The following is a 459,487-nucleotide window of genomic DNA, read 5'->3' on the forward strand; positions in this document are numbered from 1 at the left end:
TGTCGGGCCTGATCTCGCGCACCGTGCTGCGCGCCGACCTGGTGGGCCCGCACGACTTCCACGGCGCGAAGTTCTACCGCGAACTCGCCGGCGCGGACGTCTCCACGGCCTTCCTCGACGCGGTCTCCGCCCGCTTCGCCGAGGTCGCGGACGGCGTCGGCACCGCCGTCAAGGAACTGCTGGCCGCCGACCGCACCCCGACCTGGGAGGGCTGGGCGGCGGTGGAGCGCATCAGCGAGGAGTACGGCATCCACGACGTGAACCTCGTCAAGCCCGGCGTCGGCGAGACCACACGGGTGCTGCTGCGCCGGGTGCCGTGGAAGATCCTGGCGCGGGCCGGGGCCGGCGCGGACCTGGACCACGTACGGCTGCTCGCCGAGCAGCGCGGGGTGCCCGTCGAGGAGGTCGGCGAACTTCCGTACACCTGCGTGGGGTTGATCCATCCGAAGTACACGCGCGGGGCGACCGGCGCCGACGGACGGGCGGTGGCCCTCTGATGCCGGTGCTGGTGGCGAGCGACCTCGACCGTACGCTCATCTACTCCGCGGCGGCCCTCGCGCTGACCATGCCGGACGCCCGGGCGCCCCGGCTGCTGTGCGTGGAGGTGCACGAGAGCCGGCCGCTGTCCTACATGACGGAGACGGCGGCGCAGCTGCTCACCGACCTCGCCGACACGGCGCTGTTCGTGCCGACCACGACCCGGACCCGCAAGCAGTACCTGCGCATCAACCTGCCGGGTCCGGCGCCGACCTACGCGATCTGCGCCAACGGCGGCCATCTGCTGGTGGACGGGGTGTCGGATCCCGACTGGCACCGGCAGGTGACCGAGCGGCTGGCCGGCGAGTGCGCGCCCCTGGCCGAGGTGCGGGAGCACCTGGAGCGGACCGCCGACCCGGTCTGGCTGCGCAAGCACCGCGTCGCCGAGGACCTGTTCGCCTATCTCGTCGTGGAGCGCGAACTGCTGCCCGAGGAGTGGGTGAAGGAGCTGGCCGCGTGGGCGGAGAACCGCGGCTGGACGGTCTCCCTCCAGGGCCGCAAGATCTACGCCGTGCCCAAGCCGCTGACCAAGAGCGCCGCCGTGCGCGAGCTTGCCCGCCGCACCGGCGCCGAGCTCACCCTCGGCGCGGGCGACTCCCTCCTCGACGCCGATCTGCTGCTGGCCGTGGACCGGGGCTGGCGGCCGGGCCACGGCGAGCTGGCCGACACCGACTGGTCCGCTCCCGCGATCCGCGCCCTGCCGGAGCGGGGGGTCCTGGCCGGGGAGCGCATCGCCCGCGAGTTCGTGCGCACGGCGCGCCAGGGACCCGTCGGTGGTTTGTGAGGCATTGGCCAACAGTTGATGTTCGTCGCGGTCTACGGTGGTGGTCGGACCGGAACGGCGAGGGGGTCAGGTGATGGACGGCGGCGGCACACGGCTCACCGGGGAACTGCGGGAGCACCGGGACGAGCAGGGCAACCCCGAGGACCCCGCCCGGCGGATGCTCGACGACGCCACGCACACGCCGTGGCCGCTGTTCCCGGGCCCGCAGGCGGTGCGGGAACGGGCCGGGCTGCTGGCGTTCCTGGCCCGGCTGACGGGCGCGTCGCGGATCGTGGAGGTGGGGACCCTCGCCGGACTGCCGGCCCGGTGCCTGGAGGGTGAGCTGCCGCCCGACGGGACGCTGCTGACGGTGACCGGCCCGGACGCCCTGGCGACGCTGCGCGCCCTGCCCGACGAGCCGCACCTCGACCTGGTGGTCGTGGGCGCGGACGCGGACCCCGTCGCGTCCTGGGACGAACTGGTACCGAGAGCCCGGCGCGGCGCCCTGCTCGTGGTGGACGCCGCCGCCGGGGAACTGCCCGCGCGCGTGGCGGCGGACGACCGGGTGGACAGCGTGCCGGTCACGACCACGGCCGGGCTGTCGCTGGCGCGCCGCCGCTGACGCCCGCCGGGGTGCCGTGGCTCCGGTCCGGCGGGTCGCCGTGGCTCCGGTCCGCCGGGGTGCCGCGGCCTCAGCCGCAGCAGCCCCCGCCGCAGCAGCCGCCCGAGCCGCCGCCGGCCCGGGGAGCGGGCGACGGGGCGGACGCCGAGCCGCCGACCGCGACCGTGGAGAGCAGTTTCACGGTGTCGTCGTGGCCCGCGGGGCAGGCCGCCGGGGCGGCGGACTCCGCCATGGGACGGCTCAGTTCGAAGGTGTCGCCGCAGGTCCGGCAGCGGTACTCGTAGCGAGGCATGGGGTCAGATTAGCGGGCGTGATCGGACACACAGAGATGCTCGTTTCTTATGTGTTGGTTTCTGTCCAGTTCTCGTGCGGAGAAATTGAAAAGATCGCTGATAATTTTGTATGGCCGCGAGAGCCGCGAGACGGCTGGGGATGAGGGGGCCGGCGGCCGCGTTCGCGGCGGCCGTGTCCACCCGCGCGAGCAAGACCGAGTGCGGAGGGAGACTCATCCGTGACCATGGATGGGCAGGGGGCGGGCCCCGCGGAGGAAGGCCGTCGTGCGCGTGCGCGACGGGGGGTGCCGAAACGGGGTCAGCGCCGTGCGGACGGCGGGGGAGAGGGCCGAGCCGGGGCCGCGCTGCCGCCGGACGAGACCATGCAGCTGAAGGTCGGCGACGCGCTGAAGCCGGACGCCACCATGCAGCTGAACGTCGACGCGTTGCGGAAGGCGAACGCCGCCGCCCGGCGCGCGGGCGGCGCCGACTCCGATGAGGCCGTGCCCCCGGACGCCACCATGCAACTGCGCGTCGTCAGCCGCGGGGAGGCGCGTGGACGCGCCGCCCGCCGCACCGGGCGCCGCGGCCCGGCGCTGCCCCCGGCCGTCACCCGGCTCACCTCCGCCGCCGCCCGGCGCCTCGCGCCGCTCACCCGGCTCCTGGCCCCCTACGCCCGGCGCCTCACCCCGTACGCCCAGCGGCTCGCGCCCTACGCCCGCCGGCTGAAGCCCCTGTACCCGCGCCCCGGCCGCACCGACTGGCGCCGCTGGCTGCCCACCTGGCGGCAGTGGCTGGGCGCGTGGCTGGCGGCCGCCGGCCTCACCGGGGCGTTCCTGGTCGTCGCCTACGCCGCCACCGACATACCCCAGAACCTGAACACGTACGCCACCCAGCAGGACAACGTCTACTTCTGGTCGGACGGCACGCCGATGGCCCGTACCGGCTGGGTGCAGCGCCAGGCGATGCCGCTGAAGGACATACCCGAGGACGTCCGCTGGGCGGTGCTGGCCGCCGAGAACGAGAGCTTCTACAGCGACCCCGGCATCTCCTTCAAGGGCATCACCCGCGCCTTGTGGCGCACGGTCGGCGAGGGCGACACCCAGGGCGGCTCCACCATTACCCAGCAGTACGTGAAGAACGTCTATCTGACCCAGAACCAGTCGGTCGGGCGGAAATTCACCGAGGCCATGATCGCCCTGAAGCTCGACAACAAGATGAGCAAGGACAAGATCCTCGAGGGATACCTCAACACCAGCTGGTTCGGCCGCGGCACCTACGGAATCCAGCGCGCCGCCCAGGCCTACTACGGCAAGGACGTCAGCAAGCTCAACGCCGGGGAAGCCGCCTTCCTCGCCTCCCTGCTCAAGGGCGCCGGCCTCTACGACCCGACCCTCAACGCGGCCAACCACGCCCGCGCGGTCGAGCGCTGGAACTGGATCCTCGACCGCATGGTGAAGATCGGCAAACTGTCGCCGGCCGAGCGCGCCAAGTACCGCACCTTCCCCGAGCCGCTCAAGACCAACCCGCTCTACGACACCGGTGAGCAGAGCGACTACCTCGTCGAACTGGCCGCCGGCTACGCGAAGAAGGCCGGCGGCCTCTCCGACAAGAAGTTCGACCTGGGCGGCTACCAGATCTACACGACCTTCGACCGCAAGCGGGAGACCGCCCTCACCGACGCCGTCACCAAGGCCCGCAAGAAGGCCGAGGCGGACGACGCGGGGAAGGCGAAGTCCGCCCACTACGGCGCCGCCTCGGTCGCCACCGACGGCCGGATCCTCGCCGTCTACGGCGGCCCCGACCACCGCACCCAGGGCTACAACGAGTCCAACGCGACCACTGTCCCGGCCGGTTCGGCCTTCCTGCCCTTCGTGTACGCGGCCGGCCTCGAACACGGCGTCACCAAGCGGCGCGACGCCCCCCGCGAACAGGTCGACCCGGAGAGCGTCTACGACGGCGGCGACGCGGTGCCCGTCACCACCCCCGAGGGCCCCTACTGGGACCGCAGCGGCCGCAAGGTCGCCGCGCACAACGACGGCAACAAGTCCTGGGGACGCATCAGCCTGCGCAAGGCACTCGCGGAGTCGGTCAACACGCCCTTCATGCAACTGGGCATGGACACCGGCCTGGACAAGGTCAAGCAGACCGCCCTGGCGGCCGGACTGCTCCCCTCCAGCCTCGGCCCGCAGGTGCCCGGCCTGTCCCTGGGCACCTCCACACCGAGCGCGATCCGCATGGCCAACGGCTACGCCACCTTCGCCGCCGGGGGAATGCACACCGAGCCGTACTCGGTGCGCCGTATCACCCGCAACGGCTCCACCGTGCGGCTGGAGACACCGGCCCGCAACCGCGCCGTCGGCGCCCAGGTCGCCGCAGAGGTCACCCAGGCGCTCGGCGACTCCTTCCGCGCCGCCCACCCCGCCGCCGCGCCCGCCACCACCCCGGTGAGCGGAAAGGCGGGCACCACCGAGGGCGACACCGCCGCCTGGTACGTCGGCACCGCGAAGTCCGTGTCGACGGCCGTCGTCGTCTACCGCATCGACCTGGCCAAGAGCCTCGAACCACTGCCCCTGAAGGGGATCGCCGGCCCACCCGCCGACAGCGTCCCCTACGGCATCTGGGCCGGAGCCATGGACCCGCTCGGCTGACCCCGCGCGGCCCGGCCGCCCCGCACCCGCACCGATGACCACCCACGCAGATTGAGCCGCCCATGAAGTCGCAGTCCGGCCGCCGCCGCAAGGCCCGCGCGCCCCGTCGCACCGCCCGCCCCGAGTTCGTGACCCTGGCCGCCCTCCTGGTCGTCGCGTCCGTCGTGGCGGGCTTCCTGGCACTGACCCGCCCCGACTCCACCGCGCCGACCGCGTCCGCCGGGAGCAAGGGCGGCTCCAAGGACGCCGCCAAGGCAGCACCCAAGGAACCCAAGTGGGACGGCAGGACCAAGGTGCTCGGGGACGGCTCGACCTCGTACACCGGGCCGCAGAAGGGCGAGTTGAAGCCCGTACCGCTCAAACCGGGTGAGAAGCCGCCCCAGTTCGTCGTCTTCTCCTGGGACGGCGCCCTCCAGGGCGACGACGGCCTCTTCTCCCACTACCGGGAACTGGCCAAGCAGTACGACGCCCACATGACCTTCTTCCTCACGGGCATCTATCTGCTGCCCAAGAGCAAGAAGGACCTCTACCACCCGCCCCAGCACCCGCCGGGCTCGGCGGCGATCAGCTACGCCACCGACGAGCACATCCGCACCACCCTGGAGCAGCTGCGCGCCGCCTACGAGGACGGCAACGAGATCGGCACCCACTTCAACGGCCACTTCTGCGGCGCCAAGGGCGGCGGCGACTGGAGCGTCGAGGAGTGGAAGAGCGAGATCGACCAGTTCTACGACTTCGTGGAGAAGTGGAAGACCAACACGGGCTTCTCCGACATCGCCCCGCTGCCCTTCGACTTCCGCAAGGAGGTCACCGGCGGCCGCGCGCCCTGCCTCGAGGGCCAGCCCAACCTGCTGAAGGCGATGAAGGGTTACGGCTGGCGCTACGACGCCAGCTCCCCGGGCGACTTCCAGATATGGCCGTCGAAGAAGAGCGGCGTCTGGGACTTCCCGCTGCAGATGCTGCCGTACGAGTCGGGCAAGTACCAGGGCCTGTCCATGGACTTCAACTTCCTCTACAACCAGTCCGAGGGCGAGACCAAGGGCGACCCGGTCAAGTACCCCGAGTGGGAGCAGCAGACCGTCGACAGCTACATGGCCGGCTTCAACCGCGTCTACTACGGCAGCCGGGCACCGCTGTTCGTCGGCAACCACTTCGAGGACTGGAACGGCGGCATCTACATGAAGGCCATCGACCAGGTCGTCAAGAACGTGTGCACCAAGAAGGGCGTGAAGTGCGTGTCCTTCCGGGAACTCGCCGACTGGCTGGACGTGCAGAAGCCCGAGACCCTGCAACGGCTGCGCAGCCTGGACCCGGCACAGTCCCCGGACTGGTCCACCGTGGTCAAGTGACCCCCGACGGTGGTGAGGTGACCCCTGGCGGTGGTCAAGTGACGCCTGAAACAGTCTGATTCCACTTGCGCATCCCCTCTTCACAACCGTCGCACGACCCGTGCGAAGATGCGATTGCCCGGTAGGCGTACCGGCGTAGAGGGGAACATCATTGAAATCGAGAAGATTGAGCCGTAAGCGGAGCCGCACGACCATCATCGCGGCGGCCGCAGCCTCGGTGGTCGCCGGCGTGGCCCTGGTGCCCAACTGGAGCGCCGGCGCGGCGGTCACCGACGACCCGACGGTGGACCCGGCGACCAAGGCCACCTTCCAGCGACTGGCCGACGCGGTCTTCACCGACCGCACCAACGCCCTGGTGGACCAGGCCAAGGGCGGGGACGACAAGCAGCAGACGTCCGGCTTCTCCGGCAGGGTCCGGCTGTCCGGCACGCAGTCGCACCAGGAGAGCTCCGCGCTCGCCGAGCTGCGCGGCCGCAAGTCCCGCCTCGCCCGGCTGGGCGAGAAGTACAGCGCGGCCAGCACCGGCGTCACCCTGGACGCCACCCAGGTGAAGGGCCGCAGCGCCAAGGTCGCCGTCACCGAGACCACGACGCTGACCTACGAGAAGGTCAAGGGCACCGAGCCGAAGACCACCGGCTTCCAGGCCCACCACGAGCTGACGTTCAGGGCCGACCGCAACGGCGACTGGCAGCTCACCGGCATCCGCGACACCGACAGCGGCTACCTCGCGGTGAACCAGGTGGCCAAGCCGGCCGTCGCCGCCCCGGACACCGCCGCCGACGACGGCCCGCCCGAGGCCACCCGCGCGTCCACCGCGTGGCCCGCCCCGGCCAGGGCCAAGAACTTCTCCGCCACCGGCTACGACTACAAGGCCATGGTCGCGTACGCGAAGAAGTACTGGAGCAACTACAACGCCGACTACCCGGACTTCAACGGACACGGGGCCGGCGGCGACTGCACCAACTTCGTCAGCCAGTCCCTGAAGGCGGGCGGCTGGAAGCACGTCCCCGGCTACACCAGCGACTTCCACAAGTGGTTCGGCAACTCCGAGATCCAGTCGGACTCGTTCGTCGGAGTCAACGAGTTCTCCTGGTTCGCCCTGTCGTCCAAGCGGGCCACCAGCCTCGCCAACGTCTACCAGGCCGACCTCGGTGACGTCGTGCAGATGGACTTCAACAGGGACGGGTCCAAGGACCACACCATGATCGTCACCTACCGCAGCCCGCAGGGCGTGCCGTACGTGACGTACCACTCCACCAACACCTACAACAGGTCGGTGGCGAGCCTCGTCGCGTCCTACCCGAACGCCGCGTTCTACGCCTACCGCACCTGAGCGGTGTTCCCCGGGGGCCGGGAGCCGGGCCTCAGCGACCGGCTCCCCGCTCCTCCCGGATCCGCGCGACCACCCCGGCCGCCGCCCGGCGCACCGCCTCGGTCTCGGTCAGGAAGTGCCAGTAGTCGGGGTGCCGGCCCTCCAGGCCCGCGATCGCCCGCTCCAGCCGGGCCACCGCGTCGTCCAGCGGGCGGGCGTGCCGCGGGTCGGGCGCCGACCGGCCCGTCATCGCCAGCCGCTGGGCGTCCCGGATCGCGAACCGGGTCCGCTCGATCTCCGCGTGCGGGTCCTTCTGCACGGCGTTCAGCCGCTTCAGGCGCTCCCCGGCGGCCGACACGGCCTCGTCGGTGGTGTTCAGCAGCGCCCGCACCGTCGACAACAGCGCGGTGGCGTCCGCCCAGCGCTGCGCGTCGCGCGCCGCCCGCGCCTCCTTCAGCTTCAGCTCGGCCTGCCGGACGTTCTCCGCGGCCTGCTCCGGCACATGCTGCAGATCCTGCCAGCAGGCGGCCGTGAACCGCCGCCGCAGCTCGCTGAGCACGGGATCGACCTGCCCGGCGCGCGTGGTCAGCGCCTGCGCCCGGGTGCGCAGCGAGACCAGCCGGTGGTCCGTCTCGGCGGCCCGCTCCGGCAGCCGCAGCGCCTCGGCCCGCACCGCCTCCGCGTCCCGCGCCACCCGCTCGGCACGCTCCAGCGTCTGCGGCACACCGTGCTGCCCCGCCCCCTGGTTCAGCCGGGTCAGCTCGGGCGAGAGGGCGGCCAGCCGGGCGGCGAGATCGTCCGCCGCGAGCCCCGACTCGCGGACCGCGTCCAGGGCGTTGCTCGCCGCGAGCAGCGCCTGCCGCGCCCGCTCCACGGCGGGCGCGAGACGGGCCAGCTGGGTCTCGGCCTTGCCGAGCAGCGGCCCCAGACCGTCGGCGAAACGGTCCAGCTCCTGCTTGACCCGGACCAGCTCCTCCCGGGCGGCGGTCAGCTCGGCGCGCGCCCGCGCGGCGGTGGCCGCCTCCAGGTCGTCCCGGTCCAGGTCCTGCGCGTCGACCGCCTGGATGTAGCGCCCGCTGGCCTCGTCGATGCGCCTGCCCAGCGCCTCGAAGTCGGCGACCGCGCGGCGGGCGGCGGGGGAGGAGTCGACCGCCGTGATCGTCTCTATGGAGATCCGCAGATCCCGCTGGGCCGTGTCCAGCTCGTAGAACGCGGCCGCGGCGGCGTCCTTGGCCGCCTGCGCCTCGGCCCGCTGGCTCTCGGCCCGCCCCCCGAACCAGCGCCGGGTGCCGCCCCCGGCGAACGCGGCCGGCAGCACGAGCGCGGCCAGCACCGGCAGCCCCACCAGCGTGAGAACGTCCCGGACGGCCGCGGGGGTGCGCCGGGGCCGGGGCCGTGGCCGTCCGTACGGCGAGTGCGGCTGCCGAGGTGTCGCCGGTGTCGCCGTCACATCCCTCTCCCGTGCCGTGGTCCGCCCTGCGTGGAGACATTCTCCCACCCCCAAAGGACGAAAACACGGCCCGGTCAGTTCGCCGCCCGCACCACGACACTCCCGTCATCGGTCCGCCTCGTTCCGCGGAAACGGGTTTGGAGGTGTGCGCCCCCGACAAGGTAGGCTGTCGGCTCGTCGCGGGTGCGTAGCTCAGGGGTAGAGCGCCTGCCTTACAAGCAGGATGTCGGCGGTTCGAAACCGTCCGCGCCCACCGGTTGTACGACGCGAGCAGGGCCCAGGCCGACGGGTGGCGACCCGGAGGAGCTGGGCCCTTTCGTGTACCGGGGAGCGGGCGTCGTCACCCGGTGGGGCGCAGGCCGACGGCCCGGTTCTCGTCGTCGAAGCGCACTTCCAGCAGGTGGGTCACGGCGTCCCGGTTCAGGGGGCCGAAGACATGCGGGAACTCCGTTTCCTCGGGTACGCCCGGCGGTGGGGCGGGCGCGGCCCGCTCCCACTCCAGCCGGGCGGCGAGCCGCTCCTCGTCGAGGACGAGCGCCAGCAGAGGGCGCGGCGCGGCCCGGTAGAAGGCGTTGACGACGGCTAGCGTCGTGCGCTCGTCGGGGGAGCAGTGCACGAAGCCGTCCTCGGCGAGGGAGGCGGGCGCGTAGGGGCGGTCGGGGGAGCGGGTCCACTCGGTGAGCGGTACGACGTGGTAGATCATGCTTCTTCCGGGTCCTGCGGGGACTCGTGGGCGTGCTTGAGCCGGGAGCGCGCCTGCACGCGGTCCTGGCCGGTGAGCTCGGACCAGTAGCGGTGCGTGCTGACGAACACCGCGAGTTCGTGCTCCCGCCGGCGGAGCTTCTCGACCTCGGCCTGTTCGTCGGCCGTCCAGCCCGGGGAGGCCGGGCGCTCCACCTTGCGCCAGCCGCCGTCGTCGCTGAAGCCGTCGAGCGGTTCCACCGACCAGGGAAGCCGCTTGAGCAGGGCCGACAGCTCGGACCTGACCTGATGCAGCTCCTCCTGACCGGCGCGCAGGTCACTGGGGAAGTCGTAGGTCGTAGCCACGGCGCAATGCTACGCCTGTTCGAATTCAGGTGGCGAGTTCCAATCGGGGGTTCACGCGAACGAGTGGGGGCGGAGCCAAGGCCGTTGTCAGACCCTCCCCCTACGGTGGCGGGCATGGACGAGACCGACGGGACGGACCGGACGCGGGTACGGCTGGAGCCCTGGGGCGACGACGACCTGTGGCTGCTGCGGCTGCACAACAGCCCCGAGATGACCGCGCATCTGGGCGGTCCCGAGACCGAGGAGCAGCTCGCCGCGCGCCACCGGCGCTACATCGCGCTGGAGTCGGGGCGGATGTACCGGGTGGTGCGGACGGGCGGCGGGGAGACGGTCGGGGCGATCGGGTTCTGGGAGCGCCCGTGGGCGGACGGGACGGTCTGGGAGACCGGCTGGGCGGTGTCGCCCGGCTTCCAGGGGCGGGGGTTCGCGGTGCGGGCGGCGCGGGCCGTCGCCGAGGAGGCGCGGGCAGCCGGCCGGCACCGGTGGCTGCACGCCTTCCCGAAGACGGACCACGCCGCCTCCAACGCCGTCTGCCGCCGCGCCGGGTTCACCCTGCTCGGGCCGGTCGGCTTCGAGTATCCGAAGGGGAACCCGATCACCTCGAACGACTGGCGCCTCGACCTCGCCGGCTGACCGGCCCGGCGTATCGCCGTCAGTGCCCGGCGGCCCGCAACTCCGCCACCAGGCGGGCCGTCACGGGCACGGGTATGCCGTGACGGTCGGCGGCGCGGAGCAGGGCGCCGCCGATCGCGTCCAGTTCCAGGGGGCGTCCGGCCTCGGCGTCGCGCTGCATGGACGACTTCATGTGCGGCGGGAAGGCGTCGTAGCGGGCGAGCGCCCGGGCCGGGTCGGACGGCCCGCCGCAGGCGCGGCTGACCGCGGCCGTCTCCTCGACCAGGGCCGTCAACTCCTCGCGGTGCTGGGCGCGTACGTCCCCGAGCGGCAGCTGGTGACGGGTCGTCAGCAGGGCGAACGGGGCGAGGAAGGACATCTTCGCCCACAGGGTGGCCGCCTCGTCGTCCAGCACCCGGGTGTCCGGGCCCGCGGCCCGGAGGGCGGCGGCGAGCGTGTCGAGGCGGTCGCGCGGCACCGTCGCGCCGGTCAGGTCGATCTCCGCGAAGGGGCTGCCGTGTTCGATCACCCCAGGGGACACACGGGTCGACTCGACCCGGATCACGGCCGGGGCCACCCGGTCCGGGCGGTGACGGAGGCGCAGTTGCGCGGGGTGCTCGACGCCGTTGAGGAACGGCACGAGCAGTCCGTCGCCGAGCGCCCGGCCCGGGACGCGGTGGAGCGCCGGGCCCAGCGCAGTGTGCTTGACGGTGATCAGGCACGCGTCGACCGGTTCGCGCAACTCCGTGTCCGCCGCCACGCGGGCGGTGAAGTCGCCGAACCGCCCGCTGCGGACCCGGAGTCCGGTGTCGCGCAGGGCGCGGACGGTGTCGGCGCCGGCCAGGCAGATCACCCGGTGCCCGGCCCGGGCCAGCAGCGCGGCGAGCAGGCCGCCCACGCCGCCGGGGCCCAGGACGGCCACGGTGAGTTCGTCGTTCGCCATGAGGGACTGTCCTCTCGTCGGTCGGCCCCAGGGCGGTGGCCGCCTCGGTGACGATCATGACAGCCGCGCCGGGTGCGTGGGGCGCGGTCGGGTGGATCGGGCGGATCGGTTGGGCCCCGACGGGCCCGCCGGGTCGGTGACCGGGCGTACGGTCGCGCCAGGCTCACGGCCGTACGCCCGCGCCGCGCCTACAGCCTGACCGACGCGCCCGGCGTGAGCAGGTGCAGGCGCTCGGTCAGCCCCGCGTCGGCGAACGCCTTCGTCAGGGCCGCCCCGTCCTCCGTGAAATGCCCCCAGTGCTCGAAGTGCAGCGGGACGACGTGACGGGCGCCGAGGATCCGCGCGGCCTCGGCCGCCTGCTCGCTGGTGAGGGTCAGCGTGGCGTCCGGGACGAGCGGGGTGCGGGCGGCGCCCGCGAACAGCAGCGCCACGTCGAACGGGCCCTCGCGGTCGGCGATCTCCCGGACCAGCTCCAGGGAGGCGTTGTCGCCGCTGACGTAGACCTTGGGCAGGCCCTCGCCGGACAGGACGAAGCCGGTGACCTCGCCGACCAGGGGCTCGGAGCCGGCCGGTCCGTGCAGGGCGGGGACGGCGGTGACGCGCAGGGTGCCGCCGCCGGGGCGCGGGAGGTCGGCGTGCTGCCACGCGGGCAGGGCCCGCACGGGGACGCCGAGACGGGCCTGTGCGGACGCCGTGGACAGGGTCAGCGAGGTGCCGGACAGGTAGGCGCGGCCGGCGCCGTCGAGGTTGTCCGGGTGCTGGTCGTGGGAGAGCAGTACGGCGTCCACCGGGCCGACGTCGGCGGGCGTGAGGGCCGGGGCGGCGGTCTTCACCAGCGCGCGGGAGCCGATGGGGTACTCCCCGGGCGCGTCGAAGGTGGGGTCGGTGAGCAGGCGCAGGCCGGCGAGCTCCACGACGGCGGTCGGCCCGCCGATGTAGGTGATCTCCACGGTGGTCATGTCCCGGCAATTTCCGGAGAGGCGGAGGTATTCCCTCCGGGGCCGGGGAGGGAGACTGGGGGGCATGTGCCGGAGCATCAAGACACTGCGTCCGCCCGCGTTGCCCGAGGAGGCCACGGAGGAGGAGATCCGCGCCGCCGCGCTGCAGTTCGTGCGGAAGGTCTCCGGGTTCCGGGCGCCCGCCGCGCACAACCGGGAGGTCTTCGACCACGCGGTCGACGCGATCACCGAGGCGACGGCGGAGCTGCTGGCGAGCCTGGAGGTGCGGGGGCGCGCCGCGTCACCGGGCCGGTCCGGGGCGGCGTAGCCGCGGGTCCTCCGCGGTGCGGCTACGCCGCCCGCGCCGGCTTCGGCTCGCGGCGCATGAGGTAGGTCGCGCCCGCGCCCGCCGCGAACAGTGCCGCCACCGACACCGCCGTCGCCAGCCAGGCCGCGCCCAGCCACCGGGTGCCGAAGTAGCCGAGGGCGACGCTGTACGTGGCCCAGGACAGGCCGGCCAGTGCGGACCAGGGGAGGAAGTCGCGGACGCGGCGGTGCGTGGCGCCGGCGCCGAAGGAGACGACCGAGCGGCCGGCGGGAGCGAAACGGGCGAGCACCACCAGGGCTCCGCCGCCCCGGGACAGGGCCGTGCCGAGTCGTTCCTGCGCCGTGCTCAGGCGGCGGGAACGGGATATCGCGCGGTCCAGACGCTCGCCGCCGCGCCAGGCCAGCCGGTACGCCACCAGGTCGCCCAGCACCGACGCCGTGGCCGCGCAGAGGGTCAGGGCGAGGATGTCGGGCACGTTGTGCGGGACGTGGCCCGTCGCCGCGCCCGAGCCCGCTGCCGCCGCCGTGGCCGCCGTGACGATCAGGACACCGCTGGGCAGGACGGGCAGGAAGACGTCGAGCAGGACGGAGAGCGCCACCACGACGTAGATCCACGGAGTGCCGGTGACCGACCCCACGCTCGCCAGACTCTCCAGCACCCAATACCCCCCGTGTCGCCCCCCGTGGACCGGACCGTGCCGTGCCGCGACGTCGCGGGGGAGCGGCAGGGGCGGCCTGTGAACAGCCATACAGCGTACGCCGAAGGTGTGACAGAAGGTTCACGGGGGGCTCGTGACTTCGGCACGGCCTTTTCACCGGCCGGGACGGTTCCGTCTGCCTTGGGTGCCCTCGCGCCGCCTGGCGCGCCGAGGAGGCCGAGGACGCGCGCTCCGATCACGCCCGGGAGCCGGGCGACGCCGCGGCAGTCGACGAGGCCGGAGGGGCCGGAGGGGCCGGAGAGGCCGAGGGGATCACCGGGTCAGCTCGGACTCCGCGACCTTCTCCAGCAGGGGCCGCCCGTCCCGTCCCGCCCGCGCCCGTTCCAGCCGCAGTCGTGCCGAACGGCCGCGCAGGGTCAGGGTCATCAGCTGGTTGCCGAACCAGGGTCCGCCCGTCCTGCGCCAGCTGACCGGCGGCCGTGGGCAGCGTCCGTGCCGGGCCAGCCGGCGGCCGAGGGCGCGGGCGACCGCGCTCCATCCGAAGCGGAAGCCGAGCCGTATCGACAGGGGCACCGAGTTGTGGACGGGGGAGCAGGTGAGCTGCAGGACCCGGGCGCCGGGGCCGCCGTGCCCGGCGGTGGCGGGCCACTTCGGTTCGGCGACATAGGCGTGGTGGACGTCCCCGGACAGCACGCACACCGTCGCGGGCGCCTCGGGCCCCGACCCGGCCTCGGCGATCAGGTCCGCCAGCTCCGCGAAGGACTCCGGGAACGCGGCCCAGTGCTCCAGGTCGGCGCCCCGCCGCAGCCGCTCCCCGTACCGCGCCCAGCGCGCCCCCCGCTCGCCCCGGCACAGCGCCGCGTTCCACGTCTCGGCGTCGTGCACCAGGTGCGGCAGCAGCCAGGGCAGCGAGGTCCCGATGAGCAGGTGGTCGCAGGAGCCGGGCTCGGCCAGCGCCTGTTCGCGCAGCCACCGCGCCTCGGCCGGATGGAGCATGGAGCGGCTGTCCTCGGTCAGTACCCGGGCCGCCCGCGAGTCCACCATCAGCACCCGCACCCGGCCGAAGTCGCGCCGGTAGCTCCAGCGGACGGAGGCCGGGTCGGTGTCGGCCTTGGTCGCGAAGGCGCGCAGGACGTCGGTGGCGTCGGGGGTGGACCGTACGGCCGCGTAGACCGGGTCGGAGGCCAGCTCGCCGGGGGAGAGGTTGCCCAGGTGCTGGTACACCCAGTACGACGTCAGGCCGCTCAGCAGCCGCTCCTGCCACCAGTCGGTGTCGCGCATGTCGGCCAGCCAGGCCGCGGAGGTGTTCCAGTCGTCGATGACGTCGTGGTCGTCGAAGATCATGCAGCTGGGCACGGTGGACAGCAGCCAGCGCACCTCCGGGTCCAGCCAGGACTCGTCGTAGAGGCGGGTGTACTCCTCGTAGTCCGCCACCTCGCCGCCCGGCGGATCGGACAGGTCCCGGCGGGCGGCGAGCCACTGCCGGGTCTCGTCGGAGGTCTCGTCGGCGTACACCTGGTCGCCCAGGAGCAGCAGGACGTCGGGGCGTTCGCCCTCGGGGGCGGCTGCGATCCGCGCGGCCAGGGTGTCCAGGGCGTCCGGGCCGACCTTGTCCCTGCCGTCGGCGGGCGGGGCGGCCCAGCGGCAGGAGCCGAAGGCGACGCGCAGCTCCCCGGGGGTCTCGGTGCCGGTGGAGGTGCGGATGACGGAGGGCGGGAAGGGTGTGCCGGGCAGCGGCCACACCCGCGTGCCGTCGAGGAGGACCTCGTAGGGCGTGGTGCTGCCGGGCGTGAGGCCGGTCACCGGGACGAGGGCGTAGTGGTGGCCCTCGATCTGGAACGTGCGGGCGGTGCCGCCGGCGCCGTCGGCGCAGCGGACCTCGGCCGCGCAGGGGCGGCTCGTCTCGACCCAGACGGTCGCGGACGAGCCGTCGGTGTACCTCAGCAGTGGTCCCAGGCGCAGTTCGTCCATGGTCTTCCCTTCCTCCGTCGCCCCGTACGGTACGGAACGACGGAGGCCGGCGGGGAGATCCAGACGGTCAGCAGTTGGCGAGGTAGCCCTGCAGCGCGCTCTTCTCGGCCGAGTCGACGGAGAGGTCGTAGTAGTACTTCACCTGCACCCAGGCGCGGACGTAGGTGCACAGGTAGGCCGAGCGGGACGGGACCCAGGTGGCCGGGTCCTGGTCGCCCTTGGCCTGGTTGACGTTGTCGGTGACGGCGAGGAGCTGGGGCCGGGTCAGGTCGTTGGCGAAGGCCTGGCGCCGGGAGGTGGTCCACTTGCTGGCGCCGGAGTCCCACGCCTCGGCCAGCGGGACCAGGTGGTCGATGTCCAGGTCGGAGGCGGCGGTCCAGGTGGCGCCGTCGTAGGGGGAGTACCAGCTGCCGCTGGTGGCCGCGCAGGAGGAGTCGGTGACGACGTTCGTGCCGTCGCGCTTGAGGACCGTCTCGCGGGTGTTGCAGGTGCCGCTGATGGTGATCCAGAGCGGGAACAGGTCGCGGCTGTAGCCGGTGCGGTTCTCGGTCGCCACGGTGAGCGAGGCGAGGTAGGTGCGGGCGGTGGAGGCGCTGACCGGGGTGGGGAGGGCGGCGGAGGCGTTCGGGCCGTTGAGGAGGCCGACGGTGCCGAGGAGACCGGTGAGCGCCGCGAGTATGCTCAGCCGTCGACGCGCGTAGAGCTTGGGCATGCCAACTCCTGTGGGGGTGTGGGGTGTTGGTGCACGAGCAGGGGAATGCTCGCGGCACCGTGTTGCGGAGAGGTGTGCGTTCGGTAAGAAGCTAATGACGCGTGCATGACACAACAAGGGGTGTGACGAGACTTACGGCCCCTTGGGGGCCGCCGGGGCGTCCCGTACGATGGACGGCGTTGAAGGGGAGTAGCTCTTCGCCGGACCGTCGACATACTGCTCAGCTCGCCTGAGCCGGCGCCCGGAGGCAGGCCTCGGACCACGGGGCCGGCCAGCGAGACCTTCGGCCAGCAGTGCACCCCCGTGCCGTGCGGCGCGGGAGCCCCGTGTGCTGCCGTGCCGAGGTGTCTCATCGCAGGTCACAGCACTCTCGGCGGGGCAGCCCCGACCGATTGAGGAATTTTGATCAGCATCACCGTCCTGGCGCTCGTCTTCGGCGTCGTCTTCCTGGCCGAGCTGCCGGACAAGACGGCCCTCGCCGGACTCGTCCTCGGCACCCGCTACCGCGCCTCGTACGTCTTCGCCGGTGTCGCCGCCGCCTTCCTGCTGCACGTCACGCTCGCCGTCGCGGCCGGCAGCGTGCTGACGCTGCTGCCGCAGCGGATCGTGCACGCGCTGACCGGCGTGCTCTTCCTGGGCGGCGCGGCGATGCTGCTGCTGAAGAAGGGCGACGGCGAGGAGGAGGTCCGGCGGCCCGGGGACCAGTCCTTCTGGAAGGTCGCCGGGACCGGGTTCATGCTCATCCTCGTCGCCGAGTTCGGTGACTTGACGCAGATCATGACGGCGAATCTGGCGGCCCGCTACGACGATCCGCTGTCGGTCGGCCTGGGTGCGGTGCTGGGCCTGTGGGCGGTCGCCGCCCTGGGCATCGTCGGCGGAAAGGCGCTGATGAAGCGGGTGCCGCTGACGCTCATCACCAAGATCGCGGCCGTGCTGATGACCGGTCTCGGGGTGTGGAGCCTGTACGAGGCCGTGGCGGGCTGAGCTGAACAGCGTGTGAAGGCTTGCCGAAGCCGGTGGCGGGAGGCGGGATCTATTTTGTACCGTGGAGAAACAAAGTGGCTCCCGCCCGTTTCCCCTGACCGGCGGGCGGGGCCGCCTTGTCCCTCGGGGCCCGTTTCCCCGGCCCCCACCTTCCCTGCCGCGCCCTGGAGCTGCCGATGACGGCCACCGCCGTGCTCACCGCCCGCGCCTGCCTGCTGGACATGGACGGCACCCTCGTCAATTCCGACGCCGTCGTGGAACGGATCTGGCGCCGCTGGGCGGATCGGCACGGGCTGGACGGCGACGAGGTGATGAAGGTCGTCCACGGCCGCCAGGGGCACGCCTCGATGGCGCTGCTGCTGCCGGACCGGCCGGTGGAGCAGAACCTCGCCGACAACGCCCGGATGCTCGCCGCCGAGACCTCCGACATGGACGGCGTCGTCACGATTCCCGGCGCCCCCGCCTTCCTCGCCGCGCTGCGGGACGGGGGCGTGCCGCATGCGCTCGTGACCTCCGCCGACGCGCCGCTGTCCACCGCCCGCATGGCCGCCGCCGGCCTTCCGCTGCCCGACGTGCGCGTCACCGCCGAGTCCGTCGGGGCCAGCAAGCCCGACCCCGAGGGCTTCCTGAAGGGCGCCGCGGAACTCGGGGTCGACCCCGCCGACTGCGTGGTCTTCGAGGACTCCGGCGCGGGCATCGCGGCGGGACGCGCCGCGGGGATGCGGGTGATCGGCGTCGGCCCGCGCGCCGGCCTCCACCGCCCGGACGCGCTGGTGCGCGACCTCACCGAGGTACGGGTGGAGCCGGCGGGCGACGGTGCGGTGCGGCTGCACATCGGTTGACGGGGGCGCTCGCGCGGGGCGGGGTGTCCCTCCCGGTCATCGCGTCTGCGCGTGGGGTCCCGGCGGTTCCGCGTCGGGCGGGGCCCGCTTGCGCTGGGCGGGGGCGTGCGGCCTTGGCCCGTCCGTCTGCCCGTCTGCCCCTGTGCCCGTCCGTCCGTCTGCGCGTCGGGTTCCGGCGTCTCCGCCTCGGGCGGGGCCGCTTGCGTGTAGCGGGGTGGCCGTCCCGCTTTCCCCCGACTGTCTCTCGGGGTCCCGGCCTCTCCGCCAAGGCCCGCGGGTCGCCGGTGTGCGGCGGGTGGTGGCCGCCCGAGTTCTCCCGTCTGCCGCTCGGGCTTGTCCCGCCTCCCCTCAGGGCGGTCTTCCCGAAGCCCCCGGAATGGCCGCGTCCAACAGGACTCGACAGGCCATAACGGGACACACCACTGACGATGGGAGAGGTCACGAGAGCCTCGGGAGGTCCACATGGCCGGGGATGCGCACGGTGTGCCGGGAGCCGCCGGCGAGGTGCGGGACGTACGTCCCTCACCCCCACCGCCGCCGCACGGCGCCGCCGTCGCCGAGCACGTCTCCGGCAACGTGCTGGTGTCGATCGGCGCCCTGCTCCTCGGCATGCTGCTGGCCGCGCTCGACCAGACCATCGTCTCGACGGCACTGCCCACCATCGTCAGCGACCTCGGCGGACTGGAGCACCTGTCCTGGGTGGTCACCGCCTACCTGCTGGCCTCGACCGCCGCGACCCCGCTGTGGGGCAAGCTCGGTGACCAGTACGGGCGCAAGAAGCTGTTCCAGACCGCGATCGTCGTCTTCCTGATCGGCTCCGCGCTGTGCGGCATGGCGCAGAACATGCCGCAGCTGATCGCCTTCCGCGCTCTGCAGGGCCTCGGCGGCGGCGGGCTGATGGTGCTGTCGATGGCGATCGTCGGCGACGTCGTCTCGCCCCGCGAACGCGGCCGCTACCAAGGGCTGTTCGGCGCGGTGTTCGGCGCGACCAGCGTGCTCGGCCCGCTGCTCGGCGGACTGTTCACCGAGCATCTGACCTGGCGCTGGGTCTTCTACGTCAACCTCCCCGTCGGCGTCGTCGCCCTCGCCGTGATCGCCGCCGCCCTGCACATCCCCCGCAAGGCCCAGCGCCACGTCATCGACTACCTCGGCACCGTCCTCATCGCCTCGGTCGCCACCTGCCTCGTCCTGGTCGCCTCACTCGGCGGCACCACCTGGGGCTGGGGTTCGCCGCAGGTCGTCGGCCTCGCGCTGCTGGGCGTCGTCCTCGCCTGCCTGTTCGTGGCCGTGGAGCGCCGGGCGGCCGAGCCGGTGCTGCCGCTGAAACTCTTCCGCGTCCGCACCTTCACCCTGTCGGCGGTCATCAGCTTCATCGTCGGCTTCGCCATGTTCGGCGCGATGACCTACCTGCCGACCTTCCTCCAGGTCGTGCGGGGCGTCTCGCCCACCATGTCCGGCGTGCACATGCTGCCCATGGTGTTCGGCATGCTGCTGGCCTCCACCGGTTCCGGGCAGATCGTCAGCCGCACCGGCCGCTGGAAGGTGTTCCCCATCGCGGGCACCGCCGTCACCACGATCGGCCTGCTGCTGCTCCACCGGCTCGACGAGCACAGCTCCACCGCCGCGATGAGCGGCTCCTTCTTCGTCTTCGGTCTGGGACTCGGCCTGGTCATGCAGGTGCTGGTCCTCATCGTGCAGAACGCCGTCGGCTACGAGGATCTCGGTGTCGCCACCTCCGGCGCCACCTTCTTCCGCTCCATCGGCGCCTCCTTCGGTGTCGCCATCTTCGGCGCGGTCTTCGCGAGCCGCCTCGGTGACAAGCTCGCCGCCGCCTTCGCGGGCCTGCGGCTGCCGGCCGGGGCCTCCCCGGACGCCCTCGCGTCCGACCCGCGCGGCATCGCCGCCCTGCCGCCCGCGCTGCGCCCGGCGGCCCTGCACGCCTACGCCTCCGCCATCACCGACGTCTTCCTCTACGCCGCTCCCGTGGCCCTCCTCGGCTTCCTGCTCTCGTGGTTCCTGAAGGAGGACAAGCTGCGCGGTTCGGTCACGGCACCGGACGTCACGGAGACCCTCGCCACCAACCCGGTCGAGCGGTCGTCGTACGACGAGGTGTGCCGGGCCCTGTCCGTGCTGGGCACCCGTGAGGGGCGGCGCGAGATCTACCGTGAGATCACCGAGCGGGCGGGCTACGACCTCCAGCCCGCGTCCAGTTGGCTGCTGCTGCGGATCAAGAAGTACGGCTGGGTCGAGCCGGCCGAGCTCGCCGAGCGCAGCCCCGTCCCGCTCGGTGTCATCCTCGGCGCCGTCCGCCAGATCGAGGAGCGGAGGCTGGGCGAGCGGCGGGGCCTCGACCTCGTCCTGACCGACCGGGGCCGCGAGGCCGCCGAACGGCTCGCCGCCACTCGCGAGGAGTCCCTCGCCGCGCTGCTCGGCGACTGGTGGGGACCGGACCGGCCGACCGATCTGGTGCAGCTGGTGAGGGAGCTGACCGACGAGATGTGCGGCTCCGACTCCGAGCGGCCGCACGACGTACGGGCGGTGACCCGGCTCCCCTGAGCGGGGGAGGTCCGGGAGCCCGTCAGATCAGCGGCTTGGTGAACCAGTGTTCGGCGTACCGGTCGTCGTTGTGCGGCGCGGTCTCCCGGTAGCCGAGGCGCGCGTACAGGGCGCGGGCCTCGACCAGGTCGCCGCGGGTGTCGAGGATCATCCGCCCGGCGCCGAACGCGCGGGCCGCGTCCTCGGCCGCGGCCACCAGGACGGCCGCGCCGCCCTTGCCGCGCATCTCCTCGTACAGGAAGACCCGGGTCAGTTCGGCGGTCGAGGCGTCCAGCAGCCGGACGCCCGCCGTACCGGCCGGCACGCCGTCGTGGCGCGCGACCAGCAGCCGGCCGCCGGGCGGCGCGAGGTCCGCGCCGGACCGTGCGGCGATCTCCCGCTCCAGCTCCCCGGGGTCCGTGCGGCGCCCCTCGTGCAGCAGGTACCAGCGGTCGCTGACCTCCGTGTAGTACGCCCGCCACAGCGCGGCGGCGACGGGGGAGTCATGGGGTTCCGGGCTCACGGTCCAGCTCATGGGCGCCATTGTCGGCAGCGGAGCTGCCGGGTCGGCAACCGAATAAGCGCGGCTTCCGCCCGGGCCGCCCGCTCGGGACCGTTTGTCGACTGTCTTCCGGGCAATCCGATCGAAGAACCGGCCAGTTGGGCCGAACACACCCGGAAGGCATCATGTCCACAGGTTTGATCATCGCTTTGATCGTGATCGTGGCGGCCGTCGCCGTGGTGGCGGGCGTCCTTGCCGTGCGTGCCCGGGGTCCGCACGGCGGACGGAACCTGAAACGGCGCTTCGGACCGGAGTACGAGCGGACCGTGGCCCGGCACGACGGCGACACGCAGGCCGCCGAGCGCGAGCTCGCCGCCCGGGTGGAGCGCCACGGCGACCTGCGGCTGCGGCCGCTGGAGCCGGCCGACCGCGAGCGGTTCGAGGCGCGCTGGACGGCCGTGCAGGAGCGGTTCGTCGACTCGCCGCGGGAAGCGGTGGCCGAGGCGGACCGCCTGGTCTCCGAACTGGCCGGTCACCGGGGCTACCCGGACGGCGGGCAGTACGAGGAGCAGTTCGCCGCGCTGTCGGTGCACCACGCCTCGCACGTGCACGGCTACCGGCGCGTGCACCGCGCCGTGCAGGCGCCGGTGGACGGTCCGCAGGAACGCCGCGCGAGCACCGAGGAACTGCGCGAGGCCCTGGTCGAGGCCCGCGCGCTGTTCGAGGAACTGCTCTCCACCACCGGCGGCGACACCGGCCGTCCGCACCGTGACACGACCGGTGCCGGCGACCGTCACGCCCCGGCCCGCACCAAGGGCGGCGCCCACCTTCCGTGGGCCCTCAACAGGCATCGGACGAAGGAGAGCTGAACGAGATGACCGATCTGACACCGGACAGGGATGCGGAGCGCCTGCCGAAGGGGGAGCGTCTTTCGAAGGGGGAGCGCCTGCCGGAGGGCGGGACGGCCGGGAGGGAGACGGCGGACGGCCGGGGCGCGACGACCGCCGCGGAGGCGGAGACGGCCGCGGTTCGTGGGGTTCCGAGCCGTGAGGAGCCCTCCGTGGGCCGTGCGGGGCTGAATCGTGAGGAGCCCTCCGTGGGCCGTGCGGGGCTGAACCGTGAGGAGCCTGTTACCGGCCGCGGCGCGGCGACCGGCGGGGAGACGGCCATGGGCCGGCCCGGGGCGGCCGGGGAGGAGCCGCTCGGTACGGCGGCCGGTGACGCGGGCCCCCGGCGGGGAGCCGCGACCGGCCAGGACACGGCACTCGGCGGGCACACTGCCTCCGGCCACGACACCGTGCCCGGCAAGGGCACGGCGCTCGGCGGGCACACCGCGCCCGGCCACGACACTGTGACCGGCGGTCGTACGGCGTCGGACGGGACCGCGGCGAGCGGCGTGGACGTGGACGGCATGGACGCCGTCGCGGGCCGGGGCTCCACGGCGGCCGCCCGCGAGGCCCGGCCGGGACGGGAGGACGACTTCTCCCCCTCGACGACCACGACTACGACGACGACAGCGACCGGCGCGACCGGCGCGACGGGCACGCACGGCGCGACCGGCCTGCACGGCACCACCGGCGCGCACGGCGCGCACGGCGCCGAGGGCACCGTCTCCCCGCTCCTCCCCGGTGACGAGTGCGACAAGATCGGCGCGCGGCTGCGGGAGACGGTCACCGGGTTCGTGGACAGGCCGCAGCACGCCGTCCAGGAGGCGGACCGGCTGGTCGAGGAGCTCGCGGCCCGCTTCACGGAGGCCCTCGACGAGCGGCGCAGCACCCTGCGCGCCGCCTGGCGCTCCGGCGGCGAGGGCACGTCCGGTACCACCCCCGACACCGAGCGACTCCGGCTCGCCCTGCGCGACTACCGCGAACTGGCCGACCGGCTGATGCACCTCTGAGAATCCGACGAACCCGAGCGGCGGAGGCAGGCGGCGGAGGCAGAACGCCGCACCCCCGCCGTTCGGGCACCCGGGCGCGGCACTCGCCCCGCCCGTCGCCTCTACCGCACCGCCCGGCCCCCGCGCCGCTCACGCCACTCCTGGACGACCTCCTCGACGTCGTACCGCTTGAGGCCGAGCGGGGGGCCGGGCGGCGGCTTGAGCATCATGTCGAGGATCTTGGCGTTGATGTCCGTGAGGATCTTCCGGACGATCCGCTCCGAAGGGGCCGCACGGGCGGCCGCGAGCGCGTCCTCGGCCTCCTTGCGCAGGGCGAGCGACGGCGGCAGGACCGACAGGCCCTCGCTGGCCATCTTGCGCTTGACCCACCACAGTTCCTCGTAGGAGGTGTCGCCGGGCAGCGGCTTGCCCGTCCCCGGCAGCCGGTCGAACTCGCCGCGCGCCTGCGCGTCACGGATCTGCTTGTCGACCCAGGACTCGAACGGCACACCGGGTGGCTTTCGCTCGGTCATGCGTCCATTGTGCCGGACGGGCCCGGGCCGGGCGATTTATCATGCCGCCGCGGTGCGCCAACCAGTCGCTCCGCCAACGGCATTGGCGCGGCTGAGCACGAGGAAGCGGCTCGGGCGCCCCGAAACACGAGGAGCGCACGTGCTCGAACTGACCATGGCCACCGTCTCCGGCGCGGACGAGGGTGCCACGGCCGGCATGCTCATGGCCGACGCGCCCAGCGAACCGGGCGCCGTGCTGCGGGTGGGCCGGGACCGGGCCGTGTGCCGGCTGGTGACGCCCGAGGACTGGCTGTTCGTCTCCCGGGTGCACCTGGAGTTCCAGTGCGGTCCCGACGGCGGCTGGCAGGTCACCTGGCTGCGCGGCTCCCAGGCGGACCCGTCCTCCGAGGTCAGACTCGTGATCGGCGAGTACGCCCAGGCCCTCGCCTACGGCGGGAGCGTCGGGCTGCCCCGGGGCGGCGCCGGCGAGATCGTCATCCAGGACCGCACCGGCCCACGCAGCGTCAACGTCGGCTTCTTCCACGAGGTGTGACGCCCGGGCGGGCCCCGGGCCGCCGCCGCGAGGGCCGGTGGCGCCGTCCGGCAGCGACCACGCCACCATCCGGCAGCGACCACGCCGCGGCCCGGCAGGGGCCGCGCCGACACTCGCCAGGAGTTACGCCACCACCCGGGCCAGCGCGAAGCCGTCGTAGCCCTTGCTGCCCACCGTCTGGATCGCCGTGCCCTGCAGTCGCGGGTGCGTGGCGATGAGTTCGAGCGCGGCCCGGGTGCCGCGCACGCTCGGGTCGGTGCTCGCGGGGTCGGTCACGCGGCCGCCCCGCACGACGTTGTCCAGGATGATCAGGCTGCCCGCGCGGGTCAGCTTCAGGGCCCACTCCACGTAGTGCGGGTTGTTGACCTTGTCGGCGTCGATGAAGACCAGGTCGAAGGGGGGCGGGTTCTCGTCGGCGAGCTTGGGCAGCGACTCCAGGGCCGGGCCCACCCGCACCTCGGCGATCCGGTCGACGCCGGCGTGGGCGAGGTTGCGGCGGGCGACGTCGGCGTGGTGGGCGTCGTACTCCAGCGTGACCAGGCGGCCGTCGGCGGGGAGCGCGCGGGCGAGCCAGATCGTGCTGTAACCGCCGAGCGTGCCGATCTCCAGGATGGTGCGGGCGCCCTGGATCTGGGCGAGGAGGTGCAGCAGCTTGCCCTGGTTCGGCGCGACGTTGATGTGTGGCAGGCCCTCCGCGTCGCTGTCGCGCAGCGCGGCCCGCAGTGCCTCGTCCTCGGGGGAGAGCAGCGCGGTGAAGTAGGCGTCGACGTCGTCCCAGAGCTGCGAGTCGCTCATGCACAGAGCCTTTCGTGCGACTAGTTAGATAATCTAAGTAGCTTCGCTAACGAATATAGCCGTACGAGAGCGTTGATGTCAGTGATTTTCAGCCGATCGGAGGAGGAGCCGGCACCGGCGGCGGAGGCGGCGCCGGGCGCCGGGAGCGCCGTACCGCGTACAGCGACGCGGCGGCCACGGCGAGCGCGGCACCGCCGCCCGTGGTCAGCAGCCACGCCGGGACACCGGCCACCTCGCGCAGCCGGTCCGCGTAGACCACCTCTCGATACGGCGTGTCGGTGGCCGTACGGCGCAGGGAGTGGTCGCCGGAGATACGGGCCGGGAGCGGGAACTCCTGGTCGACGACGGTGAGGTAGGGCGCGCCCCGGGACAGTTCGGCGAGCGGGCCGGAGGCCGTCGTCAGCCGGCCGGCGAAGCCGACGCGCCAGGGGTTGCCGCCGATCGTGGTGGCCGGTTCCATGCGGTGGGCGGCCAGGACGAACAGGGAGAGCGACTGCGGGCTGCGGGCCAGCCGGGACAGGCGCATCGGATAGACCGGGGCGTCGGCCGCGAAGGTGAGGTGCAGCGGATCGAGGGTGCCGTTCAGGGCCGTGGGCCCGCTGCCGTCCCGCGGCGTCAGGCGGATCGCCACGTACTCCCAGCGCCGCTCCACGTAGGGCTTGAGGGCGCGGTCCAGGCGGTCGGGCAGCGTGAAGCCGTGGGAGTGGAGCCAGCCGGCGAGCGCGTCGGGGTCGGTCGCGGTCAGGCGGGCGACGTCGAACGGGCCGAGCCGCTGGCGCCCCACCACCCCGACGCCGCCTCCGCCGGCCGCGCCCGGCGGGGCCGCGCCCACGCCGTCGCCGGAGTCGAAGGGCCAGTCGCCCTGCCGCGGCCAGAAGTGGTAGCGGGCGCGGTGCGCGGGGGCGGAGGCGGCGGCGAGCTGGTCGAAGAGCGCCGGGTCGCCCAGCCGGACGGTCGCCCGGTGCGGGACCGGCATGATCCACGCGGCCCGGCCGGCGTTCCCGGTGACGGTCAGGCGCATCACGATCTGCTCCTGCCGCCCGTCCCAGCGGACGGCGGACACCTCACGGCCGACCGCGATCCGGCGGTCGGGGTCCGTCACCATGGCGCCGCAGCCGCACGCGTAGGCGGGGGCGACGAGCGAGGCGAGCTGGACGCCCAGCAGGGCCAGTACGACCGTCAGCACGCGCAGGTGCCCGTGCCCGCGCATGCGGGCCCTGGCACGTCGCAGCAAGCCGACCGCATCGATTCCGAGCTTCTCCATGGACCAACGCCCCCCGTCCCGTGACCGCCAGGGGATCAGACGGTGGGACGGAGGGCGTGGTTCCAGGGGAGGTGAGGACCTCCGGGCGGCCCCGTGCGGGCCGCTGGCGCGGTCAGCGCCGGACGGCGTCCTTCGGGGCGCCCTTCGGGGCGTCCTTCTTGGCGCCGGCGGCCTTCGCGGCACCGGCCTCCGTGCCGGAGGTGTCCTCGGCGCGCTCCACCGCGGGGGCGGAGCCCGGCAGCGGGCGGCCGGCCGACTCGGCCATGAACCACACCGCCGCACCACCGATCAGCGACGCCGCCATCATGTAGTAGGCGGGCATCATCACGTTGCCCGTCGCGCCGATCAGCGCGGTCACCACCAGCGGGGTCGTACCGCCGAACAGGGACACCGAGATGTTGAAGCCGATCGACAGGGAGCCGTAGCGGACCCGGGTCGGGAACAGGGCCGGGAGCGCCGCCGGCATGGCCGCGGTGAAGCAGACCAGCAGCAGGCCCAGGGCGCCCATGCCCAGCGCGACCGCCAGCAGGCTGCCCTGGCGGATCAGCAGCAGGGCCGGAACCGACAGGAACAGGAAGCCCGCGCAGCCGGCCGCGATCATCGGGCGGCGGCCGATCCGGTCGCTCAGCGCACCGGCGAAGGGCTGCACGATCATCATCAGGACCATCACGCCGAGCACCACCAGCAGGCCGTGCGTCTCGTCGTACCTGAGCTCACTGGTGAGGTAGCTCGGCATGTACGACAGCAGCATGTAGTCCGTGACGTTGTAGATCAGCACCAGGGCCATGCACAGCAGCAGCGGCTTCCACTGGCCCGCGACCATCTCGCGCAGCGGTACCTTCGGGCGGTGCGACTCCGCCTTCTCGGCCTCCGCGGCGAACGCCGGGGTCTCCTCGAGGCGCAGCCGCAGGTAGAGGCCGATGATGCCCATCGGACCGGCGATCAGGAACGGGATCCGCCAGCCCCACGAGGTCAGGTCCTCGGTGGACAGCAGGGCCGTCATCAGGGTCACCAGGCCCGCGCCGCCGACGTAGCCGACGAGCGTGCCGAACTCCAGCCAGCTGCCGAGGAAGCCGCGCTTCTTGTCGGGGGCGTACTCGGCGATGAAGGTGGTCGCGCCCGCGTACTCGCCGCCGGTGGAGAAGCCCTGCACCAGCCGGGCGGCCAGCAGGAGCAGCGGGGCCCCCACGCCGATCGTCGCGTACGACGGGATCAGGCCGATCGCGAAGGTGCCGACCGCCATCATGATCATGGTGGTGGCCAGGACCTTCTGCCGCCCGATGCGGTCGCCGAGCGGGCCGAAGACCATGCCGCCGAGCGGGCGGACCAGGAAGGCCGCGGCGAAGGCGCCGAACGTGGACAGCAGCTGCGCCGTCGGGTTCCCGGACGGGAAGAAGACCTTGCCCAGGGTCACCGCGATGTAGCTGTAGACACCGAAGTCGAACCATTCCATCGCGTTGCCCAGCGCGGCGGCCTTCACGGCGCGCTTGACGAGGGCCGGGTCGATGACGGTGGCTTCTTGATTCCTGGAAACGGACTGGGACGGGGGAGCAGCGACTGTGGCAGCCGACAAGGGTTCGCTCGCCTACCTCTCGACGGGGACAGGGACGCGACCCACGCGACGGCGCTGACGTGCGGGCCGGAAACGACCCGCTCACGGCGGGCCCAAAACGACCATACGGGGGATTGTGCACCTTACGGACCGTGTGGAAGTCGTTGCATGCTGCACATAAATGTGGGATATGCAGGCACTTCCGCCCGCTGCCCGGGCACTTTCCGGCCGTACGCCTGTGATGCTTCTCGCGCCCCACCGCGGGAACCGCACCGCCCCCGCACTATCGTCACCCGGATAAAAGGGGAGCGGACGTCAGGTGAAGCGGGGATGGCCTGCGTCTCTTTCCGGAGGGGGGCGAGCCTCATAGGGTTCGCCCAGGGATCCCGGCGCACGCCAAGGGCGCGATGCGCGGGGCAGGTGGGGCGGGAGGCCGACGGGGCGTGGCGAATGCGGAGCACAGCGGGCAGGCGGCGGGGGTACTCGGGGCAGCGGCCACCGGCGCGACCAGGGACCGCCTGCACGCGGCCCGGCTGGGCCTCTGGCTGATCGCCGCGGTCCTCGCCGTACGGCAGATGACCGTCGTCCTCGCCAGCCCGCGCGGGGACCGGCTGACGGACCTGGAGACCTGGGTCGGGCCGCACGGCGTCCTGCACGTCACCGGGTCCCTCTACGACTCGACCCGGTTCACCGGCACCCCGTTCAGCGGTCTGGTCCTCAAGCCGCTGACCAGGGCCGCCGAACAGGCCCTCGGCTGGGGCTGGACCTTCGGCACGCTGCTGCTGGTGGCCGCGCTCGGCCTGGTCGCCGCCCGCGCCCTGCCCCAGCCGGTCAGCCGGCGCAGCTCGCTGCTGGCCGCGCCCGTCGCGATCAGCCTGCTCATGCTGTCGCTGCCGGTGCGCAACACGCTCTGGCTCGGCCAGACCAGCATCATCCCGGTCCTGCTCGTGCTGCTCGGCTGCTTCGTGGTGCGCGGGCAGCGGGCCGGCGGCGCCCTGATCGGCCTCGCCGCAGCGCTCCAGCCCACCGTGCTGCTGTTCGCGCCGCTGCTGTGGTTCACCGACCGCCGCCGCGCGGCCGCGTCCACCGGCTTCACCTTCGGCGCGTGCACCGCGCTCGCCTGGGCCGCGATGCCGCACGACTCGTACACCTACTGGGTCCACCACATGGCGGGCGTCGGACTCGGCGGCCGCGCCGACGGCCTCGCCAACCAGTCGCTGCACGGCGCCCTGCTGCGCCTCGGCCTGACCGGCCCGGTGGAGATAGCCCTGTTCCTGGTGCTCGGCGCGGCCGTCGCCGCGCTCGGCGTGCGCCGCGCCGTGCGCTACGCCCGGGACGGACAGCTCCTGCTCGCGGTCGCGATCACCGGCTGCGCGGCCGTGGCCGTGTCGCCCACCGCCTGGCAGCACCAGCTCCTGTGGGTGCTGCTCGCGGTCGTCGGCCGGGTCGGCACACGCGCCTCCGACCGGTACGTGTGGCCGGTGGCCGTGGTGCTGGTCATGACGCTCCCGGCGAAGATGATGCTGCCGAACGTGCCGGTCATGAACCCGCTGCGCGACGACGTCGTACTGCTGGCCGCGCTCGCCGCCGCGACCGTCGTGCCGTTCCTGTCCCGCGCGGACGAGCACTACCGCGTGCCCGTCCCCACGGAGTACGCGGCCCCGGTCCCCGCGCGCCTGCGGCACGTCCCCCTCGTACCGTTCCTGCGCCGGGTCCTCACCCGCCCGAACCTGCTGCTGGAACTGCTGCTCATCCGCGTCACCTACGCCGCCTACTCCTCGGTGCGGCTGACCGTCCAGGGCGACCGGGCCACCGCCGAGGCGCACGGCCACCAGATCCACTCCCTCGAACGGGCCCTGTTCATCGACATCGAGCACTGGGCCAACCACACGGTGGCGGGGCTGCCGTGGCTGGAGCGCTTCCTCAGCTTCTACTACGAGAGCTTCCACTTCGTGGTGCCGCTGAGCATCCTCGCCGTGCTCTACGTCCGCCGGCCGGTGGACTACCGCTGGGCACGCACCGCGCTGGGCTTCGCCACCCTCCTCGGCCTGCTCGGCTTCTGGCTCTACCCGCTGGCCCCGCCCCGGCTCATGCCGGGCTTCGGCTTCATCGACACCGTGCACGGCGTCCAGGACTTCGCCAAGCCGGACTACGGCGCGATGACCGCCCTCACCAACCAGTACGCCGCGATGCCGTCGCTCCACTTCGGCTGGTCCCTGTGGTGCGGCATCGTGATCGCGGTCGTCGCGCCGAGGTGGTGGATGAAGGTGCTGGGCCTGCTCCACCCCCTGTTCACCGTCTCCGCGATCGTGGCGACCGCCAACCACTGGGTCCTGGACGCGGTCGGCGGCGCGGCGGTCGTCGCGACCGGCTTCGCGCTGACCTACGTCCTGTCGGGGCCGCGCGCGGCAGCGGCGCCCGCTCCGGTGACGGAACCGGAGGCCGGAGCGGGCGCCGCCGCGCTCGCCGCACACCGGCCGGCCTCCTAGGGCCGGCCCTCACCGCCCGCAAGGCCCCTTGAATCTGGCGGCTGTCAGACGGACCCGCCCCCCTGGTCAAGCAGCCGCACACCGGCCACAGCACTCAGGGGGCGTGGCGGCGTAGTCGTCGTCGGGCGGTGGCTCTGATGTCGGTGCTACGGGTACACCATGGAGGGAAGGCGCCCCGAGAGGGAGCGCGAGGAGCCGGCGGGAGCCCGCGGATGGCGCGTGGACGGTTGCGGATCTATCTGGGGGCGGCTCCGGGCGTGGGCAAGACGTACGCCATGCTGGAGGAGGGCCAGCGGCTGCGTGCCTCCGGTGTCGACGTGGTCGCGGGGTTCGTCGAGCCGCACGGCCGGCGGCCGACCGCGGCCCTGGCCGACGGCCTGGAGACGGTGCCCCGGCGCACGGTGGCCTACCGGGGGGCCCGGTTCACCGAGATGGATCTCGATGCGCTCCTGGCCCGCCGTCCCCAGGTCGCGCTGGTGGACGAGCTGGCACATACCAACGTCGCCGGCGCCGGGATCCGCAACGCCAAGCGGTGGCAGGACGTGGAGGAGGTGCTGGACGGCGGCATCGATGTCGTCACCACCCTCAACGTGCAGCACCTGGAATCGCTCAACGACGTGGTCCGGCAGATCACCGGAGCGCGTCAGCGAGAGACACTGCCGGACGAGGTGGCCCGCCGGGCTGACCAGATCGAGCTGGTGGACCTGCCGCCCGAGGTCCTGCGCCGCCGTATGGCGCACGGCGACATCTATCCGCCGGACCGTATCGAGGCCGCCCTCACCCACTACTTCCGGGTGGGCAATCTCATCGCGCTGCGCGAACTGGCCCTGCTCTGGCTCGCCGACCGGGTGGAGGAGGGCCTGCAGCGCTACCGCGCCGAGCATGGCATTGCCGCGCCCTGGGAGACCCGCGAGCGGATCATGGTGGGTCTGACCGGTGGCCCGGAAGGCGAGACGTTGATCCGCCGGGCCGCCCGGATCGCAGCGCGTACTCCGGGCAGCGAACTGCTGACGCTGCACGTCGTGCCGGCCGACGGGCTCACCCACGCCGATCCGGCGGCCCTCGCGGCTCAGCGGGCCTTGGTGGAGTCGCTGGGCGGTACGTATCACCAGACGACCGGCGAGTCGGTGGTGGAGGCGCTGCTCCAGTTCGCGCGGGCCGAGAACGTTACGCAGATCGTGCTCGGCGCCAGCCGCCGCGGGCGGCTGTCGCTGCTGCTGGACGCCGGTGTGGGACACCGCACGATACGCGGTTCGGGGCCCATCGACGTGCATGTGGTCACTCACGAGGCGGCGGCCCGCTCCGCCTTCACGGCGCGGAAGCCGGGGCCGGGAAGAGGCGCCGGGCCACGCCGGTTCTGGTCCGCCCTGGTCGGGGCGGCACTGCTGCTGCCGGCACTGACCCTGATCCTGACCGCGCCCGCCAGCCGGCTCGCCCTGTCCGGGGCGCTGGTGGTCTACCTTCTCATCGTCGTCGGTACGGCCCTGGTCGGAGGGCTGGTCCCGGCACTGGTCACGGCGGTCGCGGCGGCGTTCCTCGCGGACTACTACTTCACCGTGCCCGTTCACTCGCTGCTGGTCGGGCAGGGCGGCGAAGTCCTCACGCTGGTGGGCTTCGTCGTCACAGCCGCCCTGGTCGGTGCTGCCGCCGACGCGGCAGCCCGGCGTACCCGACAGGCCGTACGCGCCACGTGGGAGGCGTGGGCGCTGAGCCGGCTGGCGACCGCCATGATGCGCGGCCAGGACCTGCCGTCCCTCATCGAACAAGTGCGTGAAACCTTCGGCCTGACCGGCGTGAGCCTGCTCGAACGCGACACCGAGGCAGCACCCGGCCCCCGCTGGTACGTGGTCGCCGACGCCGGTGCGGACGCGCCGGAGCAGCCGTACGAAGCAGATGTCGAGAGCCCCGTCAGTGACGATCTCACGCTGGTGGCCCGGGGTGCTCTGGCCACCGACGACCAGCGCGTCCTGGGCGCGTGCGCGGCCGAGCTCGGCATGGCGCATCTGCAAGGCAGACTCGCCCGGCACGCCGCCGAGTCGGACACCCTCGCCGCCGCCGAACGCACCCGGGCCTCGCTGATCCAGGCGGCCGGCCGTGACCTGAGTGAGCGGCTGCGCTCGGCGGAAGAAGCCCTTGCCCGGCACGACATGGACACGGCCCGGGCGTCGGTTCGTCGAGCCGTGCAGCTCGTCGCCGACCTCGCCGACCTCGACCGGCTGCACGGCGGTGCCCTCGACCTCTACCTGCGCCCGGTCGGCCTCGACGAGGTGGTGACCGCCGTGCTGGACGACCTGGGGCCGGGAGGCCGCACCATCGAGGTCCGGCTGCCTGAACAGCAGCCCGACGTGATCGCCGACGCCGCCCTGCTCACCCGGGTGCTGACCGCCCTCGCGGCCGACGCACTGCGCCACAGTCCGCCGGAACGGCCGCCGACGCTGACCGCCGACGCTCTCGACGGCCGGCTACGCGTCCGCCTGGCCGGCGGCCCCGGCGGCGCTCCTCGCGCGGGCAGCCTGACGCAACGGCTCTCCCGGGACCTCACGGAGGCGATGGGCGGCACGCTGGAGACGGCCGGTGACAACGGGCGGGAGTTCTCGGTGACGCTCACCCTTCCCGCCGCCTTCCCACGCTCCTGACTCAATCCGCCGGGGGGCACGGCAACTGGGCCAACCGGAGCACCCCTCGGCGAAGCGTGCGTGCCGCGCTCGACGGAGTGCTGTACGCCATATGGAGTTCGTGCCGGATCAGCGGGTTGGCGGTGAGGACACACGCGTCCAGCCCGGTCGGCGGCCGGGGGTGTCCCGCAGGTTCAGGCGGAAGGAGACAGCTGCGTATTGCCGTGCGGCCTCCAGAGCGTCCGTACACACGGTGCGCCTGCGCCAGGGGATGCGCACCGCCGGCCAGCCGGGACCCGCGGTCATCACGGGCCGTATGAGTCCCGTCAAACGTATGGGTGTTGCCGTAAGAGAGCCGTCAACAGACAACCGGATCCGGCCAGAGAGGCGGTTTCCTCTAAGCGTCCGCTGTTCCCCGAACCTCATACCAGGAGCTCACGATGGCCGATGCGGCCCTCGTCGTCACCACGATCGCGGTCTTCGCGCTGGTGGCCCTCATCGCCAAGGGGGTGACGAAGCTGTGACCGTTGAGAACGTAGTCGGCCTGGTCGTGGCCATCGTCCTGCTCGGCTATCTCGTCCTTGCCCTGATCTTCCCGGAGAGGTTCTGACGGTGACATCAGCTGCCACCGCAGCGGGAGACATGGGTCCCGTGCCCGCGGGCCTGCTCCAGCTGCTCGCCCTGATCGGCGCGCTGGCGCTCGCCTACGTCCCTCTCGGCACCTACATGGCCAAGGTCTACTCCTCCGACCAGCACTGGCGCGTCGAGAAATGGATCTACAAGGGCATCGGCGTCGAACCGGACACGGAGATGCGTTGGACCGCGTACCTGCGCGGCGTCCTGGCCTTCTCCGCGGTCGGCGTCCTCTTCCTCTACCTGCTGCAGCGGATCCAGGGCGTGCTGCCCGGTTCCCTGGGCTTCCGGGCCATCGACCCGGACCAGGCGTTCAACACCGCGGCGTCCTTCGTCACCAACACGAACTGGCAGTCGTACTACGGCGAGCAGGCCATGGGTCACGTCGTGCAGACCACCGGGCTGGCCGTGCAGAACTTCGTCTCGGCTGCCGTGGGCATCGCGGTCGCGGTCGCGCTGGTGCGCGGCTTCGCCCGTTCGCGCACGGGTGAGCTGGGCAACTTCTGGTCGGACATGGTGCGCGGGGTGACCCGAATCCTGCTGCCGGGTGCCTTCCTCGCCGCGATCGTGCTCGTGGCGTGCGGTGCGCTCCAGAACTTCTCCGGCATCCACGAGGTCGGCCAGTTCATGGGCGGCTCGCAGCAGTGGAACGGCGGCGCGGTGGCCTCGCAGGAGGCCATCAAGGAGCTGGGCACGAACGGCGGCGGTTACTTCAACGCCAACTCGGCCCACCCCTTCGAGAACCCGACGACCTTCACCAACCTGTTCGAGATCTTCCTGATCCTGGTGATCCCGTTCTCCCTGACCCGCACGTTCGGTGTGATGGTCGGGAGCGTGAAGCAGGGGTACGCGATCCTGGCGACCATGGCCTCCGTCTGGGTCGGCTTCGTGGCTCTGATGATGTGGACGGAGTTCGCCCACCACGGCCCGGCGCTGCAGATCGCCGGCGGGGCGATGGAGGGCAAGGAAGTCCGCTTCGGGGTGGGCTCCTCGTCGATCTTCGCGGTCTCGACCACGCTCACCTCGACGGGTGCGGTCGACTCCTTCCACTCTTCCTTCACCGGCCTCGGTGGCGGAATCACGATGCTGAGCATGATGCTGGGCGAGATCGCGCCCGGCGGCACAGGCTCCGGTCTCTACGGCATCCTGATCATGGCCGTGATCGCGGTGTTCATCGCCGGCCTGATGGTCGGCCGCACCCCCGAGTACCTGGGCAAGAAGATCGGCTCCCGTGAGATCAAGCTGGCCGCGATCTACATCCTGATCACCCCGGCGCTGGTGCTCGTCTTCACCGGCGTCGCGATGGCCCTGCCCACACCGGCCCACTCGATGACCAACTCCGGAGCGCACGGATTCTCCGAGATCCTGTACGCCTACACCTCCGGCGCCAACAACAACGGCTCGGCCTTCGCCGGTCTGAACGCGGACACGCAGTGGTTCAACACCACGATCGGTCTCGCCATGATCCTCGGCCGCTTCCTGCCGATGGTGTTCGTGCTGGCGCTCGCCGGCTCGCTCGCCGAGCAGAAGCCCGTCCCGGTCACCGCGGGCACGTTGCGCACCGAGAAGCCGCTGTTCACCGGCCTTCTGGTGGGCGTGATTCTGATCATCACCGGTTTGACCTACTTCCCGGCCCTCGCGCTGGGACCGCTCGCCGAGGGACTGGCGTCATGACCGCTCGCATCCAGAAGCAAGAGGACTCGATGCCCACGTCCACCCCGACCCGGGCGCCGCACAGCGACGTCCCCACCGGCCGCAAGCCCGCCGAGGGCCGCGTCGGCGCGGGCCTGTTCGACGCCGGGCAGCTGGTCACGTCGCTGCCGGACGCGTTCCGCAAGCTGGACCCGCGGGTGCTGGTCAAGTCGCCCGTGATGTTCGTGGTGTGGGTCGGCTCGGTCCTGACCACGGTGTTCTCCTTCAAGGACCCAGGAGACTGGTTCGGCTGGGCGATCAGCGCGTGGCTGTGGCTGACCGTGGTCTTCGCCAACCTGGCGGAGGCGGTCGCCGAGGGCCGTGGCAAGGCGCAGGCCGACACCCTGCGCAGGGCCAAGACCGACACGATTGCCCGCCGGCTCGTGGACGACCGTGAGGAGCGGGTGCCGGGTACGGAGCTGAGGATCGGTGACCTGGTGGTCTGCGAGGCGGGCGATGCCATCCCCGGCGACGGAGACGTCGTCGAGGGCGTAGCCAGCGTCGACGAGTCGGCGATCACCGGTGAGTCGGCTCCGGTGATCCGCGAGTCCGGCGGCGACCGCTCCGCTGTCACCGGCGGAACGAAGGTCCTTTCCGACCGTATCGTCATCCGCATCACGACAAAGCCGGGCGAGACCTTCATCGACCGGATGATCAGCCTGGTCGAGGGCGCCGCACGGCAGAAGACGCCGAACGAGATCGCGCTGAACATCCTGCTGGCCTCGCTCACGATCGTCTTCCTGCTCGCGGTGGCCACCCTGCCGCCGTTCGCGGACTACGCGGGCACCCGTCTGACGATGGTGGTGCTGGTCGCCCTGCTGGTGTGCCTCATCCCGACCACCATCGGCGCGCTCCTGTCGGCGATCGGCATCGCGGGCATGGACCGGCTGGTCCAGCGCAACGTCCTGGCCATGTCCGGCCGCGCGGTCGAGGCCGCCGGCGACGTCTCGACCCTGCTGCTGGACAAGACGGGCACGATCACTCTCGGCAACCGCCAGGCGTCCGAGTTCGTGCCGGTGCGCGGTACCACCGAGGCCGAGGTCGCCGACGCGGCCCAGCTCTCCTCGCTGGCCGACGAGACCCCCGAGGGTCGCTCGATCGTCGTCCTGGCGAAGGAGAAGTACGGGCTGCGCGAACGCCACCAGGGCGAACTGGCCCACGCCGAGTGGATCGCCTTCACCGCACAGACCCGCATGTCCGGCGTGGACGTCGACGGGCGCAGGATCCGCAAGGGCGCCGCCGGCTCGGTCACCGCCTGGGTGCGGGAGCAGGGCGGTGAGATCGCCGAGGACGCGGACGAGACGGCCGACCGGATCGCCGAGGCGGGCGGCACGCCCCTGCTGGTGGCTGTCCACGACGACCGGGGCGCCCGCGTGCTGGGTGTCCTCCACCTCAAGGACGTCGTCAAGGACGGTATGCGGGAGCGGTTCGCCGAACTGCGCCGCATGGGCATCAAGACCGTCATGATCACTGGTGACAACCCGCTCACGGCCAGGGCGATCGCCGAGGAGGCAGGTGTCGACGACTTCCTCGCCGAAGCCACCCCCGAGGACAAGATGGCCCTCATCAAGCGCGAGCAGGCCGGTGGCAAGCTCGTCGCGATGACCGGCGACGGCACCAACGACGCCCCGGCCCTGGCGCAGGCCGACGTCGGCGTGGCGATGAACACCGGTACGTCGGCCGCCAAGGAGGCCGGCAACATGGTCGACCTCGATTCCAATCCGACCAAGCTCATCGAGATCGTCGAGATCGGCAAGCAGTTGCTGATCACCCGGGGCGCGCTCACGACGTTCTCCATCGCCAACGACGTCGCCAAGTACTTCGCGATCATCCCGGCGCTGTTCGCGGCGGTCTACCCGGGCCTGGACAAGCTCAACATCATGAACCTGTCCTCGCCGGACTCCGCGATCCTGTCCGCGGTGATCTTCAACGCGCTGATCATCATCGCGCTGGTGCCCCTGTCCCTGAAGGGCGTCCAGTACCGGCCAGTGAGCGCCGACAAGATGCTGCGCCGCAACCTCGGGATCTACGGCATCGGCGGCCTGATCGCGCCCTTCGCCGGCATCAAGATCATCGACCTGCTCATCTCCCTCATCCCCGGGATCGGCTGATCGCCATGAACAACTCAGTGACCAACACCGCCCGGCTGCTCGGGGCGGGACTGCGTGCCCTCCTCGTGCTGACCTTGGTCACGGGCGTCATCTACCCGCTGGTCATCACGGGCATCGCCCAGGGGCTGTTTCACAGCACGGCGAACGGCTCGCAGATCACGGCAGACGGCAAGGTCGTCGGCTCGTCTTTGATCGGGCAGGCGTACGACCTGCCGCTGAAGAAGGGGCAGGTGACCCCGGAGCCCGACCTGAAGTGGTTCCAGGGCCGCCCGGCGAACGGCCTGGGTAGGAACAGCGTGAACACCCAGTACAAGCTGCTGCTGTCCGGCGCGACCAACCTCTCGGCCGACAACGAGGACCTCGTCAAGCAGGTCGAGGAGGCCAAGGCCGCGGTCGTCGAGGAGAACTCGGTTCCCGGCCACACGGTCGAGCCCTCGCAGGTGCCTGCCGACGCGGTCACCTCCTCCGGCTCCGGCCTCGATCCCGACATCTCCCCGCAGTACGCCGAGCTTCAGGTCCACCGCGTCGCCGAAAGGAGCGGCCTCCCGGTCGCCGAGGTGCAGAGGCTTGTGGACGAGCACATCGAGGGCCGCACGCTCGGCTTCATCGGCGAACCCCGCGTGAACGTCCTCGAACTCAACATCGCGCTCAGAGACCTCGTGGCCAAGAGCTGATGGCCATGAGGTACAGGCGGGAGTCGGCAGGCCGGGGGCGATCCCGGCCTGGCCGGCTCCCGCCGTTATGCAGCCACCGAGGGCGACGGCAGCGCATCCCACACCCACGTCCCACGTACGACAGGAAAGGCGCACACCATGACCCGGGTGCTCCTGGTGGAGGACGACCCGCAGCTCGTTCGGGCCCTCGTGATCAACTTGCAGGCACGTCACTACGGCGTGGATGCCGCCCCCGACGGGACCACGGCCCTGCGACTTGCTGCCGCGCGTCAGCCCGACGTGGTGTTCGTGGACCTCGGTCTGCCCGACATGGACGGCGTCGATGTCATCAAGGCCCTGCGCGGCTGGACCCGCACGCCAATCCTGGTGCTCTCCGCCCGGCGCACGTCCGACGAGAAGGTGGCCGCGCTCGACGCCGGCGCTGACGACTACATCACCAAACCGTTCAGCATGGACGAACTGCTGGCCCGGCTGCGAGCTGCCGTCCGCCGTACGGAGGAAGCCCCGCTCACGCCGGAGACCGCGCTGGTCGAGACGGAGTACTTCAGCATCGACCTGCTCGCCAAGAGGGCCGTCCGGGGCGGACAGGACGTGCGGCTCACCCCGACCGAGTGGCACCTGCTGGAGATCTTGATTACCCATCCGGGTCAGTTGATCACTCAGAAGCACCTCCTTCGGGAGGTCTGGGGCATCTCGCAGTCCAACAAGAGCAACTACCTTCGGGTCTACATGGCCCAGCTGCGGCGGAAACTGGAGAGGGACCCCTCCCACCCTCGCTACCTGATCACCGAGCCCGGCATGGGCTACCGCTTCGAAGCCTGACCGAGGGACGACATGGCACGCGGCAAGCTCCGGATCTACCTCGGCGCGGCTCCCGGCGTCGGCAAGACGTACGCGATGCTGTCCGAGGGGCACCGCCGCATCGAGCGGGGCACCGACTGCGTGGTGGCCTTCGTGGAGCACCACCACCGTCCGCGCACCGAGGTGATGCTGCACGGCTTGGAGCAGGTGCCGCGCAAGGAGATCGAGTACCGGGGCAGCCTCTTCACCGAGATGGACGTGGACGCCGTCCTCGCCCGCCGCCCCCAGGTGGCCCTCGTCGACGAACTGCCGCACACGAACATCCCCGGCTCGCGCAACGCCAAGCGCTGGCAGGACGTGGAAGAACTGCTGGCGGCCGGCATCGACGTCATTTCAACGGTCAACATCCAGCACCTGGAGTCGCTCGGTGACGTGGTGGAGTCGATCACCGGCATCCGGCAGCAGGAGACCGTGCCCGACGAGGTCGTACGGCGAGCCGACCAGATCGAACTGGTCGACATGTCCCCGCAGGCCCTGCGCCGCCGTATGGCGCACGGCAACATCTACAAGTCGGACAAGGTGGATGCGGCCCTGTCCAACTACTTCCGCCCCGGCAACCTCACCGCCCTGCGCGAGTTGGCGCTCCTCTGGGTGGCCGACCGGGTCGACGAGTACCTGACCGAGTACCGCAGCGAGCACCAGGTCTCCAAGATCTGGGGCTCCCGCGAGCGGATCGTCGTGGGCCTGACCGGCGGCCCGGAGGGCCGTACGCTCATCCGCCGCGCCGCACGCCTGGCGGAGAAGGGCGCCGGCGGCGAGGTACTGGCCGTCTACATATCCCGCAGCGACGGCCTCACCGCCGCGTCCCCGAAGGAACTCACCGTCCAGCGAACCCTCGTGGAGGACCTCGGCGGCACCTTCCACCACGTCGTCGGCGACGACATCCCCGTCGCGCTGCTCGACTTCGCGCGCGGCGTCAACGCCACCCAGATCGTCCTCGGCGTCTCCCGCCGCAAGGGCTGGCAGTACGTCTTCGGGCCCGGCGTCGGCGCCACAGTCGCCCGGAACTCCGGCCCCGACCTCGACGTTCACCTGATCACCCACGACGAGGCGGGCAAGGGCCGCGGACTGCCCATCGCGCGCGGCGCGCGGCTGGGACGCTCGCGCATCCTGTGGGGCTGGTCCGCGGGCATCGGCGGCCCGGTGCTCCTGACGCTGCTGCTCACCCACATCAGTACCGACCTCGGCCTCACGAACGACATGCTGTTGTTCCTGACGCTGACGGTGGCTGCGGCACTGCTGGGTGGCCTGCTTCCGGCGCTGGCCTCGGCGGCATTCGGTTCCATCCTGCTGAACTGGTACTTCACGCGGCCGGTACACCGCCTCACCATCGCGGACCCGAAGAACATCCTCGCCTTGGCGATCTTCGTGGGCGTGGCCGTGTCGGTGGCCTCCGTCGTCGACCTGGCCGCCCGCCGTACCCACCAGGCTGCCAGGCTGCGCGCCGAGTCGGAGATCCTTTCCTTCCTCGCCGGTGACGTTCTGCGCGGTGGGATGACTCTGCAAGCACTGCTCGAACGGGTCCGCGAGACGTTCGCCATGGAGTCCGCGGCCCTGCTGGAACGCGAATGCGACACTGCGCCCTGGACCTGTGCCGGCAGCATCGGTCCGCGGCCCTGTGCTTCCCCCGACGATGCGGACGTCGACGTCCCGGTCGGCGACCACATGTCCCTCGCCCTCTCCGGCCGCGTCCTGCCCGCCGAGGACCGCCGCGTACTGGGCGCCTTCGCCGCCCAGGCCGCCGTCGTACTGGACCGCCAGCGCCTGCGGCAGCAGGCGGACGAGGCGAAGGAGCTGGCCGAGGGCAACCGCATCCGCACCGCCTTGCTGGCCGCCGTCAGCCACGATCTGCGCACCCCGCTGGCCGGCATCAAGGCGGCGGTCACCTCGCTGCGGTCGGACGACGTGGAATGGTCCGAGGCAGACCAGGCGGAGCTCCTGGTGGCGATCGAGGAGGGCGCGGACCGCCTGGACCACCTCGTCGGCAATCTGCTCGACATGTCCCGCCTGCAGACCGGCACGGTCACGCCGATCATCCGCGAGACCGACCTGGATGAGGTGATCCCGATGGCGCTGGGAGGCGTACCCGAGGACAGCGTCGACCTCGACATCCCGGAAACCCTTCCCATGGTCGACGTGGACCGCGGCCTGCTGGAACGCTCGGTCGCCAACCTGGTGGAAAACGCGGTCAAGTACAGCCTGCCCGGGGAAAGGGTCCTGGTCTCGGCCAGCGCGATCGCCGACCGATTGGAGGTCCGGGTCGTGGACCGCGGGCGCGGTGTCCCGGACGAGGCCAAGTCCCGCATCTTCGAACCGTTCCAGCGCTACGGCGACTCTCCCCGCGGCGCCGGCGTCGGACTCGGCCTCGCGGTGGCCCGAGGCTTCGCGGAAGCCGTCGGCGGAACCCTCAACGCCGAGGACACTCCCGGCGGCGGCCTCACCATGGTCCTCACTCTGCCGACGGCGGCGCAACGCCGCCCGGAGGAGCCCGATCGCGAGTCCGCGGTCACGACGTGAACGGCTGAGCCCCGAAAACCTCAGGCGCCTGGCGGAACCGTCTCGAACTCCTTCCCTGTGAGGGCGGCACGGCCAGGACCGGGCAGGCGGCGCGGGCGAGGCAGTACCGGCTCACCGTCATCTGTCACCGACTTTGCGGACACGACCTGGGGGGACGGCCTCCACCGAGGCGGGATGCTCACGCTCACGTGCGGTAGCGGTAGATGATCCGGCCCCGGGTGAGGTCGTAGGGGCTCAGCTCCACGAGCACCCGGTCGTACGGGAGGATCTTGATGTAGTTCTTCCGGATCTTCCCGCTGATGTGCGCGAGCACCTTGTGCCCGTTGTGCAGCTCCACCGTGAAGGTGGCGTTGCGCAGACATTCCACGACGGTTCCCTCCATCTCGAGACCGCCCGATGTTTTCGGCAAAATCACTCGTTCCTTTGAGTCGATGACGGTGAAAAGCGGGGATGCGCTGGGATATGGCGGCGTCTCAGAGGCGCACCAACTCCAGATTCACGCCCGTGCGCCGGGCGCCCACGCCCTCGAAGAGCGCTGCGGCCGCGGCATTGGATTCGTCCACCTCGGCCCATGCCGTACCGGCGCCGGAGCGGTGCAGCGAACCCAGCGCCTCGGCCAGCAGCGCCCGCGCGATGCCCTGGCGCCGTTCATCGGCCAGGACCGCGATCAGCCCGATCCGCGGCCTTCGGGGGACCAGCGCCACCCGGATCAGCCCCACGTAGTGACCGGACAGTTCCGCGACCGCGTACTTCGACGGGTCCACGACCGTGACCCCGGCAGGGCGGGGCAGCACCTCGGCCGGCATCGTCCGCCAGCCGACCGTGGCCTCGACCTCGTCGCGAATCGCCCGGTCCAGCACGCGCAGCGGGTCCTCCCGCGCCTCGCCGGCGGGCACGATCGTCACAGCCGACGGCGGTCGCACCGCGTCGAGCCCGGTGACCCGCGGGTCGGTGGGTACGGCGTACTCCCGCTCACGGCGCCCTGTCGTGAAGCCGGCCCGCTCCCAACCGGCCCTGACCTCGCGGTCGGTCTCGCCGACCACCACGTACAGCGGCGTCGGCAGGTCCGCCACCATCGCGGCGGCGAGCCGGTCGAAGACCGCGCCCTGCCACGCGTCGACGCTGACGAACATCCGCCCGTCGGGCCTGCGCACAGCGTCGCCGCGCCCGACCTCCCGGTCGTCCTCGACGGCGAGCCAGTGCGTCGGCGAGACCCGTGCGATCGTCACCGGGTGCTCCCCGGTGCCCGAAGAGAAATGCGATGTGTCCATGGTGATGGCCTTTCAGGAATGCCTTGTCGGTCGAGGCACTCCCGAGGACACCTACGTCACTCGCGCACCGTGCGGGAAAGGGGGAGCACCCACTTGAGAACAGCGTTCACGGGTCTCACCTCCTAGCGGCCTGTCACGGTGTTCCGCACGCTACCAGCGGGCGGCACCCGGCCCAACCCATTTTCCGCGGAGGCTCCCCGGCCCCCGCCCCGCCGGGCAACGCGGGCCCCGGGAAGGCCGGATGCTGCCGGCGCGCTCTCGGAGACCGACGCATGCGTCTCGATACGCGCCTAGCACCGTCCGGGCCACGGAAGGCGGTAGCGGGAGGACAGCCGGTACTCGCCCGCCGCGGGTGCGTTGAGCCTGGTCCACCGGCCCTGCCGCTCCAGGCAGCCCTTGTCCGGCCACAGCCACGGCGAATAGGCGACGCGCACGGTCACCGGGCCCGGACGCCCGACGCGGACCACCAGTTCGGCGTCGTCGAAGCGCACGACCGTCGCCGGCGGCGAGACGAGGGGGGCCGCGTCCCGCACGCGGTAGACCCGCCAGTGGGCGTCGCGCCAGACCGGCTCCAGCCAGGGGGAACCGCCGCGGACGAAGGCGGCCTCCCGCGCCGCCGGCCCGTCGGGCCGGCCGTCGTGCAGGACCACGAACCCGACGGCCGCGTCGTCGAGCCAGGCCCGGTAGGCGGTGGGGGAGAACGAGCCGTCGTAGAAGAGCCGTCCGCGCTCGACGTCCAGTTGCCGGTTCCAGCCCCGGGCGGAATTGACGTGGGGGGCCAGGCCGCTGGCCTCGCGGTGGTCGCGGGCCGGCACCACCTCCACCCGGGTCCGGTCCGCCCCCAGCCGTTCCAGGGCGGCCACGACGCCGTCCGTGTCGGCCGCCCAGGCCGGCACCGTGGTGGAGACCCGCAGGTCGTCGACGGTCTTCTGGGTCACCCAGTTCACCGACAGGGCGAGCGCCACGGCCAGGGCGGTGCGCCGGACGGGCGACAGCCGCGGTGCCATGGCCGCCGCGAGCAGCACGGCGGGTGCCATCAGCTCCGCGAGCCGCTCTACGTTCGTGCCGACCGGCGAGGGGATCAGATACGTGAGGACGACCCCGGCAGAGTAGACGGCCGCCCCCCGCCGCAGCACCCGCCAGTCGCGCGGGGCGAGCACGAACACGGCGAGGCCGAACAGGGCGGGCGGCCAGATCCGGCCCGCGAACATGGGCTGTTCGCCCTGGAACGGGAACAGCGCCGTCGTCAGGCCGACCACGACGGCCGGGGGCACGACGAGGGCCGCGCCCCAGCGGTACCGCCGGCTCAGCAGGCAACCGGCCCCCGCGACCACGAGGAACAGCCCCGCCACGGGGCTCGCCATCGTGGCCAGGGCACTGAGGACCGCCGCCAGGCCCGGGCGGTCACGGCGTCCGGAGACGGCGAGACACGCGGCGAGGCCGATCGCCACCCCGAGTGCGAACGTGGTGCGGCCGGAGGCGACGTCGCACCACAGCGCGGCGGACGCCAGGAGGGCCGCCCACACGGGCCGCTCGATCCGCGTGCTTTCCAGGAGGCGGGCCGCGCACCAGGAGGCCGCGAGCCCGGATGCGACCGTGACCGTCCGCACGCCCGCCCAGGCCATCAACTGCGGTGACAGCAAACTGTAGTTGGCGGTGTGCATCCCGCCGTACCAGAAGAGGTTGTACGCGGAGGAGGGGTGGCGCGCGGCGAACCCCGCCCAGGCGTTCTGCGCCGCCAGGTCCCCGCCGCCCGTGGCCAGCACCGTGGCCCACAGCACGTACAGCGGAAGGGTGGGCACGGTGGCCAGCAGCGGCACCCGGTGGCGGTGGCAGAAGAGTCGGAACCTTCCCTTCCGGCTGCTGGCCGTCCGTCCGGCGGGTACGGACGTGAGGTGCGCAGAAGCCACGGTCACCGCTCTTCCATTGGACGCCAGGGGACACTGTTCCACATGCCATGACGTGCCGAGGGGCGCGGCGGTTGGTCCCGGGTCCGTCGGAGGCGGGTCGGCGGGGCGGGGCTCCGGGGACGGGATCCGGGGCGGGGCTCCGGGTCGGGGCTCCGGGGCGGGCGGTCGTCCCGGGCGCTCAGACGGTGGCGACCCGGAGTTCCTTCACGCCGTTGAGCCAGGCCGAGCGCAGGCGGCGCGGAGCGGCGGTCATCCGCAGGCCGGGCATCGCGTCGGCGATCGCCCGGAAGATGAGGTCGATCTCCAGGACGGCCAGGGACCTGCCCAGGCAGTAGTGCGGTCCTCCGCCGCCGAAGCCGAGGTGCGGGTTGGGATCGCGGGTGATGTCGAAGACGTCCGGGGCGTCGAAGACCTCCGGGTCGTGGTTGGCCGAGGCGTAGAAGAGGCCGACCCGGTCGCCCTTCCTGATCCGCCGGCCGCCGAGTTCCGTGTCCTCGGCCGCCGTCCGCTGGAGGGACACCACCGGCGTCGCCCACCGCACGATCTCCTCGGCGGTCGTCGCGGGCCGTTCCCGCCGGAACAGCTCCCACTGCCCGGGGTGGGTGAGGAAGGCGTGCATGCCGTGGGCGATGGCGTTGCGCGTCGTCTCGTTCCCCGCGACGGCCAGCATCAGCACGAAGAAGCCGAACTCGTCGGAGCCGAGGTTGCCCTCGTGCTCCGCGGCCACCAGCGTGGTGACGATGTCCTCGGCGGGGCACCGCTTGCGGTCGGCGGCCATGTTCTTCGCGTACGCGATGATCGCCGCGGCCGACTCCGCCCCGGCCTCCTCCGTGAGCGCGTACTCCGGATCGTCGTAGGCGATCATCCTGTTCGACCACTCGAAGATCCTCGCCCGGTCCTCCTGCGGCACGCCGATGAGCTCCGCGATGGTCTGGAGCGGCAGTTCGCGGGCGACCTCCGTGACGAAGTCGAAGGGGCCGGGCAGCGCTCGCGCCCGCTCCACGATCGCCCGTGCCCGGGCGCGCAGCCGGTCCTCCAGCGCCCGGATCGCGCCCGGGGTGAAACCGCGCTGCACGATCTGCCGGACCCGGGTGTGCTCCGGCGGGTCCATGTTGAGCAGGATCAGCCGCTGGGCGTCGATCGCCTCGCGCTCGATGCGCTCGCTGAAGCGGATGATGGCGGTGTTGAGGGAGGACGAGAAGAGCTCGGGACGCGTGGAGACGTACCTGACGTCCGCGTGCCGCGTCACGGCCCAGTAGCCGTCGTCGGCGAAACCGGCCACGCCGTGCGGCTGCTCGATCCAGCGGACCGGTTCCGTCCGGCGCAGCTCGGCGAACTCCGGAAGGGGCACACGCTGGTGCAGCAGATCGGGATCGGTGAGGTCGAACCCGTCGGGCAGCGCTGGACAGGGCATGAGCGACTCCCACGGCTCTGACGGCTCATCAGGAACTACCGAGGAGGTAGTAACGGGTTCCATCAGTGGCGAGGGGCGCGGCACGCCGAAGTCCCGGGTGATTGGTACAGATGCGCGGACGGCACCTTCGGACCACCGGGACGATCATTCGGCGCGCGTGGACGCCCAGGAGAGGAAGGCGGCGAAGGCGCCGGGTAACGGAGCGAGCAGTCCTTGACGGTGTCCGGATTCGCGGTCGGATGCCCACTGCCGTAACCCTCGGTGTAGACGATGGCCGGGTCGCTCGCGAAGCGGTAGACGTCGAACGAGCCTTGCAGGCCCGCATGCGCCCCGCGTTCCCCCCGAGTAGGGCCGGCCCCGATGGGCCGCGATGATCGGCATCGCCCGACTTCACGACCTCGCCCTCACAGGATGACTTCCCCCCCCCGCACGGAGACCACCTTGAAGGGAGGCCCGAGGGAGGCGGCTCCCCCCCCGGATCTCGCCGTCGTGGAGGATGCTCAGTCGAGGCAGAACTCGTTGCCCTCGATGTCCTGCATCAGGATGCACGACTCGTTGTCGTCGTCGGCGAGCAGCGTTCGTACGTGTACCGCGCCGAGCGCGACCAGTCGTGCGCATTCGGCCTCCAGTGTGGCGAGGCGCTCCGCACCCACGAGTCCGGTGCCGGCCCGCACGTCGAGATGCACCCGATTCTTGACGATCTTCCCTTCGGGAACGCGCTGGAAGAGCAGGCGCGGGCCCACACCCGAGGGATCACTGCAGGCGAAGTAGACGACCTGATCCTCAGGCGGCAGTGACCGGTGGTAGTCCTCCCAAGTGGCGAACCCCTTCGGGACCGGCGGTACGACGTATCCCAGCACCTCGCACCAGAAACCGGCGAGACGCGCGGGTTCCGCGCAGTCGAAGGTGACTTGGAACTGCTTGATCGATGACATCGGCGCACCATAGCAGGGGCCTCTGTCGCTCATCTCCCGCTGTGGAGCGGCATGTTGGCGGGAGGGCCACTGCCGGCAGCTTCAGTGTCGCTGCGGTCGCCTCGTCGGCGCACGCGAGGTTCACTCGCGGCCCGATGTCACCAGCGCCAGCGTGCCCGCCGCCAGTGCTGCGAGGAGGAGGGGCGTGGCCAGGTTGTGGTGGGTGACCAGCCAGGCGCCGAGCAGGGCGCCCGCCGCCATCGCCGCCACGGCGGCGGCGCGGCGGGGGGAGCGCCGGCCGTCGCCGCCCCCGATGCGGGATTCGGAGGCGAGGCCGGTCAGGGTCATCGTCAGGACGGTCGTCGTCAGGTCGGCGACGTGCAGCTTGCGGACCGTGGCGTTGCGCAGGCCCATCGCGAAGGCGGTGAGGGCGATGAGGGCGTACGTCGTGCCGTTCGCGTCCGGCTCGGCGAACGCCACCGCCGCCGCGGCGCCGACCAGCACGGTCTCGGCGGTGAGCGTCACCCGGGCCCAGGTGCGGCGTGAGCCGCCGCCGAAGCGCACCGCGATCCGGCCGCCCGCCGTGGCACCGGCCAGGAAGCACAGCAGGGAGGTCAGGGTGTGGCGGATCGAGAAGCCAGGGGCTCCGGCGGCGGCGAAGCCCAGGACCACCACGTTGCCGGTCATGTTCGCCGTGAAGACGTGGCCGAGGCCCAGATAACCGACGGCGTCGATCAGGCCGCTGACCACCGTCAGGCCCAACAGCACGGCCCCGAGACGCAGTCCGCGCGCCTCGGGGTCGTCCGGGGGTGGGGCCGGCGGCGGTCCCGGTGGCCGGTCCGGGGGCTGAGCTGCGATCATGGCGCCAGCAAAGCAGAGCGGTCGGTGGCCGGCCGGAGGGCTCGCCGGGCCCGGCGCCCTGGGCGCGGGGGTGCCTGGCCTGGCGTGCGCCGCGTGCGGTGTGGTGCGGGTGCCGGGCCCGGGGTACGCCGCGTTCTCGGGGGTGCCGGGCCCGGGGGATGCCGCGTTCCGCTTGGTGTGGGTGCGGCGAAGGCGACGGCCCCGGGGATCAGGGGGCCGCCGCCTCCATGGCTGCCGTGAGGTGGCTCAGACCGCGGGTGCGGCTCAGTACCAGCCGTTGGCCTGCCAGAAGTTCCAGGCGGCGGACGGGCTGCCGTAGCGGGAGTTCATGTAGTCCAGGCCCCACTTGATCTGGGTCTGGGCGTTGGTCTTCCAGTCGGAGCCGGCCGTGGACATCTTGGAGGCCGGCAGGGCCTGGACCAGGCCGTAGGCGCCGGAGGAGGAGTTGGTCGCGGAGACGTTCCAGTTGCTCTCGCGCTCCACGATCTTGCTGAACGCGTTGTACTGGGAGGAGTCCGGGATCATCTGGTGCGCGATCGCCTGCGCCTGACCGGCCGAGTTGGCGGGGGCGGCCTGGGCGGGGGCCGCGGTCAGGGCCATGCCGACGGCGGCGGCGGCCACGGCGGCGGTGGTGAGGGACTTCTTCGGGGTGGCGATGCGGCGGATGAAGGAGACGGACACGGAGAACCTCTTGCGTCGGGGACGGTGGGGGTCGCGTGCAGTTCCGTCACCACGCGGTGCGCGGTGGGGCGTGCGTCGGTGCCGTGACCCGTGGGGCCCGTGGCGCCTTGCGACGTCGTTCAGACAAGCAGGTGGGAAATCCGTCCGCAAACATCCCTTTTACTAGTTGTCGTCGCATCTGGGGCGAAGGTCCGTCGTGTGAGCTACGTCGCAATGCGCAGGTCAGCGGGGGTGTCCGGGCGCGCGGGTCGCGCGCGGGAACTACGGCCCGGGATCGTAGGTGATCCGCGTCACGTGGGCGGGCTCACGGAGGCCGTCGCCGTACGCGTACGCGGACTCACGGAGCGGGTGCGTCGAATGTGACCGGGGCCTCGAAAGCGGCGCGGCGGGTGGCGCGGCGCAGGGCGCGGAGCAGCGCGGGGCCGAGGGTGAGGGTCAGTACGACGGTGACCACGGCGCGGCCCAGGTCCCAGCCGAGCGAGGTGGCCAGGCAGTACGCGAGGAAGCGGGCCAGGTTGGCGGGGACGGCGGCGTGCGGGTCGAAGGCGATGGAGGAGGCGAGGGCACCCATGAAGGGCCAGCCCGCGAGGTTCATGACCGTGCCGTACGCGAACGCGGCGAGGAAGCCGTAGAGAGCCAGCAGCGCCAGTTCGGCGCGGCCGCGCAGGCGTTCGGGGCCCGGCAGCAGGCCCGCGCCCATGGTGAACCACCCCATGGCCAGCATCTGGAACGGCATCCACGGCCCCACTCCGCCGGTGAGCAGGGCCGAGGCGAACATCGTGACGGAGCCGAGCACGAACCCGAAGCCCGGTCCGAGGACGCGCCCGCTCAGCACCATCAGGAAGAACATGGGCTCGATGCCGGCGGTCCCGGCCCCGATCGGGCGCAGGGCCGCGCCGGTCGCGGCGAGCACGCCGAGCATGGCGACCGCCTTCGGGCCGAGCCCCGACTCGGAGATCGTCGCGGCCACGACGGCGACGAGGAGGACCAGCAGGCCCGCGAACAGCCAGGGCGCGTCCTGCGCGTGCGCGCCGAGCTGCGAGCTGGGCGGGGCGAGGAAGGGCCAGCCGAAGCCGACGACCCCCACGGCGCCCACCAGGACGAGGGCGGCGAGCGAACGGGGGCCGAGGCGGACGGCCCGCACCCGGCGCCGCGGGCCGGTGGCGTGGGGGCCGCCTTCGCGCCGTGGGCCGGTCGTGCGAGGGGCTTCGCGGCGCGGGTCGGTCTCGGTACGGCCTTCGTGCCGCGGGTCGGTCCCGGTGTGGCCTTCGTGCCGCGGGTTCGTCTCGGTGTGGCCTTCGTGCCGCGAGTCGGTCTCGGTACGGCTTCGGCGCTGTGCGGCGGTCGCGCGAGGGGCTTCGCGCTCTTCGGCGGTCATGCGAGGGCCTCGCGCACCTGGGCCGTGGTCAGCCACGGCTGCGGCGCCAGGATCTTCGTAACCTGCGGTGCGAAGGACGGGGAGGAGACCACCACGTCCGCCGTCGGGCCGTCCGCGATCACCTCTCCGTCGGCGAGCAGGACCACCCGGTGGGCCAGCTCGGCGGCGAGTTCCACGTCGTGCGTGGCGAGCACGATGGCGTGGTCCTCGGCGGCCAGGGCGCGCAGGACGGCGACCAGGCGGGCCTTCGCCGAGTAGTCGAGACCGCGGGTCGGCTCGTCGAGCAGCAGCAGGGGCGGCCGGGCGGTGAGGACGACGGCCAGGGCGAGCGTGAGCCGCTGGCCCTCGGAGAGGTCACGGGGGTGGGTGCCGTCCGTGATGCCGGGCAGCAGCTCCGAGACCAGGGACCGGCAGGTGCCCGGCGGGGCCCCGGCGTCCCGGTCGGCGGCGGCGCACTCGGCGGCGACCGTGTCGGCGTAGAGCAGGTCGCGCGGCTCCTGCGGGACCAGGCCGACGCGGCGGACCAACTCGCGGGGCGGGGTGCGGTGCGGGGGCGCCCCGCCGACCCGGACCCGCCCGGCGGACGGCTCGACCAGGCCGACCAGCGACCCGAGGAGCGTTGACTTGCCGGCGCCGTTGCGGCCCATGAGGGCGATGGTCTCGCCCGGCGCGACGGTCAGGTCCACGTGCCGGAGCGCGTCCACGCGGCCCCGCCGGACGGCGAGCGAGCGCACGTCGGCGACAGAGGCGGCGGTCTCGGCGGCGGGGGCGCCGTCGGCACCGGCACCGGCGGTCGGGTGCTCCGGCGTGACGCCGGGCACGGCCCGCCGGAACAGGCGCCGGAGGACGCCGGGGGAGCGAGGGGCGGCGGGCCGGGACGCGCTGCCTGAAGCCGGGTGCCCGGAGGGCGGGTCGGTGGCCGCCCCGGCGGTGCCGGTCGTGCGTGTGGGTGACGCGTCGGCGCGGGTCGCGGTGTCGGCCGTCCCGGTGCCGTCGGTCGGTCGTGTCGGGGCCGGACTCGCGGAGGCAGGGGGCGCTTCGGGCGTGGGGGCCGAGGCGCCCGTGACTCCCGGGCCGGCCGGCGGATGGGTGAGAGGCGGAGGCGCGGAGCGCGGGACGTGGTGGGCCAGGCGGTCGCGCAGGGGGGCGGCGCGGCGGCGGGCGTCGCGGACCGTCAGGGGGAGGGGGGCCCAGCCCGCCAGCCGGCCGAGGTCCACGACCGGGGGGAAGACGGGGGAGACGGCCATGACGTCCGCCGGGGCGCCGAGGACGGGCGCGGCACCCGGGGAGGGCAGCAGGACGACCTGGTCGGCGTACTGGACGACGCGCTCCAGGCGGTGTTCGGCCATGAGGACCGTGGTGCCGAGGTCGTGCACCAGGCGCTGGAGCACGGCGAGGACCTCCTCCGCCGCGGCCGGGTCGAGCGCCGAGGTCGGCTCGTCGAGGACCAGCACCCTCGGGTGCGGGGTGAGCACCGAGCCGATCGCGACCCGCTGCTGCTGCCCGCCGGAGAGGGTGGCCAGAGGGCGGTCGCGCAGGCCGGCCAGGCCCAGCAGGTCGAGCGTCTCCTCCACCCGGCGCCGCATGACGTTCGGGGCGAGCCCCAACGACTCCATGCCGTAGGCGAGTTCGTCCTCCACCGTGTCCGTCACGAAGTGGGACAGCGGGTCCTGGCCGACGGTGCCGACGACGTCGGCGAGTTCGCGCGGCTTGTGGGTGCGGGTGTCGCGCCCGGCCACCGTGACGCGGCCGCGCAGAGTGCCGCCCGTGAAGTGCGGGACGAGGCCGCTCACCGCGCCGAGGACGGTGGACTTGCCCACCCCGGACGGCCCGACGAGCAGCACGAGTTCGCCTTCCGGCACCTCGAAGTCGACGCCCCGGACGGTCGGTTCGGCGGCGCCGTCGTACGTCACGGAGACGTCCTCGAAGCGGATCATGAGGGCTCCTCGGCGGCGGGGGTCGACGGTGCGGAGGGACGGTCGGTGGCGGCGCGGCGGGGTGCGGCTCCCCGGCCCGGCGCGGGAGCCACGGGGGCGGCGGGGGCCAGGAACGCGGGGAGCAGGCCCAGGAGTACGGCCGCCGCGGGCCACAGCGGGAGGGCCGGGGCGACGAGCGGGACCACACCGGGGTGCAGCGCGCCGGGATCCCGCGCCGCGGCCAGGAACAGCAGCGCCGCGACCGCCGCACCGGATGAGGCCACCAGCAGGGAGCGCGGGTTCCAGGTGTCGGGACGGTAGCGCGTGCGCGGCGAACGGCGGCCGCCGAGCCACAGACCCGCCAGCGCGGCGGCGACCCCGGCGAACAGGACGGGGAGGCCGTAGGTGCCGCCCTCGGCAGTGAGCAGCCCGTACGTTCCGGCGCAGACGCCGAGCAGCCCGCCGAGGGTGAGGGCGGCCGTGGTACGCCGGACGGAGGGCGCCACCTCGGCGGTACGGCCGTAACCGCGGGCGTCCATCGCGGCGGCGAGGGCGACGGAGCGCTCCAGCGCGCCCTCCAGTACCGGCAGTCCCACGTGCAGCAGACCCCGGACTCCGCGGTCCGGGCGGCCCCGCAGCCGGCGCGCGGCGCGCAGCCGGCGGACGTCGGCGACGAGGTGCGGGGCGAAGGTCAGCGCGACGACCACGGCGACGCCGGTCTCGTACAGCGCGCCCGGCAGGGACTTCAGCAGGCGGGCGGGGGCGGCGAGGGCGTTCGCAGCGCCGACGCACACCAGCAGGGCCGCCAGCTTCAGGCCGTCGTAGAGCGCGAAGACCAGGGCCTCGGCGGTGACCCGGCCGCCGAGGCGGATGCCCTGCGCCCAGTGCGGCAGCGGGACTTCGGGCAGTGTGACGATCACGTGCGTGCCCGGGATCGGGGAGCCGAGCAGGGTGGCGAAGGCGAGGCGGACCAGCAGGACCGCCAGGGCCAGCTTGACGAAGGCGGGGTAGGAGCGGGCGGAGGGGGTGTCCGGGCGGCAGGTCACCACGACGTACCCGGACACCGTCAGGAGGAGGGTGAGCAGGAGGGGGTTGGTGGTGCGGGTGGCGGCGGTGCCGAGGGCCAGCGACCACAGCCACCAGGCCCCCGGGTGGACCGCGAGCCTGGAGGGCGTACCGCGCGACGGCCCGCGCCCGGGGCCGTCGCTACCCATGCCTGCGCCGGCGCGCCTGCCACACCGCCGCCACGGCCAGGGCCGCCACGCCCGCCGCGCCGGCGAGCAGCCCCACCGACGGGCCGTCACCGGACGACTTCCGCGACGAGAACGGGGACGCGGAGGAGGCCGAGGACGAGCCCGGGGCGGCGCCCGCGCCCGCGTCCTTCCCCGCGGTCGTGACCTGCTCGCCGCAACCCTGCCGGGGATATCCGGCGATCGCGCACAGCAGGGCGTTGGTGTCGTACCGCAGCGGCCCCGCCACCGCGGCCAGGGCCTCGGCCGTCGTCGCGTCCGGGGACACCCGCGCGCAGGCCGTGCGCGGGCCCGGCGGGGTCTCGCCGGACGGGGCGTCCGCCCTGGTGCCGAAGTCCAGCACCAGGGCCACCCGCTTGCCGTCGTGCCGGGCCGGGGTCCGCGCGCAGATCGTGGCGAAGTCGGCCGTGCCGCGCGGCTGCTTCGCGTTCCGCGAGTCCTCGCTCACCGCGAACCGGAAGCCCTGGACGTCGCCGTCGGCGGGGCGCGCCGTGGACGGCCCCTGTGTGGCGTACGACCAGTGGCCGCCGTCCCGCTCCCAGAAGGACCAGTAGCGGTAGCCCGCGGCCTGCGCCTGACCGGCGCCCGCCGGGAGCAGGAACGCGGCCAGGAGCAGGACGGCCCGCACGCGGACCCGGCGGGTCACGGCTGCTGCTTCTTCCGGCGGCCGCTGAGCAGGAAGCCGACGCCGATGCCCGCGACCAGGCAGACGCCGACGAACCACCACACGCCGTACCCCGCGTCGCTCTTGCGGTCGGCGTGCGTGGACTTGTGCTCGGCCGACTGCGGCGCCGGGCCCGCGGCGTTGAGCCGGTCGACCAGGTTCACGCCGCCGAAGGCGCGCGGGTCGGTGCCCGTCGCGTGGGCCGCGAAGACCAGCTGGGCGTAGGCGGCGGGGCCGCTCTGCTTGGCCCACGCCTCGAAGTGCCCCTCCAGCCACCGCAGCGGCTTCTGCGCCTGCCCGGCCCCGCCCTGCGCGGCGAGCGCGACGACCGCGTCGGCGGTGTTGCCGTAGTCGGGCTGGTCGGTGGAGCCGGGGAGCACGGAGGTCAGGTAGCCGTCCTTGGCGACGGCGCCCGCGAGGTAGGACGCGCCGTTGGCGGCGGCGCGCTCCGGCGTCGCGCTGCCGGAGCCCGTGCAGTGGGCGGCCGTGCCCGCCGTGGCCGCGGCCTTCGCCGCGAAGCCCTGGCCGAGGGCGCCGACCACCCCGGCGGCGGTCGCGTCCGCGTTGGCGGCGAGCTTGCCCTTCTTGTCGGGCTGGTAGGCGAAGGCGCCGGCCCCGTCGCCGCCGCACGGCAGGGCGAGCTTCAGGAGGGCGTCGTAGGCGGACCGGCCGTCCTTCTCGACGGCCGCGGGCTTCTGGCCGGCGGCGGTGAGCGCGCCGACCACGACGGAGGTGGAGTTGGTGTCGCTGGGGCCGCCGGGGGTGTATCCCCAGCCGCCGTCCTTGTTCTGCACGGACTTCAGCCAGGCCACCGCCTTGCCGGTCACGTCGTCGTGGCCGCCGAGCGCGGCGAGCGCCTGGACGGCGGCGGCCGTGCTGTTGGTGTCCACCATCACCTTGGCGTCGCAGGCCTTCTCGGGCGTGGCGCGGAACGCGGCGAACGCGCCGTTCGCGCACTGCTGCCCGGTCAGCCAGTCCACCGCCTTCGCCGCGGGCCGCACGCCCACGGTGTGCTGGGCGAGCAGCGCGAGCGACTGGCGCCAGACGCCGTCGTAGGTCGGGTCGGTGCTGCCGTAGAGCCCCGACGGGATCGCCGGCTTGGGCGACGGGGACGGTGCGGCGACGGCGGGTGCCGCGGTGCCGATCACGGCTATGGCGGCCAGAGCCGCGGCGTTGCGGCGAACGTTCATGATCGGCTGCTGCCTCTCCCTGAAGAGAGCCGGACAGCACGGGACACCCCGGGCGGCTCGGCTCCGTAACCTCGACGGTGCCGTGTGCCGGCGGACCGCCGACGCACGTGAGCCGGTCACGTCCGCCCGGGGCAGTCCGGCTCACCGCCCCACGGGCGGCTCACGGTTGCGGGTCAGCGCCGGAATTGCACCGGCTTCCCCTCGTACGGGTGTGATGACGACGCGGCCACTCTACCCGCAGGTAGCGGGGCCCCGAGAGGGGCCTGTGTGCTGGGGAGCCGGCCCGCGTGCCCGCCGCCACACCGCACCGAAGGGGTCGGTCGCGGTGGCGTCGTCCGGTCCTCGCGCGGGGTGACTGTGCGGGCCGATGTGACGGGCGATGTGCGGGGTGATCCGCGGGAGCGGGTGGTCACCGGAGAACAGGCTTCCCCAGCCCCGGAGTTGGGCGGGCAGGCCGTTCCTCCCGGTGCGGACGGCGGGCGGGGGGCGGACGCGCCGTCAGCGGTAAGGGGGGAGGGGCGGCCGGGAGGCCCGTCGGACGGGCTCTAGGCGTCCTCCGCCGGAGCCGTCAGGTCGATCAGACGGCAGACCGTCTCGATGTCCGTCCGCACCTGGGCGATGGAGGCCCGGCCCGACAGCCAGGTGATCAGCGCCGAGTGCCAGGTGTGCTCGATCACCCGGACCGCGGCGAGCTGTTCGGGGGCCGGGCTGTCCAGGCCCATCGCGTCCAGGATGATCGCCGTGGTCTGCCGGGAGACCTGGTCCACCTCGGGGCTCACGCTGCGGTCGGCGAAGGTGAGCGCGCGGACCATGGCGTCGGCCAGGTGCGGCTCGCGCTGGAGCGCGCGGAAGGCCCGCATCAGGGTCTCCGCCACCCGTTCGGCCGCCGTCTCGCCCGCCGGCGGCTTCTTGCGCAGCGTGCCGTGCATGTGCTCCAACTGGTCCTGCATCGTGGCGACCAGCAGGTGCACCTTGGAGGGGAAGTAGCGGTAGAGCGTGCCGAGCGCCACCTGCGAGGACTCGGCGACCTCCCGCATCTGCACCGCGTCGAAGCCGCCCCGGCCCGCCAACTGGGCGCTCGCGTGCAGGATGCGGCGGCGCCGCGCCTCCTGCCGCTCGGTCAGGGGAGACGGCGGGGGACCGTCCGCTCGGACGGAGTGGGGACCGGGGGAGGTCCGCGCGGTACGGGCTTCCCCCTTGGCTTCCGCAGGCATGGGCACCGTTCCGTGACAGTCGGTGAGGGCGAGTGATCGGACAGCAGGGCAGGGGCGCCGGCCGTGGCATGAATCACCTGATCCACTTCTCACAGCGCGGCTACCTGCCGGTAGATTCGGAGCCTCCTGGACGATCAAGTCTGAAACTTGTTCTAGATTAGCGTCCCGGCGTAATCTCGCGGGACAATGCAGGAAGAAGGGGGCCCAGAGTGACCGCTGAGGCCAGTCAGGCGGGTCCCCGGGAGGACCCGGCCGCGGACGGCGAGCGACCGCTCGACATCGCGCTCCTCACCTACAAGGGGAACCCGTTCTGCGGCGGGCAGGGCGTCTACGTGCGCCACCTCTCGCGCGAGCTGGCCCGCCTCGGCCACCGGGTGGAGGTGATCGGCTCCCAGCCCTACCCCGTGCTCGACGAGGGCCTCGACGGCCTGCGCCTGACCGAGCTGCCGAGCCTGGACCTCTACCGCCAGCCGGACCCCTTCCGCACCCCGAAGCGCGAGGAGTACCGCGACTGGATCGACGCGCTGGAGGTCGCGACGATGTGGACGGGCGGCTTCCCCGAGCCGCTGACCTTCTCGCTCCGCGCCCGCCGCCATCTGCGAGCCCGGCGCGGCGAGTTCGACGTCGTGCACGACAACCAGACGCTCGGATACGGGCTGTTGGGCGATGTCGGCGCGCCGCTGGTGACCACGGTCCACCACCCCATCACCGTCGACCGGCAACTGGAGCTGGACGCCGCCGAGGGGTGGCAGCGGGGCTGGTCCGTGCGCCGCTGGTACGCCTTCACCCGGATGCAGAAGCGCGTCGCCCGCCGCCTGCCCTCCGTGCTCACCGTCTCCGGCACCTCCCGCCAGGAGATCGTCGACCACCTCGGGGTGCGCGAGGACCGCGTCCACGTCGTCCACATCGGCGCCGACACCGACCTGTTCTCCCCCGACCCCTCGGTGCCGCGGGTGCCGGGCCGGATCGTGACGACGTCCAGCGCGGACGTGCCGCTGAAGGGCCTGGTCTTCCTCGTCGAGGCGCTCGCCAAGGTCCGTACCGAACACCCCGCGGCGCACCTCGTCGTCGTCGGCAAGCGGCCCACCGAGGGACCGGTCGCGCAGGCGGTCGAGCGGTACGGCCTGGAGGGCGCCGTCGAGTTCGTCAAGGGCATCTCGGACGCCGAACTGGTCGACCTGGTCCGCTCGGCCGAGGTCGCGTGCGTGCCGTCGTTGTACGAGGGGTTCTCCCTGCCGGCGGCGGAGGCGATGGCCACCGGCACCCCGCTGGTCGCCACAACCGGCGGCGCCATCCCCGAGGTCGCCGGCCGCGACGGCGAGACGTGCCTGGCGGTGCCGCCCGCGGACGCGGGCGCGCTGGCCGCCGCGCTGAGCCGGCTGCTGGAGGACGCGGAGCTGCGGGACCGGCTGGGCCGGGCCGGGCGCGAGCGGGTGCTGCGCCACTTCACCTGGGCGCGGGCCGCCGAAGGCACCGTGGCCCGGTACCGGGAGGCCATCGCCGCGGCCCGGGCCGACGCCCCCGCCCCGTCGCGGTCCACGGCCGACGCCCCCGCCCGGGCGCGGTCCACGGCCGTCGCGGTCGGCGCGGCCACGACCGGAAGCGGCTCGGCGGCAGCCGTCGCGGCGGAGGCCGAACCGGCTGCCGTGGCGACGGGCCGCGAACCGGCTGCCCTGGCCGCCCGCCCGGGGGCCACCGCCGTGGCGGCCGGAGCCGAGGCGCAGGCCGCGGTGGAGGCGGCCAAGTGAGAGGCGCCGCACCCCAGATGACCGACGTCGATTCCAACCGCGAAAGCAGGAGCACGTGCTGACCGTCGACTTCTCCCGGTTCCCGCTCGCCCCGGGCGACCGCGTCCTGGATCTCGGCTGCGGTGCCGGACGGCACGCGTTCGAGTGCTACCGGCGCGGCGCCCAGGTCGTGGCCCTCGACCGGAACGGCGAGGAGATCCGCGAGGTCGCCAAGTGGTTCGCCGCGATGAAGGAGGCGGGCGAGGCCCCTGCGGGCGCGACCGCGACGGCGATGGAGGGCGACGCCCTCGCGCTGCCCTTCCCGGACGAGTCCTTCGACGTCGTCATCATCTCCGAGGTGATGGAGCACATCCCGGACGACAAGGGCGTACTCGCCGAGATGGTGCGGGTGCTGAGGCCGGGCGGCCGGATCGCGGTCACCGTCCCGCGCTACGGCCCGGAGAAGGTCTGCTGGGCCCTGTCCGACGCCTACCACGAGGTCGAGGGCGGCCACATCCGCATCTACAAGGCCGACGAACTGCTCGCCAAGATGCGGGGAGCGGGCCTCAGGCCGTACGGCTCGCACCACGCGCACGCGCTGCACTCGCCGTACTGGTGGCTGAAGTGCGCCTTCGGCGTCGACAACGACAAGGCCCTGCCGGTGCGGGCGTACCACAAGCTGCTGGTCTGGGACATCATGAAGAAGCCGCTGGCCACGCGGGTCGCCGAGCAGGCGCTGAACCCGCTGATCGGCAAGAGCTTCGTGGCGTACGCGACCAAGCCCCACCTCCCCCGGGCGGCCGCCAAGTGACCACTCCCCGCACGGAACACCTGGTCCTGCCCGGAGTCCTCACCGCGGAGGAGGCCGCCGCGACGGTGCGCGGCATCCTCGCCGTGCAGCGGGAGGACGGGGCGATCCCGTGGTTCCGCGGGCACCACCTCGACCCGTGGGACCACGTCGAGGCGGCGATGGCGCTGGACGCGGCGGGCGAGCACGAGGCGGCCGAGCGGGCCTACACCTGGCTGGCGCGGCACCAGCAGGCGGACGGCTCCTGGTACGCGGCGTACGCCGACGGAGCCCACGACGACGTCACCGACCGGGGCCGCGAGACGAACTTCGTCGCCTACCCGGCCGTCGGGGTGTGGCACCACTACCTGTCCACCGGCGACGACGCGTTCCTGGACCGGATGTGGCCGGTGGTCTACGCGGCGGTCGAGTTCGTGCTGAGCACGCAGCAGCCGGGCGGCCAGATCGGCTGGAAGCGGGAGGACGACGGCACGGCCACGGCGGACGCGCTGCTGACCGGCAGTTCCTCGATCCACCACGCGCTGTGCTGCGCGCTCGCCATCGCCGAGCAGCGGGAAGAGCCGCAGCCGGACTGGGAGTTGGCGGTCGGCGCGTTGCGGCACGCGATCCGCCGGCACCCGGAGCGGTTCCTGGACAAGGACCGCTACTCGATGGACTGGTACTACCCGGTGCTGGGCGGCGCGCTCACCGGCGTGGAGGCCAAGGAGCGCATAGAGTCCGGCTGGGACCGCTTCGTGGTGCCCGGACTCGGGGTGCGCTGCGTGGTGCCCAACCCGTGGGTGACCGGTGGCGAGTCCGCCGAACTGGCCCTGACGCTCTGGGCGGTGGGGGAGTCCGACCGCGCCCTGGACGTCCTCAAGTCCATCCAGCACCTGCGCGATCCGGAGACCGGCCTGTACTGGACGGGCTACGTCTTCGAGGACGCCGCGATCTGGCCGCGGGAGCTCACCACGTGGACCGCCGGGTCCCTCCTCCTCGCCGTCGCCGCGCTCGGCGGAGACGAGGCCACCTGCACCGTCTTCAGCGCCGACCGGCTGCCGAGGGGGCTGGACCCGGACTGCTGCGGCTGACGGGTCAGCCGCGCATACGGCCGGCGATGGCGTGCCCCACGAACAGGTAGACCACCGCGGCCAGGCCGTAGCCGGCGACGACCCGGGCCCATGCCTCGTTGAAGGTGAACAGGTCACGTGACCAGCCGGCCAGCACGTCGGCCGCGTTGTGGACGAACTGGACCAGTTCGTTGGCCCGGTTGGCGTCCAGCAGATACATCAGGATCCACAGGCCGAGGATGAAGGCCAGCACGTCCGCGATCATCGCGATGACTCTTCCGGCGGAGTTGGAACCGCTGTGATAAGGGGACATGGCTTCCTTCTGGCCCCGGTGGCCTGATTGAAACCTTCGGCGCCGGGGCGGGCCGCCTCAGGGTCGAGCTCGGCCCGGACCCGCGGCGTGCCCGGGTCCGGGGACGGCCCGAGTTCCATGTCCCCTTCGACTTGTCGACGACATAGGTCAGTTGTGCAAACGCCCCGCGACGGTACGGCGACGGCCCCCCGCCCGGAAGGGCGAGGGGCCGTGGTGCCGTGCCGACGGCGGAAGGACTCAGCCGCGCTGGATGCTGGACGCGTCCTGCAGGACACCGCGGCGGCCGTCCTGCATCTCGGCCAGCAGGCCCTGGCCGCGCTGCTCCACCGCCAAGTACCACACACCCGGCGCCAGTTCGGCGATCTGCGACGAGCCGTCCTCCGCGAACAGCGGACGCGGGGCCGGCACCGCGAACCAGAACGGCGAGAAGGGCGCGGCCGGCTGAGGGGCCTGCTGCTGCGGCTGCCCTCCGAAGGGCTGGGTCTGCTGCGGCTGGCCGCCGAAGGGCTGCTGCTGGGCGCCCGGGTAGCCGTAACCGCCCTGCGGCTGCGCCCCGTAGGGCTGCGGCGCGGCGGGCTTGGGGGCCGGGACGAGCGCGGCCTGGAGGGCGGGGACCAGCGGGGTGGCGACGGCGGCACCGGCCAGGACCAGGGCCGCGACGAAGCCGAGGATGAGGCCCGCGCCGGCGCTGATCGAGCCGGGGGTGTCCACCAGCTGCCAGAACAGGGTCCACGCCACGAGGATCGTGAAGGCCGCCCCGACCGTGCCCAGGTCCAGGCCCGCCACCTTGCGGGGCTGCGGCAGGCAGCGGTTGACGACGATCAGCGCGGCGCCGACGACTCCGCCCATGTAGGTGCCCAGGCCCAGACCGAGTCCGTCCCAGGCGTTGCCGCTGCTGACGAAGCTCGTGTCGTACAAGTCGAGGAACGACGCGATGAACAGCAACACCGCTGCTCCGATCACCACGCCGTCGCCTCGAGTGAGGGAGCGGATATTCACTTCAGGTCCTTCACAGGTCGTCTCGTCGTCGGTAGAGGCGTCGCCGTCACCGGGTCGCCGTCAGGCCCCGGTGCGAAGCGCGGGGGTGGCCCCTCATCGTAGGGACGACACTATCGTCCGTCCCGAGAGGGTGTCCGCCGGGATCAGCGCCCCGGTCACGACCCGCGCAGGAAACTCACGATTCCCTCAGAGATCCCCTGCGCCGCCTTCTGCCGCCAGGCGCCGCTGGTCAGCAGCGCCGCGTCCTTGCTATCGCGCATGTTGCCGCACTCGATGAACACCTTCGGAACCGTTGACAGATTGAGACCGCCCAGGTCCTTCCGTGTGACGAGTCCGGTGCCGCCGCCGATGTAGTTGGACGGCGCGTTCCCCGTGACACGAACGAAGTTGCCCGCGACCCGCTCGCCGAGGTCGCGCGAGGCGGCGGCGATCGGGCGGGTGTCGGCACGGCCGGCGTGCACGGACGCGGGGAGGATGACGTGGAAGCCGCGGTCGCCCGCGGCGGCGCCGTCGGCGTGCAGGGAGATCGCCGCGTCCGCGTGCGCGGCGTTGCCGATCCGTGCCCGCTCGTCCACGCACGGGCCCCAGGCCGGGGAGTCCCCGTCGTGCGTCAGCTTCACCGTGGCGCCCTGCTGCTGGAGCAGTGCGCGCAGCCGGTGCGCGAGATCCAGGCTGAACCGGGCCTCGGTGTAGCCGGAGTTGGTGGACGTGCCCGTGGTGTCGCACTCCTTGCGGTTGGTGCCGATGTCCACCTGACGGTTGATCTCGCCGGTGTGCCGGAAGTTGCCGGGGTTGTGCCCCGGGTCGATGACGACGACCTTGCCCTTGAGGGAGCCGGAGGCGGCGGGCGCGGAGGCGGAGGGCTCCGCGCTCCGCGACGGCGTCGGGGAGGCGCCCGGCTGCTTGGAGTCGTCGCCGGGGGAGGAGGCCGGGGCTGGCGGGGGAGCGCTCGTGGCCGGTCGCGCGCCGGCCCGGTCCGCGCCGCCCCCGGAACCGTCCTTGCCCACCGCCTCGTACACGACCCAGCCGAGCAGCCCGCCGGGCACCAGCGCGGCGAGCGCGACGATCAGGGGCGCGCGCCGGGAGCGGCGGGGCTGCGGGGGATCGAAGTCCGGGCCTAGGTACGACACGTCAGCCACCCTAGCGGCCGGCCACGGTGCACACGGCCCGAGCCGGTCACCCGGGGGCTGGCGCGGGATCGGGGCCCCGCGTCCGGTGCCGGAGGGCTGGCGCGGGATCGCGGTCCCGCGTCCGGTGCGAGCCGGTCACCCGGGGCCCCGTGCGGTGCGAAACCGGGGTCCCGCGTCCGGTGCGAGCCGGTCACCCGGGCCCCGTGCGGTGCGAAACCGGGGCCCCATAGGGGCGGGGCGCGGCCGGGGGGAAGGCTCAGGAGGTGCGGACCGGCTCCCGCGTTCGCCGCAGGACGCGCAGCGAGCCGGTCGCCGGGAGCTCGGTGAACTCGGCCGACTCCAGGGCCCGGAGGTAGACGCGGTACGGGGCCTGGCCGGTGAACTCGTCCGCCGGGTCCGGGAACACGTCGTGGATGACGAGGAGGCCGCCCTCGGCGACATGGGGCGCCCAGCCCTCGTAGTCGGCGGCGGCGTGCTCGTCGGTGTGGCCGCCGTCGACGAACACCAGGCCGAGCGGGGTGTTCCAGAACGCGGCGATCTGCGGCGAGCGGCCGACCAGCGCCACCACGTGCTCCTCCAGGCCCGCCCGGTGCAGGGTGCGCCGGAACGTGGGCAGCGTGTCCATCAGGCCGATCTCCGGGTCGACCGTCTCCGGGTCGTGGTACTCCCAGCCGGGCTGCTGCTCCTCGCTGCCGCGGTGGTGGTCGACGGTGAGCGCGGTGACCCCGGACTGCCGGGCCGCGTCGGCCAGCAGGATCGTGGAGCGCCCGCAGTAGGTGCCGACCTCCAGCAGCGGCAGCCCGAGCCGTCCGGCCTCCACGGCGGCCGCGTACAGCGCGAGCCCCTCGTCGGTGGGCATGAACCCCTTGGCGGCCTCGAACGCGGCCAGGGTGTCCGGCTTGGGTGCCGCGGGCATGGGGGTCCTTCCGGTCGTACGTGCGTGAGGTGCCCCATGCTGCCGCACCCTCTGCCGGCGGGGCGACGGAGGGTGCGGGTGGTGTGGGTCTCAGGCGCGGGCGCTCACGCGGTGACCGTCTCGCCCGGCAGGGACAGGTCCAGGTCGACCGGGCGGTCGTCGCCGGTGTGGGTCGCCGAGGAGGCGTGCGGGCCGTGCCCGGTGGCGCGGGCGGCCAGCACGTAGGGGCCCTCGGCCGGGACGGCGAGGGCGTAGCTGCCGTCCGCCGCGGAGAGCGTGGCCCCCGCCTGGCGGCCGCGGCGGTCGATCAGCGTGACCTTGGCGCGCGGGACCGGCGCCCCGTCGGCGCCCAGGACCCGCCCGCGGAAGCCGCGCAGCACCTCCTGCGCGCGTTCCAGGTTGGCGTCCTCCTCGCTGCTCGCCCGCAGCTGCGGCCGCGCCGACCGGTTCGGGCTCGGCAGGCACAGGGCCAGGACCAGGCCGAGGGCCACGGCGGCCGTCGCGATCAGGAAGGAGACGCGGAAGCCGTGCATCGTCGGGACCGCCACGCCGCCGACGGGGTGCGCGGTGTTCGCCAGCACCATGCCGATCACGGCGCTCGACACCGAGGTGCCGATGGACCGCATCAGGGTGTTGAGGCCGTTGGCCGCGCCGGTCTCGGAGGCCGGGACCGCGCCGACGATGAGGGCGGGCAGGGACGAGTACGCGAGGCCGATGCCCGCGCCGAGGACCACCGAGGTGACCACCGTCTGCCAGGCCGCGTCCATCAGGCCGAGGCCGCCGCCGTAGCCGGCCGCGATGACCAGCAGACCGAGGATCAGGGTCAGCTTGGGGCCGTAGCGGGTGGACAGGCGGGCGTAGAGCGGCGCCGTGAACATCATCGTCAGGCCCAGGGGGGCCACGCACAGACCCGCCTCCACCATCGACCGGCCCAGGCCGTAGCCGGTGGCCTCGGGGAGCTGGAGCAGCTGGGGCAGGACGAGCGAGACGACGTAGAAGCTGACGCCGACCATGATCGAGGCGAGGTTGGTCAGCAGCACCTCGCGGCGGGCGGTGGTGCGCAGGTCTACCAGCGGGGCCTTGAGGCGCAGCTCCAGCACGCCCCACAGCAGCAGTACGGCGAGGGCGGCGGCGAACATGCCGAGCGTCCTGCCGGAGGACCAGCCCCAGTCGCTGCCCTTGGTGACGGGCAGCAGGAGCAGGACGAGCCCGGCGGACAGGCCGAGCGCGCCGAGCAGGTCGAAGGAGCCCCGGGCGCGCATCGGGGACTCGGGTACGACGAGGAGGGTCAGGACGATGGAGAGCACACCGAGGCCGGCGGCGCCGTAGAAGAGGGCGTGCCAGTTCGCGTGCTGGGCGACCAGGGCCGCCGCGGGCAGCGCGAGGCCGCCGCCGACGCCGATCGAGGAGCTCATCAGCGCCATCGCCGAGCCGAGCCGCTCGCGCGGCAGCATGTCCCGCATCAGGCCGATGCCGAGCGGGATGGCGCCCATCGCGAAGCCCTGGAGCGTACGGCCGACGATCATGGGCAGCAGGGTGCTGGTGAACGCGCTGACCAGCGCGCCCACCACCATCACCGCGAGGCTCGCGATCAGCATCCGCCGCTTGCCGTACAGGTCGCCCAGGCGGCCCATGATCGGCGTGGCCACCGCGCCCGAGAGCAGGGTCGAGGTCAGCACCCAGGTCGCGTTGCTGGGCGCGGTGTCCAGCAGTTGCGGCAGGTCCTTGATGACCGGGACGAGCAGGGTCTGCATCACCGCGACAACGATGCCCGCGAAGGCGAGTACGGGGACGAGTGCCCCGCTCGCGCTCAGCGCGGGCCGGTCGGTCGTCGTGAGCGTCATGAAGTGGGGCCTCCGGGCCGGGGAGAGGGGTCGGTGATCAACCGTGCGGGTAGCCCTCGGTGAACCCCGTACGTCCGGGCGCCTATTCCGATGCTTTGGCGTACTAACGATTTCTTGACCGTTCCGCAATGTCCTGACGCTGCGTCAGCTCTTCGGCGGTACGTCGTGCGGCGTTCGGCCGTACGGACGTCCCGCCGTGCGGGTCGTATCCGCACGGGATACCCATGACCTTTGCGGCCGGCCGATCACCCCATGTGCCTGAGTCGGCGCTGTGAGCTCGCGGCCGTGCTCGCGTCCTCGACAGACAAGGAAGCCCGTCCATGAAGTCCTAGGTGCGCCCGTGCGGTGTGTCCGCCGCGCTCGGCCTCGGGCTGTGCCTGGTGGCGCTGCCCGCGGCGTCGGCCCAGGCTCAGGCCCGGGTCCAGGTCCCCTGCGACGTGACCGCTCTGCGGAACGCGATCATCGACTGAGCCCAGGACGCGCCACCCCGGCGTCCACTCCGGCCCTTCCCACCGCACCACCGTGCGCGGGGGCGGGCCGGCCCCGATCGGGTGCCGGGGGGCCGCACGGCGGCGGCGCCGTCCCGTCCGGCGCCGGGGCCTCCGGCGGCGGTGCGGTCCCGGGCACGGGGACCGGGGCGGCGGGTCCGAACGCCCCGTCGGCGTCCGCCCACGGCTCCCTACAGCCACCCCTGCTGCCGTGCCTCCCGCATCGCCTCCATGCGATTGCGGGTGCCGGTCTTGCCGATCGCGGCGGACAGGTAGTTGCGGACGGTGGACTCCGACAGGTGCAGCCGGGCGGCGATGTCGCCGACCGTCGCGCCGTCCGCCGAGGCCTTCAGCACGTCGCACTCCCGGCCGGTGAGCGGGTTGGGCCCGGCGCTGAGGGCGGCCGCGGCGAGTGCCGGGTCGACCACCGTCTCGCCGGTGAGCACCCGGCGGACGGTGGCGGCCAGTTCCTCCACCGGGCCGTCCTTGACCAGGAAGCCCGCCGCGCCCGCCTCCATGGCGCGGCGCAGATAGCCGGGCCGGCCGAAGGTGGTCAGGATCACCACCCGGCAGTCGGGCACCTGCTCACGCAGGTCGGCGGCCGCGTCCAGGCCGCTCCTGCCCGGCAGTTCGATGTCCAGCAGGGCCACATCGGGCCGGTGGACCCGCGCGGCGTCCACGATCGCGTCGCCCGCCGAGACCTGGGCGACGACCTCCATGTCCTCCTCCATGCCGAGCAGGAGGGCGAGGGCGCCGCGCATCATCCCCTGGTCCTCGGCGAGCAGGATGCGGACGGGCTGGGCGGGCCGGTGGTCCCGGGGCATCTCGTTCACGAGTCAAGGGTAGGGAGCGGACCCGAGCCGATGCCGTCGTCCGGTCGTGCGGAGTGACGGCCGGTGCTGGGAGTCACCTCGCGCCGGGCGCTGTGGAGCGTGGGCCGGGCGAGTTGCTCCGCCGGCTCCGTGGACCGGGCCAGTCGCTCCTCCGGCCCCCTGGACCAAACGAATTGTTCCTCGGGCCCCGTGAAGTTCGCCGCGTCCACCGGGAGTTCGGCGGTGACCGTGAAGCCGCCGCGCGGCGACGGGCCGGCCCGCAGGGAGCCGCCCGCCGCCGCGAGGCGCTCGGTCAGGCCCTTCAGACCGGTGCCGCCGATGCCCGGCGGAGCCGGGGCCGGGGCGGAGGTGGAGGCGGGGGCGGGGGTGCCGTCGCCCCCGCCGTCGTCGGCGGCTTCGAGCCGGACGCGTTCGGGCGTGCCGTCGACGGTGATCTCGCAGCGGGCCGCGCCACTGTGGCGTACGGCGTTGGTGACCGCCTCCCGCACCACCCAGCTCAGCAGGGCCTCGGTCTGCGGCGTCAGCGGCGGCCCCGACCGGCGCACGACGGGCTCGATGCCGGCCGCGGTCAACGCCGAACGGGCCCGGTCCAGTTCGGTGCTGAGGCTGCCCTCGCGGTAGCCGGTGACGGCCTCGCGGATCTCGGTGAGCGCCTGCCGACCCACGGACTCGATGTCCGTGATCTGCGTCAGCGCCGCCCCCATGTCGCGCGGCGCGAGCCGCCGGGCCGCCTCCGACTTCACCACGATCACCGACAGGGTGTGCCCGAGCAGGTCGTGCAGGTCGCGGGAGAAGCGCAGCCGCTCCTGCTCCACCGCGCGCCGGGCCAACTCCCCGCGGGCGGCGCGCAGTTCCCGTACCGCCTCGGAGAGGGACAGGATCGCCGCCGTCACCATGGTGGAGATCCAGGTCGCGTACGCGATGCCGATTCCGTCCCAGCCGTCACGGGCGCAGCTGACCCCACCGGCGAGCGCGGCCACCGCCAGACCGGCGTAGCGCAGGTGCGGGCCGCGCAGCACGGCGCCCGTCGCCAGGCCCAGCAGTGGGAAGAACAACTGCCAGTTGCCGCCGTAGCCGGCCGCCAGCGCGCAGGCGGCCGCCGCCAGCAGGCCGAGGGCGACCCGCGTCGACGCCGCGTTGCGGCAGCGTGGGTGGAAGGCGCGGAAGGCGATGTGCACGTAGAGGGAGTTGAAGACGAGCAGACCCAGGGCACCGATCCACGGGTTGGGCGTCTGGCCCCGGAAGATGTTGGAGAGGGCGCCCATTCCCATCAGCAGCCACGGCAGCAGGCTGAAGCCGTTGGGCGGCGGGCCCGGGTTCTCGGCGGCCCTGCCGGCCTTGCGTTCTGCCCGCCACTCGGCCATGAGACGCCGCTTCTCCTCCGCGCGGCGGCGCCGCCCCTCCCGCATTCGCCGCAGCGTCGACCGCGACTTCTCCCTCTGCTCTGCGATGCCACACGTCCAGGACATGTCCTCTTCCCCCGGATTTCCCCGAATTTCCCCGATGTCAGACAATGCCCGCGCCGCGGCGGTACGACAGGGCGGCGTACGAACCGAAACGCGAGCAGCCAGGCGGTCGGCACGAGGATCGCACCGAGGGCCCGCGGTGTCCCGCCCGGCTGCGGCCCGTCCCTCTTCGCCATGACCACGACGCTACGAGGTCCCGGGCCCCGCCCGGCAGATGCGCTTGTCCCCTCTCCGGCAGGACAAATGTCACGGCCGACCGGACCGTCCCGCCATTTACCTGACGCGGTGTCAGCAGCCTTCACAACCGGCGGGCTCTGGGCTATACAGAGGGCGCCGACTGGAACGCGTTCTAGAAGTGTCGGGTTCCGCGGCATCGTGACGACCTCGGTGCGGCCGACGGTGCGGACGGCAGCGCCGGGGTCTTGAGACCGTCAGGAGCCCCATGCCCATCGACGCAGCCAAGGCCCTCGCCGCCGAGCCCCGGACCGGCGAGATCTCCTGGACTCCCAAGGACGTCCAGCTCTACCACCTCGGCATCGGCGCGGGCGTCCCCGCCACCGACCCCGGCGAACTGCGCTACACCCTGGAGTCCAGGCTGCACGTCCTGCCGAGCTTCGCCACCGTCGCCGGGGGCGGCTCACCCGGCGTGATCAGTGGTCTGTCCATGCCCGGTGTCGAGGTCGAACTCGCCCGGGTGCTGCACGGCGGCCAGGCGCTGACCGTGCACCGGCCCCTCCCCGCGCGTGGCACGGCGACCGCCACCAGCCGGATCGTCGCCGTCCACGACAAGGGCAGGGCGGCCGTCCTCGTCCTGCGCACCGAGGTCACCGACGCCGACGGGCCGCTGTGGACCAGCGACGCCCGGATCTTCGTCAGCGGGGAGGGTGGCTGGGGCGGCGACCGCGGCCCCTCCACCCGCCTGGCGGAACCCACCGGCGCACCGGACCGGACCGTCGAGCGGCCGATCCGCGAGGACCAGGCCCTCCTCTACCGGCTGAGCGGCGACTGCAACCCGCTGCACGCCGACCCCGACTTCGCGCGGCTCGCCGGGTTCGACCGGCCCATCCTGCACGGGCTGTGCACCTACGGCATGACACTGAAGGCCGTCGTCGACACCCTGCTCGGCGGTGACGTGACCCGGGTCCGCTCGTACACCACGCGCTTCGCCGGGGTGGTGTACCCGGGCGAGACCCTGCGCATCCGCATGTGGCGGCAGAAGGGGGCCGTGCGGGTCGCCGTGAGCGCAATCGAGCGGGACGACGCGCCCGTCCTCGACGACACCGCCGTCGAACACACCTGAACCGCCCGGAGGTGGTACGCCACAACCGCCGGAGGGACCGTCAGCCTTCGTCACCAGGGCGGGCCGCGCCGGAGGGTGGAGAAGTTCGCGTCCGTCGAGGTCCTCGGCCCGCGCCGCGCACAGCGCGACAACGGCGAAGGGTCCCGGACTTCCAGGAAGTCCGGGACCCTTCGCCGTCTGCTGTCCGCTGTCCACCGTCAGGCGGCCGCTCGGACCTCCCCGCCGGGCTTGCGGTGGCGGCCGCTGGGGGCCGTCTCGCCGTCCTGGGACGAGACCGGACCGCGGTGCCTGCCGTGACCGGTGGCCTCCTGGGCGCCCTCGTCGGGCAGCGGCTGGTTCGTGCTGGCGTCGTTCATCGGAAGAATTCACCCCGTCAACATCATCTTTCGTACAGCCGGGCGAGTCTAACCGGCACACCTCGGGCGAAATCCAGGCGGCCACGCCGACCGGCACGACTTCGTTACCTGCTCGCCATACGGTCCGTCAGAGGCGCCTCCCGCAACGGCACCGGGCGGGGCGCGACAGGTTCCGGCGGCAGCGGTCGCGCCGCCGCTGCGGGTTCGGCGTCCGGTTCTCCGCCCGGACAAGGGCCCGTCCCGTCGCCCGAGGCCGACGTCCGCGCGGCGCCCGCCCCGGCGCCTTCGCCGGCCCCGGCATCGGAGGGCTCCCCTGCGTCCGGGAGGCCCCCACCGGACGGCTCCCCGGCGCCGGACGGCTCCCCATCCCCGCCCGCGGAGCCCTCCCGCGCCGCCGGGTGCGGCGACGCCTGCCCCAGCGGTGCCTCCCACGCGGCCACCCCGCAGGGCACCGCCTCGGTCGCGTACGGCAGTCGCAGCGCCCCGTCCGCGGTCCACAGCCCGGCCCCGGTCAACCACCCCTCGGGCGCGGGCAGATGGACCACCCGCCGCCCGGCGGGGCGCCACACGCCGACCCAGCTGCCGAGGGCGCCGTCACAGCGCAGCGCCACCCCGCACTGCTCCGGCGTCAGTACCTGCCCCGGCTGGATGGCGAACGGGGTCACCACGCAGTCCGGCAGCCGCAGGCACTCCGGGAAGCGCACCGGCAGGGTGCTGCCGAGGACGCCCCAGCCCAGCCGTTCCTCCCCGGGAGAGGGCGCGTCCGAGCGGATCAGCAGCAGCCCGCTGTCCGGGTCGGCGAGCAGCAGCCGGTCGTCGCTGTCGGCCGTGATCTGCAGCAGGGGCGACACCGCGCCGTCGCGCCCGAGGTCCACCACGACCGTCTTGGTCCGCCCCAGGACCTCCCGGTCCAGGGCCAGCATCCGTCCCGCGCGGTCCAGCCAGACCCCGCCCGAGCAGTGCCCCGGCACCTCGGCCACCAGCTCGGGACCCAGGGCGCCGCCCACCACCAGCCACACCGCCGTGGAACGCCGGCCGACGGCGAGCGCGTAGGCCCGCTCGCCGTCGGGCGCAGGGGGCAGCAGCCGCAGGCCGGTGTCCTCCGGGCACTCGACCGCGCCGAGCGGCAGCTCGCCGGTGCCGGGGCCGGTCGGATACAGCAGGGAGAAGGCGTGCCGCCCGGCCGTCGGCCGCCGGATGAGGACCCGGCCGTCGGCCATCGGCTGCACCTCCGTACCGGCCTCCTCGGGCTGGTCGCCGGGCAGCAGCACCGTGTAGGGCTCGGGGCCGTCCAGGGTCCAGCGCTCCGGGTAAAGGGAGTCGCCGCTGCGCGCGAGCCGGGCCGCGTAGGCTCCGTCCGCCGTGATCGTGCAGCCTGCCTGCGGCGTACCGCCGTGCTCGTTGTCCGCCGTGGGTTCGATGGCACAGGCCGTCATCGTCGGTCACCTCCGGTGACGACGCTAGTTTTCGTCGGTGCGGCGGCAGGAGCGGCGGGCGGCGGCTTCACACATAAGTGTGGAGCAGAAGCGATTCTGCTGAGGGGGTGGAGACGTGTGTGCTGGACGCGCGCGCCCCGGGCCGGGGCGACGGCACCGGTTCAGCCGCGGAGATCGGCCAGGTAGCCTTGCACCCGTGCCCCGTCTGTCTGAAGTCATCGCCGCGCTGGAGAACCTGTGGCCCGCCGAGCGGGCCGAGTCCTGGGACGCGGTCGGCACCGTCGTGGGCGACCCCGACCAGGAGGTCACCCGGGTCCTGTTCGCCGTCGACCCCGTCCAGGAGATCGTCGACGAGGCGGTGAAGCTGGGCGCGGACCTGCTGGTCACCCACCACCCGCTCTACCTGCGCGGTACGACGACGGTCGCGGCCTCCACCTTCAAGGGCCGCGTGGTGCACACCCTCATCAAGCACGACATCGCGCTGCACGTCGCGCACACCAACGCGGACACCGCCGACCCGGGCGTCTCCGACGCCCTCGCGGGCGCGCTGGACCTGCGGGTCGTACGGCCCCTGGTGCCCGACACCACCGACCCGGAGGGCCGCCGCGGCCTGGGCCGCGTCTGCGCGCTGGACCACCCGCTGACCGTCCGCGAGTTCGCCGCGCGCGCGGCCGAGCGGCTGCCCGCCACCGCGCAGGGCATCCGCGTCGCCGGCGACCCGGAGGCCCTCGTCCGCACGGTCGCCGTCAGCGGCGGCTCCGGCGACAGCCTCTTCGACGCCGTACGGGCCGCCGGCGCCGACGCCTTCCTCACCGCGGACCTGCGCCACCACCCGGCCTCCGAGTTCATGGCGGCCTCCGCCCACAGCCCCCTCGCGCTGCTCGACGCGGCGCACTGGGCCACCGAGTGGCCCTGGTGCGAGCTGGCCGCAACCCAGCTCGACGAAATCTCCGACCGGCACGGATGGGACCTGCGCGTGCACGTCTCCGCCACGGTCACCGACCCCTGGACCGCCCACGCGGCATCCATCGCCACCGCCCGCCCGTCGCCCGCCACCACCCTTCCAACGAGCGCTTCGCGCACCCCTTCGAATGCCCCGGGAGCCCCCAACTGAATGCCGCGCCCGCCGACCAGATCCGACTGCTCGACGTCCAGGCCCTCGACGTCCGCCTGCAGCAGCTCGCGCACAAGCGGAAGTCCCTGCCCGAGCACGCCGAGATCGAGTCGCTGACGAAGGATCTGACGCAACTGCGCGACCTGCTGGTGGCCGCGCAGACCGAGGAGAGCGACACCGCCCGCGAGCAGACCAAGGCCGAGCAGGACGTGGACCAGGTGCGCCAGCGCGCCGCCCGCGACCAGCGGCGCCTCGACTCCGGCGCCGTCACCTCGCCGAAGGACCTGTCGAACCTCCAGCACGAGATCGCCTCGCTCGCCAAGCGCCAGGGCGACCTGGAGGACGTCGTCCTGGAGGTCATGGAGCGCCGCGAGTCCGCGCAGGAGCGGGTCGCCGAGCTGACCGAGCGGGTCGGCTCCGTGCAGTCCAAGATCGACGACGCGACCGGGCGCCGGGACGCGGCCTTCGAGGAGATCGACGGCGAGGCGGCGTCCGTGACCAAGGAGCGGGAGGTCGTCGCCGGCTCCGTCCCCGCGGACCTGCTCAAGCTGTACGACAAGCTCCGCGCGCAGCAGGGCGGCATCGGCGCGGCGAAGCTGTACCAGCGCACCTGCCAGGGCTGCCGCCAGGAGCTCGCCATCACCGAGCTGAGCGAGATCCGCGCGGCCGCCCCCGACACGGTCGTACGCTGCGAGAACTGCCGCCGGATCCTGGTGCGCACCGCCGAGTCCGGCCTGTAGCCGGGCGCGCGGTCGGTGGTCGGGCGGTAGGGCGGTAGGGCCGGTAGGGAGCGGTACGGCGTGCGGGAGTTCATCGTCGAGGCGGACGGCGGGTCGCGGGGCAACCCCGGGCCCGCGGGTTACGGGGCCGTGGTGACCGACGCGGCGACGGGGGAGACGCTGGCGCGGGCCTCCGAGTACCTGGGCACCACCACGAACAACGTGGCCGAGTACCGGGGCCTGCTGGCCGGCCTGCGCGCCGCCCGCGAACTGGACCCCGCGGCACGGGTGCACGTCCGCATGGACTCCAAGCTCGTCGTGGAGCAGATGTCGGGCCGCTGGAAGATCAAGCACCCCGGCCTCAGACCGCTGGCCACGGAGGCGGCCCGGGTCTTCCCGCCCGACCGGGTCACCTACGAGTGGATCCCGCGCGACCAGAACAAGCAGGCCGACCGCCTGGCCAACGAGGCGATGGACACGGGGACGTCACCCGGCACCGGTGCGCCCGTCGCCGGTGCGGATGCCGGGGCTCGTGCCGTCACCGGCGGGGATGCCGGGGCCCGAGCAGCGGCCGACGTACATGCCGAACCCGCCGCCGCCACCCCCGCGGGCGCCGGGGCTCGTGCCGTCACCGGCGGGGATGCCGGGGCCCGCGCAGCGGCCGACGTACATGCCGAACCCGCCGCCACCCCCGCGGGCGCCGGGGCTCGTGCCGCCAGCGGGCCGGGCGTCGAACCCGCCGCCCCCACCCCCGCCGGCGCCGATGTCAGGGCCGCGCGGGTCGTCGCCTCGCCCGGGTGGGCGCCCGCGGATCTCGGCGCTCCCGCCACCTTCGTCCTGCTGCGGCACGGCGAGACCCCGCTGACCCCGCAGAAGCGGTTCTCCGGAAGCGGCGGGACCGACCCCTCCCTCTCCGCCGTGGGCCGGGAGCAGGCCGAGCGGGTCGCGGCGGCCCTCGCCCGGCGCGGCACGATCCAGGCCGTCGTCTCCTCGCCCCTGGCCCGCACCCGCGAGACCGCCGGCATCGTCGCCGCCCGACTCGGCCTCGGCGTCACCGTCGAAGAGGGCCTGCGCGAGACGGATTTCGGCGCCTGGGAGGGGCTCACCTTCGCGGAGGTCCGCGAGCGCCACCCGGACGACCTGAACGCCTGGCTGGCCTCCCCGGAGGCCGAACCCACCGGCGGCGGCGAGAGCTTCGCCGCGACCGCCGTCCGGATCGCCGCCACCCGCGACAAGCTGGTCGCCGCCCACGCCGGCCGTACGGTCCTGCTCGTCACGCACGTCACCCCGATCAAGACGTTCGTCCGCCTGGCCCTCGGCGCCCCGCCCGAGTCGCTGTTCCGCATGGAGCTGTCGGCGGCCTCGCTGTCGGCGGTGGCGTACTACGCGGACGGCAACGCGAGCGTCCGGCTGCTCAACGACACCTCGCACCTGCGCTGAGCCCCGCCGCCTCGCGGGCCAGCCGCTCGATCCGGGACCAGTCCCGCGCGGCCACCGCGTCCGGCGGCAGCATCCAACTCCCGCCGACACAGCCGACGTTGGGCAGCGCCAGATACGCAGGCGCGGTGTCCGGGCCGATGCCCCCGGTCGGGCAGAAGCGGGCCTGGGGGAGCGGGCCGGACAGGGACTTCAGATAGGCGGTGCCACCGGCCGCCTGGGCCGGGAAGAACTTCATCTCCCGCACCCCGCGCTCCAGCAGCGCCACCACCTCGGTCGTCGTCGACACCCCCGGCAGGAACGGCACCCCGGACGCCCGCATCGCGTCCAGCAGGGCGTCCGTCCAGCCGGGGCTCACCAGGAACCGTGCCCCGGCCGCCACGCAGTCCGGCACCTGGCCCGGCGAGATGACCGTGCCCGCGCCCACCACCGCGCCCGGCACCGCGCCGGCGACGGCCCGTATCCCGTCGAGCGCGGCCGGCGTCCGCAGCGTCACCTCGATCGCGGGCAGCCCGCCGGCCACCAGCGCCCGGGCCAGCGGCACCGCGTCGGCGGCGTCGTCGAGGACGACCACGGGCACGACGGGGGCGAGATCGAGCACGGAGAACGGCGCGGGCGCGGGGGAGGGCATGGCCGTATCCTGCCCATGCCCTTCATCCTGCGCAAAGGTCGTTGCATATGCTGCAACGCGCCTAAGGTGTCAGCCGTGTCAGTGGATCTCCGTCACCACCACGTCCAGCGCCCACGGCCTCCCCGCCTTCGCGGGCGGCTCCGCCTCCACCGCGTACCCGAGGTCGTGCAGCGCCTCGACCAGCTCGGCCGGGTCCTTCGGAGCGGCCCCCTCGGTCAGCAGGCCGCGGACGATCCGGCCCTTGGTCGCCTTGTTGAAGTGGCTGACGACCGACCGCTTCTCCACGCCGTCCACCATCTGCGCGTGCAGCACCCGCACGGTCGCCGTCCGGCCGGCGACCTCACCCTTCGGCTTCCAGGCGGCCGCGTAGGCGGAGGACCGCAGGTCCAGCACCAGCCCGCCGCCGGCCGCCTCGGGCAGCACCGAGGCCATCGGCGCGTGCCAGTACGCTCCCAGCGCCCCGATCCCCGGCAACCGCACCCCCATCGAGCAGCGGTAGGACGGGATCCGGTCGGTCACCCGGACGGCACCCCACAGCCCCGAGAACACCAGCAGCGACCGCGCCGCGCGCTGCTTGGCGGCCGTGTCGAGGGAGGCCAGGCCGAGGGCGTCGTAGAGCACCCCGGTGTAGATCTCCCCGGCGGGGCGCGCGCCCGCCGTGCGCAGCTCCGCGTTCTTGGCGACCTCGCCGCGCAGGCCCTCGCTCAGCCCGAGCACCTCGCGGGCCTTGTCCTCGTCGCCCGTGCACAGCTCGACCAGTTCGCCGAGGACGGCCTCCCGGGCGGTGGCGAGCCCCGGCAGCGACAGCGCCTCCGGCCGCAGGGGGGCGCCACGCCCGGAGGAGGCCTTGCCTTCGGACGGCGGCAGCAGGACAAGCACGGGGTCACTCCTTCTGTGGGACTCCGCGCCAGCGTACGGCGTGCCGCCCGGGCACCCCCGGCCTACGCTCGCTGTATGTCCCGCCGCCGCATCCGCGTGACCGGCGCTCCCGGAGCGCCCCTGAGGGCCGCGCTCGCCGCGCTGCGCACCGCGCCTGGGGTGCCCGGCGGCTTCCCGCCCGAGGTCCTGGCCGAGGCCGAACGGGCGGCACGGGACCCCGCCCTCCCCCTCGCAGCGCTCGCAGGGCTGGAAGCGCTCGCAGCCCGCGCACCCCGCGAAGACGCCACCGACGTGCCCTTCTTCACCCTCACCCGGCCCGGCGCCACCACCCTCGGCCGGGCCGTGCACCTGTCCAGGAGGGGCACCGGCCACCGCGTGCGGTACGCCGTCGCGGACGTCGCCGCCTTCGTCGTACCGTCCGGCCCGGTGGACGCCGAGACGCACCGCAGGGTCATCACGCTGTGCTTCCCCGACGGGAACGTCCCGCTGCACCCGGCCGTCCTCGGCGAGGGCGCGGCGAGCCTGCTGCCCGGACGGACCCGCCCGGCCGTCCTGTGGACGCTGGACCTGGACGCGGACGGCCGGGTCCTCGCCGTCGACCTCCGGCGCGCGCTGGTGCGCAGCCGCGCACGGCTCGCCCCCGCCGAGGTCCAGCACGCGATCGACGCCGGGACCGCCGAGGAGCCCCTCGCGCTGCTGGCGGAGGTCGGGCGGCTGTGCGAGGGGCTGGAGGCCGAGCGCGGCGGCATCTCGCTCACCCTGCCCGAGCAGGAGATCGCCGCGTACGGCTCCGAGTACCGGGTCGCCTACCGCGTGCCGCCCGCCGTCGAGCGCCGGTACGCCCAGCTCTCCCTGCTGCCCGGCATGGCGGCGGCCGAGCTGATGCTGAGGCAGGGGACGGGCGTGCTGCGCACCCTGCCCGCCGCCCCCGACGGCGCGGTCGGCCGGCTGCGCCGCACCGCGCACGCCCTGCGCATCGACTGGCCGCACCACGTCTCCTACGCGGACCTCGTCCGCTCCCTCGACCCGCACCGGCCGCCGCACGCGGCCTTCCTCCAGGAGTGCACGACCCTGCTGCGCGGCGCGGGCCACACCGTCTTCCGGGACGGCAGGCTGCCGGAGCTCACCACCCACGCCGCCGTCGCCGCCCCCTACGCCCACTGCACCGCCCCGCTGCACCGCCTCGCCGACCGGTACGCCACCGAGATCTGTCTCGCCGCCGCAGCCGGCCAGGACCCGCCCGACTGGGTGCTCGCCGCGCTGGACGCGCTGCCCGCGGAGATGGCCGAGGGCACCCGGCGCGCGGACGCCGCCGAACAGGACTGCCTGCGCGCGCTGGAGGCCGCGCTGCTGGCGGACCGTACCGGCGACGTGTTCGACGCCTGCGTCATCGACGTGGAGGAGCGGCACCCCACCACCGGCACCGTGCAACTGACCTCCCCACCCGTCGTGGCCCCCGTCGAGAGCCCCGGCACCCCCCTCCCGCTGGGCGAGGACCTGCGCGTACGTCTCACCCGGGCCGACCCGGTCACGGCGACCCTGCGCTTCACACCCGCGTGAGCTCCCGACGAGCCGGACGGCGCTCGTACGTCTCCCGTTCGTCCCCTTCGTTTCATCCCGGACGCGGGCCGCGATCGTGTGCCACGATCGAGGGAACGGTTCCCGATCTCATGGACAGGTGATCTTGGGATGTCCCAGTCTGGCGAGCGACCGAAGGAGGGGCGTGACATGACTGCCGTGGCGCACGAGCCCACCACGCCGGCCGAGGGACTGCTGGAGATCTTCCTGTCCCTCGACACCCCGGCAGGCTTCCGGGCCGAACTGATCGAGGGGGAGATCGTCGTGACACCGCCGCCGGACGGGGAGCACGAGGACTACATCGAGCTGATCGTGAGGCAGGTGTACGGGCGGTCCCTTACCGACATGCAGTTCTCCGGGAACAAGGGCTTGAAGTTGATCAGTGGAGGACACTGCCCGAAGAATCATGTGATCCCGGACGGCACCTTCGCGCCCAGGGCGCTGCGCCTCTACCGGGGTGCCGACCCATGGATGCCCTGCGACGGCGTCGCCATGGTGCTGGAGGTGACCTCCACGAAGCCGGAGGCCGACCGCGAGGCCAAGCGCCGGTGCTACGCCCGCGCCGGGATCCCGCTCTACCTGCTCGTCGACCGGGATGCCGCCTCGATCACCCTGTTCAGCGAGCCGAGGGGCGACGACTACCCCGAGCTGTGCACCCGTCCCTTCGGCAAGCCGCTCGCCCTCCCCGACCCCTTCGCCTTCGATCTGGACACGGCGGACTTCCTCTGACGGGGCGATCGGGCACCCCAGGCGCCCGGTACCATGGTCGACACGGCAGACGAGCCGGGCGGGCGGCCGCGTGGAGTCCTTCAGGGGGCTTCCCGAGGAACGTCCGGGCTCCACAGGGCAGGGTGGTGGCTAACGGCCACCCGGGGTGACCCGCGGGACAGTGCCACAGAAAGCAGACCGCCGGGGGCTTCGGCCCTCGGTAAGGGTGAAACGGTGGTGTAAGAGACCACCAGTGCCCAGGGTGACCTGGGCAGCTAGGTAAACCCCACCCGGAGCAAGGTCAAAAGGAGCGCCGTGAAAAGCGCTCTGCGCGGACATTCGAGGGCTGCCCGCCCGAGTCCGCGGGTGGACCGCACGAGGCCGGTGGCAACACCGGCCCTAGATGGATGGCCGTCGCCGGAGGGCCCGCGAGGACCCTCCGGAACAGAACCCGGCGTACAGCCCGACTCGTCTGCCCCCTCCTCCTGGTCGACGCTCTCAACGCCCGCTGGGGCGTCGGCACCGAACCGGGCCGGCCAAGACGGTCTGGGCCGAGATCGAGTGCTGATCCCATTGCTACGCCCCAGCCATCCTCTGGCTGATCGACTCCAGCCACTGCCGATGTGACATTCCGTTCGGGGGCAGAAGATCGAGCCCCAGCGCCGTCGTCGCAGTGTGGAGTTCCTGGTCCGAGGAACGTCACACCAGGCCCCGCTGCACCAAACCGCGATCGAATCGCGACAGTGAAGGGATGGGCGACCGCCGCAAGACCGCCCGCCTGCGGCGGAGCCTTTTCGGACACCGCGGCGAGGGCGCCGAACCGGGGCGTTTCTCGCCCAAGCACCCGCGCGATCACGTCGAGCGACAGTGGCACGCCTGTTCATTGCTCCGCGTGGGTGGGCTCTTCCTGCGCGACGCTGCGCGGCCTCAGCGGTCGGCGCCCGTCCCCAGTGACCGAGCCGTCACCCGCGCCAGGTGTCGCGTGAACACCTCGCGGGTCTCCGGGGTCAGGGTGCGCAGGGCGACCAGGGCCGTGATCGCCACGTCGCAGAGTTCCGCCTGGACGTCGTCCCACGTGTGGGTCGTGCCCTTGCGGGGATTGTGGCCCGTTGCGCCGATCACCGCCTCGGCGACCTCGCCGACCTCCTCCGACAGCTTCAGCATGCGCAGCAGAAGCCCCTCGCGGCCGCCGTAAGGACTCTCGCCGTCCAGCCACTTCCACAGGTCGTCGATGGAGTCCCACACGTCCGTATGCGCCGCCCCCGGCGAGTGCTGATCAGCCATGCTCTCAGCGTGCCAGGCGGTCGCGCCCGGCCGCGCCTACTCCATCAGGTCCTCCTCGAACAGCACCTCCTGTTCGCCCTCCCGCTGCCTGCGCAGCCGCCGGTTGCGGGTGCCCACGACCACCGCCGTCGCCGCGGCCACCGTCGCGAACGCCGCCGGCACCATCCAGCCGCGGTCGACCGCGTGACCCAGGGCGTGGTCCAGGGAGAGGCGGCCGGGGCCCGACACGGCGAGCCCGGCGGAGGTCAGGCCGAGGGTGGCCGCGTACTCGTAGCCGCCGCTCTGGGCGAAGAATCCGTTGGGCGCGTGCACCGCCGCGGCCCCCGCCATCGCGCCGGCCGCCGACGCGCCCGCCGCGGGGGTCGCGAGTCCCAGCGCCAGCAGCAGGCCGCCGCCCGCCTCCGCCAGTCCCGCCGCGGTGGCGCTCGCCCGGCCGGGCCGGTAGCCGACGGACTCCATGAACTGGCCGGTCCCCTCGATGCCGCCGCCGCCGAACCAGCCGAACAGCTTCTGCGCGCCGTGCGCGGCCAGCACGCCGCCGGTGCCCAGTCGGAGCAGCAGCAGGCCGAGATCGCGTCGGTCGTAACAGGTCACGGTGACTCCCCAGGCGGACAGACGGGCTGGCGGACAGGTGGGCGGACGGAGAACGCATTCATGCAGACAGGCGGGCCTTCGGGCGGACGGTGCGTGGACAGTGGGGCGCGTCCTTCCGCGTTCCCACCGTCGCACCCGCACCGGCCCCCGGGCCCGTCCTGGGGCGCCGTTCGGGTGGCGGGGGGCCGGGGGCGGTGTGAACCTGACCGACATGACGATTTCGACCGCCAAACTGAGCGACCCGGCCGTCCGTGCCTTCGTCACCGCCGTCAACGGCCACGACCGCGAGGGCTTCATGCAGCTCCTCGCGCCCGGCGCGACCATGTCGGACGACGGTTCCGACCGCGACCTCGCCGAGTGGATCGAGCAGGAGATCTTCTCCACGCACGGCCACATGGAGGTCGACAACGAGTCCCGGGGCGGCCGCGCGCTCCTCGCCCGCTACAGCAACGACACCTGGGGCGAGATGCGCACCCGGTGGAGCTTCGTCGTCGCCGACGACGGGCGGATCTCCCGGTTCGAGACCGGGCAGGCCTAGGGCCTACGGGGCAATGCACCTGGATCAAACGGGACATGCCCCGGACGGAACCCCGGGCGGGACTCGGGCGGGGCCCGGCCGGAGCGCGGGCCGAGCCCCGGCGTGACGGCACCCGAACGGAACGTGGCTTTGATGATCCTTTGATAGGGCTTTGAGGCCCCTCTGTGCACGGGCGCGGGCTGACTCTGTACGGTCCCGACGTGCGTGATTCGTCTCGGTTCCCCCGTCCGGCCCCCGCCCGTCCGTCCCGGCGATCCCTGTTCGCCGTCGCCCTCGCCGCGGCCACCCCACCGGTCGCCGCGGCCGCCCCGGCCCACGCCGCGGCCCCCGCCACCACCCCCGCCGTCGGCGGAGAGCGGCTCGCCCGCGACGGGGTGCAGGTGAACGGCGCCACCGACCTGCCGAAGGGACTCACCGCCCGCTCCTGGCTCGTCGCCGACGCGGACACGGGCGAGGTGCTCGCCTCCTACCGCGCGCACCGGCGCCTGGCTCCCGCCTCCACGCTGAAGATGCTGTTCGCCGACACGGTGCTGAGGAAGTTCGACCGTGCCGAGCGGCACACCGTCACCGCCGCCGACCTCGCCGACATCCCGCTGGGCTCCAGCCTCGTCGGTATCAGGCCCGGGATCACGTACACCGTCGAGCAGTTGTGGCAGGGCGTGTTCCTGCGCTCGGGCAACGACGCGGTGCACGTGCTCGCCCACATGAACGGCGGCGTGGCGAAGACGGTCGCCGAGATGCAGGCCAGGGCCGCCGACCTGCAGGCCCTGGACACCCGCGTGGTCAGCCCCGACGGCTTCGACCATCCGGGCCAGCTCTCCTCCGCGTACGACCTGACGCTGTTCGCCCGGCACGGGCTGAAGGACGCCGACTTCCGCGCCTACTGCGGCACGCGGACCGCCGCCTTCCCGGCCGGCGGGAACAAGACGTTCCAGATCCAGAACACCGACCGTCTGCTGACCGGCTCGTGGGGTCTGCGGACGTACGACGGCCTGATCGGGGTGAAGAACGGCTACACCAGCGACGCCGGCAACACCTTCACCGGCGCGGCCACCCGGGGCGGGCGCACCCTGCTCGTCACCGTGATGCACCCCGGCAGCGGCGGCAACGGCGTCTACGAGGAGACCGCCGCCCTGCTCGACTGGGGTTTCGCGCAGGGGTCCTCGACGCGGGCGGTGGGCGCGCTGGTCGGCCCGCTGAGCGAGGGCGGGGCCCGCGCGGGCGCCGAAGCCGTCCGGAAGTCCGTGCGGGCCGCTGCCGGGGCGCCCGGCATGGCGGTGGGCAAGCCCTCGGCCTGGCGGCTGCTCGAAGGGGCGGGCGGAACGGTCGTGCTGCTGGCCGGCGGGGTGTGGGCGCTGCGCCGCCGGCTCAGGCCGGCGACGGCCGGGGCGGACTCCGGGGGCAAGGGCTCCGGGCGCAAGGACTCCGGGGGCAGGGACTTCGGAGGCAAGGGCTCCGGGCGCGAGGACTCCTTGGGCAAGGACCTCGGAGGCAAGGACTCAGGGGGCCGGCACCGGCGCTGACCGCCGAAATGGGCGGCAGCCGTTCCGCGCACCGTTGCGCACCCCGCGGTCCCGCGGCGGGGTCCACCCCCAGCCGGTGCCGTGGAACGGCTGCCGCCTCCCCCCTTGGTGTGGCTCTCGGCACCGTCGGCGGAAGCGTGCTCCTCCAACTGTGAAGCTGTTGTGGAGGAGATGAAGAGCATAAGCCCGCTATAGGCCCAGATGGTGCGGAGTTCATGATTCCGCTTGTGTGGATTGCCTTTCGGGGGCCGGGCGCGGTACCGGTCAGCCCCGCCCGACGTACGGCATGCCCGTCGCCAGCACCGTCGCGAACTGCACGTTCGCCTCCAGCGGCAGCTCCGCCATGTGCCGCACCGTGCGGGCCACGTCGGCGACGTCCATCACCGGTTCCGGGACGACCTCCCCGTTGGCCTGGAGTGCGCCGGTCCGCATCCCGGCCGTCATGCCGGTGGCCGCGTTGCCGATGTCGATCTGCCCGGCCGCGATCCGGTACGGCCGCCCGTCCAGCGACAGCGACTTGGTCAGCCCCGTCAGCGCGTGCTTGGTGGCGGTGTACGGCGCCGAGTGCGGCCGGGGCGCGTGCGCCGAGACGGAGCCGTTGTTGATGATCCGGCCGCCCTGCGGGTCCTGTTCCTTCATCCGCCGGTACGCCGCCTGCGCGCACAGGAACGCCCCGTTGAGGTTGGTGTCCACCACATGCCGCCACGCCTCGTAGGGCAGATCCTCGACCGGCACCCCGCCGGGCCCGAACGTCCCCGCGTTGTTGAACAGCAGGTCCACCCGCCCGAAGCGTTCCACGGTGGCCGAGAACAGCGCGGCCACCTCGTCCGGCCGCGACACGTCGGTGCGCACGGCGAGGCAGGCGGCCCCCGGCACGAGCTCCGCCGTCTCCGTCAGCGTCTCGGGGCGCCGCCCGGCCAGCGCCACCGACCAGCCCGCACCCACCAGTTCCACGGCCACGGCCCGCCCGATCCCGGAACCGGCGCCGGTCACCACGGCGATCTTCGCATCCCTGTCAGTCATGCCCCGGAGCGTACGAGGGTGCTCCGTCATACGGAATCCACTGTCCGTCACGCGGATGCGAACCTCCGGAAGGCCTCAGACGAGCACCGGCTCCGCGTCCTCCCCCGGATAGCGGACCCCGATCCGCTCCCGCACCGCGTCCAGCGTGCGCATCACGGCCAGGGTGCCGTCCAGGGGCACGAGCGGTGACTCGGTCTCGCCCGCGCGCAGTGCGCGCATCACCTCCAGCGCCTCGTGCCGCAGGCTGGTGCGCGGGCCGTCGGCCGGGTCGGCGGCGAACTCCTCCGGCTCCCGGCCGTCGCGGTGCAGGACGAGGCGGTCCGGGTGGAAGAAGCCGGACGGGACGTCGATGCGGCCCCGGGAGCCGGTGACCGAGGCGGAGGTCGCCGTACCGCCGGTGATGGAGCAGTGGACGGACGCCAGGGCGCCGCCGTCCCAGGAGAGCAGGGCCCCGGTCTGCAGGTCGACGCCCTCGGGGGAGAGCACCGCGCGCGCCGTCACGTCCGCCGGCTCACCCAGCAGCAGCTGCGCGAACGACACCGGATACACGCCGAGGTCGAGCAGCGCCCCGCCGCCGAGGTGCGGGTCCCGCAGCCGGTGCGCGGGCGGGAACGGCCCGGAGAGCCCGAAGTCGGCCTGGACGGTGCGCACCTCACCGATCGCGCCGTCGTCGACCAGCGCCTTCAGCCGCCGAACGAGCGGGTTGCAGTACATCCACATGGCCTCCATCAGGAAGCGCCCGCGCTCCCGGGCCAGCGTCACCAGCTCCTCGGCCTCCCGCAGGTTCAGCGTGAACGGCTTCTCGCACAGCACGTTCCGCCCGGCCTCCAGGCAGAGCCCGGCCGCCGCCCGGTGCGCCGCGTGCGGGGTGGCGACGTAGACGACATCGATGTCCTCGTCCCGGGCGAGCGCCTCCCAGCCGCCGTACGCCCGCGGGATCCCGAACCGCTCCGCGAAGGCCCGGGCAGACTCCTCGCCGCGCGAGGCGACCGCCACCACCTCCGCGTCCGGCAGGTCCACCAGGTCCGCCGCGAAGGCCGCCGCGATCCCTCCCGTCGCCAGGATTCCCCAGCGCACCCTCTGCTCCGCCCTCGGCTCCCTCATCGAAGGACCCCACCCTCGCTCATGTGACGCTCGGCACCGTGTACGAGCTGAGAGCATAGGTGGCGGATCCGATGAAGAGGGAGGGACGCATGCCCGAGGGCGGGGCCTCGACACCGCACGCCTCACCGGCGGCCGTACCCAGGACGGGGCCCTCGGGGCCACCGACGCGCGCGCGGCGCCGCACCGGCCCGCTGCTCACCCTGGTCCTCGGCGGCCTGACCGCCACGCCCCCGCTGGCGATGGACATGTACCTCCCCTCCCTGCCGGAGGTCACCCGCTCCCTGCACGCGCCAGCCGCGACCGTCCAGCTCACGCTCACCGCCTGTCTGGCCGGCATGGCGCTGGGGCAGCTCGTGGTCGGCCCGATGAGCGACCGGTGGGGCCGCCGCCGCCCGCTCCTCGCCGGCCTCGCCGTCTACGTCCTCGCCACCGCGCTGTGCGCCTTCGCGCCCACGGTCGAGTTCCTGGTCGCCTTCCGGCTGGCGCAGGGTCTGGCGGGCGCCGCCGGGATCGTCATCGCGCGGGCGGTCGTCCGGGACCTGTACGACGGCGTGGCCATGGCCCGATTCTTCTCCAGCCTCATGCTGATCTCCGGAGTCGCCCCGATCGTGGCCCCACTGATCGGCGGTCAGATCCTGCGGGTGACCGACTGGCGGGGGGTGTTCGTGGTGCTCACGGCCGTCGGGCTGCTGCTCGGCGCGGCCGTCCTCACCCGGCTGCCGGAGACGCTGCCTGCGGCCGGGCGGCACGGCGGAGGCGTCGGCGAGGCGCTCGGCGCCATGCGCCGGCTGCTCGCCGACCGCGTCTTCACCGGCTACACGCTCGCGGGCGGCTTCGCCTTCGCCGCGCTCTTCGCCTACATATCGGCCTCGCCCTTCGTGATCCAGGAGATCTACGGCGCCTCCCCGCAGACCTTCGCCCTGCTGTTCGGCCTCAACTCGGTCGGGCTGGTCGTGGCCGGCCAGATCAACGGCAAGGTGCTGGTCGGCCGGGTCCGCCTGGACCGGGTGCTGGCCGTCGGCCTGACCCTGATCGTCCTGGCCGCGACCGCCCTGCTGCTGATGGCGTACGGCGTCCTCGGCGAGGCGGGCCTCGCCCCGGTCGCCGCCGCGCTGTTCGTGCTGATGTCCGCGATGGGCATCACCCTGCCCAACACCCAGGCCCTGGCCCTGACGCGCACCCGGCACTCCGCCGGCTCCGCGTCCGCCCTGCTGGGCGCCACCTCCTTCCTCATCGGCGCGGTCGCCTCCCCCCTCGTCGGCATCGCCGGGGAGCACACCGCCGTCCCCATGGCCGTGGTGCAACTGGCGGCGGCACTGGTGGCCCTGGCCTGCTTCGCGGGACTGTGCCGCCCCTGGAACACCCGTGGGAGCGGTGGGGCCCTGCCCTCCCCGCGCGGAGCCGAGAGCCCCGGGGAGGAGAGCTGAGCACGCCGAAGCTGCGTCCCGGCACACCGGAGCGCGCCGGACTCGACCCCGGTGAACTCAAGCAACTCGTCAACGAGGTCCAGGAACTCACCACCGGGGACCGCCCCTGGGCGGCCGGTGCCGTCGTGGTCGCCGGGCGCGGGCCGGTGATCGCCGCGGCCGAGGCGGCGGGCTGGGCCGTGCGGTACGCAGCCCACGACCCGGCGACCGACCGCGGCGTCGAACTGCCGCCCGAGCGACGGGTGCCGATGACCGTCGACACCCCCTTCGACCTCGCCTCGCTCACCAAGCTGTTCACGGCGGTCGCCGCGGTGCAGCAGATCGAGCGGGGCACGCTCGGCATCGACGCGCGCGTGGGGGCGTATCTGCCGGACTTCGGGGCCGCCGCCCGGCACGGCGTCACCGTACGGCAGCTGCTCACCCACACCTCCGGGCTGCGCCCCGAACTCCCGCTGTACGACTGCCCCGACGACGCCTCCCGGTCGGCGCTGCTGCGCGCGGAGGCGCCGGTGGGCCCGCCCGGCACGTACGTCTACTCGGACCTCAACTTCCTCCTGCTCCAGCACCTCCTCGAGCGGCTGACCGGGCGCGGCCTCGACGTCCTCGTGCGCGACGGCATCACCCGCCCGCTGGGCATGACGGCGACCCGCTTCGGACCCTGCCCGGGCGCCGCCGCCACGGAGGACCAGCGGCGGCCCTGGGCCAAGGCGGACCGGGGGATGCTGCGCGGCGGGGTCCACGACGAGAACGCCTGGACGCTGGGCGGCGTGGCCGGTCACGCGGGCCTGTTCTCGACCGGGCGGGACCTCGCCGTCTTCTGCCGCACCCTGCTGGCGGGCGGGGCGTACGGCCCCGCCCGGATCCTCGGCCCCGACTTCGTGGAACTGCTGCTGACCCCGCCGGGGCTCGGCTTCGCCGTGGACCAGCCGTGGTTCATGGGCGAGCTCGCGGGGCGCGGGGCGGCGGGGCACACGGGCTTCACGGGCACCTCCCTGGTCCTTGACCCGGCGACGGACACCTTCCTGGTGCTCCTCGCCAACACGGTCCACCCCCGCAGGCGGCCGCCGGACAGCGGCCCCCGCGCGGCGGCGGCCACCCGGGTGGCACGCGCGGTGCGGGCGGCCTAGGGGAGCGGTCGCGGTCGCGGTTGTGGCCGGGGGGCGTCCGTGTGGGCGGTGGTTGCCGCTGGGGTCGTCGCACGGTGGTGTCGCCCGCGATGGTCGTCCGTGGGAGCGGCCGTTGTGGCCGGGGCGGTCGCCGGTGTCGCGGCGGTGTCGCCGGGGCCGACGTCCGCGGGAGCGGTGGTGCGTCCGGTGGGGTGCCCGGCGGCTCATAGAATCGGCGGGTGAACGTCCCCCTGTCCCCGGCCGAGTCCCTTCGCGCCGCCCTCGCCGGTCTGCTCGACGGGCTCCCGCCCCGGCAGGCCGCGGGCGCCGTCGAGCGGCTGATCGCCAACTACCGGGGGAGCACCCCCACCGACGCCCCCATCCTGCGCGACCGCGCGGACGTGGCCGCGTACGCCGCGTACCGGATGCCGGCCACCTTCGAGGCCGTACGCGCTGCCCTGGCGGCGTTCGCCGCCGCGGCCCCCGGATGGCGGCCCGCCGGCCATGTGGACGTCGGCGGCGGGACCGGCGCCGCCACCTGGGCCGTCAGCGCCACCTGGGACGGCCCGCGTCCGGTGACGGTGCTCGACTGGGCCGAACCCGCGCTGGCGCTCGGCCGGGAGATCGCCGAGGCCAACCCGGCGCTGCGGGAGGCCCGCTGGCAGCGCGCCCGGATCGGCACGGCGCTCGCCCTCGACCCGACCGACCTCGTCACCGTCTCCTACGTCCTCGGCGAGCTGACCGGGGACGACCGCGCCGCCGTGGTCGACGCGGCCGCGGCCGCCGCCCAGGCCGTGGTGGTCGTCGAGCCGGGCACGCCCGACGGCTACGCCCGCGTCATCGAGGCCCGCGACCGTCTGCTGGGGGCAGGCTTCCAGGTCGCCGCGCCCTGCCCGCACAGCGCCGCCTGCCCCATCGTGCCCGGCACGGACTGGTGCCACTTCTCGGCGCGGGTGAGCCGCTCCTCCCTGCACCGGCAGGTCAAGGGCGGCTCCCTGCCCTACGAGGACGAGAAGTTCAGCTACGTCGCCGCCACCCGCTTCCCGGTGTCGCCGGCCCCCGCCCGGGTCGTCCGGCGCCCCCAGATCCGCAAGGGCCAGGTCCTCCTCGACCTGTGCGAGGCCGACGAGCGGCTGAGCCGCCGGACGGTCACCAAACGCCACGGCGACCTGTACAAGACGGCCCGGGACACCGACTGGGGCGACCGGTGGCCGCCCGAAGCCTCAGACGCGTAGCTCCTGGGAGCAGCACTTCACGGCGCCGCCGCCCTTGACGAGTTCGCTCACATCCACGCCGACCGGCTCGAAGCCCCGTTCCCGCAGGGCTTCGCACAGTCCTGCCGCCGCCTGCGGCAGCACCACGCGCAGGCCGTCGGAGACCGCGTTCAGGCCGAACGCGGCGGCGTCGTCGTCGGTCGCGACCAGCGCCCCGGGGAAGAGCCGCCGCAGCACCTCCCGGCTGCCGGGGGAGAAGGCGGCCGGGTAGTACGCGATCTCGTCCGCCGCGTCGTCGAGCACCGCGAGCGCCAGGTCGAGGTGGTAGAAGCGGGGGTCGACCAGTTCCAGGCCGATCACCGGGCGGCCGAAGAACTCCTGCGCCTCGCCGTGCGAGAGCGGGTTGGTGCGAAAGCCCCGGCCCGCCAGCACGTAGGAGGCGGTGACCGCGAAGTCGCCCTCGCCCTCGTTGATGTGCACGGGCACGTGCAGGTGGGTGAAGCCGTTCGCCGCGAACCACTCCAGGTGGGCCTCGGCCTCCGGCTCCCGCTCCGGGTGCGCGAACCGGGCGCCGAACACCCGGCCGTCGACCACCGTGGCGCCGTTCGCCGTGAACACCATGTCGGGCAGGCCGGGCTCGCAGGGCAGCTCCTCCACGGTGTGGCCGAGCGACCGGTGCACCTCGCGCAGATGCTCCCACTGGGCGAGGGCCAGCGCACAGTCGACCGGCTTGGCCGGGTCCATCCACGGGTTGATGGAGTACGTCACGTCGTAGTGCGCGGGTGGGCACATCAGATAGCGCCGGGGTGTGGCGCGGCGGGAACGGGCCAAGGCGGGCTCCTCGGGTGCCGCAGAGCTGCGGGGGACGTACCGCAGGTTGTCGTGGGTGGGTGGGCTGCGTGCTGCGTGCTGCGTGCTGCGTGCTGCGTGGTGAGTGGTGCGTGCTGCGTCTGGTGCCCATGGTGCGCCGGGCCGGGTCGCCGCGCGCGGCGACCCCGGCGCCTTCGGGGGACCCCGGATCCGGGCTCCGGACCCCGGGGGCGCAGGATGGTGGGACCATGGGGCATGGTGACCACAGCAGCGAGGCGAGGGGATAGATGAGCGCGGAGTTCGGCGGACGCACCGGCCGGCAGGGCAGGCTCTCCCAGTGGCTGCGGGGGCGACGCCCGAAGGAGACCGCCGGCGACGGCGGCCGGGAGGCACTGCTGCTGGCCGCGGCGGCCGCGGGCCTGCCGCTGGCCCCCGCCGCGCACCCGGCGGCCGGCTACCGCTGCTCCTGCGACCGCGTCGGCTGTCCCACGCCCGCCCGGCACCCGGTGTCCTTCGCCTGGCAGACGCAGTCCACGACCGACCGCGCGCAGATCGAGCGCTGGGCCCGGAACCAGCCACAGGCCAACTTCATCACCGCGACCGGCATGGTGCACGACGTCCTCGACGTCCCCCTGGAGGCCGGCCGGGTGGCCCTCGCGCGGCTGCTCGCCGCCGGCGTCGAGGTCGGCCCGGTGGCCGAGAGCGACGACGGCCGCATGCTGTTCTTCACCCTCACCCGCGGCACCCCCGAGGACGAGGACGAGTGGTGGCCGTGCGAGCTGGACTGCCACCCGGAGACGATGGACGAGCACCCGGGACTGCGCTGGCACTGCCGCGGCTCCTACGTCCTGGTGCCGCCCGCCCGGCTGCCCGGCGACGACGGCCGGCGGGTGCGCTGGCTGCGCGGCCCGGAGCACGCACTGCCCGACCCGCTGAGCCTGCTGGAGGACCTCACCGACGCCTGCGCCCGCCACACCGGCGAGGAGCCCGACCACGCGGGCTCGGCCTGGCCGCTGCGGCGCTGAGCCCCGCCCCGCGGGCCTCGGACGGGACACCGGCGCCACCGGCCCTGCGCTACCCGGAGAGGTACGAGCCCCACTCGCCCCGCGGGCCTCGGACGGGACACTGGCGCTACCTGCTGCCGCGTGGCCTGGGCGGGGTGCGGGCGCAACTCACCCCCGCGGAGTTCGGGCGAGGCCTGGGCGCCACCGGCTCAGCCGCGGCCGGGCGGCGTGCGTGCGCTCCTCGCCCCGGCGCTACTCGCCCCGCGCCGCCGTCAGCCCCTGGACGCGCCCCAGCATCGACACCTGCGGTCCGCCCGCGGTCCGGCCCGGGTCGAGCGCGACCTCGTTGGAGACGAACTCCATCGTCAGCGACTGCTTGACCTCGCCGGTGGTCAGCGCCTGCACGTCCTTGTTCTGCGCGGGCACGGAGGCCCCCGCGGCGGCCGTCTGCTTCTGGTAGTGGTGCGTGGTGAAGAACACCAGCGCGCCGCCGTCCGCGGTGCGCAGGGCCAGCGGGGCGTAGTCGCCGCTCGTCAGAGGCTCGTCGATGTACTGCGTGGCCAGACCCGGCCGGGTGGCGCCCTTCTCGCGCGCCGTGCGCCACCCGGTGGTGTGCGGGCCCGCCGTGAAGGTGTTCCCGCCGCTCCTCAGATACCTCGCGTAGTCCCGGCTCAGCTCGCCCGGCGCGACCGCCACGTCGGCGGAGTCCGCGGGCACGGCCTCGGCCCAGCCGTCGGCGTCCTGCCGGAACCGCGGTACGTCGCCGGGCGCCACCAGCGTCAGATACGCCACCCGCCACGGCTCGGCGAGACCGCCGCGGGTGAACACCAGCAGCCAGCGCGCGTCACCGCCCTTGTTGCCGCGGGCGTCGGCGAGGAACCAGCGCGGCCAGCCGGCCTTCTTGGGGATGGTGAACCTCGCGTCGGTCAGCTCCAGCGGCGTGTGCGCGGGGTTGCCGTCCGGGTGGTTGGCGTGCCCGGCCTTCAGCCGGGCCGCGTCGATGGCGGCGAGCGCCCCGGTGACGTGGCGGGCGTCCAGGGAGGCGTCGTAGGCCTTGTCGGCCTCGTTGTAGGCGGCGGTGAACCGGCCGAGCGCCTTCTCGGCCTCCGCGCGGGTGGCGGCCGGGAGCACCTCGCGTTCCCCGTGCACCACCACGCACCCGCTCGCCGTCCACGCCAGGGCGGCCACCGAGGCCGCCAGGACCGCCTTCCGCCCGAGCCTGCGAAGCCTGCGAGAGCCGCGAACCCTGCTCATCAGCTACCTTCACCTTCCGCTTCCCGGAGGCGAACCCTACCGGGGCGGGAAGGCACGCGAGTGCCGGGTTCCCTTTACCGTGACCGACCAGGGCGGCGCCCGGGCCGTCGTCACGTCGACCGACCCAGTCCGACCGGGCCGTCGTCACGTCGACCGCCCCGGACGGCCCGTCAGACCTTGTCGTGCACCGGGGGAGTGGACGGCTGCCGCTTCCCGGCGCCCGAACCGGCCGGCGCGAAGAACAGCGCCAGCGTCGGGACCAGGTACACCAGCCACACGGTGGCCTGGAGGACCGTCGGGTCGGGCTGGAAGTTGAACACGCCCTTCAGCAGGGTGCCGTACCAGCTGTCCGGCGGGACGGTGTCGCTGATGTCGAAGGCCAGGCTGCCCAGACCCGGGATCCAGCCGGCCTCCTGGAGGTCGTGCACGCCGTACGCGAGCACGCCCGCCGCGACCACGACCAGCATGGCGCCGGTCCAGGTGAAGAACTTGGCGAGGTTGATCCTCAGGGCGCCGCGGTAGAACAGCCAGCCCAGCAGGACCGCGGTGGCCAGGCCCAGCGCCACCCCGATCAGCGGGCGCGGGGTGCCGTCGGAGGCCGCGTGCACCGACGCCCACACGAACAGGGCGGTCTCCAGGCCCTCACGGCCCACGGCGAGGAACGCCGTGGCCACGAGCGCGCCCGTGCCCATCGCCAGGGCGGCGTCGAGCCGGCCGTGCAGTTCGGACTTCAGGTGCCGGGCGGTGCGCCGCATCCAGAACACCATCCACGTCACCAGGCCGACCGCGACGATCGACAGGGAGCCGCCGAGCGCCTCCTGCGCCTCGAACGTCAGCTCCTGCGAGCCGAATTCGAGGACGCAGCCGAAGCCCATGGCGATGGCGACGGCGATGGTGATGCCGGCCCAGATGGGCTTGAGCGCGTCGCGCCGGCCGGTCTTGACCAGGTAGGCGATCAGGATGCACACGACGAGGCTGGCCTCCAGCCCCTCGCGCAGACCGATCAGATAGTTGGAGAACACGGACTACGCCTCCTCGGACAGCAGCGTACGTCCCCACCAGTCGCCCGCGTCACGGACGCCGGGCGGGACCGCGAAGACCGCCGAACCCACGTGCTGGATGTACTCGTTGAGTGCGTCGTGCGCCGCCAGCCTGCGCTGGAGCGGGATGAATCCCTTGCGCACGTCGCGCTGGTAGGCCAGGAAGAACAGACCGGCGTCCAGGCGGCCGAGGCCGTCGGTGCCGTCGGTGAAGGAGTAGCCCCGGCGCAGGATGGTGATGCCGTCGTTGGAGTCGGGGTGCGCGAGCCGGACGTGCGCGTCGGGCTTCATCGCCTTCAGGAACGGCGCGTCGTGCTCCTTGGCCCTGCCGACCGCGGCGCCCTCGCCCTTGTCCCGGCCGAAGACGTCCTCCTGCTCCTGCAGCGAGGTCCGGTCCCAGGTCTCGATGTTCATGCGGATGCGCCGGGCGACCAGGTACGACCCTCCGGTCATCCAGTCCGGCCCGTCGCCGTCGCCCACCCACACGAACTTCCTCAGCCGGTCCGGCTCGGTGCCCGCGATGTTGCGGGTGCCGTCCTTGAACCCGAAGAGGTTGCGCGGGGTCTGGGCGTGCGGGGTCGTGGACGAGGTCTTGCCGAAGCCGAGCTGGGACCAGCGGACGGCGACCTTGCCGAAGCCGATGCGGGCCAGGTTGCGGATCGCGTGCACGGCGACCTGCGGGTCGTCCGCGCAGGCCTGCACGCACAGGTAGCCGCCGGTGCGCGAGCGGTCCAGGTTGTCGCCGGGGAACTTGGGCAGGTCCACCAGCGCCGCGGGCCGCTTGTCCGCCAGCCCGAACTTGTCGAACAGCGACGGACCGAAGCCGATGGTCAGCGTCAGCCGGGACGGCCGGAGCCCGAGCGCCTCGCCGGTGTCGTCCGGCGGCGCCTCGGCGAGCCCGCCGTACGCGCCCTCGCCGACCGCCTTCCCGGCGGTCATCCGCCGCGCGGCCGCCGTCCACTCCTTCAGCATCCGCACGAACTCGGCGCGGTCCTCGGTCTTCACGTCGAACGCGGCGAAGTGCAGCCGGTCCTGCACGGGGGTGGCGATGCCGGCCTGGTGCGCGCCGTGGAACTCCACCGCGGCGCCCGTCTCGGCGGCGACCGGGTCGGCGTCCTGGCCGGCGCGGGTCATCGCCGCCGCGCCACCGGCCGCGGCGGCGCCGAGCGCGAGCCCGGCCCCGCCCCAGCCGATCAGGGCGCGCCGGGAGGGCGCCTTCGCGGGCTTGCTGTCGGTGGTGGCTTCCTGGGTGTCCGTCATGGTCGTGCGTCCCCTCACTTCACGACGGTGGCGGCGAGCTTGGACAGCGGCTCGGCGAGCGCGTTCACCGCGTCCGAGAGCTCCTTGCGGTCGTCCTGGCCGACCTTGTCGTAGGAGACGAACTCGTACGACGTCTTGCCGGCGCGGTACTTGTCGAGCAGCGCCTCAAGCGCCGCGAACTGCTTGTCGAGCTCCTTGGTCAGCGCCGGGTCGTTGGCCTGCGCCGCCGGCTTCAGCAGCTCGTAGGCCTTCTGGGCGCCCTCGACGTTGCCCTTGAAGTCGACCAGGTCGGTGTGCGAGTAGGCCTCCTCCTCGCCGGTGACCTTGCCGGTGGCGACCTCGTCGAGGAGTTCCTTGGCACCGTTGGCCATGGAGGTCGGGGTGATCTCGGCGGTGGCGACCCGCTTCTGCCAGTCCTTCAGGTCGGTGACCAACTGGCCGGCGAGGGTCTTCTCCTCGGCGCCGATCTTCTTGTCCTGCCACAGCGCCTTCTCCAGGCGGTGCCAGCCGGTCCACTTCTGGCCGCCCTCCAGGCCGTCCTCGCGGACGTCGACCTTCGGGTCGATGTCGCCGAAGGACTCGGCGACCGGCTCGGTGCGCTCCCAGCCCAGCCGCGAGGGCGCGTACGCCTTCTTCGCGGCCTCGAGGTCGCCGGCCTGGACCGCCTTGGTGAAGGTCTCGACCCGGGGCAGGGTCTCGTCGGCCTGCGTCTGCACATAGGCGCGGTAGCCGGCGACGGCCTTGTCCAGCGCCGGGTTGCGCTTGGCCGTCGAGCCGCCGGTCGCCCGGACGTCCTGGCGGATGCCCTTGCCCTTCATGCCGGGCTTGCAGGCGATCCGGTAGGAGCCCGCCTTCACCTCGGCGGTGACCTTCTGCCGGGTGCCGGGACCGATGTTCTCGCGCTCGGCGACGACCCGGTCGTCCGGGAAGAGGACGTAGACCTCGGTGACCTTCGAGCCCTTGTTCTCGATGTCGAGCTCTATGTGGCCGGCCGGGAACTGCTTCTTGGACACCTCGCAGGCGTCGTCGGTCGCGGTCACGTTGATCACGTGGTCGCCGTCCCCGGCCGTGCTCTTCTGCGTGCAGGCCGTCAGGGAGGTCAGGGCGGCCGCGGTGGCGGCGGCGGTGACGACGGAGAGTCGGACGGCTCGCATGCAGGCTCCAGACGAGAACGGTTCGGTGAGGCTTTCCTAAGTTACCTGAGGCTTACCTCACTGGAACCCACCCCCTCCGTGATTCAGCTCGCACGGAAAGCTCACAGACACGGCTTGATCGCGACAGGGGAAAGTAGACACCAAGAGTAGGTAAAGGGGGAGTCAAGGGAGCGTCCCGGGTGGCGCCGGTGCTTCAATTTCCGGGTGACTGACTACGACGTGCTGCGCGTGTTCTGCGGACCGCGGGGCGGCTACGGCAACGAGCTCGGCGTCGTCCGCGACGGCTCTGCGGTCCCGGAGCGGGACGAACGCCAGGAGCTCGCGGCGAAGCTCGGCTTCAGCGAGACGGTGTTCGTCGACGACCCCGAGCGCGGTGTCATCGACATCTACACCCCCACCCTGCGCCTGCCCTTCGCCGGTCACCCCTGCGTGGGCGCGGCCTGGCTGCTGGACGTGCCCGAGGTGGTGACGCCCGCCGGGGTGGCCGGCGCCCGCCTCGACGGGGAGTTCTCCTGGATCGAGGCACGGGCGGAGTGGGTGCCGCCGCGCACCCTGCGCCGCTACGCGACGGCCGCCGAGGTCGACGCGCTGGCCGTGCCCCCGTCCGGCGAATGGCTGTATGCCTGGGCCTGGGAGGACGAGCCCGCCGGGCGGGTGCGCGCCCGCGCCTTCCCGGGCCGCGACGACGGCATCGACGAGGACGAGGCGACGGGCGCGGCCGCCCTGCTGCTCACCGAACAACTGGGCCGCGCCCTCAACATCACCCAGGGCGCCGGCTCGCAGATCCTGACGGCACCGCAGCCGGGCGGCTGGGTGGAGGTCGGCGGACGGGTCGTCCTGGAGCGTTAGGCGCGTCGTCACATCAGGTCGAACCGGGTTGCACCCGGCCGAAGCGGGTCGCGGTGGGTCGCACACGGCGGAAGCGCTCCCGCCCGGGGTCCGCTACGCGCTCAGCGGGAACTCCTCGCCGAGTTCGGCGAGCACGGCGCTGTTCATCGCGAAGGACCGCTGGCACTCCGCGACCATCCGCTGCCGCTCCAGGTCGTCCGCCCGGACCTCGTCCAGCCGGTGCCGGTAGTCGCGCTTGAACGCGGCCGGACTGTCGATCCGGTCGAAGACGTAGAAGCGGACCCCGTCGCCCTTGCGCGGGAACCCCCAGGTCCGCTCCGCCCGGTCGCGGATGATCTGGCCGCCGGAGAGGTCCCCGAGGTAGCGGGTGTAGTGATGGGCGACGTAGCCGGCCGGCCAGGCGCGGGCGCACTCCGCGATCCGGTCCGCGTACACCCGGGTCGCCGGCAGCGCGTCGAGGGTCGAGCGCCAGCCGGGGCCCCGCAGGTGGGCCAGATCCCGCTCCAGGGCCGCCAGGCGCATCAGCTCCGGCCGTATGAACGGCCCGGCCACCGGGTCCGACGCCAGCGGCCCGGCGCCGATCTCCAGCGCCTCGTAGACGAACCAGAGCTGCTCGGTGTAGCGCGCGAAGGCCTCGACGCCGAGCCGGCCGCCGAGCAGGTCGCCCAGGAACGGCGAGGCCTCCGCCGCCCGGTGCTGCTCCTGCGAGGCGGCCCGGACGGCCGCGGAGAAGGGGGCCATGCGCTCTCCCGGTCGATGAGGTTGCCGACATACTGTCGGTAAATCCTATCCCGGGACGGTCGCGGGCGCACCGGCCTACGGCAGCGTGAGGATCTCCGCCCCCGAGTCCGTCACCACCAGCGTGTGCTCGAACTGCGCCGTGCGCCTGCGGTCCTTGGTGACGACCGTCCAGCCGTCGTCCCAGACGTCGTACTCGTGGGTGCCGAGCGTCAGCATCGGCTCGATCGTGAAGGTCATCCCGGGCTGGATGACCGTCGTCGCGTGCGGGCTGTCGTAGTGCGGGACGATCAGGCCGGAGTGGAACGACGAGTTGATGCCGTGTCCGGTGAAGTCCCGCACCACGCCGTATCCGAAGCGCTTGGCGTACGACTCGATGACCCGGCCGATGATGTTGATCTGCCGGCCCGGCCGGACCGCCTTGATCGCGCGGTGGAGGGCCTCGCGGGTGCGCTCGACCAGCAGCCGGCTCTCCTCGTCCACCTCGCCGACCAGGTAGGTGGCGTTGTTGTCACCGTGCACCCCGCCGATGTACGCGGTCACGTCGAGGTTGACGATGTCGCCGTCCCGCAGCACGGTCGAGTCCGGGATGCCGTGGCAGATCACCTCGTTGACGGAGGTGCACAGCGACTTGGGGAAGCCCCGGTAGCCGAGCGTCGAGGGGTAGGCGCCGTGGTCGCACATGAACTCGTGCGCCACCCGGTCCAGCTCGTCCGTCGTCACACCCGGCGCGATGTGCCGGGCGGCCTCCTCCATCGCCTGCGCGGCGATCCGCCCGGCGACCCGCATCGCCTCGACGGTCTCCGGCGTCTGCACCTCCGGCCCGGTGTACGGCTTCGGCGCGGGCCGGCCGACGTACTCGGGGCGGCGGATGTTTCCGGGCACGGAACGGGTGGGGGACAGTTCCCCCGGGACGAGCAGCGACTGGCCAGACATGTCAGCGAGTCTATCCAGGGGCGATGGGGGAACATGTCCCTGGCGAGAGGAGCTGGTCATGGCCCTGTTCAAGAAGCGGACCGCCGGAAAGCCGGGCGAGTGGTACTACTGCCTGGAGCACAAGAAGGTCGAGGAGGGACCCGAGTGTCCCGCCAAGGACCGGTTCGGCCCGTACACCTCCCGTACGGAGGCCCAGCACGCGATGGAGACCGCCCGCGAGCGCAACGTCGAATGGGAGACCGACCCCCGCTGGCACGACGCCCCGGCGGGCGGCAGCACCGACGACGACTGATCGGCCCGCCGCGCGCCACGTGACCGTGCCGCGCGGCGGGTCACCAGCGGGCCGGGGGTGGGGCCGTCAGGGAGTCGGCCAGGCGGGAGAGGCGGTCGCGGAGGCGGCCGCGTCCCCTTGGCGCGGGCAGCGCGTTCTCCCCGGCGGCCGCGCTGACCAGGTGCTGCACGGTGTCCAGGTCCAGCTCGGAGCCGTCCGGCACGGCCAGTGACTCGTGGGCCAGCGCCGCCAGGTCCCGGTCACCGGGGCCGAGGGCGAGCACCGTGGCCCCGGCCCGCCGGGCGTCGTGGATCCGCTCGCACAGACAGCCGCCCGGACCGTCCGGCGCGACCACCAGCAGCGTCTCGCCACGCCGGGCCGCCTCCAGCCGGCCGAGACCGACCGCCAGGTGCGCCGGATCCGAGGGGCGCGCCCCGTGCCGTACCAGCGTCGGCGCCAGCTCCGGGGTGCCCGACCAGGCGGCCTCGTCCACGAGATGCGCCGCCAGGTGCCACGGCTCGTACCGGGGCGTGCCGACCAGCAGCAGCCCGCCGCCGTGCGACACCACGGACCCCCGCAGCACCCCGGCGAACCGCCGGGTGGCCCCCAGCCACTCGGTCCCGGCAAGCACTTCGCGCAGCAACGCGACCCGTACGGCGTCCATACGAGCGCATCCTGCCGCAACCGGGCAGGAGTGACGTGGAGTTCACCCCGAATTCGCCCGACCCGGGGACGACCGGCCGTATCGGACGATCACCTTCCGGCGGGTGGCCGCTGCCGCGGCCCACGGCAAGATCCGAAAGGGAGTCCCTGGACCGGTCGGCGTGCCGGGACGGACGTAGAGTCGGCCCATGACCTCCAGCGACAGTGCACAGCAGCCCGCGAAGGCCCCCGCCAAGGACCCGTGGGACCTCCCCGACGTCTCCGGGCTCGTCGTCGGCGTGCTCGGCGGCACCGGCCCGCAGGGCAAGGGCCTCGCCTACCGCCTCGCCCGGGCCGGCCAGAAGGTGATCATCGGCTCCCGCGCCGCCGAGCGCGCCCGGGCCGCTGCCGAGGAGATCGGCCACGGCGTCGAGGGCGCCGACAACGCCGAGACCGCCCGGCGCAGCGACATCGTGATCGTCGCCGTGCCCTGGGAGGGTCACGGCAAGACCCTGGAGTCCCTGCGCGAGGAACTCGCCGGCAAGCTCGTCGTGGACTGCGTCAACCCGCTCGGCTTCGACAAGAAGGGCGCCTACGCCCTCAAGCCCGAGGAGGGCAGCGCCGCCGAGCAGGCCGCCGCGCTGCTGCCCGACTCGCGGGTGACCGCCGCCTTCCACCACCTGTCCGCGGTGCTGCTCCAGGACCCGGAGGTCGACGAGATCGACACCGACGTCATGGTCCTCGGCGAGGAGCGGGCCGACGTCGAGACGATCCAGGCGCTGGCCGGGCGCATCCCCGGGATGCGCGGCATCTTCGCCGGGCGGCTGCGCAACGCCCACCAGGTGGAGTCGCTGGTCGCCAACCTGATCTCCGTCAACCGCCGGTACAAGGCGCACGCGGGACTCCGCATCACGGACGTATGACCTGATGGGGGACACTGGTCGGCGACGTTCCGAGCAGTGTCCCCGACAGGAGCCGACCATGCCTCCCCTGCCCACGACCGGTCCGACCCGGCGCCTCGCCCTCTACGCCCTGATCGTCTGCGTGCTCTCCGTGGCCGCGGCCGTCGTCTCCTTCGTGCGGGGCAGCTGGCTGGGGATCGTGTGGGTCCTGCTGGCGGGCCTGTCCTCCAACATGGCCTGGTACTACGTCCGCCGCGGCCGGGCAGCCCGCGACCGGTCGGTCACCGGCTGACCGAGCAGAAGTCCGGGGCCGCATTCCAGACCCGGTACAGCGACTGGCCGCAGTAGCTCGCGAAGTCACTCACCCCGAGCGCGCGCAGGACCGCGTCGACCGCGTCGAAGAACGCGCCGTTGACCGACGGCACCCACAGCAGCGCGAAGACGAACAGCAGGCCGAACGGCGCGAACGGCTCCACCTGCCGCTTGACGCTGTACGGCAGCCAGGGCTCGATCACGCCGTAGCCGTCCAGGCCGGGCACCGGCAGGAAGTTCAGGATCGCGGCGGAGACCTGGAGCAGCGCCAGGAAGGCGAGGGCGTACCGGAAGCCGGCGGGCACGTCGTCCATCGTGCCGAGCCAGAACGGGGCCGTGCACACCGCCGCGAACAGCACGTTCGTCAGCGGGCCCGCGGCCGAGATCACACTGTGCCGCCAGCGGCCCCGGATCCGGTGGTCCTCGATGAACACCGCCCCGCCGGGCAGACCGATCCCGCCCATGATCAGGAACAGCACGGGCAGCACGATGCTCAGCAGGGCGTGCGTGTACTTCAGCGGGTTCAGCGTGAGGTAGCCCTTGGCGCCGACTGAGATGTCGCCGCTGTGCAGCGCGGTGCGCGCGTGCGCGTACTCGTGCAGGCACAGGGAGACGATCCAGGCCGCCGTCACGAAGAGGAAGACGGCCACGCCCGGCTGCTGGGCGAACCCGGTCCAGGTGGCCCATCCCGTGACCGCCGTGACGGCCAGGATCCCGACGAAGACGGGACTGATCCGCCGGTCGCTGTGGCGGCTGGTGACGCTGGTCATACGGGACGGCTCCTGGAGGTGTGGGTCGGAGGGGCGGGGTCGACCGTACCGGTGATGTGGGGGGAACGTCCCGTGGAGGGCTGGAGGTTCCTGCCGGTCGTGCGCCCGTGACCGGGGAGACCGGGAAACCCGGAGGAGATGACCCGGCGTTCCCGGGGACAATGGCTCCCGTGCGTTACGGCATCCTCGGCACCACCCAGGCGCTCCGTCCCGACGGCACCGTCGTCCCGGTCGGCGGGGCGCGGCTGCGTGCCCTGCTGACCGTGCTCGCCCTGCGGGCCGGCCGTACGGTCCCGGTGCGCTTCCTCGTCGACGAGGTGTGGGACGGCGACCCGCCCACCGACGCCACGGGCGCCCTGCAGGCACTGGTCGGGCGGCTGCGCCGGGCGCTCGGCGCGGACGCGGTCGCCTCCGCCGAGGGCGGCTACCGGCTCACCGCCGCGGCCGACGACATCGACCTGCACCGCTTCGAGCGGCTGGCCGGCGAGGGCGTGCGGGCGCTGTCCGACGGCGACCCGGCCAAGGCGGCGGCCGCCCTCGACGACGCCCTCGCCCTGTGGCGCGGCCCGGCCCTCGCCGACCTGCCCGACCGCACCGCCGAGGCGGCCCGCTGGGAGACCCGCCGTCTGGACGCGCGCCGCGCCCGGCTCACCGCCGACCTCGCCCTCGGCCGCGCCGACCGGGCCCTGCCCGAGCTGACCGCCCTCTGTGGCACCCACCCCCTGGACGAGCCCCTCCAGTGCCTCCGCCTGAGCGCCCTGCGCGACACGGGCCGCACGGCCGAGGCGCTGGCGGCGTACGAGCGCCTGCGCCGCCTCCTCGCGGACCGCCTCGGCTCGGACCCGGGCCCGGAACTGCGCGCCCTGCACCGGGAGTTGCTGCACACACGCGAGCCGGGCGGGCCGGGCGGGCCGAACGTGCCGGGTGGGTCGAGCGTGCTTGGTGGGTCGAACGTGCCAGGCGACCCGGATGTGCCGGGCGGGTCGGGCGTGCCCGGTGGGTCGAGCAGGTCGGGCGTGCCCGGTGGGTCGGGCAGGTCGGGGGTGCCGGGTGGGTCCGGCGTGCCGGGCGGGTCGAGAGTGCCGTCTGAGCCGAAGGCGGCGAATGCGCCGGGTGAACCGAGCGGGTCCGGCGGGTGGGGCGTGCCGGCCGGGTCGGGCGTGCCGGCCGGCTCGGACGTGCCGGGCGAGCACGGCTTCGGCGCACCTGCGCCGGGGGAGCGCCGTACGGACGCCGTGCCGCCGGGCGGTGCGGGGGCGCCGGAGGCCGCGCGTGAGGCAGGCCGTGTCCCCGGCGGCCGGGACGCGGGCCGTGCGCCTGGAGGACCGGCTCCGTTCGATGCGCGCCGTGCGGCCGGGGGACCGGCCCCGTCCGAGGCGGGCGGCGACGGTTCGCGCGTGCCCACCGCAGCATGGGTCCGCGGCGATCTTCAGCGGGCCGTGACGGGTTCCGCCTCAGACGCCGGTGCGTCCGTCGACGGGCGGGGTGAAAGCGGCCAGGGGGCTCTTCCCGCCGGCGACTCTCCGTCCCCCGGCAACCTGCGGGCCCGGCTCACCTCGTTCGTCGGCCGGGAGGCCGACATCGACTCGATCCTGGCCGACCTCGTCGGCGCCCGGCTGGTGACCCTGCTCGGGCCGGGCGGGGCCGGGAAGACCCGGCTGTCGCAGGAGGCCGCCGACGCCGTCCGGCCCGCGCCGCGGGACGGGGTGTGGCTGGCCGAGCTCGCTCCCGTCGACGACCCGGACGCCGTACCCGAGGCCGTGCTCACCGCCGTCGGCGCCCGCGAGACCGTGCTCTACGGCGCCGGTGCCGAGGAGATGCGGGCCGCGGTCGCCGACCGGCACGACAGCCCCGTCGAGCGGCTCGTCGAGCACTGCTCCCGGCGCCGGATGCTGATCCTCCTCGACAACTGCGAGCACGTCGTCGGCGCGGCGGCCCGCCTGGCCGAGGAACTGCTCGCCCGCTGCCCCCACCTCACCGTGCTCGCCACCAGCCGCGAACCCCTCGGGGTGCCCGGGGAGGTGCTGCGGCCGGTGGAGCCGCTGCCCGACCCCGTGGCGCTGCGGCTGTTCGCCGACCGGGGAGCGGCCGTACGGCCCGGATTCCGCGTCGACGCCGACGACGACACCGCGGCCGCCTGCGCCGAGATCTGCCGCCGTCTGGACGGCCTGCCGCTGGCCATCGAACTCGCCGCCGCCCGGCTGCGGATGCTGACCCCGCGCCAGATCGCCGAACGCCTCGACGACCGCTTCCGCCTCCTCACCTCCGGCAGCCGCACCGTCCTGCCCCGCCAGCAGACCCTGCGGGCCGTGGTCGACTGGTCCTGGGACCTGCTCGACGAGGACGAACGGGACGTCCTGCGCCGGCTGTCCGTCTTCGCGGGCGGCTGCGGCCTCGCCGCCGCCGAGGCCGTGTGCGGACCGGCCGCCTTCGACGCCCTCGGCTCCCTCGTCGACAAGTCCCTCGTGACGGCCGCCCCCGCGCCGGACGGCGAGATGCGCTACCGGCTCCTGGAGACCGTCGCCGAGTACGCCGGCGAACGGCTCGACGAGGCCGGCGGCCGCAGGGAGGCCGAGCGCGCCCACCTGACGTACTACCGCGAACTCGCCCGCACCACCGACCCGTTGCTGCGCGGACCCCGGCAGCGTGCCGCCGTCGGACGGTTCGAGCTCGAGTACGAGAACCTGCGCACCGCCCTGCGGCACGCCATCGCCGAGCGTGACGAGCAGGAGGCGCTGTGCCTGGTCCTGTCCCTGGTCGTGTACTGGCAGATGCGGGACGTGCGCATCGAGGCCCGCACCTGGTGCGCCGAGGTCATGGCCCTCGGGCCCGATCCCTTCACCGAGCCGGTCCGCCGCGCCGCCCCGGTGTGGCAGCGGTGCACGGACAGCCCGCCGCCGATGACCGGCGAGGTGCTCGCCGAGGCCCGGCGCGGCCTCCATCTGGCCCACCTCGCCTGCATGGACACCGAACTGGACGCCTGGGAACGGCCCGAGGCCAAGGAGAAGCTGCGCGTCATCACCGAGGTGTACGAGCCCGGTCTCCCGCAGACCTGCCGCAGCCCCGGCATGGTGTGGATCTTCGCCGTGATGCTCACCGGCGACATGGAACGGCTCCGCACGGTCGTCGACGCCGCCGTCCGCACCTGCCGCGGCAACCCCGCGTTCGAGCACGAACTGGCCAACGCCCTCCAGTTCCGGGCCAACCTGCTGGCCAACCGCACCGACTGGGCCGGTGACGCCGCCCGGGACGCCGAGGAGTCGCTGGAGATCTTCCGCCGCCTCGGCGACGCCTGGGGCACCGCCGAGGCACTCTCCGCACGGGGCGAGGCACTGGAGCGGACCGGCCGGTACCTGCCGGCCGCCGCCGACTACGAGGCCGCCGTGGAGCACGCGGAACGCCTCGGCGCCCACGCCCAGGTGAACGTCCTCAGCGCCCGCCTCGGCAGCGCCCTGCTGGAGGCGGGCGAGACCGAGCGGGGGGAGGCGATCCTGCGCGGGGTGATCGACCGGGGGGACGGCGGACACAACGAGGCGATGCCCCTCGCCCGGGTCGTCCTCGCCTGCCGGATGGGCATGACCGGCCGCGTCGCCGAGGGCCGCGAGCACCTGCGGCTGCTGCGCGAGGACTTCACCATCGCCCACTTCGTCGTCTTCGACGGCTTCATCCTCGGCGCCGAAGCCTGGCTGGACGCGGCCGACGGGCGCCACGAGGACGCCCTCGACAAGGCCCGCCGGGCGCTCGAACGGGCCCAGGACCCGCTGTCCGAGGCCATCGCGCCCGCCATGCGCTCCGCCTACCTGACCATCGCCGCCGTGGCCCTGGCCGGCCTGGACGAGGGCGGCCGAGCCCGGGACGCCGCGCGCTGCGTCGGCGCCGCCGACGCCCTGCTGCCGCCGCGCCACCACCCCACCGCGCTGGAACGCCACGTCCGCGACCGGGCCGTGCGGGGCGTCCGGGCCGTCCTCGGCGACGACGCCTACGAGACCGCCCACGCGGAGGGCGGCGGCCTCTCCGTGCGGGAGGCCGCCGCCCTCCTCTGACGCGTCACGACGAGGACGTACCCGAACGTCAGCTCTTGGTACGGAACTTGTGGATCGCCACCGGCGCCATCACCGCCGTGATCAGCACCGACCAGACGAGGGTCACCCACAGGTCGTGCGCGACCGGGCCGCCGGTCATCAGGCCGCGTGCCGAGTCCGCGAGCGTGGACAGCGGGTTGTAGTCGGTGAAGTGCCGCAGCCAGCCCGGCATCGACTTGGTCGGCGCGAAGATCGACGAGCCGAACTGCAGCGGGAACAGCACCAGGAACCCCATCGCCTGCACGGACTGGGCGTTCTTCAGGACGACACCGAGGGTCAGGAACACCCACATGATCGAGGAGGCGAACAGCGCGGACAGGCCCACGGTGGCGAACAGACCGGCCCAGTGGGTGATGTGGAAGCCGACCAGGACGGCGACGACCATCAGCACCGCCGTCGCGAACAGCATGCGCGCCAGCTCCACCGCGACCTTCGCGAACAGCACCGAGCCGCGCCCGATCGGCAGCGACCGGAAACGGTCCATGACACCGCTGTTGAAGTCCTGGCTGAAGCCCGTGCCGACGCCCTGCGACAGCGTCATGCTCATCATCGCCAGCATGCCGGGGATGACGTACTGCACGTAGCGCTCCTGTCCGCCGCCCAGCGCCTGCCCGATCGAGCCGCCGAAGACGTAGACGAAGAGCAGGGTGAAGACGATCGGCATCAGCAGCGCGTCGAACATCGACTCCGGGTCCTGCCGGATCCACAGCAGATTGCGGCGGATGAGCGCCCCGGTGTGGCGCAGATGGGCGCGCAGCGGGATGCGCGGGTCGGACAGGTGGTCCGGGGATGTGGTGACGGCGCTCATACGGCGACCTCCTCGCGGGCGTCGGCGGGTTGGGCGTCCTGCGGGGCACTGGCGCGGTGGCCGGTGAGGGACAGGAACACCTCGTCCAGGCTGGGCAGTTCGGTGGTGATGGAGGAGAGGGTGATGCCGCGTGCGGTGACCGCGCCGACCGCGGCGGTCAGCTGCTCGTCGCTGAGCACCGGAACCAGCAGGGAGCCGGTGGCCGCGTCGACCGTGGTGGTGGCCAGCCCGGTAATGCCCAGCTCGTCGAGCATCCCGGCCAGCGGACGCAGCTGGAGCGGGTCGGCCGGCCGTACGCGCAGAGAGCGCCCGCCGACCCGAGCCTTCAGCTCCTCGATGCCGCCGCCCGCGACGACCCTGCCGCGGTCGACCACGGTCAGCTCGGAGGCCAGCTGCTCGGCCTCCTCCATGTACTGCGTGGTGAGCAGGACGGTCACCCCGTCCCCGACCATGGCCTTGACCTCGTCCCACACCTCGTTGCGGGTCCGGGGGTCGAGTCCGGTCGTCGGCTCGTCGAGGAAGAGCACGGCGGGCCGTCCGATCATCGAGGCGGCGAGGTCGAGCCGCCGCCGCATACCACCGGAGTAGGTGCTCGCCGGCCGCCGGGCCGCCTCGGTCAGGGAGAACCGCTCCAGCAGCGCGTCGGCGCGGGCGCGGGCGTCCCTGCGTGACAGGTCCAGCAGCCGGCCGATCATGTACAGGTTCTCCCAGCCGGGGAGCTTCTCGTCGACGGAGGCGTACTGGCCGGTCAGCCCGATCACCCGGCGCAGCTGCCGGGGCTGCCGTACGACGTCGTAGCCGGCCACGGTGGCCCGTCCGGCGTCCGGGGACAGCAGGGTGGAGAGGATCCGCACGAGGGTGGTCTTGCCGGCCCCGTTCGGCCCGAGCACCCCCATCACGGTGCCCTCGCGCACGTCCAGGTCCACCCCGTCCAGCGCCCTGGTCCCGCCGTAGTGCTTGGCCAGCCCCCGCACGGTCACGACGCCGTCCGCGCCGCCGGGGTTCTTGTCGATTCGCGTCATGCCCCGAAGGTGTCAGCCACCACCGACAGACCACCGACAGACCACCGACAGACCACCGACACCACCGACACCCACCGACAAGACACCGACAGCTCGCCATCCAGCCCGTCCGGCGCTTGAGGACGAGGCCGCTCAGGCCGACGGGGGTCCGGGGGCGCAGCCCCCGGGGGACGGCCACCCCAGACAACGGGACAGCCCGCCGACGGGGGAAGATCGGCGGGCTGTCCGTGGTGCGGCAGTGGCTTGGCGCAAACCTCAGTGGACGGAGTGCTCCTCCAGCGGGAACGTCCCGCCTACGACGTCCTCGGCGAACTCCTTCACCGCGCTGCCCATGACCTGGCGCAGGTCGGCGTACTTCTTCACGAACTTCGGCACCCGCCCGCCGGTCAGCCCGAGCATGTCGGTCCACACCAGCACCTGCGCGTCGGTGTCCGGGCCGGCGCCGATCCCGACCGTGGGGATGTGCAGCACCCGCGTCACCTCGGCCGCGAGCTCGGCCGGCACCAGCTCCAGCACGACCGCGAAGGCGCCCGCGTCCTGCACGGCCTTCGCGTCGCGCAGCAACTGCGCGGCCGCCTCCTCGCCGCGGCCCTGGACGCGGTAGCCCATGGCGTTGACCGACTGCGGGGTGAGGCCGATGTGGGCCATCACCGGGATGCCGGACTCCACCAGCAGCCGGATCTGCTCGTGCGAGCGCTCGCCGCCCTCCAGCTTGACGGCGCCTACGCCGGCCTCCTTCACCAGCCGGGTCGCCGAGCGCAGCGCCTGCACCGGGCCCTCCTGGTAGGAGCCGAAGGGCAGGTCGCCCACGACGAGGGAGCGGCTGGTGCCGCGCACCACGGCGGCGGACAGCATGGTCATCTCGTCGAGCGTGACGGGCACCGTCGACTCGTACCCGAGATGGCAGTTGCCGGCGGAGTCGCCGACCAGGATCACCGGGATGCCGGCCTCGTCGAAGACGGAGGCGGTCATCGCGTCGTAGGCGGTGAGCATGGGCCACTTCTCGCCGCGCTCCTTGGCGGCGGCGATGTCGCGGACCGTGATGCGGCGCGTGCCCTTGCCCCCGTACAGCGCCTTGCTGCCGTCGGAGGGCTTCTGGGCAGCCGAAAGCTGCGTCATGCTACGGCTCCTTCAGTCATCTCGAGGCGCCCTGACGGCGTCCCCGGATCCCCTCCATGGTGGCACCTCGTGCCGGACAGGGCCAGAGGACCCCCGTGTGATCCCGGTGTGATCCCGGTGGGAGTCCCGTGCCGTCCCGGGCGGTCCCCGTGTCGTGCGGAGGTGCCGGGCGGTTCGGTGTGTGACGGTTCGGTGTGTAAGGTCTCGGTAAAGGATTTCCGATACGAGACGGTCTCGTATCGGAAATGGCCTAGGCTGGTGAACATGACTACTCCTGCCGCCCCTGCCTCCCGGATTCCGGAAGCGGTGCACCGGCGCCGCTGGGCGATCCTGGGCGTCCTGATGCTGAGCCTGCTGATCGTGGTGCTCGACAACTCGATCCTGAACGTCGCCATCAAGACGATCTCCACCCCGGCGCCGGTCGGACTGGGAGCCACGCAGAGCGAGCTGGAGTGGGCGATAAACGCCTACACCCTGGTCTTCGCGGGCCTGCTGTTCACGGCGGGCCTCATCGGCGACCGGGTGGGCCGCAAGAAGGTCCTGCTGGGCGGTCTGGTGATCTTCGGCGCCGGCTCCGCGCTGGCCGCCGAGTCCGGCTCGCCGGCCCAGCTGATCGCCTTCCGCGCCCTGATGGCCCTCGGCGCCGCCTTCGTCATGCCGGCCACCCTCGCCGTGCTGATGAACGTCTTCGAGCGTGACGAGCAGCCCAAGGCCATCGGCATCTGGGCCGGCGGCGTCGGCCTCGCCATCGCCATAGGGCCGATCACCGGCGGTCTGCTCCTGGACCACTTCTGGTGGGGCTCGGTCTTCCTCATCAACGTGCCGATCGTGCTCCTCGCGCTCGCGCTGATGGTCTGGCTGGTGCCCGACTCCCGCGACCCCCGGCCCGGCCGCGTCGACCCGGTGGGCGTCGTCCTGTCCGTCGTCGGTCTGGTCCTGCTCGTCTACGGCATCATCAAGGGCGGCGAGCTCGCCGACTTCACCAACCCGACCGTGCTGGCGACCACCCTCTCGGGTCTGGTCGTGCTCGCCGCGTTCGTGGTCTTCGAGCGGCGCAGCGACCACCCGTCCCTGGACGTGACGTACTTCAAGAACAAGGTCTTCTCGGCCGCCATGACCGCCATCGCGCTGGTCTTCTTCGCGCTGATGGGCGTGACGTTCTTCTCGGTCTTCTACACCCAGAGCGTGCGCGGCTACTCGCCGCTGCAGTCCGGCCTGCTGATGCTGCCGCTGGCCGCCGCGCAGATGATCTTCGCGCCGCGCGCCCGGCTGGTCGTCGAGCGCTTCGGCAACAAGGCCACCACCACGGCCGGCCTGGTCCTCCTGGCCGGCATGCTGGCCGCCTTCGCCGGCCTCGAGGCGGACACGCCGATCTGGGTGCTCGAGGTCGTCTTCTTCCTGATGGGCACCGGCATGGCGCACATCATGACGCCGACCAGCGTGATGATCATGCAGGCCCTGCCGCGCGAGAAGGCCGGCTCGGCGTCCGCGCTCAGCAACACCTTCCGCCAGGTCGGCGGCGCCCTCGGCATCGCCGTCCTCGGCTCGGTGCTGTCCGCGGCGTACCGCGACGGCATCGAGGACAAGCTCGGCCTGCTTCCGGCCGCCCTGCGGGACACCGCGGGCGAGTCCATCGAGGCCACCCTCGGTGTCGCCGCCAGGCTCGGCCCGCGCGGCGAGGCCCTGGTCGGCCCGGCCAACGACGCCTTCCTGCACGCCATGCACGTCACCGCGCTCTGCGGCACCGTGGTCGCGCTGATCGGCGCCGTCGTGGTGGCCGTGTTCCTGCCGGGCCGGCCGGCCGCCCCGCAGGAGGGCGAGGAGGAGCAGGAGTTGGTGGCGGCGGTCGAGTAGGGCTCGACGGGGGCGAGCAGTTTCGCGACGGGGGGACAGCAGTTCTCTACGGGGGGTCGAGCGCCCGGTAGGACAATCTCCTCAGTGCGACGAAAGGACGGACCCAGTGAGCCTCGCCGACAGCCGAGCCGCTTCCGAGCTTCCCGTCCGGGGACGACCCCGGAGCGAAGCGGTGGAGCGCGCCATCATGGAGGGCGTGATGAAGCTCCTGGAGGAGGGCGTGCCGCTCGCCGAACTCTCCATCGAGCGCATCGCCCGCACCGCGGGTGTCGGCAAGGCCACCATCTACCGCCGCTGGAGCGGCAAGGAGGAACTCTTCGTCGACGTGGTGCGCGCGGCCGAACCGGCCGACCCCGCGCTGCCCGGCACCTCCCTGCGCGACGACCTCGTGGCCCTGCTGGAGCAGTTGCGGCGGCGCGGACTGGTCAGCCGCTCCTCGGCGATCCTGCACAACGTCTACGCCCAGATGAAGAGCAGCCCGAAGATCTGGTGCGCCTACCACGCCACCGTCGTCGAGCCCCGGCGCAGGCTGCAGATCGAGATCCTGCGCCGGGGGCAGGAGAACGGCGAACTGCGCACCGACGTCGACGTGGACCTGCTGAACGACCTCTTCGTCGGCCCGATGCTGGTCCGCACCGTGATGCGGCCCGACGCCGACCTGCCCGAGGGCCTCGCGGAACAGATCGTGGACTCCCTGCTCGAAGGGCTACGACCCGTCAGTTCCCCGGCCTGATGTGCGCGTTTCGTCACAGACCGCGGCGATCCGCCGATCACCGGAACTCACCGCGCCGACTTGTTCGTCCTCGTGCCCGTACGGCCGTCATGGAACGGCGGAACGGAGCCGATCATCCCCTAGGGTCGTAACCCGGGGGTGACGGTGTGCACGGCAGGCGGTGAGGCAGCGGTATGGCGCAGCAGGCGTACATGACGGAGACGGACAACGGCGGCTCGGAGCCCGAGCACCGGGGCTCCCGGCTTCGGCGCCTGGCGGACCGGTTGCTCGACGGCTGGCGCGGCGACCCGCGGATCTGGCGGCGGGGCGTCCTGACCGCCGCGGTCGCGCTGGTGCTCGCCCTGGTGATGCTGCTGCACTCGCGCATCCCCAACCGCGTGGGCAACCTGGGCAGCCTCACGGAGACCTTCCTGCCGTGGCTGGGGCTCCTCGTCCCGGTGCTGCTGCTCCTGGCCCTGGTGCGCAGGTCGGCGACCGCGCTGATCGCGGTCCTGCTGCCCGCGGTGGTCTGGGTGAACCTCTTCGGCGGCCTGCTCACCGACAAGACGGCCACCGGGGGCGACCTCACGGTGGCCACGCACAACGTCAACGCCGACAACCCCGATCCGGCCGGCACCGCCCGCGACGTGGCCGCCTCCGGCGCCGACGTGCTCGCCCTGGAGGAGCTGAAGGCGTCGGCGGTCCCGGTGTACGAGAAGGCGCTCGCCGGGACCTACCGGTACCACTCGGTGCAGGGCACCGTCGGGCTGTGGAGCAGGTACCCGCTCGCCGACGTCCGGGGCGTCGACATCAAGCTGGGCTGGACGCGGGCCATGCGCGCCACCGTGGCGTCGCCGTACGGCCCCGTCGCGGTGTACGTCGCGCACATGCCGTCGGTGCGGGTGAAGGTGAACGCCGGGTTCACCGCCCGGCAGCGCGACAAGAGCGCCGACGCGCTGGGCGAGGCCATCGCCGCCGAGCCGCTGCCCCGCAAGATCCTGCTCGGCGACCTGAACGGCACCATGAACGACCGGTCGCTCAACGAGGTCACCTCCCAGATGCGCTCCACGCAGGGCGCGGCGGGCAGCGGGTTCGGGTTCAGCTGGCCGGCGTCGTTCCCGATGGCGCGGATCGACCAGATCATGGTCAAGGGCGTCGAGCCGATCGGCTCCTGGACCCTGCCGCGCACCGGCAGCGACCACCTTCCGGTGGCGGCGCGGGTGAACGTCCCCCGATCCGCAACCGGGTCTTAACCCGCTGGAATACCGGGCCTGGCAGGCTTTGTTCCGTCAGTGAACATATTGACGTTACGCTGTACGGAACACTGCAACGAAAGGTCCCTCATGCCCCTGGCCCTGCTCGCCCTCGCCGTGGGCGCCTTCGGCATCGGTACGACCGAGTTCGTGATGATGGGGCTGCTGCCCGACGTCGCGGACGACCTGCACATCTCGATCCCGACCGCCGGCCACCTGGTCTCGGCGTACGCGCTGGGCGTCGTCGTCGGCGCCCCGCTGCTGGCCGCCGTCACCGCGCGCCTGTCCCGGCGCACGGTGCTGATCGGCCTCATGGCCCTGTTCGTCGCGGGCAACGCGCTGTCCGCCTTCGCCCCCGGGTACGAGTCCCTGCTCGGCGCCCGCTTCCTGAGCGGTCTGCCGCACGGCGCCTTCTTCGGCGTGGGCGCCGTGGTGGCGACGAACATGGTGGCGCCGGAGCGCAAGGCCCGCTCCGTCTCGCTGATGTTCCTCGGCCTGACCGTCGCCAACATCGCGGGCGTCCCCGTCGCCACGCTCATGGGCCAGCACCTCGGCTGGCGGGCCACCTTCCTCGGGGTGAGCGCGATCGGCCTGGCGGCGATCGTCTCGCTGGCCCTGCTGATCCCGCACGACCACACGCACGCCTCGTCGAGCGGCCTGCGCGGCGAACTGGCCGCCCTGCGTCCGCTGCCGGTCTGGCTGGCCCTCGCCACCACCGTGGCGGGCTTCGGCGCCCTCTTCTCCGCCTACAGCTACATCACGCCGATGCTCACCGACGCCGCCGGCTACGGCCACGCCGACGTGACCCTGCTGCTGGCGCTGTTCGGCGTCGGCGCGACGGCGGGCAACCTGCTCGGCGGCCGCCTCGCGGACCACTCCCTGCGCGGCACGCTGTTCGGCGGCCTGGCCTCGCTGGTGGTCGTCCTGCTGCTCTTCCCGGCGCTGATGACGGCCGGGTGGAGCGCGGCCCTGGGGGTCGCGCTGCTCGGCATGGCCGCGTTCGTCACGGGCTCCCCGCTCCAGCTCATGGTCATGGAGAAGGCCACGGCGGCCCCGTCCCTCGCCTCCTCCGCCAACCAGGCGGCCTTCAACCTGGCGAACGCGGGCGGCGCGTGGATCGGCGGGCTCGCCCTGGCGGCGGGCTTCGGCGTGACCTCGCCCGCGCTGGCCGGGGCGGCGCTGGCGGTGCTCGGCCTGGCGGTGGCGGCCGTCGCCCGCCTGGTGGACCGGCGCCGCGAGGCCGCCCACGCCGGCCGTGTGGTCGCGACCCATGTGCCCGAGCAGTCGGGCGTGCTGCACCACTGAGCGAGGGGCCCCGCCTCCCTTGCGTCCCCTCCGCCGACCCGCCCCGGTCCACCGACGGCGGGTGAACGGCTGCCTGGCCGGGCGCCCCGTTCCGGGCGCCCGGCCAGGCCCTCCGTCGGCTACAGGTACGGGCGGGTGATCAGCTCGATCGCGTGACCGGCGGGGTCCTTGAAGTACACCCCTCGACCGCCGTGCTCGTCGTTGATCTCGCCGGGGCGCCGCATCTGCGGATCGGCCCAGTGCTCGATGCCGCGCTCGCACAGCCGCCGGTACGCCCGGTCGAACAGCTCGTCGTCGATCAGGAACGCGTAGTGCTGCATCTGGATCTCCACCGGCGGCTCGGCGAATTGAAGCAGCACGCCGTCGCTGAGCTGGATGTTGGTGAACAGACCCCAGGAGGGCGCCTCCGGAAGCTCCAACAGCTCCCGGAAGAACCCGGCAGACTCGGAGCGGTCCTTGGCGGCGATGATGGTGTGGTTGAACGTGACTGTCATGTCGCTGACCTCGCTGTCGCTCGGCACGGGAAACGGACTCGTGGTGCACGAGCGTCGGGAGGTCCGCGTGCCGAACCGGGGTGCCCTGTCCGCACCCACCGCGCGATCAGCCGCCCACCGGGTAGCCGATCCGTGTGTGGCGCAGCGCCGATCCGGTGTTCACGTCGGGTGACGGTACTTCATCCCCCCGGCCGCGACAACAGGCCGCACAATGCCGCGCAGAAGGGCGGCAGTCGATCGCGATGTGTTCGCACTGCCTGGTCTGGGGGCCGGCTCCGGTCGGGCGGTAGCCTTCGTCTTCGTGATGCGTGCTTGGCTCCTCCCGCTGTCGTTCGTGCTCTGTGGCTCAGTCGTTGCGGCCGGACTGGCCTCCGAGGGGAGCAGCCTTGGCGCCGTAGCCGCCCTGCTGCTTTTCGTGCTGATCGCAGGCGTGAACTCGCCTCTCGTTTTTCCGAGGTCGATCGGAGCTGTGGAAGCACAACGCCTCGGCGCGGCCGACGGCCGGCCTGTCGTCTTCTGGCGGCCGGGCTGTACTTACTGTCTGCGCCTGCGCTTTCGGTTGGGCCGTCGCGCCCGCCAGTTGCACTGGGTCAACATCTGGCGTGACCCGGCCGGAGCTGCGGCGGTGAGGGCGGCCAACGAGGGCGACGAGACCGTGCCGACCGTGGTCGTGGGCGGGCAGCCGCATGTCAACCCCGATCCTGCGTGGGTGTGCGAACAGCTCTCCCGTTCCGCTTGACCGTCCGGATCCTCGGCCATGGCGCTGCCCGCATGCCCCGCGACCGCGGACGACTGCGTAGCCGCCCGGTTATGACATCCTGTGACGCCACACGACATGACGGACTGCCGGACGACAGGCGGTAAGGCGGCCGCCCGGCGGTGACGGGGACGAACGATGAAGTTCTGCTTTCTGGTGGAGGAGCAGTATCGCCAAGACGGTATGCCGGTCGAGGTGATCCACCAACTCACCTTGTGGGGACACCACGTGGACGTGGTGCGTCCCGGCGGCTCCCTGCTGCACCTGACGGAGGCCGTACAGACGAGCGTCCATGACGCCTGGGTGCTCAAGACCGTCTCCGGCGGTCCGGGCCTCACCCTCCTCGAAGCGGCTGCCTCGGCCGGCCTGACGACGATCAACGACGTCCGGGCGATACGCGGCGTGCGCGACAAGGCGCTCGCGGCTGTCATCGGCCTCAGCCATGGGCTGCCCCTGCCCGCCACTTACGCGGCCGCGCAGCCCGAACTGCTGCTGGAGATACCCGAGTCGGAGTTTCCGATCGTGGTCAAGCCGGCTGACGGCAGTTCAGGCCGGGCCGTGCACCTGGTGTCCTCTCCGCGCCGGCTCGCCGAGATGCTCCCCGAACTGGCGGGGGAGGGCATGCTCATCGCGCAGCCGTACGTGCCCAACTCCGGCGTCGACATCAAGGTGTACAGCGTCGGCGGCGAGCTGTACGCCACTGAGCGCCGTTCCCCGCTCCACCCGGACCACGCCGTACGGGAGCGCCACGTGCCGCTGTTGCCCGAGATCGCCGAGATCGCCGCTCGGGTCGGCGTGGTCTACGGCCTCGACCTCTACGGTGTGGACGTGGTGCTGGGACCGGACGGCCCCGTGGTCGTGGACGTGAACGACTTCCCCAGCTTCCGCCAGGTCCCCGATGCGCCGGTACGGCTGGCAAGAGCCGTCCTCGCCCTGGCGGCCGGCGCGGGCGGGACCACCACGGCCGCGACCGCGCAGCCGCCGCTCGGCGCCGTTCCGGTCCCCATGACGGCAGGCAGGACGGCATGAGAATCGTCCTGATCACCTCTGAGCCCAGCCACCCGCTACTGAGCCTCACCGCGGCCCTGCTCGCGCCCGACCACCACGTGGACGTGCTGGATCCGCGGACGCCGCTGCCCGTCCCCGAGCCGCTCGCCGACGTCTACCTGCTGAAGGCGCGTACGCCCCATGCCCTCGCACTCGCCCGGGACCTGGAGCGACGGCGCGCCTGTGTGATCAACTCGGCCGCCGCGACGGCGCTGTGCCAGGACCGCACGTCCATGGCCGCGCTGGCCCTGCGTGCCGGCCTCCCCTTCGCGGCCACGCGCACCTTCACCACCCTGGCCGGGCTCGCGTCCGGGCCGGCGCTGTCCGGACCGGCGGTGGTCAAGAGCCGCCACAGCCGGCGGCACGACGTGGTGGCTCGCGTGGACAGCCCGTCGCACCTGCGGGACTTGGCCGCCGCCCATCCGGACGAGCCGGTCGTGGTCCAGGATTTCACCCCCAACGAAGGCTGGGACCACAAGCTCTGGGCGATCGGCGACCAGTTCTTCGCCGGCCTGCGCCGCTCCGAACTCTCCCCCGAGGGACGCGGCCCCACACGAACGCTTCCCCTCGACGACCTGCCGCCCGGATGGCCGGCCCTGGTGCACCGCGTCGGAGAGGTCTTCTCCCTCGACGTCTACGGCGTGGACGTCATCGACCGCGGCCACGGTGCCCCACTGATCGTGGACATCAACGCCTTCCCCGGCATCCGGGACCAGCCGGGCGCTCCCGAGGCTCTGGCAGCGCTGGTCTCACGGAAAGGAAGGACGTGATGTCCGTCCTGTTGCTGAACGACGACGTGCGCGGTCGTCTCGACGCTCGAACCGCCGTACCCGCCGTGCGGTGCAGCCTCGCCCGGGGTGGCTGCGGAACGGCTCACTGAGCACTCCGCTCGGGGATCGTCGGCAGAACCTTCTCAGCGATGTGGAGGAGAACCCTGTCGTCCGGGAGGGCGCCGGACGTGCTCCACACGGTGATGTCGTAGGAGCCGCCCCGGTCCTTCCGGTCGAGGGCCACGGACAGCGTCCTGGCCAGGGGTCCCTCCTCGACCGGCCCGCTGTTGTGATCACTGCCGAGGTTGATCTCGAACTTCATGGTGTGGTCCGAGGAGAGGACCGCGGGCCGGCCGAGCACCTTGACGGTCTTGACGTCCTTCTCGACCTTGTCACCCGCGATGTCGATCAGCCTCACGTACTGGGCGGTCGACAGCTCGTTGTACGTGGCCGAGAGGTTCACGGTGTACGTGTCGAACCTGACCTCGGCCTCCGGCTCGGCGACCTTCCCATCGGTCAGGGCGGCGGTATTGCTGGTGCCGGAAGCCGAGTTCGCGGTCTCTCCGGGCGTTCCGAGGAGCCTGGCCAGGTCGGGCCGGTTCAGCGCCTCGCACAGCTCGTCACCGGTGACAGGGCGAGGCGTCTTCTTGTAGGCCTTCGGCAGCTCCTCGTGGTCCGTGCCCGAACAGGAAGCGGGACGCTGCGTGTTGTCGGCGGACGGCAGCACGTGCGGGGCCACCCACAGCGCGCCCGCGAGTGCCCCGACCACGGCCACGGCCGACACGGCCTGGCCCCACGCGTTGGGCTCCTTCTCCGGAGTGTCCGGACCGGGACGCGGCCCGGCTCCGGCTCCGGGCTGAACCCGGGCCTGGGGGTGGGCCTGGACGGCAGCATCGGCCACCGCCCCGTCCGCGGAGGCCACCGGACCCGGGCTCCGGCGCGCGCGAAGCGCCCGGACCACCGCGCTGACGCGTATCGCGGTGAACACGAGGAACACCAACCCGAGTCCGGCCGCCACCAGGTCGTGACCGTGGACGGCGAGATACATGATGCGCAGGCCGAGAACGGACCCGATCACGATGAGCAGAGGCTCGCGGACCCAGAAGGGCAGGACGCGGAGGAGTAGACCGAGCACCCGGTGATCTCACCAGGTCAAGATCGCTTTCGCCGTGGTGGAGGCCACAATTCCGTGGATATTCACGCCAGTTCGCACCAGACGGTCTTGGGCCGTCGCGCTGTCACCGGAGGCGTCCCTGACGATCATCAAGGCAGCGGCAGGGGATTACCGAAATGGCAAGCAACCGGGTCGACTTGAGTGACGCGCTCTGGTTCAAGAGCAGCTTCAGCAACGGTGACGGCGGGGAGTGCGTCGAAGTCGCCCACAACACCCCCGGCCTCGTCCCCGTCCGGGACTCCAAGGCGCCCGACGGCCCCGCCGTCATCCTCGGCGCCGCCTCCTGGGCCCCCTTCGTCGCCTCGCTGAAGAGGTGAACTGAGGGCCCAGGGGCAGTCGAAGCCGCGCGGGGTCAGTTCTGGGCGGTGGGCCGGACCACGATCTCGTTCACATCGACGGTCGCAGGCTGCTCGATGGCGAAAGCGATGGCTCGGGCGATCGCCTCGGGCGGGATCGCGATCCGGTCCCGCATCTCCGTGACCTGTGTGCGGACCTGCGGATTCGTCGACGCCTCGGCGAAGTCGGTCCCTACCGCGCCGGGCGAGACGGTGGTCACCCGCAGAGAGTCGCCGGCCTCCTGGCGCAAGCCCTCGCAGATGGCGCGGACCGCGAACTTCGTGCCGGCGTAGACCGCCATGGCCGGCACGATGCGAAACGCGGCCGTGGAGGCGATGGTGACGAAGTGGCCCGCGCCCTGGGCCCTGAAGACCGGCAACGCCGCGCCGATTCCGTGCAGCACACCCTTCACATTGACGTCGACCATCTGGTCCCACTCGTCGACCCGCAGGTCGTCCAGAGGCGAGATCGTGCCGGCCCCCGCGTTGCTGACCAGCACATCGAGCCGGCCGAAACGCTCGCCGGCCAGTGCGACCAGGGCGTGCAGGTCGTCCCGTCGCGTCACGTCCGTGCGGGTCTGCACGGCCGTGCCACCCGACTTCTCGATCCGCGCCACCAGCTCCGCCAGGCGCTCGGACCGGCGCGCACCCAGGACGAGCCGCGCGCCCCGCTCGGCCAGCAGCAGCGCGGTCGCCTCGCCGATGCCGCTGCTGGCTCCCGTGATCGCCACGACCTTGCCGTCGATTCCCGACACCATGTCCGCCTCTCTCGTCTGAGCTGGACCTTCCGCTCGGGATCCAGTCTGTGAGTTCGTTAGCCTGGTATCCAGAATCTGCTCATCCTGGAACCCGAGGTGCCATCCGCAGTGCAGACGCAGCCGAATCAGCGCAGTGAGCTGGCCGCCTTCCTTCGCAGCCGCAGGGAGCGGATCACCCCTGACCAGGTCGGCCTGCCCCACACCGGCCGACGACGGACCCCGGGCCTGCGCAGGGAGGAACTCGCGCTGCTCGCCGGTATCAGCGCCACCTGGTACACGTACCTGGAGCAGGGCCGGGACGTGCGCGCCTCGGACCAGGTGCTCGACGCCCTCGCGTCGGCGCTGCGGCTCGACCGGTACGAGCGCGGTCATCTCTTCCAGCTCGCCGGTCACGCGGCCGCGGCCGACGCCGAAGAGCCCGAGCCGCTCGCCGCCGAGGTGGCGGCCGTCCCGCTCCTGCTCCAGCCGAATCCGGCGTACATCATCGGCGGCACCTATGACGTGCTCAGCCGCAACCGGGCGGCAGACGAGCTGTTCCCGAACCTCGGCGCGGTGGCGGACCGGCCGGCGAACTTCGCCCGCTGGGTGTTCCTCGAACCGGCCGCCCGGGCCGTTCTGGTCGACTGGGAACCCGAGGCACGCGGCCTGCTGGCCCGGCTGAGGGCCCTGGCCGGACGCCACCCGGGCGATGCCCGATACACCCGGCTGATCGACGAGTTGAACGCGGGCAGCCCGGAAGTCCGTGCCTGGTGGCCGCAGTACGACGTGCAGGCCCGGCACGGCGGGCGGAAACGGCTACGGTGCCCGGGACGCGGGGTGGTCGAATTCGCCTACACCGCCTTCCACGTGGCCGAGCGGCCGGAACAGACGCTGGTGGTCTACTCCGACGGCCGGGAGCCGGCTGATTGAGCGTCATGCCTCCGGCACGTCGAACCGGGCCAGGTCCCGCAGCCAGGCCCGCGCGTTGCTGTCGGACGGTGCGCGCCAGTCGCCGCGCGGGGAGAGCGAACCGCCGGCCGAGACCTTCGGCCCGTTCGGCATGGCCGATCGCTTGAACTGCGCGAACGCGAAGAAGCGGCGGCAGAAGACCTCCAGCCAGCGCCGGATCTCCGGCAGGTCGTACGCCACCCGCTTGGCCTCCGGGAAGTTCGGCGGCCAGGCGCCGGCCTCCGGGTCGTGCCAGGCGTGCCACGCGAGGAAGGCGATCTTCGACGGCCGGAAGCCGTACCGCAGCACGTGGAAGAGCGTGAAGTCGTGCAGCGCGTACGGGCCGATCTTCGACTCCGTCGACTGCATCTCCTCGCCCGGGACCAGCTCCGGGCTGATCTCGGTGTCGAGGATCGCGGCGAGCGTCCCGCCGGTCTCCTCGCCGAACTGGCCGCTGCTGATGACCCAGCGGATCAGATGCTGGATCAGTGTCTTCGGCACGCCCGAGTTGACGTTGTAGTGGCTCATCTGGTCGCCCACGCCGTACGTGGACCAGCCGAGCGCCAGCTCCGACAGGTCACCGGTGCCGAGCACGATGCCGCCGCGCTGGTTGGCCAGCCGGAAGAGATAGTCCGTGCGCAGACCCGCCTGCACGTTCTCGAAGGTGACGTCGTACACCGGCTCGCCGGAGGCGAACGGGTGGCCCATCTCCCGCAGCATCAGCCGCGCGGTGGGCGTGATGTCCAGCTCGGCGGCGGTGACCCCGAGCGATTCCATCAGCTTGTGGGCGTTGTCCTTGGTGTGGTCGCTGGTGGCGAAGCCGGGCAGGGTCCAGGCCAGGATGTCGCTGCGCGGACGGCCCGCGCGGTCCATCGCGCGCGCGGCGACGATCAGCGCGTGGGTGGAGTCCAGGCCGCCGGACACCCCGATGACCACCTTGGGGCCGCCGATCGCCGCGAGTCGCTGCTGAAGGCCCGCGACCTGGATGTTGTAGGCCTCGTAGCAGTCCTGGGCGAGGCGGTCGGCGTCGGCCGGAACGAACGGGAAGCGCTCCAGGCGGCGGCGCAGCCCCAGGTCGGTGGACGGCGGATCGAGCTCGAAGGAGACCGTCCGGAAGTCGTCGGTCCGCGCCTTGTGCGTACGGCGGTTGTCGTCGAACGTGCCCATCCGCTGCCGCTCCTGCCGCAGCAGGTCGAGGTCCACGTCGGCCACCGCGTGACTGTCGCCGAGCGGGAACCGCTCGGTCTCGGCGAGCAGCACGCCGTTCTCGTAGACCATGGCCTGGCCGTCCCAGGACAGGTCGGTGGTCGACTCGCCCAGTCCGGCCGCCGCGTAGACGTACGCGGCGAGGCAGCGGGAGGACGCCGAGCGGCACAGCAGCTTGCGGTCCTCGGCCCGCCCGACCGTGATCGGGCTGCCGGAGAGGTTGACGAGGACGGTCGCACCGGCGAGGGCCGCCTCCGCGCTGGGCGGCACCGGCACCCACATGTCCTCGCAGATCTCCGCGTGCAGCACCAGGCCGGGAACGTCCCCGGCGGCGAACAGCAGGTCCACGCCGAACGGCACGGTCTCGCCGCCGACACGGATCGACCCGCCGCGCTCGTCGGCGCCGTCGCCGATCTGCCGGCGCTCGTAGAACTCCCGGTAGTTCGGCGGGTACGACTTGGGCACGACACCGAGGACCCGGCCGCGGTGCACGATCACCGCGCAGTTGTAGACCCGGTTGCGGTGGCGCAGCGGGGCGCCCACGACGAGGACCGGCAGCAGTTCCGCCGACCCGGCCACCACCTCCCGGAGCGCCTCCTCGACCTGGTCGAGGACCGCGTCCTGGAGCAGCAGGTCCTCGATGGAGTAGCCGCACAGCACCATCTCCGGGAAGACGGCGACGGCGACACCCTCCTCGGTGCACCGGCGTGCGTGGCGCAGGACCGCTTCGGCGTTGGCGTGCGGGTCCGCGATAACGGTGTGACCCGTGCACGCGGCGACGCGGGCGAAGCCATGCTGATAGATCGACCAGAAGTTCAACGGAGGCACGGGTCCAGTGTAATCGTCAGAGCGACACGATGGGGTGGGGAGAGGGTGACCGGCGACACAGGGGCTTTTGGTCCGGACGTGACCCAGGGCACTGCGATCAACGGGGGCGAGAGGCGAGGATCGGTTGATATCCGGACAAAGGAAAAGGAGGCCCCATGGCTGAGCATGTCCACATACGCCTCAAGGACGGCTTCGGCGTCTCCGAGGACGGCGAGCTGCTCGAGCACTCCCGCTGCCGGTGCGGCGAGACGTGGACGAAGGCGTACCGGGTCGGCGACGGCCCGAGCGGTCCGGACGCGACCTGATCCGGGCGCGCACGGGCGCCCGCCTCCTGACACGCAGGTGCGCCCGCCCCCGGACACGCACGTGTGCCCGCCCCTCGCGAACGAGGGACGGGCACACGGCCGTGCCGAGCCGCTGACCTGAGGTCAGTGGCGACGGTAGGAGTCGACGTAGCCGTTCGCGGGCGTGCCCACGCCGGTGACGTCGTCGTAGCCCTTCACGGCCTTGAGCGAGCTGTCCTTGCCGAGGCTGCGGACGGAAGTGGCCAGACCGTCGGCGGCGTCAAACCCGTTGAGGAAGTCCACGCGCGCCACGGCGAGCTCGGTACCCGTCGGGGTGTCCGTCACGTCGTGGTACAGCTTCGAGCCGTACTTGGCGTAGATCGTCGGGTTGGCGAAGCCGATCGCCTTGCCGCCCCGCGCCTCTTGGGCGAGGGCCTGGACGGCCGCGATCACCGGAGCGGCCAGCGAGGTGCCGCCGATCCGGTACTCGCTGTACTGCTGCGAGCCGTCCGGGAAGGTCTGCGTCTGGCCGACCTTGAAACCGGTGTTCGGGTCGGCGATCGCCGAGATGTCCGGCACGACGCGGTTGCCCGCGGCGTTGTTCGCCGTGGCCAGCGCGTTCGGGACGACGCCCTTCTGGTAGTACGGCTGCGCCACGGTCCTGCTCGTGCCGCCGCCCGCACCGGAGGTGTAGGCGCCCGGGAAGTTGGTCCAGCTCTTGCCGTCCGCGGACAGCGTGGCCTTCTCGGTGCCCCAGCCGGTCTCCCACTGGTACGTGTTGTCCTTGCCGACCGCCAGCGAGGTGCCGCCGACCGCCGTCACCCAGGCCGAGTTGGCCGGGGTGTCGACCTGCTTCGTACCGGTGTGGGCGACCTCGTCGCCGTTGTCACCGGAGGAGAAGTAGAAGCCGATGCCCTCGACCGCGCCGAACTGGAAGACCTGGTCGTAGGCGGCCGCGAGGTCCGGCGTCTGGTTGGCCTCGATGTCGCCCCAGGAGTTGGAGACGATGTCGGCCAGGTGACCGTCGACGATCTTGCTCAGCGAGTCGAGCAGAGCGTCGTCGTAGCAGGACGCGGCACCCACGTAGGTGACGTTCGCGGCGGGCGCGACCGCGTGCACGGCCTCGACGTCGAGGGTCTCCTCGCCGTACCAGCCCGCGGCCCCGCACTCCTTGGTCTTCGTGTAGTTCTTCGGCAGTACCTGGCGCAGCTGTCCGGTCGTCCAGGCGGCGTCACCGTGCTTGTTCGCGTAGGTGGCGGCGTCGTAGGCGATCGTCGGCGAGGCGTACGCGTCGGTGATGGCGATGCGGACGCCCTGGCCGGTGTACTTGCCGGCGCCGTAGGCGGCACGCAGCTGCTTGCCCGTGTAGCCCTTGACCGCGTACGGGATCTTCGTGCCGTACGCGTCCGGCAGCGTGCTCGCGATGTTCGAGCCGTAGTACGACGAGAACGGCCCGGAGTTCTTGAACACGGCGTCCGGAGGCGGGAGCTGGTCCTTGTGGCTCGCCTTGTGCGGGGCGTTGTCCAGGCCGGTGACGGTCAGGACGGCGCCCTTGAGCGCCTCGGGCGCCGAGGCCGTCGAGGACGGCGCGCGGTAGGTCTTCGAGCCCTTGGCGTAGTTGTGGAGCTGGGTGCCGAACGCCTTCTCGGCGGCGGCCACGTCGCCCGTGACGGCGATGTAGTGCGGGGTCACGGCGGTGACCTTCATACCCGCCGCCTTCAGCCACCCCTTCACCGCGGCCACCTGGGCCTTGGTCGCGCCGAAGCGCGCCTGCGCCTGCTTGGCGCTGAGGTACTTGCCGTACGCGGCGGAGGACGGGTCGGCGACCGCCTTCGCGTAGTCGGCCAGGCCGCGGGCGTCGCGGCCGGCCAGGAAGACCCGGGCACTGACCAGGGCGCTGTCGGAAGCCGCCCCCTTGTCCGCCTTGGCCGTGGCCCACAAGGGCTTGGTGCCCGCGAGCGCGTCCCGGCCCGGGTTGCCCGTGGCGTGCGCCGCGGGTATGCCGAGCGCCAGCGCGCCGGCGAGCATCGGCAGCGTCGCCGCCATGCTCACAGAGGCGCGCACCATGGCGCGATTGGATCTCATAGAACCCCCATGCGGATCGCATGTAACGCAATGAGTGGTCGGTCATGGTGTGATCCGCGTAGAGGCCGCGGCGGTTTGACCCCGAAGGATCACACGACGCGCTCACTCTTTCGATGAACCGTTCATGCCAGGGGAATGGGCAGGCCAAGAGAAGCCCAAGAGACCGTCATTCTGGGTGAATTGAGGCTTTCGTCCGGGCGGCGGTATTACGAACGGGGAGTGGCGCCGCGCTTCCTGAGCATGTCGGCCATGAGCCGGATGTCGGACTGCTGCGCCTCGACCATGCCCTGCGCGAGCTTCTTCTCCACGCCGACCGTGCACTTGGCGGCGCAGCCCTCGGCCATGTGGACGCCACCCTTGTGGTGGTCCGTCATCAGCTGGAGGTAGAAGACCTCGGCCCGCCTGCCGTTCAGTTCGCCCAGCTTCTTCATCTCGCCGTCGGTCGCCATGCCCGGCATCAGCGCGCCGTCCTCGCCGGAGGCCATGTCACCCATGCCCATCCAGGTCATCGGCGGATCCGCCGACACCTTCGGCAGCCCCCACAGGTCGAGCCAACCCAGCAGCATCCCGCGCTGGTTGGCCTGCGTCTGCGCGATGTCGTAGGCGAGGCGGCGCACTTCGGGGTCGCTCGTGCGGTCGCGCACGATGTACGACATCTCGACGGCCTGCTGGTGGTGGACCGCCATGTCCCGGGCGAAACCGGCGTCCGCGGAGTCGGCGGCGGGCGTCCCGCCGCCGGAGTCCGAGCCCGCGTCCTCGGCGACCGCGTACGTGATCGCCCCGGCCGCGACCAGCACGGCCGCGGCGGCCCCGGCGATCCAGCCGACGTGCTTGCTCACTTCATCGTCCCGCCGGTGCAGGAGGCACCCGGCTCGGGAGTCTGCTTCCCCTGCACGTAGCCGGCGAAGAACTTGTCGACGGCCGGGTCGTCGGCGCTCTTCACGGCGAGCTGGTGTCCCCAGGCCGACAGCATCAGCGGCGCCGCCTGGTTCTCGTACGGGCTCATCAGCGTGTACGGCGTCTTCTTCACCTTGGCCGCGAGCGCCTGCACGTCGGACTTGGCGGCCTTGGCGGTGTACGTCACCCAGACCGCGCCGTGCTCCAGCGAGTGCACGGCGTTCTCGTCCTTGACCGGCTGGGTGTAGACGTCGCCGTTGCAGTTCAGCCAGACCGGGTTGTGGTTGCCGCCCACCGGCGGGTGCATCGGGTAGGAGACCGGCGTGTTGACGTGGGTGCGGGAGAGCGTGCCCGTCCAGGCGCGCACGCCGTCCTTGCCGACGGCGAAGTGGCCCTTGTCGCCCGGGTTCTTCCCGTCGCTCGCGGCGGTGTCCTTCTTGTCCCCGCCCTGCGAGCGGACGAGCACCACGCCGCCGACGACCAGACCGGCGACGACGACCACGCTCGCCGCGACGGTCAGGATCCGGTTGCGGCGCTCCCGGGAGCGCTCGGCACGGCGCATCTCCTCTATGCGGGCCTTGCGCTGCTCGGCGCCGGTCTTGTTGGCGGAACCCATGGCGAGTCCTTTGGGGAGGCGGAGGAACGGGTCCGCTGATCGTAGTGGGGCGGGCGGCCGTGTATGCAGGGAGGGCGCGGGACTGGCCGAAGATACGAATTTCCTGTCCGCCGGCCGGTGCGTGCCCGGGCGGGCCGTCGGAAAGTTGAAGCGTCGATGCAATTTATTTACGCTGGGCGGATGCGACTGCTGCGCTCCACCGACCTGGCGTTGCGCGTCCTGATGCGGCTCGCCGTCACGGGTGACTCGACCCCCACGACCCGGGAGGTCGCGGCGGACATGGACGTGCCCTACACCCATGCCGCGAAGGTCGTCGCCGAACTGACCCACAGGGGGCTGCTCACGGCCCGGCGCGGCCGGGGCGGGGGGCTCGCGCTCACGGAGGAGGGGCGCACGGTGTCGGTCGGCGCCGTGGTGCGCGCCTTCGAGGGGGCGGGTGACGTCGTCGACTGCGAGGGCGGGGGCACCTCCCCGTGCCCGCTGAAGGCGGCGTGCCGGCTCCGGGGGGCCCTGCACCGGGCCCAGGAGGCGTTCTTCGCCTCGCTGGACCCGCTCACCCTGGCCGACATGGTCGCGGCACCGACCGGCCCGCTGCTGCTGGGGATCACCAGGGCTCCGTGAGGGGAGGCGGGGCCGCCACGTGAGGGGCCCCGTGAAGGGGTGCCCGCCCAGGCCCGCCCGTCCGCACGCTTTCCGGCCGGGGGCCCTTCCGCCCACGTGCTCCCGGCCTCTCGCCCGTCCGGCAGTACGCCTCTGGGCCCCGCCCGCGTTCGGCTTCACGCCTATGGGCCGCACCCGTCCGGCCGCACGCTTCTGCGTCCCGCCCGTCCGGCCCTGTCCATCCGACCCCGCCCGGTCGACCTCGCGCGCCTCGGCCCGGCCCGCTCGGCCCCCGCGCCTCGCCCCGGACGCGGGCCGTCGGCCGCGAACGCCCCGCTCCGGGCCGTCCGCCCGCGAACGCCCCGCTCCGGGCCGTCCGCCCGCGAACGCCTCGGCCCGGGCCGGGACGCTCGGGGCGCCCCGGCCCGGGCCGTCTGCCGTCTCAGCCCTGCGCGAGCCAGAGGTCCGGCCCGAACACCTCGTAGTGGATGTCCGCCGGGGCCACACCCTTCTCGATCAGCTGGGCCCGCACCGCCCGCATGAAGGGCAGCGGACCGCACAGGTACGCGCGCGTGCCCTGTGCCACGTCGACCTCGGAGAGGTCCACGAGACCCGTCCGGACGCCCGGCCCGGCGTCCTCGACGCCCCCTTCGTACCAGAAGTGCACGGACGCCTCCGGCAGCTTGGCCGCGTACGCCTCGTGGTCGTTGCGCAGGGCGTGGTCGGCGGGGGAGCGGTCGCCGTGCACCACGGTCACCGGGGCGCGCTGCCCGGTCTCCGCGAGCTGGGCCAGCATCGCGACCATCGGGGTGACGCCGATGCCCGCGGAGGCGAGCAGCAGGGGCGTGTCGACGGCGTCGTCGAGGACCAGGTCGCCGTACGCCTCCGACAGCTGGAGGACGTCGCCCTCGCGCACGCGCGCGTGGAGGTGGTTGGAGACCTCGCCGTCGGGCGTCGTCTCGCCCAGCACCCGCTTGACGCTGAACTGCCGGACCGGCGAGCCCGGCGCCCCCGAGAGGCTGTACTGCCGGATCTGCCGGGCGCCGTCGGCGAGTTCGACGCGGACGGAGACGTACTGGCCCGCCCGGAAGTCGGCCACCGGGCCGCCGTCGACGGGGCGGAGCCGGAAGGAGACGACATCGGCCGTCTCGGTGACGCGCTCGACGACCTCCCAGTCCCGCCAGTCGCGGCTGCCGCTCTCCGCGTACAGCCGCTTCTCGATGGCGATGAGGGCGTTCGCCATCAGCCAGTAGACCTCGGTCCAGGCGGCCGCGACCTCGGGGGTGACGGCCTCGCCGAGGACGTCGGCGATGGCGGCGAAGAGGTGCTGGTACACGACCTCGTACTGCTCGGGGGCGATGCCCAGCGAGGCGTGCTTGTGGGCGATCCGGCTGAGCATGGCGTCCGGCCGCTGGTCGGGGTGCTCCACCAGGTACGTGGCGAAGGCGGCGATGGAACCGGCGAGCGCCTGGCGCTGGGTGCCTGCGGCCTGGTTGCCGCGGTTGAACAGGTCGCGCAGCAGTTCGGGGTGGGCGGCGAAGAGGCCGGCGTAGAAGCGCTCGGTGATCTCGCCGATGGCCGCGCCGACGGCGGGAAGGGTGGCGCGGACGGTGGCTGCGGACGGCTCGGACAGCATCGGGACTCCTCGTGCTCGACTGATCAGCACGCTATTGAAACTTGCATTTAAGATGCAAATTATGGAGGAGTGGTGTCGATCACTATGGGTGGTTGTCGGCCATTACGGATGTCGGTGCGAGCAGGCAAGATGGGCAGCGGAGCGGTACACCTGCCGTACGCGGGGCGTTCACGCCGTGGACGGCCGGGCGATCAAGGTCCGCAACGCGCATGAAATGGTGTTGTGGTGGGATGCTCAGGTGCCCTACCGCCTCCTGTGGTACGGGAGACAGGCGGCCTGACCAGCAAGGATGGGGAAGCGGAAGATGGACAAGCAGCAGGAGTTCGTGCTCCGGACCTTGGAGGAGCGCGACATCCGGTTCGTACGCCTGTGGTTCACGGACGTGCTGGGCTTCCTGAAGTCCGTGGCCGTGGCCCCCGCCGAGCTGGAGCAGGCCTTCGACGAGGGCATCGGCTTCGACGGCTCCGCCATCGAGGGCTTCGCGCGGGTCTACGAGTCCGACATGATCGCCAAGCCCGATCCCTCCACGTTCCAGATCCTGCCCTGGCGCGCCGAGGCCCCCGGCACCGCCCGCATGTTCTGCGACATCCTGATGCCGGACGGCTCCCCGTCCTTCGCCGACCCGCGCTACGTCCTCAAGCGCGCCCTGGCCAAGACCTCCGACCTGGGCTTCACCTTCTACACCCACCCCGAGATCGAGTTCTTCCTGCTGAAGAACAAGCCCGTCGACGGCAGCCGCCCGACCCCGGCCGACAACTCCGGCTACTTCGACCACACCCCGCAGAACGTGGGCATGGACTTCCGCCGCCAGGCGATCACCATGCTGGAGTCGATGGGCATCTCGGTGGAGTTCTCCCACCACGAGGGCGCCCCGGGCCAGCAGGAGATCGACCTGCGGTACGCGGACGCGCTGTCCACGGCGGACAACATCATGACGTTCCGCCTGGTCATGAAGCAGGTGGCGCTGGAGCAGGGCGTGCAGGCGACCTTCATGCCGAAGCCGTTCTCGGAGTTCCCCGGCAGTGGCATGCACACCCATCTGTCCCTCTTCGAGGGTGACCGGAACGCGTTCTACGAGTCCGGCGCCGAGTACCAGCTCTCCAAGGTCGGCCGCTCCTTCATCGCGGGCCTGCTGCGCCACGCGGCGGAGATCTCGGCGGTCACCAACCAGTGGGTGAACTCCTACAAGCGCATCTGGGGCGGCTCCGAGCGCACCGCCGGCGCGGGCGGCGAGGCCCCCTCGTACATCTGCTGGGGCCACAACAACCGCTCGGCCCTGGTCCGCGTCCCCATGTACAAGCCGGGCAAGACCGGCTCCGCGCGCGTGGAGGTCCGCTCCCTGGACACCGGCACCAACCCGTACCTCGCCTACGCCCTCCTCCTCGCCGCGGGCCTGAAGGGCATCGAGGAGGGGTACGAGCTGCCGCCGGGCGCCGAGGACGACGTCTGGGCCCTGTCCGACGCCGAGCGCCGGGCCCTGGGCATCGAGCCCCTCCCGCAGAACCTCGGCGAGGCCCTGGCCCTCATGCAGCGCAGCGACCTGGTCGCCGAAACCCTCGGCGAACACGTCTTCGACTTCTTCCTCCGCAACAAGAAGCAGGAGTGGGAGGAGTACCGCTCCGAGGTGACGGCTTTCGAACTGCGGAAGAACCTGCCGGTGCTGTAGGCGCAGGTCGAGGCGGGTTTCCCGCGTATGCGGCGCATGGGGCCGACGGTCACGGACCGTCGGCCCCCACGCGTCTCACCGTCCCGGGCCGTCTCTGGGCCGCTTTTCGGTCCGTCCGGCGCTGGAGCGCACTGCTCGAAATGGCCTGGCTCGCCGCCCGATCACCCGACAGGCTGACGGCACCGCTTCCCCCTGTCCAGAAGGGACCACGCCATGACCACCCCGCCCGCCTTCCCGCTGGAGCCCACCCCGATCCACGTGTCCGACGAGGTCCTCGACGACCTGCGCGCCCGTCTCACATCGACCCGCCCGCCGCTGGACGAGGGGAACGACGACTGGTCCTACGGCGTCCCGGACAGCTACCTCCGCGAGCTGGTCGCCTACTGGCGGGACGGCTACGACTGGCGCAAGGCCGAGGCCGCCATCAACGTCCACGAGCACTACCGGGTGAGCGTCGCCGGTGTCCCGGTGCACTTCATGCGCAAGCCCGGCCGCGGCCCTCGCCCGATCCCGCTGATCCTCACCCACGGCTGGCCGTGGACGTTCTGGCACTGGTCGAAGGTGATCGACCCGCTCGCCGACCCGGCCGCGTTCGGCGGCGACCCCGCCGACGCGTTCGACGTCATCGTGCCGTCCCTGCCCGGCTTCGGTTTCCCCGGCCCGCTCACCGGCTTTCCGGACGTCAACTTCTGGAAGGTCTCCGACCTCTGGCACACCCTGATGACCGAGACCCTGGGATACGGGAAGTACGCCGCCGGGGGCTGCGACATCGGCGGGATCGTCTCCAGCCAGCTCGGCCACAAGTACGCCGACGAGCTGTACGGCATCCACATCGGCTCCGGGCTGCCGCTCGACTTCTTCACCGGCCCGCGCGCCTGGGACTTCGCCCGGAACCGGCCCCTCACCGACGACCAGCCCGCCGACGTCCGCGCCCGCGTCATCGAGCTGGACCACCGCTCGGCGTCCCACCTCACCGTGCACATGCTCGACGGCGCCACCCTGGCCCACGGGCTGAGCGACTCACCCGCCGGACTGCTCGCCTGGCTGCTGGAGCGCTGGAACGCCTGGAGCGACAACGGCGGCGACGTCGAGTCCGTCTTCACCAAGGACGACCTGCTCACCCACGCCACGATCTACTGGGTGAACAACTCCATCGCCACGTCGATGCGTTACTACGCCAACGCCAACCGCTACCCCTGGGCCCCCGCCCACGACCGCACCCCGGTCGTGCAGGCCCCGGTCGGCCTCACCTTCGTCACGTACGAGAACCCGCCCGGCATCCACACCGCCGACGAGCGCGTCCGGGCGTTCAAGACCGGCCCGCAGGCCGGTTGGTTCAACCACGTCAACGTCAACGCCCACGACCACGGCGGCCACTTCATCCCCTGGGAGAACCCCGACGCCTGGGTGAGCGACCTCCGCCGCACCTTCCACGCCCGCAGGCCCTGACCGACCTGCGGTCGCTCCGGACGAGTACGAGGGCGTCGACTGGATGGAGCGGCCGAGACGGATCACCGCCGCCGACGGCATCCGCATCCTGGACGGCGGCGCGGGTCACGAGCCGGTGTACGCCGGGGACACCGCCGCCTCGCTGATGCGCCGTGGGTGGCCGGTTCCGTCGGACGGGACTTCGTAGAGGTCGGCTCCGAAGTCGCCGGGGAGGGCGTAGACGAGGGTGCGGGGCGTCTCCCAGACCGCCTGGTCGTCGACGCTTCTGGGTTCCGCGAGCGGGGTCTCCCGCATCGTGCGCAGGTCGAGGACGTACAGCCGCCAGGGAGCGTCCTTGGGGAGGCCCGGCACCCGCTTCTTGTACGCGATGCGGGTGCCGTCGGGGGAGAGGGACGGGCACTCCACGTTCGGGTGCACCGTGGTGACCGTGTGCGTACGCAGGTCGCCTCGGACCAGGTACGTCCGCCCCTTCGTCGCCAGCGTCGCGTAGAAGGTCCGGTCGTCCCGGGCGAACGTCACGCCCCAGAAGTTCACCTCGGGGGACGCGTACGTACGGCCGTCCCTGATGATCCGGAAGCTCTCCAGGGACCGGATCAGCCGGCCCGTGCGGACGTCCACGATCGCCGCGCGGGTGGAGAAGTCCGTGCCCGCGTAACTGTCGCCGCCGACGAACGCCGTCCAGGCCGCGAAGTGGCCGCTCGGCGAGACCCGGGCGCGGGACGGGATGCCCGGGACGTCGTAGCGGGCCCTCACCCTCAGGCGCGCGTCGAGGATCACCGCGCGGTACGTGTCCGAGACCGGACCGTGCACCGCCTGCAGGCACACCCCGGTGCCCGAAGCGGCGTGGAAGCGAAGGCACTTGACGCCCGAGGCGGTGCGCGGGCCGGCCGGGTCGGCTGCCGGGACCGTGGTCAGCTCGTCGCGCTGCGGGCCCCAGGCCAGATTGCGGAAGACCATGCGGCCGGGGTCCGTCAGCGTCACCTCTCCCGGGGTCACCGCGGGGCCGCCCGCCTGCGTCCGGTCCCGGCGCTCGGCCCGCGCCGAGGCGTGCAGGACGGATGCCGCCCCGACGGCGGCCAGCAGGGCGGCGGCTGTCAGCAGGATCAGTACGCGGGTGCGTGCCGTCGTCGTGCGCTCGGTCATCGTGCGTTCTCCCGGGTCGGACGCGGGGTCAGGGCGAAGGCCGCGCACACCGCCGAGGCCAGCGCCAGCGTCGACGCCGTGAGCGCCGCACGGTCGCCCCACAGCGTCCAGGCCGCCCCGAAGCCCAGCGAGCACGCGAACCGGGCCAGCGCCTGGCCCGTCTGGACCAGCGCCAGCCCCGACGAGCGCAGCTCCCGCGGCACGCTCTCCGAGGCCGCCGCCATCAGGACGCCGTCCGTGGCCGCGTAGAAGGCGCCGTGCAGGAGGAGCACCGCCCAGGGCAGGCCGGGCACGCGGCTGCCGTGCCAGGAGGAGGTGAGCAGCAGGGCGTAGGCGAGGAGCAGGGCCCCGTGGCCCGCCAGGAACACGGGCCGGCGGCCGATCCTGTCGGCCAGCCGCCCCAGGGGCACCGCCAGCAGCAGGAAGGCCGCCGCCGTGCCGAGCGGCAGCAGGGCGAACCAGCGGTCGGGGACGCCGAGGCGCCGTTGCAGGAGCAGGTAGACGAAGGAGTCGCTGACCGTCGCCAGGCCCAGCAGCAGCGCGCAGACCGTGATCCGGCGCAGGTCGCGGCGGCGGAGCAGGGCGAGCGCGGCGCGCAGGGTGGGGCGGGGTGCGGGGCGTGGCGTGGGGCGTTCGTCGTCGCGGGCGGGTAGTTCGGTCACGCGCTCGGTCGCATCCTCGGCCGGTCGCCCGGCCACATGTCCGGCCACTTCCCGGGCGGGTCGCTCGGCCACGTCCCCGGCCGGCCGGTCGGCTTCCTGCCCGGCCTGCCCGGCCTGCCCGCCCGGTACGAACAGCACCAGGACCAGTACGCCGACGGCGGCCACGCAGGCGCTCACCGTGAAGACCGCGTCGTAGCCGTCCACGGTCACGCGCAGGATGACGAACGCCACCAGGGGGCCCAGCAGCGCGCCCGCCGTGTCCATGGCCCGGTGCACGCCGAAGGCGCGGCCGCGCGTGCGCGGGGTGCTCGCCAGCGAGATCAGCGCGTCCCGGGGTGCCGTGCGCAGCCCCTTGCCCGTGCGGTCGGCGGCCAGGATCAGGCCGATCGGTGTCACCGTGTGGGCCACCAGCAGCAGCGGCCTGGAGAGCGCGGAGAGGCCGTAGCCCAGTCCCGCGACCCACTTGTGGCGGCCCCCGCCCCGATCGGCCAGGTGGCCCCCGGCCAGCCGGACCAGCGCAGAGAAGCCGTTGTAGACGCCGTCCAGCAGGCCGAAGCCGAGCGGGGTCAGGCCGAGCCCCGCCACCAGGTACAGCGGCAGCACCGCCGTGACCATCTCCGAGGACACGTCCGTGATCAGGCTGACCGTGCCGAGCGCGAGGACCGTGGGGGCGACCGCGGCACGGCGCCGACCGGCGGGAGACCGGACGGCGCCGTCCGCGGGCGGCACGGCGGCGCCGGGGGCGCTCGCGCGGCTGTCCGCTACGTACACGTCAGGGCGCCCAGATGCCGGTGATGTCCTGGGCGGAGGCCGCGTTGCCCGCGTGCGCGGCCAGGCCCTGGGTGTCCTCCAGGGTGCGCAGCAGGTCGTAGTGGTTGTACGTGGTGGAGCTGCTCGACCCGGGCGTCACCGGCTGGCCGTAGAGGACGGTCGGGATGCGGTTGCCGCTGAGCCGGTTGTCCTCGTCGAAGGTGACGACGAGGAGACTGTTGTGGGTCCTGGCCCACGTGGCGTACGCGCCCAGGTTGTTCTTGAGCCAGGTGTCGCCGGTCGACACCGAGCAGTCGTGCATGTCGCTGCACAGGTTGGGGATCACGAAGGACATCTGGGGGAGCGTGGAGTAGTCCGCCGGGAACTGCGCGAAGGTGTACGCGGACGACGTCGGCACGTTGCCGAAGCCGAACCAGGGGTTGTGCTTGCGGGCGTAGGTGCCGCTGCTGCACGTGGTCGAGCCCTGGCTGGGCAGTGACTCGTTGTAGCTCGCCCAGGTGCGGCCCGCCGCGAGCTGCTCGGAGGCGAGGTTGGGGGCCGAGGAGAAGCCGGGGGTGTAGCAGCTGTCGTCCGTGATGCCCTGGGTGGAGCCGGAGAACAGCGCGAAGTAGTTCGGTTGGCTCGGGTGGGTCAGGCCGTACGACTGGGTCAGGTTGGCGCCGCCGGACTTGAGCGAGTTGATGTACGGCGCGCTGGAGGAGCCGATCACCTGGCTGTAGGCGTGGTTCTCGAAGACCACCACGACCACGTGGTCCGGGTTCGGGACTCCGGCCGCGGCCTGCGCGGACGAGGAGCCGCCGAGGCCGGTCCACAGGCCCGCGGAGACGGCCGCGAGGGCGAAGGCGGACGCCAGGGCGGTACGGCCGCGGTGGAACAGGGACTTGCCGGAACTGCCGGACACATCAACCTCCGGTGGGGGAAGGGCGGGGGCGGCGGTGCGGACAGAGCATGCACACGCCAAAATTCCCGTGTCCCACGCCGGCCAACCCGGTGGATGAAGAACGGATGAACTGCTGCCGCCGGAGGGCAGTCCCCGCGCAGGCGGGCCGGACTCGTGCGGGTTCCCACCGGCGCCAGTGGCGGCCACTCCGGTTAGGCTCTGGCCAGGACGAACGGATCCGACGGGAGGCCGGGATGACGGCGCCGGGGCGCAGGAGCAGTACCTTCACACGGCTGCTGCGGCACGGCTTCACCGATGCCTCCGCCGCCGAGCGGCTGCTGGACAGCGCGGAACTCGCCCCCGTCCGCGACGACCCGGTGCTCCTCGAGGCGCTCGGCGCGACCGCCGACCCCGACCTCGCGCTCGGCGGCCTGGTCCGGCTGCTGGAGGCCCAGCCGGCCCCCACCGCCCGGCGCGAGCTGCTCGACACGCTGATAGCGGCCAAGCCGCTGCGCGACCGGCTGCTCGGCGTGCTCGGCGCCTCCGCCGCGCTCGGCGACCACCTCGCGCGGCACGCCGGCGACTGGCAGGCGCTCGTCACCTACGAGCCGCGGGACCTGCACCCGGGCGTGGAGGAGTTCGAACGCGGGCTCGCGGACGCCACCGACCCCGTCTCGCTGCGCGTCGCCTACCGGCGCTGCCTGCTGTCCATCGCCGCCCGCGACGTGTGCGGCACCATCACCGTCGCCGAGACTGCCGCCGAGCTCGCCGACCTGGCCACGGCCACCCTGCGCGCCGCGCTCCGCCTCGCCACGGCCGAAGCCCCCGACGACGCCTCGCTGTGCCGGCTCGCGGTGATCGCCATGGGCAAGTGCGGCGGCCACGAGCTGAACTACGTCTCCGACGTCGACGTCATCTTCGTCGGCGAGGCCGCGGACGGCGCCGACGAGGGCAAGGCGCTGCGCGCCGCGACCCGGCTCGCCTCGCACCTGATGCGGATCTGCTCCGAGACGACGGTCGAGGGTTCGATCTGGCCGGTGGACGCCAACCTGCGGCCCGAGGGCCGCAACGGCCCGCTGGTGCGCACGCTCAGCAGCCATGTCGCCTACTACCAGCGGTGGGCCAAGACCTGGGAGTTCCAGGCGCTGCTCAAGGCCCGTCCGGTGGCCGGCGACCGCGCGCTCGGCGAGGAGTACGTCGCCGCCCTGCACCCGCTGGTCTGGCAGGCCGCGGAACGCGAGAACTTCGTCGCCGACGTGCAGAAGATGCGCCGCCGCGTCGTCGAGAACATCCCCGTCGCCGAGGTCGAGCGGGAGCTCAAGCTCGGGCCGGGCGGCCTGCGGGACGTCGAGTTCGCCGTCCAGCTGCTGCAACTGGTGCACGGCCGCGCGGACGCCTCCCTGCGCAGCGGCACCACCCTCGACGCCCTCAAGGCGCTGGCCGCCGGGGGCTACGTCGGCCGGGCGGACGCCGTGCAGCTCGACGAGGCGTACCGCTTCCTGCGCTCCATGGAGCACCGCATCCAGCTGCACCGGCTGCGCCGCACCCATCTGGTCCCGGAGGACGAGGCCGACCTGCGCCGCCTCGGCCGCTCCCTGGGGCTGCGCACCGAGCCGGTCGCCGAGCTCAACCGCGAGTGGCGGCGCAACGCCGGCGCCGTACGGCGGCTCCACGAGAAGATCTTCTACCGGCCGCTGCTCGACGCGGTCGCCCAGCTCGCCCCCGGCGAGGCCCGGCTCAGCCCCGAGGCGGCCCGCGAGCGCCTGGTCGCCCTCGGCTACGCCGACCCCGCCGCCGCGCTGCGCCACCTGGAGGCCCTGGCCTCCGGCGTCACCCGCAAGGCCGCCATCCAGCGCACCCTGCTGCCCGTGCTGCTCGGCTGGTTCGCGGACTCCGCCGACCCCGACGCGGGCCTGCTCAACTTCCGCAAGGTCTCCGACGCGCTCGGCAAGACCCCGTGGTACCTGAGGCTGCTGCGGGACGAGGGCGCCGCGGCGGAGAACCTCGCGCGGGTGCTGTCGGCCGGCCGCCTCGCCCCCGACCTGCTGCTGCGCGCGCCCGAGGCGGTGGCCCTGCTCGGCGACGGCGACGGCGGCGGCCTGGAGCCCCGCGAGCGCGCCCACCTGGAGCAGGAGATCCTGGCCGCCGTGGGCCGCGCGGACAACGCCGAGCAGGCGGTCACCGCCGCGCGCGGTGTGCGGCGCCGCGAGCTGTTCCGTACGGCCGCCGCCGACATCGTCGGCTCCTACGGAACCGAGGAGCAGCCCGCCGAGGCCGACCAGGGCGCGCTCGTGGACCTGGTGGGCTCAGCCGTGTCCGACCTGACCGCGGCGACGCTGGCCGGCACCCTGCGGGCGGTCGTGGACGCGGGGTGGGGCGAGGAGCTGCCGACCCGGTTCGCGGTCATCGGCATGGGCCGGTTCGGCGGGCACGAGCTGGGCTACGGCTCGGACGCGGACGTGCTGTTCGTGCACGAGCCGCGCGAGGGCGTGGACGAGCGGGAGGCCGCGCAGGCGGCGAACCGGGTCGTCGCCGAGATGCGGCGGCTGCTGCAGATCCCGAGCGCGGACCCGCCGCTGCTGATCGACGCGGATCTGCGGCCCGAGGGCAAGACCGGGCCGCCGGTGCGGACGCTGACGTCGTACGGGGCCTACTACCGGCGCTGGTCCCTGGTGTGGGAGTCGCAGGCGCTGCTGCGGGCCGAGCCGGTCGCCGGGGACGCGGACCTCGGGCGGCGCTTCGTCGACCTGGTCGATCCGCTGCGGTACCCGGCGCGCGGGCTGGACGAGGACGCGGCGCGGGAGATCCGGCGGCTGAAGGCGCGGATGGAGTCCGAGCGGCTGCCGCGCGGCGCCGATCCCAAGCTGCACACCAAGCTCGGGCCGGGCGGGCTGTCCGACGTGGAGTGGACGGTGCAGCTGCTCCAGATGCGGCACGGGGCGGGGGAGCCGGGACTGCGCACCACGCGGACCCGGCAGGCGCTGGCGGCCGCGCGGGAGGCGGGGCTGGTGTCGGAGGAGGACGCGTCCGTCCTGGACGAGGCGTGGGTGCTGGCGACGCGGGTGCGCAACGCCGTGATGCTGGTGCGCGGCCGGGCGGGGGACACCTTCCCCTCGGACCCGCGGGAGCTGGCGGCGGTGGGCCGGTACCTGGGGTACGGGCCGGGGCACGTGGGAGACATGCTGGACGCCTACCGGCGGACCGCCCGGCGGGCCCGGAGCGTGGTGGAGACGCTGTTCTACGGGATGTGAGCGGCGTCGCGCTCGTTCGTCGGCAGCAGCGCCTTGCGCGGAACCGGGCTGCGGGGCAGGGCGTACGGCAGCGCGCCGTACCAGAGGCGGGCGAGGGTGAAGCCGACGCCCAGGCACAGGAGGCCGCCCACCGCGTCCAGCCAGAAGTGGTTGGCGGTGGCGACGATGACCACGAGGGTGGCCACGGGGTAGACCAGGCCGAGGACCCGGACCCAGGGCACGGTGGCCAGGGCGAAGATGGTCAGGCCGCACCACATGGACCAGCCGATGTGCATCGACGGCATCGCGGCGTACTGGTTCGACATGTGCTTCAGGTCGCCGGAGGCCATCGAGCCCCAGGTGTGGTGGACCTGGACCGTGTCCACGAAACGGCCGCCGTTCATCAGGCGCGGCGGCGCCAGCGGATACAGGTAGTAGCCGAGCAGGGCGATGCCGGTCGTCGCGAACAGCACCAGGCGGGTCGCCGCGTAGCGGCCGGGATGGCTGCGGTAGAGCCACAGCAGAACACCCACCGTGACCACGAAGTGCAGGGTCGCGTAGTAGTAGTTCATGCCGACGATCAGCCAGTTCACGGCGTCGACGGCGTGGTTGACGGACTGCTCGACGGCGACGCCCAGGCGGTGCTCGGCGCGCCAGATCCAGTCCGCGTTGCGCAGCGCCTCGGCCTTCTGCTCCGGCACCGCGTTGCGGATGAGCGAGTACGTCCAGTAACTGACCCCGATCAGCAGGATCTCGAACCAGAGCCGGGGCCGGCCGGGCGTGCGCAGCCGGCCCAGGACGTCCGCCTGCCGCGCATCCGTGACGGGGTGCGGAACGGCCTCCTCGGGCCCTCCCGGTCGCGTCACGGTCGTGTCACCCATAGGCACAGAGTCTGCCAGAAAAGCCTACCCCCACCGATCATCCCGCGGTCGGTTCGAGGACGCATGTTGTCCACCCGGCGGGGCTACGGCCGGGCGCGGTCCCCGGGGGCCGACGCCGTCGAACCGCGCACCACCAGCTCGGGCATGAACACGAACTCGCTGTGCGGGGCCGGGGTCCCGCCGATCTCCTCCAGCAGGGTGCGCACCGCCGCCTGGCCCATGGCCGGCACCGGCTTGCGGATCGTCGTCAGGGGCGGGTCGGTGAACGCGATCAGCGGGGAGTCGTCGAAGCCGACCACCGAGACGTCCCGGGGCACCTCGAGACCCTGCTGCCGGGCCGCCCGTATCGCCCCGAGGGCCATCATGTCGCTGGCGCACACCACCGCCGTGCAGCCCCGGTTCATCAGCGCCGTGGCGGCGGCCTGACCGCCCTCCAGCGTGTACAGGGAGTGCTGGAGGAAGACGGACTCGATCACGTCCGGAGACAGGCCGAGCTGGTCCTGCATGACGCGGACGAAGCCCTCGATCTTGCGCAGCACCGGCACGAAGCGCTTCGGCCCCACGGCCAGCCCGATCCGGGTGTGGCCGAGGGAGACGAGGTGGGTGACGGCCAGGGTCATCGCGGCCCGGTCGTCGGGGGATATGAACGGCGCCTGCACCTTGGGCGAGAAGCCGTCCACCAGCACGAACGGCACGCCCTGGGCGCGCAGCTGCTCGTAGCGCTGGGTGTCGGCGGTGGTGTCCGCGTGCAGTCCGGAGACGTAGATGATCCCGGCGACCCCGCGGTCCACCAGCATCTCGGTCAGCTCGTCCTCCGTGGACCCGCCCGGGGTCTGGGTGGCGAGGATCGGGGTGTAGCCCTGCCGGGTCAGCGCCTGGCCGATGACCTGCGCCAGGGCAGGGAATATCGGGTTCTCCAGCTCGGGGGTTATCAGGCCCACCAGGCCCTCGCTGCGCTGCCGCAGACGCACCGGGCGCTCATAGCCCAGCACGTCGAGGGCGGCCAGCACGGACTGGCGGGTGGTGGAGGCGACGCCCGGCTTCCCGTTGAGGACGCGGCTGACGGTCGCTTCGCTCACCCCCGCTTGAGCGGCGATATCGGCAAGCCGTGTGGTCACAGGATGTGACTGTACCGGTCGGATCTCGCGTTGCCCACCGACAGGACGCCTGGCACGGCCCGTCGCACGGCTCGCTGCGGGCTGCTGCGTCATCGCGTTCCCTCGTGTTCTGGTCGGCTCCCCGGTACGCAAGGGATGTTCCCCCCGCCGCAACGGTATGGCAAGAGCTTGCAGAGTCTTGCACACCGCTTCGGGACCTCGCTGAGCGGCGTGGAATCAAGCTCGTGGCAGGCGCGGTCAGGTCACGGGCGGATAACCGTCATGATCTCTTGCACTTTTTTTCTGCAAGGTCTTTCGCCGCGCTTACATCGCTGTTACGTTCACGGTCGCCCGGCCGCCGCAACGGCGCAGTCGGCAAGACAGCAGAGGCGGCGGACGGGACCGCCCTCTGTTCACGGGCTTTCACCCTCAAGGAGAACTCATGCGGCGTGGCATAGCGGCCAGCGCGCTCGTGGCGTCCCTCGCCCTCGCGGCGACGGCGTGCGGCGGAGGCGACAGCGGCAGCGACAACAAGTCGGACGGCCCGGTGACCATCACCTGGTGGGACACCTCCAACGCCACCAACGAGGCGCCGACGTACCAGGCCCTGGTGAAGCAGTTCATGGCTGCCAACAAGAACATCAAGGTCAAGTACGTCGACGTGCCCTTCGACCAGGCGCAGAACAAGTTCGACACGGCCGCCGGCTCCCAGGGTGCCCCGGACGTCCTGCGTTCCGAGGTCGGCTGGACCCCCGCCTTCGCCAAGAAGGGTTACTTCCTGCCGCTGGACGGCACCGAGGCCCTCGCGGACCAGGCCAAGTTCCAGCCCAGCCTGATGAAGCAGGCCCAGTACCAGGGCAAGACCTACGGCGTGCCGCTGGTCACCGACACCCTCGCCCTCGTCTACAACAAGGCCCTGTTCAAGAAGGCCGGCATCACCGAGGCCCCCAAGACCTGGGACGAGCTGAAGTCCGACGCCGCCAAGGTCAAGGACAAGACCGGCGTCGACGGCTACTGGGGCTCCACCCAGGCCTACTACGCCCAGTCCTTCCTCTACGGCGAGGGCACCGACACCGTCGACGCCGCCGCCAAGAAGATCACCGTGAACTCGGCCCCCGCCAAGAAGGCGTACGGCACCTGGCTGAGCACGTTCTCCGGCAAGGGCCTGCACAAGGCCGACACCACCGCGGACGCCTACGCCCACATCCAGGACGCGTTCGTCAACGGCAAGGTCGCCGCGATCATCCAGGGCCCGTGGGAGATCACGAACTTCTACAAGGGCAAGGCCTTCACGGACAAGTCCAACCTGGGCATCGCCACCGTCCCGGCCGGCTCCTCCGGCAAGGCGGGCGCCCCCACCGGCGGCCACAACCTCTCGGTCTACGCCGGCTCGGACAAGGCCCACCAGGCCGCGGCCCTGAAGCTCGTGAAGTTCATGACCTCGGCGAAGTCCCAGGAGACCATCGCCCTGAAGAACTCCACGCTGCCCACCCGTGACGACGCCTACACCGCGCAGGTCAAGGCCGACCCCGGCATCGCCGGCTACCAGGGCGTGCTCTCCGCCGCCCAGCCGCGCCCGGCGCTGCCCGAGTACAGCTCCCTGTGGGGCCCGCTCGACACCGAGCTGCCCAAGATCGCCGGTGGCAAGGAGTCCCTGGACAAGGGTCTGAGCAACGCTGAGCTCGCGATCGCCAAGCTGGTCCCGGACTTCAGCAAGTAGTGCCCGTGTGGCCGCCGGATCCGTCCTCCGAGGGGGGGAGCGGATCCGGCGGCCACCCGCCTGTGCCCAGCCACTTCCCGAAGCCGCAGAAATTCCAGAAGGTGTCGAACATGACAGTCGCCATCGACCGCGCCACCGGCAAGCGCCGCGGTGACCGCGCGCCACGGCCCGGGCTGGGCCGGCGCCTGAAGCACAGCTACCAGAAGTACTGGTACGCGTACGTGATGATCGCCCCGGTGGCGATCGTCCTGGGCGTCCTCGTGCTGTACCCACTGGTGTACGGCCTGTACCTCACGCTCACCGACGCCAACAGCCTCAACACGGCCCGCACGATCGGCGTCAACCACATCGACGCCACCTACAAGTTCATCGGGCTCGCCAACTACAAGGACATCCTGTTCGGCGCGACGTCGTACGACCGCTTCTGGTCGCACTTCATCTGGACGATCGTGTGGACGGCCCTGTGTGTCGCCCTGCACTACGCCATCGGTCTGGGCCTCGCCCTGCTGCTCAACCAGAAGCTGCGCGGCCGCACCTTCTACCGGCTGATGCTGATCCTGCCGTGGGCCGTGCCCACCTTCGTCACCGTCTTCGGCTGGCGCTTCATGCTCGCCGACGGCGGCGTCATCAACTCCGCCCTCGACACACTGCACCTGCCCACACCGCTGTGGCTGGAGGACACCTTCTGGCAGCGGTTCGCGGCGATCATGGTCAACACCTGGTGCGGTGTGCCGTTCATGATGGTCTCGCTCCTCGGCGGCCTGCAGTCCATCGACGCCTCGCTCTACGAGGCCGCGGAGATGGACGGCGCGAACGCCTGGCAGCGGTTCCGCTTCGTCACCCTCCCGGGCCTGCGGTCGGTCAGCTCCACCGTCGTCCTGCTCGGCATCATCTGGACCTTCAACCAGTTCGCCGTCATCTTCCTGCTGTTCGGACCCAACGGCGCCCCCGACGCCCAGATCCTCGTCACGTGGGCCTACTACCTGGGCTTCGGACAGCAGCCGCGTGACTTCGCCCAGTCGGCCGCCTACGGCATCCTGCTGCTGGCCATTCTGATCGTCTTCACCTCGTTCTACCGCCGCTGGCTGAACCGCAATGAGCAGCAGCTCGCGATCTGAGGCAGGAGTTCCCATGAGTACGACCACAGTCGAGACCTCCGCCGCGGTGAGCGAGCAGGACTCCGCGGCCCCGCGGCCGCCCAAGGTGCGCGGACGCGAGCAGCGCGGCCTCGCCGGCTCCCTCGCCTCCCACGGCATCCTGATCACCGGCAGCCTCGTCGCGCTGTTCCCGGTCGCCTGGCTGGTGTACCTGTCCCTCGGCCCGGACAAGGACGACTACCTGCACCCCGGCGGCATCTGGGACAAGATGACGCTCGACAACTACGCGTTCGTCCTGCAGCACACGAACTTCTTCGAGTGGCTGAAGAGTTCGCTGATCGTCTCGCTCGGCACCACGGTCCTCGGCGTCATGGTCGCCGCGACCACCGGGTACGCGGTCTCCCGCATGCGCTTCCCGGGCTACCGGAAGTTCATGTGGGTGCTCCTGGTCACCCAGATGTTCCCGGTGGCCGTACTCATGGTGCCGATGTACCAGATCCTCGCCGACCTGCAGCTCGTCGACAGCTACTTCGGTCTCGTCCTCGTGTACTGCACGACCGCGGTGCCTTACTGCGCCTGGCTGCTCAAGGGCTACTTCGACACCATCCCGTTCGAGATCGACGAGGCGGGGCGCGTCGACGGGCTGACGCCCTTCGGCACGTTCGCACGGCTGATCCTGCCGCTCGCCAAGCCGGGCCTGGCCGTCGCCGCCTTCTACAGCTTCATCACCGCGTTCGGCGAGGTCGCCTTCGCCACGACGTTCATGCTGGACGACCAGAAGTACACGCTCGCCGTCGGCCTCCAGAGCTTCATCAGTGAGCACGACGCCCAGCGCAACCTGATGGCCGCCACCGCGGTGCTGATCGCGATACCGGTCTCCGCGTTCTTCTACCTCGTGCAGAAGAACCTCGTCACCGGCCTCACCGCGGGCGGCACCAAGGGCTGACCCCAGCCGAGAAGGCTCCCGCGCGCCTGACCCGCGCGGGCGGCGGCCGCGGTGCCTCAACGCCCCCGCTTGCACCGCGGCCGCCTCATCCCCTTCCGCCCACGCCCCCAGACCCGACTCCCCACGCCCGGCCCCGCCCGGGAGGGGGGACCCTCATCGCATCAAGGACGCCATGAGCCAGCAGCACTCCTCGGCCGGAACCCCCACCTCCGAAGCGGCCGTCGCCACCGTCGCCACGCGACGCGACTGGTGGCGGGACGCGGTGATCTACCAGGTCTACCCGCGCAGCTTCGCCGACAGCAACGGCGACGGCATGGGTGACCTGGAGGGCGTACGCTCCCGTCTGCCGTACCTGCGCGACCTCGGCGTCGACGCCGTGTGGCTCAGCCCCTTCTACGCCTCGCCGCAGGCCGACGCCGGCTACGACGTCGCCGACTACCGCGCCGTCGACCCGATGTTCGGCAACCTCCTGGACGCCGACGCGCTGATCCGCGACGCCCACGAGCTGGGCCTGCGCGTCATCGTCGACCTGGTGCCCAACCACTCCTCCGACCAGCACGAGTGGTTCCGGCGCGCGGTCGCCGAGGGCCCGGGCTCGCCGCTGCGCGAGCGCTACCACTTCCGGCCCGGCAAGGGGAAGAACGGCGAACTCCCGCCCAACGACTGGGAGTCCATCTTCGGCGGCCCGTCCTGGACCCGGGTCACCGAGCCGGACGGCACCCCCGGCGAGTGGTACCTGCACCTCTTCGCCCCGGAGCAGCCCGACTTCAACTGGGAGCACCCGGCGGTCGGCGACGAGTTCCGCTCCATCCTGCGCTTCTGGCTGGACATGGGCGTGGACGGCTTCCGCATCGACGTGGCGCACGGCCTGGTCAAGGCGGACGGTCTGCCGGACCTGGGCTCCCACGACCAGCTGAAGCTGCTGGGCAACGATGTCATGCCGTTCTTCGACCAGGACGGCGTGCACGCCGTGTACCGGCAGTGGCGCAAGGTCCTCGACGAGTACGCGGGCGAGCGCATCTTCGTCGCCGAGGCGTGGACGCCGACCGTCGAGCGCACCGCCCTGTACGTCCGCCCGGACGAGCTGCACCAGGCCTTCAACTTCCAGTACCTGGGCACCGCCTGGGACGCGGCCGAGCTGCGCGAGGTCATCGACCGCACCCTGGAGTCGATGCGCCCGGTCGGCGCCCCCGCCACCTGGGTGCTGTCCAACCACGACGTGACCCGGCACGCCACCCGCTTCGCCAACCCGCCCGGCCTCGGCACCCAGATCCGCACCGCCGGCGACCGGGAGCTCGGCCTGCGCCGGGCCCGTGCGGCCACGCTGCTGATGCTGGCGCTGCCCGGATCGGCGTACGTCTACCAGGGCGAGGAGCTCGGCCTGCCGGACGTGGTGGACCTGCCGGACGAGGTGCGCCAGGACCCGGCGTACTTCCGGGGCGAGGGCCAGGACGGCTTCCGCGACGGTTGCCGGGTGCCGATCCCGTGGACGCGGGACGGCTCCTCCTACGGCTTCGGCGCCGGCGGCAGCTGGCTCCCGCAGCCGGGGAACTGGAGTGAGCTGAGCGTGGAGGCGCAAGCGGGCGTGCCCGGCTCGACCCTGGAGCTGTACCGCTCCGCGCTCGCGTTCCGCCGGGCCCACACCGACCTGGGCGCGGGCGACTCGGTGGAGTGGCTGCGGGCGCCCGAGGGCGTTCTCGCCCTGCGCCGCGGTGAGTTCGTCTGCGTGGCGAACACCACCGGCCGGCCGGTGACCGTCCCGGCGTACGGCCGGCTCCTGCTCGCGAGCGGTGAGGTGACGGAGGCCGAGGGTGCGACCACGGTGCCCGCCGACACCACGGTGTGGTGGACCACCGGCTGAGCCGTCGCAAGTCTTTCGCTTTCTTTCAGGGGCCCGTCGTCCGGTGCGGACGACGGGCCCCGTTGCGCGTCCCGGAGGCGTCCGCGCACGCCAACGCGCCGCAAACCGGCCCTATTTCGCTTATGTGACAGGAGCATGTCCAGGGGGTTGACCGCCGAGGTCGGGGCTCGTACGGTCTGCTCACTGCAAGTGGTTGAAAGCTTGCAGCAATTCCCTTCAAGGGATCCCGGAGCCTCCCCAGGGCCCCGGCAGCAGATCCTTCAACGGAGAAGGACCCCCACATGGCCAGCAGAACGCTCTCCGGCGCCCTCGCCCTCGCGGCCGCCGCGACGGTCGCACTCGTCGTCCCGGCCGGCACCGCCCAGGCCTCCCCGCCCGGCACCAAGGACGTCACCGCAGTTCTCTTCGAGTGGAAGTACGCCTCCGTCGCCAAGGAGTGCACCAGCACCCTGGGCCCGGCGGGTTACGGCTACGTCCAGGTCTCCCCGCCCGCCGAGCACATACAGGGCTCGCAGTGGTGGACCTCGTACCAGCCCGTGAGCTACAGGATCGCCGGCCGGCTCGGGGACCGCGCGGCCTTCCAGAACATGGTCGGCACCTGCCACGCGGCCGGCGTGAAGGTCGTCGTCGACACCGTGATCAACCACATGTCGGCGGGCAGCGGCACCGGTACCGGCGGCTCCTCGTACTCCAAGTACGACTACCCCGGCCTGTACTCGATCTACGACTTCGACGACTGCACCGCGCAGGTCAGCAACTACCAGGACCGCTGGAACGTCCAGCACTGCGAACTGGTGGGCCTCGCCGACCTCGACACCGGCGAGGAGTACGTCCGCAAGACCATCGCCGGCTACATGAACGACCTGCTCTCCCTCGGCGTCGACGGCTTCCGGATCGACGCGGCCAAGCACATCGACGCGGCCGACCTCGCCAACATCAAGTCCCGCCTCACCAACCCGAACGCCTACTGGAAGCAGGAGGTCATCTACGGGGCGAACGAGGCGGTCCAGCCGACCGAGTACACCGGCAACGGCGACGTCCAGGAGTTCCGCTACGCCTACGACCTCAAGCGGGTCTTCAACAGTGAGAAGCTCGCCTACCTGAACAACTTCGGCGAGGGCTGGGGCTACATGAGCAGCTCGGTGGCCGGCGTCTTCGTCGACAACCACGACACCGAGCGCAACGGCTCCACGCTCAACTACAAGGACGGCGCCAACTACACCATGGCGAACGTCTTCATGCTCGCCTGGCCCTACGGCGCCCCGGACATCAACTCCGGCTACGAGTGGTCCGACTCGGACGCGGGCCCGCCCAACGGCGGTACGGTGAACGCCTGCTGGCAGGACGGCTGGAAGTGCCAGCACGCCTGGCCCGAGATCAAGTCCATGGTCGCCTTCCGCAACGCCACCCGCGGCCAGTCGGTCACCAACTGGTGGGACAACGGGAACAACGCGATCGGCTTCGGGCGCGGCAGCAAGGGCTATGTGGCCATCAACCACGAGACCGGCTCGCTGACCCGGACCTACCAGACGTCCCTGCCGGCGGGCACGTACTGCAACGTGCAGAACAACACCAGCGTCAGCGTGAACTCCAGTGGGCAGTTCACGGCCACGCTGGGCGCCAACACCGCGCTCGCGATCTACGCCGGAAAGTCCGGCTGCTGACGCGCCCGCACCCCCACGCCCCGGCGTCCGCCCAGGACATCCCCCCTGTCCGCGCGGGCGCCGGGGCGCGGTTGTGAAAATTCTTGCCGTCGGTTTCAAGACTCTTGCTGTAAACCTTTCGTCGGCGGTACGGTCACGCGGGCGCCCGGCGACGCGGCCTTCCGCCGCGCAGGAGTCGGACCCACCTGAGCCGTAATCGCAAGGAGTTCACGCCTGTGATACCGAGATGGCCGGCGCCCCGCTCGCGCCGTACCCCGCACCGGAGAAGAGCCGCGGTCCTCACCGCCGTGTCGCTCGCCGCCGCCCTCGTCCAGCCCGTCGCCGCCCGGGCCGCCACCCCGCCCGCGCCGCCGTCGGACGCGCGGCTCGCCGCCGCGCCCGCCCGGCACGACGACACGCGCGAGCAGTTCTACTTCGTCATGCCGGACCGTTTCGCCAACGGTGACACCGCGAACGACCGCGGCGGTCTGACCGGTTCCCGCACCAGCACCGGCTACGACCCCACCGACAAGGGGTTCTACCAGGGCGGCGACCTCAAGGGCCTGACCAAGCGGCTCGACTACATCAAGGGCCTCGGCACCACCGCCATCTGGATGGCGCCGATCTTCAAGAACCAGCCCGTGCAGGGCACCGGCAAGGACGCCTCGGCCGGCTACCACGGCTACTGGATCACCGACTTCACCAAGGTCGACCCGCACTTCGGCACCAACGCCGACCTCTCGGCCCTCATCTCCAAGGCGCACGCCAAGGGCATGAAGGTCTTCTTCGACGTCATCACCAACCACACCGCCGACGTCGTGGACTACGAGGGCCAGTCCCACGAGTACCTCTCCAAGGGCGCCTTCCCGTACCTGACCAAGGACGGCCGGCCCTTCGACGACGCCGACTACGCCGACGGGACCAGGAGGTTCCCCTCGGTCGGCACCTCGTCCTTCCCGTACACCCCGGTCGTCCCGGCCGACAGGAAGGACGTCAAGGTCCCGTCCTGGCTCAACGACCCGACGATGTACCACAACCGCGGCGACTCCACCTACGCCGGCGAGAACGCCACCTACGGCGACTTCTCCGGCCTCGACGACCTGTGGACCGAGCGTCCCGAGGTCGTCAGCGGCATGGAGAAGATCTACCAGCGCTGGGTGAAGGACTTCGGCATCGACGGCTTCCGCATCGACACCGTCAAGCACGTGAACATGGAGTTCTGGACCCAGTGGGCGACGGCGCTCGACAAGTACGCCGCCGAGCACGGCCGTAGGAACTTCTTCATGTTCGGCGAGGTCTACTCCGCCGACACCTCGGTCACCTCCCCGTACGTCACCCGGGGCCGGCTCGACGCCACCCTCGACTTCCCCTTCCAGGACGCGGCCCGCACCTACGCCTCCCAGGGCGGCAGCGCCGGGAAGCTGGCCGGAGTCTTCGGCGACGACTACAAGTACACGACCGACAAGGCCAACGCCTACGAACAGGTCACCTTCCTCGGCAACCACGACATGGGCCGCATCGGGTACTTCCTCAAGCAGGACAACCCGAAGGCGACCGACGCCGAACTCCTCGCCAAGGACAAGCTCGCCAACGAGCTGATGTTCCTCAGCCGGGGCAACCCGGTCGTCTACTACGGCGACGAGCAGGGCTTCACCGGCTCGGGCGGCGACAAGGACGCCCGCCAGACCATGTTCGCCTCCAAGGTCGCCGACTACCTCGACGACGACGAGATCGGCACCGACCGCACCCACGCCAGCGACGCCTACGACACGAAGGCGCCCCTGTACCGGCAGATCGCCGAGCTGGCCCGGCTCCGCAGCGCCAACCCGGCGCTGACGGACGGCGTCCAGACCGAGCGGTACGCGGCGGACGGCGCGGGCGTCTACGCCTTCTCCCGCACCAGCACCGGCGCCGACCGCACCGAGTACCTCGTCGCGTTCAACAACGCCGGCGAGACGAAGACCGCGACCTTCGCGGCCGGCTCGGCGGACATGGCCTACCACGGGATCCACGGCACCAAGGCCACCGTGACCTCCGGCGCCGACCGCAAGGTCACCCTCACCGTCCCGGCCGGCTCCGCCGTCGTCCTCAAGGCCGCCGGCCGCCTCCAGGCACCCGCGAGCAAGCCCACCCTCACCCTCACGGCCCCGCCCGCCGGCGCCACCGGCACCGTGGAGCCGAGCGCCGACGTCTCCGGCGGCCGGCTGAACCGGGTGGTCTTCGCGGCGCAGGTCGGCGACGGCCCGTGGCAAGTGCTCGGCTCCGCCGACCACGCCCCCTACAAGGTCACCCAGACCCTCGGCAGGAACGTCCCGGCCGGGACCGCCCTGCGCTACAAGGCCGTAGTGATCGACTCGGCCGGCCGCACGGCGAGCGCCATGGCCGCCTCCACCACCGGCACCCCGCCGGCTCCCGAGGTCCCCACGGCGAGCTCCCGCGAGTACGCGGTCGTCCACTACAAGCGCACCGACGGCGACTACGCGAACTGGGGCCTGTACGCCTGGGGCGACCTCGCCGACGGCGAGTCGACCACCTGGCCCGCCAGCCACCCCTTCATCGGCCGCGACGCCTACGGCGCCTTCGCCTACGTCAAGCTGAAGCCCGGCGCCTCCAACGTCGGCTTCCTCGTGATCGACAAGGACGGCAACAAGGACGTCTCCGCCGACCGGTCCATCGACGTCACCAAGACGGGTGAGGTCTGGATCGAGCAGGGCAAGGACACCGTCCAGACCCAGCGCCCCGACTACCCGGCGCAGGACAAGAGCAAGGCGGTCATCCACTACCACCGGGCCGACGGGGACTACGACGGCTGGGGCCTGCACGTCTGGACCGGCGCCGCGAACCCCACCGACTGGTCGAACCCCCTGAAGCCGGTGAAGACTGACGCCTATGGCGCGGTCTTCGAGGTGCCGCTCAGCGACGGTGCCACCAGCCTCAGCTACATCGTCCACAAGGGCGACCAGAAGGACCTGCCCGCCGACCAGTCCCTCGACCTCAAGGCCAACGGCTACGAGGTGTGGCAGGTGAGCGGCCAGGAGAAGTACCTGCTGCCGCAGCCCACGGGCAGCGCCGCCGCCCTGGACCTCGGCACGTCCAAGGCGATCTGGATCGACCGCGACACGATCGCCTGGAACGGCGTCGACGGCGCCGCCTCCACCCAGCTGCTCTCCTCCCACGACGGCTCGATCACCGTCAAGGACGGGGCGCTGACCAGTGACGACGAGCGCTGGCTGAGGCTGACGAAGACCAGCCTCACCGACGCCCAGAAGGCGAAGTTCCCGCACCTGAAGGACTACACCGCCTGGTCCGTCGACCCGCGCGACCGCGACCGGGTCCGCGCCGCCCTGCGCGGCCAGCTCGTCGCCTCCCAGCGCGCGGCCAACGGCGCGGTGCTCGCCGCGACCGGAGTCCAGCTCGCCGGCGTCCTCGACGACGTGTTCGGCGGCGCCGCGGCGAAGGCGCAGCTCGGCCCGGTGTTCCACCACGGACGGCCCACGCTGTCCGTGTGGGCGCCGACCGCGCAGAGCGTCGCCCTGGAGCTCGGCGGCTCCACCGTGCCGATGCACCGCGACGGCACCACCGGCGTGTGGTCCGTGACGGGCCCCGCGTCCTGGAAGGGCAGGCCCTACCGCTACGTCGTGAAGGTCTGGGCGCCGAGCGTGCGCAAGGTGGTCACCAACAAGGTCACCGACCCGTACTCCGTCGCCCTCACCGCGAACTCCGAGCGCAGCCTCGTCGCCGACCTGGACGACCGCGCGCTCGCCCCGAGCGGCTGGTCCTCCCTGGCCAAGCCCAAGGCCGTACCGCTGCGGGACGCGCAGATCCAGGAGCTGCACATCCGCGACTTCTCGATCGCGGACAAGACCGTCCCGGCCAAGGACAAGGGCGGCTACCTGGCCTTCACCGACAAGAACAGCGACGGCTCGAAGCACCTGCGGGCGCTGGCCAAGGCCGGCACCTCCTACGTGCACCTGCTGCCCGCCTTCGACATCGCCACCATCCCGGAGCGGAAGGCCGACCAGGCGACCACCGACTGCGACCTGGCCTCCTACCCGGCGGACTCCGACAAGCAGCAGGAGTGCGTGGCGAAGATCGCCGCTAAGGACGCCTACAACTGGGGCTACGACCCGTACCACTACACGGTCCCGGAGGGCTCCTACGCCACCGACCCGGACGGCACGGCGCGTACGGTCCAGTTCCGCCGCATGGTCAAGTCGCTGAACCAGGACGGCCTGCGGGTCGTCATGGACGTGGTCTACAACCACACCGCGGCCGCCGGGCAGGCGGACACCTCCGTGCTCGACCGGATCGTGCCCGGCTACTACCAGCGGCTGCTCGCCGACGGCTCCGTGGCCAACAGCACCTGCTGCGCCAACACCGCGCCCGAGAACGCGATGATGGGCAAGCTGGTGGTCGACTCGATCGTCACCTGGGCCAAGGAGTACAAGGTCGACGGCTTCCGCTTCGACCTCATGGGCCACCACCCGAAGGCCAACATCCTCGCCGTGCGCAAGGCGCTCGACGCGCTGACCCCGGAGAAGGACGGCGTCGACGGAAAGAAGATCATCCTCTACGGCGAGGGCTGGAACTTCGGCGAGGTCGCCGACGACGCCCGCTTCGTGCAGGCCACGCAGAAGAACATGGCCGGCACCGGCATCGCCACCTTCTCCGACCGGGCCCGTGACGCGGTGCGCGGCGGCGGCCCCTTCGACTCCGACCCGGGAATCCAGGGCTTCGCCTCGGGGCTCTACACCGACCCCAACTCCTCCACCGCCAACGGCACCAGGGACGAGCAGAAGGCCCGCCTGCTGCACTACCAGGACCTCATCAAGGTGGGCCTGAGCGGCAACCTGGCCGCGTACCGCTTCACCGACTCCGGCGGCAAGGAGGTCACCGGCGCTCAGGTCGACTACAACGGCGCGCCCGCGGGGTACGCGGACGCCCCCGGCGACGCCCTCGCCTACGTCGACGCGCACGACAACGAGTCGCTGTTCGACGCGCTCGCCTACAAGCTGCCGAAGGACACCCCGGCGTCGGACCGGTCCCGGATGCAGGTCCTGGCGATGGCCACGGCGGCCCTCTCGCAGGGCCCGGCGCTCTCCCAGGCCGGCACCGACCTGCTGCGCTCCAAGTCCCTGGACCGCAACTCCTTCGACAGCGGCGACTGGTTCAACGCCATCCACTGGAACTGCGCGGACGGCAACGGCTTCGGCCGCGGTCTGCCCATGGCGGCCGACAACCAGTCCAAGTGGCCGTACGCCAAGCCGCTGCTGGGTTCGGTCAAGGTGGGCTGCCCGCAGATCGACGCCGCCTCGGCCGCCTACCGGGACCTGCTCCGGATCCGTACGACGGAGAAGGCGTTCTCCCTCGCCACGGCCACGCAGGTGCAGTCCCGGCTGTCCTTCCCGCTGTCCGGCGAGGACGAGACGCCCGGCGTGATCACCATGCGCCTCGGTGACCTGGTCGTCGTGTTCAACGCGACGCCCAGCACGCAGGAGCAGCACGTCGCGGCCCTGGCCGGTACGGGCTACCGCCTGCACCCGGTGCAGGCGTCGGGCGCGGACGCCACCGTGAAGTCCGCGGCCTACGCCAAGGGCTCCGGCACCTTCACCGTGCCCGCGCGCACGGTCGCGGTGTTCACCCGGACCGCCTGACGGCAGACCGGCAGGTGAGGGGGCGGACCTTTCGGGTCCGCCCCCTTTCCGCTGCCGTGGTTAGGGTGAGCGGGACGCCGTCGAAATACAACAGGAGTTCCCGTGCCGCAGATCACCGTCGACTACTCCGGCGGGCTCGCCGACGCCTTCGACCGGCCCGGGTTCGCGCGGGCGCTGCACGCCGCCACGGTCGAGATCGCGGCCGCCCGGCCGCCGGCCTGCAAGACGCAGTTCCGCCCGGCCGAGGACACCGTGGTCGGCTTCGACCACGAGGGGCACGCCGTCGTGCACGTCGGCATCGGGCTGCTGGCCGGGCGCACGGAGGAGACCAAGGCCCGGCTCGCCGAGACCACGCTGGAGCTGCTGCGCCAGTACCTGAAGCCCGCCCCCGGGACGGCGCTGCACGCCTCCGCCGAGGTGCGCGACCTCGACCCGTCGTACCGGAAGTCCGAGAGCGAGGGCTGAGGCGAGGGCCGGGCCGTCAGGACGCGAGGGCGATCAGCCGGGCGATCAGATCGCCGAACGGGCCGTCGGCCGGCTCGTCCGCGAGCATCCGGCGTACCACCGTCCCCATCTCCTGGTCGTAGGCGGCGCTGACCGCCGCGAGCGCGCCGAAGTCGTGCACCAACTGCGCCTCCAGCTCGGCCCGCGGGATGCGCCGCCCGTCCAGCCAGATCAGCGCGGTCGACTCGGCCAGTGAGATCCACGAGCGGACGACCAGTTCCAGCCGCGCCGGCGGGTCGGTGACGTCCAGATGCGAAAGGATCTGGTCATAGGCGGCCTGGCGTACGGAGTCGATGAGGGCGTTCGTCGTCGACGAGCCGACCGCCGGTCCGCCGCGCATCAGGGCCGCGAACCCGGGCCCGTGCTCGTCCACGAAGTCGAAGAACCGGCGCATCACGCGCAGCAGCCGGGCCCCGAGCGGACCCTCGCGCGGCTCCACGAACCGGCCCGCCAGATCCTCCGAGGCGCGCTTCAACGCGGCCTCGTACAGGCTGAGTTTGCCGGGGAAGTAGTGGTAGACCAGCGGGCGCGAGATGCCCGCGGCGGCCGCTATCTCGTCGATGGAGACATCATCGGGCGAGCGGCGGCTGAACAGTTCGAGGGCGACGCCGATCAACTGCTGCCGCCGCTCCTCCACTCCCATTCTGCGGCGAACCCCGGTAGTCATGCGAACACCTTACCGATCGAATCCGGCCTTGAACGGACCGAACCCGAACGCGATGTTCACGTGCTTCTGTCACATGCCAGGAAGCGGGGGCGCCGTCAGCGCAGGGCGCCGACCGTCCTTCCGTCCTCCAGCGTCCCCCGCAGACCCGCCTGCGTGCCCTGCCTGGTGCGTACGGCGAGCAGGTTGCCCTGCGAGGCCGCGCGGATCCCGCCGGTCGTGCTGATCGACGCGGTGTCCGCGCCGCCCGCCGCGAGCAGGTACCAGGTGCCCGCCCCCGACTTCCACAGCACCCCGGCCAGCACCTGCGGGTCACGGGCGCCGCACGCCGGCACGTCCTCCGCCTTCGCCGCGACCGCCCCGTACGCCCCGCCCGGGGTGCGGAACTGCGCCAGCGCCCGGGTCCCGTCGCCGCGCCAGGTCTCGGCACGGGTGCACACCCAGGTGGCCGAGCCGCTCGCGTCGGGCAGCGGCTGCACGGCGTACTGCCACGCGTTCACCGTGCGCACGCCCTGCGCGCGGACGGCACCCAGGGAGCAGGCGAAGGGCGCCCAGGCGTGCAGTCCGGCCGGACCGGACACCTCGTGCGGGGTGCCGGGGCGGCCCGTGGTGAGACGGGCCGGGACCAGTTCGCCGAGGTCGCTCAGCAGATGTGCGCCGGAGCCGTCGGTCAGCTGGAGCGCGGGCCACGAGGTGCAGGCGCCCGCCTGCTGGGCGGGCCCGGCCAGCGGGGCCGTGACGCCGTTCGTCAGGGTGAGGGGGGTGGCGGGCACGGCGGGCTTCAGCAGGTCCCGCCCGGCCGCCTTCCTCACCCAGGGCGCGGTCAGATAGCGGACGTTGCCGTCGGCGCGGCCGAGGACCACCGCGGCGGCCTCCGCGCCGGTGGCGCCGTCGACCCGGGCGAAGTCCAGCGCGGCCCCGGCGGTGGATTCCATCGGCTCGGCGTAGCGGACGATGCGCAGGCCGTCGTAGAGGATCACCACGCGCGCCGCGTCCACGTCACCCGCGTACAGGAGCTGCGGGGGTCCGGCGGGGCCGCCGGAGGGGGTGCCGGGGGTGGCCGAGACGCGTACCCCCTCACCGGGGCGGGCCCACACGGCGAGCGCGCGGCGCAGCAGCCCGGTGTCGCCGGAGCGGTCGCCGCGCGCGGGCCACACGGAGAAGTCGGTGCGCGCGGAGGTCCGCCACGCCGTGGGGGCGATCCTGGTCAGCCTGGCCGGGTCGAGGGCCGCCTCCGCGGACGGGTTGCGTGCGTAGGCCGGGGCGGCGGCACCGTCGGGGCCCCAGCCGTCGCCGGGCAGCGCGACCAGCGCGCCGCACACCGCGAGCGCGGCGGCCGCGGCGAGGGCGGCCCGGGTGTGCTGCCGGCGCCGCACCAGGTCGGTGGGCCTGGCCTGCAGGGAACAGGCGTCGAACTCGGGGGAGTCGAGCAGCCGGTACTGCGCGGGGACCCGTTCCGCCTGGCGCAGCGCACCGGCGGCGTCGGACACGCCCGCGGCCGTCAGCAGCTCACGCACCGCCCCGTCCGGCAGCCGCTCCAGCCCGCGCAGCACATAGGCGGCGCGGGCCGGGGCGGACAGGGATGCCAGCCGCTGGTCCAGGGCGAGTTCGTCGGCGCCGCCCGAGCGCGGGAACAGCCGCAGCCCCCACACCTGGGGCAGCAGCGGCGGCAGCTGGGCGCGCTTCGGCCACAGCCTCCGCCTCAGCGGCAGCCCCGCCTCCAGCGCCGAACGGACCACCCGCAGGCGGACGAAGGCGTAGCCCGGGTCGGTGTCCCGGCCCGCCGACTGGGCCGGGATCACGGACCCCGAGGACCGGCCGCGCGGCAGCGCGCGCTGGGTGAGGGCGTGCGCGGTCAGGACGCGCCGCTTCCGGCCGAGGCCGGGCGGGAGCACCAGGTAGGCGAGCCGGACCAGCCGCGGGTAGTGCTCGACGAGCGCGGCCTCGGCCTGCTCGACGTCGACGGCCGGGCCGGAGGAGGCGGACGAGGGACGCGGGGCGACATCCTGTGACTGCACGTTCAGCAGAACGAGCGAATCGTCGGATGGTCACCGCCGTCCGCACTCAGGGAGTGCGGGCGCCGCCCTGCGAGGCGGGGTCCACCAGCATCCGGGCGTAGTTCGCCATCGAGCGCTGGTAGCGGGGGAGATGGGGCGCGAGGGCGCCGAGGACGAGGGACAGGCCCTCGCGGTCGCGTCCGACGCCGGACAGGCAAAGGGCCAGGCAGGCCCGTACGGCGTCGTCCAACTCGTCCGAGGGACCCTCCAGTTCGGGGGTGAGCAGCGCGATGCCCTCGTCGGCCCGGCCGATGTTCCGCAGTGAGCTGGCCAGTTGGATCCGGGCCCGCCGGCCTCGGTAGCCGTCGAGCCCGCGCGCCAGCGCCTCCCGGTAGAGCGGCACCGCCCGGTCCGAGTGTCCGGTCGAGTCGAAGGCACAGGCCCGTTCGAACGGGCCGAGGGGGCTGTCGTCGGGCAGCTCGGCGACGAGTCCGTCGATCACCGCGCGGAACGCGGCGCCCTCGTCCTCGGTGCGGGCGTCAAGGCCGGCCCAGGCGGCGGCCACACGGTCTTCCCAGTCCTGGTTCACCGGCACACTCTCGCACACCCGTTCATCAGGTGACTCGGGTCGCGGCGGATTTGAGCGTGGTGCGCGCCGCGGCCGTATCGATGGGCGGGCCCCGCGCCGGGGCTCTGTGCGGCATGTTCTGCCTCGTGCCGCAGGTGACGGACGCCGGAACCGACCGGAGGAACAGATGAGGGTGACCCGACCGATGCTCGCGGGGGCCGCCGCAGCCGCGGTACTGGTGCTGGCGGGCTGCGGATCCGGAGGCGACGCGGCGGCGAAGGTGCCGCCGACGGCGACCGGCAGCCTGGAGAGCCTGGCCGCCGAGGTCAAGTGCAAGCCGGACATGCAGACCGACGCCGACACGATCCGGCAGGCGATCTGCGTCACCTCCGACGGCAAGTTCGTCCTCGCCACCTTCTCCACCGACCGCGGCCAGCGGGAGTGGATCAACGAGGCCAAGGACTACGGCGGTTACTACCTCGTCGGCCGCAAGTGGGTCGCGGTCGGCGACGACGGCGTGGTCACCGCGCTGCGCGGCACCCTCGGCGGGAACGTGGAGATGGGCACCGACCACGGCGCGCACGGAGGTGCCGGCCACGGCGGCCACGGCGGCACCGGTCAAGGGAGCTGACCGCCGGGCACACACACCGAGGGCCGGTGGCGGGGAATCCCGCCACCGGCCCTCTTCAGTGGGTCACCGGGTCAGTGCGTCACGCGCACCGCTGCCCGTTGTTGATGCAGTTGACGACCTTGTTCATCAGGTTCGGCGACATCACGTTGATGAAGTCGTCGTGGTCGGTGGCCGCCTTGTGGAGCTGCTCCGGGAAGCCGTCCACCGCGTAGGCGTTCTTCACCTGGCCGTTCTGGACCACCGGCTGCGGAACGCTGTAGACCAGGCGCATCGTCAGCTGCGGGATCGCCTTGAAGCCGTTCTGGCAGTTGCCGCCGGCGTCGGCGAAGGCCACGTGCGTACGGTGGTTGGCGCTGTCGACGTTCTGGCCGTCCCAGCAGCTCTGGAAGGCGAAGGTGCGGACCACGTTGCTGCCCTGCGGGCAGATCGGGTACTGCGTCGTGAGCTGCACCTTGTTCTCGAAGCCGGTGCAGCTCCAGTGCGCGTTGGCGTTCGCCAGGCCGTTGGTGGTGGTCTTGGCGTCACCGGTGATGATGCGCAGGAACTGCGGCATCGCCACGACCTTGCTCGTCGGGCTGCCGACGAACTTGATCTGCGCCTGCGTGGCCACCAGGATCTTGCCGACGTTGCCTTCCTTGCCGCCGCCGTCGTTGTTCTGGTCGAAGTCCTGCGTGCCGTCCTGCACCCGCAGCACCGGCCAGTAGTACGACGACTTGTCCTGCTGGTTCTGGCAGCTCGTCTGGGCCGCCGCGAACTTGTTGTTGTCGGCGAAGGCGTCGTTCGACTGGTTGCCGACGTAGTCGTGCAGGTGGTGCGCGCCGTTCTTCACGCCGGGCGCCACGATCACGTTGTCGGTGTTGTGGTTCTTGTTGGCGTTCACCCCGCAGCGGGTGATGAAGACGCCGTTCGAGGCGTTGCCGGTCTTCTGCGGCTTGGCCTGGACGTTCGGCTGGACCTTGGTGATGTCGACGAAGTCGGCCGCGTTGGGGCCGTTGCCGGCCTGACCGCCGTTGCCCTGCTGCTGGCCGCCCTGCTGTTGACCGCCTTGCTGCTGGCCGCCTTGCTGTTGACCGCCTTGCTGTTGGCCGCCCTGTTGCTGGCCGCCTTGCTGCTGGCCGCCCTGTTGCTGGCCGCCTTGCTGCTGGTCGCCTTGCTGTTGACCGCCCGTGGTCTGGTTCGCCGGCGTGCCCGTGCACCCCGCGAGGGTGTCCAGGCTGTCGGGCGCGCTGCCGCCGACCCGGTTGATCTCCAGCTGGATCCGGTCGATGATCGCCTGCCGGCGGTCCTTCAGCGGCTGCAGAATGGAGTTCTGGACGAAACTCGCGTCCCTCGTCTGCGCGTCCCGCGTGGTCGCCAGCCGCTGGTAGGCGTCGGTGATCTGGCGGTCCAGGGTGGCCAGCTCGCCGTCGACCTCGGTACGGGCCCGGTTCGGCACGTTGGTCAGCTTCTGGCCGACGTCCGGGCACGAGATCGTCGCGACCTGCGCGGAGGCGGCCTTCGTCTGGTTCTGCCACCCGCCGTTGTTCGACTCGTGAGCAGATGCGTAGAAGTTCGCCCAGATCAGCCCGCCCCCACCGAGCGCTAGGGCCGCCGATGCGGCAATGGCCTTGGTGGCCAGCGGCGTACGGCGTTTTCGTGTGTTGCGTCCCATGGAACTCCTCTGACTTCCTTGCGGGGCAGCATCGAGGCGCCCGACAGGAGTGAAGCGGCTCCCTTCCATACGGACGGCGTCCCCGTGGTGTTCAGCCGTCGCGGGAATTCCTCGGGGATCCGATGAACTCCTCACCCTCAACTGGCCCTTTTGCACCAGCAGTTGTGTTGATCTCACCGGGCGTGCCGAGCACCTTCGCCTCCACCTCCGGGTCCAGTCCGACCGGGGGCCGGTCCGGGCGCCGCGGGGCGGTGCCGCCGATGGCGCGCAGCCAGTGCCAGGTGTCGGTCACGGTCTCGGTGACGGGGCGGCAGCGCAGGCCCGTCGCGACCGCCCGCGAGACATCGGCGCCGTGCAGCGCGTCGTGGCCCTCGCTGTCCGGCGGCACCCACACCGGCAGCTGGGTCCACGGCTCGATGCCCGCGCCGAGGACGGTCTCCGGGGCGGTCCAGCGCAGCTCGGCGGCCGCGCCGGTGGCCGCCACGCACGCGTCCAGCAGGGTGCCCATGGTGGCGTGCCCCTGCGGGCTCATCAGGTTGTACGGCCCGCTCAGCTCCCGCTCCACCGCGCCGAGGATCCAGTCGGCGAGGTCGCGGACGTCGACGTACTGCAGCGGCAGTCCGCGAGGGCCGGGCGCCAGAACGGGACCGCCCCGCGCGATCCGGTTCAGCCACCAGGGCAGACGGCCGATGTTCTCGTACGGCCCCAGGAGCAGCCCACAGCGCACCAGCAGCGAACGGTCCGCGCCGAAGGCCTCCACAGCCGCCAGCTCGCCGCCCCGCTTGTCCCGGGCGTAGTCGGTCTGCTCCGCGCCGGCGTCCGCGCCCTCGACGAGGGCGGCCTCCTCGGTGTACCCGGCGGGCGGGGCCCAGGTGTACACCGAGCAGCTCGACACGTACAGGTAACGCCGCGCGCGCCCGCGCAGGAGCCGCGCCGCGTCCCGGACGGCGCGGGGCGCCGCCGACCAGGTGTCGACGACCGCGTCCCACTCGCCCTCGGCCAGGGCGTCGAGTCCGCCGGGCGCGGTGCGGTCGCCGACCAGCGGCCGCGCCCCGGGAACGGGCGCGTGCCGCCCCCGGTTCAGGACCGTCACGTCCCAGCCGCGCCCGGCCGCCGCCTCGACGACGGCCCGTCCCGCGAACTCCGTACCACCCAGCACCAGAAGTCTCATGCCGGTGACTCTGCCCGCCCCGGCCGGGGCACGGAACGGGAATCTGCCGTCAGCAGACGGCCGCCGCCCGGCCGCGAGGGGCCTTACGGACGGATTCGGGCCGGGTTCCGGCCGGGGTCCGGCCGGGGTCCTGGTGGGGTTCAGGCCGGGAAGGGTCGCCTTCGGGCCGGGAGGAGGCCTTCCGTGGGCCGCCGCGAGGGTCAACCCGCTTTCGGCGGGGCGTACTTGTAGCCGACGCGGCGCACCGTCCGGATCGTCCCGCGGTGCTCCGCGCCCAGCTTGCGGCGCAGCCGGGCGATGTGGACGTCGACGGTGCGGCCGTCGCCCACATGGCCGTAGCCCCAGACCGTGGTCACCAGCTGGTCGCGGGTGTGCACCCGGTGGGGATGGGCGACGAGGTGGGCGAGCAGCTCGAACTCCAGGTAGGTCAGGTCGAGTTCGCGGCCGTCCACCGCGGCGGTGCGCCGCACGGTGTCGATGCGGACGAGCGGGTCGCCGTCCCCGGGAGGCCCGGCGGGCCCGGCGGCCTCCTCCTGGCCCGGCACCGCCGCCGGCGGGAACGGCGGCCGCTGGTCGGCGGGGACGAGCACCAGGTAGCCGACCATCGGCGGCCGGCCCGGCAGGACGGGCACGGTGTGCTGCGGAGCGGGCAGCCAGGTGGCGCCCGGCGGCAGCAGCTCCGTGACGTCCACGACGTCGTCCCGGTCGACGGCGCGCAGCCGGTGACGGGGGGTGTGGGGGGAGGCGGCGGGGACGGGGAGAGGGGCGGGGGAGACGGAACGAGTGGTCGCCATGAGAGGTCAGCTCTTTCGCGCGAGAGGTTCGTCGGGAGAGGCGACGGCCGCGAGTTCGTGATCGGGCGCGCCGGGGGACGTACGTCGTTCCGCGCTGGCCGAGGGCCGGGGTGTACGGCTTCAGAAGGCCCGCGCGGTCGTCGCGCGGCAACACACCCGGTCGAAGTCGTGGTGCTGACGGGAGGGCCAGAAGGGCTCGAGGTCATGGCGACCCGTCGCGGTGCACTTCTGCATGCTGGCCATGCCCCCATTGAAGCAGACACCGCGCCCCGGCCGGACCCTCCTTCCACGGCTCGGACGCCGCCCGGCCGCCGTGCCGCTCCCGGCGAGCAGCGAGGGGCGCCCACCTCGTCGGTGGACGCCCCTCGGGAACCGTGCGGCGGCGGTCAGACCCGTCCGGCCTTCTCCAGCGCGGCGCAGCAGGTGTCGACGAGCAGCCGGGTCACCACGTACGGGTCGACGTTGGCGTTCGGGCGGCGGTCCTCGATGTAGCCCCTGCCGTCCTTCTCGACCTGCCAGGGGATGCGGACCGAGGCGCCGCGGTCGGAGACTCCGTAGGAGTACTCGTCCCACGGGGCGGTCTCGTGCAGGCCCGTCAGGCGGTCGTCGATGCCGGCGCCGTAGTTCTTGACGTGGTCCAGCGGCTTGGAGCCCTCGCCGAGCGACTCGCACGCGGTGACGATCGCGGCGTAGCCCTCGGGGCCTTCGCGCATCGCCTTCGTGGAGAAGTTGGTGTGCGCGCCCGCGCCGTTCCAGTCGCCCTTGACCGGCTTGGGCTCGAGGGTGGCGGAGACACCGAAGTCCTCGGCGGTGCGGTAGAGCAGCCAGCGGGCCACCCACAGCTGGTCGGCGACCTCCAGCGGGGACAGCGGGCCGACCTGGAACTCCCACTGGCCGGGCATGACCTCGGCGTTGATGCCGGAGATGCCCAGACCCGCCTTCAGGCAGTTGTCCAGGTGGGCCTCGACGATCTCGCGGCCGAAGATCTCGTCGGCGCCGACTCCGCAGTAGTAGCCGCCCTGCGGGGCCGGGAAACCGCCCTCGGGGAAGCCCAGCGGACGGGAGCCGTCGAAGAAGGTGTACTCCTGCTCGATGCCGAAGACCGGCTCCTGCGCGGCAAACCTCTCCGCGACCTCGGCCAGCGCGGCGCGCGTGTTGGAGGAGTGCGGGGCGAAGTCGATGTCCAGGACCTCGCACAGTACGAGGATGTCGTCACCGCCGCGGATCGGGTCCGGGCAGGAGAAGACCGGCTTCAGCACACGGTCCGAGGAGTGCCCCTCGGCCTGGTTGGTGGAGGACCCGTCGAAGCCCCAGATCGGCAGTTCGGCCCCCTTGGCGCCGTCCCCCAGGATCTTCGTCTTGGAACGGAGCTTGGCCGTCGGCTCGGTGCCGTCGATCCAGATGTACTCAGCCTTGAAGGTCACGGGCCACATCCTTCGGGTGTCACTGGGTGCGGGTGCTGCGGCGCTGCGGCACCGGGGGCGCCGCGGTTGTCGCCGGGCAGCCTGTCAACGGGCGATTTCTCGCCCATTGCCCGGCTGTGAAGCCCGTGTTACCTGGTCGTGCCGTGGCGCGGGGCGCGGTGTGAGGGCGGCCGGAGGCCGGTGGCAGGCGGGGGAGGTGTGCCGCGAGGGCGGGCGGAGGTGGGCCGCGAGGGCGGGCGGAGGCCGGCTTGTGGTCGGGCGGGCGGAGGTGTGCCGCGAGGGCGGGCGGAGGCCGGCTTGTGGTCGGGCGGGCGGCGCGTCAGTCCTCGTCGGCCGCCGCTTCCCGTACTCCCGCCAGGAAGCCCCGGATCGCGGCCAGTTCCCGCTCGTCGTAGCCTCGCAGGAGTTCGGCCGTCCGGTCGATCAGTGGCCCGAAGAAGGACCGGCCGAGCGCGACCGCCCGCTCGTCCACCTCGACCACCACCCTGCGCCGGTCGCCCGCGCCGCGCACCCGCCGGACATGGCCGGCCCGCTCCATGCGGTCCAGCAGCGCGGTCGTGCCCGCCGAGTTGAGGCCGAGCGCGGCACCGAGCCGCCCGGCCGTCGTCTCCTCGCTGGCCCGCCGGTCGTCCATCAAGGCGATCAGCGCGCGTACGTCGGTGGGGTGCATGCCGTGGCGCTGCGCGAACCGGGCGCTGTGCAGGCCGAGTTGCACCGTCGTCGCCCGCAGCAGATGGACGATCTCCATTTCGGGGCCTTCTGCCCGCATCCCCGTCTCCCTCCGGCTATCATCTCGCTCACCGAGCATCTCGCTGAGCGAGATGATAGGGGAGGATGCCATGGGCGGCCGGACCGGATACGACATGGACGGGTTCCACGCGGCCTACGACAAGGTCATGGCGAAGTGGCCCGCCGGGCGCGAGGGCGTCGCCGTCCCCACCCCCTTCGGGGAGACCTGGGTCAATGTGTGCGGACCGCAGGGCGCACCCCCGGTGCTCCTCCTGCCCGGCGGGGGCGGAGCGACCTCCGCCGGCTGGTACGCCCAGGCCGCGGAACTGGCCCGGGAGCACCGGGTGCTGGCCGTCGACCTCGTCGGTGCGCCGGGCCGCTCGGCCCCCGCCGGCGACCGCCACCCCCGTACGGTCGCCGACCTGGTGGGCTGGGTGGACGCGCTCCTCGACGGCCTCGGGACCGGAACGGTGGATCTGGGCGGCCACTCCTACGGCGGCTGGATCGCCCTGCACTACGCCCTGCGCGCACCCGCCCGGGTACGCCGCCTGTTCCTCCTCGATCCGACCCAGTGCTTCGCCGGATTCAGGACGGCGTACCTGCTCCACGCGCTGCCCATGCTGCTGCGGCCCTCGCCCCGCCGCGTCCGCGCCTTCCTGGAATGGGAGACCGGCGGAGCGGCGCTCGACCCCGATTGGATCCGGCTCCAGGAGGCGGCCGCCGGCTTCCCCTCCGTAATGAAGCCGGTGACCGGTCCGCGCCCGGAGCCGGACGCACTGCGGGGTCTGGAGGTGCCGGTCCTGCTGCTCCTGGCCGGGAACAGCAGGACCCATGACACCTCCCGGGTGGCGGTCGCGGCGGGCGCGGTGCTGCCGCAGGCCGAGACCGTCGTACTGCCGGACGTCTCGCACCACGCGCTGCCGCAGGCCGCGCCCGCCGGGCTGGGGCGACGCCTCAGCGGTTTCCTGTCGGGCTGAGCGTCACCCCACCTTCTCGATCACCGCGCGCCGGATCAGGAACTTGCCGGGTTCCCGGACCTGCTCGAAGGCCGCGTTGTTGAGCAGGACACAACTGCCGGAGACCGACGTGACCTTCACCGTGGTGGACTTGTTGTTGTCCAGGTTGGTGACCTTCAGCGTCGTACCCGCCGGGAACTGGCTACTGGACGCCGCCGGGGCACCGCCCTCCCCGGAGAGCGTGACGGTGGAGCCCTTGCAGACCTGCTGGCCGGAGGCCGCAGCGCCACCGCCACCGTTTCCCGCGGGAGCGGTCTGTGAGGGCTGCGCGGTCTGCTGCGCCCCACCGCCCTGCTGACCTGCCTGCTGGCCGTTCTGCTGCCCGGCCTGTTGACCGTTCTGCTGCCCGGCCTGCTGTCCCGCCTGCTGGCCGTTCTGCGCCCCCTGGGAGCCCTGAGCCGACTCCCCAACGGTGCAGCCCGCCGCCTTCTGCTGGACCTTGATCTGCTCGATGACCGCCTCGCGGTTGGCGATCCGGGCCGCCGACTGCGCGTCCGGCTTCGCCTTCTGACCGTCGATGAACTTCTGGTTGTTGCCGAGGGCGGTGGCGAGGCCCTGGCAGACGGTCGAGTCCGGGGCGGACAGCGTCCGGGGGGACTGCGGCTGGGCGGCGTTCGAGGTGGCCGCCATGGCGAAGGCCCCGCCGCCCGCCACCGCCGCGGCGCTCACGAGCAGCGCGACCTTCTTCTTCGTGCCGAGTTTTCTCCTGCGCGACATGCGCGCCTCCTGAAGAGGTAGGGGAGCGTACGCCGGTATGTACGAGATACCGAACGTCGTTACTCAGCGGTTACCGGATTCCCCGGCGTAACCTGCGTCACAGCATCCGCCTCGACGGGCCTCGCCCCCCTTCCCCCTCTCACTCCCGCGCGAGAGCGTCCCGGACCGCCTCGTCGCTGCGGGCCACCACGGCCGTGCCGTCGTCGGCGGTGATGATCGGACGCTGGATCAGCTTCGGGTGCTCGGCGAGCGCCCGCACCCACCGGTCGCGCGCGCTCGCGTCCCGCGGCCAGTCCTTCAGGCCGAGCTCCTTCGCGGCGTCCTCCTGGGTGCGGGTGATGTCCCACGGTTCGAGCCCGAGCCGGGTGAGCACCTCCCGGATCTCGTCCTCGGTAGGTACGTCCTCCAGGTAGCGGCGCACGGTGTACTCGGCACCCTCGGCGTCGAGCAGGCCGATCGCGCTGCGGCACTTCGAACAGGCGGGGTTGATCCAGATCTCCATGCCGCACACGGTACGCCTGAACCCGTCTTCCACCGGTGTCACAGCAGCCCCGAAAGCCCTTGTGGCCAGGGGCTTTTGTCAGTGGCGGACGGTAGAATAGAAGCAGTGTTCGAGGGTGGCCGCCGGGGGTTCCGGCCGGCGCCCTGACCGCGACAGGAGGATGCCTGTGCCCGCTGCCGCACTGAAGCCGAAGCCGCTGCCGACCCAGTCCACCGCGAAGCGCCCCGTCCTGCTCGACTCGCCCTACGCCCCCGTGCCGAAGCGGCCACTGCCGCCGGGACGGCCCCGCGAGTGGTACGTGACGCACAACCGCCGCCTGAAGGCGATGCGCCTCGCCATCGCCCTGCTCGACACGGGCGTCTACCTCCCGACCCAGGCCCCCGACGAGACGATCCGCACCACCGCCGAACTCCTCGGCATACACCCCCCGTCCGCCACCACCTGCCACATGGTCCGAGCCTTCCTCCGCTACAACCGCTGAACTCCCGCCCCACCCCCGGGCGCCGCCCACTCGGCCGGCGCCCGGGGTTGTCCGACCATCGGGGGCATTCCCTCCGCGCCGCGATTGCCCGGGATCTCCCGCAGAGCCTCACTGTGTCCAGGGGCGGACCCGTCGGCTTCGCGGCCGACGTCACCGGCTCGGACGGCGGAGGCTTCGCCTACTCCTACTACGTGGAGAAGAAGCAACTGCCATAGGCCGTTCCGGACGCAACAGCCTTCAGCCGGAGGCCAGTTCCCTCTCCAAAGGGGTTCGGAAGCGGGGGGTCACTCTGGTGGGGGCCAGCCAGGAGTGCAGGCGGTGCGCTTCTGCTCGGACGGCCGCCTCGGCCTCGCGGGTCCTCGCCTGCGGGTCGAGGACCCGCCAGGTGATCTCGCCGTCGGGGCGCTGCGCCCAGGCGCCGACGACACGACCGTTCCACCACACCGTGGGGCCGACGTTGCCGCTGCGGTCGAACAGGGCGGGGCGCAGTTCCGGTGCGAGGTACCAGTCCCGCTGCTGCCAGCCCATCGCCGTCGGGTCCAGGCCCGGCAGCAGCGCCGCCCACGGCTCCGAGGGCTCGGCGACCGGATCGACGTCGCCGTCGACCACGTACGCCGTGCCCTCGTCCACCGTCACCTCCTGCGCGTTCACCGCCCGCAGGGCTCTGCGGACCTCGGTCACCCGCCACCCCGTCCACCACTTCAGGTCCGCCTCGGTCGCCGGGCCGCAGGCCGTCAGCCAGCGGCGCAGCAGTTCCGCCTGCGCCTCGGCGGTGTCCAGTCCGGGGTGCTCGGGCGCCACGGCCCAGCGGAACTGGCTGGAGGTCCAGGAGCCGAGCGGCCGGCCCCGCACCACCTTCCCCTCCACGCCCAGCACGCGCAGCAGCCGCGTCGAGACGGTGTGCACGCCCTCGTAGCTCTTCCCGGGCGCGTACACGAACTGCTCCCGCAGCCGTGGCTCGTCGCGCGCCAGTTCGGCGGCCGTGGCCTGGCCGCGGCGGGCCAGCGCGGCCAGCGCCGACCGCTCGACCTCCGCCAGCCAGGCCGCGTCCGGAGCCCCGGCCGTCGCCATGTCCTTGAGCAGAGAGGCGCGTTCGCGGGCGGCCACCGCCAGCCCCGTGGACGCGTGCACCACGGCGGTCAGACCGGTGGGGAGGACGAACACGGTGTGCCGCATCCCGTGCATGCGCACCAGTGTGTGGTCCCCGTACAGCGCCCGCTCGGTCTCCGGCACCGTCTTCACCGGGTCCGCCAGCCGGGCCCCCACCCCCAGGAACACCGTCGCGGGATCCGTGCCGTGCAGCGCCACCAGGGCGTCCGCCACCTCCTCCGGCGTCGCCGCGCGCGCCCCGGTGGTCAGCCGGTGCCGCAGCGCCAGCCGCGCCCGCCGCTCCGCCACGCCGATGTACCGGGGTCCCGCGGCCACACCGCCCGTGCCGCCCATTCCGACCTCCACCCGTCCGCGTCCGCTCCGGCCCTCCCGACGTATCTTCGCGGACGGCACTGACAACGGGTCCCCCGCCGGCCCGATGCCCGGCCCGCCGGCGCTGGGCGCACACGGCTGCCGTCGTGTCCCGGGCCTGCCCGTCGTCTCCCGGGCCTGCCCGTCCCGTCCCGCGCCGGTCACCCGTTCGCCGTATCCGGCATGCGGTCCGTCCCCCGCGCGCCTTCACTGCGATCAGGGGGCGGCGTACTTCGTCCCCGGCGGGAGCGGCAGCGGGAGGCGCGGATGGACGCACAGGGCATACGGCGGCCCATGGGCGCGACGGCACCGGCGGCGACGCGGACCGGAGCACGGGTACGGACGCAGGCGCGGTCGCAGGTCCCGACACAGACGCAGACGCAAGCATCCGTCGCCGCCCCCGCCCCCGCCCCTGCCCGCGCCTGCGCATCCGCCCCTGCCCGCGCCTCCGCCCCCACCCGCGCCTCCGCCCTCGCCCCCGGATCGGCCGCGCCTCCCGAGGCCGCCCCATGACCACCTTCGTCACGCCCGTCACGCCGTCCACGCACGCCACGCCCGCCGAGCGCGCCGCAGCCGGCCGAGCCGCCCGGCAGCGCATGCGGCGCTCCGCGCACGCCGCCTGGATCCCCTCCGCGGACCGCCCCGACCCCGTCGCCGTACTCGAACGGCAGGGACGCGACCGGCTGCCCGAACTGCTGCCGGTGCGGTACGGGCGGATGGCCGCCTCGCCGTTGGCCTTCCTGCGCGGCGCCGCCGCCGTGATGGCCGCCGACCTGGCCGCGCGGCCGAACACCGGGCTGACCGTACAGCTGTGCGGGGACGCGCATCTGCTCAACTTCGGCCTCTACGCCTCCCCGGAACGCGCCCTGCTGTTCGACCTCAACGACTTCGACGAGACGTTCCCCGGCCCCTTCGAATGGGACGTCAAACGCCTCGCCGCGTCCGTGGCCGTGGCCGCCCGCGAGAACGGGCACCCCGACGCCAAGGCCCGCCGGGCCGCCCTGGAGGCCGTGGCCGCGTACCGCACCTCCGTACGACGGCTGGCCGGGCTCGGCGAACTCGCCGTCTGGTACGAGCGCATCGAGGCCGAGAGCCTGCTGCCCCTGGTCCGCTCCGCCCGGCGCCGCCGGCGCGTGGAGTCCAGCCTCACCAGGGCCCGCCGCCGCACCAGCCTGCAGGCCCTCGGGAAGCTCACGGAGATGGTCGACGGGCAGCGGCGCATCATCCACGACCCGCCGCTCATCGAGCCGGCCGGCATCCCTGACACCGCCGCCCTGCGCAAGATCTTCAGCGACTACCGCTCCACCCTCACCGAGGAGCGGCGCCTCCTCCTCGACCGCTACCGCTTCGTCGACGCCGCCCGCAAGGTCGTCGGCGTCGGCAGCGTCGGCCTGCGCTGCTTCATCGTGCTGCTCGCCGGACGCGACGCGGACGATCCGCTGTTCCTCCAGGTCAAGGAGGCACGGAAGTCGATCCTCGAGGAGCACCTGCCGAGCGGCGCCTACGTCCATCCCGGGCACCGGGTGGTCGCCGGGCAGCGGCTGCTGCAGGCGGCCGGCGACATCTTCCTCGGCTGGATGAGCGGGCCGCAGGGCCGCGCCTTCTACTGGCGCCAGCTGCGCGACATGAAGGGCTCCGCGGACGTCGCCGGGATGAGCCCCGGCGAGCTGGTCGGCTACGCCCGGCTGTGCGGCACCGCCCTGGCCCGCGGCCACGCCCGTTCCGGCGACCGCATCGCCATCGCCGGCTACCTCGGCGGCACCGACACCTTCGACCAGGCCGTGGCCGAGTTCGCACTGTCCTACGCCGCCCAGACCGCCGACGACCACTCCGCCCTCGGAGCCGCCGTCGTCGCCGGTGTCGTCCCGGCGGCCCCGGACGTCTAACCACCCCCGCCGGTCCCGACCTCCGTCACAGGCCGGGCGCGCCCCACACCGGGAACCAGCGGCTGAGGTCCTCCTCGATCCGCAGGTCGTCCGCGAGGGCCGCCTTCACCTGGAGCTCCAGCGCGCTGTCGCGCCGCTGTCCGACGCCGGGAAGCGGCGCGAACGGATAGTAGGTACCCCGCTTGTAGAGGTACACCAGTGCGAGTCTGCGGCCGGTGTCGTCCGTGAAGCCGGTGAGGGAGCAGAGGAGTTGGGGGCCGAAGCCGCCGGCCTCCAGCGAACTGTTCACGGCGTGCAGGTCGTTGACGAGTTCCGGGAGCTGGTCCGGGGTGCGGCGGGAGACCAGCCAGGAGTAGCCGTAGGCGTCGCGGGTCAGCTCCACGGGCGAGCCGGCCCGGCCGGCGTCGGCGTCCAGGAGGGCCTCAACCTCGCGGTGCGTCTGCTCGAAGGCCGCGCCCTCGACGGTGGCGAAGCAGACCGCGCCGTGCCCGGTCGGCGTGAATCCGACGGCGGCCTCGAGGGTCACCGCCGCCGACGGGAGCGCGAAGAGGCGGTCCAGATCGGGCGCGACCGGTTTCGTACGGCCGAGCAGGATGTCCAGGAGCCCCATCCTCAGCCCGCCTTCCCGGGCGTCGCGGCCTCACCCAGCTCCGCCGAGATACGGCCCAGTTGCTCCAGCCGCTGGTCCAGGCTCGGGTGCGTGGAGAAGAGCCGCGCCAGGCCCGGTTCGGAGCCCAGCGCCGGGGTGATGTAGAAGGCGTTGAAGGCCTGCGCGGTCCTCAGGTCCTTCGTCGGGATCCGCGCGATGTCCCCGGTGACCTTGGTGAGCGCGGAGGCCAGCGCCGAGGGCCGGCCGGTGAGCAGCGCCGCCGCCCGGTCCGCGGCCAGCTCCCGGTACCGGGACAGCGCCCGGATGAGCAGGAAGCTGATCGCGTACACGGCCGCCGAGACGCCCATCACCGCGGCGAACACCACCAGGGTGTTCTGGTCCTTGCGCCCCCGTCCGCCGAACAGCTCCGAGTAGAAGGCGAACCGCACGATCAGGCCCGCGATCACGCCCAGGAAGGACGCGATCGTGATCACGGCCACGTCCTTGTGCGCGACGTGCGACAACTCGTGCGCGAGTACGCCCTCCAGCTCCGCCGGCTCCAGCCGCCGCAGCAGTCCGGTGGTCACGCACACCACCGCGTTGTCCGGGTTCCGTCCGGTGGCGAACGCGTTCGGCATTTCCATGTCGGACACGGCGACCACCGGCTTGGGCATGTCCGCCATGGCGCACAGCCGGTCCACCACCGCGTGCAGCTCCGGGTACTCCTCGCGCTCCACGACCCGGCCGTGCATCGCGAACAGCGCGATCCGGTCGGAGAACCAGTACTGGGCGGCGAGCACGGCCGCCGCGATCACCACGACCAGCACCCAGGACTTCAGCAACACGATCAGCGCGGCGACGAACGCCACGTACAGCAGCCCGAGCAGGAACAGCGTGACCCCCATGCGCACGGTCAGCCGCCGATCGCTCCGGAAGCGGCTCTGCATCTGCACCACCCCGCAGTCAGGCACTCGTCCCGCTGTCCAGTGTGCACCTGCCGTGTCCCATGAGCGGGTCCCGAACGGCCCTGGCCGGGGCAAAAGGTCCCTTTGTGCTAGTACCCCGTGCGCATCTGGGCGTACCCGAGGAGCAGGATCACCGCAGCCACGCAGCCGAGCACCACGACCGTCGACACCCACGCCGACCGGCGCGGCGCCACCGGGCCCGGGTCGGCGCGGAAGGGCACCGGTCCCGGCGGGCTGTGCTTCCAGCGGGCGGCCAGCATCCGGGCCCGCGCGGAGGGTTCCTTGTGCTCGGCGGCGTTCGCCCACCGGTGATCGAACTCGCGCTCCCAGTGGTCCTGTTCGGACATCCCCGTTCACCTTTCTCGTCCAGCGGAGCGGGCCGGGAAGAGCCCCGCTGTGTAGGACGTCGGATGGCGCCGAAGGTTGCACGGCGACCGCGTACCTCGTTCGGCCCAAGATGCTGCGCGGTCGAGGGGCGGCTAGCGTGAATCGGAGAGAGTCGACAACCGGGGGTACGCCCGCCGCTGACGAGATCCCCCTCGACCGGGGAGCGACAGCGTGGTCGCGCAGGCGGTGGCATCGCACCGAGGGCCGCGCCATCCCTTCCCGCCGCGGCCGCGGCAGTCCGTCCCGTGCCTCCGAAGCTCCGCACGAGGGTGGAAAGAAGGTACATCGATGAACGCACCACGCGTGAGGCGTCTCTTCGCCACGTCCGCCATCGGCATCCTGCTGGCCGGCGGCGCCGCCATCGGCACCGCGGGCACGGCCTCGGCGGCCGCCCCGGCAAAGGCGCCCACCGGCTTCAACCACTACTGCGACCGCGGTGGCTGGTGGGACGACGACGACTGCGGCTACGGCTACTGGGGCGGTTACGACAACGGCTGCTGGGGTTACGGCAACGGGTACTACGGCACGGGCGGTGCCGTGGTGATCTGGCTGGGCTGACGGACAGGCCCCGACGCACGTGCCGAGGGCCGCCACCCGAGTCGATCGGGTGGCGGCCCTCAGTGTCGCACCGCACCGCGCGGCGCAGCGTCTGTCACACGTCGAAGAAGTGATGGTGCGGCGCCGCTACCTTGGAGCCTTGTTCGCGGAGTCGCTCTGACCAGCAGGAACGCCGTCGCTGTCTGTTGTTCTTGGTAGTTGTTGACCATCCTCGGACGGCCCAGGGACGGCCCAGCGGTCGCTCACAACCGGTAGATAGCTAGCGGGCCCAGTGCGCCTTCCCCAAGCTGAGGCTTTACGTGTACCGCCCGCTGCCGGGCCCAACAGACCAGGCGCGCGGATGTATCGCTGCGCCCCCAGCGGCCTCAGCCAGGGTGCCAGCGCCGTCGGCCAGAGCAAGCCGCGATGGTCGGCACATGCCGACGGCGCCTGAGCCCTCAGCTTGGGAAGCTGCGAGCATGGATGCTGACCTGGGAGAACCCTAGGGTTGTGGCTCCATCGACGGCTCCTGCTTTCACCGTGAGCGTTTGTGCTGTCGCTCCTCGTCGTGCTGACTGTGGGTTGGTACATCCGGCGCCGCAAGTAGGCATGATCACCGCAATAGGAGAGAGAGGCTGGGCCCTCGGGTAGGTGATCTGCGGCTTCGCCGGCCGAGGGCTGGACACGGATGAACCTGCTAGCCACCCGTTGTTGACCGCTGCTGACCTCTGCATCTGGCACGGCTGTGGCACGGCGGTGCGTGCACCCCAACCGCAGAAGTTGGCCGCCTGCGGTGTTGTCACACAGTCCGACACTCACTCCCGCTAATGAATGTGCCCTGTTGTCCAAGAATGCCCCAGTCTTTGGCCTGCCCCTCAACGAGAGCTCGTGCCCGCATCTCCAGCTGCAACGAACATGCGCGCGTTCCAGTGACATGCGCGTTAGTTGGTGGCAACATCGGAACTTCGGTGGCGCCAACTTTGGAGACTGGGTGATTCCACACACTCGTATGACGCGGTCCCGACTTTACGTCCTCGTTGACTCCGTTGAAGCTGATATGCGGAATCTTCTCATCCGGTACGTGCTCGATCACATGGACGAGGAATCCGCGTTGGGGCCGAATTACGAGAAGGCCAACTTACGTCGTGAAGCTGATGGGCCAGGAGAGTCCGTCACTGCGGTGCAATACCTGGATATGCGTGAGGCTTATGATGTGCTGAATAGGCATCGCGAAAGCCTTCCTGCGGAGCTGGGTCGTGAATTGCAACAAAATACCCCGTCCATGGATTCGCTCGTTCCCATCAGAAATCGAGTCATGCATGGGCGTCCTCTGAAGGCCGGTGACCCTGAGACTGCAGTAAGCGTCTGCAGAGGTTTTCAGACCCGATACTGGACTACGCTCAAATCAATTTTGGACCACCTGGATGCGGATCCCACCTGGGAGCCCGCTTTCGAGGCACAGGGGCGACGTTCGGACCGGATCCTTCACAACCTTCCGCTACCGGAGTACGACGAGACAGGACTGATTGGTCGGTCTGAGGACTGCAAAAAAATAGTTTCCCATCTTGTTCGGCGAAGAGAGTCGATGCTCACAATCACCGGGGAGGGAGGAATCGGTAAGACAGCGACTGCGTTGGAAGCCGCCTATACACTCGTCGATGATCCTGAATCACCGTACGAATGCATACTTTGGGTTTCACTTAAGACTGAACGACTAACTGCCTCTGGCGTTGTCGGCATTGTGAACTCGATTAGGGACCTTACCGGAGCTGCGAGGCAGCTAGGGAAGGCCTTCGACACAGATTTTCGGGGCGGGATCGCAGAACTTGCTGACGCTTTGGAGGGCATCGAAACCCTTCTGATCGTAGACAACTTGGAAACGGTAGATGGTGAAGAGGTCGTAGCCCTTTACGAGCGGCTTCCCGATAGTGTCAACTATCTTTTCACGAGTCGGGTAGGCGTGGGGCAGTTCGAACGTCGAATCCCTCTCGGTCCCTTGAGGGAGAAAGACGCTTCTGATCTCTTCCGTCAATTCGCGCGATCAAGAGATGTTGCTCGGTTGGTACGTCTAGCGCCTAACACTGTCAAGGAGGTCGTAAAGAGGCTCAGATTTAGCCCGTTGGCTATTCGATGGTACATTCTCTCTGTGGAGGCCGGCGAGCAGCCAAACCTCGCACTTGCGAATCAGGATGAGCTCTTGGACTTCTGTGTGAGGTCCGTATACGAGGGCATGACACAAGCCACGCGAGGCATACTTCTGGCATTGTTTGCGTTGGAAAGAGACGTCACGTTCGACGAGTTGGCGATTCTTACCGAAGTTTCCATCGATTCGCTGCGTCGTTCCATACATGAGCTACTAAATGGCTCGATGGTTCGCCTCGAAAACGATGCGGATGGTTCGCTTGTTTCCAGGGTGAGTCTTACGGAGGCCGCTAAGTCCTACCTGAGGCGCGTGAACCCGCCGAACCCCGTTGCCGTCAATGCCGTTTTGGAGAAAGAGCTAGAATTCAGACGATCGGCTGAACGTCGGCGCAATGAGGAAAAGTCAAGAAAGCTCGCTCCCGGCGTTGTGCGTACACGTACCCGCAATGACGAGCCAGTTGCACACCTACTCAGAAGGGCCCTATTGGAGTCAAAGGAAGGAGACTTTTCGCACAGCCTCGCTCTGGTGGAGAAAGCTCGGTCCATGAGCCCTGACTTCTGGGAGGTGGACCGAGTGCAAGGGTTTATCCTATCCGCTCAGGGAAACGTTGATGCGGCGACGTCAGCTTACGTTGCGGCTCTGCGCAAGGCCAGGGGAAGCGACGATGGTCTTTCAGAGGCTGTCGTGGCTTACTTCTTCTCGGGCCACTTGGCGAGGAAGGCTCATGAGACGCATAGAGCTGTTGACTATGCGCGAATTTCCCATAAGTACTTCAATAGCGCCGAGACCGCACAAACACTTGGGTCGTACCTAATCTGGGTACAGGAATTTAGCGAAGGTCAACAGTACCTTGAATGGGCTTTGGAGCGTGCTGAGGGCAGGATCAAGCTCATCACCTTGACGTCCTTGGTGGACTCCTGGCGGCGCTGGTCGGAATATTTGATCGATCACGAGCACCGTGCCTCGGAAGCGGCCGAAAAAGCTCACGCCGGATTTTCTATCGGAGATCAAGGGATTCGTGGGGGGATCTCCGACCTGCGCCTATTTGATGCGGTGCTGGAAAGTTTCTCCCAATACATTCGTTGCATTACCTCCCCAGGTTTCGATGGTGCTGCTCGAGACCTTCAAACTATACGCATGGCAAAGCGAGTCAGCGCGCAGCTCTTCGCTTTTGAGGCATGTCGGGTGTGGCGTCATTTTCCTGGGTACATAGCGAAATTGAGACGTACAACTATTAACCTTGAGATCCAGGAACTATGCGACCTAATTCTGGATTATGCCCGTCCTCCATCTGATGCGGCGGACGTTGGCCAAGAGCCGCGACGAGATGACGTGGCCGAAGGGATAGTGAAAACATGGTGCGGAACTTACGGCTTTATTGCCCACCCGCGGTTCCCAAACAATGTCTTCTTCCCGGGCTCAGCCGTAGAAAATCGCAATCAGAACGTCGATGGGGACGATTTGACCGGATGCGCGGTTCGATTCATTCCGAAATTCGACGCTGATGGACGCGTGCGATCGAATTGGGTTCACCTTGTCCGAGGTGACCTGCCGAATTCCTAGTCCTGTAGGCGCCTCGTCGGTGCGGTAATCGAGAGTGGCGGAGTCTCAAACGGGCGCGGCAAGCCCCGGCAACTGCGGTCAGTAGCCGGTCTACCTATCAAGGGTCTCGCTGGCCAGCGAGACCCACGGTCTGAACTGCTCAGATGCCGTGGGCCCCTTGTCGTTGTTGGTCCACCTCGGGCACCCTCGCATGACCCAGAGACGGCCCGGGCTCCACCGTCGGCTGTCGCCAGCCTGAGGAAAACCTCTTCGTCGCGAAGCAACTTGATCGGGGCGTGTGCCCAGGGTCGAAGCGCCGTCCACCTGCGCTGACCGTCTGCCGACGTTCGTGCTCGTCCACCGGTGTGTCTCGGCGTTGTCACGCAGTTAGACACTCACCTGGCGACTCACGTGATCAGTCGTGAACTCAGTCCACGGTCTGTTCGGCCGCACGCAGGCCGGCCGACCACTTCTCCTCAGTGAGAGGAACTCGGTTGACCTGTCCCCTTGTTGAGCGCCACCATGCCGGGATGGGCAAGATGTCAGCCACAGCACATCACCTACATAGCCCGAAAAATCGGGATTACACGATTGACGTGTCGGGTGACGAGTTTAATGCACCCACCTTCGTCCCACGACTTTCCTTCAAAGGTGGCGGACTTCAATCCGTCCCGATGGAGAGTTTGGTCGAGTCGATCGCACAGGCGAGCGATGTGGCCTTCTTCTGCGACAACAGCATCTTTGAGGACGATGCGCCCACTGGTATCTGGGAGGCTTTGCTCGCGGAGCCTGGAAAGCTCAGGATCACCGTAGAGGTGATGGCCGAGCTCTTGCCTTGGCTGAAGGTGAGGCCTGAACATCCGGTCCTCAAGGCAATGCAGATGAAAGACTCACCCATAAAGATCGTCGGTATGCATACGCTCGCGGAGCACGACCGGGTTGCGGGCGCATACTACGTATCTCTCCTTAGGGCTAGAAGGAGGGTGATCAATATGCCCTGGATCGTTGAGGAGGCAACGCGCCTCTCGGCCGGGGGTGAGGCCTCCGTTACTCCCTATGCCGTGGCTCAGAAGGAGTTCGGGGAGAGGGCGGCCAAGCTGTCCCGTAAGGGAGTAAACGACAAGCTTGGAACAGATGAGGCCTTGGTCTTTCAGGCGGCGAGACACAGTCTAGAGACAGGGCAGAAGGCCATAATTTTGACCAAAGATAGCGACATTGAGGAACAGTTCTACAAGTTCTTCTGGCTCCTGGACACGCACTACAGGTCCATGCTCCTTGCGGACCGGTACTCGGAGTGCTTCAGTCAATTTCCCCTCCATGCCATGCCTGATGAGTTCAATGTGCGCCCTTTTCGCGGCAATTGCAATGCGCTCGTCCGGCGGCCTGAATCGCTTCTTCATGAGGTAATTCCCGATCGATTTCGATTCGTCGCCGTGAGTTGCTGGAGGATTGGCGCCAAGACTTCGATTCTGACTTTTGGTGCCGAACGTGAAATGTACAGGGTGTTGTACGTTAAGGGAAAAACGGGAGGGTTGAACTCTGATAGGTTGGGAGGAAGAAATTTTCATGCCTATTTGGCGCCCATGTCGCTCCCGATGAGTCTTCGCGGGTGCGCTGCCGTGGTCCATGACGTTAAATATCCTGTTCCCGGTTCGTCGGCTTTCGTGGCTGATTTGGATATTGAGCAGTCACTGTTCCCTGTGGAACGCCACGGGCACTACCGGCGGGTTCCCAAGGCGGTTGCAGAACGGGTACCTCTGCTACTGCCTGCTTCGAGCAGGCCAACCACTCGCCGAAGCAGCAAAACCAAAGGTCGGCGTAGCGACTTTGGGTTGGAACTGCCTTGGCGCGAGTGATCGCGGCCCCGTAAGCTTCCGGCGCGTCGGGCAGTCTGTGGACCTGCCCGTTAAAGCACGACGTTGGGGCCATGATCTTCGAAGCCTGCGCGCCGTGAGCGGAGCGAGCGGCGGCGCAACGGTTCGGCTACTGACGCTCGTGCTCCGATGGGAGAGCTTCCAAGACGGGCTCAGGGCCGTTGGTCGTCCCGGGGAGACCCGGAGACGGCCCGACTCCCGTTCGCCGTCCCCATCACCACTGACAGAAGGCGACCGTAGCGTCGTCGCCGGATTTGTACCGGGGCCAGCGGCGGCCGGTGGGGTCCGTCGCCTCGACCTTGCGGACGGTATCAATCAGTTCGCACGGTCCGCCCGCCCTGAGCGCGTCGAACACTTCGGACCACGTGGCCATCCCGTACTCGGTGACGAGCCGCGATACACCGTCGGACATCACAGCCGCGGCCCGCACCTCGCCGCCGGGCACCGTGCCGCTCAGGGCATGTTCTGCTGCTTCGGGAACAGCCGCCGCCACCCAATACCCATCAGGCGTGTTGCGGACTTGCCGCTGTGCGGATACGAGCTTCTGCAGAGCTTCTCTGTGCTGGTCGGTATGGGTCTCGTACTGCTCGACTTCGGCCTTCAAATCGGGCAGTACGTCGTCCACCCGGAGGTCTGTGATCACCGAAATACCATCGGCCCCATCGAACACGATGGGCGAGTCCGCGAGAACCAGATGGTCAAGGGATTCGGTGTTCTCTCTCAGGACCGCGACTGTGGCCGACGGGGTTCCCGGGTTGCCGAGATCGCACCCGGGGTGCAACTCCGCGACGCGTTCGATGGCATCGGCCAACCCGTCCGCAAGCGGTCGGTCCGCGGTCGAGAGGGCAGAGACGATTTGGCCGCCGAGGTGCGCGACGTACCACGGGACGCCGTGACGGCATCCCGTGTTCAGGCCCGCGGTGCTGAGTCCGTCCAGCACAACGGCGAGCGTCGGAGTGCCGGCCACCCAATCCTCGTTCGGGTTGGCTCCCCCCGGACGTGTGTCAAAACTGACGCGCATGATCAGCCCTCGTGTCGGTAGAGCGGGGTGACTCGGCGACTCTCCAGCACATCGAGTGTCTTGGGGTCGTAACGGCATGAGATGAGTGTGGAGAACCGGCGCGTGCGGACCTCCTTGTACAGCTCTGCGAGATTGTTTTCGAGGTAGTGCACAACTCCGTTCGCGCCGATGGCGTGGATTCCGGCGATGTACAGGAACGTCCCCCGTCCACCCAGACGGGGAAGCCGTCCCAGGTAACCAACGTCCCCCGCCGAGCCGTCCTCATCCATCGGGGACCGGTACGTGGTCCCCGCGGCCTGGTCCACCAGGTGCCACGCCTGATCCTTGGCGAACCGTAGGTTGTCGTCCCCTTCAAGTACCTGCGCGATGATCGGGGAGAGTCGTGGTCCGCAGACAACCACGTGGTTGTCGCGGTTCAGGTTGATGATTCCGGTCGGGGGGATCACCTCGTACTCGGCATCGAGCTTCATCCCGCTCAGCAACTTGCGCAGGTGCTCGAAGTTGTCGAGGTCCTCCCGTGTCACGACCTCGCTCGGGTTCTGGTCGGGCCCCTTGCCGGCCTCGTACTTGCCGCCGAGTGAGACGGTCACCGAGTCGGTGCCGAAGAACGCTCGCTCCGGGGGCGGGCCGGCGGACGCGAGTTGCCCGACCCGCCCGCGGCTCACACCGAGACTCTTGGCGATCTCAGCCTGAGTCATGCCGGACGCCTGCGCTTCCTCGATGGCCTCTCGACGGATGCGGGACAGCTCCAGCACCCACCCCTGATACGTCGCCATCAGGTCAATCGCGGCTTTGGCGCGGTCGACCGGGGCTGCGATCTCAGAGACCCGCTTCATGTCGTCGTGCATCCGCGTCGCTCCGGGATTCGACGGCTCGACCTGGCTCGACCTGGGCCGCAACGACGGGAAGTCCGTCCGCATCCACCCCACCGGATGGGACATCCTCACCCCCGTCCCTCGCGAGGTGTGCTGGCGCCGTACTCAGCTCACCGGGGAACTGCCCCTGCCGGCCAAGGACACCGACGGCAAGGGCATCGATCTGCTGCTGAGGCTGTGCAACTTCGCAAGCGCGGAGACCGAATGCCTGGCCATCGCTTGGCTGATCGGCTGCCTCGGGCCGTCCGTGCCCGTCCCCGCCCCCTTCCTCACCGGCCCCCAGGGGGCAGGCAAGTCCACCGGCGGACGGATGCTCGTGAGGGTCATCGAGGGCATGAGCGGCGACCTGCGCCGCGCTCCGAAGGACGAGGAGAACCTGATCGCGGCCGTGGCCGCCGGATGGGTCACCGCCCTGGACAACCTCTCCCACCTGGCCCCTGACCTGTCCGACCTTATGTGCTGCATCGTCACCGGCGCCGAGACCATCAAACGCGCCCTCTACACCGATGGCGACGTCGTCCGCGCTCGCTGCCGGCGCCCCCTGCTCCTGACCGGCATCGACGTCGGCGTCATCCGCCCCGACCTCGCCGAACGCCTCCTGCCCCTGCGCCTGGAACGACCCCGCACCCGGCGCACCGAAGCGGAACTGTGGGCGGAGTTCGCGGAAGCCCTCCCCGTCGTGCTCGGGTCCCTCCTCGATCTCACCGCTCAGGTGAGGGCGGCGGAAGCTGACATCCCGACCGACCTGCGCATGGCGGACTTCGCCCACCTGTGCGCGCAACTTGACGCGGCGACCGGTCTCGGAGTGCTCAACGCCTACCGGGCCAGCCTGGACGACCTCAACGACGACGTCATTGAAGGCGACCTGCTGGCGCAGACGGTGCTGAAGCACGCCGCCGGTCTGGAGTCGGGGGCAGAGCAGCGGATGACGTCCGCCGAGTGGCTGCACTGCCTCACCGGCCTCTACAGCGGCGAGGACTGCCGCTCCGTGCCCAAAGGCCGACCACCGGCAAGGTCCTCTCCGACCGCCTCAAGCGCCTTCAGCCCACCCTCGCCGCCCGCGGTGTCCTCATCGACTGGGGCCGCACCAGCAAGGCTCGGTACATCGAAATGACCCGGTCCCCGGCCACGCCGTCCCTGCACGAGCAACAGCCGGCGTTCTGACCAGCCGCACCGCCGGACGCCCCGCACAAGCAAGAAGAGCACCCGCCCCCGCGTGCTCTTCTTGCTGTTCGGCGGCAACGCCCGAGCCGAGCAATAGTCAAGAGTTGTGGGTGAGGCCCTCCGACTCGACGGCGGTGATCTCGGCTGCTGCGAGCCGAGCCTCCTCGCACACCTCTGGGTCGGGGTGATGGAGGAATGGCTCGATCAGGGGCCAGGCCTGCGGGTCGTGGGTGGCCCCGAGGATGTAGAGCGTGTGGACGAGGAGTTGGCGTTCCATCGTCGGCATGGCTGCCGCCGCCGGTTCGACGAGGGTCAGAGGCAGGCGGTAGTGGTTGAACGCCTCGCTGACCGAGTTCAGGGCTGACTCGCGCACCTTGGCCACCGGCTCGTTGACGGCCACGCTGACCAGACGTCCGACGACCAGGCGAGCGGAGTCAGCGTCGAGTGCGGCGCCGCGCAGGAGGTCTCCGAGGACGTCGGCGGCGACGTCCCTGCGGTCCGGATCGCGGTCGGTCAGTGCTTCAAGTGCCTCGAACATGTCGTTCATGCTGCCACCTCGGACCGCTCGACCAGGACGCCGTTTTCGAAGTGCGCGCCGGCGCGGACGAGCGGCACCAGGTGGGCGCCGGTGATCGCGCGCCATCGGGTCTGGGCGGACTCGACGAGCTTGAACACCATCGCGAGGGCCGCGGCCGGGCTGCCGGCGCCGCGGGTGACCTTGGTGCGGAGTTTGACCGTGGAGAAGGTCGACTCGATGGGGTTCGTGGTCCGCAGGTGGATCCAGTGCTCGGCCGGGAAGTCGTAGAACGCGAGTAGTTCGTCCCGGTCGTCGGTGATCTTCGCGAAGGCCTTGGGGAACTTGGCGCCGTAGGCGCGCACGAAGGCCTCGATCGCCTGCTCGGCGTGGCCACGGTCCTCGGCGTTGTAGATCTCCTGCATCGCCTTCGTCGCGCCAGGCTGGGCGGACTTGGGCAGGCAGTTGGTGACGTTGCGGGTTTTGTGAACCCAACACCTTTGGTGCCGTGCGGCCGGGAACACCTCGGCGAGTGCCCGCCACAGGCCCATGGCGCCGTCCCCGACCACCAGCTCGGGGTCGCGCATCCCGCGGCGGCGGCAGTCACGCAGAAGGTCGGCCCACGACTCAGTCGACTCACGGAGGCCCTCGGCGAGAGCGATCAGCTCCTTGGTGCCGTCCAGGCGGACGCCGAGCAGGACCAGGACGCACGAGTGGGCCTGGCCGAGGCGGACCTTGGGGTGCACGCCGTCGGCCCACACGTAGACGTAGTCGCGGTCGGACAGGTCCCGGTTCTGGAAGGCGGCGTGGTCGTCGCTCCACTGCCTGGTCAGCCGGGTCACGGTGGCCGACGGCAGGCCAGCGGTGCCGCCGAGGAACTGCTCCAGCGCGGGCACGAAGTCCCCGGACGACAGTCCGTGCAGGTAGAGCAGCGGCAGTACCTCGGGGATCTTCGGCGACTTGCGGCACCACGGCGCCAGGATCTTCGAGGAGAACCGCTTGCGCTCGCCGGTCGTCTCGTCCACGCGCCGGTCGTTGATCCGCGGGGCCCTGACCTCGACGGGTCCGGCAGCGGTGACCACGGTCCGGGATCGGTGGTGGCCGTTGCGGACCACCAGGCGCCGCCCGTTCTCGTCCTTGTCCGCGGCCAATTCGGTTATGTACTGGTTGACTTCCGCTTCCAGCGCGGCGGCCAGCATGCGTCGGGCGCCCTCGCGGACGATCTCGTCGATCAGGGAGCCGGACTGGGTGGAGCCGTCGTCGGTGACTACGCTGAGCACGGGCGTGCCTTCCCGACCCGCGCTGCAACGCGGGCCTACTCGGTGACCATCACAGGATCATTCGGGAAGGTACGCCCTCCGCGTTCCGCCCGGGGCTGATCCACAGGTCTTGAGCATTGCTCGCCCGAGCCTGATCAGCAGTGGCACAGTAGGCGAACGACGATGCAGTCCTCACGGAGCCCATCGAGGTACGCGGTGGTTTGTCGGGCGTAAGCGGCCAAGGGCTCCTCGCCGGGCAGGACGTTCGTGAACGGTCCTGGCCGGTCTGCCTCGATCCACTGCCCGTCCAGGGTCAGCAAGGCGGTAGAGGCAAGGGCCCACGACGCCGCGCTGTCCAAGTCCGGTTGGATGTCCCGGGTGAAGTGGGAGATCGGGTCACTTTCAGGCCCCAATACCCACAGGCCCAGGTTCGGATTGCGCTCCCAGGCCGAACGGTGGTTCAACGCACATACCAAGGGCTGGGCATGGTGGTCTGCAACAGCCTGCTCGCGGGGATAGCCCTCCGAGTTCGCACGGTGCCGTTCCAGGAACGCGCTCAGCGGCTCGGCCGAAGGGTGGTCAGCGACGAGACGTGCGAAGTCCTGCTGCTCGGCCTGCCACCGGGCTCGGGCCTCATCGACGGCTCCGGCCTTGGTGGCTTCGAAGTCCAGCAGGCCCCGCGGTCCGCCATCGCAGCGCAGTGGCTGGCGCGCACGCGGTTGGCCGGCCGGATAGGTCGGCTCGTGGATCAGACGCGGATCGCCATCGAACTCCGGCCTGACGGCGAAACCGTCGTCGGCATCGATGCGCCACCAGTCCCATTCACCGTTCGGGTTCCACTCGCCATCAGGGAGGTTGATGTTGAACGGCGCCATCACGGCGTCCAGCGCCGCGCGCAAGTCCCTGAGAGCGGTCGGCGGCAGGCACACGTTCAGGTAGAACTTGCTCACGACCACCCCTGTGCTCACTGATCAGCAGGGGATGATCTTAAGGGTGCCGTTCGCCGCTGTCCTGTGGTTTGCTCCGCCATCGGTCGGACAGGGGCGACAAGCGGCGGCAGGTCCGGAAACAGGCCGTCGGCCGTGCCCTTCCAGCGGAGGAAGAGCACGGCCGACGGCCCACAGACGGCCCAGGGGAGCGGTTACCCGCTCTGACCTGGGGCGATATCACACGTCGAAGTAGAGCTCGAACTCGTGCGGGTGCGGACGCAGCTGCAGCGGGGCGATCTCGTTCGTGCGCTTGTAGTCGATCCACGTCTCGATCAGGTCGGGCGTGAAGACGTCGCCCTGGAGGAGGAACTCGTGGTCGGCCTCGAGGCGGTCGAGGACGGCGCCGAGGGAGGTCGGGACCTGCGCCACGTTCGCGTGCTCCTCGGGAGCCAGCTCGTAGAGGTCCTTGTCGATCGGCTCGGCCGGCTCGATCTTGTTCTTGATGCCGTCCAGACCCGCCAGCAGCAGGGCCGAGAAGGCCAGGTACGGGTTGCCGGAGGAGTCCGGGGCGCGGAACTCGACGCGCTTGGCCTTCGGGTTCGAGCCGGTGATCGGGATACGCATCGCGGCGGAGCGGTTGCGCTGCGAGTACACCAGGTTGATCGGGGCCTCGAAGCCCGGGACCAGGCGGTGGTAGGAGTTCACCGTCGGGTTGGTGAAGGCCAGGAGCGACGGGGCGTGCTTGAGGATGCCGCCGATGTAGTAGCGGGCGGTGTCCGACAGGCCCGCGTAGCCGGCCTCGTCGTAGAACAGCGGGTCGCCGTTGGTCCACAGCGACTGGTGGACGTGCATGCCCGAGCCGTTGTCACCGAAGATCGGCTTCGGCATGAAGGTCGCGGTCTTGCCGTTGCGCCAGGCCACGTTCTTCACGATGTACTTGAAGAGCATGAGGTCGTCGGCGGCGGCGAGCAGCGTGTTGAACTTGTAGTTGATCTCCGCCTGGCCGGCGGTGCCCACCTCGTGGTGCTGACGCTCGACCTTCAGGCCGGCGCGGTCCAGCTCCAGGGAGATCTCGGCGCGCAGGTCGGCGAAGTGGTCGACCGGGGCCACCGGGAAGTAACCGCCCTTGTAGCGGACCTTGTAGCCGCGGTTGTTCTCCAGGGCGCCGGTGTTCCAGGCGCCGGCCTCGGAGTCGATGTGGTAGAAGGACTCGTTCGCGCTGGTCTCGAAGCGGACGGAGTCGAAGACGTAGAACTCGGCCTCGGGGCCGAAGTAGGCGGTGTCGGCGATCCCGGTGGACGCGAGGTACGCCTCGGCCTTCTTCGCCACGTTGCGCGGGTCACGGGAGTACTGCTCGCCCGTGATCGGGTCGTGGATGAAGAAGTTGATGTTGAGCGTCTTGTCCCGGCGGAACGGGTCGACACGGGCCGTCGACAGGTCGGCGCGCAGGGCCATGTCGGACTCGTGGATCGCCTGGAAACCACGGATCGACGATCCGTCGAAGGCGAGTTCCTCGTCCGGGTCGAACGCCTCAACGGGCACCGTGAAGTGCTGCATGACGCCCGGCAGGTCGCAGAACCGGACGTCGACGAACTTGACGTCCTCGTCCGCGATGAACTTCTTGGCCTCGTCGGCGTTCTGGAACATCCAGCTCCTCCTACTCCCGACCGTCCCGCCGGGGTGGTAGATCGTTCGTGCGGCCAGTGCGGTGGCACACGCTGCACTCGACCCTAGGGACGGGTGATTTCTCGGGCGTGACTCATTTGTTTCGCAGAAGTTAACCGGCTCGGGTGCGGTCACGGTGTGGTCACCCCGCCGTGTCTCGTACGTACAGGGTCGCAGTACCGTGGACGGGTGGACAACAGGCAAGCAATCGGGTCGTGGCTCTCCGGGCCGCGCGCGGCCGCGGAGGACGCCGGAGCCGACTTCGGTTACCGGGGCGAACAGCTGGGTCTGCCGGAGCGGGGATCGGGTTCGATCGCACGCCCGGGGCGGCGGCTGGGCGCCGTCGCCGTCGACTGGGGCCTGTGCCTGTTGATCGCATACGGTCTCATCACCCACGGCTATGACCAGGGCACCGGCAACTGGGCGCTGCTGATCTTCTTCGTGCTCGGCGCGCTCACCGTCGGCACGATCGGCTCCACCCCCGGCAAGCGCCTGTTCGGGCTGCGCGTGGTCGCCCTGGACACCGGCCGGGTGAACCCGCCGCGCGCCCTGCTGCGCACGGCCCTGCTGTGCCTGGCGATCCCGGCCCTGGTCTGGGACCGCGACGGCCGCGGCCTGCACGACCGGCTGGCCCGCACGGTCGAGGTTCGGATCTAGAGGGTCCCCCTGGAGGGGCCCCTGTGTACGACGTGCCCGCATACGACGTGCCCGCATACGACGTGGGGGGCAACCGGAGCGCTCTGGTTGCCCCCCACGTCGTATGCGGTGAGGTCCGTCGTACGTGGTGACGTCCGACGGGGGTGGTGACGTCAGCGTGCCTTCGGGCCGCCCCTGGGCATCCGCATCCCCTTGGGCATCGGGCCCTTCGGCAGCGGCATGTTGCTCATCAGGTCGCCCAGGGCGCGCAGCCGGTCGTTGGTGGCGGTGACCTGCGGGCCGGTCAGCACGCGCGGGAACTTCAGCATGGTGGTGCGCAGCTTCTTCAGCTCGACCTGGCCCTCGCCGGTGCCGACGATCACATCGTGCACCGGGACGTCCGCCACGATGCGGGCCATCTTCTTCTTCTCGGCGGCGAGCAGGCCCTTCACCCGGTTCGGGTTGCCCTCGGCGACCAGCACGATGCCGGCCTTGCCGACCGCGCGGTGCACCACGTCCTGGTTGCGGTTCATCGCCACCGCCGGGGTGGTGGTCCAGCCCCGCCCGACGTTCTCCAGCACCGCCGCGGCGGCGCCCGGCTGGCCCTCCATCTGCCCGAAGGCGGCACGCTCGGCCCGGCGTCCGAAGACGATCGCCGTCGCCAGGAAGGCGAGCAGGACCCCGAGGATGCCGAGGTAGACGGGGTGCCCGATCAGGAAACCGATCGCGAGGAAGACACCGAAGGTGATGATGCCGACAGCCGCGAGTACAAGACCGATCTTCTTGTCGGCCTTACGGGTCATCTTGTAGGTCAGAGCGATCTGCTTCAGTCGCCCGGCATTGGCAGCCTCGGCTGCGTTGTCCTTCCTCGCCATGGCACGAAGTCTACGTGGCCCCGGGAGCGCCCGACGACGGCAGTGCCCCGGGAAGGGCGCGGGACGGGTCAGGAGCGGCCGGAGCCGGCCTGCTCGAGGAAGCGCTGGGTCTCGACGCGGTCCTTGGCGCGGCGGCGGTCCTCCAGGACGGAGGTCCAGGCGTTGCGGCGGGCGGTGCGCTGGCCGCTGCTCATGAGCAGGGACTCGACGGCGCGCAGCGCGTCGGTGAAGGACGGGATCGCGGTGGCGCGAACGGGCGCGGCCTGCATGGTGGAGGTCCCCCCTTGTAAGGGCTCGCGGTGTACGGGGTGTGAGTCCAGCGTCACTGTTTGGTGTTACCAGGACGTGACCGACCGGTCAAACACCGATGAAACCCCGATGGTGCGAGCCAAAAGACTGACGCGGCCCCGACGGACGCCCTCATCTGCGGCGACGGTCGGGACCGCGTCATATCGGCCACTACTGAGCGGTAGGCTCTTGTGCGCGAATTCACACGCTACCCGTTCCCTTACGGGGCAGGGCGGGTGACGGACGGTCAGACGGCCTGGGTGGCGGCGAAGCTGCCCCGCTTCTCGACGGCCATCTGGTACAGGCGCCCGGCACGGTACGACGAACGCACCAGCGGGCCCGACATCACGCCGGAGAAACCGATCTGCTCGGCCTCCTCCTTCAGCTCGACGAACTCCTGCGGCTTCACCCAGCGCTCCACCGGGTGGTGGCGGACGCTCGGCCGCAGGTACTGCGTGATGGTGACCAGCTCGCAGCCCGCGTCGTGCAGCTGCCTGAGCGCCTCGCCGACCTCCTCGCGGGTCTCGCCCATGCCGAGGATCAGGTTGGACTTGGTGACCAGGCCGAAGTCGCGGGCCTCGGTGATGACCTTCAGCGAGCGCTCGTAGCGGAAGCCGGGGCGGATCCGCTTGAAGATCCGGGGCACGGTCTCGACGTTGTGCGCGAAGACCTCGGGGCGGGCGGAGAAGACCTCCGCGAGCTGCTCCGGGACCGCGTTGAAGTCGGGGGCGAGCAGCTCCACCTTGGTCCGGCCGGCCTCGCGGTCCGCCGTCTGCCGGTGGATCTGCCGCACGGTCTCCGCGTACAGCCAGGCGCCGCCGTCCTCCAGGTCGTCGCGGGCGACGCCGGTGATGGTGGCGTAGTTGAGGTCCATGGTGACCACGGACTCGCCCACCCGGCGGGGCTCGTCGCGGTCGAGGGCCTCGGGCCTGCCCGTGTCGATCTGGCAGAAGTCGCAGCGCCGGGTGCACTGGTCGCCGCCGATGAGGAAGGTCGCCTCGCGGTCCTCCCAGCACTCGTAGATGTTCGGGCAGCCGGCTTCCTGGCAGACCGTGTGCAGGCCCTCGCTCTTCACGAGGTTCTGCATCTTCGTGTACTCGGGACCCATTTTCGCCCGGGTCTTGATCCACTCGGGCTTGCGCTCGATGGGGGTCTGGCTGTTGCGGACCTCCAGGCGCAGCATCTTGCGTCCGTCGGGTGCGACTGCGGACACGACCAGCTCCCTAGCGTTTGATTCTTCGGCGCCCTCTAGGGTACGCCCGTGGATTTGAATGCCTGTGTGGGTGTCGGCCCCTCCACGGACCCCCTCACGCCACGGGCGTCTTCTCGATCTCCCGGGGCTTCGGCTCCGCGTTCTCCAGTACGTCGCGCAGGTGCCGCTCGACGACCGGGAGCACCTCCTCGACCGGCATGTCACGGCCCAGCTCGTTGGCCAGGGAGGTGACGCCGGCGTCCCGGATCCCGCAGGGGATGATGCGGTCGAACCAGACGTTGTCCGGGTTCACGTTCAGCGAGAAGCCGTGCATCGTGACGCCCTTGGCCACGCGGATGCCGATCGCGGCGATCTTGCGGTCCTCGCGCCGCTGGCCGGCGTTGGAGGGGGCGTACTCAGGACCGTCGAGCCGAGGGTCGAACTCGTCGTCGGTCAGGCGGGGGTCGAAGTCCAGGGACAGCCCGCCGAGCGAGGGCCGCCGCTCCACCGGGTCGCCGAGCACCCACACCCCGCTGCGGCCCTCGACCCGGGTGGTCGCGAGGCCGAACTCCGCGCAGGTGCGGATGAGCGCCTCCTCCAGGCGCCGCACGTGCGCCACCACGTCCACCGGGCGGGGCAGCTTCTGGATGGGGTAGCCGACCAGCTGGCCCGGTCCGTGCCAGGTGATCTTGCCGCCGCGGTCCACGTCGATCACGGGCGTGCCGTCCAGCGGCCGCTCGCTGTCCTCCGTGCGCCGGCCCGCCGTGTAGACCGGCGGGTGCTCCAGGAGGAGCACGGTGTCGGGGATCTCGTCCGCGAACCGGGCGGCGTGCACCCGGCGCTGTTCGTCCCAGGCCACCTGGTAGTCCACGGCCTCGGCACCGAATCCCATGCGGACGAACCGCAACTCACTCACGGCAAGCGCCTCCCTGGAAGGTCGTAAGGCACGAAACGCGCCCACGCAACTGTACGTCCGGCCGCCGCGCGTCAGCCTCGGGGTCAATCCTCACACGATCGGATGAATGCCGGTCGAAGTGTGCGATCACGTGCTCACGCTCCGCTACATTCGCGCCGTTCACGAGGCCATAAGGGCTGCTCACAGGCAATCCGGGCACCGCAGCGGCCGTTGCGTGGCCCGAAAGGCAGGAGACCGCACCGCAGATGACGGAACGACCCGCGCAGCGCACTCCCAACCGCCAGCTCGCCGCGCTCATCGCAGAAGCGGGATTCTCCAACGCAGGTCTGGCCCGTCGTGTGGACCAGCTCGGCCTCGAACACGGACTGGACCTGAGATACGACAAGACGTCGGTCACCCGCTGGCTGCGCGGGCAGCAGCCCCGCGGCACCACGCCGGCCCTCATCGCCGAGGTCTTCACCCGGCGCCTCGGCCGCCGCCTGACCGCGCAGGACCTCGGCCTGGACGCCTGCGCCCCGGTGTACGCGGGGCTGGAGTTCGCCGCCACCCCGGAGGAGGCCGTCGACATCGTCAGCGGGCTGTGGCGCAAGGACTCCGGCAGCCACGCCGAGCTCCGCAAGATCGCCTTCACCCCCGCCGGGCTGGTCGTGCCCAGCCGGGACTGGCTGATCGGGCGGGCCGACGAGCGGGTCGGGCGCGGGGAGGTGCCCGGCGCCCGGGTCCCCGCGCAGAGCCGCCCGGTGGGCAGGCCGCCGGCCGGGGGCGAGCGGCCGGCGCCGTTCATGCCCCGGCAGCGCGGCCAGGCCGACCGCGGCCCCGGCCAGCGGGTCACCGCCGGGGACATCTCGGCGCTGCGCTCGGTCGGCGAGCTGTTCCGCAGCCTGGACGACATGTACGGCGGCGGCCACGCCCGCCAGGCACTGGTGCGCTACCTGGAGCACGAGTGCGAGCCGATGCTGCGCGGCACCTACGGGGAGCAGACCGGGCGCCGGCTGTTCGGCGCGGCCGCCGACCTGACCCGGCTGGCCGGCTGGACCTCGTACGACATCGGCGCGCACGGGCTCGCCCAGCGCTACTTCGTGCAGGCTCTACGGCTGTCCCAGACCGCCGGGGACCGGCCCTACGGCGCCTACGTGCTGGTCACCATGAGCCGGCAGGCCGTGTACCTCGGGCACGGGCGGGAGGCCGTCCAGCTGGCCCGCGTCGCCCAGCAGGGGCTCGGCAGCTCCGCCGCGCCGGGCGTGCAGGCGCTGCTGCACGCCGCGGAGGCGCGCGGGCACGGCGTGCTCGGCGAGGTGCGCGCCTGCACCACCTCCCTGGTGCGGGCCGAGCGGGCCCTGGAGACCGCCCGGCCCGGTGACGAGGTGCCGTACTGGGCGCGCTTCTTCGACGAGGCACAGCTCGCCGACGAGTTCGGCCACTGCCACCGGGACCTGCAGCAGTACCGCGCCGCCGCCCAGCACGCGGAGCGCGCGCTCCAGTTGCGCGCCCCGGCGCACGCCCGCAGCCGCCTGTTCTGCCGCGTCGTCCTCGCCACCGCCCGCCTCGCCCTCGGCGACCTCGACCAGGCCTGCCAGCTCGGCGCCGAGGCGGCCGGCCAGGCGGCCGAGATGCGCTCGGTCCGCGCAATCGAGTACGTCCGCGACTTCGAGCGCCGCCTGGAGCCCTACCGGGACGCGCCCCCGGTACGCACCTACCGGGACAGGGTGGCCGCCTTGGGCTGACCGGCGACAGGCACACCACTCGCGTGCGGCACGGGGCCCGGTGCGTTCCGGGCGGGTGGCGGTGTGCGGGGTGCCTCCTCGTGTGGGCTGAGAGGGTGCCGGGGCGCGGGGCGCGAGGTGGCTGGTGTGGGCGATCGCCGTGCCGCGGCGCCTGGGTGCGAGGTGCCCGGGTGGGAGGTGCCCGGGCGGGAGGTGCGGGGTGCCTGGCGTCTGCTGGCCGGGTGTCGCGGGGTGCCAGGGTGCCTCGTGTGGGCTGGTCGGGTGCCCGAGTGCGGGGTGCCCGGTGTGGACTGTTCGGGTGCTCGGGCGCTTGGTGCGCGGAGTACCGGGCGGGCGCCGCGTCCCGAGGGGCGGAAATGACCGGGCCCCGGTGGCGGGCGCGGCATTGGGGCGCGTGGGCGCATGCGGGAGGGCGCGAGTGGGGGCGCTGGGCGACCCCGCGCCCTGGGTGCGGCCCCGGTGGGTGAGGGGGCGGCCGCCATGTGGTCCGGGGTGTCCGCGGCCGCCGCCCCAGGGGTGTTCAGGCCGCCTCGGCCCTCGGGGGTGTCGAGGCCGGTTCCGCCCGGTGCAGCGAGCGGCCGGCTCCCAGGTCGGCCAGGATCGCCGCCGCGGCCCGGTGCGCCGAGTGCAGGGCGCCCTGGACCGTGCTGGTGTCCCGATGGTCGCCGCACACGTACAGGCCCGCCAGCAGCCGCACCGGGCGCCGCAGGTCGTGCGGGGGGCGCATGGCGGGCACGGCCTCGGCGGTGTGGTGCACGGCGAGGGTCTCCCAGCGCGCCGTCGAGGTGCCGTAGAGGCGGGACAGGTGGATGCGCACGGCGGTGTCGACCCCGGCCGGGGGAGTGCCCAGGACCGTGGAGGACACCAGGGCCCGCCCGGCCGGCGCGCGGGCCGGGTCGACCCGGCTGACCACCGACGTGTGGGAGACCGGCCCGCCGCGGTCCGCGTCGAGCAGCAGGTACCCGCCCGTCTCCGGAGGCTCGTCCGTCGTGTGGTGCACCACCGTCACCGGGTGGAAGTCCGGCACCCGCAGCCCGGGCAGCAGCTCGGCGGCGGCGCGCGCGTCCGTCGCGAGCAGCACGGCGCGGCAGCGGACCACGCCGTGCTCGGCGGTGGTGACCGCCGTGGTGGAGACCGAGGTGGCGCGGACGCCGGTGTGCACGGTCCCGGGCGGCAGCGTCCGGGCGAGCAGCTCCGGCAGCACCTCCGCGCCGCCCTCCGGCAGACACAGCCGGCCGCTCGCGAAGGCGCGCAGCGCCAGGTCCGCGCACCGGCTCGACGTGGTGAGGTCCGGGTCGCACAGCAGGGCGGCCAGCAGCGGCCGCAGGAAGCCGTCGACGGTACGGGCGGGCAGCCCGCGTGCCGCCAGCGCCTGCCCGGCGGGCATCTCCGGCCGGGCCAGCAGACGCTGCACCGGGGTGCCCGCGATCCGGGCGAGCGCCGGGCCGAGCCGGGCCTGGTCCACCGCGGTGCCCAGCGGGGCGCCCGTCCGGGTCCGGACGGCGGCGACGGGCCGGAAGGGGCCGACGGCCCGGAGCCGGGGCGGAGCCGGCGGCCGGGGGGCGCTCGCGAGGGCGCGCACCGCATGAAGTGCGCTCCTCGCGCTCCCCCCGCCCGCCGGTGCGCCCGCCCGGTGATGCCGTCCGCCGCTGTGCAGCAGCACCCCGGGCGCGAAGGGGCGCAGCACGAGCGCGTCGAGCCCGGGACTGAGGTCCAGTTCGGGATACGACGTGGACAGCAACTGCCCGATCCGGTCGAGCCGGAAGCCGTCGACCTTCTCCGTCGACATGCGGCCGCCCACGTAAGGGGCGGCCTCCAGGACTGCGGTCGTTACTCCTGCGCTGGTCAGCCGATGCGCCGCCGAGAGGCCGGCGACCCCGGCTCCCACCACGACGACATCCGCCTGGTACGCGGGCTCAAGCACGTGCCCCTCCTCGAGGTTGCGCGACCGGTGGAGCAGTGATGCCCCCAACCGGCTTGAGGAATACCCGAGTTCAGGTCGACATTAGGGCCGTGATCGGTCAGGGTCAGTCGCGCATGGACAGGGCACGGTCGCACGGCGGTCGCATACGTCCGTATCGGCTCGCAGAGGGGAAGGCGGCAGGAAACGCAGGCGTCACAGGGCCGCCCGGACGGCCTCCTCGATCTCCGGGAACGCGAAGGTGAACCCGGACTCCAACAGCCGCCTGGGCACCACCCGTTGACTGCTCAGCACGTCCCCGGCCATCTCCCCGAGGGCCACCCGCAGCGCGGACGCGGGCACCGGGAAGAGCGTCGGCCGGTGCAGCACCCGGCCCATCGCGGCGGTGATCTCACGGTTCGTCAGCGGCTTCGGCGCGGTCAGGTTGACCGGCCCGGACAGGCTCTCCGTGTCGATGAGGTGCCGCAGCGCCGCCACCTCGTCGTGCAGCGCGATGAACGACCAGTACTGCCGGCCGTCGCCGATCCGCCCGCCCAGCCCGGCCTTGAACAGCGGGAACAGCCGCCCCCACGCCCCGCCCTCACCGGACACCACCAGCCCGGTGCGCGGGAACACCGTCCGCACCCCCGCCTCCTGCGCGGGCGCCGCGGCCTCCTCCCACTCCACGCAGACCGAGGGCAGGAAGCCGTCCCCGGGCGGCGCGTCCTCGTCGACGGTCCGGTCGCCGGTGTCGCCGTAGATGCCGATCGCGCTGCCGCTGACGAAGACCCGCGGGGGCGTGTCGAGGGAGGCGACGGCCTCGGCGAGCGCCGCCGTGCCGAGCACCCGGCTGTCGCGGATCTCCTTCTTGTACGCGTCCGTCCAGCGGTGGTCGCCCACCCCCGCGCCCGCCAGGTTGACCACGGCGTCGCAGCCGGCCAGCCCGGCCGCGTCCACGTACTGCCCGCCGGGGTCCCAGCACACCTCGTCCGCGCTCTTGGCCGCTCGGCGCACCAGGCGCACCACCTCGTGCTCGTCGGCGGTCAGGGACCGCACCAGAGCCCTGCCGATCAGCCCGGACGCCCCGGCCACCGCGATTCGCTGACGTTCCATGGGCTCATCGTGCCCCCTGCGCCCGGAAAATCTCCCGTAGGCCGTACCGCCCCCGCCGTAGGGTGATCCTCATGCCGGTTCCGTACCCCTCCATACGACAGGCCAGGTTCGACGACGAGGAGACCCTCGGCCGGCTCGACCGTGCCGCCTGGTCCCCGTTGCACTCCGTGCAGGGCCGCCCCCGCGAGCCTCATCCGCCGTTCTTCGGCGACCGGTGCGGACCCCGGGACCACCTCGTCGCCGAGCTCGGCGGCACCCTCGTCGGCTACATCCGGCTGGGCTTCCCGACCCCCCTCGCCAGCAACGCGCACGTCCGCCAGATCCAGGGGCTCGCCGTCGCCGAAGAGGCGCGCGGCGCCGGGGTCGGCCGGGCCCTGCTGCGGGCGGCGCAGCAGGAGGCGCGCCGGCAGGGCGCCCGGCGGATCACCCTGCGGGTCCTCGGGCACAACACCCCCGCCCGCGCGCTCTACGCCTCCGAGGGGTTCGTGGTGGAGGGCGTCCTGCCGCAGGAGTTCCTGCTCGACGGCGAGTACGTCGACGACGTGCTGATGGGGCGCGCCCTGGAGCTGCCGGGCCCGGACGGGCTCACGACGTGACCAGCGCGCCGGTGTCCACCGGGGCCGTCGCGTCCGCCGCTCGCCGGGCGTCCGAGGCGACCTCGGCGGCCGTCAGCACGTACCCCCTCTCGCCGTCGGAGGTCGAGCGGGCGAAGACCACGCCGTAGACCCGGCCTCCGGGGGTCAGCAGCGGGCCGCCGGAGTTGCCGGGGCGGACGGTGGAGCGGATCGAGTAGATATCGCGGGTGACCGTGGCGTCGCTGTAGATGTTCTGGCCGGTCGCCCGGATCCGGCCGGCGACGGTCGCCGCCTGGAGGTTCAGGTCGCCGCCCTGCGGATAGCCCGCGACCACCGCCGTGTCGCCGTGCCCGGCGGTCCCGTCGAAGCGCAGCACGGGGGCGTGCAGCCGGGGGACGTAGAGCACGGCCACGTCCCGGTTCGGGTCGAAGAGCACCACCCGCGACTCGTACCACCGTCCGACGCCGCCGACCCGGACGGACGGGGCGTCGATGCCCGCGACCACGTGCGCGTTGGTCATCACGTGCTGCGGCGCGTACACGAAGCCGCTGCCCTCGCGGCCCTGGTTGCCCGAGGAACCCTCGATCTTGACGGTGCTGAGCCGGGCGGCGTTGGTGGCGCTCGCCGTCACGCTGTCGCCGGAGGGCTTGGCGACGCCCGCCGCCGGCTCGTTCTCGAACGGGTTGAAGACCTGCGGGAAGCCCGCCTCGGTGAGCGCGGAGGTGGCGCGCGAGAACCAGGCGGGCGTGGTGTCGGGCATCGCATCCTGCACGGCGCCCAGCACGGTCGAGTCGCGGATCGCCGTGGTCACCACCGGGGAGGAGGAGGCGCCCAGGACGCTGGCGGCCACCCAGGCCACGATCAGCACGGCCACCGAGTTGGCCGCGGCCCCGCCGATCCCGTCGGCCACTCGGAGCGGCCCCCGGCCGGCCCGGTCGAGCTCGCGCCGCAGGCGTACCGCCAGCCGCCCCCCCAGCTCGTGCCCGGCCGCCGCCGGGACCAGCACCGTGAGCACGGCGGTCACCGTGGCCGCCGCCGAACCACGGGTGACGAGCTGCATCACCCACGGCAGGAGCCACACGCCGACGACCGCGCCGCCCACGAACCCGGCCAGCGAGACGCATCCGGCCACCAGCCCGCGCCGGTAGCCGGAGGCCGCGTAGACGAGGATGACCAGCAACAGCAGGAGGTCGAGCAGGTCCACTCACGCCGCCTTTCTCTCGGACCCCTCAGTACGTGGGGGACGGGCCCTGCGATCAGCCACGCGTACGCGGGAACGGGAACCGGCCACGTGTACGTGTACCCCCGGAAACGTCTCGGACCGGGACGATGGTTCCACCGGGTGGCACAACACACATCGCGGACGGACCGGATCGGGCCGACAGTGAGATCATGCGCTTTTTCGGCAAAGAAGTCCGGAAAGTACGTAAAAGGCGGAGAGTCCCCAAAGGTCTGAAAGATCGATGGCTTCGCACGGGCCGGTGGTTCCGGACGGCCCTGTGGGACCCGGTGCGCCCGCGACGACCGCGCCGCGCGACCGTCGTGCTGCTGTGCTGCCTGCCCGGCCTCGCCGCCACCGGCGCCCTGGTGCTGTGCGCCTCCGGGGTGGACCGTGCGGTGACGGCGTCCGCGGAGGCGCTGGCGGCCGGTGCCGACCAGCCCGCCCGGTCGGCCGACGCCCACTCGGCCGCTTCCACGCACGCGGCGCCCCGGCCGCGCATCGTGCCCCGGTCGGTCTGGCTGGACGACACCGCCCGGCACAACCAGCCGCCGCCGCGCTACGACGACAGGGTGGTCGCCGTCTTCGTCCACCACACCGACTCGCCCAACGGTTACGCCTGCGCCGACAGCCCGCGCATCATCCGCTACCTCTACGCGGGCCAGATCGGCGCCCGGCGCTGGGACGACATCGGCTACAACTTCCTCGTCGACCGGTGCGGCACGATCTTCGAGGGCCGGGCGGGCGGGGTCGACCGGGCCGTCACCGGCGCCCACACCCAGGGCTTCAACCACCGCACCGCGGGCATCGCGGCCATCGGCACCTTCACCGCCGGGGCCGAGGTCCCGCGGGCCATGACCGACGCTATCGCCGCGCTGGCCGCCTGGAAGCTGGGCCTGGCCGGCATCGACCCGCGCAGCAGCGTGCGGCTGGTGTCCAGCAACGGCCACAGCCGGTACCGGGCCGGTACCGCCGCCGTGCTCCCCGCCCTCGCCGGGCACAAGGACGGCTACATGACCAACTGCCCGGGCGCGGCGCTGAACGATCGCCTCCCGGCGATCCGGCAGGCCGCGGCCCGGCTCCAGGGCAGGCCCTGAGAAACCCACGTCCTCGGGAACCCACGTCCTCGGGAACCCGCGTCCTCGGGAACCCGCGTCCTCGGGAACCCGCGTCCTCGGGAACCCGCGTCCTCGGGAACCCACGTCCTCGGGAACCCACGTCCTCCGGGGCCGGACGCGACCCGCCGAGAGCCCTTGCCCTGCGCTCCTCGGGACCGGCTTCCGCCGCGCCCCCGCACCGGGACCTGCGCCCCGGTCACGCCTCAGGACCGCCTCGGGACCGGCGCTCCCGGCTTGGGACTGCGTCCCCGGCTCGGCCTGCGCGCCCGGCTTGGGACCGGCGCTCCGGATCCACCTGCGTCCCCGGCTCGGGGCCTGCGCACCCCGCTGTCGGGACCGGCGCTCCCGCTCGGGACCTGCGGCCCCGGTCGCGTCTCGGAATCGCCTCGCGAGGTCCGGGGCGGGACCTAAGCCCCCGGCTCGCGGAAGCGGTCCCACAGCTTCGGGTACCGCTCGGCGAGCACCCGGTCGTTCTCGAAGTCGAGCGGCGTGCCCTCCGGCTCCGCCGGGGCGGGCGGGATGCCGAGGTCGGGGGCGACGGTCCCGGTGAGCTGTTCGTAGGCCTCGTCCGCCGCGTAGCCGAGGTCCTCGCCGTCGCCGTCGATCTCCTCGTCGAAGTCCGCGAGCAGGTCGGCGAGCGCGTCCGCATCGTGCAGGGCTCCCTCGAACACCTCCCGGCCCTGGCCGATCAGCCAGCACCGGAAGAAGTCGAACGCGTCGTCGCTCGCCCCGTCCAGCAGCACCCAGGCGGCGCCCCACAGGTCCCAGTGGTAGGCGCGGTTGTAGCGGGACTCGAAGTGACGGGCGAAGTCCAGGACCTGCTCCGGGTCCTGTTCGAGTAGTCGTTCGACGAGCAGATCGGCCTGGTCCTCGGGGTCGCCCTCGGCGGCCTCGCGGGTGTCGTCGATCAGCTCCCAGAACTCCGTCTCGTCCATCACGGGTTCAAGCATCGGGCAGCCGGGCAGGGGGCGCACGCGGAGTGCGGCGGATTGTTATGGGCGGTACAGCGCGGCGATCCGGGCCGCGTCGCGCGCGAAGCGCTCCCGCAGCTCCGGCGGGGCCACCACCTCCACCTCCGGCCCGAGCGCCGTGAGCTGGGTGTGGGCGACCTCCTCGGACTCCACCGGCAGGGTCACCGTCACCCGCCCGTCCTCGTCGGGGTCGCCGGCGGAGGCCAGCGCCTCCCCGGCGGCGAGCGCGTCGACGGCGTAGGGCAGTCTCCGTACGCCCTCCGCGGACAGCCGCACCACGACCTCCGCGCGCAGGATCGACCGCGCGAACTGCCCCGCCCGCTCCTCCCAGAAGGCGGGCAGATCGAACTCCCCGTCCCGCTCGAACCGCTCCTCGCCGGGCTCCACGGCGGTGAACCGGTCGATCCGGTACACCCGGAAGGCGCCGTGCCCGGCGACCCGGGCGCACAGGTACCAGACGCCCGCCTTGAGCACGAGCCCGTACGGCTCCAGCTCCCGGGCGACCTCCTCCCGCCCGCGCCGGTAGCGCGCGGCGATCCGCCGGTCGTCCCACACCGCGTCCGCCACCGCGGGCAGCAGCGCGGGCGTCCGCGGCTCCCGGAACCAGTTGGGCGCGTCCAAGTGGAAGCGCTGGGCCGCGGTCCGTGAGGCGTCCCGCAGGGAGGGCAGCAGCGCCGCGGACACCTTCAGCCGGGCGGCCGAGGCGGCGTCCTCCAGCCCCATCTCGCGCAGCGCGCCCGGCACCCCGCTCAGGAAGAGCGCCTCGGCCTCGCCACGGGCCAGCCCGGTCAGCCGCGTACGGTAGCCGCCGACCAGCCGGTACCCGCCGGCCCGCCCCCGGTCCGCGTAGACCGGCACCCCCGCCTCCGACAGCGCCTGCGCGTCCCGTGTGACGGTCCGCTCCGACACCTCCAGTTCGCGGGCGAGCTCGGCGGCGGTCATGGAGCGCCGGGACTGCAGCAGCAGCACCATCTTGATCAGTCGGGCGGCACGCATGGCTTCATGATGGCCGGGCGCGGGCGGACGACGAAGGAGTACGGCGCCCGCCGTACCCCTTCGTTCGACGCGGCCGGCCCGTTCGACGGGACCGGCCGGAGGCCTTCCTACAGGCCGTACTTCTCCCGGGCCTCCTTGACCGCCGAGGTCTTCACCTCGCCGCGCCGGGCGAGCTGGGCCAGGGCCGCCACGACGATCGACTCGGCGTCGACGCCGAAGTGGCGGCGGGCGGCCTCACGGGTGTCCGACAGGCCGAAGCCGTCGGCGCCCAGCGAGGACCAGTCCTGCTCGACCCACTGCGCGATCTGGTCCGGGACCTGGCGCATGTAGTCGGAGACCGCGAGGACCGGGCCCTCGGCGCCCTGGAGCGCCTGCCGGACGAACGGCACCCGCTCCTCGCCCCGCAGCAGCGCGGCGTCCGCGTCCAGGGCGTCCCGGCGCAGCTCGCTCCAGGACGTCGCGGACCACACGTCGGCGGCCACGCCCCACTCCTCGGCGAGCAGCCTCTGGGCCCTGAGCGCCCAGTGGATCGCCGTACCGGAGCCCAGCAGCTGGATCCGCGGGGCGTTCGCCGGGACGGTCAGGCCCGCCGACTCGGCGGTGTTGAAGCGGTACAGGCCCTTGACGATGCCCTCGTCGATGCCGAGACCGGCCGGCTTCGCGGGCTGCGGCAGCGGCTCGTTGTAGACGGTGAGGTAGTAGAAGACGTTCTGGTCCTCGCCCGGCGCGGCCTCGCCGTACATGCGGCGCAGGCCGTCCCTGACGATGGCCGCGACCTCGTACGCGAAGGCCGGGTCGTAGGTCAGCGCCGCCGGGTTGGTCGCGGCGATGACGGGGGAGTGGCCGTCGGCGTGCTGGAGGCCCTCACCGGTCAGCGTGGTGCGGCCGGCCGTGGCGCCGACCAGGAAGCCGCGGCCGAGCTGGTCGCCGAGCTGCCACATCTGGTCGGCGGTGCGCTGCCAGCCGAACATCGAGTAGAAGATGTAGAACGGGATCATCGTCTCGCCGTGCGTCGCGTACGCGGTGGACGCGGCGATGAAGTCGGCCATCGAACCGGCCTCGGTGATCCCCTCGTTGAGGATCTGGCCGTTCTTGGCCTCCTTGTAGTACATCAGCTGGTCGCGGTCGACCGGCTCGTACGTCTGGCCCTTGGGCGAGTAGATGCCGAGCGAGGGGAACAGCGACTCCATGCCGAAGGTGCGCGCCTCGTCGGGGACGATCGGCACCCAGCGCTTCCCGGTCTCCTTGTCCCGGACCAGGTCCTTGACCAGGCGTACGAACGCCATCGTGGTGGCGACGTTCTGCGCGCCGGAGCCCTTGTCGAAGGCCGCGAACGCCTTCTCGGCGGGCGCGGGGAGCGGGGCGACGGGGTGCACCCGGCGGGCCGGGGCCGGGCCGCCGAGGGCCGCGCGGCGCTCCTGGAGGTAGCGGACCTCGGGGGAGTCGGCGCCGGGGTGGCCGTACGGCACCTGGCCGTCGGTGAAGGCGCTGTCGGAGATGGGCAGTTCGAGCAGGTCGCGCATCGCCTTGAACTCGTCCACCGTCAGCTTCTTCATCTGGTGGTTGGCGTTCTTCGACGCGAAGCCCTCGCCGAGGGTGTGGCCCTTGACCGTCTGGGCCAGGATCACGGTCGGCGCGCCCTTGTGCTCCACGGCGGCCTTGTACGCGGCGTAGACCTTGCGGGCCTCGTGACCACCGCGGGAGAGGTGGAAGCACTCGAGGATCTTGTCGTCGCTCAGCAGCTTCGCCATCTCGGCGAGCGCCGGGTCCTTGCCGAAGAAGTCCTCGCGGATGTAGGCCGCGCCACGGGTCTGGTACGTCTGGACCTGGGCGTCCGGCACCTCGCGCAGGCGGCGGACCAGCGCGCCCGTGGTGTCGAGGGCGAACAGCTCGTCCCAGGCCGTGCCCCACAGCGTCTTCACGACGTTCCAGCCGGCGCCGCGGAACTGGGCCTCCAGCTCCTGCACGATCTTGAAGTTGGCGCGGACCGGGCCGTCGAGGCGCTGCAGGTTGCAGTTGATGACGAAGGTGAGGTTGTCCAGCTCCTCACGGGCGGCGAGCGCGAGGGCCGCCGTCGACTCCGGCTCGTCCATCTCGCCGTCGCCGAGGAACGCCCACACGTGCGACGTGGAGACGTCCTTGATGCCGCGGCTGGTGAGGTACCGGTTGAAGCGCGCCTGGTAGATGGCCGAGAGCGGGCCCAGGCCCATGGAGACGGTGGGGAACTCCCACAGCCAGGGCAGGCGGCGCGGGTGCGGGTACGAGGGCAGGCCGCTGCCGCCGGCCTCCTGGCGGAAGTTGTCCAGGTGCGTCTCGTCCAGGCGGCCGTCGAGGAAGGCGCGGGCGTAGATGCCGGGGGAGGCGTGGCCCTGGATGTAGAGCTGGTCGCCGGAGCCGTCCCGCTCCTTGCCCTGGAAGAAGTGGTTGAAGCCGGTCTCGTACAGCCAGGCCGCGGAGGCGAAGGTGGCGATGTGGCCGCCCACGCCGTGCTTGCTGCCGCGGGTCACCATCGCGGCCGCGTTCCAGCGGTTCCAGGCGGTGATCCTCCGCTCCATCTCCTCGTCACCGGGCACGGACGGCTCGGCGGCGGTGGGGATGGTGTTGACGTAGTCCGTCTCGAGGAGCTTCGGCAGCGCGATGCCGGCGCCCTCGGCGCGCTCCAGCGTGCGGCGCATCAGGTACGCGGCACGGTGCGGCCCGGCCGCCTTGGCGACCGCGTCCAGGGAGGCCTGCCATTCGGCGGTCTCCTCCGGGTCACGGTCCGGGAGCTGGTCGAGCGCGCTCGGCTGGATGGCTTTGGGGTCGGTCATGTCGCCGCCTTCCTCAGTCGAAGGGGGTTCCCTCATCGGTAAGGGTTCGGGGGTGCCCTTGGTCTTTGGCAGGACAGGGCGAGGCCTCCGGTGGGAGTCCGACGGTGACTCTAACTCCCTGATCGATGATCGATCAAAGGGTTCAGGTCGAAAACCTCTTGATCACGAGAAAGTAGGCACGCGGTGCCTTGGCGGTGGGCACCGCGTGCCGCGTTTTTGTACTGTTTCCGCAGGTGAGCGCGAGGATGCTCGGCTGCGTCAGGCCCGCGGCGCGCAGCCCAGCACGTGCGCCTTGACCAGCTCGGCGATCCGCGGGTCCCGCCGCTTGAACGCCTCCACCAGCTCCTGGTGCTCCTCGGCGTACGACTGCTGGACCGTGCCCAGCCAGCGGATGGACAGCGCCGTGAACACCTCGATGCCGAGGCCCTCCCAGGTGTGCAGCAGCACCGAGTTGCCGGCCGCGCGAACCAGCTCCCGGTGGAAGCCCACGGTGTGCCGCACCTGGGCCGTGCCGTCCGCCCGGCGGTCCGCGTCGTACAGGGCGGCGACGTGCGACTCCAGGGCCGAGCAGTCCTCGGCCAGCCGGTCGGCCGCCAGTTCCGCCGCGATGGCCTCCAGGCCGGCCCGGACCGGGTAGCTCTCCTCCAGGTCGGCCGCGCTCAGATTGCGCACCCGCACGCCCTTGTTCGGCGCCGACTCGATCAGCCGCAGCGACTCCAGCTCGCGCAGCGCCTCACGCACCGGCGTCTGGCTGACCTCCAGCTCGGTCGCGATCCGCCGCTCGACGATCCGCTCGCCCGGCTTCCAGCGCCCGCTGACGATCCCCTCCACGATGTGCTCGCGGATCTGCTCGCGCAGCGAGTGGACGACGGGCGCGGTCATGAGGGCTCCTTAAGGAGGGGCCCAGGGCCCCCGGGGGCGTTGACGCTTAGACAATACGGCCGCGAGACCGCGCGGGGAGGGCGCGCGGGGGCGCTTTCCCGCAGGTGAGACGAGGCTTACACGCCGCCGGGGCCGACAAAGGCGGCGCCCCCGCCCGGAAACTCCGGACGGGGGCGCCGCAGGCCTCGGTCACCTGTCGGTGGCTCAGAGCCCGAGCTCGACCTCGAACTCGCCGGCCTCGAGGATCGCCTTGACCGCCGTCAGGTAACGGGCCGCGTCGGCGCCGTCCACCAGGCGGTGGTCGTAGGAGAGGGTCAGGTAGGTCATGTCGCGGACGCCGATGACCGTGCCCTCCTCGGTCTCGATGACGGCCGGGCGCTTGACGGTGGCGCCGATGCCGAGGATCGCGACCTGACCCGGCGGCACGATGATCGTGTCGAACAGCGCGCCGCGCGAGCCGGTGTTGCTGATGGTGAAGGTCGCACCGGACAGCTCGTCCGGCGTGATCTTGCTGGCCCGGACCTTGCCCGCCAGGTCGGCGGTGGCCTTGGCGATACCGGCGAGGTTCAGGTCGCCGGCGTTCTTGATGACCGGGGTCATCAGGCCCTTCTCGGAGTCCACCGCGATACCGACGTTCTCGGTGTCGAAGTAGGTGATGGTCCCCTCGGCCTCGTTGATCCGGGCGTTGATGGCCGGGTGGGCCTTCAGTGCCTGGGCGGCGGCCTTGACGAAGAACGGCATCGGGGAGAGCTTGACGCCCTCGCGGGCGGCGAAGGAGTCCTTCGCGCGGCCGCGCAGCTTCATCAGGCGGGTGACGTCGACCTCGACCACCGAGGACAGCTGGGCCTGCTCGTGCAGGGCCTTGACCATGTTGTCGCCGATGACCTTGCGGATCCGCGGCATCTTCACGGTCTGGCCGCGCAGCGGGGAGGCCTCCAGGACCGGGGCCTTCTTCGCGGCGGCGGCCGGAGCGGCGACCGGGGCGGCCGCGGCGGCCTTCGCGGCCTCGGCGGCGGCGATGACGTCCTGCTTGCGGATGCGGCCGCCGACACCGGTGCCCTTGACGGTGGACAGGTCGACGCCGTTCTCGGCGGCGAGCTTGCGCACCAGCGGGGTCACGTACGCGCCCTCGTCGGTCGCCTGGGCGGCGGCCGGAGCGGCAGCCGGGGCCGGGGTGACCGGGGCGGGCGCGGCCGGAGCCGGGGCCGGAGCCGCGGGCTGGGCCGGGGCGGGGGCGGCGGGGGCCGGCGCGGGAGCCGGGGCCTGGGCGGCGGCCGGAGCAGCCGGAGCGGCCGGGGCAGCCGGAGCGGCCGGGGCCTCGGCGGCGGGAGCCGGAGCCGGGGCGGCGGGAGCCGGGGCCGGGGCGGCGGGCGCCTCGGCGGCCGCGGGAGCGGCACCCGGGGCGCCGATGACGGCGAGCTTGGCGCCGACCTCGGCGGTCTCGTCCTCGCCGACCGTGATCTCCAGCAGCACACCGGAGGTGGGCGCCGGGATCTCGGTGTCGACCTTGTCCGTGGAGACCTCGAGCAGCGGCTCGTCGGCCTCGACGGAGTCGCCGACCGACTTCAGCCAGCGGGTGACGGTGCCCTCGGTGACGGACTCGCCGAGCGCGGGCAGGACCACGTCCGTGCCCTCGGCGGAGCCGGCACCGGCGGCGGCCTCGGCGGTCGGGGCCGGAGCGGGGGCGGCCTGCTCGGTGGAGGGGGCGGCCGGAGCGGCGGCCGGGGCCGGCTCGGGCTCGGCCGCCGGGGCCTCGGCGGCGGCGGGGGCCGGAGCGGCCGCGGGGGCGCCGGAGCCGTCGTCGATCAGCGCCAGCTCGGCGCCGACCTCGACCGTCTCGTCCTCGGCGACCTTGATCGAGGCCAGCACGCCGGAGGCGGGGGCCGGGATCTCGGTGTCGACCTTGTCGGTCGACACCTCGAGCAGCGGCTCGTCGGCCTCTACGCGCTCGCCCTCGGCCTTCAGCCAGCGGGTGACAGTGCCCTCGGTGACGCTCTCACCGAGCGCCGGAAGGGTTACGGAAACCGCCATGGTTTCGGTTGCTCCTTACGGATGGGTTCCCCGCCCGGTTCCCGAGGAGTCGGAAACCGGGGGGAAGCGGAAGTCTGTGTCGTCGCGCCCGGTGACTGAGGGCGTCAGTCGTGGGAGTGAAGCGGCTTGCCGGCCAGGGCCAGGTGGGCCTCGCCGAGCGCCTCGTTCTGCGTCGGGTGGGCGTGGATGAGCTGGGCGACCTCGGCCGGCAGCGCCTCCCAGTTGTAGATCAGCTGGGCCTCGCCGACCTGCTCGCCCATGCGGTCACCGACCATGTGGACGCCGACCACGGCACCGTCCTTGACCTGGACGAGCTTGATCTCGCCCGCGGTCTTGAGGATCTTGCTCTTGCCGTTGCCCGCCAGGTTGTACTTCAGAGCGACGACCTTGTCCGCGCCGTAGATCTCCTTGGCCTTGGCCTCGGTGATGCCGACGGAGGCGACCTCCGGGTGGCAGTACGTCACCCGCGGGACACCGTCGTAGTCGATCGGGACGGTCTTCAGACCGGCCAGACGCTCCGCCACCAGGATGCCCTCGGCGAAGCCGACGTGCGCGAGCTGGAGGGTCGGAACCAGGTCGCCGACGGCGGAGATGGTCGGAACGTTGGTGCGCATGTACTCGTCGACGAGGACGTAGCCGCGGTCCATGGCGACCCCGGCCTCCTCGTAGCCCAGGCCCTGCGAGACCGGGCCGCGGCCGACGGCGACGAGGAGGACCTCGGCCTCGAACTCCTTGCCGTCGGCGAGGGTGACCTTGACACCGTCCTGGGTGTACTCGGCCTTCTGGAAGAAGGTGCCCAGGTTGAACTTGATGCCGCGCTTGCGGAAGGCGCGCTCGAGAAGCTTGGAGGAGTTCTCGTCCTCGACCGGGACGAGGTGCTTCAGACCCTCGATGACCGTCACGTCCGCGCCGAAGGACTTCCACGCGGAGGCGAACTCGACACCGATGACACCGCCGCCGAGGATGATCGCGGACTTGGGCACGCGGTCCAGGACGAGGGCGTGGTCGGAGGAGATGACGCGGTTGCCGTCGATCTCCAGGCCCGGCAGCGACTTCGGCACGGAGCCGGTCGCCAGGAGGACGTGACGGCCCTGGACGCGGCGGCCGTTGACGTCGACGGAGGTCGGGGAGGACAGCCGGCCCTCGCCCTCGATGTAGGTCACCTTGCGGGAGGCGACCAGGCCCTGCAGGCCCTTGTACAGGCCGGCGATGACGTCGTCCTTGTACTTGTGGACGCCCGCGATGTCGATGCCCTCGAACGAGGCCTTGACACCGAACTGCTCGGCCTCGCGCGCCTGGTCGGCGATCTCGCCGGCGTGCAGCAGGGCCTTGGTGGGAATGCAGCCGTTGTGCAGGCAGGTGCCGCCGAGCTTGCTCTTCTCGATCAGGGCGACGTCCAGGCCCAGCTGCGCCCCGCGCAGGGCCGCGGCGTAACCACCGCTACCACCGCCGAGGATCACTAGGTCGAAAACGGTGCTGGCGTCGTTCGCCACGTCACGTCCTCCATGCATGTGCGCCACGCCGGTCAGCACTGACCGGTCGGCGGCTGGTGTCCGGCCGCTCTTCTTCGGCCCTGTGGTGGGGGCCCTGTCCTGCCGTGCCCCATCTTCGCACTTGTCGGGAGTGAACGAGACGCCGGGCCGGAGTGTGATGCGTCCCACCCTCCCGGCGGGCGGCGGCCGGTCCGGCCCGCAGGGGCGCGGGAACTGCGTGATCAGCTCCCGCGTCCCCGGCGGCCGCCCCACGACGGGCCGGACGGAACCGTACGGCGAACCTCAGCCGAGGTCACCCGCGGCGGTCAGCTCCGCCAGCCGCACCAGCGTCCGCACGCCGCTGCCCGTGCCGCCCTTCGGCGTGTACCCGAAGGGGCCCTGCTCGTTGAAGGCCGGGCCCGCGATGTCGAGGTGGGCCCAGGTGATGCCCTCGCCGATGAACTCGCGCAGGAACAGGCCGGCGACCAGGCCGCCGCCCATGCGCTCGCCCATGTTGGCGATGTCGGCGGTGGGGGAGTCCATGCCCTTGCGCAGGTGCTCCGGCAGCGGCATCGGCCAGGCCTCCTCGCCGACCTCCTCGGCCGCCTCGTGGATCGCGGAGCGGAACGCCTCGTCGTTCGCCATGATCCCGAAGGTGCGGTTGCCGAGCGCCAGCACCATCGCGCCGGTCAGCGTCGCCACGTCGACGATCGCGTCCGGCTTCTCCTGGGAGGCGGCCCACAGCGCGTCCGCGAGGACGAGCCGGCCCTCGGCGTCGGTGTTGAGCACCTCCACCGTCTTCCCGCTGTACATGCGCAGCACGTCACCCGGGCGGGTGGCGGTGCCGGAGGGCATGTTCTCGGCCAGCGCCAGCCAGCCGGTGACGTTGACCTCCAGGCCGAGACGGGCGGCCGCGACGACGGCGGCGAACACGGCGGCCGCACCGCTCATGTCGCACTTCATCGTCTCGTTGTGACCGGCCGGCTTCAGCGAGATGCCGCCCGAGTCGTAGGTGATGCCCTTGCCGACGAGGGCCAGGTGCTTCTTCGCCTTGGAGTGGGTGTACGACAGCTTCACCAGCCGCGGTCCAGCCGCCGAGCCCGCGCCGACCCCGAGGATGCCGCCGTAGCCGCCCTTGGCGAGCGCCTTCTCGTCGAGCACCTGGACCTTCAGGCCGTGGTCCTTGGCCGCGCCCTGGGCGATCGCGGCGAACGACGCCGGGTTGAGGTCGTTGGGCGGGGTGTTGACGAGGTCGCGGGCCCGGTTCAGCTCCTCGGCGACGGCCGCGGCGCGCTCGACGGCCGCCTTGTACGCCTTGTCGCGGGGCCTGCCGCCGAGCAGGACGGCCTCGGCCAGCGGCGCCTTGCCGTTCCTGGCGTCCTTGCCGTTCTCCTTGTACGTGTCGAAGGAGTACGCGCCGAGCAGCGCGCCCTCTGCGATCACGCCGGCGTCGGCGGCGTCCGCGAGCGGCAGGGCGAAGGCGGCCTTCTTCGTGCCGGACAGGGCGCGGGCGGCCGCGCCGGCGGCCCGGCGCAGCGCCTCGGCGCCGTACTCGGCGTCCTTCTCCGGCTGGGCGCCGAGGCCGACCGCAACCACGAGCGGGGCCTTGAACCCGGACGGCGCGGGAACCTTCGTCACCTCGCCCTCGGCACCGGAGGCACCGAGGGTCTCCAGGACGCCGGCGAGCCCGCCGTCGTACGCCGTGTCCACGGCCTCGGCGCCCGGTGCGACGACCGGGCCCTTGGTGCCCTTGGCGACACCGATCACGATCGCGTCGGCCCGCAGGCCAGGCGCCGCGGCGGTGCTGAGAGTGAGAGCAGTCACGGTGGTGAAATCTCGCTTCCCTGTAAAGGTGGTGTGGCCGAATGCGGGTGGGTCGACCGGGCCCGACAACCGACCCTAGATCCCTCCTGCTGTGCGGTCTTTACCTGGTCGGGTAAACAACCGGCACGAGCCTACGCGCGGTACGCGTTCGATCGTTCCTGCGGGTGTTCACCCGCTGGTGGCGCGGGGGACACCTTCCGGTCCGCACCTGTGCGGGCCCGGGCCGCCGCCGTGGCTCCGGCGGGAGGTCCGCCCCGCCCGGGCCCCGGGGCCAACTGCCCCTCGCCGCGGGCGAATCGGCGGTCTCCACGAGTATCAGGAGTGTCCCGTCCGTCCCGGTCGAGGGTCAGCCCAGGGACAGCAGCACGAGGGCGGCGGTGGCCGCGGTCTCGGCGAGCCCGCCGAAGACGTCCCCGGTCACGCCCCCGAAGCGGCGCGTGCAGTGGCGCAGCAGCAGCTCGGCCGCGGCCACGGCGGCGACGACCGCGCCCGCGGCCCGGACCCCGTCGTACGCCCCGGACAGCGCGCCACCGGCGGCGGCCGCGCCGACCACGAGCAGCGCGGCGAGCAGCGCCCCGCGCCGCGGCACCACCCCGGCGACCGCGGCCCCGAGCCCCTCCGGACGGGCGGCCGGCACCCCGGCGCGCGCGGCCAGGGTCAGCGCGAGCCGGGCGGCGGTCGCCGCGACGACGGCGGCGAGCGCGCCCCGGGCCCACGAGACGCCGTAGGCCTGGGTGAGGGCGGCGACCTGGGCCAGCAGGGTGAGGACCAGGGTGATCACCCCGAACGGCCCGATGTCGGACTGCTTCATGATGCGCAGCGCGTCCTCGGCGGGCTTGCCGCTGCCGAGTCCGTCGGCGGTGTCGGCGAGCCCGTCGAGGTGCAGCCCGCGGGTGAGCGCGGCGGGCACCGCGGCGGTGGCGACGGCGGCGAGCAGCGGGCCCGCGCCGAGGAGGAGCAGCAGCAGGCCGAGCGCGGCGGCGGCCGCGCCGACCACGATCCCGGCGAGCGGCGCGCAGAGCATCCCGGCGCGCGCGGCCTCGCGGTCCCAGCGGGCCACCCGGACCGGCAGCACGGTGAGGGTGCCGAAGGCGAACCGGAGCCCGGGCAGCGGCGGGGTCGGCGGGAGCTCGGTCACGCGGGCAGACTACGGCAGGGCCGGGCGGCCGCCGGTGGGCGGGCGGTCCACCGGGGGAGGCGGCAGACTGCCCCCATGGGGCACTGGCTGGAGCGGAACATCGTCGAACCCGGCAAGCTGCCCCTGCTCCTCGCCCTCACCGCCTTCGTCCTCACCTTCGCCGTGACGCGGACCGTCACCCGCCTCATCCGGGCCGGGAAGGGGCCCTTCGGCAACGTGCGGGCCGGCGGTCTGCACATCCACCACGTCGTCCCCGGCGTCGTCCTCATCGTGGTCGGTGGCTTCGGCGCGGTCGCCAGCGGCCGCCAGGGCGTCGGCGCCGCCGTCTTCGCGGTCCTCTTCGGGATGGGCGCGGGGCTGGTCCTGGACGAGTTCGCACTCATCCTGCACCTGGACGACGTCTACTGGACCGAGGCCGGCCGGCAGAGCGTGGAGGTGGTGGTCCTCACCGTGGCCCTGGTCGGGCTGGTCCTCGCGGGCTTCGCGCCGTTCGGCGTCAACGACCTGTCCCAGGACGAAGTGCAGAACCGCGGCACGGTGATCGCGACCGTCGTCGGCAACTTCCTGTTCTCGCTGGTCGCGCTCTACAAGGGCAAGGCCCGCCTGGCCGTCCTCGGCATCGTCGTGCCCGCGATCGCGCTGGTCGGCGCGGTCCGGCTGGCCCGGCCCGGCTCGCCCTGGGCCCGGCACTTCTACCGCCGCCGCCCGCGCGCCCGGGCCCGCTCCAGTCTGCGCGCCTACCACCACGACCGGCGCTGGGCCGGGCCCCGCCGCCGGTTCCAGGACTGGATCGGCGGCAAGCCGGACGAGGAGGTCACCCGCCTCCCGGGTCACTCGTGACCGGCGCGGCGCGGCGCCGGGCCGGGCCCCGCGGGCCCGGTGCCGCACCGCCGAGAGCGCGCACAGCGCCGCCACCCCGGCGATCGCCGCGAGATGCTCCTTGCCGGCCAGGTTCTCGCGCACCGCCACCTCGATCGCCATCGCCGCGACGACCGTGCCCGCGGTGACGTACGCGCCATAGCGCCAGCCGAGGAAGACCGCGAGCCCCACCACGGCCGCCGACGGGCCGGCGTCCACCACCTGCGCGTCCGTGGCCGGCAGCCCCAGCGGGCGGAGCGGCCCCAGGGTGATGCCGATGCGCGCGTACAGGGTGCCGGCGAGGGTGGCGGTGTAGGCGAGGGCGAGCGTCCGCCACCGGCCCAGGCAGATCTCGGCCATGCCGAACACGCACAGGATCTGCGCCAGCGCGCCCCAGCACGGCAGGTCCAGGGCCGGCACGAACAGCGACAGCGGGGTGCGCAGCAGCGCGACCCACAGCGGGTCCGCGGCCCGGACCGCCCCGAGGTGCTGGACGGCGTCGTGGCCCCACGGACGGGTCTGCGCGAAATGGAGCACCCCGGTCAGGCACACCGCGCCCACCGTCAGGGGCACCGCCCGCAGGCGCCGCTCCCGCAGCGGCCCGCGTACGGCGACGTACAGCGGACCCCATTCGGCGCGGACCCAGCGGGCGAGGGCTCTCATCGGTGCGTCTCCAGGTGCTCGCGGTGCAGCCACTTCGGCAGGCCCGGCGTCCCCGGCCCGGCCGTCAGGAACCCCTCCGCGCGCGCCGACGCGAGGCCGATGCGCAGCAGGTCCCCGCTCTTCTCGAAGAGCAGGAACCTCGGTTCCCAGATGGGCCGGTACTTGGCGTTGGCGCGGTACAGCGACTCGATCTGCCACCAGCGGGAGAAGAAGCTGAGCAGCGAGCGCCACAGCCGCAGCACCGGCCCGGCGCCCAGACGGGCGCCACGTTCGAAGACCGAACGGAACATGGCGAAGTTGAGCGAAACCTGCGTGATCTCCATCTCCCGGGCGCGGCGCAGGAGTTCCAGCACCATGAACTCCATCAGCCCGTTCTCGCAGTGGCGGTCGCGGCGCATGAGGTCGAGTGACAGCCCGTGCGGCCCCCACGGCACGAAGGAGAGCAGGGCCCGCAGCTCGCCCTCGGCGTCGCGGCACTCGAGCATCACGCACCGCCCGTCCTCCGGATCGCCGAGCCGGCCCAGCGCCATGCTGAACCCGCGCTCGGTGGCCCCGTCCCGCCAGTCGTCCGCCCGCCCGACCAGGTACGCCATCTCGCCGGCCGGGATCTCCTCGTGCCGCCGGACGCGCACGGTGTACCCGGCCCGCCGCACCCGGTTGTAGGCCTGCCGCACGGTCCGCATGGCCCGGCCCTCCAGCGTGAACTCGGCGACGTCCACCACGGCCTCGTCGCCCAGTTCGAGGGCGTCGAGGCCGTGCCGCGCGTACACGGTCCCCGCCTCCTCGCTCGCCCCCATCACGGCCGGGATCCACCCGTGCGCCCGCGCCTCGGCGAGCCACGGCCCGATGGCGCCGGGCCAGGCCTCGGGGTCTCCGAGCGGGTCCCCCGAGGCCAGGGACACCCCGCCGACCACGCGGTAGGCGACGGCGGCCTTGCCGGTCGGGGACCACAGCACGCTCTTCTCCCGGCGCAGCGCGAAGTAGCCGAGCGAGTCCCGCTCACCGTGCCGCGCCAGCAGCTCCCGCAGCCGCTTCTCGTCGTCCTCGGTGAGCGGGTCGACGGCGCGCCGGGAGCGGAAGGCGGCGTAGAGGACGGCGAGGACCAGGGCCGTGGAGAGCACGTTGACGGCGACGTTCGCCCAGTTGGGCGTGTCGATGCCGGGGAAACGGGACTCCGAGGCGGCGACCGAGACCAGCCGCAGCGTGCCGTAGTGCCAGCGCTCGGCGAACGTCGAACGGGCCGCGTCCGGCGCCTGGTTGGTGGCCGTCACCAGCAGCGCGGCGAGTAGCGAGGACACCAGCAGGCCGCCCACCGCGACGACGGCGGCGAGCCTCGGGTTGGACCGGTCGCCCTTGGCGTAGAACTCCCGCCGCCCCACGAGCAGCGCGGCGACGAAGGCGGCGGTGAGGGCGAGGGAGATCCAGTTCTGCGCGCTGCGGCGGATCTCCGGGAAGGTCATGGCGAAGCCGAACAGCGCCAGGAACGGGCCGCTGAGCCCGAGGTTCAGGATCCAGGACGCCCGCTTGCGGCGGCGCATGGTGATGGCGAGGAACGTGGCGAACACGCCGGAGGCGAAGCCCGCGGTGAGCAGGTACGGCGTGAACAGGTTCTCCTGGTTGTGCCGGCGCACGTCCTGGCCCAGGGAGACCCACACCGCGCTGAGGAAGTTGACGAACGCGACGCCCCGCAGGTACCAGACGGCGAACGCGGCGGCCCGCCGCGCGTACGGGCGGGCCGGCCGGCCACTCTCGGTCACGCCGGCCGGAGCCCGCTCCTCACGTACGGCAATTCGGGCATCTCCCATAAGAAGCGATCATATGGGCGCCGCCGCGGCGAACGGCTCTTTTCCCTCCGCCGTCCGCCCTACTTCGTCGCCCCGTCCGCCGCGTCCGCTTCGTCGGCCTCGCCCTTCTCCGGCTCCGCGGCCTCCTCGGCCCGCTCGGGAAGCTCGGCGGCCAGCGCGGCGGCGCTCTGCACCAGGGGCAGCGCCAGCAGCGCTCCCGCCCCCTCGCCGACGGTCAGCCCCTGCTCCAGCAGCGGCTCCAGCGCCATTCGGTCCAGCGCCTTCGCCTGCCCCGGCTCCCCGCTGCCGTGCCCCGCGAGCCACCAGTCCGGCGCCCGGAACGCCACCCGCTGGCCCACCAGCGCGCACGCGGCCGACACCACCCCGTCCAGGATCACCGGCAGCTTGCGCACCGCGCACTGGAGCAGGAACCCGGTCATCGCCGCGAGGTCGGCCCCGCCCACCGCCGCCAGCAGCTGCAACTGGTCCCCGAGGACCGGCCGCGCCCGCCGCAGTGCGTCCCGGATCGCCGCGCACTTGCGCATCCACGCCAGGTCGCCGATCGCCTCGCCGCCCCGCCCGGTCACCACCGAGGCGTCCGTCCCGCACAGCGCGGCGACCAGTACGGCCGCCGGAGTGGTCCCGCCCACGCTCACATCGCCCAGGACCACCAGATCCGTACCGGAGTCGGCCTCCTCGTCGGCCACCGCGACCCCCGCCCGGAACGCGGCCTCCGCCTCCTCCGGGGTGAGCGCGTCCTCCACGTCGATGCGCCCGCTGCCGCGCCGCACCCGGTGCCGTACGACGTCCCCGGGCAGTGTTTCGGGGTCGCAGTCCAGCGCCATGTCCACCACCCGCACCGGGACGCCGAGCCGCCGCGCCAGCACGGACACCGGCCGGCCGCCCTCCAGGACCGCGCGCACCAGGTGCACGGCACTGCCCGCCGGCCGCGCCGACACGCCGAGTCCGGCGACTCCGTGGTCGCCGGCGAACAGCACCACCCGCGGCTGTTCGACCGGCCGCACCGGCACCACGCCCTGCGCCGCGGCCAGCCACTCACCCAGGTCGTCGAGTCGGCCCAGCGCGCCGGGCGGCACGGTCCGACGCTCCCGGCGGTCCTCCGCGTCACGGCGCACGCCGCCGTCGGGACGCTCGATCAGATCGGTGAAGTCGTCGAGGTTAAGCGAGCTCATTCGCCGAACAGTACCGGCAGCGATCGAACAGGGCGGCGCCACATCGGCAGCACACCCCCACCGCGTGATTGCACCCAAGATCCCGATCCCATACGTTCCTTTTGCAGCGGATTGTCGTACATCCCTGCGGTACGCCCCTCGCGCCCCACCGGGAGCCGCCCATGCCGCCTCTGCCGTACGTCCCGCGCGACTACGACCCGCGCCGCATCGCGTACGCCGCCGAACTCGCCGAGGGCACCGGCCGGTTCCACGAGCCGCGCCGCGCGGACTGCCCCTGGTGCGGCTCCGGGCGGCTGCGCACCCGGCTGCGCGCGCCCGACCTGATGCAGCACAAGCCGGGCACGTTCGTGCTCGACCAGTGCCGGGACTGCGGGCACGCCTTCCAGAACCCACGGCTCACGGGGGCGGGACTGGCCTTCTACCACCGGGACTTCGGCGAGGACGACGCGCGGGGACTGGCAGAACGCGTCCTCGCCGCCGCGCGGGGCGACCGGCGGCACCGCACGGTCGCGCACCTGATGCGGAACGTGGGGGAGCCGGAGAGCTGGCTGGACGTCGGCACGGGCCACGCCCACTTCCCGCGGGCGGCGCGCGAGGTCTTCCCGTACACGTCCTTCGACGGCCTGGACCCCACCCTGCGCGTGGTGCGGGCCCGCGACGCCGGGTGGATCGAGGAGGCGCACGTCGGCCACCTGGCCGACCCGCACCTCGTGGCCCGGCTGCGCGCCCGCTACGACGTGGTGAGCGTCTTCCAGCACCTCGCGCACGTCCCGGACCCGCGCGCGGAGCTGGACGCGGCCCTCGCCGCCCTGCGCCCGGGCGGGCACCTGCTGATCGAACTCCCCGACCCGCGCAGCGCGTTCGCCCTGCTGCTGGGCAGGTGGTGGCTGTCCCACGGCCAGCCGCGCCATCTGCATCTGCTGCCGCTGGGCAACCTGTGCGCGGAGCTGGAGGCGCGCGGCTGCACGGTCCTCGTCGTCGACCGCCGCGGCCCCCACACCCCGTACGACCTGGCGGCGGCCCTCGCCCTGGCCGTCACCCATGCGCTGCCCGCGGCGGACGCTCCCTGGCACCCCGAACCGGCCGGCGGTCCGCGGTGCCTGCTGCGGGCGGTCCTGACCGGAGCGGCCGGTCCGCTCGTGGCCGCGGTGGCGGCCGTGGACCACGCCCTGGCCCCGCTGCTGCGCCGCACCCCCTTCTCCAACGCCTACCGGGTCGTCGCCCGACGGGACACGGCCTGAACCGGCAGGGCCCGCCTCCTGTGTCCCGCTGCCTGTGAGCCGCCCCCTGTGTCCTGGCCGCCTCCCGTGTCCGGTCCTTGAACCTCGCAGTCCAGGAAGTCCCCCGTCCTGGAACCTCTCGGTCCTGGAGCCTCCCGGTCCCCGGACCTCCCCGTCCGAACCGCTTTCAGCCGCGCAGCGGGAGCGCCTGGCCCGCGACCACCAGCAGGACGTGCTCGCACTCGTCGGCGAACGCGGCGTTCAGGCGGCCGAGTTCGTCGCGGTAGCGCCGTCCCGACGACGTGGCCGGCACGATGCCCGAGCCCACCTCGTTGGAGACGGCGACCACGGTCCGCCGTGTCGCCCGGACCGCCGCCGTCAGCGCGGCCACCCGCTCCCGCAGCGCCCGTTCTCCGCCGTCCGCCCACTCGGCGTCGTCCCAGGCGCCCACGGAGTCCATGGCGTCCGTCAGCCACAGGGAGAGGCAGTCGATGAGCAGCGGCGGCCCGTCCTGCTCCAGCAGCGGCACCAGATCGCAGGTCTCGACGGTGCGCCACGACGCCGGCCGCCGGTCCCGGTGCGTGGCGACCCGCGCCGCCCACTCGGTGTCGCCGCCCCGGGACCCGCCCGTCGCCACGTACAGCACCCGGGGGAAGGACTCCAGCCGCCGCTCGGCCTCCACCGACTTGCCCGACCGGGCCCCGCCCAGCACCAGCGTGCGCCGGGGCACGTCGGGTACGTCCTCGTACACGCCCACCACCAGCGTGGTGCCGTCCGGCACCGCCCGCGCCCCCGCCGCGGCGAGCCGCCGCCGCAGTTCCGGGCCGGGCGGCACGTCGTGGTCGAGGTGCACGGCGACGACGTCGGTGGTCGGGCCCACCGCCCCGACGGCGCGCAGCCTGGCCAGGGCGTCCGGGCGGCCCACGACGTCCGCGAGGACCATGTCGTAGGTCTCCGCCGACCCCTCCTCCAGCCCGGCCGGGGCGCCCCCCGGCGGCAGGTACAGCAGCCGCTGCCCGTCCGGCCCGGTCACGGAGTACCCGGTGCCGGGCGCGTCCAGCGCCACCGCGCGCACCCGATGCCCCGTCAGCAGCGCCAACTCCCGCCCGTCCGGCACCCGGCCGGGCTGCGGCAGCCCGGCCGGCACCTCGACCGCGGGCCCGTCGTGCGGGTGTGTCAGCAGCACCTGCCCCACGCCGGCCAGCGAATGCCCGGCCCGGGCGGCCGCGAACGCCGCGCCGGGTGTCAGGTCGAGCAGCAGCGCCCCGTCCACGAGCAACGCGGTCGCGGCCCGCGCGTCGGCGCCGAGCGCCGTCGCGCAGGTCGCACAGGGACAGTCGGGGCGGGGAAGTCCTGCGGGGGCACCGGTGCCAAGGAGAGTCACGTCCACGCACCCGATTTTCCAGGCTGCCCCCACCTCCCGCCCGCCCGAGTCCCTCGTGGCGGGTCCCGGCCGGGTGGATGGGCCGTGGCCTCCTGACGGGGCGGCCCGCGCAGCGCATAGGGTGCGGGAAGGAGCCGGACCAAGATCCGGCTTCCACTGTGCAGTGTGCTCACACAGGGAGGCGTACATGGTGGCATGGACGTGGCGGTTCGAGACGGCCGACGGGACGGAGGTCCAGCCGGCGGTGCAGCCCGAGGAGTTCACCACGCAGGGCGACGCCGAGTCCTGGATCGGGGAGAACTGGAAGGACCTGCGCGAGGGCGGCGCCGACCAGGTGCGGCTCTTCGAGGACGCCACGGAGATCTACGGGCCGATGAGCCTGCACGCGGACGAGTCCTCGACGTCCGGATCCTAGACGCCCCGTCGGGAAAGGGGGCGGCCACCACGGCCGCCCCCTTCTCACTGCCCGTGAGGTCCCGTCTCACCGTCCGTGAGGTCCCGTCTCGCCCGTGAGGTCCCGTCGGCACGGCACCCGCTCAGCCGCGGACGCCGCACAGGTGCAGCAGGGCCGCGACGCCGCGGTACGGATCGGTCCGCCCCGCGCGTTCCTCGGCGGCCAGCAGCGCCGTCGGGTCGGCCGGGGGCTCGGTGCCGTCCGCCGCCGTGTCCGTGAAGACCCGCACCCCGTACCAGGCGTGCAGCGGTGCCCCGATCCCGGCGAGCGTCGCCGTCAGGTCGCCCAGCCGGTCCGCGCGCACGTCGAGCCCCAGCCGGTTGCGGTACGCCGTCGTGTCGAACGCGCCCAGCGCCCCCGCCCAGTCACCGGACAGCCCGGGGCGCAGTGCCAGCGCGTCCCCGTTGCGCACCAGCAGCGACAGCAGCCCGCCCGGCGCGAGCATCCGCGCCAGTCCCGCCAGCAGCGGATCCGGCTCCTCGACGTACATCAGTACGCCGTGGCACAGCACGACGTCGAAGCTCCCGGGCAGGAAGTGCACCCCGGTGTCCTGGCCGTCGCCCTCGACGATCCGCATCCGCGCCCGGATGCCCTCCGGCTCGGCGGCCAGGGCCTCCCGGGCCACGGAGATCATCGTCCGGTCCCGTTCGAGCCCCGTCACCTGGTGCCCGGCGCGCGCCAGCCGCAGCGCCTGCGTCCCCTGGCCCATGCCCACGTCGAGCACCCGAAGCCGCCGCCCGACGGGGAACCGCCCGGCCACCTGCTCGTCGAGCTGCCGGGCCACCAGCTCCTGCCGCACCATGTCGCGCAGTCCGCCCAGCTTGTTCAGCCACGCGTCGGCGGCTCCCCCGGTGAAAGCGGTCGCGCTCAGGGCCGTTCCCCGCGCTTGACCTGCGGCTTCGGCAGCCGGAGCCGGCGAATCTGCAGCGAGCGCATCAGGGCGTAGGCGACGGCGCCCCGCCTGTTCTGGTCCGGGAAGCGCTCGGCGAGCCGCTTCCTCAGCCGGACCGCGCTGAGGATCGAGTCCAGCACGATCAGGACGATCACCACGAGCCACAGCAGCAGCGCGATGTTCTGCAGAGAAGCCACCCGCACCATGCTCAGCACGAGGATGACCACGGCCATCGGCAGGAAGAACTCCGCGATGTTGAACCGGGAGTCGATGAAGTCGCGCGCGAACCTGCGCACCGGCCCCTTGTCGCGGGCCGGGAGGTACCGCTCGTCGCCGCCGGCCAGCGCCTGACGCTGCCGCTCCATGGCGGCACGGCGCTCGTCGCGCTGGCGCTTGGCGGCGTCCTTGCGCGTCGTCGGCGTGTTGGCGACGCTGCGGCGCTGGGACTGGGCCTCACTGCGCTTGGGCGTGGGCCGGCCCTTCGGGGCCTGCGGGTCACGGGTCTGCTTGGAGAAGTTCACCGGGGCCTTGTCGGCGGCCGGGGTCTTCTCTTCCTTGGCACGGCTACGGAACACAAAACCCAAGGGTACGGGCTTCCCCCGCATGGGCCCCAGTCCGGCGGGGAACGATCCGGCAACACCGGACGTCTGTAGGGGGACAGAGCGGACGTCGCGCACACGGCCCGTCGCCGGCACCCGGGGATCACCTACTCCCCGCGCCGGAGAGGGAGCGTACGGAGTCGTCCTCGGGGATGACCGCATCCGTCCCCGGACAGTGCGGTAATGGAGGCAGGGCCCGTACTGTGGGTTCTGTCGCAGGATCTGTGAGCCGGAGTCCGTCAGAAGGGGGCGCGCGAAGCCCATGAGCGGTGTCATGAAGCGTATGGGGATGATCTTCCGCGCGAAGGCGAACAAGGCCCTTGACCGGGCCGAGGACCCGCGCGAGACCCTCGACTACTCGTACCAGAAGCAGCTGGAGCTGCTGCAGAAGGTGCGCCGCGGCGTCGCGGACGTGGCGACCTCCCGCAAGCGTCTCGAACTCCAGCTGAACCAGCTGCAGCAGCAGTCCTCCAAGCTGGAGGACCAGGGCCGCAAGGCGCTCGCGCTCGGCCGGGAGGACCTGGCCCGCGAGGCGCTGTCCCGCCGTGCCGCGCTCCAGCAGCAGGTGACGGACCTGGAGACCCAGCACGCGACGCTCCAGGGCGAGGAGGAGAAGCTCACCCTGGCGGCCCAGCGGCTCCAGGCCAAGGTGGACGCCTTCCGTACGAAGAAGGAGACCATCAAGGCGACCTACACCGCGGCCCAGGCACAGACCCGGATCGGTGAGGCGTTCTCCGGCATCTCCGAGGAGATGGGCGACGTCGGCCTCGCGATCCAGCGCGCCGAGGACAAGACGGCGCAGCTTCAGGCCCGCGCCGGCGCGATCGACGAACTGCTGGCGTCCGGCGCCCTGGACGACCAGTCCGGCATGGCCAAGGACGACATCCAGGCCGAGCTGGACCGGCTCTCCGGTGGTTCGGACGTGGAGCTGGAGCTCCAGCGCATGAAGGCGGAGCTGGCCGGGGGCACGCCCCAGCAGGCCATCGAGGGCGGCACCGGCCAGGGGCAGAACCAGCAGCAGCCGCAGGACACCCCCCGCTTCGACAAGCAGTAGGTTCTCGACCAGCGGTACGTCACCGGGTAGTACGTCACTGGCCGGTACGTCACCAGGCAGCACGTCACGTCACCGACAGCCGGGGCCCACGCCGAGGAGGGCGACATGATCGTACGGATCATGGGGGAGGGGCAGGTGAGGCTGGCCGAGGGCCAGCTCGCCGGCCTGAACGAACTGGACGACGAACTCCTGGCCGAGATGGAGAAGGGCGACGGCCCTGGCTTCCGCCGCACCCTCCAGGCCCTGCTGTCCACCGTCCGTGAGCTGGGCGAGCCCCTGCCGGACGACTCCCTGGAGCCGTCCGAGCTGATCCTGCCCTCCCCCGACGCCACCCTGGAGGAGGTCCGGGAGCTCCTGAGCGACGACGGCCTGATCCCGGGCTGAGCGGCGTCCGCGAAACTCTTCGCCCGCGCCGCTCGTCGCGCCCGCGCCGCCGTCGCGAACGCGCCCCCGTCGCACGCCTCCTCCCGGCAGCCGTGCCCCGGCGTGCGCCCGGCTAGGCGCGGGCGCGCCCCCGGTGCGCGTCCATCGCGTTCCCGGCCGCGGTTCCCGGTGTGCCGGGCTGCCCTTACCGTTGACCCCCGTGAGCACACTCGACCGCGCCAGATGCCGGCTGAAGGCGCACCCCCTGGCACTGGACGCGGCGCTGGCCGCGGGCGTGCTGGTGTGCATGGTGGTCGGCTCCTTCGCCGGGCCGAACGGCGAGAACGGCGTCAGCTGGGGCGTGCGCAGGCCGGACCTGCTGAGCCTGCTCCTGATGACCGTCGGCGCCGCCGCGCTCGTCTTCCGCCGCCGCGCCCCGCGGACGGTGCTCGCCGTCACCGGCACCGTCTCCCTCGTCGAGTGCCTCACCGGCGACCCCCGCGCCCCCGTCGCCATGTCCGCCGTGGTCGCCCTCTACACCGTCGCCGCGGCCACCGACCGTCCCACCACCTGGCGCCTCGGCCTGCTCACCATGTCCGTGCTGACCGGCGCCGCGATGCTCGCCGGCCCCCTGCCCTGGTACGCCCAGGAGAACCTCGCCCTCTTCGCCTGGACCGGCATGGCCGCCGCCGGCGGCGACGCCGTCCGCAGCCGCCGCGCCTTCGTGCACGCCATCAGGGAGCGCGCGGAGCGGGCCGAACGCACCCGCGAGGAGGAGGCCCGCCGCCGCGTCGCCGAGGAACGTCTGCGCATCGCCCGCGACCTGCACGACGTCGTCGCCCACCACATCGCCCTCGTGAACGTCCAGGCCGGGGTCGCCGCCCATGTCATGGACAAGCGCCCCGACCAGGCCAAGGAGGCCCTCGCCCACGTCCGGGAGGCCGGCCGCTACGCGCTGAACGAACTGCGCGCCACCGTCGGGCTGCTCAGACAGTCCGGCGACCCCGAGGCCCCCACCGAACCCGCCCCCGGCCTGCACCGCCTCGACGACCTCGTGGCCACCTTCCGCAACGCCGGCCTCCTGGTCGAGGTCGCCCGCTCCGACCACGGGACCACCCTGCCCGCCGCCGTCGACCTGGCCGCCTACCGCGTCATCCAGGAGGCGCTCACCAACGTCCAGAAGCACGCCGGCACCCGGGCACGGGCCGAGGTCAGCGTCGTACGGGTCGGACCCAACGCCGAGATCACCGTCCTGGACGACGGGACCGGCGACGACGACGGCCCGCTGCCCGGAGGCGGCCACGGACTGCTCGGCATGAGGGAGCGGGTCACCGCCCTCGGCGGCACCCTCACCACCGGTCCCCGCTACGGAGGGGGCTTCCGGGTCCATGCGATCCTGCCGGTCAAGACCCGCAGCCGCGCCCCGGGGGACCCCGTATGACGATCCGTGTCCTGCTCGCCGACGACCAGACGCTGCTGCGCAGCGCCTTCCGCGTGCTCGTCGACTCCGAGCCCGACATGGAGGTGGTCGGCGAGGCGTCCGACGGCGCCGAGGCGGTACGGCTGGCCGGGGAGCAGCGCGCCGACGTGGTGCTGATGGACATCCGGATGCCCGGCACCGACGGCCTCGCGGCCACCCGGCTGATCAGCGCCGATCCGGCCCTCGCGCACGTCCGGGTGGTCATCCTGACCACCTTCGAGGTCGACGACTACGTGGTGCGGTCGCTGCGCGCGGGCGCCTCCGGCTTCCTCGGCAAGGGCAGCGAACCCGAGGAACTGCTCACCGCCATCCGGGTCGCGGCGGGCGGTGAGGCGCTGCTGTCCCCGGCGGCCACCAAGGGGCTGATCGCCCGCTTCCTCGCGCAGGGCGACGCCGGGGACGACGGCCGCGACCCGGCCCGCTCCGCCCGGCTGGAGGCACTGACCGTGCGGGAGCGCGAGGTGCTGGTGCTGGTCGCGGGCGGGCACTCCAACGACGAGATCGCCGAGCGGCTGGAGGTCAGCCCGCTGACGGTCAAGACCCACGTCAACCGGGCCATGGCCAAGCTGGGCGCCCGCGACCGCGCCCAACTGGTGGTCATCGCCTACGAGTCGGGGCTGGTGCGTCCGCGGGCGGAGTGAGCCCGCGTACCGGACGGCCGAGCCCGCGTGCCGGACGGCTGAGCCCGGTCCCCGGGGTGGAGCGGGACGGTGCCCGGACCGTACGTCCACGGGTGGAGCGGTCTGCACCCGGGCGTACTGCGGCCGGAGTAGGGCGCCCGCGCGGAAATGGACCAGGGGCCTACGGATCACCGTCCGTCGATGCCCGAAGGTGTAGAGGCGGATGCCCACCCGCCTCCGTGCCGCCGCCTCAGCTCACCGAAGAGAGACCCTGACCATGTCCTGGCTGTCCAGGTTCAGCCTCGCGCAACGGGCCCTGATCGGGTTGATCTCGATCATCGCGCTCGTTTTCGGGGCGATCGCGATCCCCCAGCTCAAGCAGCAGCTGCTGCCCAGCATCGAACTTCCCGTGGTGTCCGTGCTGGCGCCCTACCAGGGCGCGTCCCCGGACGTGGTCGAGAAGCAGGTCGTCGAGCCCGTCGAGGACACCCTCAAGGCCGTCGACGGCATCAAGGGCGTCACCTCCACGGCGAGCGAGGGCAACGCCGTGATCATGGCCTCCTTCGACTACGGCAACGACACCAAGCAGCTCGTCGCCGACGTCCAGCAGGCCGTCAACCGGGCCCGCGTCCGGCTCCCGGACGCCGTGGACCCGCAGGTCGTCGCGGGCTCCACGGACGACATCCCGACCGTGGTCCTCGCCGTCACCTCGGGCGAGGACCAGCAGGCGCTCGCCGACCGGCTGGACCGGACGGTCGTGCCGGAGCTGAAGAACATCGCCGGCGTCGGCCAGGTCACCGTGAACGGCGTGCGGGACCTCCAGGTCACCGTCACGCCCGACGAGGCGAAGCTGGCCAGGGCGGGCCTCACCCCCGCCGCCCTGGGCCAGGCCCTGCAGGCGGGCGGCGCCACCGTCCCCGCGGGCTCCTTCGACGAGGGCGGCGCCAACCGCACCGTCCAGGTCGGCGGCGGCCTCACCTCGCTGAAGCAGATCGAGGACCTGAGCGTCACCGGCGAGGGCGCGGCCGCGAAGAAGCCGGTCCGCCTCGGCGACGTGGCCGGGGTGAAGCAGGAGCCCGCCAGGGCCGACTCGATCACCCGCACCGACGGAAGGCCCAGCCTCGCCGTCGCCGTCACCATGGACCACGACGGCAGCGCGGTCGCGATCTCGAACGCGGTCGAGGACAAGCTGCCCGGCCTGCGCGCGAGCCTCGGCTCCGGCGCGAGAATCACCGTCGTCAGCGATCAGGGGCCGGCGGTGGCCAAGTCCATCGACGGCCTGACCACCGAGGGCGCGCTCGGCCTGCTCTTCGCGGTCCTGATCATCCTGGTCTTCCTGGCGTCGGTGCGCTCCACCCTCGTCACGGCGGTGAGCATCCCGCTCTCCGTGGTCCTGGCCCTGATCGTGCTGTGGACCCGCGACCTGTCGCTCAACATGCTGACGCTGGGCGCCCTGACCATCGCCGTCGGCCGGGTCGTCGACGACTCGATCGTGGTCCTGGAGAACATCAAGCGGCACCTCGGCTACGGCGAGGAGCGCCGCGAGGCCATCCTGAACGCGGTCCGCGAGGTGGCCGGGGCGGTCACCTCCTCGACGCTCACCACGGTCGCCGTGTTCCTGCCGATCGGCCTGGTCGGCGGCATGGTCGGCGAGCTGTTCGGCCCGTTCAGCATCACCGTCACCGCCGCCCTGCTGGCCTCGCTGCTGGTGTCGCTGACCGTCGTACCGGTGCTGTCGTTCTGGTTCCTGCGCGCCCCGAAGGGCACCCCCGCCGAGGCCGCGGAGGCCCGCCGTCTCGCCGAGGAGAAGGAGGCGAGGAGCCGCCTGCAGCGGTTCTACGTCCCCGTCCTGCGCTTCGCCACCCGCCGCCGCCTCACCAGCGTGCTGATCGCGGTCGTGGTGCTGGTCGGCACCTTCGGCATGACCCCGCTGCTCAAGACCAACTTCTTCGACCAGGGCGACCAGAAGGTCCTCACCGTCAAGCAGGAGCTGAAGCCCGGCACCAGCCTGGCCGCCACCGACGCGCAGGTGAGGAGGGTCGAGAAGCTGCTCGGCGGGGTCAAGGGCGTCAAGGACTACCAGGTGACGGTCGGCTCGTCCGGCTTCATGGCGGCCTTCGGCGGCGGCACGGACAGCAACCAGGCGTCGTACCAGGTGATGCTGGAGGACTCGGCGTCCGCCGACGACGTCCGCAAGGACATCGAGGACGGCCTGCACCGGCTGTCCGGCATCGGCACCACCACGGTCGCCGCCGGCGACGGCTTCGGCGACCAGGACCTCAAGGTCGTCGTCAAGGCGGCCGACGGGGACGTGCTGCGCCGGGCGGCGGAGCAGGTGCGCGAGACGGTCTCCGGCCTGGACGACGTCACCGACGTCACCAGCGACCTGTCGCAGAGCGTGCCCCGCGTCTCGGTGCGGGCGAACGGCAGGGCGGCCGCCGCGGGCTTCACCGAGCAGACCCTCGGCGCCGCCGTCGCCCAGGCGGTCAAGGGCACCACGGTGGCGAAGGCGACCCTGGACGACACCGAGCGCGACGTCGTCGTCCGTTCGGCGAAGCCGGCCGAGACGCTGGCCCAGTTGAAGAACCTGCGCCTGGGCCCGGTGAAGCTGGGCGACGTCGCCACCGTGAAGCTGGCCGACGGCCCGGTGTCGATGACCCGCATCGACGGTCAGCGCGCGGCGACCGTCACCGCCAAGCCCGTCGGCGACAACACCGGCGCGGTCAGCGCGAACCTCCAGTCCGAGCTCAAGGCGCTGAGGCTCCCGGCGGGCGCCACGGCGGAGATCGGCGGGGTCACGCAGGACCAGAGCGACGCCTTCAAGAACCTCGGCCTGGCGATGCTCGCGGCGATCGCGATCGTCTTCATGCTGCTGGTCGCGACCTTCCGCTCGCTGGCCCAGCCGCTGATCCTGCTGGTGTCGATCCCGTTCGCCGCGACCGGAGCCCTCGGCCTGCTGATCGCCACCGGGACGCCGATGGGCGTCCCCGCGATGATCGGCATGTTGATGCTCATCGGCATCGTGGTGACGAACGCGATCGTGTTGATCGACTTGATCAACCAGTACCGCGGGCAGGGGCACGGCGTGGTCGAGGCCGTGATCGAGGGCGGCCGCCACCGCCTGCGCCCGATCCTGATGACCGCCCTGGCGACGATCTTCGCGCTGCTCCCGATGGCCCTGGGCGTCACCGGCGAGGGCGGCTTCATCGCCCAGCCCCTGGCGGTCGTGGTGATCGGCGGCCTGGTCACCTCCACCCTGCTGACCCTGCTCCTGGTCCCGACGCTCTACGCGATGCTCGAGCTCCGCAAGGAGCGCCGCGCGAAGAAGCGCGCGGCCAGGCGGGAGGCGAGGGTGGAGGAGTCCCGGGAGCCGGTGACGGTGTAGCAGCTCCCTCCGCAGCGGGCGAAGGCCCCCGCGCACCGACCGGTGTGCGGGGGCCTTCGCCGTGGAGAGTCCGGCTTCTTCCGAGGACCGTACGGACTACGGAAGGGCCAGCATCCGCTCCAGCGCCAGCTTGGCGAACGCCTCGGTCTCCTCGTCCACCCGGATGCGGTTGACCAGGTTGCCCTCGGCCAGGGACTCCAGGGCCCAGACCAGGTGGGGCAGGTCGATGCGGTTCATGGTCGAGCAGAAGCACACCGTGCGGTCGAGGAAGACGATCTCCTTGCCCTCGGGCGCGAAACGGTTCGCCAGCCGCCGTACGAGGTTCAGCTCCGTGCCGATGGCCCACTTGGAGCCGGCCGGGGCGGCCTCCAGCGTCTTGATGATGTGCTCGGTCGAGCCCACGTGGTCCGCCGCGGCCACGACCTCGTGCCGGCACTCGGGGTGGACCAGGACGTTGACGCCCGGGATGCGCTCGCGTACGTCGTTGACCGAGTCCAGGCTGAAGCGGCCGTGCACCGAGCAGTGACCGCGCCACAGGATCATCTTCGCGGCGCGCAGCTCCTCCGCCGTCAGGCCGCCGTTCGGCTTGTGCGGGTTGTAGACGACGCAGTCGTCCAGGGACATGCCCATGTCCCGCACCGCGGTGTTGCGGCCCAGGTGCTGGTCGGGCAGGAACAGCACCTTCTCACCCTGCTGGAAGGCCCACTCCAGGGCCCGCCGCGCGTTGGAGGAGGTGCAGATCGTGCCGCCGTGCCGGCCGGTGAACGCCTTGATGTCGGCGGAGGAGTTCATGTACGACACCGGCACGACCTGCTCGGCGACGCCGGCCTCGGTCAGCACGTCCCAGCACTCGGCGACCTGCTCGGCGGTCGCCATGTCGGCCATGGAGCACCCGGCCGCCAGGTCCGGCAGGACCACCTTCTGCTCGCCGGACGTCAGGATGTCCGCGGACTCCGCCATGAAGTGCACACCGCAGAAGACGATGTACTCGGCCTCCGGGCGCGCCGCCGCGTCCCGCGCGAGCTTGAAGGAGTCGCCCGTGACGTCGGCGAACTGGATGACCTCGTCGCGCTGGTAGTGGTGGCCGAGCACGAAGACCTTGTCGCCGAGCTTCTCCTTGGCGGCGCGGGCGCGTTCCACCAGGTCCGGGTCGGACGGGGAGGGCAGGTCGCCGGGACACTCGACACCGCGCTCGCTCTTGGGGTCGGCCTCACGGCCGAGGAGCAGCAGGGCGAGGGGCGTCGGCTGTACGTCGAGCTCCTGGGCTTGGGCGGTGGTCACGACACGCACCCTTTCTACTTTTCGTCGAACTGACGCTATTTATCATAACCGCTTCACGTCACTTTGACGATGGCCATAGCGTCGATGTGACGGGAATCCCGGTGGTCGCTGTTGGCTCCGCGGCGCATGTGCGAGCATGAAGATGACGAGCATGCAGAAGAGAGAAACCACGCGCTCGGCCCGGAATGAATCCGCGGCCCTGCCGGTTGCACTCGTCGGCAAGCAGTCTCCGTACAACCCGGGAGAGATGTAGATGTCCGTATCGGACGAGACCACCACCGTCACCGACGGCATCATCCTGACCGACGCCGCCGCGTCGAAGGTCAAGGCCCTGCTCGACCAGGAAGGCCGGGACGACCTCGCCCTGCGCGTCGCCGTCCAGCCCGGCGGCTGCTCCGGCCTGCGCTACCAGCTCTTCTTCGACGAGCGCTCCCTCGACGGCGACGTGGTGAAGGACTTCGACGGCGTCAAGGTCGTCACCGACCGGATGAGCGCCCCGTACCTGGGCGGTGCCACCATCGACTTCGTGGACACGATCGAGAAGCAGGGCTTCACGATCGACAACCCGAACGCGACGGGCTCCTGCGCCTGCGGCGACTCCTTCAGCTGAGCCGGCCGGCCACACGAACCACGTGAAGGCGGCGGCCCCCCTGCCCGGGGGGCCGCCGCCTTCACGCGTCCGTGACGCCGGACCCGGCGCCCGCCGCTAGCGCGCCTGCGAGGAGGGCCGCGGCAGCCGCGCCCCCGGCTTCTCCCGCGGGATCTCCCGGCCGTCCGAGCCGACCACCTGACGGCCGTCGAGCGGCCGGTCCAGGTGCACTGTCCGGTGCTGGATCTTGGCGATCATGATGCAGACCTTGCCCGGCCGCCGGGTCTCGGTCACCGTCACGGTCACCTTCTTGCCGGAACCCTCCCGTGCCGACGCCCTGTAGTCGGAGCAGACCCCGCCCTCGAACGTGACGGTCAGGTCGTCGCCCGCGGTGCCGTACCCCGTCACCTTGACGTCGTGCGTCTCAGGGGCGCCGCCCGAGCCGCTCGGCGGCGGGGTGGGCTGCCCGGACGGCGCGGCCGACGACGGGGCCAGGTACTTGGGGTCGACCGCCGGATACGTCACCGTGAAGCCGTCCTGCCCGGCCGGCCCGCGCACCTGGAACAGCCAGGACGGCACCAGGGTCTGCCGCCCGCCGGAGTAGTGCGAGGCCAGGCCGAACACGGCCTTGTCGACGGTGAGGACGTCCTGGGCCGTGGTGGACGTCCCGCACGGCGCCTCCAGACGGTCCTTCAGCGGCTCCGGGCTCGCGCAGCCCCCGATGCCCATGCGGTGGTCGGTCCGGGGGGCCGCGTTCATCAGCTCCAGCGTCTTCCGGGCGCTCAGCACGGGGTACGTGTCCCCCTTCACCGGCGCCTTCACCTGCCCGCTGCCGCCGACCACCTCACCTCCCGGGCCGACGGTCAGGCCGGTCGTCCAGCCGTAGGTGGGCAGCCCGCCGACCGCCGGATCGGCGTTGACGACGCGCTGGGCGCCCATGATCTGGTCTGCGTCCACCTTCGCGTCGTCCTGCCCCAGGGCCTTGAGCACCGGCGCCGCCGCCTTTTCGGCGTCCGCCGCGCTCACCGGGTGGACGGCCGGGGCCGCGGGGTCGTGCGTGCACAGCACGCCCTTGCAGTTGTCGGTGCCCGGCGCGTACCGGCTGAACGTCCAGGTCCCCGGCGCCTGCCGGTTCACCCGCAGCATGGGGCCGGAACCGTCCTTGCCGCTGCCCGCGGTCCAGGCCTGGCCGTCGGCGACCGGCGTCCCGTCGACGCCGAGCGCCCGGGCCAGCCGGGCCACCTCGTCCCGGGTGACCTCGCCCCGCGGCCGGTACACCGGCGCCGAGCCCGGGCCGTCGGGCAGCGTGCCCGCCGGGCGGTAGGACGCGCCGTACGGATTGGGCTCGCCGGGCGCGATGCCGTTCGTCCCGCCGTCGCCGTCCGCGCCGCCGGCGCCGCCGGCGCCCGCGGGGGAGTAGCCGTCGAGCATCAGCGGCGGGGGAGTGCCGTGGCCGCCGGAGGCCGCCGGGCCCGTGGGACCACCCGAGCCGCCGGACACGCTCGTGGCCAGATACGCACCGCCGCCGCCCACCAGCAGCACCGCGGCCGCGACCGCGGCGGCCGCCAACGGCGAGCGCCCCCGGCCGCCCCGGCCCGCCCTCTCGTCCTCGGGCCCCGCATCCCCGGGGCCCCCTGAGCCGCCCACGTCGAGCCCGTCGTCTGCCTGCTCGGTCTTCTCGGCCTGCTCGGCCTCTTGGGCCTTCTCCGCGCTCGCGGACCTGCGGGCCTCGGATGCCTCGGACGCTCCGGCCTCGGGTGCCTCGTGTGCCTCGTGTGTCTCGGGTGCGCGGGGCGCCGGGGCTTCGGCGCCGGTCACATCGGCGTTCCCGGCCCCACCCTCGGGCTTCGGAGCCGCCGTCTCCCGCGAGGCTCCGTCGGCGGTACCCGCGGCCGCGTCGTCGTGGTCGGGTCGCTCGGTGTTCACCGCATCGCTCCTTCGGCTGCGCAACTGTCCCTGTGACCCTGACCCGACCCTGTCAAAACTGACCGGCCGGCGGGTCGTATCCCGCATCCCCCAGACGGGGGACAGCGATGGGACGCAGCGGGGGAGCGCACGGTTCCCGGAGCGCGCCGCCCGGGCGCGGGGCCCGGCCCGGGCGGGCGCGGCGGGATCGTTTCACCGGAGTGGTGCCTCCGGGACCGGTCCCGGGACTCAGCCCCGGGACTCAGCCCTGGTGATCAGTCCCCGTAGTCCGACATCGCGTCCAGCAGCCGGGCCGAGGAGGCCGGAACGTCCACCCCGTGGATACGGGACGGCGACACCGGCCGCACGACATCCGGCCCGGGGGCCGCCCAGTGGGGGACCATCCGTGCGCAGTCCCCGCGCAGCGACGCCAGGTCGCCCTCCAGGTCGGCCGGTCCGGGGTGAGTGTGCACCTTGAGGTTCGTCATGCCGGAACCGTAAGCACGTCGAGCCGCACGAAGAAAGATCTACTATCGGGTATTTTTGCCTACTTCAACGCCCCTCAGTGACCGGGTAGCGTGAAGTGTCAACCCGCCTTCTCCCAACCAGGAGAGTCCACGCCGTGCGCATCGCAGTCACCGGCTCCATCGCCACCGACCACCTCATGACCTTCCCCGGCCGTTTCGCCGACCAGTTCGTCGCGGACCAGCTGCACACGGTCTCGCTCTCCTTCCTGGTCGACCAGCTGGACGTGCGGCGCGGCGGGGTCGGCGCCAACATCGCCTTCGGCATGGGGCAGCTCGGCACGCGGCCCGTCCTGGTCGGCGCCGCGGGCCCCGACTTCGGCGAGTACCGCGCCTGGCTGGAGCGGCACGGCGTCGACACCGACTCGGTCCGCATCTCCGAGACGCTGCACACCGCCCGTTTCGTGTGCACCACGGACGCCGACCACAACCAGATCGGCTCGTTCTACACCGGCGCGATGAGCGAGGCCCGCCTCATCGAGCTCAAGACGGTCGCCGACCGCGTCGCCGGCCTGGACCTGGTGCTGATCGGCGCCGACGACCCCGAGGCGATGCTCCGGCACACCGAGGAGTGCCGCTCGCGGTCGATCCCGTTCGCCGCCGACTTCTCCCAGCAGATCGCCCGCATGGACGGGGAGGAGATCCGGATACTGCTGGACGGGGCGACCTACCTCTTCTCCAACGAGTACGAGAAGGGGCTCATCGAGTCGAAGACCGGCTGGAGCGACGCCGAGATCCTCTCCCGCGTCGGCCACCGGGTGACCACCCTCGGCGCCCGGGGCGTGCGCATCGAGGGCGACGGCCGTGACCCGATCGAGGTCGGCTGCCCGGACGAGGAGCGCAAGGCCGACCCCACGGGCGTCGGCGACGCCTTCCGTGCAGGGTTCCTGTCCGGTCTGGCCTGGGGCGTCTCCCTGGAGCGCGCCGCCCAGGTCGGCTGCATGCTCGCCACGCTGGTCATCGAGACCGTCGGCACCCAGGAGTACCAGCTGCGCCGCGCCCACTTCATGGAGCGCTTCACCAAGGCGTACGGCGACGACGCGGCCCGCGAGGTCCGCGCCCACCTCGCCTGACGCCGGACAGGCCCTAGGAGACCCGGCGGACCACATAGGCCGAGCCCCGGTCCGCCGGCTCCTCACCGACGTACTCCTGCCCCCGCATCTCGCACCACGCCGGGATGTCGAGGCGGGCCGCCTCGTCGTCCGCGAGGACGCGGACCGTGCCGCCCACCGGGACGTCCCCGAAGACCTTCGCGAGCTCGATCACCGGGATCGGGCAGCGCCGGCCGAGGGCGTCGACGACCAGCGCGTCGCCGCCCGGCCCGGCCGCCGGTGCCGCCACCGGCGCCCCCAGCTGCTCCCGGACCCCGGCCACCGCGCCGGGCAGCACCGACAGGAACCGCTCCACGTCCTCCTCCGGGGTCCCCGGCGGCAGCGACACCCGTACGTTGCCCTCGCTCAGCACCCCCATCGCCCGCAGGACATGGCTCGGCGTCAGCGTGCTGCTCGTACAGGAGGAGCCGGAGGAGACCGAGAAGCCCGCACGGTCCAGCTCGTGCAGCAGTGTCTCCCCGTCGACATAGAGACAGGAGAAGGTGACGACGCCCGGCAGCCGGCGCACCGGGTCGCCCACCACCTCCACGTCCGGCACCAGACGCGGCACCCGCGCCCGGATCCGCTCCGTCAGCTCCCGCAGCCGTACGGCCTCCGCGGCCGCCTCCGCCCGCACCACCCGCAGCGACGCCGCCGCGGCCACGATCGCGGGGATGTTCTCGAACCCGGCGGCCCGGCCCGACTCCCGCTCGTCCGCCGGCCCCCGGGGCGCGAACCGCACGCCCTTGCGTACGACCAGCAGCCCGACCCCCGACGGTCCGCCCCACTTGTGCGCGCTCGCCGCCAGCAGCGACCAGTCGCCCGGCACCCGGCCCCAGCCCAGCGACTGCGCCGCGTCCACTAGCAGGGGCACCCCCGCGGCCCGGCAGACCTCGGCCACCTCGGCCACCGGCTGCTCGGTGCCCACCTCGTGGTTGGCCGACTGCAGACAGGCCAGCGCGGTGTCCGGGCGCACCGCCGCCTGGTACGCCCCCACGGTCACCGCGCCCGCGCGGCTCACCGGGACCTGGGTGACGGTCCCGCCGTCCGCCTCGTGCGCCTCGGCCGAATGGAGGACCGAGGAGTGTTCGACCGCTGACACGATCAGGTGGCGTCCGGCGCGGCGCCGCCCGGCCAGCGCGCCCGCGACACCGGTGTGCACCGCGCGGGTGCCGGACGGGGTGAAGGTCAGCTCGTCGGGCCGGCAGCCCACCGCCTCGGCGGTCGCCTCCCGCGCCGCGTCCAGCAGCAGCCGCGCCCGCCTGCCCTCCCGGTACAGCCGCGCCGGATCGGCCCACCCCTCGTCGAGGGAGGCCTCGAGCGCCTGACGGGCGACGGGATGGAGCGGAGCGGCGGAAGCAGCGTCGAAGTAGGCCACACGCCAACGCTACGTCCAGCACGGGCGCGAGAGGGGCGCGGGACCGTGCCCGGGGCGCCTGTCCGCCGGGGCCAAAAGGCTCCCGAACGCCGTCAATTCACGGTCGGCCGCCCGGTCGTCCCACCCCTTCGGGGTGACCCGCGGCGCGTATGGCACCCTCCCCGCGACCCGCCGGATGGCGTCCAGTAGGGTTTGGTCCGCATAAACATCAAACCCCTGCCCGACGCAGGGCGGCGACCGACCAGCGAGAAGGCCGCAGCCGAACAGCGCGGGCGAGACTCTCGGGAAGGCGCTACGTGAGTCCCAACGGCTCCGACCGCTCGCCGCGGCGCCCGATGCGGCGGAAGCTGCTGCAGGCACTGACCGCGGGCCTGGTCCTGGCGACCGCAACCGGTTGCACATACAAGGACTTCCCCCGCCTTGGTATGCCCACCCCGGCCACGGAAGAGGCTCCGCGGATCCTCTCCCTGTGGCAGGGCTCCTGGGCTGCCGCGCTCGCCGTGGGCGTGCTGGTGTGGGGCCTGATCCTGTGGAGCGCCATGTTCCACCGGCGCAGCCGCACCAAGGTCGAGGTTCCTCCGCAGACCCGGTACAACATGCCCATCGAGGCGCTGTACACGGTCGTTCCGCTCATCATCGTCTCGGTCCTCTTCTACTTCACGGCCCGTGACGAGTCGAAGCTTCTCGACCTCTCCAAGAAGCCGGACGTCACGGTCAACGTCGTCGGCTACCAGTGGAGCTGGGGCTTCAACTACATCGAGCCCGTTCCCGGTTCCTCCGGCAACGCCAAGACCGACCCGAACCTGGCCGCCATCCCGGACCGGTTCAAGAACGACTTCCCGGCCAACGCCGGCGGCGTGTACGAGGTCGGCGTGCCGGGCGAGCGGAACCCGCAGAACGGCAACCCGGGTCCGACCCTGTGGCTGCCGAAGGGCAAGACGGTCCGCTTCGTCCTCACCTCGCGGGACGTCATCCACTCGTTCTGGGTGCTGCCGTTCCTGATGAAGCAGGACGTCATCCCCGGCCACACCAACTCCTTCCAGGTGACCCCCTCCATGGAGGGCACCTACCGGGGCAAGTGCGCCGAGCTCTGCGGCCAGGACCACTCCCGGATGCTGTTCAACGTGAAGGTCGTCTCCCCGGAGCGCTACGAGCAGCACCTCAAGGACCTCGTGAAGAAGGGGCAGACCGGTTACGTTCCCGCCGGCATCGCGCAGACGAGCCACGAGAAGAACCGGGAGACGAACAACCTGTGAGCATCCTCAACGAACCCCAGGGTGCCGCGGCGGCCGAGAACGAGCTGCCGGTCCGGCGCAAGCAACCCGGTAACGTCGTGGTGAAGTGGATGACGACCACCGACCACAAGACGATCGGCACGCTGTATCTGGCCACGTCGTTCGCGTTCTTCTGCATCGGTGGCGTCATGGCGCTGCTCATGCGCGCCGAGCTGGCCCGCCCGGGCCTGCAGCTCATGTCGAACGAGCAGTTCAACCAGGCGTTCACGATGCACGGCACGATCATGCTGCTGATGTTCGCGACGCCCCTGTTCGCGGGCTTCACGAACTGGATCATGCCGCTCCAGATCGGCGCCCCCGACGTCGCCTTCCCGCGACTGAACATGTTCGCCTACTGGCTGTACCTGTTCGGCTCGCTGGTCGCGGTCGGCGGCTTCCTCACCCCGCAGGGCGCGGCGGACTTCGGCTGGTTCGCCTACGCCCCGCTGTCCGACGCGGTGCACTCGCCCGGCCTCGGCGGCGACCTGTGGATCATGGGTCTGGCCTTCTCCGGCTTCGGCACCATCCTCGGCTCGGTCAACTTCATCACCACGATCATCTGCATGCGCGCCCCGGGCATGACGATGTTCCGCATGCCGATCTTCACCTGGAACGTGCTGCTGACCGCGGTGCTGGTCCTGCTGGCCTTCCCGGTGCTGGCGGCGGCGCTGTTCGCGCTGGAGGCGGACCGCAAGTTCGGCGCCCACGTCTTCGACGCCACCAACGGTGGAGCCCTGCTGTGGCAGCACCTCTTCTGGTTCTTCGGGCATCCAGAGGTGTACATCATCGCCCTGCCGTTCTTCGGCATCATCAGCGAGGTCATCCCGGTCTTCTCCCGCAAGCCGATGTTCGGCTACATGGGCCTGGTCGGCGCGACCATCGCCATCGCGGGCCTGTCGGTGACGGTGTGGGCCCACCACATGTACGTCACCGGCGGTGTGCTGCTGCCGTTCTTCTCCTTCATGACCTTCCTGATCGCGGTTCCGACCGGGGTGAAGTTCTTCAACTGGATCGGCACCATGTGGAAGGGCTCGCTCTCCTTCGAGACCCCGATGCTGTGGGCGACCGGCTTCCTGATCACCTTCACCTTCGGTGGTCTGACCGGTGTCATCCTGGCCTCGCCGCCGATGGACTTCCACATCTCGGACTCGTACTTCGTGGTGGCGCACTTCCACTACGTCGTCTTCGGCACCGTCGTCTTCGCGATGTTCTCCGGATTCCACTTCTGGTGGCCGAAGTTCACCGGCAAGATGCTCGACGAGCGCCTGGGCAAGATGACCTTCTGGATGCTGTTCATCGGCTTCCACGGCACCTTCCTGATCCAGCACTGGCTGGGCGTCGAGGGCATGCCGCGCCGGTACGCCGACTACCTGGCGGCCGACGGCTTCACCGCGCTGAACACCATCTCGACGATCTTCTCCTTCGTGCTCGGCCTGTCGATCCTGCCGTTCTTCTACAACGTGTGGAAGACGGCCAAGTACGGCAAGAAGATCGAGGTCGACGACCCGTGGGGCTACGGCCGCTCGCTGGAGTGGGCGACCTCCTGCCCGCCGCCGCGGCACAACTTCCTCACCCTGCCGCGGATCCGCAGTGAATCCCCGGCGTTCGACCTGCACCACCCCGAGATCGCAGCGCTCGACCACCTCGAGAACGCCGGCCACGGCAACGAGGCCCTCGTCGGCAGCAAGGAGGCCGGCAAGTGAAGATCCAGGGCAAGCTCTTCATGTGGCTGAGCGTCTTCTTCCTCATCGTGGCGATCGCCTACGGTATGTGGTCGAAGGAGCCGGCCGGTACGACGGCGCTCTTCCTGGCCTTCGGCCTGAGCATCATGATCGGCTTCTACCTGGGCTTCACCGCCCGGCGGGTCGACGTGGGCGCGCAGGACAACAAGGAGGCCGATGTCGCGGACGACGCCGGCGAGCTGGGCTTCTTCAGCCCGCACAGCTGGCAGCCGCTCGCGCTCGGCATCGGCGGCGCGCTCGCCTTCCTCGGCGTCGCGGTGGGCTGGTGGCTGCTGTACTTCTCGCTGCCGGTCATCCTGATCGGCCTGTGGGGCTGGGTCTTCGAGTACTACCGCGGTGAGAACCGCACCCAGTAACACAGCACCGAGCACCGGGGAGCCCGGACACTCCGTCAGGAGGGTCCGGGCTCCTGCTTTCGGCGGAGCGACGCTCCCTCGGACGGGTGGCCCACCGCGCCGATGCCGCCCCGGCTCCCTAGCGTGAGGCCATGAGCACCAATGGGTTTATTCGCGGCGCGGGAGCCGGTGCCGAGGAGGCGACCGTGCTCGGTCCTTCGGGCCCCGGCGCATCCGCCTCCTCTCCATCGGCCCGCCTGCGCACCCGTGGCGTCGTCGGCAGCGCGCTGCTGGTGGCCGCCCTCGGTGCGGGCGCCAGCGCCTGCGGCGCGGACGGCAACCCGCTGGCCGCGGACCCGTACGACGCGGCGGACCAGATCACCTTCAACGGCCCCACCGAGACCGGCGAGAAGGCCGACCCGGACAAGCCCCTGGAGGTCACGGTCGACGGCTCGGACGGGCGCATCACGGACGTCACGGCCGTCGACACCGCCGGCCGCCACGTGTCCGGAGAGCTCTCCGCCGACGGCACCCGCTGGCACAGCACCTCACCGCTGGCCGCCGGCGCCCACTACACGCTGAGGGTGAGCACCGAGGACGACGACGGCTCACCCGGCCGCAAGGTCCTCAGCGTGGACACCAGCAAGCCCAGGACCCAGAAGCGCGTCAACGTGACGTTCGGGCCGCAGGCGGGCACCTACGGCGTCGGTCAGCCCATCACGGCCGAGCTCGACCAGCCGATCCGGGACCGGGCCCAGCGCGCCGTCGTGGAGAGCGCCCTCCGGGTCGACTCCATGCCCAGCGCGCAGGGCGCCTGGTACTGGGTGGACGACAAGCACCTGCACTACCGGCCCAAGGAGTACTGGCCCGCCCACGCGCAGATCCGGGTGCACAGCAACCTGGAGAACATCAAGATCAGCGACCGGCTGTGGGGCGGCACCGCCAAGCCGCTGCGGATCACCACCGGTGACCGCATCGTCGCGGTGACGGACGCCGCGGCCCACACCATGTCGGTGTACCAGAACGACCAGATGATCAAGCAGCTTCCCGTCACCACCGGAAAGCCCGGTTTCGACACCCGCAACGGCGTCAAGGTCATCCTGGCCAAGCAGTACCTCGTCCGGATGAAGAGCTCGACCGTCGGCATCGCCGCGAACTCCTCGGACGCGTACGACCTGGACGTCTACTACGCGACCAGGGTGACCTGGAGCGGCGAGTACGTGCACGCCGCCCCCTGGTCGGTCGGCGCGCAGGGCCTGGCCAACGTCAGCCACGGCTGCACCGGGATGAGCGACCGCAACGCCGCGTGGTTCTTCGACACCGTCCACGAGGGCGACGTCGTCCAGGTGGTCAACTCCAAGGGCCACATGATGGAGCCCTTCAGCAACGGCTTCGGCGACTGGAACGTGTCCTGGACCAAGTGGCTCCAGGGCAGCGCGCTCACCACCGGGGGCAAGGCCGACCGGCCCCGGACCGAGCAGGCACGACTGAGCCCGCAGGGCCTGTGAGGCCGACCGGGGCGCCCTGAGCCGCCCGTACGCCAACGTCCGTCGTAGGCCCCGTCCGTCGTAGGCCCCGTCCCCCTGTGGCCGGGAGCCCGGGGACGGGACGGGATCGGCCCGGACGCTCGGCGCTAGGCGCTCAGCGCCGTGCGGTCCCGCAGGAGAGAGGCCAGGGAGGAGGCGAACTCCACCGGCTCCACCGGCAGCGTCACCGCCGCGTCCGCCCGGCTCCACGTGGCCAGCCAGGCGTCCTGGGGCCGGCCGATCAGCAGGAGCACGGGCGGGCAGCGGAAGACCTCGTCCTTGATCTGCCGGCACATGCCCATGCCGCCCATCGGCACGGCCTCGCCGTCCAGGACGCACACGTCGATCCCGCCCCGGTCCAGCTCCCGCAGCACCGCGTCCGGCGTCGCGCACTCGACGAACTCCACGACGGGGGCGTCCGGAGCCGGCCGGCGTCCGGTCGCCAGCCGCACCTGCTCACGGGTGTTGGCGTCGTCGCTGTAGACCAGCACCGTCGCGGTCGCCTGCATGGTTCCTCCACGCCTCTCAGAGACACAGCATTGGTCGGGAACTTCCGGGTACCGATGGCGCGGATGCTACTCCCTTCAACTCGTGGTCGACAGCGGCTGGAACGCCCCTTCGATGGGCCATACGGGCTGGACACACCCCATGGACACTCCGAACGGCACCCCCCGGAGTGAGGGCGGGATAAGCGAGCGACATAATGTCGGCGTGGCGACAGCAACGACAGTAGAAACCGGGCACGCGCACCCGTCGGTCAATCGGCCGAACCTCACCAGTGTCGGAACCATCATCTGGCTGAGTTCCGAGCTGATGTTCTTCGCGGCCCTCTTCGCGATGTACTTCACCCTGCGATCGGTGACGGGTCCGACGCACTGGAAGGAGATGGCCTCCCATCTCAACCTTCCGTTCTCGGCGACCAACACCACGATCCTGGTGCTCTCCTCGCTGACCTGTCAGCTCGGCGTGTTCGCGGCCGAGCGGGGCGACGTGAAGAAGCTCCGGGGCTGGTTCGTCGTCACCTTCATCATGGGTGCGATCTTCATCGGCGGTCAGATCTTCGAGTACACGGAACTGGTCAAGGAGGACGGCCTCTCGCTGTCCTCCGACCCGTACGGCTCGGTGTTCTACCTGACCACCGGCTTCCACGGCATGCACGTGACAGGCGGTCTCATCGCCTTCCTGCTCGTCCTCGGCCGTACCTACGCGGCCCGGAGGTTCACCCATGAGCAGGCGACCGCCGCGATCGTCGTGTCCTACTACTGGCACTTCGTCGATGTCGTCTGGATCGGCCTCTTCGCCACGATCTACCTGATCCGGTAATCGGCCGCCGTGCGCGGCGGTGTCGGTGTCACCCGAACGGGGAGACCGGCGACCGAGCACCCGCGACGAACCGATCCAAGTCCCAGAAGCATCGACGCAGAAGATCCTGACACCGGGGTAATCCGTGAAAAAGCTCTCCGCACGACGACGCCATCCGCTGGCGGCGGTCGTCGTCCTACTCCTCGCGCTGGCGGCCACCGGGGGGCTGTACACCGCGTTCGCGCCCGCGAGCAAGGCGAAGGCCGAGGACACCGCCCAGTCCCTCACGATCGAGCAGGGCAAGAAGCTCTACGAGGTCGGCTGCGCCAGCTGCCACGGCACCGGTGGCCAGGGCACCACTGACGGTCCGAGCCTGGTGGGTGTCGGCGCCGCCGCCGTCGACTTCCAGGTCGGCACCGGCCGTATGCCGGCCCAGCAGCCCGGGGCGCAGGTCCCGAAGAAGAAGGTCATCTACTCGCAGGCCGAGATCGACCAGCTCGCGGCCTACGTCGCGTCCCTGGGCGCCGGTCCCGCCGTGCCCACCAAGAACGACTACAGCCCGGAGGGCGCGGACATCGCCAAGGGCGGCGAGCTGTTCCGCACCAACTGCGCGCAGTGCCACAACTTCGTCGGCAAGGGCGGTGCGCTGACGCACGGCAAGTTCGCCCCTGACCTCGCGAACGTGAGCCCGAAGCACATCTACGAGGCCATGCAGACCGGCCCGCAGAACATGCCGTCCTTCCCCGACACCACCATGACGGAGAAGAACAAGAAGGACATCATCGCGTACCTGAACGCGGTCAACGGCGACGAGACCGTGACCCCGGGCGGCTTCGAGCTGGGCGGCCTCGGTCCGGTCAGTGAGGGTCTGTTCGCCTGGGTCTTCGGACTGGGCGCACTGATCGCCGTCGCCGTCTGGGTCGCCGCTCGGACCGCAAAGGCCAAGAAGTCATGAGTAGCCAAGACATTCCAGAAGAGAACCTGCCCGCTGAGCAGGCCCCCGCGCACGGCGCGGTAGGCGTCGCGGACGAGCGGAACCCGTTCGCGGATCCCGGTCTGCCGCCCCACGAGCACCGTGTCCAGGACATCGACGAGCGGGCCGCACGCCGGTCCGAGCGCGCCGTGGCCCTGCTGTTCACGCTGTCGATGCTGGCCACCGTCGGCTTCATCGCCTCCTATGTGGCGATCCCGGCCGACCAGGTGATCTACGTGTTCCCGCTGGGCCACATCAGCGCGCTGAACTTCGCGCTCGGCCTGACGCTGGGCACCGCGCTGTTCACCATCGGCGCGGGCGCGGTCCACTGGGCCCGCACCCTGATGTCCGACGTGGAGATCGCCGACGAGCGCCACCCGATCGCGGCCTCCCCCGAGGTCCGCGCGAAGGTCCACGCGGACTTCGCGGAGGGCGCCAAGGAGTCGCAGCTCGGCCGCCGCAAGCTGATCCGCAACACGATGCTCGGCGCGCTCACCCTGGTGCCGCTGTCCGGTCTCGTGCTGCTGCGCGACCTCGGTCCGCTGCCCGAGACCAAGCTCCGCCACACGCTGTGGGCCAAGGGCAAGCGCCTCGTCAACACGAACACCAACGAGCCGCTGCGTCCCGAGGACGTGGCCGTCGGCTCGCTGACCTTCGCCAAGCCGGACGGCCTGGAGGAGACGGACGAGGACTTCCAGAAGGAGATCGCCAAGGCGGCCCTGATGATCATCCGGCTCCAGCCGGACAACATCAAGGACAAGCGCGAACTCGACTGGTCGCACCAGGGCATCGTGGCCTACTCGAAGATCTGCACCCACGTGGGCTGCCCGATCTCCCTGTACGAGCAGCAGACGCACCACGTGCTGTGCCCGTGCCACCAGTCCACCTTCGACCTCTCCGACGGTGCCCGAGTGATCTTCGGCCCTGCCGGCCACGCCCTGCCGCAGCTGCGCATCGGCGTGGACAGCGAGGGTTACCTCCAGGCGCTCGGCGACTTCGAGGAGCCCGTCGGTCCTGCATTCTGGGAGCGCGGATGAGCACTGCATCCAGCAACACGAATCCGGCCGACGCCACGGGACGCTCCCGCGGCAAGGCACCGACCGGCGAGCGCGTCGCCGACTGGGCGGACGGCCGGCTCGGGATCTACTCCCTGGCCAAGGCCAACATGCGCAAGATCTTCCCCGACCACTGGTCGTTCATGTTGGGCGAGGTCTGCCTCTACAGCTTCCTCATCATCATCCTCACGGGTGTGTACCTGACGCTGTTCTTCCACCCGTCGATGAACGAGGTGGAGTACCACGGCTCGTACGTCCCGCTGCAGGGACAGCTGATGAGCGAGGCGTTCAACTCGACCCTGCACATCTCCTTCGACGTGCGCGGTGGTCTGCTCATCCGGCAGATCCACCACTGGGCCGCGCTGATCTTCCTCGGCGGCATGTTCGTGCACATGATGCGCGTCTTCTTCACCGGCGCGTTCCGCAAGCCGCGTGAGATCAACTGGCTGTTCGGCTTCCTGCTGTTCGTCCTGGGCATGTTCACCGGTTTCACCGGCTACTCGCTCCCGGACGACCTGCTCTCCGGCACCGGTGTCCGCTTCATGGAGGGCGCGGTCCTGTCCGTGCCGATCGTCGGCACGTACATCTCGTTCTTCCTCTTCGGCGGCGAGTTCCCGGGCGGCGACTTCGTGGCCCGCTTCTACTCGATCCACATCCTGCTGCTGCCGGGCATCATGCTCGGCCTGGTGGTCGGCCACCTGATCCTGGTCTTCTACCACAAGCACACGCAGTTCGCGGGCCCCGGAAAGACCAACGAGAACGTCGTCGGCATGCCGCTGCTGCCGGTCTACATGGCCAAGGCCGGAGGCTTCTTCTTCCTGGTCTTCGGTGTGATCGCGGCGATCGCGGCGCTGTTCTCGATCAACCCGATCTGGGCGATGGGCCCCTACCGGCCCGACCAGGTGTCCACCGGCGCCCAGCCGGACTGGTACATGGGCTTCGCCGAGGGCCTCATCCGCGCGATGCCGGGCTGGGAGATCAACTTCTGGGGTCACACGCTGATCCTCGGCGTGTTCATCCCGCTGACCCTCTTCGGCGTCGTGCTGATGATGATCGCGGTCTACCCCTTCGTGGAGTCCTGGGTCACCGGGGACAAGCGCGAGCACCACATCCTGGACCGCCCGCGCAACGCCCCGACCCGTACCGCGTTCGGTGTCGCCTGGGTCACCATCTACATGGTGGGTCTGATCGGCGGCGGCAACGACCTGTTCGCGACCCACTTCCACCTGTCGCTCAACGCCGTCACCTGGTTCGTCCGGATCGCGTTCTTCGCCGGCCCGGTCGTCGCGTTCATCGTCACCAAGCGGATCTGCCTCGGCCTCCAGCGCCGGGACAAGGAGAAGGTGCTGCACGGTCGCGAGACCGGCATCATCAAGCGCCTGCCTCACGGTGAGTTCATCGAGGTCCACGAGCCGCTCAGCCAGGAGCAGCTCTACACCCTCACGGCGCACCACCAGTACGAGCCGGCCGAGATCGGCCCGACGGTCGACGAGAACGGCGTCGAGCGCAAGGTGAAGGGATCCGAGAAGCTGCGCGCCAAGCTCAGCGGCGCCTACTACGGCGAGGACTCCCAGATCAACAAGCCGAGCGTCGAGGAGTACAAGGAGATCACGAGCGGCCACGGCCACCACTGATCGCTGCGCACGCCACAAGGAAAGGGTCCTGTCCTCCATGCGGACGGGGCCCTTTCCCGTGCCCCGGGCTGGATAGGGTGGAACCTGTTCGAGACCCGTGTCCCCAGTCCGGGACACCGACCCAGGAGCGGCTGATGAGCGCTGTGACCCCCGCTGGAGGCGACACCGCGGCGGGCCGTTCCTGGCCCCAGGTGCTGAACGGGCTGCTGGACGGCCGCGACCAGAGCGCCGACGACACGGCCTGGGCGATGGACCGGATCATGCGCGGCGAGGCCACCGACGCCCAGATCGCCGGCTTCGTGGTGGCGCTGCGGGCCAAGGGCGAGACGGTGGAGGAGATCACCGGCCTGGTCCGCGCGATGTACGACCACGCCAACGTCATCGAGGTGCCGGGCGAGACCGTCGACATCGTCGGCACCGGCGGCGACGGCGCCAGAACGGTCAACATCTCCACGATGTCGTCGATCGTCGTCGCCGGCACGGGCGCGAAGGTCGTCAAGCACGGCAACCGGGCCGCCTCCTCCGCCTCCGGGGCGTCCGACGTCCTGGAGAAGCTGGGCGTCAATCTGGAGCTGACGCCGCGACGGGTGGCCCAGGTCGCCGAGGAGGCCGGGATCACCTTCTGCTTCGCCGTGAAGTTCCACCCGGCGCTGCGCCATGTGGCGGCGGCCCGGGGCCAGCTGGGCATCCGTACGGTCTTCAACTTCCTCGGTCCGCTGACCAACCCGTCGAAGGTGCGGGCGCAGGCGGTCGGCGTGGCCGACGCGCGGATGGCGCCGATCATCGCGGGCGTCTTCGCCGAGCGCGGCAATTCCTCCCTCGTCTTCCGGGGCGACGACGGCCTGGACGAGCTGACCACGACCTCCACCTCCCACGTCTGGGTGGTCCGGGACGGCAAGGTCTCCGAGGAGACCTTCGACCCGCGGGACGTCGGCATCGAGCTGGTGCCCGTCGAGGCCCTGCGCGGGGGCGACCCGTCCTACAACGCCGAGGTCGCCCGCCGGCTGCTGGACGGCGAGACCGGCCCGGTGCGCGACGCCGTGCTGCTGAACTCGGCGGCCGCGCTGGTCGCCCTGGAGCCGGGGTCCGGGACGCTGGCCGAGCAGCTGCGCGCCGGAATGGACAGGGCCGCGCGGTCGATCGACTCGGGGGCGGCCAAGCGGGTGCTGGAGCGCTGGGTGGCCGCCAGCAACGCCTGATCCGCACACGGCACGAGGCTGGGCGCGGTCCGCATTCCGGACCGCGCCTTGCGCGTCGAAGATCGTGTGGCAGGATGGTGGACCAGGTCATGAGCGACAGCCATGCGGCCCCGGCCGGCTGTCCGGCAACCCTCCGTCCGTGGCGGGGTGCCCCGGGTGAGGACCAGGTCGTGGACAGCAAGGTCCACGGCAAGCGCGGACCCCTCGCACGCTTTCTGAATGAGCGTGGGGCCAGGGGTCCTGGTCGTTCGAGGGAGCCTTCCGTGAGCAAGCGAATGCGTTAGGGCGTCGAGCCCCGCCTCCGCACACCCCTTTCACCTTCCGCCGTGCTGGAGCTCCCTGCGTGCTCGAGCCGTAGTCGCTCGCACGGTGATTCCGCTTGCCTCTCACAGGAGTCCGCCATGTCCGTCGTCACCGCTGCCCCCGCCCCTGCCGTCTGCCCCCCGCTGCCCGTGCTGGGCCGGGACGTCGCCGTTCCGCTCGTCACCGGCGGTGAGGCCGGGTACGCCGCGCTCGACTACGCGGCCAGCGCCCCCGCCCTCCAGCGCGTCTGGGACGACGTGGCCGCCTACGCGCCGTACTACGGCAGCGTCCACCGCGGCGCCGGCCACCTCTCCCAGCTCTCCACCGACCTGTTCGAGAAGGCCCGGACGACCGTCGCCGGGTTCCTCGGCTGCCGTCCGGCCGACCAGGTGGTCTTCACCCGGTCCACCACCGACTCCCTCAACCTCCTGGCCCGCGCGCTGCCGGCCGGCTGCCGGGTCTTCGTCTTCGAGACCGAGCACCACGCCGCGCTGCTGCCGTGGCCGGGCGCCGACGTCACCGTCCTCGACGCGCCGCGCACCCCGCGGCAGGCCGTGGAGACCCTGGAGCGGGCCCTGGCCGACCGCGATCCCCACGCCCCGGCCCTGGTCTGCGTCACCGGCGCCTCCAACGTCACCGGCGAGCTGTGGCCGGTGCGGGAGCTGGCCGCCGCCGCGCACGCGCACGGCGCCCGGATCGTCCTGGACGCCGCCCAGCTCGCGCCGCACCACCCGGTGTCGGTCGCCGACCTCGACGTCGACTGGGTGGCCTTCTCCGGCCACAAGCTGTACGCCCCCTTCGGCTCCGGCGTCCTGGCCGGCCGCGCCGACTGGCTGCGGGCGGCCGAGCCGTACCTCGCGGGCGGCGGCGCGAGCCGTAGCGTCGCCCGGCGCGCCGACGGGGGAGTGGAGGTGGAGTGGCACGAGAGCGCCGCCCGCCACGAGGCCGGCTCGCCCAACGTGATCGGCGCCTACGCCGTCGCCTCGGCCTGCCGGGCCCTCACGGAGGCCGGCTTCGACACGCTCGTCGCCCGCGAGCAGCACCTGCTGCGCAGGCTCAGGACGGGCCTCGCCGAGGTGCCCGAGGTACGGGTGCTCTCCCTCTTCGGCGACGACGCGCCCCGGGTCGGCGTGCTGTCCTTCGTCGTCGAGGGCTGGAACAGCTCCCACTTCGCGGCCGCGCTCTCCGCCGAGTACGGCATCGGCGTCCGCGACGGCCTCTTCTGCGCCCAGCCCCTGCTCCGCACGCTGCTCGGCGCGGGCGCGGAGGCGCGCGGAGGGTGCGGCTCCCCGGAGACCGCCCCCGGCGAGCGCTCCCTGCACGCCGTCCGCGTCAGCTTCGGTGCCGGCACCCCCGACGAGCACATCGACCGCTTCCTGACCGCGGTGCGGGAACTCGTCCGGGACGGCGCGCGCTGGACGTACCGCACGGAGGGCGGCCGCTGCGTGCCGGTGGTCTAGTGCTGTGACCGGAAAGGTTCACCGGCTCGCGACGCCCGGCACGGCTCCCCCAAGCTCTGCGAGCAGGGGGACCCCCAGCCGCGTTGTCGCATCACCCGAGTACATCCAGTACGCGGGCGATGCTCCGCCTTGCGATGCTCCCCCACAGCCTGAACGGCGTGGGAGGTGCCCCCAGCACCGGACGCCGCGAGCTTTCCGGCAAACCTTTCCGGCCACAGCACTAGCTGCGTGCCGGTGGTCCCGGGGTCCTGTCCGGGCCCGAGGAGCCGGTCAGGAGTCCAGCCCGATGGCGAAGGCCGCCTCCAGGTCGTGCTGGGAGTACGTGCGGAAGGCCACGTGGGTGTCCGTCCCCTCCACCCCCGGGATCTTGCTGATCCGCCCGGGGATGACCTCGGCGAGGTCCTCGTGCTCCCGCACCCGCACCATGGCGATCAGGTCGTAGGTGCCGGTGACGGAGAAGACCTCGCTCACGGAGTCCAGCGACGCGATCTGCTCGGCGATCTCGGGGATCCGGTCCACGCTGGTCTTGATGAGGACGATCGCGGTGATCACGGCTGGTTCTCTCCCTCGGGGGCCGGAGCAGGGGCGGACCTCACAATAGTCGCCCGGCCGAACCGGGCCCACGCGAAGCCGAAGCCGAGCCCGAAACCGACCAGGTGCGCCAGGTAGGCCACCTGCGGCCCCTGGGCGGTCCGTCCGGCCGCCATCCACTGCAGGGCCGCCCAGAAGGGCAGCACGACCCAGGCCGGGAAGCGCAGCGGCAGGAAGAACAGGAACGGGAAGAGACTGGTCACCCGGGCCCTGGGGAAAAGGTACAGAAACGCGCCGAGGACCGCCGAGATCGCGCCGGACGCCCCCACCAGGGTCTGTCCGGACGCGGCGTTGGCGGCCGCGTAGCCAAGGAGGGCCAGGTAGCCGCAGCCGACGTAGAACAGCGTGAACTGGAGGCGGCCCATCCGTTCCTCGGTCATCGTCCCGAAGACGTAGAGGAAGAGCATGTTGCCGAGCAGATGCACCCAGCTGCCGTGCACGAACAGGGCCGTCGCCGGGGTCAGGGCGGCCCGCGGCGCGCCCTCGAACAGCACGGCGGGGATCACCCCCCAGCGGCCGAAGTAGGCCCGCTGGGCGGCGAGCAGCCCGTCGCCGGTCCCGTACGCCGGATCGAGTCCCGCCGCCGGTCCGGCCAGGAAGACCAGGCAGCACAGGACGATCAGGACGTACGTCATCGGCGCCGGCGCGCTCCGCACCGCCCTGGCCACCCGGACCGCCCTGCCGGCCACCGCACTCCCGTCGCCACTCACGGAACAGAGCATGGCGTAACGGGACGCACCCGCGCAGACTGCCTCGCCGCCGTGGACGGACGGGCGGCGAGGCGGCGCCACGCCGTAGGGTTACGAGCCACACGCGCCGGGGAAGCCGGCGCGTCACGGACACTAGAAGGAAAGCGAACAGCCACGATGACGGTTCCCCTGCCGACCGCCACGACGCGGTGGCGCTGCGCCCTCTGCGGCAATCTCACCCGCTTCGACGTGACGCGTTCGTCGAAGGTCGTCGAGTACGTCCACCTCGATCTGGCCGGAGAGCCCACGGTCGAGGAGCGCGAAGTGGTCAGTGAGACCATCGAGTCGGTGCGCTGCCGCTGGTGCAACGCGGTGGACCAGGTCGAACTCGTGGACAGGCCGGGCGCCGCCTCCTGAGCGGAGCCGGCCCCGCAACCGTGATCCCCGCGGGGATCACACCGGACATTGGGGTGACGGATGGTGGAGACACACGGCGGGGGGCCGGGCGACGGCGCCGCTGAGGTGCTCGACCGTCCGCTGCCCGACGGCGTGCGCCGCAGGGTGGTGCAGATCGTGTCCGACGCGTTCGGCGGGCTGACCTTCGCCGAGCTGCCGGCGCAGCTGCGGCAGTACGCCCGGTTCACCCCGAACCGCCGGGCGAAGTTCGCGGGAAACGCCATGGCGGCGGCGCTGGAGACCGACGGGCTGTTCCGGCAGCGCGTCGGGGAGAAGTTCAGAGAGGCCCAGCCGGAGCTGTCCGGCGCCCTGGACTCCGGCTCGCCGCCTCCGGCCGCGGACCCGCTCGACGTGGCGGCCGCGGCCTATGTGCTGCGCGCCACGGGCTGGGTGAAGCTGGTGACCGCCGCCGGCGAGGAGGCCCAGCGGGCGGACGCCGAGCGCGCCGACGAGGAGAGCCGGGCCGAGCTGGAGCGGCTGCGCGAGGAGCTCGACCGGGCCCGCGAGCAGACCCGGGGCGAGACCGAGCGGCTGCGGGCCGAGCTGGAGGCGGCCAAGAAGGAGGCGGAGTCCCTGCACCGCAAGCTGCGGGCCGCGCTCAGCGACGTCAAGCGGGGCGAGGCCGCGCTGCGCAAGGTCAGGGGCGAGACCGAGGCACTGCGGGCCGACGGGCAGGCGCAGGTGTCGGCCGCGGAGAGCGAGACCCGGCGCCTCAAGGCCCGCCTCGGCGAGGCGGAGGCGGCCCTGGAGGCCACCCGCCGGGCCGCCCGCGAGGGACGCAGCGTCGAGGACATGCGGGTACGGCTGCTGCTGGACACCGTGCTGGACGCGGCCCAGGGGCTGCGCCGGGAACTGGCGCTGCCGCCGGTCTCCGTACGCCCCGCGGAGACCGTGGACGCGGTCGAGCCCGGACGGATGACCCCCAAGGACATCGCCGCCCGCGCGCTGTCCGAGAACGACCCCGCCATCCTCGACCAGCTCCTCGCGCTGCCGCAGGCGCATCTGGTCGTCGACGGCTACAACGTGACCAAGACCGGCTATCCGCAGATGCCGCTGGAGAAGCAGCGGCTCCGGCTGCTGGGCCAGCTCTCGCAGCTCGCCGCGCAGACCGGCGCCGAGGTCACCTGCGTCTTCGACGGGGCCGAGCTGGCTGCCCCGGTGCTGCTCGCGCCGCCGCGCGGGGTGCGCGTGCTGTTCTCCAGGCCGGGCGTCACCGCCGACGAGCTGATCCGCCAGCTGGTGCGCGCCGAGCCGCCCGGGCGGCCGGTCATCGTCGCCTCCACCGACCGCGAGGTGGCCGACGGGGTGGCCAAGGCGGGGGCGCGGCCGGTGGCGTCCGCGGTGCTCCTCAAGCGCCTGTCCCGCGGCTGAAATCGGGCGTAAGGCGCCCTGTACCCCAACCGCAACGTAGCGCCGCAATGCCCGAATTGGCGGGTGCCTCGCGGCACGTAGCGTCAAGCGGGGCTCACTTGATGTGAGTTGAGTGCAAAGAATGCATTGCGGGACGGGATTTTTTGGTGTGAGGATTTGAATTAATCACGATGAGGTCACTAAGGTCTGGCGTCGAACCTCCGAGCGGGTGATCACTCAGAAGAAGGAGCTCGCTTTCGTGGCGTCCCACCGTCGACCCAGGCAGCCCAGCCGTGCGCGCGTGACCGTGCTCACCACCGCGGCGGCTGCAGCCGTAGCCATCAGTGCTCAGGCCGCCAACGCGGCGCCCAGCGCCAAGCCGAGCAAGGACGAGGTCAAGGCCAAGGTCGACGCCCTCTACGAGCAGGCGGAGCAGGCCACCGAGAAGTTCAACGGGGCCAAGGAGAAGCAGGAGAAGCTCCAGAAGGAGATCTCCACCATCCAGGACAACGTCGCCCGCGGCCAGGAGGAGCTCAACAAGCTGCGCGACGGCCTTGGTTCGATGGCCGCCGGCCAGTACCGCACCGGCGGGATCGACCCCTCCGTCCAGCTGTTCCTCTCCTCGAACCCGGACGACTACCTCGACAAGGCCTCCACGCTCGACCAGTTGAGCAGCCAGCAGGTCGACGCGCTGAAGAAGATCCAGGACAAACAGCGCGAACTGGCCCAGCAGCGCGCCGAGGCCTCCGAGAAGCTCAAGGACCTCGCCTCCACCCGCACCGAGCTGGGCAAGAAGAAGAAGGAAGTCCAGAGCAAGCTCGCCGAGGCGCAGAAGCTGCTCAACTCCATGACCGCCAAGGAGAAGGCGGAACTGGCGGCCGAGCAGCAGCGCGCCACCCGGGCCAGCGAGCGCAGCGTCCTGGACGGCAACACGCCCCCCGCCTCGGGCCGCGCGGGCGCCGCGTTCTCCGCCGCCCAGACCAAGATCGGCTCGCCCTACGTCTACGGTGCCACCGGCCCCTCCTCCTTCGACTGCTCGGGTCTGACCTCCTGGGCGTACGCCCAGGCCGGCGTCTCCATCCCGCGCACCTCCGAGCAGCAGGCCAACATAGGCACCCGGATCTACTCGCAGAGCCAGCTCCAGGTCGGCGACCTGGTGTTCTTCTTCAACGACATCCACCACGTGGGCCTGTACGCCGGCAACGGCCAGATCCTGCACGCCCCGCGCACCGGCACGGTCGTCCGCTACGAGTCGATGAGCACCATCGGCGGCCCGTTCATGTTCGGCGTCCGCGTCTGACACCGCTCCCGGATCAAGCGGTCGTACCCTCCGAACGGGCGAATCACCACGACCCGCGCTGACCCCCACGCCCCGCCGATGACCTGCGTCAGAGGCGGGGCGCCGCGTTGTGCGCCCGCCTGCCGCACGTGGCCTGGGCGGGTCCGCGCGGCTACTGTCTGGCGCGTTTCCCCCAGCCGCGGGGGCGGCCCTCCGTCCCGGCGCCGGGAGACGGTCATGTCCGCCAGCGGAAGGAGTCGGCTTCCCGTGGGGTCTCATCGCCGCCATGCACCGTCCGGGTTCGACCGGGGCGCCGGTGCCGCGCTCTGCGCGCTGTCCGCCGCGGCCGCCGCGCTGGGTGCCGTCCCGGCCGTCGCCGCACCGCACGCACCCACCCGGGCCGAGGTGGACCGCCTGTACGAGGAGGCCGAGAAGGCGACCGAGGCGTACAACCAGGCCGGCGAGCGCGCGGGCCTGCTGCGCCGTCAGGTACGCGACTCCCAGGACCGTGTCGCCCGCCAGCAGCAGCGCGTCAACGACCTGCGGGGGACGCTGGGCGCGCTGGCCGGCGCGCAGTACCGTTCCGGCGGCCTCGACCCGTCGCTGGCCCTGCTGTTCTCCCACGACCCGGCCGACTACCTCGACAAGGCGTCCGTGCTCGGCCGGATCAACGCCCACCAGGCCGGGGAGCTCGCGGACCTGCGCAAGGGGCTGCGCGAACTCACCCAGGAGCGCGCCGAGGCGTCCCGGGCCCTCGGCGAGCTGGAGAAGAGCCGCGAGGCCCTCGTCGCCCACAAGCGGACCGTCGAGCGGAAGCTCGCCCGGGCCCGGCGGCTGCTGCAGGCGCTGCCCCCGTCGGAGCGCGCGGCCTACGACCGGGCCTCCCGCTCCGGCCGCGACGATCTCTCCGGCCTGATCGAAGGCCCGGCCGCCTCCGCCCGCGCGGCCGCGGCCCTCGCCGCCGCCCGCTCCGCCCTCGGCCGCCCCTACGTATGGGGCGCCAACGGCCCCTCCGGCTTCGACTGTTCGGGCCTCATGCAGTGGTCGTACGCGCAGGCCGGGGTGCATCTGCCGCGCACCTCGCAGGAGCAGCGGTACGCCGGTCGGCAGATCCCGCTGTCCGAGGCCCGCCCCGGCGACCTCGTCGTCTACCGGTCCGACGCCGGCCATGTCGCCATGTACGTCGGCGGCGGCCGGGTCATCCACGCCCCCCATCCCGGCGCGCCCGTGCGCTACGACCCGGTGGACATGATGCCGATCTCGTCGGTCACCAGGGTCTGACGGCGGCCGGTACTCCGCCGTACGATCGTGAAATGGCTGGTCGACGGCGGGTATCGGGATCTGTGGCGGTGGCGCTCTGCCTGCTGCCGGCGTCGTTGACGGCCTGCGGCGGGCGGTCCGCGGCCGACACCGCCCGGGCGCAGGTGCAGGACGTGCTCGACCGGCGGGCACGGGCGGTCCTCCACCACGACGAGCGGGCGTACGCCGCCACCGGCGACCGGGCCTCCTACGCGGACCTGCGGGCGGTGCCGTTCGCCGACTGGTCCTACCGCCTGACCGGACTGCGCCGCAGGGGCGGCACGGCCACCGCCGACGCGGAGCTGCGCTACCGGGTGACCGGGTACGACCGGGCGCCCGTCGTCGCCGGCCGCACGCTCACCCTGTCCGCCGGGCCCGGCGGGACGTGGCAGGTGGACTCCGACCGGCCCGCGACGAAGGCCGTCCAGCAGCTGTGGGACCAGGGCGCGGTCTCGGTGGTCCGGGGACGGCGCGGCCTCGTCCTCGGGGTCGGGCAGAGCGGCCGGGCTCTGCACGGCTACGCGGACCTGGCCGACCGGGCGGTGCCCGCGGTGTCCGACGCGTGGGGCACCGGCTGGAGCCGCCGGGTGGTGGTGCTCGTCCCGCGGTCCCTGGAGGGGATGGCCGGGCTGCTCGGCTCGCCCGCCTCCGGCTACCGCGGGATAGCAGCCGTCACCACCGGCGAGGCGGGAGGCTCGGGCCGCACCCCCGCCGACCGGATCATCGTCAACCCCGACGCCTACGGGATGCTCGGTCCGCTCGGCAGACAGGTCGTGCTCACCCACGAGACGACCCATGTCGCCACCCGCGCCCGCACCAACCCGGCCACCCCGCTGTGGCTCTCCGAGGGGTACGCCGACTGGGTCGGCTACCGCGGCACCGGGCGCACCCCGGTCCAGGCCGCGCCCGAGCTGCGGCAGGCCGTGGCCGAGGGACGGGTGCCGACGGCGCTCCCGGCCGACCGGGCCTTCGGCTTCGCCGGGAACGCGACCCGGCTCGCGGAGGCCTACGAGAGCGGCTGGATGGCCTGCCGGATGATCGCCGGCCAGTGGGGGGAGGACCGGCTGCGCGCCTTCTACCAGGCCGTGGGCGGGCACCACCGGCGCCCCGGCGCGGTCGAGGACGCCCTGCACCGGGTGCTGGGCACGACCCTGGCGGACTTCACCGCGCGGTGGCGGGCGTATCTGCGGGAGCGGCTCGGGTGAGCGGAGTGTCCGCGGGGGCGGCCCGGGTGAGCGGCGCACGGCCCGCTCCGGCGGGCGCCGGCGGGCGGGAGGCGGCGGCCGTGTCGGTCCGTCCGCCCGGGGTTGGATAGGGTCGGCGGCGATGCACAAGACCCTGATCGTGACCAACGACTTCCCGCCCCGCCCGGGCGGCATCCAGGCGTTCCTGCACAACATGGCGCTGCGGATGGACCCGGAGCGGCTGGTCGTCTACGCCTCCACCTGGAAGCGTGGCCGGGAGGGCGCCGAGGCGACCGCCGCCTTCGACGCGGAACAGCCCTTCACCGTCGTACGCGACCGCACGACGATGCTGCTGCCCACACCGGGGGCGACCCGGCGCGCGGTCGGGCTGCTGCGCGAGCACGGATGCAGCTCGGTGTGGTTCGGGGCTGCCGCGCCGCTCGGCCTCATGGCGCCGGCGCTGCGCCGGGCCGGCGCGAAGCGGCTGGTGGCCACCACCCACGGCCACGAGGCGGGATGGGCGCAGCTGCCCGCCGCCCGGGGGCTGCTGCGCCGGATCGGGGAGGCGACGGACACCCTCACCTACCTCGGCGAGTACACCCGCTCCCGGATCGCCGGCGCGCTGACCCCCGCGGCCGCCGGGCGGATGGTCCAACTGCCGCCCGGCGTCGACGAGAAGACCTTCCACCCCGGTTCCGGCGGCGACGAGGTGCGGGCCCGGCTCGGGCTCACCGACCGGCCCGTCGTCGTGTGCGTCTCCCGGCTCGTGCCGCGCAAGGGCCAGGACACCCTCATCCGTGCCCTGCCCCGGATCCTGTCCGCCGAGCCGGACGCCGTGCTGCTGATCGTCGGCGGCGGGCCGTACGAGAAGGACCTGCACCGCCTCGCGCAGGAGACCGGGGTGGCCGGCTCCGTCCGCTTCACCGGCGCGGTGCCCTGGGCGGAGCTGCCCGCGCACTACGGCGCCGGTGACGTGTTCGCCATGCCGTGCCGCACCCGGCGCGGCGGGCTGGACGTGGAGGGGCTCGGCATCGTCTACCTGGAGGCGTCCGCGACCGGTCTGCCCGTGGTCGCCGGGGACTCCGGCGGCGCGCCCGACGCGGTGCTCGACGGCGAGACCGGCTGGGTGGTGCGCGGCGGCTCCCCGCAGGACGTCGCCGACCGCGTCGTCGCCCTGCTCGGCGACGCCGCGCTGCGCCGCCGGATGGGGGAGCGGGGGCGGCAGTGGGTCGAGACGAAGTGGCGCTGGGACCTGCTGGCCGGGGCGCTGGAGGAGCTGCTGTAGCTGGTCCGCGCCGCCGCGCGGTCTCCGCCCCGCCGTGCCCTCGGGCGGAACCGGAAGGTCACCGCGCGCGCCGAACGGACGATGGCGCGGGTCCTCGCCGAGGACACCGCGCCATGGACCGTCGCAGGGCGACTACTTCGCGTAGATCGCCTCGATCTCGTCCGCGTAGTCCTTCGCCACCACGTTCCGCTTCAGCTTCAGCGACGGCGTGAGGTGGCCCGACTCCTCCGTGAACTGGGAGGACAGAACGCGGAACTTCCGTACCGATTCCGCCTTCGACACCGCGGCGTTGCCGTCGTCGACCGCGTCCTGGATCGCCGCGAGCAGATCCGGGTCCTCGCGCAGCGACGCCGCGGTGGAGCCCGCCGGCTTGCCGTGCTCGGCGGCCCAGCGGCCCAGGAACTCCTCGTCCAGGGTGACCAGCGCGCCCACGAACGGCCGCCCGTCGCCCACCACCATGCACTCCGCGACCAGCGCGTGCGCCCGGATGCGGTCCTCGATCACGGCCGGAGCGACGTTCTTGCCGCCCGCGGTGACGATGATCTCCTTCTTGCGGCCGGTGATCCTGAGGTAGCCGTCCTCGTCGAGGGTGCCGATGTCACCGGTGTGGAACCAGCCGTCGGCCAGCGCCTCCGCGGTCGCGCCGGGGTTGTTCCAGTACTCCTTGAACAGGTGCTCGCCGTGCAGCAGCACCTCCCCGTCGTCCGCGATGCGGATGACCGAGCCGGGCAGCGGCTGCCCGACCGTGCCGATCTTCTGCCGGTCCCAGGGGTTGAAGGCGGTCGCCGCGCAGGACTCGGTCAGGCCGTAGCCCTCGAGGACGGTGAAGCCGATGCCGCGGAAGAAGTGCCCGAGGCGCTCGCCGAGCGGGGCGCCGCCGGAGATCGCGTACTCGCCGCGGCCGCCGAGGACCGCGCGCAGCTTGCCGTAGACGAGCTTGTCGAAGGTCTTGTGCTTGATCCGCAGACCGAGGGAGGGGCCCGAGGGGGTGTCCAGCGCCTTGCTGTACGCGATCGCGGTGTCCGCGGCCTTGTCGAAGATCTTGCCCTTGCCGTCGGCCTGGGCCTTGGCGCGCGCCGAGTTGTAGACCTTCTCGAAGACGCGCGGGACGCCCAGCACCAGCGTCGGCCGGAAGGCGGCCAGTTCGTCGGTGAGGTTCTTGATGTCCGGGACGCAGCCCAGCTTGATCGGCGCCATCATCGGCGCGATCTGCACCAGCCGCCCGAAGACGTGCGCGAGCGGCAGGAAGAGCAGCACCGAACACTCGCCGGTGCGGAACAGCGGGCGCAGCCGCTCGACGATGTTGCCGCACTCGGCGAAGAAGCTGCGGTGGGAGAGCACGCAGCCCTTGGGGCGGCCGGTGGTGCCGGAGGTGTAGACGATGGTCGCCGCGTCGTCGGCCTTCGCCAGCGAGCTGCGCTCCTCGACGGTCGCGTCGCTGATGTCCTGTCCGGCGCGCGCGAGTTCCTCGAGGCCGCCGGCCTCGATCTGCCAGACGTGCTTCAGGGCGGGCAGCGTCGCGCGCACCGACTCGACGGCGGCGGCGTGGCCGTCCAGTTCCACGAGACAGGCCGTCGCGCCGGAGTCGCTGAGGATCCACTGCACCTGCTCGGGCGAACTGGTCTCGTACACCGGCACGGTGACCGCGCCCGCGCACCAGATCGCGAAGTCCAGCAGCGTCCACTCGTAGCGGGTGCGGGACATCAGGGCCACCCGGTCGCCGGGCTGGATGCCGGAGGCGATGAGTCCCTTGGCGGCGGCGTGCACCTCGGCCAGGAAGGCGGTGGCGGTCACGTCCTGCCACGTGCCGCCCGCCTTGCGCGCGATGACGGCGACGTCGGGGTGCTGCGCGGCGTTTCTGCGGACGATGTCGGTCAGATTCCCGTCCGCAGGGACCTCGTACAAAGCCGGAAGGCTGAACTCGCGCAAGACTGCTGCTCCTCATAGGGCGCCGGCGCCACGACGTTGTGTGATGCGACGGTCCGGTCCAAGGCTCGGTCGGATGCCCGGGGCTTCGCCAGCGGCCGCGAGGGCGCGGTGGTTGAAATCCAGAGCACGACTGGACGGCCCGGACGTTACCCGCCGGTATGGCTTCTTCGACAGGGGGTCCCGGCGAGATGTTCGCTGCGTCACACGGATTGATGTTCCTTCGCGCACAGTAGTCGACTTATGAACTGACTGGCCAGTAACCCAGGGTTCGGCGGTCACTGTTCACGCATGCCGCACAGGCCTACGCTTGATCACCATGGCATCCACATCAGCCGGTGGGCGGGGGACGCGCATCCACGTGGTCAGCGACGTCCACGGCAATGCCCGTGACCTGGCCCGGGCCGGCGACGGGGCGGACGCGCTCGTCTGCCTCGGCGACCTGATCCTCTTCCTCGACTACGCCGACCACTCGCGGGGCATCTTCCCCGACCTGTTCGGTGTGGAGAACGCCCGCCGACTGGTCGAGCTGCGCACGGCCCGTCGCTTCGCCGAGGCCCGCGAGCTCGGCGCCCGGCTGTGGGCGGGCATCGACGGGGACCGGGCCACGGTGATCGAGCGGGCGGTGCGCAGGCAGTACACCGAGCTGTTCGCCGCGTTCCCCACCCCCACGTACGCCACCTACGGCAACGTCGACATGCCGCCCCTGTGGCGCGAGTACGCCGGCCCCGGCATCCGCGTGCTCGACGGGGAGCGGGTGGAGATCCACGGCCGGGTCTTCGGCTTCGTCGGCGGCGGACTCAGAACGCCCATGCGGACGCCGTACGAGATCGACGACGAGGAGTACGCGGCGAAGATCGAGGCCGTCGGCGAGGTGGACGTGCTCTGCACGCACATCCCGCCGGAAGTGCCGGAGCTCGTCTACGACACCGTGGCCCGCCGCTTCGAACGCGGCAGCCGGGCGCTGCTGGACGCCATCCGCCGGACCCGGCCCCGGTACGCGCTCTTCGGCCATGTCCACCAGCCGCTGGTGCGCCGGATGCGGATCGGCGCCACCGAGTGCGTGAACGTGGGGCACTTCGCCGGGACCGGCGAACCGTGGGTCCTGCGGTGGTGAGGGATCCGGCCGATGCGCCCGGACGGGGGTGACGTCCGCCGTGCGGCCGCGCGGTAGCCTTCACGCTGCACACACGTGCGCACGACCTCTTCCCCGAGCCCTCCACGCGCGGGCGGGGGAGACCCCATACGGCCCGCATCTGGAGGAGCCACGGCGATGGCGGAACACACCAGCTCGAGCATCACGATCGAGGCGGCACCGGCCGACGTCATGGGGGTGATCGCCGACTTCGCCCGCTACCCGGACTGGACCGGCGAGGTGAAGGAGGCCGAGGTCCTCGTCACCGACCCCCAGGGCCGCGCCGAGCAGGTCCGCCTCGTCATGGACGCGGGCGCCATCAAGGACGACCAGACCCTCGCCTACACCTGGACCGGCGACAACGAGGTCTCCTGGACCCTGGTCAAGTCGCAGATGCTCCGCTCCCTGGACGGCACCTACCTCCTCAAGCCGGCGGGCGCGGGCGCCACCGAGGTGACCTACCGGCTCACCGTCGACGTCAAGATCCCCATGCTGGGCATGATCAAGCGCAAGGCCGAGAAGGTCATCATCGACCGGGCGCTGGCGGGTCTGAAGAAGCGCGTGGAGTCCGGCGCCGCGTAACCCGGCGGCGATCCGGGAGCGGGCGCGCGGCGCTCGCGACGGTCCACGGGCCGCGTGCGCGGGTACCGTTCACCTCCATGCGCACCCTCCTGATCACGGGCCCGGGCGGCAGCGGCCGTACCACCGTCGCCGCCGCCACCGCCCTGACCGCAGCCCGTGACGGCACGCCCACCCTCGTCCTCAGTGCCGACCGCACGGACAGCCTCGGCGCGGCGCTCGGCGTGGTTACGGGCGCCCGGCCGGTCCCCGTCGAGCCCGGCCTCACGGCCTGGCGCCCCGACGCCGCCGCCGGGTTCCGCGACGACCTCGCCGCCTTCCAGAGCCGCGCGGCGGGCGTCCTCGACCTCCTCGGGGCCGCGCGCCTCGACGCCGAGGAGGTCACCCCGCTGCCCGGCGCCGAGGAACTCGCCCTGCTGCGCGCGCTGCGCGACGCGGCGCTGTCGGAGCGGTTCGAGCTGCTGGTCGTCGACCTGCCGCCCGCCCCGCAGGCCCTCGCCCTGCTCTCCCTCCCCGAGGAACTGCGCCGCTACCTGCGCCGGCTGCTGCCGCCCGAGCGCCAGGCGGCCCGCGCCCTGCGCCCCGTCCTCGGCCGTCTCGCCGGCGTCCCCATGCCCGCCGAGTGGCTCTACGAGACGGCCTCCCGCTGGGACGTCGAACTCGCCGCCGTCGAAGCGGTCGTCGCCGACCGCGCCACCGCCGTACGCCTGGTCGCCGAGCCCGGCCCGGCCGGCGCCGAGGCCGTCCGCACCACCGCCCTCGGCCTCGCCCTGCGCGGGCTGCGCACCGAGTCCCTGGTCGCCACCCGGGTCCTGCCCGAGTCCGCCGCGGACTCCTGGCTCGCCGGCCCCGTCGCCCAGCAGCGCAAGACCCTCGACGAGTGGCAGGAGACCCACACCGTCCACCCGGCCGCCCACCTCGGCCGCGACCCGCGCGGCGCGGACGACCTGGCCGCCCTCGCCGTGCCCGGCGTCAACCCGGAGCCCACCCCGGTCGAGTGGCCCGTCACCGACCGCCTCGCCGAGGACGGCGTGCTGGTCTGGCACCTGCCGCTGCCCGGCGCCATACGGGACGAGCTGGACCTCGTCCGCCGCGGCGACGAACTCGTCGTCACCGCCGGGCAGTTCCGCCGGATCGTCCCGCTGCCCTCCGCGCTGCGCCGCTGCACCGTGGACGGGGCCGCGCTGCGCGAGGACGAGCTGCGCGTCCGCTTCGTGCCGGACCCCCGGCTGTGGCCCCGGGAGAGGTGAACCGCATACGCCCGTTCGGGTAACGTCGTAGGGACGAACCGTAGTCAGGAGTCCGTCATGAGCGAAGAGCGCCCCACGCCCGGCCCCGCTCAGGAGGATGCGGCCGGCGAGGCGCCCCGCGCCGCCGACGCCGACGCCTGGGCCACCGCGTGCGCGGAGGACCTCGCCGCGGAGAAGGCCCGCCGCCGCTCGGAGTACGGCCCGCCCCCGGGCTCGGCCGCCGAGGAGCTGCGCAAGCTCGTCGACACCGTCGCCGACCGGCTGTCGTCGATGCGGTCCCCGCTGTTCGGCGCGGTCGCCGGGCCGGCCGCCCAGGAGATGGTGCGCCAGGCCGTCCAGCAGGCCAAGGCGGCCGTCGAGCCCGTCATCGAGCGCAACCCCGACGTCTTCGACCACCTGGCGGCGGCCGGCGGCGAGCTCCTCGCCGCCTACCGCAGCGCCGTCCAGGCCCAGGAGCGCCGCTGGACCGGCCGCGCGGACGACCCGGCGGGCCCCCCGCGCGCCGACGGCCCGGCGGACCCGCGCGACCGCCGCGACCCGGGCGAGGGCACCGGCCCCGGGCAGCGCATCGACCTGGACTGACGGCGCCCGGTCCCGCCCGCCGCCCCGCACCGGCGCCGCCGGGCCGGTCCGCCGTGCGGACGACGCGAATTCGACGGCAGGGCCTCGGGTACGGTTGGCCGTAGCGGGGCTCGACCGGAACTGAGGGATTCATGGGACTCACCATCGGCGTCGACATCGGCGGCACGAAGATCGCGGCCGGCGTGGTCGACGAGGAAGGCAACATCCTCTCGACCTTCAAGGTGCCCACCCCCACCACGCCCGAGGCCATCGTGGACGCCATCGCGTCGGCTGTGGAGGGCGCACGCGCGGGGCACGACATCGTCGGTGTGGGCATCGGCGCCGCGGGCTACGTCAACCGCCAGCGCTCGACGGTCTACTTCGCCCCCAACATCGACTGGCGCCAGGAGCCGCTGAAGGACGAGGTCGAGGCCCGCGTCGGCCTGCCGGTCGTCGTGGAGAACGACGCGAACGCCGCCGCCTGGGGCGAGTACAAGTTCGGCGCGGGCAAGGGCCACCGCAACGTCATCTGCATCACGCTCGGCACCGGTCTCGGCGGCGGCATCATCATCGGCAACAAGCTGCGCCGCGGCCACTTCGGCGTGGCCGCGGAGTTCGGGCACATCCGGATGGTGCCGGACGGCCTGCTCTGCGGCTGCGGCAGCCAGGGCTGCTGGGAGCAGTACGCCTCGGGCCGCGCCCTGGTGCGGTACGCCAAGCAGCGGGCCAACGCCACCCCGGAGAACGCGGACGTGCTGCTGTCGCTGGGCGACGGCACCCCGGACGGCATCGAGGGCAAGCACATCTCGATGGCCGCGCGTCAGGGCGACCCGGTGGCCGTCGACTCCTACCGCGAGCTGGCCCGCTGGGCCGGCGCGGGACTGGCCGACCTGGCCTCCCTCTTCGACCCGTCCGCCTTCATCGTCGGCGGCGGCCTCTCCGACGAGGGCGAGCTGGTCCTGGACCCGATCCGCAAGTCGTACAAGCGCTGGCTGGTCGGCGGCAACTGGCGCCCGGTCGCCGACGTGATCGCCGCCCAGCTCGGCAACAAGGCCGGCCTGGTGGGCGCGGCCGACCTGGCCCGGGAGCCGGACCCGATCATGTAGGGAGCCCGTGCGGCACACGGGGGCGCGGGGTCCCGCGGACATGCGGCTGCGCCGCGTGGGCGCGACCGGCCGGGACGACCGGCGGTCGCGCGCCGACCCCGCCCCCCGGCCCGCGGGGCGTACATTGATCCACATGGAGCTGCTTCCCAACTCCCGCACGGAGCCCGACGGTTCCGCCGTCGTCCGCGTCCTGAGCTACAACATCCGCTCGATGCGCGACGACACCGGCGCCCTCGCCCGGGTGATCGGCGCCTGCGCGCCCGATCTCGTCCTGGTCCAGGAGGCGCCCCGGTTCTTCCGCTGGCGCAAGAAGCTGGCCCGGCTGGCGACCGCGTCCGGACTGGTGATCCTCTCCGGCGGGGCCCCCGCCGCCGGGCCCGCCCTGCTGTGCGGGCTGCGGGCCACCGTGGAGCGGACCGAGGACGTGCTGCTGCCGCTCACCCCGGGCGAGCACCGGCGCGGTCTCGCGACGGCGGTGGTCCGGTTCGGCGGCGCCCGGCTGGGCGTCCTGAGCTGCCATCTCTCGCTCCGGCCGGACGAGCGGTACGAGCAGGGCGGGATGCTCCTGGACCGGCTGGCGGGGATGGGTGTGGAGCACGCGATCGCGGGCGGCGACCTCAACGAGCGGCCGGACGGGCCGACGTTCCGGCGTCTCACGGACGGCCTCCAGGACGGCTGGGCCACCAAGCCCTGGGGCGGCGAGCACACCTGGACGCCCGCCGACCCCTACCAGCGGATCGACGCCGTCTTCGCCACCCGCGGCATCGAGGTGCTCGGCTGCGGGGTGCCGCACGGCCACCCCGGTGTGAGCGAGGCGGACCTGAGGGCGGCGACGGACCACCTCCCGGTCCTGGCCGCCGTCCGGATCCCGGCCGCCTGACGGCGCGCGGCCCCGAGGGGCACGGCGCCGTCCGTCAGACCACCGCCCCGCGCCCCGGGTTGTCGTCGTCCTCGTCGTCCGGCTTCATCCGCATCACCAGCGTGGCGAACCCGCCGAGGAAGCCTCCGATGCCGAGGGTGGCCAGCCACCACGTCATGTCCCAGCCGAACAGCACCGCCAGCAGAAGCAGCACCGGCCCGCCGATCACCGCCAGCCACGCGAACTTCGCAGTGACGTCGGCGGCGGGCAGCGGCGGCGGCTCCGGCGGTACGAAGTGGCCCTCGTCGTCCTCGTCGCCGGACGGCTCGCGCGGGGAGTAGTCGCGCGGACCGACCCCGGGCGCGAAGGAGACGGAGCTGCCCAGCGGCCCGCCGGGCGCCGGCCTCTCCCGCTCGGGCCACCGCCCCTCGTCCGCGGACCGCGGCCGCTCCTCGCCGGGCTCCTCGTCGTTCGTCCCGAACGGGGGCAGCGCGAGGTCCTGGACCGGCTTGTACGGCTTCGCGCCCGGCGGGTCCGGCGGCTCGTCGCCGTACCCCGCGACGATCGCCGCCCAGGCGGCGGCCTCGTCGAGCGGGACGCCCCTCTCGTCCGGCTCGCGGTCCTCGCGGTCGGAGTCGTGCTCAGCCACCGGCGGTCGTCCCTTCCTTGCCGACACTGGGTGCGAGCCGGCCGACGAAGGCGAGGCTCTCCTCGAAGATCCGGTCCGCGTCGTGGTCCAACGTCGCCACGTGGTAGCTGTGTTCCAGCAGGATCTCGGTCACGTCCGTGGAGGAGACCCGGCCCAGCACGCGGGCCGAGTCGGCCGGCGGCACCACATGGTCCTGCGGGCTGCGCAGCAGCAGCAGCGGCTGGGTGACCTGCGGAAGCTCGCGGTCGACCAGCCGGAAGAAGGTCCGGAGCGAGTGCGCGGCGTGCAGCGGCACCCGGTCGTACCCCAGTTCCGCGCTGCCCGGCAGGGCGATGTCGCTCGCGATCCCCTTCGTCGTACGGACCAGGTGGCGGGCGACCGGAAGGGCGTACGCGGACAGGCCGTGCACCTTGTTGGCCGGGTTGACGACCACCACGCCGCCGACCGCGTCCCCGTGCCGGGCGGCCAGCCGCAGCGCCAGGGCGCCGCCCATGGACAGACCGGCCACGAACACCCGCGCGCAGCGCTCGCGCAGGCCGTACAGCGCGCGGTCCACCTCCGCGTACCAGTCCTGCCAGCCGGTGAGCTGGAGGTCCTCCCAGCGCGTGCCGTGGCCGGGCAGCAGCGGCAGCGACACCGTCAGGCCGCGCTCGGCCAGGTACTCGGCCCAGGGCCGCAGCGACTGCGGGGAGCCGGTGAAGCCGTGACAGAGAAGGACGCCTACCTCCCCGCCCTCGTGGCGGAACGGCTCGGCTCCCGGGAGGACCGGCACGTCGGTCTCCTGTTCGTGGTGTGGTCGGGGCACATCGACCGCTGGCACGTCGTCGAGTGCAGGTACTTCACCGTACGCGACGGCACCGACACCGACCAGGGTCGTCGGTCCGTTCGACGGCACTTGGGGTTATGGTCTGATCGACACACACAGGAGGACCAGGTTGTTGTACGGCACGATGAAGGTGGCCATCGGGGGACCGCTGAAGGTCGCCTTCAGGCCCTGGGTGGAGGGCCTGGAGAACATTCCGGCCGAGGGCCCCGCGATACTGGCCAGCAATCACCTGTCCTTCTCGGACTCGTTCTTCCTGCCCACGATGCTCGACCGCAAGGTCACCTTCATCGCGAAGGCCGAGTACTTCACCACGCCCGGTGTGAAGGGCCGGCTCACCGCCGCCTTCTTCAAGGGCGTCGGCCAGCTCCCGGTGGACCGCTCGGGTGCCCGGGGCGCGGGCGAGGCGGCGATCAAGAGCGGCATCGAGGTGCTGGAGCGCGGCGAGCTGTTCGGCATCTACCCGGAGGGCACCCGCTCACCGGACGGCCGCCTCTACCGCGGCAAGCCGGGCGGCCTCGCGCGCGTGGCGCTGGCCACCGGCGCGCCCGTCATCCCGGTAGCCATGATCGACACCGAGAAGATCCAGCCGCCCGGCAAGATCCTCCCGAAGCTGATGCGCCCGGGCATCCGCATCGGCAAGCCGCTGGACTTCCGCCGCTACCAGGGCATGGAGCACGACCGGTTCGTGCTGCGCGCGGTGACCGACGAGGTCATGTACGAGATCATGAAGCTCTCCGGCCAGGAGTACGTCGACATGTACGCGACCGCCGCCAAGCGGCAGATCGCGGAGGCGGCCAAGGCCGAGAAGGAGGCGGAGAAGACGGCGAAGGCCGCGCTCGCGCAGGCCGAGAAGGAGCAGGCCGAGAAGGAGAAGAACGCCGCGAAGGGCGACCGGGCGGAGTAGAACCCGTCGGGGAGCGGGATGGGGACCGGCGCCGGGGGCGGACAGCCGGACGAGGGGGGACATGGCCAGGCGCGAGCAAGTCATGAGGATGTCGGTCGAGCAGCCGCTGTGGCGGGCGCTCTCCGCCTACCGGGTGCTCACGATGTTCTACGCGGTCGGCCTGTTCGCCACCGCCTACGGCCGTTTCCCCCGCCCCGGCGTGGCCATCGGGTACTACGGCGTCCTGTTCGTGTGGACCCTGGCCACCCTGCCGAAGGTGGCGAACGCGGCGAGCTGCACCAAGCGCTTCCTGGCCGCCGACCTCACCCTCGCGCTCACCGGCATCCTGCTCACGCTCGTCGCCGACGCGCCCGAGCGGGTCGCGGACGGCGGCCCGACGCTGCCGTCGATATGGACGGCGGGCTCCGTCCTGGCCTTCGCCCTCAGGGGCGGCTGGCGCTGGGCCGCCTTCGCCTCCACCGCGGTCGCCCTGGTCAACCTGGCCGAACGCGGCACCCCGGCCCGCGACACCGTGCACAACGTGATCCTGGTCTGGGTCGCCGCCATCGCCATCGGCTACGTCGTCGAGGTCGCCCGCGCCTCCGAGCGCACCCTCGCCCGCGCCCTGGAGATCGAGGCCGCCACCCGCGAACGGGAACGGCTCGCCCGGGACATCCACGACGGCGTCCTGCAGGTCCTGGCCATGGTGCAGCGGCGCGGCGCGGTGGTCGGCGGCGAGGCGGCGGAGCTGGGCCGGCTCGCGGGCGAGCAGGAGGTGGCGTTGCGCACCCTGGTCTCCGGCGGGCTCGTCCCCGTCTCCCGGGTGTCGCGGGACGCGGCCGAGGGCGCCGTCGTGCACGCCGTGGAGGACGGCCCGGACGACGGCGCGGCGGCCGGTCCCGTCGATCTGCGCTCCCTGCTCGCCCCGTACGCCGGTGCGCGGGTCGCCCTCGCCGAACCGGGCGCCCCGGTGCTCCTGCCGCCCGCCGCCGCCCGTGAGGTGGCCGCGGCCGTCGGCGCCGCGCTGGACAACGTCCGGCGGCACGCGGGCCGGGACGCCCGGGCGTGGATCCTGCTGGAGGACGAGCCGGAGTCGGTGACCGTTTCGGTGCGCGACGACGGGCCCGGCATCCCCGCGGGACGGCTCGCCGAGGCCGAGGGCGAGGGCCGGCTCGGCGTGGCCCAGTCGATCCGCGGCCGGCTGCGCGACCTCGGCGGGACGGCCGAGCTGATCTCGGTCCCGGGCCAGGGCACGGAGGTCGAACTGACCGTCCCCAAGGGCGGCGAAGGGGACGGCGGCGGCGCCGGCAGGGGCCGGCCCGGGCGCGGGGACGGGAACACGGACGGATCACGGGGGAAGGCGGAGCGGCGATGAGCGAGGAGCGGGGCACGATCAGGGTCATGGTGGTCGACGACCACCCCATGTGGCGGGACGCCGTCGCGCGCGACCTGGCCGAGGCCGGCTTCGAGGTGGTCGCCACCGCGGGCGACGGCGAGCAGGCGGTACGGCGGGCCAAGGCGGCCGCGCCGGACGTCCTGGTCCTCGACCTCAACCTGCCCGCGAAGCCCGGCGTCCAGGTCTGCAAGGAGCTCGTCGCCGCCGACCCGGCGCTGCGCGTGCTGGTGCTGTCCGCCAGCGGTGAGCACGCCGACGTCCTGGAGGCCGTGAAGTCCGGCGCGACGGGCTATCTGCTCAAGTCCGCCTCCACGGAGGAACTGCTGGACGCGGTGCGCCGCACGGCCGTCGGCGACCCGGTGTTCACCCCGGGCCTGGCCGGTCTGGTGCTCGGCGAGTACCGCCGCCTCGCCTCCGACCCGGCGCCCGCCGCGGACGCCGACGAGCCCAGGGCCCCCCGGCTCACCGAGCGCGAGACCGAGGTACTGCGCCTGGTGGCCAAGGGCCTGAGCTACAAGCAGATCGCCGAGCGCCTGGTCATCTCGCACCGCACGGTGCAGAACCATGTCCAGAACACCCTCGGCAAGCTCCAGTTGCACAACCGCGTGGAGCTGGTCCGGTACGCCATCGAGCGCGGACTCGACGGGGAGTAAACCCGCGTACGCGGTGACCTCACCCTTTCGGGTGGATTTGCTGTCATCAACTACCGGACATTTCACCGGAATTGACCGTCTCGCCCCTAGGGAAGTGACGTGCGTCACCATTAGCGTGACCCGCATCAGGCAACCGCGGCGAAGGGACATTTCCATGCGGGTCGGAGTACTGACCGGAGGCGGCGACTGCCCCGGGCTCAACGCCGTCATCCGGGGAGTCGTCCGCAAGGGCGTGCAGGAGTACGGTTACGACTTCGTCGGCTTCCGGGACGGCTGGCGGGGCCCCCTCGAAGGCGACACGGTTCCTCTCGACATCTCCGCGGTGCGCGGCATCCTGCCCCGCGGCGGCACCATCCTCGGCTCCTCGCGCACCAATCCGCTCAAGCAGGAGAACGGCATCAGGCGGATCAAGGAGAACCTCGCCAAGCAGGAGGTCGAGGCGCTCATCACGATCGGCGGCGAGGACACCCTCGGCGTTGCCGCGCAGCTCTCCGGGGAGTACGGCGTGCCCTGCGTCGGCGTGCCGAAGACCATCGACAACGACCTGTCGGCCACCGACTACACCTTCGGCTTCGACACCGCGGTCGGTATCGCCACCGAGGCGATCGACCGGCTGCACACCACCGCCGAGTCCCACATGCGGGTCCTGGTCTGCGAGGTGATGGGCCGTCACGCCGGCTGGATCGCCCTGCACTCCGGCCTCGCGGGCGGCGCGAACGTCATCCTCATCCCCGAGCAGCGCTTCGACCTGGACCAGGTGTGCGCCTGGATCACCTCCCGGTTCACGTCGTCGTACGCCCCGATCGTGGTCGTCGCCGAGGGCGCCATGCCGAAGGACGGCCACTTGGTGCTCAAGGACGAGTCGCTGGACTCCTTCGGGCACGTCCGGCTGTCCGGCGTCGGCGAGTGGCTGGCCAAGGAGATCGAGAAGCGCACCGGCAAGGAGGCCCGCACCACCGTGCTCGGGCACATCCAGCGCGGCGGCACGCCGAGCGCCTTCGACCGCTGGCTCGCCACCCGGTTCGGGCTGCACGCCGTGGACTGCGTCCACGACGGCGACTTCGGCAAGATGGTCGCCCTGCGCGGCACCGACATCGTCCGCGTCCCGATCGGGCAGGCCACCGCCCGGCTGAAGACGGTCGACCCGAAGCTCTACGCCGAGATCGGCGTCTTCTTCGGCTGACCCGTCCGGCCCGTCCGGCGCACGGGCGCGGGTGGCACGTATATTCGCCGGTACCAGACAGTTCCGGCGCCAACCCCGGGAGGGGACCCCGTGGAGATCCTGGCCTTCGGCGTGCAGGCCGACGAGAAGCCCCTGATCGAGCAGGCCTTCCGGGACCACAACGAGGTCCGCTGCCTGGACGTCTTCCTCAACCAGGACACCGCCCCCATCGCCGCCGGCTCCGAGGTCGTCTCCAGCAGCGTCAACGCCGACCTCGGTCCGCGCACGCTGGAGATCCTGGCGGCCGGCGGGACCCGGATGATCGCCCAGCGCTCCACCGGCTTCAACAACATCGACCTCCGGATGGCCGAACGGCTCGGCATGACGGTCGCCCGGGTGTCGTACTACTCGCCCTACTCGGTCGCCGAGTTCGCCTGGGCCCTCGCCCTCGCGGTCAACCGGCGCATCGTGCGCGCCTCCATCCGCACCCGCGACTTCGACTTCCGGCTCGACGGGCTGATGGGCCGCGACCTGCACGGCCGTACCGCCGGCGTGCTCGGCACCGGAAAGATCGGCGAGGCGTTCGCCCGGATCGCCCACGGCTTCGGCATGCGGCTGCTCGGCTGGGACATCGCCGAGAACCCGGACTGCATGGAGCTGGGCATGAAGTACGTCTCCCGGGACCAGCTGCTGGCCGAGTCCGACCTGGTCAGCCTGCACGTCCCGCTGATGCCGGAGACGCACAACCTCATCGACGCCGGCGCCCTGAAGACGATGAAGGACGACGCGATCCTGGTGAACTCCAGCCGCGGCGGCCTGATCGACACCACGGCCCTCGTCGCCGAACTGCGCGAGGGCCGCTTCACCGGCGTCGGCCTCGACGTCTACGAGGCGGAGGCGGGCCTGTTCTACCTCGACAAGTCGCTCCACGCCATCGAGGACGACGTGCTGGCCCGCCTGGTCACCTTCCCCAACGTGCTGGTCACCTCCCACCAGGCGTACTACACCGAGGACGCGCTCCGGCAGATCGTCGACACCACGGTGAAGAACGTCCTCGACTACAAGGCGGGCCGCCGCTCGGAGAACGTCCTGGTGCCGCGCGCCTGAGCGACCGACTCCCGCACGATCGCGGCGCCGTTCAGCGTCAGCACCGACTCAGGGTGGAACTGCAGGCCCGCGAAGCCGGGCCCGCGCAGCGCGTGCACCTCGCCGTTGTCCGCGCGACCGACCTCCATGGCGTGCGCGGCCAGCTCCGCCGCCGCCGCGTCGTCGCAGCGCGCCACGAAGCTGTTGTAGAAGCCGACGGTCTCCTCCCGTCCGAACAGGTCGATCGTCGTCTGCGCGCCCTGGTACGGCACCTCCTTGCGGACGATGTCCAGCCCCAGTTCGGCCGCGATCAGCTCGTGCCCGAGGCACACGCCGAGCACCCCGTGCCGGTGCCCCGCGAGGACCTCGGCGGTCAGCGCGCGCAGGAGGCGCATCTTCGGGTCGGCGGCGTCCCGGGGGTCGCCGGGGCCGGGGCCGAGGACGACGGGACCCTCGTGCGCGCGCACGGCGTCCCGCAGCCCCGGCGCGTCGTAGCGGCGGACGGTGACGGTCAGACCGGAGGAGCGCAGCACGTGCGCGAGCATCGCCGTGAAGGTGTCCTCTCCGTCCACGACCAGGGCGTGCCCGCCGGGCTCCGCGGGCTGCTCCTGCATCCGCAGCCAGAACGGCGCCAGCGAGGCCCGGCGCCCGTCCAGCGCCGCCCGCACCCGCGGATCGTCGGCGAGCCGGGGCAGCGCCCGTTCCGCGTGCGGCCGGCCGGGCCGCACGCCCAGCGCCGCGAGCACCCCGGCCGCCTTGGCGTGCGTCTCGGCGACCTCGCCCGCCGGGTCGGAGCCGCGCACCAGCGTGGCACCGACCGGGACGCGCAGCCGGCCGGCCGCGTCGATGTCGGCGGTGCGGATGAGGATGGGGGAGTCGAGGGTCTGGACCCCGGCGGCGTCCCGGCCCAGCAGCGCGAGCGCACCGGCGTAGTAGCCGCGCCCGCCCACCTCGTGGCGCTCGATGACCCGGCAGGCGTTCTGCACCGGTGAGCCGGTCACCGTGGCGGCGAACAGGCTCTCCCGGAGCACCTCGCGCGCGTCCAGCGACGAACGGCCGCGCAGCTCGTACTCGGTGTGCGCGAGATGCGCCATCTCCTTCAGCCGCGGGCCGACGACGACCCCGCCCATGTCGCCGACGGTGCACATCATCTTGAGCTCCTCGTCGACGACCATCGACAGCTCCTCGATCTCCTTGCCGTCGGCGAGGAAGCCGAGCAGGTGCTCGGGCGTCGGCCCGCCCGCCGGATAGCGGTACGTCCCGCTGATCGGGTTCATGACCACGGTCCCGCCGGACATGCGGACGTGCACCTCCGGGCTGGCCCCGACGAGGGTGCGCTCCCCGGTGTGCACCACGAACGTCCAGTACGCGCCGCGCTCGCCCTCCAGCAGCCGCCGGAACAGCGCGAGGGCGTCCGCGCGGGAGAACCCCCGGATCTCCCCCTGGTAGGTCCGCCGGATCACGAAGTTGGCGCCCTCGCCCGCGCCGATCTCCTCGCGCAGCACCCGTCCCACGATCCCGGCGTACTCCTCGTCGGCGACGTCGAAGCCACCGCCCTCGACCGGCACCTCGTGCGCCGGCAGCCGGTCCAGCGCCTCGGCGAGCGGGATCTCGTACCGCTCCTCGGGCGTCAGCACCGCCAGCGGGGTGCCGTCGTCGCGGACGTCGAAGCCGCGCTCGCGGATCTGCCGGAAGGGGACGAGCGCGAGGCACTCGTCGGGCAGGCCGGCGAGGCGGTCGCAGGTGGTGACGGGGCCGCGCAGCACCTCGACGACGTCGTGGTCGCGGCCGGGGGTGCGGCGGCGCAGCAGGGCGAACGGGCGGTCGTCGTACGGCAGATGCGCCAGGTCCATGGGTTCCTCTTCCGTCGGTGAGCACCGAGGTCGGTGATCGCTGTCGTGATCGGGAGGAACGGCCGGTCGCGGAGAACGCCGAAGGCCGCCCCTCGGGCGGCCTTCGCGAAGTGTGGTTGACGCGCAGTCAGTGGGCCGCCGGACGAGCGGTCCACCACCAGTTCTGGTTACGGGTCGAATGCGCGAACATGCGCCGCACCTTACCCCACCCGGTGTCGGCCATACGCATCACTGCCGGTTTCCGGCGGGTTCGCCGCGTGGAAGGAGGGCGTCCGTCACGGCGCGCGGATCCCCACCCCGGTTTTCCCGCGGCGCACCCCGACCGAGGAGAGCACCTTGCCCGCACCACGATCACCACGGACCCCCGCCCGGAACGGACGCCGCGCCCCGCGCGCCCTCACCACGCTCACGGCCGTGACCGCCTGCGCGGTCCTCGGCGCCGCCGGGCCCGCCGCGCGGGCGACGACGGACGACACCCGGACCGTGACCTACCGCGGTCACACGTTCACCGTCCCCGCCGACTGGCCGGTCATCGACCTCGCCGAGCACCCGACCGCCTGCGTCCGCTTCGACCGGCACGCGGTCTACCTCGGCACGCCGGGCGAGCGGCAGGACTGCCCGGCGCGCGCCCTGGGCCGTACCGAGTCCCTCTGGGTGCAGCCCGCGGCCGCCGGGACGAAGAGCGCCGTGACCGAGAACCGCACGGCCCGCGTCTACCGGGCGACCGCCGACCAGATCGCCGTCACGGCCCCCTACGGCGGCGACCGCGAGGCCATCCGGCGGGTGCTGGACAGCGCGGGGCTGCCCATCGCCGCGGCCCGCGCGGAGAAGCCGGGCGCGGTGCCGGCCGCGCTCACCGTCCCCGCCGTCGCCTCCACCCATCAGGGCCGGGGCTTCGACGCCTGCACCGCCCCGAGCCAGTCGTCCATGAACGCCTGGAAGTCCGCCTCGCCCTACGGGGCGATCGGCATCTACATCGGCGGCGTCAACCGGGCCTGCGGCCAGGCGCGGCTGACCGCCCCGTGGGTGCTGGCCCAGTACACGAACGGCTGGCGTTTCTTCCCGCTCTACGTAGGCCTCCAGTCCGCCGCCAGCAGCTGCGGGGACGCCTGCGCCCCCATCACCGACCCGGTCCCGCAGGGCCGGGAGGCCGCCGAGGACGCGGTCGCCCAGGCGTCCGCGCTCGGGCTCGGCCGGGGCACCGTGATCTACAACGACCTGGAGCAGTACGACCGTGGCGGGACCGCCACCACCCAGGTGCTCCGCTACCTGGAGGCGTGGACCAAGCGCCTGCACGACCTGGGCTACCGGTCCGGCGCCTACGGCAGCGTCTCCTCCCTGGTCGCCGACCTGGTCGCGAACGCGAAGAAGACGACCCTGCCCGACGTCATCCACTTCGCCCGCTGGAACGGCGACAGCAGCACCGACGACCCCGCCCTGCCGCCCGCCCTGTGGGCCGACCACCAGCGCATCCACCAGTACGCGGGCAACCGCAAGGAGACCCACGGCGGCGTGACGATCAACATCGACCGCAACCAGCTGGACGTCGGCGCCGGTCCCTCCTGACCCGCCGGTCCCTCCCTACCCGACCGTCCCTCCCGACCCCTCCCGTGCCGTCCACGCCCGTGCACCATCTGTCTCAATTGATGAGCAGATGAAGGGACCCGCGACACGACCACGTAATGTTTACGAGGTGACCGTGAACGCTAAGTCCAGCGCCAGCGCTGGCAACACCTGGCGAAACCTGCCCGCGGCGCAGCAGCCCGAGTACCCCGACGCCGAGGCTCTGCGCGCAGTGATCGCGGACCTCGAGTCGTATCCGCCGCTCGTCTTCGCGGGCGAGTGCGACCAGCTGCGCGCCCGGTTGGCGGCCGTCGCCAGGGGAGAGGCGTTCCTCCTCCAGGGCGGCGACTGCGCCGAGGCCTTCGACGCGGTGTCCGCCGATCACATCCGCAACAAGCTCAAGACGCTGCTCCAGATGGGCGCCGTCCTGACGTACGCCGCCTCGGTGCCGGTGGTGAAGGTCGGCCGCATCGCCGGCCAGTACTCCAAGCCGCGCTCCAAGCCGACGGAGACCCGCGACGGGGTGACGCTGCCGACGTACCGGGGCGACTCGGTCAACGGCTTCGAGTTCACCGAGGAGGCCCGCTTCCCCGACCCGGAGCGGTTGAAGCGGATGTACCACGCGTCGGCCTCCACGCTGAACCTGGTGCGCGCCTTCACCACCGGCGGCTACGCCGACCTGCGCCAGGTGCACGCCTGGAACCAGGACTTCGTGCGCTCCTCCCCGTCCGGCCAGCGCTACGAGCAGCTCGCGCGGGAGATCGACAACGCGCTGAACTTCATGCACGCCTGCGGCGCGGACCCGGAGGAGTTCAAGACCGTCGAGTTCTTCTCCTCGCACGAGGCGCTGCTGCTCGACTACGAGTCGGCGCTCACCCGGGTCGACTCGCGCACCGGACAGCTGTACGACGTCTCCGCGCACATGGTGTGGATCGGTGAGCGCACCCGGCAGCTGGACCACGCGCACGTCGAGTTCGCCTCGAAGATCCGCAACCCGATCGGCATCAAGCTCGGTCCGACGACGACGCCCGAGGAGGCCCTGGCCTACATCGAGCGTCTCGACCCCGAGCGCGAGCCGGGCCGGCTGACCTTCATCGTCCGGATGGGCGCAGACAAGGTCCGCGACAAGCTCCCCGAGCTGGTCGAGAAGGTCACGGCGGCCGACGCCACGGTGGCCTGGGTGACGGACCCGATGCACGGCAACACCTTCGAGGCGGCCTCCGGCCACAAGACCCGCCGCTTCGACGACGTGCTCGACGAGGTCAAGGGCTTCTTCGAGGTGCACAAGGCGCTGGGCACCCACCCGGGCGGCATCCACGTGGAGCTGACCGGCGACGACGTCACCGAGTGCGTGGGCGGCGGCGACGAGATCTTCGTCGACGACCTGCACCAGCGCTACGAGACGGCCTGCGACCCGCGGCTCAACCGCAGCCAGTCGCTGGACCTGGCGTTCCTGGTCGCCGAGATGTACCGGGATCAGTGAGCCGGCCGCCCGGCTCGGGCGGGTGAGTGGGGCGCGGATCACACCCGATTCGCGCCCCTCGCCACTTTCGCGGGTTCTGCGTGCCAGGTAAGGTTAGGTTTGCCTCACCGAGGACGGGTCACCCGGTCCCTCCGGATGCGGCAGGACCAGATGATCCCCCGGCAGGAGGTGGACCGCGTGTACGTCTGCAGTTGCTTCGGCATCACCGATGAGCAGGTGAAGCGGCACGCGGAGAGTGGCGCCTGCACCCCCCGTCAGATCGCCTCCGCCTGCAAGGCCGGGACCGACTGCGGCGGATGCGTGCGCCGTATCCAGGCTCTGCTCGGCCGGGGCGCCGGCCCGCGCCGCGAGCCGGCCGGCGAGGCGCTTCCGGCGCTCGCGCGGCTCGCCCCGCGGGCGACGCCCGCGACTGGCCCGGTGGAACTCGGCGACGCCGCCTGAGGGACCGGCCCTAGCGGGTCGAGAAGCCTGAGGTGCCCGGGCCCGACGCGTCCGGCTGGCTCTGTTCGACGACCGTCGCCAGGTAGAGCGCCTCGCCCAGCTTGTCGACCAGGTCCAGCTGCGTGTCCAGGTAGTCGATGTGGTGCTCCTCGTCGGCCAGGATCGCCTCGAAGATGTTCGCCGACGTGATGTCGCCCTTGGCGCGCATCACCTCGACGCCCCGGCGCAGCCGGTCGATCGCCTCGACCTCGATCTGCCGGTCGGCCCGGAACATCTCGGTCACCGTCTGCCCGACCTGGATGTGGGAGAGCCGCTGGTAGTTGGGCAGGCCGTCCAGGAGCAGGATGCGGTCGGTCAGCACCTCGGCGTGCCGCATCTCGTCGAAGGACTCGTCCCGGGTGTACTTCGCGAGTTTCGTCCACCCCTTGTGGTCCTGCAGCTTGGAGTGCAGGAAGTACTGGTTGATCGCGGTGAGCTCGGCGGTGAGCTGCTCGTTGAGCAGCTCGATGACCTCGGGGTCGCCCTGCATCGCGGTGGGCTCCTTCCGGACGAAACTGGGCATAGTGTGCCGAATCATGACACCGGCCCTCGGGGTGGTCCAGTAAGTGCACACTTAGTGCGAGTTGCACGGATCGGACCGGGGCTGGTCAGGTGCACCCCCTTCCGTCTGTCAGGATGGAGTCATGGGTCAGCCGGTGGAACGCGCATCAGGAGACGCGTCTGGAGCAGCGGCGCGAACGGAGCTTCCGCCGGGGCAGCGACTTCAGCGGGGCTGGCCGGTCACGCACTACGGGCCGGTGCCCAAGTTCCGCCCCGAGCGCTGGGAGTTCCGGGTCTTCGGGTCCACCGCCGACGGCGAGAAGCACTGCTGGACGCACGAGGAGTTCACGGCCCTGCCGTACACCAGCGTGGTGGCCGACCTGCACTGCGTCACGAAGTTCAGCATGATCGGCGCCGAATGGGGCGGCATCCCGGCCCGCACGATCCTCGAGATCGCCCCGCCCGCGCCCGAGGTCACCCATGTGATGGTCTGGGCGGAGTACGGCTTCAGCTCCAACCTGCGGCTGTCCGACTTCGCCGCGGAGCGCACCCTGTTCGCCACCCACAAGGACGGCGAACTGCTCACCGCCGAGCACGGCTTCCCGCTCCGCCTGGTCGTCCCCCACCTGTACGCCTGGAAGGGCCCGAAGTGGGTCCGCGGCGTGGAGTACATGACCGCGGACCGCCGCGGCTTCTGGGAGGAGCGCGGCTACCACAACGTCGGCGACCCCTGGCAGGAACAGCGCTACTCCTACCAGGAGGGACCGGGGGACGGGCCCGAGCTCTGAGGGCACGGGCGGCGACGACGGACCGGCCGTCCCGTCCTTGGGGGTCAGCCGTCCCTGAGCTTCTTCAGCCGTTCCACGTCCGCCGCGTGACCCGCCTTGCCACCCGGCGTCTCGATGACCAGCGGTACGCCCTCGGTGGCCGGGTGGGTCATCAGGGCGCGGAAGGGGTCCTCGCCGATGTGACCGGCGCCGATGTTCTCGTGCCGGTCCTTGTGCGCGCCGGCCACGTCCTTGGAGTCGTTCGCGTGGATCAGGCGCAGCCGGCCCTCGCCCACCGTGTCCACCAGCAGGTCCAGCGTCCCGTGCATACCGCTCGGGCCGGTCAGGTCGTGCCCGGCGGCGAAGATGTGGCAGGTGTCCAGGCACACGCCCAGCTTCGGATGGGCGTCCAGCGCCTCGAAGTACGGCCCGAAGTCCCAGGTGCGCGAGCACAGGGAGGCGCCCTGGCCCGCGGTCGACTCCAGCAGCAGGTACGGGTCGTCGTCGTGGGTGAGCTCCTCCAGCAGCGGCAGCATCCGCTCCCGCACCTGCCGCAGCGCCACCGCCCGGTCCCGGCCGCCGGTGGCGCTGCCGGTGTGCACCACCACGCCCAGCGCGCCGATCTCCCGCCCGCGCCGCAGCGAGTGCCGCAGCGAGGCCACCGACCGCTCCACGGTGGCCTCGGTGTGCGAGCCGAAGTTGATCAGGTAGGGGGCGTGCACGTACGCCGGGATCGACTCCTCGGCGCAGGCGGCCCGGAACGCCTCGTCCTGCCGCGGACTGCCCGCGGGCGTGGCCCAGCCGCGCGGGTTGGCGACGAAGACCTGCACGGCCTCGGCCTTCAGGTCGCGGGCGTAGGACAGGCCCACGGAGTGCAGTCCGCCGGCGACGGGGACATGCCCGCCGACGGGGTTGCGGGAGGGACCGGGGAGGGCGGGGGACTGCTGACTGCTCACCCGTTCAGGGTGTCATGCGCCCGGCGGCCCCCGGCCACCGCGTCCCCGGCCACCGCGTCGCGGGCCACCGGGTGCCCGGCCACCGGGTCCCGGGCAGCCCCGGGAGGCGTCTCACGCGCCTGACGTGCCTCAGAGCCCCGCGCGTCTCACCGGATGGTGATCGTGATCGTCGATCCCTTGGGCGCCCAGTCGCCGCCCGCCACGGACTGCTTCTTGACGGTGTCGCCGAACAGCCCGAGCAGACCGCGGTCCTCCTCGACCTTGAAGCCGGCGCCTGCCAGCGCCTTCTTCGCCTGGTCCACGCTGTCGCCGGTCACGTCCGGCACCTCGACCATCTCCGGGCCCTTGGACACGGTCAGCGTGACCGTGTCGCCCTCGGCGGCCTGTCCGCCACCGCCCGGGGTCTGCCGGGCGACCTGTCCCCGGTCGAACTCGGAGGTGACCTGCTCGGCGGCGACCCGCACCCGCAGACCCGCGTCCGTCAGGTCGGACCTCGCCTCCTCCAGGCTCTCCCCGGTGACGTCCGGCACGTCCACCGGGGCGCCCTTGCTCACGGTGAGCGCGATCGCCGAGCCGGCCCGGCGCTCGATGCCGGCGGCCGGGTCCGTGGCGACCACGAAGCCCTTGGGGAAGTCCTCGCTGAACGTCCGGCTCACCATGCCCGGCTCCAGCCCGGCCTCGCGCAGCGCGCTCCGCGCCTTGTCCAGCCGGTAGCCGCGCACGGTGGGCACCTTCACGGTCTCCGGTCCGTCGGAGAGGGTGAGCGAGACCGAGTCGTTGCTGCGGATACGGGCCCCGGTCTCCGGGTCCGTGCTGATGACGGTGCCGCGCTTCACGGTGTCGCTGTAGGCGTGCTTGACCTGCTTGACCTCGAGACCGGCCGCCCTGAGCCGCTCCCTGGCCTGGGCCTCGGTCTTCGCCAGCACCGGGGGGACCTTCGTGAACTGGCCGGAGTTGATGTACCAGACCCCGGCGCCGGCCCCGAGGACCAGCAGCACCACGGCGAGGACGGTTACCAGACCCCGCCGCGGGCGGCCGGTGCGCCGGGCCGGGGCGGGCGGCGCGGGAGACTCCAGCCGGCTGGTGCGGTGCAGCGCGTCGGCCCGGACGCCCTCCTCGGACGTCAGCGGGCGCGGCACCGTCAGCGCGCGCGGGATCACGCTCGTACGGTCCTCGGCGTTGCTGTGCTCCGCGGTGAGCGCCTGCGGCGGCACCGCGTCGAGCTGCTCCGGGCCGAGCGCCGCACGCGTCTGCCGGACGTGCGCGAGGAGCGCGACCGCGTCGTGCGGCCGGTCGGCGGGGGTGCGCGCGGTCGCCGTCGCGACCAGCGCGTCCAGCTCGAACGGCAGCCCCGGCACGGCGGCCGACGGCGCCGGCACGTCCGCGTGCAGGTGCTGGTAGAGGATCTGCGCGGGCGTCTCGCCCTGGTGCGGGCGGCCACCGGTCAGCATCTCGTACAGGACCACCCCGCACGCGTACACGTCGACCCGGGGGTCGGCGGTGCCCTGCTCGACCTGCTCCGGCGCCAGGTAGGAGACGGTGCCGAGGACGGTGCCCGTGGTGTTGGTGACGGTGTCCACGGACCGCACCAGACCGAAGTCGGCGACCTTGACCCGGCCGTCGTCCCCGATCAGGACGTTCTCCGGCTTCATGTCGCGGTGCACGAAACCCGCCCGGTGCGCGGCGCCGAGCGCCGCGAGCACCGGCTCCAGGATGTCCAGCGCGGCACGCGGCTGCAGCGCCCCGCGCTCGCGCAGCACGTCGCGCAGGGTGCAGCCCGCGACGTACTCCATGGCCAGATAGACGTACGACCCGTCGGTGCCCTGGTCGAAGACCTGCACCACGTTCGGGTGGGCGAGCCGGGCGACCGACTTGGCCTCCCGGATGAACCGCTCGACGAAACTGGCGTCGGCCGCGAGCGTCGGGTGCATCACCTTCAGCGCGAGGACGCGGTCCAGGCGGGTGTCCAGGGCCCGGTAGACCGTGGCCATCCCGCCGACCGCGATCCGCGCGTCCACGCGATACCGGGCGTCGAGCACCTGCCCGACCAATGGGTCCTGAAGGGTCGTATCCACGCAGGTGAGTCTACGAGCCGCCACCGACGCCACGCCGCCTCGTCCGCAAGGAGGAGCGGTACTGCGACCGACCTGTGACGCTTCGCACGCCGTCCCGGACACGGCCGCGCATCGCGGCGGACGCCTGGAAGGCGGCCCGATCCGGGTCCGCCCCCGCACCGGGGCGGACGCCTAGAAGGCGGGCCGCTCCGGGTCCAGCCGGGCCATGCCCTCCGTGGGGGACGACGCCTCGGCGAGGTAGCGCCGGGGGATGCGTCCCGCCAGCCGGGCCAGCCGGCCCGCCTCCACCGCGCAGCGCATCGCCTCCGCCATCCGCACCGGCTCCTGCGCCCGCGTCACCGCCGACGCCAGCATCACCCCCGCGCACCCCAGCTCCATGGCGAGGGTCACGTCCGAGGCCGTACCGGCGCCGGCGTCGAGGATCACCGGCACCCGCGCCCGCTCCACGATCAGCTGGAAGTTGTGCGGGTTGCGGATGCCGAGCCCGGACCCGATCGGCGATCCCAGCGGCATGATCGCCGCACAGCCGGCGTCCTCCAGCTTCCGCGCGAGCACCGGATCGTCGTTCGTGTACGGCAGCACCGTGAACCCGTCGTCGACCAGTGTCCCGGCGGCGTCCAGCAGCTCGATCGGGTCCGGCAGCAGCGTCCGCTCGTCGGCGATGACCTCCAGCTTGATCAGGTCGGTGCCCAGCGCCTCCCGCGCCAGCCGCGCCGTGAGCACCGCCTCACCCGCGGTGAAGCAGCCGGCGGTGTTCGGCAGCACCCGGATGCCCAGCCGGTCCAGCACCGACAGCACGGATCCGTGCACGGAGGGGTCCACCCGCCGCATCGCGACCGTGGTCAGCTCCGTGCCGGAGGCGACCAGTGCCCGCTCCAGCACCTCCAGGCTGGGCGCCCCGCCGGTGCCCATGATCAGCCGGGAGGCGAAGGACGTTCCGCCGAGGACGAGGGGGTCGTCGGCCATGGGTCAGCCTCCCTGGACGGCGGTCAGCACTTCGACGCGGTCGCCCTCGGCCAGGGCCGTGGACGACCACCGCGTGCGCGGGACGACGGTCTCGTTGAGGGCGGCGGCCACTCCCGAGGGGGCGGCGGTCAGCAACGCCACGACGGTGTCCAGAGCCGCGCCGGACGCGACCTCGCGCGGCTCCCCGTTGACCGAGATGTTCATGCGGGCTGCTCCGAGAGTGCGGCGGCGCGAAAGCGGCGCGGGCCGAAGGGGCGCGCGTCGTCGGGCAGGTCCCCGGTGACCAGGGCGTGCGCCAGGATGTCCCCGGTGACCGGGGTGAGCAGCACGCCGTTGCGGTAGTGCCCGGTGGCCAGCAGCAGCCCGTCCAGGTCGGTCGGGCCGAGCAGCGGCGCGTTGTCGGGGGAGCCCGGACGCAGCCCGGCCCGGGTCTCCGTGAGCGGCAGCTCGGTGATCCCCGGCACCAGCTCGTGCGCGTCCCGCAGCAGCTCGTACACACCGCCCGCGGTCACCGCGGTGTCCCAGCCCAGCTCCTCGCTGGTCGCCCCTACCACCAGCTCGCCGTTCAGCCGCGGCACCAGGTAGACCTGGCTGCCGCGCACCACGGCCCGTACGGTCCGGCTCAGGAAGGGCGCGTACCGCTTCGGCACGGTCAGCCGCAGCACCTGCCCCTTCACCGGCCGCACCGGCGGCAGCACGTCGGCCGGCACGCCCGCGAGCCGGCCGCTGAGGCTGCCCGCCGCGAGGACGACGTGGCCCGCGCCCAGCACCGTGCCGTCGCGCAGCACGCAGCCCGCCGCCCGGTTCCGGACCACGGTCAGCCGCTCGGCCCAGGCGCGGTGGAAGACCACGCCCGCCCGCTCGCACGCGGTCACCAGGGCGCGGGCCAGCCGCCGCGGGTCGACCTGGTGGTCGCCGTCCACCCGCAGACCGCCGCGCACGCCCGGCGCGAGCATCGGTTCCAGCCGCCGGCACTCGCGCCCCGACAGCCACTCGGAGTCCAGGCCCGACCGCTGCTGCAGCGCGTGCAGTTCCCGCAGATGGGCCCGGTCGTCGGCGTCCAGCGCGACGGCGAGCGTGCCGCACCGGCGGTAGCCGAGGTCGAGGCCGGTCAGCTCGGTCAGCTCGGCCGCGAAGTCCGGATAGCGGCGGGCCGAGGCCAGGTTCAGCCCGAGCAGGGTCTGCTCTCCGTGGTGCAGTTCGGTGACGGCGGCGAGCATCCCGGCCGCGACCTGAGCCGCCCCGCCGCCCGGCTCGGGATCCACCACGGCCGTGGTCAGGCCGCGCTGCGCCGCGCGCCAGGCCGTCACGAGCCCGATGATCCCGCCCCCGACGACCAGGACGTCCGCCGTGCCCGGGAACGGCGTGCCCGGCGACCAAGTGCCCGTGGGCGAGACGCCCGGGGACGTGCCCGGCGACGGGGTGCCCGGAGGCGACGTACTCGGAGACGGCGTACCTGAAGACGACATGGGCGTCCAGCCCCTCCCTTCGCCGGCATGACCCGGATCAGGTTCGTACGGTCGGAGGCCGCCAGCCTCCCTCTCAGCCCGGTGCGTCCGGGCTCCCGCGAGTGCTTGTACGGTGGCCACCCTAGCCCGCCGGGCACCGACCTCGTAAGGGAGCCTTCGCCCATGCCGCGCTCGCTCGACGGCCTCGTCCTCGCCCCCGTCGCCGACCAGGCCCCCGGCCAGGTGGGCACCCGCACCCGGTTCACCTACCACGAGCGGAGCGGGGAGATCTGGGCCGAATACGCGGGCGGTGACGTCGTACGCGGCCATCTGGTGGGTATCCGGGAAGGGAACCGCCTCGACTTCCGGTACGTGCAGCTCAAGCACGACGGGACCACGTCCTGCGGGCACTGTGTGTCGACGGTGGTCGAACTGCCCGACGGGCGTGTCCGGTTGGAGGAGAGCTGGCAGTGGGAGTCGCAGCCGGGGAGCGGGACGAGCGTGGTGGAGGAGGTGACCGGCCCCGCTGTGCAGCAGGTCACCCGGTCCGCACCCTGACTGACCCTCCGTCAGGTGTCTATGGTGATCGGGTGAGCGAGCAGACGCAGGAACACGGCACGTCACAGCCGCGGCGCGTGGTCGTCGCCGGCGCGGGCATGGCCGGTGTGCAGACCGCGGTGGCCCTGCGCGAGCAGGGCTTCACCGGCACCGTGACGCTGATCGGCGCCGAGCCCCACCAGCCCTACGACCGGCCGCCCTTGTCCAAGGCCGTCCTGCTCGGCAAGGCCGAGGACTCCGCCTTCGACGTCGACTTCGAGGCCCTCGGCATCGAACTCCAGCTGGGCCGCGAGGCGCTCGCCGTGCGGGTCGACGCGCACGTCCTCGACACCTCCGCCGGTCCCGTGCCCTACGACGTGCTCGTGCTGGCGACCGGCGCCGAACCGGTCCGGCTGCCGGGCGCCGAGGGCGTCCCCGGCGTCCATCTGCTGCGCACCCTGGACGACGCCGAACGGCTGCGCCCGGTCCTCGCCCGGCAGCACGACATCGTGGTCGTCGGGGCCGGCTGGATCGGCGCCGAGTTCGCCACCGCCGCCCGCGAGGCGGGCTGCGCGGTGACGGTCGTCGAGGCCGCGGACCGCCCGCTCGCCGGAGCGCTGCCCGCCGAGGTGGCCGCCCCGATGGCCGCCTGGTACGCCGACTCCGGCGCCGTGCTGCGCACCCACGCGCGCGTGGCGCGCGTCGAGCCGGGCGCGGTGGTGCTCGACGACGGCACGCGGCTGCCCGCGGACGCCGTCGTGGTCGGCATCGGCGCGCGCCCCGCCACCGGCTGGCTGGGCGGCTCCGGCATCCCCCTGGGCGCCCACGGCGAGGTCCTGGCCGACGACCACCTGCGCGCCGGCGCGCCGGACGTGTACGCGGTCGGCGACTGCGCCTCCTTCCCCTCGGGCCGGTACGGCGAGCGCCTGCTCGTCCACCACTGGGACAACGCGCTGCAGGGCCCGCGCACCGTCGCCGCGAACATCCTGGGCGAGACCCCCGCGGCCTACGACCCGGTCCCGTACTTCTGGTCCGAGCAGTTCGGCCGCTTCGTGCAGTACGCCGGCCACCACGCGTCCGCCGACACCACCGTCCTGCGCGGCGACCCGTCCGGACCGGCGTGGACGGTGTGCTGGCTGCGCGAGGGCCGCCTGGTGGCCCTGCTGGCGGTCGGCCGTCCGCGGGACCTCGCCCAGGGCAGACGCCTGATCGAGGCGGGCACGCCGATGGATCCCGGCCTGCTGGAGGACCCCGCGCGCCCGCTGAAGACGGCCACCACCGAGGGGGCGCCACCCACGGCGCCGACGTAGGACCCTCCCCGGGTGGACGGGCCTGACTTCCGACTGTCGGTCCCAGATGGCACGCTTGATCCCGTGACCGAGATTGACGCAAAGATCGATGCTCTCGTCCCCGCCTGGCTCACCCTCCCCGACATCGCCGAACAGCTCGGCGTCGAGGTGACACGTGTGCGGCAGCTGGTCAAGGACGGCCAGCTCATCGCCGTACGCCGTGGTGAGAACCGCGCGCTGCACGTCCCCGCCGCCTTCATCGACGGGGACAAGGTCGTCAAGGGACTGTCCGGGACCCTGACGCTCCTGCGGGACGACGGTTTCACGGACGAAGAGATGCTGGAGTGGCTCTTCACCCCCGACCCGACCCTGCCCGGCACCCCCGCGCAGGCGCTCAGCGAGAATCGCGGCACGGAGGTGAAGCGCCGCGCCCAGGCGCTCGCCGTCTGATCCAGTACAACCGTTCCCACGGCGTACGGGCCGCACCCACCGGGGCCGCGGCCGCGGCGGGCTGCGGCCCGCCGCGGTCACGTCCCCCTGGGGGCGTCCCGTACGCCGACGACACACCGCACCGACACCGGGGGGACCCACGTATGCCCGACACCGCCGCCCGCGCCCGTGACCGGCTGGCCGACGCCCGGCTCTATCTGTGCACGGACGCCCGGACCCGCCAGGGCGACCTGCCCGAGTTCCTGGACGCGGTCCTGGCCGGCGGGGTGGACATCGTGCAACTGCGCGACAAGGGCATGGAGGCGGCCGAGGAGCTGGAGCACCTCCGGGTCTTCGCCGACGCCTGCGCACGGCACGGCAGGATGCTCGCGGTCAACGACCGGGCGGACGTCGCGCACGCCGCCGGCGCCGACGTGCTCCACCTGGGCCAGGGCGACCTCCCGGTCCCCGCGGCCCGCGCGATCCTCGGCGGCGACCTGCTGATCGGCCGCTCCACCCACTCGAAGGCGGAGGCCGAGGCGGCCGCCGCGCAGGACGGCGTGGACTACTTCTGCACGGGCCCGTGCTGGCCCACGCCCACCAAGCCCGGCCGCCCCGCCCCCGGCCTGGACCTGGTCCGCCACACCGCCGCCCTCGGCGCCGCCCGGCCCTGGTTCGCCATCGGCGGCATCGACCTGGGCAACCTGGACGAGGTCCTCGACGCCGGCGCCCGCCGCGTCGTCGTGGTCCGGGCGATCACCGCGGCGGACGACCCCGGCGCGGCGGCGGCGCAGTTCGCCGGGCGGCTGCGCAAGGCCGCGTAGGCGTCCCGTCCGGCCCGCTCCCGTTCGGCCAGCTCCCGTCCCCGGCCCCGTCCCCGGCCCCGTCCCCCGGTCCCGTCGGGCCCGGTCTCCGCCCGCTCGGTCTCAGCCGTCTCGGTACCGGCCGTCCGTGCCGAGCCGTCTCAATAGGTGGACACCGGCGGGGTGCGGAGGGGATTCAGCGGGGGCCGGATGTCCAAGGGGTGAACAACGAGTCGACAAATCAGGCAAATTTCCGGCTTTCGGTTGGGGGACCGGCGCACCCTGGATAACCTGCGAGTATGGCCCTCGGAACCGCATCCACCCGGACAGATCGCGCCCGAACCGTCCGCGACATCCTCGCCGCCGGCAAGGCGACGTACTCGTTCGAGTTCTGGGCGCCCAAGACGGAGAAGGGCGAGCGCAACCTGTGGAACGCGCTCCGGAGGGTCGAGGCGGTCGCCCCCGACTTCGTCTCCGTGACCTACGGCGCCGGCGGTTCCACCCGCTCGGGCACCGTGCGGGCCACCGAGCAGATCGCCGCCGACACCACGCTCACCCCGGTCGCCCATCTCACCGCGGTCAACCACTCCATCGCGGAACTGCGCAACATCATCGGCCAGTACGCCGACGCCGGGATCCGCAACATGCTGGCCGTGCGCGGCGACCCGCCCGGCGACCCGATGGGCGAGTGGGTGGCGCACCCGCAGGGCGTGACGTACGCGGCCGAGCTCGTCCGGCTCATCAAGGAGTCGGGCGACTTCTGCGTCGGTGTGGCCGCATTCCCCGAGATGCACCCGCGCTCGGACCAGTGGGACACCGACGTCGCGCACTTCGTCGACAAGTGCCGCGCCGGTGCCGACTACGCCATCACGCAGATGTTCTTCCAGCCCGAGTCGTATCTGCGCCTGCGCGACCGGGTCGCCGCGGCCGGCTGCGAGACCCCGGTGATCCCGGAAGTGATGCCGGTCACCAGCGTCAAGATGCTGGAGCGGCTGCCGCAGCTCAGCAACGCCTCGATCCCGGACGAGCTGAAAGAGCGGATCCTCACAGCGAAGGACGATCCGGCGGCTGTACGCTCGATCGGAATCGAGTTCGCCACGGAGTTCTGCGCGCGGCTGCTGGCCGAGGGAGTGCCCGGACTGCACTTCATCACGCTCAACAACTCCACGGCGACCCTGGAAATCTACGAGAACCTGGGCCTGCACCAACCCCCGCAGGCCTAGACCGGCCGCACCGCGATGGGACACACTGCGTAGCGGCCACTGGGAGAGGGGCGTACATGGGCTGGACGGTCCTCTACATCGCGTTCGGCGTCGTCGCGCTGTGGCTGCTCGGCGAGGTGCTGCTGCAGTACAAGGCGCGCCTGCGCTGGCGGCTGCTGGCCTTCGCCGGCTTCCTCGGGGTCGTGCTCGGCGTGCTGATCCCGTCCGTCGTCGTCATCGGTCTGGGCGCCGCCGCGTTCGCGGTCGGGCAGACCTACGTCACGCTGTCCTTCCGCCGCGGCTTCGCGGCGGGCTGGGCGGTTCGCGGCCCGGGCGCCGACGCCGGCACCGGCAGCAAGCGCCGCCGCGGTGAGGCGGACCACCAGGACCCGACCCTGGAGGTCTCCGACCTCGAGGCCGCGGACGGCGGCCACGGGGACGCCGACGGCGTCCACGGCCGCGACGGCCTGTCGTACGGCGACGACTACGACCACGAGGACGTCTTCACCCCCGCCGCCCGGCCCGACGGCCCCTCGGCCGCCGAGACCACCGCCGTGTACGAGCCGCAGCCCATGCCCGACGACACCGGCTCCTACGGCGTGTACGGCAACCCCGCCTCCGGCTACCCGGGCGGCACCGACTCCGCCTACGCCACCGCCGGGCACCCGCAGGACCAGTACGCGACCGCCGCCCAGGGCGCCGACCAGAGCTACGCGTACGACTACTCCGGCTACGGACAGCAGAGCTACGGCTACGACAGCGCCGGCCAGCAGCAGTACGCCGCCTACTCCGATCCGTACATCGGCACCCAGAGCTACGGCGGCGCCTCCTACGACACCGGTTACGCGGACCAGCAGGGCTACGGCCAGGAGGGCTACGGCCAGGACGCGTACACCGGCGGCTACGGCGGCGAGGCCCCGTCCAGCGGGGCCTGGGTCCCGCAGCAGCGCGGCGACGGCACCTACGGCGGTGAACTCCCGCCCGAGCAGTCCTACCCCTACCAGGGCAACGGCCAGGGGCAGGGGCAGGACCAGCCGCACGGCAACGGGTTCGACGAGCAGTACCGTTTCTGACGGGCAGTACCGTCTCCGGAGCGTCCGGCCGGAGGCCGGCGCGACCGGCCGGGGCCGGTCCCGGGCCGCCCGGTCAGGACCGCCCGGTCAGGGCCCCCGCGCTCACTGCGAGCCCCTGAACTCCGGCCCCTCCACGATCAGCCCGGCCACCAGCGCCCCCGACATGCCCGCGTGCGGAAGGCCGCCCCCGGGATGCGACCAGCCGCCGACCCGGTACAGACCGGGCAGGCGCGTGGTGTTCGCCGGGCGCAGGAAACGGCCGCCTCCGGCGGCGAGCGCGGGAGCGGGCACAGCCCCGTGAGGGGCGCCCGTCTCGGCCTGGGTGTACGCGGGTGTGCGCACCTCGTGCCACAGCAGACGCTCCCGCAGGCCGGGCACCGCGGACCCGGCGGCTTCGAGGAGCAGGTCGGCACAGTGCCGCACCACGGCTTCGTCCTCCCAGCCCGCCTCGGCCGACATCACGGCGGACAGCACCACGGACTCGTGTGCGCCGTCCGGCCGGAGTGCGGGGTCGTCGGGGCGCAGCACGGTCACCGTGGGACGCCCGGGTCGCTCGCCGCCGGGTGCGACCAGCAGATCCAGCTCGGACTCGAAGTCCGGTGCGTGGACGACCGTACGGTGCGCGGCACCGGCCTCCCGCTCGCCGCGCAGGGCCAGCAGGACGGTGAACCGTGCGAACGGGGGTGAGACCGTGCCGGCGCGCACGTCACCTTCCTCGTCCAGCGGACGCTCCGTCAGGGCACGCAGCCGCACCGGGTCCACGCCGGCCACGACGTGGTCGGCACCCTCCGACGTACCGTCGGCCAGCTCCACCCCCGCGGCCCGGCCGTCCCTCCGCAGGATCCGGGTGACCTCGGCGTCGAAGACGAACCGGACCTTGCGCCGCACGCACCGCTCGTACACCGCCCGCGCCAGCTCACGCATTCCGCCGCGCACGTACCAGGTGCCGAAGGCGTGCTCCATGTACGGCAGCACGGCGGCGCTCGCGGGCACGGTCCGGGGATCGAGACCGTAGGCGAGCACCTGGGTCTCCAGGAGGGCGGCCAGCCGCTCGTCACGCAGCTCCCAGGAACCGATCTCGCGCAGGGTCCGCGCCCGCCGCGTGCGCAGCAGCCGCTTGTGCGGCACGGCCGGGTACGGCTCCCGCTCGGCGAGTACCCGCCAGTCGGGCCACAGCGGCTCCTCCAGCAGCGGCCGCCGGGTGCGGTCCCAGGTCTCGCGGGCCCGCACCAGGAAGTCGCCCCAGCGCTGCCCGGCGCCCGCGCCCAGAGCCTCGTCCAGGGCCGCGACGACACCCGCGCGCGATGCGTTCGGCAGGGACACCTCGGTGCCGTCCGCGAAGACGTGCCGCGCGGCCGGGTCGACCTGGACCAGCTCGACGACGTCCTCCAGCGCCTCCTTGCCGGTCTTGACGAAGAGGTCGCGATAGACCGCGGGGAGCGGGAGCAGTCCCGGGCCGGTGTCGAAGGCGAAGCCGTCCCGCTCGACGCGGCGCACCGCTCCGCCGTACGTCTCCGTCCGCTCGTACACCGTCACCCGGTGGCCCGCGACGGCCAGCCGGGCGGCGGCCGCCATCGCGCCCATCCCGGCGCCGATCACCGCAATCCGTGCCATGCCGACGACTTTATCGGCAGCCACCGACAAGCCCGGCGGCAGGGCGCTGACCAGCCTTTTCCCGCAACGGGCGGGAAGCGCGCGGGCCGTCCCGGCCGGTGGCCGCGGGCCCGCCCCGGGCGGCCGGGGAGCAGCGGCGCGCACGCGACCGGCACCGGGAGACGCACCGGCGTGGTGGGGGCGCGTGCGCAGGAGTGAGTATCCGTACCTAGCCGGTGAGATGAGTACGCGCGCGGATGGGGCCCGACCTGCGCGGACGAGAGAGTGGAGGCACGGGAAGGGGCACGGCTCCGGTACCGCCGGCACGGGGCGGCGGAACGGGGCGGCCCTCGCCCGCTCCTTCCGCCGGCCCACGTCGGCGGGAGCGAGACACGGGGGAGCCCAGGGGAACGACCGTACGGGGGCCCAAGGGGAAAAACGGGGGAGCACGGAAGGCGCCGGTGCGCGACGGCCCGCGGGGGACGCGGCCGTCGCACACCGGCGCCTTCCGCCGTGCGCGCCCGTCAGCGGCCGCCGCTCACCCGCCCCTGGAGCAGCCGGGACAGCGCCGCGTGGACGTCGTCCAGGGAGCGCTCCGGCTGGAAGGACTTCCAGTCCAGGGCCGCCACCAGCACCATGCCGACCAGCGCCGCCGCGGTCAGCTGGACGTCGATCTCGTCGGTGAACTCGCCGGCCGCCACGCCCTCGCGCAGGACGTCCTCGACGACCGCGACCGCCTCCTGCCGGACCACCATCAGCGTCGACTGCCAGGCCCGGTTGGTGCGCCACAGCTCGGCCACGTACAGCTGGGTGAAGGCCGGGTAGCGGTCGATGAAGACGAGGCCGGCCCGGACCATCGCGTCCAGGGCGTCGACCCGGCTGCCGCCCTCGCGGGCCGTCCGCTCCGCCGCCTCCCGCAGGGAAGCGGTGAGCAGTCCCACGCCGTGTCGCAGCAGCTCCTCGAAGAGGACCGACTTGCTCGCGAAGTTGTAGTAGACCGTGCCCTTGGCGACCCCCGCCCGCTCGGCGATCTCGTCCACCGTGGTGGCCGAGAAGCCCTGCTCGGCGATGAGCGTGACGGCTGCCTCGTAGAGCTTCTGCCGGGTGGCCTCGCGGCGGGTACGGCCGCCCGGCGTGGCGCTGCTGCGTTCCATGGCGTCGATTCTCACAGCAACGGACTCCGCGCAGGGCACCGAGGGCGCCGGTGACCCCGAACGCTCCGGGGACGCGGAGAACGCGGAGGGGGCCGTGGACGCCGATCGCTCCGAGGGCGCCGAGGCCGTCGGCGGGGTCACAGGCTCAGCTCCGGGTGCAGCCGGTCCAGCGACCACACCTGACGGCGGCGCGCCGCGAGCGCGGTCAGCGCGAGCGCGCCCGCGGTGAAGGCCGTGAGCACCGCGCAGGCCGTCCACACCGGGCCGAGGCCGCCCCCGGTGATGAGCCTGCGGAGGGCCTCGACGATGTAGCTCATCGGCAGGAACGGATGGATCGCGTTGAAGAAGCCCGGGCTGGTCTGCACGGGGTAGGTGCCGCCCGCGGACGTCAGCTGCAGCATCAGCAGGGCGAGGACGAGGATCCGGCCCGCCGCACCGAAGCGCGCGTTCAGCCACTGCACGATCGCCGCGAAGCACGCCGCCACCAGGAACAGGAAGCCGACCGTCCCCGCGGCCCGCACCATCTGGAGTCCGATCGCCCAGTGCAGCACCGCCATCAGGGCGGACGTCTGCAGTACGCCGACCGCCACCACCGGCATCCAGCCCGCGAGAGCGATCCGCCGGGCCGAGGCGCCCGCGGCGAGCGCGCGCCGGTTCATCGGCGGGATCAGCATGTACGCCACCATGGCGCCCACCCACAGGGACAGCGGGATGAAGTACGGGGCGAAACCGGTGCCGTAGTTCGGCGCGTGGTGCAGGTCCCGGGCGGCGAGCTGGACCGGATCGGCCATGACCCCGGTGCGCGCGTCGCGGTCCTTCTTGTCGTAGTCGGGGATCCGCTCGGCGCCGTCGTGCAGCCCGCCGGCGAGCTTGCCGGAGCCGTCGACCAGCTTGTACATGCCGCCGCTCAGGTCGTCGGCGCCCGTCCGGAGCCTGCCCACGCCCTTGTCGAGCCCGCTCGCGCCCGTGCTCGCCGTGCCCAGCCCCGCGTGCAGCTTCTTTGCGCCCGCGGCGACCTTCCCGGCACCCGAGTTCAGCTGGTTGATCTTCTTGACGGCGTCGTCGATGTCCTCGGACAGGTGCGGAGCGCGGACGGCGAGCGCCTGGGCCTGCTTCTGGAGCGTGCCGAGGTTGTCGTCGAGCGTCTTCAGGTCACCGTGCTGGTCCGCGATCAGCGTGTTCAGGTCGTCGGCGACGGCGGCCACGTCGGCGGCGGCCTGCTTGGCCTTCTTCAGGTCGGCGCAGGCGGGGTCCGGCAGGACGGGTTCGGCGCAGCGCCTCGCGTAGACGTCGTCCAGGACCTCGGAGGCCGCGTGCGCGCCCTTGGCCGCGCCCGGGGCCACCTTCACCAGCGTGTCCAGGTTGTGGCGCACGGCCTTGGCCGAGTCGGCCACCAGCCGGGCGGTGTCCCCGATGGTCCGCTCGTTCTTCTCGACGAACGGGCCCACCTTGCCGTCGATCGCGTTGACCTTGTCGGCGAGGGCCTGGGTGCCGTCGGCGACCCGCCGCGAGCCGTCCTCCAGGGAGGCGGCGCCGGTGGTGAGCCTGCGCAGGCCCTTGGACAGCTTGTTGCTGCCCTTCTTGGCCTCCGCCAGGCCCTCGGCGAGGTCCTTGGAGCCCTGCTCGGCCTTGCCGATGCCGCCCTTGAGCCGGTCGGCGCCGTCGGCCGCCGTCACGGTCTTGCCGTGGATCTCGGAGAAGGAGATGAAGATGCGGTCCAGGAAGGACCGGGACGCCTTGGTGGAGGCGGCGGTGCGCACCTCGCTGAAGACCGTCCGCGAGATCTGCCCGACGATGTAGTTGTTGGCGTCGTTCGTACGGACCTGGAGCGCGCCGGTCTCCGGGGAGTCGCCCGCGCTGGAGGCGATCCGCCTGCTGAAGTCGGCGGGCATGGTCAGCGACAGGTAGTACGTGCCGTCCTCGACGCCCCGGCGGGCCTCGTCCGCGTCGACCCGGTGCCACTCGAAGGTCTTGCTGTCGAGCAGACCCTTGGTGAGGTCGTCGCCGGCGGTGATCCTCCTGCCGTCGGTGGTCGCGCCCCGGTCGTCGTTCACGAGCGCCACCGGGATGCGGTCCAGGCGGCCGTAGGGGTCCCAGAAGGACCACAGGTACAGGGCGCCGTAGAGCAGCGGCAGCACCAGCAGCGCCACCAGGGCGGCGCGGGGCAGCTTTCCCCGCCCGAAGCGCCTCAGCTCAAGCGCGGCCAGTTTCGGCGAGCGCATCGGCCGCCCCCTTCGCTTCGTCCTCGTTCGCTTCGTCTTCGCGGGCTTCGTCTTCGCCGGCTTCGGTCCCGCTCGCCGGGACCGTCTGCCTGGTGGAGACGGTCACCGCGCCGCCGGGGGCCTCGCTGCACACCGCCAGCACGGTCGTCCCGGACTCGGTGAGGGAGGCGAGCAGCGCCCAGACCTCGGCCCGTTCGCCGTTCGACAGCTTGAAGTCGGCGTCGTCGACGGCGAGCAGTCGGGGCGCCGACATGAGCGCCAGGGCGAGCGACAGGCGCAGCGACTCCAGGCGCTCCAGATCCCGTACGGCGGTGCGCGTGCCCTTGGGCAGGGCGGCCGTGTCGAGACCGGCGGCGGCCAGGGCGTCGTCGATCAGCAGCTTCGCCTCGGCCCTCCGCTCGGCGCGGGGCCGCAGCAGCCCGCGCAGGGAGTCGCGGAACCGGCGCTGCAGCAGCGCCCGTTCGCGCAGGTGCTCGCCGACGGTGAGGGCCGGGTCGAGGTCCGTGACCCCGGCGACGTTGGCGAGCGCGCTGACCCGGCGCAGGGCGGCCATCTGCCGGGGCAGTCCGAACCCGCCCACGACGGCCACTCCGTCGGTCGGCTTCATCCGGCCGGTCAGCGCGAGCAGCAGGCAGGTGCGGCCGGACCCGGACGGGCCCTCGACCGCGATCAGCGAACCGGGTCCGGCGTCGAGGCCGATGCCGCGGAACGCCCAGCCGCGCGGGCCCCGCAGCCCGAGATCGCGGGCCATGACCCCGAGGCCGCGCGCCGTGTCCTGCGGGCGCTCCTCGGGGCTCTCCTGAGGGCCGTCCAAGGCTTCCCCTCCCCCTGTGCGGTGCAACCGGCCTTGCGTACCGGCTTTTTGAACTGACTGGTCAGTGCAAAAACTACCCCGAACCTACGAGCGAAGCAAAAGCGCAGGTCAGAACGGATTGTCAGTGCCATACCTCACGATGGGCACATACGGCACCCGTGCCGTGTACCCAGACGACAGGAGGTTCGTCATGGCCAACTCGTCCGCAGCCGCCGCCCGTCGGCGCCGCGCCACCGGCCCTGCCCCCTCACTGACCGGCCCGGCGAGCGACGTGCACCCCGTGCTGCGCCGGACCACGGCCCCGCCCGCCGCGCTCGACCTGCTCGCCCAGGCCCGCACCGGACTCGACGAGGCCACCGCCCTCCGGGCGCCCAACGAGCGGTACGCGACGGCCCACCTCGCCGCCCTGCGCACCGCCGCCGCCGTGCTCGCCGCGCGGGGCCGCCCGGAGACCACACCACGACGCCGGGCCCGCATCCGGAGCGCCTGGGAAGTGCTCCCCGAGATCGCGCCCGAACTCACCGAGTGGAGTGCCCTGTTCGCCTCGGGCGCCCGGCGCCGCGCGCTGGCCGAGGCCGGTGTCCAGGGCGCGGCCGGCCACCGCGACGCCGACGACCTGATACGGGACGTGGCGATGTTCATCCGGCTGGTCGAGCGGATGCTGGTGCTCCAGCCGGTGCTGCCGCGCCCGCGCCCGGACACGGAGGGGGAGTCCTCCGGGCACGGACGCGACATGCCGGACGTGGGGTGAGCCTCCGGCCGGCGGTCGGGGCGCGGGGGAGGGTGCCGGGTGCGGCGGCGCTCACCGGACGCGGGCCGAGGTCCGGGCCCGGGGAAGAGTGCCGGGTTCGGGGGAGAGCGCCGGGCCCGGGGGAGAGTGCCGGGTTCGGGGGAGAGCGCCGGGTTCGGCGTGGCATTCCGGAGGCGGGCCGAGCCACCGGCCGGTGGTCGCGGCGCGGGCCGTGTCGCGCGCCCGTAGCGCGGGCCGGGGCCGCCGGGGCGCCGGCCGTCCCGCGGCGCCGCGGTGGAGGCGAGAGGCGGAGGTGAGGGGCGCGCGCGGGGGCGGAGGCAATAGGGTGGAGGGCGCCTGAGGCCTTCCCTTGTCCCGCACTCCGGGCCGGGGAGGCAGCCCGATCGCTCCGCCCGCACGAGGCGGTGCCGCGCCGAGGAGTCACCTGCCGTGTCGGACCCGACCCGCCCCCGCGCTTCGCTCCGTACCGCCGTGGTCTGGGAGGTCCTCCAGGACGCCCTGGACCGCCGGGTCAAGGCCACGGGACGGGAGGAGCTGGACGTCCTCGACACCGGCGGCGGCAGTGGCAACTTCGCCGTGCCCGCCGCGCGCCTCGGCCACCGGGTCACCGTCGTCGATCCCAGCCCCAACGCGCTCTTCGCGCTGGAGCGCCGCGCCGCCGAGGCCGGTGTGGCCGACCGGGTGCGGGGCGTGCAGGGCGACGCCCACGGGCTGTTCGACGTCGTCGAGCGCGGCGGCTACGACGTCGTGCTGTGCCACGGCGTCCTGGAGTACGTCGACGACCCCGCCGAGGGCATCCGCAACGCGGTGGACGCCCTGCGCCCCGAGGGTGTGCTCAGCCTGCTCGCCGCCGGACTCGGCGGCGCCGTGCTCGCCCGCGCCCTGGCCGGTCACTTCAAGGAGGCCAAGCAGGCCCTGGAGAGCCCCGAGGGACGCTGGGGCGAGGGCGACCCGATGCCCCGCCGCTTCACCCCCGAGCAGCTCACCGAACTCGTCGAGCAGGCGGGCCTGAGGGTCGGCGCCGTGCACGGCGTGCGGGTCTTCGCCGACCTCGTGCCCGGCGTCCTGGTGGACACCGAGCCCGGCGCCCTGGACGCGCTGCTGAAGCTGGAGGCCGCGGCCGCCGAGCTTCCCGCGTTCCGCTCCGTGGCCACCCAGCTCCACGTCCTCGGCGAGACGCGGGGTGCCGCGGAGGCGTGAGCCGACGGCCGTGACGCGCCGCTGATCAGCGTCTGGGCGGGAGATGGAGTACGCCACAGGCCCCCCGGTCGCGGGCTCCGCGCCGTATGATCGAAGGAGACCGCCCGGCATGACGGGCCGGACGCCGGGGAAAGGAAGCCTCAGCGAGCCGGGACGGCCATGACGGACACCGGTTGGTCAATTGGCGCAGAGGGGCGGGTTTCACGGGGGCGATTCCCTGCCTATCCTGAAGGGACCCCCCGGGTCGCCCCGGCGACTGCACGATGAGGAGGACTCCGTGCCGCTCTCGGAGCACGAGCAGCGCATGCTCGAGCAGATGGAGCGAGCGCTGTACGCCGAAGATCCCAAGTTCGCGTCGGCGCTCGAGGGAAGCGGGCTGCGTACGTACACCCGGCGGCGGGTCTACCAGGCGGTCGTGGGCTTCCTCGTGGGTATCGCGCTCCTCATGGCTGGAATGGTCGCCCAGATGATCTGGGTGAGCGTGGTGGGCTTCCTCGTGATGCTGGGCTGTGCCGTGCTGGCCGTGACCGGCTGGCGCAAGGCGCCCAAGCCGGGTGAACAGGCCGTCGGCGCACCGCAGGCCCGCCGTCCCGTGCGCCCCAAGCGCTCCATGATGGACCGGATCGAACAGCGCTGGCAGCGCCGCCGCGACGAGCAACAGGGCCACTAGGGCCCCGTCCCGGCGCTTCGGCGCCGGACTCCTCACGTGGTGCCCGAGGGGGTGACCGCCCGGGCGGTCACCCCCTCCCGCATGTCCGGACCCGGACGCTCAGCTCCGCTGCCCCGACGGCCGGCGCAGGGCTGGGCGGGCGGCCGAGACGCGGGACGTGAGCGCCGACCACCACGCCCACAGCCCCCACACAAGCCGGACGATCGAGCGCGGCGCGAACGTGGCGCGCAGCCGCGTGCCGCGGCCGGCCGTGCTCCGCAGGCCCGCGACGACGCGGCGGACGTCCTCGGCGAGCCCGGCCGTGGGCCGCGGGTGCGGGGCGTAGAGGACCTGCTCCACGGCGTCCGCCAGCCGGTGCGCCGAGGCCTCGGTCACCGGGTCCAGACGGCCGAGCCGCACGATCCGGGCGGCCGCCCCGCGCGGGGTCTGCGACTCGTCCGGCAGGATCCCGAAGTCCCAGGCCGTGTCCGTCAGTTCCTGCCACGCCGCCAGGGTGCGGACCACGGAGTCCGCCGCGCCGCGCCCGTGCGCGCCGAGTCGTACGGCCCGCGCCCGCCGGCGCCACAGCATCGGTGACAGCGGCAGCGCCAGGACGGCCGCCCCGCCCAGTACCCAGGCCAGCAGCTCGTACCACGGCGGGCCGCCGCCGCCCGGGACCGCCACCACCTGCGGGGACGGGCTCGCGCACTCCTGCATCTTCCGCTGCACCGCCGTGCAGCTCTGGCTGGCCGAGGGCGCGGCGGACGGTCCCGCCGACGACGACTGCGAGGGCAGCGCCGGGTCCGGCAGGGTGCTGCCCGGCGCGTCCGACCGGGTGTACGACGGGGTAGAGCCGCGGGTCGGGGTCGGTTCGAAGCGGGTCCAGCCAACGCCCTCGAAGTACAGCTCCGGCCAGGCGTGTGCGTCCTTGAGTCCCACCGCCACCGTGCCGTCGCCCTGCGGGGAACCGGGCGCGAAACCCACCGCGACCCGGGCCGGAATGCCGAGCGTGCGCGCCATCGCGGCCATCGCGAAGGAGAAGTGCACGCAGAAGCCCCGCCTGTCCTTCAGGAACCGTGCGATCCCCTCGGCGCCGCTGCCCACCTGGACCTGGGTGTCGTACTGGAAGCCGCCGTCGACGGCGAACCAGTCCTGGAGCTTGACCGCCTTCTCGTAGGGGTTCGCCGCTCCTTCGGTGACCGCCCGCGCGGTCACCGCCACGATCCCGGGCAGCGACAGGGGCACCTTGGTGTACTCGCGCCGCAGGGCCGGCGCCGGAGCGGGCGCCGTGGCCAACTGCTCCGCCGTCGGCCGCACCTGAAGGCTCCGCACCTGGTACGTCAGCCCGCGCGTGTTCTGGCCGTGGTCGCCGACGAGCGTCATGCCCACCGGCTCGTAGCGCCAACTGCCCTTGATGCGCACCTCGCTGGGCGGGTACGGCATCGGCAGCCAGTCCTGCGCGTACCAGTCGGCCGCCGCGATCGAGGTGGTGATCTCCGTACGGCCGACCTTGGGGTCGAGGCCGGCCGGGGCGGGGAACCGGTCCGGCACGCCGACGATGTGCCGCTGGGACGGCTTCCAGGTGGTGCCGTCGAAGTCGTCCAGGGAGACGATCCGCAGATAGAGGTCGGAGACGTCACCGGCGTTCGTGCGCAGCGACATGACCGTGCGGTCCTCGTCCACGTTCAGGCTGTCGCGCAGCGACACCAGCGGGTTCACCGCGGAGATCGTGCCGCCGTTCCCGCTTCCGGAGCCGATGCCGTCCCCGGTGTTGTTCAGCAGGCCGCCCCGCATCGCCGGCAGCGGCAGAAGGGCGACCGCCAGCGCGACCGCGCCGATCCGGCGCCCGGTGCGCACCGGCGCAATAGCCCCGCCGGCCTCCCCGCCCGCGCCGCGCGCCGCCCCGGCGAACACCCGCCCCCACTGCGAGAGCCGGTCCCGGCCCTCGGCCAGCAGCAGCATCAGATAGCCGCCGGCGGCGAACAGGAAGCTCAGCCAGTCGTCCCCGTCGGACAGCCCGGCCGCCACCGAGTACAGCGCGAGCAGCGGCAGACCCGCCGGGGCCGCGCTGCGGAAGGTCACCGCGAGGGTGTCCACGATCAGCCCGATCAGCAGGACACCGCCGACGAGCATCAGCCGGATGCCGTCGGACAGCGGGGCCGGGATCGCGTACCGGCCGACGTCCTGCGCCCCCAGTTGCAGCAGACCGGCCAGGCGGCGGAAGGCGTCCGGGCCGGGCAGCAGCCCGGCGACGGCCTGCCCGTGGGCGAAGACCAGGGTCAGCAGGAGCAGGGTGACCAGGGCCTGCGCGGCCACCGTCAGCGTCCGGGCCAGCGGTACCCGCCGGGCCGCCACGCCCACGCCCGTCTGTGCCGCCAGCAGCAACGTGGCCTGCAGGAGCCACGTCATGGGCGAGACCAGCGGCAGCAGCGCGCAGGCCGCCATCAGCGTGGCCGCCGCGGCGCACAGCGCCAGTCGTGTCCGGCCGCTCATGCCCGCCCCTCCCCGTGGCCCGCCACGCCCGCCGTGCCGAAGGCCGTCCCGCTCGCGGCGCCGAGGCCCGTACGCTCCCGGTCCGCACGGCGCCACACCTCCTCCAGCGAGGCGCCCCGCGGCACCTCCACCGCCGTCCATCCGGACTCGCGCAGCATCCGCAGCCGCTCCCCGGCGTCGTGCACCGGCCCGGGCACGTCGGTGCGCTCCCGCACCCACGCCTCGCTGTCCAGCACGAACGCGACCGCCCCGCCGCCGCGTTGGCGCATCTTGGCGACCACCGCGGCCTGCTCCTCGTCGAGGTCGCCGAGGAAGGCCACCAGGAGCCCCTCGTTGCCGCCGCGCAGCGTGTCGTACGCCCGGGACAGCCCCGCCCCGTCCGAGTGGTCGATCACCGCGAGGGTGTCCATCATCAGCCCGGCCGCGTCCGCCGACTCCTGGCTCGCGCCGGCGAACCCCTCGGAGCCCTCGCCGGGCACCGAGGCGCCGGTGTCGGTGAGCAGCCGCACCGAGAAGCCCCGCTCCAGCATGTGCACCAGCACCGAGGCGGCGCCGGAGACGGCCCACTCGAAGGCCGAGTCCGGGCCGGCGCCCCCGAAGGCGATGTACCGGGTGTCCAGGAGCACCGTGCAGCGGGCGCGCTGCGGCTGCTCCTCGCGGCGCACCATCAGCTCGCCGTAGCGGGCGGTGGAGCGCCAGTGCACACGGCGCAGGTCGTCGCCGTGGCGGTACCCGCGCGGGATGACGTCGTCCTCGCCCGCCAGGGCCAGCGAGCGCTGCCGCCCGTCGCCGTACCCCCTGGCCTCGCCGCTCAGCCGTACCGGCGGCAGCGGTGTCACGCGCGGGACGACGGTCAGGGTGTCGAACGCGGAGAAGGACCGGGTCAGTTCGCACATCCCGAACGGGTCGGTCAGCCGCAGTTGCAGCGGGCCCAGCGGATAGCGGCCGCGCAGGTCGGAGCGGACCCGGTAGGACACCTCGCGGCGGCCGCCCGGCTCCACCCGGTCCAGGACGAAGCGGGGCCGCGGCCCGAGCACGTACGGCACCCGGTCCTGGAGCATCAGCAGGCCGGTGGGCAGCCGGGAGACGTTCTCCATCCGCAGGTGCACCCGGGCCTCGCTGCCGGCGGGCACGCGCGCGGGGGACAGGCGGCGGCTGCCGGCGACGCGGTGGCGCGTGCGGTGGAGCACCGCCGCGCAGAGCAGGGGCAGCGCGGCGAGCAGCAGGCCGACCCGCAGCAGATCGCTCTGCCCGAGGACGTAGGCGCAGAGCGCGGCCGCCACGCCGGCGGCCAGGAAGGAGCGTCCGCGGGTGGTCAGACCGGCCAGCGCGGTGCGTACGCCGCTCCGGTCGCCCCGGTCGGCCTCCGCGCGCGCCGTCCCCGCGTCCGCCATCACAGCCTCCGCGGCGGCTGCTGGCCGAACGCCGCCGTGCCCCGGCCCAGGCCGAAGCCGCTCTGCTGCTGGGGCGCCGCGGGCACCGGGGTGTTCTGCAGGATCTCCTGCACGACCTGCTCCGCCGTACGGCGGTTGAGCTGGGCCTGGGCGGTGGGCAGCAGCCGGTGCGCCAGCACGGCCACGGCGAGGGCCTGCACGTCGTCCGGCAGCGCGTACTCCCGGCCGCCGAGGGCGGCGGACGCCTTCGCGGCGCGCAGCAGGTGCAGGGTGGCGCGCGGCGAGGCGCCGAGTCTGAGGTCGGGGTGGGTGCGGGTGGCGGCGACCAGGTCCACCGCGTACCGCCGCACCGTCTCGGCGACGTGGACGCCGCGGACCGCCTCGACCAGCTTCGCGATCTCGTGCGCGTGGGCGACCGGCTGGAGGTCGTCCAGCGGATTGACCCCGCCGTGCACGTCCAGCATCTGCACCTCGGCGTCCGCGCTGGGGTAGCCGATGGAGACGCGGGCCATGAAGCGGTCGCGCTGGGCCTCGGGCAGCGGGTAGGTGCCCTCCATCTCGACCGGGTTCTGCGTGGCCACCACCATGAAGGGGCTGGGCAGTTCGTAGGTCTGCCCGTCGATGGTGACCTGGCGCTCCTCCATCGACTCCAGCAGGGCCGACTGGGTCTTGGGCGAGGCGCGGTTGATCTCGTCGCCGATCACGATCTGCGCGAAGATCGCGCCGGGCTTGAACTCGAAGTCCCGGCGCTGCTGGTCCCAGATGGACACGCCGGTGATGTCCGAGGGCAGCAGGTCGGGCGTGAACTGGATGCGCCGCACCGAGCAGTCGATGGACCGCGCCAGCGCCTTGGCCAGCATCGTCTTGCCCACCCCGGGCACGTCCTCGATCAGGAGATGCCCCTCGGCGAGCAGCACGGTCAGTGAAAGCCGTACGACCTCGGGCTTGCCCTCGATCACTCCCTCCACCGAACTGCGGACGCGCTCCACAGTCGCGGTCAGATCAGTGAGGCTCGCTCGATCGTCATAGGTCGTCACCCGGCCCTCCTCGGCCCTTATCCAAGCTCTGGACGAGCAGGGATACCCCAATGTTTCCCGGGCCGACACACCGCGGTGCGGACCGGCCCACCCCTGAACACGGACCTCACGCGGGAAAACGCGTGTTGTCACCCCCGCATTCTTGTTGCCGTTACCGGTTCGTGTCACTCGCCTGTGGACAAGTGGCTGCGATATGTCGGGCCTTACGGCCTTTTGTCGACGATGACGGTGTGATGTGAGCGGGGCGTCCGGGGTGGGCCGGGCGGTCAGAGGGTCAGGCGGGGTCGATCTCGCGCAGCAGACCCGTCTTGACGTCGAAGACGAAGCCGCGCACGTCGTCGTTGTGCAGCAGGAACGGCGAGGTGCGCACGCGCTGCATCGACTGGCGCACGTCCTGGTCGACGTCCCGGAAGGCCTCCACCGCCCACCCGGGACGCTGCCCGACCTCCATCTCCAGGTCGTGACGGAACTCCTCGGTGAGGGACTCCATGCCGCAGCCGGTGTGGTGGATGAGGACCACGCTGCGGGTGCCGAGCGCCCGCTGGCTGATGGTCAGCGAGCGGATCACGTCGTCGGTGACGACACCGCCCGCGTTGCGGATGGTGTGACAGTCGCCGAGCTGCAGGCCGAGCGCCTTGTGCAGGTCGAGTCGGGCGTCCATGCAGGCCACGACCGCGACGTGCAGGACGGGCCGGGCGTCCATCCCGGGGTCGGTGAACGCGTCGGCATAGTGCTGGTTGGCCTCGACGAGACGGTCCGTAACGGTGCCGCCCGTTATGGCCCCTTCGGATCCGGCGGGAACTGCTGCAGAAGTCGTCATACCCATGACGTTACTGGTCACCCCCGGTCCGGTCCTGCTGTGAGGGGGGACAAAGAAGGCCTCCGTGGCTTGTTGTGAGCGACTCCACACGGATCGCGACCCGGCAGCCGAACGGGTGAACCTTCGCCCCGCGCGGTGTCGCCCACGCTCCGGCGGGCGACGCGCAGGCCGGTTGATTGACCGCGAGACAGGGTGGACTAAAGTGACGCGAAGCGGGAGGCGCGGCCCTCCCTGCTGGACTGCTTTTCCCCGGAGACCCCGGCACCCGCGCGGACGGTCTCCCCACGTGCGCGGCGCGTACGTACGGCTCGGCCTTCTCCCGCTGCCGGTCGGCCGACGCTTCCGGCGCCGGCGGGCCTCCCCCTCACCGGGGGCACCCCGGCGTCCACCGGGGGAGGGCGGGGACCCGGCGGTGCGTAGGCCCGCGCCGGACCTGAGAGGGCCTCTTGAGTCAGAGTCGACACGTCCCCGTGATGCTCCAGCGGTGCCTGGACCTGCTGGCGCCCGCCCTGGAGCGGCCGGGAGCGGTGGTCGTCGACTGCACCCTCGGCCTCGGCGGCCACAGCGAGGCCCTGCTCACCCGCTTCCCCGAGGCGCGGCTCGTCGCCCTCGACCGCGACAAGGAGGCGCTGCGCCTGTCCGGCGAGCGCCTCGCCCCCTTCGGCGACCGGGCCACCCTCGTGCACGCCGTCTACGACGAGCTGCCCGAGGTCCTCGACCGGCTCGGTCTCGCGCGCGTCCAGGGCGTCCTGTTCGACCTCGGCGTCTCCTCCATGCAGCTCGACGAGGCCGACCGCGGCTTCGCCTACGCCCAGGACGCGCCGTTGGACATGCGCATGGACCAGACGACCGGCATGAGCGCCGCCGAGGTGCTCAACACCTACCCGCCCGGTGAACTCGTCCGCATCCTGCGGGCCTACGGCGAGGAGAAGCAGGCCAAGCGGATCGTGGCCGCGATCGTGCGCGAACGCGAGAAGGAGCCCTTCAGCACCAGCGCCCGGCTGGTCGAACTCATCCGCGACGCCCTGCCGCAGGCCGCCAAGCGCACCGGCGGCAACCCGGCCAAGCGCACCTTCCAGGCGCTGCGCATCGAGGTCAACGGCGAACTTGCGGTCCTGGAGCGGGCGATCCCGGCCGCGGTCGGGGCACTCGCCGTCGGCGGCCGGATCGCCGTGCTGTCGTACCACTCGCTCGAAGACCGCCTGGTGAAGCAGGTGTTCGCGGCCGGCGCCACCAGCACCGCCCCGCCCGGGCTGCCGGTCGTCCCCGAGCGCTACCAGCCCCGGCTCAAGCTGCTGACGCGCGGTGCCGAACTTCCCACCGAGGAAGAGATCGCCGAGAACCGGCGGGCGGCACCGGCCCGGCTGCGCGGGGCCGAGCGCATCAGGGAGGACGTCGAGTGAGGGAGCTGACGGGGCGGCCGTACGCGTGCGGCGCCGTCCCCCGCGCGGTGGGCGAGTGGGAACGGCGAAGGCGGGGGGACCGGTGAGCAGGAGACCCGAACTGAGGGGCCGTGCCGCCCGGCTCGCGCGGCTCCTCCCGGCCAAGGGGGGCCAGGCCGCCCGCACCCCCTTCGTCCTCCTCGTCGTGCTCCTCCTCGGCGGCGGCCTGATCGGGCTCCTGGTGCTGAACTCCGCGCTCAGCGAGGGCGCGTTCCAGCTCGACGACCTGCAGAAGGACACCAAGAACCTCACCGACGAGGAACAGGCCCTCCAGCGCGACATCGACTCCTACTCCGCCCCCGACGCCCTCCAGCGCCGCGCCCGCGAACTCGGCATGGTGCCCGGCGGCGACCCGGCCTTCCTGAGCCCCGACGGCACCGTGAAGGGCGTCCCGTCGCCCGCCCCCGAGCCGGACCCGCAGGACGTGCCGGTGTCGGTACGGCCGCCGGAGGCCCTCACGGCGTCGCCGGCCGCCACGGACGGCACCCGGCCGGCCGTACCCGCGACCACCCCGCCGACGACGGCGGGGACGGCGTCGCCGACGGCCCCCGGCAGCGCGTCGCCCTCCGCCCAGGTCGCGTCCGCCCCCGCCGCCGCGCCCCCGCCCCAGCCCGCCTCGACCACGACCCCCGGCAGGTGACGGAAGTGTCCGACAGGGAACCGCCGCGCCGCCGTGTGCCCGGACCCGCAAGGCCCGCCCGCCCTCGCGGCGGGCAGCGCCCCGGCCCGGGCGCCCGCCCGGCCCGCCGCCCCGGCCCGCGCCGCCCCCCGGCGTCGCGCGTCATCCGGCTCGGCAGCCCCCGCCCGCGGCTGCGCATGGTCGCCCTGGCGCTGACCCTGGTGCTGCTCGTGTTCGTCGTACGGCTGCTCCAGGTGCAGGCCGTCGACGCGAGCGCCTACGCGGCCAAGGCCGACGAGAACCGCTACGTCGTCCACACGCTCGCCGCCGAGCGGGGCGGCATCACCGACCGCAACGGCGTGGCCCTCGCGATCAGCGTGGACGCCGACGACATCACGGCCGACCCCACGATGTTCACGCGCGGGGAGCTGAAGATCGGCGACGGGCCCGAGCGGGCCGCCGCGCTGCTCGCCCCGATCCTCGGCCAGGATCAGGACACGATCGCGCGGAGGCTGCGCACGCCGAACACGCGCTACGTGCTGCTGGCGCGCCGCCGGACCCCACAGGTCTGGAAGCAGATCAAGGATCTGAAGTCCGCGCTCGTGAAGAAGTCCCAGGCGGACAAGTCCACCGTCAACGTCCTCGCCGGAGTCTTCGCCGACCCCAGCAGCAAGCGGGTGTACCCCAACGCCGACCTCGCCGCCGGGATACTGGGCTGGGTCAACGCCGAGGGCAAGGGCGGCGGCGGTGTCGAACAGCAGCTGGAGAAGCAGCTGTCCGGCAAGGCCGGCCAGGTCCGCTACGCCCAGTCCGGCGGCCGGCAGGTGCCCACCGCGGGCTCCACCGAGACGCCCGCGGTGCCCGGCGCCGACGTCGAGCTCACCATCGACCGGGACATCCAGTGGGCCGCGCAGAACGCCATCAGCGAGCAGGTGAAGAAGTCCGGGGCCGACCGCGGCTACGTCATCGTGCAGGACACCCGGACCGGCGAGATCCTCGCCATGGCCAACTCGCCCGGCTTCGACCCCAACGACCTGTCCCGGGCGAACCCGGCCGCGCTCGGCAACGCCGCCGTCCAGGACGCCTTCGAGCCCGGCTCCACCGCCAAGGTCATGTCGATGGCGGCCGTCCTCCAGGAGAACGCGGCCACCCCGCTCACCCACGTCGTCGTGCCCAACCGGCTGCACCGCGGCGACCGGCTCTTCCAGGACGACGTCGACCACGACACCTGGTACCTGACGCTCAACGGCGTGCTCGCCAAGTCCAGCAACATCGGCACCATCCTGGCCACCGGGCAGCTGGGGAAGACCCAGGCCGAGGCCAACACGGTCCTCTACTCCTACCTGCGCAAGTTCGGCATCGGCCGCTACACCGGACTGGACTTCCCCGGCGAGACCAGGGGCATCCTCGCGCCGCCCGACAAGTGGTCCACCTCGCAGCAGTACACGATCCCTTTCGGCCAGGGCTTCTCCATCAACGCGATGCAGGCGGCGTCCGTCTACTCGACGATCGCCAACGGCGGCGTCCGGGTGCAGCCCACCCTGGTGCGCGGCGCCAAGGGCGCCGACGGCCGCTTCACCCCCGCCCCGAAGCCCGAGAAGACGCGGGTGGTCAGCGCCGCGACGGCCGAGCAGCTCGCCCGGATGCTGGAGTCCGTGGTGGACGACGAGCAGGGCACGGGCGTGAAGGCGCGCATCCCGGGGTACCGGGTCGCGGGGAAGACGGGCACGGCCAACCGCGTGGATCCGGCCACCGGCAGATACCGCGGCTACACCTCGTCGTTCGCCGGGTTCGCCCCAGCGGACAGCCCCCGCGTCACCGTGTACTGCGCCATCCAGAACGCCACCAGGGGCAGCTACTTCGGCGGCCAGATCTGCGGCCCGGTCTACAAGCAGGTCATGGAGTTCGCGCTGAAGACGCTCCAGGTGCCGCCGACCGGGGCGCGGGCCGCGAACCTGCCCGTCGACTTCAAGCCGTGACCGTCCCCGAGCCCCGCACCACCGGACACCACGCGACCGCACCGCCGCTGCACACCGATCAGGAAACAGCCCGTGACAACGAACACCTCCGGCCCCGGGAACCCCACCCCGCCCCGGCCCTCGCTTCGCTCCGGAGCGGGTACGCCCGGTACGCTCACCGCCGTGCCACACGCTGATCAGTCCCAAACCACCCAGAAGGGCGCTTCCGTGACGTATCCGGGACCGCCGCGACCGGCCCAGGTCTCCGCCACACCCCTCGCGGAGCTCGCCGGACAGCTGGGTGCCGCCACCCCCGAGGGCGCCGCCGAGGTCACGGGGATCACCCACGACTCGCGCGCCGTGCGCCCCGGCGACCTGTACGCCGCGCTGCCCGGCGCCCGGATGCACGGCGCCGACTTCGTCACGCAGGCGGCCGGCCTCGGCGCCGTCGCCGTGCTGACCGACCCGACCGGCGCCGAGCGCGCCGCCGCGACCGGCCTGCCGGTCCTGGTCGTCGACGACCCGCGCGGGCGGATGGGCGAGCTGGCGGCCACGATCTACGGCCATCCCGGCCGCGACCTGCTCCAGATCGGCATCACCGGCACCTCCGGCAAGACCACCACGGCGTACCTCGTCGAGGGCGGCCTGAGGACGGCCAGGTCCACCGGACTGATCGGCACCGTCGAGATGCGCATCGGCGACGAGCGCATCAAGTCCGAGCGCACCACCCCCGAGGCGACCGACCTGCAGGCCCTGTTCGCGGTCATGCGCGAGCGGGGCGTCGAGGCGGTCGCCATGGAGGTCTCCAGCCACGCGCTGGTCCTCGGCCGCGTCGACGCCTGCGTCTTCGACATCGGCGTGTTCACCAACCTCAGCCCGGAACACATGGAGTTCCACTCCGGCATGGAGGACTACTTCCAGGCCAAGGCGCAGCTGTTCACGCCCCGGCGCAGCAGGCTCGGCGTGGTCAACCACGACGACGAGTACGGGCGCCGGCTGGTCCGGGAGGCCACCGTCCCGGTCGTCACCTTCTCCGCCGAGGGCCACCCGGACGCCGACTGGCGCGCCGAGGACGTCGAGGTCGGGCCCCTGGACTCGACGTTCACCGTGATCGGCCCCGAGGGGCAGCGGATCGCCGCCAGGTCGCCGCTGCCGGGCCCCTTCAACGTCGCCAACACCCTCGCCGCGATCGTCGCGCTGGCCGCCGCGGGCCTCGACCCGCAGGCCGCCGCCGACGGAGTCGCCGCCGTGCCGGGCGTGCCCGGCCGCCTGGAGCGGGTGGACGCCGGACAGCCCTACCTCGCCGTCGTCGACTACGCCCACAAGACCGACGCCGTCGAGTCCGTCCTCAAGGCCCTGCGCAAGGTCACCAAGGGCCAGGTGCACATCGTGATCGGCTGCGGCGGCGACCGCGACCGGACGAAGCGGGTTCCGATGGGCGCGGCGGCGGCCCGGCTCGCCGACACAGCCGTACTGACCTCCGACAACCCCCGCTCCGAGGACCCCCTGGCGATCCTCGCCACCATGCTCCAGGGCGCGGCGTCCGTGCCCGCGCACGAGCGCGGCGAGGTGGTCCTCTTCGAGGACCGGGCCGCCGCGATCGCCGCCGCGGTCTCCCGCGCGCGGCCCGGGGACACCGTGCTGGTCGCGGGCAAGGGCCACGAGCAGGGCCAGGACATCGCCGGCGTGATCCGTCCCTTCGACGACCGCCAGGTGCTCCGCGAAGCTATCCAGCAGACCCAGGGATGAACTTGTGATCGCCCTCTCCCTCGCCGAGATCGCAGCAGCCGTCGGCGGGAAGACGCACGACATACCGGATCCGTCCGTCCAGGTCACCGGACCCGTCGTCCGGGACTCCCGGGAGGCGGGGCCCGGCAGTCTCTTCGTCGCCTTCGTCGGCGAGCGCGTGGACGGCCACGACTTCGCGCGGGCGGTGGTCGAGGCGGGCGCGGTCGCCGTACTGGCCTCCCGCCCCGTCGGCGTGCCCGCGATCGTCGTGGACGACGTCCAGGCCGCGCTCGGCGCCCTCGCCCGCCATGTCGTGCGGCGGCTCGGCACGACCCTGGTGGCCCTCACCGGCTCCGCGGGCAAGACCAGCACCAAGGACCTCATCGCCCAGGTGCTGGGCCGCAAGGCGCCGACGGTGTTCACGCCCGGCTCCCTCAACAACGAGATCGGGCTGCCGCTGACCGCCCTGACCGCCACCGAGGAGACGAAGTTCCTCGTGCTGGAGATGGGCGCCCGCGGCATCGGCCACATCCGCTACCTCACCGGCCTGACCCCGCCGAAGGTCGGCCTGGTGCTCAACGTCGGCACCGCCCACATCGGCGAGTTCGGCGGCCGCGAGCAGATCGCCCAGGCGAAGGGCGAGTTGGTCGAGGCGCTGCCCGCCGCGGAGGAGGGCGGGGCGGCGATCCTCAACGCCGACGACCCGTTGGTCCGGGCCATGGCCTCCCGTACGAAGGCGAAGGTGGTCCTTTTCGGAGAGAGCGACGAAGCGGACGTACGCGCCGAGAACGTGAGACTCACGGACACCGGACAGCCCTCATTCAGGCTTCACACACCCTCCGGTGCAAGCGATGTGACCATGCGCCTGTACGGTGAGCACCACGTGTCGAACGCGCTCGCCGCGGCCGCCGTCGCCCATGAGCTGGGCATGTCCGCGGAAGAGATCGCCACCGCGCTCTCCGAGGCGGGCTCCCTCTCCCGCTGGCGTATGGAGGTCACCGAGCGCCCGGACGGCGTGACCATCGTCAACGACGCCTACAACGCCAACCCCGAGTCCATGCGGGCCGCCCTGCGCGCGCTGGCCGCGATGGGCAGGGGGCGGCGGACCTGGGCGGTGCTCGGCAAGATGGCCGAGCTCGGGGACGAGGCGCTCGCCGAGCACGACGCTGTCGGACGGCTCGCCGTCCGGCTCAACGTCAGCAAGCTCGTCGCGGTCGGGGGCAGGGAAGCGTCCTGGCTGCAACTGGGCGCATATAACGAGGGTTCGTGGGGTGAGGAGTCGGTGCACGTGTCCGACGCACAGGCGGCGGTCGACCTGTTGCGCAGCGAGTTGCGCCCGGGAGACGTCGTTCTCGTGAAGGCGTCCCGTTCGGTCGGTCTGGAGAGCGTTGCCCAGGCGCTGCTGGAGACCGGTGCCGAGGGTGAGGTCGCCGCCCGATGATGAAGCAGATCCTGTTCGCAGGTGTCATTGGCCTCTTCCTGACGCTGGTCGGCACACCACTGCTGATCAAGCTTCTCGCCCGCAAGGGCTACGGCCAGTACATCCGCGACGACGGCCCGCGCGAGCACGCCAGCAAGCGCGGTACGCCGACCATGGGCGGCATCGCCTTCATCCTGGCGACGGTCGCCGCGTACTTCCTGTCCAAGGTCATCACCGGCTACCCCCCGACCTACTCGGGCCTGCTGGTGCTCGGCCTGATGGTCGGCATGGGCCTGGTCGGCTTCCTCGACGACTACATCAAGATCGTCAAGCGCCGTTCGCTGGGTCTGCGGGCCAAGGCGAAGATGGCCGGCCAGCTGATCGTCGGCATCGGCTTCGCCGTGCTCGCGCTGATGTTCGCCGACAACCGCGGCAACACCCCCGCCTCCACCAAGCTGTCGTTCATCACCGACTTCGGCTGGACGATCGGCCCGGTGCTGTTCGTGGTCTGGGCGCTGTTCATGATCCTCGCGATGTCGAACGGCGTGAACCTCACCGACGGTCTGGACGGTCTGGCCACCGGCGCCTCCGTGCTGGTCTTCGGCGCCTACACCTTCATCGGCGTGTGGCAGTTCCAGGAGTCCTGCGCCAACGCGCAGACCCTCACCAACCCGGGCGCCTGCTACGAGGTCCGCGACCCGCTCGACCTCGCGGTCGTCGCCTCCGCGCTGATGGGCGCCTGCCTCGGCTTCCTGTGGTGGAACACCTCGCCCGCCAAGATCTTCATGGGCGACACCGGTTCGCTCGCGCTCGGCGGTGTGCTCGCCGGCCTGGCGATCTGCTCGCGCACCGAGCTGCTGCTCGCGCTGCTCGGCGGCCTGTTCGTCCTGATCACCATGTCGGTGGTCATCCAGGTCGGCTCCTTCCGCATGACCGGCAAGCGCGTCTTCCGGATGGCGCCACTGCAGCACCACTTCGAACTCAAGGGCTGGTCCGAGGTCCTGGTGGTGGTCCGCTTCTGGATCATCCAGGGCATCTGTGTGATCGTCGGACTGGGCCTCTTCTACGCGGGATGGGCAGCGGACAAGTGACCGACTGGCAGGGGAAGAACGTCACCGTCGCCGGACTCGGCGTCTCGGGTGTCCCGGCGGCCAAGGTCCTGCACGGGCTCGGCGCGAACGTCACCGTCGTCAACGACGGCGACGACGAGCGTGCCCGGGCGCAGGCCGCGGAGCTGGAGGCGCTCGGCGTCACGGTCCGGCTCGGTGACGGGGAGACCCTGCCGGAGGGCACCGAGCTGATCGTCACCGCGCCCGGCTGGAAGCCGGACAAGCCGCTGTTCCTCGCCGCCGGCAGGGCGGGTGTGCCGGTCTGGGGCGATGTCGAACTGGCCTGGCGGCTGCGTGGCCCGGACGCCCCGCCGTGGCTGGCGGTGACCGGCACCAACGGCAAGACCACCACCGTGCAGATGCTCGCCTCGATCCTCACGGCGGCGGGCCTGCGCACGGCGGCCGTCGGCAACATCGGCGTCTCGCTGCTGGACGCGGTGCTCGGCGAGGAGCGGTACGACGTCCTCGCCGTGGAGCTCTCCAGCTACCAACTGCACTGGGCGCCGTCGCTGCGGGCGCACTCCGCGGTGGTGCTGAACCTGGCGCCCGACCACCTCGACTGGCACGGCTCCATGGAGGCCTACGCCGCCGACAAGGGCCGTGTCTACGAGGGCAATCGGGTCGCCTGCGTCTACAACGCCGCCGACAAGGCCACCGAGGACCTGGTGCGCGAGGCGGACGTCGAGGAGGGCTGCCGGGCGATCGGCTTCACCCTCGGCACCCCCGGGCCGTCCCAACTCGGCGTCGTGGAGGGCATCCTGGTCGACCGCGCCTTCGTCGAGAACCGGCACAAGAACGCCCAGGAGCTCGCCGAGGTCGCCGACGTGAACCCGCCGGCCCCGCACAACGTCGCCAACGCCCTTGCCGCCGCGGCCCTCGCGCGCGCCTTCGGGGTACCGCCCCAGGCCGTACGGGACGGGCTGCGGGCCTTCACCCCGGACGCCCACCGCATCGCGCACGTCGCCGACGTGGACGGCGTGGCGTACGTGGACGACTCCAAGGCCACCAACACCCATGCGGCAGAAGCCTCGTTGGCGGCCTACGAGTCGATCGTGTGGATCGCGGGCGGTCTGGCGAAGGGCGCCACCTTCGACGAGCTGGTCGCCAGGTCGGCGAAGCGGCTCCGGGGCGTGGTGCTCATCGGCGCCGACCGCGCCCTGATCCGTGAAGCCCTCGCGCGACACGCCCCGGAAGTACCCGTCGTCGACCTCGACCGGACCGACACTGGGGCCATGCTCCAGGCCGTCCAGGAGGCGAAGCGGCTCGCCGGACCCGGCGACACGGTGCTGCTGGCCCCGGCCTGCGCCTCCATGGACATGTTCGCCAACTACAACAGGCGCGGTGACGCGTTCGCCCAGGCGGTGCGCGAGCTCGGCGCCTGACCCGGCCGCCCGCCGGGCGACTTCGGGAGGGACGCGTGCGACCGTCAAGGCCGACGTACAGGGGAGGTGCCGATGCCCGGTAGCCGCACCGGCCGGCGGCCGCCCGTGCAGCGGGCGGCGGGCCGGCCCGCTACCCCCCGCACGCCCCGCGACCATCCTCTGCGGCGTTTCCTCACCCGGGCCCGCAAGGCCTGGGACCGGCCGCTGACCGCGTACTACCTGATCTTCGGCGGCAGTCTGCTGATCACCGTGCTGGGCCTGGTGATGGTCTACTCGGCCTCCCAGATCACGGCGCTGCAGATGGCGCTGCCGGGCTCGTACTTCTTCCGCAAGCAGCTGCTCGCGGCCGTCCTCGGGGCCGGGCTGCTGCTCGCCGCCTCCCGGATGCCGGTCAAGCTGCACCGGGCGCTCGCCTACCCGATCCTGGCGGGCGCGGTGTTCCTGATGGCTCTGGTGCAGGTGCCGGGGATAGGGATGTCGGTCAACGGCAACCAGAACTGGATCTCGCTGGGCGGCTCCTTCCAGATCCAGCCCAGCGAGATCGGCAAGCTGGCGCTGGTGCTGTGGGGCGCCGACCTGATCGCGCGCAAGCAGGACAAGAGGCTGCTCACGCAGTGGAAGCACATGCTGGTGCCGCTCGTGCCGGTGACCTTCCTGCTGCTCGGCCTGATCATGCTCGGCGGCGACATGGGCACCGCGATCATCCTCACCGCGATCCTCTTCGGCCTGCTGTGGCTGGCGGGTGCGCCCACACGCCTCTTCGTGGGCGTGCTGTCCGTCGCCGCCGCGATCGGCGGGCTGCTGATCAAGACCAACCCGAACCGCATGGACCGGCTCGCCTGCATCGGAGCCACGGACCTCGGGCCGGGCGGGACCTGCTGGCAGGCGGTGCACGGCATCTACGCCCTGGCCTCCGGCGGGATCTTCGGCTCCGGGCTCGGTGCGAGTGTGGAAAAATGGGGCCAACTACCCGAAGCCCACACGGACTTCATCTTCGCCGTCACCGGTGAGGAACTGGGTCTGGCGGGGACGCTGTCGGTGCTCGCCCTGTTCGCGGCTCTAGGCTATGCGGGCATCCGCGTGGCCGGACGCACGGAGGATCCCTTCGTGAGGTACGCCGCGGGAGGCGTGACCACCTGGATCACCGCGCAGGCGGTGATCAACATCGGTGCGGTGCTCGGTCTGCTGCCGATCGCCGGCGTCCCGCTCCCGCTGTTCTCCTACGGAGGATCCGCCCTGTTGCCGACCATGTTCGCCATCGGGTTGCTGATCGCCTTCGCGCGGGACGAGCCCGCTGCGCGGGCGGCGCTTGCGATGCGGCAACCTCGCTTTGGTAGAAAGCGGGCGGGAGGCTTTGCGGCCGACCGGAAGTCCGGCCGGAAGCCCGATCGGACTTCCGGCCGGACGCCTGAGCGGGGCTCCGGGCGGGAACCCGGCCGGGAGCCTCGGAGATGGAACACGATGCGACGGCGTGCCTCGGCGGCGCGCTCGTCCGGAGAGCGGTGAATTTCGGTGCATGTCGTACTCGCCGGCGGAGGTACCGCGGGCCACATCGAGCCCGCGCTCGCCCTCGCGGACGCCCTGCGCAGGCAGGACCCGACCGTGGGGATCACGGCCCTGGGCACGGAGCGCGGTCTGGAGACCCGGCTCGTCCCGGAGCGGGGCTACGAGCTGGCGCTGATCCCGGCCGTGCCGCTGCCGCGCAAGCCCACCCCCGAGCTGATCACCGTCCCGGGCCGGCTGCGCGGCACGATCAAGGCCGCCGAGCAGATCCTGGAACGGACCAAGGCGGACGCCGTCGTCGGCTTCGGCGGTTACGTGGCCCTGCCCGCCTATCTGGCGGCCAAGCGGCTCGGCGTCCCGATCGTCATCCACGAGGCGAACGCCCGCCCCGGTCTGGCCAACAAGATCGGTTCGCGCTACGCGGCCCGGGTCGCCGTCTCCACCCCGGACAGCAAGCTGCGCGACGCCCGCTACATCGGCATCCCGCTGCGCCGCTCCATCGCCACCCTCGACCGGGCCGCCGTGCGCCCCGAGGCGCGCGCGAGGTTCGGGCTCGACCCCAACCTGCCCACGCTGCTGGTCTCCGGCGGCTCGCAGGGCGCCCGCCGGCTCAACGAGGTGGTCCAGCAGGTCGCGCCCTACCTCCAGCAGGCGGGCATCCAGATCCTGCACGCGGTCGGCCCGAAGAACGAACTGCCGCAGGTCCACCAGATGCCGGGAATGCCCCCGTACATCCCGGTAGGTTACCTGGACCGGATGGACCTCGCGTACGCCGCGGCCGACATGATGCTCTGCCGGGCCGGCGCGATGACCGTCGCCGAACTCTCCGCCGTCGGACTCCCGGCCGCCTACGTCCCGCTGCCCATCGGCAACGGCGAACAGCGGCTGAACGCCCAGCCGGTGGTCAAGGCCGGCGGCGGCCTGCTGGTCGACGACGCGGAACTCACCCCGGAGTGGGTGCAGCAGAACGTCCTGCCCGTGCTCGCCGATCCGCACCGGCTGTACGAGATGTCCCGCGCCGCCGGGGAGTTCGGCCGCCGGGACGCCGACGAGCTGCTCGTCGGCATGGTGCGCGAGGCGATCGCCTCGCGCCGTTAGGACCATATGCACGGAAGGGCAGCAAGCGTGGCCGGACCGACGACCGCCGAGCGCGGTGAACGCCAGCAGGAGTCGTCCGGCCCGCCCCCGGCCCGCCGATGGCGAAGTCCCCGCCCTCGTACGATCGTCGTCCTGGCGGTTGTCGTACTGATCCTCACCGCCGGCTCCCTCTGGCTGCTCTACGGCTCGCGGTGGACCCGCGTGGAGCACGTGTCCGTCGCCGGGACGAGGGTGCTGACGCCCGCCCAGGTGCGCGCGGCGGCCGACGTGCCGGTCGGCGCGCCGCTGGTCTCCGTGGACACCGACGCGATCGAGACGCGACTTCGCCGTGCCCTGCCCCGAATTGACTCGATCGACGTCGTTCGCGCATGGCCCCATGGAATCGGGCTGAAAGTGAGTGAGCGGACTCCGGTTCTGGTGGAGGAAAAGGGCGGAAAGTTCATCGAAGTGGACCACATCGGTGTCCGTTTCGCCACGGTTCCGCGGGCGCCGAAAGGCGTGCCCGTCCTGGAATTGTCCCTTTCCCGTTCGGGATCCGCGGCCGCGAGCCTGCGGCGCTTCCCGGAGGGCCGGCTCGTGCGCGAGGCGGTCGCGGTGGCCCGCCGTATTCCGGCCGCGGTCGCCCGCGACACCCGCGTGCTCAAGGTCCGTACCTACGACGACATCTCACTGGAGCTCAACGGCGGCCGCACCGTCGCCTGGGGCAGCGGCGACGGCAGCCGCGAGAAGGCCCGCGCGCTCACCGCCCTGATGAAAGCGGCGCCGGACGCGCGGTACTTCGACGTCAGCGTGCCCACCGCGCCCGCGTCATCGGGGAGTTGACGCACATCCGCGCAGGCCAGCACCCTGGTTGGGCACCGCTATGCCTGATCACATAGGGTGAAAAGAAAAACGGGAGGTTCGGCGTGTTCGTTGAACGTGCGCCACTTGTCGACTTAGTGTCCTGTTCGGAAGAGTCCAGGGAACAGGCACACTGGTAACCCTAAACTTCAGCGTTAGGGTTCGGGTCGGCGTTCGGACCGTCCCATTCGGCATCAGTCGTCGGATCACGGCAAGGCTGTGATGCGACGACACGTAACTCGAGGCGAGAGGCCTTCGACGTGGCAGCACCGCAGAACTACCTCGCAGTCATCAAAGTCATCGGTGTCGGCGGCGGTGGTGTCAATGCCATCAACCGGATGATCGAGGTCGGTCTCAAGGGCGTCGAGTTCATCGCCATCAACACCGACGCGCAGGCGCTGTTGATGAGTGACGCCGACGTCAAGCTCGACGTCGGCCGCGAACTGACCCGCGGACTCGGCGCCGGCGCCAACCCGGCCGTCGGCCGCAAGGCCGCCGAGGACCACCGCGAGGAGATCGAGGAGGTCCTCAAGGGGGCCGACATGGTCTTCGTGACGGCCGGTGAAGGCGGCGGCACCGGCACCGGCGGCGCGCCCGTCGTGGCCAACATCGCGCGCTCGCTCGGCGCCCTCACCATCGGCGTGGTCACCCGCCCGTTCACCTTCGAGGGGCGGCGCCGGGCCAACCAGGCCGAGGACGGCATCGCCGAGCTGCGCGAAGAGGTCGACACCCTCATCGTCATCCCCAACGACCGGCTGCTGTCCATCTCGGACCGCCAGGTCAGCGTGCTCGACGCGTTCAAGTCCGCGGACCAGGTGCTGCTGTCCGGTGTGCAGGGCATCACCGACCTGATCACCACCCCCGGCCTCATCAACCTCGACTTCGCCGACGTCAAGTCGGTCATGTCCGAGGCCGGTTCGGCCCTGATGGGCATCGGCTCGGCCCGCGGCGACGACCGCGCGGTGGCGGCGGCCGAGATGGCGATCTCCTCGCCGCTCCTGGAGGCGTCCATCGACGGCGCCCGGGGCGTGCTGCTCTCCATCTCCGGCGGCTCCGACCTCGGCCTGTTCGAGATCAACGAGGCCGCCCAGCTGGTCAGCGAGGCCGCCCACCCCGAGGCCAACATCATCTTCGGCGCGGTCATCGACGACGCCCTCGGCGACGAGGTGCGGGTCACCGTGATCGCGGCCGGATTCGACGGCGGCCAGCCGCCGGCCCGGCGGGACAACGTCCTCGGCTCGTCCGCCGCCAAGCGCGAGGAGCCGGCCCCGGCGCGGCAGCCGGAGAGCCGGCCGACCTTCGGCTCGCTCGGCAGCGTGACGCCGAAGGAGGAGCCGGAGCCCGTCGTCCCGGAGCCGGTGACCGAGCTCCCGGCCGTCACCCCGCCGATCCCGCCGTCGCGGACCTACTCGGACAGCGCGGCCGAGGAACTGGACGTACCGGACTTCCTGAAGTGATAGGACAGCGCGACACCGTGGACGGCGCGCACTTCGCCTTCACCGACCGGTGGGGCGGGGTGAGCGCCGTTCCGTACGAGGAGCTCAACCTCGGCGGAGCGGTCGGTGACGACCCCGACGCCGTGCGCACCAACCGCGAACGGGCCGCCGGGGCACTCGGACTCGACCCGGACCGGGTGGTCTGGATGAACCAGGTGCACGGGGCGGACGTCGCCGTGGTGGACGCCCCCTGGGGAGACCATCCCACGCCCCACGTCGATGCGATCGTCACCGCGCGGCGGGGTCTCGCCCTCGCCGTGCTCACCGCCGACTGCACGCCGGTGCTGCTCGCCGACCCCGTCGCCGGGGTGGCGGGCGCGGCGCACGCCGGGCGCCCCGGGATGGTCGCCGGGGTCGTTCCCGCCACCGTGCGCGCCATGGTGGAACTCGGCGCCGACCCGGCCCGGATCGTGGCCCGCACCGGACCCGCCGTCTGCGGACGGTGCTACGAGGTGCCGGAGGCGATGCGCGCCGAGGTGGCCGCCGTCGAGCCGGCGGCGCACTCCGAGACGAGCTGGGGCACCCCGGCCGTCGACGTGAGCGCCGGAGCGCATGCGCAGCTGGAGCGTCTCGGGGTGCGCGACCGGCAGCAGTCGCCGGTGTGCACGCTGGAGTCACGCGATCACTTCTCGTACCGCCGCGACCGCACCACCGGGCGGCTCGCGAGCTATGTCTGGCTGGACTGATGGGGCATGACGGACCGTAAGGGCGAACTCGCCGCGAACCTGGCGAAGGTGGAGGAACGCATCGCCGCCGCGTGCGCGGCCGCGGGCCGGCCCCGCGAGGAGGTGACCCTCGTCGTGGTCACCAAGACGTATCCGGCGTCGGATGTGCGGATGCTGTCGGAACTCGGTGTGCGTCACGTCGCCGAGAATCGGGACCAGGAGGCGGCCCCCAAGGCCGCCGAATGTGAGGATCTGCCCCTCATTTGGCATTTTGTCGGTCAACTTCAGACCAATAAGGTGCGATCCGTGGTCGGTTACGCCGATGTCGTGCAGTCCGTGGATCGGGCGCGGCTCGTGACGGCGCTATCGAAGGAGGCCGAGCGGGCGGGGCGCGAGATCGGGTGCCTGCTGCAGGTCGCGCTCGACGCGGACGCGGGCGGGCGCGGGGAGCGCGGTGGTGTGGCCCCCGGCGGAGTCGCGGAGTTGGCCGATCTGGTCGCCGGGTCGCCGGGGCTGCGGCTCGACGGTCTGATGACCGTGGCCCCGCTCACCGGCGAGTACGCGGGGCGTCAACGGGCCGCCTTCGAACGGCTCATGGATTTGTCGACCGACCTGCGCCGAGCTCATCCGGCTGCAACCATGGTCTCGGCAGGGATGAGTGCGGATCTCGAGGAGGCCGTGGCCGCCGGGGCGACACATGTGCGCGTCGGCACTGCGGTACTCGGAGTCCGCCCCGGGCTCGGGTAACGTCGCCAGGAAGTCGGACCACAGCAGAAAATATGGTCAATACCGCCGAAGACGGCGCAAAGACCTCGTGGATCGCGGGACTTGGCAGTCGTCAGCCGATGATCCACCACAGAGCGGAGGACTCAGAGCATGGCCGGCGCGATGCGCAAGATGGCGGTCTACCTCGGCCTCGTGGAGGACGATGGGTACGACGGCCGGGGTTTCGACCCCGATGACGACTTCGAACCCGAGCTGGATCCGGAGCCCGAGCGGGACCGGCGGCGGCACGAGCCGCCGCACCAGCCGCACGTAACACACCAGCCACAAAGGGACGAACCGGTACGAGCGGTGCAGGCTCCGGCGCCGCGCGACCCGGTTCCCCACGCCGCTTCGCTCCCGGCGGAATCGGGACGTCCGGCGCGCATCGCGCCCGTGGCATCCATCACACAAGAACGTCAGAGCCTGGAGAAGAACGCGCCGGTGATCATGCCCAAGGTCGTGTCGGAACGTGAGCCGTACCGGATCACCACGCTTCACCCCCGGACCTACAACGAGGCCCGTACCATCGGGGAACACTTCCGTGAGGGCACTCCGGTGATCATGAATCTGACTGAGATGGATGACACAGACGCGAAGCGACTTGTCGACTTTGCGGCCGGTTTGGTGTTTGGTCTTCACGGCAGCATCGAACGGGTGACGCAGAAGGTGTTTCTGTTGTCTCCTGCTAACGTCGATGTCACGGCGGAGGACAAGGCCCGTATCGCAGAGGGCGGGTTCTTCAACCAGAGCTAAGACGCAGACCGACAGGCACAGGGAACAGGGGAGAGGGAAGCACGAGTCATGAGCGTGTTCCTGGACGTGATCTACATCGCGTTGATGTGCTTCCTGATCGTGCTCATCTTCCGGTTGGTCATGGACTACGTCTTCCAGTTCGCCCGCTCGTGGCAACCCGGCAAGGCGATGGTGGTCATTCTGGAGGCCACCTACACTGTCACCGATCCACCGCTCAAGCTTCTGCGGCGGGTCATCCCGCCGCTGCGTCTCGGGGGCGTGGCGCTCGACCTGTCCTTCTTCGTGCTGATGATCATCGTCTACATCCTGATCTCTATCGTGAGCCGGCTGTGAGCGATGTGAACTACCGTCTTGCCGAACGCCGACGACTACGTTGAGGTGAAGAGATGCCGTTGACCCCCGAGGACGTGCGGAACAAGCAGTTCACGACCGTCCGCCTCCGAGAAGGCTATGACGAGGACGAGGTCGATGCCTTCCTCGATGAGGTCGAAGCCGAGCTGACGCGCCTGCTCCGCGAGAACGAGGACCTGCGCGCCAAACTGGCCGCGGCCACGCGCGCTGCTGCCCAGAACCAGCAGAACATGCGCAAGCCTCCGGAGGACCAGCAGCAGCATCCGCAGCAGCAGGGCATGCGCGGTCCGGGCGCTCCGGTCCCCGCCGGGATATCGGGCCCGCCGCAGCAGCAGATGGGTGGCCCCATGGGTGGCCCGCCCCAGCTGCCCAGCGGTGCCCCGCAGTTGCCCGCCGGCCCCAGCGGTCAGGGTCCGCAGGGTCAGGGCCCGATGGGTCAGGGTCCGATGGGCCAGGGCCCCATGGGTCAGGGTCCGATGGGTCAGGGTCCGATGGGCCAGGGCCCCATGGGTCAGGGTCCGATGGGCCAGGGCCCGATGCAGGGCCAGATGGGTCCCGGCCCGATGGGCGGACCCATGGGCGGTCCCGGCCCGATGGGTCAGGGTCCCGGTGGCGACAGCGCCGCGCGCGTTCTGTCGCTGGCCCAGCAGACCGCCGACCAGGCGATCGCCGAGGCGCGTTCCGAGGCCAACAAGATCGTCGGCGAGGCCCGCAGCCGCGCCGAGGGTCTCGAGCGTGACGCGCGCGCCAAGGCCGACGCGCTGGAGCGGGACGCGCAGGAGAAGCACCGCGTCGCGATGGGCTCCCTGGAGTCCGCCCGCGCCACGCTGGAGCGCAAGGTCGAGGACCTGCGCGGCTTCGAGCGCGAGTACCGCACCCGCCTGAAGTCGTACCTGGAGTCGCAGCTGCGCCAGCTGGAGACCCAGGCCGACGACTCGCTGGCCCCGCCGCGCACCCCGGCGACCGCGTCGCTGCCGCCGTCCCCGGCGCCCTCGATGGCTCCGGCCGGCGCGAGCGCCCCGTCGTACGGTGGCGGCAACCAGACGATGGGCGGCGCGCACGGTCCGTCCGGTCCGTCCTACGGTGGCCAGCAGCAGATGTCCCCGGCGATGACCCAGCCGATGGCGCCGGTGCGTCCGCAGGGCCCCTCCCCGATGGGGCAGGCTCCCTCGCCGATGCGCGGGTTCCTCATCGACGAGGACGACAACTGACAGTTGGTGGTACGCCCTAGGCGTCGGCAGCGTTCACAGGGCGGGGCCCCGGATCACGTATCCGGGGCCCCGCCCTTTTTACGCGCGTTGAGTGCGTCGTGCGCCCTGCGTCGTGCGCCCTGTGTCGTGCGCCCTGTGTCGTGTGGCAGGCGTCGGGCGGCGTGAGTCGGGCGGGCCGGGGCGGAGAAGGCGCCCCGAGGGCCCGGAAACGCGAAGGCCCGGGGCACCGGTGGGTTCCGGTGCCCCAGGCCTTTGTTCGACCGTTACGCCTTGCGCAGGCGGAAGGCCAGGGACAGGCCCTCGTCGGTGAAGGGCTCGCCGTAGCCGCCGTCCGCCTCGCCCTGGGCGAAGTCCGTGGCGAGGACCTCCTCGGCGATGAGGGCGGCGTGCTCGCTGAGGGCCGCCGTCACGGCCGGGTCCGTCGAGCTCCAGCGGAGCGCGATGCGGTCCGCGACGTCCAGGCCGCTGTTCTTGCGCGCCTCCTGGATCAGCCGGATCGCGTCCCGGGCCAGGCCCGCACGGCGCAGCTCCTCCGTGATCTCCAGGTCCAGCGCGACCGTGGCGCCGGCGTCGGACGCCACCGACCAGCCCTCGCGCGGGGTCTCCGTGATGATCACCTCGTCCGGTGCGAGGGCGACCGTCTCACCGTCGACCTCGACCGACGCCGTGCCCTCGCGCAGCGCCAGGGACAGCGCGGCCGCGTCCGCCTGCGCGACGGCCTTCGCCACGTCCTGGACGCGCTTGCCGAAACGCTTGCCCAGGGCGCGGAAGTTGGCCTTCGCGGTGGTGTCCACGAGGGAGCCGCCGACCTCGCTCAGCGAGGCCAGGGACGCCACGTTCAGCTCCTCGGTGATCTGCGCGTGCAGCTCCTTGTCCAGGGACTCGAAGCCCGCGGCCGCGACCAGTGCTCGGGACAGCGGCTGCCGCGTCTTCACCCCCGACTCCGCGCGGGTGGCACGGCCCAGCTCCACGAGCCGCCGCACCAGCACCATCTGCCGCGACAACTCCGGGTCGACGGCGGTCAGGTCCGCCTCCGGCCAGGACGTCAGGTGCACCGACTCCGGGGCGCCCGGGGTGACCGGCACGACGAGGTCCTGCCAGACCCGCTCGGTGATGAACGGGGTGATCGGCGCCATCAGCCGGGTCACCGTCTCCAGCACCTCGTGCAGGGTGCGCAGCGCGGCCTTGTCGCCCTGCCAGAAGCGGCGGCGCGAGCGGCGCACGTACCAGTTCGACAGGTCGTCGACGAAGGCGGACAGCAGCTTGCCGGCGCGCTGGGTGTCGTACGCCTCCAGCGCCCCGGTCATCTGGTCGGTCAGCGCGTGCAGCTCGCTCAGCAGCCAGCGGTCGAGCAGCGGGCGGTCGGCCGGGGCCGGATCGGCCGCGCTGGGCGCCCAGTTGGAGGTGCGGGCGTACAGCGCCTGGAAGGCCACGGTGTTCCAGTAGGTGAGGAGCGTCTTGCGGACGACCTCCTGGATGGTGCCGTGACCGACCCGGCGGGCCGCCCACGGGGAGCCGCCGGCGGCCATGAACCAGCGGACCGCGTCCGCGCCGTGCTGGTCCATGAGCGGGATGGGCTGCAGGATGTTGCCGAGGTGCTTGGACATCTTGCGGCCGTCCTCGGCGAGGATGTGGCCGAGGCACACGACGTTCTCGTAGCTGGACTTGTCGAAGACCAGGGTGCCGACCGCCATCAGCGTGTAGAACCAGCCGCGGGTCTGGTCGATGGCCTCGCTGATGAACTGCGCCGGGTAGCGGGACTCGAACAGTTCCTTGTTCTTGTACGGGTAGCCCCACTGCGCGAACGGCATCGAACCCGAGTCGTACCAGGCGTCGATGACCTCCGGCACGCGCGTGGCGGTCTTCGCGCACTGCGGGCAGGCGAAGGTCACCTCGTCGATGTAGGGGCGGTGCGGGTCGAGGGACGACTGGTCGGTGCCGGTCAGCTCGGTCAGCTCCGCGCGGGAGCCCACGACGGTGAGGTGGTCGTCCTCGCAGCGCCAGATCGGCAGCGGGGTGCCCCAGTAGCGGTTGCGGGAGAGCGCCCAGTCGATGTTGTTGTTCAGCCAGTCGCCGTAGCGGCCGTGCTTGACCGTGTCCGGGAACCAGTTGGTCCTCTCGTTCTCCTGGAGCAGGCGGTCCTTGATCGCGGTGGTGCGGATGTACCAGGACGGCTGCGCGTAGTACAGCAGCGCGGTGTGGCAGCGCCAGCAGTGCGGGTAGCTGTGCTCGTAGGGCAGGTGCCGGAAGAGCAGGCCGCGGGTCTGGAGGTCCTCGGTGAGCCTTTCGTCCGCCTTCTTGAAGAAGACGCCGCCGACCAGCGGGACGTCCTCCTCGAAGGTGCCGTCCGGGCGGACCGGGTTGACCACCGGCAGGCCGTAGGAGCGGCAGACCCGGAGGTCGTCCTCACCGAAGGCGGGGGACTGGTGGACCAGACCCGTGCCGTCCTCGGTGGTGACGTACTCGGCGTTGACCACGTAGTGGGCGGGCTCCGTGAACTCCACCATCTCGAAGGGGCGCCGGTAGGTCCAGCGCTCCATCTCGGCGCCGGTGAAGGTCTGGCCGGTCGGCTCCCAGCCCTCGCCGAGCGCCTTGCCGACGAGCGGCTCGGCGACGACGAGCTTCTCCTCGCCGTCGGTCGCGACGACGTAGGTCACCTCGGGGTGCGCGGCGACCGCGGTGTTGGAGACCAGCGTCCAGGGGGTCGTCGTCCACACCAGGAGCGCGGCCTCACCCGCGAGCGGGCCGGAGGTGAGCGGGAAGCGGACGTAGACCGACGGGTCGACGACCGTCTCGTAGCCCTGCGCCAGCTCGTGGTCCGACAGGCCCGTGCCGCAGCGCGGGCACCAGGGGGCGACGCGGTGGTCCTGCACCAGCAGGCCCTTGCCGAAGATCTCCTTCAGCGACCACCAGACCGACTCGACGTACTCCGGGTCCATGGTCCGGTAGGCGTCGTCCAGGTCGACCCAGTAGCCCATGCGGGTGGTCAGCTCGGCGAACGCGTCGGTGTGCCGGGTCACCGACTCGCGGCACCTGGCGTTGAACTCGGCGATGCCGTAGGCCTCGATGTCCTGCTTGCCGCTGAAGCCGAGTTCCTTCTCGACCGCCAGCTCCACCGGGAGGCCGTGGCAGTCCCAGCCGGCCTTCCGCGCCACGTGGTAGCCCCGCATGGTGCGGAAGCGGGGGAAGACGTCTTTGAAGACGCGCGCCTCGATGTGGTGGGCGCCGGGCATCCCGTTCGCGGTGGGCGGGCCCTCGTAGAACACCCATTCGGGCCGGCCCTCGGACTGCTCCAGGGTCTTGGCGAAGATCTTCTGCTCGCGCCAGAAGTCGAGCACGGCGTGCTCGAGCGCGGGCAGGTCGACCTGGGCGGGCACCTGGCGGTACGTCGGCGCTGTCATCAGCGAGCTTCCTCCAACGGACTTTCTGCCTTCCGTCGGAGGGACGAGAGCCTGCTTGCTGCCTACGCCGTGTGCGGCGCGCTCCCGCGGTACCACCCTCCTTGGCTCCCCGGTGCGCCCTCCGCACCAACGAGCCCCCTCATTGGGATCGCGATGCCGGTTCTACTGGCCCCCGCCTTCGCTGGGGTGTTCTTCCGGCGGCTCCGGGGTGATCTTCACGTCGCGCTCGCCCCCGGGCTCCCACCGTCCCCGGGTCGCTCTGGGCTGCGTACGCCGCTACTCGTCCCCATCCACGCTTCTCGCTCCGCCCAGTGTACGGCGCTCCGGGGACGGCGGCCGACCGGTTTTCCCGGGCCGTGTCCGGCGGCCCGGCGGGGCGGGCACTGACCCGAATGGCGCGGTGCGCCGGTTCGGATCGCGGGGCATGTGGCCGGTCGGATTACCGGGCGGACAGTTGGGCACAACGGTGGCATGCCGCCCGGGCGATGCGCGCGAGGCGGGCGAATCGGGCGGCGTGCCCCGTTGCCGCGGGACTCGAGTCGATTTATCGTCCCAGCACGATTCGCGCGCAAGATCACAATATGTGAAGGGGCCGCGGCCATGGTGGCGAAGAAGACCGCCGAGCAGTCGGCGTCCGGCAGGTCCACGGGTGCCTCCGGCGGCGCGGCCAAGGACGTACGCGGGATGAGGACCGCCCGTGGTCACGGCGGCGGCCCGGCCGAGACCGCGGAGCCGGCGAGACCGCGGAAGGCGGTGCGGGCGGCCGCCGTCGGCACCGGCACCGTGGCCGCCGGGACGGCCACGCGGCCGGCCGGGAGCGGTGCGGTGCGCGGGAAGGCGGCCACGTCCGGGGACGCGGTCGCGAAGGAGGCGGCCATGAAGAAGGCGGCCACGACGAGGGCGACGCGGGATCCGGCGGCCACGGACAGGACGGCGGCCACCGGGAAGCCGGGCGCGGGGAAGTCACCCGGGGCGGCGGGGACGCCGAGGACGGTACGGGCGTCCGAGGGGGAGAAGGCCGGGACGAAGGCGGCCGGCACCAAGGCGGCCGAGGTGAAGACGGCCGACGAGAAGAAGGCCGGGACGAAGAGGACCGGGGCGAAGAAGGCGCCCGCGAGGACGACGGCGAAGAGCGCCGCGGCGAAGAAGGCCGCTGCCAGGAAGACGGCGGCCGAGCGGACGACGCCCGAGAAGGCCACAGTGGAGAAGACCTCGGCGAAGAAGGCGGCGCCGGAGAAGGCCACCGCGGAGAGGGCCGCGAAGAGGACCACGGCGAAGAAGGCCGCGGCCGGGAAGACCGCGGCCGCCACGAGCGCCACCGGGAAGAGCACGGCCAAGAGCACGACCAGGACGAGCACGGCCAAGAGCGCCACCAGGACGAGCGCGACCGGGACGGGCACGAGCAGGACCAGCACGGCCAAAGGCACGACCAAGAAGAGCGCGGCCGGGAAGACGGCCGAGAAGGCGGGCGCGGCCCAGACCGCGCAGCAGACGGGAGCGACGACGGTGGTTGCGAAGAAGACTCCTGGGACGGCCACGACGGCGCAGACCGCCGTTCCCAAGGCCCGGGCCGGCGTGGTGGAGCCCGGCGACCTCGCGGTGCGCCCGGGCGAGGACCCCTGGACCCCGGAGGAGGTCGAGGAGGCCCGTGCGGAGCTGCAGTCCGAGATGGAGCGGCTGAGTTCCGAGATCAGCTCCTCCGAGGCCTCCCTGGCGGGTCTGATGCGGGACTCCGGGGACGGGGCGGGCGACGACCAGGCCGACACCGGGACCAAGAACATCGCCCGCGAGCACGAGATGGCGCTCACCGCCAACGCCCGCGAGATGCTCCTCCAGACCGAGCGCGCCCTGGACCGCCTCGACTCGGGCACGTACGGCCTGTGCGAGAACTGCGGGAACCCGATCGGCAAGGCCCGTATGCAGGCCTTCCCGCGGGCCACCCTGTGCGTGGAGTGCAAGCAGAAGCAGGAGCGCCGCTACTGACCGGCCCGGCCGCGCGCGGGCGGACGGCCGCCCGCGCGCCGTGAGGACGCCGCCCGGGCCGCCGCGGCGCCGATCGGCCCCGCCGGAAGCCGCCTGAGCACATGGGGCGGGGGAGGTGTGCCGTACTCTCGTCCCAGTCAGGTACCTAGGTTGAGGGACTCACGTGGCAGAGGCGGAGCGCATCATCGGTACGCCGGACACACCGGACGCGGCGCGGGCCGGGCGGGACCGCCCCGGCGGGGACGCGGCGGCGGACGGGCGCTCCGGTGCCGAGGGGGCACAGGCCCCGGCCGGCGGGTCCGGCGCGGACGGCACGGCGGCGGCCGGAGCCACCGGAGCGGCCGGCGACGGGCCGGCCGCGGCCGAGCGGCCCCGGGGCAGGCGGCGGATCGCCGTCCTGTTCGTGGTCGCGGCCTTCGCGTACGCCCTCGACCTGATCAGCAAGATGATCGTGGTCGCCAGGCTGGAGCACCACGCGTCGATCGAGATCGTCGGCGACTGGCTCAAACTGGAGGCGATCCGCAACGCGGGCGCGGCCTTCGGCTTCGGCGAGGCCTTCACCGTGATCTTCACGGTGATCGCGGCCGCCGTGATCGTGGTGATCGCCCGGCTCGCCCGCAAGCTCTACAGCCTGCCCTGGGCGATCGCGCTCGGCCTGCTGCTCGGCGGGGCGCTGGGCAACCTCACCGACCGGATCTTCCGCGCGCCCGGCGTCTTCGAGGGCGCGGTCGTCGACTTCATCGCCCCCAAGCACTTCGCCGTCTTCAACCTCGCCGACTCGGCGATCGTCTGCGGCGGCATCCTGATCGTGCTGCTGTCCTTCCGGGGCCTGGACCCGGACGGCACCGTGCACAAGGACTGAGCCGGCGGACCCCGCGGCCGGGGACGGGCGGGCTCCCGGACCGGGGACAGGGCCGTCGGTGCCGTCCGGCATACTCGACGGGTGAGCACGATTCCCGAGATCCGTACCCTGCCCGTGCCCGACGGCCTGGAGGGCGAGCGCGTCGACGCCGCCATCTCCCGCATGTTCGGCTTCTCCCGTACGAAGGCGGCGGAGCTGGCCGCCGCGGGCAAGGTGCTGGTCGACGGCACGGTGGTCGGCAAGTCCGAGCGGGTGAGCGGCGGCGCCTGGCTCGAGGTCGAGATGCCGCAGGCGCCCGCGCCGGTGCAGGTGGTCGCCGAGCCGGTCGAGGGCATGGAGATCGTGCACGACGACGAGGACGTGGTCGTGATCGTCAAGCCGGTGGGCGTGGCCGCGCACCCGTCGCCCGGCTGGAGCGGCCCGACGGTGATCGGCGGGCTGGCCGCGGCCGGCTACCGCATCTCCACCTCCGGCGCCGCCGAGCGCCAGGGCATCGTGCACCGCCTCGACGTCGGCACCTCCGGCCTGATGGTGGTCGCCAAGTCGGAGCGCGCGTACACCTCGCTCAAGCGCCAGTTCAAGGAGCGCACGGTCGACAAGCGCTACCACACGCTCGTCCAGGGCCACCCCGACCCGACCAGCGGCACCATCGACGCGCCCATCGGCCGTCACCCCCAGCACGACTACAAGTGGGCGGTCACGGCCGACGGCAAGCCCTCGGTGACCCACTACGACCTGATCGAGGCCTTCCGCGCCGCCTCCCTGCTCGACGTGAAGCTGGAGACCGGGCGCACCCACCAGATCCGCGTCCACATGGCCGCCCACCGCCACCCGTGCGTCGGCGACCTGACGTACGGCGCCGACCCGACGCTCGCCAAGCGGCTGCACCTGACCCGCCAGTGGCTGCACGCGGTCCGGCTCGGCTTCGAGCACCCCGGCGACGGCGAGTGGGTGGAGTTCGCCAGCGACTACCCCGCGGACCTGCAAGAAGCCCTGGACCAGGTCCGCGAGGAGACGTACGGATGAGCCCGGCCGCGCCGTACGACGTCCGCGTCGCCGAGGACCCGGCCGACCGCGAGGCGTGCTTCGCGGTGCGCAAGCAGGTCTTCGTGGCCGAGCAGGGCGTCGCCGAGGAGATCGAGTACGACGCGTACGACGCCGTCGCGCTGCACGTCCTCGCCGTCCGGGACGACGGGCTGCCGCTCGGCACCGGGCGCCTGCTGTACGGCGAGGCGGCCGCCGCGAAGACCGGCGGCGAGCCGTCGGTGGGGTCGCTGGGGCGGCTCGCGGTGGCCCGGGAGGCCCGCGGGCTGGGCGTCGGCGCGGCCCTGGTCCGGGCCGTCGAGGACGCGGCACGCGCGCGGGGCCTGACCGCGGTGGACCTGCACGCGCAGACCCACGCGCTCGGCTTCTACGAGCGTCTCGGCTACGTGGCGTACGGCCCCGAGTTCCCGGACGCGGGCATCCCGCACCGCGCGATGCAGCGCTCCCTCTAGCCTCCCTCCGTCCCCCTCCTCGCGTTCGCCCCTCCGGCCCCCTCCGCCCGGTTCGCCCCCTCCGGCCCGCCCCTTCGGCCGGTGTCGCCGAAGCGCAGGTGGGAACCGGTACGTGGCAGGCTTGAGGTCTGCTGTGTGAATTTCTGGAACCACCAACGGAGCGCCGGCCGTGGATCAGTTGGCCCTGCTGTTCGTGCTGTTGCTCGGGGCCGTGGTGAGTGTCCCCGTCGCCGACCGCCTCGGGGTGCCGTCCCCCGTGCTGATGGCCCTGCTCGGGGTCGCCCTCGCGCTGCCCGACTTCGTGCCGAACGTGAACATCCCGCCGGACCTGATCCTGCCCGCGCTGCTGCCGCCGCTGCTGTACGCCGCCGTCCGCCGGACCTCCTGGCGCCAGTTCACCGCCAACAAACGGCCGATCTTCCTGCTCGCCGTGGCACTGGTGTTCGTCACCACCCTGTGCGTCGCCGCCGTGGCCCACGCCATCGTGCCCGGTCTCCCGGTCGCCGCCGCGGTGGCGCTCGGCGCGCTGGTCGCCCCGCCCGACCCGGTGGCGGCGACCGCGGTCGCCGGGCGGCTCGGGCTGCCGCGCCGCCTGGTGTCGATCCTCGAGGGCGAGGGGCTGTTCAACGACGTCACGGCCATCGTGCTCTACCACGTCGCGATCGCCGCCGCGATCAGCGGGGAGTTCTCGCCGTGGCGGGCCGGTCTCGACCTGGTCCTGTCGGCGGTCGTCGCGGTCGTCGTGGGACTGGCCCTCGGCTGGGGCACCAACCGGCTGATGGACCTGCTGGAGGACCCCACCCTGCAGATCGGCCTCACCCTGCTCGTGCCGTACGCCTCCTACGTGCTGGCCGAGGAACTGCACGGCTCCGGCGTCCTGGCCGTGCTCACCACGGCGCTGTTCCTGGCCGAGTACGCCACCCACGCCGACGACGTGATGACGCGGCTGACCGGGCACACGGTGTGGAACGTCGTCGACACGCTCGTCACCGGAGTCGCCTTCGGCCTGGTCGGGCTCGAACTGCACAACGCCGTCCGGACGGCGAGCGGCCGGTGGGGCCAGCTGCTCGGCTGGTCCGCGGCGGTGGTCGCGGTGGTGGTGCTCGTACGGCTGCTGTGGCTGCTCCCGGCGACCTGGCTCACCAAGCGGCTGCACGCGCTGCGCGACTACGACGAGGAGATCCCGCTGGGCTGGCGGGAGACCGTCGTGATGTGGTGGGCGGGGATGCGCGGGGTGGCGTCGGTGGCGCTGGCGCTGGCCGTCCCGCTGACCACGGACAGCGGGGCGCCCTTCCCGGACCGTGACGAGATCGTCTTCATCGCCTTCGGCGTGATCATGGCCACCCTGGTGCTGCAGGGACTGACCCTGCCGTGGCTGGTGCGGCGGCTGGGGGTGCAGGCCGACACGGAGCGCGAGGGGGCCTTCGAGAAGCAGCTCGCGGTGCGGGCGGCGAAGGCCGCCAAACGGCGGCTGCGGGAGATCGAGCAGGTCGAGGACCTGCCGGAGGACCTGGCGGAGCAGATGCTGCGGCGGGCCTTCGAGATCGGGGTGCGCATCAGCCCGGACATCGGCGACGACGAGCGCCGGGAGGCGCACCAGCACCGGGTGCGGCGGCTGAAACAGACCCGCCGGATCCAGAACGAGATGCTGAGCGCGGCCCGGCACGAGGTGCTGGCGGCGCGGAGCGAGGCGGGGGCCGACCCGGAGATCGTGGACCGGGTGCTGCGCCACCTGGACGTACGCAGTCTGCGGTGACCGGCCGCCGGGTCGAAACGCGCGTTTACCCGCCGCCCGCGGGCCCCCTTTGTAGGCTCGGATCATGACTCGCAACGTCGTGATCAGTGGTGGTGGTACGGGAATCGGGCTCGCCGCGGCGCGGGCCTTCGCGGCCGACGGGGACCGGGTGCTGCTGCTCGGGCGGCGGGCCGAGGTGCTGGAGAAGGCGGGCGTGCCCGGCGCCCTGACCTGCGCCGCCGACGTGGGTGAGGTGGCGGGGGTGCGCGAGGTCGCCCGGTTCGTGGCCGACGAGCTCGGCGCGGTGGACGTGCTGATCCACAGCGCGGGCGGCTCGGGGCAGCTCGAACCCCGGGTCGAGCGTGACGACCCGCTCGAACTCCTCGCCGACGACTGGCTCGTCAACTTCCGGCTCAACACCCTGACCGCCGTCCTGCTCACCGAGGCGCTCAAGGTCCGGCTCGCCGAACCCGGCGGCCGGGTGCTGTTCCTCAGCTCCATCGCCGCCTACCGGGGCTCCGGGAGCGGTGCCTACGCGGCCGCCAAGGCCGCCCTGCACCCCTACGTCCACGACCTGGCCCGGCAGCTCGGACCGCGCGGCATCACCGTGAACGCGGTCGCACCCGGGTACATCGAGGACACCGACTTCTTCGGGGACGGTATGCCGGAGGAGCGGCGCGCCCAGCGCATCGCGGAGACCTCGAACGGCCGCGCCGGGACGCCCGGGGACGTGGCCGCCACGCTGCACTGGCTGGCCTCCCCGGGCGCCGGCCACATCACCTCGCAGATCATCCAGGTCAACGGCGGCGCCGAGCGCGGCCACTGAGACCACTACGGGCGGCTCCGGGCGCTCAGCCCCGGCCGCGGCCCCCGGCGGCGGGCTTCTCGAAGCTGCGCCAGAGCGCGCCGTCGTAGGCCTCGCGGGGGCCGTCGGCACGGCCCGGGGGCGGCACCGCCCCCGCCGTGTTGACGCGGGGCAGCGCGTAGGGGTGCTCCTCGCACAGCCAGCGCACCATCTCCTCGCGTACCGCCACCCGCACCGTCCAGATGTCGTCCGCGTCCTTCGCGGTCACCAGCGCCCGCACCTCGATGGTGTTCGGCGTCGAGTCCGTCACCACCAGACCGTAGGCGCGGCCGTCCCAGGCCGGGCACTGGCGCAGGATGTCACGCAGCCGCTCGCGCATCGCCTCGACGGGCGCGCTGTGGTCGAGCTGCCAGAACACGGTGCCGGTCATCTGCGGGGTGCCGCGGGACCAGTTCTCGAACGGCTTGGAGGTGAAGTACGACACCGGCATGGTGATCCGGCGCTCGTCCCAGGTCCGTACGGTCAGGAAGGTCAGGGTGATCTCCTCGACCGTGCCCCACTCGCCGTCCACGACGACGGTGTCGCCGATGCGCACCATGTCGCCGAAGGCGATCTGCAGTCCCGCGAACATGTTGCTCAGGGTGGACTGCGCGGCGACACCGGCGACGATGCCCAGGATGCCGGCCGAGGCCAGCAGCGAGGCGCCGGCCGCGCGCATCGCCGGGAACGTCAGCAGCATGGAGGCGATGGCCACCACGATGACGATCGCCGAGACCACGCGCATGATCAGCTCGACCTGGGTGCGCACCCGGCGCACCCGGGCCGGGTCCCGGTGCATCCGGGCGTAGCGCGAGTACGACGTCTCGACCACCGCCGCGGCGATACGGATGACCAGCCAGGACGCGGACCCGATCAGTACCAGGGACAGCGTCCGGCCGATGCCGACCCGGTGGGCCTCCAGCAGCTTCGCCTGGTCGTAGGACCCTCTCAGCAGCGCCGAGCACAGGACGAGCTGGTAGGGCACACGGGCACGGCGCAGCAGACCCCACAAGGGTGTCTCGTGGTGCCGTGAATCGGCCTTGCACAGCAGAAGGTCCGTGGCCCAGCCGACGACCAGTGTGAGGACGACCGAGCCGCCGACGACGATCAGCGGGCGGAGTACGTTCTCCATGCCTGCGAACCTAACCGGCGACGGCGGGACATGCACATGTGTCTTCGCGGCGATCGTGGGTAGGGCGCCCGGCGGTGTGGCGAGGATCTCCCGGTACGGATCTCCCCGGTACAGATCTCCCGGCACGGGTCTCCTGGCGCGGATCCGCGGCGCGGGCCCCGGCGCCCGTGGTGGGGCGGCGCCGTACCCGGCTGGCACCATGGCCTCATGAACATCATGCTCTTCCACTCGACCTTCGGCCTCAGACCCGCCGTGCGCCGGGCCGCCGAGCGGCTGCGCGCCGCCGGGCACGAGGTGTGGACCCCGGACCTCTTCGAGGGCCGGACGTTCGACACGGTCGAGGAGGGCATGGCGTACAAGGACGAGATCGGCAAGGACGAGCTGCTCAAGCGGGCCGTCCTCGCCGCGGCGCCCTACTCGGACCGGGGCCTGGTGTACGCCGGGTTCTCGCTCGGCGCCTCCATCGCGCAGACCCTCGCGCTCGGCGACGGCAAGGCCCGCGGCCTGCTGCTCCTGCACGGCACGTCGGACATCGCGCCCGGTGTGTCGGTGGACGAGCTGCCCGTCCAGCTGCACGTGGCCGAACCGGACCCGTTCGAGACGGACGACTGGCTGAGCGCCTGGTACCTCCAGATGCGCCGGACCGGCGCCGACGTGGAGGTCTACCGCTACGCCGGGGCCGGTCACCTCTACACCGACCCCGACCTGCCGGACTACGACGAGGAGGCCGCCGAGGCCACCTGGCGGGTGGCACTCGGCTTCCTCGACACGCTGTAGCCCCGACCGCGGCTACACCGGGTCGTAGGTTCGTTCGACCTTCTGCGTGCCGTTGCGGGTGCGGTACGAGCGGGTCCAGGCCGAGGTGGCGTTCGGGCTGGTGCGGTCGGACAGGACGTAGTAGTCCATCTGCGCGCGGTCGGCGGTGATGTCCAGGACGCCGTAGCCGTGGCGGTCGGTGTCGACCCAGTGCACATGGCGGTTGGCGGCGCGGATCACCGGCGCGGCGACCGCCGAGACGGTGCCCTCGGGCACCTTGACGATGTCGTCGAGGTTGTCGGAGGTCACCGAGGTGACCACGAACTCCGTGGCCGCGGACGCGGACAGCGGGTACGTGCCGGCGTCCACCGGGACGTCGTTCGCCCAGGCCATGTGGATGTCGCCGGTCAGGAACACCGTGTTGCGGATGGCGTTCGCCCGCAGGTGCGCCAGCAGCTCGCGGCGGTCGTCGGTGTAGCCGTCCCACTGGTCGGTGTTGACGGCGAGGCCCTCCTGCGGCAGCCCGAGCAGCTTGGCGAGCGGCTTGAGCAGGTCCGCGGAGAGGGAGCCGACGACGAACGGCGAGATCATCACCGAGTTGCCGACCAGCCGCCAGGTGGTGTCGGACGCCTTCAGCCCGGCCTTCAGCCAGTCGAGCTGGGCGCGCCCGGTGAGCGTGCGGTCCGGGTCGTCGACCGAGCCGCTGCCCGAGGACGCCTGCTGCGAGCGGAAGGAGCGCAGGTCGAGCAGGGAGAGGTCGGCGAGCCTGCCGAAGCGCAGCCGCCGGTAGGTGGTGCCCGCGAGCGCCGGGCGGACCGGCATCCACTCGAAGTAGGCCTGCTTGGCGGCCGTCTGGCGCGCGCTCCAGGTGCCCTCGGCGCCCTCGGTGTGGTTGACCGCGCCGCCCGACCAGGCGTTGTCGGCGAACTCGTGGTCGTCCCAGATGGCGACGACCGGCGCCTTGTGGTGCAGGGCCTGCAGATCGGGGTCGGTCTTGTACCTGGCGTGCCGGGTGCGGTAGTCGGCGAGGGTGAGGATCTCGTTCGTGGGGGAGTGCGGCCGGACGACCGTGCCCCGGGTCCCGTACTCGCCGGACTTGTACTCGTAGATGTAGTCGCCGAGGTGCAGCCAGGCGTCCAGGTCGTTCCTGGCCGCGAGATGGCGGTAGGCGGCGAAGTAGCCTGCCTCCCAGTTGGCGCAGGAGACCACGCCGAAGCGCAGGCCCGGCACGGCGGCGTCGGCCGCCGGTGCGGTGCGGGTCCGGGCGACCGGCGAGTCGGTGCCGCCGGCCGAGAAGCGGAACCAGTAGTCGGTGGCCGGCGCGAGCCCCCGGATGTCGGCCTTGACCGTGTGGTCGCTCGCGGCGGTCGCGGTGGTCGAGCCCTGGGCGACGACGCTGGTGAACGCCTTGTCCCGGGCCACCACCCAGCTCACCTCGGTGTCCGGGCCGGCCCCGGAGCCGGGTGTCGCCTCGGCGGTGGGCGTCACGCGGGTCCACAGCAGGATGCCGTCCGGCAGCGGGTCCCCGGAGGCCACCCCGTGCAGGAACGCGGGTGCCTCGGTGGCGGCGCGGGCGGGCAGCGCGGCGGCGAGCGGCCCGGCCAGGACAGCAGTGGCCGCCGCGGCCTTGACGACCGTACGGCGGCGCGGGGAAAGGGAGTTGACGCGCTCGGATCGCGAGCCGGCGTCAGGTGTTGATCTGTATCGACTGGTCACGGGCGATCAGATTACTGATCGGTACGCACGAAGGGCGGGCGAACGGCCAAATGTTCGCCCGCCCTTCAGCGCGGTGACGGCTGCCCGGGTGTCAGCCCTTGAGGGCCGCGTCCACCACCTTGTTGAAGTCGGCCACCGACATCGGCGGGTTCTGCGTGCCCGGGACGGTGAGCATCTTGCCGTTCATGACGAAACTCGGGGTGCCCGTCACGCCGTCCTTGTTCTTGTCGAAGGTCTTCGACATCGCCATCGCCCAGGCATCGTAGGTGCCGTTCTTCACGGCGGTCTGGAACTTCGTGTTGCTCTTCAGGGCGGGGACGGTGCCGGCGACCTGGAGGAGGTAGTCGTCGCTCTTGAACTTGTCGGTCGTCTCGTCCGGGTGCCACTTCGCCGAGTACAGCGCGGTCTTGTACTCGAGGAACGCCTCGGGACTCACGTCGAGCGCGGCACCCAGCGCGCTCATCGCGTTCTTCGAGCCCTCGCCGTTGTCGTGGCCGTCGATGAAGGTGCCGCCGATGTACTGGATCTTGAACGTGCCGTCGTCGAGGTCCTTCTTGACGGTGGCGCCGACGGTCTGCTCGAACTGCGCGCACACCGGACAACGCGGGTCCTCGTACACCTTCAGTGTCTTCTTGGCGGTGCTCTTGCCGATGACCACCGTCGTGCCGTCGGCCCCGGTGGTGTTGGCCGGGGCGACGACCTTCTCGTCCTTCACGGCCTCCCAGTGGCCGGGCTTGTTGGCCTGGACGACGGCGTAGCCTATGCCGCCCGCCGCCGCCAGCACGGCGACGACCGAGACGGCCACGACGGCCTGCCGCTTGGCCTTGGCGCGCTTGGCGTCGCGCTCGCGCTCGGCGCGCAGCCGCTCCCGGGCCGCCGACTTCGCCGCCTGACTGTTCCGCTGGCTCATGGTGGTGTTCTCCTGTGGGACGCGCAGCTCTCTGTGCGCTGGGTACGTGCGGGGGACTGGTCGTGCTCAGGGGCGGCCGTCCGGGCCGGCCCCGCGCGGGGTGCCGCCCGGGCCCGGCCGACGGGTGGTGCCGCTCAGACGAGGGCGGCCGAGCACGGCGGTCCGCGCCGTCCCAGGGCGCGTACGAGGAAGCGGGTGCGCAGGATCGCGGGCCGCGCCGCGGGACGCGCGGGGCGCGGCGCGGACGGGGCGGGGCGGACGGTCACCGCGGCGGCGGCGAGCCGCAGCGGCCGGACCGTCGTGGCGGCCGTGGCGGCCACCGCGCGCAGCAGCTGGGCGAGCGCCCGCTCGCCGCGGCGCAGCCACGCGGCCGCGAGCAGTCCGACGCCGGTGTGCGCGGCGAGCAGCAGCCAGGCGGTGGCCGGGTCGGCGTGGGCGAGCAGGGCGGCGAGCCGGTCGGGGCCGGCGCCGGCCCACCCGTCAACCGGCCACCACCCTTCATGGAGGCGCTGCGCGCCGCTCCCGGCCCATCGGGCCAGGGGTACGCCCACGCCCGGCCCGCCGCCGCACAGCAGGTCGACGCCGACGGAGCGCAGCGGGCCGGCCACGGGGCCGCCCACGGGTCCGTAGCAGACGTGCTGGCCGGCGGTGAAGACCGTGTCGGCCGCCAGTTCCAGCGGGATCAGCAGCGCGGCGATCCGCCCGAAGCCGCGCTCGCGGCCCGCCAGGGCGTACGCGAGCACGAACACGGCGGCCGCGACGGCGGCCACCGTGTTCAGCGGCAGCGGGACCCGGGACAGCAGCACGTGCGACGCGGTGCTGAGCGTCACGACGACGGCCGTGAACAGCGCCGCGCGTACGGCTCTGAGGTGGGTCCCTGATATGTCCATTGCGCAGAAGAGTGTGTCACGTGCCGCGGTAAGGGAGCCTTAAAGGCGCCCCGTGCGCGGCCCTTCCGTCACAGACCCGGAATGCGGCCGTTGCGGAAGAGGTCCAGGAAGATCTGGTGGTCGCCGCGCGCGCGTGCGCCGTACTCGTGCGCGAAGTCCACGAGCAGGGGCGCGAAGCCCTCCTCGTCGGCCGCGATGGCCGCGTCGATGGCCCGCTCGGTGGAGAACGGCACCAGCGACTCCCCGGACTGGTCGTCCGCCGCCGCGTGCATCGTCGCCGTGGCCCGGCCCAGGTCGGCGACCACCTGCGCGATCTCCTCCGGGTCGTCGATGTCGCCCCAGTCCAGGTCGACGGCGTACGGCGAGACCTCCGCGACCAGCTGGCCCGCGCCGTCCAGCTCGGTCCAGCCCAGCCAGGGGTCGGCGTGCGCCTGGAGGGCGCGCTGGGAGATCACCGTGCGGTGGCCCTCGTGCTGGAAGTAGTCGCGGATCGCCGGGTCCGTGATGTGCCGGGAGACGGCCGGGGTCTGGGCCTGCTTGATGTAGATCACGACGTCGTTCTCCAGGGCGTCGCTGTGGCCCTCCAGGAGGATGTTGTACGACGGCAGGCCCGCTGAGCCGATGCCGATGCCGCGGCGGCCCACGACGTCCTTCACCCGGTAGGAGTCCGGGCGGGCCAGGGACGTCTCCGGCAGCGTCTCCAGATAGCCGTCGAAGGCCGCGAGCACCTTGTAGCGGGTGGCGGCGTCCAGCTCGATGGAGCCGCCGCCGGGCGCGAAGCGGCGCTCGAAGTCGCGGATCTCGCTCATCGAGTCCAGCAGCCCGAAGCGGGTGAGCGACCGCGCGTCGCGCAGCGCGTCCAGGAGGGGGCCCTGGGCGGTGTCCAGGGTGAAGGGCGGCACCTCGTCGCTCTTGGCGCCGGTCGCCAGGGCGTGCACGCGCTCGCGGTAGGCGGTGGCGTAGACCGTGACCAGCTCGGTGATCTGCTCGTCGCTCAGCGCCTTGGCGTAGCCGATCAGGGCCACGGAGGCGGCGAAGCGCTTCAGGTCCCAGGTGAAGGGGCCCACGTAGGCCTCGTCGAAGTCGTTGACGTTGAAGACGAGGCGGCCGTTGGAGTCCATGTAGGTGCCGAAGTTCTCCGCGTGCAGATCGCCGTGGATCCACACCCGCGAGGTGCGCTCGTCCAGGTAGGGGCCGCCGCGCTTCTCGGCGTCCAGGTCGTGGTAGAAGAGGCCGGCCGTGCCGCGGTAGAACGCGAAGGCCGAGGCCGCCATCTTCCGGAACTTCACGCGGAACGCGGCCGGGTCGGCGGCCAGGAGCTCGCCGAAGGCGGTGTCGAAGACGGCGAGGATCTCCTCGCCGCGCTGCTCGTCGCTGAGCTGGGGGACCGACATCGCTGGGTGCCTCCTGGTACGGGTGGTGCGTGACGTGTGGGACGGATCCTCCGCGGATCTTCCCCTGTGCCAACGTCCGGCGGGGCGGGGGAGTGCCCGCGTGCTCCTCGCACGAAGGTACGCGTGGATGCCCGCCGAGTGTCAGTGCCGGGGCATAGACTTCGACGCTGTCCCCCGGACTGTCCGCAGCCTGTAGACAACTGTTCGCCTTGGAGGCCGCAACCGTGTCAAAGCCGCCGTTCACGCACCTGCACGTCCACACCCAGTACTCGCTGCTGGACGGTGCCGCGCGGCTCAAGGACATGTTCGACGCGTGCAACGAGATGGGCATGACGCACATCGCCATGTCCGACCACGGCAACCTCCACGGGGCGTACGACTTCTTCCACTCCGCGAAGAAGGCCGGAGTCACCCCGATCATCGGCATCGAGGCGTATGTCGCCCCCGAGTCCCGGCGCAACAAGCGCAAGATCCTCTGGGGTCAGCCGCACCAGAAGCGGGACGACATCTCCGGTTCCGGCGGTTACACCCACAAGACGATGTGGGCGGTGAACAGGACCGGCCTGCACAACCTCTTCCGGCTGTCCTCCGACGCGTACGCCGAGGGCTGGCTGCAGAAGTGGCCCCGGATGGACAAGGAGACCATCGCCCAGTGGTCCGAGGGGATCGTGGCCTCCACCGGCTGCCCCTCCGGCGAGGTCCAGACCCGGCTGCGCCTCGGCCACTTCGACGAGGCGCTCAAGGCGGCCGCCGACTACCAGGACATCTTCGGCAAGGACCGGTACTTCCTGGAGCTGATGGACCACGGCATCGAGATCGAGCGCCGGGTCCGCGACGGCCTGCTGGAGATCGGCAGGAAGCTCGGCATCCCCCCGCTGGTCACCAACGACTCGCACTACACGTACGCGCACGAGGCGACCGCCCACGACGCCCTGCTGTGCATCCAGACCGGCAAGAACCTCTCCGACCCCGACCGCTTCAAGTTCGACGGCACCGGCTACTACCTGAAGTCCACGGACGAGATGTACGCCATCGACTCCTCGGACGCCTGGCAGGAGGGCTGCGCCAACACGCTCCTCGTGGCCGAGATGGTCGACACCACCGGCATGTTCGAGGCGAAGAACCTCATGCCGAAGTTCGACATCCCCGAGGGCTACACCGAGGTCACCTGGTTCAAGGAGGAGGTCCGCCGCGGCATGGAGCGCCGCTTCCCCGGCGGCATCCCCGAGGACCGGCAGAAGCAGGCCGAGTACGAGATGGACGTCATCATCCAGATGGGGTTCCCGGGGTACTTCCTCGTCGTCGCCGACTTCATCATGTGGGCGAAGAACAACGGCATCGCGGTGGGCCCCGGCCGAGGCTCCGCGGCCGGCTCGATCGTGGCGTACGCCATGGGCATCACCGACCTCGACCCGATTCCGCACGGCCTGATCTTCGAGCGGTTCCTCAACCCCGAGCGCGTCTCCATGCCCGACGTCGACATCGACTTCGACGAGCGCCGGCGCGTCGAGGTCATCAGGTACGTGACGGAGAAGTACGGCGCCGACAAGGTCGCCATGATCGGCACGTACGGCAAGATCAAGGCCAAGAACGCGATCAAGGACTCCGCGCGCGTGCTGGGCTACCCGTACGCCATGGGCGACCGGCTCACCAAGGCCATGCCCGCCGACGTCCTCGGCAAGGGCATCGACCTCAACGGCATCACCGACCCCTCGCACCCGCGCTACAGCGAGGCGGGCGAGATCCGCGGGATGTACGAGAACGAGCCGGACGTGAAGAAGGTCATCGACACCGCCAAGGGCGTCGAGGGCCTGGTCCGGCAGATGGGCGTGCACGCCGCCGGCGTGATCATGTCCAGCGAGACCATCACCGAGCACGTGCCCGTCTGGGTCCGGCACACCGACGGCGTGACCATCACCCAGTGGGACTACCCGAGCTGCGAGTCGCTCGGCCTGCTGAAGATGGACTTCCTCGGCCTGCGCAACCTGACGATCATGGACGACGCCGTCAAGATGGTGAAGTCCAACAAGGGGATCGACATCGATCTCCTCAGCCTCCCGCTGGACGACCCCACGACCTTCGAACTGCTCCAGCGCGGCGACACCCTGGGCGTCTTCCAGTTCGACGGCGGCCCCATGCGCTCGCTGCTGCGGCTGATGAAGCCCGACAACTTCGAGGACATCTCCGCCGTCTCCGCGCTCTACCGTCCGGGCCCCATGGGCATGGACTCGCACACCAACTACGCGCTGCGCAAGAACAAGCTCCAGGAGATCACCCCGATCCACAAGGAGCTGGAGGAGCCCCTCGAGGAGGTCCTGGCCGTCACCTACGGCCTGATCGTCTACCAGGAGCAGGTGCAGAAGGCCGCCCAGATCATCGCCGGGTACTCGCTCGGCGAGGCCGACATCCTCCGCCGCGTCATGGGCAAGAAGAAGCCCGAGGAACTGGCGAAGAACTTCGTCCTCTTCCAGGAGGGAGCCCGGAAGAAGGGCTACAGCGACGAGGCCATCCAGGCCCTGTGGGACGTGCTGGTCCCCTTCGCCGGCTACGCGTTCAACAAGGCCCACTCCGCCGCGTACGGCCTGGTGTCGTACTGGACCGCCTACCTGAAGGCGAACCACCCGGCCGAGTACATGGCCGCGCTGCTGACCTCGGTGAAGGACGACAAGGACAAGTCGGCGGTCTACCTCAACGAGTGCCGCCGCATGGGCATCCGGGTCCTCCCGCCGAACGTCAACGAGTCGCAGTCGAACTTCGCCGCCCAGGGCGACGACGTGATCCTCTTCGGCCTCTCCGCCGTCCGCAACGTCGGCACCAACGTCGTCGAGTCGATCATCAAGTGCCGCAAGGCCAAGGGGAAGTACGCCTCCTTCCCGGACTACCTCGACAAGGTCGAGGCGGTCGTCTGCAACAAGCGCACCACGGAGTCGCTGATCAAGGCGGGCGCCTTCGACACCATGGGCCACACCCGCAAGGGCCTGACGGCGCAGTACGAGCCGATGATCGACAACGTGGTCGCGGTCAAGCGCAAGGAGGCGGAGGGCCAGTTCGACCTCTTCGGCGGCATGGGCGAGGAGCAGAGCAGCGAGCCCGGCTTCGGCCTCGACGTCGTCTTCGGCGAGGAGGAGTGGGACAAGACCTACCTGCTCGCCCAGGAGCGGGAGATGCTCGGTCTCTACGTCTCCGACCACCCCCTCTTCGGCCTGGAGCACGTCCTGTCCGACAAGGCGGACGCGGGCATCGCCCAGCTCACCGGCGGCGAGCACGCGGACGGCGCGGTCGTCACCATCGGCGGCATCATCTCCGGCCTGCAGCGCAAGATGACCAAGCAGGGCAACGCCTGGGCCATCGCCACCGTCGAGGACCTCGCCGGCTCCATCGAGTGCATGTTCTTCCCCGCCACCTACCAGCTGGTGTCCACGCAACTCGTCGAGGACGCCGTGGTGTTCGTCAAGGGCCGCCTCGACAAGCGCGAGGACGTGCCCCGCCTGGTCGCGATGGAGCTGATGGTCCCCGACCTGTCCAACGCGGGCACCAACGCGCCGGTGATCCTCACCATCCCGGCCACCCGGGTCACCCCGCCCATGGTCAGCCGCCTCGGCGAGATCCTGAGCCACCACAAGGGCGACAGCGAGGTCCGGATCAAGCTCCAGGGCCCGCGCAAGACGACGGTGCTGCGCCTGGACCGGCACCGGGTGAAGCCGGACCCCGCCCTCTTCGGCGACCTCAAGGTCCTGCTCGGCCCGTCCTGTCTGGCCGGCTGACCCCGCCCGGCGGGTTGGCCGACGTGCACAAGGGGCGTGCCTGCGCGCGGGCACGCCCCTCGTGGATGCTCAACGGACAGAGCGCCGGGCTCAGTTGTGGCCGAAGCGCTTCTGCCTGCCCTTGCGGGCCATATCAGTCGGAGTCAGCTGCGGCGCGTGGTGCTCGGGCTGCGACTCCATCACGGACCGCTCGGTCTCCTGGGGGCCGTTCGCGGCCACCGAGGCCTTCTGCCGGCTGCGGTCCTGCTTCCTGTTCTTGGCCATGGTGATCAGCCTCCTGTGGGGGATCTAGGGGCCAGGGCCGGGACCAGATTCACATAGGCCGACAATGAACGCATGTCGGATAATTACCGTATGTGACAGGGGTGGTCGGGACACCGGGCCCGGAAACGCCACGCCGAAGATCGAGTTCGGGCCGTTAACCCCGGCGCCGTCGGGCAGACTCGAAGCAAGCCCGAAGCAAACCTCCCGGAAAGAGGGTGGATCGCGTGGACCGCTGCATCGTCCTGGTGGACGCCGGGTATCTGCTGGGGGCCGCCGCCAGTCTCCTCGCCGGGGAGCCGTCGCGGTCCCGCATCAGCGTCGATCACACCGCCCTCGTCCAGGGACTGCGCGAGCAGGCCGAATCCGACACCGAGCGGCCCCTGCTGCGCATCTACTGGTTCGACGGCGCCCCCGACCGCGTGCCGCAGCCCGACCACCGCAGGCTCCGGGTGATGCCCCGCGTCACGGTCCGGCTCGGCGCGCTGACCCGCAGCGACGGCCGCTGGGCGCAGAAGGGCGTGGACGCCGCCATGCACGCCGAGCTGACCGAGCTGGCCCGCAACCGCGCCTGCTCCGACGTCGTCCTCGTCACCGGCGACGGCGATCTGCTGCCCGGCATGATGGCCGCCAAGGAGCACGGCGTCGCCGTCCATCTGTGGGCCGTCCAGGCCGCCGACGGCGACTACAACCAGTCCGAGGACCTGGTCGCCGAGGCCGACGAGCGGCGCGTGCTGGACCGCACCTGGATCACCAAGGCCGTACGGGCCAAGGAACTGACCGGCGTCTGCGCCCCGCCGCCCGCGCCCCGCCCCGAGATCGCCGCGATCCTCTCCGCGCCGCTGCCCGAGTCCGCGCTCGCCGCGACGGAGCGCCCCGGCGAGCAGCGCCCGCACCCGGCCGCGGCCGCCGGGCGCAACGGCACCGAGGAACGGATGCCGAGCCCCAAGGGCGTACCCACCCCCAAGGACCTCGCCGCCCTGCGCGCCCCCGGGAACCAGCCCGTCCAGCACCCCACCACGGCGACCCTGCGCTGGTCCTCCGACCGGGGCTGGGTGGACCGCCCCGGGGTGGCCGCCGAGCCCGCCGAGGCCGCCTCCATGCCGACGCTGGCGCAGCTGACGACGGCCGAGCAGCGGTGGGCGGACCGCGAGGAGGACATCACGACCGTCGGCGGCGACCCCTTCGAGGTCGGGCAGGTCTTCGCGCGGCGGTGGGTGGAGCGGCTGGGCGACGGGACCCATCTGCAGAAGCTGTCGTCGATGTATCCGCGGGTCCCGCACCGCATCGACGGGGAGCTGCTGCGGTACGCCGCCCGGTTCGGGCTGCTGGCCCACAAGGACGACCAGATCGACGAGCACGACCGTTACGCCATCCGGGCCGGCTTCTGGCGGGAGATCGACGTGCGCACCGGGGCGGAGCACGCCCCCGCGGGGGACGGCGTCCCGGCGGGTCGCCCCAAGGACGAGTAAAGGCCCCGGACCCCGTACCCTCGTCCTTTGTGAGTACGCGCGCGGCACAGGCACTTCGGCACGGGGACGGCGTGGTGTGCGCGGTGCGCGGACTGACCAAGACCTATCCCGCGGTGCGCGGCCGGCGCGGCGTCCCCGCCGCGCCCGAGGTGCTGGCCTGCGACGGCGTCGACCTCGACGTCCGGCGCGGGGAGATCTTCGGGCTGCTCGGGCCGAACGGCGCCGGCAAGTCCACCCTCGTACGGCAGCTCACCGGGCTGCTGCGGCCGGACCGCGGCAATGTCGAGATCCTCGGCCACGACATCGTGGCGCACCCCGAGCGGGCCGCCCGGATCCTCGCCTACCTCGGGCAGGAGTCCACCGCCCTGGACGAGCTGACCGTCTCGCTCGCCGCCGAGACCACCGGACGGCTGCGCGGCCTGGACGCCCGGCGCGCGCGCGCCGAGCGGGACGCCGTCCTCGACGAGCTGGGCCTCGGCCCGATCGCCGGGCGTGCGCTGAAGAAGCTCTCCGGCGGTCAGCGGCGGCTCGCCTGCTTCGCCGCCGCGCTGGTCGGCGAGCGGCCGCTGCTCGTGCTCGACGAACCCACCACCGGCATGGACCCGGTGGCCCGGCGCGCGGTGTGGTCCGCCGTCGACAGCAGGCGCGCCGAACACGGCACGACGGTCCTGCTGGTCACCCACAACGTCATCGAGGCCGAGACCGTGCTCGACCGGGTCGCCGTGCTCGACCGGGGCCGGGTCATCGCCTGCGACACCCCGGCCGGGCTGAAGGCGCGGGTCTCCGGCGAGGTCCGGGTCGAACTGGTCTGGCGGGACCGGGCGCCCCTGGAGGTGGCCGAGGTGGCCGCGCTGCGGGAGCGGGCCGTGGAGGCGGGCCGGCGCTGGACGCTGCGGCTCGCGCCCGATGAGGCCCGCGCGGCCGTCGCCACGGTCACCGGCGGCGCCGCCTTCGCCGCCCTGGACGACTTCACCCTCGCCACGCCCAGCCTGGAGGACGTCTACCTGGCGCTCGGCGGCGCGGCCCGGCAGGGACTGGTGAAGGCATGAGCGCGCGGGCCGGCGAATCCGTAGGGGACTGCGCGGGCGCCGCGAACCACCCGGACCACCCGGTCCATCCGGTCCATCCGGTCCATCCGGTCCGCATGGACTACACGGGCGCCGCGGGGAACCCGTCCGGAGGACGGAACGCGACCGGGGCCCGTACCGCGTTCGCCGCAGGGAAGAGGAGCAGTTCGACGTGAGTGTCGTACCCGCCGGTGTGCTGCCCGGAGCCACGGCCGTGCAGGACGGCGGTGCCGGTGAGGCGGCCGTCCTCGCCCCGCGGGCGCGGCTGTGGCCGTCCCTCGCGGCCGTGTACCGGGCCCAGCTGTCCCGGGCGCGGGTGGCGCGGATCCCGCTGCTGTTCGTGGCGACCTTCCAGTCCGTCGGCATCATGGTCATGATGCGCGGCGTGGTCGGCGGAGGCGGCGAGGCCCGGTCCGTCGTGGCCGGGGCGTCGATCGTGGTCGTCGCCTATGTCGCCCTGAACCTGCTGGCGCAGTACTTCGGGCATCTGCGGGCCAGCGGCGGCCTCGACCACTACGCCACGCTGCCGGTGCCGCCCGCGGCGGTGGTGCTGGGCGCGGCGGGGGCCTACGCCTCCTTCACCGTGCCGGGGACGGTGGTGACCGCCGTCTTCGGGTGCGTGCTGTTCGGGCTGCCGCTCGGGAACCTGTGGGTGCTGCTCGCCGTGATCCCGCTCGCCGGTGCCGCGCTCTCCGGACTCGGCGCGGCCTGCGGACTGCTCGCCCCGCGACCGGAACTGGCCACGCTGCTCGGCCAGTTGGGCATGTCGGCGGCGCTGCTGCTGGGGGTGCTGCCGCCCGACCGGATGCCGGAGGCGATCCGCCTCGCCCGCGACCTGCTGCCGTCGACGTACGGCGTCGAGGCCTACGCCCGTACCTTCTCGGCCCATCCCGACTGGGCGTTCGTGGCCGGTGACATGGCCGTGTGCGCCGCGGTCGGGGTGGTCTCCCTGGCCCTCGCCACCTGGGCGTACCGGCGGGCGGCCGTCCGGTGACGCGGCCGTCGGACCCAACTGGCACGATGACAGGGTGACCGCTCCGTTGACTCCTCCTCCGCCGCCGCATCAGCGGCCCTCCCAGTCCGCCGAGGCCGCACAGGCCCCGCAGGCCCCGCACGGGCAGGCCTGGCAGGTGCCGCCTGCCGGGTCCGGGGCCGGGGTCGCGGCGACCGCGTACGAACAGGACGGACCCGGTATGAAGACCGAAGTCCGGGAGGCCGCCGTGGTCACCGTGGCCGTGGCGCTCGGCGGGCTGCTGCTGGGGCTGCTGTGGTGGTGGCTGGCGCCGCACGTGCCGCTGGTGGGCGACGTCGTGGACAACAGCTGGGTGGTCTACTTCAAGGACACCGAGGGGGAGCAGGCGATCGGCGTGGACGGCACGTTCACGCTGCTGGCGCTCGCCTTCGGCCTGGTGAGCGCGCTGGCCGTCTTCCTGGTGCGCCGGCGCGGGGGCGTGCCGCTGGTGGTCGCGCTGTGCGTCGGCGGTCTGCTCGGTTCGCTGCTGGCCTGGCGGTTCGGGATCTGGCTCGGGCCCGGCAAGGACGTCATCGCCCAGGCGAAGGCGGCCGGCAAGGGCGTCACCTTCCCGGCGCCGCTGAAGCTGAGCGCCAAGGGCGCGCTCCTCGCCTGGCCGCTGGCCGCGCTGGTCGTGCACCTGGGCCTGACCGCCCTGTTCGGCCCCCGCGACCCCGACCCCTACGGCGACGGCCCCTACGGACACGGAGCCCACGGGAACGATCCCTACGGACACGGTGCCCACGGAGCCGGTGCCCACGGGGACTCACCGACGGCGTAGCCGTCCCGCCCCCCGTTCAGGCCCGCGCGGGAAACCCGTTCAGGCCCGCGCGACCGGTGCCAGCACCGCGCCGGTCAGCCGGGCCAGGTCGGCTGGGGACAGCTCGACCTCCAGACCCCGGCGGCCCGCGGACACGCAGATCGTGCCGTGGGCCGTCGCCGAGTCGTCCAGGACCGTGGCCAGCCGCTTGCGCTGGCCGAGCGGGGAGATGCCGCCGCGGACGTAGCCGGTGGTGCGCTCGGCCAGGGCCGGGTCCGCCATCGCCGCGCGCTTGCCGCCCACCGCGGCGGCCAGCGCCTTCAGGTCCAGGGACCCCGCCACCGGGACCACGGCCACCGTCAGGGCGCCGTCGACGTCCGCCACCAGTGTCTTGAAGACACGGTCCGGGGAGACGCCCATCGCCTCGGCCGCCTCCGCGCCGTAGGAGGGGTGGGCGGGGTCGTGGTCGTAGGAGTGGACCGTGAAGTCCACGTCTGCCGCGGTGAGGGCCACCGTCGCGGGCGTGCCCCCGGGCTGCTGCTTCTTCGCCTTCTTCGCCATCCCGGTCCGTCTTCCCTCAGTTGAGGCTCGTCGGGCCGCGGGTCAGGTCCACGGCCGGCAACGACGGGAGACTACGGATGATCGCCGTCTCCGAGCGCAGCAGTCTCAGCTCCTCGCGCAGGCGGGAGGAGGTGTCCGGGGCCTGCAGCAGCCGCTGTTTCGTCGGAGTGTCCAGCGCCATCGCCGCCGCCACCAGGTACGACACCACGCTCGGCTCGTCCGGCAGTTCGGCGCCGGTGGTGAGCGACCGCTCCCGCGCGCCCGCCAGCCGCTTCTGGTACTGGCGGAAGGACCGCAGCACCCCCTCGGCGAGCGCGCCCGCCTCGTCGCCGGGCTCCTCGGACAGCTCCTCCAGCTCGGCCGTCAGGAACGGACCGCTCGCGTCGACGGACCGCAGCCGCACCCGGGTCGTGCCCGTCGCCAGCACCTCGAAGGTGCCGTCGGCCCGCTCCCGGACCGTCGCCGCGTCCGCCACGCAGCCCACGGTGTGGAACGCGGCGGCCGGATCGGGGCCGAAGCCGGCCGCGGGGCCGCGTTCGGGCTCGGCGGTCGGGTCGGGCATGCCGGGGGCGCTCAGGGCCACCTCGTGGCCGTCGCGGATCGCCACGACGGCGAACCGGCGCGGTTCTTCCTCGGGCGTCTTCAGGAGCGTGCGCATCATGGCGCGGTAGCGCTCCTCGAAGACGTTCAGAGGAAGCACCAGCCCCGGGAACAGCACCGAGTTCAGGGGGAAGAGCGGGAGCCGGAGGGTGGTCACGACGCAGAAGCCTAATGGTCGCCGGAGCGGACGCGTCCGCCGTGCTCGTTCCGCGGGTGCCGCGGCGGCCGGGCGAGGGGTGCCGCCCCGACGTCGTCGCGGACCTTCAGGAACAGGCCCAGCGGGTCGTCCGACACCCGGTCCCAGGGGAAGGACGTGGCGTACGGGCCGACGAGGCGCAGCTGGAGGCGTGCGTCCTCCTGGCGTCCCAGCCGGGCCAGGACGTACCCGAGCAGGTTGCGGATCTCCGCCGGCCAGGGGTCGGCGGCGGGGAACCGGGCGGAGAGCGCGATCGCCCGGTCGGCCGCCGCGTCCAGCCGGGCGCGCGGCACCTCCGGGCCGCAGCCGTCGGTCAGATAGGCGAAGGCCGCCCGGACCGGGAGGGCCTGGACGAGCGAGCCGACCGGGGCGTCCTGCGCGGCGAGGTCGGCGAAGTCGAAGCACTCGCGGTGGGAGCCGTGCCAGGAGGCCGCCAGGTAGCGCAGGGCGGCGACATGGCAGCCGTAGTGGTGCGGGGCGCGGCGCACCGCCGCCTCCCACAGCTCCTCGAAGTAGCGGTGCCCGGCTCGCGCGCCGCGCGCGTGGTCCAGCGCGACCCGCCACGGGACCGGGTCCCGGGCGTCACCGCGCGCGGCGGCCGTGATCAGCGGGCTCACCTCGCGCAGCAGCTCGGCGCGGGCCGGGGACAGCCAGGCGCGGTCCACCGCGAGCTGGGCCGCGACCAGCAGCGCGTCCGGGTCGTGCGGGGCGGCGGCGCGCCAGGCGTCCAGCCATCCGGCGCGAGAGCGGGCGAAGGCGGCCAGCCGCAGGGCGTAGCGGTCGCGGTCCTCCCACTCGGCCCGCGCCCGGGTGGTGGCGAGCAGGCCGGCGGCGGGCCCGAAGTCGCCCTGCGCGGCCGCAACCAGCGCGGGAGCCAGACGGTCGTCGGGGGCGTCGAGCAGCACCTCGTCGTCGGCCACGGGGACGGCGGGGGCGGGCGGGGACATCCGGGACGCGCGGATGAAGGGGGGCAGCAGAGCCATGGTGTCGACCATTGAAAGTCCGCAGGTCGCGGACACGCCAGAGGGGAAGGCGGAACTGGGGAAAGTTGTACGGGGGCGGGTCAAGGGATGGCAAAGGGTGACGGTCCGTCGGCCGTCCCGAAGCCGTGCCCGGCGACCGGTACCCGAAGCCATGCCCGGCGACCGGTACCCGAAGCCGTGCCCGGCGACCGGCACCCGGGGTGGGACGAGGCGGGCGAAGGCCCGGGATGTGGGATGTTCAGTTCCGCCGCAGCAGCCGTGTCGCCCCCGCGGCCACCGTCGTCGCCAGGATCCAGCCCAGCAGGATCAGCGCCGCGGCCAGCCACTGCCAGGCGCCACGCAGCTGCCACTGGCCCACCTGACCGAGGTCGATCACCGGCAGCAGCAGGTCGAGGGCGAACAGCGCGGGGTTCCACTGCGGATGCTCGTCGGGGCTGACCGGCGGGTGTCCCGCCCGGGCGAAGGCCAGCGAGCCGGCCGCCCACAGCACCGCCATCCACACCGCGGCCCGGCCCGGCCGGTACCCGTAGGCGACCGCCCAGTCCTGCACATGGCCCCAGAACTTGGCGGCCAGCGGCAGGGTCTCGCGGCGGCGGCGCTGCTTGGCGAGCAGCACCTCGCGCGCGTCCTCGTCCTCACCGGCCCCCCGCAGAACGGCCGCGAGCCGCTCGTACGGCTCCGGGTTGTACTCGGCGGTCGCCGCGGCCACCCAGTCCAGGCGCTCGGCCAGCGGGAACGGACCCCGCGGCACGAGGTTCTCGTAGACGAAGCCGCCCATGTGCAGCCGTCCCGGCCCCGGCCAGCCCGCCGCCCGGTCGACGAGGGTCACGATCCGCGCCCCGGACAGCAGCACGGAGCCGCGCTCCGGCCGCTCCCCGAGGAAGCGCAGCTCGGGGGCCTGCACCCGGCGCAGCGACAGCTCCTGGTCGTCGGTGAAGGCGAACCGGGCCCCCTCCAGGTCCACCGCGTCCCCGAACCGGCCGTCGTCCAGGCGCACCCCGCCCTCGCAGGTGAACGGCTGGATCCGGGTCCCGCGCTCCGGGGTCATGCCGCTGAGCAGGGGATTGCCGACGCCGGCCGGGGTCAGGTAGAGCGTGCGTCCGACGGTCAGCTGGGGCGCGTTCAGGGCGAGCCGCGCGCGCGGGTTGGCGAGCCGCGCCCCGCGCAGGCTCAGCGACACGCCGACCTTGGCACTGCGCAGGCTGAACTCGCCGTACGACTCCAGCAGCTCCGCCTGGAGGTCCTGGCCGACCGTCATGCCGTCGGCGGCGATCGACCGGCCGCTGCGGTCGTGGTGCACGACCGCCTGGCTGAGCAGCAGGTCCGTGCCGATGTGGGCGTCGGTCAGCCGCACCCCGGCGTGGAAGCGGCAGCGCGGCAGGTGCAGGTCGCCCTCCGTGCGCACGCGGGCCGCCTCCAGCCGCGGCACCGAGCAGTCCACCAGCCGCAGGGTCGTGAAGTGGGCCTCCGGCAGCCGGACCTCCTGCGCGAACCGGCAGCCCTTCAGCTCCACGTACGGCACCACCGTGCCGCCCGCGAGGTCCAGCACGCCGTCGATCCGCACCCCGACGAGCTTGAGCGACGACACGCGGCCCGCCAGCGCGGGCGGCCCGTCGAGCAGCAGCCAGCAGACGATGCGCGCCCGCACGGTCCGCTCGGCTCCCCAGGGGTGCCCGCCGTGCGGATCGTCGACCACCCTGTCCCCGCTGCGCAGGTCGTACGCGCTGCCGTTGCGGAAGGCCTGCCACATGCCGGCCTCGGTGGCGGTCAGGTCGTCGGGCAGGTCCCCGGCGCGTGAGGCGGCCCCCTCGGTCACGTCGCCCCCTCCCTCCCCAGCTACTCGCCGGTTTCGTACAACTGTTCATGCCCGTTGCGTGACGGTCTGAACACAAGACGTGACGGGGATCTTCCGGGTTGCGGCGGCCGGACGGGTCACAGGAGGCGGACACTCTGTATCAGCCATTGATACAGGCGAACGACGCCGTACGCCGGTCTGAGAGAATTGGTTGCGTGATCTCCCGAATCGATCTGCGCGGCGACGCCCTTCCCGAGGGCCCCGCCCTGCGCGACCTGCTGCCCCGAGCCGACTTCGACGTCGCGGCCGCCCTGGAGAGGGTGCGTCCGATCTGCGAGGCCGTGCATCATCGTGGCGACGCGGCGCTGATCGACTTCGCCGAGAAGTTCGACGGCGTACGGCTGGAATCCGTCCGGGTCCCGGACCGGGCGCTCAAGGAGGCCCTGGAGCGGCTCGACCCGGCCGTCCGCGCGGCCCTGGAGGAGTCCGTCCGGCGCGCCCGGCTCGTCCACCGCGAGCAGCGCCGCTCCCCGCACACCACCCAGGTGGTGCCCGGTGGCTCGGTGACCGAGAAGTGGGTGCCCGTCGACCGGGTCGGGCTGTACGCGCCCGGCGGCCGGTCGGTCTACCCGTCGTCCGTGGTCATGAACGCGGTGCCCGCCCAGGAGGCCGGCGTCGAGTCGATCGCGCTCGCCTCCCCGCCGCAGGCGGAGTTCGGCGGACTGCCGCACCCGACGATCCTCGCCGCCTGCGCTCTGCTCGGCGTCGACGAGGTGTACGCGGTGGGCGGCGCCCAGGCCGTCGCCATGTTCGCCCACGGCACCGAGTCCTGCCCGCCCGCAACGATGGTCACCGGCCCCGGCAACATCTGGGTCGCCGCCGCCAAGCGCTACTTCACCGGAAAGATCGGCATCGACGCCGAGGCCGGCCCGACCGAGATCGCGATCCTCGCGGACTCCACCGCCGACCCGGTGCACGTCGCCTCCGACCTGATCAGCCAGGCCGAGCACGACCCGCTCGCCGCCGCCGTCCTCGTCACCGACTCCACGGAGCTCGCGGACGCGGTGGAGAAGGAGCTGGAGCCGCAGGTCGCGGCGACCCGGCACGTCGAGGACCGGATCCGCCCGGCGCTCGCGGGCAGGCAGTCCGCGATCGTGCTGGTCGACGGCATCGACGAGGGCCTGCGCGTGGTCGACGCCTACGGCGCCGAGCACCTGGAGATCCAGACCGCCGACGCGGCCGCGGTCGCCGACCGGGTGAGGAACGCCGGCGCGATCTTCGTCGGGCCCTGGGCCCCCGTCTCCCTCGGCGACTACGCGGCCGGGTCCAACCACGTGCTCCCGACCGGCGGCTGCGCCTGCCACTCCTCGGGTCTGTCCGTCCAGTCCTTCCTGCGCGGCATCCACATCGTCGACTACACGCGGGACGCGCTCGCCGAGGTCGCCCACCACGTGGTGACGCTGGCGGAGGCGGAGGACCTGCCGGCGCACGGCGCGGCGATCAAGGCCAGGTTCGGCTGGAAGGTACCGACGAGCAAGTGAACCTCGGAATCGACGATCTCCCCGTACGGGACGAGCTGCGCGGCAAGTCCCCCTACGGAGCGCCCCAGCTGGACGTCCCCGTACGGCTGAACACCAACGAGAACCCCTACCCGCTGCCGGAACCGCTGGTCGAGCGGATCACCGAGCGGGTCCGCGAGGCGGCCCGCCACCTCAACCGCTACCCGGACCGGGACGCGGTCGAGTTGCGCACCCGGCTCGCCGAGTACCTGACGGACACCGGCAAGTACGCCGTCGGCCCGGAGAACGTCTGGGCGGCCAACGGCTCCAACGAGGTCATCCAGCAGCTGCTGCAGACCTTCGGCGGACCGGGCCGCACGGCGATCGGCTTCGAACCGTCGTACTCGATGCACGCGCTCATCGCGCGCGGCACGGGGACGGGCTGGATCTCCGGCCCGCGCGCCGAGGACTTCACCATCGACCTCGCCGCCGCCGAGAAGGCGATCGCCGAGCACCGCCCGGACGTCGTCTTCGTCACCACCCCCAACAACCCCACGGGCAACGCGGTCCCGCCCGAGACGGTCCTCGCGCTGTACGACGCCGCGCAGGCGGCCCGGCCGTCGATGGTGATCGTCGACGAGGCGTACGTCGAGTTCAGCCACGGCGACTCGCTGCTGCCGCTGCTCGAGGGCCGGCCCCACCTGGTGATCTCCCGCACCATGTCCAAGGCGTTCGGCGCCGCCGGCCTCCGCCTCGGCTACCTCGCCGCGCACCCGGCCGTCGTGGACGCCGTCCAGCTCGTCCGGCTGCCGTACCACCTCTCGGCGGTCACGCAGGCGACCGCGCTGGCCGCCCTGGAGCACACCGACACGCTGCTGAAGTACGTCGAGCAGCTGAAGGCCGAGCGGGACCGGCTGGTCACCGAGCTGCGCGCGCTCGGCTACGACGTCACCGCGTCGGACGCGAACTTCGTCCAGTTCGGACGGTTCGCCGACTCCCGCACGGCCTGGCGGCGGATCCTCGACCGGGGCGTCCTGGTCCGGGACAACGGCGTCCCGGGCCGGCTGCGGGTCACCGCCGGAACCCCGGAGGAGAACGACGCGTTCCTCGACGCCGTCCGTGAACTGAAGTGTCTCGTGGGGGACGACACCCCCGCACCCCCGAAGGAGCAGAGCGCATGAGCCGCGTCGGGCGCGTGGAGCGCACCACCAAGGAGACCTCGGTCGTCGTCGAGATCGACCTCGACGGCACCGGAAGGACCGACATCGCCACCGGCGTCGGCTTCTGGGACCACATGCTCGACCAGCTCGGCCGGCACGGTCTGTTCGACCTGACCGTGAAGACCGAGGGCGACCTGCACATCGACTCCCACCACACCATCGAGGACACCGCCCTCGCGCTGGGCGCCGCCTTCCGGCAGGCGCTCGGCGACAAGGTGGGCATCTACCGCTTCGGCAACTGCACGGTCCCGCTGGACGAGTCCCTCGCCCAGGTCACCGTCGACCTCTCCGGCCGCCCCTACCTCGTGCACACCGAGCCCGAGAAGATGGCGCCGATGATCGGCGAGTACGACACCACGATGACCCGGCACGTCCTGGAGTCCTTCGTCGCCCAGGCGCAGATCGCGCTGCACGTCCACGTGCCCTACGGGCGCAACGCGCACCACATCGTGGAGTGCCAGTTCAAGGCGCTGGCCCGGGCCCTGCGGTACGCCAGCGAGCGCGACCCGCGCGCGGCCGGCATCATCCCGTCCACGAAGGGCGCGCTGTAGAACCATGAACGGACTGTCGACCGTCCTGATCGTCGTCGGCCTCTTCCTCGTCGGCGGGATCATCTCCTTCGCCAAGCAGAAGATGCCCACGAGCCTGATCGTGCTGCTGTCCATCGGCGCGGCCATGTGCCTGGTGGCCGGCGTCATGCGGCTGGAGGTGTGGAATTGAGCGCGCCCAAGAGCGTCGTGGTCTTCGACTACGGCTTCGGCAACGTCCGCTCCGCCGAGCGCGCCCTCGCCCGCGCCGGCGCCGACGTCGAGATCACCCGTGACTTCGACCGGGCGATGAACGCCGACGGCCTGCTGGTGCCGGGCGTCGGCGCCTTCGCGGCCTGCATGAAGGGCCTCAAGGAGGCGCGCGGCGACTGGGTCGTCGACCGGCGGCTGGCCGGCGGGCGCCCGGTGCTCGGTATCTGCGTCGGGATGCAGATCCTGTTCGCGCGCGGCATCGAGCACGGAGTCGAGGCCGAGGGTCTGGACGAGTGGCCCGGCACGGTCGAGCCGCTCCAGGCCGACGTGGTGCCGCACATGGGCTGGAACACCGTCGAGGCACCGGCGGGCTCCGAGCTGTTCGCCGGTCTGGACGCGGACGAGCGCTACTACTTCGTGCACTCCTACGCCGTCCACGACTGGCGGCTGGAGTCCGAGAACCCGGCGATGCAGGCCCCCAAGGTCACCTGGGCGACCCACGGCAAGCCGTTCGTGGCCGCCGTGGAGAACGGCGTCCTGTGGGCCACGCAGTTCCACCCCGAGAAGTCCGGCGACGCCGGCGCGCAGCTGCTCACCAACTGGATCGGAACCCTGTAGAGACATGGCCAAGCTCGAACTCCTCCCCGCCGTCGACGTCCGCGACGGCCAGGCCGTCCGCCTCGTGCACGGCGAGTCAGGCACGGAGACCTCCTACGGCTCCCCGCTGGAGGCCGCCCTGGCCTGGCAGCGCTCCGGCGCCGAGTGGCTGCACCTGGTCGACCTGGACGCCGCGTTCGGCACCGGCGACAACCGCGAGCTGATCGCGGAGGTCGCGAAGGCGATGGACATCAAGGTGGAGCTGTCCGGCGGCATCCGCGACGACGCCTCGCTCGCCGCCGCCCTGGCCACCGGCTGCACCCGCGTCAACCTGGGCACGGCCGCCCTGGAGACCCCCGAGTGGGTCGCCAAGGTCATCGCCGAGCACGGCGACAAGATCGCGGTCGGTCTGGACGTACGCGGCACCACCCTGCGCGGCCGCGGCTGGACCCGCGACGGCGGCGACCTGTACGAGACGCTGGAGCGGCTGAACAAGGAGGGCTGCGCGCGCTACGTCGTCACCGACATCGCCAAGGACGGCACGCTGCAGGGCCCGAACCTGGAGCTGCTGAGGAACGTGTGCGCGGCGACGGACCGCCCGGTGGTCGCCTCCGGCGGCGTGTCCTCGCTGGACGACCTGCGCGCCATCGCCGGCCTGGTGCCGCTCGGTGTCGAGGGCGCGATCGTCGGGAAGGCGCTGTACGCGAAGGCGTTCACCCTGGAAGAGGCGCTGGAGGCGGTGGCCCAGTGAGCGACGTACGACGCGTCACGACCGGTGCGCCCTGGGAGGACGCCTTCGGCTACTCCCGTGCGGTGGAGCTGCCGAACGGGCTGGTGCTGGTCGCGGGCTGCACGTCGATAGTCGACGGCGAGATCGCGGGGGGCGGTCCGTACGAGCAGACGGTCAACGCCTTCAACGTCGCGTTCGCGGCGCTGGCACAACTCGGCCTCGGCCGCGACGACGTCGTGCGGACGCGCATGTACCTGACCCACGCGCGGGACGTGGACGATGTCGGACGCGCTCACAAGGAGCTGTTCGACGCCGTCCGGCCCGTCGCGTCCATGACCATCGTGTCCGGCTTCGTGGACCCCAGCCTGGTCGTCCAGGTCGAGGTGGAGGCGTTCCGAGGAGTGTCCGCATGACGCTGGCCGTCCGAGTCATCCCCTGCCTGGACGTGGACAACGGCCGGGTCGTCAAGGGCGTCAACTTCCAGAACCTGCGCGACGCGGGCGACCCCGTCGAGATGGCCAAGGTGTACGACGCCGAGGGCGCCGACGAGTTGACGTTCCTGGACATCACCGCCTCCTCGGGCGACCGGGAGACGACGTACGACGTCGTGCGCCGCACGGCCGAGCAGGTGTTCATCCCGCTCACGGTCGGCGGCGGGGTCCGCACGGCCGAGGACGTGGACCGGCTGCTGCGGGCCGGCGCCGACAAGGTGGGCGTGAACACGGCCGCGATCGCCCGCCCGGACCTGATCCGTGAGATCGCCGAGCGCTTCGGCCGGCAGGTGCTGGTCCTGTCGGTCGACGCCCGGCGCACGGAGGGCGGCACCTTCGAGGTGACCACCCACGGCGGCCGTCGCGGCACCGGCATCGACGCCGTGGAGTGGGCGCACCGGGCCGCCGAGCTGGGCGCGGGCGAGATCCTGCTCAACTCCATGGACGCCGACGGCACCAAGGACGGCTACGACCTGGAGATGATCACGGCCGTCCGCAAGCACGTCAGCGTCCCGCTGATCGCCTCGGGCGGCGCCGGGCGGCTCGCCGACTTCCCGCCGGCCGTCGCGGCCGGCGCGGACGCGGTGCTGGCGGCCTCGGTCTTCCACTTCGGCGACCTGCGCATCGGCGAGGTGAAGCAGACGCTGCGGGAGGCGGGGCATCCCGTGCGGTGACCTCCGCCGGGCCGTACCGGCCCGGCCGGTCGTACCGGTCCCGCCAGTCCTGAGCCCCGGTTGCCCGACGGGTGGCCGGGGCCTTTTCGCGGCAGATACGAAAGAGAAGTTGCGCAAAATATGTTGTGCAATTTTTCCTTCGCATCTAGCCTGAGGGTATGAGCAGCAAGGACAGGGACCGCCGCATCACCGACCTGGGCACGCTCAAGGCGCTCGCCCACCCCCTGCGGATGAAGCTGTACCGGGGGCTGATCGTCGCGCGGGCCGCGACCGCCTCGCAGCTCGCCGAGCAGGTCGACGAGGCCGTCTCCCTGGTCAGCTACCACCTGCGCAAGCTCGCCGAGTTCGGGCTCATCGAGGAGGCCGAACCGCGCAGCACGGACAGCCGGGAGCGGTGGTGGGAGCCCGCCTCGGACGGGGTGAGCATCCGCGACGAGGACTTCCGCGACGCCCCCGAGAAGGCGGCCGCGCACACCGCGGCCAGCCGCCTGTTCTTCGAGCAGCGCGCAGAGATGTACCGGCGCTACCTGGACGAGCGGGCGTACTGGGGTCCGGAGTGGAACCGCGTCGCCGAGTCCGCCGAGTCCGCGCTCAGGCTGACGCCCGACGAACTGCTCGAACTGGGCCGGGAGGCGCAGGCCCTGCTGCGGAGGTATGAGGAGCGGGGTCGCGCCGCCGATGCGGCGGGGGACACCGCGGGCCGCGAGAACGTCGCCGTGCATCTGAACGCCTTCCCGTTCCGCGTCTGACCCTTCCGCGCCCGGTCCGTGCCGCGGCTGATCCGTTCCGGGCCCGGTCCGTGCCGCGGCTGATCCCTTTCATGTCCGACCGCCCCGCCCGATCGTTTCCGCTCGCCTCGCCTCGCCTCGCCTCGCCTCGCCTCGCCTCGCCTCGCCCCGACCCGACCCGACCCGTGCTCGCGCGCCCGAGAGGACCGTCCGCATGACCGCCACCGCCGTACCACCGGTCTCCGTCCCGGAGCGGGCCGCCCACCGCGATCCGAACGTGTTGCGCTGGCTGGGCGCCTACACCTCGTCGGCGATCGGCGACAGCGTCTACTTCATCGCGCTGTCCTGGGCCGCCGTCCAGGCCGGGACGCCCGCGCAGGCCGGGATCGTGACGGCGGCCGGTGCCGTGCCGCGGGCCCTGCTGATGCTCGGCGGGGGAGTGGTCGCCGACCGCTACGGCCCGCGCCGGGTGGTCGTCGGCAGCGGCACGGCGCGCTGCGCCCTGGTGCTCGCCGCGGCCGGGCTGCTCCTCGCGACCGGGCCCGGGCTGTGGACGCTGGGCGTGGTGGCGGTCCTCTTCGGGGTCGTCGACGCCGTCTTCCTGCCCGCCGCGGGCGCCCTGCCCGTCCGGATCGCCGCCCCGGCGCAGCTCGCCCGGGTCCAGGGCATGCGGGGCTTCGCCGTCCGGCTGGCCACCGTCCTCGGCGGACCGCTCGGCGGGCTCGGTGTCGCGCTCGGCGGCACCGCCGGTGCCTTCGGACTCGCCGCGCTGCTCATCGGCGTGTCCCTGCCGGTGCTGCTGACCCTCCGGGTCCGGGAGCTTCCCCCGGGCGAACGCACGGAGCGGGACGCCGTCCTCGCCGAGCTGCGCGACGGTTTCCGCCGGATCGGCCGGGACCCCGTGCTCCGCGTCCTGGTCGTCGTCATAGCCCTCGGCGACCTGGGCTTCGTGGGTCCGCTGAACCTCGGGCTGACCCTGCTGGCGGAGCAGCGCGGCTGGGGCTCGTCCGGCATGGGCTGGGTGCTGGGCGGGTTCGGCCTCGGCGCCGGGGCCGCCTCACTGCTGCTCACCGTGCGCGGACGGGTGCCCCGCGCCGGGCTGGTCCTGGCCGTGGCGGAGAGCGCGGGGGCCCTCGCCGTCGGGGGGCTCGCCCAGGTGCCGGCGGTGGCCGGCGCGGCGGGCGTCGCCCTGCTGATCGGCCTGCTGGCCGGGCTGGGCGGGGCCCTGTCCGGGGCGCTGGTGCAGGCCGCGGCGGGCCCCGCCTACGCCGGGCGGGTCACCTCGGCCTCCACTCTGGTCAGCTTCGGCGTCGCGCCGCTCACCTTCCCGCTCGTCGGCGCGGCCGTCGAACGGTGGGGCACCGGCCCGGTGTTCACCGTCTGCGCCGCGCTCTGCGCCCTGAGCGGCCTGCTGGCCCTGTGCTCCGGCGCCCTGCGCCACGCCGAGCTCCCGCACTGAACGGCACGGGTCCGGCGGATGTCCCGTGCCGAGCCGCGCGAGTCTGTCCGGTGTCCCGTGCCGACCCGCGCGGCCCGTCTCAGAAGCCGAGCTGCTTGGCCTCGTGCAGCTTCGTGACGGCGTCCTGGTCACCGTCCACTTCCACGTGCGCCGCGCTCTGCCGCCCGAACGCGAACAGCAGCAGCTCCGAGGGCTCGCCGGTCACCGTCACGACCGGGGCGCCGCGGTGGGCGACGACGGTCTGCCCGTCGGGGCGGCGCAGCACCAGACCGGTCGGGATGCCGCGCCCCAGCAGCCGGGCCACCCGCTCCAGCCGGGACCACAGGGCGTCCTGGAAGACGGGGTCGAGCTCGCGCGGGGCCCAGTCGGGCTGGGCGCGGCGGACGTCCTCCGCGTGGACGTAGAACTCGACGGTGTTGGCCGCCTCGTCGAGCTGCTTGATCTGGAAGGGGGAGAAGCGCGGCGGCCCGGTGCGGATCAGCCGGATCAGCTCCTCGTACGGCTTCTCGGCGTACTCCTGCAGCACCTTCTCCCGGCGGGGGGCGAGCTGCTTGATCAGCACGCCCGTCACCGCGTCGGGGCGGCGCTCGCGCACCACCACGTGGGCGGCGAGGTCACGGGTCCGCCAGCCCTCGCAGAGGGTGTCGGCGTCGGGGCCCGCGGTCTCCAGGAGGTCGGCGAGCAGGAGCCGTTCACGCTGGGCAAAGGTCGACATACGGTCAGCCTACGACCACGTAGGAGGTACGCCCACCCGGCGGGGCCGCGCGCCGCGGACGCTCAGCCAGTGGACCGCGGCCGGTTCCACGGGTCCCGCGCGGCACAATGGCATCCATGACCAGCACGCCGCCGCACAGCAGCCTCGACGCCGAGATCGCCGCGCGCCTCAAGCGCAGCGCCGACGGGCTCCTCCCCGCGATCGCCCAGCAGTACGACACCGGAGAGGTGCTGATGCTCGGCTGGATGGACGACGAGGCGCTGCACCGCACGCTGACCACCGGCCGCTGCACCTACTGGTCGCGCAGCCGCCGCGAGTACTGGGTCAAGGGCGACACCTCCGGCCACGTCCAGCATGTCCGGTCCGTCGCCCTGGACTGCGACGCCGACACCCTGCTGGTCAAGGTCGACCAGATCGGCGCGGCCTGCCACACCGGCGCCCGCACCTGCTTCGACGCCGACGTACTGCTCAAGGACGCCGGCTCCGGCGTCCCGGGCTCGGATCAGTGAGGCCGGACGCCATGGACCTCGAGACCTTCCGCAAGCTGGCCACCGACCGCCGGGTCATCCCCGTCACCCGCAAGCTCCTGGCCGACGGCGACACCCCGGTCGCGCTCTACCGCAAGCTCGCCGCCGAGCGGACCGGCACCTTCCTGCTGGAGTCCGCGGAGAACGGCCGCTCGTGGTCCCGCTACTCCTTCGTCGGCGTGCGCAGCGCCGCCACCCTGACCGAGCGGGACGGCCGGACCCACTGGCTCGGCGCCCCTCCGGTCGGCGTGCCCGTCGAGGGCGACCCGCTGGCCGCCCTGCGCGCCACCGTCGAGACCCTGCACACGCCCCGCGACCTCGCGCACGACCTGGGCCTGCCGCCCTTCACCGGCGGCATGGTCGGCTACCTGGGCTACGACATCGTGCGCCGCCTGGAGAAGATCGGCCCCGGTGAGCGGGACGACCTGGGGCTGCCCGAGCTGACCATGCTGCTCACCTCCGACCTCGCCGTCCTCGACCACTGGGACGGCACGGTGCTGCTGATCGCCAACGCGATCAACCACAACGACCTCGACACCGGCGTCGACGAGGCCTACGCCGACGCGGTGGCCCGCCTGGACGCGATGGAGGCGGACCTGGGCCGCCCGGTCGCCCAGCCCCCGGCCGTGCTGCCGCCCTCTGAGCTGCCCGAGTACACCGCCCGCTGGGGCGGCCCGGACTTCCAGGTGGCCGTGGAGGACATCAAGGAGCGCATCCGCGCGGGCGAGGCCTTCCAGGTCGTCCCCTCGCAGCGCTTCGAGACCCCGTGCACCGCGAGCGCGCTGGACGTCTACCGGGTGCTGAGGGCCACCAACCCCTCGCCGTACATGTACCTCTTCCGGTTCGACGGCTTCGACGTGGTCGGCTCGTCCCCCGAGGCGCTGGTGAAGGTCGAGGACGGGCGGGCGATGGTGCACCCCATCGCCGGCACCCGCCCGCGCGGCGCCACCCCGCAGGAGGACCAGGCCCTCGCCGACGAGCTGATGGCCGACCCCAAGGAGCGGGCCGAGCACCTGATGCTCGTCGACCTCGGACGCAACGACCTGGGGCGGGTCTGCGAGCCCGGCTCGGTCGAGGTCGTCGACTTCATGTCCGTCGAGCGGTACTCGCACGTCATGCACATCGTCTCGACCGTGACCGGCCGGGTCGCGGCGGGCCGCACCGCCTTCGACGTGCTGACGGCCTGCTTCCCGGCCGGCACCCTGTCCGGCGCGCCGAAGCCGCGCGCCATGCAGATCATCGACGAACTGGAGCCGTCCCGGCGGGGGTTGTACGGCGGCTGCGTCGGCTACCTCGACTTCGCGGGGGACTCCGACACCGCCATCGCCATCCGCACCGCCCTGCTGCGCGGCGGCACGGCGTACGTGCAGGCCGGAGCCGGCATTGTCGCCGACTCCGACCCGCTCGCGGAGGACACCGAGTGCCGCAACAAGGCGGCGGCCGTCCTCCGCGCGGTGCACACGGCCGGCCGGCTCGGCTCACAGGGGCGTTGAGCGAGGGTCCGGCGGCCGTTCGACGGTGGTTCAGCCGGTGAAGGCCGCCGTTCCGTTCGGGACGCCGAGCCCGGTCGGCCCGTCGTACCCGGTGGTGCCGGTGCACAGGTACGAGCCGCCGCAGCTTCCGTTGGAGCCGCTGGTCACGTCGAACAGCGACGACGTGTGGGCGTACGGGAAGGACGCCGGGTAGGAGCCGGAGGACGGGGCGCCCGCCAGCGCGTAGGTGGCCGCGATCAGCGGAGCCGAGGCGCTGGTGCCGCCGAAGACCATCCAGCCGGTGGCCGAGCGGTAGCTGTCGTAGACCGCGACGCCGGTGTTCGGGTCGGCGACCGCGGAGACGTCGGCGACGGTGCGCTTGGCGCAGCCGCTGTCGGTCTGCCAGGTCGGCTTGGCGTCGTAGGCCGAGCAGCCGGAGCCGGCCCCGCTCCACACGGTGTCCGTCCAGCCGCGGGAGTTGGAGGCGGTGTTCAGGGACGTGCCGCCGACGGCCGTCACGTACCGCGAGGCGGACGGGTACTCCACGCCGTAGCCGTTGTCACCGGAGGAGACGGTGATGGCGACGCCCGGGTGGTTGAAGTACGAGGAGTCGTACGTGGGGTCGTTGGAGGACTCGGAGCCGCCGTAGCTGTTGGAGACGAACTTGGCGCCCAGGTTCACCGCGGTGTTCACGGCCGTGCCGAGGTTGGTCATGCTCGACGAAGTGGCCTCCACCAGCAGGATCTTGCAGTTGGGGCAGGCCGCGCTGACCATGTCGAGGTCGAGGGAGATCTCCTCCGCCCAGCCCGAGTCGCCGCGTGGGTAGCTGGTGCCGCCGTTCTGGTCGACCTTCTTGAAGCAGCCGTTGGCCGTGGTGCAGGCGGGCAGGCCGTACTGCGAGCGGTAGACCCCGAGGTCGGCCTCGGCGTTCGGGTCGTCGTAGGCGTCGACGATCGCCACCGTCTGACCCGAACCCCCGGTCGACGAGGGCAGCTTGTAGGCCGCCTGGAGCGAGGCGGGGCCGTAGCCGGCGGGTGCGGCGGCGGCAGTGAGGGCGCTCTCCGCGTGGGCGGACCTGGGGGTGCCCGCGGTCACCTTGAGCGCGTTGCAGGCCATGACGTCCTTCTGCGTCGGCGCCGCACAGGAGTGCGCGACGGAGACGCCGTGCGTCGTGGACGTCGAGGACGCCGCCTGGCCGAGCGGTGCGGCCAGGGCGAGGGCGGCCGTGGCAAGGGTGGCCACGGAGAATGCGGATACGGTTCTGCGCAACGTACGTTCCTCCAGGAAGGGGTGAACCGGGAAGATGTGGGGGGTGCGCGGTGCAGCCGGTGCGCGGGATGCGCGCCTCGGCCGGGCAGAACGTATGCGTGTCCCGGACACGTCAACAAGATGGACGTTGAACCGAGAACGATCCTTTGCCGTTTCCGGGGCAACCATGTCCTGACCCTGACAAGATCATGGGGAAAGGGTTGCGCGACCCGGTGTTTGCCAACCCCGGATGACGGTTCGCCCGGGGTTCGGGTGATAGTGGAGGGCGTGACTGCCGTACCTCACCCCCGTACCGAAGCCGCCGCCCCCGCCCGGCCCGGCCGCCGGAGCCTCGCCGTCGCCCTGCTGTGCGGAGCGCTCGGCGCGGCCGTGGTGCTGCTGGCCTCCCGGCAGCAGTGGGCGGAGGGCACCGCGACGGTGGCCGGCGGCGCCTTCCCCCTGACCGTCAAGGGCAGCGAGGTCACGGGCGTGCCCGCGGCCCTCGCCGTGGTGGGCCTCGCCGCGCTCGTCGCCGTCTTCGCCGTCCGCCGGGCCGGCCGCTTCCTGGTCGCCGCCCTGCTCGCGCTCTCCGGCGCGGGCGTCGTCGCCGCGGCCGTGCTCGGCGCCACCGACGGCTCGGCCCTCGACGACAAGGCCGCACAGGCCTCCGGCAACACCGCCGCCACCGCCACCGCGCTCAGCCACACCGGCTGGCCCTACGTCGCGGCCGCGGGCGGCGCCCTGCTCCTGCTCGCCGGACTGCTCGCCCTGCGCCACGGCCACCGCTGGCCGGCCATGTCCGGCCGCTACGAGCGCTCCGGGGCGCCCCGTACCCGGGCGGCCCGTCCGGTCGACCCGGACCGTCCGGAGGACCTCTGGAAGGCCCTCGACCGCGGCGAGGACCCCACCGGCACGGAACCGGCCTGACCGTTTCCCGCGATCATCCTCCCGGAACGGTGGTCAGGGCCTTTCTCCGGATCGGCCCGGCTCCGGGGGCGGTGCCCTGCGGGCTGCCGAACACGCGACCCGGCAGGATCCGGAAGAGCGGCCCTACGGCGCGTGCCGAGGGACCACCCCCGGTCACTTGCCTTCGGCGGGTACGGGACAATGGACCTCGAGCGTCCGGCTCAGACACGTACACAGCAACGAGGAGCAAGTCATGGCGGGCAGCAGCCACGGTCACACCCCGGCCGCCTGGACCGGTGTCATCATCGCCTTCATCGGTTTCTGCGTCGCGGGCGCCTTCATGGTGATGGCCCAGCCCGTCGGCTTCTGGGCCGGCGTCGTCATCACGCTGCTGGGCGGTGTGGTCGGCGGCGTCATGCGCATGATGGGCCTCGGCCAGCCGAAGGACGTGCACCCGGTCCACCGGGTCGCGGGCGAGCGCGAGCCGGCCGGCGTCGAGGGCTGACACCTCCGCGGCGGACGGGAGCCGGCGTCCGCGCGGCGGAGCCCGGCGACGTGGCGGGGGCGGCCCGGGGCCCGACGAGGTCCGGCCGCCCCTCGCGCGCGTTCGCCCCGCGCGGGGCAGAATGCGAAGCGTGAACGCCGACAGCCAGCGGGTGACCCACGGCCGGACGCCCGTCCCCCGCCCGAGGGGCACGTACCACGGCCGCGCGCTGCCGATGCGGGTCCCGGACGTGCTGCGGCGGGTGGCCGCCCCCGCCGGCCTCATGGCCGCCGTCGCCGGGGCCTTCGCCTACGTCGGGGCCGTGGACCCCAACGAGCCCGGCCACTACCCGGTCTGCCCCCTGCTGCGCCTGACCGGCCTCTACTGCCCCGCGTGCGGCGGCCTGCGCAGCGCCCACGCCTTCGTCCACGGAGACCTCCTCGCGGCCCTGCGGGACAACGCCCCGGCCGTCGTGGGATACGTGGCCTTCGCCGTGCTGTGGACCGTCTGGACGGTCGGCGCGGCCCGCGGCCGGCCGCCGCGGAGCGCGCCCGGGCCGGTGGTGCTGTGGAGTCTCGGCGCCCTGCTGCTGGTCTTCACCGTGGTCCGCAACCTGCCCTTCGGCTTCTGGCTCCATCCCTGATCAGCGGAGGGATGTCCAGTTGGTGGGACCGCTGTCAACCGGATGTGAGGGCTTCGCCGTCCTCCGGATACCATCGCAGTGACCACCGGTTTCGTCCGCGTGAGGCGGCCGCCGGGGGTAGCCAGACCCGCTTGAACAGTCAACCGTCTGAAAGGGGGCCGCTCGCGTGAGTGTGCTCGACGAGATCATCGACGGAGTCCGTGCCGACCTCGCGGAGCGGCAGGCGCGCGTCAGCCTCGACGAGCTCAAGGAGCGCGCGGCGAAGGCCCCCGCGGCCAAGGACGGGGTCGCGGCCCTGCGCGGCGACGGCGTCAAGGTCATCTGCGAGGTCAAGCGCTCCAGCCCGTCCAAGGGCGCGCTGGCCGCGATCGCCGACCCGGCCGGACTCGCCGCGGACTACGAGGCGGGCGGCGCGGCCGTCATCTCCGTGCTCACCGAGCAGCGCCGCTTCGGCGGCTCGCTGGCCGACCTGGAGGCCGTGCGCGCCCGGGTCGACATCCCGGTGCTGCGCAAGGACTTCATCGTCACGTCGTACCAGCTCTGGGAGGCCCGTGCGTACGGCGCCGACCTCGCCCTGCTGATCGTCGCCGCCCTCGACCAGCCGGCCCTGGAGTCGCTGATCGAGCGCGCGGAGTCCATCGGCCTCACGCCGCTCGTCGAGGTGCACGACGAGGACGAGGTGGCCCGCGCGGTGGACGCGGGCGCCAAGATCATCGGCGTCAACGCGCGCAACCTGAAGACCCTGAAGGTCGACCGCGACACCTTCGAGCAGGTGGCCCCGGAGATCCCCGACCGCATCGTCAAGGTCGCCGAGTCCGGTGTCCGCGGCCCGCACGACCTCATCGCCTACGCCAACGCGGGCGCCGACGCGGTCCTGGTCGGCGAGTCCCTCGTCACCGGCCGCGACCCCAAGGCGGCGGTGGCCGACCTGGTGGCGGCCGGGGCGCACCCGGCGCTGCGGCACGGACGGGACTGACGCGTGCCGGACCAGCCGAGAGGCGTACGCCGGTAAAATGACCGCGATGACGCTCCCGCCCTCCGTGTCCGCCCGGGACCCGTACGCCCGCCTCGCGCGCGGCTGCCGGCCCCGGGGCTGCCGTGCGCCCGCACGGCGCGTGCACGGGCGCCGGGTGCGGTACGTCATCGGCGACGAGCCGGGCCAGGTGAACGGCATGCGATGGCGCCCCGGGAGGGGCGCGGGGCAGCGCCCGCCACGCGGCTGAGCCGCGTGAGCGCGACACGCCACCGGCGGCCGGACGGCCGCTGACGCCCCCCGCCCCCACGGCGACTGGTATCCAGCACACTCACCGTGAGGTTTCCGCATGCCCAGCGAGTATTTCTTTCCCGACCCCGAGGGCCGGGTCCCCGACGCCGGAGGCTACTTCGGCGCGTTCGGCGGCAAGTTCATCCCCGAGGCGCTCGTCGCCGCCGTGGACGAGGTCGCCGTCGAGTACGACAAGGCGAAGGCCGACCCCGCCTTCGCCCGCGAGCTCGACGACCTGCTCGTCAACTACACCGGGCGCCCGAGCGCGCTCACCGAGGTCCCCCGCTTCGCCGAGCACGCCGGCGGCGCCCGCATGTTCCTCAAGCGCGAGGACCTGAACCACACCGGCTCGCACAAGATCAACAACGTGCTCGGCCAGGCGCTGCTCACCAAGCGCATGGGCAAGACCCGCGTGATCGCCGAGACCGGCGCCGGACAGCACGGCGTCGCCACCGCGACCGCCTGCGCCCTGTTCGGCCTCGACTGCACCATCTACATGGGCGAGGTCGACACCAGGCGGCAGGCGCTCAACGTGGCCCGGATGCGGATGCTCGGCGCCGAGGTCGTCGCGGTGAAGTCCGGCAGCCGCACCCTGAAGGACGCCATCAACGAGGCGTTCCGCGACTGGGTCGCCAACGTCGACCACACCCACTACCTCTTCGGCACCGTCGCGGGCCCGCACCCCTTCCCGGCCATGGTCCGCGACTTCCACCGCGTCATCGGCGTGGAGGCCCGCCGCCAGCTCCTGGAGCGCGCCGGTCGCCTCCCCGACGCCGCCGTGGCCTGCGTCGGCGGCGGCTCCAACGCCATCGGCCTGTTCCACGCCTTCATCCCCGACGAGGGCGTCCGGCTCATCGGCTGCGAGCCCGCCGGGCACGGCGTCGACAGCGGCGAGCACGCGGCCACCCTGACCGCGGGCGAGCCCGGCATCCTGCACGGCTCCCGCTCCTACGTCCTGCAGGACGAGGAGGGCCAGATCACCGAGCCGTACTCGATCTCGGCCGGTCTGGACTACCCGGGCATCGGGCCCGAGCACTCCTACCTCAAGGACTCCGGCCGCGGCGAGTACCGCGCCGTCACGGACGACGCCGCCATGCAGGCCCTGCGCCTGCTGTCGCGCACCGAGGGCATCATCCCGGCCATCGAGAGCGCCCACGCGCTGGCCGGTGCCCTGGAGGTCGGACGGGAGCTGGGCCCGGACGGGCTGATCGTGGTCAACCTCTCCGGCCGCGGCGACAAGGACATGGACACCGCAGCCCGCTACTTCGGCCTGTACGACACGGACGCCGAGGTGGCCGCCGACCAGGCCGACACCGCCGAGATCGAGGGGGACGCCAAGTGAGCGGCACCATCCAGCTGTTGACGGACACCCTCGCCGCCGCGAAGGCGGAGGGGCGGTCCGCCCTCATCGCCTACCTCCCGGCGGGCTTCCCGACCGTGGACGGCGGCATCGAGGCGATCAAGGCCGCCTTCGACGGCGGCGCCGACGTCGTCGAGGTCGGGCTGCCGCACAGCGACCCCGTCCTCGACGGGCCCGTCATCCAGACCGCCGACGACATCGCCCTGCGCGGCGGCGTCAGGATCGCCGACGTGATGCGCACGGTGCGCGAGGCCCACGAGGCCACCGGCAAGCCGGTGCTCGTCATGACCTACTGGAACCCGATCGACCGCTACGGCGTCGAGCGTTTCACCGCCGAACTCGCGGAGGCGGGCGGCGCCGGGTGCATCCTGCCGGACCTGCCCGTCCAGGAGTCCGCGCTGTGGCGGGAGCACGCCGAGAAGCACGGCCTCGCGACGGTCTTCGTCGTGGCGCCCAGCAGCAAGGACGAGCGGCTCGCCGAGATCACCGTTGCGGGCTCCGGGTTCGTCTACGCCGCCTCGCTGATGGGTGTCACCGGGACCCGCGAGTCGGTGGGCGCGCAGGCGCAGGACCTGGTCCGGCGCACCCGGGCCACCGGCACCGGGCTGCCCGTCTGCGTCGGCCTCGGCGTCTCCAACCCGGCCCAGGCCGCCGAGGTCGCCGGCTTCGCCGACGGCGTGATCGTCGGCTCGGCCTTCGTCAAGCGGATGCTCGACGCGCCGGACCCGGCGGCCGGTGTCGAGGCCGTCCGCACCCTGGCCGGCGAGCTGGCCCGGGGCGTGCGCGGACAGGCGTAGCCGGCGGGCCCGAGCCGGGCCCGTGGCCTGCGGGGCCGAACCGGTCCCGACCGGGCCCGAACCGGCACAACGGAAATATCGGTCACCCGAACGAGTGGACCTGGGACCGGGGAGGCGCAATGCGCCTCCCCGGTTCGTTCTGGGGGTGTGAGCGAGAAGAACCGTGACGGAAAGCGCACCGCCCGCGAGCGGCTGGCGGTCGAGCGCGAGAAGCAGAAGACGGCGGAGAAGCGTCGGCGCACGCTCGTCGTGGCCGCCGCCGTCGTCGGCGTCCTGGGCCTGGCGACGGTGATCGGCGTGATCGCCGCGAACTCCGGAAAGAAGAAGGGCCCGAGCGCGGGCCCGGTGGTGGCGCCCTCGGGAGCGCAGGGCAAGGACAGCCTCGCCGTCCCGGTCGGCAAGGACGGCGCCAGATCGACGCTCACCGTCTGGGAGGACTTCCGCTGCCCGGCCTGCCAGGCCTACGAGGCGGCGTACCGCCCGACGATCCACGAGCTGACCGCCTCCGGCAAGCTGAGAGTGGAGTACCACCTCGTCCGGCTGATCGACGGCAACCTCGGCGGCACCGGCTCGCTCCGCGCGGCCAACGCCGCGGCCTGCGCCCAGGACGCCGGCAAGTTCCCCGCCTTCCACGACGTGCTGTACGAGAACCAGCCCAAGGAGACCGAGGACGCCTACGCGGACAACGGCAAGCTCCTCGCCCTGGCGGGCAAGGTCAGTGGCCTGGACACCCCGGCCTTCCGCGCCTGCGTCACCAAGGGCACGCACGACGCCTGGGTCGACAAGTCCCACCAGGCCTTCCAGGCCGGCGGCTTCTCGGGCACCCCGACCGTCCTGCTGAACGGCAAGACCATCAGCCAGGACCGCACGATGACCCCCGCCAAGCTGAAGCAGGTGGTCGAGGCGGCCGGTCGCGGATGAGCGCGGGCCGGCGGCCGGCGCCGCCGTGCGGCACCTCCTGTTACGGAGCCGTAGCCGGGCCGCCCGACCTCGGCCGGGCCCGGCTGCGGTAGCGTCGACCTTGCCATGGAACTTGCCTACATTCCCAGCCCGTCACGCGGTGTGCTGTACCTCGGCCCCATCCCGCTGCGCGGCTACGCGTTCTGCATCATCATCGGCGTCTTCGTCGCCGTCTGGCTCGGCAACAAGCGCTGGATCGCCCGCGGCGGACGGGCCGGCACGGTGGCCGACATCGCGGTCTGGGCCGTGCCGTTCGGCCTGGTCGGCGGCCGGCTCTACCACGTGATCACGGACTACGAGCTGTACTTCAGCGAGGGCCGTAACTGGGTGGACGCCTTCAAGGTGTGGGAGGGCGGCCTCGGCATCTGGGGCGCGGTCGCGCTCGGCGCCCTCGGTGCCTGGATCGGCTGCCGCCGCCGCGGCATCCCGCTGCCCGCGTACGCCGACGCCGTCGCCCCCGGCATCGCCTTCGCGCAGGCGTTCGGCCGCTGGGGCAACTGGTTCAACCAGGAGCTGTACGGCCGGGAGACGCACGTTCCGTGGGCGCTGCACATCACGTCGTCGGCGGACGGCCGGGTGCCCGGGTACTACCACCCGACGTTCCTGTACGAGTCCCTGTGGTGCGTCGGCGTCGGCCTGCTGGTCATCTGGGCCGACCGCCGCTTCCGGATGGGCCACGGCCGCGCCTTCGCGCTGTACGTCGCCGCGTACTGCGTCGGCCGCGGCTGGATCGAGTACATGCGCGTGGACGACGCGCACCACATCCTCGGCCTCCGGCTGAACGACTGGACCGCGCTGATCGTCTTCCTGCTCGCCGTGGTGTACATCGTGGTGTCCGCCCGGAAGCGGCCCGGCCGGGAGACCGAGGTGGAGCCCGGGGCGTCCGAGGCGGAGACGGCGCCCGAGGCCGCCGAGCCCGCCGCTGAGGAGGCCGCACCGGCCGCCGGGAAGACCGGCGCCGACGACACCGCCCCCGCGGACGGCCCCGCCGACACAGCCGAGGCCGGTTCGCCCGACGTGGAGGCGGAAACGAAGACGGACGTGAAGGCGGAAGTGAAGGACGGGGCGGAGTCCGCGAGGAAGAGCTGACCGCACCGCTCTGCCCCCCATGCCGACGAGGGCGCCCGGAACCTTCCGGGCGCCCTCGCCCGTACGTGGCGGCGACCGGCGACCGGCGAGGGGTGGACGCGGGCCGCGAAGCCCGGGCGGTCGGCCGGGCCGGTCAGCGGCGGCGGGCCAGGGTCAGCGTGCGCTGGGCCGCCGCCACCACCGCCGCGTCGATGAAGCGGCCGTCCGGGAGTGCCTGGGCGCCCTGCTGGGTGGTGGCCGCCTTGACGATCGTCTCGGCCTCTTCGAGCTCGCGGTCGGTCGGCAGATAGGCCCGCTCGATGATGGGGAGCTGCCGGGGGTGGATGGCCGCCCGGCCCAGGAACCCCAGGGTGCGGCCGTGGGCGCAGGAGGCCGCCAGCCCCTCCAGGTCCCGGATGTCGGGGTGCACGGACTGCGTCGGCGGGGCGAGGCCCGCCGCCCGTGCCGCCACGACCACCCGCGCGCGGGACCAGTCCAGGCCCGCGTCGTTCCGTACGCCCAGGTCGGCCCGTAGGTCCGCCTCGCCGATCGAGACGCCCCGCAGGGACGGGTGCGCGGAGGCGATGGCGTAGGCGTGCTCGACGGCCAGGGCCGTTTCCAGGAGCGCGTACAGCGGGAGCCCCGCACCCGCACCGCGGGCCGGCGGCGGGTGCGCCCCTCCCTCCGGCGTCCCACCGGACCCCGCCCGCTCCGCGACGCGCACCACCTGCCCGGCGGAGCTCACCTTCGGCAGCCGCAGCCCGGCGAGGCCCGGCAGCGGCGCGACCGCGTCGAGGTCCTGGCCCGCCAGCGGTCCGTCGACGGCGTTGACGCGGACGTGCACCGGGACCGGCGGGGGCTCGGCCAGCAGCTCGGCCGTGGCGGCACGGGCGTACTCCTTGCGCTCGGGGGCGACCGCGTCCTCCAGGTCGACGACCACCACGTCGGCACCGGAGCCGAGCGCCTTGGCGACGACGTGCGGCCGGTCGCCGGGGGCGTACAGCCAGGTCAGCGGGAAGGGCGCGGTGGCCGTCACAGCGCGCCCTCCGCGCGCAGCGCGGCCAGCTCCCGCGCGGTGAGGCCCAGTTCGGTCAGGACCGCCTCGGTGTCCGCGCCGTGCGGGCGGCCCGCCCAGCGGATGGCGCCGGGGGTCGCGGAGAGCCGGAAGAGGACGTTCTGCATCCGCAGGCGGCCCAGTTCCGGGTCCTCCACCGTGGTGAGGGTGCCCAGCGCCCGGTACTGCGGATCGGCCATCACGTCCCGGATGTCCTGGACCGGCGCGATCGCCGCATCCGCCTTCTCGAAGGCGGCCAGCACCTCGGTGCGGGTGTGCCGGGCGATCCAGCCGCCGACCGCCTCGTCGAGGACCTCGCAGTGGGCGGCCCGGCCGGCGCCCGTCGTGAACCACGCCTCCTCGATCAGCTCCGGCCGGCCCACCAGGCGCATCACCCGTTCCGCCACCGACTGCGCCGAAGTCGAGACGGCGACCCAGGTGCCGTCACTGGTGCGGTAGGTGTTGCGCGGGGCGTTGTTCTCCGTGCGGTTGCCGGTCCGGGGCTGGACGTAGCCGAGCTGGTCGTACCAGGTGGGCTGGGGGCCGAGGACGGTCAGGATCGGCTCGATGATCGCCATGTCGACGACCTGGCCCGCGCCGGTCCGCTCCCGGGCCGCGAGCGCGGTCATCACCGCGTACGCCGTCGCCAGGCCCGCGATCGAGTCGGCCAGGCCGAACGGCGGGAGCGTCGGCGGCGCGTCCGGTTCGCCGGTGATCGCGGCGAACCCGCTCATGGCCTCGGCGAGGGTGCCGAACCCGGGGCGGTGCGCGTAGGGGCCGTACTGGCCGAACCCGGTGACCCGGGCGAGCACCAGGCGCGGGTTGACCGCCGACAGCTCCGGCCAGCCGAGGTCCCACTTCTCCAGGGTGCCGGGGCGGAAGTTCTCGACGACGACGTCGGCGGTGGCGGCGAGCCGCAGCAGGGTGGCGCGGCCGCCCGGCCGGGACAGGTCCAGGGTGATGGTGCGCTTGTTGCGGCCGAGCAGCTTCCACCACAGGCCGACGCCGTTCTTCGCCGGCCCGTGGCCGCGGGAGGGGTCGGGCTTGGCCGGGTGCTCGACCTTGACGACCTCGGCGCCGAAGTCGCCGAGCATGGTGGCGGCGATCGGCCCGGCGAAGAGGGTCGCGAGATCGAGGACGCGCAGGCCGGCCAGCGGCGCCGGAGGCCCGGGCACACCGGGTTCGGGCGGGGTGGGCCCGGGTGCGGGGGGTGCGGCGGGTACGGGGGCGGTGGGTTCGGGTGCGGCGGGTTCGGGTGGTCCGGTGCGGGGCGTGCTCATGAGGCGCGCCGCGGGGCGCCGGGCACGACGAGGGCGGTCATGGGCGGGACGCCTCCAGGTGGGTGAGCCGGGCCAGGTGGTCGAAGCCGGTGCCGTGGAAGTCGCCGACGGACGTGGCGAGCCGGTTCTTGAGCGGCGCCGTCCAGCGGTCGGGGAGGGCGGCGGGGGAACCGGCGAGGAGGGCGGCGACGCTCCCCGCGGTCGCGCCGTTGGAGTCGGTGTCCCAGCCGCCGGACACGGCACGGCAGACCGAGCCCGTGAAGTCGCCGTTCGCATGCGTGAGCGCGGCGGCGATCAGCGCGGTGTTGGGGACGGCGTGCACCCAGTGGTGGGTGGGGGAGTACAGGGCGTGCAGCTCGTCCACGACCGTGTCGAAGTCCTCGTGCCGTCCGGCCAGTTGCACGGCGTGACGGACCGCGCGGGCGAGCCGGGAGCCGGGCGGGACGACCCGCAGGCCGGTGGCCAGGCAGGCGTGCACGTCGTGGCCGCCGGTCATCGCGGTCGCGATGACGGCGGCGGTGAACATGGCCGCGTAGACGCCGTTCGCGGTGTGGGTGAGGGTGGCGTCGCGGTGGGCCTGCTCGGCGGCGGCCGCCGGGTCGCCGGGGTTGGTCCAGCCGTGCACGTCGGCGCGGATCAGCGCGCCGATCCACTCGCGGAACGGATTGCGGTGGCGGGCGGTGTGCGGGGGTTCGATGCCGCCGAGGAGGTTGCGGTAGGCGACGCGCTCGGCGGTGAAGGTGCGGCCGGCGGGGAGTTCGTCCAGCCAGAGGCGGGCCACGTCGGCGGTGGTGAAGGCACGGCCGTGCCGGGCCAGCAGCAGCAGGTTGAGGACCGGGTAGTCGAGGTCGTCGTCCTCCGGCATCCCGTCGATGTTCTCGGCCAGGGAGGTGGTGGCCGAGCGCCGGTTCCAGGGGTGCCGCGCCGTGAGGTCCTCGGGTACTCCCCGGGCGGTGAACCAGGTGTTCAGGGGCCAGTTGCCGGTGGCCCGGGCGAGTGCGCGGATGCCGTCCAGGGGGAGCTTCTCGACGGGCCTGCCGAGCAGACAGCCGGCGGCCCGGCCGAGCCAGGCGGCCTCGAGGGCCGGGCGCCGACCGGCCGGGGCCCGGTCCGGCCTGCCCGGCCAGTCGGGGCACAGGGCCCTGATCCGGTCCAGGTCGGTCGGTTCGGCCTCCGCCAACCTGCTCGGCAGCTCGGCGAGTTCGTCCAGCAGGTCCTCCGCCAGCAGACGCAGGTAGCGCGAGGCCCGCTGCGGGGACGCGCCCGCCCGAGCCGGGGCCTCGGGACCGCCGGCCGCCGCCCACCGGGCCGCGATCGCCTTCGGCTCGCGGCCGTCCTGCCGGGCCTGGCACAGTTCGTGGCCGAGGAGGTCCTCGGGCTGGACCCAGGTCACTCGGAGCATTCCGGGCCTCCGATCGCGGCGAAGTCCTCCTCGTGGGCGCGGCGCCGCCGGACGTCCCGCTCGAAGACCTCGCGGGTCACCGCGGCCAGCGTCCGGGCCGGCTCCCACAGGTCCAGGCGGCTCGCCTCCGCCACCGCCTTCGCCCAGTCGTCCGGGACCGGCGAGCCGAGCGCTCCGGTCAGCGCGCCCGCCATCGTGGCGATGGAGTCGCAGTCCCGGCCGTAGTTGACCGCGCCGAGCAGCGCGTGCCGGCAGTCGCCGCGCGCCACCACCACCATGCCGAGCGCGACCGGGAGTTCCTCGATCGCGTGCAGCCGCGACGGGCGGCGGGCGCCCAGCGAGGGGGCGCGGTAGTCCGGTCCGACCGTGTCGAACGGCGCGACCGCCTCCCGCAGCGGGCGCAGCGCCGACTCGAAGTCCGTGTGCCGCGAGGCCACTTCGCAGACCTGCTCGATCGCCGCCCGGGTGCCGTCCTTCGCCAGCGACAGACAGGCCGCGACCACCGACTCCCAGGTCGCGCCGGGCGCGCACGCCGCCGCGACCCCGGCCGCGAGGACGCCCGCCGCCTCCCTGCCGTACGACGACTGATGGGCGCCCGCGACCTCCAGGGCCTCGGCGTACGCGCCCGCCGGGTTCGCCGCGTTGACCAGGCCGACCGGGGCCATGTACATCGCGGCCCCGCAGTTGACGATGTTGCCGACGCCGGCCTCGCGAGGGTCCACATGGCCGTAGTGCAGCCGGGCGACCAGCCACTTCTCCGCCAGGAACACACGGTGCAGCGGCAGCGCCTCCGCCTCCAGTTCCGGGATCCACCGCGGGTTCGTCATCAGGTCGGGGACAAGGTGGTCGGCGATCGCGTAGGCGTCCAGGTGGTCGCGGACCCGTGCGTACACCCTCACCAGCGCGTGCGTCATCAACGTGTCGTCGGTGACGTGCCCGTCCCCCTTGTGGTACGGGGCGATGGGCCGGGCGGTGCGCCAGGCGTCGCCGTGCCAGGGGCCGACGATGCCGTGGACCCGGCCGCCGTGGCGTTCGAGGATCCGGTCGGGGGAGTTGCCCTCGACCGGGCCGCCGAGGGCGTCGCCGACGGCGGCACCGACCAGGGCACCGGTGATCCGCTCGTCGAGACTCGCGCAACGACTTGGTTCTCCTTTGGGCGTCATGCCCCGAATCATCCTCCTGGTGGGGCCGGTTGTGCGGCTTCCAGGAGTCCGGCGAGTTCCACCAGGTCGGTGCCGGTGAGGCGGGGCAGCGCACAGCCGGAGAGGGTGCGGCAGGCCTCTCGCCAGGCGGCCGGGATCGCGGCGCCGCCGCCGAGCGCGCCGGTCAGCGCGCCCGCCAGGGCCGGGGCCGAGTCGGCGACCCGGGACAGGCAGGCCGCGGCCGGCACCGCCTCCGCGATCCGGCCGGCGGCCGCCGTGGCGAGGGCGAGGGCGACCGGCACGGTCTCGGCGGCGGCGACGCCGTAGCTGTAGACGTGGTCGACGATCTCGTGCTCCAGGGGTGGGACCAGCGCGAACGCGCCCCCGGCGTCCCGGGCGAGGGCCAGCGCGTGCCGGGCGTTGCGGCCGATCTCGGTCGCCTCGGGCAGTTCGGCGAGCGCGGCGGTGACACAGTGCTCGACCTCCGTGCCGGTGAGGGCGAGGGCGAGCGCCGCCGCCATCGCCCGGGCGCCGTGCACACCGTCGCCGTCCTGGGTGTACCGGGCGTCGAACTCGGCCAGGTCGGCGGCGCGCCGGGGGTCGCCGGGGTGGGCCACGGCCAGGACGCAGGCCCGTACGCAGGCCGCGTCGTCGAAGTAGTGGGGGTTGTCGTGGCCGGTGGCGGGCGGGCGCAGACCGGTGGCGAGGTTGCCGAGACCGGCCCGCACCGAGATGCGGGCGCGCAGCGGCAGCACCGCCGACTCGACCTCGGGCGCGCGGTCGGCGGCCGCCGCGACCTCGCTGGCCACGGCGTTCCAGGTCAGGTCGATCGCGGCCCGGGTACGGCGCTCCCGGCCGAGGTCGCCGAGGACGCCGTCGTCCCCGGCGCGCAGCAGGGCCTCCGCGGCGAAGGCCGCCCACTCGGCGTCGTCGGAGGGGCCGAGGCGCAGCGGCTCCGGGGGCTGGTTGAGGGCGATCGGGACGGGCAGCGTGGTCGTCGCGTTCTGCTCGGCGAAGGTGTCCAGCTCGCGGGTGAGGCGGCGGGTCCACTCGGGCATCCGGGCGGCCCGGTGCCGGGCGGCGGGCCAGCCGGCGGCGTCCCCCGCGGCCAGCCCGAGCAGCAGCCCCTCCACCCGGCGCGTCACGGCCGCGCCTCGCCCTCGTCGGCGCCGAGAAGACAGACGGCGTCGGCGCGACGGCCGTCGGCCACCGCCAGGTCGTCGGACCGGACGAGATCCTGGCACAGCGCGGACTCCTGGCGCCGCACGGGCTCCTCGCACCGCAGGAACTCCTCGCGCCGGATGCGTTCCTCGTGCCGGGCGGCGGCTTCGCGCCGGGCCGCGCTCTCGTGCCGTGCCGCGGCCTCGCGCCGGACGAGCTCCACGCACCGTCCGAGCTCCTGCCGCCGTACGAGCTCCTCGCGCCGTGCGGCGTCCTCGCGCCGAACGACGACCTCGCACCGGACGAGTGCCGTGGCCCGCGCGGGGTCCCCGGGGCGTAGGGCGTTGGCGAGGTAGCCGGGGCGCAAGGCATCCGCGACGTTTCCAGGGCGCACGGCGCCCGCGAGGTCCCCGGCCTGTACGACGTCCGTGAGGTCTCTGGGGCCTGCGGCGTCCGCGGGGGCCTCGGGATGTACCGCGTCCGCGAGGGCCAGGGCGTGTACGGCGTCCGCGAGAGTCAGGGCGTGTACGGCGTCCGTGAGGTCCCCGGGCCGTACGGCGTCCAGGTCGCGGCTTCGGTCGGCTTTTCGTCCGGCCGGGGCCGGTTCGGCGTGTGCCACCAGGAGGTCCGCCACGTCCAGGACGTGGTGTCCCGCCATGGACGGCAGGCAGCTCCCGCGTGCCGGGCCGATGGCCGCCGCCCACTCCGCCGGGATGGCGGACACCCCCTGGGTCGCCCCCGCCAGGGCACCGGCCACCGCCGCCGTGGTGTCGGCGTCGCGGCCCATGTTCACGGCCGTGAGCACGGCGTCCCGGAAGTCGCCGTCGGCGGCCGCGTACGCCCCGAAGGCGAGGGCGACCGCCTCGGGGGCCAGGTCGGTCCACGGGTAGCCGCCGATGACCACCGCGGAGCGGACCGCGCGTTCGCCGCGGTGGGCGACGGCCGCGGCCCGCCGCAGGGACCGGGCTGTCCAGGAGTCGTCCGGGACGACGGCGAGCGCCGCGGCCACCACCGCGACCGCCGGAGCGCCCGCCATGGCCGCGGCGACCCCGGCGGCCACCGCCTGGCCGCCGTAGATCCCCTCGCCCTCGTGGCTGACCGAGCCGTCGATCGCCACCAGACGGGCGGCCTCGGCGGGCCGGCCCGCGGCGAACACCCCGAAGGGCGCCGCCCGCATGGCGAGTCCGTCGCTCCAGGCGTGCCGGTGCTGGGCGGAGACGGGCGCGGCCAGGCCCCGGCGCAGGTTCTCCAGCGTGCCCCGCTCGCTGAAGCCGGCGCCGCGGAAGGGACCCTCGGCGCGGTCGGCGATCCACTCGTGCCAGGCGGCCTCGACATGGGCCGAGGTGAGCGCGGAGCCGTGGCGGGCGAGCAGGAGGCCGGAGAAGACGGCGTACTCGGTGTCGTCGGTCCCGGCCGGACACTCGGCCACGTAGCCGGTGATACGGCCCCAGCGGGCGCGGATCTCGGACGGCCTCAGGTTCTCCGCGGGCGCTCCGAGGGCGTCTCCGACGGCGAGGCCGAGCAGGGCGCCGCGCGCCCGCTCGCGGAGCGCTGCCGGGGGGACGCAGGTGGTCGATCCCATCGCGGGCTCTCCTCTCAGGGCGCCGTGGCGGGCACGGAACCCTTTGCGGAACTGTCCCCCGGCCGGGTCCTCCGCGCAGCCTGGCGAGCCCCAGCGTCACCCGGACGACATATGTGCAGTCACTTTCTCGGATGAGCAGATACAGGCAAAGGTGCAGGTTAGCTCAGCCTTTCCTTGCTGGCGGGGGAGAAATATCCGACGTAGATTCAGTGTTGTCGAAAAATAGAACTCGTCCAAAAGACAGCCTTACCTAAGTTCCCAGGGGGACCTTCATGGCCATCATCGACACCGAGGCGACGCTTCACGAGGCGCACCGCGACAATCACACGCACCGCGATGTGAACGGCGGCTGGCTGCGTCCCGCGGTCTTCGGCGCGATGGACGGCCTGGTCTCCAACCTGGCCCTGATGACCGGTGTCGCGGGCGGCGCGGTGAGCCAGCAGACCATCATCCTGACCGGTCTCGCGGGTCTCGCCGCCGGCGCCTTCTCCATGGCGGCCGGCGAGTACACCTCCGTCGCCTCCCAGCGCGAACTGGTCGAGGCGGAGCTGGACGTGGAGCGCCGGGAGCTGCGCAAGCACCCGCAGGACGAGGAGGACGAGCTCGCCGCCCTCTACGTGGCGCGGGGCGTCCAGCCCGAGCTGGCCCGCGAAGTGGCCCGGCAGCTGTCGAAGGACCCCGAGCAGGCCCTGGAGATACACGCCCGCGAGGAGCTGGGGATCGACCCCGGCGACCTCCCGTCCCCGCTGGTCGCCGCGGTGTCGTCCTTCGGGTCGTTCGCGCTGGGCGCGCTGCTGCCCGTGCTGCCGTACCTGCTCGGCGCCACCGCCCTGTGGCCGGCCCTGCTCCTCGCGCTCCTCGGCCTGTTCGCCTGCGGCGCGGTGGTGGCCAAGGTGACGGCGAGGTCCTGGTGGTACAGCGGACTGCGGCAGCTCGCCCTGGGCGGTGCCGCGGCCGGTGTGACGTACGCCCTGGGCACCCTGTTCGGGACGGCCCTAGGATAAGGCCCGGCTTGAAGTTATGCGCGAGGTTGCATAAGTAGCCGTTACTCGCTGGTTTCGACCGTATGACCACCGGGCATGAGCCGTAAACACTGTGGGCAATGGGGCCTGCCGTGCACCGACGGGGCGTGCGACGCCGCTCTCCCCGTTCTCCCGGACCGTAGGACATCGATCTGTCCGCTTCGGTCCCCGTAGCTTCCGCCGCCGGGCGCGGTACCCCCGCCGCGACGTCGTGGTGTCCGCATGCTGGAACGGGCTATCCGGTTCCCGAGAAGCCCCCCATCATGTAACCTGCACGAAATTTTGCACTCACGCAGAGGGCCAACGTCGTCCCTCGGCACCAGCACATGCCACATGACGACGACGGGAGAGCCGATGCGTACGCCGCGCCAGCCGTCCCAGCACTCCGCGAATGGCCAGAACTGGTCGTTCATGGATGCTCGCCCTGCTGCGCAGGGTATGTACGACCCCCGCAACGAGCACGACGCCTGCGGCGTCGGCTTCGTGGCCACCCTCACCGGTGAGGCGAGCCATGCGCTGGTCGAGCAGGCGCTCACGGTTCTGCGCAACCTGGAGCACCGCGGCGCCACCGGCTCGGAGCCCGACTCCGGCGACGGTGCGGGCCTGCTGTCCCAGGTGCCCGACGCCTTCCTCCGTGAGGTGGCCGGATTCGAGCTGCCCGAGGCCGGCGCCTACGCGGTCGGCATCGCCTTCCTGCCGGAGGACGGCACCGCGGACGCCGTCTCACAGATCGAGACGATCGCCGCCGACGAGGGCCTGACCGTCCTCGGCTGGCGCGAGGTCCCGGTCGCCCCCGAACTGCTGGGTGCCACCGCCCGCTCCACCATGCCGGCCTTCCGCCAGCTGTTCGTCAGCGACGGCAGCAGCACCGGCATCGCCCTGGACCGCAAGGCTTTCGTGCTGCGCAAGCGCGCCGAGCGCGAGGCGGGCGTCTACTTCCCGTCGCTGTCGGCCCGCACCATCGTCTACAAGGGCATGCTGACCACCGGCCAGCTGGAGCCCTTCTTCCCGGACCTGTCCGACCGCCGCTTCGCCTCGGCCATCGCGCTCGTCCACTCCCGCTTCTCGACGAACACCTTCCCGAGCTGGCCGCTCGCCCACCCGTACCGCTTCGTCGCGCACAACGGCGAGATCAACACGGTCAAGGGCAACCGCAACTGGATGGTCGCCCGCGAGTCCCAGCTGGCCTCGGAGCTGTTCGGCGACCGGGACGGCCTGCAGCGGATCCTCCCGATCTGCACCCCGGACGCCTCCGACTCCGCGTCCTTCGACGAGGTGCTCGAACTGCTGCACCTCGGCGGCCGCTCGCTGCCGCACTCCGTGCTGATGATGATCCCGGAGGCGTGGGAGAACCACGACTCCATGGACCCGGCCCGGCGCGCCTTCTACCAGTTCCACTCCACGATGATGGAGCCCTGGGACGGCCCGGCCTGCGTCACCTTCACCGACGGCACCCAGGTCGGCGCCGTACTCGACCGCAACGGCCTGCGCCCCGGCCGCTACTGGGTCACCGACGACGGCCTCGTCGTCCTCGGCTCCGAGGTCGGCGTCCTCGACATCGACCCGGCCAAGGTCGTCCGCAAGGGCCGCCTGCAGCCCGGCCGGATGTTCCTCGTCGACACCGCCGAGCACCGCATCATCGAGGACGACGAGATCAAGGCGACCCTCGCCGCCGAGCAGCCCTACGCCGAGTGGCTGGAGGCCGGCGAGATCGAGCTGGGCGACCTGCCCGAGCGCGAGCACATCGTCCACACCCACGCCTCGGTCACCCGCCGCCAGCAGACCTTCGGGTACACCGAGGAGGAGCTGCGCGTCATCCTCGCGCCGATGGCCAAGTCCGGCGCCGAGCCGATCGGCTCCATGGGCACCGACTCGCCGATCGCCGCGCTCTCCGAACGCCCGCGGCTGCTCTTCGACTACTTCACCCAGCTGTTCGCGCAGGTCACCAACCCGCCGCTGGACGCGATCCGCGAGGAGCTGGTCACCTCCCTGCGCTCCTCGCTGGGCCCCGAGGGCAACCTGCTCGAGCCGGTCGCGGCCTCCTGCCGCAGCGTCCTGCTGCCCTTCCCGGTCATCGACAACGACGAGCTGGCCAAGCTCATCCACATCAACGCCGACGGCGACATGCCCGGCTTCAAGGCCGCGACCCTGTCCGGCCTGTTCCGGGTCTCCGGCGGCGGCGACGCGCTGGCCGCGCGCATCGACGAGATCTGCGCCGAGGCCGACGCCGCCATCGACAACGGCGCCCGCCTGATCGTCCTGTCCGACCGCCACTCCGACGCCGAGCACGCGCCGATCCCGTCGCTGCTGCTCACCGCGGCCGTCCACCACCACCTCATCCGCACCAAGCAGCGCACCCAGGTGGGCCTGCTGGTCGAGGCCGGCGACGTCCGCGAGGTGCACCACGTCGCCCTGCTCATCGGCTACGGCGCCGCCGCGGTCAACCCGTACCTGGCGATGGAGTCCGTCGAGGACCTGGTCCGCGCCGGTACCTTCCTGCCGGGCATCGAGCCCGAGAAGGCCATCCGCAACCTGATCTACGCCCTCGGCAAGGGCGTCCTGAAGGTCATGTCCAAGATGGGCATCTCGACCGTCGCCTCCTACCGCGGCGCCCAGGTCTTCGAGGCCGTCGGCCTCGACGAGGCCTTCGTCGCGAAGTACTTCAACGGCACCGCCACCAAGATCGGCGGCGTCGGCATCGACGTCGTCGCCAAGGAGGTCGCCGCCCGCCACGCCAAGGCCTACCCGGCCTCCGGCATCGCTCCCGCGCACCGCGCGCTGGAGATCGGCGGCGAGTACCAGTGGCGCCGCGAGGGCGAGCCGCACCTGTTCGACCCGGAGACGGTCTTCCGCCTCCAGCACTCCACGCGCACCGGACGCTACGACGTCTTCAAGAAGTACACCTCCCGCGTCAACGAGCAGTCCGAGCGCCTGATGACGCTGCGCGGCCTGTTCGGCTTCCAGTCCGGCCGGCAGCCGATCCCGCTCGACGAGGTCGAGCCGGCCTCCGAGATCGTCAAGCGGTTCTCGACCGGCGCCATGTCGTACGGCTCCATCTCCCAGGAGGCGCACGAGACCCTCGCCATCGCCATGAACCAGCTGGGCGGCAAGTCCAACACCGGTGAGGGCGGCGAGGACCCGGAGCGCCTGTACGACCCGGCGCGCCGCTCCTCCATCAAGCAGGTCGCCTCCGGCCGCTTCGGCGTCACCAGCGAGTACCTGGTCAACGCGGACGACATCCAGATCAAGATGGCCCAGGGCGCCAAGCCCGGCGAGGGCGGCCAGCTGCCCGGCCACAAGGTGTACCCGTGGGTGGCCAAGACCCGGCACTCGACGCCGGGCGTGGGACTGATCTCCCCGCCGCCGCACCACGACATCTACTCCATCGAGGATCTGGCGCAGCTGATCCACGACCTGAAGAACGCCAACCCGCAGGCGCGGATCCACGTCAAGCTGGTCTCCGAGGTCGGCGTCGGCACGGTCGCCGCCGGCGTGTCCAAGGCCCACGCGGACGTCGTGCTGATCTCCGGCCACGACGGCGGCACCGGTGCCTCCCCGCTGACCTCGCTGAAGCACGCGGGTGGCCCCTGGGAGCTCGGCCTCGCCGAGACCCAGCAGACCCTGCTGCTCAACGGCCTGCGCGACCGCATCGTCGTCCAGACCGACGGCCAGCTGAAGACCGGCCGCGACGTGGTCATCGCCGCGCTGCTCGGCGCCGAGGAGTTCGGTTTCGCGACCGCTCCGCTCGTCGTCTCCGGCTGCGTGATGATGCGCGTGTGCCACCTGGACACCTGCCCGGTCGGCATCGCCACCCAGAACCCGGTGCTGCGCGACCGGTTCGCCGGCAAGGCCGAGTTCGTCGTGAACTTCTTCCAGTTCATCGCCGAGGAGGTCCGCGAGATCCTCGCCGAGCTGGGCTTCCGCTCCATCGAGGAGGCCGTCGGCCACGCCGAGGCCCTCGACGTCACCCGCGCGGTGAACCACTGGAAGGCGCAGGGCCTGGACCTGGAGCCCCTGTTCCACGTGCCCGAGCTGCCCGAGGGCGCGGTGCGCCACCAGGTCGTCCCCCAGGACCACGGCCTGGAGAAGGCGCTCGACAACGAGCTGATCAAGCTCGCCGCCGACGCCCTCGCCGCGCCCGGCGCCGCCGACGCCCAGCCGGTGCGCGCCCAGGTCGCGATCCGCAACATCAACCGCACGGTCGGCACCATGCTCGGCCACGAGGTGACGAAGAAGTTCGGCGGCGCGGGCCTGCCCGACGGCACCGTCGACATCACCTTCACCGGCTCCGCGGGCCAGTCCTTCGGCGCCTTCCTGCCGCGCGGTGTCACGCTGCGCCTGGAGGGCGACGCCAACGACTACGTCGGCAAGGGCCTGTCCGGCGGCCGGATCGTGGTCCGCCCGGACCGCGCGGCCGACCACCTCGCCGAGTACAGCGTCATCGCGGGCAACACCCTCGCCTACGGCGCGACCGGCGGCGAGATGTTCCTGCGCGGCAAGACCGGTGAGCGGTTCTGCGTCCGCAACTCCGGCGCGCTGGTCGTCTCCGAGGGCGTGGGCGACCACGGCTGCGAGTACATGACCGGCGGTCACGCGGTCGTGCTCGGCGAGACGGGCCGCAACTTCGCGGCCGGCATGTCCGGCGGCGTCGCCTACGTCGTCGACCTCGACCGCGACAACGTCAACCCCGGCAACGTGGACTCGGTCGAGGCGCTGGACGGCACGGACAGGCAGTGGCTGCACGAGGTCGTGCGCCGTCACCAGGAGGAGACGGGTTCCACCGTCGCCGAGAAGCTGCTCGCCGAGTGGGACACCGCCGTGGAGCGCTTCAGCAAGATCATCCCCAGCACGTACAAGGCAGTGCTCGCCGCCAAGGACGCCGCCGAGCGAGCCGGTCTGACCGAGACCGAGGTCACCGAGAAGATGATGGAGGCGGCGATCAATGGCTGACCCGAAGGGCTTTCTGAACCACGGCCGCGAGGTCGCCACGTCCCGCCCGGTCGAGGAGCGCACGAAGGACTGGAACGAGGTCTACGTCCCCGGCTCCCTGCTGCCGATCATCAGCAAGCAGGCCAGCCGCTGCATGGACTGCGGCATCCCGTTCTGCCACAACGGCTGCCCGCTCGGGAACCTGATCCCGGAGTGGAACGACTACGCCTACCGCGAGGACTGGGCGGCCGCCTCCGAGCGGCTGCACGCCACGAACAACTTCCCGGAGTTCACCGGCCGGCTGTGCCCCGCCCCGTGCGAGTCGGCCTGCGTGCTCGGCATCAACCAGCCGCCGGTCACCATCAAGAACGTCGAGGTCTCGATCATCGACAAGGCGTGGGAGACCGGTGACGTCGCCGCGCAGGCGCCCGAGCGCCTGTCCGGCAAGACGGTCGCGGTCATCGGCTCGGGCCCGGCGGGCCTGGCCGCCGCCCAGCAGCTGACCCGCGCCGGCCACACCGTCGCCGTCTACGAGCGCGCGGACCGCGTCGGAGGCCTCCTCCGGTACGGCATCCCCGAGTTCAAGATGGAGAAGCGGCACATCAACCGCCGTATCGAGCAGATGCGCGCGGAGGGCACCCGCTTCCGCACCGGCGTCGAGATCGGCCGCGACCTGAAGGCGACGGACCTGAGGAAGCGGTACGACGCCGTCGTGATCGCCGCCGGCGCCACCATGGCGCGCGACCTGCCGGTGCCGGGCCGCGAACTCAAGGGCATCTACCAGGCCATGGAGTACCTGCCCCTGTCCAACAAGGTGCAGGAGGGCGACTACGTGGCCCCGCCGATCTCGGCCGAGGGCAAGCACGTCGTCGTCATCGGCGGCGGCGACACCGGCGCGGACTGCGTGGGCACCGCCCACCGCCAGGGCGCGGCCTCCGTCACCCAGCTGGAGATCATGCCCCGCCCCAACGAGGAGCGGAACCCGGTCAGCCAGCCCTGGCCGACCTTCCCGATCCTCTACAAGGTCACCTCGGCCCACGAGGAGGGCGGCGAGCGCATCTACTCGGCGTCCACCACCCACTTCGAGGGCGACGAGGACGGCAACGTGCAGTGGCTGCACCTCGCCGAGGTCGAGTTCGTCGACGGCAAGCTCACCCAGAAGCCGGGCACCGAGCGCAAGATCCCGGCCCAGCTGGTCACCCTCGCCATGGGCTTCACCGGCACGGACCGGGAGAACGGCCTCGTCGATCAGTTCGGCCTGGAGCTCGACGAGCGCGGCAACGTCGCCCGCGACGCCGACTTCCAGACCAACGTGCCGGGCGTCTTCGTCGCCGGTGACGCCGGCCGCGGCCAGTCCCTCATCGTCTGGGCGATCGCGGAGGGCCGCTCGGCCGCCCGCGGTGTCGACCGCTACCTGACGGGCGCCAGCGACCTGCACGCCCCGATCCGCCCGACGGACCGCGCGCTGATGGCCTGACGCGCGCTCACCAAGCGTCCCGTACAAAGGCGTACGGAACACCGACAGCGTCTGCCCCACTGTCCCCGACCGGACGACCGGGCAGGCGCTGTCGCACGTCCGCGGCCGTTCCCGTCCCGGCTGCCGGACTCTCAGCCGCCGGCGTCCTCGCCGTCCGCGTCCCGGCCGTCCGCGTCCGGCCACGCCGGACGCACCGGCCAAGAGCGAGCTGCTGGAACTGCGCCGGGACCGGATCGGTTTCAATTTCCAGTCCTTCGGGCTCATCCCCATCCTCACCGCCGCCGAGAACGTCGGCGTGCCGCTGCGGCTGCGCCGGGCCGACCCCCGCGAACGCGACGAGCGGGTGGCGCTGCTGCTGGCCCTGCTGGGCCTCACCGGACGCGAGGCGCAGCGGCCCGCCGAGCTGTCCGGCGGGCAGCAGCAGCGGGTCGCCATCGCCCGGGCCCTCGCCAACCGCCCGGCCCTGCTGCTCGCCGACGAGCCGACCGGGCAGCTCGACGCCGCCACCGGCCTGGCGGTGATGGAGCTGCTGCGGGCCGTCGTCCGCGGCGAGGGCGTCACGGCCCTCGTCGTCACCCACGACCCCCAACTCCTCGGCCTGGCCGACCGGGTGCTGGAACTGAGCGACGGAGTGGTCGTCGAGAGGTGAGAGGGTGACGCCATGACCGCGATCAGTCTGAGCAAGGTCGAAGAGACCGCCCCCGCCCTGGTGAACCTCTACAAGACCGCCGGAGTCTCCCTCGCGAAGCGCGGCCTCGACGGACTGCGGGCCGCGGTCTACCTCGTGGTCGACTACTCGGGCTCGATGCGGCCGTACTACAAGGACGGCAGTGTGCAGGCGCTCGCCGACCGGGTGCTCGGGCTGTCGGCGCACCTCGACGACGACGGCCGGGTGCCGGTGGTGTTCTTCTCCACGGACATCGACGCGGTCACCGACATCGCGCTGGACGGCCACGAGGGCCGCGTCGAGCGGATCGCCGCCCGGCTCGGGCACATGGGCAGGACCAGCTACCACCTGGCCATGGACGCCGTCATCGACCACTACCTCGACAGCGGCGCCACGGACCCCGCCCTCGTCGTCTTCCAGACCGACGGCGGCCCGGTCAACAAGCTCGCAGCCGAGCGCTACCTGTGCAAGGCGGCCAGGCTTCCGCTGTTCTGGCAGTTCATCGGCTTCGGCGACCCGGACAGCCGCCAGTTCGACTTCCTGCGCAAGCTGGACGAACTGGCCGTGCCCGGCAAGCGGATCGTCGACAACGCCGGCTTCTTCCACGCGGGCACGGCCCCCGGACGGGTGCCCGACGCGGAGCTGTACGACCGGCTCGTGGGCGAGTTCCCCACCTGGCTGGCGGCCGCCCGGGCGCAGGGCATCGTGCGCCCGGCCTGACCCCCGTACCTCCCCGGCTAGGCCGTCCCGGTCGGCAACCGGCGTCCCCGGCACGACAATGGACCCGTGCCGACCAAGAAGAAGCCCCAGGTGACCGCCGTCAGGAAGCCCGCGCCCACAGCCGCCGCGCACCGCCGCCACGACCTCCTGCGCATCGCCGCCGAGGTGTTCGCCGAACAGGGCTACAACGCCACCACCGTGCGCACGATCGCGGACCACGCGGGCATGCTCGCGGGCAGCCTCTACTACCACTTCGACTCCAAGGAATCGATGCTGGAGGAGATCCTGCGCACCTTCCTCGACGAGCTCTGGGACGGCTACGGCACCGTCCTGGAAGCCGGACTCGGGCCGCGCGAGACCCTGGAGGCACTGGTCACCGAGTCGTTCCGGGAGATCGACCGGCACCGCGCCGCCATCGCGATCTACCAGAAGGAGTCCAGGCAGCTGGTGCCCCAGGAACGGTTCGCGTTCCTCGCCGACTCCCAGCGCCGGTTCGAGAAGGCGTGGCTGGCCACGCTGGAACGCGGGGCCGCCGACCGGGTCTTCCGGGCCGACCTCGACGTCCGGCTCACCTACCGCTTCCTGCGCGACACCGTCTGGGTCGCCGCGTCCTGGTACCGGCCGGGCGGACAGCACAGCCCCGAGGAGATCGCCCGGCAGTACCTGTCGATGGTGCTGGACGGGATCGCCCTACGCGCCTAGGCGTGTGGTCCGTGTCGAAGCCGCCGTCGCCGAGGACCGCATCGCCCACGCGGTCACCGCGCGGACCGAAGAGGGCGCACGGCCCTACGTGTCGCACTCCAGCACCGTCCGGCACAGCGCGCACCGCGCCCGCATCCGGCCCCGCACCGGCACCCTGATCCGCTGATGGCAGGTCGGGCAGGGGAACGACACCCGCAGCCGACCGTCGTCGTCCGGAGCGAAGGAGTACGCGGTCTCCGGCTGGACGGACGGCACCGGCCGGTGGTCCTGGGCGTGCCGCCGGTCCCGGGCGTACCGGCGGCGCCCCGCCCAGCCCGCCGCCGTCAGCGGCGGCTGCCGCTCGTCCTGGCGGGCCCGGGCCATCCCCTCGACGTACGCCGTGTACGCCTGCGGACTGGTGAACCACGTCGAGGGGTCCTCACCGAGGACCAGCGCCCGCTTGGCCAGCACGTACCCGAACTCCTCCGGCGTGAGATAGCCGAGCTTCTGCGACGACGCCGCGTCCTGCCGGAAGGCGTCCAGCAGGAGCCAGCCCGCGCCCAGATACGTCGCGGCCGTGTCGGTGAGGACCTCGTTGTCACGGGTGCCGGGGAAGGACAGGCCCAGGCGGTGCAGATAGACGTGCGTCACCTCGTGGGCCAGGGCCGCGCCGATGTCCCGGCGGTGCGTGCGGAAGCGGTCGTTCAGCTCGACGAAGTACTCCGGCCCCGCCGCCAGTTCGACATTCGCCGCGTGCGTCATCTCGCGGAAGCCGACGATCAGGCGGGCGTCCGGCAGCCGGTAGTGGCGCAGCAGTTCACGGGCCACGCGCTGCGCGCCCAGATGCAGGTCGTCGGTGTCGCAGAAGGCGACGTCGGCGGGGGCCACGCTGGTGGCGAACGTCTGGATCGTGTCGTACGACAGCCGTCTGTACAGCGCGGTGATCGCGGCCCGCACCGTCTCCAGATGCGGGTAGCCGTGCTCGACCGGTCCGTCGTTCGCCACGCCCGACCCCCAAAGACGCTCTGAACTCCACTCCACTCTATGCGGATCCGCTCTCCGCGGACGCGCGCGGATTCCCGCCGGCCGGCAGCCGGGCCGGGCCACCGGCGGTCCGCCCACGATCGGACGGCCGCGCCCCGTGGGGTGGACACACACCCCGTAGGGTGGCTGCCCATGACCACCAGCAGCACCGGCACCGACGACGTCGACTGCGCCGTCCGCGAGGAACTCGCACGGCTGCGCGACAGCATCGACAACATCGACGCGGCCGTCGTCCACATGCTCGCCGAGCGGTTCAAGGCGACCCAGCAGGTCGGCCACCTGAAGGCCGCCCACCGGCTGCCGCCCGCCGACCCGGACCGCGAGAGCCGCCAGATCACCCGGCTGCGCTCCCTCGCCGAGGACGCCAAGCTGGACCCCGGATTCGCCGAGAAGTTCCTGAACTTCATCATCGCCGAGGTGATCCGGCACCACGAGCGCATCGCCGACGACGCCGGCAACGGCGCCCCTGGCGACCCGTCGGCACCCCGCTGACCTCGGACGGTACGCACGGGTCGTGACAGCGGACCCCCAGGGGGTGCATGCTGCGCTGTGCACCGCCCGTCAGTCCGCGGGCACCGTCCGTCAGTGCCCCGGACGTAAGCTGGTGGTCCCCCACACGGGAGGGACGTCGGGCCATGCCGTCGGATGCCAAGATCCTCATCGTCGACGACCACGAACACACCCTGTTCGCGCTGGAGAGCGCCCTGGCCCCGCTCGGCCACCGGACGGACCGTGCCACCAACGGCGACGAAGCGCTCAAGCAGGTGCTGCGCGGCCAGGTCGGCCTGTTGCTGCTGGACGTGCGCATGCCCGGCATCAGCGGCCTGGACGTGGTGCGCCACCTGCGCCGCCTGAAGCAGACCCGGCACATCCCCGTAATCCTCCTCACCGGCTTCGGCTACGACCACGACCTGACCGCGACGGCCTTCCGCCTCGGCGTCGCCGACCTGCTGACGAAACCCGTCGACCCCTGGGTGCTGCGCACCAAGGTCCACTACCTCTACGACGCCCACCAGCGCCGGCAGGCGCTCGAGGAGGAGATACGCGTCCTGCGCGCCCGGGTGGCCGAGCAGACCCGGGCCCCCGAGGCCGCGGCGCCCGCCTAGGGCCCCTCACCCGCCCTGACCCGACGGCCTCACCCCACCTGACCGACCACCTCACCCGACCCGACCCGGCCCGGGCCGCCCCGAAACGGAACCCCAGCGTCCTCCGGCGCACGCCACCGATACCCCCTCGTGCCCTCTCGGTGCCATCGGGCAGCATGGCGTCCATGTCCGTACTCACGCGCGACGAAGCGCAGACCCGTGCCCAGCTCCTCGACGTCCACCGCTACACGATCGACCTCGATCTGACCGCCGGGGACGAGACCTTCGACTCCCTGACCGTCATCCGGTTCACCGTGCGCGCCGGCCAGGACGCCACGGACACCTTCGTCGAGCTCAAGCCCGCCGAACTGCGCTCCGCCACCCTCGACGGACAGCCCCTCGACCCGGAGAACCTGGTCGACAACCGCCTGCCCCTGAAGAACCTCGCCCCCGGCGAACACGAACTGCGCGTCGACGCCGCCATGCGCTACTCCCGCACCGGCGAGGGCATGCACCGCTTCACCGATCCCACCGACGGCGAGACCTACCTCTACACCCAGCTGTTCATGGAAGACGTCCAGCGCGTCTTCGCCGCCTTCGACCAGCCCGACCTCAAGGCCGTCTTCGACCTGACCGTCACCGCCCCCGAAGGCTGGACCGTCCTCGCCAACGGCGTCACCGAGCACCTCGGCGACGGCCGCTGGAAGGCCGCCGCCACCCCGCTGATCTCCACCTACCTCGTCGCCGTCGCCGCCGGCCCCTGGCACTCCGTGCGCACCGAGCACCGCGGCCTGCCCTTCGGCATCCACTGCCGCCGCTCCCTCGCACCCCACCTCGACGCGGACGCCGACGAAATCCTCGACATCACCCGCGCCTGCTTCGACCGCTACCACGAGAAGTTCGAGGAGCCCTACCCCTTCGACTCCTACGACCAGGCCTTCGTCCCCGAGTTCAACGCGGGCGCCATGGAGAACCCCGGCCTGGTCACCTTCCGCGACGAGTTCGTCTACCGCTCCGCCGTCACCGACACCGAACGGCAGACCCGCGCCATGGTCGTCGCCCACGAGATGGCCCACATGTGGTTCGGCGATCTCGTCACCCTCAAGTGGTGGGACGACATCTGGCTCAACGAGTCCTTCGCCGAGTACATGGGCTACCAGACACTCACCGAGGCGACCCGCTTCACCGACACCTGGACCGACTTCGGCGTCGCCCGCAAGGCCTGGGGCTACGACGCCGACCAGCGCCCCTCCACCCACCCCGTCGCCCCCGAAGCCGTCGACGACACCGCCTCCGCCATGGTCAACTTCGACGGCATCTCCTACGCCAAGGGCGCCTCCGCGCTGCGCCAACTGGTGGCCTGGCTCGGCGAGAAGGACTTCCTCGCCGGCATCAACACCCACTTCACCCGCCACAGGTTCGCCAACGCCACCCTCGCCGACTTCATCGACTCCCTCGCCCACCACACCGACCGGGACGTCCACGCCTGGGCCGACTCCTGGCTGCGCACCTCCGGCGTCGACACCCTCACCGCCGCCGTCGGCTCCCGCCCCGGCGAGTGGACCCTCGACCTCGGCCACCGGGGCAGCCGCCCGCACCGCGTCACCGTCGGCGTCTACGACCGCGACCTGAGCGACGGCCGCGTCCTCGTCCTGCGCGAGCGCTACGACACCGACGTCCCCCAGGGCACCGGCCCCGCGGCGCGCCCCGGCGCCCGGCCCGCCCTCGTCGTCCCCAACGACCTCGACCTCACCTACGCCAAGATCCGCCTCGACGAGGACTCCCTGGAGACCGCGCTGCGCGGCCTGTCCGGCCTCCCCGACGGGCTGACCCGCGCCGTCGTCTGGAACAGCCTGCGCGACATGGTGCGCGACGGCGACCTCGCCCCCGCCGACTACCTGGCCACCGCCGCCGCCCACCTCCCCGAGGAGAAGGACCTCGCCGTCGTGCAGGGCGTCCTGTCCTTCGCCACCGTGCACATCACGGACCGCTTCCTGCCCGCCGACCAGCGGCCCGCCGCCCTGGCCACCCTCACCGACCTGTGCCGCGACCTGATCCGCCGCACCGAGGACGGCGACAACCCGGGCCTGCGCCTGACCGCCGTACGCCACCTCATCGACGTCGCCGCCCGCCCCGGCACGATCGCCGCCTGGCTCTCCGAGGGAACCGTCTCCGGCGGCCCCGAACTCGACCCGGAGCTGCGCTGGCGCATCCTGGCCCGGCTCGCCGCGCTCGGCGCCACCGACGAGGACACCATCGCCGCCGAACTGGCCCGCGACCCCAGCGCCACCGGCCAGGAGGGCGCCGCCCGCTGCCGCGCCGCCCTGCCCGACGCGGAGTCCAAGCGCAGGGCCTGGGAGGCGATGTTCGCCACCGACGAGCTGTCGAACTACCTGTTCACCGCGACCGCCCAGGGCTTCTGGCAGCCCGAACAGGCCGACCTCGTACGGGAGTACGTGCCCCGCTACTACGAGGACGCGGTCGCCGTCGCCGCCCGCCGCGGCCCCGCCATCGCCGACGCCGCCGGCCGCTACGCCTTCCCCGCACACGCCGTCGACGCCGACACCCTGGGCCTCGGCGAGACCTGCCTGCGCGAGGCCGACCCCATCCCGGCCCTGCGCCGCAAACTCGTCGACCAACTCGACGACCTGGCACGCGCCCTACGCGTCCGAGAGGCATAAAACCACCGGCGCGGCGCACGCCCCCCGTGCCCGCGCCCGGCCCATCCTGCCGCGCCCGCGCCTCGTTCCGGCCGCCGTGCCTGCGCCCGGTCAGCCCGTCGTGCCGGCCCTTGGTTCGGGCCGTCGTCGCCGCGCTCGGCTCAGCCCGCCGTGCCCCCAGCCCGGTCCGGGCCGTCGTGCCACGTTCGGTGCAGACCGTCGTGCCCGCGTCTCGTTCCGGCCGCCGTGCCTGCGCCTGGTCAGCCCGTCGTGCCGGCCCTTGGTTCGGGCCGTCGTCGCCGCGCTCGGCTCAGCCGTGCCCCCCAGCCCGGTCCGGGCCGTCGTGTTCGCCCCCGGCTCGGGCCGTCGTGCCGGTGCTCGGTTCAGCCCATCGTGCCGAGCCCCGCTTCGGACCGTCGTCCCCGCGGCGCCTCGGCCCGCCGTGCCCGCGCCGCGGCTCAGCCCGCCCTCCTCGCCCCGCGGCCCGGGCGCCCGGACCACGACCCGGCCACCCGAACCTCGATCGTCCACCGGCCCATCCGACCGAAGGCGACGCCCCCGCCGCCGGGCCCGACACGCTTGCCCCGCACGGCAGTTCCCCCTTTCGGGTTCCGATCGCCGGACTTTCCGGGCGCGTCGGACCCGCATGCGTACAAGCTGGAAGTCCCTGCCCCCGCGCCACGGAGGACAGTCCATGAGCGCTCCGCCCCTCGCCTCGGGACCCGAAGGCCCCGGTGCCCTGCGGCCGTTGCTCGACACCGTGCTCGACGCCCTGGACAGCGGCCGGCGCGCACGCGGGGGACCGCTGCCCACGGGCGGCCCGGTGGCGGTCGCCGCCCGACTCCGCGAAGCCGTCGGGGAGATCCTGCCCGACCACGGCGACCCCGAGGCCCTGCGCACCCTCGTGCACGCCCTCGCCGAGGGCGCCGCCGACCCCGCCGACCCCCTGTGCGCGGCCCACCTGCACTGCCCGCCGCTCGCCGTGGCCACCGCCGCCGACCTCGCCGTCAGCGCCCTCAACCCCTCCCTCGACTCCTGGGACCAGGCCCCCGCGGCCTCCGCGCTCGAAGCCCTCCTCACCCGCGAACTCGCCCACGAGACCGGCCTGGCCGACTCCGTCGTCACCACCGGCGGCACCGAGTCCAACCAGCTCGCCCTGCTGCTCGCCCGCGAGGCCCACGACGGCCTCCGGCTCGTCTGCGGCACCAACGCCCACCACTCCCTGCCCCGCGCCGCCTGGCTGCTCGGCCTGCCCGAACCTGTGACCGTCCCCGCCCCCACCGGCACCATCGACCTCGTCGCCCTGCACAGCGCCCTCAGCGACCTCCCCGGCCCGCGCGGCTCCCTCCTCGTCGCCGCCACCGCCGGCACCACCGACGCCGGCCTCATCGACCCGCTCCCCGAGATCGCCGGACTGTGCGCCGCCCACGGCGCCCGCCTCCACATCGACGCCGCCCACGGCGGCGGCCTCCTCTTCAGCGAACGGCACCGCGACAAGCTCACCGGCCTCGAAGCCGCCCACACCGTCACCCTCGACCTGCACAAACTCGGCTGGCAACCCGTCCCCGCCGGCCTCCTCGCCGTCCGCCACCCCCGCGACCTGGCCGTCCTCAACCAGCACGCCGACTACCTCAACGCCGACGACGACACCGCGGCGGGCCTGCCCGACCTCCTCGGCCGCTCCCTGCGCACCACCCGCCGCCCCGACATCCTCAAGATCGCCGTCACCCTCAAGACCCTCGGCCGGTCCGGCCTCGGCACCCTCGTCGACCAGGTCTGCGCCCGCGCCCGCGAGTTCGCCGACCTCGTCCGCGACCACCCCGGCTTCGAACTCCACGCCCGGCCCACCATCAGCACGGTCCTCTTCCGGCCCACCGGCGCATCCGACGACGCCGTGGCCGCCGTACGCCGCAGACTCCTCACCGACGGCCGCGCCGTCCTCGGCCGCGCCCGCCTCGCCGACCGCCTCTGGCTCAAGGCCACCCTCCTCAACCCCGACACCCGGCCCGACGACCTCGCCGCCCTCCTGAAACTGGTGGAAGGAAGCACCCCCCGATGAGACCGACCCCCTTTCCCCCGGGCCACACCCCCGCCGCCCCCCACGACCTGGTCGGCATCGGCATCGGGCCGTTCAACCTCTCCCTCGCCGCCCTCGCCCACCCACTCCCCGGACTCGACACCGCCTTCTACGAACAGCGCCCCGCCTTCGAATGGCACCCCGGACTGCTCATCGAGGGCGCCCGCATCCAGGTCCCCTTCCTCGCCGACCTCGTCACCCTCGCCGACCCCGCCAGCGACTGGTCCTTCCTCAACTACCTCAAGGCCCGCGACCGGCTCTTCCCCTTCTACTTCGCCGAGCGCTTCCACATCCAGCGCGCCGAATACGACGCCTACTGCCGCTGGGTCTCCCAGAACCTCCCCGCACTCCACTTCGGCCACCAGATCGACGCCGTCCGCTGGAACCCCGAACGCGCCCTGTTCGACATCGACTTCACCCGCCTCGGCACCGACGGCGAAGCCGAGGCACTCGGCCGCACCCACACCCGCAACGTCGTCCTCGGCATCGGCACCGAACCCCACGTGCCCGAACCGCTCCGTCCCCTCACCGAAGCCCCCGGCGTACCCGTCCTGCACGCCGCCGACTACCTCCACCACCGCGACGCCCTGCTCACCGCCGGCCACATCACCGTCGTCGGATCAGGACAGTCCGGCGCCGAGATCTTCCTCGACCTGCTCCGCCGCCGCCCACCCGGGCGCGAACGACTCCACTGGATCGGCCGCACCGCCGCCTTCGCCCCCATGGAGTACTCCAAGCTCGGCCTGGAACACTTCACCCCCGACTACACCCGCTACTTCCACGCCCTCGCCGAACCCGTCCGCGACCAGCTCATCACCTCCCAGTGGCAGCTCCACAAAGGCATCGACGCCGGCACCCTGGCCGCCATCCACGACGAGCTCTACCGCCGCTCCCTGCACAGCGGCTGGCCCGACGCCGTCCTCACCCCCGGCGTCCGCGTCCGCACCGCCGGCCGCGTCGCCGCCACCAAGGTCGAACTCCACCTCGAACACGTCGAACAGGGCACCCGCTCCCGCCTCACCACCGACGCCGTCGTCCTCGCCACCGGCTACCGCGAACGCCCCCTCACCGGACTCCTCGCCGGCCTCGACCCCTACCTGCGCCGCGACAGCCACGAACGGCCCCGTGTCGACGAACAGTTCCGCCTCGTCCTCGACCCCTCCGTCACCGCCACCGGCTGCCACGTCTACGTACAGAACGCCGAACTCCACACCCACGGCGTCGGCACCCCCGACCTCGGCCTCGCCGCCTGGCGCAGCGCGACCATCCTCAACGCCGTCACCGGCACCGAGCCCTACCCGCTCCCCGCCCGCACCGCCTTCACCACCTTCGGCCTCACCCCCCAGCCGCAGGTACCGCCCCCCGGACGCCGCGTCACCCTCACCCCCCTCGTCGACCAGCGCTGAGACACCCCCGAAGCCGAACGCCGCACGTCGCATGCCGAACGCCGAAACGCCGCACGCCGCACGTCGAACGCCGCCCGGACACGGCGGCGGCGCCGACGCACACCCCGCGCCGACGCCGCCACCCGCACCTCCACCGTCACCACGACGGCGACCGCAACCGCACTAGAACACCGGAGTGCCGTCGCGCGTCAGCTTCCAGTCCACCGACGCGAAGTCCTTCGGGTCCAGCACACCCTTCGCGGTCACCCACTCCGCGATCCGCGTGCGGATCTCCGTCGACTCCGACCACAGCTCCTTCGCCGAGGCGACATGCGGGAAGGCGCCACCGCCGTTGGCCCGGTAGTTGTTCACCGCCAGCACGAACTGCTGCGCGTCGTCCAGAGCCGCACCGGCGTACGTCAGGTTCTTGATCCGCGAACCCGCCGGCTGCGCGATGTCGATGTCGTACCGGAAACCCGACACATAGTCGTAGTTGTAATCCGGACGGCCGTTCGCGTTCGTCATCTTGTCCACGTCGACAGGCGCACCGGCCGCCGTCTGCACGAAGTACTCCGCCGAGTACTCCAGGTACGCCCGCACCTGCGCGCCCGTCATCAGCTTCGCGACCAGCGTGTTGTCGTACACGTACAGGCTCGACAGGTCCCGGATCGTCACATCGCCCGCCGGGATCTCCGACGTCCGGGAGAACGGCGAGGCCTGCGCGATCACCGGCAGCGCGGCGTACTCGGTGCCGGCCAGCGCGGCCTTCACCACGTCCTCCTGCACCTTGGTGATCAGGTCGATGATCGGGGCGTCCTTGTAGCGGGCCTCGACCGTGGTCAGCGTCTCGGTCGCCCTGCCGACGACCTGGTTGACGTACTTCACCACCGCCTCGTGCTCGTCGGTCAGCAGCTTGGTGATCTTCGGGTCGTCCGCGACCGAGTTGGAGTTGCGCAGCGACGCCGAGACCGACTCGACCTCCCACCGGCCCTTGGCGAACACCAGCTCGATGTCGAACAGGGTCAGCCGCTCCGCGTAGCACAGCGGCTCCGACAGCACGACCGTCTTCCCCGTCTGCTCGTTGACGACCTTCAGCTCCGGGATCTCCACATGCGCGTGACCCACCAGGATCGCGTCGATCCCCGGCACCTGCCGCGCCACGTTCGCCGCCGAGTTCTCCACGTACGGCAGCTGGTCACCCCACGACGACGTGCCCGACGCACCCGAGTGCGCCGACACGATCACCACGTCCGCGCCCATCGACCGCAGCTTCGGCACCCACTTCGCCGCCTGCTCCTCCAGCCCCGGGAACGTCAGCTTCCCCTGCACATAGGCCTTGTCCCAGATGGCGATACCCGGGTTCGTCAGGCCCAGCACCGCCACCTTCACCGGCCGCGCGCCCGGCACCCGGAACGTCTTCATGAAGTACGGCGGGAAGGCCGGCAGCTGCGTCTTCGCGTCCAGCGCGTTCGCACCGAGCAGTGGGAAGTCGCACTGCGACTCGAACTTCCGCAGCGTCTCGATGCCGTAGTTGAACTCGTGGTTGCCGATCGCCACCGCGTCGTACCCGATCGCGTTCATCGCCTGCGCCATCGGGTGCACCGGACCACCCTCGGCGGTGATCGGGTCCACTCTCGCGTAGTAGTACGTCAGCGGAGTGCCCTGAATCGTGTCACCCGCGTCCACCAGCAGCGTGTTGCAGCGGCCCTTCTCCTCACGGATCTCGTTCACCAGCGTCGAGATCCGGGACAGACCCAGGGCGTTGCCCGCCTTGTCGACGTACTCCGCGTCCTTGAAGTAGTCCCAGTTGAAGACGTGCCCGTGCAGGTCGGTGGTGCCCATGACGGTCAGGGAGTACCGCTTCGCCGACCTCCCCGCCTGCTGCGCCTCCTCGGTCTCGGCAGCCCGCGCCGCCGGAGCCGCCGTACCGGCCAGCGCGACCCCAGCCCCCGTCACGGCGGACTTCTTCAGAAACTTCCGACGGTCCAACGGCATGTCTGGCTCTCCTCGTAGAAGGGTCAAGGGCGTCCGAAAGGGTCAACGACGCGCGTAGATTCTGACCCGTGCATGACTAGCCGCAACAGGTCCAGGAGGTTTCGATCTGATGACCGGCAGGAGCGGGAAACCGGTCACCGGTGACAGAGTGGGACGTATGACCTCACCCACACCGGAGGAACCCACACCCCCCGTCCCCTACGGCACCCCCGACGCCCCCCGCATCGCCGTCCGCGGCGAAGCCCACCTCGAAGCCGACCCCGACCTCGCCCGCATCGGCGTCACCGTCAGCGCCCGCGGCAAGGACCGCCGTTCCACCCTCGACGACCTCACCCGACGCAACACCCAGGTCCTCGACCTCCTCAAGAGCTACGGACCGGCCGTCGAACACATCGAAACCGGCCACCTCACCCTCACCCCCGAACTCGCCCAGCGCGGCCGCGGCGAACGCGTCCGCACCCACCACGGCCTCGTCCACCTCACCGCCGAACTCACCGACTTCACCGCCCTCGGCGAACTCACCACCCGCCTGGCCGACTTGGAACTCACCCGAGTGGACGGCCCCTGGTGGGCCCTGCGCCCCGACTCACCCGTCCACCGCGACGCCCGCCGACAAGCCGTACGCGAAGCCCTCCAGCGCGCCCGCGACTACGCCGAAGCCCTCGGCGCCACCCTCGCCGCCCTCGTGGAACTCGCCGACATCGGCGCGGAGAACCCCGAACCCCTCCCGCGGGCCGCCACCCGCATGCGCTCCATGGCCGCCTACGCCGGCGCCGGCGAGGACACGACCGCCCCACCCCTCGACCTCGAACCCCAGAAACAGCACGTCCACGCGACCGTCAACGCCCGCTTCACCATGACACCGCCCCGGCTGCCCTGACAGACCACCGACATGCTCATCGGAGCACACCCGCGCACACTTCAATACTTGTCAACAACCCTTCATCCAAAGGTTGTTGAGCAGTCACACCACACCAATTCCCTACCGACCGGTAAGGCCTAGGCTCAACCCATGCGCCGAGCAAAAATCGTCTGCACCCTGGGGCCCGCCACCGACACGTACGACCAGATCAAAGCCCTGGTCGACGCCGGAATGGACGTCGCCCGATTCAACCTCAGCCACGGCAGCCACGCCGAACACGAGGAGCGCTACCGACGCGTCCGCAAAGCCGCCGACGAGACCGGACGCAGCGTCGGCCTCCTCGCCGACCTTCAGGGCCCGAAGATCCGCCTCGGCCGCTTCCGCGAAGGACCCGTACTCCTTGAACGCGGCGACACCTTCACCATCACCGTCGAAGACGGCGCCGAAGGCGACCGCCACACCTGCGGCACCACCTACGCCGGCCTCGCCACCGACGTCACCCCCGGCGAACGCATCCTCGTCGACGACGGCAAAGTCGCCCTCGAAGTCACCGCCGTCGACGGACCCCGCGTCCACACCACCGTCGTAGAAGGCGGCGTCATCTCCGACCACAAGGGCCTCAACCTGCCCGGCGTCGCCGTCTCCGTCCCCGCCCTGTCCAAGAAGGACGAGGACGACCTGCGCTGGGCGCTGCGCACCGGCTTCGACGTCATCGCCCTGTCCTTCGTCCGCAGCGGCCGCGACATCAAGGACGTCCACCACATCATGGACGACGAGGGCCGCCGCCTCCCCGTCATCGCCAAGGTCGAGAAACCCCAGGCGGTGGACGCGATCGACGACATCGTCGCCGCCTTCGACGGCATCATGGTCGCCCGCGGCGACCTCGGCGTCGAAATGCCCCTCGAACAGGTCCCGATCGTCCAGAAACGCGCCATCAAACTCGCCAAGCGCAACGCCAAACCGGTGATCGTGGCGACCCAGATGCTCGACTCCATGATCGACAACTCGCGCCCCACCCGCGCCGAGGCCAGCGACGTCGCCAACGCCGTCATCGACGGCACCGACGCCGTCATGCTGTCCGGCGAGACCAGCGTCGGCAAATACGCCGTCGAAACCGTCCGCACCATGTCCCGCATCGTCGAAGCCGCGGAAGAGGACATCCTCGCCAAGGGCCTGCCACCCCTCACCGAGAACAGCAAGCCCCGCACCCAGGGCGGCGCCGTCGCCCGCGCCGCGGCCGAGATGGGCGACTTCCTCGGCGCCAGGTTCCTCGTCGCCTTCACCCAGTCCGGCGACACCGCCCGCCGCCTCTCCCGCTACCGCTCCCCGATCCCGCTCCTGGCCTTCACCCCCGAGCCGGCCACCCGCTCCCAGCTCAGCGCGTCGTGGGGCGTGGAGACCTTCCTCGGCCCGCACGTCGGCTCCACCGACGCGATGGTCGACCAGGTGGACGAGCTGCTCCTGAAGTACGGCCGCTGCCAGAAGGGCGACGTGGTCGTGATCACGGCGGGTTCGCCCCCCGGCGTCTCCGGCTCCACGAACATGGTCCGCGTCCACCACATCGGCGAGGACGACAGCCCTAAGTAGGGGATCGGCGGCGGTCAGTGCTTGGGGCCGACGTGGAGATCCATGAGGGCTACTGAGGCTTTGCGGGCGACGGAGATGTTGTACGGGTTTCCGTTGCGCGTGCACGGCGTCCACTCGACGCCGAGCCGGTCGAGTGTGTCCGTGTAGAGCCGCCGGATGTCGCCCGAGACGTTGGTGAAGAAGTAGCGGGGATATTCGTAGCGCTTACGCTCACCGCCGACGAGGCGGGTCGTCCAGTTGGTGATCCGGCAGCCGTCGGAGTGGATCAGCCCGCGGATGAATTCCCACGGGTGCGCGTCGACGATCTCCTGCTGCCAGGGCTCCAGAGCGAGCCGCCGCTCGTGCTTCTTGCCGGGGCCGTGCTGGGGGAAGAGGCGGGGCCAGTTTCGGGAGTAGCTGGTCACCATTGTGCAGCCCTGCTTCTGGACGCTGAAGACGCGCGCCCCGGAGAGCACGTTCGGGATGGCCTCCCGGCATTGCTGGAGGAGTCCTGGCCATGCGTCGGCACACGCGATCCTGAGGTAGTAGCCGGAGCGCGGGTGCGGGCTGATGCATCCGTCACCAAGGTAGAGGCCCAGCAGATAGGCGTAAGCGCAGTCGTCGGCGGGCGGCCCGGGTTCCGGAGGCGCCATGCGGGGGAGGGGCTCGAGGCGATGGCGCCAGGAGCGGATGGCGGCTCGGGAGATGCCCGTCTCCTGGCTTACAGAGTTGATGCTGCGCCCCTGAGCAATTAGCGCCAGGGCTCGTTTCCGTGTGCTGAGGTCGTACATGTGCACACCCTCTGAGGGTGAAGCCGTCGACACGCAGCAAAAAGCGGATGTTCGCGAGAACGTGAACATCCGCTTATTCCGACTCGACCTTGGATCCGAAGGAAAGTGCCCCAGGTGGGATTCGAACCCACACTGTCCGCTGTTTGAGAGCGGCCTCTCTAACCAGTTGGAGTACTGGGGCCTTAAAAAGGAAGGTATGGGGTCCCCCCTCGGAGCTCCACCTTACCGCAGCTAGGTAGGCTCTTGGGAGCAGTACTTCCTGCCCAGGAACCAAGGAGCGCCCCCGTGACCGCCGAGTCGCCCCAGCCCGTTGACGTGCCCGACGAGGACAAGTCGCACGTGCCTCCGCTGACGACCCGTGTCGTCATCGCCGAGGACGAGGCGCTGATCCGGCTGGACCTCAAAGAGATGCTGGAGGAGGAGGGCTACTCGGTCGTCGGGGAGGCCGGTGACGGTGAGCAGGCCGTGGAGCTGGCCCGCGAGCACCGCCCGGACCTGGTGATCCTTGATGTGAAGATGCCGAAGCTCGACGGCATCTCGGCGGCGGAGAAGATCGCCGGGGAGAGTATCGCGCCGGTGCTGATGCTGACCGCGTTCTCGCAGCGCGACCTGGTGGAGCGTGCCCGGGACGCGGGGGCGATGGCGTATCTGGTGAAGCCGTTCAGCAAGAGCGACGTCGTTCCGGCGATCGAGATGGCGGTGTCGCGCTTCACGGAGCTGAAGGCGCTGGAGAAGGAGGTCGCGGACCTCTCCCAGCGTCTGGAGACCCGGAAGCTGGTGGACCGGGCGAAGTCGATCCTGCAGACGGAGTACGGGCTGACGGAGCCGGCCGCGTTCCGCTGGGTGCAGAAGACGTCGATGGACCGCCGTATGTCGATGCAGCAGGTCGCGGAGGCGGTCATCCAGGATTCCGAGGAGAAGAAGGCTTCGAAGGGCGCGAAGGCCGACAAGGACTGAGCGTTCCGTTGCGTGCGAGGAGGCCCGCTTCCCCCGGCCGGGGGAAGCGGGCCTCCTCGTTGTCGCCCTGGGTGGGGTCAGTCCTCGCCCAGGTAGGCCTTGCGGACCGATTCGTCGTGCAGCAGGTCCTGTCCGGTGCCGGAGAGGGCGATGCTGCCGACCTCCATGACGTGGCCCTGGTCGGCGAGGGAGAGAGCGGCCTGGGCGTTCTGCTCGACGAGCAGGATGGTGGTGCCCTGGGACTTCAGCTCGGCGATGGTGGCCATGATCTTCTGCATCATGATCGGGGAGAGGCCCATGGAGGGTTCGTCGAGCATGAGCAGTTTGGGCTGGGACATGAGGGCCCGGCCCATGGCGAGCATCTGCTGTTCACCGCCGGAGAGGGTGCCGGCGGCCTGCTTCCTGCGTTCTCCGAGGATGGGGAAGAGGTCGTAGGCGCGCTGGATGTCCTTCTCGATGCCTGCCTTGTCCTTGCGGAGGAAGGCGCCGAGCTGGAGGTTCTCGGCGATGGTGAGGCGGGGGAAGATGTGCCGGCCTTCGGGGGAGTGAGCGAGCCCGAGGGCGACGATCTTGTGGGCGGCGACGCCGGTGAGGGGCTTGCCGTCGAACATGATCTTGCCGGAGGTGGGCTTGAGGAGGCCGGAGAGGGTGCGCAGGGTCGTGGTCTTGCCGGCGCCGTTGGTGCCGATGAGGGTGACGACCTGTCCGGCTTCGACGCTGAAGGAGATGCCCTTGACGGCTTCGATCTTGCCGTAGGCGACCCTGAGGTCCTCGACCTCGAGCAGTGCGGTCACTGGGTTTCTCCCTTGGTGCTGGCGGGGCCCTCCGTGTCCGCGGCGGGCGTCGCGGTCCCGGAGTCCGCGGTCTGGGATGTTGCGGTCTCGGTCTCCTCGGCGGCGCTGTGGTCGTCGGTGGCGGCGTCGGCGGGGACGGCGTCGGTGACGGTCTGCGTCGCCGGGGCGTCCTCCGGCTCGGCCTGTGCGGGGTCGCCCTCGAAGGGTTCGCCGAGGTAGGCGGCGACGACGCGTTCGTCGGCCTGGACGACCTCGGAGGTGCCTTCGACGAGCTTCTCGCCCTGGACGAGGACGGCGACGCGGTCGCAGAGGTTGAAGATGAACCGCATGTCGTGCTCGATGACGAGGACGGCGACGCCCATGTCACGGATGGCGAAGACGAGTTCCTCGGTGGCCCGGGTCTCCTGGGGGTTCATGCCCGCGGTGGGCTCGTCCAGGAGCAGCAGGCCGGGTTCGCTGGCGAGGGCTCGGGCGATCTCCAGCTTGCGCTGTTCGCCGTAGGGGAGGTTGCGGGCGAGGTGGTCGCGCTTGTGGGCGAGGCCGATGAACTCGAGGAGTTCCATGGCTCGTTCTTCGCTGGCCTTTTCGGCTTTCTTGAAGCCGGGGCCGCGCAGCAGGGCGGACCAGAGGCCTTCCTTGGTGCGGGTGTGGCGGCCGACGAGGACGTTTTCCAGGACGGTCATGTTGGCGAAGAGCCGGATGTTCTGGAAGGTGCGGGCGATGCCGGCCTTGGTGACGAGGTGGGGCTTGGGCGGGAGGACCTGTCCCTGGTAGGAGACGGTGCCTTCGGTGGGGACGTAGAGCCCGGTCAGGCAGTTGAAGAAGGTGGTCTTGCCGGCGCCGTTGGGGCCGATGAGGCCGACGATCTCGCCGCTGTTGACGGTGAAGTCCACGGAGCGGACGGCGGTGAGGCCGCCGAAGCGCATGGTGACGTCGCGGGCTTCGAGTACGGGTGTCGTCATGGTTCGTTACGCCCCTGCCTTGGTGACGGCCGGTTCGTCGGTCAGCGTCGCTTGTTCTGGTACGTCGAGTTGGCCGGTCTCGTGGAATTCGAGCTGGCGGCGGCGGTTGGCGATGATGCCTTCCGGGCGGAAGCGCATGAGCAGGATGAGTGCGATGCCGAAGGCGAGCAGCGACTTGTCCTGGAGGAAGACGAGCTTCTCGGGGAGGAGGTAGAGCAGGGCGGCGCCGAGGAGTGGGCCGGCGACGGTGCCCATGCCGCCGAGGACGACGGCGGCGAGGAGGAACGCGGAGTTGGGTGGTGCGGCGCCGGCGAACTGGTAGGGGTTGGGTACGACGCTGTAGGTGACGTGGGCGCTGACGGTGCCGGCGAGGCCGGCGAGGGTGGCGCCGAGGGCGAAGGCGATGAGCTTGACGCGGAAGCCGTTGATGCCCATGGCGGTGGCGGCGGTCTCGTCCTCGCGGATGGCGATCCAGGAGCGGCCGATGCGGGAGTCGGCGGCGCGGGTGTAGACGAGGACGACGATGGCCATGATGAGGACCATCAGCAGGTAGTAGTTGGCGAACCGGCCGAGGGAGAAGCCGCCGAGGTCGTGTGCTTCCCCGAAGTTGAATCCGAAGAAGTTCAGGTCGGGGATGGAGGGGATGCCGTTGGGGCCGTTGGTGATGTCGGGGCCGGAGACGCCGTCCATGTTGTTGACGGCGATGCGGAAGATCTCTCCGAAGCCGAGGGTGACGATGGCGAGGTAGTCGCCGCGCAGTCGCAGGGTGGGGGCGCCGATGAGGACGCCGAAGACGAGGGAGGCGGCGGCGCCGGTGAGGGCGGCGGCCCAGAAGGGGAACTGGACGCCGGAGAACTTGGAGAACTCGGAGCCGGAGACGAGGGCGGCGGTGTAGGCGCCGACGCCGAGGAAGGCGACGTAGCCGAGGTCGAGGAGGCCGGCGAGGCCGACGACGATGTTCAGGCCCAGGGCGACGGTGCCGAAGATGAGGATGTTGACGCCGATGTTGGCGTAGTGGTCGTCGGTCTGGGTGAAGGGGAAGAGGATGGCCGCGACGAAGCCCATGGCGAGGGTGAAGCTGCGGTTGGCGGCGACGAGGCGGGAGAACCGGTCGAGGAGGCCGGCGGTGTGCAGGGCCCACATCGCGAAGACGACGACGATGAGGTAGCCGATGAAGAGTTCGCCGTATTCGGTGTCGATGCCGTAGGTGAAGACGCCGAGGCCGGCGAGGGTGACGGCGGTGATCGTGAGCCGCTGGATCCAGCCCTGCGCGGTCTGCGGGGCGGGGATGTGGTCGGGCTTGGCGATGTAGGCCTTGAGGGTTTCCTTGCCGCCTTCGGTGTTGTGCTCGGGGAGGGCGAGGGCGCCGAGGAGGGGGAGGGCGGAGGCGACGGCGGCGACCCAGCCGCCGGGCTCCAGGTTGGCGAGGCCGCCGAGTTCGGCGCTGATCGAGATGATCGTGTACCAGGTGGCGCCGAAGGCGGCGAGGGCGGTGAGGAAGAGGGGGGCGTTGTTGCGGGCGGGCAGGAGCCAGCCGAGTCCTCGGACGCCGTAGGAGGCGAGGGTGAACAGGGTGACGAGGATGCCTGCGGTGAAGGTGAGCCATTGCAGGCCGCCGGGGTAGCCGTTGACGGTGAGGTCACCGGGGAATTCGGCGGTCCAGGTCCAGGCGAGGAAGGTGGAGGCGGCGGTGGCGATGCCGCCGGCGAGGAGCAGGGCGCGGGCCGCGGCGGCGGGCAGGGGGAGGAGGCCGCGTGCGGCGGGCGCCGTGGGGGCGTCCGCGGGCGGGGTGGCCGGGGTCTTGGTCGTCTCGGTCATGTGATCACGCCCTGTCCGCGACGCGCTCGCCGAGCAGGCCCTGTGGCCTGAACAGCAGTACGAGGATGAGGAGGCAGAAGGCCCAGACGTTGGCCCAGCTCTGGCCGCCGAGTTGGTTCATGCCGGGGATCTCGTCGATGTAGGCGGAGGCGAGGGTTTCGGCGATGCCGAGGACGAGGCCGCCGAGCATGGCGCCGTAGATGTTGCCGATGCCGCCGAGGACGGCCGCGGTGAAGGCCTTGAGGCCCATCAGGAAGCCCATGCGGTAGTCGATGTTGCCGTACTTGAGGCCGTAGGAGACGGCGGCGACGGCGGCGAAGAATCCGCCGATGGCGAAGGCGATGACGATGATGCGGTTGGTGTCGATGCCCATGAGCTGTGCGGTGTCGGGGTCCTGCGCGGTGGCCTGCATGGCGCGGCCGGTGCGGCTTTTACGGACGAACCAGGCCAGGGCGGACATGCACACGATGGCGGCGAGGATGAGGAAGATGTCCGCGTCCTTGATGGTGACCGAGCCGAGGTCGTGGGTGGTGTCGAGGCTCGGGAAGGAGCGGGCCTTGTCGGCGCCGGGGTAGAAGTTGCGGACGACTTCCTGGAGGGCCAGGGAGAGGCCGATGGCCGTGATGAGGGGGGCCAGTCGTGGCGCCTGCCGCAGCGGCCGGTAGGCGAATCGTTCCGCTCCCACCGCTACGAGGACGGCGACGATCCCGCCGCCGACGAGCATCAGGGGCACCGCCGCCCACATCGTGGTGCCGTCGGGGAGGATGTAGAAGTAGACCGTGAGCGCGCCGAAGGCGCCGGTCATGAAGATCTCGCCGTGTGCGAAGTTGATGAGCTGGACGATGCCGTACACCATCGTGTAGCCGATGGCGATCAGCCCGTACATCGAGCCTAGGAGCAGCCCGTTGGCCAGCTGCTGCGGCAGGGTGTTCACCGCGTGGCCTCCATGTCACTGGTGGTCGTGTGCACTGTCGTGTGCGGGGTCTGGGTGTGGAAAGGGCCGCGCGGTCGGGGTCCTCCTTCCGCGCGGCCCGTGCTGCGTGTTGCTGGCGGCTGGCGATCAGCCGTTGAAGGTGCCGGTCTTCACAGCCTTCCACTTGCCGTTTTCGACCTGGTAGACCGTCAGCTGCTTGTTCGTGGTGTCACCGAACTCGTCGAAGGCGACCTTGCCGGTGATGCCCTCGAAGTCGGACTTCTGGACGGCGTCGACGACCTTGCCGCGCAGGTCGGTCTTGATGTCGCTGGGGAGCTTGCCGCCGTTGGCGTCCACGGCGGCCTTCACGGCCTTGATGATGGCGGTGGCGGCGTCGTAGGCGTAGGCGCCGTAGGCCGCGTAGTCGCCCTTGTAGCCCTTGGACTTGTAGGTCTCGATGAACTGCTTGGCGGCGGGCAGGGTGTCCGCGGGGACGCCGACGGAGGTGGCGAGGTCGCCCTCGGAGGCCTTGCCGGCGGTGTCGATGTAGGTGGAGGCGAACATGCCGTCGCCGCCGAACAGCGGGATCTTGACGCCGGCGTCCTTGAGCTGCTTGGTGATCAGCGCGGACTCGTCGTACTGGCCGCCGTAGTAGAGGATGTCGGCGCCGGAGTTCTTGATCTTGGTGACCAGGGAGCCGAAGTCCTTGTCGCCGGTGTTGACGTGGTCGGTGCCGGCCACCTTGCCGCCGAGCTTCTTGAAGGACGCGTTGAAGATCTTGGCCAGGCCGGCGCCGTAGGTCTGCTTGTCGTCGACGACGAAGGCCTTCTTCTTCTTGAGGCCGTGGTAGGCGTAGTCGGCGGCGAAGCCACCCTGCAGGGCGTCGGTGGTGGCGGTGCGGAAGTACGACTTGTACGGCCGCTTCTTGCTGGTCTGCCAGTCCTTGCCCTGGGTCAGCTCGGGGTTGGTGTTCGAGGGGGAGATCTCGACCATGTTGGCCGAGTTGAACACCTGCTGCATCGACTGGGCGACGCCCGAGTTCAGCGGGCCGACGGCGCCGACGGTGGTGGCGTCGCCGACGAGGGCGGTGGCGTTGGACTGGCCGGTGGCGGGCTGCGCCTTGTCGTCCAGGGCCTTGACCTTGAATTTCACGCCGGGAACCCAGTTGTTCTTGTTGGCGTCGTCCACCGCGATCTGAACGCCGTACTGGATGCCGAGGCCGGTGGTGGAGTTCTCACCGGACAGGGGCGCGTCGACGCCGATCGTCAGCGTGGTGCCGGACCCACTGTCGCCGCTCTTGCCGTTGTCGCGGGAGCCGCAGGCGGTGAGAGTCAGAGCTCCGGTGGTGAGAACGGAGGTAAGAATCACCAGAGAACGCTGTCGCACAATCAGTCCTTTCAGCAGGCAACGTCGGCCCCTGTGGGGGGACGGCAGGTGCTGCGCTGGTACCGAACTCCCGATGGAGCGGTGACTGGCCGTGACTCTAAGCCCGGTATGCGGACAGTGGCAGCGCCGCGAGCTTCCTTGTGACTTTCTTGTTATGACGTGCCCCGGGATGCGCCGGATCGTAGGAGGCTCTCGGCCGTTTTGACGGAATTTCCCCTCGGTCCACATTTTGAGAATCCGCACTTCCGGTTGGGCGCGGGCGGGGAGGGGCCGATGGCTGGTCGCGGGCGGCGTGAAGCGGCCGGGGAGGGGCGGCGGGGTGGGTGCCGTCGGAGGGGAGGCCGGAGGGCCGTATTGCGCCCGTGTTACGCAGCGTTACGTCCAGAAAGGGAAGGTCCGCATTCGGGGGCAGTCCCGAACGGTCGGATACGGACATCTCCACGGTGATCTTGCGGGTTGTCCCCGCTTTGACGGGAAGTCGGGCCGGGGGATGTCCAGTCCGTGAGACGCGTGAATCCGGCGATCGTGACGTTCCGGGGGGCTTCCGGGCCGTCGTCGACGGTGACCGTGAAGTGGAAAAGGCCGTGCGCCGTTGGGGAGTTGGCGGGTGGGCGGCCCCGGTTCCGCTCCTGGCGCAACCCTATGGGAAGACGCTGAAGCAGGGGCGAATCGGGCCAAATGGCGCAAAGGGGGGTGGAGAAGAGGCGGGTGGGGCGGGCCGCCGCGGTGCCGCGGACCGCCACGCCCGCCCCGTCCCCGGAGGGGGTGCGCGGCGTGGGTGCGGCTCAGTCGGCGGTGCGCACGTGGGCCTCGTCGCCAGGCCGCACGTCACGCAGCAGGCAGGTCAGCCGCGCCGTGCACACCCGGCGGCCCTCCTCGTCGCTGATCACGACCTCGTACGTCGCCGTGGAGCGGCCCTGGTGCACGGGAGTGGCGACGCCGGTGACCAGGCCCGAGCGCGCCCCGCGGTGGTGGGTGCAGTTCAGGTCGACGCCGACGGCGATCTTCGAGGTGCCGCCGTGCAGCATCGACCCCACCGATCCCAGGGTCTCGGCGAGCACGGCGGAGGCGCCCCCGTGCAGCAGCCCGTACGGCTGGGTGTTGCCCTCCACCGGCATAGTCCCGACCACGCGCTGCGCCGACGCCTCCAGGATCTGCACACCCATCCGCGTGCCCAGATGCCCCGCCGAGAACAGAGCCTGCAGGTCGACGCCGAGTGCGGCGTACTCGTCGACGACCTCCTGCGGGAACTTCACGTGCTGCTGCTCGCCCATGGACAGGCTCCGTTCGTCGTGATCGGCCACTCGTCACTGAGCAAACGCTCAGTCGGCCGCCGATTGTTCCAGACGCACCACCACGGACTTGCTGGCCGGGGTGTTGCTGGTGTCCGCGGTGGCGTCCAGCGGCACCAGCACGTTGGTCTCCGGGTAGTACGCTGCCGCGCACCCCCGCGCCGTCGGGTAGTGCACGACCCGGAAGCCGGCCGCCCGCCGCTCCACGCCGTCCTTCCACTCGCTGACGAGGTCCACGTACGACCCGTCGGCGACGCCGAGCACGCCGGCGTCCTCGGGATTCACGAGCACCACCCGGCGGCCGCCCCGGATGCCCCGGTAGCGGTCGTCGAGACCGTAGATCGTGGTGTTGTACTGGTCGTGCGAACGCAGCGTCTGCAACAGCAGCCGCCCCTCGGGCAGTTCGGGGTGCTCGACCGGCGCGGCGGTGAAGTTGGCCTTGCCGGTGGCGGTCGGGAAGCGGCGCTCGTCGCGCGGGGCGTGCGGCAGGGCGAATCCGCCGGGCCGTGCCACGCGCGCGTTGAAGTCCTCGAAGCCGGGGACCACCCGGGCGATCCGGTCGCGGATCGTGGCGTAGTCCTTCTCGAACTCCTCCCACGGCACCGCGCTGCCCTCGCCGAGCACCCGGCGCGCCAGCCGGCACACGATGGCCGGCTCGGACAGCAGGTGCCCGCTCGCCGGCTCCAGACGGCCCCGGGAGGCGTGCACCATGCCCATGGAGTCCTCGACGGTGACGAACTGCTCGCCGCCGCCCTGCAGATCCCGCTCGGTGCGGCCGAGCGTGGGCAGGATCAGGGCACGCGCGCCCGTGACCACGTGCGAGCGGTTGAGCTTGGTCGACACGTGCACGGTCAGCCGGGCCCGGCGCATGGCCGCCTCGGTGACCTCGGTGTCGGGCGATGCGGAGACGAAGTTGCCGCCCATGGCGAAGAAGACCTTCGCCTCTCCGTCGCGCAGCGCGCGGATCGCCCGTACGACGTCGTAGCCGTGCTCGCGCGGCGGGGCGAAGCCGAACTCCCGCTCCAGGGCGTCCAGGAAGGCCGGGGCGGGACGCTCGAAGATGCCCATCGTGCGGTCGCCCTGCACGTTGGAGTGGCCGCGCACCGGGCACACGCCCGCGCCGGGGCGGCCGATGTTGCCGCGCAGCAGCAGGAAGTTGACGACTTCGCGGATGGTGGGCACGGAGTGCTTGTGCTGGGTGAGGCCCATCGCCCAGCACACGATGGTGCGCTCGGAGGCGAGCACCATCCGCAGGGCCTGCTCGATCTCCGCGCGCGTGAGACCGGTCGCGGCGAGCGTCGCGTCCGAGTCGGCGGCGCGGGCGGCCTCGGCGAACTCCTCGTACCCGTGGGTGTGTTCGCGGACGAACTCCTCGTCGACCGCGCCCCGCGTCTCCAGGATCAGCTTGTTGAGCAGGCGGAAGAGGGCCTGGTCGCCGCCGATGCGGATCTGCAGGAACAGGTCGGTGAGCGCGGCGCCGGCGGTCAGGCCCTTGGGCGTCTGCGGGTTCTTGAACCGCTCCAGGCCCGCCTCGGGCAGCGGGTTGACGCTGATGATCCTCGCGCCGCCCGCCTTCGCCTTCTCCAGGGCGGAGAGCATGCGTGGATGGTTCGTCCCCGGGTTCTGCCCGGCGACGATGATCAGGTCGGCCTGGTGGAGGTCCTCCAGCAGGACGCTGCCCTTGCCGACGCCGATCGTCTCGGACAGGGCCGAGCCGGAGGACTCGTGGCACATGTTCGAGCAGTCGGGCAGGTTGTTGGTGCCGAACTCCCGCGCGAACAACTGGTACAGGAACGCGGCCTCGTTGCTGGTGCGGCCGGAGGTGTAGAAGACGGCCTCGTCGGGGGAGCCGAGGGCGGCGATCTCCTCGGCGACGATGTCGAAGGCGCGCTCCCAGGTGACCGGTTCGTAGCGGTCCCCGCCCTCCGGCAGGTACATGGGGTGCGTCAACCGCCCCTGCTGGCCCAGCCAGTAGCCGCTGCGGGTGGCGAGGTCGGCGACGGTGTGCGCGGCGAAGAACTCGGGGGCGACCCGGCGCAGCGTGGCCTCCTCGGCCACCGCCTTGGCGCCGTTCTCGCAGAACTCCGCCGTGTGCCGGTGCTCCGGCTCCGGCCAGGCGCAGCCCGGGCAGTCGAAACCGTCCTTCTGGTTGACCCGCAGCAGGGTGAGCGCGGTGCGCTTCACCCCCATCTGCTGCTGCGCGATGCGCAACGTGTGCCCGATCGCGGGCAGTCCCGCCGCCGCGTGCTGCGGTGCGGCGACCTGCGGCGCGTCCTGAACCGGATCGGCCTTGGGCGGCCTCGTTGCCATCGCGCGCTCTCCTTCGCCGGTACGTGTGAAGTACGTCTCCGCATACTCCCATGTGGTACTGACACCTATCCCGGCCGGGCCGGGGGCACCGGCGTCGGGACTTGCGGCGTCGGGACCTTGCCCGCGCCGCCGGTGTCCGTGTCCGCGCCGTCGGCATCCGCGCCGCCGGTGTCCGTGTCCGCGCCGTCGGCATCCGCGCCGCCGGCGCCCGTGGTCGCGCCGTCGACGTCGAGTCCGCGTTGCGGTTGCCGTCGCCCTGCCCGCGTCGCCGTCGCCCTGCCCGTACCGTCGGCGCCCGGCGCCCGGGTCCGCGCCGGGGTCGCCCGCGCCGCTCAGTCCGGGCGCCCGCCCCCGTCCGGGCGCCCGGGCCGGGCTGGTCGCCCGGCCCGGTGCGTGGGGTCGGCTGTCAGTGGGGCGTGGCAGGATCGGGGGCGTGGCAGAAACAGCATCGAAGACGACCGACAAGACCTCCGGCGCCCGCCCCCGGCTGATGCTCATGGACGGGCACTCGCTGGCCTACCGCGCGTTCTTCGCGCTGCCCGCGGAGAACTTCACGACCGCGACGGGTCAGCCGACGAACGCGATCTACGGCTTCGCGTCGATGCTGGCCAACACCCTCCGTGACGAGGCGCCCACGCACTTCGCGGTCGCGTTCGACGTCTCGCGCAAGACCTGGCGCTCCGAGCAGTTCACCGAGTACAAGGCGAACCGCTCCAAGGCCCCGGACGAGTTCAAGGGCCAGGTCGAGCTGATCGGCGAGCTGCTCGACGCGATGCAGGCCCCGCGCTTCGCCGTCGAGGGGTTCGAGGCGGACGACGTCATCGCCACCCTCGCCACCCAGGCCGAGGCCGAGGGCTTCGAGGTGCTGATCGTCACCGGCGACCGCGACTCCTTCCAGCTGGTCTCCGAGCACACCACGGTGCTTTATCCCACCAAGGGCGTCTCCGAGCTGACCCGGTTCACCCCGGAGAAGGTCGTGGAGAAGTACGGGTTGACCCCGGCCCAGTACCCGGACTTCGCGGCGCTGCGCGGCGACCCCTCCGACAACCTCCCGGGCATCCCCGGCGTCGGCGAGAAGACCGCCGCGAAGTGGATCAACCAGTTCGGCTCCTTCGCGGAACTGGTCGAGCGGGTCGAGGAGGTCAAGGGCAAGGCCGGGCAGAACCTGCGCGACCACCTGGAGGCGGTCAAGCTGAACCGCCTGCTCACCGAGCTGGAGCGGCACGTCGAGCTGCCGAAGACGGTCACGGACCTCGCGCGCGTCCCGTACGACCGCAAGGCCGTCGCGATGGTCCTGGACACCCTGGAGATCCGCAACCCCTCGCTGCGCGAGCGGCTCTTCGCCGTCGACCCGGGCGCCGAGGAGGCCGAGGCCACCCCGATCGCGGCGGAGGGCGTGGAGCTGGACGGCGCGGTGCTCGGCACCGGCGAGGTGGCCCCCTGGCTCGCCGAGCACGGCACGCAGGCCCTCGGCGTCGCCACCGTCGACGCCTGGGCGCTGGGCACGGGCTCGGTCGCCGAGATCGCCCTCGCCGCGTCCGGCGGCGCCGCCGCCTGGTTCGACCCGTCCCAGCTGGACGAGGCCGACGAGACCGCGCTCGCGTCCTGGCTGGCCGACGCGGGCCGCCCCAAGGTCTTCCACAACGCCAAGGGCGCCATGCGGGTCTTCGCCGAGCACGGCTGGCGCGTCGAGGGCGTCACCATGGACACCGCGCTCGCCGCCTACCTGGTCAAGCCGGGCCGCCGCTCCTTCGACCTGGACGCGCTGTCCCTGGAGTACCTGCACCGGGAGCTCGCACCCGCCGCCGCGGCCGACGGACAGCTCGCCTTCGGCGCGGACGACGGCGCCGAGGCCGAGGCGCTGATGATCCAGGCCCGCACGATCCTCGACCTGGGCCAGGCCTTCGAGGACCGTCTGCGGGAGGTCGGCGCCGCGGACCTGCTGCGCGACGTGGAGCTGCCCACCTCCGCCCTGCTCGCCCGCATGGAGCGGCACGGCATCGCCGCGGACCGGGCCCACCTGGAGGCCATGGAGCAGATGTTCGCGGGCGCGGTGCAGCAGGCCGTGAAGGAGGCGCACGCGGCGGCCGGGCACGAGTTCAACCTGGGCTCGCCCAAGCAGCTCCAGGAGGTCCTCTTCGGCGAGCTGGCCCTGCCGAAGACGAAGAAGACGAAGACGGGCTACACCACCGACGCCGACGCCCTGGCCTGGCTCGCCGGCCAGACGGACAACGAGCTGCCGGTGATCATGCTCCGCCACCGCGAGCAGGCGAAGCTGCGCGTCACCGTCGAGGGCCTGATCAAGACGGTCGCGGCGGACGGCCGGATCCACACCACGTTCAACCAGACCGTCGCCGCCACCGGCCGCCTGTCGTCCACGGACCCGAACCTGCAGAACATCCCGGTCCGCACCGACGAGGGCCGGGCGATCCGCCGCGGCTTCGTCGTCGGCGAGGGTTTCGAGTCGCTGATGACGGCGGACTACAGCCAGATCGAACTGCGCGTGATGGCCCACCTCTCCGAGGACGCGGGCCTCATCGAGGCGTTCACCTCCGGCGAGGACCTGCACACGACGGCGGCCTCCCAGGTGTTCGGGGTGGAGCACTCGGCGGTGGACGCGGAGATGCGCCGCAAGATCAAGGCGATGTCGTACGGCCTGGCGTACGGGCTGTCGGCCTTCGGCCTCTCCCAGCAGCTGAACATCGAGGCGGCCGAGGCCCGTGCCCTCATCGACGCCTACTTCGAGCGCTTCGGCGGGGTCCGGGACTATCTGCGCCGGGTGGTCGACGAGGCGCGGGCGACCGGCTACACGGCGACGCTGCTCGGCCGCCGCCGCTATCTGCCGGACCTGAACAGCGACAACCGCCAGCGCCGCGAGGCGGCCGAACGCATGGCCCTGAACGCGCCGATCCAGGGCACGGCGGCGGACATCGTCAAGATCGCCATGCTGAACGTGGACCGGGCGCTGCGCGAGGCCGGCCTCACCTCGCGGATGCTGCTCCAGGTCCACGACGAAATCGTCCTGGAGATCGCCCCCGGGGAGCGGGCGGCCGCGGAGGAGCTCGTCCGCCGCGAGATGTCCGGCGCGGTCCGGCTGAGAGCACCCCTGGACGTCTCCGTGGGCGTGGGCCCGGACTGGGAGTCCGCGGCGCACTAGCCCTGCCGCCCCGAACCCGGCGGAAGAGGCCCCGCGGCACCAGGTGCCCCGGGCGCCTCCCTCCGGTTCGGTGTGCTGTGCGGGGCCTCTGCGCCGGGCTCGGCGCGGCGCCCTCCGCCCGGCTGCCCGGGGCGCCTCGGCGTGTCTCGGCGTCCTGCTCAGGCCACCTCACCCGGATCCGGCGTGCTGCCAGGGGCTTCTCCGTCCGGTTCGGTGTGCTGTGCGGGGCCTCTGCGCCGGGCTCGGTGGGCTGCCCGGGGCACCTCCGCTTGTCTCGGCGTCCTGCCCAGGACGCCCAGCTCGGATTCGGCGTCCTGCCCGGGGCGGCCCCGTCCGGCTCGGCGCGCTGCCCGTGACCCTTCCATCGGCCGGCGCGCGAGCCCCGTTCCCGGCTCGCTCTTCAGGCCCTGGCCGGCTCTCCCCGCCCCGTCGCCGGCGCGTGCAGGGCGGCCGTCGTGACCCGGCCCAACGCCTCGGGCCGCCCCGGACCGCCCCTTCGCCGGGCCCGGCGCGGGCCCGGATACCCGGTGACGCCCAGGCTGCGGGCCCGGTGACGCCCAGGCAGCGAGCCCGGTGATGCCCCCGCCGCCGCGGGCCCCGTCACTCACGTGGCCCCCGCAGAAACGCACCCGCCACCCCCGCCCGACAGGATGCGGGCATGGGTATACGCATGCTCAACCACCGGTCGGCGGTGTCCCGGGCAGACGGCGGTGCGGACCCCGCCGTACCGCCTGAGCCGGTCCCCGCCTTCGCGGCCGACGCAAGCACCGCCCGCATCCCCACCGACCTCGCGGCGACCCTGCGCCGCGCAGCGACCGCCCTCCGCCACCGGCTCACCCCCCGCGAGCCCGGCCCCGGCGGCACACCCCCTTGGCGGCTGTGGGCCGACGTGGCCCGCGGCTACCTCGCGCTCGTCCTCGCCCGGCTGCCCCGGAGGCCCCGGCTGCCCCCGAGGCGCGTCCTGACCGTCTTCGTCGTGCCCGCGACCACCGTCAGCGACGGGCCGGACGGCCCACCCGCGCGTCGACCCCGCCGGAACTGCCAGGACCCGCGGCCGGGCCGCCGCGACCCCCGGGGGCCCGAGCCGGACGCCACGCCCTGACGCCCACGGCGTACAGCAGCAGTCCCGGCACCAGTCCGGCGCCCGCCCCGAAGCACAGCGTCGGCACCAGCTCCCACGGCTTCGCCGCCGTCCCGCCGAGGACCCACTGCCCCGCGGCCCGCTGCACCGCCCCGGCCACCGCGCACCCGCCGATCACGGCACCGGCCCACCAGCGGTCCCGGGCCGACAGCCGCGCCACCCCCACCGGCTCACCCGCCGGTGCCCGCCGCAGCGCGTGCACCAGGAACCCGGCGATCCCGGCCGCGGCCACCATCGAGCCGCCGTACTGCAGGTACCAGTACAGGGGCGCGCCCGCCAGGCGGCTGCCCAGCACCGGGAACACCCGCATCCCCCACCGGTCGAGGTGCGTGAACGCGTCCCACACCACGTGCGTCGACGCACCCAGCGCGGCGGAGGCGTACCACCGCGGCACCGTCGACGGCCGCGGGCGCGCGCGGGGCGTCCCGCACCGAGTCAGCGCCGCCACCGGCCCCTGCCGGTGCCGCGGCAGCAGTGCCACCAGCGGCTCGCGCACCACCAGCCACAGCCCCACCAGCGCCCAGGCGATGAGCACATCGACGGTGAAGGCCCCGGGGAGGGAGTGCGTGACGGTGCCGAATTCCATCGCGCCCGGCCGCACGCTCGCCGCGTAGTAGGTCATGTCGGGCGCGAAGGAACCCGCCACGAGCACCGCGGGCACCAGCCTCCCCCGCCCGGTCCCGTCGCCGCGCACCGCCGGCAGTACGGCCGCCGCATGGCTCAGTGTGAACGGCAACGTGCCCCTCCCAAAGGACGTCGACCGGGTCCGGAAGGCCCGGGTGATCACCGAAGTCCAGTATGCGGGAGGCGTGTCCGCGACGCTTCGGGCAACAGCACGTGGCCAACCGGTGAAAACCGGGCGCGAACGGGTCCCGGCGCAAAGGAAGTTGTCGTAGGGTCACCTGGGTCACTCTGTCCGCCGCCGCGGTCGAACGGGCGAACAGGTCACTCGACGGCGCGGACAGAACACCCGAAGAGCTCCACCAGGGCAACCACTAGCACGAGTCAACCGTCACAACAGGGCGTACAGGCAGACACGGACGGACGCTCGGGCGTCCACGGGAGGAGTTCACTCCATGGCGGCGCATTTCGGCAGGAGGCTGCGCAAGGGAGCGGCGACCACCGCCGTGGCCGCGGCAGCGGTCGCGGCCCTGTCCGCATCCCAGGCCCCGGACGTCACGGCCGACGACCACGGCAGACAGCCCACCGCCGGCGCCGTCCCCTCTCCCGACGTGAGCGCCGACGGCAGTGCGACCGGCAACTCGCCCTACTACACGGACCTGCCGCCGCTCAAGAGCCCCAGCCCGGCGCCCACCATCGGCACCCCGGCCTCCCGGGGCCCGGCCGAGTCCGGCATCCCCGCAACCGTGCTCGACGCCTACAAGAAGGCCGCGGACGAGCTGCGCGGCTCCAAGCCGGGCTGCAACCTGCCCTGGGAACTCCTCGCCGCCATCGGCAAGGTCGAGTCGGGCCAGGCCCGCGGCGGCCGCGTCGACGCCTCCGGCACCACCCTCTCGCCGATCCTCGGCCCGGTCCTCGACGGCAAGGGTTTCGCGCACATCCGCGACACCGACCACGGCGCCTACGACGGCGACAGCACCTACGACCGCGCGGTCGGCCCCATGCAGTTCATACCCTCCACCTGGGCCTGGGCGGGCCGCGACGGCAACGGCGACGGCAAGAGCGACCCCAACAACGTCTACGACGCCGCCCTCGCCGCCGGCCACTACCTGTGCCGCAACGCCTGGGACCTGTCCGTCGACGCCGACGTCAAGCGCGCCATCCTCAGCTACAACCAGTCGCAGGACTATCTGCACACCGTCCTGACCTGGCTGGACTACTACCGCAAGGGCGCCCACTCCGTCCCGGACGGCACGGGCACCCTGCCCTCGGGCCGCAGCGACGACACGCACGGCGCCGGCCCCGATTCGTCGACGCCGAAGCCGTCCACGCCCAAGGGAAGCCACAAGCCCGGCAAGTCCGGCAAGCCCGGCAAGGGCAGGCCCGGCGAGCCGGGCGCTCCCGGCACGCCCCCGCCCTCCACGCCGGCACCGCCGTCCTCGCCCGCCCCGCCCTCGCCGACCCCGTCACCCACGCCCACCGAGACGGTGGACCACCTGGCGGACGCGGGCACGGCGAAGCTCACCGCGATGGCCGGGGACGCGTTCGCCCAGAAGATCGGCACACGCGCCGAGACCAAGGACGGCAAGGGCGTCGGCAAGGTCCGGATCCGCTTCACGATCAGCGGCGACACCGACACCGTCTTCACCGGCGGCGAGAAGGTCGCCACGGTCGTGACCGACGGCGCGGGCGTCGCCACCGCGCCCACGCTCCAGGCCGGCGAGACGACGGGCGGCTTCACCGTCCGCGCCCTCGTCGTGGGCCGGACCGTCCACGGCGTCGACTACGCGGCCACCGTCACCCCGCGCGCCGCCGACACCCTCACCCGCACCGACGACAACCCGCTGACCTGCACCCCGGGCGGAGAGTTCGCCGGGCAGGTTCAGGTGAAGGCCTCCTACAAGGGTGCCGTCGCGGACAAGGTCGCGGCGACCGCCACCCTGATCAAGTCGGCCGACGACCCGGCCGAGAACGACAAGGGCCCCTACTTCAAGGGCGCCGACGGCAACCCCGTCCGCGCCCTGAAGGACCTCCAGACCGACGGCAACGGCCTGCTGACGCTGCCGAAGCTGTACGCGGACGACACCACCGGCACCTTCCTGCTCCGCATCGAGACCACCGGCGGCGCCACGCTGACGGTGGAGCTGAAGGTCGCGGCGGCGGACTCCTCGGCCGACCCGTCGCCCAGCCCTTCCACCAGCCCGTCCGCCGGCCCCTCCGCCTAGGATCCGGCCCAGGACCTGACGACCGGACAGGTTCCGGACACGCGGCACCGCACGAGGGCGCCCCTCCGCCACCACGGCGGAGGGGCGCCCTCGCGCGTGCGTGAGGCACGACGTGTCCTCATCTCGCCCACACGACGCCACGCTGCCGGACCTGACGATGCATCAGCTCGGACTCGTCCGCTCGTCCGCTCGTCCGCTCGTCCGCTCGTCGGGCGCGCGGCCGGCGAACCGGAACCGGAGCCGGGCCGACAGGGCGCCGGAGCCGGTCAGCGCCTGAGCCGGGCGTTGGTGTGCCGGGTGGGCTCCGCGCCCGCCGGGTCCTCGGGCCAGGGGTGCTTCGGATACCGTCCGCGCAGCTCGGCCCGCACCGACCGGTAGCCGTCCCGCCAGAACGAGGCGAGGTCGGCGGTGACCGCGGCGGGCCGTCCGGCGGGGGAGAGCAGATGCACCAGCACCGGCACCCCCGCGACGGCCGGCGACTTCTCCAGCCCGAACATCTCCTGCAGCTTCACCGCGAGCACGGGCTGCTCGGGGTCCGCGTAGTCGACCCGGATCCTGGACCCACTGGGTACGGTGATCCGCTCCGGCGCGAGCTCGTCCAGCCGGGCGGCCTCGCCGGACGCCCAGGGCAGCAACCGGGCCAGCGCCTGGCCGGCGTCGATCCGCGCCAGGTCCGCCCGCCGCCGGGCTCGGCCCAGTTCGGGCTCCAGCCACTCCGCCACGCGCGCGTGCAGCGCGTCGTCGCCCACGTCGGGCCAGGGCTCCCCGAGCTGCCGGCACACGAACGCCAGCCGCTGCCGCAGCGTGTCCGCCTCCGGCGACCACCGCAGCAGCCGCCACCCCTCCCGCCGAAGCCCTTCGAGCAGCGCCTCGCGCACGAGAGCGGGGGCCGGGTCGCCCAGAGGGCGCGCCTCCAGCTCGACCGCGCCCAGCCGTGTCACCCGGCGTGCGACGACGTCACCGTCGCCCCAGTGGACCTCGTCCCGCTCCTCCAGCAACGCCCCGGCCGCACGCCGCGCGACCTCCTCGTCGACAGCGGCGGCGAGCCGCACGCGGGCGTGCGCCCGGCCCACCGGACGGTCGGCCACCGCCACCGCGACCCAGGGCACGCCCCGCAGCGCGGAACCCTCGGCGATCTCGGCCCGCGTCCCGGACACCATCAGATACGACCCCCCGTCGAGCCGGGCGACCCGCTCGGGAAACGCGAACGCGGCGACAAGCCCGGCGACGTACTCGTCCGCACCGGGCCGCCCCCCGCTCAAAGCCCCGCCCCCGCCCATTCCCGCGACGCCACCGCCGACGCCGAACCGCCCACCGGCCGCTCCCGCACCCCCCGCCCCGGCCCGCCGCCCGGCAGCGACCTCCGGCCCGGACTCGCCGCGCCGGTCCGCCCCCTGCCGTCCCGTGCCGCTGTGCCGGTCCGCCCCCTGCCGTCCTGTGCCGCTGTGCCGGTCCGCCCCCTGCCGTCCTGTGCCGCCGTGCCGGTCCGTCACCTCCGGTCCCGTGGTGCCGTTCCGGTCCGTCACCCCCCGTCCGGAGTCGTCACGCCCGTCCGTCACCCCGGGTCCGGACTCGCCGTGCCGGTCCGCCCCCTGCCGTCCTGTGCCGCCGTGCCGGTCCGTCACCTCCGGCCCCGTCGTGCCGTCCCGGTCCGTCACCTCCCGTCCGGAGTCGTCACGCCCGTCCGTCACCTCCGGTCCGGACTCGCCGCGACGGTCCACACTCTGCCGTCGCGTGTCGCCGCGCCGGTCCGTCTCCTCCGGTCCGTACTCGCCGCGCCGGTCCGCCCCCTGCCGGCCGGAGCCGGCCGGGTCGGCCTCCGACTCGTCCCGCGCGGGCGGTCGGGAGACGTCCGTCAGGACGGCACGCAGGCGCCGCACCTCCGCGCGCCAGCGCGCCGCGTAGGCGTCCCCGGCGCCGCCGCGCCGCGCACCGCGCACCGCGGACGCGAGATCGTCGCCGTACTCCCGGGGCGCCTCCTCGCCGAGCAGCGCGACCACCTCGGCGGCCCGCTCGGCTCCGACCAGCGGCGCCGCGTCGAGCAGCGCCCGCCCCAGCCGCGGATGCACCCCGAGCCGCGCCAGCCGCACTCCCCGCTCCGTGGCCCTCCCGGCCGGGTCCACGGCCGCCACCGCCGTCAGCACCGACTGCGCCGCCGCCATCGCCCCGCCCGGGGGCGCGTCCAGCAGGGCGAGCCCGGACGCGTCCGGATCGCCCCAGCAGGCAGCCTGCAGGGCGAACGCCGTCAGGTCGGCCACCTTGATCTCCGGCGCCGGGAACCGCGGCAGCCGCATGTCCTCGGCCTCCGCCCAGCACCGGTACACCGTGCCCGGCGCCTCACGCCCGGCACGCCCCGCCCGCTGCCGCCCGGCCGCCTGCGAGGCCCGTACGGTCGTCAGCGCGCTCAGCCCCCGCGCATGGTCCACCCGGGGCTCCCGGGCCAGCCCCGAGTCCACCACCACCCGCACCCCGGGCACCGTCAGCGACGACTCGGCAACCGACGTCGCGAGGACGACCCGCCGCCGCTGCCCAGCAGCAAGCACCGCGTCCTGCACGGCCGCGGGCGCCCGGCCGTGCACCTGGAGCACCTCCACCCCGCCGAGATCCCCCAGCTGCCCGGCGACCCGCGCGATCTCGCCCACGCCCGGCAGGAAGCAGAGCACGTCCCCCGTCCGTTCGGCGAGCGCCCGCCGCACCACCGACGCCACATGCGCGAGCAGCGCGGGGTCCACGCGCATCCCGTGCGGCGGCCGTACGGGACGCGCCGGCGGCGTCCACACCACCTCCACCGGATACGCGGCACCCGCGGCCTCGACCACCGGCGCCCCGCCCAGCAGCCGCGCCCAGCCCTGCGCGTCGGTCGTCGCCGACGCGGCCACCAGCCGCAGCTCCGGGCGCAGCGTCTCCCGCACGTCCCACAAGAAGGCCGCCACCGTGTCGGCGTCCAGATGCCGCTCGTGGCACTCGTCGAGCACGACGACGTCGACGCCGGCCAGCTCCGGATCCCGCTGCAGCCGTTGCAGCAGCACCCCGGTGGTGACGACCTCCACGCGCGCATGGCGTCCGACGACGCGCTCGCCGCGCACGGTGTGGCCGACGCTCCCGCCGGGCTTCTCGCCCAGCAGCCACGCCATCCGGCGTGCCGCCGCCCGCGCCGCGATCCGCCGCGGCTCGGCCACGACCACCCGCCGCGCGGGCCCCTCGCCCAGCAGCCCGGCCAGCGCGAGCGGCACCAGCGTCGTCTTGCCGGTGCCGGGCGGCGCGACGAGCACCGCGGTGCCGTGACCGTCGAGGGCGTCGTTCAGGGCGGGCAGGGCGCCTCGCACGGGCAGCGCGTCCAGGGCGTCGTAACGGATCACGTCCCCAGTGTCGTACGCCGGGCGAGCAGGGCGGCCCGCGCGTGCCCCGCGCCCGGCGGGCGGGGCCGTACGCGCGCGTGCCGCCCGTTCAGTCCCGCTCGCACACGAAGACGGCCGTCCCCGGGATCAGGCTGCCGCGCAGCGGGGACCAGCCGCCCCACTCCGAGGTGTTCCAGGCCGGCCACTCCGGCTCGACCAGGTCCACCAGGCGGAAGCCCGAGGACACGACGTCCCGGACCCGGTCGCCGAGGGTGCGGTGGTGCTCCACGTACACCGCGCGCCCGTCCTCGTCCTGCTCGACGTAGGGCGTGCGGTCGAAGTAGGAGCCGGACACGGAAAGGCCCTCCGGGCCGGCCTCGTCCGGGAAGGCCCACCGGATCGGATGGGTGACGGAGAAGACCAGACGGCCGCCCGGCCGCAGCACCCGGCGCACCTCGCGCAGTACCAGCCGCGGGTCGGCGACGAAGGGCAGCGCGCCGTACGCCGAGCACGCGAGGTCGAAGGAGGCGTCCGCGAACGGCAGCGCGGCCGCGTCGGCGCACACCAGAGGGAAGGAGCCGCCGATGCGCAGCGCGTGCTGGAGCTGGCGGTGGGAGATGTCCAGGGCGACCGGGCGCGCTCCCTGCGCGGCCAGCCAGCGGGAGCACTGGGCCGCGCCGGCGCCGATCTCCAGGATCTCCTTGTTCTTCAGCTCCTCGGGCGGGCCGAGGAGCTCGGCCTCCACCTCGTCCAGGCCCTCGGGGCCCCACACGAAACGGTCGTCGCCCAGGAAGGTGCCGTGGTCGGTCTGGTACTCGTCCGCGTTCCGGTCCCACCAGCCCCGGTTGGCCCGGGCGCTCTCCGCCACATCGGCCTCGCGGCGGGTGGCCTCCGGTTCGAACGGTTCGGGCTCTTGGATGATCGGCTCCCTCGTCGTACTCTTCCGTCCAACCCGTCCGGGGGTGTCGCGACACGGTCGTCGTGGGACACGCGTGGCCTCGGGGGACAGGTTTTGTGCCGGGTATGCGGCGATCCGCCCCGGGTGTGCGCCTTCGCGCATTGACCCTGCCCGGCTGCCCCCGTATGCTACAAGTTGCGCTGCGGGCCTGCGCACCTCAGACGTAGCAGGCTGCGCTCGCATCTGTTGTATGTCCCCTCGGTTGTCGAGGCGCCACCGTGTTTCTACGTGGCGCTTCCTAGGCTGTCCGGCTTCTGCAGAGCGAAACGGGCTCCCGGCGTAAGCAGTACCTACGACTCAATGTCCGTACCGGAGCCCTTTCCCACATGACGAGCAGCACCGAGACCACCGCCACCACCCCGCAGGTTGCGGTCAACGACATCGGTAACGAGGAAGCCTTCCTCGCCGCGATCGACGAGACGATCAAGTACTTCAACGACGGCGACATCGTCGACGGCGTCATCGTGAAGGTCGACCGGGACGAGGTCCTGCTCGACATCGGTTACAAGACCGAAGGTGTCATCCCGAGCCGCGAGCTCTCGATCAAGCACGACGTCGACCCCAACGAGGTCGTCGCCGTCGGTGACGAGATCGAAGCCCTTGTTCTCCAGAAGGAGGACAAGGAAGGCCGCCTGATCCTCTCGAAGAAGCGCGCCCAGTACGAGCGTGCCTGGGGCACCATCGAGAAGATCAAGGAAGAGGACGGCATCGTCACCGGTACCGTCATCGAGGTCGTCAAGGGTGGTCTCATCCTCGACATCGGCCTCCGCGGCTTCCTCCCCGCGTCTCTCGTCGAGATGCGCCGCGTCCGCGACCTCCAGCCCTACGTGGGCAAGGAGCTCGAGGCGAAGATCATCGAGCTGGACAAGAACCGCAACAACGTGGTCCTGTCCCGCCGTGCCTGGCTGGAGCAGACCCAGTCCGAGGTCCGCCAGACGTTCCTCACGACCCTCCAGAAGGGTCAGGTCCGTTCCGGTGTGGTCTCCTCGATCGTCAACTTCGGTGCCTTCGTGGACCTGGGTGGCGTCGACGGTCTGGTCCACGTCTCCGAGCTGTCCTGGAAGCACATCGACCACCCGTCCGAGGTCGTCGAGGTCGGCCAGGAGGTCACCGTCGAGGTCCTCGACGTCGACATGGACCGCGAGCGTGTCTCCCTGTCGCTGAAGGCGACCCAGGAAGACCCGTGGCAGCAGTTCGCCCGCACCCACCAGATCGGCCAGGTCGTGCCCGGCAAGGTCACGAAGCTGGTTCCGTTCGGTGCGTTCGTCCGCGTGGACGAGGGCATCGAGGGTCTGGTCCACATCTCCGAGCTGGCCGAGCGCCACGTGGAGATCCCGGAGCAGGTCGTCCAGGTCAACGACGAGATCTTCGTCAAGGTCATCGACATCGACCTCGAGCGCCGCCGCATCAGCCTCTCGCTGAAGCAGGCCAACGAGGCCTTCGGTGCCGACCCGGCCTCGGTCGAGTTCGACCCGACCCTGTACGGCATGGCCGCGTCCTACGACGACCAGGGCAACTACATCTACCCCGAGGGCTTCGACCCCGAGACCAACGACTGGCTCGAGGGCTACGAGACCCAGCGCGAGGCGTGGGAGCACCAGTACGCCGAGGCGCAGCACCGCTTCGAGCAGCACCAGCAGCAGGTCATCAAGTCCCGCGAGGCGGACGCCCAGGCCGCTGCCGAGGGTGGCGAGGCCGCCGCTCCGGCCGCGTCCGGCGGTTCGTACTCGTCCGAGGGCGGCGACAACTCCGGCGCCCTGGCGTCGGACGAGGCGCTGGCTGCCCTGCGCGAGAAGCTCGCCGGCGGCCAGAGCTGACGCTCGCCCAGGCGGTAACTGAATAACCGATTGCGGCCCGCATTCCCGACACGGGGGTGCGGGCCGCAGCCGTTGCCGGAGTCGTGCGACAAGAAGCCGCGAAAGGGAGCCTGTTGGGAATGCGGGCGCCCCGCACCACGTTGTTCCGGAGGAACACGAGGAGGAGCGGTCACAGTGCTTGATCCGCAGGGTTTGTACGCATGGGAACCGAAGGGCCTGGCCGTCGTCGACACGGCGCTCGCGCAGGAGTCGGCCGGACTCGTCATGCTCTACCACTTCGACGGATACATCGACGCGGGGGAGACCGGCGACCAGATCGTCGAACGCCTGCTTGACTCGATGCCCCACCAGCTCGTGGCCCGTTTCGACCACGACCGGCTCGTGGACTACCGAGCCCGCCGCCCGCTGCTGACCTTCCAGCGCGACCGCTGGACCGGCTACGAGGACCCCGCCATCGAGGTGCGCCTCGTCCAGGACGCGACGGGCGCGCCCTTCCTGCTGCTCTCCGGGCCCGAGCCGGACGTGGAGTGGGAACGCTTCGCGGCCGCCGTGCGCCAGATCGTGGAGCGGCTCGGCGTGCGCCTGTCGGTGAACTTCCACGGCATCCCGATGGGCGTACCGCACACGCGCCCGGTGGGCCTCACACCGCACGGCAACCGCAGCGACCTCGTCCCGGGCCACCGCAGCCCCTTCGAGGAGGCCCAGGTGCCCGGCAGCGCCGAGGCGCTGGTCGAGTACCGACTGATGGAGGCCGGACACGACGTCCTCGGCGTCGCCGCGCACGTCCCGCACTACATCGCCCGGTCGCCGTACCCGGACGCGGCGCTCACCGTCCTGGAAGCCATCACCTCCGCCACCGGGCTGGTACTCCCGGGCATCGCCCACGCCCTGCGCACCGAGGCCCACCGCACGCAGACGGAGATCGAGCGTCAGGTCCGGGAGGGCGACGAGGAGCTCACCGCCCTCGTCCAGGGCCTGGAGCACCAGTACGACGCGGCCGCGGGCGCGGAGACCCGGGGGAACATGCTCGCCGAACCCGCCGACATCCCCTCGGCGGAAGAGATCGGCCGCGAGTTCGAGCGCTTCCTGGCGGAGCGGGAGGGCGACGCCTGATCCGATACGCTGCCGGATGACCGCCCCGCCCGTCCCCGCCGTCGCGGGGGCCGTCCGGCGGGCCTGACCGGCGGTATCGGAGACGGCAAGTCGTCCCCGCCGCTGCGGGGGTTGTGAGGTGGAGGCGCGGTCATGTTGTCCGTGGGCCTGACCGGCGGCATCGGCGCCGGCAAGAGCGAGGTGTCCCGGCTGCTCGTGGAGTGCGGGGCCGTCCTGATCGACGCCGACCGCATCGCACGCGAGGTCGTCGCCCCGGGCACGCCCGGCCTCGCGGCGATCGTCCGGGCGTTCGGCCCCCAGGTGCTCGCCGGGGACGGCAGCCTGGACCGCCCCAAGCTGGGCTCCGTCGTCTTCGCCGACCCGGAGAGGCTGGCCGTCCTGAACGCGATCGTGCACCCCCTGGTGGGCGCCCGCTCCCGCGAACTGGAGACGGCGGCCGCCGAGGACGCCGTGGTGGTCCACGACGTCCCGCTCCTCGCGGAGAACGGCCTCGCGCCCCTGTACGACCTCGTGATCGTCGTCGACGCCGCTCCCGAGACCCAGCTCGACCGGCTCGTCCGGCTGCGCGGCATGACCGAGGAGGACGCACGCGCGCGCATGGCCGCCCAGGCGACGCGCGAGAAGCGCCTGGAGGTCGCGGACATCGTCATCGACAACGACGTACCGCTGGAGCGGCTCCACCGCCGGGTGCGGGAGGTGTGGGCCGAACTCGAGCGCCGGGCCCGCGCGCCGCGCGGCGCACCCCGGGAATAGCGTGGCCGCCGCGGGGCGTTGAAGGCCTCCCGCGAGGGAAGGAATTTTCTGTGCCCGAGATCAGCGGTTCCAGCGGACCTTCACCGGAGACGCATGTCATCGACTTCCGTGCGGCCGAGCAACTGCTTGCCGCCCGGGACCCGCGGGGCGCGGTGAAGCTGCTCGACGGGGTCATCGCCGCCCACCCGGAGAACACGGCCGCTCGCCTGCTGCGTGCCCGTGCCTTCTTCGCGGCCGCCCAGCTGCGTCCGGCGGAGCTGGAGTTCACGGTCGTACTGGAGCGCGAGCCGGACAACGCGTTCGCCCACTTCGCGCTCGCCCGCACCTACGAGCGGCAGGGCCGCCCCGACCAGGCCAAGCGCCACTTCCGGCTGGCGGCCGCCCTGGACCCGAAGCCGCAGTATCTGCAGCGCGCCCAGTTCGACTCCTGAGTGGATCCACTCCTGAGCGGATGGATCCACTCCTGAGCGGATCGGCGGCCGAGCGGATCGGTGCCCGAGCGGATCGGTGTCCGAGGGCCGGTCGCCGTCGCCTTCCGCGTCCATTCCCTGCCGAGCGCGGGTGTCAGGGCGGCCAGTACGGCGGGACGTCGCGGCCCGGCTGGTAGTGCGGGCCCTGCCGGATGTGCCGCACGATCACCGCCAGGTCGACTCCGACCACCAGCAGCAGCACTCCGCAGGCGGCCGCCCAGCCGGGCCTCCCGACCAGCGCGAACACGGTCGTACCGAAGGCCGCCCAGACCAGCCCCCACACACTCAGCCAGAACCGCGCCCGCAGGGCGCTGCGCGCGGTCCTCGGCTCACTGCCCGTACGCATCGCCGACCACCACTCCTGTCTGCAACGTACTCCCCGGCGAGGCGTTCACCAACGGGGGAGCGCGCTGTGCCCGCCCGAGGGCGATGAGGACGTGTCCGCCCGGGGGGATGAGTTCGGCGGCGAGGGCCGGTCTACCTCTGCGACAGCACAACGAACCGCGTCCCTCAGGAGACCCCCATGCCCAGGAACACCGCTTCCCGTCGGCCGGCCGCTGCTGCGTCCGCCTCCGCGACGGCCACCGCCCCGGACGGCGCCGCCCGGACCACGAGCGCCCGAGACCGCGTCGGCACCGCCTCCGGGGGCCGCCGTCTCGCCCGTGCCGCCCTGCGCGCGGTGCAGGTGCTGCTCGCACTCTTCTACGCGGGCGCGAGCGCGCTGCCCAAGCTGATCGCCCATCCGTCGGCCGTCGAGTCCTTCGACAGGATCGGCTGGGGCAGCACCGGAATGTACGTCATCGGGACCCTGGAACTGGCCGGGGCCGTCGCGCTGCTGATCCCGGTGCTGCAGTCGGTCGCCGCGATGGCGCTGAACGCGCTGATGGTGGGCGCGTTCGTCGTCCAGCTCACCGTCTTCGACGGGCAGTACGCGGCGACACCGCTCCTCCTCATCGTGCCGCTCGCCCTGATCGCCTGGGCACGGCGGAGCCACAACGCCGAGCTGCTGCGGCTGCTCCCACGCCGCGGGTGACGGTAGGGCCGCCGGCAGCGGGACCACCGGGCCGCGATCCCGGACACATCGGTGACCACCGATCCCGGACACCTCGGCGAGCGCCGGGCCGCGATCCCGGACACCTCGGCGACCACCGGGCCGCGAGCCCGGCACGCACGTGGTCACCGTCCTTCGGAGGGGCCCTCCATGCCCCGCAGGCGCTCCAGTTCGCGGCGGTCGCGCTTGGTGGGGCGGCCCGTTCCACGGTCGCGGATGCCGATGGGGGCGACGGCCTCGCGCGGCGGAGGCGGCGGGGAGTTGTCGACGTAGCACTGGGCGGCCACGGGGGCGCCGACACGCTTGCGGATCAGCCGCTTCACGACCACGACCCGCTCGCGGCCCTCGTGCCGCAGGCGCACCTCGTCGCCGACGCGCACGGAGTGTGCGGGCTTCACCCGCTCACCGTTCACCCGCACGTGCCCGCCCCGGCAGGCCGTGGCGCCGACGGACCGGGTCCTGACCAGGCGCACGGACCAGATCCAGCTGTCGATCCGCACGGTCTCACCGCTCGCCGGACCGGCCGCCTCGGCGGCCGCGACAGCGGCGGCCACCTTCGGGTCCACGGCCGGTGCGGGGGCAGCTGCCTGAGCCGGCCCGCGCGGGCCGGCGCCATCCGTCCCGGCGGACACCGGTCCCGGTCCGTTCCTGTCCTGGTCGACCTCGGAAGCCATGCATCCGACCTTAGTCGCCGCGGCCGCGGTGCCCCGCGAATTTCGCCCCGGCCGCTACCGGGCACGCCGCACGGCGTCCCCTCACGCTAAACCGGCCACCCGCCCCGTCCCGGTGCCCGGGCGGCCCTACCGTGAAGACATGGACAGCAGCAGTCTCGCCGCCCTCGACCGGAGGATCGCCGGGTGCCGGGCCTGCCCGCGCCTGGTCGCCTGGCGCGAGGAGGTCGCCCGCACCAAGCGCGCCGCCTTCGCCGACTGGACGTACTGGGGCCGTCCGGTTCCGGGCTTCGGGCCGCCGGACGCCCGGCTGCTGATCGTCGGCCTCGCCCCCGCCGCGCACGGCGGCAATCGCACCGGCCGCATGTTCACCGGCGACCGCTCCGGCGACGTGCTCTACGAGGCGCTGTACGACGTGGGGCTCGCCTCGCAGCCCACCTCCGTCTCCGCCGACGACGGCCTGGAGCTGTACGGCGTGCGGATCACCTCGCCCGTGCACTGTGCGCCGCCCGCCAACAGGCCCACGCCCGGTGAGCGGGACACCTGCCGGCCCTGGCTGGTGCGGGAACTGCGGCTGCTGCGGCCGACACTGCGCGCCGTCGTCGTACTCGGCGCCTTCGGCTGGCAGGCCGCGCTGCCCGCCTTCGCCGAGGCGGGTTGGACGGTGCCCCGGCCGCGGCCCGCCTTCGCCCACGGAACACGGGTGCCGCTGGACGGGCTCACCCTCTTCGGCTGCTTCCACGTCAGCCAGCGCAACACCTTCACCGGCAGGCTCACCCCCGCGATGCTCCGGGACGTCCTGACCACGGCGGCGGACGCGGCGGGGCTCCCGCACCACCGGCCGTGACGCGACGGCCCCGGGGCCACGGCTCCGACGCCCCGTTGACGACGGCCGACACGAGGCCGGCCCGCCCTCAGGGCCGCCACTCGTACCGGACGTCCGGCTCCCGCTCCTCGTTCCCGCTGCCGTCCGTGTACTCGACGGCGACGAAGCCGTGACGCTCGTAGAAGCGCCGGGCTGGTCCGTTGACCTGGAAGGTCCAGAGGGTCAGGCCCCGTGGCCCGCGCTCCTTGGCCAGCGCGACGAAACGGTCGCCGACGCCGCGCCCCCGCCAGTCCGGGGCGAGGTAGAGCTGGGAGAGCTCGTCGTCGGCGAGCACCATGACGCCCACGACCCCGCCGCCGGGGGACTCGGCGACCCACGTCTCGCGCGACGGCACCACGACGTCGCGGAAGTAGGCGCGTACCGCGTCGTCGGAGTGCGCCCGGACCACCGTCGGCAGCGCGGTGGAGAAGGAACGCAGCCAGACGTCGGCGGCGGGCGTCGCGTCCGCCGCGCCGGCCCGGCGCAGGACCACCGGCCGAGGCCCCGCCGTCATCAGCGTGCCTCCGGCCGAAGCGGACCGGGCACGGTGGGGCGCGGGATCATACGGGCTCCTGGAAGGCGACGCGGGCGATGCGGGGGACGAACACAACTCCCCGATCATCCAGGCGCGCTGACGCGGGCGCACCCGGATATTCCGTGGAGGCGCCGACGCCGTAGCGCGTAGGCTCCGGACACCTCGTCACGGCCACGGAGGAGCCCTCGAACCCTCGCAAACCGGAGGTTTCGCTCCCCGCCCCCGACCCCTGGAGCCGCACCCGTGCCCCGCCTCACGGACGAGACCTTTCTCGACACCACGGCCGACCGGCTCGCCGCCCTCCCCGGAGTCCGGGCCGTGGCCCTCGGCGGTTCGCGGGCCCAGGGCACGCACCGGCCGGACAGCGACTGGGACCTGGCCGTCTACTACCGCGGCCGCTTCGACCCCGCGGACCTGCGCGCCGTCGGCTGGGAGGGCGAGGTGTCCGAACTCGGCGGCTGGGGCGGCGGAGTGTTCAACGGCGGCGCCTGGCTGACGATCGACGAACGCCGCGTCGACGTGCACTACCGCGACCTCGACGTCGTCGCACACGAGTGGGCGGAGGCGGAACAGGGACGCTTCCGGGTCGAACCGCTGCTCTTCCACCTCGCCGGAATCCCCAGCTACCTGGTCGTCGCCGAACTCGCCGTCAACCAGGTGCTGAGGGGAGAACTGAGCCGCCCCACCGCCTATCCGCGGGCGCTGCGCCGGTCCGCGCCCGGGCACTGGTACGGCCTGGCCACCGCCACCCTCGGGTATGCCGAGGCGGGCCACGCGCCGCAGGGCTCCCTCACCCAGGTCGCGGGCGCGATCGCCCTCGCCGCGACCCGGACGGCCCACGCGGTGCTGGCCGCGCGGGGCGAGTGGACCACCAACGACAAGGGCCTCCTCGTACGGGCCGGACTGCGCGAGGTCGACGGGCTCCTCGGCTCGCTGACGGCCGACCCCGCGGCACTGACCCGGGCGGTGACGGACGCCGGGGCGCTGCTCGGCCGCGCCGTACGGCGGGCGGCGGAACAGTCCTGAGCGGCGCCGTCCGCGTCGACCTTCCCGCGAACGCGCGTCCCGGCGGAACGTCACACGCCGGAAATACGGCCGTTCCCTCCCCTCCAAGAACGCGATCTAGCGTGGGCATCACAACTCGCACCACACCTCGCACCACATTCCGCAGCCCGGTCACCGTCGCCCGAAGGCACCAAGCCACGCCCTCGTCCCGACGTACAGGAGCTCCGTGACGCGCCGCACCACCCGTGCCGCCACCCGTACCACCCGTGCCGCCACCCGCACCACCGCTGTCCGTGCCGCCTCCGGCCCGACTGGTCCCGCGACCTCCCCCGCGCACCTCCAGCCGCACCCTCTTCCCCACCCCCACCCCCTCGCCCTGCCGCCCTGGCTGGCCCACGCCCTGCGCGCCCAGCGCGGGCCCGTGCCCTGGAACGCCGTCTCCCGCGGAGCGCTCGCCGCCGGGCCGCTGCTGCTGCTCGCCCTGCGCACCGGCCACACGGCCCTCGGCGTGGTCGCCGCCCTCGCCGCCATGCTCGCCGGGATCAACGACCGGCCCGGCAGCAGGCGCGCGTCCGTCGAGCGGCTCGGGGTGCCCGCGCTCGCCGGGGCGGCCGGCCTCGTCGTCGGGACATACGGCGGACAGCACCTGTCCGCCGTACCGCTGACCCTGCTGCTCACCGTCCTCGGGCTGGGCGCCGGGAGCGCCGGCGCCGTCGGGCCCGTCGCCTCCGGGGCCGGCACGCAACTCCTCGTCGCCGCGGCCGTCGGCGCGGGAATGCCCCTGTCCGAGCCCGGGTGGCTGAGGGCGCTCGCCTTCCTCGCCGGGGCCGGGTGGCTGCTCGCCCTGCGGCTGGCGCTGCCCACGCCGGGCGCCCTCTCCGGTGACTTCCGGTTCGACGGGGAACGGGCCGCCGTGGCCGCCGTGTACGACGCGGTCGCCGGTCTCCTCGACGCCGTCGGCGGCCCCCGTGCCACCGCCCGGCGGGCCGCGCTCACCGCCGCCCTCGACCACGCGCAGGACGCCCTGACCGGGCCCCGGCTGCGGCGTCACACCGGTTCCGCGGCCGAGCGGCGCCTGCACGCCCAGTACGCCGCCGCGCTGCCGCTCGCCGAGGCCGCCACCGCGCTCGCCTGGGCCGGAGACGCGAGCGCCGGACGCGCCTCGGCCGGACCGCGCCGCCTGGCCGCCGCCGTCCGCGGAAGCATGCCCGCCGGTCCGCTGCCCGCCCCCGGCCGGTCCGCGCCCGGCCTGCGCGCCCTCGACGACGCCCTGCTGCGCGCCGCGGAGGTGTTCGACCGGGCGGAGGGCGGGGGAGACCTGCACACCCGGCGCCGCACCGCCCGCGACCTGCTGCGCACCGCGCTCGGCGCCGCCGGACGGGAGTACGGCGTGCGGGTCGCCCTCTGCTTCGGCGTGGGCGCCACGGTCGCCCAGGCACTGCACCACACCCGCTGGTACGGGCAGCACGCGCACTGGTACTGGCTGCCCGCCACCGCGGTCTTCCTGGTCAAGCCCGACCTCGGGCCGCTGCTCTCCCGCGTGCTGTGCCGGGCCGCGGGGACCGTCCTCGGCGCCCTGCTCTTCGCCGTCCTCGCCGCCGTGCTGCCGCGCCCGGAGGGGCTCGTCGCGCTCGTCGCCGTCTGCGGCGCCCTCGTGCCCGTCGCCACCCGGCACTTCGCCGCGCAGACCGCCGTCGCCACCGTGCTGGTCCTCGCCCTCGTCATGGCCGGCGGGGAACCGCAGGCCTCCGTCAGCCGGATCGGCGAGACGCTGCTGGCCTGCGCGATCGTGCTGCTCGTGGGCCACGTTCCGCTGCCGGGGCGGCGCGGCGGGGCGGTACGCGCCCGGCTCGCCTCGGCCACCGACGCCGCGCACGCCTACCTCGCCCACGTCCTCGGCGAGTCCGGCGACCACGCCACCCGCTGGACACTGCGCCGCGAGGCCTACCGCACCCTCGCCGAGGCCCGCGCGGCCATCACCCTCGCCGCCGCCGAACTCCCGGCGCTGGCCCGGCACGCCGAGGGCACGGACCACGTCGCCGCCACCCTCGAACGCCTCGTCGACACCACCACCGCCTGCGCGGTGCACCTCGACCACACGGGCCGCCTCACCACCCGGCACACCGAACGCCTCACCGAACTCCTCGACGCCCTGAGAAGGGCCGGCGAGCACACCGGCCCACGAGCCGAGCGCGAGCCTCGAACGCCCCCGCCCGTACAGGCGTTGGCCCCTACCGGCCTTCGCCCGTAGCGGCCTTCGTCCGTAGCGGTGTTCGGGCGCGCCCGCGGGCGGAGGCCGATCCGGTACCACGACGAACGCGAGTAGTCGGCGCGGACGGAAGGGTTCGATGGACGCGAAGTGAACACCGGGAGTGCCGACGCCGGACGGACACGAGATGTGCGCAGGTCGGAGCGTTGAGTGATCGGATGGGCCGCAAGTGTGATCTTCTTCTCACGGATGGCGTTGAACGCGTGTCAACTGCGTCTCAGTACCGTTACTTCACGAGGTGTTCACCCCATGCTTGGCGTTTAACTCTACGAGTACAGCGCTACATGGAGGTGCAGGGTGAACGGGCGAACGGTGCTCGAACGCTTTCCCGCCGGCGGGCCGCGCGGGTCCTGGCCGGCGGAGGAGTTCGCGCATGCGCGGCGTCTGGAGGGCCTGCCCGCCGAGGTCGTGATGGATCTCGCGACGGACACCTTCCTGGTGATCGTCCGCGCGGTCGACGGAGCCGGTGACGCGACGGCGTGACGGACGCGGTCAGCCCGCTTCCGGGGCGGGCACCTTCCCCGTGAACTGCTCCGCCTGGAGCGCGTACAGCTCCGCGTAGAGGCCCCCGGTGGCCAGCAGTTCGTCGGGCGTGCCGGACTCCACCAGCCGCCCCTGGTCGAGGACGTGCACCACGTCGGCGTGGCGGACGGACGCCAGCCGGTGCGTGATGAGGACGACCGTCTGACCGCTGCCGGCCAGCCCGCGGATCCGCTCGAAGACCTCCAGCTCGGCGCGGGCGTCCAGCGCCGCCGTCGGCTCGTCGACGATGAGGATGCGGCCGCGCCGGTAGGCGGCCCGGGCGATGCCGAGCCGCTGCCACTGGCCGCCGGACAGCTCGTGCCCGCCGCTGAAGTTGCGCGCCAGCAGGGTGTCCAGGCCCCGGGGCAGGTCCGCGACCACCTCCTCGGCGCCCGCGTCGGCGACCGCGCCCGCCACGCGCTCGTCGGTGAGGGGCGCCGACGAGCGGCCCACCGCCACATTCACCCTCGCCGTGAACGGCCAGCGCTTGAAGTCCTGCGCCACCATCGCGACCCGCTCGGCGAGCCGGTGGCGGTCCGCGTCCGCCGCGTCGACTCCGTCCCACAGGATCCGCCCCCGGTCCGGGGTGTAGAGACCCGCGAGCAGCTTCACCAGGGTCGTCTTGCCGGAGCCGTTCTCCCCGACGAGCGCGACGATCCGGCCCGTGGGGACGGTGAGGGTGACGTCGTCCAGGGCCGGGCGGGACGCGTCGCCCGGGTAGCGGAAGGTGACGTTCTCGAACCGGATCTCCCGCGGGTTATCCGGCAGGGGCCGCCCGCCGACCGGGATCGCCCGCTCGGCCGCCTCGGCGTAGAGACGTTGCAGATCGCCCACGAAGAGTGCCTCCTCGTGCAGCGAGTTGATCTCCAGCACCAGCGTGTCCAGGCTCGCCGAGCCGGTGCGGATCGCGATCACCGCCGTACCGGCCACCGACAGCGCCACCGCCCCGGTCAGCAGCAGCCCGCCCAGGGTCGCGTACGTCGCCACGGTCGCCAGGCCCGTCCAGGCCGCCGCGAACAGGCCCGTACGGGCCGCGAGCCGCGCCAGCCGGGCCTGCTCCGCCTCCGCGGTCTCCGACATCGCCCGGTAGTGGCGCAGCAGGAACGGGCCCACGCCGTGGACGCGGATCTCCGGGGCGGCCGCCGGCTCGGTGAGCAGGCCGCTGAGCAGATGCCCCGCGCGCGCGTGCTGGACCCAGGTGTGGAAGGACTCGTAGCGGCGCCGGGCGTTCGTCAGCGCGCTCCACGCGCTCGGCAGCGTCATGGTGGCGAGCAGCGGGAGCAGCGCGGGATGCAGGACCGTGAGGACGCCGGCCGCCGCGACCAGCGAGATCATCGCGTTCACCACCCGCGTGCCGTACATGATCATCCGGCGGGCCGAGGACGCGCCGTACTGCGCGGTGTCCAGCAGCTTGTGAAAGGCGTGGTCCTCGATCGCGGCCAGCTCCACGGCCGCCGCCCGCTCCAGGTACAGCTCGGTCGCCACCCGCTCCACCTTGGGCTCCAGACGGCCGGTCGCGTACGTCGACGCGGCCCGCAGCAGCGCGCCCACCAGCATCACCGCCGTCATGGTGACCAGCGCGGGCACGGTGCCGCGCAGCCGGTCCTCCAGGGGGCCGGACGCGAGCACCCGGCCGAGCACGCTGTTCACCGCGAGCAGGCTCACCGCCTGCGCGGCGCCCCGGCCGGCCTCGGCGGCCAGCACGGTCCGCGCGGCGCGCCGGTCGGCCTGCCGGGCGAGCCGGAAGCTGGACGCGAGCAGGCCCGGCAGCCGGGTCACCACGCCGCGGAGGTTCAGCTCCAGGAAGGCGTCCCGGTGCTGGTTCCAGCCCATGTCGTAGCGCAGTGGGCCGCCGAAGAGCAGCCGTTCCGACTCCGAGACCTCGGGCCCCTCCACCTCGCCCCCTCGCCCCCGCCGCTTCCTCACCGTCGACCTCCCCCGATCGTGGACGGACGGCCACTATCGCGGGGCGGGAACCCCCGGGGCAGGGCGCGCGACGTGGCAGGAGAGGCGCGCGGGCGCACGCCGCGCCGGACGCGGGGCACATGCCGGGGGCGAGGGCCGCCCGCGTGCTTCGCGCCGAGCCCGGACGGTCTCGCGTATGCGCCGGCCGGGGGGCCTGCTCCTCCGCACGACACGCGGGGCCGGGCGTAGGCACGACACGCGTGCCCGGTCGCACGCGCGGCAAGCGGGCTCGGTCGTACGCGCGACCGACGGGCCACGTCGTACGCGCGGCAGGCGGGCCCGGTCGCACGCGCGACACGCGGGCTACGTCGTATGCGCGGCAGGTGGGGCCGGGCGTAGGCACGCCACGCGGGCTCGGCCGCACGCGCGACGCGCGGGCTCGGCCCTACGTATGTCCTACGCGTTGACCGGCCGTGACCACGCCGGAGTCGCCCCGAGCACGCGGCACACCGCCAGGTACAGGGGGATCGGCGGGGTGTACGGAACCGTGTCGTCCGCCCGGTGGACCAGTCCGGGAACCCGCGGTGTGTCACGCAGGACCGCACCGGTGGCGTAGTGCGCCGGGGCGGGCCACCGGAGCGCGTAGTCGGAGTCGGACGGGACGATCCACCACCAGTGGGCCTCATCGGCGTAGACGCATCCGACGCGCGGCAGGCGCGGCATCACCAGCGGCCCGAATCGGGCGGGCACCGCCACCGCGTCGCAGCCCAGCGGGGTGGTCATGCCGTCGGGCACCGCCAGTCGCAGCGGAGAGGCCGACTCGCCCGGCGCGGTCTGCCGGCGCACGCCGCGCCCCAGGCGCACCAGCGTCTCCAGGCTGAGCACCCCACCGGCACCGGAGCCGACGCTCACAGCCATGCGGCCCCCGTTCCCTGACGTGCCTGCGTGTCGTCCTCGCCGTCCGGGCCGCGCGCGGGGCCCTGCTTGGGGCGGGCGCCCCAGCCCAGGTCGCCGCGCGGCTCGCCGGAGTCGTGCGGCCGGCCCGCCCGACGCGGCAGCTCCCCCCACACCACGAGCCCCGGGCCGTGCTCCTGCGTGCCCCAGGCCCGGCACAGGGCGTCGACGAGGAGCAGTCCCCTCCCGTGCTCCTCCTCCGGACCCCGCTGGGACGGGTGCGGCTCGCTCGGCGCGCACCCCTGGTCGCGCACGGCTATGCGCACCAGATCGCCGCCGTCGTGCAGCTCGCAGATGATCCGGCTGCTCGCGGTGTGCACGACGGCGTTGGTGACCAGTTCGGAGATGACCAGAGCCGCCGTGTCGCACGTGTCCTCGCACACCGACCACCCGGTCAGCCGGGCCCGCGTCAGTTGTCGGGCCCGAGCGGGGGAACCCGGATGCGCGGCCAGCTCGAAGCGGAACCGGCGCTGGGCGACGGCCCCGTCGGGGCCCGCTCCGGTGGCGGCACCGAGGCCTGAAGGGTCCGCGGCGGCGTCTGTTCCTAAGGGCGGGGACGGAATCACGCTTGCCACTATCTCCCCGCCGTGAACACTTGGCAAGTGTCACTCTGAAAAGTGCAGAGTGCTGTGTGACGGGGTGAAAGGCCGTGGCACACTGCTCGCAACAGCACGTCGAGCGGCGCCAGTTGGGATCGCCGAGGATCCGCCGGATCTTCGAATAGATCTTCGAATGGCGCCGTAGGGCTGTCAGGAAACGTTGTGGAGGTGGAGCGTGAGCGAACCGCGGTCCGCGCCTACCGTCGGGCAGGTCGTGCTCGGCCGGCGCCTGCTGGACCTGCGGGAACGCGCGGGGCTCAAACGCGAGGAGGCCGCCCGCATCCTCCGCGTCGCCCCCGCCACGGTCCGCCGCATGGAGACGGCGGAGGTCGGCCTCAAGATCCCGTACCTCCAACTGCTGCTGAAGGCCTACGGCATCGGCGACGACGAGGCCGAGGCCTTCGTCCAACTGGCCGAGGACGCCAACAAGCCCGGCTGGTGGCAGCGGTTCCACGACATCCTGCCCGGCTGGTTCTCCATGTACGTCAGCCTGGAGGGCGCGGCGAGCCTCATCCGGTCCTACGAACCGCACTTCGTCCCCGGACTGCTGCAGACCGAGGACTACGCGCGCGCGGTCCTCACCTCGGGCGCCGTCGGCCAGACCCAGCCCGAGGACATCGAGCGCCACGTCGCGCTGCGCATGCAGCGCCAGGAACTGCTCACCCGTCCCGACGCGCCCAGGTTCTGGGCCGTCATGGACGAGACCGCGCTGCGCCGCCCGGCCGGCGGACCGGAGGTGATGCGTGCTCAGATCGACAGGTTGCTCGAGGCCGCGAAGCTGCCCAACGTGACCCTCCAGGTCGCCTCGTTCTCCTCGGGGCCGCACCCCGGCACGTACGGGCCCTTCGTGCTGTTCCGATTCGCCATGCCCGAACTGCCGGACATGGTCTACAGCGAGTACCTGACCGGCGCCGTCTACCTGGACGCCCGCCAGGAGGTGGCGGCCCACCTCGAGGTCATGGACCGCATGGCGGCGCACGCCGCCACAGCACATCGCACGAAGGAGATCCTCCGGGATCTCGCCAAGGAGCTGTAATGGATCGCACCATCTCCCCCTCCGCGCCGCGGATCCGCACCGAGCGGATCTACAACGGCATGCCTGCCCGTGAACTGGGCAGCGAGGGCTGGCACAAGCCGTGGAGCGGCGGCAACGGCGGCAACTGCCTGGAGGCGATGAAGCTGGCCGACGGCCGGATAGCGGTGCGTCAGTCCACCGACCCGGACGGTCCCGCCCTCATCTACACCACCGACGAGATGACCGCCTTCATCCGGGGCGCCAAGGCGGGGGAGGCCGACTTCCTGCTCTCCTGACCGCCCCCCGGCCACCGGGGCCGCCTCTTTCCCAGTTCCTCCTCACGTCCGACCTGTCGATTCCGTTACCGACTTGACCACCTTCCTTTTCCTTCTCGACTTCCACGTCAACCACCACTTCAGACACTTACGGGGTGCCGCATGACCGGGCAGGACGCCGACCGCAACGACCTCAGGCTCGACTCCGGCAGGCCGCATCCCGCGCGGATGTACGACTGGTATCTCGGCGGCAAGGACAACTACCCCGTCGACGAGGCCATGGGCCGCCAGATGCTCGCCCTGGATCCGCGGGTGCCGGTGATGGCCAGGGTCAACCGCGCCTTCATGCACCGTGCCACGCGCTGGCTGGCCCAGCACGGCATACGGCAGTTCCTGGACGTCGGCACCGGCATCCCCACCGAACCGAATCTGCACCAGGTCGCCCAGCGGATCGCGCCCGACGCCCGCGTCGTCTACTGCGACAACGACCCGATCGTGCTGGCCCACGCGGCGGCCCTGTTGCGCGGCACGCCCGAGGGCGTCACCGAGTACCTCCAGGCCGACGTGCGCGAGCCCGCGGCCGTCGTCGAGGGCGCCAGGAAGGTTCTGGACCTCGGCCGGCCCGTGGCTCTGTCCCTCGTCGCCCTGCTCCACTTCGTCTCCGACGAGGACGGCGCCCACGAACTGGTGAACCGGCTGCTCGCCGAACTCCCCTCCGGCAGCTACCTGATGATGACCCACGCCACCGCCGACTTCACCCCCGAGGAGTCGGCGGCCGCCACCGAGAAGCTCAAGGCGGCCGGCGTCACCCTGGCCCTGCGCTCCCGCGCGGAGTTCGCCCGCTTCTTCGACGGACTGGAACTGGTCGAACCCGGCGTCGAGGTGGTCCACCACTGGCACCCGGAACTGGGCGACCCGGTCCCGGGCCAGGACGACGGAGTCATCCCGGGCTACGGGGCGGTGGCACGCAAGCCCTGAGGCGGGGACGGCCGGGTCTGCGGGGGCGGCTGGACCGACCGGGTCGGCGGGGGCGGTCCGGCTGGCGGTCCAGGTGGGCAGGTGAGCAGGCAGGTGTGGCAGGCGGGCAGGCGGGCGGCGCTTCGCCTAGACGGTCATCGGCCGGTCGTACGGCCCGATCGGCGCCGGCAGCCGCGAACTGCCCGTCAGATACCGGTCGACGGCCGCCGCCACCGCCCGCCCCTCCGCGATCGCCCACACGATCAGCGACTGCCCGCGCGCCGCGTCCCCGGCCGCGAACACCCCGCGGACGTTCGTCGCGAAGTCGGCCCCACGGGCGATCGTCCCCCGAGGCATCAGCTCCAGCCCCAACTGGTCGACGAGCCCGTCCCCCCGGTCGGGCCCGGAGAAGCCCAGCGCGAGCAGCACGAGGTCGGCCGGCAGCGTCCGCCCGGTGCCCGGCAGCGGCTGCCGGGCGGCGTCCACCTCGACCAGGTGCAGCGACCGCACATGCCCGTCCGCGTCACCGGCGAAGCGGAGCGTCGACGCCGCGAACAACCGCGCGTCCGCATCCGCGGCCGGCGCCGTCCGCAGATCCCGCGCCTCCTCGTGCGCTGCCGACAGCCGGTAGATCTTCGGATACGTCGGCCACGGCTCGATGTCCTCGTCCCGCTCCCCGCCCGGCTGCGCGTAGATGTCCAGCTGGGTCACGGACGCGGCCCGCTCCCGCACCGCGGTGCCGAGACAGTCGGCCCCGGTGTCACCGCCGCCCACGATGACGACATGACTGCCCACGGCGCACAACGGCGACCTCTCCAGATCCCCCTCGCACACCCGGTTGGCCAGCGGCAGATACTCCATCGCCTGGTGTATCCCGGCCAACTCCCGCCCCGGCACGTCGAGTTCCCGCCACGCCGTGGCACCCGTGGCGATCACCACGGCGTCGTAGCGCCCCCGCAGCTCCGCGGCCCCCACGTCCCGCCCGACCGCCGTCGACGTACGGAACCTCGTCCCCTCCGCCCGCATCTGCTCCACCCGCCGCTCCAGGTGGTGCTTCTCCATCTTGAACTCGGGGATGCCGTACCGCATCAGCCCGCCGATCCGGTCGTCCTTCTCGTACACGGCGACGGTGTGCCCCGCACGGGTCAGCTGCTGGGCCGCGGCGAGACCGGTCGGGCCCGACCCGATCACCGCGACCGTCCACCCGGACAGCCGCTCCGGCGGCCGCGGCTGCACGAACCCTTCCTCCCACGCCCGGTCGGCGATGGCGCACTCGACGTTCTTGATGGTCACCGCGGGCTGGTTGATGGCGAGCACGCACCCCGCCTCGCACGGCGCCGGACACAACCGGCCGGTGTACTCGGGGAAGTTGTTCGTCGCGTGCAGCCGGTCGCTCGCCGCCCGCCAGTCCTCGCGCGAGACGAGGTCGTTCCACTCCGGGATCAGATTGCCCAGCGGGCAGGCCTCGTGGCAGAACGGGATGCCGCAGTCCATGCAGCGGTCGGCCTGCTTGCTGATGATCGGCAGCAGCGCGCCCGGAACATAGACCTCGTCCCAGTCCCGGGTCCGCTCCTCCACCGGCCGGCGCGGCCACTCCCGGCGGGGCGTGGTCATGAAACCCTTGGGATCGGCCATGGCCGTCCCCCTTGCGTACGCGGACGACGCGCCGTGCGACTTCGGGCGGCACTCTTTCGGCCACGATACGTCCCCCCGGCCCGGTGCGCAGAGTGGGCGACAGCGCGTTCTCACAGGTGAGCGGCGGTGCGGGGGAGAGCTGTGCCGTGGTGTCGGAGGGGTGGGGGAGAGGGGACAGGGGGAGGGCGTGCGGTTGGCTCGGGGCCCGGCCGCCCTTCTGCTGCCGCTGCCGCTCTTGTCTCTCCCCCACCCCCCCACCCGCCCCGCCCCGCCCCGCCTCAGCCGACCCCGGCCTCCGGCTCCCGCCACGCCCGCAGTACCGACTCCACTCCGGCCGCGATCCGCCGCCGCGCCTCGTGCCGCGCCACCCCTCCCATCAGCAGCCCGTCGTACGGCGTGTCCAGATGCCGCACGGATGCCACGACCGCCGAGACCACCGCCCCCTCGGACAGCGCCCGCCCCGCCGCGCTGCGCCCGACCCGCCCGCTGCCGCGCAGCGAGGCGTGCCCGGCGATGCTCCGGGCCCGGTCGGCCGGGCAGCCGGGGAACAGCCGCCTGATCTCCGCCGCGAACGCGTCCGCGAACCTCACGTCCTCAGCCGCCCGCCGCCGTGCGTCCCGCGCCCGCCGCCGGCGGCGGGCCTCCGCGTCGGCCAGGCACCGTGCCTCGGCCCGCGCGAGTCCCGCCTCCTCGACGAGCACGCCCTGCCGCTCGTAGCGCCCCTTGCGCCGGTTGAACCGGACCACCACCGCCGACAACACGCTCTCTTCCCGCGACCTGCGGGTGAGCGCGGTGTCGCCGCGTGGCAGGAACAGCAGGTGCCCGAGGTCGGCGCAGTCCAGGCAGCGGGGCGCACCGTCCTCGATCACCAGCAGCGACAGCGGCCCCCGGCGGCACTCGGCGCAGTGCTTGCGCCTGAGGGGCTGGACCACGAGGAGCCCGGAGCGGGCCGGGGGAGTCGGGGGAGCCGTCATGGCTCCTTCATTCCCGCCCACGGCCCCGGACCCACGCCGCCCCGCCCGGGCGCCCCCACGACCGGTGAGCGCGGCCGTCCCGGCAGCCGGGGCGCCGGTGGGCGCGCGGCATCATGGGCCGTGTGCGACTCGAAGCGATCACCTGGGAACGGCTCGGCGACCTCCTGGCCGAGCGTCTGCTCGACCTGAAGCCGGGCGACGGCAGCCCCTGGCCGCGTGTCGCCGTCGACGGCGCGCCCGCCGCCCGTCCGGGCGACCTGGCCGAGCGTGTCCGTGAAGCCCTCCGCCTCCGGGGACGCTCCTCGCTCGTCGTGGCCACCGAGGGTTTCCTGCGCCCCGCCTCCCTCCGCCTCGAATACGGCCACCGCGACGCGGAGTCCTACTACAACGGCTGGTTCGACACCGGTGCCCTGTGGCGCGAGGTCTTCGGCCCGCTCGACGCCGGGGGCGACGGCCGTGTCCTGCCCGACCTGTGGGACCCGGTCGCAGATCGTGCCACCCGCAGCTCCTACATCCACCTTCCGCCCGGCGGCGTGCTGTTGCTGCACGGCCCCTTTCTCCTGCGCCACTGGTTCCCCTTCGACCTCACCGTCCACGTCTCCCTCTCCCCGGGCGCCCTGCGCCGCCGTACGCCGGAGCCGGAACAGTGGACGCTGCCCGCCTTCGAGCGCTATGAGGCCGAGACCGACCCCGTCGGCACGGCCGACGTGCTGGTGCGTGCCGACGACCCGCGCCATCCGGCGTGGAGGGGCTGAGGCCCGAGAAGCGCGAGACCGTCAGAGCCAGCCGTTGCGCCGGAAGCCGCGGTACAGCACCAGGCAGCCGACGGATATGACGCCGACGACGAGCGGATATCCGAACCGCCAGTGCAGCTCCGGCATGTGGTCGAAGTTCATGCCGTAGACCCCGCAGACCATCGTCGGCACGGCGATCACCGCCGCCCAGGCCGTGATCTTCCGCATGTCCTCGTTCTGCGCGACCGTGACCTGCGCGAGATGCGCCTGCAGGATCGAGTTGAGCAACTCGTCGAAGGAGGCGATCTGCTCCTTCGCCCGCATCAGGTGGTCGAGGACGTCCCGGAAGTACGCCTGTATCTCCAGGTCGACCACTCGTATCGGCCGGGTGGCCAGGTCCTCCACCGGGCGGGTGAGCGGGACCACCGCCCGCTTCAGCTCCAGCAGTTCACGCTTGAGCTGGTAGATCCGCCCCGGATCGACCCGGGCGCCGTTCTCCGCGAAGACGTCGGTCTCGACCTGGTCGATGTCCGCCTGGACCGAGTCGGTGACGGAGAGGTAGTCGTCGACCACGTGGTCCGCGATCGCGTGCAGCACCGCCGCCGGCCCCTTGGCCAGTTGCTGCGGTTCGGACTCCAGCTCCTCGCGCAGGGGGCCGAGCGAGCCGTGCCGGCCGTGCCGCACGGTGATCACGAAGTCCTGGCCGACGAACACCATGATCTCGCCGGTGTCCACCACCTCGCTGGTCGCCGTCAGCTCCTCGTGCTCGACATAGCAGACCGTCTTGAACACCGCGAACAGTGTCTCGCCGTACCGCTCCAGCTTCGGGCGCTGATGCGCCTCGACCGCGTCCTCGACGGCCAGCGGGTGCAGGTCGAAGAGTTCGGCGATGCCCGCGAACTCCTGGTCCGTCGGCTCGTGGAGCCCGAGCCACACGAAACCGTCACCGGCCTTGCGGACCCGCGCCACGGCCTCCACCACGTCGCCGGCCTCCGGAACGCGGGCGCCGTCCCGGTACATCACGCAGTTCACCACCGAGGAACCCAGCGGTGACCGGGCGGGGTGGCTCAGGTCGACCCGGAGGCGTCGCCGGGCGAGCCGTGCCACTCCGCGGAGGCCACCGACCTTGCCGAGGCCTGTGACCTTCCGCAGATTCCCTGCCATGGACATCTGGATCTCCTTGCGTGGATCTCCTCGCGTCGCGCTGGTCGCGCCTTGGCCCGTCAGTCTGCCAGGCCGCCGGGAGCGGCGAGCAAGCCTGTGGAAAGGGGCGATTCCACTTTGTTCCCGCCTGTGGACGGACACGGCTCGGCCCTCGGCGCCCTCCCTGCTTCCCGGCTGCCGGTGTCATCCCGCCGCCGGAGGCCTGCCTCCCACGCGTGCCACCGCCCGCGCACCCGCCCTGCACCCCTCCGCCGCCGCGGCCTCCGGCCCGGCGCCCGTGAGCAGCGTGGCGAGGAACGCTCCGGTGAAGGCGTCGCCGGCGCCCGTGGTGTCGTGCGGGGTCGCGGGCACGGCGGGGACCCGGGCGCACACGGCCCCCGCGCGGGCCACGAGGGCTCCGTCGGCCCCCTGCTTGGCGACCACCAGCGGGACACGGCGGCTCAGTTCGGCCGCCGCCTCGGCCGGGTCGGTCACACCCGTCAGCAGACACGCCTCGTCCCGGCTGGGCAGCAGCACGTCGACCTGACCGGCCAGCGCCAGGAAGCGCTCCACGCCCAGGCCGGCGAGGAAACCGGCCGACGCGGGGTCAAGGCTCACCGGCACCCCGCGCGCCCCTGCCGACGCGACGAGCAACGACACCAGCGCCCGGCCCGGCTCGGAGAACAGCAGGTAGCCCGACAGATGCAGCCGCGCGACTCCGTCCAGCCAGGTGTCCGACCAGTCCTCCGCCGCGAGCCGCAAGGACGCCCCGCTGTCGGTGAGGAACGTGCGCTCGGCCGCGGCCCTCGCGTCGACGAGGCAGATCACCGTGCCGGTCGGCGCCTCCGGATCTACCACGAGCCGGGGACGCACCCCCGAGGCGATCAGCTCCCGCTCGTGCCAGGCGGCCGCGTCCGCGCCCACCCGCCCGACCAGCCGGACGTCCCGGCACCCCCAGTGGACCGCCCAGCAGGCCACGTTGGCGCCCGCGCCGCCCGGCACCATCCGGATCGCCGCGTCCGTGTCGGTACCGGAGGCCGGCGGCCCCTGGTAGCGCGCGATGATGTCGGTGACGACGTCCCCGACGACCAGCAGGGCCCCGCCGGCAGCGCGGGCCGTGTCCTTCGGCCCCGGCGTCACACCCTGGTCCAGGCCGATGCGATCCGCCCGGCCAGCCGTACGTTGCCGCGCACGGCCGCCAGGTTGGCGCGCAGTGAGGCGCCGTCCGTGTGCCGCACCAGGTAGTCGAGCAGGAACGGTGTGACCGCCTGCCCGGTGATGCCCTCCTCCCCGCACGTGCGCAGCGCGTCGGCGAGCACGCGCGCGTGCAGACCCGGATCGAGCTGCTCGTCCTCCGGCACGGGATGGGCGACGATCAGCGCCGAGTCCGGCCCCCCGAGCGCGTCCTGCGCCCGCATGACCTCCGCCACCTCCTCGGGCGTCCGCAGTGTCCAGTCCACGGGATGTCCCGAGTCGGAGAGGTAGAAGCCGGGGAAGCGTTCCGTGCCGTACCCGGCGACGGCGACCCCCAGCGTCTCCAGCCGCTGAAGCGTCGCCGGCACGTCCAGGATCGACTTCACCCCGGCGCACACGACGGCGATCCGGGTGCGGGCCAGGAGGCCCAGGTCGGCGGACTCGTCCTGCGTGACCGTCCACTCCCGGTGCACACCACCGAGCCCGCCCGTGGCGAACACGCGGACGCCCGCCAGGGCCGCGAGCATCGCGGTCGCCGACACCGTGGTCGCCCCGCTCGCCCGAGCCGCCACGGCGAGCGGCAGGTCCCGGTGGCCCAGCTTGCGGATCCCCTCCTCGTTCGCGACCCGCTCCAACTGCTCCTCGTTCAGCCCGACGTGCGGCTGCCCGTCCAGCACGGCGATCGTCGCGGGGACGGCGCCCTCCAGGCGCACCACCTGTTCGAGTTCCCGCGCCACCCGGAGATTGCGGGGGCGCGGCAGCCCATGGGCGATGATCGTGGACTCCAGGGCCACCACCGGGCGGCGCGCGGCGAGCGCCTCCCGCACCTCTTCGGACACCACCAGCACGCGCCTGCCTCCCGTCTGTCGGTCTTCCCTCATCCCTGGCGGGCGCCGCGCGCGGTCAAACCCTTGCGGCCGGTGACGCCCGACACCAGCCTGGGGGCATGACCGACAACACGACACGTCTCGACCACGTCGTCCTCTGGGTCCGCGACCCCGCCGCCGCGGCCGGCTTCTACGAGAGAGCGGTCGGCCTGGAGCCCCTGAGGCTCGCCGAGTTCGCGGCGGGCACGGTGTCCTTCCCCTCGGTGCGCGTCAACGACGAGACGATCCTCGATCTCGCACCGCTCGGCCTGGCACCGCGGATGGACGTGCTGCCCGGCGCGGCCGACAGCGCCGGTCATCCCGTCAACCACGTCTGCCTGTCCCTCCCGTCCGCCGGTTTCGACGCGCTGCGCGCCCGCCTCCAGGAGCACGCCGTCCCCGTGTCGAAGCTCTCCTACGACTCCTACGGCGCCCGGGGAGAGGCCCGGCGCAGCTTCTACTTCCGCGACCCCGACGGCAACATCGTCGAGGCCCGGCACTACGACTGAAATCGCGGGATCCCCGTGGGGGCCGGGGGCCCGGCTCAGAACAGCGGCTCGGGGAGCACACCCTCCAGCGCGAGCAGCCTGCGCTTGGTCTCCAGGCCGCCGCCGAATCCGCCGATGCCCCCGTCGCTCTCGACGACCCGGTGGCACGGCACCACGACCGGCAGCGGATTGGCCCCCATCGCCATGCCCACCGCCTGGGCGGCGCCGGGCTGTCCGACCCGGCCGGCCAGATCGCCGTACCCGACGACCGTGCCGTACGGGACGTCGGAGGCCAGGACGCGCAGCACCTGACGGTTGAAGCCCGTGACGAGGGACCAGTCCAGCGGCAGTTCGAAGTCGTGCCGCTCGCCCGCGAAGTACGCCTCCACCTGGCGTATCGCCTCCGCGAGCAGCGTGGAGCCGGGCGCCTCGACGGGCTCGGTGCCCAGCCGGGACGCCAGCCCGGCGAGCGCCTCGTCGCGCACCGCGTCGGTGGCGTGGAACACGACGGTGACCAGGCCGTCGCCGGTCGCCGCCAGCAGCAGGGGGCCGATGCCGGTGCCGACGACGGACCACACGACTTGCTGCTCGTACTGCCCGTGGCTGTCCATGCGACCACCGTACGGCCCGCCACTGACAACGCCCCGGCCCGCGCCCGCCCGGACGGACGTACGGGCCGGCCACGGCGGTCCGGCTCAGGGCCGGTTCAGCGCGTCGCGCACCACGTCCGGCTTGTCGGTGATGATCCCGTCGGCCCCGTAACCGGCCACCGTCCGGGCCCGGGTCGCGTCGTCGACGGTCCAGGCGAAGACCCGAAGCCGCCTGCCGTGCGGTCCCGTGAACGCGTGGACGGCCGAGACGTAAGCGGCGGAGAGCGTGCCGTGGGAGGGGTTGATCAGGTCCGCGAAGCCCGCGTACCCGTGCAGGTCCCCCGGCTCCGGCCGGCCGAGGAAGCCGGTGGTGACACCCGGCTTCAGGTCGTGCACGATCCGCAGGCTGCCGGCGCTGAAGCTCTGCACGATGAGCCGGCCGTCCAGGTGCCGGCGGTCCAGCCAGCCCTCGTTGCCGAGGAGCTTGAGGGTCTGCCGCTCGATGCCCGGATACAGTTCCGGGTTCTTGATCTCCAGAAGCAGCTTCTGGTGGTTGCGCTCCACCCGGCGCATGTACTGCGCGAGGGTCGGCACGCGGGTGCGTGCGTACGCGTGGCCGAACCAGCTCCCCGCGTCCAGGCGTGCGATCTCGGCGGCGGTGAAGTCCTTCACCTTCCACGGCGCACGGCCCGGGAAGACCTGCTCGACGTCGGTGGTCCGCCGCAGACTGTCGTCGTGGACGACGACGAGAACGCCGTCCTTGGTGCGCTGCACGTCGTTCTCGACCCACGGGATGCCGAGCGCGGCCGCCCTGTCGATGGCGGGCAGGGTGTTCTCGGGGGCATAGGCGGAGGCGCCCCGGTGAGCGACGACCTGGGGTCGGGTGTGGGCCGCGGCGGCCCGGGCGGAGGTGGGGGACAGCAGTGTGGCCCCCAGAAGCACGGTGGTGGTGGCGGCAACTGCACGCGCGTGCATGCGGTCTCCTCGCGTCGGCCGATTACTGACAGCACCAGACTGACAGCAGAGCGTCAACGTCGAGCGGGTGCAGGATGGCCACAGATTGAATGGAGTTGCCCCAACTCCGCTCACCGGTGCCGCACAACTGCGGCAAGGCCGTGTTTCTTTGCCGGAAAATCGTTCGACCATTCCGGTGGGGGTCATACTCTCTGCGTCAACCCTGGCCGCCCCGGCGGCACTGGGACGAGGGAACGCATCAGGGCATTCCGGGACGCAAGAGGGTGAAGGGCAGCCGCGCATGCACGGCACGGTCGACGGATTCAGCTACGGGCTCGTCACCCCGCTGGTGGCCTTTCTCATGGCCTGCCTCGGCGGGGCGCTCGGGCTGCGCTGCACCACCCGTGCCCTGCTCGTCGCCCACTCCTGGCGCCCCGGCTGGCTCGCCCTCGCCTCGGCGGCGATCGGTTCCGGCATATGGACCTGCCACTTCGTCGCGATGATGGGGTTCACGGTCCGGGAGGCGCCGATCCACTACGACAAGCCGATGACATACGCGAGCCTGGCCGTCGCCATCCTCATGGTGGGCGTCGGCGTCTTCATGGTGGGCTACCGGGGAGCGACCGGCTCCGCCCTGTTCACCGGCGGCACGATCACCGGGCTGGGCGTCGCCTCCATGCACTACATGGGCATGGCCGGGATGCGTCTGGACGGCAGTTTCGTGTACAACACGTTCACCGTCACCGCCTCCGTCGTCATCGCCGTCGTCGCCGCGACCGCCGCCCTCTGGGCGGCCGGACGGGTCCGAGGGGTCCTGTGGAGCGTGGGGGCGAGCCTCGTCATGGGGCTCGCAGTCTGCGGCATGCACTACATGGGCATGGCCGCCCTCAGCGTGCACCTGCACACCATGGACGGCGCCCCCACCGTCGGGGACTCGCCGGCGGCGCTGCTCGCACCCATGCTGGTCGGCCCGCTCGCCTTCCTGCTGCTCGCCGGGGTCGTCGTCCTGTTCGACCCACTCGTGGTCACGGGCTCGCCCGACTGGACCCCCGCCGAGCACAAGCCCGGCATCCCGGCCCGCGAACTCGTGCCGCAGCCCGCCCGGCACCCCGCGGCCCGCATCCGCCGGAGCCCGGTCCCCCGAGGCTCCCGCACACCGCAGAACCGCTGATCCGAGCCCGTTGTCAGTGGGGGGTCGTACGGTGGATGACATGCGGCCCGTTTCCCACATCGAACGCACGGTGGCGCCTTTCGAGGTCGTCAGCCCCTATCAGCCCAGCGGCGACCAGCCGCAGGCGATCGCCGAGCTCGCCAAGCGCATCGAGGCAGGAGAGAAGGACGTCGTCCTGCTCGGCGCCACCGGCACCGGCAAATCCGCCACCACCGCGTGGATGATCGAGAAGCTCCAGCGCCCCACGCTCGTGATGGCACCGAACAAGACCCTGGCCGCCCAGCTGGCGAACGAGTTTCGCGAGCTGCTCCCCAACAACGCCGTCGAGTACTTCGTCTCGTACTACGACTACTACCAGCCCGAGGCGTACGTCCCGCAGTCCGACACCTACATCGAGAAGGACTCCTCGATCAACGAGGAGGTCGAGCGCCTGCGGCACTCCGCGACCAACTCGCTGCTCACCCGGCGAGACGTCGTCGTGGTCGCCTCCGTCTCCTGCATCTACGGCCTCGGCACCCCGCAGGAGTACGTCGACCGCATGGTCCCCCTCAGGGTCGGCGACGAGATCGACCGGGACCAGCTGCTGCGCCGTTTCGTGGAGATCCAGTACACGCGCAACGACATGGCCTTCAGCCGCGGCACCTTCCGGGTGCGCGGCGACACCATCGAGATCTTCCCGGTCTACGAGGAGCTGGCCGTCCGCATCGAGATGTTCGGCGACGAGATCGAGGCGCTGTCCACCCTGCACCCGCTCACCGGCGAGATCATCAGCGACGACCAGCAGCTCTACGTCTTCCCGGCCTCGCACTACATCGCCGGACCCGAGCGCATGGAGCGGGCTGTCAACGGCATCGAGAAGGAGCTGGGGGAGCGCCTGACCGAGCTGGAGAAGCAGGGCAAGCTCCTGGAGGCCCAGCGCCTGCGGATGCGCACGACCTACGACATCGAGATGCTCCGCCAGATCGGCACCTGCTCCGGCGTGGAGAACTACTCGATGCACTTCGACGACCGCGCGCCCGGCACCCCGCCGAACACCCTGCTCGACTACTTCCCCGACGACTTCCTGCTCGTCATCGACGAGTCCCACGTCACCGTGCCCCAGATCGGCGCGATGTACGAGGGCGACGCCTCCCGCAAGCGCACCCTCGTCGAGCACGGCTTCAGGCTCCCCTCCGCCCTGGACAACCGGCCGCTGAAGTGGGAGGAGTTCCAGGAGCGCATCGGCCAGACGGTGTACCTCTCGGCGACCCCCGGGCAGTACGAGCTGTCGCGTTCGGACGGTCAGGTCGAGCAGATCATCCGCCCCACCGGCCTCGTCGACCCCGAGGTCGTGGTCAAGCCCACCGAGGGCCAGATCGACGACCTGGTGCACGAGATCCGCATCCGCGTGGAGAAGGACGAGCGCGTCCTGGTCACCACGCTCACCAAGAAGATGGCCGAGGACCTCACGGACTACTTCCTGGAGCTCGGCATCCAGGTGCGCTACCTGCACAGCGACGTCGACACCCTGCGCCGTGTCGAGCTACTGCGTGAGCTGCGCTCCGGCGAGTTCGACGTACTGGTCGGCATCAACCTGCTGCGCGAGGGCCTCGACCTGCCCGAGGTGTCCCTGGTGGCGATCCTCGACGCGGACAAGGAGGGCTTCCTGCGCTCCGGGACCTCGCTCATCCAGACCATCGGCCGCGCCGCGCGCAACGTCTCCGGCCAGGTCCACATGTACGCCGACAAGATCACCCCGGCGATGGAGAAGGCCATCGACGAGACCAACCGCCGCCGGGAGAAGCAGGTCGCCTACAACAAGGCGCGCGGCATCGACCCGCAGCCGCTGCGCAAGAAGATCAACGACATCGTCGCGCAGATCGCGCGCGAGGAGGTCGACACCGAGCAGCTGCTCGGCTCCGGCTACCGCCAGACCAAGGACGGCAAGGGCGCCAAGACCCCCGTGCCGGCCCTCGGCGACAAGGCGGCCAAGGGCGCGAAGGCGGCCAAGACCGCCAAGTCCGCCAAGGGCAAGGCCAAGGAGACGGTCCCGACCGACCGTCCCGCGGCCCAGCTCGCCGAGCAGATCGAGGAGATGACGGAGCGGATGCGGGCCGCGGCAGCGGACCTCCAGTTCGAGGTGGCGGCCCGGCTGCGCGACGAGGTCGCGGAGATGAAGAAGGAACTGCGCCAGATGCGGGAAGCGGGCCTGGCCTGACCTTCGTTCGCGGGGCCCGGTCCGGTGGAGCCGGGCCGGGCCCCGCCCGTATGCGCTGTGTTGCAAGAGCGCCACAATCCGCGGACCGGTGTGCGGCGTTGTCAGCGCCTCTGCGTAGGGTTTCAGATCAACCGCGGACACCGCGGCAACAGGGGAGCAGTCCGAGAGGGGAATCAGCCGTGACCGTGAACTTGACCAAGGGTCAGGCCATCAGTCTGCAGAAGAACGACGGCGGCAGCCTGGCCGCGGTCCGTATGGGTCTCGGCTGGCAGGCGGCACCGCGCCGCGGTCTGTTCGGTTCGCGTACGCGCGAGATCGACCTCGACGCCTCGGCCGTGCTGTTCGCCGACAAGCAGCCGGTCGACGTGGTGTTCTTCCGTCACCTGGTGAGCGACGACGGCTCGGTGCGCCACACCGGCGACAACCTCGTCGGCGGCGCGGGCCAGGGCGGCGACGACGAGGCCATCCTCGTCGACCTGCAGCGCGTCCCGGTCCACATCGACCGGATCGTCTTCACCGTCAACTCCTTCACCGGCCAGACCTTCCAGGAAGTGCAGAACGCCTTCTGCCGTCTGGTCGACGAGAGCAACGGCCAGGAACTCGCCCGCTACACCCTCGCCGGCGGCGGCGACTACACCGCCCAGATCATGGCGATGGTGCACCGCTCGGGCGCGGGCTGGACGATGACGGCCCTCGGCGTCCCCGCCAACGGCCGAACCTTCCAGGACCTCATGCCGGCGATCCTGCCGCACCTGTAGGACGACGCTCCGGCGAGCGGCGCACGACACGGAGACACAGGGGGACGAGGGCGATGACGGCCGAGCTGGTGCGGGGGCAGAACCACCCGCTCTCCGAGGTCCGCCTAGAGATCCGGATCTCGGCCGGCACGCCGATCGTGGCCGCGGCCACGATCGGCGACGACCGGGGCACCGTGCGGGGGACCGAGTGGGTGGCCCACCCCGGCGCCCCCGTCCTGCCCGGAGTGGAGGTGCCCCGGCAGGCGGCCGCCGACCACCGCCTCGCCGTCGACCTGGGCGCCGTGCCGGAGGCCGCGCACCGCGTCAGCGTGCTGCTCGCACTGCCCACCACGGGCACGGGACCCGCCCGCTTCTCCGCCGTCGCCGCGCCCTTCGTCGCGGTCACCGGCCTCGACGGCACCGAACTCGTCAGCTACACCATCACCGATCTGGACGCCGAGTCGGCCGTGGTCGCCCTGGAGCTCTACCGCCGACAGGGGGCCTGGAAAGTGCGCGCCATCGGCCAGGGGTACGCCGGCGGCCTCACCGCACTCCTCACCGACCAGGGGCTGCCCGAAGCCGGGCGGCTGGCGGCCACCGTCGACGAGGCGGTGGCCCAGGGTCTGGCCCGGTCGGTCGCGGCCCCGCCGCAGCGCACGGCGGAGGGCGACCGCTCGCGGCAGACGTCCGCCCCCGCCCTCGGCCCGGACCAGGGCGCCACCGCGGCGGCGCACGGCACCACCGGCCGCGCGCCCTCGCAGCCCACCTCCCCGCACGCCGGACAGACCTCCGGCGCCCCCGGTCAGCGGGCACCGCGGCCGCCGTACCCGGACCACGCGGCGTCGGCACCGTCTCCGGAAGGACCCGGCGCCTCACCCTCCGCGGCCCCCCAGCCGGCGGCGTCCACGGGCGGCCCCATCGACTACAGCCACCCCCGCAGGCGCTCCGCTGCTCCGCCGCCCCCGCAGACCGCGCCCCCGGCCCAGCCCGGGCAGCCGGCGCCGCCCGTCGCGGGCGACGCGACCGGATGGTCCATGGACGAGCGGCTGTACAACCAGGTCTGGGGCATGTTCGAGGACCTGGCCCGCACCACCGCCGCCTACCGCAGCGCCGTCGACTTCGCCGACTCGCGCCGGGAGAAGGAGCTGGACCAAGTCCTCTCCGATCCGCGCGGCCGCATCGGCGGACAGGGCGACGCCGCGCGGGAGGCGGCCCGCGCCAAGCACGCCGAGCTCGTCGACCGGGCCAGAGAGGCCCTCGACCGGGACCTCGCGCAGCTGACCGCCGAGTCCGAGGTCGTCGAACCCGCGCTGCCGGCCGCGTACGCGCGCTGGGACAACCCCGTCTGGCACGGATACCGCGTGCCGATGGAGAACCCGATGGCCGTGCGTCTGGGCGACCTCCACCTGCCGGAGAGTCCGTCCCTGCGCATCCCCATGCTGGTCCGCCTGCCACTGGAACGCGGCCTGTGGATCGACAGCGGCCGCTCCGCATCCTCAGACGACTCCGTCACCGACGAGGACGCGCTGCGCCGCCTCGCCATGGACACGGCCGTGGCCCATGCGGCCCGGCTGCTCGCCGTCCATCCGCCGGGGGAGTTCGGGGTGCACGTCGTCGACCCGGCCGGGGCGGGAGCGCAGTCGCTCCTCCCGCTGGTACGGGCGGGCGTCCTGGCGAGCCCGCCCGCGAACGGCGCCGCCGGTGTCGCCGACGTCCTGAGCCGGCTCACCCAGCGTGTCGACCTGGTGCAGATGGCCGTGCGCGGCGGGGCTCCGGACGCGCTGCCGCCCGGCTTCGACACGTCCGATCAGCTGCTGATCGTCCATGACTTCCCGCACGGGTTCGACGACCGTGCGGTGACCCAGCTGCGCTACCTGGCGGACGAGGGACCGGCCGTGGGCGTGCATCTGATGATGGTCGCCGACCGTGACGACGCGGCCGCCTATGGTCCGTTGCTCGATCCGCTGTGGCGTGCGCTGCTGCGGCTCACCCCCGTCCCCGACGACCACCTCGCCGACCCCTGGGTCGGGCACACCTGGACCTACGAGCCGCCGCTGGTGCCGCCGGGCAGCCAGGTGCTCCACCAGGTGCTCGCACAGGTCGCGGCGGCCCGGCGCGACTGGAACCGCTGACCGCGCCGACCGCGGGCGGTGGGAGTGCCAAGGAAACGTAAATACCTCTGACCAGGCTTTTTGGTTTTTCCTTTGCCTTTCTCTTTACCTTTCCTTGGTGATTCGGGTACTGTTTTCCGTGCGGAGGGGAGTACTCCCTGTCGGTTGCGGCGTGCCCGTCAATACGGATCCAGGTGGATCCCGGGGCGCCGGCTCCCGGGTCCGGGCGCGTCGCGCGCGGGGCCCGGCGGGTGGAAGAGACCTCCGGCAGCGACGACGCTGACAGTTATGCCGTGACGCACCTGCCGGAGGCGCAGTGGAAATCTCCATGACCCTGTGGGTCCTGACCATCCTCGGACTGGCCGCTCTGATCGCGGTCGACTTCGTCATCGGGCGCAAGCCCCATGACGTGTCGATCAAGGAGGCCGGGATCTGGACCGCCGTCTGGATCGCCCTGGCCGGTCTCTTCGGGGTCGGCCTGCTCGTCTTCGGCGGAGGCCGGCCCTCCGGCGAGTTCTTCGCCGGCTTCATCACCGAGAAGTCGCTGAGCGTCGACAACCTGTTCGTCTTCGTCCTGATCATGGCGAAGTTCGCGGTGCCCTCGCGGTACCAGCAGCGGGTGCTGCTGATCGGGGTCCTCATAGCCCTGGTGCTGCGGGCCGTCTTCATCGCCGCGGGCGCCGCGATCATCGCGAGCTTCTCGTGGGTGTTCTTCCTCTTCGGCGCGTTCCTCATCTGGACCGCCTGGAAGCTCGTCCAGGAGGCCCGGGCCGAGGAGGCGGACGAGGAGTACGAGGAGAACAAGCTGCTCAAGGCCGCCGAGCACCGCTTCGGAGTGGCCGACCGCTACCACGGCACCAAGCTGTGGATCCGGCAGAACGGCAAGCGCGTCATGACGCCGATGCTGGTGGTGATGCTGGCGATCGGCACCACCGACGTCCTGTTCGCCCTCGACTCGATACCCGCGATCTTCGGCCTGACCCAGGACCCGTACATCGTCTTCACCGCCAACGCCTTCGCACTGATGGGCCTGAGGCAGCTGTACTTCCTCATCGGCGGCCTCCTGAAGAAGCTGGTCCACCTGTCGTACGGCCTGTCGGTCATCCTCGGCTTCATCGGCGTGAAGCTGGTCCTGCACGCCCTGCACGAGTCCGGGGTGCACGTCCCGGAGATCAGCATCCCGGTCTCACTCGGTGTGATCTGCGCGGTCCTGGCGATCACCACCGTCACCAGCCTGATGGCCTCGAAGAAGCAGGCCGAGCGCGAGGAGGTGCAGGAAGGAAGCGACCGCTCTCCGAAGGACAGCGTCGATGCCTGACCACCGGACGCAAGCCCCGGCCCGCGCACCGCGCGGGCACGGGTCCCCGCACGCGAGCGCCGCGGGGAGCCGTGGCCCGGGCACGGACCGGGGTGCGCGGGCGGTGGGCCTCTGCGACGATCGCAGCATGATCACGCGGCTCAGGGCGCTCACGGCGGCGTGGACGACCGCCGTACCCGGGCTCGCGATCGTCCTGCTGATCTTCACCTGGGGGCGCGACCTGCCCGTCGCGGTCGTGGTGCTGGTGACCCTGGTCCTCGCCGGCTCCGTCCTGGCGGCCGTGCACCATGCCGAGGTGGTGGCCCACCGGGTCGGCGAACCCTTCGGGTCGCTGGTGCTCGCCATCGCCGTCACCGTCATCGAGGTCGCCCTGATCGTCACGTTGATGGCGGACGGCGGCGACAAGAGCGCGACGCTGGCCCGGGACACGGTCTTCGCAGCCGTGATGATCACCTGCAACGGCGTGGTCGGGCTGTCCCTCCTCGTCGGCTCCCTGCGGCACGGCACGGCGGTCTTCAACGCCGAGGGGACGGGTGCCGCCCTGGCCACGGTGGCGACGCTGGCCACGCTCAGCCTGGTGCTGCCGACGTTCACCACCAGCAAGCCGGGCCCGGAGTTCTCCGGCGTCCAGCTCACCTTCGCGGCCGTCTCCTCGCTGATCCTGTACGGCCTGTTCGTCGCCACCCAGACCGTGCGGCACCGCGACTACTTCCTGCCCATCACCCGGCAGGGAGAGGTGATCACCTCCGACGACCACGCGCAGGCGCCGTCCGCCCGTGCCGCCCGGACCAGCCTGGGACTGCTCGCTCTCGCGCTCGTCGGCGTGGTCGGCCTGGCCAAGGGGGTGTCACCCACCATCGAGTCCGGAGTGGAAGCCGCCGGACTGCACCACGCCGTCGTCGGCGTGATCATCGCGCTGCTGGTGCTGCTGCCGGAGACCATCGCCGCGCTGCGGTCCGCCCGGCGCGACCGGGTGCAGACCAGCCTCAACCTCGCGCTCGGCTCCGCGATGGCCAGCATCGGCCTGACCATCCCGGCCGTCGCCCTGGCGTCCGTGTGGTTCTCCGGCCCGCTCGTCCTCGGCCTCGGCGCCACCCACATGGTCCTGCTCGCCCTCACCGTGGTGGTCGCCTCCCTGACCGTGGTGCCGGGGCGCGCCACCCCCCTCCAAGGGGGCGTGCACCTGGTGGTGTTCGCCGCCTATCTGGAACTGGCGATCAGTCCCTAGTGACCCGAGTCGAAGATCCTTGGGTAGTTCCTACCGGATGCCCGATGCACCGACGGCGACCGTGAAAGGCCACCACCGGCGGCGTTCACGGGCACCACTGGATGCTGCGGGTGAACCGGAGCCGACGATCTGCCCAGGAACTTCCGACTCAGGTCCTTAGCCCCGGGAGGGGCTAGGGACCCTCAGGTGACCGGCTCCGCCGCCGCGACCCCGACCGGGCGGGTCTCCGGCAGCAGGGCGAAGCAGCCCAGGCTGAGCAGCGCGATCCCGGTCAGATAGGCGCCGACGCCCCAGGGGACGCGCCCGCCCCGCTCCGCGAGTGCCGTCGCCACGATCGGCGTGAGGGCGCCGCCGAGGACCCCGCCGAGGTTGTAACCCACCGCGGCGCCCGTGCAGCGCACCCGCGGCTCGTACAACTCGGGCAGATACGCGGAGATCACGGCGAACATGGTGATGAACGCCAGCAGCGCCCCCAGGAAGCCCAGGAACATCAGCGGCGGCGACCCCGTCGCCAGCAGCGCGACCATCGGGAACATCCACAGGGCGGCCGCCGCGCATCCCACCAGGCACAGGGGCCTGCGCCCGAAGCGGTCGCCGAGCAGCGCCACCAGCGGGGTGCACGAGCCCTTCACCACCACGGCGGCCATGACGCACCCCAGCACGACCGTGCGACTCACCCCCAGCCGCTCCGTCGCGTAGACCAGGGACCAGGTCGTCACGGCGTAGAAGACCGCGTACCCGACCGCGAGGGCGCCGCCGGTCAGCAGCACCAGGCGCCAGTGATGGCGTACGAGGTCGGCGAACGGCACGCGCGCGTGGACGTCGATCTCCAGGAAGCGGGGACTCTCGGGCAGCGACGAACGCAGCCACAGTCCGGCCACGGCGAGGAACCCGGCCGCCCAGAACGGCACCCGCCACCCCCACCCGGCGAACTGCGCCTCGGAGAGCGTCACCGACAGCACCAGCACCGACCCGTTGGCGAGGACGAAGCCGAGCGGCGGACCCATCTGCGGAAAGCTCGACCACAGCCCGCGCCGCCGTGCGGGCGCGTGCTCGGCGGTCAGCAGCACCGCCCCGCCCCACTCGCCGCCCAGCCCGAGCCCCTGCAGGAAGCGCAGCAGGAGCAGCAGCGCCGGAGCGGCCACCCCGATCGTGCCGTACGTCGGCACGCATCCGACCGCGACCGTCGACGCCCCGGTCAGCAGCAGCGAGCCCACCAGCACAGGCCGCCGGCCGTGCCGGTCTCCGATGTGACCGAACAGGACGGAGCCGAGCGGCCGGGCCACGAACCCCGCACCGAAGGTGCCGAAGGCGGCCAGCGTCCCCGCCACCGGCGAGAAGGTGGGGAAGAACAGCGGCCCGAGGACCAGGGCCGCCGCGGTGCCGTAGACGAAGAAGTCGTAGAACTCGATCGCGGTCCCGGCGAGCGAGGCGGCGGCGAGCCGCGGCATGGACGGCCGGTTCGCGCGGTCCTTCGCCGGCTTCGGCGTTGGGTTCCTCACGGAGCGTGCAACGTGCATGTCGCGTCAACTACCCACCGTCACCTGGGGTTACGGGGGCGCGCGGGGGCTCCGATCATGCGGGGGACGTGCGGGCGTGCGCCCGGGGCAGGGGCGGCGCGGGACGGCACACGGGGCACCGCTCGCCCGTGACCGCGTGATAGACCGGGGGCTGAGCAGCGGTCCTTCGTGGGCCGGCAGACCCGAACGGACCGGAGGAACCGTGCCCCGCACTCTCGCCAACGCCCCGATCATGATCCTCAACGGCCCCAACCTGAACCTGCTCGGGCAGCGCCAGCCGGAGATCTACGGCTCCGACACGCTCGCGGACGTCGAGGCGCTGTGCGCGAAGGCGGCCGCGGCGCACGGCGGCACGGTGGACTTCCGGCAGTCCAACCACGAGGGCGAGCTGGTGGACTGGATCCACGAGGCCCGGCTGAACCACGCCGGGATCGTGATCAACCCGGCCGCCTACTCGCACACCTCCGTCGCGATCCTGGACGCGCTCAACACCTGCGACGGGCTGCCGGTGGTGGAGGTCCACATCTCCAACATCCACCGGCGCGAGGAGTTCCGGCATCACTCGTACGTCTCGCAGCGCGCCGACGGCGTCATCGCCGGCTGCGGGGTGCAGGGGTACGCGTTCGCGGTGGAGCGGGTCGCCGCGCTCGCGGGAGCGGGTGCCGCGGACGCCTGATGGCTCCGGGCGCGGAGCCGGGGCCGCCGGCCGAGGGCGGGGTTCGAGAGGCCGGCGGCCCTTACCGTGCAGGAGCCGTCGTCCTGTACGGGGCTGCCCTCCAGTCGACCGCGCGACGACGTGAGCCGGGAGCGCGCGTGTACCACCGGCGCGGGCGAAGCGTTCACACGGGGCGCGCGCGGGAGCCGGGGTCTCGTCCTCGGGCGCCCGTCACCACCCGCGCGCGTGCCACTCCGGCAGATGCGGGCGTTCCGTGCCGAGCGTGGTGTCGTTGCCGTGTCCCGGGTACACCCAGGTCTCGTCCGGGAGGACGGCGAAGATCTTCGCCTCCACGTCGTGGATCAGGCTGGCGAACGCCTTCGGGTCCTTGCGGGTGTTGCCCACGCCGCCCGGGAAGAGGCAGTCGCCAGTGAAGAGGTGCGGATGCCCGTGCGGGTCGTCGTAGACCAGCGCGATGGAGCCCGGCGTGTGCCCCACCAGCCGGCGCGCGGTGAGTTCCACGTGACCCACCCGGACGGTGTCGCCGTCGTCGACGAGGACGTCGGTGGGCACCGGGATGCCCTCGGCGTCGTGCCGGCCCGCGTACGTGCGCGCCCCGGTCGCCGCCGCGACCTCGGCGAGGGCCTGCCAGTGGTCGGCGTGGCGGTGGGTGGTGACGACGGAGGCGATCCCGTCGTCACCGATCATGCCGAGCAGCGTCCGCGCGTCGTTGGCCGCGTCGATCAGCAGCTGCTCGTCCGTGGCCCGGCAGCGCAGCAGATAGGCGTTGTTGTCCATCGGGCCGACCGCGATCTTGGTGATCATCAGATCCTTCAGCTCGTGCACGTCCGCCGGGCCGCCGACCGTCACCTCTCCGCTGTACGTCATGGTCGTCAGCCTATAGCGGGGGAGTGGCCGCCGGGCCGACCACGGAACTACAGCGGCGGAAGCGCCGGGAGAGCGCCGCCGTCCGCCGTCAGGGCGGAGCCGTCGCGGCGCCCGGCGAGCCAGCCCAGCAGGTCCGCCCGGCCTCCCGTGACGGTGATCGCCGGCTCGGCCGCCGTCCCGCCCGTGCTCCACGCGCGCGTGCCGTCCGTCAGGCGGGTCGGCGGCACGTCGGGCCGGCCCGCGAAGCGCTGGGCGAGGAAGTCGATCTCCCGCTCCACGAACTCCTCGGGCAGGTCCTCCAGTTCGTACCCGATGCCGAGGTCCACGTGGTGCAGCTCGACCTCCACCCACCTCCGGAACGGCACCCGGGACGCCGAGTCGGTGACGCCGTTGCGCAGCTCCACCGTGCGCGACCAGTCCGCGGGCGCGGCTCCCGTGTCCTGGAAGCGGGCCGCGCTCTCGCGCACGTCGGCGAGGTGTGCGTCGAGTCCGCGCGAGGCGTCCCGCTCGATGTCCGCGTCCCGGGCCCCGGCGGAGACGTACATGGGACGCCCCTCGAGGACGTTCACGAGCGCGTCCGCGTTGCGGGCGAGGTGGGCGAGGACATGGCCCCGGGTCCAGCCGGGCAGCCGTGACTGCTGCGTCACAGTCGCGTTGTCCAGTTCGCCGGCGGCGGTGAGCAGCCGCTCGGTCGCTTCGCGTACAGATGCCAGGTCGCGGACATGATCAGTCATGAGGGCGACCCTAGCCCCGCCACACCTTCGGGTGAAGGTGGTGGACCCGGCCCGCAAATCGAATGCGCGTGCTATATGGTCGGGTGCGGCGTCGGGCATGCTGGAAGGCCGGGGATTGTTGTCGCATCCGGGGCATCCGACCGGCGTTGTCAGTGGCTCCCCCTAGGCTGAAGAAGCACGGGGGCCTCGCCCCTGTCACTTCTCTCAAGAAAGGTGCGGACCGGCGTGGCCGACCGTCTCATCGTCCGTGGCGCGCGCGAGCACAACCTGAAGAACGTCTCGCTCGACCTGCCCAGGGACTCGCTCATCGTCTTCACGGGTCTGTCCGGGTCGGGCAAGTCGTCCCTGGCCTTCGACACGATCTTCGCCGAGGGCCAGCGGCGCTACGTGGAGTCGCTGTCCTCCTACGCCCGGCAGTTCCTCGGGCAGATGGACAAGCCGGACGTCGACTTCATCGAGGGTCTGTCCCCGGCGGTCTCCATCGACCAGAAGTCGACCTCGCGCAACCCGCGCTCGACGGTCGGCACCATCACCGAGGTCTACGACTACCTGCGTCTGCTCTTCGCGCGCATCGGCAAGCCGCACTGCCCCGAGTGCGGCCGGCCCATCTCGCGCCAGTCGCCGCAGGCCGTCGTCGACAAGGTCCTGGAGCTGCCGGAGGGCAGCCGCTTCCAGGTGCTGGCCCCGCTGGTGCGCGAGCGCAAGGGCGAGTTCGTCGACCTCTTCGCCGACCTCCAGACCAAGGGGTACAGCCGCGCGCGGGTGGACGGCGAGACCGTCCAGCTCTCCAACCCGCCCACGTTGAAGAAGCAGGAGAAGCACACCATCGAGGTCGTCGTCGACCGCCTCACGGTGAAGGACTCCGCCAAGCGCCGCCTGACCGACTCCGTGGAGACCGCCCTCGGCCTGTCCGGTGGCATGGTCGTGCTCGACTTCGTCGACCTCCCCGAGGACGACCCGGGCCGCGAGCGCATGTACTCGGAGCACCTGTACTGCCCGTACGACGACCTCTCCTTCGAGGAGCTGGAGCCCCGCTCCTTCTCCTTCAACTCGCCCTTCGGCGCCTGCCCCGAGTGCACCGGCATCGGCACGCGCATGGAGGTCGACCCCGAACTGATCGTCCCGGACGAGGAGAAGAGCCTCGACGAGGGCGCCATCCACCCCTGGTCGCACGGGCACACCAAGGACTACTTCGGCCGGCTGATCGGCGCCCTCGCGGACGCGCTGGGCTTCCGCACCGACATCCCCTTCGCGGGGCTGCCGCAGCGCGCCAAGAAGGCCCTGCTCCACGGCCACAAGACGCAGATCGAGGTCCGCTACCGCAACCGGTACGGGCGCGAGCGCGTCTACACCACGCCCTTCGAAGGCGCCGTCCACTTCGTCAAGCGCCGGCACAGCGAGGCCGAGAGCGACGCGAGCCGTGAGCGCTTCGAGGGCTACATGCGCGAGGTGCCCTGCCCCACCTGCGAGGGCACCCGCCTGAAGCCGGTCGTCCTCGCGGTCACGATCATGGGGAAGTCGATCGCCGAGGTCTCCGCGATGTCCATCAGCGACTGCGCGGACTTCCTGGGCGAACTGAAGCTCACCGCCCGCGACAAGAAGATCGCCGAGCGGGTCCTCAAGGAGGTCAACGAGCGGCTGCGCTTCCTGGTCGACGTCGGCCTGGACTACCTCTCGCTGAACCGCGCGGCCGGCACGCTCTCCGGCGGCGAGGCCCAGCGCATCCGCCTGGCCACCCAGATCGGCTCCGGTCTCGTCGGCGTCCTGTACGTCCTCGACGAGCCGTCCATCGGTCTGCACCAGCGCGACAACCACCGGCTGATCGAGACGCTGGTCCGGCTGCGCGACATGGGCAACACCCTCATCGTCGTCGAGCACGACGAGGACACCATCAAGGTCGCCGACTGGGTCGTCGACATCGGCCCCGGCGCGGGCGAGCACGGCGGCAAGGTCGTGCACAGCGGCTCCCTGAAGGAGCTGCTCGCGAACGCCGAGTCGCAGACCGGCCAGTACCTGTCCGGCAAGAAGGCGATCCCGCTGCCCGACGTCCGGCGCCCGCGCGACCTCTCGCGGCACCTCACGGTGCACGGCGCCCGGGAGAACAACCTCCAGGACATCGACGTGTCGTTCCCGCTGGGCGTGTTCACGGCCGTCACGGGCGTGTCCGGTTCCGGCAAGTCGACGCTGGTCAACGACATCCTGTACACGCACCTGGCCCGCGAGCTGAACGGCGCGCGGAACGTGCCGGGCCGGCACACGCGCGTGGACGGCGACGACCTCGTCGACAAGGTCGTGCACGTCGACCAGTCGCCCATCGGCCGCACCCCGCGGTCGAACCCGGCCACCTACACCGGCGTCTTCGACCACATCCGCAAGCTGTTCGCCGAGACCACCGAGGCGAAGGTCCGCGGCTACCAGCCCGGCCGCTTCTCCTTCAACGTCAAGGGCGGCCGCTGCGAGAACTGCGCCGGCGACGGCACGATCAAGATCGAGATGAACTTCCTCCCGGACGTGTACGTCCCGTGCGAGGTCTGCCACGGTGCCCGGTACAACCGGGAGACCCTGGAGGTCCACTACAAGGGCAAGTCCATCGCCGACGTGCTGAACATGCCGATCGAGGAGGCCATGGACTTCTTCGAGGCCGTGCCCGCGATCTCCCGGCACCTGAGGACGCTGAACGACGTGGGCCTCGGCTACGTCCGGCTCGGCCAGTCCGCCACCACCCTCTCCGGCGGTGAGGCGCAGCGCGTGAAGCTCGCCAGCGAGCTCCAGCGCCGCTCCACCGGGCGCACGGTCTACGTCCTGGACGAGCCGACCACCGGTCTGCACTTCGAGGACATCAGCAAGCTGCTGACGGTCCTGTCCGGCTTGGTCGACAAGGGCAACACGGTCATCGTCATCGAGCACAACCTCGACGTGATCAAGACCGCCGACTGGATCGTGGACATGGGCCCCGAGGGCGGCGCGGGCGGCGGTCTCGTCGTCGCCGAGGGCACGCCCGAGGAGGTTGCAGGGGTCCCGGCCAGCCACACCGGCAAGTTCCTGCGCGAGATCCTCGGCGCCGACCGGATCAGTGACGCGGAGCCGGTGAAGGCGCCGCGCCGCGCGGCGGCCCGGAAGGCGGTCCCGGCCGCGGCCACGGCGAAGAAGACGGCCACGGCCAGGACGGCCAAGGCGGCCGACGACACCGCGGCCAAGAAGGCAGGCGGAGCCACCGGGAAGACGGCGGCCACGAAGAAGGCGGCGGCCACGAAGGCGGCGCCGGCGAAGAAGACGGCGCGGGCCCGCAAGGCCTGACCCGCGGTACGGAACGCGCGGCGCCCCACGGGAACTCCCCGTGGGGCGCCGCGCGTTGTCACCGTCACCGCACGAAAGCGGACAGCACGGCCCGCTAGAACGCCCCCACCTCGGACGCGTACGGCGGCTCCGCGCCCGCGCGCGAGCAGGTGATGGCCGCCGCGCGTGCCGCGAACCGCAGCAGCCGGGTCCAGCCGTCGGGCGCGAGCACGGCGAGACCGTCCGGGGAGAGGGCGCCCTGGACGGACAGACCGTGGAGCAGGGCGGCGTTCACCGTGTCGCCCGCGCCGATCGTGTCCACCACGTCGACCTTCTCGCCGGGCACCGCGTGCACCGCGCCGTCCCGGGTGAAGGCGGTGAGCCCGTCCCCGCCGTGCGTGATCACGACGGCCGAGGGCCCGGCGGCCAGCCACTCGCGCGGGGTGCCACCCAGCCAGTGGGCGTCCTCCTCGGAGAGCTTCAGCAGCGACACCGACGGCAGCCAGCGCGCGAACCGCGCCCGGTAGGCGTCCGCGTCGGGGATGAGCCCGGCCCGGATGTTCGGGTCCAGCGCGGTGAACACGCCCCGCGCCGCCGCGGTGCGCATCAGGTCCTCGTAGGCGCTCGCACCCGGCTCCAGCACGAGCGAACAGGTGCCGAAGGACACCGCCCGGGTGCCGGCCGGAAGTCCGGCGGGCGCGGTGAACAGCCGGTCGGCGGTGCCGTCGACGTAGAAGGAGTACGCGGCGGATCCGTCGGCACCGACGGTGGCGACCGCCAGCGTGGTCGGCTCGGCACCGCGCTGTACGCCGGAGACGTCCACGCCGGCCCGCCGCAGCCCGTTGAGCAGGGCCTCGCCGAAGGCGTCGTACGAGGTGCGGGAGCAGAAGGCCGTGGTGGAGCCGAGACGGCCGAGGGCGACCGCCGTGTTGTAGGGGCCGCCGCCGAGCGCCGGCTTGAGATCCGTGAGGGCGCCCGTGCCCTGCGGTACCAGGTCGATCAGGGCCTCACCGGCGACGACGATCACGAGTCGGTTCCTTTCTCGGGGCGGCGGCCAGGGGGTTCGGTGGGGGCCGCGGCCGGGTCCGGCCCTCGCGGCCGTTCCGGACATCCGCAGGAGGTGCGGTGGACGAAGGAGCACGGGAGCCGAACCGTCCGGGCGGGCCGGTCCGGCTCGGCCAGGCGGTCCAGCAGCACCCGGACGGCCTGCGCGCCCAGTTCCCTGCTGGGCTGGGCGATCGCGGTGAGCCGGGGCGAGAACAGGTCGGCCCACGCGAAGTCGTCGAAGCAGCACAGGGCGATGTCGCCGGGCACGGACAGACCCCGTTCGCGCAGCACGCGCAGGGCGCCGATGGTCATCGCGTTGTTGGCCGTCACCAGCGCCGTGGGCGGTGCGGCCCCCGACAGCAGGGCGGCGGTCGCGCGCTCGGCGCCGCCGGAGGACGAGTCGCCGTGCACCACGAGCCGTTCGTCGTGGGCGAGCCCGGCGGCGGCCAGGCCGTGCCGGTAGCCGGTGATCCGCTCGCTGGTGGTGCTGAGCCCCGGCAGACCCGCGACCAGGCCGATCCGCCGGTGCCCCAGGGAGGCGAGGTGGGTGACGAGGAGGGCGGTCGGTTCGGCGCTGTCGGCGCAGACCTGGTCGAAGCGCGGGGTGTCGTGCGCCTCCGCGTCGATCATCCGGTCGAGGAACACCGTCGGCACGGAATGGCGCGTGAGGTAGTCGACGAGTTCGCGCGGCGCGGCGGACGGAGCGACGATCATGCCGTCCACACGGCGCTCGTGCAGGAGCTGGACGACCTTGCGTTCGTGCCCGGGGTCGTCGTGCGGGTCGGCGATGAGCAGGCTGTAGCCGTGCTCCAGGGCACCGGCCTCGACTCCCTGGAGGATCTCCGTGAAGTACGGGTTGCTGACGGCCGACACCGCCAGCCCGATGGACCGGGTGCGGGAGGTGACCAGGGAGCGGGCGAGGGTGTTCGGGGTGTAGCCGAGCTCCTCCACCGCGTCCAGCACGGCCTGACGGGTGTGCGGCAGCACCGGACGGGTGCCGTTGAGCACGTGCGAGACGGTCGCCACCGAGACGCCGGCGCTGCGCGCGACATCGGCCATGGTGGGCATCGGGTCTCCTTCCCGGACCGTCGTAAGGGCCTCGCGGGGGTCGCGGGGGTCATGGGGCCTCGCGGAGGCCTGGCGCGGGCCTGGTACGGGACACCTACCGGCCTCGCGCGAGCCTCCTGGCGGGGAAGCTATCGCATCGCACCGCCCCGAGTAAACGCTTGCGCAAACGTTTACGCTCACCCCCGCTCACCCCTGTTCCACCCCCGCTCCACCCCCGTCCCACCCCCGTCCCAGCCCCGCCCCGGTCGCGGCCGGAGCGATACGGGCGGATATCGTCGGCGTGCGCAGCCGTGCCCGCACCACCTCCGTGCACGTCCCCAGGCACCGCCCCGACCAGTGGAGACCTCATGCCCGGCCGACCCTCCGCGAGCCGCCGTACCGTCCTTCGAGGAGCGGCCCTGGCGCCCGTCGCCGGGCTCGGGCTCGCCGCCTGCTCGCCCGTCGGCGGAACCTCGGCCCCGGCGCCCCCCACCGCACCGGTGGACCTCGGCGCCGAGAGCGAGCTGCCCGAGGGAGGCGCCAAGCTCCACCGGGACCACAACGTGGTGGTCAGCCGGGAAGCGAAGGGCACGCTCCGGGCGTTCAGCACCATCTGCACGCACGCCCAGTGCCCCATCAACAAGCTCCAGGGCACGACGCTCGTATGTCCCTGCCACGGCAGCGAGTTCGACGCCACGACCGGCAAGGTGGTGCGGGCCCCGGCCACCGAGCCGCTGCACGAGCTCCCGGTCCGCGCCAAGGGCGGCAGGATCGTCGCCGGGCCCGAGGCCTGACGGGCGCGGCCGTCGCTCAGAGGCGGCCGCTCACTCCCACTCCCAGCCGATCCCCACGATCCCCGGCCGCACGCGTGGCTCGACCAGGTTCACCGAGCGGTGCCGTTCGCTCACCCGCAGGTCGTGGCGGCCGGTGCGCGGGGCGGCCGCCGAGTGCTGGGTGAACCGGTGGCAGCGCACCGGCAGGGCATCGGCGTCGAACCGCACCTGAAGGGCGTACTGCCCGCCCACGAAGCCG

397 protein-coding genes, 2 tRNA genes, 1 other RNA gene, 4 pseudogenes and 3 riboswitches (2 of these 407 only partly in view) are annotated in these 459,487 nt (G+C 72.4%); of the genes and pseudogenes, 216 read left to right on the forward strand and 188 right to left on the reverse strand.

Annotated features, from left to right (window positions below; genetic code table 11):
- The 3 genes from ACIQ9G_RS02735 to ACIQ9G_RS02745 form a co-directional block, all read left to right on the forward strand.
- On the forward strand, positions 1–497 hold the end of the coding sequence (locus tag ACIQ9G_RS02735; RefSeq protein WP_403605220.1) for a phosphoribosyltransferase. Its footprint begins 2,161 nt before the window's first position; the window shows 497 of its 2,658 coding nt (coding positions 2,162–2,658); its start codon lies beyond the left edge, outside the window; it ends in the stop codon at positions 495–497.
- A complete protein-coding gene (locus ACIQ9G_RS02740; RefSeq protein ID WP_403605223.1) occupies positions 497–1,321 on the forward strand; it encodes an HAD family hydrolase in 825 nt (274 codons plus the stop codon). Before ACIQ9G_RS02735 ends, ACIQ9G_RS02740 begins: the two co-directional genes overlap by 1 nt.
- 70 nt (positions 1,322–1,391) lie before the next feature.
- Positions 1,392–1,922: an O-methyltransferase gene (locus ACIQ9G_RS02745; protein WP_403605226.1), complete on the forward strand. Its 531-nt coding sequence runs from the start codon at positions 1,392–1,394 to the stop codon at positions 1,920–1,922.
- A 70-nt stretch (positions 1,923–1,992) separates the two neighbouring features.
- On the opposite strand, the gene ACIQ9G_RS02750 is transcribed toward ACIQ9G_RS02745, so the two are convergent.
- A complete protein-coding gene (locus tag ACIQ9G_RS02750) occupies positions 1,993–2,214 on the reverse strand; it encodes a zinc ribbon domain-containing protein (RefSeq protein ID WP_402427218.1) in 222 nt (73 codons plus the stop codon).
- Positions 2,215–2,577: 363 nt separating this feature from the next.
- On the opposite strand from ACIQ9G_RS02750, the gene ACIQ9G_RS02755 reads away from it, so the two are divergent.
- The 3 genes from ACIQ9G_RS02755 (at position 2,578) to ACIQ9G_RS02765 (ending at position 7,527) form a co-directional block, all read left to right on the forward strand.
- Positions 2,578–4,845, forward strand: a complete 2,268-nt coding sequence (locus ACIQ9G_RS02755) for a transglycosylase domain-containing protein (protein ID WP_403605229.1) — start codon at positions 2,578–2,580, stop codon at positions 4,843–4,845.
- Between the two features lie 62 nt (positions 4,846–4,907).
- On the forward strand, positions 4,908–6,194 hold the full coding sequence (locus ACIQ9G_RS02760; RefSeq protein WP_403605232.1) for a hypothetical protein: 1,287 nt from the start codon (positions 4,908–4,910) through the stop codon (positions 6,192–6,194).
- 217 nt (positions 6,195–6,411) lie between these two features.
- A complete protein-coding gene (locus ACIQ9G_RS02765) occupies positions 6,412–7,527 on the forward strand; it encodes an amidase domain-containing protein (protein WP_403606743.1) in 1,116 nt (371 codons plus the stop codon).
- Positions 7,528–7,558: 31 nt separating this feature from the next.
- Here the strand turns inward: ACIQ9G_RS02765 and ACIQ9G_RS02770 are convergent, their stop codons facing one another.
- Entirely contained in the window at positions 7,559–8,956 is a 1,398-nt protein-coding gene (locus ACIQ9G_RS02770) for a hypothetical protein (RefSeq protein ID WP_403605235.1), read from the reverse strand.
- Between the two features lie 181 nt (positions 8,957–9,137).
- Here ACIQ9G_RS02770 and ACIQ9G_RS02775 point away from each other — a divergent pair.
- Positions 9,138–9,209: transfer RNA gene (locus ACIQ9G_RS02775), tRNA-Val, on the forward strand.
- Between the two features lie 87 nt (positions 9,210–9,296).
- Here the strand turns inward: ACIQ9G_RS02775 and ACIQ9G_RS02780 are convergent.
- Together ACIQ9G_RS02780 and ACIQ9G_RS02785 are read right to left on the reverse strand one after the other, a co-directional pair.
- Positions 9,297–9,659 (reverse strand): DUF952 domain-containing protein, encoded by a 363-nt coding sequence (locus tag ACIQ9G_RS02780; RefSeq protein ID WP_403605238.1) that lies wholly within the window; start codon positions 9,657–9,659, stop codon positions 9,297–9,299.
- On the reverse strand, positions 9,656–10,003 hold the full coding sequence (locus ACIQ9G_RS02785; protein WP_403605241.1) for a hypothetical protein: 348 nt from the start codon (positions 10,001–10,003) through the stop codon (positions 9,656–9,658). The genes ACIQ9G_RS02780 and ACIQ9G_RS02785 overlap by 4 nt, the downstream gene beginning before the upstream one ends.
- A gap of 114 nt (positions 10,004–10,117) precedes the next feature.
- Here ACIQ9G_RS02785 and ACIQ9G_RS02790 point away from each other — a divergent pair, with 114 nt between their 5' ends.
- Positions 10,118–10,636: a GNAT family N-acetyltransferase gene (locus ACIQ9G_RS02790; protein ID WP_403605244.1), complete on the forward strand. Its 519-nt coding sequence runs from the start codon at positions 10,118–10,120 to the stop codon at positions 10,634–10,636.
- Between the two features lie 19 nt (positions 10,637–10,655).
- Here the strand turns inward: ACIQ9G_RS02790 and ACIQ9G_RS02795 are convergent, their stop codons facing one another.
- Together ACIQ9G_RS02795 and ACIQ9G_RS02800 are read right to left on the reverse strand one after the other, a co-directional pair.
- Positions 10,656–11,558, reverse strand: coding sequence for a ketopantoate reductase family protein (locus ACIQ9G_RS02795; RefSeq protein WP_403605247.1), 903 nt, complete (start codon positions 11,556–11,558; stop codon positions 10,656–10,658).
- Between the two features lie 188 nt (positions 11,559–11,746).
- Complete coding sequence (locus ACIQ9G_RS02800) at positions 11,747–12,517, reverse strand: MBL fold metallo-hydrolase (protein ID WP_403605250.1); 771 nt, start codon at positions 12,515–12,517, stop codon at positions 11,747–11,749.
- Between the two features lie 64 nt (positions 12,518–12,581).
- Between ACIQ9G_RS02800 and ACIQ9G_RS02805 the strand changes: the two genes are divergently transcribed.
- Positions 12,582–12,824, forward strand: coding sequence for a DUF2277 domain-containing protein (locus tag ACIQ9G_RS02805; RefSeq protein ID WP_403605252.1), 243 nt, complete (start codon positions 12,582–12,584; stop codon positions 12,822–12,824).
- Between the two features lie 22 nt (positions 12,825–12,846).
- On the opposite strand, the gene ACIQ9G_RS02810 is transcribed toward ACIQ9G_RS02805, so the two are convergent.
- The 3 genes from ACIQ9G_RS02810 to ACIQ9G_RS02820 form a co-directional block, all read right to left on the reverse strand.
- Positions 12,847–13,482: a DedA family protein gene (locus ACIQ9G_RS02810; protein WP_403605255.1), complete on the reverse strand. Its 636-nt coding sequence runs from the start codon at positions 13,480–13,482 to the stop codon at positions 12,847–12,849.
- Between the two features lie 312 nt (positions 13,483–13,794).
- Positions 13,795–15,453 (reverse strand): alkaline phosphatase D family protein, encoded by a 1,659-nt coding sequence (locus ACIQ9G_RS02815; RefSeq protein WP_403605258.1) that lies wholly within the window; start codon positions 15,451–15,453, stop codon positions 13,795–13,797.
- 67 nt (positions 15,454–15,520) lie between these two features.
- Positions 15,521–16,165, reverse strand: coding sequence for an HNH endonuclease family protein (locus ACIQ9G_RS02820; protein WP_403605261.1), 645 nt, complete (start codon positions 16,163–16,165; stop codon positions 15,521–15,523).
- Positions 16,166–16,567: 402 nt separating this feature from the next.
- On the opposite strand from ACIQ9G_RS02820, the gene ACIQ9G_RS02825 reads away from it, so the two are divergent.
- The 3 genes from ACIQ9G_RS02825 to ACIQ9G_RS02835 all read left to right on the forward strand — a co-directional run bounded on the left by ACIQ9G_RS02825 (position 16,568) and on the right by ACIQ9G_RS02835 (position 20,547).
- The gene (locus tag ACIQ9G_RS02825) at positions 16,568–17,149 is read left to right on the forward strand and encodes a TMEM165/GDT1 family protein (RefSeq protein ID WP_403605264.1); all 582 of its coding nucleotides are present in this window, start codon (positions 16,568–16,570) and stop codon (positions 17,147–17,149) included.
- 176 nt (positions 17,150–17,325) lie between these two features.
- Complete coding sequence (locus tag ACIQ9G_RS02830; protein WP_403605267.1) at positions 17,326–17,991, forward strand: HAD-IA family hydrolase; 666 nt, start codon at positions 17,326–17,328, stop codon at positions 17,989–17,991.
- 462 nt (positions 17,992–18,453) lie between these two features.
- On the forward strand, positions 18,454–20,547 hold the full coding sequence (locus ACIQ9G_RS02835) for a DHA2 family efflux MFS transporter permease subunit (RefSeq protein ID WP_403605270.1): 2,094 nt from the start codon (positions 18,454–18,456) through the stop codon (positions 20,545–20,547).
- A gap of 22 nt (positions 20,548–20,569) precedes the next feature.
- Here the strand turns inward: ACIQ9G_RS02835 and ACIQ9G_RS02840 are convergent, their stop codons facing one another.
- Entirely contained in the window at positions 20,570–21,061 is a 492-nt protein-coding gene (locus tag ACIQ9G_RS02840) for a GNAT family N-acetyltransferase (RefSeq protein ID WP_403605273.1), read from the reverse strand.
- A gap of 152 nt (positions 21,062–21,213) precedes the next feature.
- Between ACIQ9G_RS02840 and ACIQ9G_RS02845 the strand changes: the two genes are divergently transcribed.
- On the forward strand, positions 21,214–21,897 hold the full coding sequence (locus tag ACIQ9G_RS02845; protein ID WP_403605276.1) for a hypothetical protein: 684 nt from the start codon (positions 21,214–21,216) through the stop codon (positions 21,895–21,897).
- A gap of 227 nt (positions 21,898–22,124) precedes the next feature.
- Positions 22,125–22,925 carry a hypothetical protein gene (locus ACIQ9G_RS02850; RefSeq protein ID WP_403605279.1) on the forward strand — a complete coding sequence of 267 codons (801 nt, stop codon included), beginning with the start codon at positions 22,125–22,127 and terminating at the stop codon, positions 22,923–22,925.
- A gap of 101 nt (positions 22,926–23,026) precedes the next feature.
- Here ACIQ9G_RS02850 and ACIQ9G_RS02855 read toward each other — a convergent pair whose 3' ends face one another.
- Positions 23,027–23,437, reverse strand: a complete 411-nt coding sequence (locus tag ACIQ9G_RS02855; RefSeq protein WP_403605282.1) for a DUF1992 domain-containing protein — start codon at positions 23,435–23,437, stop codon at positions 23,027–23,029.
- Positions 23,438–23,576: 139 nt separating this feature from the next.
- Here ACIQ9G_RS02855 and ACIQ9G_RS02860 point away from each other — a divergent pair, with 139 nt between their 5' ends.
- A complete protein-coding gene (locus ACIQ9G_RS02860) occupies positions 23,577–23,969 on the forward strand; it encodes a hypothetical protein (RefSeq protein WP_392193111.1) in 393 nt (130 codons plus the stop codon).
- Between the two features lie 123 nt (positions 23,970–24,092).
- Here the strand turns inward: ACIQ9G_RS02860 and ACIQ9G_RS02865 are convergent, their stop codons facing one another.
- The 3 genes from ACIQ9G_RS02865 to proP all read right to left on the reverse strand — a co-directional run bounded on the left by ACIQ9G_RS02865 (position 24,093) and on the right by proP (position 27,601).
- Positions 24,093–24,764, reverse strand: a complete 672-nt coding sequence (locus ACIQ9G_RS02865; RefSeq protein WP_403605286.1) for an O-methyltransferase — start codon at positions 24,762–24,764, stop codon at positions 24,093–24,095.
- An 88-nt stretch (positions 24,765–24,852) separates the two neighbouring features.
- Positions 24,853–25,974, reverse strand: a complete 1,122-nt coding sequence (locus ACIQ9G_RS02870) for a DUF2330 domain-containing protein (RefSeq protein ID WP_403606745.1) — start codon at positions 25,972–25,974, stop codon at positions 24,853–24,855.
- Between the two features lie 166 nt (positions 25,975–26,140).
- Entirely contained in the window at positions 26,141–27,601 is a 1,461-nt protein-coding gene (proP, locus tag ACIQ9G_RS02875) for a glycine betaine/L-proline transporter ProP (protein WP_403605289.1), read from the reverse strand.
- A gap of 422 nt (positions 27,602–28,023) precedes the next feature.
- Here proP and ACIQ9G_RS02880 point away from each other — a divergent pair, with 422 nt between their 5' ends.
- The 8 genes from ACIQ9G_RS02880 (at position 28,024) to ACIQ9G_RS02915 (ending at position 41,172) form a co-directional block, all read left to right on the forward strand.
- A complete protein-coding gene (locus ACIQ9G_RS02880; RefSeq protein ID WP_403605292.1) occupies positions 28,024–30,069 on the forward strand; it encodes a bifunctional glycosyltransferase 87/phosphatase PAP2 family protein in 2,046 nt (681 codons plus the stop codon).
- Positions 30,070–30,281: 212 nt separating this feature from the next.
- Entirely contained in the window at positions 30,282–32,705 is a 2,424-nt protein-coding gene (locus tag ACIQ9G_RS02885; RefSeq protein WP_403605295.1) for a DUF4118 domain-containing protein, read from the forward strand.
- 499 nt (positions 32,706–33,204) lie between these two features.
- On the forward strand, positions 33,205–33,294 hold the full coding sequence (kdpF, locus tag ACIQ9G_RS02890; RefSeq protein WP_402440936.1) for a K(+)-transporting ATPase subunit F: 90 nt from the start codon (positions 33,205–33,207) through the stop codon (positions 33,292–33,294).
- Positions 33,295–33,326: 32 nt separating this feature from the next.
- Positions 33,327–34,991, forward strand: a complete 1,665-nt coding sequence (gene kdpA / locus ACIQ9G_RS02895) for a potassium-transporting ATPase subunit KdpA (RefSeq protein WP_403605300.1) — start codon at positions 33,327–33,329, stop codon at positions 34,989–34,991.
- Between the two features lie 29 nt (positions 34,992–35,020).
- A complete protein-coding gene (gene kdpB, locus ACIQ9G_RS02900) occupies positions 35,021–37,120 on the forward strand; it encodes a potassium-transporting ATPase subunit KdpB (RefSeq protein WP_403606747.1) in 2,100 nt (699 codons plus the stop codon).
- Positions 37,121–37,125: 5 nt separating this feature from the next.
- Complete coding sequence (locus ACIQ9G_RS02905; protein ID WP_403605303.1) at positions 37,126–37,794, forward strand: potassium-transporting ATPase subunit C; 669 nt, start codon at positions 37,126–37,128, stop codon at positions 37,792–37,794.
- 138 nt (positions 37,795–37,932) lie between these two features.
- Positions 37,933–38,616 carry a response regulator gene (locus tag ACIQ9G_RS02910; protein ID WP_403605306.1) on the forward strand — a complete coding sequence of 228 codons (684 nt, stop codon included), beginning with the start codon at positions 37,933–37,935 and terminating at the stop codon, positions 38,614–38,616.
- Positions 38,617–38,628: 12 nt separating this feature from the next.
- Positions 38,629–41,172, forward strand: a complete 2,544-nt coding sequence (locus ACIQ9G_RS02915) for an ATP-binding protein (protein ID WP_403605309.1) — start codon at positions 38,629–38,631, stop codon at positions 41,170–41,172.
- Between the two features lie 184 nt (positions 41,173–41,356).
- Here the strand turns inward: ACIQ9G_RS02915 and infA are convergent, their stop codons facing one another.
- The 14 genes and pseudogenes from infA to ACIQ9G_RS02985 form a co-directional block, all read right to left on the reverse strand.
- Positions 41,357–41,554 carry a translation initiation factor IF-1 gene (gene infA / locus ACIQ9G_RS02920; RefSeq protein ID WP_392195372.1) on the reverse strand — a complete coding sequence of 66 codons (198 nt, stop codon included), beginning with the start codon at positions 41,552–41,554 and terminating at the stop codon, positions 41,357–41,359.
- A gap of 91 nt (positions 41,555–41,645) precedes the next feature.
- Positions 41,646–42,443, reverse strand: coding sequence for a GNAT family N-acetyltransferase (locus ACIQ9G_RS02925; RefSeq protein ID WP_403605312.1), 798 nt, complete (start codon positions 42,441–42,443; stop codon positions 41,646–41,648).
- Positions 42,444–42,733: 290 nt separating this feature from the next.
- Entirely contained in the window at positions 42,734–44,353 is a 1,620-nt protein-coding gene (locus ACIQ9G_RS02930) for a hypothetical protein (protein WP_403605315.1), read from the reverse strand.
- 178 nt (positions 44,354–44,531) lie between these two features.
- Positions 44,532–45,767 (reverse strand): cytochrome P450, encoded by a 1,236-nt coding sequence (locus tag ACIQ9G_RS02935; protein WP_403605318.1) that lies wholly within the window; start codon positions 45,765–45,767, stop codon positions 44,532–44,534.
- Between the two features lie 194 nt (positions 45,768–45,961).
- Positions 45,962–46,099, reverse strand: a pseudogene (locus ACIQ9G_RS02940) (Scr1 family TA system antitoxin-like transcriptional regulator); the annotation flags it as partial.
- Between the two features lie 168 nt (positions 46,100–46,267).
- Complete coding sequence (locus ACIQ9G_RS02945; protein WP_403605321.1) at positions 46,268–46,702, reverse strand: VOC family protein; 435 nt, start codon at positions 46,700–46,702, stop codon at positions 46,268–46,270.
- Between the two features lie 120 nt (positions 46,703–46,822).
- On the reverse strand, positions 46,823–47,542 hold the full coding sequence (locus tag ACIQ9G_RS02950) for a YoaK family protein (RefSeq protein WP_403605324.1): 720 nt from the start codon (positions 47,540–47,542) through the stop codon (positions 46,823–46,825).
- A gap of 264 nt (positions 47,543–47,806) precedes the next feature.
- Positions 47,807–48,223: a transglycosylase SLT domain-containing protein gene (locus tag ACIQ9G_RS02955; protein WP_403605327.1), complete on the reverse strand. Its 417-nt coding sequence runs from the start codon at positions 48,221–48,223 to the stop codon at positions 47,807–47,809.
- Between the two features lie 337 nt (positions 48,224–48,560).
- Positions 48,561–49,601 carry an ECF transporter S component gene (locus ACIQ9G_RS02960; RefSeq protein ID WP_403605330.1) on the reverse strand — a complete coding sequence of 347 codons (1,041 nt, stop codon included), beginning with the start codon at positions 49,599–49,601 and terminating at the stop codon, positions 48,561–48,563.
- Positions 49,598–51,538 carry an ABC transporter ATP-binding protein gene (locus tag ACIQ9G_RS02965; protein WP_403605333.1) on the reverse strand — a complete coding sequence of 647 codons (1,941 nt, stop codon included), beginning with the start codon at positions 51,536–51,538 and terminating at the stop codon, positions 49,598–49,600. The genes ACIQ9G_RS02960 and ACIQ9G_RS02965 overlap by 4 nt, the downstream gene beginning before the upstream one ends.
- On the reverse strand, positions 51,535–52,731 hold the full coding sequence (locus tag ACIQ9G_RS02970; RefSeq protein ID WP_403605336.1) for an energy-coupling factor transporter transmembrane protein EcfT: 1,197 nt from the start codon (positions 52,729–52,731) through the stop codon (positions 51,535–51,537). Before ACIQ9G_RS02970 ends, ACIQ9G_RS02965 begins: the two co-directional genes overlap by 4 nt.
- Entirely contained in the window at positions 52,724–53,413 is a 690-nt protein-coding gene (locus tag ACIQ9G_RS02975; protein WP_403605339.1) for an SCO2322 family protein, read from the reverse strand. The genes ACIQ9G_RS02970 and ACIQ9G_RS02975 overlap by 8 nt, the downstream gene beginning before the upstream one ends.
- Positions 53,410–54,621, reverse strand: coding sequence for a prenyltransferase/squalene oxidase repeat-containing protein (locus ACIQ9G_RS02980; RefSeq protein WP_403605342.1), 1,212 nt, complete (start codon positions 54,619–54,621; stop codon positions 53,410–53,412). The genes ACIQ9G_RS02975 and ACIQ9G_RS02980 overlap by 4 nt, the downstream gene beginning before the upstream one ends.
- Positions 54,622–54,750: 129 nt before the next feature.
- Positions 54,751–54,823, reverse strand: a riboswitch (cobalamin riboswitch).
- A gap of 343 nt (positions 54,824–55,166) precedes the next feature.
- Positions 55,167–55,835, reverse strand: a complete 669-nt coding sequence (locus ACIQ9G_RS02985) for a TetR family transcriptional regulator (protein ID WP_403605344.1) — start codon at positions 55,833–55,835, stop codon at positions 55,167–55,169.
- A gap of 209 nt (positions 55,836–56,044) precedes the next feature.
- On the opposite strand from ACIQ9G_RS02985, the gene ACIQ9G_RS02990 reads away from it, so the two are divergent.
- From ACIQ9G_RS02990 to ACIQ9G_RS03000, 3 genes are read left to right on the forward strand one after another with little or no spacing between them, the layout of a single operon-like run.
- The gene (locus ACIQ9G_RS02990) at positions 56,045–57,583 is read left to right on the forward strand and encodes a glycosyltransferase family 4 protein (protein WP_403605347.1); all 1,539 of its coding nucleotides are present in this window, start codon (positions 56,045–56,047) and stop codon (positions 57,581–57,583) included.
- 55 nt (positions 57,584–57,638) lie between these two features.
- The gene (locus tag ACIQ9G_RS02995) at positions 57,639–58,373 is read left to right on the forward strand and encodes a class I SAM-dependent methyltransferase (protein WP_356185736.1); all 735 of its coding nucleotides are present in this window, start codon (positions 57,639–57,641) and stop codon (positions 58,371–58,373) included.
- On the forward strand, positions 58,370–59,440 hold the full coding sequence (locus tag ACIQ9G_RS03000) for a prenyltransferase/squalene oxidase repeat-containing protein (RefSeq protein WP_403605351.1): 1,071 nt from the start codon (positions 58,370–58,372) through the stop codon (positions 59,438–59,440). The genes ACIQ9G_RS02995 and ACIQ9G_RS03000 overlap by 4 nt, the downstream gene beginning before the upstream one ends.
- Positions 59,441–59,444: 4 nt before the next feature.
- Here the strand turns inward: ACIQ9G_RS03000 and ACIQ9G_RS03005 are convergent, their stop codons facing one another.
- The 5 genes from ACIQ9G_RS03005 to ACIQ9G_RS03025 all read right to left on the reverse strand — a co-directional run bounded on the left by ACIQ9G_RS03005 (position 59,445) and on the right by ACIQ9G_RS03025 (position 64,621).
- On the reverse strand, positions 59,445–59,732 hold the full coding sequence (locus ACIQ9G_RS03005; RefSeq protein WP_356185741.1) for a hypothetical protein: 288 nt from the start codon (positions 59,730–59,732) through the stop codon (positions 59,445–59,447).
- A gap of 237 nt (positions 59,733–59,969) precedes the next feature.
- The gene (locus ACIQ9G_RS03010; protein WP_403605355.1) at positions 59,970–60,698 is read right to left on the reverse strand and encodes a hypothetical protein; all 729 of its coding nucleotides are present in this window, start codon (positions 60,696–60,698) and stop codon (positions 59,970–59,972) included.
- 188 nt (positions 60,699–60,886) lie between these two features.
- Complete coding sequence (locus tag ACIQ9G_RS03015) at positions 60,887–61,861, reverse strand: N-acetylmuramoyl-L-alanine amidase (RefSeq protein WP_403605358.1); 975 nt, start codon at positions 61,859–61,861, stop codon at positions 60,887–60,889.
- Positions 61,862–62,117: 256 nt separating this feature from the next.
- Complete coding sequence (locus ACIQ9G_RS03020; RefSeq protein WP_403605361.1) at positions 62,118–62,777, reverse strand: class I SAM-dependent methyltransferase; 660 nt, start codon at positions 62,775–62,777, stop codon at positions 62,118–62,120.
- 104 nt (positions 62,778–62,881) lie between these two features.
- Entirely contained in the window at positions 62,882–64,621 is a 1,740-nt protein-coding gene (locus tag ACIQ9G_RS03025; protein ID WP_403605364.1) for an MFS transporter, read from the reverse strand.
- A 347-nt stretch (positions 64,622–64,968) separates the two neighbouring features.
- Between ACIQ9G_RS03025 and ACIQ9G_RS03030 the strand changes: the two genes are divergently transcribed.
- The gene (locus ACIQ9G_RS03030) at positions 64,969–65,091 is read left to right on the forward strand and encodes a hypothetical protein (protein WP_403605367.1); all 123 of its coding nucleotides are present in this window, start codon (positions 64,969–64,971) and stop codon (positions 65,089–65,091) included.
- A 209-nt stretch (positions 65,092–65,300) separates the two neighbouring features.
- On the opposite strand, the gene ACIQ9G_RS03035 is transcribed toward ACIQ9G_RS03030, so the two are convergent.
- Entirely contained in the window at positions 65,301–65,933 is a 633-nt protein-coding gene (locus ACIQ9G_RS03035; RefSeq protein ID WP_403606750.1) for a response regulator, read from the reverse strand.
- Positions 65,934–65,938: 5 nt separating this feature from the next.
- Complete coding sequence (locus ACIQ9G_RS03040) at positions 65,939–67,411, reverse strand: sensor histidine kinase (protein WP_403605370.1); 1,473 nt, start codon at positions 67,409–67,411, stop codon at positions 65,939–65,941.
- A gap of 439 nt (positions 67,412–67,850) precedes the next feature.
- Here ACIQ9G_RS03040 and ACIQ9G_RS03045 point away from each other — a divergent pair, with 439 nt between their 5' ends.
- Positions 67,851–68,708: a MaoC/PaaZ C-terminal domain-containing protein gene (locus tag ACIQ9G_RS03045; RefSeq protein WP_403605373.1), complete on the forward strand. Its 858-nt coding sequence runs from the start codon at positions 67,851–67,853 to the stop codon at positions 68,706–68,708.
- Positions 68,709–68,905: 197 nt separating this feature from the next.
- Here the strand turns inward: ACIQ9G_RS03045 and ACIQ9G_RS03050 are convergent, their stop codons facing one another.
- Together ACIQ9G_RS03050 and ACIQ9G_RS03055 are read right to left on the reverse strand one after the other, a co-directional pair.
- Positions 68,906–69,064, reverse strand: coding sequence for a hypothetical protein (locus tag ACIQ9G_RS03050; RefSeq protein ID WP_403605376.1), 159 nt, complete (start codon positions 69,062–69,064; stop codon positions 68,906–68,908).
- Positions 69,065–69,168: 104 nt separating this feature from the next.
- Positions 69,169–70,500 carry a hypothetical protein gene (locus ACIQ9G_RS03055; protein ID WP_403605379.1) on the reverse strand — a complete coding sequence of 444 codons (1,332 nt, stop codon included), beginning with the start codon at positions 70,498–70,500 and terminating at the stop codon, positions 69,169–69,171.
- Positions 70,501–70,696: 196 nt separating this feature from the next.
- Between ACIQ9G_RS03055 and ACIQ9G_RS03060 the strand changes: the two genes are divergently transcribed.
- The 3 genes from ACIQ9G_RS03060 to ACIQ9G_RS03070 are packed head-to-tail and all read left to right on the forward strand — an operon-like array spanning position 70,697 to position 73,773.
- Complete coding sequence (locus ACIQ9G_RS03060; protein WP_403605382.1) at positions 70,697–71,614, forward strand: Nif3-like dinuclear metal center hexameric protein; 918 nt, start codon at positions 70,697–70,699, stop codon at positions 71,612–71,614.
- Positions 71,611–72,354, forward strand: coding sequence for a zinc ribbon domain-containing protein (locus ACIQ9G_RS03065; protein WP_403606752.1), 744 nt, complete (start codon positions 71,611–71,613; stop codon positions 72,352–72,354). Before ACIQ9G_RS03060 ends, ACIQ9G_RS03065 begins: the two co-directional genes overlap by 4 nt.
- A 60-nt stretch (positions 72,355–72,414) precedes the next feature.
- Positions 72,415–73,773: a bifunctional RNase H/acid phosphatase gene (locus ACIQ9G_RS03070; RefSeq protein WP_403605385.1), complete on the forward strand. Its 1,359-nt coding sequence runs from the start codon at positions 72,415–72,417 to the stop codon at positions 73,771–73,773.
- Here ACIQ9G_RS03070 and eda read toward each other — a convergent pair.
- Both eda and yaaA read right to left on the reverse strand, forming a co-directional pair.
- The gene (gene eda, locus ACIQ9G_RS03075) at positions 73,748–74,401 is read right to left on the reverse strand and encodes a bifunctional 4-hydroxy-2-oxoglutarate aldolase/2-dehydro-3-deoxy-phosphogluconate aldolase (protein WP_403605388.1); all 654 of its coding nucleotides are present in this window, start codon (positions 74,399–74,401) and stop codon (positions 73,748–73,750) included. The two genes, ACIQ9G_RS03070 and eda, sit on opposite strands and share 26 nt — an antisense overlap.
- A gap of 78 nt (positions 74,402–74,479) precedes the next feature.
- Positions 74,480–75,280, reverse strand: a complete 801-nt coding sequence (gene yaaA / locus ACIQ9G_RS03080) for a peroxide stress protein YaaA (protein ID WP_403605391.1) — start codon at positions 75,278–75,280, stop codon at positions 74,480–74,482.
- A gap of 75 nt (positions 75,281–75,355) precedes the next feature.
- Here yaaA and ACIQ9G_RS03085 point away from each other — a divergent pair, with 75 nt between their 5' ends.
- From ACIQ9G_RS03085 to rnpB, 3 genes are all read left to right on the forward strand, one after another.
- On the forward strand, positions 75,356–76,840 hold the full coding sequence (locus ACIQ9G_RS03085) for an RNB domain-containing ribonuclease (protein ID WP_403605394.1): 1,485 nt from the start codon (positions 75,356–75,358) through the stop codon (positions 76,838–76,840).
- A gap of 168 nt (positions 76,841–77,008) precedes the next feature.
- Complete coding sequence (locus ACIQ9G_RS03090; RefSeq protein ID WP_403605397.1) at positions 77,009–77,587, forward strand: Uma2 family endonuclease; 579 nt, start codon at positions 77,009–77,011, stop codon at positions 77,585–77,587.
- A gap of 50 nt (positions 77,588–77,637) precedes the next feature.
- Positions 77,638–78,041, forward strand: an RNA gene (gene rnpB / locus ACIQ9G_RS03095) — RNase P RNA component class A.
- Positions 78,042–78,493: 452 nt separating this feature from the next.
- Here rnpB and ACIQ9G_RS03100 read toward each other — a convergent pair.
- Both ACIQ9G_RS03100 and ACIQ9G_RS03105 read right to left on the reverse strand, forming a co-directional pair.
- On the reverse strand, positions 78,494–78,850 hold the full coding sequence (locus tag ACIQ9G_RS03100; RefSeq protein ID WP_403605400.1) for a MazG-like family protein: 357 nt from the start codon (positions 78,848–78,850) through the stop codon (positions 78,494–78,496).
- Between the two features lie 36 nt (positions 78,851–78,886).
- Entirely contained in the window at positions 78,887–79,444 is a 558-nt protein-coding gene (locus tag ACIQ9G_RS03105) for a DoxX family membrane protein (RefSeq protein WP_403605403.1), read from the reverse strand.
- A 211-nt stretch (positions 79,445–79,655) separates the two neighbouring features.
- On the opposite strand from ACIQ9G_RS03105, the gene ACIQ9G_RS03110 reads away from it, so the two are divergent.
- Both ACIQ9G_RS03110 and ACIQ9G_RS03115 read left to right on the forward strand, forming a co-directional pair.
- Positions 79,656–79,982 (forward strand): nuclear transport factor 2 family protein, encoded by a 327-nt coding sequence (locus tag ACIQ9G_RS03110; RefSeq protein ID WP_403605406.1) that lies wholly within the window; start codon positions 79,656–79,658, stop codon positions 79,980–79,982.
- Positions 79,983–80,182: 200 nt separating this feature from the next.
- Positions 80,183–81,505: a D-alanyl-D-alanine carboxypeptidase family protein gene (locus ACIQ9G_RS03115; protein ID WP_403605409.1), complete on the forward strand. Its 1,323-nt coding sequence runs from the start codon at positions 80,183–80,185 to the stop codon at positions 81,503–81,505.
- A gap of 264 nt (positions 81,506–81,769) precedes the next feature.
- On the opposite strand, the gene ACIQ9G_RS03120 is transcribed toward ACIQ9G_RS03115, so the two are convergent.
- Together ACIQ9G_RS03120 and ACIQ9G_RS03125 are read right to left on the reverse strand one after the other, a co-directional pair.
- Positions 81,770–82,528, reverse strand: a complete 759-nt coding sequence (locus tag ACIQ9G_RS03120) for an SDR family oxidoreductase (RefSeq protein WP_403605412.1) — start codon at positions 82,526–82,528, stop codon at positions 81,770–81,772.
- Positions 82,529–82,603: 75 nt separating this feature from the next.
- On the reverse strand, positions 82,604–83,632 hold the full coding sequence (locus ACIQ9G_RS03125; protein WP_403605415.1) for a Gfo/Idh/MocA family protein: 1,029 nt from the start codon (positions 83,630–83,632) through the stop codon (positions 82,604–82,606).
- Between the two features lie 89 nt (positions 83,633–83,721).
- On the opposite strand from ACIQ9G_RS03125, the gene ACIQ9G_RS03130 reads away from it, so the two are divergent.
- From ACIQ9G_RS03130 to ACIQ9G_RS03140, 3 genes are all read left to right on the forward strand, one after another.
- Entirely contained in the window at positions 83,722–85,059 is a 1,338-nt protein-coding gene (locus tag ACIQ9G_RS03130) for a multidrug effflux MFS transporter (RefSeq protein WP_403605418.1), read from the forward strand.
- Positions 85,056–86,186 (forward strand): serine hydrolase domain-containing protein, encoded by a 1,131-nt coding sequence (locus ACIQ9G_RS03135; RefSeq protein ID WP_403606754.1) that lies wholly within the window; start codon positions 85,056–85,058, stop codon positions 86,184–86,186. The genes ACIQ9G_RS03130 and ACIQ9G_RS03135 overlap by 4 nt, the downstream gene beginning before the upstream one ends.
- 218 nt (positions 86,187–86,404) lie before the next feature.
- Positions 86,405–87,400, forward strand: coding sequence for a small ribosomal subunit Rsm22 family protein (locus ACIQ9G_RS03140; RefSeq protein WP_403605421.1), 996 nt, complete (start codon positions 86,405–86,407; stop codon positions 87,398–87,400).
- Here ACIQ9G_RS03140 and ddaH read toward each other — a convergent pair.
- Entirely contained in the window at positions 87,389–88,210 is an 822-nt protein-coding gene (gene ddaH, locus ACIQ9G_RS03145; RefSeq protein WP_403605424.1) for a dimethylargininase, read from the reverse strand. The two genes, ACIQ9G_RS03140 and ddaH, sit on opposite strands and share 12 nt — an antisense overlap.
- Before the next feature lie 266 nt (positions 88,211–88,476).
- On the opposite strand from ddaH, the gene ACIQ9G_RS03150 reads away from it, so the two are divergent.
- Complete coding sequence (locus ACIQ9G_RS03150; RefSeq protein ID WP_403605427.1) at positions 88,477–89,214, forward strand: bifunctional DNA primase/polymerase; 738 nt, start codon at positions 88,477–88,479, stop codon at positions 89,212–89,214.
- A gap of 231 nt (positions 89,215–89,445) precedes the next feature.
- Here the strand turns inward: ACIQ9G_RS03150 and ACIQ9G_RS03155 are convergent, their stop codons facing one another.
- The 4 genes from ACIQ9G_RS03155 to efeO all read right to left on the reverse strand — a co-directional run bounded on the left by ACIQ9G_RS03155 (position 89,446) and on the right by efeO (position 93,901).
- Positions 89,446–90,447 (reverse strand): hypothetical protein, encoded by a 1,002-nt coding sequence (locus tag ACIQ9G_RS03155; protein ID WP_403605430.1) that lies wholly within the window; start codon positions 90,445–90,447, stop codon positions 89,446–89,448.
- A 170-nt stretch (positions 90,448–90,617) separates the two neighbouring features.
- On the reverse strand, positions 90,618–91,469 hold the full coding sequence (gene efeU / locus ACIQ9G_RS03160; RefSeq protein ID WP_403605433.1) for an iron uptake transporter permease EfeU: 852 nt from the start codon (positions 91,467–91,469) through the stop codon (positions 90,618–90,620).
- 3 nt (positions 91,470–91,472) lie between these two features.
- Positions 91,473–92,747: an iron uptake transporter deferrochelatase/peroxidase subunit gene (gene efeB, locus ACIQ9G_RS03165; protein ID WP_403605436.1), complete on the reverse strand. Its 1,275-nt coding sequence runs from the start codon at positions 92,745–92,747 to the stop codon at positions 91,473–91,475.
- A gap of 14 nt (positions 92,748–92,761) precedes the next feature.
- Positions 92,762–93,901, reverse strand: a complete 1,140-nt coding sequence (efeO, locus tag ACIQ9G_RS03170) for an iron uptake system protein EfeO (protein ID WP_403605438.1) — start codon at positions 93,899–93,901, stop codon at positions 92,762–92,764.
- 204 nt (positions 93,902–94,105) lie between these two features.
- On the opposite strand from efeO, the gene ACIQ9G_RS03175 reads away from it, so the two are divergent.
- Positions 94,106–94,750 carry a PhzF family phenazine biosynthesis protein gene (locus ACIQ9G_RS03175; protein ID WP_403605441.1) on the forward strand — a complete coding sequence of 215 codons (645 nt, stop codon included), beginning with the start codon at positions 94,106–94,108 and terminating at the stop codon, positions 94,748–94,750.
- Between the two features lie 93 nt (positions 94,751–94,843).
- Here ACIQ9G_RS03175 and ACIQ9G_RS03180 read toward each other — a convergent pair whose 3' ends face one another.
- Together ACIQ9G_RS03180 and map are read right to left on the reverse strand one after the other, a co-directional pair.
- Entirely contained in the window at positions 94,844–95,491 is a 648-nt protein-coding gene (locus ACIQ9G_RS03180) for a heme oxygenase (biliverdin-producing) (RefSeq protein ID WP_403605444.1), read from the reverse strand.
- A 75-nt stretch (positions 95,492–95,566) separates the two neighbouring features.
- On the reverse strand, positions 95,567–96,424 hold the full coding sequence (map, locus tag ACIQ9G_RS03185; protein ID WP_403605447.1) for a type I methionyl aminopeptidase: 858 nt from the start codon (positions 96,422–96,424) through the stop codon (positions 95,567–95,569).
- A 58-nt stretch (positions 96,425–96,482) separates the two neighbouring features.
- Here map and ACIQ9G_RS03190 point away from each other — a divergent pair, with 58 nt between their 5' ends.
- A complete protein-coding gene (locus tag ACIQ9G_RS03190) occupies positions 96,483–96,716 on the forward strand; it encodes a hypothetical protein (RefSeq protein ID WP_403605450.1) in 234 nt (77 codons plus the stop codon).
- Positions 96,717–96,756: 40 nt separating this feature from the next.
- Here ACIQ9G_RS03190 and ACIQ9G_RS03195 read toward each other — a convergent pair whose 3' ends face one another.
- Positions 96,757–97,359, reverse strand: a complete 603-nt coding sequence (locus ACIQ9G_RS03195) for a hypothetical protein (RefSeq protein ID WP_392195423.1) — start codon at positions 97,357–97,359, stop codon at positions 96,757–96,759.
- A 187-nt stretch (positions 97,360–97,546) separates the two neighbouring features.
- On the opposite strand from ACIQ9G_RS03195, the gene npdG reads away from it, so the two are divergent.
- Both npdG and ACIQ9G_RS03205 read left to right on the forward strand, forming a co-directional pair.
- Complete coding sequence (gene npdG, locus ACIQ9G_RS03200) at positions 97,547–98,260, forward strand: NADPH-dependent F420 reductase (RefSeq protein WP_403605453.1); 714 nt, start codon at positions 97,547–97,549, stop codon at positions 98,258–98,260.
- 4 nt (positions 98,261–98,264) lie between these two features.
- Positions 98,265–98,531 carry a hypothetical protein gene (locus tag ACIQ9G_RS03205; RefSeq protein ID WP_403605456.1) on the forward strand — a complete coding sequence of 89 codons (267 nt, stop codon included), beginning with the start codon at positions 98,265–98,267 and terminating at the stop codon, positions 98,529–98,531.
- On the opposite strand, the gene ACIQ9G_RS03210 is transcribed toward ACIQ9G_RS03205, so the two are convergent.
- Entirely contained in the window at positions 98,521–99,321 is an 801-nt protein-coding gene (locus ACIQ9G_RS03210) for a site-2 protease family protein (RefSeq protein WP_403605459.1), read from the reverse strand. The genes ACIQ9G_RS03205 and ACIQ9G_RS03210 overlap by 11 nt on opposite strands.
- Positions 99,322–99,482: 161 nt before the next feature.
- Here ACIQ9G_RS03210 and ACIQ9G_RS03215 point away from each other — a divergent pair, with 161 nt between their 5' ends.
- Positions 99,483–103,364: an AfsR/SARP family transcriptional regulator gene (locus ACIQ9G_RS03215; protein ID WP_403605462.1), complete on the forward strand. Its 3,882-nt coding sequence runs from the start codon at positions 99,483–99,485 to the stop codon at positions 103,362–103,364.
- A 28-nt stretch (positions 103,365–103,392) separates the two neighbouring features.
- On the opposite strand, the gene ACIQ9G_RS03220 is transcribed toward ACIQ9G_RS03215, so the two are convergent.
- From ACIQ9G_RS03220 to panB, 3 genes are all read right to left on the reverse strand, one after another.
- Entirely contained in the window at positions 103,393–104,211 is an 819-nt protein-coding gene (locus ACIQ9G_RS03220) for an ABC transporter permease (protein WP_403605465.1), read from the reverse strand.
- Positions 104,208–105,233, reverse strand: coding sequence for an ATP-binding cassette domain-containing protein (locus ACIQ9G_RS03225; protein WP_403605468.1), 1,026 nt, complete (start codon positions 105,231–105,233; stop codon positions 104,208–104,210). Before ACIQ9G_RS03225 ends, ACIQ9G_RS03220 begins: the two co-directional genes overlap by 4 nt.
- A 255-nt stretch (positions 105,234–105,488) precedes the next feature.
- Positions 105,489–106,352, reverse strand: coding sequence for a 3-methyl-2-oxobutanoate hydroxymethyltransferase (panB, locus tag ACIQ9G_RS03230; protein ID WP_403605471.1), 864 nt, complete (start codon positions 106,350–106,352; stop codon positions 105,489–105,491).
- A gap of 264 nt (positions 106,353–106,616) precedes the next feature.
- On the opposite strand from panB, the gene ACIQ9G_RS03235 reads away from it, so the two are divergent.
- From ACIQ9G_RS03235 to ACIQ9G_RS03250, 4 genes are all read left to right on the forward strand, one after another.
- Positions 106,617–108,206, forward strand: coding sequence for an MFS transporter (locus tag ACIQ9G_RS03235; protein ID WP_403605474.1), 1,590 nt, complete (start codon positions 106,617–106,619; stop codon positions 108,204–108,206).
- Between the two features lie 106 nt (positions 108,207–108,312).
- Complete coding sequence (locus ACIQ9G_RS03240; RefSeq protein ID WP_356188417.1) at positions 108,313–108,939, forward strand: TetR/AcrR family transcriptional regulator; 627 nt, start codon at positions 108,313–108,315, stop codon at positions 108,937–108,939.
- Positions 108,940–109,112: 173 nt separating this feature from the next.
- Positions 109,113–110,171 carry an endonuclease/exonuclease/phosphatase family protein gene (locus ACIQ9G_RS03245; RefSeq protein WP_403605477.1) on the forward strand — a complete coding sequence of 353 codons (1,059 nt, stop codon included), beginning with the start codon at positions 109,113–109,115 and terminating at the stop codon, positions 110,169–110,171.
- A 90-nt stretch (positions 110,172–110,261) separates the two neighbouring features.
- The gene (locus tag ACIQ9G_RS03250) at positions 110,262–111,476 is read left to right on the forward strand and encodes an MFS transporter (protein ID WP_403605480.1); all 1,215 of its coding nucleotides are present in this window, start codon (positions 110,262–110,264) and stop codon (positions 111,474–111,476) included.
- A gap of 119 nt (positions 111,477–111,595) precedes the next feature.
- On the opposite strand, the gene ACIQ9G_RS03255 is transcribed toward ACIQ9G_RS03250, so the two are convergent.
- Positions 111,596–111,970 (reverse strand): VOC family protein, encoded by a 375-nt coding sequence (locus ACIQ9G_RS03255; RefSeq protein WP_403605483.1) that lies wholly within the window; start codon positions 111,968–111,970, stop codon positions 111,596–111,598.
- 301 nt (positions 111,971–112,271) lie between these two features.
- Here ACIQ9G_RS03255 and ACIQ9G_RS03260 point away from each other — a divergent pair, with 301 nt between their 5' ends.
- The 3 genes from ACIQ9G_RS03260 (at position 112,272) to ACIQ9G_RS03270 (ending at position 114,544) form a co-directional block, all read left to right on the forward strand.
- Complete coding sequence (locus tag ACIQ9G_RS03260; protein ID WP_403605486.1) at positions 112,272–112,709, forward strand: glutaredoxin domain-containing protein; 438 nt, start codon at positions 112,272–112,274, stop codon at positions 112,707–112,709.
- Positions 112,710–112,865: 156 nt separating this feature from the next.
- Positions 112,866–113,756 carry a RimK family alpha-L-glutamate ligase gene (locus tag ACIQ9G_RS03265; RefSeq protein ID WP_403605488.1) on the forward strand — a complete coding sequence of 297 codons (891 nt, stop codon included), beginning with the start codon at positions 112,866–112,868 and terminating at the stop codon, positions 113,754–113,756.
- Positions 113,753–114,544, forward strand: a complete 792-nt coding sequence (locus ACIQ9G_RS03270) for a RimK family alpha-L-glutamate ligase (protein ID WP_403605491.1) — start codon at positions 113,753–113,755, stop codon at positions 114,542–114,544. The genes ACIQ9G_RS03265 and ACIQ9G_RS03270 overlap by 4 nt, the downstream gene beginning before the upstream one ends.
- Before the next feature lie 103 nt (positions 114,545–114,647).
- On the opposite strand, the gene ACIQ9G_RS03275 is transcribed toward ACIQ9G_RS03270, so the two are convergent.
- Positions 114,648–115,679, reverse strand: coding sequence for a DUF6215 domain-containing protein (locus tag ACIQ9G_RS03275; protein WP_403605494.1), 1,032 nt, complete (start codon positions 115,677–115,679; stop codon positions 114,648–114,650).
- A 155-nt stretch (positions 115,680–115,834) separates the two neighbouring features.
- Between ACIQ9G_RS03275 and ACIQ9G_RS03280 the strand changes: the two genes are divergently transcribed.
- Entirely contained in the window at positions 115,835–116,035 is a 201-nt protein-coding gene (locus ACIQ9G_RS03280) for a DUF397 domain-containing protein (protein WP_403605497.1), read from the forward strand.
- A 35-nt stretch (positions 116,036–116,070) separates the two neighbouring features.
- Here the strand turns inward: ACIQ9G_RS03280 and ACIQ9G_RS03285 are convergent, their stop codons facing one another.
- The gene (locus ACIQ9G_RS03285; RefSeq protein WP_403606756.1) at positions 116,071–116,808 is read right to left on the reverse strand and encodes an SDR family oxidoreductase; all 738 of its coding nucleotides are present in this window, start codon (positions 116,806–116,808) and stop codon (positions 116,071–116,073) included.
- 111 nt (positions 116,809–116,919) lie between these two features.
- Here ACIQ9G_RS03285 and ACIQ9G_RS03290 point away from each other — a divergent pair, with 111 nt between their 5' ends.
- A complete protein-coding gene (locus tag ACIQ9G_RS03290) occupies positions 116,920–117,720 on the forward strand; it encodes a helix-turn-helix transcriptional regulator (protein ID WP_403605499.1) in 801 nt (266 codons plus the stop codon).
- Positions 117,721–117,723: 3 nt separating this feature from the next.
- Here the strand turns inward: ACIQ9G_RS03290 and ACIQ9G_RS03295 are convergent, their stop codons facing one another.
- Positions 117,724–119,772, reverse strand: coding sequence for an NAD(+) synthase (locus ACIQ9G_RS03295; RefSeq protein ID WP_403605501.1), 2,049 nt, complete (start codon positions 119,770–119,772; stop codon positions 117,724–117,726).
- A gap of 155 nt (positions 119,773–119,927) precedes the next feature.
- On the opposite strand from ACIQ9G_RS03295, the gene ACIQ9G_RS03300 reads away from it, so the two are divergent.
- Positions 119,928–120,077 carry a hypothetical protein gene (locus ACIQ9G_RS03300; RefSeq protein ID WP_403605504.1) on the forward strand — a complete coding sequence of 50 codons (150 nt, stop codon included), beginning with the start codon at positions 119,928–119,930 and terminating at the stop codon, positions 120,075–120,077.
- A 123-nt stretch (positions 120,078–120,200) separates the two neighbouring features.
- Here the strand turns inward: ACIQ9G_RS03300 and ACIQ9G_RS03305 are convergent, their stop codons facing one another.
- The 3 genes from ACIQ9G_RS03305 to ACIQ9G_RS03315 all read right to left on the reverse strand — a co-directional run bounded on the left by ACIQ9G_RS03305 (position 120,201) and on the right by ACIQ9G_RS03315 (position 123,654).
- Entirely contained in the window at positions 120,201–122,141 is a 1,941-nt protein-coding gene (locus tag ACIQ9G_RS03305; RefSeq protein WP_403605507.1) for a protease pro-enzyme activation domain-containing protein, read from the reverse strand.
- 206 nt (positions 122,142–122,347) lie between these two features.
- Positions 122,348–122,980: a DUF305 domain-containing protein gene (locus ACIQ9G_RS03310; protein ID WP_403605510.1), complete on the reverse strand. Its 633-nt coding sequence runs from the start codon at positions 122,978–122,980 to the stop codon at positions 122,348–122,350.
- On the reverse strand, positions 122,977–123,654 hold the full coding sequence (locus ACIQ9G_RS03315) for a DUF3105 domain-containing protein (protein WP_403605513.1): 678 nt from the start codon (positions 123,652–123,654) through the stop codon (positions 122,977–122,979). The genes ACIQ9G_RS03310 and ACIQ9G_RS03315 overlap by 4 nt, the downstream gene beginning before the upstream one ends.
- A 180-nt stretch (positions 123,655–123,834) precedes the next feature.
- On the opposite strand from ACIQ9G_RS03315, the gene ACIQ9G_RS03320 reads away from it, so the two are divergent.
- Positions 123,835–124,275 (forward strand): RrF2 family transcriptional regulator, encoded by a 441-nt coding sequence (locus tag ACIQ9G_RS03320; protein WP_403605516.1) that lies wholly within the window; start codon positions 123,835–123,837, stop codon positions 124,273–124,275.
- Between the two features lie 421 nt (positions 124,276–124,696).
- Here the strand turns inward: ACIQ9G_RS03320 and ACIQ9G_RS03325 are convergent, their stop codons facing one another.
- Positions 124,697–125,890, reverse strand: coding sequence for a globin domain-containing protein (locus tag ACIQ9G_RS03325; RefSeq protein ID WP_403605519.1), 1,194 nt, complete (start codon positions 125,888–125,890; stop codon positions 124,697–124,699).
- Between the two features lie 304 nt (positions 125,891–126,194).
- Between ACIQ9G_RS03325 and glnA (ACIQ9G_RS03330) the strand changes: the two genes are divergently transcribed.
- Together glnA (ACIQ9G_RS03330) and ACIQ9G_RS03335 are read left to right on the forward strand one after the other, a co-directional pair.
- Positions 126,195–127,556, forward strand: coding sequence for a type I glutamate--ammonia ligase (gene glnA / locus ACIQ9G_RS03330; protein WP_403605523.1), 1,362 nt, complete (start codon positions 126,195–126,197; stop codon positions 127,554–127,556).
- Positions 127,557–127,769: 213 nt separating this feature from the next.
- A complete protein-coding gene (locus ACIQ9G_RS03335; RefSeq protein WP_403605526.1) occupies positions 127,770–129,005 on the forward strand; it encodes an epoxide hydrolase family protein in 1,236 nt (411 codons plus the stop codon).
- 105 nt (positions 129,006–129,110) lie between these two features.
- Here the strand turns inward: ACIQ9G_RS03335 and ACIQ9G_RS03340 are convergent, their stop codons facing one another.
- Genes ACIQ9G_RS03340 through ACIQ9G_RS03350 form a run of 3 tightly spaced genes read right to left on the reverse strand, consistent with a single transcriptional unit; the run spans position 129,111 to position 132,458 of the window.
- Positions 129,111–130,148 (reverse strand): TolB-like translocation protein, encoded by a 1,038-nt coding sequence (locus ACIQ9G_RS03340; protein WP_403605529.1) that lies wholly within the window; start codon positions 130,146–130,148, stop codon positions 129,111–129,113.
- Positions 130,145–131,581, reverse strand: coding sequence for an MFS transporter (locus ACIQ9G_RS03345; RefSeq protein WP_403605532.1), 1,437 nt, complete (start codon positions 131,579–131,581; stop codon positions 130,145–130,147). Before ACIQ9G_RS03345 ends, ACIQ9G_RS03340 begins: the two co-directional genes overlap by 4 nt.
- A gap of 1 nt (position 131,582) precedes the next feature.
- On the reverse strand, positions 131,583–132,458 hold the full coding sequence (locus tag ACIQ9G_RS03350; protein ID WP_403606758.1) for an alkaline phosphatase family protein: 876 nt from the start codon (positions 132,456–132,458) through the stop codon (positions 131,583–131,585).
- 257 nt (positions 132,459–132,715) lie between these two features.
- On the opposite strand from ACIQ9G_RS03350, the gene ACIQ9G_RS03355 reads away from it, so the two are divergent.
- On the forward strand, positions 132,716–135,712 hold the full coding sequence (locus tag ACIQ9G_RS03355; protein ID WP_403605535.1) for a bifunctional [glutamine synthetase] adenylyltransferase/[glutamine synthetase]-adenylyl-L-tyrosine phosphorylase: 2,997 nt from the start codon (positions 132,716–132,718) through the stop codon (positions 135,710–135,712).
- Here the strand turns inward: ACIQ9G_RS03355 and ACIQ9G_RS03360 are convergent.
- Both ACIQ9G_RS03360 and ACIQ9G_RS03365 read right to left on the reverse strand, forming a co-directional pair.
- On the reverse strand, positions 135,700–136,572 hold the full coding sequence (locus ACIQ9G_RS03360; RefSeq protein WP_403605538.1) for a phosphatase PAP2 family protein: 873 nt from the start codon (positions 136,570–136,572) through the stop codon (positions 135,700–135,702). The two genes, ACIQ9G_RS03355 and ACIQ9G_RS03360, sit on opposite strands and share 13 nt — an antisense overlap.
- Positions 136,573–136,655: 83 nt before the next feature.
- A complete protein-coding gene (locus ACIQ9G_RS03365; protein ID WP_403605541.1) occupies positions 136,656–137,690 on the reverse strand; it encodes a LacI family DNA-binding transcriptional regulator in 1,035 nt (344 codons plus the stop codon).
- A gap of 421 nt (positions 137,691–138,111) precedes the next feature.
- Between ACIQ9G_RS03365 and ACIQ9G_RS03370 the strand changes: the two genes are divergently transcribed.
- From ACIQ9G_RS03370 to ACIQ9G_RS03400, 7 genes are all read left to right on the forward strand, one after another.
- The gene (locus ACIQ9G_RS03370) at positions 138,112–139,389 is read left to right on the forward strand and encodes an extracellular solute-binding protein (RefSeq protein ID WP_392195457.1); all 1,278 of its coding nucleotides are present in this window, start codon (positions 138,112–138,114) and stop codon (positions 139,387–139,389) included.
- A gap of 110 nt (positions 139,390–139,499) precedes the next feature.
- Complete coding sequence (locus tag ACIQ9G_RS03375) at positions 139,500–140,507, forward strand: carbohydrate ABC transporter permease (protein ID WP_403605545.1); 1,008 nt, start codon at positions 139,500–139,502, stop codon at positions 140,505–140,507.
- Positions 140,508–140,520: 13 nt separating this feature from the next.
- A complete protein-coding gene (locus ACIQ9G_RS03380) occupies positions 140,521–141,432 on the forward strand; it encodes a sugar ABC transporter permease (RefSeq protein ID WP_403605548.1) in 912 nt (303 codons plus the stop codon).
- A gap of 172 nt (positions 141,433–141,604) precedes the next feature.
- Positions 141,605–143,293 (forward strand): glycoside hydrolase family 13 protein, encoded by a 1,689-nt coding sequence (locus ACIQ9G_RS03385; RefSeq protein ID WP_403605551.1) that lies wholly within the window; start codon positions 141,605–141,607, stop codon positions 143,291–143,293.
- Between the two features lie 281 nt (positions 143,294–143,574).
- A complete protein-coding gene (locus ACIQ9G_RS03390) occupies positions 143,575–144,957 on the forward strand; it encodes an alpha-amylase family protein (RefSeq protein ID WP_403605554.1) in 1,383 nt (460 codons plus the stop codon).
- Positions 144,958–145,172: 215 nt separating this feature from the next.
- A complete protein-coding gene (gene pulA, locus ACIQ9G_RS03395) occupies positions 145,173–150,590 on the forward strand; it encodes a pullulanase-type alpha-1,6-glucosidase (protein ID WP_403605557.1) in 5,418 nt (1,805 codons plus the stop codon).
- 102 nt (positions 150,591–150,692) lie between these two features.
- Positions 150,693–151,055, forward strand: coding sequence for a 5-carboxymethyl-2-hydroxymuconate Delta-isomerase (locus ACIQ9G_RS03400; RefSeq protein ID WP_403605560.1), 363 nt, complete (start codon positions 150,693–150,695; stop codon positions 151,053–151,055).
- A gap of 16 nt (positions 151,056–151,071) precedes the next feature.
- On the opposite strand, the gene ACIQ9G_RS03405 is transcribed toward ACIQ9G_RS03400, so the two are convergent.
- The 3 genes from ACIQ9G_RS03405 to ACIQ9G_RS03415 form a co-directional block, all read right to left on the reverse strand.
- Positions 151,072–151,761 (reverse strand): TetR/AcrR family transcriptional regulator, encoded by a 690-nt coding sequence (locus ACIQ9G_RS03405; RefSeq protein ID WP_403605563.1) that lies wholly within the window; start codon positions 151,759–151,761, stop codon positions 151,072–151,074.
- 95 nt (positions 151,762–151,856) lie between these two features.
- Positions 151,857–153,776, reverse strand: a complete 1,920-nt coding sequence (locus tag ACIQ9G_RS03410) for a hypothetical protein (protein WP_403605566.1) — start codon at positions 153,774–153,776, stop codon at positions 151,857–151,859.
- A gap of 46 nt (positions 153,777–153,822) precedes the next feature.
- On the reverse strand, positions 153,823–154,362 hold the full coding sequence (locus ACIQ9G_RS03415; RefSeq protein WP_403605569.1) for a tetratricopeptide repeat protein: 540 nt from the start codon (positions 154,360–154,362) through the stop codon (positions 153,823–153,825).
- Between the two features lie 148 nt (positions 154,363–154,510).
- On the opposite strand from ACIQ9G_RS03415, the gene ACIQ9G_RS03420 reads away from it, so the two are divergent.
- Entirely contained in the window at positions 154,511–154,954 is a 444-nt protein-coding gene (locus ACIQ9G_RS03420; RefSeq protein WP_403605572.1) for a hypothetical protein, read from the forward strand.
- Positions 154,955–155,033: 79 nt separating this feature from the next.
- On the opposite strand, the gene ACIQ9G_RS03425 is transcribed toward ACIQ9G_RS03420, so the two are convergent.
- The 6 genes from ACIQ9G_RS03425 to ACIQ9G_RS03450 form a co-directional block, all read right to left on the reverse strand.
- A complete protein-coding gene (locus ACIQ9G_RS03425) occupies positions 155,034–156,605 on the reverse strand; it encodes a DUF1996 domain-containing protein (protein WP_403605575.1) in 1,572 nt (523 codons plus the stop codon).
- 91 nt (positions 156,606–156,696) lie between these two features.
- Positions 156,697–157,776: an NAD-dependent epimerase/dehydratase family protein gene (locus ACIQ9G_RS03430; protein ID WP_403605578.1), complete on the reverse strand. Its 1,080-nt coding sequence runs from the start codon at positions 157,774–157,776 to the stop codon at positions 156,697–156,699.
- 200 nt (positions 157,777–157,976) lie between these two features.
- Positions 157,977–158,570 (reverse strand): winged helix-turn-helix domain-containing protein, encoded by a 594-nt coding sequence (locus ACIQ9G_RS03435; RefSeq protein ID WP_403605581.1) that lies wholly within the window; start codon positions 158,568–158,570, stop codon positions 157,977–157,979.
- A 120-nt stretch (positions 158,571–158,690) separates the two neighbouring features.
- Complete coding sequence (locus ACIQ9G_RS03440) at positions 158,691–158,813, reverse strand: hypothetical protein (RefSeq protein ID WP_403605584.1); 123 nt, start codon at positions 158,811–158,813, stop codon at positions 158,691–158,693.
- Between the two features lie 143 nt (positions 158,814–158,956).
- Positions 158,957–159,994, reverse strand: a complete 1,038-nt coding sequence (gene glnII / locus ACIQ9G_RS03445; protein ID WP_403605587.1) for a glutamine synthetase — start codon at positions 159,992–159,994, stop codon at positions 158,957–158,959.
- Positions 159,995–160,313: 319 nt separating this feature from the next.
- Positions 160,314–160,763 (reverse strand): MarR family winged helix-turn-helix transcriptional regulator, encoded by a 450-nt coding sequence (locus ACIQ9G_RS03450; RefSeq protein WP_403605590.1) that lies wholly within the window; start codon positions 160,761–160,763, stop codon positions 160,314–160,316.
- 70 nt (positions 160,764–160,833) lie between these two features.
- Here ACIQ9G_RS03450 and ACIQ9G_RS03455 point away from each other — a divergent pair, with 70 nt between their 5' ends.
- Positions 160,834–161,700 carry an alpha/beta fold hydrolase gene (locus ACIQ9G_RS03455; RefSeq protein WP_403605593.1) on the forward strand — a complete coding sequence of 289 codons (867 nt, stop codon included), beginning with the start codon at positions 160,834–160,836 and terminating at the stop codon, positions 161,698–161,700.
- Positions 161,701–161,703: 3 nt separating this feature from the next.
- On the opposite strand, the gene ACIQ9G_RS03460 is transcribed toward ACIQ9G_RS03455, so the two are convergent.
- A complete protein-coding gene (locus tag ACIQ9G_RS03460; protein WP_403605596.1) occupies positions 161,704–162,456 on the reverse strand; it encodes a hypothetical protein in 753 nt (250 codons plus the stop codon).
- Positions 162,457–162,595: 139 nt separating this feature from the next.
- On the reverse strand, positions 162,596–162,958 hold the full coding sequence (locus ACIQ9G_RS03465; protein ID WP_403605599.1) for an arsenate reductase family protein: 363 nt from the start codon (positions 162,956–162,958) through the stop codon (positions 162,596–162,598).
- Positions 162,959–163,124: 166 nt separating this feature from the next.
- On the opposite strand from ACIQ9G_RS03465, the gene ACIQ9G_RS03470 reads away from it, so the two are divergent.
- Complete coding sequence (locus ACIQ9G_RS03470) at positions 163,125–163,439, forward strand: hypothetical protein (RefSeq protein WP_403605602.1); 315 nt, start codon at positions 163,125–163,127, stop codon at positions 163,437–163,439.
- A gap of 237 nt (positions 163,440–163,676) precedes the next feature.
- Here the strand turns inward: ACIQ9G_RS03470 and ACIQ9G_RS03475 are convergent, their stop codons facing one another.
- A complete protein-coding gene (locus ACIQ9G_RS03475) occupies positions 163,677–164,882 on the reverse strand; it encodes a winged helix DNA-binding domain-containing protein (protein WP_403605605.1) in 1,206 nt (401 codons plus the stop codon).
- Positions 164,883–165,409: 527 nt separating this feature from the next.
- Here ACIQ9G_RS03475 and ACIQ9G_RS03480 point away from each other — a divergent pair.
- Positions 165,410–166,786: a DUF2252 domain-containing protein gene (locus ACIQ9G_RS03480; RefSeq protein ID WP_403605608.1), complete on the forward strand. Its 1,377-nt coding sequence runs from the start codon at positions 165,410–165,412 to the stop codon at positions 166,784–166,786.
- A gap of 25 nt (positions 166,787–166,811) precedes the next feature.
- On the opposite strand, the gene ACIQ9G_RS03485 is transcribed toward ACIQ9G_RS03480, so the two are convergent.
- From ACIQ9G_RS03485 to ACIQ9G_RS03495, 3 genes are all read right to left on the reverse strand, one after another.
- The gene (locus ACIQ9G_RS03485; RefSeq protein WP_403605611.1) at positions 166,812–167,396 is read right to left on the reverse strand and encodes a hypothetical protein; all 585 of its coding nucleotides are present in this window, start codon (positions 167,394–167,396) and stop codon (positions 166,812–166,814) included.
- Positions 167,397–167,398: 2 nt separating this feature from the next.
- Positions 167,399–168,322 carry a zinc metalloprotease HtpX gene (gene htpX / locus ACIQ9G_RS03490; RefSeq protein ID WP_403605614.1) on the reverse strand — a complete coding sequence of 308 codons (924 nt, stop codon included), beginning with the start codon at positions 168,320–168,322 and terminating at the stop codon, positions 167,399–167,401.
- A 107-nt stretch (positions 168,323–168,429) separates the two neighbouring features.
- A complete protein-coding gene (locus tag ACIQ9G_RS03495) occupies positions 168,430–168,687 on the reverse strand; it encodes a hypothetical protein (RefSeq protein WP_403605617.1) in 258 nt (85 codons plus the stop codon).
- 328 nt (positions 168,688–169,015) lie between these two features.
- On the opposite strand from ACIQ9G_RS03495, the gene ACIQ9G_RS03500 reads away from it, so the two are divergent.
- The 3 genes from ACIQ9G_RS03500 (at position 169,016) to ACIQ9G_RS03510 (ending at position 174,805) form a co-directional block, all read left to right on the forward strand.
- Positions 169,016–169,285 carry a hypothetical protein gene (locus ACIQ9G_RS03500; protein WP_403605619.1) on the forward strand — a complete coding sequence of 90 codons (270 nt, stop codon included), beginning with the start codon at positions 169,016–169,018 and terminating at the stop codon, positions 169,283–169,285.
- A gap of 1,072 nt (positions 169,286–170,357) precedes the next feature.
- A complete protein-coding gene (locus ACIQ9G_RS03505) occupies positions 170,358–172,970 on the forward strand; it encodes an NB-ARC domain-containing protein (protein ID WP_403605621.1) in 2,613 nt (870 codons plus the stop codon).
- A 653-nt stretch (positions 172,971–173,623) separates the two neighbouring features.
- A complete protein-coding gene (locus ACIQ9G_RS03510; RefSeq protein ID WP_403605625.1) occupies positions 173,624–174,805 on the forward strand; it encodes a hypothetical protein in 1,182 nt (393 codons plus the stop codon).
- 232 nt (positions 174,806–175,037) lie between these two features.
- On the opposite strand, the gene ACIQ9G_RS03515 is transcribed toward ACIQ9G_RS03510, so the two are convergent.
- Both ACIQ9G_RS03515 and ACIQ9G_RS03520 read right to left on the reverse strand, forming a co-directional pair.
- Positions 175,038–175,790, reverse strand: coding sequence for a hypothetical protein (locus ACIQ9G_RS03515; protein ID WP_403605627.1), 753 nt, complete (start codon positions 175,788–175,790; stop codon positions 175,038–175,040).
- A 56-nt stretch (positions 175,791–175,846) separates the two neighbouring features.
- Positions 175,847–176,692: a sigma factor-like helix-turn-helix DNA-binding protein gene (locus ACIQ9G_RS03520; protein ID WP_403605630.1), complete on the reverse strand. Its 846-nt coding sequence runs from the start codon at positions 176,690–176,692 to the stop codon at positions 175,847–175,849.
- Between ACIQ9G_RS03520 and ACIQ9G_RS03525 the strand changes: the two are divergent.
- A pseudogene (locus ACIQ9G_RS03525) lies at positions 176,691–177,883 on the forward strand (ATP-binding protein); the annotation flags it as partial. The gene ACIQ9G_RS03520 and the pseudogene ACIQ9G_RS03525 sit on opposite strands and share 2 nt — an antisense overlap.
- Positions 177,884–177,980: 97 nt before the next feature.
- On the opposite strand, the gene ACIQ9G_RS03530 reads toward ACIQ9G_RS03525, so the two are convergent.
- From ACIQ9G_RS03530 to glnA (ACIQ9G_RS03545), 4 genes are all read right to left on the reverse strand, one after another.
- Positions 177,981–178,430, reverse strand: coding sequence for a hypothetical protein (locus ACIQ9G_RS03530; protein WP_403605633.1), 450 nt, complete (start codon positions 178,428–178,430; stop codon positions 177,981–177,983).
- Positions 178,427–179,677: an IS256 family transposase gene (locus tag ACIQ9G_RS03535; RefSeq protein WP_403605636.1), complete on the reverse strand. Its 1,251-nt coding sequence runs from the start codon at positions 179,675–179,677 to the stop codon at positions 178,427–178,429. Before ACIQ9G_RS03535 ends, ACIQ9G_RS03530 begins: the two co-directional genes overlap by 4 nt.
- A gap of 134 nt (positions 179,678–179,811) precedes the next feature.
- Positions 179,812–180,606 carry a hypothetical protein gene (locus ACIQ9G_RS03540; protein ID WP_403605639.1) on the reverse strand — a complete coding sequence of 265 codons (795 nt, stop codon included), beginning with the start codon at positions 180,604–180,606 and terminating at the stop codon, positions 179,812–179,814.
- 216 nt (positions 180,607–180,822) lie between these two features.
- Positions 180,823–182,232, reverse strand: coding sequence for a type I glutamate--ammonia ligase (gene glnA / locus ACIQ9G_RS03545; RefSeq protein ID WP_356188313.1), 1,410 nt, complete (start codon positions 182,230–182,232; stop codon positions 180,823–180,825).
- 207 nt (positions 182,233–182,439) lie between these two features.
- Between glnA (ACIQ9G_RS03545) and ACIQ9G_RS03550 the strand changes: the two genes are divergently transcribed.
- Entirely contained in the window at positions 182,440–182,907 is a 468-nt protein-coding gene (locus ACIQ9G_RS03550; RefSeq protein ID WP_403605643.1) for an RDD family protein, read from the forward strand.
- 152 nt (positions 182,908–183,059) lie between these two features.
- On the opposite strand, the gene ACIQ9G_RS03555 is transcribed toward ACIQ9G_RS03550, so the two are convergent.
- The 4 genes from ACIQ9G_RS03555 to lipB all read right to left on the reverse strand — a co-directional run bounded on the left by ACIQ9G_RS03555 (position 183,060) and on the right by lipB (position 186,157).
- Positions 183,060–183,761 carry a DUF4191 domain-containing protein gene (locus ACIQ9G_RS03555; protein WP_403605646.1) on the reverse strand — a complete coding sequence of 234 codons (702 nt, stop codon included), beginning with the start codon at positions 183,759–183,761 and terminating at the stop codon, positions 183,060–183,062.
- A gap of 68 nt (positions 183,762–183,829) precedes the next feature.
- Entirely contained in the window at positions 183,830–184,030 is a 201-nt protein-coding gene (locus ACIQ9G_RS03560; protein WP_403605649.1) for a hypothetical protein, read from the reverse strand.
- Positions 184,031–184,296: 266 nt separating this feature from the next.
- Complete coding sequence (gene lipA, locus ACIQ9G_RS03565) at positions 184,297–185,262, reverse strand: lipoyl synthase (protein WP_356193218.1); 966 nt, start codon at positions 185,260–185,262, stop codon at positions 184,297–184,299.
- A 94-nt stretch (positions 185,263–185,356) separates the two neighbouring features.
- On the reverse strand, positions 185,357–186,157 hold the full coding sequence (gene lipB, locus ACIQ9G_RS03570) for a lipoyl(octanoyl) transferase LipB (protein WP_403605652.1): 801 nt from the start codon (positions 186,155–186,157) through the stop codon (positions 185,357–185,359).
- A gap of 245 nt (positions 186,158–186,402) precedes the next feature.
- Between lipB and ACIQ9G_RS03575 the strand changes: the two genes are divergently transcribed.
- Positions 186,403–187,881 (forward strand): regulator, encoded by a 1,479-nt coding sequence (locus ACIQ9G_RS03575; protein ID WP_403605655.1) that lies wholly within the window; start codon positions 186,403–186,405, stop codon positions 187,879–187,881.
- Positions 187,882–188,401: 520 nt separating this feature from the next.
- Here ACIQ9G_RS03575 and ACIQ9G_RS03580 read toward each other — a convergent pair.
- On the reverse strand, positions 188,402–189,805 hold the full coding sequence (locus tag ACIQ9G_RS03580) for an NAD(P)/FAD-dependent oxidoreductase (protein ID WP_403605658.1): 1,404 nt from the start codon (positions 189,803–189,805) through the stop codon (positions 188,402–188,404).
- 192 nt (positions 189,806–189,997) lie between these two features.
- On the reverse strand, positions 189,998–190,894 hold the full coding sequence (locus ACIQ9G_RS03585; protein WP_403605661.1) for a TIGR01777 family oxidoreductase: 897 nt from the start codon (positions 190,892–190,894) through the stop codon (positions 189,998–190,000).
- A gap of 71 nt (positions 190,895–190,965) precedes the next feature.
- On the opposite strand from ACIQ9G_RS03585, the gene ACIQ9G_RS03590 reads away from it, so the two are divergent.
- Positions 190,966–191,490 (forward strand): GNAT family N-acetyltransferase, encoded by a 525-nt coding sequence (locus tag ACIQ9G_RS03590; protein ID WP_403605664.1) that lies wholly within the window; start codon positions 190,966–190,968, stop codon positions 191,488–191,490.
- Here the strand turns inward: ACIQ9G_RS03590 and ACIQ9G_RS03595 are convergent.
- Positions 191,480–192,673, reverse strand: a complete 1,194-nt coding sequence (locus tag ACIQ9G_RS03595) for a MarP family serine protease (protein ID WP_403605667.1) — start codon at positions 192,671–192,673, stop codon at positions 191,480–191,482. The genes ACIQ9G_RS03590 and ACIQ9G_RS03595 overlap by 11 nt on opposite strands.
- A 305-nt stretch (positions 192,674–192,978) precedes the next feature.
- Between ACIQ9G_RS03595 and ACIQ9G_RS03600 the strand changes: the two genes are divergently transcribed.
- Complete coding sequence (locus ACIQ9G_RS03600; protein WP_403605670.1) at positions 192,979–193,785, forward strand: peptidoglycan recognition protein; 807 nt, start codon at positions 192,979–192,981, stop codon at positions 193,783–193,785.
- A gap of 428 nt (positions 193,786–194,213) precedes the next feature.
- Here the strand turns inward: ACIQ9G_RS03600 and ACIQ9G_RS03605 are convergent, their stop codons facing one another.
- From ACIQ9G_RS03605 to ACIQ9G_RS03640, 8 genes are all read right to left on the reverse strand, one after another.
- Positions 194,214–194,741: a DUF4240 domain-containing protein gene (locus ACIQ9G_RS03605; protein ID WP_403606760.1), complete on the reverse strand. Its 528-nt coding sequence runs from the start codon at positions 194,739–194,741 to the stop codon at positions 194,214–194,216.
- A 57-nt stretch (positions 194,742–194,798) separates the two neighbouring features.
- Positions 194,799–195,773: a helix-turn-helix transcriptional regulator gene (locus ACIQ9G_RS03610; protein WP_403605673.1), complete on the reverse strand. Its 975-nt coding sequence runs from the start codon at positions 195,771–195,773 to the stop codon at positions 194,799–194,801.
- A 107-nt stretch (positions 195,774–195,880) separates the two neighbouring features.
- A complete protein-coding gene (aceE, locus tag ACIQ9G_RS03615) occupies positions 195,881–198,583 on the reverse strand; it encodes a pyruvate dehydrogenase (acetyl-transferring), homodimeric type (protein ID WP_403605676.1) in 2,703 nt (900 codons plus the stop codon).
- 258 nt (positions 198,584–198,841) lie between these two features.
- Positions 198,842–199,465, reverse strand: coding sequence for a GntR family transcriptional regulator (locus tag ACIQ9G_RS03620; RefSeq protein ID WP_403605679.1), 624 nt, complete (start codon positions 199,463–199,465; stop codon positions 198,842–198,844).
- A 204-nt stretch (positions 199,466–199,669) separates the two neighbouring features.
- Complete coding sequence (sucB, locus tag ACIQ9G_RS03625; protein ID WP_403605682.1) at positions 199,670–201,496, reverse strand: 2-oxoglutarate dehydrogenase, E2 component, dihydrolipoamide succinyltransferase; 1,827 nt, start codon at positions 201,494–201,496, stop codon at positions 199,670–199,672.
- Between the two features lie 104 nt (positions 201,497–201,600).
- Positions 201,601–202,989, reverse strand: a complete 1,389-nt coding sequence (gene lpdA / locus ACIQ9G_RS03630; RefSeq protein ID WP_403605684.1) for a dihydrolipoyl dehydrogenase — start codon at positions 202,987–202,989, stop codon at positions 201,601–201,603.
- Between the two features lie 282 nt (positions 202,990–203,271).
- Positions 203,272–204,792, reverse strand: coding sequence for a leucyl aminopeptidase (locus ACIQ9G_RS03635; RefSeq protein WP_403605687.1), 1,521 nt, complete (start codon positions 204,790–204,792; stop codon positions 203,272–203,274).
- A gap of 346 nt (positions 204,793–205,138) precedes the next feature.
- Positions 205,139–205,930: an adenosylcobinamide-GDP ribazoletransferase gene (locus tag ACIQ9G_RS03640; protein ID WP_403605690.1), complete on the reverse strand. Its 792-nt coding sequence runs from the start codon at positions 205,928–205,930 to the stop codon at positions 205,139–205,141.
- A gap of 75 nt (positions 205,931–206,005) precedes the next feature.
- On the opposite strand from ACIQ9G_RS03640, the gene ACIQ9G_RS03645 reads away from it, so the two are divergent.
- Entirely contained in the window at positions 206,006–206,770 is a 765-nt protein-coding gene (locus tag ACIQ9G_RS03645) for a hypothetical protein (protein WP_403605693.1), read from the forward strand.
- Positions 206,771–207,447: 677 nt separating this feature from the next.
- Here ACIQ9G_RS03645 and ACIQ9G_RS03650 read toward each other — a convergent pair.
- Positions 207,448–209,256 carry a phosphatidylglycerol lysyltransferase domain-containing protein gene (locus tag ACIQ9G_RS03650; RefSeq protein WP_403605696.1) on the reverse strand — a complete coding sequence of 603 codons (1,809 nt, stop codon included), beginning with the start codon at positions 209,254–209,256 and terminating at the stop codon, positions 207,448–207,450.
- Positions 209,257–209,315: 59 nt separating this feature from the next.
- Positions 209,316–210,428 (reverse strand): nicotinate-nucleotide--dimethylbenzimidazole phosphoribosyltransferase, encoded by a 1,113-nt coding sequence (gene cobT, locus ACIQ9G_RS03655; protein WP_403605699.1) that lies wholly within the window; start codon positions 210,426–210,428, stop codon positions 209,316–209,318.
- Positions 210,429–210,589: 161 nt separating this feature from the next.
- On the opposite strand from cobT, the gene ACIQ9G_RS03660 reads away from it, so the two are divergent.
- Positions 210,590–211,669, forward strand: coding sequence for a class I SAM-dependent methyltransferase (locus ACIQ9G_RS03660; protein WP_403605702.1), 1,080 nt, complete (start codon positions 210,590–210,592; stop codon positions 211,667–211,669).
- 166 nt (positions 211,670–211,835) lie between these two features.
- Here the strand turns inward: ACIQ9G_RS03660 and ACIQ9G_RS03665 are convergent, their stop codons facing one another.
- The gene (locus ACIQ9G_RS03665; protein WP_403605705.1) at positions 211,836–213,038 is read right to left on the reverse strand and encodes a bifunctional adenosylcobinamide kinase/adenosylcobinamide-phosphate guanylyltransferase; all 1,203 of its coding nucleotides are present in this window, start codon (positions 213,036–213,038) and stop codon (positions 211,836–211,838) included.
- 181 nt (positions 213,039–213,219) lie between these two features.
- Here ACIQ9G_RS03665 and ACIQ9G_RS03670 point away from each other — a divergent pair, with 181 nt between their 5' ends.
- A complete protein-coding gene (locus ACIQ9G_RS03670) occupies positions 213,220–213,447 on the forward strand; it encodes a hypothetical protein (protein ID WP_392195510.1) in 228 nt (75 codons plus the stop codon).
- A gap of 121 nt (positions 213,448–213,568) precedes the next feature.
- Here ACIQ9G_RS03670 and ACIQ9G_RS03675 read toward each other — a convergent pair whose 3' ends face one another.
- A complete protein-coding gene (locus tag ACIQ9G_RS03675) occupies positions 213,569–214,270 on the reverse strand; it encodes a class I SAM-dependent methyltransferase (protein ID WP_403606762.1) in 702 nt (233 codons plus the stop codon).
- Positions 214,271–214,353: 83 nt separating this feature from the next.
- The gene (locus ACIQ9G_RS03680; protein WP_403605709.1) at positions 214,354–214,953 is read right to left on the reverse strand and encodes a DUF3043 domain-containing protein; all 600 of its coding nucleotides are present in this window, start codon (positions 214,951–214,953) and stop codon (positions 214,354–214,356) included.
- Between the two features lie 286 nt (positions 214,954–215,239).
- On the opposite strand from ACIQ9G_RS03680, the gene ACIQ9G_RS03685 reads away from it, so the two are divergent.
- From ACIQ9G_RS03685 to ACIQ9G_RS03705, 5 genes are all read left to right on the forward strand, one after another.
- A complete protein-coding gene (locus ACIQ9G_RS03685) occupies positions 215,240–216,031 on the forward strand; it encodes a PspA/IM30 family protein (protein WP_356193273.1) in 792 nt (263 codons plus the stop codon).
- Between the two features lie 105 nt (positions 216,032–216,136).
- A complete protein-coding gene (locus ACIQ9G_RS03690; RefSeq protein ID WP_403605712.1) occupies positions 216,137–216,415 on the forward strand; it encodes a hypothetical protein in 279 nt (92 codons plus the stop codon).
- Positions 216,416–216,614: 199 nt separating this feature from the next.
- Positions 216,615–217,835 carry a sensor histidine kinase gene (locus ACIQ9G_RS03695; RefSeq protein ID WP_403605715.1) on the forward strand — a complete coding sequence of 407 codons (1,221 nt, stop codon included), beginning with the start codon at positions 216,615–216,617 and terminating at the stop codon, positions 217,833–217,835.
- Positions 217,832–218,515: a response regulator gene (locus ACIQ9G_RS03700; RefSeq protein WP_403605718.1), complete on the forward strand. Its 684-nt coding sequence runs from the start codon at positions 217,832–217,834 to the stop codon at positions 218,513–218,515. The genes ACIQ9G_RS03695 and ACIQ9G_RS03700 overlap by 4 nt, the downstream gene beginning before the upstream one ends.
- A gap of 256 nt (positions 218,516–218,771) precedes the next feature.
- Positions 218,772–221,879, forward strand: a complete 3,108-nt coding sequence (locus tag ACIQ9G_RS03705) for an efflux RND transporter permease subunit (RefSeq protein ID WP_403605721.1) — start codon at positions 218,772–218,774, stop codon at positions 221,877–221,879.
- 96 nt (positions 221,880–221,975) lie between these two features.
- Here the strand turns inward: ACIQ9G_RS03705 and nadA are convergent, their stop codons facing one another.
- Positions 221,976–223,160, reverse strand: coding sequence for a quinolinate synthase NadA (nadA, locus tag ACIQ9G_RS03710; RefSeq protein WP_403605724.1), 1,185 nt, complete (start codon positions 223,158–223,160; stop codon positions 221,976–221,978).
- A 253-nt stretch (positions 223,161–223,413) separates the two neighbouring features.
- Between nadA and erpA the strand changes: the two genes are divergently transcribed.
- Positions 223,414–223,770: an iron-sulfur cluster insertion protein ErpA gene (gene erpA / locus ACIQ9G_RS03715; protein ID WP_356193288.1), complete on the forward strand. Its 357-nt coding sequence runs from the start codon at positions 223,414–223,416 to the stop codon at positions 223,768–223,770.
- 96 nt (positions 223,771–223,866) lie between these two features.
- Here erpA and ACIQ9G_RS03720 read toward each other — a convergent pair whose 3' ends face one another.
- Entirely contained in the window at positions 223,867–225,675 is a 1,809-nt protein-coding gene (locus tag ACIQ9G_RS03720) for a hypothetical protein (protein WP_403605727.1), read from the reverse strand.
- A gap of 254 nt (positions 225,676–225,929) precedes the next feature.
- A complete protein-coding gene (locus ACIQ9G_RS03725; protein WP_403605730.1) occupies positions 225,930–226,142 on the reverse strand; it encodes a hypothetical protein in 213 nt (70 codons plus the stop codon).
- A 134-nt stretch (positions 226,143–226,276) separates the two neighbouring features.
- On the opposite strand from ACIQ9G_RS03725, the gene ACIQ9G_RS03730 reads away from it, so the two are divergent.
- Positions 226,277–227,251 carry a carbohydrate kinase family protein gene (locus tag ACIQ9G_RS03730; RefSeq protein WP_403605733.1) on the forward strand — a complete coding sequence of 325 codons (975 nt, stop codon included), beginning with the start codon at positions 226,277–226,279 and terminating at the stop codon, positions 227,249–227,251.
- A gap of 13 nt (positions 227,252–227,264) precedes the next feature.
- Here the strand turns inward: ACIQ9G_RS03730 and ACIQ9G_RS03735 are convergent, their stop codons facing one another.
- Positions 227,265–228,647, reverse strand: coding sequence for a cysteine desulfurase/sulfurtransferase TusA family protein (locus ACIQ9G_RS03735; protein ID WP_403605736.1), 1,383 nt, complete (start codon positions 228,645–228,647; stop codon positions 227,265–227,267).
- 296 nt (positions 228,648–228,943) lie between these two features.
- Here ACIQ9G_RS03735 and coxB point away from each other — a divergent pair, with 296 nt between their 5' ends.
- The 4 genes from coxB (at position 228,944) to ACIQ9G_RS03755 (ending at position 233,506) form a co-directional block, all read left to right on the forward strand.
- The gene (gene coxB / locus ACIQ9G_RS03740; RefSeq protein ID WP_403605739.1) at positions 228,944–229,903 is read left to right on the forward strand and encodes a cytochrome c oxidase subunit II; all 960 of its coding nucleotides are present in this window, start codon (positions 228,944–228,946) and stop codon (positions 229,901–229,903) included.
- Positions 229,900–231,624: a cytochrome c oxidase subunit I gene (ctaD, locus tag ACIQ9G_RS03745; RefSeq protein WP_403605742.1), complete on the forward strand. Its 1,725-nt coding sequence runs from the start codon at positions 229,900–229,902 to the stop codon at positions 231,622–231,624. Before coxB ends, ctaD begins: the two co-directional genes overlap by 4 nt.
- Entirely contained in the window at positions 231,621–232,019 is a 399-nt protein-coding gene (locus tag ACIQ9G_RS03750; RefSeq protein ID WP_403605745.1) for a cytochrome c oxidase subunit 4, read from the forward strand. Before ctaD ends, ACIQ9G_RS03750 begins: the two co-directional genes overlap by 4 nt.
- A gap of 131 nt (positions 232,020–232,150) precedes the next feature.
- Entirely contained in the window at positions 232,151–233,506 is a 1,356-nt protein-coding gene (locus ACIQ9G_RS03755; RefSeq protein ID WP_403605748.1) for an Ig-like domain-containing protein, read from the forward strand.
- 125 nt (positions 233,507–233,631) lie between these two features.
- On the opposite strand, the gene ACIQ9G_RS03760 is transcribed toward ACIQ9G_RS03755, so the two are convergent.
- A complete protein-coding gene (locus tag ACIQ9G_RS03760) occupies positions 233,632–234,033 on the reverse strand; it encodes a hypothetical protein (RefSeq protein ID WP_403605751.1) in 402 nt (133 codons plus the stop codon).
- 202 nt (positions 234,034–234,235) lie between these two features.
- Between ACIQ9G_RS03760 and ACIQ9G_RS03765 the strand changes: the two genes are divergently transcribed.
- The 6 genes from ACIQ9G_RS03765 (at position 234,236) to ACIQ9G_RS03790 (ending at position 241,450) form a co-directional block, all read left to right on the forward strand.
- Positions 234,236–234,847: a heme-copper oxidase subunit III gene (locus tag ACIQ9G_RS03765; RefSeq protein ID WP_403605754.1), complete on the forward strand. Its 612-nt coding sequence runs from the start codon at positions 234,236–234,238 to the stop codon at positions 234,845–234,847.
- Between the two features lie 124 nt (positions 234,848–234,971).
- Positions 234,972–235,781: a c-type cytochrome gene (locus tag ACIQ9G_RS03770; protein WP_403605757.1), complete on the forward strand. Its 810-nt coding sequence runs from the start codon at positions 234,972–234,974 to the stop codon at positions 235,779–235,781.
- The gene (locus tag ACIQ9G_RS03775; RefSeq protein WP_403605760.1) at positions 235,778–236,836 is read left to right on the forward strand and encodes a Rieske 2Fe-2S domain-containing protein; all 1,059 of its coding nucleotides are present in this window, start codon (positions 235,778–235,780) and stop codon (positions 236,834–236,836) included. The genes ACIQ9G_RS03770 and ACIQ9G_RS03775 overlap by 4 nt, the downstream gene beginning before the upstream one ends.
- Positions 236,833–238,488, forward strand: a complete 1,656-nt coding sequence (locus tag ACIQ9G_RS03780; RefSeq protein ID WP_403605763.1) for a cytochrome bc complex cytochrome b subunit — start codon at positions 236,833–236,835, stop codon at positions 238,486–238,488. Before ACIQ9G_RS03775 ends, ACIQ9G_RS03780 begins: the two co-directional genes overlap by 4 nt.
- 134 nt (positions 238,489–238,622) lie before the next feature.
- Positions 238,623–239,687 carry an anthranilate phosphoribosyltransferase gene (gene trpD, locus ACIQ9G_RS03785; RefSeq protein WP_403605766.1) on the forward strand — a complete coding sequence of 355 codons (1,065 nt, stop codon included), beginning with the start codon at positions 238,623–238,625 and terminating at the stop codon, positions 239,685–239,687.
- An 85-nt stretch (positions 239,688–239,772) separates the two neighbouring features.
- A riboswitch (SAM riboswitch) is annotated at positions 239,773–239,889 on the forward strand.
- A 199-nt stretch (positions 239,890–240,088) separates the two neighbouring features.
- On the forward strand, positions 240,089–241,450 hold the full coding sequence (locus ACIQ9G_RS03790; RefSeq protein WP_403605769.1) for an aminotransferase class V-fold PLP-dependent enzyme: 1,362 nt from the start codon (positions 240,089–240,091) through the stop codon (positions 241,448–241,450).
- A 270-nt stretch (positions 241,451–241,720) separates the two neighbouring features.
- Here ACIQ9G_RS03790 and ACIQ9G_RS03795 read toward each other — a convergent pair whose 3' ends face one another.
- Together ACIQ9G_RS03795 and ACIQ9G_RS03800 are read right to left on the reverse strand one after the other, a co-directional pair.
- Entirely contained in the window at positions 241,721–242,002 is a 282-nt protein-coding gene (locus tag ACIQ9G_RS03795) for an Lrp/AsnC family transcriptional regulator (protein WP_037931200.1), read from the reverse strand.
- Positions 241,999–242,676: a rhomboid family intramembrane serine protease gene (locus ACIQ9G_RS03800; protein ID WP_403606764.1), complete on the reverse strand. Its 678-nt coding sequence runs from the start codon at positions 242,674–242,676 to the stop codon at positions 241,999–242,001. The genes ACIQ9G_RS03795 and ACIQ9G_RS03800 overlap by 4 nt, the downstream gene beginning before the upstream one ends.
- Before the next feature lie 231 nt (positions 242,677–242,907).
- On the opposite strand from ACIQ9G_RS03800, the gene ACIQ9G_RS03805 reads away from it, so the two are divergent.
- The 6 genes from ACIQ9G_RS03805 (at position 242,908) to ACIQ9G_RS03830 (ending at position 249,583) form a co-directional block, all read left to right on the forward strand.
- A complete protein-coding gene (locus tag ACIQ9G_RS03805) occupies positions 242,908–243,147 on the forward strand; it encodes a hypothetical protein (protein WP_392194528.1) in 240 nt (79 codons plus the stop codon).
- A 60-nt stretch (positions 243,148–243,207) separates the two neighbouring features.
- Complete coding sequence (locus ACIQ9G_RS03810; protein WP_403605773.1) at positions 243,208–244,557, forward strand: NYN domain-containing protein; 1,350 nt, start codon at positions 243,208–243,210, stop codon at positions 244,555–244,557.
- Positions 244,558–244,795: 238 nt separating this feature from the next.
- A complete protein-coding gene (locus ACIQ9G_RS03815; protein ID WP_403605776.1) occupies positions 244,796–245,836 on the forward strand; it encodes an NlpC/P60 family protein in 1,041 nt (346 codons plus the stop codon).
- A gap of 246 nt (positions 245,837–246,082) precedes the next feature.
- Positions 246,083–247,096, forward strand: a complete 1,014-nt coding sequence (locus ACIQ9G_RS03820) for an NlpC/P60 family protein (protein ID WP_403605779.1) — start codon at positions 246,083–246,085, stop codon at positions 247,094–247,096.
- Positions 247,097–247,128: 32 nt separating this feature from the next.
- Entirely contained in the window at positions 247,129–248,319 is a 1,191-nt protein-coding gene (locus tag ACIQ9G_RS03825) for a hypothetical protein (protein WP_403605782.1), read from the forward strand.
- A 121-nt stretch (positions 248,320–248,440) separates the two neighbouring features.
- Positions 248,441–249,583 (forward strand): glycosyltransferase family 4 protein, encoded by a 1,143-nt coding sequence (locus tag ACIQ9G_RS03830; protein ID WP_403605785.1) that lies wholly within the window; start codon positions 248,441–248,443, stop codon positions 249,581–249,583.
- 132 nt (positions 249,584–249,715) lie between these two features.
- Here the strand turns inward: ACIQ9G_RS03830 and ACIQ9G_RS03835 are convergent, their stop codons facing one another.
- Positions 249,716–251,512, reverse strand: a complete 1,797-nt coding sequence (locus ACIQ9G_RS03835; protein WP_403605788.1) for an AMP-dependent synthetase/ligase — start codon at positions 251,510–251,512, stop codon at positions 249,716–249,718.
- Positions 251,513–251,828: 316 nt separating this feature from the next.
- Here ACIQ9G_RS03835 and ACIQ9G_RS03840 point away from each other — a divergent pair, with 316 nt between their 5' ends.
- From ACIQ9G_RS03840 to ACIQ9G_RS03865, 6 genes are all read left to right on the forward strand, one after another.
- Positions 251,829–252,626: a metallophosphoesterase gene (locus ACIQ9G_RS03840; protein WP_403605791.1), complete on the forward strand. Its 798-nt coding sequence runs from the start codon at positions 251,829–251,831 to the stop codon at positions 252,624–252,626.
- A 156-nt stretch (positions 252,627–252,782) separates the two neighbouring features.
- Positions 252,783–253,226, forward strand: coding sequence for an SRPBCC family protein (locus ACIQ9G_RS03845; RefSeq protein ID WP_356192890.1), 444 nt, complete (start codon positions 252,783–252,785; stop codon positions 253,224–253,226).
- A 77-nt stretch (positions 253,227–253,303) separates the two neighbouring features.
- A complete protein-coding gene (locus ACIQ9G_RS03850) occupies positions 253,304–254,473 on the forward strand; it encodes an ArsA family ATPase (protein ID WP_403605794.1) in 1,170 nt (389 codons plus the stop codon).
- Between the two features lie 57 nt (positions 254,474–254,530).
- On the forward strand, positions 254,531–255,055 hold the full coding sequence (locus ACIQ9G_RS03855) for a DUF5304 domain-containing protein (protein WP_403605797.1): 525 nt from the start codon (positions 254,531–254,533) through the stop codon (positions 255,053–255,055).
- Between the two features lie 131 nt (positions 255,056–255,186).
- Complete coding sequence (locus ACIQ9G_RS03860) at positions 255,187–256,140, forward strand: ROK family glucokinase (protein ID WP_403605800.1); 954 nt, start codon at positions 255,187–255,189, stop codon at positions 256,138–256,140.
- A gap of 133 nt (positions 256,141–256,273) precedes the next feature.
- Positions 256,274–257,020, forward strand: coding sequence for an endonuclease/exonuclease/phosphatase family protein (locus ACIQ9G_RS03865; protein WP_403605803.1), 747 nt, complete (start codon positions 256,274–256,276; stop codon positions 257,018–257,020).
- Between the two features lie 34 nt (positions 257,021–257,054).
- Here ACIQ9G_RS03865 and ACIQ9G_RS03870 read toward each other — a convergent pair whose 3' ends face one another.
- Positions 257,055–257,648 (reverse strand): hypothetical protein, encoded by a 594-nt coding sequence (locus ACIQ9G_RS03870; RefSeq protein WP_403605806.1) that lies wholly within the window; start codon positions 257,646–257,648, stop codon positions 257,055–257,057.
- On the reverse strand, positions 257,641–258,420 hold the full coding sequence (locus ACIQ9G_RS03875) for an alpha/beta hydrolase (RefSeq protein WP_403605809.1): 780 nt from the start codon (positions 258,418–258,420) through the stop codon (positions 257,641–257,643). Before ACIQ9G_RS03875 ends, ACIQ9G_RS03870 begins: the two co-directional genes overlap by 8 nt.
- A 178-nt stretch (positions 258,421–258,598) precedes the next feature.
- Here ACIQ9G_RS03875 and ACIQ9G_RS03880 point away from each other — a divergent pair, with 178 nt between their 5' ends.
- The 5 genes from ACIQ9G_RS03880 to ACIQ9G_RS03900 all read left to right on the forward strand — a co-directional run bounded on the left by ACIQ9G_RS03880 (position 258,599) and on the right by ACIQ9G_RS03900 (position 263,675).
- Complete coding sequence (locus ACIQ9G_RS03880) at positions 258,599–259,378, forward strand: lysophospholipid acyltransferase family protein (protein ID WP_403606766.1); 780 nt, start codon at positions 258,599–258,601, stop codon at positions 259,376–259,378.
- Positions 259,379–259,439: 61 nt separating this feature from the next.
- The gene (gene macS, locus ACIQ9G_RS03885; RefSeq protein ID WP_403605812.1) at positions 259,440–260,732 is read left to right on the forward strand and encodes a MacS family sensor histidine kinase; all 1,293 of its coding nucleotides are present in this window, start codon (positions 259,440–259,442) and stop codon (positions 260,730–260,732) included.
- The gene (locus ACIQ9G_RS03890) at positions 260,729–261,406 is read left to right on the forward strand and encodes a response regulator (RefSeq protein ID WP_403605815.1); all 678 of its coding nucleotides are present in this window, start codon (positions 260,729–260,731) and stop codon (positions 261,404–261,406) included. The genes macS and ACIQ9G_RS03890 overlap by 4 nt, the downstream gene beginning before the upstream one ends.
- 154 nt (positions 261,407–261,560) lie before the next feature.
- Positions 261,561–262,589, forward strand: coding sequence for a 6-phosphofructokinase (locus ACIQ9G_RS03895; RefSeq protein ID WP_403605818.1), 1,029 nt, complete (start codon positions 261,561–261,563; stop codon positions 262,587–262,589).
- A gap of 90 nt (positions 262,590–262,679) precedes the next feature.
- Positions 262,680–263,675: a 2-hydroxyacid dehydrogenase gene (locus ACIQ9G_RS03900; RefSeq protein WP_403605821.1), complete on the forward strand. Its 996-nt coding sequence runs from the start codon at positions 262,680–262,682 to the stop codon at positions 263,673–263,675.
- On the opposite strand, the gene ACIQ9G_RS03905 is transcribed toward ACIQ9G_RS03900, so the two are convergent.
- Together ACIQ9G_RS03905 and ACIQ9G_RS03910 are read right to left on the reverse strand one after the other, a co-directional pair.
- Positions 263,627–265,507 carry an anthranilate synthase family protein gene (locus ACIQ9G_RS03905; RefSeq protein WP_403605823.1) on the reverse strand — a complete coding sequence of 627 codons (1,881 nt, stop codon included), beginning with the start codon at positions 265,505–265,507 and terminating at the stop codon, positions 263,627–263,629. The two genes, ACIQ9G_RS03900 and ACIQ9G_RS03905, sit on opposite strands and share 49 nt — an antisense overlap.
- A gap of 127 nt (positions 265,508–265,634) precedes the next feature.
- On the reverse strand, positions 265,635–265,736 hold the full coding sequence (locus tag ACIQ9G_RS03910; protein ID WP_403605826.1) for a trp operon leader peptide: 102 nt from the start codon (positions 265,734–265,736) through the stop codon (positions 265,635–265,637).
- 185 nt (positions 265,737–265,921) lie between these two features.
- Between ACIQ9G_RS03910 and ACIQ9G_RS03915 the strand changes: the two genes are divergently transcribed.
- From ACIQ9G_RS03915 to ACIQ9G_RS03925, 3 genes are all read left to right on the forward strand, one after another.
- Entirely contained in the window at positions 265,922–267,073 is a 1,152-nt protein-coding gene (locus ACIQ9G_RS03915; RefSeq protein ID WP_403605829.1) for a glycoside hydrolase domain-containing protein, read from the forward strand.
- 127 nt (positions 267,074–267,200) lie between these two features.
- On the forward strand, positions 267,201–268,553 hold the full coding sequence (locus ACIQ9G_RS03920; RefSeq protein ID WP_403605832.1) for a class II 3-deoxy-7-phosphoheptulonate synthase: 1,353 nt from the start codon (positions 267,201–267,203) through the stop codon (positions 268,551–268,553).
- Positions 268,554–268,703: 150 nt separating this feature from the next.
- Entirely contained in the window at positions 268,704–268,994 is a 291-nt protein-coding gene (locus ACIQ9G_RS03925) for a bacterioferritin-associated ferredoxin (RefSeq protein ID WP_403605835.1), read from the forward strand.
- A gap of 10 nt (positions 268,995–269,004) precedes the next feature.
- Here ACIQ9G_RS03925 and bfr read toward each other — a convergent pair whose 3' ends face one another.
- On the reverse strand, positions 269,005–269,523 hold the full coding sequence (gene bfr, locus ACIQ9G_RS03930; RefSeq protein WP_403606768.1) for a bacterioferritin: 519 nt from the start codon (positions 269,521–269,523) through the stop codon (positions 269,005–269,007).
- A 154-nt stretch (positions 269,524–269,677) separates the two neighbouring features.
- On the opposite strand from bfr, the gene ACIQ9G_RS03935 reads away from it, so the two are divergent.
- On the forward strand, positions 269,678–270,322 hold the full coding sequence (locus ACIQ9G_RS03935) for a sulfite oxidase-like oxidoreductase (protein ID WP_403605838.1): 645 nt from the start codon (positions 269,678–269,680) through the stop codon (positions 270,320–270,322).
- A 44-nt stretch (positions 270,323–270,366) separates the two neighbouring features.
- Here the strand turns inward: ACIQ9G_RS03935 and ACIQ9G_RS03940 are convergent, their stop codons facing one another.
- The 5 genes from ACIQ9G_RS03940 to thiO all read right to left on the reverse strand — a co-directional run bounded on the left by ACIQ9G_RS03940 (position 270,367) and on the right by thiO (position 275,767).
- Entirely contained in the window at positions 270,367–271,257 is an 891-nt protein-coding gene (locus ACIQ9G_RS03940; RefSeq protein ID WP_403605841.1) for a deoxyribonuclease IV, read from the reverse strand.
- A gap of 146 nt (positions 271,258–271,403) precedes the next feature.
- Positions 271,404–273,332, reverse strand: coding sequence for a Stk1 family PASTA domain-containing Ser/Thr kinase (gene pknB, locus ACIQ9G_RS03945; protein WP_403605843.1), 1,929 nt, complete (start codon positions 273,330–273,332; stop codon positions 271,404–271,406).
- A 171-nt stretch (positions 273,333–273,503) separates the two neighbouring features.
- The gene (locus ACIQ9G_RS03950; protein WP_403605846.1) at positions 273,504–274,298 is read right to left on the reverse strand and encodes a thiazole synthase; all 795 of its coding nucleotides are present in this window, start codon (positions 274,296–274,298) and stop codon (positions 273,504–273,506) included.
- A 3-nt stretch (positions 274,299–274,301) separates the two neighbouring features.
- The gene (gene thiS / locus ACIQ9G_RS03955) at positions 274,302–274,502 is read right to left on the reverse strand and encodes a sulfur carrier protein ThiS (RefSeq protein ID WP_403605849.1); all 201 of its coding nucleotides are present in this window, start codon (positions 274,500–274,502) and stop codon (positions 274,302–274,304) included.
- Positions 274,499–275,767, reverse strand: coding sequence for a glycine oxidase ThiO (thiO, locus tag ACIQ9G_RS03960; protein WP_403605852.1), 1,269 nt, complete (start codon positions 275,765–275,767; stop codon positions 274,499–274,501). Before thiO ends, thiS begins: the two co-directional genes overlap by 4 nt.
- A riboswitch (TPP riboswitch) is annotated at positions 275,765–275,876 on the reverse strand. (Overlaps the previous gene by 3 nt.)
- A 53-nt stretch (positions 275,877–275,929) precedes the next feature.
- Here thiO and ACIQ9G_RS03965 point away from each other — a divergent pair.
- The 6 genes from ACIQ9G_RS03965 to ACIQ9G_RS03990 all read left to right on the forward strand — a co-directional run bounded on the left by ACIQ9G_RS03965 (position 275,930) and on the right by ACIQ9G_RS03990 (position 281,079).
- Complete coding sequence (locus ACIQ9G_RS03965) at positions 275,930–276,304, forward strand: hypothetical protein (RefSeq protein ID WP_403605856.1); 375 nt, start codon at positions 275,930–275,932, stop codon at positions 276,302–276,304.
- A 32-nt stretch (positions 276,305–276,336) separates the two neighbouring features.
- Positions 276,337–277,593, forward strand: coding sequence for an NAD(P)/FAD-dependent oxidoreductase (locus ACIQ9G_RS03970; protein WP_403605859.1), 1,257 nt, complete (start codon positions 276,337–276,339; stop codon positions 277,591–277,593).
- 63 nt (positions 277,594–277,656) lie between these two features.
- On the forward strand, positions 277,657–278,022 hold the full coding sequence (locus ACIQ9G_RS03975; protein WP_356187738.1) for an Rv2175c family DNA-binding protein: 366 nt from the start codon (positions 277,657–277,659) through the stop codon (positions 278,020–278,022).
- A 143-nt stretch (positions 278,023–278,165) separates the two neighbouring features.
- On the forward strand, positions 278,166–278,825 hold the full coding sequence (thiE, locus tag ACIQ9G_RS03980; RefSeq protein WP_403605863.1) for a thiamine phosphate synthase: 660 nt from the start codon (positions 278,166–278,168) through the stop codon (positions 278,823–278,825).
- Positions 278,826–279,103: 278 nt separating this feature from the next.
- Complete coding sequence (gene metF, locus ACIQ9G_RS03985) at positions 279,104–280,027, forward strand: methylenetetrahydrofolate reductase [NAD(P)H] (RefSeq protein WP_403605866.1); 924 nt, start codon at positions 279,104–279,106, stop codon at positions 280,025–280,027.
- Between the two features lie 56 nt (positions 280,028–280,083).
- Positions 280,084–281,079, forward strand: coding sequence for a hypothetical protein (locus ACIQ9G_RS03990; RefSeq protein WP_403605869.1), 996 nt, complete (start codon positions 280,084–280,086; stop codon positions 281,077–281,079).
- A gap of 102 nt (positions 281,080–281,181) precedes the next feature.
- Here the strand turns inward: ACIQ9G_RS03990 and ACIQ9G_RS03995 are convergent, their stop codons facing one another.
- The 4 genes from ACIQ9G_RS03995 to ACIQ9G_RS04010 form a co-directional block, all read right to left on the reverse strand.
- Positions 281,182–282,693: a phytoene desaturase family protein gene (locus ACIQ9G_RS03995; protein WP_403605872.1), complete on the reverse strand. Its 1,512-nt coding sequence runs from the start codon at positions 282,691–282,693 to the stop codon at positions 281,182–281,184.
- Between the two features lie 503 nt (positions 282,694–283,196).
- On the reverse strand, positions 283,197–283,826 hold the full coding sequence (locus tag ACIQ9G_RS04000) for a TetR/AcrR family transcriptional regulator (RefSeq protein WP_403605875.1): 630 nt from the start codon (positions 283,824–283,826) through the stop codon (positions 283,197–283,199).
- 137 nt (positions 283,827–283,963) lie between these two features.
- Entirely contained in the window at positions 283,964–286,048 is a 2,085-nt protein-coding gene (locus ACIQ9G_RS04005) for a YhgE/Pip family protein (RefSeq protein WP_403605879.1), read from the reverse strand.
- Entirely contained in the window at positions 286,020–286,799 is a 780-nt protein-coding gene (locus ACIQ9G_RS04010) for an ATP-binding cassette domain-containing protein (protein ID WP_403606770.1), read from the reverse strand. Before ACIQ9G_RS04010 ends, ACIQ9G_RS04005 begins: the two co-directional genes overlap by 29 nt.
- Positions 286,800–287,052: 253 nt before the next feature.
- On the opposite strand from ACIQ9G_RS04010, the gene ACIQ9G_RS04015 reads away from it, so the two are divergent.
- The 3 genes from ACIQ9G_RS04015 (at position 287,053) to ACIQ9G_RS04025 (ending at position 289,483) form a co-directional block, all read left to right on the forward strand.
- Positions 287,053–287,613, forward strand: coding sequence for an SAV_6107 family HEPN domain-containing protein (locus ACIQ9G_RS04015; RefSeq protein ID WP_403605882.1), 561 nt, complete (start codon positions 287,053–287,055; stop codon positions 287,611–287,613).
- Between the two features lie 429 nt (positions 287,614–288,042).
- Complete coding sequence (locus ACIQ9G_RS04020; RefSeq protein ID WP_403605885.1) at positions 288,043–288,813, forward strand: methyltransferase; 771 nt, start codon at positions 288,043–288,045, stop codon at positions 288,811–288,813.
- Positions 288,814–289,090: 277 nt separating this feature from the next.
- Positions 289,091–289,483 carry a DUF3040 domain-containing protein gene (locus tag ACIQ9G_RS04025; protein WP_403605889.1) on the forward strand — a complete coding sequence of 131 codons (393 nt, stop codon included), beginning with the start codon at positions 289,091–289,093 and terminating at the stop codon, positions 289,481–289,483.
- 99 nt (positions 289,484–289,582) lie between these two features.
- On the opposite strand, the gene ACIQ9G_RS04030 is transcribed toward ACIQ9G_RS04025, so the two are convergent.
- The 4 genes from ACIQ9G_RS04030 to ACIQ9G_RS04045 all read right to left on the reverse strand — a co-directional run bounded on the left by ACIQ9G_RS04030 (position 289,583) and on the right by ACIQ9G_RS04045 (position 295,206).
- Positions 289,583–291,955, reverse strand: a complete 2,373-nt coding sequence (locus ACIQ9G_RS04030) for a DUF3488 and DUF4129 domain-containing transglutaminase family protein (RefSeq protein ID WP_403605892.1) — start codon at positions 291,953–291,955, stop codon at positions 289,583–289,585.
- Positions 291,952–293,349: a DUF58 domain-containing protein gene (locus ACIQ9G_RS04035; protein ID WP_403605895.1), complete on the reverse strand. Its 1,398-nt coding sequence runs from the start codon at positions 293,347–293,349 to the stop codon at positions 291,952–291,954. The genes ACIQ9G_RS04030 and ACIQ9G_RS04035 overlap by 4 nt, the downstream gene beginning before the upstream one ends.
- Positions 293,349–294,386 carry an AAA family ATPase gene (locus ACIQ9G_RS04040; protein WP_403605898.1) on the reverse strand — a complete coding sequence of 346 codons (1,038 nt, stop codon included), beginning with the start codon at positions 294,384–294,386 and terminating at the stop codon, positions 293,349–293,351. Before ACIQ9G_RS04040 ends, ACIQ9G_RS04035 begins: the two co-directional genes overlap by 1 nt.
- A 274-nt stretch (positions 294,387–294,660) precedes the next feature.
- A complete protein-coding gene (locus tag ACIQ9G_RS04045) occupies positions 294,661–295,206 on the reverse strand; it encodes a beta-class carbonic anhydrase (protein WP_403605901.1) in 546 nt (181 codons plus the stop codon).
- 446 nt (positions 295,207–295,652) lie between these two features.
- On the opposite strand from ACIQ9G_RS04045, the gene rsmH reads away from it, so the two are divergent.
- The 16 genes from rsmH (at position 295,653) to ACIQ9G_RS04125 (ending at position 313,546) form a co-directional block, all read left to right on the forward strand.
- Entirely contained in the window at positions 295,653–296,609 is a 957-nt protein-coding gene (rsmH, locus tag ACIQ9G_RS04050) for a 16S rRNA (cytosine(1402)-N(4))-methyltransferase RsmH (protein ID WP_392194574.1), read from the forward strand.
- Positions 296,610–296,691: 82 nt separating this feature from the next.
- Positions 296,692–297,288, forward strand: a complete 597-nt coding sequence (locus tag ACIQ9G_RS04055) for a septum formation initiator family protein (protein ID WP_403605905.1) — start codon at positions 296,692–296,694, stop codon at positions 297,286–297,288.
- A 5-nt stretch (positions 297,289–297,293) separates the two neighbouring features.
- Positions 297,294–299,246, forward strand: a complete 1,953-nt coding sequence (locus ACIQ9G_RS04060; protein WP_403605908.1) for a peptidoglycan D,D-transpeptidase FtsI family protein — start codon at positions 297,294–297,296, stop codon at positions 299,244–299,246.
- Positions 299,247–299,453: 207 nt separating this feature from the next.
- Positions 299,454–300,974, forward strand: coding sequence for a UDP-N-acetylmuramoyl-L-alanyl-D-glutamate--2,6-diaminopimelate ligase (locus tag ACIQ9G_RS04065; RefSeq protein ID WP_403605911.1), 1,521 nt, complete (start codon positions 299,454–299,456; stop codon positions 300,972–300,974).
- A gap of 4 nt (positions 300,975–300,978) precedes the next feature.
- The gene (murF, locus tag ACIQ9G_RS04070) at positions 300,979–302,394 is read left to right on the forward strand and encodes a UDP-N-acetylmuramoyl-tripeptide--D-alanyl-D-alanine ligase (protein ID WP_403605914.1); all 1,416 of its coding nucleotides are present in this window, start codon (positions 300,979–300,981) and stop codon (positions 302,392–302,394) included.
- On the forward strand, positions 302,391–303,464 hold the full coding sequence (mraY, locus tag ACIQ9G_RS04075; RefSeq protein WP_403605917.1) for a phospho-N-acetylmuramoyl-pentapeptide-transferase: 1,074 nt from the start codon (positions 302,391–302,393) through the stop codon (positions 303,462–303,464). Before murF ends, mraY begins: the two co-directional genes overlap by 4 nt.
- Entirely contained in the window at positions 303,446–304,864 is a 1,419-nt protein-coding gene (gene murD / locus ACIQ9G_RS04080) for a UDP-N-acetylmuramoyl-L-alanine--D-glutamate ligase (protein WP_403605920.1), read from the forward strand. The genes mraY and murD overlap by 19 nt, the downstream gene beginning before the upstream one ends.
- A gap of 72 nt (positions 304,865–304,936) precedes the next feature.
- Positions 304,937–306,370 (forward strand): putative lipid II flippase FtsW, encoded by a 1,434-nt coding sequence (gene ftsW, locus ACIQ9G_RS04085; RefSeq protein WP_403605923.1) that lies wholly within the window; start codon positions 304,937–304,939, stop codon positions 306,368–306,370.
- Between the two features lie 6 nt (positions 306,371–306,376).
- Positions 306,377–307,465 (forward strand): undecaprenyldiphospho-muramoylpentapeptide beta-N-acetylglucosaminyltransferase, encoded by a 1,089-nt coding sequence (gene murG / locus ACIQ9G_RS04090; RefSeq protein WP_403605927.1) that lies wholly within the window; start codon positions 306,377–306,379, stop codon positions 307,463–307,465.
- A 27-nt stretch (positions 307,466–307,492) separates the two neighbouring features.
- Positions 307,493–308,287, forward strand: coding sequence for a cell division protein FtsQ/DivIB (locus tag ACIQ9G_RS04095; RefSeq protein ID WP_403605930.1), 795 nt, complete (start codon positions 307,493–307,495; stop codon positions 308,285–308,287).
- Positions 308,288–308,565: 278 nt separating this feature from the next.
- Positions 308,566–309,762 carry a cell division protein FtsZ gene (gene ftsZ, locus ACIQ9G_RS04100; RefSeq protein WP_403605933.1) on the forward strand — a complete coding sequence of 399 codons (1,197 nt, stop codon included), beginning with the start codon at positions 308,566–308,568 and terminating at the stop codon, positions 309,760–309,762.
- The gene (pgeF, locus tag ACIQ9G_RS04105; protein ID WP_403605936.1) at positions 309,759–310,487 is read left to right on the forward strand and encodes a peptidoglycan editing factor PgeF; all 729 of its coding nucleotides are present in this window, start codon (positions 309,759–309,761) and stop codon (positions 310,485–310,487) included. The genes ftsZ and pgeF overlap by 4 nt, the downstream gene beginning before the upstream one ends.
- A 6-nt stretch (positions 310,488–310,493) precedes the next feature.
- Positions 310,494–311,213, forward strand: a complete 720-nt coding sequence (locus ACIQ9G_RS04110; protein ID WP_403605939.1) for a YggS family pyridoxal phosphate-dependent enzyme — start codon at positions 310,494–310,496, stop codon at positions 311,211–311,213.
- 129 nt (positions 311,214–311,342) lie between these two features.
- Positions 311,343–311,984 carry a cell division protein SepF gene (locus tag ACIQ9G_RS04115; RefSeq protein ID WP_403605942.1) on the forward strand — a complete coding sequence of 214 codons (642 nt, stop codon included), beginning with the start codon at positions 311,343–311,345 and terminating at the stop codon, positions 311,982–311,984.
- Positions 311,985–312,032: 48 nt separating this feature from the next.
- Complete coding sequence (locus ACIQ9G_RS04120; RefSeq protein ID WP_392194587.1) at positions 312,033–312,317, forward strand: YggT family protein; 285 nt, start codon at positions 312,033–312,035, stop codon at positions 312,315–312,317.
- 53 nt (positions 312,318–312,370) lie between these two features.
- A complete protein-coding gene (locus tag ACIQ9G_RS04125) occupies positions 312,371–313,546 on the forward strand; it encodes a DivIVA domain-containing protein (protein WP_403605945.1) in 1,176 nt (391 codons plus the stop codon).
- 263 nt (positions 313,547–313,809) lie between these two features.
- Here ACIQ9G_RS04125 and ileS read toward each other — a convergent pair whose 3' ends face one another.
- Both ileS and ACIQ9G_RS04135 read right to left on the reverse strand, forming a co-directional pair.
- Positions 313,810–316,947, reverse strand: coding sequence for an isoleucine--tRNA ligase (gene ileS / locus ACIQ9G_RS04130; RefSeq protein ID WP_403605948.1), 3,138 nt, complete (start codon positions 316,945–316,947; stop codon positions 313,810–313,812).
- Between the two features lie 701 nt (positions 316,948–317,648).
- On the reverse strand, positions 317,649–318,485 hold the full coding sequence (locus tag ACIQ9G_RS04135; protein ID WP_403605951.1) for a hypothetical protein: 837 nt from the start codon (positions 318,483–318,485) through the stop codon (positions 317,649–317,651).
- Between ACIQ9G_RS04135 and ACIQ9G_RS04140 the strand changes: the two genes are divergently transcribed.
- The 6 genes from ACIQ9G_RS04140 (at position 318,454) to ACIQ9G_RS04165 (ending at position 323,849) form a co-directional block, all read left to right on the forward strand.
- On the forward strand, positions 318,454–318,930 hold the full coding sequence (locus ACIQ9G_RS04140) for a TraR/DksA family transcriptional regulator (RefSeq protein WP_403605954.1): 477 nt from the start codon (positions 318,454–318,456) through the stop codon (positions 318,928–318,930). The genes ACIQ9G_RS04135 and ACIQ9G_RS04140 overlap by 32 nt on opposite strands.
- Before the next feature lie 163 nt (positions 318,931–319,093).
- Positions 319,094–319,792: a signal peptidase II gene (gene lspA / locus ACIQ9G_RS04145; RefSeq protein WP_403605957.1), complete on the forward strand. Its 699-nt coding sequence runs from the start codon at positions 319,094–319,096 to the stop codon at positions 319,790–319,792.
- A gap of 81 nt (positions 319,793–319,873) precedes the next feature.
- Positions 319,874–320,818 carry an RluA family pseudouridine synthase gene (locus ACIQ9G_RS04150; protein WP_403605960.1) on the forward strand — a complete coding sequence of 315 codons (945 nt, stop codon included), beginning with the start codon at positions 319,874–319,876 and terminating at the stop codon, positions 320,816–320,818.
- Entirely contained in the window at positions 320,815–321,288 is a 474-nt protein-coding gene (locus tag ACIQ9G_RS04155; protein ID WP_403605963.1) for a GNAT family N-acetyltransferase, read from the forward strand. Before ACIQ9G_RS04150 ends, ACIQ9G_RS04155 begins: the two co-directional genes overlap by 4 nt.
- A 169-nt stretch (positions 321,289–321,457) precedes the next feature.
- Complete coding sequence (locus ACIQ9G_RS04160; protein ID WP_403605966.1) at positions 321,458–323,044, forward strand: Na+/H+ antiporter; 1,587 nt, start codon at positions 321,458–321,460, stop codon at positions 323,042–323,044.
- A 64-nt stretch (positions 323,045–323,108) separates the two neighbouring features.
- Positions 323,109–323,849, forward strand: a complete 741-nt coding sequence (locus ACIQ9G_RS04165; RefSeq protein ID WP_403605969.1) for an SDR family NAD(P)-dependent oxidoreductase — start codon at positions 323,109–323,111, stop codon at positions 323,847–323,849.
- A gap of 25 nt (positions 323,850–323,874) precedes the next feature.
- Here ACIQ9G_RS04165 and ACIQ9G_RS04170 read toward each other — a convergent pair whose 3' ends face one another.
- Positions 323,875–324,999 (reverse strand): mechanosensitive ion channel family protein, encoded by a 1,125-nt coding sequence (locus ACIQ9G_RS04170; protein WP_403605973.1) that lies wholly within the window; start codon positions 324,997–324,999, stop codon positions 323,875–323,877.
- 207 nt (positions 325,000–325,206) lie between these two features.
- On the opposite strand from ACIQ9G_RS04170, the gene ACIQ9G_RS04175 reads away from it, so the two are divergent.
- A complete protein-coding gene (locus tag ACIQ9G_RS04175; protein WP_403605976.1) occupies positions 325,207–325,776 on the forward strand; it encodes a dienelactone hydrolase family protein in 570 nt (189 codons plus the stop codon).
- A gap of 12 nt (positions 325,777–325,788) precedes the next feature.
- On the opposite strand, the gene ACIQ9G_RS04180 is transcribed toward ACIQ9G_RS04175, so the two are convergent.
- The 4 genes from ACIQ9G_RS04180 to ACIQ9G_RS04195 all read right to left on the reverse strand — a co-directional run bounded on the left by ACIQ9G_RS04180 (position 325,789) and on the right by ACIQ9G_RS04195 (position 330,665).
- Positions 325,789–327,471, reverse strand: a complete 1,683-nt coding sequence (locus ACIQ9G_RS04180; RefSeq protein WP_403605979.1) for an alkaline phosphatase D family protein — start codon at positions 327,469–327,471, stop codon at positions 325,789–325,791.
- Between the two features lie 91 nt (positions 327,472–327,562).
- Positions 327,563–328,381 (reverse strand): DsbA family protein, encoded by an 819-nt coding sequence (locus tag ACIQ9G_RS04185; protein WP_403605982.1) that lies wholly within the window; start codon positions 328,379–328,381, stop codon positions 327,563–327,565.
- Positions 328,382–328,515: 134 nt separating this feature from the next.
- On the reverse strand, positions 328,516–329,271 hold the full coding sequence (locus ACIQ9G_RS04190) for a hypothetical protein (RefSeq protein ID WP_403605985.1): 756 nt from the start codon (positions 329,269–329,271) through the stop codon (positions 328,516–328,518).
- 68 nt (positions 329,272–329,339) lie between these two features.
- Positions 329,340–330,665, reverse strand: coding sequence for a DUF2252 domain-containing protein (locus ACIQ9G_RS04195; RefSeq protein WP_403605988.1), 1,326 nt, complete (start codon positions 330,663–330,665; stop codon positions 329,340–329,342).
- Between the two features lie 224 nt (positions 330,666–330,889).
- Here ACIQ9G_RS04195 and dnaE point away from each other — a divergent pair, with 224 nt between their 5' ends.
- Entirely contained in the window at positions 330,890–334,429 is a 3,540-nt protein-coding gene (gene dnaE, locus ACIQ9G_RS04200) for a DNA polymerase III subunit alpha (protein ID WP_403605991.1), read from the forward strand.
- Between the two features lie 90 nt (positions 334,430–334,519).
- Here dnaE and ACIQ9G_RS04205 read toward each other — a convergent pair whose 3' ends face one another.
- Positions 334,520–334,693 carry a hypothetical protein gene (locus ACIQ9G_RS04205; RefSeq protein ID WP_392194603.1) on the reverse strand — a complete coding sequence of 58 codons (174 nt, stop codon included), beginning with the start codon at positions 334,691–334,693 and terminating at the stop codon, positions 334,520–334,522.
- A 224-nt stretch (positions 334,694–334,917) separates the two neighbouring features.
- Here ACIQ9G_RS04205 and ACIQ9G_RS04210 point away from each other — a divergent pair, with 224 nt between their 5' ends.
- From ACIQ9G_RS04210 to ACIQ9G_RS04225, 4 genes are all read left to right on the forward strand, one after another.
- Positions 334,918–336,162, forward strand: coding sequence for an NYN domain-containing protein (locus ACIQ9G_RS04210; RefSeq protein ID WP_403605994.1), 1,245 nt, complete (start codon positions 334,918–334,920; stop codon positions 336,160–336,162).
- Between the two features lie 74 nt (positions 336,163–336,236).
- Complete coding sequence (locus tag ACIQ9G_RS04215) at positions 336,237–337,211, forward strand: ABC transporter ATP-binding protein (RefSeq protein WP_403606772.1); 975 nt, start codon at positions 336,237–336,239, stop codon at positions 337,209–337,211.
- Positions 337,212–337,401: 190 nt separating this feature from the next.
- On the forward strand, positions 337,402–338,223 hold the full coding sequence (locus tag ACIQ9G_RS04220; RefSeq protein ID WP_403605998.1) for an ABC transporter permease: 822 nt from the start codon (positions 337,402–337,404) through the stop codon (positions 338,221–338,223).
- Positions 338,224–338,257: 34 nt separating this feature from the next.
- Positions 338,258–339,022: an AAA family ATPase gene (locus ACIQ9G_RS04225; RefSeq protein ID WP_403606001.1), complete on the forward strand. Its 765-nt coding sequence runs from the start codon at positions 338,258–338,260 to the stop codon at positions 339,020–339,022.
- A 39-nt stretch (positions 339,023–339,061) separates the two neighbouring features.
- Here the strand turns inward: ACIQ9G_RS04225 and ybaK are convergent, their stop codons facing one another.
- From ybaK to ACIQ9G_RS04245, 4 genes are all read right to left on the reverse strand, one after another.
- A complete protein-coding gene (gene ybaK / locus ACIQ9G_RS04230) occupies positions 339,062–339,562 on the reverse strand; it encodes a Cys-tRNA(Pro) deacylase (RefSeq protein ID WP_403606004.1) in 501 nt (166 codons plus the stop codon).
- 16 nt (positions 339,563–339,578) lie between these two features.
- On the reverse strand, positions 339,579–340,319 hold the full coding sequence (locus ACIQ9G_RS04235) for an LON peptidase substrate-binding domain-containing protein (RefSeq protein WP_403606007.1): 741 nt from the start codon (positions 340,317–340,319) through the stop codon (positions 339,579–339,581).
- An 11-nt stretch (positions 340,320–340,330) separates the two neighbouring features.
- Positions 340,331–341,353 (reverse strand): hypothetical protein, encoded by a 1,023-nt coding sequence (locus ACIQ9G_RS04240; protein WP_403606010.1) that lies wholly within the window; start codon positions 341,351–341,353, stop codon positions 340,331–340,333.
- 226 nt (positions 341,354–341,579) lie between these two features.
- On the reverse strand, positions 341,580–343,157 hold the full coding sequence (locus tag ACIQ9G_RS04245; protein WP_403606013.1) for an oxidoreductase: 1,578 nt from the start codon (positions 343,155–343,157) through the stop codon (positions 341,580–341,582).
- Positions 343,158–343,351: 194 nt separating this feature from the next.
- On the opposite strand from ACIQ9G_RS04245, the gene hisD reads away from it, so the two are divergent.
- The 10 genes from hisD to ACIQ9G_RS04295 all read left to right on the forward strand — a co-directional run bounded on the left by hisD (position 343,352) and on the right by ACIQ9G_RS04295 (position 351,274).
- Complete coding sequence (hisD, locus tag ACIQ9G_RS04250; RefSeq protein WP_403606016.1) at positions 343,352–344,677, forward strand: histidinol dehydrogenase; 1,326 nt, start codon at positions 343,352–343,354, stop codon at positions 344,675–344,677.
- Positions 344,674–345,816 (forward strand): histidinol-phosphate transaminase, encoded by a 1,143-nt coding sequence (locus ACIQ9G_RS04255; protein WP_403606019.1) that lies wholly within the window; start codon positions 344,674–344,676, stop codon positions 345,814–345,816. The genes hisD and ACIQ9G_RS04255 overlap by 4 nt, the downstream gene beginning before the upstream one ends.
- Complete coding sequence (hisB, locus tag ACIQ9G_RS04260) at positions 345,813–346,406, forward strand: imidazoleglycerol-phosphate dehydratase HisB (protein ID WP_356187626.1); 594 nt, start codon at positions 345,813–345,815, stop codon at positions 346,404–346,406. Before ACIQ9G_RS04255 ends, hisB begins: the two co-directional genes overlap by 4 nt.
- 4 nt (positions 346,407–346,410) lie before the next feature.
- Positions 346,411–346,575 (forward strand): hypothetical protein, encoded by a 165-nt coding sequence (locus tag ACIQ9G_RS04265; protein ID WP_043500011.1) that lies wholly within the window; start codon positions 346,411–346,413, stop codon positions 346,573–346,575.
- Positions 346,566–347,213, forward strand: coding sequence for an imidazole glycerol phosphate synthase subunit HisH (gene hisH / locus ACIQ9G_RS04270; RefSeq protein ID WP_403606024.1), 648 nt, complete (start codon positions 346,566–346,568; stop codon positions 347,211–347,213). Before ACIQ9G_RS04265 ends, hisH begins: the two co-directional genes overlap by 10 nt.
- A 4-nt stretch (positions 347,214–347,217) precedes the next feature.
- Positions 347,218–347,943 (forward strand): bifunctional 1-(5-phosphoribosyl)-5-((5-phosphoribosylamino)methylideneamino)imidazole-4-carboxamide isomerase/phosphoribosylanthranilate isomerase PriA, encoded by a 726-nt coding sequence (gene priA, locus ACIQ9G_RS04275; protein ID WP_392194614.1) that lies wholly within the window; start codon positions 347,218–347,220, stop codon positions 347,941–347,943.
- A complete protein-coding gene (locus ACIQ9G_RS04280) occupies positions 347,940–348,335 on the forward strand; it encodes a RidA family protein (RefSeq protein ID WP_403606028.1) in 396 nt (131 codons plus the stop codon). The genes priA and ACIQ9G_RS04280 overlap by 4 nt, the downstream gene beginning before the upstream one ends.
- Entirely contained in the window at positions 348,332–349,087 is a 756-nt protein-coding gene (hisF, locus tag ACIQ9G_RS04285) for an imidazole glycerol phosphate synthase subunit HisF (protein WP_356187616.1), read from the forward strand. Before ACIQ9G_RS04280 ends, hisF begins: the two co-directional genes overlap by 4 nt.
- 158 nt (positions 349,088–349,245) lie before the next feature.
- Positions 349,246–349,836 (forward strand): ArsR/SmtB family transcription factor, encoded by a 591-nt coding sequence (locus ACIQ9G_RS04290; RefSeq protein WP_403606031.1) that lies wholly within the window; start codon positions 349,246–349,248, stop codon positions 349,834–349,836.
- A gap of 193 nt (positions 349,837–350,029) precedes the next feature.
- Positions 350,030–351,274, forward strand: coding sequence for an MFS transporter (locus ACIQ9G_RS04295; RefSeq protein WP_403606035.1), 1,245 nt, complete (start codon positions 350,030–350,032; stop codon positions 351,272–351,274).
- Positions 351,275–351,353: 79 nt separating this feature from the next.
- Here the strand turns inward: ACIQ9G_RS04295 and ACIQ9G_RS04300 are convergent, their stop codons facing one another.
- Positions 351,354–351,989 carry a TIGR03085 family metal-binding protein gene (locus ACIQ9G_RS04300; protein ID WP_403606038.1) on the reverse strand — a complete coding sequence of 212 codons (636 nt, stop codon included), beginning with the start codon at positions 351,987–351,989 and terminating at the stop codon, positions 351,354–351,356.
- 116 nt (positions 351,990–352,105) lie between these two features.
- Between ACIQ9G_RS04300 and hisI the strand changes: the two genes are divergently transcribed.
- A complete protein-coding gene (hisI, locus tag ACIQ9G_RS04305; protein WP_403606041.1) occupies positions 352,106–352,498 on the forward strand; it encodes a phosphoribosyl-AMP cyclohydrolase in 393 nt (130 codons plus the stop codon).
- Between the two features lie 11 nt (positions 352,499–352,509).
- A complete protein-coding gene (locus ACIQ9G_RS04310; protein ID WP_403606044.1) occupies positions 352,510–354,009 on the forward strand; it encodes an anthranilate synthase component I in 1,500 nt (499 codons plus the stop codon).
- A gap of 30 nt (positions 354,010–354,039) precedes the next feature.
- Here ACIQ9G_RS04310 and ACIQ9G_RS04315 read toward each other — a convergent pair whose 3' ends face one another.
- Positions 354,040–355,230, reverse strand: coding sequence for a peptidase S8 (locus tag ACIQ9G_RS04315; RefSeq protein WP_403606047.1), 1,191 nt, complete (start codon positions 355,228–355,230; stop codon positions 354,040–354,042).
- Positions 355,231–355,515: 285 nt separating this feature from the next.
- Between ACIQ9G_RS04315 and ACIQ9G_RS04320 the strand changes: the two genes are divergently transcribed.
- The 9 genes from ACIQ9G_RS04320 to lgt all read left to right on the forward strand — a co-directional run bounded on the left by ACIQ9G_RS04320 (position 355,516) and on the right by lgt (position 362,739).
- On the forward strand, positions 355,516–356,163 hold the full coding sequence (locus ACIQ9G_RS04320) for a TIGR02234 family membrane protein (RefSeq protein ID WP_403606050.1): 648 nt from the start codon (positions 355,516–355,518) through the stop codon (positions 356,161–356,163).
- 232 nt (positions 356,164–356,395) lie between these two features.
- Entirely contained in the window at positions 356,396–356,647 is a 252-nt protein-coding gene (locus ACIQ9G_RS04325; RefSeq protein WP_403606053.1) for an HGxxPAAW family protein, read from the forward strand.
- A gap of 121 nt (positions 356,648–356,768) precedes the next feature.
- Positions 356,769–357,269, forward strand: coding sequence for a DUF2752 domain-containing protein (locus ACIQ9G_RS04330; RefSeq protein WP_403606056.1), 501 nt, complete (start codon positions 356,769–356,771; stop codon positions 357,267–357,269).
- A 166-nt stretch (positions 357,270–357,435) separates the two neighbouring features.
- Positions 357,436–358,245: an indole-3-glycerol phosphate synthase TrpC gene (gene trpC, locus ACIQ9G_RS04335; RefSeq protein ID WP_403606059.1), complete on the forward strand. Its 810-nt coding sequence runs from the start codon at positions 357,436–357,438 to the stop codon at positions 358,243–358,245.
- A gap of 46 nt (positions 358,246–358,291) precedes the next feature.
- Positions 358,292–358,492 (forward strand): tryptophan biosynthesis modulator TrpM, encoded by a 201-nt coding sequence (gene trpM / locus ACIQ9G_RS04340; protein ID WP_403606062.1) that lies wholly within the window; start codon positions 358,292–358,294, stop codon positions 358,490–358,492.
- Between the two features lie 99 nt (positions 358,493–358,591).
- On the forward strand, positions 358,592–359,875 hold the full coding sequence (gene trpB, locus ACIQ9G_RS04345; RefSeq protein ID WP_403606065.1) for a tryptophan synthase subunit beta: 1,284 nt from the start codon (positions 358,592–358,594) through the stop codon (positions 359,873–359,875).
- Positions 359,872–360,690 carry a tryptophan synthase subunit alpha gene (trpA, locus tag ACIQ9G_RS04350; RefSeq protein ID WP_403606068.1) on the forward strand — a complete coding sequence of 273 codons (819 nt, stop codon included), beginning with the start codon at positions 359,872–359,874 and terminating at the stop codon, positions 360,688–360,690. The genes trpB and trpA overlap by 4 nt, the downstream gene beginning before the upstream one ends.
- 147 nt (positions 360,691–360,837) lie before the next feature.
- Positions 360,838–361,611, forward strand: coding sequence for a DsbA family protein (locus ACIQ9G_RS04355; protein WP_403606071.1), 774 nt, complete (start codon positions 360,838–360,840; stop codon positions 361,609–361,611).
- A 105-nt stretch (positions 361,612–361,716) separates the two neighbouring features.
- A complete protein-coding gene (lgt, locus tag ACIQ9G_RS04360; protein ID WP_403606074.1) occupies positions 361,717–362,739 on the forward strand; it encodes a prolipoprotein diacylglyceryl transferase in 1,023 nt (340 codons plus the stop codon).
- A 133-nt stretch (positions 362,740–362,872) separates the two neighbouring features.
- On the opposite strand, the gene ACIQ9G_RS04365 is transcribed toward lgt, so the two are convergent.
- From ACIQ9G_RS04365 to ACIQ9G_RS04390, 6 genes and pseudogenes are all read right to left on the reverse strand, one after another.
- Positions 362,873–363,754: an HpcH/HpaI aldolase/citrate lyase family protein gene (locus tag ACIQ9G_RS04365; protein ID WP_403606077.1), complete on the reverse strand. Its 882-nt coding sequence runs from the start codon at positions 363,752–363,754 to the stop codon at positions 362,873–362,875.
- Positions 363,751–365,052, reverse strand: coding sequence for a CaiB/BaiF CoA transferase family protein (locus tag ACIQ9G_RS04370; RefSeq protein ID WP_403606080.1), 1,302 nt, complete (start codon positions 365,050–365,052; stop codon positions 363,751–363,753). Before ACIQ9G_RS04370 ends, ACIQ9G_RS04365 begins: the two co-directional genes overlap by 4 nt.
- A 37-nt stretch (positions 365,053–365,089) precedes the next feature.
- Positions 365,090–366,454: an ADP-ribosylglycohydrolase family protein gene (locus tag ACIQ9G_RS04375; RefSeq protein ID WP_403606083.1), complete on the reverse strand. Its 1,365-nt coding sequence runs from the start codon at positions 366,452–366,454 to the stop codon at positions 365,090–365,092.
- Complete coding sequence (locus ACIQ9G_RS04380) at positions 366,442–367,617, reverse strand: ADP-ribosylglycohydrolase family protein (protein WP_403606086.1); 1,176 nt, start codon at positions 367,615–367,617, stop codon at positions 366,442–366,444. Before ACIQ9G_RS04380 ends, ACIQ9G_RS04375 begins: the two co-directional genes overlap by 13 nt.
- Positions 367,618–367,625: 8 nt before the next feature.
- The gene (locus ACIQ9G_RS04385; protein WP_403606089.1) at positions 367,626–368,741 is read right to left on the reverse strand and encodes an ADP-ribosylglycohydrolase family protein; all 1,116 of its coding nucleotides are present in this window, start codon (positions 368,739–368,741) and stop codon (positions 367,626–367,628) included.
- A gap of 632 nt (positions 368,742–369,373) precedes the next feature.
- A pseudogene (locus ACIQ9G_RS04390) lies at positions 369,374–370,339 on the reverse strand (ADP-ribosylglycohydrolase family protein); the annotation flags it as partial.
- A 272-nt stretch (positions 370,340–370,611) separates the two neighbouring features.
- Here ACIQ9G_RS04390 and ACIQ9G_RS04395 point away from each other — a divergent pair.
- The 6 genes and pseudogenes from ACIQ9G_RS04395 to ACIQ9G_RS04420 all read left to right on the forward strand — a co-directional run bounded on the left by ACIQ9G_RS04395 (position 370,612) and on the right by ACIQ9G_RS04420 (position 379,856).
- On the forward strand, positions 370,612–371,343 hold the full coding sequence (locus tag ACIQ9G_RS04395) for a VIT1/CCC1 transporter family protein (RefSeq protein ID WP_403606092.1): 732 nt from the start codon (positions 370,612–370,614) through the stop codon (positions 371,341–371,343).
- 372 nt (positions 371,344–371,715) lie between these two features.
- Positions 371,716–376,311, forward strand: a complete 4,596-nt coding sequence (gene gltB / locus ACIQ9G_RS04400; RefSeq protein WP_403606774.1) for a glutamate synthase large subunit — start codon at positions 371,716–371,718, stop codon at positions 376,309–376,311.
- Complete coding sequence (locus ACIQ9G_RS04405) at positions 376,304–377,767, forward strand: glutamate synthase subunit beta (RefSeq protein WP_403606095.1); 1,464 nt, start codon at positions 376,304–376,306, stop codon at positions 377,765–377,767. The genes gltB and ACIQ9G_RS04405 overlap by 8 nt, the downstream gene beginning before the upstream one ends.
- Before the next feature lie 208 nt (positions 377,768–377,975).
- Positions 377,976–378,416, forward strand: a pseudogene (locus ACIQ9G_RS04410) (ABC transporter ATP-binding protein); the annotation flags it as partial.
- A 12-nt stretch (positions 378,417–378,428) separates the two neighbouring features.
- Positions 378,429–379,154: a vWA domain-containing protein gene (locus ACIQ9G_RS04415; RefSeq protein ID WP_403606098.1), complete on the forward strand. Its 726-nt coding sequence runs from the start codon at positions 378,429–378,431 to the stop codon at positions 379,152–379,154.
- A 66-nt stretch (positions 379,155–379,220) separates the two neighbouring features.
- Positions 379,221–379,856 carry a TetR/AcrR family transcriptional regulator gene (locus ACIQ9G_RS04420; protein ID WP_403606101.1) on the forward strand — a complete coding sequence of 212 codons (636 nt, stop codon included), beginning with the start codon at positions 379,221–379,223 and terminating at the stop codon, positions 379,854–379,856.
- A gap of 84 nt (positions 379,857–379,940) precedes the next feature.
- Here the strand turns inward: ACIQ9G_RS04420 and ACIQ9G_RS04425 are convergent, their stop codons facing one another.
- On the reverse strand, positions 379,941–380,840 hold the full coding sequence (locus tag ACIQ9G_RS04425; protein WP_403606104.1) for a hypothetical protein: 900 nt from the start codon (positions 380,838–380,840) through the stop codon (positions 379,941–379,943).
- Between the two features lie 171 nt (positions 380,841–381,011).
- On the opposite strand from ACIQ9G_RS04425, the gene ACIQ9G_RS04430 reads away from it, so the two are divergent.
- The 5 genes from ACIQ9G_RS04430 to ACIQ9G_RS04450 all read left to right on the forward strand — a co-directional run bounded on the left by ACIQ9G_RS04430 (position 381,012) and on the right by ACIQ9G_RS04450 (position 388,107).
- Positions 381,012–381,371 (forward strand): chorismate mutase, encoded by a 360-nt coding sequence (locus ACIQ9G_RS04430; protein ID WP_403606106.1) that lies wholly within the window; start codon positions 381,012–381,014, stop codon positions 381,369–381,371.
- Positions 381,372–381,514: 143 nt separating this feature from the next.
- Entirely contained in the window at positions 381,515–381,985 is a 471-nt protein-coding gene (locus ACIQ9G_RS04435) for a two-component system response regulator (RefSeq protein ID WP_403606109.1), read from the forward strand.
- A 155-nt stretch (positions 381,986–382,140) separates the two neighbouring features.
- Positions 382,141–384,645 (forward strand): aminopeptidase N, encoded by a 2,505-nt coding sequence (gene pepN / locus ACIQ9G_RS04440; RefSeq protein ID WP_403606112.1) that lies wholly within the window; start codon positions 382,141–382,143, stop codon positions 384,643–384,645.
- 673 nt (positions 384,646–385,318) lie between these two features.
- Positions 385,319–386,683: a pyridoxal phosphate-dependent decarboxylase family protein gene (locus tag ACIQ9G_RS04445; protein ID WP_403606114.1), complete on the forward strand. Its 1,365-nt coding sequence runs from the start codon at positions 385,319–385,321 to the stop codon at positions 386,681–386,683.
- The gene (locus ACIQ9G_RS04450) at positions 386,680–388,107 is read left to right on the forward strand and encodes a lysine N(6)-hydroxylase/L-ornithine N(5)-oxygenase family protein (protein WP_403606117.1); all 1,428 of its coding nucleotides are present in this window, start codon (positions 386,680–386,682) and stop codon (positions 388,105–388,107) included. Before ACIQ9G_RS04445 ends, ACIQ9G_RS04450 begins: the two co-directional genes overlap by 4 nt.
- Positions 388,108–388,269: 162 nt before the next feature.
- Here the strand turns inward: ACIQ9G_RS04450 and ACIQ9G_RS04455 are convergent, their stop codons facing one another.
- Positions 388,270–390,081 carry a bifunctional metallophosphatase/5'-nucleotidase gene (locus ACIQ9G_RS04455; protein WP_403606120.1) on the reverse strand — a complete coding sequence of 604 codons (1,812 nt, stop codon included), beginning with the start codon at positions 390,079–390,081 and terminating at the stop codon, positions 388,270–388,272.
- 157 nt (positions 390,082–390,238) lie between these two features.
- Between ACIQ9G_RS04455 and ACIQ9G_RS04460 the strand changes: the two genes are divergently transcribed.
- Positions 390,239–390,961 carry an SIMPL domain-containing protein gene (locus ACIQ9G_RS04460; protein ID WP_403606123.1) on the forward strand — a complete coding sequence of 241 codons (723 nt, stop codon included), beginning with the start codon at positions 390,239–390,241 and terminating at the stop codon, positions 390,959–390,961.
- A 132-nt stretch (positions 390,962–391,093) separates the two neighbouring features.
- The gene (gene pyk / locus ACIQ9G_RS04465; RefSeq protein WP_403606126.1) at positions 391,094–392,530 is read left to right on the forward strand and encodes a pyruvate kinase; all 1,437 of its coding nucleotides are present in this window, start codon (positions 391,094–391,096) and stop codon (positions 392,528–392,530) included.
- 14 nt (positions 392,531–392,544) lie between these two features.
- On the opposite strand, the gene ACIQ9G_RS04470 is transcribed toward pyk, so the two are convergent.
- Positions 392,545–393,300, reverse strand: coding sequence for a transcriptional regulator (locus ACIQ9G_RS04470; protein WP_403606129.1), 756 nt, complete (start codon positions 393,298–393,300; stop codon positions 392,545–392,547).
- A gap of 106 nt (positions 393,301–393,406) precedes the next feature.
- A tRNA-Leu gene (locus ACIQ9G_RS04475) sits at positions 393,407–393,481 on the reverse strand.
- A gap of 104 nt (positions 393,482–393,585) precedes the next feature.
- Here ACIQ9G_RS04475 and ACIQ9G_RS04480 point away from each other — a divergent pair.
- Positions 393,586–394,257: an ANTAR domain-containing response regulator gene (locus tag ACIQ9G_RS04480; RefSeq protein WP_402427966.1), complete on the forward strand. Its 672-nt coding sequence runs from the start codon at positions 393,586–393,588 to the stop codon at positions 394,255–394,257.
- A 77-nt stretch (positions 394,258–394,334) separates the two neighbouring features.
- On the opposite strand, the gene ACIQ9G_RS04485 is transcribed toward ACIQ9G_RS04480, so the two are convergent.
- The 7 genes from ACIQ9G_RS04485 to ACIQ9G_RS04515 all read right to left on the reverse strand — a co-directional run bounded on the left by ACIQ9G_RS04485 (position 394,335) and on the right by ACIQ9G_RS04515 (position 403,732).
- Positions 394,335–395,051 carry an ABC transporter ATP-binding protein gene (locus ACIQ9G_RS04485; RefSeq protein WP_403606132.1) on the reverse strand — a complete coding sequence of 239 codons (717 nt, stop codon included), beginning with the start codon at positions 395,049–395,051 and terminating at the stop codon, positions 394,335–394,337.
- Positions 395,048–396,013: an ATP-binding cassette domain-containing protein gene (locus ACIQ9G_RS04490; RefSeq protein ID WP_403606136.1), complete on the reverse strand. Its 966-nt coding sequence runs from the start codon at positions 396,011–396,013 to the stop codon at positions 395,048–395,050. Before ACIQ9G_RS04490 ends, ACIQ9G_RS04485 begins: the two co-directional genes overlap by 4 nt.
- 6 nt (positions 396,014–396,019) lie before the next feature.
- Positions 396,020–397,831, reverse strand: a complete 1,812-nt coding sequence (locus ACIQ9G_RS04495; RefSeq protein WP_403606139.1) for a branched-chain amino acid ABC transporter permease — start codon at positions 397,829–397,831, stop codon at positions 396,020–396,022.
- A gap of 4 nt (positions 397,832–397,835) precedes the next feature.
- Entirely contained in the window at positions 397,836–398,765 is a 930-nt protein-coding gene (locus ACIQ9G_RS04500) for a branched-chain amino acid ABC transporter permease (protein WP_403606142.1), read from the reverse strand.
- Between the two features lie 126 nt (positions 398,766–398,891).
- Entirely contained in the window at positions 398,892–400,115 is a 1,224-nt protein-coding gene (locus tag ACIQ9G_RS04505; RefSeq protein WP_403606776.1) for a branched-chain amino acid ABC transporter substrate-binding protein, read from the reverse strand.
- 800 nt (positions 400,116–400,915) lie between these two features.
- Positions 400,916–401,404: a PaaI family thioesterase gene (locus ACIQ9G_RS04510; protein WP_403606145.1), complete on the reverse strand. Its 489-nt coding sequence runs from the start codon at positions 401,402–401,404 to the stop codon at positions 400,916–400,918.
- A 48-nt stretch (positions 401,405–401,452) separates the two neighbouring features.
- Complete coding sequence (locus ACIQ9G_RS04515; RefSeq protein ID WP_403606148.1) at positions 401,453–403,732, reverse strand: FdhF/YdeP family oxidoreductase; 2,280 nt, start codon at positions 403,730–403,732, stop codon at positions 401,453–401,455.
- A 433-nt stretch (positions 403,733–404,165) separates the two neighbouring features.
- Here ACIQ9G_RS04515 and polA point away from each other — a divergent pair, with 433 nt between their 5' ends.
- Positions 404,166–406,889: a DNA polymerase I gene (polA, locus tag ACIQ9G_RS04520; RefSeq protein WP_403606152.1), complete on the forward strand. Its 2,724-nt coding sequence runs from the start codon at positions 404,166–404,168 to the stop codon at positions 406,887–406,889.
- 992 nt (positions 406,890–407,881) lie between these two features.
- On the opposite strand, the gene ACIQ9G_RS04525 is transcribed toward polA, so the two are convergent.
- The gene (locus tag ACIQ9G_RS04525; protein ID WP_403606155.1) at positions 407,882–408,766 is read right to left on the reverse strand and encodes a DUF4184 family protein; all 885 of its coding nucleotides are present in this window, start codon (positions 408,764–408,766) and stop codon (positions 407,882–407,884) included.
- A 340-nt stretch (positions 408,767–409,106) separates the two neighbouring features.
- Between ACIQ9G_RS04525 and ACIQ9G_RS04530 the strand changes: the two genes are divergently transcribed.
- Positions 409,107–410,876, forward strand: coding sequence for a lytic transglycosylase domain-containing protein (locus ACIQ9G_RS04530; protein WP_403606157.1), 1,770 nt, complete (start codon positions 409,107–409,109; stop codon positions 410,874–410,876).
- Positions 410,877–411,142: 266 nt separating this feature from the next.
- Here ACIQ9G_RS04530 and ACIQ9G_RS04535 read toward each other — a convergent pair whose 3' ends face one another.
- The gene (locus ACIQ9G_RS04535) at positions 411,143–414,235 is read right to left on the reverse strand and encodes an ATP-dependent helicase C-terminal domain-containing protein (protein WP_403606160.1); all 3,093 of its coding nucleotides are present in this window, start codon (positions 414,233–414,235) and stop codon (positions 411,143–411,145) included.
- Positions 414,236–414,323: 88 nt separating this feature from the next.
- Positions 414,324–415,274 (reverse strand): class I SAM-dependent methyltransferase, encoded by a 951-nt coding sequence (locus tag ACIQ9G_RS04540; RefSeq protein WP_403606163.1) that lies wholly within the window; start codon positions 415,272–415,274, stop codon positions 414,324–414,326.
- Between the two features lie 224 nt (positions 415,275–415,498).
- Here ACIQ9G_RS04540 and rpsA point away from each other — a divergent pair, with 224 nt between their 5' ends.
- The 4 genes from rpsA to ACIQ9G_RS04560 all read left to right on the forward strand — a co-directional run bounded on the left by rpsA (position 415,499) and on the right by ACIQ9G_RS04560 (position 419,286).
- Positions 415,499–416,989 carry a 30S ribosomal protein S1 gene (rpsA, locus tag ACIQ9G_RS04545; protein ID WP_392194660.1) on the forward strand — a complete coding sequence of 497 codons (1,491 nt, stop codon included), beginning with the start codon at positions 415,499–415,501 and terminating at the stop codon, positions 416,987–416,989.
- Positions 416,990–417,163: 174 nt separating this feature from the next.
- A complete protein-coding gene (locus ACIQ9G_RS04550; protein WP_356191483.1) occupies positions 417,164–418,102 on the forward strand; it encodes a PAC2 family protein in 939 nt (312 codons plus the stop codon).
- A gap of 132 nt (positions 418,103–418,234) precedes the next feature.
- Positions 418,235–418,855, forward strand: coding sequence for a dephospho-CoA kinase (gene coaE, locus ACIQ9G_RS04555; RefSeq protein WP_403606168.1), 621 nt, complete (start codon positions 418,235–418,237; stop codon positions 418,853–418,855).
- A gap of 50 nt (positions 418,856–418,905) precedes the next feature.
- The gene (locus tag ACIQ9G_RS04560; RefSeq protein ID WP_356191489.1) at positions 418,906–419,286 is read left to right on the forward strand and encodes a tetratricopeptide repeat protein; all 381 of its coding nucleotides are present in this window, start codon (positions 418,906–418,908) and stop codon (positions 419,284–419,286) included.
- Between the two features lie 133 nt (positions 419,287–419,419).
- Here the strand turns inward: ACIQ9G_RS04560 and ACIQ9G_RS04565 are convergent, their stop codons facing one another.
- Entirely contained in the window at positions 419,420–419,671 is a 252-nt protein-coding gene (locus ACIQ9G_RS04565; protein ID WP_356191491.1) for a DUF6343 family protein, read from the reverse strand.
- A gap of 177 nt (positions 419,672–419,848) precedes the next feature.
- On the opposite strand from ACIQ9G_RS04565, the gene ACIQ9G_RS04570 reads away from it, so the two are divergent.
- Positions 419,849–420,358, forward strand: coding sequence for a DoxX family protein (locus tag ACIQ9G_RS04570; protein ID WP_403606173.1), 510 nt, complete (start codon positions 419,849–419,851; stop codon positions 420,356–420,358).
- Positions 420,359–420,501: 143 nt separating this feature from the next.
- Here ACIQ9G_RS04570 and ACIQ9G_RS04575 read toward each other — a convergent pair whose 3' ends face one another.
- Positions 420,502–421,050 (reverse strand): RNA-binding S4 domain-containing protein, encoded by a 549-nt coding sequence (locus ACIQ9G_RS04575; protein ID WP_403606176.1) that lies wholly within the window; start codon positions 421,048–421,050, stop codon positions 420,502–420,504.
- Between the two features lie 139 nt (positions 421,051–421,189).
- On the opposite strand from ACIQ9G_RS04575, the gene ACIQ9G_RS04580 reads away from it, so the two are divergent.
- Positions 421,190–421,894, forward strand: a complete 705-nt coding sequence (locus tag ACIQ9G_RS04580; protein WP_403606179.1) for a uracil-DNA glycosylase — start codon at positions 421,190–421,192, stop codon at positions 421,892–421,894.
- A 67-nt stretch (positions 421,895–421,961) separates the two neighbouring features.
- On the opposite strand, the gene ACIQ9G_RS04585 is transcribed toward ACIQ9G_RS04580, so the two are convergent.
- Positions 421,962–422,426: a GNAT family N-acetyltransferase gene (locus ACIQ9G_RS04585; RefSeq protein ID WP_403606182.1), complete on the reverse strand. Its 465-nt coding sequence runs from the start codon at positions 422,424–422,426 to the stop codon at positions 421,962–421,964.
- Between the two features lie 264 nt (positions 422,427–422,690).
- Here ACIQ9G_RS04585 and ACIQ9G_RS04590 point away from each other — a divergent pair, with 264 nt between their 5' ends.
- The 3 genes from ACIQ9G_RS04590 (at position 422,691) to ACIQ9G_RS04600 (ending at position 426,204) form a co-directional block, all read left to right on the forward strand.
- The gene (locus ACIQ9G_RS04590) at positions 422,691–423,473 is read left to right on the forward strand and encodes a nucleotidyltransferase family protein (protein WP_403606185.1); all 783 of its coding nucleotides are present in this window, start codon (positions 422,691–422,693) and stop codon (positions 423,471–423,473) included.
- Between the two features lie 400 nt (positions 423,474–423,873).
- Positions 423,874–425,703 carry an FUSC family protein gene (locus ACIQ9G_RS04595; protein WP_403606778.1) on the forward strand — a complete coding sequence of 610 codons (1,830 nt, stop codon included), beginning with the start codon at positions 423,874–423,876 and terminating at the stop codon, positions 425,701–425,703.
- A 315-nt stretch (positions 425,704–426,018) separates the two neighbouring features.
- A complete protein-coding gene (locus tag ACIQ9G_RS04600; RefSeq protein WP_356191504.1) occupies positions 426,019–426,204 on the forward strand; it encodes a hypothetical protein in 186 nt (61 codons plus the stop codon).
- Between the two features lie 9 nt (positions 426,205–426,213).
- On the opposite strand, the gene ACIQ9G_RS04605 is transcribed toward ACIQ9G_RS04600, so the two are convergent.
- The 3 genes from ACIQ9G_RS04605 to ACIQ9G_RS04615 form a co-directional block, all read right to left on the reverse strand.
- Positions 426,214–428,076, reverse strand: a complete 1,863-nt coding sequence (locus ACIQ9G_RS04605) for an ABC transporter ATP-binding protein (RefSeq protein ID WP_403606781.1) — start codon at positions 428,074–428,076, stop codon at positions 426,214–426,216.
- Between the two features lie 528 nt (positions 428,077–428,604).
- On the reverse strand, positions 428,605–429,066 hold the full coding sequence (locus ACIQ9G_RS04610) for a hypothetical protein (protein WP_403606188.1): 462 nt from the start codon (positions 429,064–429,066) through the stop codon (positions 428,605–428,607).
- Positions 429,057–429,677, reverse strand: a complete 621-nt coding sequence (locus ACIQ9G_RS04615; RefSeq protein WP_403606191.1) for an ATP-binding protein — start codon at positions 429,675–429,677, stop codon at positions 429,057–429,059. The genes ACIQ9G_RS04610 and ACIQ9G_RS04615 overlap by 10 nt, the downstream gene beginning before the upstream one ends.
- Positions 429,678–429,876: 199 nt before the next feature.
- Here ACIQ9G_RS04615 and ACIQ9G_RS04620 point away from each other — a divergent pair, with 199 nt between their 5' ends.
- The 3 genes from ACIQ9G_RS04620 (at position 429,877) to ACIQ9G_RS04630 (ending at position 431,969) form a co-directional block, all read left to right on the forward strand.
- The gene (locus tag ACIQ9G_RS04620) at positions 429,877–430,737 is read left to right on the forward strand and encodes a helix-turn-helix domain-containing protein (protein WP_403606194.1); all 861 of its coding nucleotides are present in this window, start codon (positions 429,877–429,879) and stop codon (positions 430,735–430,737) included.
- Positions 430,737–431,012 carry a DUF397 domain-containing protein gene (locus ACIQ9G_RS04625; protein WP_403606197.1) on the forward strand — a complete coding sequence of 92 codons (276 nt, stop codon included), beginning with the start codon at positions 430,737–430,739 and terminating at the stop codon, positions 431,010–431,012. Before ACIQ9G_RS04620 ends, ACIQ9G_RS04625 begins: the two co-directional genes overlap by 1 nt.
- A gap of 141 nt (positions 431,013–431,153) precedes the next feature.
- A complete protein-coding gene (locus ACIQ9G_RS04630; RefSeq protein WP_403606200.1) occupies positions 431,154–431,969 on the forward strand; it encodes an SAM-dependent methyltransferase in 816 nt (271 codons plus the stop codon).
- Between the two features lie 126 nt (positions 431,970–432,095).
- Here the strand turns inward: ACIQ9G_RS04630 and ACIQ9G_RS04635 are convergent, their stop codons facing one another.
- Both ACIQ9G_RS04635 and ACIQ9G_RS04640 read right to left on the reverse strand, forming a co-directional pair.
- Complete coding sequence (locus tag ACIQ9G_RS04635; protein ID WP_403606203.1) at positions 432,096–433,583, reverse strand: glutamate synthase subunit beta; 1,488 nt, start codon at positions 433,581–433,583, stop codon at positions 432,096–432,098.
- Positions 433,584–433,861: 278 nt separating this feature from the next.
- Positions 433,862–434,557: a DUF2293 domain-containing protein gene (locus ACIQ9G_RS04640; protein WP_403606206.1), complete on the reverse strand. Its 696-nt coding sequence runs from the start codon at positions 434,555–434,557 to the stop codon at positions 433,862–433,864.
- Positions 434,558–434,670: 113 nt separating this feature from the next.
- Between ACIQ9G_RS04640 and ACIQ9G_RS04645 the strand changes: the two genes are divergently transcribed.
- Positions 434,671–435,312: a uridine kinase gene (locus tag ACIQ9G_RS04645; RefSeq protein WP_403606209.1), complete on the forward strand. Its 642-nt coding sequence runs from the start codon at positions 434,671–434,673 to the stop codon at positions 435,310–435,312.
- Between the two features lie 21 nt (positions 435,313–435,333).
- Here ACIQ9G_RS04645 and ACIQ9G_RS04650 read toward each other — a convergent pair whose 3' ends face one another.
- The 3 genes from ACIQ9G_RS04650 to ACIQ9G_RS04660 form a co-directional block, all read right to left on the reverse strand.
- The gene (locus tag ACIQ9G_RS04650; protein WP_403606212.1) at positions 435,334–436,461 is read right to left on the reverse strand and encodes a magnesium and cobalt transport protein CorA; all 1,128 of its coding nucleotides are present in this window, start codon (positions 436,459–436,461) and stop codon (positions 435,334–435,336) included.
- 177 nt (positions 436,462–436,638) lie between these two features.
- Positions 436,639–437,574: a carbohydrate kinase family protein gene (locus ACIQ9G_RS04655; protein WP_403606215.1), complete on the reverse strand. Its 936-nt coding sequence runs from the start codon at positions 437,572–437,574 to the stop codon at positions 436,639–436,641.
- On the reverse strand, positions 437,571–438,476 hold the full coding sequence (locus ACIQ9G_RS04660; protein ID WP_403606218.1) for a pseudouridine-5'-phosphate glycosidase: 906 nt from the start codon (positions 438,474–438,476) through the stop codon (positions 437,571–437,573). The genes ACIQ9G_RS04655 and ACIQ9G_RS04660 overlap by 4 nt, the downstream gene beginning before the upstream one ends.
- A gap of 98 nt (positions 438,477–438,574) precedes the next feature.
- Between ACIQ9G_RS04660 and ACIQ9G_RS04665 the strand changes: the two genes are divergently transcribed.
- Positions 438,575–439,003, forward strand: coding sequence for a VOC family protein (locus ACIQ9G_RS04665; RefSeq protein WP_403606221.1), 429 nt, complete (start codon positions 438,575–438,577; stop codon positions 439,001–439,003).
- 35 nt (positions 439,004–439,038) lie between these two features.
- On the opposite strand, the gene ACIQ9G_RS04670 is transcribed toward ACIQ9G_RS04665, so the two are convergent.
- A complete protein-coding gene (locus tag ACIQ9G_RS04670; protein WP_403606224.1) occupies positions 439,039–439,593 on the reverse strand; it encodes a methylated-DNA--[protein]-cysteine S-methyltransferase in 555 nt (184 codons plus the stop codon).
- Positions 439,594–439,677: 84 nt separating this feature from the next.
- Positions 439,678–440,547 (reverse strand): glycerophosphodiester phosphodiesterase, encoded by an 870-nt coding sequence (locus ACIQ9G_RS04675; protein ID WP_403606227.1) that lies wholly within the window; start codon positions 440,545–440,547, stop codon positions 439,678–439,680.
- 280 nt (positions 440,548–440,827) lie between these two features.
- On the opposite strand from ACIQ9G_RS04675, the gene ACIQ9G_RS04680 reads away from it, so the two are divergent.
- The 6 genes from ACIQ9G_RS04680 to ACIQ9G_RS04705 all read left to right on the forward strand — a co-directional run bounded on the left by ACIQ9G_RS04680 (position 440,828) and on the right by ACIQ9G_RS04705 (position 449,288).
- Positions 440,828–441,697: an MHYT domain-containing protein gene (locus tag ACIQ9G_RS04680; RefSeq protein ID WP_403606230.1), complete on the forward strand. Its 870-nt coding sequence runs from the start codon at positions 440,828–440,830 to the stop codon at positions 441,695–441,697.
- A gap of 40 nt (positions 441,698–441,737) precedes the next feature.
- A complete protein-coding gene (gene uvrB / locus ACIQ9G_RS04685) occupies positions 441,738–443,894 on the forward strand; it encodes an excinuclease ABC subunit UvrB (protein ID WP_403606233.1) in 2,157 nt (718 codons plus the stop codon).
- Positions 443,895–444,073: 179 nt separating this feature from the next.
- Positions 444,074–444,652: a TerD family protein gene (locus ACIQ9G_RS04690; RefSeq protein WP_392194683.1), complete on the forward strand. Its 579-nt coding sequence runs from the start codon at positions 444,074–444,076 to the stop codon at positions 444,650–444,652.
- A 53-nt stretch (positions 444,653–444,705) separates the two neighbouring features.
- Positions 444,706–446,763: a TerD family protein gene (locus ACIQ9G_RS04695; protein ID WP_403606236.1), complete on the forward strand. Its 2,058-nt coding sequence runs from the start codon at positions 444,706–444,708 to the stop codon at positions 446,761–446,763.
- A gap of 307 nt (positions 446,764–447,070) precedes the next feature.
- Positions 447,071–448,060 carry a TerC/Alx family metal homeostasis membrane protein gene (locus tag ACIQ9G_RS04700; RefSeq protein WP_403606239.1) on the forward strand — a complete coding sequence of 330 codons (990 nt, stop codon included), beginning with the start codon at positions 447,071–447,073 and terminating at the stop codon, positions 448,058–448,060.
- 127 nt (positions 448,061–448,187) lie between these two features.
- Complete coding sequence (locus ACIQ9G_RS04705) at positions 448,188–449,288, forward strand: calcium:proton antiporter (RefSeq protein WP_403606242.1); 1,101 nt, start codon at positions 448,188–448,190, stop codon at positions 449,286–449,288.
- Between the two features lie 182 nt (positions 449,289–449,470).
- On the opposite strand, the gene ACIQ9G_RS04710 is transcribed toward ACIQ9G_RS04705, so the two are convergent.
- Positions 449,471–450,739 (reverse strand): MFS transporter, encoded by a 1,269-nt coding sequence (locus ACIQ9G_RS04710; protein WP_403606783.1) that lies wholly within the window; start codon positions 450,737–450,739, stop codon positions 449,471–449,473.
- A gap of 271 nt (positions 450,740–451,010) precedes the next feature.
- Between ACIQ9G_RS04710 and aroQ the strand changes: the two genes are divergently transcribed.
- Positions 451,011–451,484, forward strand: coding sequence for a type II 3-dehydroquinate dehydratase (aroQ, locus tag ACIQ9G_RS04715; protein WP_392194688.1), 474 nt, complete (start codon positions 451,011–451,013; stop codon positions 451,482–451,484).
- A gap of 210 nt (positions 451,485–451,694) precedes the next feature.
- Here aroQ and ACIQ9G_RS04720 read toward each other — a convergent pair whose 3' ends face one another.
- Both ACIQ9G_RS04720 and ACIQ9G_RS04725 read right to left on the reverse strand, forming a co-directional pair.
- On the reverse strand, positions 451,695–452,351 hold the full coding sequence (locus ACIQ9G_RS04720; protein WP_403606245.1) for an MBL fold metallo-hydrolase: 657 nt from the start codon (positions 452,349–452,351) through the stop codon (positions 451,695–451,697).
- Between the two features lie 47 nt (positions 452,352–452,398).
- Positions 452,399–453,085 carry a maleylpyruvate isomerase family mycothiol-dependent enzyme gene (locus tag ACIQ9G_RS04725; RefSeq protein WP_403606248.1) on the reverse strand — a complete coding sequence of 229 codons (687 nt, stop codon included), beginning with the start codon at positions 453,083–453,085 and terminating at the stop codon, positions 452,399–452,401.
- 225 nt (positions 453,086–453,310) lie between these two features.
- Here ACIQ9G_RS04725 and uvrA point away from each other — a divergent pair, with 225 nt between their 5' ends.
- Positions 453,311–456,382 carry an excinuclease ABC subunit UvrA gene (uvrA, locus tag ACIQ9G_RS04730; protein ID WP_403606251.1) on the forward strand — a complete coding sequence of 1,024 codons (3,072 nt, stop codon included), beginning with the start codon at positions 453,311–453,313 and terminating at the stop codon, positions 456,380–456,382.
- A gap of 94 nt (positions 456,383–456,476) precedes the next feature.
- On the opposite strand, the gene ACIQ9G_RS04735 is transcribed toward uvrA, so the two are convergent.
- The gene (locus ACIQ9G_RS04735; protein WP_403606254.1) at positions 456,477–457,388 is read right to left on the reverse strand and encodes a carbohydrate kinase; all 912 of its coding nucleotides are present in this window, start codon (positions 457,386–457,388) and stop codon (positions 456,477–456,479) included.
- On the reverse strand, positions 457,385–458,476 hold the full coding sequence (locus ACIQ9G_RS04740) for a LacI family DNA-binding transcriptional regulator (RefSeq protein ID WP_403606256.1): 1,092 nt from the start codon (positions 458,474–458,476) through the stop codon (positions 457,385–457,387). The genes ACIQ9G_RS04735 and ACIQ9G_RS04740 overlap by 4 nt, the downstream gene beginning before the upstream one ends.
- 347 nt (positions 458,477–458,823) lie before the next feature.
- Here ACIQ9G_RS04740 and ACIQ9G_RS04745 point away from each other — a divergent pair, with 347 nt between their 5' ends.
- A complete protein-coding gene (locus ACIQ9G_RS04745) occupies positions 458,824–459,249 on the forward strand; it encodes a Rieske (2Fe-2S) protein (RefSeq protein WP_403606259.1) in 426 nt (141 codons plus the stop codon).
- 30 nt (positions 459,250–459,279) lie between these two features.
- Here ACIQ9G_RS04745 and ACIQ9G_RS04750 read toward each other — a convergent pair whose 3' ends face one another.
- Positions 459,280–459,487: the 3' end of a hypothetical protein gene (locus ACIQ9G_RS04750; RefSeq protein WP_403606262.1), read on the reverse strand. The gene runs 737 nt beyond the window's last position; the window shows 208 of its 945 coding nt (coding positions 738–945); the start codon falls outside the window, past its right edge; its stop codon occupies positions 459,280–459,282.

The sequence above is a fragment of the Streptomyces sp. NPDC096152 genome (assembly GCF_044763235.1).
Lineage (GTDB): Bacteria > Actinomycetota > Actinomycetes > Streptomycetales > Streptomycetaceae > Streptomyces.

Coding starts and splice junctions, on each gene's coding strand:
- ACIQ9G_RS02740 (WP_403605223.1), top strand. CDS start 497: ATGCCGGTGCTGGTGGCGAGCGACCTCGACCGTACGCTCATCTACTCC.
- ACIQ9G_RS02750 (WP_402427218.1), bottom strand. CDS start 2,214: ATGCCTCGCTACGAGTACCGCTGCCGGACCTGCGGCGACACCTTCGAA.
- ACIQ9G_RS02755 (WP_403605229.1), top strand. CDS start 2,578: ATGCAGCTGAAGGTCGGCGACGCGCTGAAGCCGGACGCCACCATGCAG.
- ACIQ9G_RS02760 (WP_403605232.1), top strand. CDS start 4,908: ATGAAGTCGCAGTCCGGCCGCCGCCGCAAGGCCCGCGCGCCCCGTCGC.
- ACIQ9G_RS02780 (WP_403605238.1), bottom strand. CDS start 9,659: ATGATCTACCACGTCGTACCGCTCACCGAGTGGACCCGCTCCCCCGAC.
- ACIQ9G_RS02790 (WP_403605244.1), top strand. CDS start 10,118: ATGGACGAGACCGACGGGACGGACCGGACGCGGGTACGGCTGGAGCCC.
- ACIQ9G_RS02795 (WP_403605247.1), bottom strand. CDS start 11,558: ATGGCGAACGACGAACTCACCGTGGCCGTCCTGGGCCCCGGCGGCGTG.
- ACIQ9G_RS02800 (WP_403605250.1), bottom strand. CDS start 12,517: ATGACCACCGTGGAGATCACCTACATCGGCGGGCCGACCGCCGTCGTG.
- ACIQ9G_RS02805 (WP_403605252.1), top strand. CDS start 12,582: ATGTGCCGGAGCATCAAGACACTGCGTCCGCCCGCGTTGCCCGAGGAG.
- ACIQ9G_RS02815 (WP_403605258.1), bottom strand. CDS start 15,453: ATGGACGAACTGCGCCTGGGACCACTGCTGAGGTACACCGACGGCTCG.
- ACIQ9G_RS02820 (WP_403605261.1), bottom strand. CDS start 16,165: ATGCCCAAGCTCTACGCGCGTCGACGGCTGAGCATACTCGCGGCGCTC.
- ACIQ9G_RS02830 (WP_403605267.1), top strand. CDS start 17,326: ATGACGGCCACCGCCGTGCTCACCGCCCGCGCCTGCCTGCTGGACATG.
- ACIQ9G_RS02835 (WP_403605270.1), top strand. CDS start 18,454: ATGGCCGGGGATGCGCACGGTGTGCCGGGAGCCGCCGGCGAGGTGCGG.
- ACIQ9G_RS02840 (WP_403605273.1), bottom strand. CDS start 21,061: ATGAGCTGGACCGTGAGCCCGGAACCCCATGACTCCCCCGTCGCCGCC.
- ACIQ9G_RS02845 (WP_403605276.1), top strand. CDS start 21,214: ATGTCCACAGGTTTGATCATCGCTTTGATCGTGATCGTGGCGGCCGTC.
- ACIQ9G_RS02855 (WP_403605282.1), bottom strand. CDS start 23,437: ATGACCGAGCGAAAGCCACCCGGTGTGCCGTTCGAGTCCTGGGTCGAC.
- ACIQ9G_RS02865 (WP_403605286.1), bottom strand. CDS start 24,764: ATGAGCGACTCGCAGCTCTGGGACGACGTCGACGCCTACTTCACCGCG.
- ACIQ9G_RS02870 (WP_403606745.1), bottom strand. CDS start 25,974: ATGCGCGGGCACGGGCACCTGCGCGTGCTGACGGTCGTACTGGCCCTG.
- ACIQ9G_RS02885 (WP_403605295.1), top strand. CDS start 30,282: ATGGCGCGTGGACGGTTGCGGATCTATCTGGGGGCGGCTCCGGGCGTG.
- kdpA (WP_403605300.1), top strand. CDS start 33,327: ATGGGTCCCGTGCCCGCGGGCCTGCTCCAGCTGCTCGCCCTGATCGGC.
- kdpB (WP_403606747.1), top strand. CDS start 35,021: ATGCCCACGTCCACCCCGACCCGGGCGCCGCACAGCGACGTCCCCACC.
- ACIQ9G_RS02905 (WP_403605303.1), top strand. CDS start 37,126: ATGAACAACTCAGTGACCAACACCGCCCGGCTGCTCGGGGCGGGACTG.
- ACIQ9G_RS02910 (WP_403605306.1), top strand. CDS start 37,933: ATGACCCGGGTGCTCCTGGTGGAGGACGACCCGCAGCTCGTTCGGGCC.
- ACIQ9G_RS02915 (WP_403605309.1), top strand. CDS start 38,629: ATGGCACGCGGCAAGCTCCGGATCTACCTCGGCGCGGCTCCCGGCGTC.
- infA (WP_392195372.1), bottom strand. CDS start 41,554: ATGGAGGGAACCGTCGTGGAATGTCTGCGCAACGCCACCTTCACGGTG.
- ACIQ9G_RS02925 (WP_403605312.1), bottom strand. CDS start 42,443: ATGGACACATCGCATTTCTCTTCGGGCACCGGGGAGCACCCGGTGACG.
- ACIQ9G_RS02935 (WP_403605318.1), bottom strand. CDS start 45,767: ATGCCCTGTCCAGCGCTGCCCGACGGGTTCGACCTCACCGATCCCGAT.
- ACIQ9G_RS02945 (WP_403605321.1), bottom strand. CDS start 46,702: ATGTCATCGATCAAGCAGTTCCAAGTCACCTTCGACTGCGCGGAACCC.
- ACIQ9G_RS02950 (WP_403605324.1), bottom strand. CDS start 47,542: ATGATCGCAGCTCAGCCCCCGGACCGGCCACCGGGACCGCCGCCGGCC.
- ACIQ9G_RS02960 (WP_403605330.1), bottom strand. CDS start 49,601: ATGACCGCCGAAGAGCGCGAAGCCCCTCGCGCGACCGCCGCACAGCGC.
- ACIQ9G_RS02965 (WP_403605333.1), bottom strand. CDS start 51,538: ATGATCCGCTTCGAGGACGTCTCCGTGACGTACGACGGCGCCGCCGAA.
- ACIQ9G_RS02970 (WP_403605336.1), bottom strand. CDS start 52,731: ATGGGTAGCGACGGCCCCGGGCGCGGGCCGTCGCGCGGTACGCCCTCC.
- ACIQ9G_RS02980 (WP_403605342.1), bottom strand. CDS start 54,621: ATGAACGTTCGCCGCAACGCCGCGGCTCTGGCCGCCATAGCCGTGATC.
- ACIQ9G_RS02985 (WP_403605344.1), bottom strand. CDS start 55,835: ATGCCTGCGGAAGCCAAGGGGGAAGCCCGTACCGCGCGGACCTCCCCC.
- ACIQ9G_RS03005 (WP_356185741.1), bottom strand. CDS start 59,732: ATGTCCCCTTATCACAGCGGTTCCAACTCCGCCGGAAGAGTCATCGCG.
- ACIQ9G_RS03020 (WP_403605361.1), bottom strand. CDS start 62,777: ATGCCCGCGGCACCCAAGCCGGACACCCTGGCCGCGTTCGAGGCCGCC.
- ACIQ9G_RS03025 (WP_403605364.1), bottom strand. CDS start 64,621: ATGACGCTCACGACGACCGACCGGCCCGCGCTGAGCGCGAGCGGGGCA.
- ACIQ9G_RS03035 (WP_403606750.1), bottom strand. CDS start 65,933: ATGCCCCGGGACCACCGGCCCGCCCAGCCCGTCCGCATCCTGCTCGCC.
- ACIQ9G_RS03040 (WP_403605370.1), bottom strand. CDS start 67,411: ATGTCCTGGACGTGTGGCATCGCAGAGCAGAGGGAGAAGTCGCGGTCG.
- ACIQ9G_RS03045 (WP_403605373.1), top strand. CDS start 67,851: ATGCCCATCGACGCAGCCAAGGCCCTCGCCGCCGAGCCCCGGACCGGC.
- ACIQ9G_RS03050 (WP_403605376.1), bottom strand. CDS start 69,064: ATGAACGACGCCAGCACGAACCAGCCGCTGCCCGACGAGGGCGCCCAG.
- ACIQ9G_RS03055 (WP_403605379.1), bottom strand. CDS start 70,500: ATGACGGCCTGTGCCATCGAACCCACGGCGGACAACGAGCACGGCGGT.
- eda (WP_403605388.1), bottom strand. CDS start 74,401: ATGCCCTCCCCCGCGCCCGCGCCGTTCTCCGTGCTCGATCTCGCCCCC.
- ACIQ9G_RS03085 (WP_403605394.1), top strand. CDS start 75,356: ATGTCCCGCCGCCGCATCCGCGTGACCGGCGCTCCCGGAGCGCCCCTG.
- ACIQ9G_RS03090 (WP_403605397.1), top strand. CDS start 77,009: ATGACTGCCGTGGCGCACGAGCCCACCACGCCGGCCGAGGGACTGCTG.
- ACIQ9G_RS03100 (WP_403605400.1), bottom strand. CDS start 78,850: ATGGCTGATCAGCACTCGCCGGGGGCGGCGCATACGGACGTGTGGGAC.
- ACIQ9G_RS03110 (WP_403605406.1), top strand. CDS start 79,656: ATGACGATTTCGACCGCCAAACTGAGCGACCCGGCCGTCCGTGCCTTC.
- ACIQ9G_RS03120 (WP_403605412.1), bottom strand. CDS start 82,528: ATGACTGACAGGGATGCGAAGATCGCCGTGGTGACCGGCGCCGGTTCC.
- ACIQ9G_RS03125 (WP_403605415.1), bottom strand. CDS start 83,632: ATGAGGGAGCCGAGGGCGGAGCAGAGGGTGCGCTGGGGAATCCTGGCG.
- ACIQ9G_RS03130 (WP_403605418.1), top strand. CDS start 83,722: ATGCCCGAGGGCGGGGCCTCGACACCGCACGCCTCACCGGCGGCCGTA.
- ACIQ9G_RS03150 (WP_403605427.1), top strand. CDS start 88,477: ATGAGCGCGGAGTTCGGCGGACGCACCGGCCGGCAGGGCAGGCTCTCC.
- ACIQ9G_RS03155 (WP_403605430.1), bottom strand. CDS start 90,447: ATGAGCAGGGTTCGCGGCTCTCGCAGGCTTCGCAGGCTCGGGCGGAAG.
- efeB (WP_403605436.1), bottom strand. CDS start 92,747: ATGACGGACACCCAGGAAGCCACCACCGACAGCAAGCCCGCGAAGGCG.
- efeO (WP_403605438.1), bottom strand. CDS start 93,901: ATGCGAGCCGTCCGACTCTCCGTCGTCACCGCCGCCGCCACCGCGGCC.
- ACIQ9G_RS03180 (WP_403605444.1), bottom strand. CDS start 95,491: ATGGCCCCCTTCTCCGCGGCCGTCCGGGCCGCCTCGCAGGAGCAGCAC.
- map (WP_403605447.1), bottom strand. CDS start 96,424: ATGTCTGGCCAGTCGCTGCTCGTCCCGGGGGAACTGTCCCCCACCCGT.
- ACIQ9G_RS03190 (WP_403605450.1), top strand. CDS start 96,483: ATGGCCCTGTTCAAGAAGCGGACCGCCGGAAAGCCGGGCGAGTGGTAC.
- ACIQ9G_RS03195 (WP_392195423.1), bottom strand. CDS start 97,359: ATGGACGCCGTACGGGTCGCGTTGCTGCGCGAAGTGCTTGCCGGGACC.
- npdG (WP_403605453.1), top strand. CDS start 97,547: ATGACCTCCAGCGACAGTGCACAGCAGCCCGCGAAGGCCCCCGCCAAG.
- ACIQ9G_RS03205 (WP_403605456.1), top strand. CDS start 98,265: ATGGGGGACACTGGTCGGCGACGTTCCGAGCAGTGTCCCCGACAGGAG.
- ACIQ9G_RS03210 (WP_403605459.1), bottom strand. CDS start 99,321: ATGACCAGCGTCACCAGCCGCCACAGCGACCGGCGGATCAGTCCCGTC.
- ACIQ9G_RS03215 (WP_403605462.1), top strand. CDS start 99,483: ATGGCTCCCGTGCGTTACGGCATCCTCGGCACCACCCAGGCGCTCCGT.
- ACIQ9G_RS03220 (WP_403605465.1), bottom strand. CDS start 104,211: ATGAGCGCCGTCACCACATCCCCGGACCACCTGTCCGACCCGCGCATC.
- ACIQ9G_RS03225 (WP_403605468.1), bottom strand. CDS start 105,233: ATGACGCGAATCGACAAGAACCCCGGCGGCGCGGACGGCGTCGTGACC.
- panB (WP_403605471.1), bottom strand. CDS start 106,352: ATGACGCAGCTTTCGGCTGCCCAGAAGCCCTCCGACGGCAGCAAGGCG.
- ACIQ9G_RS03235 (WP_403605474.1), top strand. CDS start 106,617: ATGACTACTCCTGCCGCCCCTGCCTCCCGGATTCCGGAAGCGGTGCAC.
- ACIQ9G_RS03245 (WP_403605477.1), top strand. CDS start 109,113: ATGGCGCAGCAGGCGTACATGACGGAGACGGACAACGGCGGCTCGGAG.
- ACIQ9G_RS03250 (WP_403605480.1), top strand. CDS start 110,262: ATGCCCCTGGCCCTGCTCGCCCTCGCCGTGGGCGCCTTCGGCATCGGT.
- ACIQ9G_RS03255 (WP_403605483.1), bottom strand. CDS start 111,970: ATGACAGTCACGTTCAACCACACCATCATCGCCGCCAAGGACCGCTCC.
- ACIQ9G_RS03265 (WP_403605488.1), top strand. CDS start 112,866: ATGAAGTTCTGCTTTCTGGTGGAGGAGCAGTATCGCCAAGACGGTATG.
- ACIQ9G_RS03270 (WP_403605491.1), top strand. CDS start 113,753: ATGAGAATCGTCCTGATCACCTCTGAGCCCAGCCACCCGCTACTGAGC.
- ACIQ9G_RS03280 (WP_403605497.1), top strand. CDS start 115,835: ATGGCAAGCAACCGGGTCGACTTGAGTGACGCGCTCTGGTTCAAGAGC.
- ACIQ9G_RS03300 (WP_403605504.1), top strand. CDS start 119,928: ATGGCTGAGCATGTCCACATACGCCTCAAGGACGGCTTCGGCGTCTCC.
- ACIQ9G_RS03305 (WP_403605507.1), bottom strand. CDS start 122,141: ATGAGATCCAATCGCGCCATGGTGCGCGCCTCTGTGAGCATGGCGGCG.
- ACIQ9G_RS03315 (WP_403605513.1), bottom strand. CDS start 123,654: ATGGGTTCCGCCAACAAGACCGGCGCCGAGCAGCGCAAGGCCCGCATA.
- ACIQ9G_RS03320 (WP_403605516.1), top strand. CDS start 123,835: ATGCGACTGCTGCGCTCCACCGACCTGGCGTTGCGCGTCCTGATGCGG.
- ACIQ9G_RS03325 (WP_403605519.1), bottom strand. CDS start 125,890: ATGCTGTCCGAGCCGTCCGCAGCCACCGTCCGCGCCACCCTTCCCGCC.
- glnA (WP_403605523.1), top strand. CDS start 126,195: ATGGACAAGCAGCAGGAGTTCGTGCTCCGGACCTTGGAGGAGCGCGAC.
- ACIQ9G_RS03335 (WP_403605526.1), top strand. CDS start 127,770: ATGACCACCCCGCCCGCCTTCCCGCTGGAGCCCACCCCGATCCACGTG.
- ACIQ9G_RS03340 (WP_403605529.1), bottom strand. CDS start 130,148: ATGACCGAGCGCACGACGACGGCACGCACCCGCGTACTGATCCTGCTG.
- ACIQ9G_RS03355 (WP_403605535.1), top strand. CDS start 132,716: ATGACGGCGCCGGGGCGCAGGAGCAGTACCTTCACACGGCTGCTGCGG.
- ACIQ9G_RS03360 (WP_403605538.1), bottom strand. CDS start 136,572: ATGGGTGACACGACCGTGACGCGACCGGGAGGGCCCGAGGAGGCCGTT.
- ACIQ9G_RS03370 (WP_392195457.1), top strand. CDS start 138,112: ATGCGGCGTGGCATAGCGGCCAGCGCGCTCGTGGCGTCCCTCGCCCTC.
- ACIQ9G_RS03375 (WP_403605545.1), top strand. CDS start 139,500: ATGACAGTCGCCATCGACCGCGCCACCGGCAAGCGCCGCGGTGACCGC.
- ACIQ9G_RS03380 (WP_403605548.1), top strand. CDS start 140,521: ATGAGTACGACCACAGTCGAGACCTCCGCCGCGGTGAGCGAGCAGGAC.
- ACIQ9G_RS03385 (WP_403605551.1), top strand. CDS start 141,605: ATGAGCCAGCAGCACTCCTCGGCCGGAACCCCCACCTCCGAAGCGGCC.
- ACIQ9G_RS03390 (WP_403605554.1), top strand. CDS start 143,575: ATGGCCAGCAGAACGCTCTCCGGCGCCCTCGCCCTCGCGGCCGCCGCG.
- ACIQ9G_RS03405 (WP_403605563.1), bottom strand. CDS start 151,761: ATGACTACCGGGGTTCGCCGCAGAATGGGAGTGGAGGAGCGGCGGCAG.
- ACIQ9G_RS03420 (WP_403605572.1), top strand. CDS start 154,511: ATGAGGGTGACCCGACCGATGCTCGCGGGGGCCGCCGCAGCCGCGGTA.
- ACIQ9G_RS03425 (WP_403605575.1), bottom strand. CDS start 156,605: ATGGGACGCAACACACGAAAACGCCGTACGCCGCTGGCCACCAAGGCC.
- ACIQ9G_RS03430 (WP_403605578.1), bottom strand. CDS start 157,776: ATGAGACTTCTGGTGCTGGGTGGTACGGAGTTCGCGGGACGGGCCGTC.
- ACIQ9G_RS03435 (WP_403605581.1), bottom strand. CDS start 158,570: ATGGCGACCACTCGTTCCGTCTCCCCCGCCCCTCTCCCCGTCCCCGCC.
- ACIQ9G_RS03440 (WP_403605584.1), bottom strand. CDS start 158,813: ATGGCCAGCATGCAGAAGTGCACCGCGACGGGTCGCCATGACCTCGAG.
- ACIQ9G_RS03450 (WP_403605590.1), bottom strand. CDS start 160,763: ATGCGGGCAGAAGGCCCCGAAATGGAGATCGTCCATCTGCTGCGGGCG.
- ACIQ9G_RS03455 (WP_403605593.1), top strand. CDS start 160,834: ATGGGCGGCCGGACCGGATACGACATGGACGGGTTCCACGCGGCCTAC.
- ACIQ9G_RS03460 (WP_403605596.1), bottom strand. CDS start 162,456: ATGTCGCGCAGGAGAAAACTCGGCACGAAGAAGAAGGTCGCGCTGCTC.
- ACIQ9G_RS03465 (WP_403605599.1), bottom strand. CDS start 162,958: ATGGAGATCTGGATCAACCCCGCCTGTTCGAAGTGCCGCAGCGCGATC.
- ACIQ9G_RS03475 (WP_403605605.1), bottom strand. CDS start 164,882: ATGGGCGGCACGGGCGGTGTGGCCGCGGGACCCCGGTACATCGGCGTG.
- ACIQ9G_RS03480 (WP_403605608.1), top strand. CDS start 165,410: ATGACCACCTTCGTCACGCCCGTCACGCCGTCCACGCACGCCACGCCC.
- ACIQ9G_RS03485 (WP_403605611.1), bottom strand. CDS start 167,396: ATGGGGCTCCTGGACATCCTGCTCGGCCGTACGAAACCGGTCGCGCCC.
- htpX (WP_403605614.1), bottom strand. CDS start 168,322: ATGCAGAGCCGCTTCCGGAGCGATCGGCGGCTGACCGTGCGCATGGGG.
- ACIQ9G_RS03495 (WP_403605617.1), bottom strand. CDS start 168,687: ATGTCCGAACAGGACCACTGGGAGCGCGAGTTCGATCACCGGTGGGCG.
- ACIQ9G_RS03500 (WP_403605619.1), top strand. CDS start 169,016: ATGAACGCACCACGCGTGAGGCGTCTCTTCGCCACGTCCGCCATCGGC.
- ACIQ9G_RS03505 (WP_403605621.1), top strand. CDS start 170,358: ATGGACGAGGAATCCGCGTTGGGGCCGAATTACGAGAAGGCCAACTTA.
- ACIQ9G_RS03510 (WP_403605625.1), top strand. CDS start 173,624: ATGGAGAGTTTGGTCGAGTCGATCGCACAGGCGAGCGATGTGGCCTTC.
- ACIQ9G_RS03520 (WP_403605630.1), bottom strand. CDS start 176,692: ATGCACGACGACATGAAGCGGGTCTCTGAGATCGCAGCCCCGGTCGAC.
- ACIQ9G_RS03530 (WP_403605633.1), bottom strand. CDS start 178,430: ATGAACGACATGTTCGAGGCACTTGAAGCACTGACCGACCGCGATCCG.
- glnA (WP_356188313.1), bottom strand. CDS start 182,232: ATGTTCCAGAACGCCGACGAGGCCAAGAAGTTCATCGCGGACGAGGAC.
- ACIQ9G_RS03555 (WP_403605646.1), bottom strand. CDS start 183,761: ATGGCGAGGAAGGACAACGCAGCCGAGGCTGCCAATGCCGGGCGACTG.
- ACIQ9G_RS03560 (WP_403605649.1), bottom strand. CDS start 184,030: ATGCAGGCCGCGCCCGTTCGCGCCACCGCGATCCCGTCCTTCACCGAC.
- ACIQ9G_RS03575 (WP_403605655.1), top strand. CDS start 186,403: ATGACGGAACGACCCGCGCAGCGCACTCCCAACCGCCAGCTCGCCGCG.
- ACIQ9G_RS03585 (WP_403605661.1), bottom strand. CDS start 190,894: ATGGAACGTCAGCGAATCGCGGTGGCCGGGGCGTCCGGGCTGATCGGC.
- ACIQ9G_RS03590 (WP_403605664.1), top strand. CDS start 190,966: ATGCCGGTTCCGTACCCCTCCATACGACAGGCCAGGTTCGACGACGAG.
- ACIQ9G_RS03605 (WP_403606760.1), bottom strand. CDS start 194,741: ATGGACGAGACGGAGTTCTGGGAGCTGATCGACGACACCCGCGAGGCC.
- ACIQ9G_RS03610 (WP_403605673.1), bottom strand. CDS start 195,773: ATGCGTGCCGCCCGACTGATCAAGATGGTGCTGCTGCTGCAGTCCCGG.
- aceE (WP_403605676.1), bottom strand. CDS start 198,583: ATGACCGACCCCAAAGCCATCCAGCCGAGCGCGCTCGACCAGCTCCCG.
- ACIQ9G_RS03620 (WP_403605679.1), bottom strand. CDS start 199,465: ATGACCGCGCCCGTCGTCCACTCGCTGCGCGAGCAGATCCGCGAGCAC.
- sucB (WP_403605682.1), bottom strand. CDS start 201,496: ATGGCGGTTTCCGTAACCCTTCCGGCGCTCGGTGAGAGCGTCACCGAG.
- ACIQ9G_RS03645 (WP_403605693.1), top strand. CDS start 206,006: ATGGGGCACTGGCTGGAGCGGAACATCGTCGAACCCGGCAAGCTGCCC.
- ACIQ9G_RS03650 (WP_403605696.1), bottom strand. CDS start 209,256: ATGGGAGATGCCCGAATTGCCGTACGTGAGGAGCGGGCTCCGGCCGGC.
- cobT (WP_403605699.1), bottom strand. CDS start 210,428: ATGAGCTCGCTTAACCTCGACGACTTCACCGATCTGATCGAGCGTCCC.
- ACIQ9G_RS03660 (WP_403605702.1), top strand. CDS start 210,590: ATGCCGCCTCTGCCGTACGTCCCGCGCGACTACGACCCGCGCCGCATC.
- ACIQ9G_RS03670 (WP_392195510.1), top strand. CDS start 213,220: ATGGTGGCATGGACGTGGCGGTTCGAGACGGCCGACGGGACGGAGGTC.
- ACIQ9G_RS03685 (WP_356193273.1), top strand. CDS start 215,240: ATGAGCGGTGTCATGAAGCGTATGGGGATGATCTTCCGCGCGAAGGCG.
- ACIQ9G_RS03690 (WP_403605712.1), top strand. CDS start 216,137: ATGATCGTACGGATCATGGGGGAGGGGCAGGTGAGGCTGGCCGAGGGC.
- ACIQ9G_RS03700 (WP_403605718.1), top strand. CDS start 217,832: ATGACGATCCGTGTCCTGCTCGCCGACGACCAGACGCTGCTGCGCAGC.
- ACIQ9G_RS03705 (WP_403605721.1), top strand. CDS start 218,772: ATGTCCTGGCTGTCCAGGTTCAGCCTCGCGCAACGGGCCCTGATCGGG.
- erpA (WP_356193288.1), top strand. CDS start 223,414: ATGTCCGTATCGGACGAGACCACCACCGTCACCGACGGCATCATCCTG.
- ACIQ9G_RS03725 (WP_403605730.1), bottom strand. CDS start 226,142: ATGACGAACCTCAAGGTGCACACTCACCCCGGACCGGCCGACCTGGAG.
- ACIQ9G_RS03755 (WP_403605748.1), top strand. CDS start 232,151: ATGAGCACCAATGGGTTTATTCGCGGCGCGGGAGCCGGTGCCGAGGAG.
- ACIQ9G_RS03760 (WP_403605751.1), bottom strand. CDS start 234,033: ATGCAGGCGACCGCGACGGTGCTGGTCTACAGCGACGACGCCAACACC.
- ACIQ9G_RS03775 (WP_403605760.1), top strand. CDS start 235,778: ATGAGTAGCCAAGACATTCCAGAAGAGAACCTGCCCGCTGAGCAGGCC.
- ACIQ9G_RS03780 (WP_403605763.1), top strand. CDS start 236,833: ATGAGCACTGCATCCAGCAACACGAATCCGGCCGACGCCACGGGACGC.
- trpD (WP_403605766.1), top strand. CDS start 238,623: ATGAGCGCTGTGACCCCCGCTGGAGGCGACACCGCGGCGGGCCGTTCC.
- ACIQ9G_RS03790 (WP_403605769.1), top strand. CDS start 240,089: ATGTCCGTCGTCACCGCTGCCCCCGCCCCTGCCGTCTGCCCCCCGCTG.
- ACIQ9G_RS03800 (WP_403606764.1), bottom strand. CDS start 242,676: ATGACGTACGTCCTGATCGTCCTGTGCTGCCTGGTCTTCCTGGCCGGA.
- ACIQ9G_RS03805 (WP_392194528.1), top strand. CDS start 242,908: ATGACGGTTCCCCTGCCGACCGCCACGACGCGGTGGCGCTGCGCCCTC.
- ACIQ9G_RS03810 (WP_403605773.1), top strand. CDS start 243,208: ATGGTGGAGACACACGGCGGGGGGCCGGGCGACGGCGCCGCTGAGGTG.
- ACIQ9G_RS03825 (WP_403605782.1), top strand. CDS start 247,129: ATGGCTGGTCGACGGCGGGTATCGGGATCTGTGGCGGTGGCGCTCTGC.
- ACIQ9G_RS03830 (WP_403605785.1), top strand. CDS start 248,441: ATGCACAAGACCCTGATCGTGACCAACGACTTCCCGCCCCGCCCGGGC.
- ACIQ9G_RS03840 (WP_403605791.1), top strand. CDS start 251,829: ATGGCATCCACATCAGCCGGTGGGCGGGGGACGCGCATCCACGTGGTC.
- ACIQ9G_RS03845 (WP_356192890.1), top strand. CDS start 252,783: ATGGCGGAACACACCAGCTCGAGCATCACGATCGAGGCGGCACCGGCC.
- ACIQ9G_RS03850 (WP_403605794.1), top strand. CDS start 253,304: ATGCGCACCCTCCTGATCACGGGCCCGGGCGGCAGCGGCCGTACCACC.
- ACIQ9G_RS03855 (WP_403605797.1), top strand. CDS start 254,531: ATGAGCGAAGAGCGCCCCACGCCCGGCCCCGCTCAGGAGGATGCGGCC.
- ACIQ9G_RS03860 (WP_403605800.1), top strand. CDS start 255,187: ATGGGACTCACCATCGGCGTCGACATCGGCGGCACGAAGATCGCGGCC.
- ACIQ9G_RS03865 (WP_403605803.1), top strand. CDS start 256,274: ATGGAGCTGCTTCCCAACTCCCGCACGGAGCCCGACGGTTCCGCCGTC.
- ACIQ9G_RS03880 (WP_403606766.1), top strand. CDS start 258,599: ATGAAGGTGGCCATCGGGGGACCGCTGAAGGTCGCCTTCAGGCCCTGG.
- macS (WP_403605812.1), top strand. CDS start 259,440: ATGGCCAGGCGCGAGCAAGTCATGAGGATGTCGGTCGAGCAGCCGCTG.
- ACIQ9G_RS03890 (WP_403605815.1), top strand. CDS start 260,729: ATGAGCGAGGAGCGGGGCACGATCAGGGTCATGGTGGTCGACGACCAC.
- ACIQ9G_RS03895 (WP_403605818.1), top strand. CDS start 261,561: ATGCGGGTCGGAGTACTGACCGGAGGCGGCGACTGCCCCGGGCTCAAC.
- ACIQ9G_RS03905 (WP_403605823.1), bottom strand. CDS start 265,507: ATGGACCTGGCGCATCTGCCGTACGACGACCGCCCGTTCGCCCTGCTG.
- ACIQ9G_RS03910 (WP_403605826.1), bottom strand. CDS start 265,736: ATGCGTATGGCCGACACCGGGTGGGGTAAGGTGCGGCGCATGTTCGCG.
- ACIQ9G_RS03925 (WP_403605835.1), top strand. CDS start 268,704: ATGATCCCCCGGCAGGAGGTGGACCGCGTGTACGTCTGCAGTTGCTTC.
- bfr (WP_403606768.1), bottom strand. CDS start 269,523: ATGCAGGGCGACCCCGAGGTCATCGAGCTGCTCAACGAGCAGCTCACC.
- ACIQ9G_RS03935 (WP_403605838.1), top strand. CDS start 269,678: ATGGGTCAGCCGGTGGAACGCGCATCAGGAGACGCGTCTGGAGCAGCG.
- ACIQ9G_RS03950 (WP_403605846.1), bottom strand. CDS start 274,298: ATGGCCGACGACCCCCTCGTCCTCGGCGGAACGTCCTTCGCCTCCCGG.
- thiS (WP_403605849.1), bottom strand. CDS start 274,502: ATGAACATCTCGGTCAACGGGGAGCCGCGCGAGGTCGCGTCCGGCGCG.
- thiO (WP_403605852.1), bottom strand. CDS start 275,767: ATGTCGTCTTCAGGTACGCCGTCTCCGAGTACGTCGCCTCCGGGCACC.
- ACIQ9G_RS03965 (WP_403605856.1), top strand. CDS start 275,930: ATGCCGCGCTCGCTCGACGGCCTCGTCCTCGCCCCCGTCGCCGACCAG.
- thiE (WP_403605863.1), top strand. CDS start 278,166: ATGCCCGACACCGCCGCCCGCGCCCGTGACCGGCTGGCCGACGCCCGG.
- metF (WP_403605866.1), top strand. CDS start 279,104: ATGGCCCTCGGAACCGCATCCACCCGGACAGATCGCGCCCGAACCGTC.
- ACIQ9G_RS03990 (WP_403605869.1), top strand. CDS start 280,084: ATGGGCTGGACGGTCCTCTACATCGCGTTCGGCGTCGTCGCGCTGTGG.
- ACIQ9G_RS03995 (WP_403605872.1), bottom strand. CDS start 282,693: ATGGCACGGATTGCGGTGATCGGCGCCGGGATGGGCGCGATGGCGGCC.
- ACIQ9G_RS04000 (WP_403605875.1), bottom strand. CDS start 283,826: ATGGAACGCAGCAGCGCCACGCCGGGCGGCCGTACCCGCCGCGAGGCC.
- ACIQ9G_RS04005 (WP_403605879.1), bottom strand. CDS start 286,048: ATGCGCTCGCCGAAACTGGCCGCGCTTGAGCTGAGGCGCTTCGGGCGG.
- ACIQ9G_RS04010 (WP_403606770.1), bottom strand. CDS start 286,799: ATGGCCCGCGATCTCGGGCTGCGGGGCCCGCGCGGCTGGGCGTTCCGC.
- ACIQ9G_RS04015 (WP_403605882.1), top strand. CDS start 287,053: ATGGCCAACTCGTCCGCAGCCGCCGCCCGTCGGCGCCGCGCCACCGGC.
- ACIQ9G_RS04030 (WP_403605892.1), bottom strand. CDS start 291,955: ATGAGCGGCCGGACACGACTGGCGCTGTGCGCCGCGGCGGCCACGCTG.
- ACIQ9G_RS04035 (WP_403605895.1), bottom strand. CDS start 293,349: ATGGCGGACGCGGGGACGGCGCGCGCGGAGGCCGACCGGGGCGACCGG.
- ACIQ9G_RS04045 (WP_403605901.1), bottom strand. CDS start 295,206: ATGACGACTTCTGCAGCAGTTCCCGCCGGATCCGAAGGGGCCATAACG.
- mraY (WP_403605917.1), top strand. CDS start 302,391: ATGATGAAGCAGATCCTGTTCGCAGGTGTCATTGGCCTCTTCCTGACG.
- murD (WP_403605920.1), top strand. CDS start 303,446: ATGGGCAGCGGACAAGTGACCGACTGGCAGGGGAAGAACGTCACCGTC.
- ftsW (WP_403605923.1), top strand. CDS start 304,937: ATGCCCGGTAGCCGCACCGGCCGGCGGCCGCCCGTGCAGCGGGCGGCG.
- ACIQ9G_RS04110 (WP_403605939.1), top strand. CDS start 310,494: ATGACGGACCGTAAGGGCGAACTCGCCGCGAACCTGGCGAAGGTGGAG.
- ACIQ9G_RS04115 (WP_403605942.1), top strand. CDS start 311,343: ATGGCCGGCGCGATGCGCAAGATGGCGGTCTACCTCGGCCTCGTGGAG.
- ACIQ9G_RS04120 (WP_392194587.1), top strand. CDS start 312,033: ATGAGCGTGTTCCTGGACGTGATCTACATCGCGTTGATGTGCTTCCTG.
- ACIQ9G_RS04125 (WP_403605945.1), top strand. CDS start 312,371: ATGCCGTTGACCCCCGAGGACGTGCGGAACAAGCAGTTCACGACCGTC.
- ileS (WP_403605948.1), bottom strand. CDS start 316,947: ATGACAGCGCCGACGTACCGCCAGGTGCCCGCCCAGGTCGACCTGCCC.
- ACIQ9G_RS04155 (WP_403605963.1), top strand. CDS start 320,815: ATGAGCCCGGCCGCGCCGTACGACGTCCGCGTCGCCGAGGACCCGGCC.
- ACIQ9G_RS04165 (WP_403605969.1), top strand. CDS start 323,109: ATGACTCGCAACGTCGTGATCAGTGGTGGTGGTACGGGAATCGGGCTC.
- ACIQ9G_RS04170 (WP_403605973.1), bottom strand. CDS start 324,999: ATGGAGAACGTACTCCGCCCGCTGATCGTCGTCGGCGGCTCGGTCGTC.
- ACIQ9G_RS04175 (WP_403605976.1), top strand. CDS start 325,207: ATGAACATCATGCTCTTCCACTCGACCTTCGGCCTCAGACCCGCCGTG.
- ACIQ9G_RS04185 (WP_403605982.1), bottom strand. CDS start 328,381: ATGAGCCAGCGGAACAGTCAGGCGGCGAAGTCGGCGGCCCGGGAGCGG.
- ACIQ9G_RS04190 (WP_403605985.1), bottom strand. CDS start 329,271: ATGGACATATCAGGGACCCACCTCAGAGCCGTACGCGCGGCGCTGTTC.
- ACIQ9G_RS04195 (WP_403605988.1), bottom strand. CDS start 330,665: ATGTCGGTCCCCCAGCTCAGCGACGAGCAGCGCGGCGAGGAGATCCTC.
- ACIQ9G_RS04205 (WP_392194603.1), bottom strand. CDS start 334,693: ATGGCCAAGAACAGGAAGCAGGACCGCAGCCGGCAGAAGGCCTCGGTG.
- ybaK (WP_403606004.1), bottom strand. CDS start 339,562: ATGGCGAAGAAGGCGAAGAAGCAGCAGCCCGGGGGCACGCCCGCGACG.
- ACIQ9G_RS04240 (WP_403606010.1), bottom strand. CDS start 341,353: ATGGTCGACACCATGGCTCTGCTGCCCCCCTTCATCCGCGCGTCCCGG.
- hisB (WP_356187626.1), top strand. CDS start 345,813: ATGAGCCGCGTCGGGCGCGTGGAGCGCACCACCAAGGAGACCTCGGTC.
- ACIQ9G_RS04265 (WP_043500011.1), top strand. CDS start 346,411: ATGAACGGACTGTCGACCGTCCTGATCGTCGTCGGCCTCTTCCTCGTC.
- priA (WP_392194614.1), top strand. CDS start 347,218: ATGGCCAAGCTCGAACTCCTCCCCGCCGTCGACGTCCGCGACGGCCAG.
- hisF (WP_356187616.1), top strand. CDS start 348,332: ATGACGCTGGCCGTCCGAGTCATCCCCTGCCTGGACGTGGACAACGGC.
- ACIQ9G_RS04290 (WP_403606031.1), top strand. CDS start 349,246: ATGAGCAGCAAGGACAGGGACCGCCGCATCACCGACCTGGGCACGCTC.
- ACIQ9G_RS04295 (WP_403606035.1), top strand. CDS start 350,030: ATGACCGCCACCGCCGTACCACCGGTCTCCGTCCCGGAGCGGGCCGCC.
- ACIQ9G_RS04300 (WP_403606038.1), bottom strand. CDS start 351,989: ATGTCGACCTTTGCCCAGCGTGAACGGCTCCTGCTCGCCGACCTCCTG.
- hisI (WP_403606041.1), top strand. CDS start 352,106: ATGACCAGCACGCCGCCGCACAGCAGCCTCGACGCCGAGATCGCCGCG.
- ACIQ9G_RS04310 (WP_403606044.1), top strand. CDS start 352,510: ATGGACCTCGAGACCTTCCGCAAGCTGGCCACCGACCGCCGGGTCATC.
- ACIQ9G_RS04325 (WP_403606053.1), top strand. CDS start 356,396: ATGGCGGGCAGCAGCCACGGTCACACCCCGGCCGCCTGGACCGGTGTC.
- ACIQ9G_RS04330 (WP_403606056.1), top strand. CDS start 356,769: ATGCGAAGCGTGAACGCCGACAGCCAGCGGGTGACCCACGGCCGGACG.
- trpM (WP_403606062.1), top strand. CDS start 358,292: ATGACGCTCCCGCCCTCCGTGTCCGCCCGGGACCCGTACGCCCGCCTC.
- trpB (WP_403606065.1), top strand. CDS start 358,592: ATGCCCAGCGAGTATTTCTTTCCCGACCCCGAGGGCCGGGTCCCCGAC.
- lgt (WP_403606074.1), top strand. CDS start 361,717: ATGGAACTTGCCTACATTCCCAGCCCGTCACGCGGTGTGCTGTACCTC.
- ACIQ9G_RS04370 (WP_403606080.1), bottom strand. CDS start 365,052: ATGAGCACGCCCCGCACCGGACCACCCGAACCCGCCGCACCCGAACCC.
- ACIQ9G_RS04375 (WP_403606083.1), bottom strand. CDS start 366,454: ATGCTCCGAGTGACCTGGGTCCAGCCCGAGGACCTCCTCGGCCACGAA.
- ACIQ9G_RS04380 (WP_403606086.1), bottom strand. CDS start 367,617: ATGACGCCCAAAGGAGAACCAAGTCGTTGCGCGAGTCTCGACGAGCGG.
- ACIQ9G_RS04395 (WP_403606092.1), top strand. CDS start 370,612: ATGGCCATCATCGACACCGAGGCGACGCTTCACGAGGCGCACCGCGAC.
- gltB (WP_403606774.1), top strand. CDS start 371,716: ATGCGTACGCCGCGCCAGCCGTCCCAGCACTCCGCGAATGGCCAGAAC.
- ACIQ9G_RS04405 (WP_403606095.1), top strand. CDS start 376,304: ATGGCTGACCCGAAGGGCTTTCTGAACCACGGCCGCGAGGTCGCCACG.
- ACIQ9G_RS04415 (WP_403606098.1), top strand. CDS start 378,429: ATGACCGCGATCAGTCTGAGCAAGGTCGAAGAGACCGCCCCCGCCCTG.
- ACIQ9G_RS04430 (WP_403606106.1), top strand. CDS start 381,012: ATGACCACCAGCAGCACCGGCACCGACGACGTCGACTGCGCCGTCCGC.
- ACIQ9G_RS04435 (WP_403606109.1), top strand. CDS start 381,515: ATGCCGTCGGATGCCAAGATCCTCATCGTCGACGACCACGAACACACC.
- pepN (WP_403606112.1), top strand. CDS start 382,141: ATGGCGTCCATGTCCGTACTCACGCGCGACGAAGCGCAGACCCGTGCC.
- ACIQ9G_RS04445 (WP_403606114.1), top strand. CDS start 385,319: ATGAGCGCTCCGCCCCTCGCCTCGGGACCCGAAGGCCCCGGTGCCCTG.
- ACIQ9G_RS04450 (WP_403606117.1), top strand. CDS start 386,680: ATGAGACCGACCCCCTTTCCCCCGGGCCACACCCCCGCCGCCCCCCAC.
- ACIQ9G_RS04455 (WP_403606120.1), bottom strand. CDS start 390,081: ATGCCGTTGGACCGTCGGAAGTTTCTGAAGAAGTCCGCCGTGACGGGG.
- ACIQ9G_RS04460 (WP_403606123.1), top strand. CDS start 390,239: ATGACCTCACCCACACCGGAGGAACCCACACCCCCCGTCCCCTACGGC.
- pyk (WP_403606126.1), top strand. CDS start 391,094: ATGCGCCGAGCAAAAATCGTCTGCACCCTGGGGCCCGCCACCGACACG.
- ACIQ9G_RS04470 (WP_403606129.1), bottom strand. CDS start 393,300: ATGTACGACCTCAGCACACGGAAACGAGCCCTGGCGCTAATTGCTCAG.
- ACIQ9G_RS04490 (WP_403606136.1), bottom strand. CDS start 396,013: ATGACGACACCCGTACTCGAAGCCCGCGACGTCACCATGCGCTTCGGC.
- ACIQ9G_RS04495 (WP_403606139.1), bottom strand. CDS start 397,831: ATGACCGAGACGACCAAGACCCCGGCCACCCCGCCCGCGGACGCCCCC.
- ACIQ9G_RS04510 (WP_403606145.1), bottom strand. CDS start 401,404: ATGGGCGAGCAGCAGCACGTGAAGTTCCCGCAGGAGGTCGTCGACGAG.
- ACIQ9G_RS04515 (WP_403606148.1), bottom strand. CDS start 403,732: ATGGCAACGAGGCCGCCCAAGGCCGATCCGGTTCAGGACGCGCCGCAG.
- ACIQ9G_RS04530 (WP_403606157.1), top strand. CDS start 409,107: ATGGCGGCGCATTTCGGCAGGAGGCTGCGCAAGGGAGCGGCGACCACC.
- ACIQ9G_RS04540 (WP_403606163.1), bottom strand. CDS start 415,274: ATGCGCGAAGGCGCACACCCGGGGCGGATCGCCGCATACCCGGCACAA.
- rpsA (WP_392194660.1), top strand. CDS start 415,499: ATGACGAGCAGCACCGAGACCACCGCCACCACCCCGCAGGTTGCGGTC.
- coaE (WP_403606168.1), top strand. CDS start 418,235: ATGTTGTCCGTGGGCCTGACCGGCGGCATCGGCGCCGGCAAGAGCGAG.
- ACIQ9G_RS04565 (WP_356191491.1), bottom strand. CDS start 419,671: ATGCGTACGGGCAGTGAGCCGAGGACCGCGCGCAGCGCCCTGCGGGCG.
- ACIQ9G_RS04570 (WP_403606173.1), top strand. CDS start 419,849: ATGCCCAGGAACACCGCTTCCCGTCGGCCGGCCGCTGCTGCGTCCGCC.
- ACIQ9G_RS04575 (WP_403606176.1), bottom strand. CDS start 421,050: ATGGCTTCCGAGGTCGACCAGGACAGGAACGGACCGGGACCGGTGTCC.
- ACIQ9G_RS04580 (WP_403606179.1), top strand. CDS start 421,190: ATGGACAGCAGCAGTCTCGCCGCCCTCGACCGGAGGATCGCCGGGTGC.
- ACIQ9G_RS04585 (WP_403606182.1), bottom strand. CDS start 422,426: ATGACGGCGGGGCCTCGGCCGGTGGTCCTGCGCCGGGCCGGCGCGGCG.
- ACIQ9G_RS04605 (WP_403606781.1), bottom strand. CDS start 428,076: ATGGGCTGGAACCAGCACCGGGACGCCTTCCTGGAGCTGAACCTCCGC.
- ACIQ9G_RS04610 (WP_403606188.1), bottom strand. CDS start 429,066: ATGGCTGTGAGCGTCGGCTCCGGTGCCGGTGGGGTGCTCAGCCTGGAG.
- ACIQ9G_RS04625 (WP_403606197.1), top strand. CDS start 430,737: ATGGATCGCACCATCTCCCCCTCCGCGCCGCGGATCCGCACCGAGCGG.
- ACIQ9G_RS04630 (WP_403606200.1), top strand. CDS start 431,154: ATGACCGGGCAGGACGCCGACCGCAACGACCTCAGGCTCGACTCCGGC.
- ACIQ9G_RS04635 (WP_403606203.1), bottom strand. CDS start 433,583: ATGGCCGATCCCAAGGGTTTCATGACCACGCCCCGCCGGGAGTGGCCG.
- ACIQ9G_RS04640 (WP_403606206.1), bottom strand. CDS start 434,557: ATGACGGCTCCCCCGACTCCCCCGGCCCGCTCCGGGCTCCTCGTGGTC.
- ACIQ9G_RS04645 (WP_403606209.1), top strand. CDS start 434,671: ATGGGCCGTGTGCGACTCGAAGCGATCACCTGGGAACGGCTCGGCGAC.
- ACIQ9G_RS04650 (WP_403606212.1), bottom strand. CDS start 436,461: ATGTCCATGGCAGGGAATCTGCGGAAGGTCACAGGCCTCGGCAAGGTC.
- ACIQ9G_RS04665 (WP_403606221.1), top strand. CDS start 438,575: ATGACCGACAACACGACACGTCTCGACCACGTCGTCCTCTGGGTCCGC.
- ACIQ9G_RS04670 (WP_403606224.1), bottom strand. CDS start 439,593: ATGGACAGCCACGGGCAGTACGAGCAGCAAGTCGTGTGGTCCGTCGTC.
- ACIQ9G_RS04675 (WP_403606227.1), bottom strand. CDS start 440,547: ATGCACGCGCGTGCAGTTGCCGCCACCACCACCGTGCTTCTGGGGGCC.
- ACIQ9G_RS04680 (WP_403606230.1), top strand. CDS start 440,828: ATGCACGGCACGGTCGACGGATTCAGCTACGGGCTCGTCACCCCGCTG.
- uvrB (WP_403606233.1), top strand. CDS start 441,738: ATGCGGCCCGTTTCCCACATCGAACGCACGGTGGCGCCTTTCGAGGTC.
- ACIQ9G_RS04695 (WP_403606236.1), top strand. CDS start 444,706: ATGACGGCCGAGCTGGTGCGGGGGCAGAACCACCCGCTCTCCGAGGTC.
- ACIQ9G_RS04700 (WP_403606239.1), top strand. CDS start 447,071: ATGACCCTGTGGGTCCTGACCATCCTCGGACTGGCCGCTCTGATCGCG.
- ACIQ9G_RS04705 (WP_403606242.1), top strand. CDS start 448,188: ATGATCACGCGGCTCAGGGCGCTCACGGCGGCGTGGACGACCGCCGTA.
- ACIQ9G_RS04710 (WP_403606783.1), bottom strand. CDS start 450,739: ATGCCGCGGCTCGCCGCCGCCTCGCTCGCCGGGACCGCGATCGAGTTC.
- ACIQ9G_RS04720 (WP_403606245.1), bottom strand. CDS start 452,351: ATGACGTACAGCGGAGAGGTGACGGTCGGCGGCCCGGCGGACGTGCAC.
- ACIQ9G_RS04725 (WP_403606248.1), bottom strand. CDS start 453,085: ATGACTGATCATGTCCGCGACCTGGCATCTGTACGCGAAGCGACCGAG.
- ACIQ9G_RS04740 (WP_403606256.1), bottom strand. CDS start 458,476: ATGCCCACCATGGCCGATGTCGCGCGCAGCGCCGGCGTCTCGGTGGCG.
- ACIQ9G_RS04745 (WP_403606259.1), top strand. CDS start 458,824: ATGCCCGGCCGACCCTCCGCGAGCCGCCGTACCGTCCTTCGAGGAGCG.